This is a genomic window from Roseovarius spongiae (assembly GCF_003651245.1).
GTDB lineage: Bacteria > Pseudomonadota > Alphaproteobacteria > Rhodobacterales > Rhodobacteraceae > Roseovarius > Roseovarius spongiae.
On the sequence record NZ_RAPE01000001.1, the window covers coordinates 449049 to 894884 of the forward strand.

General features: G+C 67.1%; 445 protein-coding genes, 3 tRNA genes and 2 pseudogenes (2 of these 450 running past the window's edge). 259 read left to right on the forward strand and 191 right to left on the reverse strand.

Going from position 1 to position 445836, the window contains the following annotated elements; translation table 11 throughout:
- A protein-coding gene (locus tag D6850_RS02105) for an FAD-binding oxidoreductase (RefSeq protein WP_121163409.1) crosses the window boundary here: on the forward strand, positions 1-905 show its 3' portion. The gene continues 502 nt to the left of window position 1, outside the view; only the last 905 of its 1407 coding nucleotides appear in the window; the start codon falls outside the window, past its left edge; the stop codon is at positions 903-905.
- Positions 906-908: 3 nt separating this feature from the next.
- Here the strand turns inward: D6850_RS02105 and D6850_RS02110 are convergent, their stop codons facing one another.
- From D6850_RS02110 to D6850_RS02120, 3 genes are all read right to left on the reverse strand, one after another.
- The gene (locus D6850_RS02110; protein ID WP_121163410.1) at positions 909-1391 is read right to left on the reverse strand and encodes a lytic transglycosylase domain-containing protein; all 483 of its coding nucleotides are present in this window, start codon (positions 1389-1391) and stop codon (positions 909-911) included.
- 104 nt (positions 1392-1495) lie between these two features.
- The gene (metG, locus tag D6850_RS02115; RefSeq protein ID WP_121163411.1) at positions 1496-3214 is read right to left on the reverse strand and encodes a methionine--tRNA ligase; all 1719 of its coding nucleotides are present in this window, start codon (positions 3212-3214) and stop codon (positions 1496-1498) included.
- A 69-nt stretch (positions 3215-3283) separates the two neighbouring features.
- The gene (locus D6850_RS02120; RefSeq protein ID WP_121165023.1) at positions 3284-4507 is read right to left on the reverse strand and encodes an MFS transporter; all 1224 of its coding nucleotides are present in this window, start codon (positions 4505-4507) and stop codon (positions 3284-3286) included.
- Between the two features lie 149 nt (positions 4508-4656).
- On the opposite strand from D6850_RS02120, the gene D6850_RS02125 reads away from it, so the two are divergent.
- Entirely contained in the window at positions 4657-5700 is a 1044-nt protein-coding gene (locus D6850_RS02125; RefSeq protein ID WP_121163412.1) for an aldo/keto reductase, read from the forward strand.
- A 13-nt stretch (positions 5701-5713) separates the two neighbouring features.
- On the opposite strand, the gene D6850_RS02130 is transcribed toward D6850_RS02125, so the two are convergent.
- Positions 5714-6130 (reverse strand): hypothetical protein, encoded by a 417-nt coding sequence (locus D6850_RS02130; RefSeq protein ID WP_121163413.1) that lies wholly within the window; start codon positions 6128-6130, stop codon positions 5714-5716.
- A gap of 40 nt (positions 6131-6170) precedes the next feature.
- Here D6850_RS02130 and D6850_RS19390 point away from each other — a divergent pair, with 40 nt between their 5' ends.
- Positions 6171-6347, forward strand: coding sequence for a hypothetical protein (locus tag D6850_RS19390; protein ID WP_166433967.1), 177 nt, complete (start codon positions 6171-6173; stop codon positions 6345-6347).
- A gap of 93 nt (positions 6348-6440) precedes the next feature.
- Here D6850_RS19390 and D6850_RS19815 read toward each other — a convergent pair whose 3' ends face one another.
- Both D6850_RS19815 and D6850_RS02135 read right to left on the reverse strand, forming a co-directional pair.
- Positions 6441-6563: a hypothetical protein gene (locus D6850_RS19815; RefSeq protein ID WP_281272550.1), complete on the reverse strand. Its 123-nt coding sequence runs from the start codon at positions 6561-6563 to the stop codon at positions 6441-6443.
- Positions 6564-6746: 183 nt separating this feature from the next.
- The gene (locus D6850_RS02135; RefSeq protein ID WP_121163414.1) at positions 6747-7595 is read right to left on the reverse strand and encodes a helix-turn-helix domain-containing protein; all 849 of its coding nucleotides are present in this window, start codon (positions 7593-7595) and stop codon (positions 6747-6749) included.
- Between the two features lie 111 nt (positions 7596-7706).
- Between D6850_RS02135 and D6850_RS02140 the strand changes: the two genes are divergently transcribed.
- From D6850_RS02140 to D6850_RS02150, 3 genes are read left to right on the forward strand one after another with little or no spacing between them, the layout of a single operon-like run.
- Positions 7707-7913, forward strand: coding sequence for a DUF2061 domain-containing protein (locus tag D6850_RS02140; protein ID WP_121163415.1), 207 nt, complete (start codon positions 7707-7709; stop codon positions 7911-7913).
- Positions 7906-8796 carry a fatty acid desaturase gene (locus D6850_RS02145; protein WP_121163416.1) on the forward strand — a complete coding sequence of 297 codons (891 nt, stop codon included), beginning with the start codon at positions 7906-7908 and terminating at the stop codon, positions 8794-8796. The genes D6850_RS02140 and D6850_RS02145 overlap by 8 nt, the downstream gene beginning before the upstream one ends.
- Positions 8797-8816: 20 nt before the next feature.
- Complete coding sequence (locus D6850_RS02150; protein WP_121163417.1) at positions 8817-9722, forward strand: DMT family transporter; 906 nt, start codon at positions 8817-8819, stop codon at positions 9720-9722.
- On the opposite strand, the gene D6850_RS02155 is transcribed toward D6850_RS02150, so the two are convergent.
- The 3 genes from D6850_RS02155 to D6850_RS02165 all read right to left on the reverse strand — a co-directional run bounded on the left by D6850_RS02155 (position 9685) and on the right by D6850_RS02165 (position 12450).
- Positions 9685-10395, reverse strand: coding sequence for an NUDIX hydrolase (locus D6850_RS02155; RefSeq protein WP_121163418.1), 711 nt, complete (start codon positions 10393-10395; stop codon positions 9685-9687). The two genes, D6850_RS02150 and D6850_RS02155, sit on opposite strands and share 38 nt — an antisense overlap.
- 8 nt (positions 10396-10403) lie before the next feature.
- The gene (locus tag D6850_RS02160) at positions 10404-10811 is read right to left on the reverse strand and encodes a DUF983 domain-containing protein (RefSeq protein ID WP_121163419.1); all 408 of its coding nucleotides are present in this window, start codon (positions 10809-10811) and stop codon (positions 10404-10406) included.
- Between the two features lie 250 nt (positions 10812-11061).
- Positions 11062-12450, reverse strand: a complete 1389-nt coding sequence (locus D6850_RS02165) for a diguanylate cyclase (protein ID WP_166433968.1) — start codon at positions 12448-12450, stop codon at positions 11062-11064.
- Between the two features lie 86 nt (positions 12451-12536).
- On the opposite strand from D6850_RS02165, the gene D6850_RS02170 reads away from it, so the two are divergent.
- From D6850_RS02170 to D6850_RS02185, 4 genes are all read left to right on the forward strand, one after another.
- Entirely contained in the window at positions 12537-12821 is a 285-nt protein-coding gene (locus tag D6850_RS02170) for a DUF3572 domain-containing protein (protein WP_121163421.1), read from the forward strand.
- Positions 12818-13519 carry an HAD family hydrolase gene (locus D6850_RS02175; protein ID WP_121163422.1) on the forward strand — a complete coding sequence of 234 codons (702 nt, stop codon included), beginning with the start codon at positions 12818-12820 and terminating at the stop codon, positions 13517-13519. The genes D6850_RS02170 and D6850_RS02175 overlap by 4 nt, the downstream gene beginning before the upstream one ends.
- Positions 13516-14409, forward strand: a complete 894-nt coding sequence (locus tag D6850_RS02180; protein ID WP_121163423.1) for a DMT family transporter — start codon at positions 13516-13518, stop codon at positions 14407-14409. The genes D6850_RS02175 and D6850_RS02180 overlap by 4 nt, the downstream gene beginning before the upstream one ends.
- Before the next feature lie 146 nt (positions 14410-14555).
- Positions 14556-16115, forward strand: a complete 1560-nt coding sequence (locus tag D6850_RS02185) for a trimethylamine methyltransferase family protein (RefSeq protein WP_121163424.1) — start codon at positions 14556-14558, stop codon at positions 16113-16115.
- A gap of 114 nt (positions 16116-16229) precedes the next feature.
- On the opposite strand, the gene D6850_RS02190 is transcribed toward D6850_RS02185, so the two are convergent.
- The 8 genes from D6850_RS02190 to D6850_RS02225 all read right to left on the reverse strand — a co-directional run bounded on the left by D6850_RS02190 (position 16230) and on the right by D6850_RS02225 (position 23188).
- Positions 16230-17414 (reverse strand): amino acid aminotransferase, encoded by a 1185-nt coding sequence (locus D6850_RS02190; RefSeq protein WP_121165025.1) that lies wholly within the window; start codon positions 17412-17414, stop codon positions 16230-16232.
- Positions 17414-18271: a 3-mercaptopyruvate sulfurtransferase gene (gene sseA, locus D6850_RS02195; protein ID WP_121163425.1), complete on the reverse strand. Its 858-nt coding sequence runs from the start codon at positions 18269-18271 to the stop codon at positions 17414-17416. Before sseA ends, D6850_RS02190 begins: the two co-directional genes overlap by 1 nt.
- Positions 18272-18361: 90 nt before the next feature.
- Positions 18362-18640, reverse strand: coding sequence for a hypothetical protein (locus D6850_RS02200; RefSeq protein ID WP_121163426.1), 279 nt, complete (start codon positions 18638-18640; stop codon positions 18362-18364).
- Positions 18641-18661: 21 nt separating this feature from the next.
- Positions 18662-19138 (reverse strand): SsrA-binding protein SmpB, encoded by a 477-nt coding sequence (smpB, locus tag D6850_RS02205; protein ID WP_121165027.1) that lies wholly within the window; start codon positions 19136-19138, stop codon positions 18662-18664.
- 111 nt (positions 19139-19249) lie between these two features.
- Positions 19250-20101 carry an ABC transporter permease gene (locus tag D6850_RS02210; protein ID WP_121163427.1) on the reverse strand — a complete coding sequence of 284 codons (852 nt, stop codon included), beginning with the start codon at positions 20099-20101 and terminating at the stop codon, positions 19250-19252.
- Positions 20101-20958 carry an ABC transporter permease gene (locus D6850_RS02215; protein ID WP_121163428.1) on the reverse strand — a complete coding sequence of 286 codons (858 nt, stop codon included), beginning with the start codon at positions 20956-20958 and terminating at the stop codon, positions 20101-20103. The genes D6850_RS02210 and D6850_RS02215 overlap by 1 nt, the downstream gene beginning before the upstream one ends.
- 4 nt (positions 20959-20962) lie before the next feature.
- A complete protein-coding gene (locus tag D6850_RS02220; protein WP_121165029.1) occupies positions 20963-22060 on the reverse strand; it encodes an ABC transporter ATP-binding protein in 1098 nt (365 codons plus the stop codon).
- Positions 22061-22120: 60 nt separating this feature from the next.
- On the reverse strand, positions 22121-23188 hold the full coding sequence (locus tag D6850_RS02225) for an extracellular solute-binding protein (protein ID WP_121163429.1): 1068 nt from the start codon (positions 23186-23188) through the stop codon (positions 22121-22123).
- 389 nt (positions 23189-23577) lie between these two features.
- On the opposite strand from D6850_RS02225, the gene D6850_RS19670 reads away from it, so the two are divergent.
- Positions 23578-24231: a Hint domain-containing protein gene (locus tag D6850_RS19670; RefSeq protein ID WP_245964071.1), complete on the forward strand. Its 654-nt coding sequence runs from the start codon at positions 23578-23580 to the stop codon at positions 24229-24231.
- Positions 24174-24797: a Hint domain-containing protein gene (locus D6850_RS19910; RefSeq protein ID WP_425452367.1), complete on the forward strand. Its 624-nt coding sequence runs from the start codon at positions 24174-24176 to the stop codon at positions 24795-24797. Before D6850_RS19670 ends, D6850_RS19910 begins: the two co-directional genes overlap by 58 nt.
- Here D6850_RS19910 and D6850_RS02235 read toward each other — a convergent pair.
- From D6850_RS02235 to D6850_RS02255, 5 genes are read right to left on the reverse strand one after another with little or no spacing between them, the layout of a single operon-like run.
- Positions 24736-25647 carry a polysaccharide deacetylase family protein gene (locus D6850_RS02235; protein WP_121163431.1) on the reverse strand — a complete coding sequence of 304 codons (912 nt, stop codon included), beginning with the start codon at positions 25645-25647 and terminating at the stop codon, positions 24736-24738. The two genes, D6850_RS19910 and D6850_RS02235, sit on opposite strands and share 62 nt — an antisense overlap.
- Positions 25644-26378, reverse strand: coding sequence for an SDR family NAD(P)-dependent oxidoreductase (locus tag D6850_RS02240; RefSeq protein WP_121163432.1), 735 nt, complete (start codon positions 26376-26378; stop codon positions 25644-25646). The genes D6850_RS02235 and D6850_RS02240 overlap by 4 nt, the downstream gene beginning before the upstream one ends.
- The gene (locus D6850_RS02245) at positions 26375-27157 is read right to left on the reverse strand and encodes an SDR family NAD(P)-dependent oxidoreductase (protein WP_121163433.1); all 783 of its coding nucleotides are present in this window, start codon (positions 27155-27157) and stop codon (positions 26375-26377) included. The genes D6850_RS02240 and D6850_RS02245 overlap by 4 nt, the downstream gene beginning before the upstream one ends.
- Positions 27157-28119 carry an agmatinase gene (gene speB / locus D6850_RS02250; RefSeq protein WP_121163434.1) on the reverse strand — a complete coding sequence of 321 codons (963 nt, stop codon included), beginning with the start codon at positions 28117-28119 and terminating at the stop codon, positions 27157-27159. The genes D6850_RS02245 and speB (D6850_RS02250) overlap by 1 nt, the downstream gene beginning before the upstream one ends.
- A complete protein-coding gene (locus D6850_RS02255; RefSeq protein ID WP_166433969.1) occupies positions 28116-28757 on the reverse strand; it encodes a TetR/AcrR family transcriptional regulator in 642 nt (213 codons plus the stop codon). Before D6850_RS02255 ends, speB (D6850_RS02250) begins: the two co-directional genes overlap by 4 nt.
- Before the next feature lie 155 nt (positions 28758-28912).
- Here D6850_RS02255 and D6850_RS02260 point away from each other — a divergent pair, with 155 nt between their 5' ends.
- The 5 genes from D6850_RS02260 (at position 28913) to D6850_RS02280 (ending at position 40548) form a co-directional block, all read left to right on the forward strand.
- On the forward strand, positions 28913-29977 hold the full coding sequence (locus D6850_RS02260; RefSeq protein ID WP_121163436.1) for an ABC transporter substrate-binding protein: 1065 nt from the start codon (positions 28913-28915) through the stop codon (positions 29975-29977).
- Positions 29978-30046: 69 nt separating this feature from the next.
- On the forward strand, positions 30047-30868 hold the full coding sequence (locus D6850_RS02265; protein ID WP_121165031.1) for an ABC transporter permease: 822 nt from the start codon (positions 30047-30049) through the stop codon (positions 30866-30868).
- Position 30869: 1 nt separating this feature from the next.
- Positions 30870-31688: an ABC transporter ATP-binding protein gene (locus D6850_RS02270; protein ID WP_121163437.1), complete on the forward strand. Its 819-nt coding sequence runs from the start codon at positions 30870-30872 to the stop codon at positions 31686-31688.
- Positions 31689-31716: 28 nt separating this feature from the next.
- Entirely contained in the window at positions 31717-32682 is a 966-nt protein-coding gene (gene speB, locus D6850_RS02275; RefSeq protein ID WP_121163438.1) for an agmatinase, read from the forward strand.
- A 195-nt stretch (positions 32683-32877) separates the two neighbouring features.
- Positions 32878-40548 (forward strand): LamG-like jellyroll fold domain-containing protein, encoded by a 7671-nt coding sequence (locus D6850_RS02280; protein WP_121163439.1) that lies wholly within the window; start codon positions 32878-32880, stop codon positions 40546-40548.
- Here the strand turns inward: D6850_RS02280 and D6850_RS02285 are convergent.
- The 3 genes from D6850_RS02285 to D6850_RS02295 are packed head-to-tail and all read right to left on the reverse strand — an operon-like array spanning position 40545 to position 43902.
- Entirely contained in the window at positions 40545-41624 is a 1080-nt protein-coding gene (locus tag D6850_RS02285) for a CaiB/BaiF CoA transferase family protein (RefSeq protein WP_121163440.1), read from the reverse strand. The genes D6850_RS02280 and D6850_RS02285 overlap by 4 nt on opposite strands.
- A 22-nt stretch (positions 41625-41646) precedes the next feature.
- Positions 41647-42627 carry a DMT family transporter gene (locus tag D6850_RS02290; RefSeq protein WP_121165033.1) on the reverse strand — a complete coding sequence of 327 codons (981 nt, stop codon included), beginning with the start codon at positions 42625-42627 and terminating at the stop codon, positions 41647-41649.
- 21 nt (positions 42628-42648) lie between these two features.
- On the reverse strand, positions 42649-43902 hold the full coding sequence (locus tag D6850_RS02295; RefSeq protein ID WP_121163441.1) for a flavin monoamine oxidase family protein: 1254 nt from the start codon (positions 43900-43902) through the stop codon (positions 42649-42651).
- Between the two features lie 150 nt (positions 43903-44052).
- Here D6850_RS02295 and D6850_RS02300 point away from each other — a divergent pair, with 150 nt between their 5' ends.
- From D6850_RS02300 to D6850_RS02340, 9 genes are all read left to right on the forward strand, one after another.
- The gene (locus tag D6850_RS02300) at positions 44053-44982 is read left to right on the forward strand and encodes an ABC transporter ATP-binding protein (RefSeq protein WP_121163442.1); all 930 of its coding nucleotides are present in this window, start codon (positions 44053-44055) and stop codon (positions 44980-44982) included.
- Positions 44979-45740 (forward strand): ABC transporter permease, encoded by a 762-nt coding sequence (locus D6850_RS02305; RefSeq protein WP_121163443.1) that lies wholly within the window; start codon positions 44979-44981, stop codon positions 45738-45740. The genes D6850_RS02300 and D6850_RS02305 overlap by 4 nt, the downstream gene beginning before the upstream one ends.
- An 87-nt stretch (positions 45741-45827) precedes the next feature.
- Complete coding sequence (locus tag D6850_RS02310; RefSeq protein ID WP_121163444.1) at positions 45828-46640, forward strand: S49 family peptidase; 813 nt, start codon at positions 45828-45830, stop codon at positions 46638-46640.
- A 173-nt stretch (positions 46641-46813) separates the two neighbouring features.
- Positions 46814-47767, forward strand: coding sequence for a calcium/sodium antiporter (locus D6850_RS02315; RefSeq protein WP_121163445.1), 954 nt, complete (start codon positions 46814-46816; stop codon positions 47765-47767).
- A 23-nt stretch (positions 47768-47790) separates the two neighbouring features.
- Positions 47791-48567, forward strand: coding sequence for an SDR family oxidoreductase (locus D6850_RS02320; protein WP_121163446.1), 777 nt, complete (start codon positions 47791-47793; stop codon positions 48565-48567).
- Between the two features lie 296 nt (positions 48568-48863).
- The gene (gene uvrC, locus D6850_RS02325; protein WP_121163447.1) at positions 48864-50735 is read left to right on the forward strand and encodes an excinuclease ABC subunit UvrC; all 1872 of its coding nucleotides are present in this window, start codon (positions 48864-48866) and stop codon (positions 50733-50735) included.
- Positions 50736-50809: 74 nt separating this feature from the next.
- Positions 50810-51475 carry a CDP-diacylglycerol--glycerol-3-phosphate 3-phosphatidyltransferase gene (pgsA, locus tag D6850_RS02330; RefSeq protein WP_121163448.1) on the forward strand — a complete coding sequence of 222 codons (666 nt, stop codon included), beginning with the start codon at positions 50810-50812 and terminating at the stop codon, positions 51473-51475.
- Positions 51475-51720, forward strand: a complete 246-nt coding sequence (gene moaD / locus D6850_RS02335) for a molybdopterin converting factor subunit 1 (RefSeq protein WP_166433970.1) — start codon at positions 51475-51477, stop codon at positions 51718-51720. Before pgsA ends, moaD begins: the two co-directional genes overlap by 1 nt.
- Before the next feature lie 4 nt (positions 51721-51724).
- Positions 51725-52207 carry a molybdenum cofactor biosynthesis protein MoaE gene (locus D6850_RS02340; RefSeq protein WP_121163449.1) on the forward strand — a complete coding sequence of 161 codons (483 nt, stop codon included), beginning with the start codon at positions 51725-51727 and terminating at the stop codon, positions 52205-52207.
- Positions 52208-52266: 59 nt separating this feature from the next.
- On the opposite strand, the gene D6850_RS02345 is transcribed toward D6850_RS02340, so the two are convergent.
- From D6850_RS02345 to D6850_RS02355, 3 genes are all read right to left on the reverse strand, one after another.
- A complete protein-coding gene (locus D6850_RS02345; RefSeq protein WP_121163450.1) occupies positions 52267-52743 on the reverse strand; it encodes a hemerythrin domain-containing protein in 477 nt (158 codons plus the stop codon).
- Positions 52744-52815: 72 nt separating this feature from the next.
- Positions 52816-53535, reverse strand: a complete 720-nt coding sequence (locus tag D6850_RS02350) for a GNAT family N-acetyltransferase (RefSeq protein WP_121163451.1) — start codon at positions 53533-53535, stop codon at positions 52816-52818.
- Positions 53536-53682: 147 nt separating this feature from the next.
- Positions 53683-54399, reverse strand: a complete 717-nt coding sequence (locus D6850_RS02355) for a response regulator (protein WP_121163452.1) — start codon at positions 54397-54399, stop codon at positions 53683-53685.
- Between the two features lie 156 nt (positions 54400-54555).
- Here D6850_RS02355 and mce point away from each other — a divergent pair, with 156 nt between their 5' ends.
- On the forward strand, positions 54556-54960 hold the full coding sequence (gene mce / locus D6850_RS02360) for a methylmalonyl-CoA epimerase (RefSeq protein WP_121163453.1): 405 nt from the start codon (positions 54556-54558) through the stop codon (positions 54958-54960).
- Positions 54960-55250, forward strand: coding sequence for a DUF1467 family protein (locus D6850_RS02365; protein ID WP_121163454.1), 291 nt, complete (start codon positions 54960-54962; stop codon positions 55248-55250). The genes mce and D6850_RS02365 overlap by 1 nt, the downstream gene beginning before the upstream one ends.
- On the opposite strand, the gene D6850_RS02370 is transcribed toward D6850_RS02365, so the two are convergent.
- Entirely contained in the window at positions 55208-55927 is a 720-nt protein-coding gene (locus tag D6850_RS02370; protein ID WP_121163455.1) for an EI24 domain-containing protein, read from the reverse strand. The two genes, D6850_RS02365 and D6850_RS02370, sit on opposite strands and share 43 nt — an antisense overlap.
- On the reverse strand, positions 55924-56502 hold the full coding sequence (locus D6850_RS02375; protein ID WP_121163456.1) for a nitroreductase family protein: 579 nt from the start codon (positions 56500-56502) through the stop codon (positions 55924-55926). Before D6850_RS02375 ends, D6850_RS02370 begins: the two co-directional genes overlap by 4 nt.
- Positions 56503-56598: 96 nt before the next feature.
- Between D6850_RS02375 and D6850_RS02380 the strand changes: the two genes are divergently transcribed.
- Entirely contained in the window at positions 56599-56853 is a 255-nt protein-coding gene (locus D6850_RS02380; RefSeq protein ID WP_121163457.1) for a DUF167 domain-containing protein, read from the forward strand.
- Between the two features lie 35 nt (positions 56854-56888).
- Here the strand turns inward: D6850_RS02380 and D6850_RS02385 are convergent, their stop codons facing one another.
- Positions 56889-57128 (reverse strand): hypothetical protein, encoded by a 240-nt coding sequence (locus D6850_RS02385; protein ID WP_121163458.1) that lies wholly within the window; start codon positions 57126-57128, stop codon positions 56889-56891.
- Positions 57129-57248: 120 nt separating this feature from the next.
- Between D6850_RS02385 and D6850_RS02390 the strand changes: the two genes are divergently transcribed.
- From D6850_RS02390 to D6850_RS02400, 3 genes are all read left to right on the forward strand, one after another.
- Positions 57249-57956, forward strand: coding sequence for a M48 family metallopeptidase (locus tag D6850_RS02390; protein WP_121163459.1), 708 nt, complete (start codon positions 57249-57251; stop codon positions 57954-57956).
- A gap of 16 nt (positions 57957-57972) precedes the next feature.
- Positions 57973-58329: a YigZ family protein gene (locus D6850_RS02395; protein ID WP_121163460.1), complete on the forward strand. Its 357-nt coding sequence runs from the start codon at positions 57973-57975 to the stop codon at positions 58327-58329.
- A gap of 78 nt (positions 58330-58407) precedes the next feature.
- A complete protein-coding gene (locus D6850_RS02400) occupies positions 58408-58674 on the forward strand; it encodes a DUF6455 family protein (RefSeq protein WP_121163461.1) in 267 nt (88 codons plus the stop codon).
- A 1-nt stretch (position 58675) separates the two neighbouring features.
- On the opposite strand, the gene trhA is transcribed toward D6850_RS02400, so the two are convergent.
- Together trhA and rimO are read right to left on the reverse strand one after the other, a co-directional pair.
- Positions 58676-59320 (reverse strand): PAQR family membrane homeostasis protein TrhA, encoded by a 645-nt coding sequence (gene trhA / locus D6850_RS02405; RefSeq protein ID WP_342769520.1) that lies wholly within the window; start codon positions 59318-59320, stop codon positions 58676-58678.
- A 164-nt stretch (positions 59321-59484) separates the two neighbouring features.
- Positions 59485-60864, reverse strand: coding sequence for a 30S ribosomal protein S12 methylthiotransferase RimO (gene rimO / locus D6850_RS02410; protein WP_121165037.1), 1380 nt, complete (start codon positions 60862-60864; stop codon positions 59485-59487).
- 95 nt (positions 60865-60959) lie between these two features.
- On the opposite strand from rimO, the gene D6850_RS02415 reads away from it, so the two are divergent.
- Positions 60960-62942, forward strand: a complete 1983-nt coding sequence (locus D6850_RS02415) for an AsmA family protein (protein WP_121163463.1) — start codon at positions 60960-60962, stop codon at positions 62940-62942.
- A 58-nt stretch (positions 62943-63000) separates the two neighbouring features.
- Here D6850_RS02415 and D6850_RS02420 read toward each other — a convergent pair whose 3' ends face one another.
- Positions 63001-63594, reverse strand: coding sequence for a GcrA family cell cycle regulator (locus tag D6850_RS02420; RefSeq protein WP_121163464.1), 594 nt, complete (start codon positions 63592-63594; stop codon positions 63001-63003).
- Between the two features lie 124 nt (positions 63595-63718).
- Between D6850_RS02420 and D6850_RS02425 the strand changes: the two genes are divergently transcribed.
- From D6850_RS02425 to gndA, 4 genes are all read left to right on the forward strand, one after another.
- Positions 63719-64522, forward strand: a complete 804-nt coding sequence (locus D6850_RS02425) for an ABC transporter permease (protein ID WP_245964072.1) — start codon at positions 63719-63721, stop codon at positions 64520-64522.
- A 72-nt stretch (positions 64523-64594) separates the two neighbouring features.
- The gene (locus D6850_RS02430; RefSeq protein WP_121163466.1) at positions 64595-65773 is read left to right on the forward strand and encodes an aspartate aminotransferase family protein; all 1179 of its coding nucleotides are present in this window, start codon (positions 64595-64597) and stop codon (positions 65771-65773) included.
- A 67-nt stretch (positions 65774-65840) separates the two neighbouring features.
- Positions 65841-66767: an ornithine carbamoyltransferase gene (argF, locus tag D6850_RS02435; protein ID WP_121163467.1), complete on the forward strand. Its 927-nt coding sequence runs from the start codon at positions 65841-65843 to the stop codon at positions 66765-66767.
- A gap of 80 nt (positions 66768-66847) precedes the next feature.
- Positions 66848-68248 (forward strand): NADP-dependent phosphogluconate dehydrogenase, encoded by a 1401-nt coding sequence (gndA, locus tag D6850_RS02440; RefSeq protein WP_121163468.1) that lies wholly within the window; start codon positions 66848-66850, stop codon positions 68246-68248.
- A gap of 76 nt (positions 68249-68324) precedes the next feature.
- Here gndA and D6850_RS02445 read toward each other — a convergent pair whose 3' ends face one another.
- On the reverse strand, positions 68325-69278 hold the full coding sequence (locus D6850_RS02445) for a LysR family transcriptional regulator (protein WP_121163469.1): 954 nt from the start codon (positions 69276-69278) through the stop codon (positions 68325-68327).
- A gap of 104 nt (positions 69279-69382) precedes the next feature.
- Between D6850_RS02445 and D6850_RS02450 the strand changes: the two genes are divergently transcribed.
- Positions 69383-70372, forward strand: a complete 990-nt coding sequence (locus D6850_RS02450; protein WP_245964115.1) for a sterol desaturase family protein — start codon at positions 69383-69385, stop codon at positions 70370-70372.
- A 4-nt stretch (positions 70373-70376) separates the two neighbouring features.
- Here the strand turns inward: D6850_RS02450 and hrpB are convergent, their stop codons facing one another.
- Entirely contained in the window at positions 70377-72815 is a 2439-nt protein-coding gene (gene hrpB / locus D6850_RS02455) for an ATP-dependent helicase HrpB (RefSeq protein ID WP_121163471.1), read from the reverse strand.
- A gap of 7 nt (positions 72816-72822) precedes the next feature.
- Entirely contained in the window at positions 72823-73560 is a 738-nt protein-coding gene (locus tag D6850_RS02460; RefSeq protein ID WP_121163472.1) for a DUF3108 domain-containing protein, read from the reverse strand.
- Positions 73561-73655: 95 nt separating this feature from the next.
- Here D6850_RS02460 and meaB point away from each other — a divergent pair, with 95 nt between their 5' ends.
- From meaB to cuyB, 6 genes are all read left to right on the forward strand, one after another.
- Positions 73656-74639, forward strand: coding sequence for a methylmalonyl Co-A mutase-associated GTPase MeaB (meaB, locus tag D6850_RS02465; protein ID WP_121163473.1), 984 nt, complete (start codon positions 73656-73658; stop codon positions 74637-74639).
- 218 nt (positions 74640-74857) lie between these two features.
- Entirely contained in the window at positions 74858-76693 is a 1836-nt protein-coding gene (locus D6850_RS02470) for an ABC transporter ATP-binding protein (protein ID WP_121163474.1), read from the forward strand.
- A 259-nt stretch (positions 76694-76952) separates the two neighbouring features.
- Positions 76953-77267, forward strand: a complete 315-nt coding sequence (gene rpmB, locus D6850_RS02475) for a 50S ribosomal protein L28 (RefSeq protein ID WP_121163475.1) — start codon at positions 76953-76955, stop codon at positions 77265-77267.
- Positions 77268-77533: 266 nt separating this feature from the next.
- Positions 77534-78835 (forward strand): histidinol dehydrogenase, encoded by a 1302-nt coding sequence (gene hisD / locus D6850_RS02480; protein WP_121165040.1) that lies wholly within the window; start codon positions 77534-77536, stop codon positions 78833-78835.
- Between the two features lie 6 nt (positions 78836-78841).
- A complete protein-coding gene (gene cuyA, locus D6850_RS02485) occupies positions 78842-79846 on the forward strand; it encodes a D-cysteate sulfo-lyase (protein ID WP_121163476.1) in 1005 nt (334 codons plus the stop codon).
- Positions 79843-80535 carry a cysteate racemase gene (gene cuyB / locus D6850_RS02490; RefSeq protein ID WP_121163477.1) on the forward strand — a complete coding sequence of 231 codons (693 nt, stop codon included), beginning with the start codon at positions 79843-79845 and terminating at the stop codon, positions 80533-80535. Before cuyA ends, cuyB begins: the two co-directional genes overlap by 4 nt.
- 4 nt (positions 80536-80539) lie before the next feature.
- On the opposite strand, the gene D6850_RS19675 is transcribed toward cuyB, so the two are convergent.
- Complete coding sequence (locus tag D6850_RS19675; RefSeq protein WP_245964073.1) at positions 80540-80953, reverse strand: hypothetical protein; 414 nt, start codon at positions 80951-80953, stop codon at positions 80540-80542.
- 188 nt (positions 80954-81141) lie between these two features.
- Between D6850_RS19675 and lepA the strand changes: the two genes are divergently transcribed.
- The 4 genes from lepA (at position 81142) to D6850_RS02515 (ending at position 84024) form a co-directional block, all read left to right on the forward strand.
- Positions 81142-82941: a translation elongation factor 4 gene (lepA, locus tag D6850_RS02500; protein WP_121163478.1), complete on the forward strand. Its 1800-nt coding sequence runs from the start codon at positions 81142-81144 to the stop codon at positions 82939-82941.
- A gap of 97 nt (positions 82942-83038) precedes the next feature.
- Positions 83039-83224, forward strand: coding sequence for a CTP synthetase (locus D6850_RS02505; protein ID WP_121163479.1), 186 nt, complete (start codon positions 83039-83041; stop codon positions 83222-83224).
- Between the two features lie 177 nt (positions 83225-83401).
- Entirely contained in the window at positions 83402-83602 is a 201-nt protein-coding gene (locus D6850_RS02510; protein WP_147438842.1) for a hypothetical protein, read from the forward strand.
- Positions 83603-83736: 134 nt separating this feature from the next.
- Positions 83737-84024: a hypothetical protein gene (locus D6850_RS02515; protein ID WP_121163481.1), complete on the forward strand. Its 288-nt coding sequence runs from the start codon at positions 83737-83739 to the stop codon at positions 84022-84024.
- Between the two features lie 187 nt (positions 84025-84211).
- Here the strand turns inward: D6850_RS02515 and D6850_RS02520 are convergent, their stop codons facing one another.
- Positions 84212-84418: a cold-shock protein gene (locus D6850_RS02520; protein WP_121163482.1), complete on the reverse strand. Its 207-nt coding sequence runs from the start codon at positions 84416-84418 to the stop codon at positions 84212-84214.
- 195 nt (positions 84419-84613) lie between these two features.
- Here D6850_RS02520 and D6850_RS02525 point away from each other — a divergent pair, with 195 nt between their 5' ends.
- Positions 84614-84928 (forward strand): arsenate reductase family protein, encoded by a 315-nt coding sequence (locus D6850_RS02525; RefSeq protein ID WP_121163483.1) that lies wholly within the window; start codon positions 84614-84616, stop codon positions 84926-84928.
- Here the strand turns inward: D6850_RS02525 and D6850_RS02530 are convergent.
- From D6850_RS02530 to thrS, 5 genes are all read right to left on the reverse strand, one after another.
- Positions 84907-85482, reverse strand: a complete 576-nt coding sequence (locus D6850_RS02530; protein ID WP_121163484.1) for a DoxX family protein — start codon at positions 85480-85482, stop codon at positions 84907-84909. The two genes, D6850_RS02525 and D6850_RS02530, sit on opposite strands and share 22 nt — an antisense overlap.
- Entirely contained in the window at positions 85475-86242 is a 768-nt protein-coding gene (locus tag D6850_RS02535; RefSeq protein WP_121163485.1) for an HvfC/BufC N-terminal domain-containing protein, read from the reverse strand. Before D6850_RS02535 ends, D6850_RS02530 begins: the two co-directional genes overlap by 8 nt.
- Positions 86239-87108, reverse strand: coding sequence for an MNIO family bufferin maturase (gene bufB, locus D6850_RS02540; RefSeq protein WP_121163486.1), 870 nt, complete (start codon positions 87106-87108; stop codon positions 86239-86241). The genes D6850_RS02535 and bufB overlap by 4 nt, the downstream gene beginning before the upstream one ends.
- Before the next feature lie 59 nt (positions 87109-87167).
- Positions 87168-87473 carry a BufA1 family periplasmic bufferin-type metallophore gene (locus D6850_RS02545; RefSeq protein ID WP_121163487.1) on the reverse strand — a complete coding sequence of 102 codons (306 nt, stop codon included), beginning with the start codon at positions 87471-87473 and terminating at the stop codon, positions 87168-87170.
- Positions 87474-87765: 292 nt separating this feature from the next.
- Positions 87766-89718 carry a threonine--tRNA ligase gene (thrS, locus tag D6850_RS02550; protein ID WP_121163488.1) on the reverse strand — a complete coding sequence of 651 codons (1953 nt, stop codon included), beginning with the start codon at positions 89716-89718 and terminating at the stop codon, positions 87766-87768.
- A gap of 163 nt (positions 89719-89881) precedes the next feature.
- Here thrS and D6850_RS02555 point away from each other — a divergent pair, with 163 nt between their 5' ends.
- The 4 genes from D6850_RS02555 (at position 89882) to D6850_RS02570 (ending at position 92472) form a co-directional block, all read left to right on the forward strand.
- On the forward strand, positions 89882-90637 hold the full coding sequence (locus D6850_RS02555) for an alpha/beta hydrolase (RefSeq protein WP_121163489.1): 756 nt from the start codon (positions 89882-89884) through the stop codon (positions 90635-90637).
- On the forward strand, positions 90638-91069 hold the full coding sequence (locus tag D6850_RS02560; RefSeq protein ID WP_121163490.1) for a VOC family protein: 432 nt from the start codon (positions 90638-90640) through the stop codon (positions 91067-91069).
- Between the two features lie 14 nt (positions 91070-91083).
- The gene (locus tag D6850_RS02565) at positions 91084-91698 is read left to right on the forward strand and encodes a hypothetical protein (RefSeq protein WP_121163491.1); all 615 of its coding nucleotides are present in this window, start codon (positions 91084-91086) and stop codon (positions 91696-91698) included.
- A gap of 63 nt (positions 91699-91761) precedes the next feature.
- Entirely contained in the window at positions 91762-92472 is a 711-nt protein-coding gene (locus D6850_RS02570) for an alpha/beta fold hydrolase (protein ID WP_121163492.1), read from the forward strand.
- Between the two features lie 19 nt (positions 92473-92491).
- On the opposite strand, the gene phaZ is transcribed toward D6850_RS02570, so the two are convergent.
- Positions 92492-93808: a polyhydroxyalkanoate depolymerase gene (gene phaZ, locus D6850_RS02575; RefSeq protein ID WP_121163493.1), complete on the reverse strand. Its 1317-nt coding sequence runs from the start codon at positions 93806-93808 to the stop codon at positions 92492-92494.
- Between the two features lie 104 nt (positions 93809-93912).
- Here phaZ and D6850_RS02580 point away from each other — a divergent pair, with 104 nt between their 5' ends.
- The 4 genes from D6850_RS02580 to D6850_RS02595 all read left to right on the forward strand — a co-directional run bounded on the left by D6850_RS02580 (position 93913) and on the right by D6850_RS02595 (position 97991).
- Positions 93913-95721, forward strand: coding sequence for a PHA/PHB synthase family protein (locus D6850_RS02580; RefSeq protein ID WP_121163494.1), 1809 nt, complete (start codon positions 93913-93915; stop codon positions 95719-95721).
- A 129-nt stretch (positions 95722-95850) separates the two neighbouring features.
- The gene (locus D6850_RS02585; protein WP_121163495.1) at positions 95851-96294 is read left to right on the forward strand and encodes a phasin, PhaP; all 444 of its coding nucleotides are present in this window, start codon (positions 95851-95853) and stop codon (positions 96292-96294) included.
- Between the two features lie 143 nt (positions 96295-96437).
- Positions 96438-97010, forward strand: coding sequence for a polyhydroxyalkanoate synthesis repressor PhaR (gene phaR, locus D6850_RS02590; RefSeq protein WP_121163496.1), 573 nt, complete (start codon positions 96438-96440; stop codon positions 97008-97010).
- A gap of 15 nt (positions 97011-97025) precedes the next feature.
- A complete protein-coding gene (locus D6850_RS02595; RefSeq protein ID WP_121163497.1) occupies positions 97026-97991 on the forward strand; it encodes a LysR family transcriptional regulator in 966 nt (321 codons plus the stop codon).
- A 122-nt stretch (positions 97992-98113) separates the two neighbouring features.
- On the opposite strand, the gene D6850_RS02600 is transcribed toward D6850_RS02595, so the two are convergent.
- Both D6850_RS02600 and D6850_RS02605 read right to left on the reverse strand, forming a co-directional pair.
- Entirely contained in the window at positions 98114-99019 is a 906-nt protein-coding gene (locus D6850_RS02600) for an aminotransferase class IV (protein ID WP_121163498.1), read from the reverse strand.
- 53 nt (positions 99020-99072) lie between these two features.
- Positions 99073-100290, reverse strand: a complete 1218-nt coding sequence (locus D6850_RS02605) for a DegT/DnrJ/EryC1/StrS family aminotransferase (RefSeq protein WP_121163499.1) — start codon at positions 100288-100290, stop codon at positions 99073-99075.
- Between the two features lie 206 nt (positions 100291-100496).
- Here D6850_RS02605 and D6850_RS02610 point away from each other — a divergent pair, with 206 nt between their 5' ends.
- Entirely contained in the window at positions 100497-101786 is a 1290-nt protein-coding gene (locus tag D6850_RS02610) for a 4-aminobutyrate--2-oxoglutarate transaminase (RefSeq protein ID WP_121163500.1), read from the forward strand.
- A 91-nt stretch (positions 101787-101877) separates the two neighbouring features.
- Here D6850_RS02610 and D6850_RS02615 read toward each other — a convergent pair whose 3' ends face one another.
- On the reverse strand, positions 101878-103572 hold the full coding sequence (locus D6850_RS02615; RefSeq protein WP_121163501.1) for an acyl-CoA dehydrogenase family protein: 1695 nt from the start codon (positions 103570-103572) through the stop codon (positions 101878-101880).
- Positions 103573-103725: 153 nt separating this feature from the next.
- Between D6850_RS02615 and D6850_RS02620 the strand changes: the two genes are divergently transcribed.
- The 6 genes from D6850_RS02620 to trpB all read left to right on the forward strand — a co-directional run bounded on the left by D6850_RS02620 (position 103726) and on the right by trpB (position 108051).
- A complete protein-coding gene (locus D6850_RS02620; RefSeq protein WP_245964074.1) occupies positions 103726-104496 on the forward strand; it encodes a sulfite exporter TauE/SafE family protein in 771 nt (256 codons plus the stop codon).
- Between the two features lie 239 nt (positions 104497-104735).
- Positions 104736-105017, forward strand: a complete 282-nt coding sequence (ihfB, locus tag D6850_RS02625; protein ID WP_121163503.1) for an integration host factor subunit beta — start codon at positions 104736-104738, stop codon at positions 105015-105017.
- A gap of 3 nt (positions 105018-105020) precedes the next feature.
- Positions 105021-105371 (forward strand): LapA family protein, encoded by a 351-nt coding sequence (locus D6850_RS02630; RefSeq protein ID WP_121163505.1) that lies wholly within the window; start codon positions 105021-105023, stop codon positions 105369-105371.
- Positions 105372-105379: 8 nt separating this feature from the next.
- The gene (locus D6850_RS02635; RefSeq protein WP_121163507.1) at positions 105380-106027 is read left to right on the forward strand and encodes a phosphoribosylanthranilate isomerase; all 648 of its coding nucleotides are present in this window, start codon (positions 105380-105382) and stop codon (positions 106025-106027) included.
- Positions 106028-106096: 69 nt separating this feature from the next.
- Positions 106097-106726, forward strand: coding sequence for a class I SAM-dependent DNA methyltransferase (locus D6850_RS02640; protein WP_121165044.1), 630 nt, complete (start codon positions 106097-106099; stop codon positions 106724-106726).
- Positions 106727-106821: 95 nt separating this feature from the next.
- Positions 106822-108051, forward strand: a complete 1230-nt coding sequence (gene trpB / locus D6850_RS02645; RefSeq protein ID WP_121163509.1) for a tryptophan synthase subunit beta — start codon at positions 106822-106824, stop codon at positions 108049-108051.
- A 90-nt stretch (positions 108052-108141) separates the two neighbouring features.
- Here the strand turns inward: trpB and D6850_RS02650 are convergent, their stop codons facing one another.
- Complete coding sequence (locus D6850_RS02650) at positions 108142-108372, reverse strand: DUF1127 domain-containing protein (RefSeq protein WP_245964075.1); 231 nt, start codon at positions 108370-108372, stop codon at positions 108142-108144.
- A 113-nt stretch (positions 108373-108485) separates the two neighbouring features.
- On the reverse strand, positions 108486-109361 hold the full coding sequence (locus tag D6850_RS02655; protein ID WP_121163511.1) for a 3-hydroxybutyryl-CoA dehydrogenase: 876 nt from the start codon (positions 109359-109361) through the stop codon (positions 108486-108488).
- A gap of 158 nt (positions 109362-109519) precedes the next feature.
- On the opposite strand from D6850_RS02655, the gene D6850_RS02660 reads away from it, so the two are divergent.
- Positions 109520-110356: a DUF6473 family protein gene (locus tag D6850_RS02660; protein WP_121163513.1), complete on the forward strand. Its 837-nt coding sequence runs from the start codon at positions 109520-109522 to the stop codon at positions 110354-110356.
- Positions 110357-110432: 76 nt separating this feature from the next.
- On the opposite strand, the gene D6850_RS02665 is transcribed toward D6850_RS02660, so the two are convergent.
- The 6 genes and pseudogenes from D6850_RS02665 to D6850_RS19615 all read right to left on the reverse strand — a co-directional run bounded on the left by D6850_RS02665 (position 110433) and on the right by D6850_RS19615 (position 114773).
- Positions 110433-111359, reverse strand: a complete 927-nt coding sequence (locus D6850_RS02665) for an electron transfer flavoprotein subunit alpha/FixB family protein (protein WP_121163515.1) — start codon at positions 111357-111359, stop codon at positions 110433-110435.
- Complete coding sequence (locus D6850_RS02670) at positions 111359-112117, reverse strand: electron transfer flavoprotein subunit beta/FixA family protein (protein WP_121163517.1); 759 nt, start codon at positions 112115-112117, stop codon at positions 111359-111361. The genes D6850_RS02665 and D6850_RS02670 overlap by 1 nt, the downstream gene beginning before the upstream one ends.
- Positions 112118-112281: 164 nt before the next feature.
- Positions 112282-112854, reverse strand: a complete 573-nt coding sequence (locus D6850_RS02675; protein ID WP_121163519.1) for a cob(I)yrinic acid a,c-diamide adenosyltransferase — start codon at positions 112852-112854, stop codon at positions 112282-112284.
- A complete protein-coding gene (locus D6850_RS02680) occupies positions 112855-113064 on the reverse strand; it encodes a twin transmembrane helix small protein (protein WP_121163521.1) in 210 nt (69 codons plus the stop codon). It abuts the gene before it with no gap.
- Between the two features lie 78 nt (positions 113065-113142).
- Positions 113143-113972 (reverse strand): annotated as a pseudogene (locus tag D6850_RS02685) (SDR family NAD(P)-dependent oxidoreductase).
- Between the two features lie 39 nt (positions 113973-114011).
- The gene (locus D6850_RS19615) at positions 114012-114773 is read right to left on the reverse strand and encodes an SH3 domain-containing protein (protein ID WP_206019189.1); all 762 of its coding nucleotides are present in this window, start codon (positions 114771-114773) and stop codon (positions 114012-114014) included.
- 137 nt (positions 114774-114910) lie between these two features.
- Between D6850_RS19615 and D6850_RS02695 the strand changes: the two genes are divergently transcribed.
- Positions 114911-117229: a DNA topoisomerase IV subunit A gene (locus D6850_RS02695; RefSeq protein WP_121163523.1), complete on the forward strand. Its 2319-nt coding sequence runs from the start codon at positions 114911-114913 to the stop codon at positions 117227-117229.
- 92 nt (positions 117230-117321) lie between these two features.
- Here the strand turns inward: D6850_RS02695 and D6850_RS02700 are convergent.
- A tRNA-Arg gene (locus D6850_RS02700) sits at positions 117322-117395 on the reverse strand.
- Positions 117396-117659: 264 nt separating this feature from the next.
- Between D6850_RS02700 and rplB the strand changes: the two genes are divergently transcribed.
- Genes rplB through rplP form a run of 5 tightly spaced genes read left to right on the forward strand, consistent with a single transcriptional unit; the run spans position 117660 to position 120301 of the window.
- Positions 117660-118502, forward strand: coding sequence for a 50S ribosomal protein L2 (gene rplB / locus D6850_RS02705; RefSeq protein WP_121163525.1), 843 nt, complete (start codon positions 117660-117662; stop codon positions 118500-118502).
- A 3-nt stretch (positions 118503-118505) separates the two neighbouring features.
- On the forward strand, positions 118506-118784 hold the full coding sequence (rpsS, locus tag D6850_RS02710) for a 30S ribosomal protein S19 (RefSeq protein WP_008236480.1): 279 nt from the start codon (positions 118506-118508) through the stop codon (positions 118782-118784).
- A 3-nt stretch (positions 118785-118787) separates the two neighbouring features.
- Positions 118788-119168 (forward strand): 50S ribosomal protein L22, encoded by a 381-nt coding sequence (gene rplV / locus D6850_RS02715; RefSeq protein WP_121163526.1) that lies wholly within the window; start codon positions 118788-118790, stop codon positions 119166-119168.
- Entirely contained in the window at positions 119168-119875 is a 708-nt protein-coding gene (gene rpsC, locus D6850_RS02720) for a 30S ribosomal protein S3 (RefSeq protein ID WP_121163527.1), read from the forward strand. Before rplV ends, rpsC begins: the two co-directional genes overlap by 1 nt.
- A 12-nt stretch (positions 119876-119887) precedes the next feature.
- A complete protein-coding gene (rplP, locus tag D6850_RS02725; RefSeq protein ID WP_121163529.1) occupies positions 119888-120301 on the forward strand; it encodes a 50S ribosomal protein L16 in 414 nt (137 codons plus the stop codon).
- Positions 120302-120469: 168 nt separating this feature from the next.
- Here the strand turns inward: rplP and D6850_RS02730 are convergent, their stop codons facing one another.
- On the reverse strand, positions 120470-121090 hold the full coding sequence (locus D6850_RS02730) for a TIGR02466 family protein (RefSeq protein ID WP_121163531.1): 621 nt from the start codon (positions 121088-121090) through the stop codon (positions 120470-120472).
- A gap of 198 nt (positions 121091-121288) precedes the next feature.
- Here D6850_RS02730 and rpmC point away from each other — a divergent pair, with 198 nt between their 5' ends.
- From rpmC to rplQ, 19 genes are all read left to right on the forward strand, one after another.
- On the forward strand, positions 121289-121495 hold the full coding sequence (gene rpmC / locus D6850_RS02735; RefSeq protein WP_121163533.1) for a 50S ribosomal protein L29: 207 nt from the start codon (positions 121289-121291) through the stop codon (positions 121493-121495).
- Between the two features lie 12 nt (positions 121496-121507).
- The gene (rpsQ, locus tag D6850_RS02740) at positions 121508-121738 is read left to right on the forward strand and encodes a 30S ribosomal protein S17 (protein ID WP_121163535.1); all 231 of its coding nucleotides are present in this window, start codon (positions 121508-121510) and stop codon (positions 121736-121738) included.
- 79 nt (positions 121739-121817) lie between these two features.
- The gene (rplN, locus tag D6850_RS02745) at positions 121818-122186 is read left to right on the forward strand and encodes a 50S ribosomal protein L14 (protein WP_121163537.1); all 369 of its coding nucleotides are present in this window, start codon (positions 121818-121820) and stop codon (positions 122184-122186) included.
- 1 nt (position 122187) lies between these two features.
- On the forward strand, positions 122188-122499 hold the full coding sequence (gene rplX / locus D6850_RS02750) for a 50S ribosomal protein L24 (protein ID WP_121163539.1): 312 nt from the start codon (positions 122188-122190) through the stop codon (positions 122497-122499).
- On the forward strand, positions 122492-123055 hold the full coding sequence (gene rplE, locus D6850_RS02755; protein WP_121163541.1) for a 50S ribosomal protein L5: 564 nt from the start codon (positions 122492-122494) through the stop codon (positions 123053-123055). The genes rplX and rplE overlap by 8 nt, the downstream gene beginning before the upstream one ends.
- A 15-nt stretch (positions 123056-123070) precedes the next feature.
- Entirely contained in the window at positions 123071-123376 is a 306-nt protein-coding gene (rpsN, locus tag D6850_RS02760) for a 30S ribosomal protein S14 (protein WP_121163543.1), read from the forward strand.
- 12 nt (positions 123377-123388) lie between these two features.
- Positions 123389-123781 carry a 30S ribosomal protein S8 gene (gene rpsH / locus D6850_RS02765; protein WP_121163545.1) on the forward strand — a complete coding sequence of 131 codons (393 nt, stop codon included), beginning with the start codon at positions 123389-123391 and terminating at the stop codon, positions 123779-123781.
- A gap of 13 nt (positions 123782-123794) precedes the next feature.
- Positions 123795-124328, forward strand: coding sequence for a 50S ribosomal protein L6 (rplF, locus tag D6850_RS02770; protein WP_121163547.1), 534 nt, complete (start codon positions 123795-123797; stop codon positions 124326-124328).
- A 12-nt stretch (positions 124329-124340) separates the two neighbouring features.
- On the forward strand, positions 124341-124700 hold the full coding sequence (gene rplR, locus D6850_RS02775) for a 50S ribosomal protein L18 (RefSeq protein WP_121163549.1): 360 nt from the start codon (positions 124341-124343) through the stop codon (positions 124698-124700).
- A gap of 136 nt (positions 124701-124836) precedes the next feature.
- Positions 124837-125424 carry a 30S ribosomal protein S5 gene (gene rpsE / locus D6850_RS02780; protein ID WP_121163551.1) on the forward strand — a complete coding sequence of 196 codons (588 nt, stop codon included), beginning with the start codon at positions 124837-124839 and terminating at the stop codon, positions 125422-125424.
- Positions 125425-125427: 3 nt separating this feature from the next.
- Positions 125428-125616: a 50S ribosomal protein L30 gene (gene rpmD, locus D6850_RS02785; RefSeq protein ID WP_121163553.1), complete on the forward strand. Its 189-nt coding sequence runs from the start codon at positions 125428-125430 to the stop codon at positions 125614-125616.
- Positions 125617-125765: 149 nt separating this feature from the next.
- Positions 125766-126146 (forward strand): ectoine synthase, encoded by a 381-nt coding sequence (locus D6850_RS02790; RefSeq protein WP_121163555.1) that lies wholly within the window; start codon positions 125766-125768, stop codon positions 126144-126146.
- 190 nt (positions 126147-126336) lie between these two features.
- Positions 126337-126810 carry a 50S ribosomal protein L15 gene (gene rplO / locus D6850_RS02795; RefSeq protein ID WP_121163557.1) on the forward strand — a complete coding sequence of 158 codons (474 nt, stop codon included), beginning with the start codon at positions 126337-126339 and terminating at the stop codon, positions 126808-126810.
- 111 nt (positions 126811-126921) lie between these two features.
- Complete coding sequence (gene secY, locus D6850_RS02800) at positions 126922-128289, forward strand: preprotein translocase subunit SecY (protein ID WP_121163559.1); 1368 nt, start codon at positions 126922-126924, stop codon at positions 128287-128289.
- Positions 128286-128933, forward strand: coding sequence for an adenylate kinase (locus D6850_RS02805; protein WP_121163561.1), 648 nt, complete (start codon positions 128286-128288; stop codon positions 128931-128933). Before secY ends, D6850_RS02805 begins: the two co-directional genes overlap by 4 nt.
- A gap of 249 nt (positions 128934-129182) precedes the next feature.
- A complete protein-coding gene (gene rpsM, locus D6850_RS02810) occupies positions 129183-129551 on the forward strand; it encodes a 30S ribosomal protein S13 (protein WP_121163563.1) in 369 nt (122 codons plus the stop codon).
- A 15-nt stretch (positions 129552-129566) separates the two neighbouring features.
- On the forward strand, positions 129567-129956 hold the full coding sequence (gene rpsK, locus D6850_RS02815) for a 30S ribosomal protein S11 (protein WP_121163565.1): 390 nt from the start codon (positions 129567-129569) through the stop codon (positions 129954-129956).
- A gap of 113 nt (positions 129957-130069) precedes the next feature.
- The gene (locus D6850_RS02820; protein WP_121165048.1) at positions 130070-131086 is read left to right on the forward strand and encodes a DNA-directed RNA polymerase subunit alpha; all 1017 of its coding nucleotides are present in this window, start codon (positions 130070-130072) and stop codon (positions 131084-131086) included.
- A gap of 136 nt (positions 131087-131222) precedes the next feature.
- Positions 131223-131642 (forward strand): 50S ribosomal protein L17, encoded by a 420-nt coding sequence (gene rplQ, locus D6850_RS02825; protein ID WP_121163567.1) that lies wholly within the window; start codon positions 131223-131225, stop codon positions 131640-131642.
- A 74-nt stretch (positions 131643-131716) separates the two neighbouring features.
- Here the strand turns inward: rplQ and D6850_RS02830 are convergent, their stop codons facing one another.
- Together D6850_RS02830 and D6850_RS02835 are read right to left on the reverse strand one after the other, a co-directional pair.
- The gene (locus D6850_RS02830) at positions 131717-132172 is read right to left on the reverse strand and encodes a host attachment family protein (protein ID WP_121163569.1); all 456 of its coding nucleotides are present in this window, start codon (positions 132170-132172) and stop codon (positions 131717-131719) included.
- Between the two features lie 3 nt (positions 132173-132175).
- The gene (locus D6850_RS02835; RefSeq protein ID WP_121163571.1) at positions 132176-132412 is read right to left on the reverse strand and encodes a hypothetical protein; all 237 of its coding nucleotides are present in this window, start codon (positions 132410-132412) and stop codon (positions 132176-132178) included.
- 120 nt (positions 132413-132532) lie between these two features.
- On the opposite strand from D6850_RS02835, the gene D6850_RS02840 reads away from it, so the two are divergent.
- The 3 genes from D6850_RS02840 to D6850_RS02850 all read left to right on the forward strand — a co-directional run bounded on the left by D6850_RS02840 (position 132533) and on the right by D6850_RS02850 (position 137123).
- Positions 132533-133915: a trypsin-like peptidase domain-containing protein gene (locus D6850_RS02840; RefSeq protein ID WP_121163573.1), complete on the forward strand. Its 1383-nt coding sequence runs from the start codon at positions 132533-132535 to the stop codon at positions 133913-133915.
- Complete coding sequence (locus D6850_RS02845) at positions 133915-135225, forward strand: replication-associated recombination protein A (protein WP_121163575.1); 1311 nt, start codon at positions 133915-133917, stop codon at positions 135223-135225. The genes D6850_RS02840 and D6850_RS02845 overlap by 1 nt, the downstream gene beginning before the upstream one ends.
- A 287-nt stretch (positions 135226-135512) precedes the next feature.
- Positions 135513-137123 (forward strand): ABC transporter substrate-binding protein, encoded by a 1611-nt coding sequence (locus D6850_RS02850; protein ID WP_121163577.1) that lies wholly within the window; start codon positions 135513-135515, stop codon positions 137121-137123.
- 35 nt (positions 137124-137158) lie between these two features.
- On the opposite strand, the gene D6850_RS19395 is transcribed toward D6850_RS02850, so the two are convergent.
- A complete protein-coding gene (locus tag D6850_RS19395; RefSeq protein ID WP_166433971.1) occupies positions 137159-137380 on the reverse strand; it encodes a hypothetical protein in 222 nt (73 codons plus the stop codon).
- A 169-nt stretch (positions 137381-137549) separates the two neighbouring features.
- Here D6850_RS19395 and D6850_RS02855 point away from each other — a divergent pair, with 169 nt between their 5' ends.
- The 4 genes from D6850_RS02855 (at position 137550) to D6850_RS02870 (ending at position 143074) form a co-directional block, all read left to right on the forward strand.
- Positions 137550-139160 (forward strand): ABC transporter substrate-binding protein, encoded by a 1611-nt coding sequence (locus tag D6850_RS02855; protein WP_121163579.1) that lies wholly within the window; start codon positions 137550-137552, stop codon positions 139158-139160.
- Positions 139161-139353: 193 nt separating this feature from the next.
- Complete coding sequence (locus D6850_RS02860; protein WP_121163581.1) at positions 139354-140310, forward strand: ABC transporter permease; 957 nt, start codon at positions 139354-139356, stop codon at positions 140308-140310.
- Positions 140311-140323: 13 nt separating this feature from the next.
- Positions 140324-141385, forward strand: a complete 1062-nt coding sequence (locus D6850_RS02865; protein WP_121163583.1) for an ABC transporter permease — start codon at positions 140324-140326, stop codon at positions 141383-141385.
- A 6-nt stretch (positions 141386-141391) separates the two neighbouring features.
- The gene (locus D6850_RS02870; protein ID WP_121163586.1) at positions 141392-143074 is read left to right on the forward strand and encodes an ABC transporter ATP-binding protein; all 1683 of its coding nucleotides are present in this window, start codon (positions 141392-141394) and stop codon (positions 143072-143074) included.
- 340 nt (positions 143075-143414) lie between these two features.
- Here D6850_RS02870 and D6850_RS19820 read toward each other — a convergent pair whose 3' ends face one another.
- Together D6850_RS19820 and carB are read right to left on the reverse strand one after the other, a co-directional pair.
- Entirely contained in the window at positions 143415-143537 is a 123-nt protein-coding gene (locus tag D6850_RS19820; RefSeq protein ID WP_281272551.1) for a hypothetical protein, read from the reverse strand.
- 279 nt (positions 143538-143816) lie between these two features.
- Positions 143817-147146 (reverse strand): carbamoyl-phosphate synthase large subunit, encoded by a 3330-nt coding sequence (carB, locus tag D6850_RS02875; protein ID WP_121163588.1) that lies wholly within the window; start codon positions 147144-147146, stop codon positions 143817-143819.
- Between the two features lie 149 nt (positions 147147-147295).
- Here carB and D6850_RS02880 point away from each other — a divergent pair, with 149 nt between their 5' ends.
- Positions 147296-148426, forward strand: coding sequence for an aminodeoxychorismate synthase component I (locus D6850_RS02880; protein ID WP_121163590.1), 1131 nt, complete (start codon positions 147296-147298; stop codon positions 148424-148426).
- 56 nt (positions 148427-148482) lie between these two features.
- Here D6850_RS02880 and D6850_RS02885 read toward each other — a convergent pair whose 3' ends face one another.
- Positions 148483-149721, reverse strand: a complete 1239-nt coding sequence (locus D6850_RS02885; RefSeq protein WP_121163592.1) for an SAM-dependent methyltransferase — start codon at positions 149719-149721, stop codon at positions 148483-148485.
- 240 nt (positions 149722-149961) lie between these two features.
- Between D6850_RS02885 and aspS the strand changes: the two genes are divergently transcribed.
- The 10 genes from aspS to D6850_RS02930 all read left to right on the forward strand — a co-directional run bounded on the left by aspS (position 149962) and on the right by D6850_RS02930 (position 157470).
- Positions 149962-151740, forward strand: a complete 1779-nt coding sequence (aspS, locus tag D6850_RS02890; protein WP_121163594.1) for an aspartate--tRNA ligase — start codon at positions 149962-149964, stop codon at positions 151738-151740.
- Between the two features lie 299 nt (positions 151741-152039).
- Positions 152040-153671: a cytochrome-c oxidase, cbb3-type subunit I gene (gene ccoN, locus D6850_RS02895; protein ID WP_121163596.1), complete on the forward strand. Its 1632-nt coding sequence runs from the start codon at positions 152040-152042 to the stop codon at positions 153669-153671.
- A 4-nt stretch (positions 153672-153675) separates the two neighbouring features.
- Positions 153676-154407 (forward strand): cytochrome-c oxidase, cbb3-type subunit II, encoded by a 732-nt coding sequence (ccoO, locus tag D6850_RS02900; RefSeq protein ID WP_121163598.1) that lies wholly within the window; start codon positions 153676-153678, stop codon positions 154405-154407.
- Complete coding sequence (locus D6850_RS02905) at positions 154404-154577, forward strand: cbb3-type cytochrome oxidase subunit 3 (protein ID WP_121163600.1); 174 nt, start codon at positions 154404-154406, stop codon at positions 154575-154577. Before ccoO ends, D6850_RS02905 begins: the two co-directional genes overlap by 4 nt.
- The gene (ccoP, locus tag D6850_RS02910) at positions 154570-155493 is read left to right on the forward strand and encodes a cytochrome-c oxidase, cbb3-type subunit III (protein WP_166433972.1); all 924 of its coding nucleotides are present in this window, start codon (positions 154570-154572) and stop codon (positions 155491-155493) included. The genes D6850_RS02905 and ccoP overlap by 8 nt, the downstream gene beginning before the upstream one ends.
- Positions 155490-155648 (forward strand): hypothetical protein, encoded by a 159-nt coding sequence (locus D6850_RS19400; protein ID WP_166433973.1) that lies wholly within the window; start codon positions 155490-155492, stop codon positions 155646-155648. The genes ccoP and D6850_RS19400 overlap by 4 nt, the downstream gene beginning before the upstream one ends.
- Before the next feature lie 12 nt (positions 155649-155660).
- Positions 155661-156452: a DUF2189 domain-containing protein gene (locus D6850_RS02915; protein ID WP_121163604.1), complete on the forward strand. Its 792-nt coding sequence runs from the start codon at positions 155661-155663 to the stop codon at positions 156450-156452.
- 3 nt (positions 156453-156455) lie between these two features.
- On the forward strand, positions 156456-156668 hold the full coding sequence (gene ccoS, locus D6850_RS19880) for a cbb3-type cytochrome oxidase assembly protein CcoS (protein ID WP_342769521.1): 213 nt from the start codon (positions 156456-156458) through the stop codon (positions 156666-156668).
- Positions 156616-156846 (forward strand): hexameric tyrosine-coordinated heme protein, encoded by a 231-nt coding sequence (locus D6850_RS02925; RefSeq protein ID WP_121163606.1) that lies wholly within the window; start codon positions 156616-156618, stop codon positions 156844-156846. The genes ccoS and D6850_RS02925 overlap by 53 nt, the downstream gene beginning before the upstream one ends.
- A 435-nt stretch (positions 156847-157281) precedes the next feature.
- Positions 157282-157470: a hypothetical protein gene (locus tag D6850_RS02930; protein WP_121163608.1), complete on the forward strand. Its 189-nt coding sequence runs from the start codon at positions 157282-157284 to the stop codon at positions 157468-157470.
- Between the two features lie 51 nt (positions 157471-157521).
- Here the strand turns inward: D6850_RS02930 and D6850_RS19210 are convergent, their stop codons facing one another.
- The 7 genes from D6850_RS19210 to D6850_RS02960 all read right to left on the reverse strand — a co-directional run bounded on the left by D6850_RS19210 (position 157522) and on the right by D6850_RS02960 (position 163967).
- Positions 157522-158082, reverse strand: coding sequence for a hypothetical protein (locus tag D6850_RS19210; RefSeq protein WP_147438843.1), 561 nt, complete (start codon positions 158080-158082; stop codon positions 157522-157524).
- The gene (locus D6850_RS19215; protein ID WP_147438844.1) at positions 158082-158987 is read right to left on the reverse strand and encodes a hypothetical protein; all 906 of its coding nucleotides are present in this window, start codon (positions 158985-158987) and stop codon (positions 158082-158084) included. Before D6850_RS19215 ends, D6850_RS19210 begins: the two co-directional genes overlap by 1 nt.
- Positions 158988-159266: 279 nt before the next feature.
- Positions 159267-159341, reverse strand: a tRNA-Glu gene (locus tag D6850_RS02940).
- A 121-nt stretch (positions 159342-159462) separates the two neighbouring features.
- Positions 159463-161208 carry a single-stranded-DNA-specific exonuclease RecJ gene (recJ, locus tag D6850_RS02945; RefSeq protein WP_121163612.1) on the reverse strand — a complete coding sequence of 582 codons (1746 nt, stop codon included), beginning with the start codon at positions 161206-161208 and terminating at the stop codon, positions 159463-159465.
- Positions 161209-161259: 51 nt separating this feature from the next.
- Positions 161260-162225 (reverse strand): class II fructose-bisphosphatase, encoded by a 966-nt coding sequence (gene glpX, locus D6850_RS02950; RefSeq protein ID WP_121163614.1) that lies wholly within the window; start codon positions 162223-162225, stop codon positions 161260-161262.
- A gap of 73 nt (positions 162226-162298) precedes the next feature.
- Positions 162299-163585, reverse strand: coding sequence for a homoserine dehydrogenase (locus D6850_RS02955; RefSeq protein WP_121163616.1), 1287 nt, complete (start codon positions 163583-163585; stop codon positions 162299-162301).
- Positions 163586-163682: 97 nt separating this feature from the next.
- The gene (locus D6850_RS02960; RefSeq protein WP_121163618.1) at positions 163683-163967 is read right to left on the reverse strand and encodes a hypothetical protein; all 285 of its coding nucleotides are present in this window, start codon (positions 163965-163967) and stop codon (positions 163683-163685) included.
- Positions 163968-164071: 104 nt separating this feature from the next.
- On the opposite strand from D6850_RS02960, the gene D6850_RS02965 reads away from it, so the two are divergent.
- The 3 genes from D6850_RS02965 to D6850_RS02975 all read left to right on the forward strand — a co-directional run bounded on the left by D6850_RS02965 (position 164072) and on the right by D6850_RS02975 (position 166299).
- Entirely contained in the window at positions 164072-164659 is a 588-nt protein-coding gene (locus tag D6850_RS02965; protein WP_121163620.1) for a TetR/AcrR family transcriptional regulator, read from the forward strand.
- Between the two features lie 22 nt (positions 164660-164681).
- Positions 164682-165710 carry an NAD(P)-dependent oxidoreductase gene (locus D6850_RS02970; RefSeq protein WP_121163622.1) on the forward strand — a complete coding sequence of 343 codons (1029 nt, stop codon included), beginning with the start codon at positions 164682-164684 and terminating at the stop codon, positions 165708-165710.
- Between the two features lie 106 nt (positions 165711-165816).
- Positions 165817-166299, forward strand: coding sequence for a hypothetical protein (locus tag D6850_RS02975; protein WP_121163624.1), 483 nt, complete (start codon positions 165817-165819; stop codon positions 166297-166299).
- A gap of 74 nt (positions 166300-166373) precedes the next feature.
- On the opposite strand, the gene D6850_RS02980 is transcribed toward D6850_RS02975, so the two are convergent.
- The 3 genes from D6850_RS02980 to D6850_RS02990 are packed head-to-tail and all read right to left on the reverse strand — an operon-like array spanning position 166374 to position 169256.
- Complete coding sequence (locus tag D6850_RS02980) at positions 166374-166937, reverse strand: TadE/TadG family type IV pilus assembly protein (protein WP_121163626.1); 564 nt, start codon at positions 166935-166937, stop codon at positions 166374-166376.
- Between the two features lies 1 nt (position 166938).
- The gene (locus tag D6850_RS02985) at positions 166939-167475 is read right to left on the reverse strand and encodes a TadE/TadG family type IV pilus assembly protein (RefSeq protein ID WP_121163628.1); all 537 of its coding nucleotides are present in this window, start codon (positions 167473-167475) and stop codon (positions 166939-166941) included.
- A complete protein-coding gene (locus D6850_RS02990; protein WP_245964077.1) occupies positions 167472-169256 on the reverse strand; it encodes a TadE/TadG family type IV pilus assembly protein in 1785 nt (594 codons plus the stop codon). The genes D6850_RS02985 and D6850_RS02990 overlap by 4 nt, the downstream gene beginning before the upstream one ends.
- 307 nt (positions 169257-169563) lie before the next feature.
- On the opposite strand from D6850_RS02990, the gene D6850_RS02995 reads away from it, so the two are divergent.
- The 9 genes from D6850_RS02995 to D6850_RS03035 all read left to right on the forward strand — a co-directional run bounded on the left by D6850_RS02995 (position 169564) and on the right by D6850_RS03035 (position 181425).
- Positions 169564-171000 carry a Glu/Leu/Phe/Val family dehydrogenase gene (locus D6850_RS02995; protein WP_121163630.1) on the forward strand — a complete coding sequence of 479 codons (1437 nt, stop codon included), beginning with the start codon at positions 169564-169566 and terminating at the stop codon, positions 170998-171000.
- Positions 171001-171128: 128 nt separating this feature from the next.
- On the forward strand, positions 171129-172382 hold the full coding sequence (locus tag D6850_RS03000; protein ID WP_121163632.1) for a sarcosine oxidase subunit beta family protein: 1254 nt from the start codon (positions 171129-171131) through the stop codon (positions 172380-172382).
- A gap of 59 nt (positions 172383-172441) precedes the next feature.
- The gene (locus D6850_RS03005; protein ID WP_121163634.1) at positions 172442-172714 is read left to right on the forward strand and encodes a sarcosine oxidase subunit delta; all 273 of its coding nucleotides are present in this window, start codon (positions 172442-172444) and stop codon (positions 172712-172714) included.
- The gene (locus D6850_RS03010) at positions 172711-175635 is read left to right on the forward strand and encodes a sarcosine oxidase subunit alpha family protein (protein ID WP_121163636.1); all 2925 of its coding nucleotides are present in this window, start codon (positions 172711-172713) and stop codon (positions 175633-175635) included. The genes D6850_RS03005 and D6850_RS03010 overlap by 4 nt, the downstream gene beginning before the upstream one ends.
- A complete protein-coding gene (locus D6850_RS03015) occupies positions 175628-176179 on the forward strand; it encodes a sarcosine oxidase subunit gamma (protein WP_121163638.1) in 552 nt (183 codons plus the stop codon). Before D6850_RS03010 ends, D6850_RS03015 begins: the two co-directional genes overlap by 8 nt.
- Positions 176180-176222: 43 nt before the next feature.
- Positions 176223-176522, forward strand: coding sequence for a DNA primase (locus D6850_RS03020; protein WP_121163640.1), 300 nt, complete (start codon positions 176223-176225; stop codon positions 176520-176522).
- A gap of 74 nt (positions 176523-176596) precedes the next feature.
- Positions 176597-178540: a DNA primase gene (gene dnaG, locus D6850_RS03025; protein ID WP_121163642.1), complete on the forward strand. Its 1944-nt coding sequence runs from the start codon at positions 176597-176599 to the stop codon at positions 178538-178540.
- Positions 178541-178659: 119 nt separating this feature from the next.
- On the forward strand, positions 178660-180648 hold the full coding sequence (rpoD, locus tag D6850_RS03030; RefSeq protein WP_121163644.1) for an RNA polymerase sigma factor RpoD: 1989 nt from the start codon (positions 178660-178662) through the stop codon (positions 180646-180648).
- 111 nt (positions 180649-180759) lie between these two features.
- Positions 180760-181425, forward strand: coding sequence for a VPLPA-CTERM sorting domain-containing protein (locus D6850_RS03035; RefSeq protein WP_121163646.1), 666 nt, complete (start codon positions 180760-180762; stop codon positions 181423-181425).
- Between the two features lie 177 nt (positions 181426-181602).
- On the opposite strand, the gene D6850_RS03040 is transcribed toward D6850_RS03035, so the two are convergent.
- Positions 181603-181806, reverse strand: coding sequence for a dodecin family protein (locus D6850_RS03040; RefSeq protein WP_121163648.1), 204 nt, complete (start codon positions 181804-181806; stop codon positions 181603-181605).
- Positions 181807-181943: 137 nt separating this feature from the next.
- Here D6850_RS03040 and D6850_RS03045 point away from each other — a divergent pair, with 137 nt between their 5' ends.
- The 3 genes from D6850_RS03045 to ribD all read left to right on the forward strand — a co-directional run bounded on the left by D6850_RS03045 (position 181944) and on the right by ribD (position 184065).
- The gene (locus D6850_RS03045) at positions 181944-182345 is read left to right on the forward strand and encodes a secondary thiamine-phosphate synthase enzyme YjbQ (protein ID WP_121163650.1); all 402 of its coding nucleotides are present in this window, start codon (positions 181944-181946) and stop codon (positions 182343-182345) included.
- A gap of 149 nt (positions 182346-182494) precedes the next feature.
- Positions 182495-182974 (forward strand): transcriptional regulator NrdR, encoded by a 480-nt coding sequence (gene nrdR, locus D6850_RS03050; RefSeq protein WP_121163652.1) that lies wholly within the window; start codon positions 182495-182497, stop codon positions 182972-182974.
- Positions 182971-184065: a bifunctional diaminohydroxyphosphoribosylaminopyrimidine deaminase/5-amino-6-(5-phosphoribosylamino)uracil reductase RibD gene (gene ribD / locus D6850_RS03055; RefSeq protein ID WP_342769522.1), complete on the forward strand. Its 1095-nt coding sequence runs from the start codon at positions 182971-182973 to the stop codon at positions 184063-184065. Before nrdR ends, ribD begins: the two co-directional genes overlap by 4 nt.
- Positions 184066-184110: 45 nt before the next feature.
- Here ribD and D6850_RS03060 read toward each other — a convergent pair whose 3' ends face one another.
- The 3 genes from D6850_RS03060 to D6850_RS03070 all read right to left on the reverse strand — a co-directional run bounded on the left by D6850_RS03060 (position 184111) and on the right by D6850_RS03070 (position 188665).
- Positions 184111-186129: a capsular polysaccharide biosynthesis protein gene (locus D6850_RS03060; protein WP_121163654.1), complete on the reverse strand. Its 2019-nt coding sequence runs from the start codon at positions 186127-186129 to the stop codon at positions 184111-184113.
- A complete protein-coding gene (locus D6850_RS03065) occupies positions 186129-187223 on the reverse strand; it encodes a polysaccharide biosynthesis/export family protein (protein ID WP_121163656.1) in 1095 nt (364 codons plus the stop codon). The genes D6850_RS03060 and D6850_RS03065 overlap by 1 nt, the downstream gene beginning before the upstream one ends.
- Before the next feature lie 149 nt (positions 187224-187372).
- Positions 187373-188665 carry a capsule biosynthesis protein gene (locus D6850_RS03070; protein ID WP_121163658.1) on the reverse strand — a complete coding sequence of 431 codons (1293 nt, stop codon included), beginning with the start codon at positions 188663-188665 and terminating at the stop codon, positions 187373-187375.
- A gap of 130 nt (positions 188666-188795) precedes the next feature.
- Here D6850_RS03070 and D6850_RS03075 point away from each other — a divergent pair, with 130 nt between their 5' ends.
- Positions 188796-189383 carry a riboflavin synthase gene (locus D6850_RS03075; RefSeq protein ID WP_121163661.1) on the forward strand — a complete coding sequence of 196 codons (588 nt, stop codon included), beginning with the start codon at positions 188796-188798 and terminating at the stop codon, positions 189381-189383.
- Between the two features lie 73 nt (positions 189384-189456).
- Here the strand turns inward: D6850_RS03075 and D6850_RS03080 are convergent, their stop codons facing one another.
- The 5 genes from D6850_RS03080 to D6850_RS03100 form a co-directional block, all read right to left on the reverse strand.
- Positions 189457-190080, reverse strand: coding sequence for a DUF3726 domain-containing protein (locus D6850_RS03080; protein WP_121163663.1), 624 nt, complete (start codon positions 190078-190080; stop codon positions 189457-189459).
- Positions 190077-191774 (reverse strand): hypothetical protein, encoded by a 1698-nt coding sequence (locus tag D6850_RS03085; protein WP_121163665.1) that lies wholly within the window; start codon positions 191772-191774, stop codon positions 190077-190079. The genes D6850_RS03080 and D6850_RS03085 overlap by 4 nt, the downstream gene beginning before the upstream one ends.
- Positions 191775-191809: 35 nt before the next feature.
- Complete coding sequence (locus D6850_RS03090; protein WP_121163667.1) at positions 191810-192796, reverse strand: membrane dipeptidase; 987 nt, start codon at positions 192794-192796, stop codon at positions 191810-191812.
- Positions 192793-194244 (reverse strand): aldehyde dehydrogenase family protein, encoded by a 1452-nt coding sequence (locus tag D6850_RS03095; RefSeq protein WP_121163669.1) that lies wholly within the window; start codon positions 194242-194244, stop codon positions 192793-192795. Before D6850_RS03095 ends, D6850_RS03090 begins: the two co-directional genes overlap by 4 nt.
- A gap of 105 nt (positions 194245-194349) precedes the next feature.
- The gene (locus D6850_RS03100; RefSeq protein WP_121163671.1) at positions 194350-195228 is read right to left on the reverse strand and encodes a LysR family transcriptional regulator; all 879 of its coding nucleotides are present in this window, start codon (positions 195226-195228) and stop codon (positions 194350-194352) included.
- Between the two features lie 169 nt (positions 195229-195397).
- On the opposite strand from D6850_RS03100, the gene D6850_RS03105 reads away from it, so the two are divergent.
- A complete protein-coding gene (locus D6850_RS03105; protein ID WP_121163673.1) occupies positions 195398-195709 on the forward strand; it encodes an ETC complex I subunit in 312 nt (103 codons plus the stop codon).
- Between the two features lie 46 nt (positions 195710-195755).
- Here the strand turns inward: D6850_RS03105 and D6850_RS03110 are convergent, their stop codons facing one another.
- Complete coding sequence (locus D6850_RS03110) at positions 195756-196583, reverse strand: hypothetical protein (RefSeq protein WP_147438845.1); 828 nt, start codon at positions 196581-196583, stop codon at positions 195756-195758.
- 136 nt (positions 196584-196719) lie between these two features.
- Between D6850_RS03110 and D6850_RS03115 the strand changes: the two genes are divergently transcribed.
- Positions 196720-198081, forward strand: a complete 1362-nt coding sequence (locus D6850_RS03115; RefSeq protein ID WP_121163677.1) for an MATE family efflux transporter — start codon at positions 196720-196722, stop codon at positions 198079-198081.
- A 31-nt stretch (positions 198082-198112) separates the two neighbouring features.
- On the opposite strand, the gene D6850_RS03120 is transcribed toward D6850_RS03115, so the two are convergent.
- From D6850_RS03120 to D6850_RS03130, 3 genes are read right to left on the reverse strand one after another with little or no spacing between them, the layout of a single operon-like run.
- Positions 198113-198526 carry a hypothetical protein gene (locus D6850_RS03120; RefSeq protein WP_121163678.1) on the reverse strand — a complete coding sequence of 138 codons (414 nt, stop codon included), beginning with the start codon at positions 198524-198526 and terminating at the stop codon, positions 198113-198115.
- A complete protein-coding gene (locus D6850_RS03125) occupies positions 198523-198903 on the reverse strand; it encodes a VOC family protein (protein ID WP_121163680.1) in 381 nt (126 codons plus the stop codon). Before D6850_RS03125 ends, D6850_RS03120 begins: the two co-directional genes overlap by 4 nt.
- Complete coding sequence (locus D6850_RS03130) at positions 198900-200102, reverse strand: pyridoxal phosphate-dependent aminotransferase (protein ID WP_121163682.1); 1203 nt, start codon at positions 200100-200102, stop codon at positions 198900-198902. The genes D6850_RS03125 and D6850_RS03130 overlap by 4 nt, the downstream gene beginning before the upstream one ends.
- An 86-nt stretch (positions 200103-200188) precedes the next feature.
- Here D6850_RS03130 and D6850_RS03135 point away from each other — a divergent pair, with 86 nt between their 5' ends.
- From D6850_RS03135 to D6850_RS03145, 3 genes are all read left to right on the forward strand, one after another.
- On the forward strand, positions 200189-200590 hold the full coding sequence (locus D6850_RS03135) for a helix-turn-helix domain-containing protein (protein WP_121163684.1): 402 nt from the start codon (positions 200189-200191) through the stop codon (positions 200588-200590).
- A complete protein-coding gene (locus D6850_RS03140; protein ID WP_121163686.1) occupies positions 200583-200855 on the forward strand; it encodes a succinate dehydrogenase assembly factor 2 in 273 nt (90 codons plus the stop codon). Before D6850_RS03135 ends, D6850_RS03140 begins: the two co-directional genes overlap by 8 nt.
- A 138-nt stretch (positions 200856-200993) precedes the next feature.
- Positions 200994-201446 carry a MarR family winged helix-turn-helix transcriptional regulator gene (locus D6850_RS03145; protein WP_206019190.1) on the forward strand — a complete coding sequence of 151 codons (453 nt, stop codon included), beginning with the start codon at positions 200994-200996 and terminating at the stop codon, positions 201444-201446.
- Here the strand turns inward: D6850_RS03145 and D6850_RS03150 are convergent.
- Genes D6850_RS03150 through D6850_RS03160 form a run of 3 tightly spaced genes read right to left on the reverse strand, consistent with a single transcriptional unit; the run spans position 201440 to position 203267 of the window.
- A complete protein-coding gene (locus D6850_RS03150; RefSeq protein ID WP_121163690.1) occupies positions 201440-202147 on the reverse strand; it encodes a DUF1194 domain-containing protein in 708 nt (235 codons plus the stop codon). The genes D6850_RS03145 and D6850_RS03150 overlap by 7 nt on opposite strands.
- Positions 202144-202842 (reverse strand): DUF1194 domain-containing protein, encoded by a 699-nt coding sequence (locus tag D6850_RS03155; protein WP_245964078.1) that lies wholly within the window; start codon positions 202840-202842, stop codon positions 202144-202146. Before D6850_RS03155 ends, D6850_RS03150 begins: the two co-directional genes overlap by 4 nt.
- Entirely contained in the window at positions 202839-203267 is a 429-nt protein-coding gene (locus D6850_RS03160) for a VOC family protein (RefSeq protein WP_121163694.1), read from the reverse strand. Before D6850_RS03160 ends, D6850_RS03155 begins: the two co-directional genes overlap by 4 nt.
- 137 nt (positions 203268-203404) lie before the next feature.
- Here D6850_RS03160 and D6850_RS03165 point away from each other — a divergent pair, with 137 nt between their 5' ends.
- From D6850_RS03165 to D6850_RS03175, 3 genes are all read left to right on the forward strand, one after another.
- Positions 203405-204238, forward strand: coding sequence for a thymidylate synthase (locus D6850_RS03165; RefSeq protein ID WP_121163696.1), 834 nt, complete (start codon positions 203405-203407; stop codon positions 204236-204238).
- Positions 204238-204717, forward strand: coding sequence for a dihydrofolate reductase (locus tag D6850_RS03170; RefSeq protein ID WP_121163698.1), 480 nt, complete (start codon positions 204238-204240; stop codon positions 204715-204717). Before D6850_RS03165 ends, D6850_RS03170 begins: the two co-directional genes overlap by 1 nt.
- 128 nt (positions 204718-204845) lie before the next feature.
- Positions 204846-205430, forward strand: coding sequence for an invasion associated locus B family protein (locus tag D6850_RS03175; protein WP_166433974.1), 585 nt, complete (start codon positions 204846-204848; stop codon positions 205428-205430).
- 9 nt (positions 205431-205439) lie between these two features.
- Here D6850_RS03175 and D6850_RS03180 read toward each other — a convergent pair whose 3' ends face one another.
- Entirely contained in the window at positions 205440-206201 is a 762-nt protein-coding gene (locus D6850_RS03180) for an alpha/beta fold hydrolase (RefSeq protein WP_121165056.1), read from the reverse strand.
- Positions 206202-206340: 139 nt separating this feature from the next.
- Between D6850_RS03180 and D6850_RS03185 the strand changes: the two genes are divergently transcribed.
- Positions 206341-206715: a hypothetical protein gene (locus D6850_RS03185; protein WP_245964079.1), complete on the forward strand. Its 375-nt coding sequence runs from the start codon at positions 206341-206343 to the stop codon at positions 206713-206715.
- 12 nt (positions 206716-206727) lie between these two features.
- Here D6850_RS03185 and glyA read toward each other — a convergent pair whose 3' ends face one another.
- Complete coding sequence (glyA, locus tag D6850_RS03190; RefSeq protein WP_121163704.1) at positions 206728-208011, reverse strand: serine hydroxymethyltransferase; 1284 nt, start codon at positions 208009-208011, stop codon at positions 206728-206730.
- 190 nt (positions 208012-208201) lie between these two features.
- Between glyA and D6850_RS03195 the strand changes: the two genes are divergently transcribed.
- Both D6850_RS03195 and D6850_RS03200 read left to right on the forward strand, forming a co-directional pair.
- A complete protein-coding gene (locus D6850_RS03195; RefSeq protein WP_121163706.1) occupies positions 208202-208963 on the forward strand; it encodes an NAD kinase in 762 nt (253 codons plus the stop codon).
- A 145-nt stretch (positions 208964-209108) separates the two neighbouring features.
- Positions 209109-209306, forward strand: a complete 198-nt coding sequence (locus D6850_RS03200; RefSeq protein ID WP_121163708.1) for a CsbD family protein — start codon at positions 209109-209111, stop codon at positions 209304-209306.
- 84 nt (positions 209307-209390) lie between these two features.
- On the opposite strand, the gene D6850_RS03205 is transcribed toward D6850_RS03200, so the two are convergent.
- Entirely contained in the window at positions 209391-211280 is a 1890-nt protein-coding gene (locus D6850_RS03205; RefSeq protein WP_121163710.1) for a propionyl-CoA synthetase, read from the reverse strand.
- Between the two features lie 128 nt (positions 211281-211408).
- Positions 211409-213688: an NADP-dependent malic enzyme gene (locus D6850_RS03210; RefSeq protein WP_206019191.1), complete on the reverse strand. Its 2280-nt coding sequence runs from the start codon at positions 213686-213688 to the stop codon at positions 211409-211411.
- A 222-nt stretch (positions 213689-213910) separates the two neighbouring features.
- Between D6850_RS03210 and upp the strand changes: the two genes are divergently transcribed.
- Both upp and D6850_RS03220 read left to right on the forward strand, forming a co-directional pair.
- Positions 213911-214543, forward strand: a complete 633-nt coding sequence (gene upp, locus D6850_RS03215; protein ID WP_121163714.1) for a uracil phosphoribosyltransferase — start codon at positions 213911-213913, stop codon at positions 214541-214543.
- A gap of 190 nt (positions 214544-214733) precedes the next feature.
- Positions 214734-216215 (forward strand): SPOR domain-containing protein, encoded by a 1482-nt coding sequence (locus tag D6850_RS03220; protein ID WP_121163717.1) that lies wholly within the window; start codon positions 214734-214736, stop codon positions 216213-216215.
- A 67-nt stretch (positions 216216-216282) separates the two neighbouring features.
- Here the strand turns inward: D6850_RS03220 and D6850_RS03225 are convergent, their stop codons facing one another.
- Together D6850_RS03225 and D6850_RS03230 are read right to left on the reverse strand one after the other, a co-directional pair.
- On the reverse strand, positions 216283-217308 hold the full coding sequence (locus D6850_RS03225; RefSeq protein ID WP_121163719.1) for a M48 family metalloprotease: 1026 nt from the start codon (positions 217306-217308) through the stop codon (positions 216283-216285).
- Positions 217309-217417: 109 nt separating this feature from the next.
- A complete protein-coding gene (locus D6850_RS03230; RefSeq protein WP_121163721.1) occupies positions 217418-219046 on the reverse strand; it encodes an AMP-binding protein in 1629 nt (542 codons plus the stop codon).
- A gap of 117 nt (positions 219047-219163) precedes the next feature.
- On the opposite strand from D6850_RS03230, the gene D6850_RS03235 reads away from it, so the two are divergent.
- A complete protein-coding gene (locus tag D6850_RS03235) occupies positions 219164-219808 on the forward strand; it encodes a sulfotransferase family 2 domain-containing protein (RefSeq protein WP_121163723.1) in 645 nt (214 codons plus the stop codon).
- Positions 219809-219990: 182 nt separating this feature from the next.
- The gene (locus tag D6850_RS03240) at positions 219991-220662 is read left to right on the forward strand and encodes a Hint domain-containing protein (protein ID WP_121163725.1); all 672 of its coding nucleotides are present in this window, start codon (positions 219991-219993) and stop codon (positions 220660-220662) included.
- Positions 220663-220720: 58 nt separating this feature from the next.
- On the opposite strand, the gene D6850_RS03245 is transcribed toward D6850_RS03240, so the two are convergent.
- The 8 genes from D6850_RS03245 to D6850_RS03280 all read right to left on the reverse strand — a co-directional run bounded on the left by D6850_RS03245 (position 220721) and on the right by D6850_RS03280 (position 229158).
- A complete protein-coding gene (locus D6850_RS03245; protein WP_121163727.1) occupies positions 220721-222916 on the reverse strand; it encodes a 3-hydroxyacyl-CoA dehydrogenase NAD-binding domain-containing protein in 2196 nt (731 codons plus the stop codon).
- Positions 222917-222931: 15 nt separating this feature from the next.
- Positions 222932-224143 (reverse strand): acetyl-CoA C-acetyltransferase, encoded by a 1212-nt coding sequence (locus tag D6850_RS03250; RefSeq protein WP_121163729.1) that lies wholly within the window; start codon positions 224141-224143, stop codon positions 222932-222934.
- A 16-nt stretch (positions 224144-224159) separates the two neighbouring features.
- The gene (locus tag D6850_RS03255) at positions 224160-224795 is read right to left on the reverse strand and encodes a glutathione S-transferase family protein (protein WP_121163731.1); all 636 of its coding nucleotides are present in this window, start codon (positions 224793-224795) and stop codon (positions 224160-224162) included.
- A gap of 271 nt (positions 224796-225066) precedes the next feature.
- Positions 225067-226206 carry an acyl-CoA dehydrogenase family protein gene (locus D6850_RS03260; protein ID WP_121163733.1) on the reverse strand — a complete coding sequence of 380 codons (1140 nt, stop codon included), beginning with the start codon at positions 226204-226206 and terminating at the stop codon, positions 225067-225069.
- Positions 226203-226415, reverse strand: coding sequence for a hypothetical protein (locus D6850_RS03265; RefSeq protein WP_121163735.1), 213 nt, complete (start codon positions 226413-226415; stop codon positions 226203-226205). The genes D6850_RS03260 and D6850_RS03265 overlap by 4 nt, the downstream gene beginning before the upstream one ends.
- 42 nt (positions 226416-226457) lie before the next feature.
- Complete coding sequence (locus D6850_RS03270; protein WP_121163737.1) at positions 226458-228230, reverse strand: acyl-CoA dehydrogenase C-terminal domain-containing protein; 1773 nt, start codon at positions 228228-228230, stop codon at positions 226458-226460.
- A 37-nt stretch (positions 228231-228267) separates the two neighbouring features.
- Entirely contained in the window at positions 228268-228669 is a 402-nt protein-coding gene (locus D6850_RS03275; protein ID WP_121163739.1) for a MerR family transcriptional regulator, read from the reverse strand.
- A gap of 117 nt (positions 228670-228786) precedes the next feature.
- Entirely contained in the window at positions 228787-229158 is a 372-nt protein-coding gene (locus D6850_RS03280) for a MerR family transcriptional regulator (protein ID WP_121163741.1), read from the reverse strand.
- 177 nt (positions 229159-229335) lie between these two features.
- Between D6850_RS03280 and D6850_RS03285 the strand changes: the two genes are divergently transcribed.
- From D6850_RS03285 to D6850_RS03295, 3 genes are read left to right on the forward strand one after another with little or no spacing between them, the layout of a single operon-like run.
- Positions 229336-229773: a PaaI family thioesterase gene (locus D6850_RS03285; RefSeq protein WP_245964080.1), complete on the forward strand. Its 438-nt coding sequence runs from the start codon at positions 229336-229338 to the stop codon at positions 229771-229773.
- Entirely contained in the window at positions 229770-230294 is a 525-nt protein-coding gene (locus D6850_RS03290; RefSeq protein ID WP_121163743.1) for a PaaI family thioesterase, read from the forward strand. The genes D6850_RS03285 and D6850_RS03290 overlap by 4 nt, the downstream gene beginning before the upstream one ends.
- Positions 230287-231612: an MATE family efflux transporter gene (locus tag D6850_RS03295; protein WP_121163745.1), complete on the forward strand. Its 1326-nt coding sequence runs from the start codon at positions 230287-230289 to the stop codon at positions 231610-231612. Before D6850_RS03290 ends, D6850_RS03295 begins: the two co-directional genes overlap by 8 nt.
- A gap of 12 nt (positions 231613-231624) precedes the next feature.
- Here the strand turns inward: D6850_RS03295 and D6850_RS03300 are convergent, their stop codons facing one another.
- Genes D6850_RS03300 through D6850_RS03310 form a run of 3 tightly spaced genes read right to left on the reverse strand, consistent with a single transcriptional unit; the run spans position 231625 to position 233341 of the window.
- On the reverse strand, positions 231625-231951 hold the full coding sequence (locus tag D6850_RS03300) for an ArsC/Spx/MgsR family protein (protein ID WP_121163747.1): 327 nt from the start codon (positions 231949-231951) through the stop codon (positions 231625-231627).
- Positions 231948-233006: a quinone-dependent dihydroorotate dehydrogenase gene (locus D6850_RS03305; RefSeq protein WP_121163749.1), complete on the reverse strand. Its 1059-nt coding sequence runs from the start codon at positions 233004-233006 to the stop codon at positions 231948-231950. Before D6850_RS03305 ends, D6850_RS03300 begins: the two co-directional genes overlap by 4 nt.
- A complete protein-coding gene (locus tag D6850_RS03310) occupies positions 233003-233341 on the reverse strand; it encodes a DUF952 domain-containing protein (RefSeq protein WP_121163751.1) in 339 nt (112 codons plus the stop codon). The genes D6850_RS03305 and D6850_RS03310 overlap by 4 nt, the downstream gene beginning before the upstream one ends.
- Positions 233342-233485: 144 nt before the next feature.
- Between D6850_RS03310 and D6850_RS03315 the strand changes: the two genes are divergently transcribed.
- Positions 233486-234685 (forward strand): class I SAM-dependent methyltransferase, encoded by a 1200-nt coding sequence (locus D6850_RS03315; protein ID WP_121163753.1) that lies wholly within the window; start codon positions 233486-233488, stop codon positions 234683-234685.
- Between the two features lie 9 nt (positions 234686-234694).
- Here D6850_RS03315 and D6850_RS03320 read toward each other — a convergent pair whose 3' ends face one another.
- Genes D6850_RS03320 through D6850_RS03330 form a run of 3 tightly spaced genes read right to left on the reverse strand, consistent with a single transcriptional unit; the run spans position 234695 to position 236783 of the window.
- Positions 234695-235225, reverse strand: coding sequence for an adenine phosphoribosyltransferase (locus D6850_RS03320; protein ID WP_121163755.1), 531 nt, complete (start codon positions 235223-235225; stop codon positions 234695-234697).
- A gap of 16 nt (positions 235226-235241) precedes the next feature.
- Positions 235242-235871 (reverse strand): LysE family translocator, encoded by a 630-nt coding sequence (locus tag D6850_RS03325; protein WP_121163758.1) that lies wholly within the window; start codon positions 235869-235871, stop codon positions 235242-235244.
- A 21-nt stretch (positions 235872-235892) separates the two neighbouring features.
- Positions 235893-236783, reverse strand: a complete 891-nt coding sequence (locus tag D6850_RS03330) for an S-methyl-5'-thioadenosine phosphorylase (protein WP_121163760.1) — start codon at positions 236781-236783, stop codon at positions 235893-235895.
- A gap of 270 nt (positions 236784-237053) precedes the next feature.
- Here D6850_RS03330 and D6850_RS03335 point away from each other — a divergent pair, with 270 nt between their 5' ends.
- Complete coding sequence (locus D6850_RS03335) at positions 237054-238664, forward strand: SulP family inorganic anion transporter (protein WP_121165060.1); 1611 nt, start codon at positions 237054-237056, stop codon at positions 238662-238664.
- Positions 238665-238697: 33 nt separating this feature from the next.
- Positions 238698-239615, forward strand: coding sequence for an AEC family transporter (locus D6850_RS03340; RefSeq protein ID WP_121163762.1), 918 nt, complete (start codon positions 238698-238700; stop codon positions 239613-239615).
- A gap of 66 nt (positions 239616-239681) precedes the next feature.
- Here the strand turns inward: D6850_RS03340 and D6850_RS03345 are convergent, their stop codons facing one another.
- Complete coding sequence (locus D6850_RS03345; RefSeq protein WP_121163764.1) at positions 239682-240266, reverse strand: flavin reductase family protein; 585 nt, start codon at positions 240264-240266, stop codon at positions 239682-239684.
- A 92-nt stretch (positions 240267-240358) separates the two neighbouring features.
- On the opposite strand from D6850_RS03345, the gene D6850_RS03350 reads away from it, so the two are divergent.
- From D6850_RS03350 to D6850_RS03360, 3 genes are all read left to right on the forward strand, one after another.
- Positions 240359-240844: a GNAT family N-acetyltransferase gene (locus D6850_RS03350; RefSeq protein WP_121163766.1), complete on the forward strand. Its 486-nt coding sequence runs from the start codon at positions 240359-240361 to the stop codon at positions 240842-240844.
- Positions 240845-240876: 32 nt separating this feature from the next.
- Entirely contained in the window at positions 240877-241644 is a 768-nt protein-coding gene (locus tag D6850_RS03355; RefSeq protein WP_121163768.1) for an EcsC family protein, read from the forward strand.
- Between the two features lie 118 nt (positions 241645-241762).
- Positions 241763-242560, forward strand: a complete 798-nt coding sequence (locus D6850_RS03360; protein ID WP_121163770.1) for a VPLPA-CTERM sorting domain-containing protein — start codon at positions 241763-241765, stop codon at positions 242558-242560.
- A gap of 55 nt (positions 242561-242615) precedes the next feature.
- Here D6850_RS03360 and ptsP read toward each other — a convergent pair whose 3' ends face one another.
- The 5 genes from ptsP to D6850_RS03385 form a co-directional block, all read right to left on the reverse strand.
- On the reverse strand, positions 242616-244859 hold the full coding sequence (ptsP, locus tag D6850_RS03365; RefSeq protein WP_121163772.1) for a phosphoenolpyruvate--protein phosphotransferase: 2244 nt from the start codon (positions 244857-244859) through the stop codon (positions 242616-242618).
- Positions 244860-244916: 57 nt separating this feature from the next.
- On the reverse strand, positions 244917-246155 hold the full coding sequence (locus D6850_RS03370) for an aspartate kinase (protein ID WP_121163774.1): 1239 nt from the start codon (positions 246153-246155) through the stop codon (positions 244917-244919).
- Positions 246156-246266: 111 nt separating this feature from the next.
- Complete coding sequence (locus tag D6850_RS03375) at positions 246267-247061, reverse strand: SDR family NAD(P)-dependent oxidoreductase (protein ID WP_121163776.1); 795 nt, start codon at positions 247059-247061, stop codon at positions 246267-246269.
- A complete protein-coding gene (locus D6850_RS03380) occupies positions 247058-247864 on the reverse strand; it encodes a shikimate dehydrogenase family protein (protein ID WP_121163778.1) in 807 nt (268 codons plus the stop codon). Before D6850_RS03380 ends, D6850_RS03375 begins: the two co-directional genes overlap by 4 nt.
- 21 nt (positions 247865-247885) lie before the next feature.
- The gene (locus D6850_RS03385; RefSeq protein ID WP_121163780.1) at positions 247886-248761 is read right to left on the reverse strand and encodes a 2-hydroxy-3-oxopropionate reductase; all 876 of its coding nucleotides are present in this window, start codon (positions 248759-248761) and stop codon (positions 247886-247888) included.
- A 138-nt stretch (positions 248762-248899) separates the two neighbouring features.
- On the opposite strand from D6850_RS03385, the gene D6850_RS03390 reads away from it, so the two are divergent.
- The 6 genes from D6850_RS03390 to D6850_RS03415 all read left to right on the forward strand — a co-directional run bounded on the left by D6850_RS03390 (position 248900) and on the right by D6850_RS03415 (position 255118).
- Positions 248900-249667, forward strand: coding sequence for an HpcH/HpaI aldolase family protein (locus tag D6850_RS03390; RefSeq protein WP_121165062.1), 768 nt, complete (start codon positions 248900-248902; stop codon positions 249665-249667).
- 52 nt (positions 249668-249719) lie between these two features.
- Positions 249720-250934: an NAD(P)/FAD-dependent oxidoreductase gene (locus D6850_RS03395; protein WP_121165064.1), complete on the forward strand. Its 1215-nt coding sequence runs from the start codon at positions 249720-249722 to the stop codon at positions 250932-250934.
- Between the two features lie 68 nt (positions 250935-251002).
- Entirely contained in the window at positions 251003-252040 is a 1038-nt protein-coding gene (locus D6850_RS03400; protein ID WP_121163782.1) for an amino acid ABC transporter substrate-binding protein, read from the forward strand.
- A gap of 68 nt (positions 252041-252108) precedes the next feature.
- On the forward strand, positions 252109-253278 hold the full coding sequence (locus tag D6850_RS03405) for an amino acid ABC transporter permease (protein ID WP_121163784.1): 1170 nt from the start codon (positions 252109-252111) through the stop codon (positions 253276-253278).
- A 4-nt stretch (positions 253279-253282) separates the two neighbouring features.
- Entirely contained in the window at positions 253283-254359 is a 1077-nt protein-coding gene (locus D6850_RS03410) for an amino acid ABC transporter permease (protein WP_121163786.1), read from the forward strand.
- A gap of 9 nt (positions 254360-254368) precedes the next feature.
- On the forward strand, positions 254369-255118 hold the full coding sequence (locus tag D6850_RS03415) for an amino acid ABC transporter ATP-binding protein (RefSeq protein WP_121163788.1): 750 nt from the start codon (positions 254369-254371) through the stop codon (positions 255116-255118).
- Positions 255119-255141: 23 nt separating this feature from the next.
- On the opposite strand, the gene D6850_RS19220 is transcribed toward D6850_RS03415, so the two are convergent.
- The gene (locus tag D6850_RS19220; RefSeq protein ID WP_166433975.1) at positions 255142-255936 is read right to left on the reverse strand and encodes a FadR/GntR family transcriptional regulator; all 795 of its coding nucleotides are present in this window, start codon (positions 255934-255936) and stop codon (positions 255142-255144) included.
- Between the two features lie 226 nt (positions 255937-256162).
- Between D6850_RS19220 and D6850_RS03430 the strand changes: the two genes are divergently transcribed.
- Positions 256163-256900: an SDR family oxidoreductase gene (locus D6850_RS03430; RefSeq protein WP_166433976.1), complete on the forward strand. Its 738-nt coding sequence runs from the start codon at positions 256163-256165 to the stop codon at positions 256898-256900.
- Positions 256901-256913: 13 nt separating this feature from the next.
- Positions 256914-257669: an SDR family NAD(P)-dependent oxidoreductase gene (locus D6850_RS03435; protein WP_206019193.1), complete on the forward strand. Its 756-nt coding sequence runs from the start codon at positions 256914-256916 to the stop codon at positions 257667-257669.
- Here the strand turns inward: D6850_RS03435 and D6850_RS03440 are convergent.
- From D6850_RS03440 to D6850_RS03455, 4 genes are all read right to left on the reverse strand, one after another.
- On the reverse strand, positions 257654-258082 hold the full coding sequence (locus tag D6850_RS03440) for an ACT domain-containing protein (protein WP_245964081.1): 429 nt from the start codon (positions 258080-258082) through the stop codon (positions 257654-257656). The two genes, D6850_RS03435 and D6850_RS03440, sit on opposite strands and share 16 nt — an antisense overlap.
- Complete coding sequence (locus D6850_RS03445) at positions 258072-258716, reverse strand: SDR family oxidoreductase (RefSeq protein ID WP_121163794.1); 645 nt, start codon at positions 258714-258716, stop codon at positions 258072-258074. The genes D6850_RS03440 and D6850_RS03445 overlap by 11 nt, the downstream gene beginning before the upstream one ends.
- A 9-nt stretch (positions 258717-258725) precedes the next feature.
- Positions 258726-259163: a DUF1178 family protein gene (locus tag D6850_RS03450; protein ID WP_121163796.1), complete on the reverse strand. Its 438-nt coding sequence runs from the start codon at positions 259161-259163 to the stop codon at positions 258726-258728.
- Between the two features lie 67 nt (positions 259164-259230).
- Complete coding sequence (locus D6850_RS03455; protein WP_166433977.1) at positions 259231-259731, reverse strand: NUDIX hydrolase; 501 nt, start codon at positions 259729-259731, stop codon at positions 259231-259233.
- 131 nt (positions 259732-259862) lie between these two features.
- Here D6850_RS03455 and modA point away from each other — a divergent pair, with 131 nt between their 5' ends.
- The 3 genes from modA to modC are packed head-to-tail and all read left to right on the forward strand — an operon-like array spanning position 259863 to position 262386.
- Positions 259863-260609: a molybdate ABC transporter substrate-binding protein gene (modA, locus tag D6850_RS03460; RefSeq protein ID WP_121163798.1), complete on the forward strand. Its 747-nt coding sequence runs from the start codon at positions 259863-259865 to the stop codon at positions 260607-260609.
- A complete protein-coding gene (gene modB / locus D6850_RS03465; protein WP_121163800.1) occupies positions 260609-261295 on the forward strand; it encodes a molybdate ABC transporter permease subunit in 687 nt (228 codons plus the stop codon). The genes modA and modB overlap by 1 nt, the downstream gene beginning before the upstream one ends.
- Entirely contained in the window at positions 261292-262386 is a 1095-nt protein-coding gene (gene modC / locus D6850_RS03470) for a molybdenum ABC transporter ATP-binding protein (protein ID WP_121163802.1), read from the forward strand. The genes modB and modC overlap by 4 nt, the downstream gene beginning before the upstream one ends.
- Before the next feature lie 151 nt (positions 262387-262537).
- Here modC and D6850_RS03475 read toward each other — a convergent pair whose 3' ends face one another.
- From D6850_RS03475 to D6850_RS03495, 5 genes are all read right to left on the reverse strand, one after another.
- Complete coding sequence (locus D6850_RS03475) at positions 262538-263509, reverse strand: ABC transporter ATP-binding protein (protein WP_121163804.1); 972 nt, start codon at positions 263507-263509, stop codon at positions 262538-262540.
- The gene (locus D6850_RS03480) at positions 263506-264477 is read right to left on the reverse strand and encodes an ABC transporter ATP-binding protein (protein WP_121163806.1); all 972 of its coding nucleotides are present in this window, start codon (positions 264475-264477) and stop codon (positions 263506-263508) included. Before D6850_RS03480 ends, D6850_RS03475 begins: the two co-directional genes overlap by 4 nt.
- Entirely contained in the window at positions 264477-265385 is a 909-nt protein-coding gene (locus D6850_RS03485; protein WP_121163808.1) for an ABC transporter permease, read from the reverse strand. The genes D6850_RS03480 and D6850_RS03485 overlap by 1 nt, the downstream gene beginning before the upstream one ends.
- Complete coding sequence (locus tag D6850_RS03490) at positions 265382-266368, reverse strand: ABC transporter permease (RefSeq protein WP_245964082.1); 987 nt, start codon at positions 266366-266368, stop codon at positions 265382-265384. The genes D6850_RS03485 and D6850_RS03490 overlap by 4 nt, the downstream gene beginning before the upstream one ends.
- 146 nt (positions 266369-266514) lie before the next feature.
- Entirely contained in the window at positions 266515-268053 is a 1539-nt protein-coding gene (locus tag D6850_RS03495; protein WP_121163810.1) for an ABC transporter substrate-binding protein, read from the reverse strand.
- Between the two features lie 116 nt (positions 268054-268169).
- On the opposite strand from D6850_RS03495, the gene D6850_RS03500 reads away from it, so the two are divergent.
- The 6 genes from D6850_RS03500 (at position 268170) to D6850_RS03525 (ending at position 273494) form a co-directional block, all read left to right on the forward strand.
- Positions 268170-269930 carry an ABC transporter permease gene (locus D6850_RS03500; protein WP_121163812.1) on the forward strand — a complete coding sequence of 587 codons (1761 nt, stop codon included), beginning with the start codon at positions 268170-268172 and terminating at the stop codon, positions 269928-269930.
- A 127-nt stretch (positions 269931-270057) separates the two neighbouring features.
- On the forward strand, positions 270058-270687 hold the full coding sequence (locus D6850_RS03505; RefSeq protein ID WP_121163814.1) for an ATP-dependent Clp protease proteolytic subunit: 630 nt from the start codon (positions 270058-270060) through the stop codon (positions 270685-270687).
- Positions 270688-270827: 140 nt separating this feature from the next.
- On the forward strand, positions 270828-272099 hold the full coding sequence (gene clpX, locus D6850_RS03510; protein WP_121163816.1) for an ATP-dependent Clp protease ATP-binding subunit ClpX: 1272 nt from the start codon (positions 270828-270830) through the stop codon (positions 272097-272099).
- Positions 272100-272283: 184 nt separating this feature from the next.
- Complete coding sequence (locus D6850_RS03515; protein ID WP_121163818.1) at positions 272284-272667, forward strand: NADH:ubiquinone oxidoreductase subunit NDUFA12; 384 nt, start codon at positions 272284-272286, stop codon at positions 272665-272667.
- 12 nt (positions 272668-272679) lie between these two features.
- On the forward strand, positions 272680-273138 hold the full coding sequence (gene mlaD / locus D6850_RS03520) for an outer membrane lipid asymmetry maintenance protein MlaD (protein WP_121163820.1): 459 nt from the start codon (positions 272680-272682) through the stop codon (positions 273136-273138).
- Positions 273138-273494, forward strand: coding sequence for a DUF2155 domain-containing protein (locus D6850_RS03525; protein ID WP_121165075.1), 357 nt, complete (start codon positions 273138-273140; stop codon positions 273492-273494). Before mlaD ends, D6850_RS03525 begins: the two co-directional genes overlap by 1 nt.
- Here the strand turns inward: D6850_RS03525 and aat are convergent.
- From aat to D6850_RS03550, 6 genes and pseudogenes are all read right to left on the reverse strand, one after another.
- Positions 273458-274129, reverse strand: coding sequence for a leucyl/phenylalanyl-tRNA--protein transferase (aat, locus tag D6850_RS03530; RefSeq protein WP_281272552.1), 672 nt, complete (start codon positions 274127-274129; stop codon positions 273458-273460). The two genes, D6850_RS03525 and aat, sit on opposite strands and share 37 nt — an antisense overlap.
- Before the next feature lie 7 nt (positions 274130-274136).
- Positions 274137-275486: an acetyl-CoA carboxylase biotin carboxylase subunit gene (gene accC, locus D6850_RS03535; protein ID WP_121163822.1), complete on the reverse strand. Its 1350-nt coding sequence runs from the start codon at positions 275484-275486 to the stop codon at positions 274137-274139.
- A gap of 10 nt (positions 275487-275496) precedes the next feature.
- A complete protein-coding gene (gene accB / locus D6850_RS03540) occupies positions 275497-275997 on the reverse strand; it encodes an acetyl-CoA carboxylase biotin carboxyl carrier protein (RefSeq protein WP_121165077.1) in 501 nt (166 codons plus the stop codon).
- Positions 275998-276136: 139 nt separating this feature from the next.
- Complete coding sequence (locus tag D6850_RS03545; RefSeq protein WP_121163824.1) at positions 276137-277165, reverse strand: DMT family transporter; 1029 nt, start codon at positions 277163-277165, stop codon at positions 276137-276139.
- Positions 277166-277335: 170 nt separating this feature from the next.
- Positions 277336-277503, reverse strand: a complete 168-nt coding sequence (locus tag D6850_RS19915; protein ID WP_425452344.1) for an AraC family transcriptional regulator — start codon at positions 277501-277503, stop codon at positions 277336-277338.
- 1 nt (position 277504) lies between these two features.
- Positions 277505-278269: pseudogene (locus tag D6850_RS03550) on the reverse strand (GlxA family transcriptional regulator); the annotation flags it as partial.
- A gap of 60 nt (positions 278270-278329) precedes the next feature.
- Here D6850_RS03550 and D6850_RS03555 point away from each other — a divergent pair.
- Both D6850_RS03555 and D6850_RS03560 read left to right on the forward strand, forming a co-directional pair.
- The gene (locus D6850_RS03555; protein WP_121163828.1) at positions 278330-278890 is read left to right on the forward strand and encodes a cysteine hydrolase family protein; all 561 of its coding nucleotides are present in this window, start codon (positions 278330-278332) and stop codon (positions 278888-278890) included.
- A gap of 91 nt (positions 278891-278981) precedes the next feature.
- Positions 278982-279581, forward strand: coding sequence for a LysE family translocator (locus tag D6850_RS03560; RefSeq protein WP_121163830.1), 600 nt, complete (start codon positions 278982-278984; stop codon positions 279579-279581).
- Between the two features lie 213 nt (positions 279582-279794).
- Here D6850_RS03560 and acs read toward each other — a convergent pair whose 3' ends face one another.
- From acs to D6850_RS03590, 6 genes are all read right to left on the reverse strand, one after another.
- Positions 279795-281741 (reverse strand): acetate--CoA ligase, encoded by a 1947-nt coding sequence (acs, locus tag D6850_RS03565; protein WP_121163832.1) that lies wholly within the window; start codon positions 281739-281741, stop codon positions 279795-279797.
- Between the two features lie 81 nt (positions 281742-281822).
- A complete protein-coding gene (locus D6850_RS03570; protein WP_121163834.1) occupies positions 281823-282578 on the reverse strand; it encodes an ABC transporter ATP-binding protein in 756 nt (251 codons plus the stop codon).
- Between the two features lie 12 nt (positions 282579-282590).
- On the reverse strand, positions 282591-283346 hold the full coding sequence (locus tag D6850_RS03575; protein WP_121163836.1) for an ABC transporter ATP-binding protein: 756 nt from the start codon (positions 283344-283346) through the stop codon (positions 282591-282593).
- An 11-nt stretch (positions 283347-283357) separates the two neighbouring features.
- The gene (locus D6850_RS03580) at positions 283358-284566 is read right to left on the reverse strand and encodes a branched-chain amino acid ABC transporter permease (protein ID WP_121163838.1); all 1209 of its coding nucleotides are present in this window, start codon (positions 284564-284566) and stop codon (positions 283358-283360) included.
- Between the two features lie 3 nt (positions 284567-284569).
- The gene (locus tag D6850_RS03585) at positions 284570-285607 is read right to left on the reverse strand and encodes a branched-chain amino acid ABC transporter permease (protein ID WP_121163840.1); all 1038 of its coding nucleotides are present in this window, start codon (positions 285605-285607) and stop codon (positions 284570-284572) included.
- A 130-nt stretch (positions 285608-285737) separates the two neighbouring features.
- Complete coding sequence (locus D6850_RS03590; RefSeq protein ID WP_121163842.1) at positions 285738-287096, reverse strand: substrate-binding protein; 1359 nt, start codon at positions 287094-287096, stop codon at positions 285738-285740.
- Between the two features lie 218 nt (positions 287097-287314).
- On the opposite strand from D6850_RS03590, the gene D6850_RS03595 reads away from it, so the two are divergent.
- The 6 genes from D6850_RS03595 to D6850_RS03620 all read left to right on the forward strand — a co-directional run bounded on the left by D6850_RS03595 (position 287315) and on the right by D6850_RS03620 (position 295310).
- Positions 287315-288622, forward strand: a complete 1308-nt coding sequence (locus D6850_RS03595) for a helix-turn-helix domain-containing protein (protein WP_121163844.1) — start codon at positions 287315-287317, stop codon at positions 288620-288622.
- Positions 288623-288693: 71 nt separating this feature from the next.
- On the forward strand, positions 288694-289062 hold the full coding sequence (locus tag D6850_RS03600; RefSeq protein ID WP_121163846.1) for a response regulator transcription factor: 369 nt from the start codon (positions 288694-288696) through the stop codon (positions 289060-289062).
- Positions 289063-289145: 83 nt separating this feature from the next.
- Positions 289146-289403: a hypothetical protein gene (locus tag D6850_RS19685; protein ID WP_245964084.1), complete on the forward strand. Its 258-nt coding sequence runs from the start codon at positions 289146-289148 to the stop codon at positions 289401-289403.
- Positions 289400-292084, forward strand: coding sequence for a sensor histidine kinase (locus D6850_RS03610; RefSeq protein WP_121163848.1), 2685 nt, complete (start codon positions 289400-289402; stop codon positions 292082-292084). Before D6850_RS19685 ends, D6850_RS03610 begins: the two co-directional genes overlap by 4 nt.
- A 92-nt stretch (positions 292085-292176) precedes the next feature.
- Positions 292177-293229 (forward strand): FliM/FliN family flagellar motor C-terminal domain-containing protein, encoded by a 1053-nt coding sequence (locus tag D6850_RS03615; protein ID WP_166433978.1) that lies wholly within the window; start codon positions 292177-292179, stop codon positions 293227-293229.
- An 83-nt stretch (positions 293230-293312) separates the two neighbouring features.
- Entirely contained in the window at positions 293313-295310 is a 1998-nt protein-coding gene (locus D6850_RS03620; RefSeq protein ID WP_166433979.1) for an enoyl-CoA hydratase-related protein, read from the forward strand.
- Between the two features lie 7 nt (positions 295311-295317).
- Here the strand turns inward: D6850_RS03620 and D6850_RS03625 are convergent, their stop codons facing one another.
- Positions 295318-295533 carry a hypothetical protein gene (locus D6850_RS03625; protein WP_121163854.1) on the reverse strand — a complete coding sequence of 72 codons (216 nt, stop codon included), beginning with the start codon at positions 295531-295533 and terminating at the stop codon, positions 295318-295320.
- Between the two features lie 182 nt (positions 295534-295715).
- On the opposite strand from D6850_RS03625, the gene D6850_RS03630 reads away from it, so the two are divergent.
- From D6850_RS03630 to D6850_RS03645, 4 genes are all read left to right on the forward strand, one after another.
- Entirely contained in the window at positions 295716-295976 is a 261-nt protein-coding gene (locus D6850_RS03630) for a DUF2312 domain-containing protein (protein WP_121163856.1), read from the forward strand.
- Between the two features lie 481 nt (positions 295977-296457).
- Complete coding sequence (gene dusA, locus D6850_RS03635) at positions 296458-297480, forward strand: tRNA dihydrouridine(20/20a) synthase DusA (RefSeq protein ID WP_121163858.1); 1023 nt, start codon at positions 296458-296460, stop codon at positions 297478-297480.
- A 65-nt stretch (positions 297481-297545) separates the two neighbouring features.
- Positions 297546-298370 (forward strand): sulfite exporter TauE/SafE family protein, encoded by an 825-nt coding sequence (locus D6850_RS03640; RefSeq protein WP_121163860.1) that lies wholly within the window; start codon positions 297546-297548, stop codon positions 298368-298370.
- Positions 298364-299152, forward strand: coding sequence for a phytanoyl-CoA dioxygenase family protein (locus tag D6850_RS03645; protein ID WP_121163862.1), 789 nt, complete (start codon positions 298364-298366; stop codon positions 299150-299152). The genes D6850_RS03640 and D6850_RS03645 overlap by 7 nt, the downstream gene beginning before the upstream one ends.
- A gap of 68 nt (positions 299153-299220) precedes the next feature.
- On the opposite strand, the gene D6850_RS03650 is transcribed toward D6850_RS03645, so the two are convergent.
- The 3 genes from D6850_RS03650 to ccmI are packed head-to-tail and all read right to left on the reverse strand — an operon-like array spanning position 299221 to position 301173.
- Positions 299221-299466, reverse strand: a complete 246-nt coding sequence (locus tag D6850_RS03650) for a DUF1289 domain-containing protein (protein ID WP_425452350.1) — start codon at positions 299464-299466, stop codon at positions 299221-299223.
- A gap of 16 nt (positions 299467-299482) precedes the next feature.
- Positions 299483-299959: a Holliday junction resolvase RuvX gene (ruvX, locus tag D6850_RS03655; RefSeq protein ID WP_121163866.1), complete on the reverse strand. Its 477-nt coding sequence runs from the start codon at positions 299957-299959 to the stop codon at positions 299483-299485.
- Positions 299956-301173, reverse strand: a complete 1218-nt coding sequence (gene ccmI, locus D6850_RS03660; RefSeq protein ID WP_121163868.1) for a c-type cytochrome biogenesis protein CcmI — start codon at positions 301171-301173, stop codon at positions 299956-299958. The genes ruvX and ccmI overlap by 4 nt, the downstream gene beginning before the upstream one ends.
- A gap of 205 nt (positions 301174-301378) precedes the next feature.
- Here ccmI and D6850_RS03665 point away from each other — a divergent pair, with 205 nt between their 5' ends.
- The 7 genes from D6850_RS03665 to rarD all read left to right on the forward strand — a co-directional run bounded on the left by D6850_RS03665 (position 301379) and on the right by rarD (position 309063).
- On the forward strand, positions 301379-302623 hold the full coding sequence (locus tag D6850_RS03665; RefSeq protein ID WP_121163870.1) for a sarcosine oxidase subunit beta family protein: 1245 nt from the start codon (positions 301379-301381) through the stop codon (positions 302621-302623).
- Between the two features lie 103 nt (positions 302624-302726).
- Positions 302727-302993 carry a hypothetical protein gene (locus tag D6850_RS03670; protein ID WP_121163872.1) on the forward strand — a complete coding sequence of 89 codons (267 nt, stop codon included), beginning with the start codon at positions 302727-302729 and terminating at the stop codon, positions 302991-302993.
- A gap of 105 nt (positions 302994-303098) precedes the next feature.
- Complete coding sequence (locus D6850_RS03675) at positions 303099-303428, forward strand: sarcosine oxidase subunit delta (RefSeq protein ID WP_121163874.1); 330 nt, start codon at positions 303099-303101, stop codon at positions 303426-303428.
- 61 nt (positions 303429-303489) lie between these two features.
- Entirely contained in the window at positions 303490-306504 is a 3015-nt protein-coding gene (locus D6850_RS03680) for a sarcosine oxidase subunit alpha family protein (RefSeq protein WP_121163876.1), read from the forward strand.
- Positions 306497-307069, forward strand: a complete 573-nt coding sequence (locus D6850_RS03685; protein ID WP_121163878.1) for a sarcosine oxidase subunit gamma — start codon at positions 306497-306499, stop codon at positions 307067-307069. The genes D6850_RS03680 and D6850_RS03685 overlap by 8 nt, the downstream gene beginning before the upstream one ends.
- Before the next feature lie 266 nt (positions 307070-307335).
- On the forward strand, positions 307336-307938 hold the full coding sequence (locus D6850_RS03690; protein ID WP_121163880.1) for a superoxide dismutase: 603 nt from the start codon (positions 307336-307338) through the stop codon (positions 307936-307938).
- 207 nt (positions 307939-308145) lie between these two features.
- Positions 308146-309063, forward strand: coding sequence for an EamA family transporter RarD (gene rarD, locus D6850_RS03695; RefSeq protein WP_121163882.1), 918 nt, complete (start codon positions 308146-308148; stop codon positions 309061-309063).
- On the opposite strand, the gene D6850_RS03700 is transcribed toward rarD, so the two are convergent.
- Complete coding sequence (locus tag D6850_RS03700; protein ID WP_121163884.1) at positions 309003-309554, reverse strand: LOG family protein; 552 nt, start codon at positions 309552-309554, stop codon at positions 309003-309005. The genes rarD and D6850_RS03700 overlap by 61 nt on opposite strands.
- 104 nt (positions 309555-309658) lie before the next feature.
- On the opposite strand from D6850_RS03700, the gene D6850_RS19620 reads away from it, so the two are divergent.
- Both D6850_RS19620 and D6850_RS03720 read left to right on the forward strand, forming a co-directional pair.
- A complete protein-coding gene (locus tag D6850_RS19620; RefSeq protein WP_245964086.1) occupies positions 309659-311182 on the forward strand; it encodes a LysM peptidoglycan-binding domain-containing protein in 1524 nt (507 codons plus the stop codon).
- 90 nt (positions 311183-311272) lie between these two features.
- Positions 311273-313081: an ABCB family ABC transporter ATP-binding protein/permease gene (locus D6850_RS03720; RefSeq protein ID WP_121163888.1), complete on the forward strand. Its 1809-nt coding sequence runs from the start codon at positions 311273-311275 to the stop codon at positions 313079-313081.
- Positions 313082-313088: 7 nt separating this feature from the next.
- Here D6850_RS03720 and D6850_RS03725 read toward each other — a convergent pair whose 3' ends face one another.
- Positions 313089-316829: an efflux RND transporter permease subunit gene (locus D6850_RS03725; RefSeq protein ID WP_121163890.1), complete on the reverse strand. Its 3741-nt coding sequence runs from the start codon at positions 316827-316829 to the stop codon at positions 313089-313091.
- Complete coding sequence (locus tag D6850_RS03730) at positions 316826-318082, reverse strand: efflux RND transporter periplasmic adaptor subunit (protein WP_121163892.1); 1257 nt, start codon at positions 318080-318082, stop codon at positions 316826-316828. Before D6850_RS03730 ends, D6850_RS03725 begins: the two co-directional genes overlap by 4 nt.
- A 218-nt stretch (positions 318083-318300) precedes the next feature.
- Here D6850_RS03730 and D6850_RS03735 point away from each other — a divergent pair, with 218 nt between their 5' ends.
- The 4 genes from D6850_RS03735 to D6850_RS03750 all read left to right on the forward strand — a co-directional run bounded on the left by D6850_RS03735 (position 318301) and on the right by D6850_RS03750 (position 323112).
- Complete coding sequence (locus D6850_RS03735) at positions 318301-318972, forward strand: hypothetical protein (protein ID WP_121163894.1); 672 nt, start codon at positions 318301-318303, stop codon at positions 318970-318972.
- A gap of 49 nt (positions 318973-319021) precedes the next feature.
- Positions 319022-320359 carry a PQQ-like beta-propeller repeat protein gene (locus D6850_RS03740; RefSeq protein ID WP_245964087.1) on the forward strand — a complete coding sequence of 446 codons (1338 nt, stop codon included), beginning with the start codon at positions 319022-319024 and terminating at the stop codon, positions 320357-320359.
- 48 nt (positions 320360-320407) lie between these two features.
- Positions 320408-321865, forward strand: coding sequence for a ribosome biogenesis GTPase Der (gene der, locus D6850_RS03745; RefSeq protein WP_121163898.1), 1458 nt, complete (start codon positions 320408-320410; stop codon positions 321863-321865).
- A gap of 161 nt (positions 321866-322026) precedes the next feature.
- Positions 322027-323112, forward strand: coding sequence for a DUF2235 domain-containing protein (locus tag D6850_RS03750; RefSeq protein WP_121163900.1), 1086 nt, complete (start codon positions 322027-322029; stop codon positions 323110-323112).
- Position 323113: 1 nt separating this feature from the next.
- Here the strand turns inward: D6850_RS03750 and serS are convergent, their stop codons facing one another.
- From serS to D6850_RS03770, 4 genes are all read right to left on the reverse strand, one after another.
- A complete protein-coding gene (gene serS, locus D6850_RS03755; protein ID WP_121165082.1) occupies positions 323114-324409 on the reverse strand; it encodes a serine--tRNA ligase in 1296 nt (431 codons plus the stop codon).
- A 92-nt stretch (positions 324410-324501) separates the two neighbouring features.
- Positions 324502-325104 (reverse strand): DUF1989 domain-containing protein, encoded by a 603-nt coding sequence (locus D6850_RS03760; RefSeq protein WP_166433981.1) that lies wholly within the window; start codon positions 325102-325104, stop codon positions 324502-324504.
- 17 nt (positions 325105-325121) lie between these two features.
- Positions 325122-326819 carry an ABC transporter substrate-binding protein gene (locus D6850_RS03765; protein WP_121163904.1) on the reverse strand — a complete coding sequence of 566 codons (1698 nt, stop codon included), beginning with the start codon at positions 326817-326819 and terminating at the stop codon, positions 325122-325124.
- 76 nt (positions 326820-326895) lie between these two features.
- A complete protein-coding gene (locus D6850_RS03770; RefSeq protein ID WP_121165084.1) occupies positions 326896-327594 on the reverse strand; it encodes a glutathione S-transferase family protein in 699 nt (232 codons plus the stop codon).
- Between the two features lie 143 nt (positions 327595-327737).
- Here D6850_RS03770 and rpiA point away from each other — a divergent pair, with 143 nt between their 5' ends.
- The 6 genes from rpiA (at position 327738) to D6850_RS03800 (ending at position 334151) form a co-directional block, all read left to right on the forward strand.
- Positions 327738-328526 (forward strand): ribose-5-phosphate isomerase RpiA, encoded by a 789-nt coding sequence (rpiA, locus tag D6850_RS03775; RefSeq protein WP_121163906.1) that lies wholly within the window; start codon positions 327738-327740, stop codon positions 328524-328526.
- Between the two features lie 18 nt (positions 328527-328544).
- Positions 328545-329900 (forward strand): glutathione-disulfide reductase, encoded by a 1356-nt coding sequence (gene gor, locus D6850_RS03780; RefSeq protein ID WP_121163907.1) that lies wholly within the window; start codon positions 328545-328547, stop codon positions 329898-329900.
- A gap of 97 nt (positions 329901-329997) precedes the next feature.
- Positions 329998-331167 (forward strand): FtsH protease activity modulator HflK, encoded by a 1170-nt coding sequence (gene hflK, locus D6850_RS03785; protein WP_121163908.1) that lies wholly within the window; start codon positions 329998-330000, stop codon positions 331165-331167.
- 1 nt (position 331168) lies between these two features.
- Complete coding sequence (gene hflC / locus D6850_RS03790) at positions 331169-332299, forward strand: protease modulator HflC (protein WP_121163909.1); 1131 nt, start codon at positions 331169-331171, stop codon at positions 332297-332299.
- Positions 332296-332493 (forward strand): DUF2065 domain-containing protein, encoded by a 198-nt coding sequence (locus D6850_RS03795; protein ID WP_121163910.1) that lies wholly within the window; start codon positions 332296-332298, stop codon positions 332491-332493. Before hflC ends, D6850_RS03795 begins: the two co-directional genes overlap by 4 nt.
- Positions 332494-332708: 215 nt before the next feature.
- Entirely contained in the window at positions 332709-334151 is a 1443-nt protein-coding gene (locus D6850_RS03800) for a DegQ family serine endoprotease (RefSeq protein WP_245964088.1), read from the forward strand.
- Between the two features lie 168 nt (positions 334152-334319).
- On the opposite strand, the gene D6850_RS03805 is transcribed toward D6850_RS03800, so the two are convergent.
- On the reverse strand, positions 334320-336146 hold the full coding sequence (locus D6850_RS03805) for a BCCT family transporter (protein ID WP_121163912.1): 1827 nt from the start codon (positions 336144-336146) through the stop codon (positions 334320-334322).
- A 489-nt stretch (positions 336147-336635) separates the two neighbouring features.
- Here D6850_RS03805 and D6850_RS03810 point away from each other — a divergent pair, with 489 nt between their 5' ends.
- The 9 genes from D6850_RS03810 (at position 336636) to D6850_RS03850 (ending at position 347721) form a co-directional block, all read left to right on the forward strand.
- Positions 336636-338519, forward strand: a complete 1884-nt coding sequence (locus D6850_RS03810; RefSeq protein WP_121163913.1) for a BCCT family transporter — start codon at positions 336636-336638, stop codon at positions 338517-338519.
- 98 nt (positions 338520-338617) lie between these two features.
- Entirely contained in the window at positions 338618-339844 is a 1227-nt protein-coding gene (locus tag D6850_RS03815; protein WP_121163916.1) for an aminotransferase class V-fold PLP-dependent enzyme, read from the forward strand.
- A gap of 50 nt (positions 339845-339894) precedes the next feature.
- Complete coding sequence (locus D6850_RS03820) at positions 339895-341316, forward strand: cryptochrome/photolyase family protein (protein ID WP_121163918.1); 1422 nt, start codon at positions 339895-339897, stop codon at positions 341314-341316.
- A gap of 136 nt (positions 341317-341452) precedes the next feature.
- Complete coding sequence (locus D6850_RS03825; RefSeq protein ID WP_245964089.1) at positions 341453-341893, forward strand: TrgA family protein; 441 nt, start codon at positions 341453-341455, stop codon at positions 341891-341893.
- Positions 341894-341898: 5 nt separating this feature from the next.
- Positions 341899-343020 carry an NUDIX domain-containing protein gene (locus D6850_RS03830; RefSeq protein WP_121165086.1) on the forward strand — a complete coding sequence of 374 codons (1122 nt, stop codon included), beginning with the start codon at positions 341899-341901 and terminating at the stop codon, positions 343018-343020.
- 331 nt (positions 343021-343351) lie between these two features.
- The gene (locus D6850_RS03835; RefSeq protein ID WP_121163923.1) at positions 343352-344383 is read left to right on the forward strand and encodes a cysteine synthase A; all 1032 of its coding nucleotides are present in this window, start codon (positions 343352-343354) and stop codon (positions 344381-344383) included.
- Entirely contained in the window at positions 344380-346833 is a 2454-nt protein-coding gene (locus D6850_RS03840; protein WP_121163925.1) for a DUF3772 domain-containing protein, read from the forward strand. The genes D6850_RS03835 and D6850_RS03840 overlap by 4 nt, the downstream gene beginning before the upstream one ends.
- On the forward strand, positions 346830-347549 hold the full coding sequence (locus D6850_RS03845; protein WP_121163927.1) for an alanyl-tRNA editing protein: 720 nt from the start codon (positions 346830-346832) through the stop codon (positions 347547-347549). The genes D6850_RS03840 and D6850_RS03845 overlap by 4 nt, the downstream gene beginning before the upstream one ends.
- 82 nt (positions 347550-347631) lie before the next feature.
- Positions 347632-347721: transfer RNA gene (locus D6850_RS03850), tRNA-Ser, on the forward strand.
- Positions 347722-347928: 207 nt separating this feature from the next.
- On the opposite strand, the gene D6850_RS03855 is transcribed toward D6850_RS03850, so the two are convergent.
- Both D6850_RS03855 and D6850_RS03860 read right to left on the reverse strand, forming a co-directional pair.
- Positions 347929-349299, reverse strand: coding sequence for an ATP-binding protein (locus D6850_RS03855; RefSeq protein ID WP_121163929.1), 1371 nt, complete (start codon positions 349297-349299; stop codon positions 347929-347931).
- Positions 349254-349967, reverse strand: coding sequence for a response regulator (locus D6850_RS03860; protein ID WP_121163931.1), 714 nt, complete (start codon positions 349965-349967; stop codon positions 349254-349256). Before D6850_RS03860 ends, D6850_RS03855 begins: the two co-directional genes overlap by 46 nt.
- 238 nt (positions 349968-350205) lie before the next feature.
- On the opposite strand from D6850_RS03860, the gene D6850_RS03865 reads away from it, so the two are divergent.
- The 5 genes from D6850_RS03865 to D6850_RS03885 all read left to right on the forward strand — a co-directional run bounded on the left by D6850_RS03865 (position 350206) and on the right by D6850_RS03885 (position 353611).
- Complete coding sequence (locus D6850_RS03865; protein ID WP_121163933.1) at positions 350206-350784, forward strand: EF-hand domain-containing protein; 579 nt, start codon at positions 350206-350208, stop codon at positions 350782-350784.
- 55 nt (positions 350785-350839) lie between these two features.
- Complete coding sequence (locus D6850_RS03870) at positions 350840-351418, forward strand: cytochrome b (protein WP_121163935.1); 579 nt, start codon at positions 350840-350842, stop codon at positions 351416-351418.
- 72 nt (positions 351419-351490) lie between these two features.
- Positions 351491-352405 (forward strand): YghX family hydrolase, encoded by a 915-nt coding sequence (yghX, locus tag D6850_RS03875; RefSeq protein ID WP_121163937.1) that lies wholly within the window; start codon positions 351491-351493, stop codon positions 352403-352405.
- Positions 352406-352526: 121 nt separating this feature from the next.
- On the forward strand, positions 352527-353027 hold the full coding sequence (locus tag D6850_RS03880) for a twin-arginine translocation pathway signal (protein WP_121165088.1): 501 nt from the start codon (positions 352527-352529) through the stop codon (positions 353025-353027).
- Entirely contained in the window at positions 353027-353611 is a 585-nt protein-coding gene (locus D6850_RS03885; protein ID WP_121163939.1) for a ferric reductase-like transmembrane domain-containing protein, read from the forward strand. The genes D6850_RS03880 and D6850_RS03885 overlap by 1 nt, the downstream gene beginning before the upstream one ends.
- A gap of 60 nt (positions 353612-353671) precedes the next feature.
- On the opposite strand, the gene D6850_RS03890 is transcribed toward D6850_RS03885, so the two are convergent.
- The 8 genes from D6850_RS03890 to D6850_RS03925 all read right to left on the reverse strand — a co-directional run bounded on the left by D6850_RS03890 (position 353672) and on the right by D6850_RS03925 (position 359877).
- Positions 353672-354361, reverse strand: coding sequence for an amino acid ABC transporter permease (locus D6850_RS03890; protein WP_121163941.1), 690 nt, complete (start codon positions 354359-354361; stop codon positions 353672-353674).
- Between the two features lie 12 nt (positions 354362-354373).
- Complete coding sequence (locus tag D6850_RS03895; protein ID WP_121163943.1) at positions 354374-355066, reverse strand: amino acid ABC transporter permease; 693 nt, start codon at positions 355064-355066, stop codon at positions 354374-354376.
- A 76-nt stretch (positions 355067-355142) separates the two neighbouring features.
- Complete coding sequence (locus D6850_RS03900; protein ID WP_206019194.1) at positions 355143-355940, reverse strand: transporter substrate-binding domain-containing protein; 798 nt, start codon at positions 355938-355940, stop codon at positions 355143-355145.
- Between the two features lie 33 nt (positions 355941-355973).
- Entirely contained in the window at positions 355974-356723 is a 750-nt protein-coding gene (locus tag D6850_RS03905; protein ID WP_121163947.1) for an amino acid ABC transporter ATP-binding protein, read from the reverse strand.
- Positions 356698-357588: a diaminopimelate epimerase gene (dapF, locus tag D6850_RS03910; RefSeq protein ID WP_206019195.1), complete on the reverse strand. Its 891-nt coding sequence runs from the start codon at positions 357586-357588 to the stop codon at positions 356698-356700. Before dapF ends, D6850_RS03905 begins: the two co-directional genes overlap by 26 nt.
- A 191-nt stretch (positions 357589-357779) precedes the next feature.
- Positions 357780-358583, reverse strand: a complete 804-nt coding sequence (locus D6850_RS03915; RefSeq protein WP_121165092.1) for a metal ABC transporter permease — start codon at positions 358581-358583, stop codon at positions 357780-357782.
- Positions 358583-359350, reverse strand: a complete 768-nt coding sequence (locus D6850_RS03920; protein ID WP_121163949.1) for a metal ABC transporter ATP-binding protein — start codon at positions 359348-359350, stop codon at positions 358583-358585. The genes D6850_RS03915 and D6850_RS03920 overlap by 1 nt, the downstream gene beginning before the upstream one ends.
- Positions 359347-359877 (reverse strand): transcriptional repressor, encoded by a 531-nt coding sequence (locus tag D6850_RS03925; RefSeq protein ID WP_121163951.1) that lies wholly within the window; start codon positions 359875-359877, stop codon positions 359347-359349. Before D6850_RS03925 ends, D6850_RS03920 begins: the two co-directional genes overlap by 4 nt.
- Positions 359878-359933: 56 nt before the next feature.
- On the opposite strand from D6850_RS03925, the gene D6850_RS03930 reads away from it, so the two are divergent.
- From D6850_RS03930 to phoB, 13 genes are all read left to right on the forward strand, one after another.
- The gene (locus tag D6850_RS03930; protein WP_121163953.1) at positions 359934-361007 is read left to right on the forward strand and encodes a zinc ABC transporter substrate-binding protein; all 1074 of its coding nucleotides are present in this window, start codon (positions 359934-359936) and stop codon (positions 361005-361007) included.
- 78 nt (positions 361008-361085) lie between these two features.
- Entirely contained in the window at positions 361086-361694 is a 609-nt protein-coding gene (locus tag D6850_RS03935) for a DUF1007 family protein (protein ID WP_121163955.1), read from the forward strand.
- Positions 361685-362593 (forward strand): nickel/cobalt transporter, encoded by a 909-nt coding sequence (locus tag D6850_RS03940; protein WP_121163957.1) that lies wholly within the window; start codon positions 361685-361687, stop codon positions 362591-362593. The genes D6850_RS03935 and D6850_RS03940 overlap by 10 nt, the downstream gene beginning before the upstream one ends.
- 150 nt (positions 362594-362743) lie before the next feature.
- A complete protein-coding gene (locus tag D6850_RS03945; RefSeq protein WP_121163959.1) occupies positions 362744-363115 on the forward strand; it encodes an ArsR/SmtB family transcription factor in 372 nt (123 codons plus the stop codon).
- 50 nt (positions 363116-363165) lie between these two features.
- Entirely contained in the window at positions 363166-364233 is a 1068-nt protein-coding gene (arsB, locus tag D6850_RS03950) for an ACR3 family arsenite efflux transporter (protein WP_121163961.1), read from the forward strand.
- Complete coding sequence (arsC, locus tag D6850_RS03955; RefSeq protein ID WP_121163963.1) at positions 364230-364658, forward strand: arsenate reductase (glutaredoxin); 429 nt, start codon at positions 364230-364232, stop codon at positions 364656-364658. The genes arsB and arsC overlap by 4 nt, the downstream gene beginning before the upstream one ends.
- Before the next feature lies 1 nt (position 364659).
- A complete protein-coding gene (locus D6850_RS03960) occupies positions 364660-365685 on the forward strand; it encodes an ATP-binding protein (protein WP_121163965.1) in 1026 nt (341 codons plus the stop codon).
- 121 nt (positions 365686-365806) lie between these two features.
- Positions 365807-366820 carry a substrate-binding domain-containing protein gene (locus D6850_RS03965; protein WP_121163967.1) on the forward strand — a complete coding sequence of 338 codons (1014 nt, stop codon included), beginning with the start codon at positions 365807-365809 and terminating at the stop codon, positions 366818-366820.
- Between the two features lie 67 nt (positions 366821-366887).
- Positions 366888-368072, forward strand: coding sequence for a phosphate ABC transporter permease subunit PstC (gene pstC / locus D6850_RS03970; protein ID WP_121163969.1), 1185 nt, complete (start codon positions 366888-366890; stop codon positions 368070-368072).
- Positions 368069-369403, forward strand: coding sequence for a phosphate ABC transporter permease PstA (gene pstA, locus D6850_RS03975; protein WP_121163971.1), 1335 nt, complete (start codon positions 368069-368071; stop codon positions 369401-369403). The genes pstC and pstA overlap by 4 nt, the downstream gene beginning before the upstream one ends.
- 12 nt (positions 369404-369415) lie before the next feature.
- Positions 369416-370210 (forward strand): phosphate ABC transporter ATP-binding protein PstB, encoded by a 795-nt coding sequence (gene pstB / locus D6850_RS03980; protein WP_121163973.1) that lies wholly within the window; start codon positions 369416-369418, stop codon positions 370208-370210.
- Positions 370211-370221: 11 nt separating this feature from the next.
- Positions 370222-370941, forward strand: a complete 720-nt coding sequence (gene phoU, locus D6850_RS03985; protein WP_121163975.1) for a phosphate signaling complex protein PhoU — start codon at positions 370222-370224, stop codon at positions 370939-370941.
- A complete protein-coding gene (gene phoB / locus D6850_RS03990; RefSeq protein ID WP_121163977.1) occupies positions 370938-371621 on the forward strand; it encodes a phosphate regulon transcriptional regulator PhoB in 684 nt (227 codons plus the stop codon). Before phoU ends, phoB begins: the two co-directional genes overlap by 4 nt.
- Positions 371622-371637: 16 nt before the next feature.
- Here phoB and D6850_RS03995 read toward each other — a convergent pair whose 3' ends face one another.
- Positions 371638-372297: a rhomboid family intramembrane serine protease gene (locus D6850_RS03995; protein WP_121163979.1), complete on the reverse strand. Its 660-nt coding sequence runs from the start codon at positions 372295-372297 to the stop codon at positions 371638-371640.
- A gap of 146 nt (positions 372298-372443) precedes the next feature.
- Positions 372444-372899 carry a hypothetical protein gene (locus D6850_RS04000; RefSeq protein WP_147438847.1) on the reverse strand — a complete coding sequence of 152 codons (456 nt, stop codon included), beginning with the start codon at positions 372897-372899 and terminating at the stop codon, positions 372444-372446.
- Between the two features lie 222 nt (positions 372900-373121).
- Here D6850_RS04000 and D6850_RS04005 point away from each other — a divergent pair, with 222 nt between their 5' ends.
- On the forward strand, positions 373122-374360 hold the full coding sequence (locus D6850_RS04005) for an NAD(P)/FAD-dependent oxidoreductase (protein ID WP_245964090.1): 1239 nt from the start codon (positions 373122-373124) through the stop codon (positions 374358-374360).
- 6 nt (positions 374361-374366) lie between these two features.
- Here D6850_RS04005 and D6850_RS04010 read toward each other — a convergent pair whose 3' ends face one another.
- The 5 genes from D6850_RS04010 to D6850_RS04030 form a co-directional block, all read right to left on the reverse strand.
- Positions 374367-375209, reverse strand: a complete 843-nt coding sequence (locus D6850_RS04010; RefSeq protein WP_121163983.1) for a metal ABC transporter permease — start codon at positions 375207-375209, stop codon at positions 374367-374369.
- Complete coding sequence (locus tag D6850_RS04015; RefSeq protein WP_121163985.1) at positions 375206-376090, reverse strand: metal ABC transporter permease; 885 nt, start codon at positions 376088-376090, stop codon at positions 375206-375208. The genes D6850_RS04010 and D6850_RS04015 overlap by 4 nt, the downstream gene beginning before the upstream one ends.
- Before the next feature lie 34 nt (positions 376091-376124).
- Positions 376125-377024, reverse strand: coding sequence for a manganese/iron ABC transporter ATP-binding protein (locus D6850_RS04020; RefSeq protein ID WP_121163987.1), 900 nt, complete (start codon positions 377022-377024; stop codon positions 376125-376127).
- A 58-nt stretch (positions 377025-377082) separates the two neighbouring features.
- The gene (locus D6850_RS04025; RefSeq protein ID WP_121163989.1) at positions 377083-377976 is read right to left on the reverse strand and encodes a metal ABC transporter substrate-binding protein; all 894 of its coding nucleotides are present in this window, start codon (positions 377974-377976) and stop codon (positions 377083-377085) included.
- Between the two features lie 140 nt (positions 377977-378116).
- Positions 378117-378719, reverse strand: coding sequence for a dimethylsulfonioproprionate lyase family protein (locus D6850_RS04030; protein ID WP_121163991.1), 603 nt, complete (start codon positions 378717-378719; stop codon positions 378117-378119).
- A gap of 184 nt (positions 378720-378903) precedes the next feature.
- On the opposite strand from D6850_RS04030, the gene gmd reads away from it, so the two are divergent.
- The 5 genes from gmd to D6850_RS04055 are packed head-to-tail and all read left to right on the forward strand — an operon-like array spanning position 378904 to position 383901.
- Positions 378904-380022: a GDP-mannose 4,6-dehydratase gene (gene gmd / locus D6850_RS04035; RefSeq protein ID WP_121163993.1), complete on the forward strand. Its 1119-nt coding sequence runs from the start codon at positions 378904-378906 to the stop codon at positions 380020-380022.
- On the forward strand, positions 380022-380993 hold the full coding sequence (fcl, locus tag D6850_RS04040) for a GDP-L-fucose synthase (RefSeq protein ID WP_121163995.1): 972 nt from the start codon (positions 380022-380024) through the stop codon (positions 380991-380993). The genes gmd and fcl overlap by 1 nt, the downstream gene beginning before the upstream one ends.
- A 1-nt stretch (position 380994) precedes the next feature.
- Positions 380995-382431 carry a mannose-1-phosphate guanylyltransferase/mannose-6-phosphate isomerase gene (locus D6850_RS04045; RefSeq protein WP_121163997.1) on the forward strand — a complete coding sequence of 479 codons (1437 nt, stop codon included), beginning with the start codon at positions 380995-380997 and terminating at the stop codon, positions 382429-382431.
- Entirely contained in the window at positions 382418-383299 is an 882-nt protein-coding gene (locus tag D6850_RS04050; protein ID WP_121163999.1) for an NAD-dependent epimerase/dehydratase family protein, read from the forward strand. The genes D6850_RS04045 and D6850_RS04050 overlap by 14 nt, the downstream gene beginning before the upstream one ends.
- Positions 383296-383901, forward strand: coding sequence for a sugar transferase (locus tag D6850_RS04055; protein ID WP_121164001.1), 606 nt, complete (start codon positions 383296-383298; stop codon positions 383899-383901). The genes D6850_RS04050 and D6850_RS04055 overlap by 4 nt, the downstream gene beginning before the upstream one ends.
- A 6-nt stretch (positions 383902-383907) precedes the next feature.
- Here the strand turns inward: D6850_RS04055 and D6850_RS04060 are convergent, their stop codons facing one another.
- From D6850_RS04060 to D6850_RS04075, 4 genes are read right to left on the reverse strand one after another with little or no spacing between them, the layout of a single operon-like run.
- Positions 383908-384804 (reverse strand): alpha/beta hydrolase family protein, encoded by an 897-nt coding sequence (locus D6850_RS04060; protein ID WP_121164003.1) that lies wholly within the window; start codon positions 384802-384804, stop codon positions 383908-383910.
- 18 nt (positions 384805-384822) lie between these two features.
- Positions 384823-385845 carry a TRAP transporter substrate-binding protein gene (locus tag D6850_RS04065; RefSeq protein WP_121164005.1) on the reverse strand — a complete coding sequence of 341 codons (1023 nt, stop codon included), beginning with the start codon at positions 385843-385845 and terminating at the stop codon, positions 384823-384825.
- Positions 385846-385864: 19 nt separating this feature from the next.
- Complete coding sequence (locus tag D6850_RS04070) at positions 385865-387175, reverse strand: TRAP transporter large permease (protein WP_245964091.1); 1311 nt, start codon at positions 387173-387175, stop codon at positions 385865-385867.
- On the reverse strand, positions 387172-387717 hold the full coding sequence (locus D6850_RS04075) for a TRAP transporter small permease subunit (RefSeq protein ID WP_121164007.1): 546 nt from the start codon (positions 387715-387717) through the stop codon (positions 387172-387174). The genes D6850_RS04070 and D6850_RS04075 overlap by 4 nt, the downstream gene beginning before the upstream one ends.
- A 119-nt stretch (positions 387718-387836) precedes the next feature.
- Between D6850_RS04075 and D6850_RS04080 the strand changes: the two genes are divergently transcribed.
- Positions 387837-388325 (forward strand): MarR family winged helix-turn-helix transcriptional regulator, encoded by a 489-nt coding sequence (locus D6850_RS04080; protein ID WP_121164009.1) that lies wholly within the window; start codon positions 387837-387839, stop codon positions 388323-388325.
- A 1-nt stretch (position 388326) separates the two neighbouring features.
- On the opposite strand, the gene D6850_RS04085 is transcribed toward D6850_RS04080, so the two are convergent.
- The gene (locus D6850_RS04085) at positions 388327-390786 is read right to left on the reverse strand and encodes a GcvT family protein (protein ID WP_121164011.1); all 2460 of its coding nucleotides are present in this window, start codon (positions 390784-390786) and stop codon (positions 388327-388329) included.
- Positions 390787-390933: 147 nt separating this feature from the next.
- Between D6850_RS04085 and D6850_RS04090 the strand changes: the two genes are divergently transcribed.
- Positions 390934-391713: a methyltransferase domain-containing protein gene (locus tag D6850_RS04090; RefSeq protein WP_121164013.1), complete on the forward strand. Its 780-nt coding sequence runs from the start codon at positions 390934-390936 to the stop codon at positions 391711-391713.
- 42 nt (positions 391714-391755) lie between these two features.
- Here D6850_RS04090 and D6850_RS04095 read toward each other — a convergent pair whose 3' ends face one another.
- The 5 genes from D6850_RS04095 to D6850_RS04115 are packed head-to-tail and all read right to left on the reverse strand — an operon-like array spanning position 391756 to position 398298.
- Positions 391756-392547, reverse strand: coding sequence for a phytanoyl-CoA dioxygenase family protein (locus D6850_RS04095; protein ID WP_121164015.1), 792 nt, complete (start codon positions 392545-392547; stop codon positions 391756-391758).
- Positions 392540-393928: an aminotransferase gene (locus tag D6850_RS04100; RefSeq protein WP_121164017.1), complete on the reverse strand. Its 1389-nt coding sequence runs from the start codon at positions 393926-393928 to the stop codon at positions 392540-392542. Before D6850_RS04100 ends, D6850_RS04095 begins: the two co-directional genes overlap by 8 nt.
- Positions 393929-393950: 22 nt before the next feature.
- Positions 393951-395129: an aminomethyl transferase family protein gene (locus tag D6850_RS04105; RefSeq protein ID WP_121164019.1), complete on the reverse strand. Its 1179-nt coding sequence runs from the start codon at positions 395127-395129 to the stop codon at positions 393951-393953.
- Positions 395126-396664: a phytoene desaturase family protein gene (locus D6850_RS04110; RefSeq protein ID WP_121164021.1), complete on the reverse strand. Its 1539-nt coding sequence runs from the start codon at positions 396662-396664 to the stop codon at positions 395126-395128. The genes D6850_RS04105 and D6850_RS04110 overlap by 4 nt, the downstream gene beginning before the upstream one ends.
- A complete protein-coding gene (locus tag D6850_RS04115; RefSeq protein ID WP_121164023.1) occupies positions 396661-398298 on the reverse strand; it encodes a phytoene desaturase family protein in 1638 nt (545 codons plus the stop codon). Before D6850_RS04115 ends, D6850_RS04110 begins: the two co-directional genes overlap by 4 nt.
- Positions 398299-398443: 145 nt before the next feature.
- On the opposite strand from D6850_RS04115, the gene D6850_RS04120 reads away from it, so the two are divergent.
- The 9 genes from D6850_RS04120 (at position 398444) to D6850_RS04160 (ending at position 407809) form a co-directional block, all read left to right on the forward strand.
- Complete coding sequence (locus D6850_RS04120) at positions 398444-399085, forward strand: TetR family transcriptional regulator C-terminal domain-containing protein (RefSeq protein ID WP_121164025.1); 642 nt, start codon at positions 398444-398446, stop codon at positions 399083-399085.
- Between the two features lie 321 nt (positions 399086-399406).
- Positions 399407-400534, forward strand: coding sequence for an ABC transporter substrate-binding protein (locus tag D6850_RS04125; protein WP_121164027.1), 1128 nt, complete (start codon positions 399407-399409; stop codon positions 400532-400534).
- Positions 400535-400606: 72 nt separating this feature from the next.
- A complete protein-coding gene (locus D6850_RS04130) occupies positions 400607-401533 on the forward strand; it encodes an ABC transporter permease (protein ID WP_121164029.1) in 927 nt (308 codons plus the stop codon).
- Positions 401530-402336 carry an ABC transporter permease gene (locus D6850_RS04135; protein ID WP_121164031.1) on the forward strand — a complete coding sequence of 269 codons (807 nt, stop codon included), beginning with the start codon at positions 401530-401532 and terminating at the stop codon, positions 402334-402336. Before D6850_RS04130 ends, D6850_RS04135 begins: the two co-directional genes overlap by 4 nt.
- Positions 402337-402349: 13 nt before the next feature.
- Positions 402350-403456 carry an ABC transporter ATP-binding protein gene (locus D6850_RS04140; RefSeq protein ID WP_121164033.1) on the forward strand — a complete coding sequence of 369 codons (1107 nt, stop codon included), beginning with the start codon at positions 402350-402352 and terminating at the stop codon, positions 403454-403456.
- A 96-nt stretch (positions 403457-403552) separates the two neighbouring features.
- Complete coding sequence (locus D6850_RS04145) at positions 403553-404206, forward strand: TetR/AcrR family transcriptional regulator (RefSeq protein ID WP_245964119.1); 654 nt, start codon at positions 403553-403555, stop codon at positions 404204-404206.
- Positions 404203-406248 carry an oxidoreductase gene (locus D6850_RS04150; protein WP_121164035.1) on the forward strand — a complete coding sequence of 682 codons (2046 nt, stop codon included), beginning with the start codon at positions 404203-404205 and terminating at the stop codon, positions 406246-406248. The genes D6850_RS04145 and D6850_RS04150 overlap by 4 nt, the downstream gene beginning before the upstream one ends.
- Positions 406245-406472: a hypothetical protein gene (locus D6850_RS04155; RefSeq protein ID WP_121164037.1), complete on the forward strand. Its 228-nt coding sequence runs from the start codon at positions 406245-406247 to the stop codon at positions 406470-406472. Before D6850_RS04150 ends, D6850_RS04155 begins: the two co-directional genes overlap by 4 nt.
- A gap of 95 nt (positions 406473-406567) precedes the next feature.
- Positions 406568-407809, forward strand: coding sequence for an allantoate amidohydrolase (locus D6850_RS04160; RefSeq protein ID WP_121164039.1), 1242 nt, complete (start codon positions 406568-406570; stop codon positions 407807-407809).
- 7 nt (positions 407810-407816) lie between these two features.
- Here the strand turns inward: D6850_RS04160 and D6850_RS04165 are convergent, their stop codons facing one another.
- The 3 genes from D6850_RS04165 to D6850_RS04175 form a co-directional block, all read right to left on the reverse strand.
- A complete protein-coding gene (locus tag D6850_RS04165; RefSeq protein ID WP_121164041.1) occupies positions 407817-409169 on the reverse strand; it encodes an 8-oxoguanine deaminase in 1353 nt (450 codons plus the stop codon).
- Between the two features lie 13 nt (positions 409170-409182).
- Positions 409183-410196: a hypothetical protein gene (locus D6850_RS04170; RefSeq protein ID WP_121164043.1), complete on the reverse strand. Its 1014-nt coding sequence runs from the start codon at positions 410194-410196 to the stop codon at positions 409183-409185.
- 80 nt (positions 410197-410276) lie between these two features.
- On the reverse strand, positions 410277-411239 hold the full coding sequence (locus D6850_RS04175) for a LysR family transcriptional regulator (RefSeq protein ID WP_166433983.1): 963 nt from the start codon (positions 411237-411239) through the stop codon (positions 410277-410279).
- 158 nt (positions 411240-411397) lie between these two features.
- Between D6850_RS04175 and D6850_RS04180 the strand changes: the two genes are divergently transcribed.
- From D6850_RS04180 to hutH, 9 genes are all read left to right on the forward strand, one after another.
- Positions 411398-412156: a creatininase gene (locus D6850_RS04180; protein ID WP_121164047.1), complete on the forward strand. Its 759-nt coding sequence runs from the start codon at positions 411398-411400 to the stop codon at positions 412154-412156.
- 48 nt (positions 412157-412204) lie between these two features.
- Entirely contained in the window at positions 412205-413143 is a 939-nt protein-coding gene (locus D6850_RS04185) for a BMP family protein (protein WP_121164049.1), read from the forward strand.
- 75 nt (positions 413144-413218) lie between these two features.
- Complete coding sequence (locus D6850_RS04190) at positions 413219-414739, forward strand: ABC transporter ATP-binding protein (RefSeq protein WP_121164051.1); 1521 nt, start codon at positions 413219-413221, stop codon at positions 414737-414739.
- Positions 414736-415836 (forward strand): ABC transporter permease, encoded by a 1101-nt coding sequence (locus tag D6850_RS04195; RefSeq protein WP_121164053.1) that lies wholly within the window; start codon positions 414736-414738, stop codon positions 415834-415836. Before D6850_RS04190 ends, D6850_RS04195 begins: the two co-directional genes overlap by 4 nt.
- Before the next feature lie 10 nt (positions 415837-415846).
- Positions 415847-416791 (forward strand): ABC transporter permease, encoded by a 945-nt coding sequence (locus D6850_RS04200; RefSeq protein ID WP_121164055.1) that lies wholly within the window; start codon positions 415847-415849, stop codon positions 416789-416791.
- A gap of 27 nt (positions 416792-416818) precedes the next feature.
- A complete protein-coding gene (gene speB / locus D6850_RS04205) occupies positions 416819-417826 on the forward strand; it encodes an agmatinase (RefSeq protein ID WP_121164057.1) in 1008 nt (335 codons plus the stop codon).
- 28 nt (positions 417827-417854) lie between these two features.
- Positions 417855-418760, forward strand: coding sequence for a polysaccharide deacetylase family protein (locus D6850_RS04210; protein WP_121164059.1), 906 nt, complete (start codon positions 417855-417857; stop codon positions 418758-418760).
- A 1-nt stretch (position 418761) separates the two neighbouring features.
- Positions 418762-419751 (forward strand): quinone oxidoreductase family protein, encoded by a 990-nt coding sequence (locus D6850_RS04215; protein ID WP_121164061.1) that lies wholly within the window; start codon positions 418762-418764, stop codon positions 419749-419751.
- A 32-nt stretch (positions 419752-419783) separates the two neighbouring features.
- Positions 419784-421265: a histidine ammonia-lyase gene (hutH, locus tag D6850_RS04220; protein WP_121164063.1), complete on the forward strand. Its 1482-nt coding sequence runs from the start codon at positions 419784-419786 to the stop codon at positions 421263-421265.
- 7 nt (positions 421266-421272) lie between these two features.
- On the opposite strand, the gene D6850_RS04225 is transcribed toward hutH, so the two are convergent.
- The 6 genes from D6850_RS04225 to D6850_RS04250 form a co-directional block, all read right to left on the reverse strand.
- A complete protein-coding gene (locus D6850_RS04225) occupies positions 421273-422046 on the reverse strand; it encodes a LamB/YcsF family protein (protein ID WP_121164065.1) in 774 nt (257 codons plus the stop codon).
- A gap of 13 nt (positions 422047-422059) precedes the next feature.
- On the reverse strand, positions 422060-423073 hold the full coding sequence (locus tag D6850_RS04230; RefSeq protein ID WP_121164067.1) for a 5-oxoprolinase subunit C family protein: 1014 nt from the start codon (positions 423071-423073) through the stop codon (positions 422060-422062).
- Positions 423070-423819, reverse strand: coding sequence for a 5-oxoprolinase subunit B family protein (locus D6850_RS04235; RefSeq protein ID WP_281272554.1), 750 nt, complete (start codon positions 423817-423819; stop codon positions 423070-423072). The genes D6850_RS04230 and D6850_RS04235 overlap by 4 nt, the downstream gene beginning before the upstream one ends.
- Positions 423816-425111, reverse strand: coding sequence for a TRAP transporter large permease (locus tag D6850_RS04240; RefSeq protein ID WP_121164069.1), 1296 nt, complete (start codon positions 425109-425111; stop codon positions 423816-423818). Before D6850_RS04240 ends, D6850_RS04235 begins: the two co-directional genes overlap by 4 nt.
- Positions 425112-425121: 10 nt before the next feature.
- Entirely contained in the window at positions 425122-425670 is a 549-nt protein-coding gene (locus tag D6850_RS04245; RefSeq protein ID WP_121164071.1) for a TRAP transporter small permease, read from the reverse strand.
- 63 nt (positions 425671-425733) lie between these two features.
- Positions 425734-426705 carry a TRAP transporter substrate-binding protein gene (locus D6850_RS04250; RefSeq protein WP_121164073.1) on the reverse strand — a complete coding sequence of 324 codons (972 nt, stop codon included), beginning with the start codon at positions 426703-426705 and terminating at the stop codon, positions 425734-425736.
- A gap of 236 nt (positions 426706-426941) precedes the next feature.
- Between D6850_RS04250 and D6850_RS04255 the strand changes: the two genes are divergently transcribed.
- Positions 426942-427469, forward strand: a complete 528-nt coding sequence (locus D6850_RS04255; protein WP_121164075.1) for a hypothetical protein — start codon at positions 426942-426944, stop codon at positions 427467-427469.
- A gap of 119 nt (positions 427470-427588) precedes the next feature.
- Positions 427589-428290 carry a type 1 glutamine amidotransferase gene (locus D6850_RS04260; protein ID WP_147438848.1) on the forward strand — a complete coding sequence of 234 codons (702 nt, stop codon included), beginning with the start codon at positions 427589-427591 and terminating at the stop codon, positions 428288-428290.
- Between the two features lie 7 nt (positions 428291-428297).
- Here the strand turns inward: D6850_RS04260 and D6850_RS04265 are convergent, their stop codons facing one another.
- The gene (locus D6850_RS04265) at positions 428298-430325 is read right to left on the reverse strand and encodes an NADH:flavin oxidoreductase (RefSeq protein ID WP_121164079.1); all 2028 of its coding nucleotides are present in this window, start codon (positions 430323-430325) and stop codon (positions 428298-428300) included.
- 139 nt (positions 430326-430464) lie between these two features.
- Here D6850_RS04265 and D6850_RS04270 point away from each other — a divergent pair, with 139 nt between their 5' ends.
- From D6850_RS04270 to D6850_RS04300, 7 genes are all read left to right on the forward strand, one after another.
- On the forward strand, positions 430465-431406 hold the full coding sequence (locus D6850_RS04270) for an ornithine cyclodeaminase (RefSeq protein ID WP_121164081.1): 942 nt from the start codon (positions 430465-430467) through the stop codon (positions 431404-431406).
- A 128-nt stretch (positions 431407-431534) separates the two neighbouring features.
- Positions 431535-432449: an AAA family ATPase gene (locus D6850_RS04275; protein ID WP_121164083.1), complete on the forward strand. Its 915-nt coding sequence runs from the start codon at positions 431535-431537 to the stop codon at positions 432447-432449.
- Positions 432433-433686 (forward strand): vWA domain-containing protein, encoded by a 1254-nt coding sequence (locus D6850_RS04280; protein ID WP_245964092.1) that lies wholly within the window; start codon positions 432433-432435, stop codon positions 433684-433686. The genes D6850_RS04275 and D6850_RS04280 overlap by 17 nt, the downstream gene beginning before the upstream one ends.
- 104 nt (positions 433687-433790) lie before the next feature.
- On the forward strand, positions 433791-434249 hold the full coding sequence (locus D6850_RS04285) for an SRPBCC family protein (RefSeq protein ID WP_121164087.1): 459 nt from the start codon (positions 433791-433793) through the stop codon (positions 434247-434249).
- A 51-nt stretch (positions 434250-434300) separates the two neighbouring features.
- Positions 434301-434771 (forward strand): (2Fe-2S)-binding protein, encoded by a 471-nt coding sequence (locus D6850_RS04290; RefSeq protein ID WP_121164090.1) that lies wholly within the window; start codon positions 434301-434303, stop codon positions 434769-434771.
- Positions 434772-434795: 24 nt separating this feature from the next.
- The gene (locus D6850_RS04295) at positions 434796-437156 is read left to right on the forward strand and encodes a xanthine dehydrogenase family protein molybdopterin-binding subunit (RefSeq protein WP_121164092.1); all 2361 of its coding nucleotides are present in this window, start codon (positions 434796-434798) and stop codon (positions 437154-437156) included.
- A 13-nt stretch (positions 437157-437169) separates the two neighbouring features.
- Positions 437170-437973: an FAD binding domain-containing protein gene (locus D6850_RS04300; protein ID WP_121164094.1), complete on the forward strand. Its 804-nt coding sequence runs from the start codon at positions 437170-437172 to the stop codon at positions 437971-437973.
- Positions 437974-438040: 67 nt separating this feature from the next.
- On the opposite strand, the gene D6850_RS04305 is transcribed toward D6850_RS04300, so the two are convergent.
- From D6850_RS04305 to D6850_RS04320, 4 genes are read right to left on the reverse strand one after another with little or no spacing between them, the layout of a single operon-like run.
- Positions 438041-439354, reverse strand: coding sequence for an aspartate aminotransferase family protein (locus D6850_RS04305; protein WP_121164096.1), 1314 nt, complete (start codon positions 439352-439354; stop codon positions 438041-438043).
- A gap of 11 nt (positions 439355-439365) precedes the next feature.
- The gene (locus D6850_RS04310; RefSeq protein ID WP_121164098.1) at positions 439366-441747 is read right to left on the reverse strand and encodes a GcvT family protein; all 2382 of its coding nucleotides are present in this window, start codon (positions 441745-441747) and stop codon (positions 439366-439368) included.
- Entirely contained in the window at positions 441744-444131 is a 2388-nt protein-coding gene (locus D6850_RS04315; RefSeq protein ID WP_121164100.1) for an FAD-dependent oxidoreductase, read from the reverse strand. The genes D6850_RS04310 and D6850_RS04315 overlap by 4 nt, the downstream gene beginning before the upstream one ends.
- Positions 444131-445663, reverse strand: coding sequence for a trimethylamine methyltransferase family protein (locus D6850_RS04320; RefSeq protein WP_121164102.1), 1533 nt, complete (start codon positions 445661-445663; stop codon positions 444131-444133). The genes D6850_RS04315 and D6850_RS04320 overlap by 1 nt, the downstream gene beginning before the upstream one ends.
- A gap of 98 nt (positions 445664-445761) precedes the next feature.
- Here D6850_RS04320 and D6850_RS04325 point away from each other — a divergent pair, with 98 nt between their 5' ends.
- Positions 445762-445836 carry the 5' end (the start) of a LysR family transcriptional regulator gene (locus D6850_RS04325; protein ID WP_121164104.1) on the forward strand. The gene runs 891 nt beyond the window's last position, so the window shows 75 of its 966 coding nt (coding positions 1-75); the start codon lies at positions 445762-445764; its stop codon lies beyond the right edge, outside the window.

The window sequence follows — 445836 nt, forward strand, 5'->3', positions numbered from 1 at the left end:
AGGCGGTGCTGCCCGATGGCAGCGTCTGGCATGGGCTGAAACGGCTGCGCAAGGACAACACGGGCTATGACCTGCGCAACCTGCTGATCGGCGCCGAGGGCACGCTCGGCGTCATCACCGCCGCCGCGCTCATGCTCGCTCCGCGTCCGGCGGAGGAGGGGACCGCGCTGATGGTGGTCGAAGACCCCCGCGCCGCGCTGGCCCTGCTGGCGCTCGCCCGCGCGCATGCGGGCGAAGGGGTAAGCGCGTTCGAACTGATGAGCGGGCAGGGCCTGCGCTTCCTGGCCGAGACCATGCCGGATCTGCGCCAGCCCTTCGCGGAGCCGCCCGACTGGCTGGTGCTGATCGACCTCGGGCTCGCCCGCGGCCTCGCCCCCGCCGGGGTGCTCGAGCGCATCTTCGAGGAGGCGCTCGAGGCCGGGCTGGCGCATGACGGGCTGATCGCGCAGTCCGAGGCGCAGCGCCACGATTTCTGGGAGTTGCGCGAACAGATCCCCGAGGCGAACCGCCTGATCGGCTCGGTGAGTTCGCACGACATCTCGGTGCCGCTGGGCGCGATCCCCGATTTCATCGCCCGCGCCGGAGAGGCGATCGCGCGGCTGGGCGATTTCCGCGTCAACTGCTTCGGCCACCTGGGCGATGGCAACCTGCATTACAACGTCTTCCCCGCCAGCGGCCACGACCGCGCCGAACACCTGGGCGCGCGCGACACCGTCAAGGCGACGGTGCATGACCTCGTCCACGGCTTCGGCGGTTCGGTCAGCGCCGAACACGGCATCGGCCGGCTCAAGGTGGAGGATCTGGAACGCTACGGCGACCCCGCCAAGCTCGCGGCGATGCGCGCGGTGAAGGCCGCGCTCGACCCGTTGGGCATCATGAACCCCGGCGCGGTGCTGCGCGGCTGAGCCTTAGCGGCAGTGTCGCGCCACCTCGCGTTCGCGCAGCCCGGTGGCGACCAGCAGGCAGCGGTCGCGGGCCTCGTAATAATACCCGCGCGCGTACCACATCACGGCCTCCTCCATGTCCCCGTCCGACACCAGCCAGGCGCCGCGCAGGTATTTCACCGCGTAGGTGAGGTTCGTCTCCGCATCGAGCAGGTCGCTCGCGTCGCCGACGAAGCCCATCCCGCGCGCGGTCGCGGGCAGGATCTGCATCATGCCGTAATAGGGGCCGTTGCGCGCCGCGGGGCGATAATCGCTCTCGCGCTGGATGACCTTGTGCACCAGCGGGCGGGGCACCTCGTAGACATCCGCGAAATGGTTGATCATCTTGCGCAGTTCCGGCGTCTCGTTCGGGTAGAGCGCGGGCGCGGCGCCCGCCGGTTCCCTTGGGGCGGAGCCGCAGGCGGCGAGAAGCGCGAGCGCGGCGGCGGAACATAGGCGCAAGAGCATGGCGGGCGAAATCTCCGAAGTTTCCCTGCCGACGAAAAACCCCGTCACGCCCCCCGAAGGCAAGCCCCGCGTTCCCCGCTTGGCGGCTTTCCGCCCGTTGCGCGCTATCCGCGCCCGCCGGCGAACCGCGTCTGCCACTCCTCGCGCTGCTCGTCCGAGATCTTGGCGAACAGCACCTCGGGCACGGTGAAGGCGTGGTCGGGACGCAGCGCCTCGAGCGCGGTCGGCACATCCTCGGGCCAGCCGTCGTTCTCGGTCTGCATGCCCGCCAACATCGCCTGCGCGGCGTCGGGGATGAAGGGCGCGCTCAGCACCGCGTAGACCCGGATCAGGTTCAGCGCGAGACGGATCTGCATCGCAGCGCGGTCGGGATCCTCCTTGAAGGTGGCCCAGGGCGCGACCGATTGCAGGTACTCGTTGCCCGCCACCCAGATGCCGCGCAGCTCGGCCGCGGCCTTGCGGATCTCCATCGCCTCCATGTGCCCCTCATAGGCGCGGATGCGGGTGGTGAGACTGCGGGTGAGCGCCTCTTCCTCGGTGCCCGGCGCGCCTTCCGCCGGCACCCTCTCGCCGAATTTCGAGCGGCAGAACTTGGTCACGCGGCTGACGAAATTGCCCAGCACGTCGGCCAGATCCTTGTTCACGTCCCCTTGGAAATTCTCCCAGGTGAATTCCGCGTCCGAGGATTCCGGCGCGTGGCTCAGCAGCCACCAGCGCCAGTAATCGGCCGGCAGGATATCGAGCGCCTGGTCCATGAACACGCCGCGCCCCTGGGAGGTGCTGAACTGGCCGCCGTCATAGTTGAGGTAATTGAATGACTTGATGTAATCGACGAGCTTCCAGCGCTCGCCGGAGCCGAGGATCGTCGCCGGGAAGCTCAGCGTATGGAAGGGCACGTTGTCCTTGCCCATGAACTGGGTATAGCGCACGTCATGCGCGCCCTTGTCGGTGCGCCACCAGCGTTCCCACTTGGCGTCCGGCAATCCGTGCGCCTCGGCCCATTCGCCGGCGCAGGCGATGTATTCGATGGGCGCGTCGAACCAGACGTAGAACACCTTGCCTTCCATGCCCGGCCAGTCCTCGGTCCCGCGCTTGACCGGGATGCCCCAGTCGAGATCGCGGGTGATGCCGCGGTCGCGCAGCCCCTCGCCGTCGTTGAGCCATTTCTTCGCGATCGAGGTGGTGAGCACCGGCCAGTCCGTCTTGCTGTCGATCCAGTCGTTCAGCGCGCCGCGCATGTTGGACTGGCGCAGGTAAAGGTGCTTGGTCTCGCGTTCCTCGAGGTCGGTGGAGCCGGAAATAGCGCTGCGCGGGTCGATCAGGTCGGTCGGGTCAAGCTGCTTGGTGCAGTTCTCGCACTGATCGCCGCGCGCCTTGTCGTAGCCGCAGTTGGGGCAGGTGCCCTCGATGTATCGATCCGGCAGGAACCGGCCGTCGGCGATGGAATAGACCTGTTTCTCGACCACTTCCGCGATCAGCCCCGCTTCGTCCAGACGACCGGCGAAATGCTGCGTCAGCGCGTGGTTCTGAGGGCTGGAGGAGCGCCCGAAATGATCGAAGCTGAGCCGGAACCCGTCGGATAGCCGCTTTTGCACGCCCCACATCTCGGCGCAGTACTCCGCCACCGGCTTGCCGGCTTTCTTGGCCGCGAGTTCGGCAGGCGTGCCATGTTCGTCAGTGGCGCAGAGGAACAGCACCTCATGGCCGCGCGCGCGCAGGTAACGGGCGTAGAGATCGGCGGGCAGCTGGCTGCCGACGAGGTTGCCCAGGTGCTTGATCCCGTTGATGTAGGGGATCGCCGAAGTGATCAGATGCCGTGCCATGTATTGCCTGCCATTGCTGCGTTGCGCCCCGTTTAGCGCAGGTGACGCGCAGGCGCCAGCGCGGCGCGGTCAGTCGGCGTCGCGGCCGCCGCGGGTCAGGCGGCCGATGGTGAAGGAGGTGCGCGGCGCCCAGACATAGCGCGTCCGCCGGGACTGTGTGGGGCGCGCGCGCATGCGGCTTACGCCAAAGAGGATGAGGACGCCGTGTCCCGCGGCGATCATCACGAACATTGCCGCGGGGCCGAAGATCTCGATCAGGTAGGAGGCGAAAAGCGGCGCCGCGATCGCGCCCACTGCGTAGAAGAACATCAGCGCCGCGGCGAGGTCGACGCGCTGGTCGCTCTGCGCGAAGTCGTTGGCGTGCGCGGTCGAGACCGAGAAGATCGGGAACGACGTCAGCCCGAAGAAGAACGCCGCCCACATCACGCCGGTCGTGCCGAGATCGGGCAGCGTCGCGGTGGCGATGCAGGACACGATCGCCGCCAGCGAAAGCGCGATCAGCACGCTGCGCCGGTCGTACTTGTCCGCAAGCCAGCCCACCGGGTATTGCGCAAGCGCCCCGCCCAGCACGAAGGCGGCCAGGAACCAGGCGATCTGCTCGACCGCCAGCCCGACCTGCTGGCCGTAGAGCGGGCCGACCATGCGGAAGGTCGCGCTCGACAGCGCGGCGACGATCACCCCCATCACGGCCAGCGGCGAACAGGCGATGGCGAAGCGGGGCCGAAGGCGCGGCGCGCTCGGGGTTTCGGGTTGGCGCACCTTGGTCAGCGTCATCGGCAACAGCGCGGCGCAGCAGAACAGCGCGAGGATATTGTACGAGATGTAGGAGGCCGGCTCGAGCACCGAGATCAGCATCTGCGCCACCAGCGACGCCCCCATGTCCGCGACCCGGTAGACGCCCATCGTGCGCCCGCGCGTCTGGTTCGTGACCTTGGCCTGCAACCACGCCTCGATCACCGTGTAGCAGCCGGCCACGCACAGCCCCATCGCCACCCGCATCAACGCCCAGGCGTAGGGATCTATCACCACCATGTGCAGGATCAGCCCGATCGTGCCCGCCGCCGTCAGCGCCGCGAAGGCGCGGGAATGCCCGACGCTCCCGATCAGCCGCGGCGCCCACCAGCAGCCGATGAAGAATCCCATGTAATGCGCCGAGCCCAGCAGTCCGATCTGCGCCGTGGAGAAATCCAGCGCCAGCCCGCTCAGCGCGTCGAGCGGCCCAAGCCCCCCGGATGAAAGCTGCATGAGGATGACGGACAGGAAAAGGGCGGCAAAGGAAATGATCGTACGCATGATGCGGGCAGATTGCCCGAGGCCGGCGCGGTGCGCCATGCCGATTCGACACGACCATGTCGCTTTTGTCGCCTCGCGGCCCCTTCGCGCGGTTCCCCCTCCGGCGCAATCCCCATAGTGTTCGCGCGGACAGTGTGAAAGGACGCGCGATGAAGATGAACCCGTTAGGCCGCACCGGACTGAGGGTGAGCGAACTCTGCCTTGGCTCGATGACCTGGGGCACGCAGAACTCCGAGGCCGAAGGCCACGCCCAGATCGACCGCGCGCTCGACGCTGGCGTGAATTTCATCGACACCGCCGAGATGTACCCCGTCAACCCCAAGAGCGCGGAAACCCAGGGCCGTACCGAAGAGGTGATCGGCTCGTGGTTCGCTCGGACCGGGCGGCGCGATGACGTGATCCTCGCCACCAAGATATCCGGCGAGGGCTACCAAGTCGTGCGCGACGGCGCGCCGATTTCGCCCGCAACGATCCGCGCGGCGGTCGAAGGATCGCTGAAGCGGCTGCGAACCGACCATATCGATCTTTATCAACTGCACTGGCCCAATCGCGGCAGCTACATGTTCCGCCAGAACTGGACCTATGACCCTTCAGGGCAGAACACCGCCCGCGTGCTTGCCGACATGGAGGACACGCTCGGCGCGCTGGAGCGCGAGGTCGAGCGCGGCACGATCCGCCACGTGGGCCTGTCGAACGAAAGCGCCTGGGGCACGGCGCAATGGCTGCGTCTGGCCGAGGCGGGGCGCGGCCCGCGCATGGCGTCGCTTCAGAACGAATACTCGCTGCTCTGCCGTCTCTATGACACCGATCTCGCGGAGCTGAGCGTGCATGAGGACGTGGGCCTGCTCGCCTTCTCGCCGCTGGCGGCGGGGCTTCTGACGGGCAAATACCAGGGCGGCGCCGTGCCGCCCGGCTCGCGCATGACCTATGTGGCGGACCTTGGCGGGCGCGTGACCAAGCGGATGCCGGACGCGGTGCAGGCCTATCTCGACATCGCCGCGCGGCACGGGCTCGACCCGGTGCAGATGGCTCTGGCCTGGGTGGCGCAGCGCCCGTTCACCGCCTCGGTGATCTTCGGCGCGACGTCGCCTGCGCAGCTTGACCTTGCGCTCGGGGCCGCGGACGTGACCCTGCCGGACGAAGTGCTGCGCGACATCGACGCCGCCCACCGGGCGCATCCGATGCCCTACTAGGCGCGCGGCGCGATCAGCGGAACCAGAACTGCGACTGGCGGTGTTGCGCCGGTCGCCCGGTCTCCGGCGGCGCCACGAGACGCAGCAGGATCGCCGTCAGCGCCAGCGCCAGCCCGAGGGCTGCGACCGAATGCAGGCTCAGCACTTCGCCCAGAAGGACGAGCTTGCCCATCACGAGCCCAAGCGCGATCCCCGACGCCACCTGCACGAAAAGGCCCGAGGTCAGCCAGAACCCCAGCGCGCCCAACACCACCAGGTAGAACGTGTCGAGCCCGGCGCCGTATCCCGACGGGCGCAGCAGCGACGTCACGATGTTATGCGCGCCGAATTCGTGTCCTTGCAGCCCGTATGCCGCAAGCGTGAAGAGCACAATACCCGTGCCGATACTCAGGAAACTGCCAAGGAAACTCTGCATCTCGATACTCCGCATATCTTGCCTGCGCGGGCGTGAAGAGGTGGGGGCAAACCGCATGTATATTGCCATCGGCCCCGATGACGACATCATCCGGCTGTCCGGCGGGGATGCCGGAACATATCGTTTCGCGAACTTCAGGCAGGGTTCGCGCGGGTTGGTGGGTGTGCCTGTAGTGTACTGCTATTCTTTTGGTTGCATTGATCGTGGCACCAATGGCTTTCTGATGCAATAGCAATTGTCGAAAATCTTTTAGGTAGTAAAGAAATCGATGCAGTCTGTCATCGCGTTGACGCCGATAGGGAATTTCGGATGACTCTTTGCGCGCTCACTCGTGATTTCGGCTGAACATCCTGCGAAATTGGCCCATTCGTCGCGCATGAAGCGCGCGGGCCATTGGGTTGCCGAGGGCGAGAACCGCCAGCGCGGCAATCAAGAGGTAATCGAGCATCTATTTCTCCGGTGCGGTAATATCGCGAGCAGACGCACAGCCATTATAGACGAACTTTGGCAGGATAATGACGCCAATAGTCCGAAATGCGCGCACCCGTCAGAACCTGGATTGTCTTTTAGTCGGTGCAATCGGAGAAAATCTCACCTATCTTAGTCATCCGATCAAGAGTTTTCCGCACGGCTACCGGACGTTTTTCACATAATGCGACATTTCCCGCGCTGTCACCGACGCCTCTCGAACCAGATGGTCGAAATGCTCGGTCAGCGCGCGCACTCTTTCGGTGTCGCGAAACGCCATGTAGTTACGCCCGATATAGATCACCGCCAGTAGCGGCCCGAAGATCGTGACCGGCGCGGAGAACACCCGCCGCGCGTCAAAGAGATAAAGCCGCAACCGCGGATAGAGCTGCCCGGACACTTCCGCCAGATGCGAGATCTGCTCGCGCCGAATTTCCGCCGGCAGGTCGCGGTAGTATCCGTCGCCGCGCGCGCAGCTCGTCAGCTCGTGCTCGGGCAGGGCGATCTCGTAGTCGGATTCCGTCCCGCGCATCCACGTCATCCGGTCTTCTGAGGCGCCGATCACCTGGTCGGTGCTGCGCCCCAGATGCGGCGCGTACTCCCATTCCAGCATCGCGCGCGTCTTGAGCATGTCGGGCAGCCCGGCGGGGACGTGGCGGATCTTGTAGCCCGCCGCCTCCTTGTGCCAGGCGAAGATCTGCTCGTCGATAAGCGCGCGCGGGGCCTCGGTCAGCGCCAGCGAATTGGCCAGCATGTCGGCGGCCGTCTCCGGCCGGTCGGTCAGCCCCAGCAGCCAGTCCGCCGACACCCCGAGCACGCGGGCGCATTCGCCCACCACCTGCGCGTTGGGCAGGCGCGGGCTGTCCCCGGACATGAGCTGCGAGATGGTCGAGCGGTCCACGCCCACGGCGCGGGCCAGTGCGCTCTGGTTGGTGTCGCGGCTGCGCATCGCCTCGTTGAGGCGGGCACGGAACAGCAGCGCGCGGGCGCGTTTGTCGGTTATTTTCATCATATGGTGATTTATATCACGGATGCAGAAGAATGTTAACTACATACGGAATGCCCCGCCGCCCGCGCCCCGGCTAAACCAATGACATACATTGGGGAAATCGAAGAGGACGGAATGGAACGGCCCGGGCGGACGCTGGTCAAGGCAGTGGTCTGGAACATAATCGGTCTTGGGACAATGGCGCTGGTCGGGTTGCTGATGACCGGATCCATGGCGGTTGGCGGCGCGATGGCGCTCATCAACACCGGGATCGGCCTCGCCGCCTATGTGATCTATGAACGCATCTGGGCGCGCATCCGCTGGGGAATCGCGCATGTCTAGGCGCCCGGTGGAATGGCCGACGCTGGCGATGCTGGCGGGAACCTACGCGCTCTGGGCGCTGGCGACGACATGGGCGGCGGCACTCTGGCTGCCCTTCGGCATGGCGCTGGCGATGCTGGCCATCGCGCAGCATTCCTCGCTCAGCCACGAGGTCCTGCACGGCCACCCGTTCCGCAATCGTCATCTTAACGAGATGCTGGTCTTTCCCTGTCTCGGCCTTTTCGTGCCCTACGGGCGCTTCCGCGACCTGCATCTTGCGCATCACCAGGATTCGCTGCTGACCGATCCCTATGACGATCCGGAATCGAACTACATGGACCCCGCCGTCTGGTCGCGCCTGCCGCGCCCCCTGCGCGCGGTGCTGATGTTCAACAACACGCTTCTGGGGCGCATGGTCGTCGGGCCGCTGGTCGGGCAGATCATGTTCATGCACGCCGACTGGCGGTCGATCCGCGCCGGCGACCGCGGGGCGCTTGCCGGCTGGCTCTGGCACGTCCCGGCGGTGATCCCGGTGCTGATCTGGGTGCAATATGCGGCGATGCCGCTCTGGGCCTACGTCGTGTGCGCCTATGGCGGGCTGTCGATCCTCAAGATCCGCACCTTCCTCGAACACCGCGCGCATGAGCGGTGCAGCGGGCGCACCGTGGTGATCGAGGATCGCGGGCCGCTGGCGCTGATGTTTCTCAACAACAACTACCACGTCGTGCATCACATGCACCCCCAGGAGCCGTGGTACCGGCTGCCGCAGGTCTACGCCCGCAACCGGGGCCATTACCTGCGGCGCAACGACGATTATGTCTATACAAATTACGCGCAGATCTTCCGCCGCTACTTCCTGCGCGCCAAGGACCCGGTGCCGCATCCGCACTGGACCCGCGACTAAATCGCGTCCATAGCGCGGCGATGGACGCCTGGATCATCCTCTCCATCGCCGCTGCCGGTTTCCAGACGCTGCGCTTCATGTTGCAGAAAACGCTCAGCATGGGCGCGCTGTCGGCGATGGGCGCGACCTATGCGCGCTTTGCCTACGCGATGCCGCTCGCGGCCGTCCTCGCGGCGGCCTACCTGCTCTGGTCCGGGGCGGATTTTCCTGCCTCTTCAGTGCGTTTCTGGCTCTTCGCGCTGTCCGGCGGTCTCGCGCAGATACTGGCGACATGGTGTGTCGTGGCGCTCTTTGCGCGGCGCAATTTCGCGGTCGGGATCACGTTCAAGAAGACCGAGGTAGTGCAGACCGCGCTTGTCGGCCTCATCGTGCTGGGCGACCGGATCGGCGCGCCGGGGATGGGCGCGATCATCCTCGGCCTCGCGGGCGTGCTGATCCTGTCGGACATGCCCGGCGGCGACGGCGCGCCTTGGCGGCGGCGCATTCTCAACCCGGCGGCCGGGCTCGGCCTGTTGTCGGGCGCGTTTTTCGCCATCTCCGCAGTGGGTTACCGCGGCGCCACGCTGGAAATCGCGAGCAATGATCCGCTGGCGCGCGCGCTGGTCACGCTGGCGGCGGTCACTGCGGCGCAAACCTGCGCCATGACCGTCTGGCTCGCCTGGCGCGACCGGGGGGAACTCGTCCGCGTGCTCGCCGCGCGGCGCACGGCCATCTGGATGGGGATTACCGGCCTCGGCGGCAGCCTCTGCTGGTTCACCGCCTTCACGCTGCAATCGGCGGCCTACGTCTTCGCCGTGGGGCAGGTCGAGGTGATCTTCTCGCTCGCCGCCTCCGTTCTCTTCTTCGGAGAACGGATCAGCGCGCGCGAAGCGTTGGGAATCGCGCTCATCACTCTGTCGGTGGTGATAGTGGCGATCGTCCCCTGAGCCGCAGGAACAGGCTTTCCTCGTCGTCGTTGCGGAAGAACGGGACCGAGGCGGGCGGCGCCGGGTCGTGCGCGCGCGCGGCGACCTCGGCCAGCACCACCTCGGTGATGAAGGGCAGGTCCACCCGGCGCGCGTCGCGCAGCGGCACCCATTGCAGGTGCGACAGCTCTTCGCAGGCGGCGCTGAAATCGTCGAGGTCGCTGGCGATGTCCTCCCCGTTGACGAGGAAGAAGCGCGCGTCGAAGCGGCGCGGGCGCCCCGGCGGGGTGATGGCGCGAAAGACGAATTGCAGCGCGGCGGCGTCCGGCACATGGCCCGTAGCGGCAAAGCCCCGCCAGTCCGGCGGGACCGGGCCGCGCCAATCCGCGGGGCGCCCGAGGATCAGGCCGGTCTCTTCCCAGAGTTCGCGGATCGCAGCGGCGGCGAGCGCGTGCGAGCGATCCTGCGCGCAATCCTCGCAAAGCCGCTCGGCGCAGAGCGGCGGCAGCGGTCGAAACAGCGGAATCTCCGCATCGCCCGGATCGACGGCGCCGCCGGGAAAGACGAACTTGCGCGGCATGAAGGCGGCCTTGTCGCCGCGCTGGCCCATCAGGACATGCGGATCATCGGCCCCGCCGCGCAGGACGATGACGGTCGATGCGTCGCGCAGCGCGGATTTGTCCGGCGTCGTCACGACGGCCCCTAGCGCGGCGCGCCAAAGCCGTGCATGTGCCGCGCCCACTGGAAGGCGACGATGCCGCCCTTGAGCCGCGGCAGCAGGTAGAGCGAGAGGCCCACACAGCCCACCGCGAATATGGTGAACAGCACCAGCGGCTCGGGTCGGAACCGGGTGAACACGAACATCAGCAGCGGCGCCATCAGGTGCCCGACGATCAGGATGGTCAGATAGGCCGGCCCGTCATCGGCGCGATGATGCGACAGATCCTCGCGGCAGACGGTGCAGGTGTCGCGCACCTTGAGATAGCTTTTCATCAGCGGGCCGGAGCCGCAGCAAGGACACTTGCGGCGAAAACCCCGCCGCAGCGCGGGCCAGAGTTCGCGTTCCTCCTCGCCGGCGGCGGCGGCAATGATGGTGGGCTGTTGGGTCATGCGGGCCTCTTTGGGTGATGCATGCAAAGTGGGGGATCGCGCGGCGAAAGAAAAGGGGACAATCGGGCCGCGCGGCGTCATGTCGCGAATCCGCGGCGCGGTTTATGCATACTTGACGGTAAAATCCAGTCGGCGGCCCGGCTCGGCGGTTCGGGTGCGCGCGATGGCGGCCATTGCACGGCGGACCGGGCCGCGCGGGATCATCGCGGGCGTCTGCCACCGCCCGGTCGGGCGCCGCGCCGCCGCGCGCTCAGGCGGCGGAACGTTCGCTGTAGTTGACCGTGTCGCGCCCGCGCGCCTTGGCCGCGTAGAGCGCGCGATCCGCCTCTTCCAGCAATGCGTCGATGCGCGGCGGCGGGGCGCCATGGCGAGGAGCGACAAGCGTCACGCCGATGCTGACCGTGACGGTGATCGGCCCGGTCCCCGGCAGCGCCGTCAGCGGGTGTTCCCGCACCGCCCGACAGAGCCGCGCGGCGGTGCGCCGCGCCTCGTCGCAGGGCGTGTCGGGCAGTGCGATCAGGAACTCCTCGCCTCCGATGCGGGCGATCATGTCCTCCTCGCGCAGGTTGCGCTGCAAGAGGCCGGCCACATGCGCCAGCACCTTGTCGCCGGCGGCATGGCCGTGGGTATCGTTGATCGTCTTGAAGTGGTCGAGATCGGCGACCATCACCGCGAAGGGCCTGCCCCCGGCGGGCGCCGCCGCCAGCCGTTCAAGGAAGGGCAGCGCGAAACGCCGGTTGTGCAGCCCGGTCAGCGGGTCGATCACCGCCGCGCGCAACCCGTCCTGGATGCGTTCGCGCAGGTGATCGCAGAACTGCTTGCGGCGCAGTTCCGCGCGCAGGCGCAGGTTCAGTTCCGCCGCGCTGGCGCGGTCGCTCACCACGTCGTTCGCCCCCATGTCCAGCAGCGCGGCCATGAGTTGCGCCGCGCCGCTTTCGACCACGGCGACGATGCGGCTGTGGCGCGTGACGGGCGAGGCGCGCAATTCGGCGATCGCGTGCATGCCCGCATCCTGCGCGGCGGGGCCGACGAGAACGGCGAATATGTCCGGCGTGCGCACGCCGGTCTGCGCGATCATCGGCAGGTCGGCGTCGAGGATGGACAGCGCATGCCCCGTGCCGGGCCCGAGCCGTGCGCGCAGCGCGATGGCGGCGGCGCGGTTCCCGGCAATGAGCGCGATGCGTCCCTGCGCGGCGAAACCGCCCCGCGCCTCGGCCAGACCGTCCGCGCCCTCGGCCCCGGCGTTGAGGCGCATGTCCTCGAGCGCGTGATGCTGGCGCAGGAGGCTGCGGATGCGCGCCAGCATGATCCGTTCGTCCATGGGCAGCGCGATCACCTCGTCCGCGCAGGCGCGCAGGGCCGCGACGCGGGCCGTTTCGGTGTCTTCCGGCAGCAGCAGGACGATGGGGACGCAGGCGAGCGCGGGCCGCGCCCGGATCGCGGCGATCAGCCGGGCGGCGGCGTCGCCGGGCAGGGCCGCGCTCGCCACGATCATGTCGGGCGCGGTCCGCGCCGCCAAGCGCAGCGCGTCATCGGCCGACGCCGCCTGCGTCACCGAAAAATGCGCGGAAGCGAGCTTGACCTTCAGGATGATCCTGTTGGTCGTCACCGCGTCGACGATCAGAATGTTCCCTGACATGGGCTGGCGCCTTTCTGACTTGCCCTTTTCGCTTCTCCGACTATCCATGTCAGAAGTTAAGAAAACCTTTCCGGGAGTCCTGCCGAATGCCTCAGAAGCAAGAAGCCGCCGAGACCGTCGGCCTGCGCTGCCTCGCTTGGCTGATCGGGAACGAAGATCTGCTGCCGGTCTTCATGGGCGCGAGCGGCGCGACCGAGGCGGACCTGCGCGAGGGCGCGCAGGACCCGGCCTTTCTCGGCGCGGTGCTCGATTTCGTGATGATGGACGACGCCTGGGTGATCGCCTTCTGCGAGGCGGAGGGGCTGGCGCCCGAGGCGCCGGCGCGCGCCCGCATGGCGTTGCCCGGCGGGCAGGAGATGAGCTGGACATGAGCGGCGCGCATGATATCGGCGGAATCGTCTTCGACAAGGACGGCACGCTGTTCGACTTCCACACCGCCTGGTCGGCCTGGACGGCCGCGCTCATCGCGAGGCTGGCCGAAACGCACGGCGTGTCGCGCGGAACGCTCGCGCGGGCGGTGGATTTCGACCTCGAGGCGGAGGCCTTCCGCCGCGACAGCCCGATGATCGCGGCCACCAACCGCGACGGCGCCGAGGCGCTGGCGGCGGTCATGCCGGGCGCCGACGTGGACGCGATCGAGCACGAGATGATGCTGAGCTCGGCCGACATCCCGCTCGCCCCGGCGGTGCCTCTGGGGCCGTTCCTCGACGGGTTGCGCGGGCGCGGGCTGCGGCTGGGCGTGATGACCAACGACACCGAGTACGGCGCGCGCGCGCACCTGAAGAGCGCCGGCGTGCTCGACCGGTTCGATTTCATCGCCGGGTTCGATTCGGGCCACGGGGCCAAGCCCGATCCCGGCCCGCTTCTCGCCTTCGCGCGCGCCGTGGACATCGCGCCGGCGCGCGCCGCGATGGTGGGCGACAGCACGCATGACCTTTTGGCCGGGCGGCGCGCGGGCATGCACACGGTGGGCGTGCTGACCGGCATGGCGGACGAGGACGACCTCGCCCCGCATGCCGACGTCGTGCTGCCCGATATCGGGCATATCCCGGGCTGGCTGACCGGGTGAGACAGCATCCGTTCTTCGGCCTAGGCCTCGCGCTTTTCGGGGCGCTGATCCTGTCGCCCGACGCGATGCTGATGCGTCTTTCCTACATGAACGGACCGCAGATGATGGCCTGGCGCGGCCTGTGCATGGGCGCGGTGATGCTGATCGGCTGGCTGCTGCTGAGCCGGTCGCGCCGCGCCGACCTGCGCGCGGCGCTGAGCGGGTTCGGGTTGCTCATCATCGGCTGCCAGTGCCTCAATTCGACGCTTTTCAGCGCCGGCATCGCCACCGCGCCCGCCGCCGTGGTGCTGTTCGGCATCGCGACCGTGCCGGTCTTCGCCGCGTTGGGATCGCGCCTGCTGACCGGAGAGCGGGCGCGCCCGGCCACCTGGGCGGCGACGGTTGCGGTGATGACGGGCATCGGCATCGCGGTGTTCGGCGGGCAGGGCGAGCGGATCGGGTTCGACCTCGCCTCGGCGCTGGGGGCGCTGGCGGGGCTGGGCGTCGCGATGGTGCTGGCGATCAACTTCGTCGTGCTGCGGGCGCGCCCCGAGCTGCCGATCGCGCTGCTGTTCTGCGTGGGCGCGTTCTGCACCGGGGCGATCGGCACGTCGGTGGTCGGTCCGGCGGCGCTGCTGGACGGGCGGGTTTGGGCGATCCTGCTGACCGCGGCGGTGGTGGTGCCGGCGTCGTTCTTTTCGCTCTCGGTCGCGTCGCGCTACACGGCGGCCTCGAACGTGAGCCTGCTGATGCTGCTCGAAACCGTGCTTGGGCCGGTCTGGGTCTGGCTCGCGCTGGGCGAGGCGGTGGGGCCGGCGATGCTGCTTGGCGGGGCGATCGTGGTCGGCAGCCTCGCGCTCTACCTGCTGCACGAGCGCAGGCGGATGGCGCGCGGCAGGATTTTTCGCTGAAGAAACCGGAACGGGAAATGCGCGCGATCTCCGGGGCGCGCGTGACGGGACGGCTGCGCGAAACCGACATCATTCGTCGGAAACCGGAAACTCGCGCCGGTCCGTGCGTGCTTGTCTTGGCTCAGGCCGCATGACGGGAGCATGAGATGACCGGGAACAGACGCAGGAAACGCAGCGGGGGCCGCGCAGGCGCCGCGGACCGGCGCGGCACGGCCGCGATCGAGCAGATGCCGTGGGCGCCGCCCATCAACCTTGACCGCCCGACCGAACCGCTTGACGAGGACGGCATCGCCGCCATCCATGACGGCGCGATGCGCATCCTGGAAGAGATCGGGATACAGATACTGAACGCGGAAGCGGTCGAGATATTCCGCGCTTCGGGCGGTTGCGCGATCGACGGCGACAAGGTTCGGATGGGTCGCGACTTCGTGATGGAGCAGATCGCCAAGGCCCCGCCCGAGTGGAGCGTCACCCCGCGCAATCCCGCGCGCCAAATCACGATGGGCGGGCGGCACATGAATTTCGGCAACGTGTCCTCGCCGCCGAGTTACTGGGACATGGGGCTGGGCCGCAAGGTCACCGGCAACCGCGAGATGTGCGCGAACCTGCTGAAGCTCAGCCAGTATTTCAACTGCATCCATTTCGTCGGCGGCTACCCGGTGGAGCCGCAGGACGTCCACGCAAGCGTCCGCCATCTCGACGTGCTCTTCGACAAGATGACGCTGACCGACAAGGTGGCGCATGCCTACTGCCTCGGGGCCGAGCGGGTCGAGGACGTGATGGAGATGGTGCGCATCGCCGGCGGGCACTCGGACGCGGAGTTCGACTCGGGGCCGAAGATGTACACCAACATCAACTCGACCTCGCCGCTCAAGCACGACCACCCGATGCTCGACGGCTGGATGCGGCTGGCGCGGCGCAACCAGGGGCTTGTCGTCACGCCCTTCACGCTCGCGGGCGCGATGGCGCCGGTCACGATGGCCGGCGCCGTGGCGCAGAGCATCGCCGAGGCGCTGATCGCCGTGGTGCTGGCGCAGCTCATCCGCCCGGGCGCGGCCTGCGCGATTGGCACCTTCACCTCGAACGTGGACATGAAATCGGGCGCGCCGGCCTTCGGGACGCCGGAATACATGCGCGCGACGCAGATGACCGGACAGATGGCGCGGTTCTACGGGTTGCCGATGCGCGCCAGCGGCGTCTGCGCGGCCAACGTGCCGGACGGGCAGGCGATGTGGGAGACCTCGAACAGTCTCTGGTCGGCGGTGCAGGCGGGGGCGCACATGGTCTATCACGCGGCCGGCTGGCTCGAGGGCGGTTTGATCGCCAGTCCCGAGAAATTCATCATGGATTGCGAGATCCTCCAGCAGATCCAGCGTTACATGGACCCGATGCTGACCGCGACCGGCCCGGACGAGATCGCCATCGATGCGGTGCGCGAGGTCGGTGGGCAGGGGCACTTCTTTGGCATCCAGCACACGCAGGACCGCTATACCACCGCCTTCTACCAGCCGTTCCTGAGCGATTGGCGCAACTACGAGGCATGGGAATCCGCCGGCGCCGTCTGGACCGCCGCGCGGGCGCACCAGACCTTCCACGACATCATCGCTAGCTTCGAGCCGCCGCCGATGGATGAGGCGATCCGCGAGGAACTGGTAGACTTCGTGGCCCGGCGCAAGGCCGAGGGCGGCGCGCCGACGGATTTCTGAACCGCCGCCGCGCTCGCCTATCTGTCCGGCGAGAGGGCGCCGCCAGTCTATCGCGCTGATGCAGAGGATGATCGCGAAGCACCCGCGCGGCAGGCGGCCGGGCCAGGGCGCTTGTCAGCCGCTCACCTCGACCACCGCGCGCGCCAACACCGGGACCGTGCGTTCAGAGAGCCCTGCCACGTTGATCCGGCTATCGCCCAGCATGTAGACGCCATGCTCTTCGCGCAGCCGGGCGACCTGCGCCGGGCTGAGCCCCAGCAGCGTGAACATGCCGCGGTGCTGCGCGACAAAGCCGAAACGGTCCGACCCTGACAGGCGCCGCAACTCTTCCGCCAACTGCGCGCGCAGGCCGAGCATGGAGCGGCGCATTCGTTCGAGTTCGGCCTGCCACTCGGCGCGCAGCATCGCATCGCCCAGCACCTTCGTCACCAACCGCGCGCCGTGATCTGGCGGAAAGGAATAGTTCTGCCGGTTGAGATGCGCGAGGTTGTCCTGCGCGACGGCGCGCAGCCTGCTCTCCTGGGCCACCGCCAGCAGGATGCCGGTGCGTTCGCGGTAGATGCCGAAATTCTTGGAGCAACTGGCGGCGATGAGCGTTTCCGCGCAGCGCCCGGCGATCATCCGCGCGCCCGCCGCGTCCGCGTCGAGCCCGTCGCCGAAGCCCTGGTAGGCGATGTCGATCATCGGCGTGGCGCCGGTGCGGTTGAGCGTGTCGACCACCGCCCGCCATTCGGCGGGGTTCAGATCCGCGCCGGTGGGGTTGTGGCAGCAGCCGTGCAGCAGCACGACGTCGCCGCGCGGGACGCAGGCGAGATCGGTCAGCATGCCATCCGCGTCGACCCCGCCTGTCGCGTCGTAGAAATAGCGGTAGGGGACGGCCTCGATCCCGAGATGGGCGAGAATGCTCAGGTGGTTGGGCCATGTCGGGTCCGGCACGTGGACGCGGGCGCGGGGGTTGGCCATGCGGATCAGCTCGAACGCCTGGCGCACCGCGCCGGTGCCCCCCGGCGTGCCGGCCGCCGCCACCTGTTCGCGCCCGACCGCGTCGCCGAGGACGAGTTCCGTCATCGCGTCGGCGAAACCCGGATCGCCGACGAGACCAAGATAGCTCTTGGTGGTTTCTTCCTCCCACCACTGGCGCTCGGCTTCCTTGACGGCGCGCATGATGGGGGTTGCGCCGGCGGCGTCCCGATAGACGCCGACGCCGAGGTCGATCTTGTCGGCGCGCGGATCTTGGGCGAACGTCTGCATGAGCGTCAGGATCTTGTCCGCCGGCTGATCCCGCAGCGCGCCCAGCATCAGGCGTCGCCGGTCGCCACGGCCACGGTGGGCGAGGCGCCCCATTCGGTCCAGGACCCGTCATAGAGCGCATGGTCGGTCTTGCCGATCCGTTCCAGCGCGAGGTTGAGAATCGCGGCGGTGACGCCCGACCCGCAGGTGGTGATGGCGGGTCGGGATAGATCGACGCCGGCGGCCTCGAAGGCGGCGCGCAGGGCGTCCGGCTCCTTCATCGTGCCGTCCTCGTTCAGCAGCGTCGCGTAGTGCACGTTGCGCGCGCCGGGGATGTGCCCGGCGCGCAGCCCCTCGCGCGGCTCAGGCGCGTCGCCGCGAAAACGGTCGGGCGCGCGGGCGTCGATGATCGCGTGATCGCCGAGCTTGGCGGCGGCGGCGACCTGGGTGGCGTCCTTGACCATCTGGTTCTGGCGGCGCGCGGTCATGTGCCGGTCGCGCACCATCGGGGGCATGTCCTCGGTCGGGCGCTCCTCGGCCCGCCACTTGGGAAAGCCGCCGTCGAGCACGGCGACGTTCCGCTGTCCCATCAGCCGGAACAGCCACCAGACCCGCGCGGCGGAAAATATCCCCGCGCCGTCATAGACCACCACCTGGTGCCCGTCTCCCACGCCCATCGCGCGCAGGCGCGACATGAACTTCTCGGGACTGGGAGCCATGTGCGGCAGCTCGGACCGGCTGTCGGAAATCTCGTCGATGTCGAAGAATCGCGCGCCGGGAATATGGGCCTCGTCATACTCGGCCTTCGCGTCCCGTTCGGCGGCGGGGAGATACCAGCTCGCGTCCAGGATGCGCAGATCCGGGTCCTGGAGATGAGCGGCCAGCCACTCGGTCGAAACAAGGGTCTTGGGATCGTCCTTGGGCATCTCGCTCCCCCGCTTTGCAATACCTGCCTTGGGTATCGCCCGCAGGGTGGCAAGGCAAGACCGCCAGGACCCCGTTTCGCCGCGCGTCGGTTATTTGCCGATGGCGTTGCGCAGCGCGCCGACGGTGGCGAGCACGGCGGCGCCGCCGAGGCCGCCTGCCGCGATCTGCCCGACGATCCCGCCAAGGGTCGCGCCGCCGGCGCCGGTCACGTCGCCGCCGCCGAGCGTCGAGAGCAGTTGCGCCCCGGCGCCGCCCCCGAGAATGCCGAGGGTCGCGGTCGCCAGCGTCCCGAGGCTCAGCCTCCGGAACACGCCGCCCGCGACAGCGGCGCCGAGCGCGCCCGAGATCATGCCGATGATGAGATCCATGCGCGCCCTCCCGGATCAGCCTCAGCCGTAATCCTTCAGCAAACGCTGCTTCTGGCGGTTCCAGTCGCGCTTGGCTTCGCTGGCGCGCTTGTCGACGTTCTTCTTGCCCTTGGCGATGCCGATCTTGAGCTTCGCCCTGCCGCGGTGGTTGAAGTAGAGCACCAGCGGCACCAGCGTCATGCCCTTGCGCTGGGTCTCGTTCCAGAGCCGCGCCAATTCGCGCTTTGACACCAGCAGCTTGCGCCGCCGCTTCTCGTCATGGCCGAAGGTCTTGGCCTGCTCGTAGGGGGCGACGTAGCTGTTCACCAGCCACAGTTCGCCCTCGTCCACGGCGGCGTAGCTTTCGGCGATGTTGGCGCCGCCCGCGCGCAGCGACTTGACCTCGGACCCCTCGAGCACGATGCCGCATTCGACGTCGTCCTCGATCGCGTAATCGTAGCGCGCGCGACGGTTCTCGGCGATCACCTTGTAGTTGGATTTTTCACTGTCTTTGGCCATCAGCATGACTTAGGCGCGCGGCCGCCCGTTGTCCAGCGCGCGCGCTGGAGCCCGCGTTGCGAAATCCGGTTCACCGCGGCCTGCGACTGGCCGGCGGCGCGATGGCGCGCTTCAGCTGCGGCGCTGGAACGCGATCAGGATCAGCGCCAGCAGGGAAGAGCCGAGCATCAGCAACAGCGAAACCGCGTTCAGCAGCGGGGTCGAGCCTTCCTTCAGGCGGTCGAACATCTCGATGGTCAGCGGCGCGTCCGAGCCGACCAGCATGAGCGTGGTGTTGAAGTTCTCGAAGCTCATCAGGAACGCCACAACCGCCGCGCCGACGATGGCGGGCATCAGGAACGGCACCGTCACCGTGCGCACCGCCGTCAGCCGGTTCGCCCCGAGGTTCAGCGCCGCTTCTTCCAGCGTCGTGTCGAATTTCTGCAACCGCGCGGAAATCACCAGCGTCGCAATGGTGGTGATGAAGGAGAACTGCCCAAGCACCACCAGCACGAGGCCGGGGCGCAGTAACTCCGCGTCGATCTGGGCGGCGTCCCACAGCTCGTTGGCGACGGTCGAGGAAAACACCAGGATCGAGATGCCCAGCACGATCCCCGGCACCACCAGCGGCAGCAGCATCAGCACATAGAGCAGGCCGCGCCCGCGGAACTTGTAGCGGTTGAAGAGAAAGGCGTTCGACGTGCCCACCGCGACCGACAGGGTCGCCACGCACACCCCGACAAGCGCGGAGGTGCCGATCGCGCCAAGGATGCTGCGTTCGTGAAAGACGCCGATCTTGGGGGCGGCGTCGCCGAAGAACCAGTCCAGGGTGAACCCCTCCCAGGGCAGGGACGGGAACTGGCTGTCGTTGAAGGCGAACACCGCGACCACGGCCAGCGGCAGCGTCAGGTAGACGAAGAACAGCGCGACGTAGCCGGTCCAGATCAGGTTGAGCGCGCGCGGGGAGGGGATCGTCGGGATCATCAGCCCATTGTCCTTTCCAGCGTCTGCCCGGTCAGGCGCAGCATCCCCCAGACGATCACCGAGGACGCGAACAGCAGCATGAAGCCGAAGGCCGCGCCCAACTCCCAGTTGAAGCGCACGATGAACTGCGAATAGATCATCTCGGTGAACCAGAGGCTGTCCTTGCCGCCCAGCATGGTCGGCGTCAGGTAGTTGCCAAGACTCAGCATGAAGACAACGATGCAGCCCGACACGATCCCCGGCACGGCGTGGGGGATCACGATTTCGCGCATAACCGACCAGCCCGAGCCGCCAAGGTCATACCCCGCCTCGATCACCGAATCGTCGAGGCTGTCGAGCGTCGTCACAAGTGGGACCACCATGAACAGCATCGAGGTATAGACGAGACCCACCATGATCGCCGCGTCGTTATAGAGCATCTCGACCGGACCGCTGACCAGCCCCGCCCATTGCAGGAATTGCGAAATCACGCCGGTTTCGCGCAGCAGGATCATCCAGCCGAAGGTGCGCACCAGTTCGGACACCCAGAACGGGATGAGGCAGAGCAGGAACAGCACCGAACGCACCCGCCCGCGCGCCATCTTGGCGATGTAATAGGAGACCGGAAAGGCGATCAGCAGCGTGATCAGCGTCGCCAGGACCGACATCACCGCCGTGCGCATGAAGGTGCGCATGTAGAGCGGCTCGGTCGCGATGGTGACGTAATTGGCGAGGCTGGTCCGGTATTCGCCCACGCCGACGCGCTCGCGCAGCGAGATCAGCAGCATGTCGACATGCGGGATGATGATCAGCAGCACCAGCCACAGCAGGATCGGCATCAGGAGCAGGACGAAGCCGATGCGCGCATGCGCCGCCATGCCCCTAGCCCCCGTTCGCGGCAAAGCAGTTCGCCTGCGCCGCGGACCAGCCGACATGCACCGGCGCGCCGCGTTTGAGGTCGGCGAATTCGCCGGATTGCGGCAGGGTGACCTCGATTTCGCCGCCCGCTTCGCCGCTTTCCACGATGATGCGGCTGGCGGCGCCGTTGAAGAGCAGGCTGCCCACGGTTCCCGACAGCCGGTTGTCGAACCCCGCGAGGTCGCCGGGCTCGCGCGCGAGGCGGATCGCCTCGGGGCGCACGAAGATGTCGACGGCGCCCCCATTGGCGGCCTGCCCCTTGGCGGCGGCGCGCATGGTCAGGCCCGTCTCGGTGCGCAGTTCCACCGCGTCGCCCGCGACGCGCTCCACCGTGCCGCGCCAGCGGTTGCTGTCGCCCACGAACCCGGCGACGAAGGCCGTTTCGGGGCGATAGTAGAGATCCTGACCGGCGCCGACCTGCTCGAAGCGACCATTGTTCATCACGGCGATGTGGTCGGACATGACCAGCGCCTCGGACTGGTCGTGCGTGATGTAGACGAAGGTGGTGTCGAACGCCGCCTGGAGCGATTTCAATTCGATCTTCATGCGTTCGCGCAGTTTGAGGTCGAGCGCGCCCAACGGTTCGTCGAGCAGCAGCACGTCCGGCTCCAGAACCATGCACCGCGCGATGGCGACGCGCTGTTTCTGCCCGCCGGAAAGTTCATCGACCTTGCGCTTGCCGATGCCGGGCAGGCCGATCCGGTCGAGCACCTCGTCGACCTTGCGCGCGATGTCGCCCTTGGACATGCCCGCGCGGCGCAGGCCATAGCCGATATTGGCCTCGATGTTCATCATCGGGAACAGCGCGAGGTGCTGGAACACCATGTTCACCGGGCGCTTGTTCGGCGCGACGTCAAGGACCGAGCGGCCCTTGATCGCGATATCCCCCGACGTGGGCTCCAGGAAACCGGCGATCATCCGCATGATCGTCGTCTTGCCGCAGCCCGAGGGGCCGAGGATGGAAAAGAACGACCCCGCCGGCACCGAGAACGAGACGTCGTCGACCGCCAGCGTTTCGCCGAAGCGGCGGGTCAGGCCGGTGCATTCGAGGTCGGGGATCATGGGCATTCCGTCTTGCAGGATGGGGCGGCCCAGCTTTCGGGGCCGCCCGCCATGTATTGTTTACTGCGCCGCCTTCACGCGGTCGAGGATGCCGCCCTCGATCGCCTCGAGCCCGGCGGGGACTGGCGGATACCACTTGATGTTGTCCACCGCCTCGGGCGAGAAGCTGCCCTGGTACTGCGCCTTCAGCGTGTCCGACGCGTATTCGTCCGCGCCCTTGGACGCGGTGAAGTTGCCGGCCGATTCAGTGATCATCGCCGCCACTTCCGGCTGCATCACGAAGTTGATCCAGTCATAGGCGGCGTCGTCTGCCTTGCCCTTGGCCGGAAGCACGAAGGTGTCGATCCACCCCAGCGCGCCCGAGGCTGGTGCGACAAAGTTGATGTCCGCGTTGTCGGCGTTCAGCTTCCAGCCGCCGGTATCCCACGCCATCGCCGCGACCACCTCGCCCGAGCGGACGAGGTTCAGAAGCTCATCCCCGCCGGACCAGTAGGTCTTGACGACGGGTTTGCACTCGATCAGCTTCTTCTCGACCTTCTCCATGATCTCGGTATAGGCGTCCTCGTCGCCGTAGGCCTCGAACGGGTCCATCCCCATCGAGAACGCGAAGGCGATCAGCGTCGGGCGCTTCAGGCGGTAGGACACCTTGCCCTCGAGGTCGGGATTGCAGAGGTCGGTGTAATCCTTCACGCCCTCGGCCTCGGCCTTGTTCACGATCAGCCCGCTCGTGCCCCAGATATGCGGCACGGCGTAGACCTCGCCATCGACGGTCGAGTTCGCCTTGGTCGCCTCGAGCATGGATGCGGTGAACTGATCCGCGTCGATCTTGGACAGGTCGATCGGCTTGTAGATGCCGAATTCCTCCTGCGGGCCCTTGATGCGGTCCTGGCTCGGCTGGGCGAGGTCGAAGCCGCCGCCGCCGGTGGCGCGCAGCTTGGCGATCATTTCCTCGTTGTTGGACATGGTGACTTCGACGGTGTGGCCGGTTTCGGCCTCGAATTTCTCGATGACGTTCTCGGGGGCGTAACCGCCCCATGTGAGCAGGCGCAACGTGTCGGCCTGCGCGGCGCCGGCCAGCAGCGCCGTCCCGGCGACACCCGCCGTGAGTGTAAGCAGAAGGTTCTTCATTTCGTTCTCCCTTGTCTTGTCGGGAAACCCGGGTTGCGCGCCTACTGCTTCCGCGAAACAGTTTCGTGGCGCGCAGGATTGCGGATTCGGCAACCTCGGGGCGGTTCCGACCACCCCAATAGGGCGGAGTTTCGGGGAGCCGTCAACGCAGGAAGCGGATTGATGCGGGAATTTTTTTAACGGATGGTCAAATTCCGTCGCGGGGTTGCTGGAAACAATGCGCGCATGAACGGCCCATTGTCGCCGGATTCGGGGCAAAACACGAAGTCACCCCGCTTTGGTCCAGAGAGCGGCGTCAAACGAGACAATTTTTCAGGTCTATCTTGGCCCCTTCACATCGCGTCAACGGGTTTCGCGCAGTCTCGCGACCGCCATAGCCAAGGATCGCCATGCCCTTTCTCGGAATCTTCTCCTGGTCGCAATACACCACGCCCGCAGGCATTCCTTCCGGCGATCTGACATCGGACACCACGCCGAACGATCCCGCGTCGCCGGGGTACAGTTCCTCGTCGCCGTCATGGATCGGGGAAACCTTCACCTTCAACGGCGGCGCGCCGACGCAGATCGACATCAACGACGACGACGGAAATTTCGAGGACGGCTATGTCGAAACCGGCGGCGCGCAGACCTTGGCGCAGGCGGTCACGATCGACGGCACGCTGTACCCCGCCGGCTCGGTGGTGGAGAATGAATTTTCGCTGATCGACGCGGGCGGGCAGGAAATCTACGTCGTCCGCATAAACGGAGAGAATGTCGGCTTCACCTACGCGACCGGCGAAGGGCCGACAGCGGGCGAAACCTTCACCGCGCAGCAGGGGCTCGACGGCTCCGGCGCGGACAATGCCGATGGCGTTTCGTCAAGCTCCGAACCCTACTCGGACGTCATCTGCTTTGCCGAAGGAACCCTGATCGAAACCACGCTCGGCGCGCAGGCGGTGGAAAGGCTGCAAACCGGCGACATCATGGCCCGAGGCCGGTCCTCTGGCTGCGAACGAGCCGTCAGTCGCTCGATGGCGCGCCCGACGATGGAAGGCCGGTTCTGATCTCCGCAGGCGCGTTGGGGCCGGGACGCCCTCATGCGGATCTTGTCGTGTCGCCCCAGCATCGGATCCTCGCCGGCGGCGGACAACTCTGCGAGCATTTCGCGGGCGAGGCCCTCGTCCCCGCGAAAGCGCTCACCGGGTTGCCGGGCGTCAGGCGCATGAGGGGCAAGCGGGAAATCATCTGGGTTCACTTCGCCTGCGCGGCGCACGAGATCGTGTTTGCGAATGGCTGCATGGCCGAGTCCCTCCTGCTCGGCCCGATGGTGCTGAACGGATTGAAGCAAGGCGAACGCCGCGAGCTGAGCCGGATTTTCGGACGCGCCACGCGCCGGGGCGCCCCTCTCAATGGGCCCCCGGCGCGCAAGCTGCTGACCGTGCGCGCCGCCCGCGAGGTTGTCGAGGCTGAACCGGGGGCGCGCAATGAATACTGCTTCCCGATGAAACAGAAGCCGGGCAGGGGACTGCAGCCCCCCGGCCATCTGACGCGTTGGAGCCGGGTCGCCGTCAGGGGGCGTATTTCGCCACCGCGTCACCGTAGACCGGCCCGGAATAGGCCGGCATTTTAACCCGGCGGGGCGCGTAATCGCCCGCCTCCGTCACCTTGCGCACATGCGCGGCGATCTCCTCCATCGGGGCGAACCAGACATCGCCGGCGTCCACCACCCGTTCGAGGAACTGCGCCACCACCTCCCAGCGCGCCAGCCGTCCGGTCGCGAAGGGATGCACCACCGCGACCCAGAGCCCGCCATGCCGGCGGATCGCCTCGAATTCCTGCACATAGGGCGCAAATCCCGTCTCGGGCGCCATGATGTTGCCGAAGTAACCCAAATCGTCCGACTGCACGAATTGCGGCCAGTCATCCAGCCCCCAATGCGTCGGCAATTCGACCAGCGACCCCTTGGGCGTGTCGAGCATGTAGGGCTGATCGTCGCCCATGAGCGAGGCGTCATAGGAAAACCCGCGCTCGGCCAGAAGCGCGCAGGATGCGTCCGACATGTTGTAAAGCGGCGCGCGCCAGCCGCGGGGCGCGGCGCCCGTGGCGCGCTTCAGGATGTCGATGCCCACATCCAGCCAATGCGCCTCTTCGTCCGGTCCCAACTCGTTCGGGTGTTCGTGGATATACCCGTGATGGCCGATTTCGTTGTCGCCCGAAAGGATCGTCTCGACCGCCTGCGGGTAGCGTTCGACGCACCATGCGGGGATGAAGAACGACTGCCGGATGCCGATTCGCCGGTAGGTCTCAACGATGCGCGGAATCGCCACCTCGGGGCCGTATTGCAGCATCGAGGTGGTCGCCGCCTTGCGGTGGCTGTCCTTGGGGTGCGCGATATGCACGAGGCTGTCGGCGTCCATGTCGAAGGTCACGCAGGCGGCGCATTTCGCCCCGTTGGGCCAGGGCACGGGATTTCGGATCATGGCATGATGCTCCCTCCGTTCACACCGATCCCCTGACCGGTGATGTATTGCGCGTGCGGCCCCGCGAGGAAGAGCGCCATCGACGCGATCTCCTCGGGCTGACCGAACCGGGCGAGCGGAATCGCCAGCTCCTTCTCGCGCCATTCCGGCGTCATGTGTTCCGCCGCCAGCATCGCGGTGTCGATCGGCCCGGGGCAGAGCGCGTTGACGAGGATGTCGGGCGCAAATTCGCGCGCCCAGCTACGCACCAGCCCGAGCACGCCATGCTTGGAGGCGACGTAGGGCGAGAACGTCTCGCGCCCGTAATAGGCCAGATCCGATGCCACCATGATGAGCCGCCCCTTGCGCCCGCTCATTGCGCGCAACGCCTCGCGCCCGACCAGGAAGGAACCGCGCAGGTTGACGGCGATTACGCGGTCGAACTCTTCGATCGGCGTGTCGAGCAGGGGGCGTTCGTGAATGATCCCGGCGCAATTGACGGCGGCGTGAAGCGGGCCGAGGGTGGCGGCCTGCTCGAAAAGGGCGCGCACCGAAGCCTCGTCCGCCACATCGCATTGCACGGCCGTCGCCTTGCCGTTCGCGTCGCGGATGGTCCGTGCGGTCTCATGCGGCTCGTTGAGATCGGCGCAGAGCACCTGCGCGCCTGCTTCCGCAAAGGCCTTTGCACAGGCCGCCCCGATCCCGCGCGCGGCGCCCGTGACGACCACGTTCCGCCCCACAAGATCGGTCACGCCATCACCTCGCCCCGGTCGAGGTGATAGGCTTGGCCCGTGATGTCGCGCGCTCCGTCCGAGGCGAGGAAGAGATAGATCGCCGCCATGTCGTCGGGCTCCAGCAGCCCGCTTAGCACCTGACCGCCGATGACCTCCTGCATCAGGTCCTCCTCCGCGCGCCCCGTGCTCTGCGCCATGCGTTCGAGCGTGAGCACCGCCGCCTCGGTCTTGACCCAGCCGGGGCAGACGGCGTTGACGTTGATGCCGCGCGGCCCGAGCTCATGCGCGATCGAGCGCATGAAGCCGATATTGGCGTGTTTCGAGGCGCAATAGGCTGAAAACTCGGCCACCGCAGTGCGGCCCCAGATCGACGCGGTCAGGATGATCCGCCCGCCGCTCTGCATCTTCGGCAACGCCCGGCGCGTCATGAGATACGTGCCCATCACGTTGATGTCGATGATCCGGCGGAACGTGTCCTCGACCTCTGCGCCGGGCTCGGCGAGCGGCGTCGTGCGCTCGAGCCCGGCGTTGTTGACAAGCACGTCAATGGTGTCGAGCCCGCTCAGCGCCGCGTCGATCTGATCCGCATCGGTGATGTCGCAGCGCAGGGGCGTGACGCGCGTCCCGGTCTCCTGCGTCAGCGCCTCGGCCGCCTCGACCACGCCCGCGTCATCGGCGAGGATCGCAAGCTCCGCCCCCGCCCGCGCGAAACCGCGCGCGACGCCAAGGCCGATGCCCCGGCTCGCCCCGGTGACGAGCACGGTGCGGCCCGAGAAATCGTAAGAGACCCGCCCCATCAGCCGGCCTTGCGGTTGTGCATGATGCGCCCGATGGTGTTCATCAGCACCTGCGCGGCGAGGATCGCGGTCGTGCCGGTGTGATCGTAATCCGGCGCGACCTCGACCAGGTCCATGCCGACGATGTCGCCGCGCTTGGCCAGCCCGTCCAGCAGCTCGAGGATCTCGTAATAGAGGAACCCGCCGTGGCTCGGCGTGCCGGTGCCGGGCGCGATGGAGGGGTCGAACCCGTCGATGTCCAGCGTGACGTAATAGCGCGCGCCCTCGGGAATGCGGCTCAATACGCCCTCGACGCCGGCTTTGCGGAACTGGCGCACCGACAGGATATCGGCCCCCATCTCGCGCGCGGCGTCATAGCCGTCCTTCGCGGTCGAGGACACGTTGCGGATGCCAAGCTGCGACAGCCCGGTGACATAGTCCTTTTCCGCCGCGCGGCGCATCGGGTTGCCGTGGCCGTAACGCACCCCGTGGCGCACGTCGACGAAATCGAGATGGGCGTCGATCTGCACGATGTGGATCGGCTCCTGATCGGAAAACGCGTTGATGCAGGGGATGTTGACCGAATGATCGCCCCCAAGCACGATGGGGACCGCTCCGGCGGCGAGGATCTTGCGCACGCCGTGCTCGATATTGGCGTGGCTCTGCTCGGTATCGGTATGGACGATGTCGGCGTCGCCGATATCGACGATGCGCACCTTGTCGGCGGGCAGGTAGGTCACGTCGTCCTCGTGGTCATAGGCGCCGCCATGCCCGAAGGAGAACAGCGTGCTCGCCTCGCGGATGCCGCGCGGGCCGAACCGTGCGCCCGAACGCCATTGCGTGCCGAAATCGAACGGCGCGCCGAGGACCGCCACATCGGCGTCGATGGCGTCCCAGTCCTGCACGTAGGGGTTCTTGCCGAAGGTGGAAATCCCGACGAAGGGCAGGTCGAGCCGGCCCTTTTCATATCCGTGTTGCGTCATCTTATCCCTCGCAGAGTGGTGTCCGGTGTCTTGTCGGCGAAGATCACGCCAAGGTCGCGGCGGAACCGCATGTCGGCCTCATCTTCGTCCTGGTTGTCGTCCGAGATGAATAGGAAGAACCGTATGTTCTGCATCTCGTAAAGCGTGTCGGCGAGCGCGCGGGCGTCGATCTTGCGGCAGAGCGCGCCGCGCCGCTGGTAGGACAGGACCAACTTGGTCATCACCACCACCAGCGCCGCGTCAAGCTCGCGGTAGGTCGTGCCGAACTGCGTGCCGCCCTGAAGGATGCTGGCCGCCAGAACCTCGCGCCATGTGCGCTTGGCGAGATAGGTCATGGCGTGGTGACGCATGATGCGCCCGAATTGCGCGACCGCGTCGATCATCTCGTCCGGCAGATCGTCGGTGAGGGCGCGGAGCTGTTCGATCAGGCGCACGTCGCTTTCCTTCACCAGCTCGAGCAGCAGGTTCGCCTTGGTGCCGAAGTAATTGTAGATTGTGACGGCCGAGAGTTCGGCTTCCGCGGCGATGCTTTCGATGGTGACGGCGTCGTAGCCCTCGTTCTGGAACCGGGTGCGCGCGACCTCGAGGATCCGCTTGGAGCGGTCGAGCTTTTGCTGTTTCCTCAATCCCACGCGCATCGAACCTCCTGCCTTGCAGCCCGTCATGCCATGCCCCCGGTTCGAAGGCCAAGCGGCGATGCGAGTCTCGGAAAAAAACTTCTGGACAGATATAATTTTTAGTGACTAAACTTTCTTAGTCAACAAAAATAAATCAATTGGAAGGGGAGTTTCAGATGTTCAGAAAAACCGGGGCGGCGCTTGCCGTCAGCGTCGCGGCGATGACGGCTCCGGCCGGCGCGCAGGCGGCGGAGCGGGTCAATGTGGGCTTGTGCGTTTCGTGGCCGGGCTACGCCATGCTTGAGCTTGCGCAGCGCATGGGGCTGGCCGAGGGCTATGAGATCAATAGCGTACTCTTCGACGATCCGCTGGGGGGGCACGCGGCGCTCGCCGCGGGGCAGATCGACGTCTATGAATGCACCGGCGATTACACGCCGCTCGCGATCGAGCGCGGCACCGGTGTGGTCAACGTCGCCCTTGCCAACCCGTCCTACGGCGTGGACAAGATCATCATGGCGCCCGGAATCACCGCCGAGACGCTCGCGGGCAACCGCATCGGCGCGCCGCAGGCCTATATCGGCCAGCTTCTGATGGGCGTGTTCCTTGAAACCGCGGGCGTGCCGCTCGACAGCGTCGAATGGGTCAACCTGCTCGCCGATGAGGCGGTCGGCCCGATGATGTCGGGCGATTTGGCCGCGGCCTATCTCTACGAGCCGTGGATCACCAAGGTGATGGATAACCTGCCCGGCTCGAGCGCGGCCTTCGACACCGCCTATCCCGAGGCGCTGCGCACCGGCATCTTCACGGACGTGATCTACATGAACGGCGATTTCGTCGCCGAGCGCCGCGACGTCGCGCGCGACATTCTCAAGGCGCGCTTCGACGCGGTGGGTTGGTGGCACGAGAACACCGCCGAGGGGAACGAAGCGATGGCCGAGTTTCTCAAATGGCCGCTGGCGGATGTCGAATCGGTGATCGGGACCAACGGCAAGTATCTCGACGACGGCATCTACATGTACGACTTCGACGAGGCGGCGCAGGCCTGCGGCGTGCTCGAAGGGGAGCCGCCCTTCGAGATCGGCAACGGCTCGATCACAGGGGTCGTCGCCACGATCAACGACTGGTGGATCCGTCTCGGCCTGATGACCAAGACGGTGGACGCCGCCGCCGGGGTCGATTGTTCGCTGATGGCCGACTTGGTTGAAAGCGGGTATCGCCAGTCCTTGGACGCGAACGAATAACGGCTGCCCCAGCCGGCGGCCGCAGATGCGGTCGCCGGCGCACCGGGGCGCGCAACACGGGAACCCATGATGTCCGATACCAAAAGACCACCGGCGCGCCGGCGTTGGCTGGAGTTGCGCAAGCCGGTCTCGCGCACACAGGCGATCCTGTCGGGAATCCTGATCTGGACGCTGTTCTTTGCGGTCTGGGAGGGGGTGTCGCTTGCCGGGCTGGTGAATGACCTGCTGGTGCCCGCCCCGCACGAAGTGCTGGCGACGTTGGGGGACATGCTGGCCAATCGCGGGCTTGTCTCCGACATCCTCATCAGCGTGTGGCGCGTCGTCTTCAGCTTTTCCATCGCCTGCGCGGTGGCGATCCCGCTCGGGATCGCGATGGGCGCCTTCCCGAGCGTGGAGGCGGTGTTCAACCCCTTCGTGTCGGCCTGGCGCTACCTGCCCGCGCCATCCTTCATCCCGATCCTGCTGATGTGGTTCGGCACCGGCGAGACGCCCAAGATCGCGCTGCTCATCATCGGCGTCATCTTCTTTCTCATCACGCTGATCATGGATCACACGCGGCAGGTGCGGGCGGAACTGGTCGAAACGGGTCTTACCCTCGGCGCGGGGCGCTGGACCATCGTGCGCACGATCATCTTTCCGGCGGTCATGCCCAACATCCTCACCGCGATGCGCCAGATGCTGGCGGTGACATGGACCTACCTCGTGATCGCGGAAATCGTCGCGTCCACCACCGGCATCGGCGCGATGATGATGCGCGCGCGCCGGTTCCTGCACACGGACGAGATCATGGCGGGCATCATCGTGATCGGCATCCTCGGCCTCGGCTTCGACATCCTGTTCCGCATGCTGCACCGCTGGCTCTTTCCCTACACGCAGGAACGGGGGTCCTGACATGACAGACGCGACCACCACAGGGGCCGCCCCCGCCAAGCTGGTTATCGAGCGCGTCTCCAAGCGCTTCCCGATGAAGGGCGGGCGCGAAATCCTCGCGATCGAGGAGGCGTCGTTCACCGTCGAGGAGAACGAGATCTGCGTCATCCTCGGCCCCTCGGGCTGCGGCAAATCCACCGTGCTGCGCATGATCGCGGGGCTCGAGACGCCGACCACCGGCGCGCTGCGGCTTGACGGAAGCGCGATCGCCGGGCCGGACCGCGAACGCGGCATGGTGTTCCAGGCCTACACGTCCTTCGACTGGCTGAGCGTGCGTGGCAATGTCGAATACGGGATGCGCATAAACGGCGTCCCGAAGGACGAGCGCCGCGAACGGGCGCAGAGATACATCGATCTCGTGCACCTCGCCGGGTTCGAGGACGCCTATCCCGCGCAACTGTCCGGCGGCATGAAGCAGCGGGTCGCCATCGCGCGCACGCTGGCCAACGATCCTGCGCTTTTGCTGATGGACGAACCCTTCGGCGCGCTCGACGCCGAAACCCGCTGGCACATGCAGGAGCTTCTCGTCGCCATCGCCGAGGCCGCGAACACCACCACCGTAATGGTCACGCATGACATAGAGGAGGCGATATTCCTCGGCGACAGGATCGTCTTCATGTCGGCCCATCCGGGCCGCGTCCACCGGATCATCACGCCCGAGTTCAAGAAGGGCCGCCGCTACGCGAGCAAGGAGGCAGTGCTTGACCTTCCGGGGTATTCCGCGCTGGAAAAGGAGATCATGGGCCTGATGCGGGAACAGGGCGGCAAGGATCAGCACTGAGCGCGCGGGCACGGCAGAAAGGACTGACATGAGCGATTCGCAATTCCAACCCGTTTCCGGGTTCGACCTGCCCCGTTTCGCGGGCATCCCCACCTTCATGCGCCTGCCGCATGTGGGCCTCGACGATCCGCGCCTTGCCGACCTGCGGATCGGCCTGATCGGCGTGCCCTGGGACAGCGGCACCACCAACCGGGCCGGCCCGCGCCACGGCCCGCGCCAGTTGCGGGACCTCTCGACCATGATCCGCGCGCAGAACGGCATCACCGGCGTGCGCCCGTTCGAGGCGGCCAATTGCGCCGATCTCGGCGACGTGCCGCCCAACCCCGCGGACATCATGGACAGCATGGAGCGGATCACCGGCTTCTATCGCCGCGTCATCGAGGCCGGCGTTCTGCCGCTCACGGCGGGGGGCGATCACCTGTCGACCCTGCCGATCCTGCGCGCGGTGGCCGCCAGCGGGCCGGTCGGCATGATCCATTTCGACAGCCACACCGACCTCTTTGACGGCTATTTCGGCGGCACGAAATACACCCACGGCACGCCCTTCCGCCGCGCAGTCGAGGAAGGTCTGCTCGACCCGAAACGGGTTTGCATGATCGGCATCCGCGGCACCACCTACGACAGCGAGGACCGCGATTTCGCCGACAGCGTCGGCATCCGCGTGATCCCGATCGAGGAATTCCACACCCGCGGCGTCGCAGACGTGATGGCCGAGGCGCGCGAGATCGCCGGTACGGGCGATACGTACGTCTCGTACGATATCGACTTCGTGGACCCCGCCTTCGCCCCCGGCACCGGCACGCCCGAGATCGGGGGACCGAACAGCTTTCAGGCGCTCGAGGTGGTCCGCCACCTCGATGGCGTCAGGATCGTCGGCGCCGACGTGGTCGAGGTCTCGCCGCCCTTCGACGCTTCGGGCAACACCGCGTTCCTCGGGGCGTCGATCATGTTCGAACTGCTCTGCGTGATGGCCTCGGACGCGCCGCAGGCGTAACGCCGCTCTACCGCTGACCGCGAACACCCGCCCCGCCAAGCCGGGGCGGGTCTGTCTGACGCCGCGTCAGAAATAAAGTGACCGATCCATTCTGATCGTCTACCCTGCCCGGATTACTTTTGCGATTTTTCACCTGCGCGCCAAACGCGGCAGTTTGCTTTTTTCATTCCCGTTTTCAGTCGGAAGTCTTTTGCGATGACCCTGATTACCCACGATTCGAACCTGCCCGACCCCACGACCACCGGCAGTGAACTTCACGATTTCCAACTCAATCTCGGCGATACGCGCGACAATCTGGACGACCTGAACGGCCGGCTGGAAACGGTCGAGGATGCGGTCGGCGCGACCAAGACCGCGCTGGAACAGGTCGATGAGCTGGCCGATGGCGCCGACAAGTTCCTCAGTACGATCAAGTCGATGCGCTTCACCCTGAAGGTGACGGAAAAGGTCGGGCCGCTGAAATTCGTGTCCGACTTTCTCGACGGCGTTCTGGGAAAGCTCGAAACACTGGCCACCCATGTCACCTACCGCGCCAAGCAACTGGCGCAGAAGATCGAGGATGGCGATTACGTCGACAAGCTCGACGCGGCGGAAACCAAGATCGGCGACCTGCGCGACGGGCTGAATCTGACGGCGCATAAGGTCGCGGAATACGAAACCGGCGTTTTCAACACGCGATTCGCGCTGGGCGTGGTCGGCACGCCCGCCGACGGGCTCGAGACGTCGCTCGACTCCGCCAGCCAGCCGGTCAACGACATCCTCGTGCCGCTGAACCAGACCTACATGGACGTAACCGACAAGATCGACGATCTGACCGGTATCTTCGCATCCCCCTCCGCGCCCAGCCTGTCGGTCTTCAACCCGTTGGAGAACCTCGCGGTGCAGTTCGGCGCGATCAACGGGTCGATCGCGTTCCTGACCGGGCCGCTTCAGGCAGTCTACAACGCCGTGAAACCCGTGGAGTGGGCGCTCGACGCGGTCAAGGCGGTCTATGACCTGACCGTCGGGCCGATCATCGATTGGGTGCTCGACAGTCTGGGGATCACCGACATCATGAGCAGGATCGGCGACGCGATCCTCGGCGCGCTGCCCATCGACCTCGACGGGGTGCTGGATGAGGTGACGGCCCGGATCGACGCCGTCTTCGACGAGATCGAGGGCTTCATCGGCGACGGCCTGCCCGGATGGGACGCGGATATCGACGGGATCATAGACGACATCACCAGTGACGTCGTGGGCGCGTTCGACGCGGCTTCGACCACCGAACTGCGCTTCGGCTCCTCCGAAAACGACCTGCCGCTCGACGGGCGCGCGGACGGGATCGACGTGCTGATCGGCCTCGGCGGGCAGGACAGCGTCGAAGGCGCGCCGGGCGGCGACGCGACGGACGCTCTCGACATCTTCATCGCCAGCGGCGGCGACGACACGCTCCATGGCGGGGCCAGCGACAGTGATTTCCTGATCCTGCCGGGGCTTCTCGACGACTGGATCGTCACCCGGTTTTCCGACACCGCGCCCTTCGTCTTCTACCACAAGGAAGGCGACTGGGGCTACGAGGTCGCCTTCGATATCGAGAATTTCGCGTTCTATGACGGCGCCTATACCGGCGCGGAACTCGAGGCGCTGGGAATCGTCACCGACGGGCAGACCAACGGCAACGACCTGATTTTCGGCGGCGCGGACGACGACCGGATCACGCCGCTCGACGGATCGGACACGGTGGATGGCGGCGCGGGGCACGATACTTACGTGATCCACGCGGATCAGCCCGTTGGCGGCAATTTCGCGACCGTGAAGCTCGACGCGCCGCGCGCCGCGCCCGGCGGGATCACCTATGAGGGGTGGACGTTCTCATCGAACGACGTGGACTACCTCAACAGCATCGAAAGCGCGATCGTCCAGCTCGACGTGGCGTCCGAGATGATCGGCACCGATGGCAACAACCTTCTGATCAGTTCCGACCAGGACGATTACCTCTTCGGCCGCGGCGGCGACGATTTCCTGAGCGGCAATGGCGGCGACGACTACCTGCGCGGCGGCGCGGGCAGCGATACGCTGAATGGGGGCGACGGTCGTGACGCGCTGATCGCGCGCGAGTCTCTGGCCGGGGACGCGGCGGTCTATAATGGCGGCGCGGGCAATGATCGGCTGCTTTATACCGCGCAGCAGTCGAACTACGATATCTACCCGCCGCGCGGCAACATCACCTCGTCGGACCTCGTGAGCGCGGGACCGCTGCGCATCTTCGCCGAGACGGGCACGGTCGAGCATTTGGCCCCCGATGGCGTCACAGTGATTGCCACCGACACGGCCCTCGGGATCGAGGAGTATGTCGGGTCCGACCACGATGACCTGATCTATGGCGCGCCTGCCGTGAACGAACACACCGCCATCATCGACGGTGGCGGCGGCGACGATACGCTCTATTCCAATGGCGCGGACTGGGTGCGCGGCGGATCGGGCGGCGACACCATCTATGTCACCGGAAGCGGTACGTCGGTGGATGGCGGCGGGTCGAGCGGGGATGAGGTCGATATCCTCGATCTGCGGCTGATCGAAAACGCGCGTTGGAAGGTCAACAACGGCTTTGGGGCGCAGTTCGATCTCTTCGCATACGAGAAATTCGAGATCGAGACGCTGACCGACGAGAACGGCGGAGACACCGGATCGGGTGCCAAACAGATCTTTGCCGGGTCGATGACCAAGTTCGACGAGCTCTACCTCGGCGACGGCAACGATGATTTCTTTCATAACGGCACCGGCGACGTCACCATCCACGCGGCCGGCGGCGACGACCTGCTGCAAGCGCGCCACGGCAATGGCAGCCAGCTCGATATCGGGTTCTGGGCCGGCGAGGGGCGCGACACGATCGACTTCAAGGATGCGAGCGGCTTCGGTTATGGCGAAGGGGGCGATGATGAGTTCATCATCTCGGCCGCCGGGTCGAACCTCGATTTCGACGGCGGCGACGGCGACGATTTCTTTCTGATGCGCCGTTTCGACGGGAACCGCATAGGCGGCGTGTCCGAGGTGCGCGGCGGTGACGGCTATGACCGGGTGTCGCTGCAGCAGCGCGATGGGTTCACCGGGATGACGAGCGTGTTCTACAACGCGCAGACCGGCCACGTGTCTTCGGTGCAGACCGTGGGCGCGACCAACTACTCGGGGCTCATCACCGGGTTCGAGGAAGTGATCGGCGCCACCAACGCGCGCTCCAACCTTTACGGTTCGGACGCGGGCGACCGGTTTATCGGGCTGGGCGAACGCGACCGGCTGGAAGGGCGCGACGACAGTGACGAGCTTTTCGGAAATGGTGACAACGACACGCTGCTGGGCGGCAATGGCGACGACCTGCTGCATGGCGGGACGGGCAACGATTCGCTCGACGGAAACAACGGCATCGACACGGCGAGCTACGCCAACGCGCGCCCGGACGGGATGCGCGGCGAGATGACGACCGGCAATTTCGGATCGGTCTACGTCAACCTCGACACCGGCAGCAGCAGCGGCAGCCAAGGCAATGACACGCTTGTCCGGATCGAGAACGTGATCGGGTCGATGGGCGACGATGTCATCATCGGCGACGACCTCGGCAACGTGCTGATGGGCGGGCAGGGCGATGATCTTCTGTTCGGTCATGAGGGCTATGACACGCTCTTGCCCGGCGAAGGCGACGACACCGTCCTTGGCGGGGCGGGCGAGGACCGCATCCTGATCGGCAATGGCGCATCGACGGTCCACGGCGGCGCCGGGCGCGACCTTCTGGACCTCAGCGCGGCGACGGGCGATCTGGCGATCCAGCTGGCCGAGCGCATGGTGCTCGACGTGCCGATCACGGTGACCATCCCCGTCTGGCGGGACGGCGCCGGCCTCGACACGAGCGTGCGCATGTTCGGCGGTCAGTCGATCACGCCGCAGGACGCGCTCGAGATGACGCCGGAGAATGCCAATGACGCCTCCGACCTGACGCGCACCCTGCCCACGAGCGCCGACTACGACGCCGACCCGGCTCTTCCCTCCTTCGAAATCCGGCTGGAGGAGGTGGTGCAGACCAGCACCATCACCGCCACCAGCATCGAGGGCGTCGCGGGCGGGGCTGGCGACGACGCGCTGACCGGCACCACCCGTTCTGAGCGGATCGAGGGCGGCAACGGTCACGACACGCTCGAAGGCGGCGGCGGCAATGACGGGCCGGATGTCATCATGGGCGACGATGGCGACGATCTGATCTATGGTTACCTCGCCAGCGGGCCGGTCACCCTGCCCGGCGGTCCGGAATGGAACCTCGCCACCTTTAACGACACCGCGCTTGACGGACGGCTGCAATCGGCCCAACTCGCCAACATGCCGACCGCGATGGTGACGGTCGAGATGCTGGTGCGCGCGACCGACGCGACACGGTTGCAATCGTGGTTCTCCTACGGCGTTGACGGCAGCACGAACGAACTCACCGTTTTCAGTACCGGCCCCGCGGACGCGCGGGTGATCCGGGTCCTGATCAACGGTTCGGCCATCGACACCGATGTGCCCGTGCGCGCGCTGTTCGACGGCGACGTCCACCGCTTCGCCTTCCGGCTCGACACTGCGGCGGGAACGCTCGCGCTCTTCATCGACGGCGTGAACGTCTGGGAAGAGATGACAGCCCACGCGACCGAGATCGAAGCGGACGGGTTGCTCGTGCTCGGTCAGGACCAGGACGGCAGCACGCCCGGCACGACGTTTAACACCAATGACGTCTTCCAGGGCGATATCGGCGACGTGCGCATCTGGAACCGCGCGCTGAGCGATGCCGAACTGAGGACGCTCGCGGGCCAGGACAGCCTCGCCGATCCTGCGAGCCAAGCGAACCTCGCCTATTACTGGGCGGCCGATCCGGTCGCGAACACCTTCGGCAGCACGCTGAGCGGGAACCTCGCACAGCACGGCGACGTGTCTGTCGGAGCCTTCGCCCCCACGACCTATCCCGGTGGCCTGAGCGCCGAAGGGGGCGCGGGAAACGACACGATCCACGGGACCGATCTATACGATGTGCTGGAAGGCAATGGCGACGACGACCTGCTGATCGGCGGCGGCGGCGGCGACAACCTCCTTGGCGGGGACGGCGACGATACGCTCGACGGTGGCCCGGGCGGCGATTACCTTGTGGGGGGCGCGGGCGCGGATACGTTCGTCTTACGCGCGGCGCAGGATTACAACCTTCTTATCGATTTCGAATTCGGAATCGACGGGCTCGACCTCACCGAGATGGGACTGACACAGGGCGAGATCGACCGCGCCGCGCTGCGGGCCGGGAACGATTCCTTCGGTTTCGCCGAACTCGATTTCGGCAACGGCACGGTGGTGAACTTCATCGACATGGGCGCGGTTCACATGCCCGGCGTGGTGGCCAAGCTGCTGCCCGGCGGCCTTGTCGCGGACAAGGTGATGCTGCCGGGATACTGGACCCGGCTGGCGGATGTGCTCGACTATGATTTCGCCACCATGCCTACGCCGGTCGCCTACGAGATATGGGACGCCGAGGGCGGCGACAACTGGTGGGCCGATGGCGGCATGGTCGACGCAAACACTGGCTACGTCACCTCGGATCTCACGGACATCTGGTTCCTGAGCGACGCCACGCCGGGATCGCAGGACCTGTGGCTGCGCATCGATGACGGCGCGGGGTTTGGCGAATGGGACCGCTTCGTGCTCAGCACCAACCACGCGCCCGAGGCCGCCATCAACGATCAGCGCGGCGGGCTGAACGAATGGACGTTGCTGAGCGACGTGCTCACGCTTTCGGACGCCGACGGCGATCCCTTCACCCGGTTCGAGCTCTGGGACGACACCGGTCAGGTCAGCTGGTGGGCCGACGGCGCGCTGGTGGACGCGAGCGAAGGCCACGCGGTCAAGGACCTGTCGGACGTCTGGTTCCGCACCGACCTCGCGCCGGGGACACAGACGCTCTGGGTGCGGGCCTTCGACGAATTCGGCCCCGGCGCATGGGAGGGGTTCACGCTCACCACCAACGCCGCGCCGACCCTCGCGGTCAACGACGCGACGGTGACGAGCGGCGGACACCTCACGCTTGGCGACGTGGCGAGCATCACGAACCCGGACGGCGATCCCCTGACGGTCGAGCTGTGGGACGCCGAGGGCGGGGACAACTGGCAGGTGAACGGCGCCAACGTGGACGCCTCGGCCGGCCATGTCGCCAATGCCTCGGGCGCGATCACCCTGCACGCCGATCCCGGTCCCGGCACGCAGGAGCTCTGGCTGCGCGTGTCGGACGGGATCGCCACCACCGCGTGGCAATCGTTCGAGCTCACCACCAACGCGCCGCCCGAGGTCACCTTTCCCGATGTGCGCCTCTCGGGCGCGACGCCCACCGCGCTGAGGGAGCTGATGATGGTGACCGACGCGAACGACGACCTGGTCGCGCGGCTCGACCTCTGGGACGATGACGGCGCGAACAGCTGGTCGGTCAACGGGGTCACCGTCGATGCGAGCAACGGGTACACGACATGGCCCGGAGACGCGGTGGCGTTGCAGGCAGAGGCCGCGCCGGGCGCGGTTCAGACCGTCTGGATCCGCGCCTGGGATTCCCATGAGCCGGGCGCGTGGCGGACCGCCGAAGTGACGACCAACGCCGCGCCGGATGTCGAAGTCGCGGACATGACCGTGGCGCCGAATGCATGGACCCGACTGAGCGACGTGTGGACCTTCACCGACCCCGAGGGCGACAGCCCGACGGAGATCGAGATCTGGGACGATGAGGGCGGCCATAGCTGGTGGGCCGACGGGGGCGTCGTTAACGCCTCGATGGGCCATGTGACGTCGGATCTGTCGGACATCTGGTTCCGCGGCGACGCGGCGCCGGGCGCCCAGCGGCTCTGGGTGCGGGCCTTCGACGAATTCGGCCCCGGCGCATGGGAGGGGTTCACGCTCACCACCAACGCCGCGCCGACCCTCGCGGTCAACGACGCGACGGTGACGAGCGGCGGACACCTCACGCTTGGCGACGTGGCGAGCATCACGAACCCGGACGGCGATCCCCTGACGGTTGAGCTGTGGGACGCCGAGGGCGGGGACAACTGGCAGGTCAACGGCGTCGCCGTGGACGCGTCGGCCGGCCATGTCGCCAATGCCTCGGGTGCGATCACCCTGCGCGCCGATCCCGGTCCCGGCACGCAGGAGCTCTGGCTGCGCGTGTCGGACGGGATCGCCACCACCGCGTGGCAATCGTTCGAGTTCACCACCAACGCGCCGCCCGAGGTCACATTTCCCGATGTGCGCCTTTCGGGCGCGACGCCCACCGCGCTGAGGGAGCTGATGATGGTGACCGACGCGAACGACGACCTGGTCGCGCGGCTCGACCTCTGGGACGATGACGGCGCGAACAGCTGGTCGGTCAACGGGGTCACCGTCGATGCGAGCAGCGGCTACACGACATGGCCCGGAGACGCGGTGGCGTTGCAGGCAGAGGCCGCGCCGGGCGCGGTTCAGACTGTCTGGATCCGCGCCTGGGATTCCCATGAGCCGGGCGCGTGGCGGACCGCCGAGGTGACGACCAACGTCGCGCCGGATGTCGAAGTCGCGGACATGACGGTGGCGCCGAACGCATGGACCCGACTGAGCGACGTGTGGACCTTCACCGACCCCGAGGGGGACAGCCCGGCGGAGATCGAGATCTGGGACGATGAGGGCGGCCATAGCTGGTGGGCCGACGGGGGCGTCGTTGACGCCTCGACAGGCCATGTCACGTCGGATCTGTCGGACATCTGGTTCCGCGGCGACGCGGCGCCGGGTGCGCAGACGCTCTGGGTGCGGGCCGAGGACGGGCTCGACTGGTCGGACTGGGACCATTTCGATCTGACGACGGCCTAGGACCGCCCGAGCTCGTCGCGGATCTCCTGCGAATGCTGACCGCGCCGGGGGACCGGGGCGGGGTCGCGACGCGCTCCGTCGAAACGCGGCGCGGGGGCGGGTTGCAGGACGCCGCCGGGCGCCTGCCACACGCCGCGCGCGCGCATATGCGGCTCCTGCGCCGCCGCGTCGGGCGACAGAACCGGCGCGACGCAGGCGTCCGTTCCGTCGAACAGCGCGGCCCAATGCGCGACCGGCTCCGCGGCGAAGACCCCGGCAAGCTGCGCGGTCTGGCGCGGCCATTGCCCGGGGTCGTGCTGCTCGGCAAGGGCGGGGGTGTCGTCCAGCCCCAGCACTGCGAGGAAAGCGGCGTAGAATTGCGGCTCTACGCATTGCACGCTGATGAACCCGCCATCGGCGCAGGCGTAGCAGCGCGCCCAGTGCGGCCCGTCAAGCAGCCCCTCGCCGCGCCGAGCCGACATGCTCCCGGCCTGCCGCAGCGCCATCAGCAGCGCCGTCATGTGGGCCGAGCCGTCGACGATGGCCGCGTCCACCACCGGCCCCGGCGCGCCGCCCCGCACCGCAAGCAGTCCGGCAAGCACCCCGGCCACGAGGTAGAGCGCCCCGCCGCCGATATCGCCCAGCATCGTGGGCGGTGGAAAGGGCGGCTCGCCGGGAGCGGAGGCGTGCCAGAGCGCGCCCGAGGTGGCGAGGTAGTTCAGGTCATGCCCCGCCTGATCCGCCCGCGGCCCGTCCTGCCCCCAGCCGGTCATCCGGCCATAGACCAGCGCGGGATTGCGCGCGTGACAGGTCTCGGGGCCAAGGCCCAACCGCTCCATCACGCCGGGGCGCAGCCCCTCGATCAGCGCGTCGGCCCGATCGCAGAGCGCGCGGGCGACGCCGAGGTCGGCAGGCGATTTCAGGTCGAGCGTGATGGACCGCTTGCCCCGGTCGAGCAGGCTCTGCTCTCCGGTCAGCGGGCTGGGCGTGGGGCGGTGAACGACGATCACCTCGGCCCCGAGATCGGCCAGCATCATCCCCGCAAAGGGGGCGGGGCCGAGCCCCTCGAACTCGACGACGCGCACGCCGCTCAGCATGGGATGCGCGCGGCGGCGCGCCTCAATACCGCGGCGGCGCCTGCCTGAGCGCCGCCAGCCGCCGCCCCTGTTGCCGCTCGCGCAGGAAGACGAAGAGCCCGGCCCCGAGGATCAGCGCGATGCCCGCCATCTCGACCGGGGTGGGCAAGTCCGCCCAGATCGTCCAGCCCCAGAACACCGCGAGCGGCAGGCCGACATATTCGAACGGCGCCACCGCGCCCGCATCCGCCGAACGGTAGGCCTGCGCCATGCAATAGCCGATCAGCGCCGAGTTCACCCCGAGCGCGAGAAACAGCCAGACGTCGCGCCCCTCGGGCCAGGCCCAGGCGCGCAGCACGAAGAGCAGGCTCGGATCCTCCAGCCCCCGGGCGAACCGCCCGTCCCCCGCCACCGCCCAGAACCCGAGCGAGACGACCAGGAACGCCAGCTGGATATAGACCGCCATCGCCGAGGCGCGCGACACCGCGCCGAGCCTGCGGGTCAGGATCTGGTTGATCGCGTAGGTGAAGGCGCCGGCCAGCGGCAGCAGGTAGATATACCAGGGCGCGTCGCGCGCCGCGCCGCCCGCCCAGGGCTGTACCACGATCACCACGCCGAGCAGCCCCGCCACCACCGCGCCAAGGCGCAGCGGCCCCGCCTTTTCGCCCAGCAAGGGGATGCCCACCAGCGTGATGAGCAGCGGCGCCACGAAGAAGATCGCCGTCGCCTCGCCCAGGGGCAGCGACGCGAGCGCCGCGAAATAGGTGAGGTTCGAGACCACCACCATCGTCACCCGCAACAGGTGCAGCCCGGGCCTGCGCGTCCGCAACAGCCCCCAGCCGCCTTCGAGCCGCACCAGCACGAGGCAGAAGAAAAGCGCGATCAGCGCGCGGATGAACGTCATCTCGTGCAGCGGGTAGGCGCGCGACAGGAACTTCAGCAGCACGTCGTTGACCGAGAACCCGATCGTCCCGACCAGGATGAAGACGATTCCCGCGATGGGCCGGCTGCCCGTCTCCGTCATGACCATCGCGCCGCCCTCCGCTCACGAGTTTCGCACCCAACGGGCGAGCCGGGCCGCCACGTCCTGCCCGCTGGCCCATGCGCCATGCGCCGTGGCCTGCCACTGGCGCGACAGCGCTTCGCCGGCAAAGGCCACGCACCCGGTGTCGGCGTCGATCAGGTCGCGCCGCAATTGCGCAGCGCCCGGGCGCGCGTGTGAATAGGAGCCGAGGATGAGCGGATCACAGGTCCAGCCCGTCGCCGCGCTGCCGGTGATCGCGTGCAGCACCTCCGCCCCGAAGGCGCGGGCGAGGTGGCCGCGCGCAAAGTCGATCGTCGCGGCCCGGCCCGCGCCCGCGAGGTCGCGCGCCACGTCGCCCGCGACATGCACGATCAGCATAGGCTCTGGCCCGTGTTTCATGATCTGCACGCTCACCACCGGTTCGCCGTCGCCGGGCTCGATGCTGCAAAACAGCGCATCCTCAAGTTCCGCGGGCAGGGCGCGCAGGGTGAAGGCGGCCTTCTCGTAGGCGCCGCAGGGGATCTGCTCCAGCCGCTCCACGAACTCTTGCGCCGGGCCGGGGCCGAAGGCGATCCCGCCCGCGCGCAGCACGTTGGTCGAGGCGGTGACGATCGCCCCCTTCGCGTCGATGCGGCCCTCCGGCGTCTCGATCCGCGCGCCCGTCGCAGTTTGCTCGATGCGGCTCACCGGCACGTCGGTGCGGATCGGCAGGCCCGCCGCCATGCGTCCGATCAGGTCGCCATAGCCCGAGAGCACCGGCCAGTTGACCTCAGTGTCGGCGTAATCGGCATAGGCCGCCGCCGACACGTCGCGCGGTTCATCCCCCGCCATGAGGGCGAGCAAGCAGTTTGCCTCTCCCGCCCAGCGGCCGAGATCGGGCAGCACCTCGGGGATGGGCGCGTCGCGCCCCGCTATTCCGGCGGCCTCGACCGCGGTGAAGGCCCGCGTGATGGCCGCGTCCGCCGCGGCCAGCGCGGCGCCATCCAGGAACGCGCCCTCATGCCAGGCGGCGTAGCGGCCGTCCGGGGTCTGCCGCGCGTAATGCGCGCCCAGCCGGTCTGCCCAGCCCACCAGCGGGTTTTCCCGCGCACAATGCAGCCAGTGACAGCCCTGGTCCCACGGCGCGCTCAGCGACGCGGTGTCGGTGAAGGCCCGCCCGCCGATCCGCTGCGCGGCCTCGAGGATGACGAAGGAAACGCCGCGCTCCTGTAGCTTGAGGCCCGCGCCGACGCCCGCGGCGCCCGCTCCGACGATAACGATCTCCGGCGTGCTCATGGCGCTTTCGCCCCCGCTGACGCGACTCTCCGCCCGACCCTAGGCGCGCGGCGGGCCGGTGCGCAAGATGCCGCGCGAAAATGCGGGGCGGGCGCCTTGCGCGACGGAAACAATCGGCTACTGTCCGCGCGGAGCGAAGAAGGGCCGCGCATGACCGCCATCGTCGATGTCGACAACCTGACCAAGACCTATGACGGTGGGCTGACCGCTCTCTCGGGCGTGTCGCTCAGGATCGAGCAGGGCGAGATCATCGCGCTGCTGGGTCCCAACGGCGCCGGCAAGACGACGCTGATTTCCGCGCTCTGCGGTATTACCTCGCCCAGTTCGGGGCGCGCGACAGTGGGCGGGCACGACATCGTGACCGGTTATCGCAAGGCGCGCGCAATGATCGGGCTCGTCCCGCAAGAGGTCGCGCTCGAGCCGTTCGAGCGGGTGATTAACACCGTCAATTTCTCGCGCGGGCTGTTCGGACGGCGCCGCGACGACGCGCTGACCGAGAAGATCCTGCGCCAGCTGAGCCTATGGGACAAGCGTCGCGCGCGCATCCGCGAACTGTCGGGCGGCATGAAGCGCCGGGTGCTGATCGCCAAGGCCTTGGTGCACGAACCGCGCGTGCTGTTCCTTGACGAGCCCACGGCGGGCGTCGACGTGGAGCTTCGCCGCGACATGTGGCGCGTGGTCGAGGGGCTGCGCGCCGACGGCGTGACCATCATCCTGACCACCCATTACATCGAGGAGGCCGAGGCCATCGCCGACCGCATCGCGGTGATCGACAAGGGGCGCATCCTGCTGGTCGAGGAAAAGACCGCGCTGATGACGCGCCTCGGGCGCAAGACGCTGCGCATCGACCTGCGCGAACCGGTAGAGGCGGTGCCCGCCTCGCTCGCCGATTACGACCTGGAGCTGGCCCCGGACGGGCGCAGCCTGAGCTACCACTACGACACGCGCGGCGACGGCACCGGCATCACCCGGCTGTTGCAGGCTCTGGCGGCGGCGGGCCTTGGCCTGCGCGACATCCAGACCACGCAGTCGAGCCTCGAGGAAATCTTCGTCGGCATGATCCGGGAGGGCGCGGCATGAACGGACCGGCGATCTGGGCGATCTACAAGTACGAGATGTTCCGCTTTTTCCGCACGCTGATGGAAAGCCTCGCCTCGCCCGTCATCTCGACCTCGCTCTATTTCGTGGTCTTCGGCGCGGCCATCGGCAGCCGGATCGAACAGGTCGAGGGCGTCAGCTACGGCGCCTTCATCGTCCCCGGCCTCATCATGCTGAGCGTGATGACCCAGAGCATCAGCAACGCCAGTTTCGGCATCTACTTCCCGAAATTCATCGGCACGATCTTCGAAATGCTCTCGGCGCCGATCAATTTTCTCGAAATCGTGATCGGCTATGTCGGCGCGGCGGCGACCAAGTCGCTCATCATCGGGGTCGTGATCCTGATCACCGCGTTCTTCTTCGTGGAGTTGCGCATCGCGCATCCCTTCGCGATGCTGCTGTTCCTCGTGCTGACCTGCCTCAGCTTCAGCCTGTTCGGCTTCATCATCGGGATATGGGCCGAGAATTTCCAGCAATTGCAGCTCATTCCGCTCTTGGTCATCACGCCGCTGGTGTTTCTCGGCGGGTCGTTCTATTCGATCTCGATGCTGCCGCCGACATGGCAGGTGGTGTCGCTGTTCAACCCGATCGTCTATCTCATGTCCGGTTTTCGCTGGTCGTTCTTCGGCGCCGCCGACGTGGGCGTGGGATGGAGCCTGCTGGCCATCGCCGGGTTCACGGCGCTCTGCCTCGGGGTGATCTGGTGGATTTTCAAGACCGGTTACCGGATCAAGTCGTGATCCGGCCATGCCTTGGCGGCACATTTTGTCGCGGGCGGCGGGCGCTGCGCCTTGTTTGTCCGGGGCGGGCCATTTACATCGGTGCGCATGAACCGTTGGCCCGCCATCAAACGCTTTTCCCCGTTTTCCCAATCTCCCCGCGTCTCGGTGGTGCGCCTGCATGGCTCCATCGGGTCGGGGCCGCGCGCCGCGCTCAGCGACGAGGCGATCGGCACCGTAATCGAGAAGGCATTTCGCAAGGGCCGTCCCAAGGCCGTGGCGCTGCTGATCAATTCGCCCGGCGGCTCGCCGGTGCAATCCTCGCTCATCGCCGCGCGCATCCGCCGGCTGGCCGAGGAAAAGGACATCCCCGTGCATGCCTTCGTCGAGGACGTGGCCGCGTCGGGTGGGTATTGGCTCGCCTGCGCGGCGGATGACATCTGGACCGATTTCGGCTCTATCGTGGGAAGCATCGGGGTGATCTCGGCAGGCTTCGGCGCGCCGGTCTTCCTTGCCCGGCAGGGGCTCGAGCGGCGGGTCTACACCTCGGGCAAGTCGAAATCGCAGCTCGATCCCTTCAAGCCCGAGAACGAGGAAGACGTCGAGCGGCTGAAGACGCTTCTGGGCGACATGCACGCCGGCTTCATCGACTATGTCAAATCCCGGCGCGGCGACCGGCTGCGCGGAGGCGAGGACATCTTCTCAGGCGAATTCTGGCTCGGGCGGCGCGCGGCCAATCTCGGCCTCGTCGACGGCGAGGCGCATCTCGTGCCCAAGCTCAAGGAGCTTTACGGCGATGACGTGCGCCTCAGCCTGTTCAAGCGCAAGAAGGGGCTGTTCGCGCGTTTCGGCGCAAGCGCCGCGCAGGATGCGCTGGCCGCCATCGAGGAGCGCGCGGACTTCGCGCGCTTCGGGCTCTGACGGCCATGATCGTCAAGATCGTCACATTGTTCCTGATCGGCATGGGGGTTCTCGCCATGTTCGGGCGGCTGCGTTTCCCGGGGCAAAAACGGCTGGCCTCGGCGCGATGCGAGAATTGCGGCCGGTTCCGCATCGGCAAGGGGCCGTGCCCCTGCCGGAAGGGAAAGACCTAGATGCTGGCCTGGGCTCTTGCGGCGCTCGGCCTCGTGATCCTGCTGCTGGCGGGGGACGCGCTGGTCAAGGGGGCGGTGAATCTCAGCCTGCGGGTGGGCATTCCTGCGCTGATCGTCAGCCTTACCGTCGTCGCCTTCGGCACCTCGGCGCCCGAACTCCTGGTTTCGGTCAACGCGGTGCTGATGGACAAGCCGGGGCTGGCGCTCGGGAACGTGGTCGGCTCGAACACGGCGAACATCCTGCTGGTGCTGGGAATCCCGGCGATCCTGTCACGGCTGCACAGCTCGGATTGCGACACGCGCAAGACCTACGTGTTCATGCTGATCGCCTCGGCGCTATTCATTGCGCTGGCCTTTGTCGGCGTCTTCACCTTCTGGTCCGGTCTGGTGCTGCTGGCGGCGCTGGCGGCGGTGATGGTGAGCCTCGCCCGCGACGCCCACAATCACCGCCGCGCCGAACGCGCCGCGGGCCCCGATGAGGAGATCGAGGGCGCCGACCCCGACATGCCCTGGTGGCAGATCATGGTCTTTCTCGTGCTCGGCCTTGTCGGCCTGCCGCTCGGGGCGGATCTGCTGGTCGATAACGCCTCGATCATCGCCGCCCGCCATGGGGTCAGCGACAGCGTGATCGGCCTGACGCTGGTGGCGCTGGGCACCTCTCTGCCCGAACTGGCGACCACCGTCATGGCCGCGCTGCGCAGGCAGGCCGACGTGGCGCTCGGGAACGTCATCGGGTCCAACATGTTCAACCTGCTCGCAATCATCGGCATCGCGGCGCTGGTCGGGCCGGTTCCGGTCGATCCCGAATTCCTGCGATTCGACCTCTGGGTCATGCTGGGCGCATCGGTGCTGATCTATCCTTTCGTGTTCAAGGGCTGGGATATCGGGCGACGCTGGGGGATCGCGCTGACCGCGTTTTACGTGGTCTATGTTACCCTCGTGCTGATCTACTGACGGACGACAACGGGGAGGGCGTCATGCGCGCACTGGTTACGGGGGCGGGGCGGCGATTGGGGCGCGCGATGGCGCTGGAACTGGCGGCCCGAGGCTGCGACGTTGCGGTGCATTACGCCACGTCCGGAGACGCGGCCGAGGAGGTCGCCGCCGGAATCCGCGCGCAGGGGCGCAATGCCGTGACGCTCTGCGCCGACCTGCTGGACGAGGACCAGACCGCCGCGCTGCTGCCGCGCGCCGCCGACGCGCTCGGCGGGCCGATCCGGGTGTTGGTCAACAACGCCTCGATCTTCGAGCACGATACGCTCGCCAGCGCCACGCGCGCCAGTTGGGACCGGCACATGGAGAGTAACCTGCGCGCGCCCTTCGTGTTGACGCAGGCGCTCGCGGCGCACGCGCCCGAGCCGATCGCGGACGAGGCCGGAGAACCGGTGGCGCAGGCGCTTGTCGTCAACATGATCGACCAGCGCGTGGAAAAGCTCACGCCCGATTTCATGACCTACACGCTGGCCAAGTCCGCGCTCTGGACATTGACCCGGACGGCGGCGCAGGCGCTGGCGCCGCGCGTGCGCGTCAACGCCATCGCTCCGGGCCCGACGCTGCGCGGCGCGCATCAGGACGCGGCGGCCTTCGCAGCCCAGCGCGCGGCGACGGTGCTGGGCCGCGGCGTGAACGCCGAGGACATCGCCGAAGCCCTGCGCTACCTGCTGAGCGCGCGCGCCGTGACCGGCCAGATGCTGCTGGTGGACGGCGGACAGCACCTTGGCTGGCGCACGCCCGACCTGCGTGATCGGAACTGAACCTCGCAGGTGCAGCAAAAAGTTTTGCACCGGCCACGGGGCGATCACGAAATTGTAACAGATTTGTTAGCGAAATCAGCATTTTGCCAATTGGTATAAAAAATATACATCGCAATCAATAAGTTACATATCTGCCCAAAATTTAGGCAACTCAAGGAAACCAGCCGAATACAAAGAGAATCCGAACCTCCCCCGAAGTTACCCGCAGATCTATCCACAGAAACCGTGGACAGGATTCATCTTGTGCCCGACCGCCAAAGTTTGCAGCTCCGACAGAGAATCATACATACCCGATCATGACCGCCGTTGATTCCGAAAAAGCGCCCCTCACCGGGCACAAGCTCATCCAGAGTTACCTGCGCACGCTCGATGCGTCGCCCGGCGTCTACCGGATGCTGGATAGCTCCGCGCGCGTGCTCTACGTGGGCAAGGCGCGCAACCTCAGGGCGCGGGTGTCGAGCTACGCGCGCCTGACCGGGCACACGCAGCGCATCATGCGGATGATCGAGGCGACCGCCTCGATGATGTTCCTGACCACCCGGACCGAGACCGAGGCGCTGCTGCTCGAACAGAACCTCATCAAGCAGCTCAAGCCGAAATACAACGTCCTGCTGCGCGACGACAAGAGCTTCCCGAGTATCCTTGTGACCACCGCGCATGACTACCCGATGGTCAAGAAACACCGCGGCGCCAAGCGCGAGAAAGGCGCCTATTACGGCCCCTTCGCCGGCGCGGGGGCGGTCAACAGGACGCTGGCCCAGCTTCAGCGGGCGTTCCAGCTGCGCAACTGCACGGATTCATTTTTCTCCGCGCGCACGCGCCCCTGCCTGCAATACCAGATCAAGCGCTGCACCGCGCCCTGTGTCGGCTATGTCTCCAAGCCCGAATACGCGGTGCAGGTTGCCGACGCCAAACGCTATCTCAGCGGCAAGTCGACCGAGATACAGGCCAAGCTGGCCGCGCAGATGCAGGAGGCCAGCGACGCGATGGAGTTCGAGCGCGCCGCCGCGCTGCGCGACCGGATCAAGGCGCTGACCCAGGTGCAGAGCGCGCAAGGCATCAACCCGCGCACCGTGGACGAGGCCGACGTGATCGCGCTCCATCTCGAGAACGGGCAGGCCTGCGTGCAGGTGTTCTTCATCCGCGCCAACCAGAACTGGGGCAACCGCGATTTCTATCCTCGCGTCGGCCCGGACGTGGAAGAGGCCGAGGCGCTCGAGGCGTTCATCGGCCAGTTCTACGACAACAAGGAGCCGCCGAAACAGCTCATCCTGTCTCACCCGATCGACGATCTGGAGCTGATGGCCGAGGCGCTCAGCGGCAAGCGGGGCCGCAAGGTGTCGCTTCTGGTGCCCAAGCGCGGCGAAAAGGCCGAACTGGTCGACGCCGCCCTGCGCAACGCGCGCGAAAGCCTTGCGCGCAAGATGGCCGAGAGCGCGACGCAGGCCAAGCTGCTGAAAGGGGTCGCCGACGCCTTTGGGCTCGACGGTCCTCCGCAGCGCATCGAGGTTTACGACAACAGCCATATCCAGGGCGCGCACGCGGTCGGCGCGATGATCGTCGCCGGCCCCGAGGGGTTGATGAAGAACCAGTATCGCAAGTTCAACATCAAGGGTGAGAACCTGACCCCCGGCGACGATTTCGGCATGATGAAGGAGGTGCTGCAACGCCGCTTCAAACGTCTGCTGAAGGAAGACCCGGACCGCGCCAGGGGCACGTGGCCGGACCTGCTGCTGATCGACGGCGGGCAGGGGCAGGTCAGCGCCGTGCGCGAGATCATGGAGGAAATGGGCGTCGGTGAGATCCCGATGGTCGGCGTCGCCAAGGGCATCGACCGCGATCTCGGCAAGGAGGAATTCCACCGCACCGGCCAGCGCCCCGTCGCCCTGCCGCGCAACGATCCCGTCCTCTACTTCATCCAGCGTCTGCGGGACGAGGCGCACCGCTTCGCGATCGGCACGCACCGCGCGAAACGCTCCAAGGCCGTGGGCGCCACCCCGCTCGACGACATTCCCGGCGTGGGCGCGGCGCGCAAGCGCGCGCTGCTGGCGCATTTCGGCAGCGCCAAGGCAGTGAGCCGCGCCAACCTCGCCGATCTGGAGGCGGTCGACGGCGTCTCGCGCGGGCTGGCGCAGAAGATTTACGACTTCTTCCACGACAAGGGCTGAGTCGCCGATCGCTGCGCTTGGCGCCCACGCGTTCCGGGCTTTTCACCCCGATGCAAGGGAGATAGACATGGGCCATGACATGGACCGTGCCCAACATCCTGACGCTGCTTCGGCTGCTGGCGGCCCCCGGCATCGCGGTCATGTTCCTTTATTTTCACCGCCCCTACGCCGACTGGTACGCGCTGCTGCTTTTCGTCAGCGCCGCGATCACCGACTGGTTCGACGGCTACCTCGCGCGCGCGTGGCGCCAGGAAACGCGGATCGGCGCCATGCTAGATCCCATCGCGGACAAGGCGATGGTGGTGATCGCGCTCATGGTCATCACCGGCTTTTCCGGCATGAACCCGTGGTTCCTGCTGCCCGCCACCGTCATCATGTTCCGCGAGGTTTTCGTCTCGGGTCTGCGCGAATTCCTCGGCGACACTGCAGGGCTGCTGAAGGTGACGCAGCTCGCCAAGTGGAAGACGACCTTGCAGATGATCGCCATCGCTGTGCTCTTCGCCACCGGCGTGTTCGAGCACAACATCCTCGACCGGACGCGCGGCATGGACACAACGATGGTCGACGCCATCATGGCCGGACGCGAGGCTGATCATGTCGGGCTGGTCTGGAATTACTACGCGGCCATGATTACGTGGTGGAGCGGCGTGGTGCTCTTGTGGCTCGCCGCCGCGCTGACCCTAGTCACCGGCTGGGATTACCTGATGAAATCCCTGCCTTACCTGAAGGATGGCCGCTGATGGACGTTCTCTATTTCGCCTGGGTGCGCGAACGCATCGGCCTGCCGCGCGAAACCGTCGAGACGCGGGCCGAGACCGTGCGCGATCTGGTGGATGAACTACGCCGCCGCGAGGGGCGATATGACCTCGCCTTTTCGGACACCCGCGCGCTGCGCGTCGCCGTCGATCAGGAGCTCTGCGATTTCGACGCGCCGCTCGCCGGCGCTCGCGAGGTGGCGTTCTTTCCGCCGATGACCGGGGGCTGATCCGGTGGATATCCGCGTGCAGGAGAGCGCCTTCGACCTCGGGGCCGAGACCAACGCCTTCGCCGCGCGTCAGCGCGGGATGGGCGCGATCGTCACCTTCACCGGCGTCGTGCGGGACCTCGACGACGCGCCGCTGCGGCACATGCAGATCGAGCATTACCCCGGTATGACCGAACGCGCGCTGCGCAAGATCGCCGAGGATGCGGCGGAGCGCTGGCCGCTGGGCGATGCGCTCATCATCCACCGTCACGGCCGGCTTGCGCCCGATGATTTGATCATGATGGTCGCCACCGCCGCGCGCCACCGCCGCGACGCGTTCGAGGCGGCGATGTTCCTGATGGATTACCTGAAATCCCGCGCTCCCTTCTGGAAGAAGGAGGAAACCGCCCATGGCGCCGCCTGGGTCGCAGCGCAGCAGGTGGACGAGGACGCGCTTGAGGTATGGGAAATGCCAAGCGCGTCCCGGACCCGGTCCGGGTTCTCCTGACGCATAGCGCGGGGCCCCGGGTCAGGCCGGGGAACGATCCGTCTGCCGCCTGAACGGCGTCAATCCTCGAGGTGGTCTTCGCGCTTCTCCGCGATCAGCCCGCGCTCCTCCTTCTTGCGGGCGAGAAACCGCGCGCCGTAGCCTTCGACCTCTTCGGGCGGGATGACGTCGCGCGCGCGGGCGAAGACCTCGTCCTCTTCCTCGTCGATATGGTGCTCGTAGTCGTGGCGCAGCTTCTTGAACTTGCTCAGCCACGCGCCCTCGGCCATGTCCATGCCGTCGAGCTCCTCCATCAACTCGTCGAGCTGCTGGTGCTCGTGCACCGAATGACGCGCCGAATCCTGCCCCCAGGTCTTGGAGATGAGCTTGGAGTAGAAGGTCTCTTCCTCGGCGGCGGCGTGGCTCTTGGCGTCGCGGTAGAAGGTTTTCCAGGCCTCGCGCCTCTCGCGGCTGTCGCCCGAGGTGTCCTCGATCCGGTCAAGCAGCCTGCGGTGTTCGTCATGGTCGGTCTTGATGGCGGCGTAGATGTCGGGCATGCGGGCGTCCTTTGCTGACTGGCGGCTGGAGGTGTCCGGCGTCAACGCCGCGCGAACGGGGACGGTTCCCGCCTATCGCGCGAGCGCCGGATCGGACGCGACGCGCACCAGCGCGGTCAGATCGCTCAGCGCCTCGCGCTGGCGCCCCTCTGCGTCGAAATTGCCGGGCGAGAGCCAGAGGCGAAACGCCTCGTCGAGCGCGGGCCATTCGGCGTCGATGGCGGCGAACCAGGCGGTGTCGCGGTTGCGTCCCTTGACCACCGTGGCCTGCCGGAACACGCCCTCGTAGCTGAGGCCGAGGCGCTGCGCGGCCCGTCGCGAGGGCAGGTTGAGCGCGTCGCATTTCCATTCATACCGCCGGTAGCCCGCGTTGAACGCCCAGGCCATCATCAGGTGCATCGCCTCGGTCGCGGCGCGGGTGCGCTGAAGCTGCGGCGCCATCGCGATGTAACCGACCTCGATCGACCCAGCCGCCGGCTTGATCCGCAGGTAGGAGGCGAAGCCGCCGAACCGGCCCGTGTCCTTGTCGAGGATCGCGTAGAAGACGAAACCGGGATCGGCGGCGAGGTCGCGCAGCGTGCGGTGGAACTGCGACGCCGAGGCGAACGGACCGGACGGCATGTAATCCCAAACCCGGTCATGCCCGTCGAAGGCGCGGAACAGCAGCGCCGCATGCGCGTCCGCATCGAGCGGCTCGAGCCGCGTGTAGCGTCCTTCCATCAGCGCGCCGTCGGGCGCGGGCGGCGGGGTCCAGCCGGGGATCTCGGGGCCGCGCGGGCGGGGGGCAGTCATGGGCGTTCCCTGTGAGCGGTTCGCGCGACTATAGGCGCGCGGGCGGCGGCGAGGAAAGCCCTCATCTCTCAGCGTATGAGTTTCGGGCCGGCCGGGGCGCGGGATTGCGCCTGCGGCCGCACTGCATCGGCGCGAAGGCGCGCGCGTTCACATCGCGACGCGCCCGACGAGGCGTTCCTGCACCAGCCCGGCCAACCGCGCCAGTTGCGTATAGCTGACCGGTCCGGCGCTCGGCGCGCGGGCCAGCGCGCCCGCGGCCTGGACAAGCTGATCGTCCTCGGCCGAGCGCGCGACCCCGTCGAGGAACTGCGCCACGTAGTCGAGCACGGGGCCCTCCTGATGCTGATCGAGCAGCGTCGAGGCATGCTCCATGTCGTCGCGATAGGCCAGCGGATCGGGGCGCACCACCTCGTCTCGCAGCGTGCGCGGGCCGCCGGGCCGGCGTTCGGCCGGCAGGGTGGCGAGGATCGCCTGCTGGAACGCGCCGATATGCGCCAGCGGCTTGGCGATGAAGCCGTCGGCGCCCGCGGCGCGCGCGTCCGCCTCGGCCCCGTCCATGCCGCTCGTGGCGAGGATCGAGGTCACGCGCGGTTCCGCCGCCGCCAGTTCCTCGATGAGATCGAGCCCCGAGCCGTCCGGCAGACCGAGATCCACGATCACCGCCGAGGGCCGGTAGACGCCCAGATGCCGGCGCGCGGAGCGCAGGCAATCGGCGCGGCGCAGGCGCGCGCCGGAATGTAGGCACATCAGCCGCATCGCGTCGCAGGCGTAGAGGCTGTCCTCGACCACGAGGATCGTCATGCCGAGCAGCGGGCGCGCATTGGTCGGGGCGGGCAGGGCGGTGAGGGTTGGCAGATCGTCCATGTCGGTGGCTCCTTTGGGGGCTGCATATTGCCCAGCGTTACGCAGACTTGGCTAACGTGCGGTTAACGCGGGCGCTCCGCGATCGGGCGCCTTGCCATCGCCCGGCCCGAGGCCCATAACGCCACCCGCAACGCGCATCATCTCCAGGAGAGTCCCATGATTGGCCGTCTGAACCATGTCGCGATCGCCGTGCCCGACCTCGACGCCGCCGCCGCGCAATACCGCGATGGCCTCGGCGCGACCGTCGGCGCGCCGCAGGACGAACCGGATCACGGCGTCACCGTGATCTTCATCGAACTGCCCAACACCAAGATCGAACTGCTGCACCCGCTGGGCGAGGACAGCCCGATTCGCGGTTTCCTCGACAAGAACCCGGCGGGGGGCATCCACCATATCTGCTACGAGGTCGATGACATTCTCGCCGCGCGCGACCACCTGAAAGCGACCGGCGCGCGGGTTCTGGGCGACGGCGAGCCAAAGATCGGCGCGCATGGTAAGCCGGTGCTGTTCCTGCACCCCAAGGACTTCAACGGCTGCCTCGTCGAGCTGGAGCAGGCCTGATGGGACCGGTTTCCGCGCTCGTTCTCTACGTGGTGATCTGGGTGCTGACCTTCCTCGTGGCGATCCCGATCCGGCTGCAGACGCAGGGCGACGTGGGGCGCACGCTGCGCGGCACGCACAAAAGCTCGCCCGAACATCACCACCTTCGCCGCAAGGCGCTGATCACCACCGCCATCGCGACGGCGATCTGGGTGGTTGCCGCATTGATCATCGTGAGCGGCCTCGTCACCCTCGAGGATATCGACCTCTATCGCCGGTTCGGTCCCGACGCGCCTTCCGCCCTTGACTGAAGCGCGTGGAAGATGTGGGTGAAGGTGGCCGCGCCCAGGATCGGGATCACCAGATTCACCAGCGGCAGCGTGAGCGGCACGGCCATCAGCACCCCAGCCGCCCAGATCGTGAGCCGGTAGCGCCGCCCCAGCCGCTTCGCGTCCACCCGTCCGATCCGGCGCATCGCGGCGAGCTGGAAATACTCGCGCCCGAGCAGGTAGCCGTTCAGCGCCCAGAAGATGAACGGCGCCGCGAAGGGCAGGAACGCGTAGGCGATCAGCGCCAACAGGTTCGCCCCGATCAGCACGCCGAGGAAATTGACCGTGTCGCGCACCGCGTCCCAGAACGGCGCCGGCGTCGCCGGGGGCAGGGCGGGGTAATGGCGGTCCTCTACGGCCTGCGCCACCTCCTCGAGGAACATCGAGGTGATCGCCGAGGCGACCGGCACCATCAGGAACACCGACAGGATCAGCATGAGCAACAGGCTCGACCAGCCCAGCAGGTCGTCGATCCAGTGCACCTCCCCGATGAGCGGCAGCGTGGCCCCGTCGCCCGTCAGCCACGCGATGAGCGCGAGAAACGCCGCGTAGACCGCCACCAGGAGCGCCACGGTAAGCCCGAGCCCCAGCCACAGCACCCGCCGGAAACGCGGGTCGTCCATTTGCCCCAGCGCCCGGAAGAAGCTGGCGAAGATCATTCGGCCAGCCAGGTGGTGAGCGCCTCAACGTCCGGGCGGGGCCGGTCGGGCGGGACGCGCCGTTCGGTGCCGATATGGATCACGCCCGCGATGCGCTCACCCTCGCCCGCGCCCACCGCGGCCGCGGCGAAGGCGGGGTCATGGCTCGCCCAGCCGGTGAGCCAGTTCGCCCCCCAGCCCGCCGCCAGCGCGGCGTTGAGCAGCCCGAGGCAGACGGCGGCGGCGGAATAGCTCTGCTCGATCGCCGGGATCTTCTCGGACGGCTTCTGCACCTCGATCACCGCCACGGCGAGGTGCGAGCCCTCGTATTGCGCCTGCAACTTCTCGATATCCTCCGCGCTGCGCCCCAGCGCCGCGCCGCGCTCGGCGACCAGCCCCGCCATCCGCTGCAAGGCCCCGCGCTCGAGCACGACAAAGCGCCAGGGCTCCAGCTTGCCGTGATCGGGGCTGCGCGCCGCGGCGGTCAGCAGCGGCATGAGCGCGTCGCGATCCGGCACGGGCAGGCCCAGCATCTTGGCCGGGCGCGACCGCCGGGTTTGCAGGAATTCAAGAGCGGCGGGGTTCGGTTCGGACATCTCGGGCCTCATCACTTGCGTTGGCCCCTATGTCGGCCCCGCGGCGCATGGGGTCAAGGGCTGTCCCCGCGCGCACCCTCGCGGTAAGGGTCGTTCATGGACCTGCCCGACCTCTCCCACCTCGCGGAACCGGGCGCGCGGATCGCCCTGCGCGCGACGGCGGGCGCGGCGCGCGATCGCGTGACGCAAGAGGGCGGGCAGTTGGGTATCGCCGTCACCGCCGCGCCCGAACGCGGCAAGGCGAACGAGGCCATCTGCAAGCTGCTGGCCCGCGCGCTCGGCGTGCCGAAATCGCGGCTCACGCTCCTGCGCGGCCAGACCGGGCGCGACAAGGTCTTCCGCCTCGACTGACGCGAGGCCGCCCGCAAGGGCGGAGGCGCGGCCGGTCAGCCGCCGCTTTGCACCCGCGAGTAGACCCCTTCCGGCAAATCCAGCGCCGCGGCGAGATCGCGCAACTGCGCGATGGACAGCGACACGCGCGTCACCGCGTCGCGGCGCGGGTCGTATTGCTCGACCGTGATGCACTCTTCGAAGGCGTTGATCACCACGTCCTCGGCCAGCGGCGCGGCCCCCTCGTCCACGAGCGTGATAACGGTGGAATCGAATTCGTGTTCTATCGAAAACATGCCTTGAATCCTAAGCCGCCCGGCGCGGTTTGCAAGATGCAGCCGCCCGCCGTTCTTCGCGCTGGTCCTCCGAGACGCGGCTGGCTAAAATGCCGCAAAACCGAAACGCAGAGGTAGAGCATGCGCAAACTAGCCCTCGCGTGCCTGGTGGCCCTCACGGCCTGCGGCGCGCCGCCCACGACGAATTCCCCGACCCCCGCCAGACCCGCCCCGGCGGATTCCGCCAACCGCATTCCGACCAGCCGCGCGGTCGCGAATTTCAAGGCGGTCGTCGCCGACGTGGAGCCGGTGGCCGAACGCGAATGCCGGGCGCGCGCCAGGGGGCTGAACTGCGATTTCCGCATCGTCGTCGACGACCGGCCCAACCAACCGCCCAACGCCTTTCAGACGGTGGACAAGGCGGGCCGCCCGATCCTCGCCTTCAACCTCGCGCTGATCGCCGACGTGCGCAATCGCGATGAACTGGCCTTCGTCATGGGCCACGAGGCGGCGCACCACATCAACGGCCATCTCGGCCGCCAGCAGACCAACGCGATGACCGGCGCGCTGATCCTCGGCGGTCTCGCCGCGATCACCGGGGCGAGCCAGGGCGCGGTGCGGACAGCCACCGATCTCGGCGCGTCCGTCGGCGCGCGCAGCTATTCCAAGGATTACGAACTCGAGGCCGACGCGCTGGGCACGGTCATCACGAAGAAGGCTGGCTACAATCCGGTGCGCGGGGCCGAGTATTTCACCCAGATCCCCGATCCCGGCGACCGGTTCCTCGGGACCCACCCGCCCAACGCGCAGCGCATCGAAACCGTGCGCCGGGTGAGCAACAGCATGTGATCCGGCCGGGCGCGCGATGAACCAGCTTACCGGCGTGATCAGCGACCGCGGCTCCCGCTACGCCGTTTCCGGCGGGCCGGTGCGCGATTCCGCAGGCGTCGAGGCGTTCCTGAAACAGTTGAAGCGCGCGAGGAAATTCGCGCGCGCGACCCATAACAGCTGGGGCGTGATCCTGCCGGACGGCGCGCTGCTCAAGGGAGATGACGGCGAATCGGGGGCGGGCATGGTGATTCTGCGCATGCTCGAGCGCGAAGCGCTGACGGGTCATCTGATCGTCGTAACCCGTTGGTATGGCGGCAAACATCTGGGCGGGGACAGGTTCCGCCACATCCAGGACTGCGTACGCGCCTACCTTGAGGCTTTCGCGCCTTGATCCGCATCAAGGCCGCGGGCGGCGCGCTGCGGTATCCTTCCTTGCGCCGCACTCCGCGCCGCGCCAAGGGAAATCCATATGACAGACGTTCCGAACCTCAGACGTCACGCCAATCTCGTCGACCGGATGTCGCGGGCCGTCGGGCTCGACCTCGAGGAAGAGATCCTGCGCGGCAATCTGCAAATCGAGTCGCTGGGCGACGCGGTCCTGTGCTGCGGCGGTTGCGCCAATGTCGAAAGCTGCGCCCGCTGGCTCGCGGAGCGGGACGACCCGGCCGGCTCCGCGCCGGACTATTGCCGCAACAAGGCTCTGTTCTCCGCGCTCAAGAAGGGCAGGCGGGTCTGACTCAACCCCCCGCCGCCGCGACGGCATGGCCGATCCCGACGAAGAAACAGCCCGACGCGATCAGCACGAACCCGTGCCAGATCGCGTTGGCGTAGCGCAGCGATTCCCACGCGTAGAACACGATCCCGATGGTGTAGAGCAGCCCGCCGACAAGGATCAGCTTCAGGCTCAGCCCCGGCAGCAGCGCCGCGAGCGGCACGAACAGCGCGATCCCGAGCCAGCCGAGCGCGAGGTAGGGCATATAACCGGTCGTCATCTTGCCGCGCTGCATCCGCAGCTTGGTGCGCGCGCCCAGCAGGGCGAGCCCCCAGACCAGCAGCAGCAGGAAATAGCCGAAGGCGGTTCCAAGGAACACCGCGAGCGGCGTGAAGGTGCCTGCGATCTTGACGTAGATCGCGGCATGGTCGAGCCGCCGCAGGACGGGCCGCGCCCGCGTGTCCGCGAGGATGTGATAGGCCGCCGAAGCGCCCAGCATCAGCAGAAGCGCCGCGGAATAGACGGTGAGCGCGGTGAACAGCCCCCATTCCATCCGGTCGTGCACCAGCGCGAAAAGGACCACGATCCCCGCCACGGCCGCCATGATCCCCATGACGTGCACCACCCCGTCAGCGATGCGCTCCGATTTGCTGTATGCCGGATATGACATGTTTCTCATGCCTCCTCAGCCTTACCTAGGCATATGCGTTTGGCAAGCGGATGGTCGGTTGGTGACGGTATTGTGACAGGCGGGGGTGAAATTTCAGTGAAACGCCGGGGGCATGCGGGCGCTGCGCGGGTTTCAACGCGCGCCGCTTGATGCAGCCCGGCGAATCAGTCCCGCAGCACGCCCCAGAGGTCGTATTCCCCGGCCTCGTCCACCTCGACCTCGACGATGTCGCCGACGCGTAACCCCTTGGTTCCTTCGTCGATGAACAGATTGCCGTCGATCTCGGGCGCGTCGGCCTTCGTGCGGCAGGTGGCGATGCCCTCGGCGTCGATATCGTCCACGATCACCTGTTGCCGCGTTCCGACCTTGGCGGCCAGTTTATCCACCGAAATCGCCTGCGCCCGTTCCATGAAGCGATCCCAGCGATCCTGCTTCACATCCTCGGGCACATGATCCGGCAGCGCGTTCGAGCGCGCGCCCTTCACGTTCTCGTACTTGAAGCACCCCACCCGGTCGAGCTGCGCTTCGTCCAGCCAGTCGAGCAGCGTGCAAAATTCTTCCTCGGTCTCGCCGGGATAGCCGACGATGAAGGTGCTGCGCAGCGTGATCTCGGGACAGATCGCACGCCACGCGGCGATCTCATCAAGCGTCTTCGCCGCCGCCGCGGGCCGCGCCATGCGGCGCAGCGCGTCGGGATGCGCGTGCTGGAACGGGATGTCGAGATAAGGCAGCACGAGGCCCTCCGCCATGAGGGGGACAAGCTGGCGCACATGCGGATATGGATAGACATAATGCAGCCGCACCCACGCGCCCAAGGCCCCGAGATCGCGCGCCAGATCGGTGATATGCGCGCGATGCCCCCGCGCCTCTTCATGCCGGATGTCGACCCCGTAGGCCGAGGTGTCCTGGCTGATCACCAGCAGTTCGCGCACCCCGTTCTCGACCAGCTTCTCCGCCTCGCGCATCACCGCATGGGCCGGGCGCGAGGCCAGTTTCCCGCGCATGTCGGGGATAATGCAGAACTTGCACTTGTGATTGCAACCTTCTGAAATCTTGAGATAACTGTAATGGCGTGGGGTCAGGCGCACACCGCTGGCCGGTAGCAGGTCGACAAACGGATCGGGAGCGGGAGGCACGGCGGCGTGCACCGCGTCGAGCACCTGTTCATACTGGTGCGGCCCCGTCACCGCCAGAACGCTGGGATGCGCGCCCGTGATATATTCCGGCTCCGCCCCGAGGCACCCGGTCACGATCACCCGCCCGTTCTCGTCCAGCGCCTCCCCGATCGCGCCGAGGCTCTCGGCCTTGGCGCTGTCGAGAAACCCGCAGGTGTTCACGATCACGGCGTCCGCCCCCGTATAGTCGGGCGATATTGCATAGCCCTCGGCGCGCAGCCGGGTCAGGATGCGCTCGCTGTCGACAAGCGCCTTGGGGCAGCCGAGGCTGACCATGCCGATGGTCGGCTGGCCGGGGCGACGCAGGGCCGGTTGGCCCAGGCTGGCGCGCGCGAGGTCGGGGCGCAGGTCGGGGGGATTTGTGCTCATCGCCGCCATATAACGCTGCTTCCGGCGCTGGAAAAGGGGTTGCTTGTTGATGCGCCGCGCTGCGCCTACATTGGGCGAAAGGGAAAGGGGCGGGCATGAAATTCCTTCTCAAGCTCATCGGCTTCGTGCTGATCGCGGCGGTGGTTGCGCTGGGGGCGGTGTTCTTTCTGCCCGGCGACCGGGTCGCGCAGATCGCGGCGGACCGCATCACCGCCATGACCGGCCGCAAGGTCGAGATGACCGGCGACACGACGATCAGCTTCTATCCCGTGCTCGGCATCAGCACCGGCGCCACGACCATCGCCAACGCGGACTGGTCGAAGGAAGGGCCGATGCTGCGCGCGCAGAGCTTCAAGGTGGGCGTCGACCCGCTCGCGCTCATCCGCGGAGAAATCCGGATCACCGGGCTCGAGGCGGTCTCGCCGGCCATCATGCTCGAGCGCGCGAAGGACGGGCGCGTCAACTGGGAACTGGGCGTCGAGGGCGTTGCGCCCTCGGGCCAGTCGGACGGCGGCAGCGGCGGCGAGGCTCGCTCCAGAAGGCTCGCGCTGACGCTGGACCGTGCGTTGATCACAGACGCCTCGGTCACGATGATCGATCACGCCGCAGGCACGCGCCAAACCATGAAGGGCATGGACCTCGACCTGCGCTGGCCCGATTACGAGGGAGAGGCGACGTTCAAGGCCGTGCTGCGCCCCGCGAGCGAGGCGATCACGCTCGACGGGCGCATCGGCAAGGTCGGCGCGCTGATCGCGGGGCGCATTTCGGATCTGCGGGTGAACGCGGCGACGCGCAGCGGAAAGCTGAGCTTTGACGGGCGCGGGAGCACCACGCCGGAACTGGCCGGGCGGCTCGACCTCGATCTTGAAGACACGTCGCAATTCCTGGCCGCGCTCGGCCTCGGCGCGGCGGATATTCCCGACGGGTTCGGACGCAGCATCAGGGGCGGCGCGAATGTCACGCTGACCGAAGGCATGCGCCTATCGTTGCGCGACCTGGCGCTGGGGCTGGATCAAAATCAGTTCAGCGGCGCGGCGGATGTCTTTCTCGGCGGGGCGCGGCCGCACGTCACGGCGCAGCTCGGCGCCGGTGCGCTCGACCTGAGCGCGTTGAACGCCAGCGGAGCCGGCGGCGGCGGCGATGGCGGCGACGGAGGAGGCGGGGCGGTCAGTGACGGTTGGTCCAAGGCGCCGATCGATGCGAGCGCGGTCGGGCTTGCCGACGCCGAGATATCGCTTGCCGCCAGCGGTATCGACTTCGGCGGGCTGAAATTCGGCGCAACCCGCGTTCTCGCCACCATCGATCGCTCGCGCGCGGTGTTCCAGTTCAAGGAACTGAAAGGCTACGGCGGCGACGTCACCGGACAGTTCGTGGTCAACAACCGCTCGGGCCTGTCGGTCGGCGGCGATCTGCGCGCCGCGGGCATCGACATGGAACGCCTGCTGACCGACGCCGCCGGGATCACGCGCTTCGCCACAACCGGCCAGGCCCACCTGGAGTTTCTCGGCGTCGGCCAGTCCATTGATGCGATTATGCACAGCCTCAGCGGCTCGCTCAGCCTGTCCACCGGGCGCGGCGTGATCAGCGGTTTCGACCTCGACAAGCTGATGCGCGGGGGCAAGGGGACGGGCGGCACCACCGTCTTCGACGAGATGAGCGCGAGCTTCACCATGAAGGACGGCGACATGCGCGGCGACGACCTCAAGATGCGCCTGCCGCTGGCCTCGGCCACCGGCAAGGGGCGCATCGGCCTTGGCGCGCGGGACATCGATTACGTGTTCACTCCGGTGCTTCTGGACGGCGGTGATGGCAAGGGTTTCGCCATCCCGGTCAAGATCCGCGGCCCCTGGGCCGACCCGAGGATCTGGCCCGACATAGAGGACGCCATCGACCTCAACTTCAAGGAAGAAAAGAAAAAGGTCGAGGAAAAGGTCAAGCAGAAGGTCGAGAAGGAAGTCAGCAAGTTCGTTGAGAAAGAGCTCGGCGTAACGGTCGAGGAAGGCCAGTCCATAGAGGACGCGATCAAGAAGGAAGCCGAGGACCAGGTCATGAAGGAGCTGTTCAAACTCTTCGACTGATCGACATCCTCCCCGAAACGCGCGCCCGGACGCCCGCGAGGACGGGGAAGGGGCGCGCTCAGCGCCGGCGGTCGCGCCGGCTGCTCATCGGCTGGAAGGCGACGCCCACATGCGCCTCGCAATAGGGCTTGCCCGCCTGGACCGGCAGGCCGCAGAACCAGAAATCCTCGGTCGCCGGGTCGCCCACCGGCCATTTGCAGGTGCGCGAGGTCAGCTCCATGAGCCCGAGCTTCTTCGCCTTTTTCTCTACCTCGGAGACCTTGGCCAGCGCCTTGGGGTCGATCTCGTTGGTCGAAGGCTGCGGCGGCAGCGGTTGACCGGCGGGTATGATCGGCTTGATCCGCGTGACCGGCGCGGCGGCCGGCTTTTCCGGTTCCTGCTCGGGCTCGGGCGCGGGCTCGGCTTCGGGCTTGGCCGCCGGCTTGGCCTTGGCCGCCGGCTTGGCTGTGGATTTGGCCGCCGGCTTGGCCCTGGCCTCCGCGGGCGCGGCGGTTCCGCCGCCGCCGTTGCGGTTCGACAGGCCCAGGCGATGCACCTTGCCGATCACGGCGTTGCGCGTCACGCCGCCCAATTCCTTGGCGATCTGACTGGCCGACTGGCCCTCGCCCCACATCTTCTTCAGCAGTTCAACGCGCTCATCGCTCCAGGACATGGCCCATCCTAACCCGAAGGGCGGCCCGCAAATGCCGCCGCCCCTTTTCATTTCGATCGAGCTTCTATTCTAATCACTCCCGAGTGAGTTACAAGACGCCGAATCGCAGGCGGAAGGACGGAACATGACGGATATCGCGGTAATGGGAACGCGCCGGTTCGGGTGGGTCAACTGGCGCGGGCTTCAGACCCTGGCGGTGCGCGAGGTGATGCGCTTCATGGCGGTCTGGACGCAGACGATCCTGGCGCCGCTGGCGACGGCGGGGCTGTTCATGGTGATCTTCTCGATCGCCATCGGCCCGCGCCGGGGCGACGTGATGGGCGTCGATTTCACCACCTTCATCGCGCCGGGGATCCTGATGATGACGGTGATCCAGAACGCCTTCGCCAACACTTCGTCCTCGATCGTGATCGGCAAGGTGCAGGGCAACATCGTCGACACGCTGATGCCGCCGCTCAGCGCCGCGGAGCTGGTGCTCGGCTATCTCGCGGGGGCCATCGGGCGCGGACTGATGGTGGCGCTGGGCGTGCTGATCGGCGTTGCGATCTTCCTCGGGATCGTGCCGCACCATCCGCTGATGACGCTGGGATACGTTGTGCTGGGCTCGGCGCTGATGGGCGCGCTCGGGATGGTCGCGGGGATCTTCGCCAACAAGTTCGACCAGATGGCGGCGATCACCAATTTCATCGTCACGCCGCTCGCCTTCCTGTCGGGCACCTTCTACTCGGTCGAGGCGCTGCCGCCGCTGCTCTACGGGATCACGCAGTACAACCCGGTCTTCTACCTCATCGACGGGCTGCGGTTCAGCGTGATCGGCGTCTCCGACAGCGCGCCGCTCATGGGGGCGGTGATCGTCGTCGGCACGACGCTGGCGATCTGCGGCCTTGCCTGGGCGATGTTCCGGCGTGGCTACCGGCTCAAGGCGTGACAGCGCCCGCACATTGACACGGACCCACGCCCTCTGGCACTGGTTTTCGCCTCACCGACAAGGAATTCTCTCATGATCGCCTCCGTCCTGCCGACCTATAACCGCGCGCCGTTGAACTTCGTCAAAGGCGAAGGCGCCTGGCTGATCGAGGCGGACGGGCGCCGCTTTCTCGACCTCGGGGCGGGCATCGCGGTCAATGCGCTCGGCCATGCGCACCCGGCGCTGGTCGAGGCGCTCACGACCCAGGCGCAGGCGCTCTGGCACACCTCGAACCTCTATCACATCCCCCAGCAGGAAGAACTGGCCGACCGGCTGGTCGAGGCGACATTCGCCGACACGGTCTTCTTCACCAATTCGGGGACCGAGGCGTGCGAACTGGCGGTCAAGATGGCGCGGCGGCACTTCCATGACGCGGGCCAGCCCGAGCGCACCCGCATCATCGCGTTCGAGGGATCGTTCCACGGCCGCTCCGCCGCCGGCATCGCCGCCGCCGGGTCGGAAAAGATGACGGCGGGCTTCGGCCCGCTGCTGCCCGGCTTCACGCACCTGCCCTGGGGCGATCACGACGCGCTCCGCGCGGCCATCGACGACACGACGGCGGCGATCCTGATCGAGCCGGTGCAAGGCGAGGGCGGCATCCGCCCGCTGCCCGACCAATGCCTGAAGGGCCTGCGCGATCTCTGTGACGAACGCGGGCCGCTGCTGATCCTCGATGAGGTGCAGTGTGGCGTGGGCCGCACGGGTCGCCTGTTCGCGCATGAATGGGCTGGGGTCGAGCCCGACATCATGATGGTGGCGAAGGGTATCGGCGGCGGCTTCCCGCTGGGCGCGGTGCTCGCCACCGAACGGGCCGGGGCGGCGATGACGGCGGGCACGCACGGCTCCACCTATGGCGGCAACCCGCTGGCCTGCGCCGTAGGCAACGCGGTGATGAAGATCGTCGCCGACCCGGCCTTTCTGTCGGACGTGCGCGCCCGCGCCGGCGCCTTCCGCCAGAAGCTCGAAGGGCTGGTCGCCGCGCACCCGGACGTGTTCGAGGCGGTGCGCGGCAGCGGCCTGATGCTCGGCCTGAAATGCCGCGCGCCCAACGCCGACCTGGTGACCGCCGCCTATGCGCAGAACCTCTGCGTTGTTCCGGCGGCCGACAACGTGCTGCGCCTCCTTCCTCCGCTCAACATTACCGCGGAAGAAATCGCCGAGGCCGTCACCCGCCTCGACGCCGCCGCGAAATCGGTATCTTCTTCTTGCTGAAAATATCCTACGGGGGTCCGGGGGTAGAAAACACCCGGTTCCGCCATCCGCAAAGGGCCTTCCCTGCATGAACCATTTCCTCGACATCCACACCACGGACCCCGCCGCGCTGCGCGCCATCATCGACAACGCCGCGGCGATGAAGGCCGCGCGCGCGGGTCAGATGCGCGGCGCGCCCGACGACGATCAACCCCTGGCTGGCCGCATGGTCGCGCTCATCTTCGAGAAACCGTCGACCCGCACGCGGGTGAGCTTCGACGTCGGGATTCGCCAGATGGGAGGGCAGACGATGCTGCTGTCGGGGTCGGACATGCAGCTTGGCCATGGCGAAACGATCGCCGACACCGCGCGCGTGCTCAGCCGCTACGTCGATCTCATCATGATCCGCACGTTTGATGAATCCGTCCTGCACGAGATGGCGGAATACGCCGATGTGCCAGTCGTCAACGGCCTGACGGACCGCACCCATCCCTGCCAGATCATGGCGGACGTGCTGACCTACGAGGAACATCGCGGCCCGATCAAGGGCAGGAAGGTCGTCTGGTCCGGGGACGGCAACAATGTCTGCGCCTCCTTCCTGCATGCGGCGGCGCAGTTCGGCTTCGACTTCACCTTCACCGGCCCGGCGCAGCTCGACCCCGAGGCGGAGCTCATCGGCCTCGCGCGGAAGGCCGGCTGCAAGGTGCAGATCGAGCGCGATCCCAACGAGGCGGTCAAGGGCGCGGATCTCGTCGTGACCGACACGTGGGTCAGCATGCATGACAGCCAGTCCGCCAAGGAGCGCCGTCACAACATGCTGCGCCCCTACCAGGTGAACGAGGCGCTGATGGCGGGTGCGAAACCCGACGCGCTCTTCATGCATTGCCTGCCCGCGCATCGCGAGGAAGAGGTGACGAGCGCGGTGATGGACGGCGCGCAATCGGTCGTCTTCGACGAGGCCGAGAACCGTCTGCACGCGCAAAAGGCGATCCTGCGCTGGTGCCTCGGCGTCTGACGCGTCCCTCGGCCGGCCCTTGCGGGCCGTTCTCGGATCGGTCAGGCTTGGGTCGATCCGAAATCACGAAGGGCGGGTGAGTGGCGAAGGCGCAGATCGGGATATACGGGCTTGGCACGATGGGCAGCGCGTTGGCGCTCAATATCGCCGAAAAGGGGTTCGACGTCGCCGTCGCCAACCGCGAGGTGGAGTGGATCGCCGATTTCATCCGCGAGGCCGGCCCGCTGGGCGCGCGGCTCCACCCGCATGAGGCGCTCGAGGATTTCGTCGCCGGGCTGAAGACCCCGCGCGTGATCCTCTTCATGATTCCCTCGGGCGCGCCGATGGACGCGATGATCGCCGCGGTCGCGCCGCTGCTGTCGCCGGGCGACACGATCATCGACGGCGGCAACGCCGATTTCCACGCCACCCGGCGCCGCGCGGAGGAGATGGCCGCGCGCGATCTGCATTTCGTCGGCATGGGCGTGTCGGGCGGCGAGGACGGCGCGCGGCACGGTCCTTCCATGATGGTCGGCGGCTCCGAGCACAGCTGGCGGCAACTGCGTGACATCCTGCGCGCGATCGCCGCGCGTCACGAGGGCGATCCCTGCGTCGATCGCCTTGGACCCGACGGGGCGGGGCATTTCGTCAAGACGGTGCATAACGGCATCGAATACGCCGACATGCAGATCATCGCCGAGATCTACGGGCTGGCGCGCTTCGGCATGGCGCAACCCCCGGCCGAGATCGGCGCGATGTTCGCGCGCTGGAACGCGGGGCCGCTGCAGTCCTACCTGGTCGAGATCACCGCCGAGCTTCTGGGACGCACCGACCCCGCGACTGGCCACCCGGTTGTCGACGTGATCAAGGACGCGGCCGGACAGAAGGGCACCGGCCGCTGGACCGTGATCGAGGCGGTGCGGATGGGCCAGGCCGCGAACATGATCGAGGCGGCGGTCGGCGCGCGCGCCTGGTCGGCTGAGAAGGAGACACGCCAGGCGGCCGAGGCGCGACTGGGCGGCGCGCGCGGCGCACTCGACCTCGGCGAGGAGGTGCTGGCGGACGCTTTCGCCGCGGCGCGCATCCTCGGCTACGCGCAGGGCTTCCGCATTCTCGAGGCGGCGTCGCGCGAATATGGCTGGGCGCTCGATCACGCGCGCATCGCCGAGATCTGGCGCGCGGGCTGCATCATCCGCTCGGCGCTGCTCGACGACATCGCGCAGGCGTTCCGTGGCGACCTGCCGGCCGGGCAGCTCATGCTCGCGCCCTCAATGGCGGCGCAGTTGACGGCGAAGACGCCCGCCCTGCGCCGGGTCGTCTGCGCCGCGATGGAAGGGGGCCACGCGGCGCCCGTGCTCGCGGCGGCGCTGGGGTTCCATGATACGATGCGGCAGGGCTGGGGCACGGCGAACATCATCCAGGCGCAGCGCGATTTCTTCGGCCATCACGGGTTCGAACGGCTGGGACAGGAAGGGAAATTTCACGGGCCGTGGTGGGATTGATCGGTCGGCGCGCCGGGCGTCCGTCGTGGGCGCCTTCGGCGCGGATTTTCTTCGCAAGAAGAAGCCAAGCGGAGCGTCATCGGCGCGCGGTCGTGGGCGGCCGGACGGTCAGCTGTTTCGCGGCCGGGCCGTCCATCCACGCGGCGAGCGCGGATTCGAATTCCACGACAGCGCGCCGCGGTCGGTCCGCGACCCGGCCCGACATGAGCTGGAAGCCGGGCAGCCCTGGTTCCAGCGGCGCCGCGACGAGCGGGTCGCCGCCATAGCTCTGGTCGGTGAGCGGCCGCATGGCGAGGACGCTCAGCCCGATCCCGGCGCCCACCAGGCTGCGCACCATTTCAGTGCTGTTGGCGCGCGCGACGATATCCGGCGCAAGGCCGCGCGCGGCGAAGAGGTCGTCGAGGAACGGGCGCGCCAGCGGCAGGTCGAGCTGCACGATCGGATGGCGCGCCACATCGGCCAGCCGCGCCGGGGCCGCGGCGGTGATCGGATGCCCTTCTGGCGCGAGCACGTAAGGCGCCAGATCGAGAAGGGGGCGGGTCTCGACGCCCGGGCGCAGATCGTGACCGGCGAACAGGATTACGTCGAGCCGCCCGGCGAGCAGCCGGTCCTGCGCGCTGTCGTTGTCTTCGGCGCTCAGGTCGAGCCTGAGGTCGGGATGGGCGCGCATCATCGGCCCCAGCAGCCGCGGCAGGAAGGCGGGCGCGACCGGCGCGTAATAGCCGATCCTGAGCGTGCCGCTCAGCCCGCGCGACACGGCGCGGCCCGCCTCGATCACCGCGTCGCATTCCTCCAGCAACGCACGGAACCGCGCGGCGAGGGTCACGGCCTCCGGTGTCGAAGCGACGCCGCGCGCGCGGCTGCGCAGCAGCAGGGTCGCGCCGATCTCGGCCTCGACCTGGTCGACCGCCGCAGCGATCGCGGAGGGCGCGATGTTGAGCACGCCCGCCGCGCCGCTGATCGAGCCCTGTTCGACCACGCAGGCGAAGGCGCGCATGGCCCGCAGCGACAGGCGAGGGGTGGTGGGCATGGGATATCCTCGGTATTTTCGAGATCGGATGATAATTAAAACTGTTTTTCCTGTGAATGGCCTTGTGCGACAACTTGGCGCAGCTGCATGGGGGAGACGAGAACATCGCGACCGAGACCGATACCGAGCCCGCGGAACTGCCCGGCTGGAACCACGTGCCGGACGTGCCGATCGCGGTGTCGCCTTTCTTCAGCTGGCCGCCCGATCCGCGCCGCATGGTGCGCTGGGTCGCGGCGCGCTGGTTCGGGCTGGCCGAGAACACGATCCTCGTCGTCATCGCGCTGGTGACCTGGGCGTTCTTCCAGCCGTCGCTCGCGACGGCGCAGACCCTGCATTGGCAGTGGATCGGGGCGATCTGGCTGCGCAACCTGGTGCTGATGAGCCTCGTCGCCGGCGGGTTGCACTGGTATTTCCACGCCGCCGGGCGGCAGGGCAAGCGGCTGCGCTTTGATCCGCGCGAGTTGATGACGCGGGGGCGGCAGTTCACCTTCGGCGGGCAGGTCCGCGACAACATGTTCTGGACGCTGGCAAGCGGGGTGAGTTTCTGGACCGCCTACGAGGTGCTGATGTTCTGGGCGATGGCGAACGGCTGGGCGCCGGTGCTGGCATGGGCGGACAACCCGGTGTGGTTCGTGGCCCTGTTCCTGCTGACGCCGGTGTGGATCTCGTTCCATTTCTACTGGATTCACCGCGCGCTGCACTGGCGGCCGCTCTATCGTCTGGCGCACGGGCTGCATCATCGCAACGTCAATGTCGGGCCGTGGTCGGGGCTGTCGATGCACCCGCTTGAGCATCTGTTCTTCTTCAGCTCGGTGCTGATCCATTTCATCCTCGCCGCGCATCCGCTGCATATCCTGTTTCACATGCAGCATCAGGCGCTGACAGCGGCGACCTCGCATACCGGGTTCGAGAACCTGCTGGTCAAGGACGAGAAGCGGCTGGCGCTGGGGACGTTCCATCACCAGATGCACCACCGCTATTTCGAGGTGAACTACGGCAATCTCGAGATGCCCTGGGACAAGTGGTTCGGCTCGTTCCATGACGGCACGGCGGAGGCCCATGCGCGGCTGAAGGATCGGCGCGGGCGGCGCTGAGGGCTTACTTGCGCGGCTTGGCGCGCAGGGTGGGATCGGCCTGCGTGGGGTCTTCGGGCCAGGGGTGTTTCGGATACTGTCCGCGCATGTCGCGGCGCACGTCGGCGTAGGAACTGGCCCAGAAACCGGGGATGTCGGTCGTGGTCTGCACCGGGCGGCGCGCGGGCGAGAGCAGCGTCACGCGCAGGGGCGTGCCGCCGACCGCGGGGTGGGTGGTCTGGCCGAACATCTCCTGTAGGCGCAGGCTGATCTCGGGCGGGTCGCTGTCGTAGTCGATGGGGATCCGGCGGCCCAGCGGCGTGGTGAAATGCGCGGGCGCGGCGCGGTCGAGCGCCTGCATCTGGGTCCAGTCGAGCATGGCGCGCAGCGCGTCGAGCATGTCGAAGCGTCGCCAGTCCTGCGCCGATTTCACGCCGATGAGATGCGGCAGAAGCCAGTCCTCGAGCCGCTCCAGCAGCGCCGACTCATCCATGTCGGGCAGGTCGGGCATGTCCGCGCGCAGCAGCCGCACCCGGGCGGCGAAGCGGCGGGCGGCGTCGCTCCAACTGAGGCCGAGTTCGCGGACGCCGTCGAGCATGGCGCGGGCGATCGCGTCGGGGGGCGCGTCCTTCCAGATGCGGTCGTCGAGCGTGACGGCGCCGAAGCGTTCCTGCCGGCGGGCGATGACGCGCCCTTCGCGGCGGGACCATGTGCAAAGGTCGCGCCATGCGATCTGGTCGCCGTAAAGGTCGCGCAGTTCCGATTCGGAGAGCGCGATGGCCTGGCGGATGCGCGCCTCGCGCGGGTCGCCGTCGAGGTCGGTGGCGACGATGAGCCGCGCTCCGGCGAGCGTGTCGCCCTCGGCGAGATACGCGCCCTTGCCGCCCGAGAGCAGGAAGCGCGGCGCGCCCCCCGCGCGGCGCAACCCGATCCGGTCGGGATAGGCGAGGGCGGCCATTCCGGCGTCGCTCATCGCGCCCTTGCGGGCGGTCTTCGCGGCGGGGGCGAGGCGTTTCGCCTCCTGGCGGATGCGCCGCAGCGTGGCGCGGTCGGGCTCATGCGCCAGGCGCGCCTGCGGGTCGCGGATCGCGGTGAGGCGCAGGGTGAGGTCGCAAGGCGCGGCGCGCGGCATCGGGTCGCGCTCGGCCAGCAGCGCGGCGAGAGGGGCCGCAACGGGCCCTCCGACGGCGAGCATATGCGCGAGGCGGGGGTGTAGCGGCAGCCGCGCGAGTTCGCGGCCGTGATCGCTGACGCGGTTCGCCGCGTCGAGCGCGCCCAGCATCCGCAACAGCGCCTGCGCCTCCGCATAGGCGCCTGGGTTGGGCGGCGTCAGGAAGGGCAGTTGATCGGGCGCCGCGCCCCATATCGCCAGTTCCAGCGCCAGCGGCGCGAGGTCCGCCGCCTCGATCTCGGCCGGGGGATACGCGGGCAGCGCGCCCTCCTCGCCGCGGGTCCAGAGGCGGTAGGCGACGCCCGGCGCGAGCCGGCCCGCGCGGCCGGCGCGCTGCGCGGCCTCGGCGCGGCTGACGGGTTCGGTCACCAGACGCGTCATGCCCGAGCCGGGGTCGAACCGCGCGCGCCGCGCCCGGCCGGCGTCGACCACCACGCGGATATCCTCGATGGTGAGCGAGGTCTCGGCGATCGCGGTGGCGAGCACGACCTTGCGCGCGGATCTGTCGGGCGCGATGGCGGCGCGCTGCGCGTTGAACGGCATCGCGCCGAAGAGCGGGCGGATGACGCAATCGCCCGGCACGCGGTCCCTGAGCAGCGCCTCGGTGCGCCGGATCTCGCCCTCGCCGGGGAGGAAGGCGAGCAGGCCGCCGGTCGTCTCGGCCAGCGCGTCGCAGATCAGGTCGGCGGTCGCGGCCTCGATCCGGGTCTTGCGCGGCAGGGGCCGGTCGCGCCAGCGGGTCTCGACCGGGAAGCTGCGCCCTTCGGAGGTGACGGTGGGCGCGTTCATCAATTCCGCCACCGGCGCGGCGTCGAGCGTGGCGGACATGGCGATCAGCGCCAGGTCGTCGCGCAGCGCCCCGGCCACCTCGAGGCAGAGCGCAAGGCCCAGGTCGGCGTTGAGAGAGCGTTCGTGGAACTCGTCGAAGATGACGACGCCGATGCCGGGCAGGTCCGGCGCGGACTGGAGGCGGCGGGTCAGGATGCCCTCGGTCACCACCTCGATGCGGGTGGCGTCGCTGACGCGCGCCTCGCCCCGGATGCGGTAGCCGACGGTCTGGCCGACCTCCTCGCCCAGCGTCTGCGCCATGCGTTCGGCCGCCGCGCGCGCGGCGAGGCGGCGGGGTTCGAGCATGACGATGCGGCCGCGCACCAGTCCCGAGTCGAGCAGCGCGAGCGGCACGACGGTCGTCTTGCCCGCGCCGGGCGGCGCCTGGAGGACCGCGCGTCCGCGCGCGCGCACCGCTGCGATCAGCGCGGGCAGGGCGTCATGGATGGGCAGGTCGGCGCTCATGCCGGGGTTATCGGCGCAAAAGCTCGGCATTGCCATAGCGCGTGCGCACGGTGAGGCGGCGCGCCTGCATCCGCCCGTCGCCGCCGGGCGCGAAAAGGAGGGTGAAGGGATAGACCGTCTGCCGTTTCAGCTCCGATGCGGTGAACCCGGCGAGCCGGAAGTAAGCGCCGGTGCAGAGCACCTCGGCGCCCATGTCCGCCCGCGCGGTGGTGCGGATGGCCGAGCGGCGCGCGCCGTCGAAGATGGTCACGTCGGTCTTGCACAGATCGGCGCGAGGCCGGTCGTGCAGCGCGGCGAACATCGCCGTCAGCGGGTCGAGCGTGCCGCCCTCGCCCGAAGGGTCGAGCGGGGTTTCGCCCGGCTCGGGCGGCGCGCTGGCCAGTGTGCCGCCGGTGATGCGCGGCACGCCGCGCGTGTAGCGCAGTTGCGCGGTCGAGCGCCGGCTGCCGGTGTCGATGCGTTCATCGTAGGCTTGCGGCGTGAAACCCGACGCGGTGACGCGGCCCCGCGCTTTCAGGTCGAACCCTGTATCGGCGAGCGCGCTCACGATGCCTCTGGTCGAGAATTGCGAGCTGACGGCGTAGGCCCCGCCGCCGATCCGCCCCGCCAGCGTCATCTCGCCCAGTTTCACGCCGAGGAGCCGCACGTCGTAGCGCGCCACGGTGTCGCCCGGCGCGGGCGGGCCGGCCAGTGCGGGCGGCGCGGTGAAGGCGATGGCGAACAGGATCGCGATGATGCGGCGCATGGCGCCTCCGTTGCTGGCGTCGGCCGGCTGGACAATCGCCGGTCCGCCAAGGCATGTAGGACGGGACGGCGACAGGACCAGACGGCGGGTAACTCATGGATATCTCGGAACTTGGCGAAGGCATAGCCCGGGGCGACCGGCGCGCGCTCGCTCGAGCGATCACCCTGGTCGAGAGCAGCCGGGCGGACCATCGCGAGCAAGCGGCGGAACTGCTTGAGTCGCTGCGCAATTCGGGGCGCGAGGCGCTGCGCGTGGGGCTTTCGGGCACGCCGGGGGTGGGCAAGTCCACTTTCATCGAAGGGTTCGGCGGGATGCTGACCGGCAAGGGGCTCAAGGTCGCGGTGCTGGCGGTCGATCCCAGCTCGGCGCGCTCGGGCGGCTCGATCCTGGGCGACAAGACGCGCATGGAGCGGCTGAGCCGCGATTCCAACGCCTTCATCCGCCCGTCGCCCAGCCAGACCCAGCTCGGCGGCGTCGCGCGCCGCTCGCGCGAGGCGGTCGCGCTCTGCGAGGCGGCGGGGTTCGACGTGGTGTTGATCGAGACGGTCGGCGTCGGGCAGTCCGAAACGGTCGTGGCCGAGATGTCGGACATCTTCCTGCTGCTGCTCGCGCCCGCGGGCGGGGACGAATTGCAGGGCGTCAAGCGCGGCATCATGGAAATCGCCGATCTCATCGTGATCAACAAGGCCGACGGCGATCTGAAAGCCGCCGCCACGCGCACCCGCGCGGATTACTCGGGCGCTCTGCGCCTGCTGCGCAAGCGTGCGCAGGACCCCCAGGGCTTTCCCAAGGCGCTGATGGTTTCCGCGCTGGAAGAGACCGGATTCGACAAGCTCTGGGAGGAAATGACCACGCTTGCCGACTGGCGGCGCGAACATGGCCACTGGGACGCGCGGCGCGCGGCGCAGGCGCGCTACTGGTTCGAGGAGGAGGTGCGCCAGGGGTTGCTCGCGCAGTTGCAGACCGATGAGGCGCGCGCTGCGATGGAGACGCTGGGCGCGCAGGTGGCCGATGGGCGCGTCACGCCGTCTGTGGCGGCAGGGCAACTTCTGGGGCGGATCGGCGCGGATCGGACGTGACAGAACGCCGCGGTTGCGCTAACAGGATCGCAAGCGCCATTCCCGGCGCATGACATGACGATCTGCGCGAGACGCGCAGGCTGGAGGGTGCTCGATGTATCACGGGATCTGGAACCAAGCCGCCTGAGGCAGCCGATTCCGTCGCGGCGGCCGCCTTTCGCCCCCGCGCATCCCCGTGCGAGCGCATCCCCTCCAACGCTTAATGACAGGCGTCCGTCATGTTCAGGAAATTCGAGAACCTCGTCGATCCCTTCGCTCCCGTCGCGGAGGAAACCCCGCCCGCCACGCTCTGGGCCTATCTCAAGTCGCATTACCGCGCGTTCCGCAAGGGCATGATCGCGATGGCGATCAGCGGCATCCTCGTGGCGCTGGTCGAGACCGGGCTGATCTTCTACTCGGGGCGGGTGATCGACCTCCTGGGCGCGACCGAGCCGGGCAACCTCATGGCGCGCCACGGGGTCGAGCTGATCATCGCGGCGCTGCTGATCATGACGCTGCGCCCGGCGATGATCGCCTTCAACCACCTCCTGCTCGAGCAGATGCTGGCCTCGAACATGCAGGAACAGGTTCGCTGGCGCGCGCACAAGCACCTGCTGGGCCAGTCGCAGGGGTTCTTCCAGAACGAGTTCGCCGGGCGGCTCACCAATCGCGTGATGCAGTTGGGCGAGGCGGTCGAGGACGGCACCTACATGGCGTTCGAAGGCATCTGGTACGCCATCACCTATGTGCTGGGCGCGGCGGTGATCCTCGCCGGGGTGGATCCGATCCTGTCGCTGCCGCTGCTGGCCTGGGCCGCGATCTATGCGCTTTACGTGCGCTACATCGCGCGGCGCGTGGCGGTGGCGTCGGAGAAATGGTCCGACGCGCGCTCGATGGTCACCGCGCGGGTGGTCGACGCATACGCCAATATCGAGACGATCAAGCTCTTCGCCGACGAAGGCACGGAGGAACGCTATGTCCTGTCTGCCATGCGCCGGCTGCGCTTGCGCTTCCAGCGGTTCCTGCGGCTGATGACCGAGCTGAGCCTCGGGCTCAACCTGATCAACGGGGTGCTGATCGTGGGGATGCTCGCGCCCGCGATCTGGCTGTGGTCGCGCGGCGCGGTCACGGTGGGCGAGGTCGCGGCCGCCTCCGCGCTGACGATCCGGCTCAATGGCATGTCGGGCTGGATCATGTGGGTGGTGATCCGCCTGTTTGAGCATGCGGGCGTCATCCGCGAGGGGCTGCGCTCGGTCGCGGTGCCGCATGACGTGGTGGACGCGCCGGACGCGCCCGCGCTCGAGGTCAGTGAAGCGCGGATCGAATTCCGCAATGTCTCGCATCATTACGGGCGCGGGCAGGGCGGGCTGAACGGCATCGACCTCGTGATTCCGCCGGGGCAGAAGGTGGGTCTGGTCGGGCGCTCCGGCGCGGGCAAGTCGAGCCTTGTGAACCTGCTCTTGCGGATGCGCGACGCCGAGGCCGGGCAGATCCTGATCGACGGGCAGGACGTGGCGGGCGTGCGCCAGGCCTCGCTGCGCCGGGCGATCGGGATGGTCAGCCAGGACAGTTCACTGCTGCACCGCTCGATCCGCGCCAATCTGCTTTACGGGAACTCGCAGGCCGATGAGGCGGCGATGATCGCGGCGGCCAAACAGGCCGAGGCGCATGATTTCATCCTTGATCTGCGCGATGCCGAGGGGCGCGCCGGCTACAACGCGCATGTCGGTGAGCGCGGTGTGAAGCTGTCGGGCGGGCAGCGTCAGCGCGTGGCGCTTGCGCGGGTGCTGCTCAAGGACGCGCCGATCCTTGTGCTGGACGAGGCGACGAGCGCGCTTGATTCCGAGGTGGAGGCGGCGATCCAGGGCACGCTCTTCGGGATGATGCGCGGCAAGACGGTGATCGCCATCGCCCACCGGCTCAGCACCATCGCGCAGATGGACCGGATTGTGGTGCTGGACCAAGGCCGCATCGTCGAGGACGGAACCCATGACGCGTTGCTGGCGCGCGGCGGAACCTATGCCGCGCTCTGGGCGCGCCAGTCGGGCGGCTTCCTGGGAGATGCGGCCGAGTGAGGGGCGCCGCCCCTCCGCCGGGCCATTGGCGCGTCTCCTCCGCGGGATATCTGAAGCATGAAGAAGACCCAGGCCCGACGGCTTCTTCTTGCCCGGAATATTCCCGCCGGAGGCATGAAGACTCTTCGGGCGCGCCCCTTGACGCGCGGGCCGATTCCGCCTAATCACCGCCAACGGAATTCGGGACGCGGCCCCTTGGCGGCGTCCGTTTGTTTTGAGACGGGCCGCCAGGCCCTCATGAAAAGATGAGGATGATCCCATGTCGCGCCGCTGCGAACTGACCGGAAAAGGCCCGATGGTCGGCAACAACTCGAGCCACGCCAACAACAAGACCAAGCGTCGCTACCTGCCGAACCTCAACGACGTGACCCTGCAATCCGAGGCGCTGGGCCGCGGCGTCAAGCTGCGCATTTCCGCCGCTGCGCTGCGCACCGTCGATCACCGGGGCGGGCTTGACGCGTTCCTTGCCAAGGCGCGGGATACGGACCTGTCGCCCGCCGCGCTCAAGGTCAAGAAGGAAGTGGCGAAGATCGGCTCGACCGCAGCCGCCGCCGCGCTCGAGGCGGACGCCTGAGCCGACCTTGCGAGACGTGAAATTCGCGCAGCCCCGCCGAAGCCGGCGGGGCTGTTTGCGTTTTGGGCCGGCGCGGGGCGCCCCCTCGCGGCGCTGCGCGGCAGGGCGGGACGACGACGAGTATTTGTGGAACATTGAAGGAGCGATGGCTTCGGGAATTCCGAAGCTCGCTTTCGCCGGGGGGAAAATGTGGCGCGCCGGTCGCCTGAAACCCTTGCGCGTCAGGCGTGTGCGGCGCAGGTGTGGAAGGCAGGAGGATGCGCGCCATGCCGATCACAGTGCTCAAATCCGCGCCCGGCCAGCCGCCGCAGGCCGCCGCGGGGATCGCCGATACCGTTTCGGTCATGCTGGCGCGGCTGCGCGCGGGCGGGGCGCAGGTGGCGCTGGAATACGCCCGCAACCTTGACGGTTGGGAGGGGCCGGTCATGGTGACGCGGGCCGCGATCGACGCGGCCGCCGCGCGGGTTCCGCAGGCGCTGAAGGACGATATCGCCTGGGCGCATGAGAATATCAGCCGCTTTGCCGCCGCCCAGCGGGCCACCGCGCAGGACATGGAGATCGAGCTGCGCCCCGGTCTGCTGGCGGGACAGCGGCAGATTCCGCTGAACGCCGCGGGCTGCTATGTGCCCGGTGGTCGCTACGCGCATATCGCGAGCGCGCTGATGACCATCGCCACCGCGCGCGAGGCGGGCGTGCCCGACATCACTGCCTGTTCGCCGCCCAGAGGCGCTGCGGGCATCCCCGATGCGATGCTCTACGCGATGGACCTCGCCGGTGCGCACCGGATCCTCACCATCGGCGGCGTGCAGGGAGTGGCGGCGATGGCGATGGGTCTCTTCGGGGCGCCGCCCGCCGATATCCTCGTCGGGCCGGGCAACGCCTACGTGGCCGAGGCCAAACGGCAGCTTTTCGGGCCGATCGGGATCGACATGTTCGCGGGTCCGACCGACAGCCTGATCCTCGCGGACGGATCGGCGGATGCGGAACTGGTGGCCGCGGACCTCGTCGGGCAGGCCGAACATGGCGCGACGAGCCCGGTCTGGCTGGCCACCACGCACCGGCCGCTGGCGCAGGCGGTGCTGGCGCGCATTCCCGACCTCATCGCCGCGCTGCCCGAGCCGAACCGAAGCGCCGCGCGCGCCGCGTGGAACGATCTGGGCGAAGTGGCGCTTTGCGACGACCGCGAGGAAATGGCGCAATACGCGGACGCCAAGGCGCCCGAGCACCTGCACGTGCAGGCCTCCGACCTCGACTGGTGGCGCGGGCGGCTGAGTTGCTATGGCTCGCTCTTCCTCGGGGAGGAGACGACGGTGAGCTTCGGGGACAAGGCGGCGGGGCCGAACCACGTGCTGCCGACCGGGGGCGCGGCGCGCTATACAGGGGGGCTTTCGGTGCACAAGTTCCTCAAGACCGTGACTTGGCAGCGCGTCACCGGACCCGCACGCGACGACCTCGCCCGCGTCACCGCCGGCATCAGCCGCGCCGAAGGAATGGAGGGCCATGCGCGTTCGGCCGAATTGCGCCGCCTTCCGCAGGCCGATACGATGGCCGCGACCTCGAAAGGATGACATTCCATGAACCTTGCCCGTTTCCCGCGCGTTCGCCTTGCGCACCTGCCCACCCCGCTGGAACCCATGCCGCGTCTCAGCGAGGCGCTGGGCGGGCCGGAAATCTGGATCAAGCGCGATGATTGCACCGGCCTTTCGACCGGGGGCAACAAGACCCGCAAGCTCGAATGGCTGATGGCCGAGGCGCAGGCCGAGGGCGCCGACATGGTGATGACGCAGGGCGCCACGCAATCCAACCACGCGCGACAGACGGCGGCGGCGGCGGCGAAGCTGGGCTTTGCCTGTCACCTGTTGCTGGAGGACCGCACCGGCTACAACCACGACAATTACAAGCATAACGGCAATGTGCTGCTCGACCACCTGCACGGCGCGACGATAGAGCATCGCGGCCCCGACCTCGACATGAACGCCGAGATGGAGGCTGTCGCCGACGCGAAGCGCGCGGAAGGGCGCAAGGTCTATACCATCCCCGGCGGCGGGTCGAACCCGACCGGGGCGCTGGGCTATGTCAACTGCGCGCTCGAGATGCTCGGACAGTTCGTGGAGATGGGGCTTGACGTCGATCACATCGTGCATGCGACCGGCAGCGCCGGCACGCAGGCGGGGCTGATCACTGGCCTCAGCGCGATGAACGCGAATATCCCGCTCCTGGGCATCGGGGTGCGCGCGCCGAAGGCCAAGCAGGAGGAGAACGTTTTCAACCTCGCCGTGAAGACTGCCGAGAAGCTGGGTTGCGCCGGCGTCGTCGCGCGCGAAGACGTGGTCGCCAACACCGATTACGTCGGCCCCGGCTACGGCATGCCGGCCGAGGACACGCTCGAGGCGATCGACCTCTTCGCGCGGACCGAGGCGATCCTGCTCGACCCGGTCTATTCGGCCAAGGGCGCGGCAGGGTTGATTGACCTCATCCGCAAGGGCCGGTTCAGCAAGGGCGAGCGCGTGGTCTTCCTGCACACCGGCGGGGCGATCGGGCTGACCGGCTACACCCATTGCTTCGACGTGCCGGGGTGAGGCCGGTCGGCATCCTGGGCGGGATGGGGCCGGAAGCCACGATCCTGCTGATGCAGAAGGTACTGAACGCGGTGGACGCGCGGGACGACGCCGATCACGCGCCGCTCATCGTGCATCAGAACCCGCAGGTCCCGAGCCGGATCAAGGCGCTGATCGAGGGAACGGGCGCCGATCCCGCGCCGGCGCTCGGACAGATGGCGCGCGACCTCGAGGCGGCGGGCGCGAACGCGCTCGCCATGCCCTGCAACACCGCGCATCATTACGCGGAGACGATCCGGCGCGCGACCGCGCTGCCGTTCCTCGACATGCTGGCGCTGACCGCCGCCACGCTGAAGCGGGCGGGGGCGCGGCGCGTCGGCATGCTCGCTTCGCCGGCGACGCGAATGGTCGGGGTGTTCGACGCGCCTTTCGCCGCATGCGGGCTCGAACCGGTCTGGGCGCGGGACGAGGCGATGCTGCTGCGCCTCATCCGAAGCATAAAGGCCGGGGAGCCGACCGAGACCCTGCGCCCCGCGCTCACCACCTGCGCCGGCGCGCTGCGTGGCGACGGCGCGGATCACCTGCTGGTGGGATGCACCGAATTGTCGCTGATGGCGGATGCGCTGGACGGGCCGGTGACCGATACGCTCGATTGCCTGACGGCGGGAATCGTGGATTTCGCCACCCAACGGACGCCTGGCGCGGACTGAACGCTCAGGAACAGGTCCGTTCGGCCTGTTTGGCGTAGTTCACGTAAGCCTTCCAGAAGGTCTCGTGGCTCGAGCGATCGGACTGGCGGATTTCCTGCGCCGCATGGGGATCCCTGTAGAACCCGGCGGCGCGCACCTGGTCGTGACGCGACAGGCTCTGATCGGCGACCGCCTGGATGCAACCGCAAAGTTCGGGCGAGCGCGCCTTGCGGTCCGACGCATTGCAGGCCTGGCTGATCGGCCCGCGCGCCATCGGCTTGCGCACCGGAACCATGACCGTGGTGGAGGCGATAGCCGTGGGCGCGACCGTGTTGGGAACGCTGACCACCCGCGCCTGTTCCCGCTCGAACCGCTTGACGCCGCCGCCGCCGCACCCGGCCAGCGCGAGCACGAGCGTCGCCATGAGAAACTGTTTCATCGTCCTTGCCCCTTTTGCCTGCCCGCGGCGGGGTATGCCCCGCTCATGGAAAACCTGGCGACAGTAATAGCCCGATCAGGGCCGGTTTTTCAATTCGTAAGATCGCAAGATGCCGGGGACCGGGCACATTCATGCGCCCCCTCACGCCACCTTGACCAGCCGCGCAAAGCCCATCATATCCGGTTCTCATGACACCGCTCTCGCATATCCGCAATTTCTCGATCGTGGCGCATATCGACCACGGGAAATCCACGCTCGCCGACCGGCTGATCCAGCAGACCAACACGGTGGCCGAGCGCGACATGAAGGAGCAGATGCTCGACAGCATGGATATCGAGCGCGAGCGCGGCATCACCATCAAGGCGCAGACCGTGCGGATCAACTATACCGCGCAGAACGGCGAGGACTATGTCATCAACCTGATCGACACGCCGGGCCATGTCGATTTCGCCTACGAGGTCAGCCGCTCCATGCGCGCGGTCGAGGGCTCGTTGCTGGTGGTGGACAGCACGCAGGGGGTCGAGGCGCAGACGCTGGCGAACGTCTATACCGCCATCGATGCGGATCACGAGATCATCCCGGTGCTCAACAAGATCGACCTGCCCGCCAGCGATTGCGACCGCGTGGCCGAACAGATCGAGGATGTCATCGGCATCGACGCCTCCGGCGCGATCCGCGTCAGCGCCAAGACCGGCGAAGGCATCACCGAGACGCTCGAGGCGATCATCGAGCACCTGCCGCCCCCCAGGGGCGACGCCGATGCGCCGCTCAAGGCGATGCTGGTCGACAGCTGGTATGACGCCTACCTCGGGGTGATCGTGCTGGTGCGGATCATGGACGGCAAGCTGAAGAAGGGCGACCGCGTGCGCATGATGCAGAATGGCAGCGTGCACCAGGTCGACCGTATCGGCGTCTTCCGCCCCGCGATGACGGTGGTGGACGAACTGGGCCCGGGCGAGATCGGGTTCATAACCGCCTCGATCAAGCGGGTCGCGGACACCAAGGTCGGCGACACCATCACCCACGACAAGACCCCCTGCGAGAAGCCGCTGCCGGGCTTCCAGCCTTCGGTGCCGGTCGTGTTCTGCGGGCTCTTTCCGGTGGACAGCAACGAATTCGAGGACCTGCGCGACGCGATCGAGAAACTGGCGCTCAACGACGCGTCCTTCAGCTACGAGATGGAAACCTCGGCCGCGCTCGGCTTCGGGTTCCGCTGCGGGTTTCTCGGGCTATTGCATCTGGAGGTGATCCGCGACCGGATCGAGCGGGAGTATGACATCGAGTTGATCACCACCGCGCCCTCGGTGATCTACCATGTCTACATGAAGGACGGGACCAAGCTGGACCTGCACAACCCCGCCGACATGCCGGATCTGACGCATGTGGACCATGTCGAGGAGCCGCGGATCAAGGCCACGATCCTCGTGCCCGACGAATATCTCGGCGACGTGCTCAAGCTTTGCCAGGACCGGCGCGGAATCCAGGAGGATCTGACCTATGCCGGCAGCCGCGCGATGGTGGTTTACGACCTGCCGTTGAACGAGGTGGTGTTCGATTTCTACGACCGGCTGAAATCGGTGACCAAGGGCTACGCGAGCTTCGACTACCAGATGACGGGGTATCGACAGGACAATCTCGTGAAGATGTCGATCCTGGTGAATGATGAACCTGTCGACGCGCTCTCGATGATGGTGCACCGCGACCGGGCGGAAATGCGCGGCCGCGCGATGGTGGAGAAGCTCAAGGACCTGATCCCGCGCCATATGTTCAAGATCCCCATACAGGCGGCCATCGGCGGCAAGGTGATCGCGCGCGAGACCTTGTCGGCGATGCGCAAGGACGTGACGGCCAAGTGTTATGGCGGCGACGCGACGCGCAAGAAGAAGCTGCTGGAGAAGCAGAAGGCCGGCAAGAAGAAGATGCGCCAGTTCGGAAAGGTGGACATTCCGCAGGAGGCGTTCATCAGCGCGTTGAAGATGGATAGCTGAATGGCCTTTTCGGGGGCGGCCGCCAACCTGACCCAGATCAAGGCCACCCCCCGCAGCCACATGCTACCCGCCCTCCGACACATCACAGGAGGCGCCCATGCTCTGGCTCACGTTCGTTGTTCATCTTTTCGTCGGAACCACCCTTGCGGGGATCGGGGTGATCGCGGCGCTGGTGGCGGGATTCACCGGCTCCGGCGGGGTCGTCTGGGGGGCGGTGATCGGCTACCTGTTCAGCCTTCCGGTGGCGTTTCTCGTGGCGCGGCAGCTCTGGCGGAACAAGTGACCGCCTGGGCGGTTATGCGCCGATCCGGTCATCGAGATTGACAGAAGCGGGCGCCCGGCTAGCATCCCGATCGAACTGGCACGCTTGCGAAAGGGGGATCGGATGCGCGTTTCTCAATCAATCATGGGTCTGTGCGTGGTCGTCATGTCAGCGTCGTCGGCTTCGGCCGGGGAGGTGATGATATATCCCTACGAGACGCGGGAGAATTTCTGCCCGCCGAACCTTCAGCCGGTCGTCGTCATGGGCGAGATCAGCTGCGGGCAGCCCAACACCCATGTGACCTATCAGCAGATGATGGGCCACCAGCAGCCGCGCGGATCAAAGCGGCGCGCGCCCGCGCGCAGCCACGCCTGCCCGATCGGCGTCAAAGGCTGCTGAGCGCCGGGAATAACCCTTTGCGGCAACGCGGTCGCTGGTCGCTCCGTTCGCCGCAAAGAATTTGACAGCGCCCGCATGTTCCATAACATAGTTTCCTGACGGGATTGGGAAACGATAACATTGCGAGGGATCTGATGCGTCTGCTGCCAACACTCACCAAGGGCATTGCGCTCGCCTTTATCGCGGCTTCGCCCGCCATGGCCGGCGAGGCGAAAATCTATCCTTATCCGACCAACGTGAATTACTGCGCGCCCGGATATCAGCCGATCATGCTAAACGGCGTGATTTGTTGCGGGCAGCCGACCACCGGCGTCACCTACAGACAGATGATGCGGCATCCGACGCCGCGCGTGAAAAAGGTGAAGCAGCAGTATTCCGCGCGCCGCTCGGATTGTCCGGTCGGCTCCAAGGGCTGCTACTGAAGCGAACGGAGCCCTCCGGGATCAGAAGCCGGATCAAGGGACTGGAACATGAGGCGCGCCGGTTGCGCGTCTCTTGCGTTTCCAGTTGGTGTTGTCGGGATCCGAGGCGGAACTTCCGGCGTAGTCCGACAGGGCCGGACCGGCTACGCGCCCTCCGGCTGCCCTGCGTCCTGCGCTCGGGAAAGGGTCAGAGCAGTTTGAGGTCCCCCGCCATCTGCCGTCCGTCGCGCCCTTCCTGAAGCTCGAACTCGACCTTCTGGTTGTCGGCGAGCCCGGTCAACCCCGAGCGTTCCACGGCGGAAATATGCACGAACACATCGTTGCCGCCCTCGTCGGGGGCGATGAACCCGTAGCCTTTGGTGGTGTTGAACCATTTCACGGTGCCTGTCGGCATTCCGCTTCTCCTTCTTGTCGTCGTCCCGGGTGGGATGCCGGGCCATTCGAGCGGGAGTCGCGCGCAAGCATTGCGCCCATGAAGATTCCCCCGCTGCGCCATTGATGATTGCACGCGTTGTGTAAAAATCAAGTGAAACGGCATGGCCGTCACGAATCGCGGCTGGGCGCCGACGGGAACGGGAAAGGCGAAGACATGAAGCTCTATGGTCTGAAAACCTGTGATACATGCCGCAAGGCATTGAAACACTTTCCGAATGCGGAATTCAAGGATGTCCGCGCCGATGGTCTGCCCGAAGCGGTGCTGAACGCGGCCCACGAGGCGTTCGGCGCGGCGCTGCTCAATACGCGCTCCGCAACATGGCGCGGGCTGGACGAGGAAGAGCGCGCCGGCGACCCGGTCGAGTTGATCGCGCGCCACCCGGCGCTGATGAAACGGCCGCTGATCGAGGCGCAGGGCAAGCTCTACCTTGGTTGGACGCCCGAGGTTCAGGCGGCGCTGGCCGGGTAGGCGCGCCGCGCGGTCAGCGCCCGGTCGAGCGACAGCGGCCCCGCGCCGCGAATCACCAGGACGGCGAGGGCGAAGATCCAGAACGCGCGCTGGTCCATCAGCAGTCCGTCGGAATAGCCGTCGAACCATGCGTCCCGCGCGGTCCGCCCGATTTCGACGCCGTGGGCGAAGATATCCGTCAGGGTCTGCACGATCACGAACCCGATCATGCCAAGTGCCGCGAGCCGGGTCATCAGCCCGAGCACGATCAGCACGGGCAGCAGGATCTCCGCCCAGCCGCCCGCGACGGCGAGAACCCATTGCGGCGCGCTCATCTCGGCGACGTCGTAAAGTGCTGCGTCGGCGGCGCGCGGAAAGATCTGCGCGAACGCGCTGTCCGTCGGTCTGAGCAGGCCGGCAAGCCCCTGGTCGAAGGCGATCTTGGAAAGGCCGGATTGCGAGAAATAAACCAGCAACACACCGGCGAAGACCAGCCGGGCAAGGATCGGGATCAACCAGCTGAGCCGCTCCAAGGCTGCGCAGAAAGCGTCGTATGTCGCAAGAATTCTAGGCATGTCCGTCCCCCGGAAGGTCGGCGGAAACGATCGCGTTCCCGGCCAGAAGCAGTGCGAGAACCTCGCCGAGATCGAAATCGGGCGCGTCCCTGGCCGCCTGTTCCGCTGCGGTTCCGAGCGTGGCGCCCTGTTGGAGTGCTGCAATGAAACCCGCGCCGCCCGGCGGCAATACCTGCGGGGCGGGATCGAACTCGGGCCGGGTTATGAGCACGTCCTGCGCCACCGGCGCGGGTTTCGGCGCATTCTCCACGGTGTTGTAGCTCCAGATATCGTGAATCGGCCAATGCGAGCGGACGACGCGCAGCGCGGGCGCAAGGCCGAGGCGCAGATCGTCCACCCGCTCGGGCGGGACGGCTGACAGGCTCTCGGGCAGAATCGGGAGCGCGTCGGCGGCGTGGTAGGACTGGCGGATCGCCAGTTCCAATGCCGCCACGTCGGCAAGGTAGCGCAGATGCGCGAGCGGCTCGAACCCGGCGAGGAAGGCGGGAAATCCGTCGCCGTAGCGGGACAGGATGGGCGATGCGGGCGGCGATTGGCGCAGGAAAACGCCGCAGACAGCTGAAAACCTGTCTTCGCCGATCAGCTTGCGAATGACCGGAAAGCCGGTTTCCAGAACCTCAGTCAGCCCGACCGCGACATTGTTGCGATAGACGTCGAACCGTTTTCCCGCAGCGTGGCCGCGCCCGTCCGAGAGGCCCGCAGGAGAAGGGCGCGCCGGGTCGAGCACCGCCGCGCGGAATATACCCTGGCCCGCGCTCACGCGGCGGCCCTCTTGACCGCGCGGGCCAGCGCGCGCCCGGCGCGGGCGGCCTCGGCCTCGAGCGTGGGCCAGGGCGGGATATCGTCGTCGCGCTCGATCAGGACGGGGCAGGCGCCAAGCCGGGCGAAGGTCTCGTCCAGCAGGGTCCAGACCGGCTCCGTGATGGCGTGATCGTGGCTGTCGATCAGGAGCGGCGCGCCGTGTTCGTCCGCGTCCTCGTGATGACCGCCGAGATGCAGTTCGCCGACGCGGGCAAGCGGGAACGCGTCGAGATAGGCCAGCGCGCTCATGCCGAGATTGGTGGCCGAGACGAAGACGTTGTTCACGTCAAGCAGCAGGCCGCAACCGGTCCGGCGCGCCAGTTCGCCAAGGAATTCGGGCTCGCTCATCGTGCTCTCGTCGAAGACGAGGTAGCTTGACGGGTTTTCCAGCAGCATGGGGCGACCGAGCGCCTCCTGCGTCTCGTCGATATGATCGGCGACGCAGGCGAGCGTGGCGGCGGTGTAGGGCAGCGGCAGCAGGTCGTTGAGATAGGCGCCCTCATGGCTGGACCAGGCGAGATGTTCAGAGAAGCTCGCCGGGGTCAGCCAGTCGCAGAGATGTTTCAGCCGGGTGAGGTGATCCGGGTCGAGTCGCCCCTCACCGCCGATGCCAAGGCCGATGCCATGCACGGAAACGGGGTGGCGTTCGGCCAGGTGGCGCAGTTGCGCGATGGGACGGCCGCCGTCGCCCATGTAGTTCTCCGCGTGGATCTCGAACCACGCGACGCCGCCGGGATCCCGCATGATGTCGGCGAAATGCTGGGGCTTGTAGCCGACGCCGGGGGCGGCGGGCAGGGTTGTCAGGCGAACGGACGGGTCGGGCATGACGGCCTCGCGGTCTGAGGGCAGGCGCGTGTGCGCGCCCGCCCGGAGTTGTGGCCGGCTCAGGCCGGCAGGTCGCGGTCCAGCGGCTCGGGCGAGCCGCGCCGCTCGGTCCCGTCGGCCATTTCCGGCAGGTCGATCTCGGTGCAGGTTCCCTCGTCTACCAGCGTCCAGGCGTTGCCCTGGTAGTCGACCTTGGAAGTGCCCTTGCAGGTCGTCCCTTCGCCCGCGGCGCAATCGTTTTCACCGGCAAGCGCAACGCCAAAGCACTTTTCCTTCGCTCCCGCCGCCTGCGCGGTGGTGGCCTGCGCGGCGAGCGCGGCGGTCACGGCGCCGGCGATGGCGACGGTTTTCATCATGTTAGACATCAGTTTCTCCCTTGTCTTGTTTCCGCTTTGGTTGACGGGCTGGGCGCAAACACCGGTCGCCCGTCGCGTTAGGGCGTTTCGCCCCCGCCGGAAATGTCAGGGCAGGGATGCAACGCTTGGGAGAAGCTTACGTTGGGGTAAGGTCTTCGCGCCAATCACGAGCCTGTCAGACACGCAGGCGTCATGACGCGTCAGGACCGCCTTGGACGCAAGTGCCTGATTTCAAAGAAACGGGCCGGTTGGCCACCATGACGCCGGCCCGCAAATGCGCGAAAATTCGTCCTGAGCGGAGTTAATGTTTCAGCCGATCGGGGGGCGTCGCGTCGCGAGCGAGATCGTTTGTTACATCCCCGAGCGCCTCCACTTTGGTGCGTTTCTCGCCCAACCGGCGGACCGAAACGGTGCCGTCCTCTACCTCGCGCAGACCGCAGGCGAGGATCACCGGCACCTTGCCGACCGAATGTTCGCGCACCTTGTAATTGATCTTCTCGTTGCGTGTGTCGGCCTCCGCGCGCACGCCCGCCGCGCGCAATTTCGCGACCACCTCGTTCACGTAGTCATCCGCCTCGGACACGATCGACGCCACCACCACCTGCCGCGGCGCGAGCCAGAAGGGCAGTTTGCCGGCGTGTTCCTCGATCAGGATGCCGATGAACCGCTCGAAGCTGCCAAGCGTGGCGCGGTGCAGCATGTAGGGGCGCTGCTTGGATCCGTCGGGCGCGATATAGGTCGCGCCAAGGCGTTCGGGCAGGTTGGGGTCGACCTGGAAGGTGCCGCACTGCCACGTCCGCCCGATCGCATCGGTCAGGTAAAAGTCGAGCTTGGGGCCGTAGAACGCGCCGTCGCCCGGCTCCAGCGTGAAGTCGCGGCCCGTGGCCTTGATCGCGCCTTCGAGCGCGCCCTCGACATGGTCCCAGCTTTCGTCGCTGCCGACGCGTTTTTCCGGGCGGGTGGCGAACTTGATCTCGAAATCCGCGAACCCGAGATCGGCGTAGATGCCGGCGGTGAAGTTGATGAACCGCGCGCATTCCGCCTCGATCTGATCCTCGGTGCAGAAGATATGCGCGTCGTCCTGCGTAAAGCCGCGCACCCGCATGATCCCGTGCAATGCGCCCGAGGGTTCATAGCGCGTGCAGGCGCCAAATTCAGCCAGCCGCAAGGGCAGGTCGCGATAGCTCTTCAGCCCCTGGTTGAAGACCTGCACATGGCAGGGGCAATTCATCGGCTTCAGCGCGTTCACCGCTTTTTCCCTGGCGTGCTCTTCTTCGACCTCGACGATGAACATGTGCTCCTGGTATTTCTCCCAGTGGCCCGACGCCTCCCACAGCTTGCGGTCGACGACCTGCGGCGTGTTGATCTCCTGGTAGCCGCCGGCGCGCTGCTTGCGGCGCATGTAGTCCTGCAATTCGGTGTAGATCGTCCAGCCATTGGGATGCCAGAAGACCTGGCCGGGCGCCTCCTCCTGCATGTGGAAGAGATCCATCTCGCGGCCGAGTTTGCGGTGGTCGCGCTTGGCGGCCTCCTCGAGCATGTTGAGATGCGCGCGCAGTTTTTCCTTGCTGGTGAAGGCGACGCCGTAGATGCGTTGCAGCATGGCGCGGTCCGAATCACCACGCCAGTAGGCGCCCGCGACGCTCATCAGCTTGAACGCGTCCGCCGGCAACTGCCCGGTGTTCTGCAGATGCGGCCCCCGGCAGAGGTCCTGCCAGTGCCCGTGCCAATACATGCGCAGCGGTTCGTCGCCGGGGATCGCCTCGATCAGCTCGACCTTGAAGGGCTCGTCGTTTTCCTCGTAATGGCGGATCGCGCGATCACGCTCCCACACCTCTGTGCGGACGGGATCGCGCAGGTTGATGATCTCGCGCATCTTTTTTTCGATCAGGCCGAGATCTTCGGGCGTGAACGGCTCTTCGCGGTCGAAATCATAGTACCAGCCGTTCTCGATCACCGGGCCGATGGTGACCTTCACATCGGGCCAGATCTCCTGCACGGCGCGCGCCATCACATGGGCGAGGTCGTGGCGGATCAGTTCGTTCGCGGCGGCCTCGTCCTGCATGGTGTTGATGGCGATGGCGGCGTCGTCAACGATGGGCCATTGCAGGTCCCAGTGCCGGCCGTCCACATCGGCGGAAATCGCCTTCTTGCCGAGCGACTTCGAGATGTCGGCGGCGACCTCGGCGGGTGTCACGCCGGCGGCGTATTCGCGCGTATTGCCATCGGGAAAGGTGAGGGAAATCTGGGCCATGGGTGGCGCTCCTCGTCGGTTTGGCGCCTACGGGTGCGCCCGGTTGCGATTGATGGCCTTCCTATGGCGGCGCCGGGCGGGGCTGTCAAGCGGACGGGGCGCACTTGCAAGCCGCGGCGCGGTGAGGTGTAACCAAGCGACGACGGCAGAACAGGGTGAGCGGATGGCTGATCATTTCACGACCGACCGGGGCAGGCAGATCGCCTACTTGCGGCTCGAGGGCGAGGGGCCGGGCGTGGTCTTTCTCGGCGGACTCAGATCGGACATGACGGGCACGAAGGCGCTCTTTCTCGAGGATTGGGCGCGCCGCGCGGGCCGCGCCTTTCTGCGGTTCGATTATTCCGGGCACGGGGCGTCTTCGGGGGAGTTCACCGAAGGGTGCATCGGCGACTGGGCCGAGGACGCCGCGGCGGCGATCAATACGCTGACGCAGGGGCCGCAAATCCTCGTCGGGTCCTCCATGGGGGGCTGGATCGCGCTCTTGATGGCGCGCAGGATGCCGGAGCGGATCGCGGGGATGGTCACTGTCGCTGCCGCGCCGGATTTCACCGAGGACAGCATGTGGGCGGGCATGAACGAGATCGAGCGCGCCAAGCTCAAGCGCGAGGGGCGCATCCTGCGGCCGAGCGAGTATGATGAGCCCTATGTCATCACCAACCGGCTGATCGAGGACGGCCGCGACCGGCTGGTGCTGCGCGATCCGTTGAACCTTCCCTTTCCGGTTCGATTTCTGCAAGGGACCGCGGACATGGATGTGGATAAATCCGTCGCCCTGCGGCTTCTGGACCATGCGACGGGGCCAGACATGCGGCTTACGCTGGTGGACGGGGCCGACCACCGGTTCTCGGACGCGGATTGCCTGGCGCTGATCGCGGCGTCGGTGGAAGAAGCTATCTGGCGCAGCGAAAGGAATGGTTGAATGGAGCAGCGCATCTCGTTGGTAACGCTTGGCGTTCGAGATGTCGCCGAGTCGACGAAGTTCTATGAAGCGATGGGCTGGACGCGGGTGGACAGCCCGGACGGGATCGTGGTCTTCGATCTTCTCGGCCAGGCGCTCGGCCTTTATCCGCGCGCCGATCTGGCGCGGGACATGGGGCTGGAGGAAGGCGAGCTTGGCGTCGGAGCCTCTACCTTGGGCTATAATGTGCGTGAAAAAGGTGAGGTAGCCCAAGAGCTTGACCGGGCCCGGAATGCCGGCGCGCGTATCCTGAAGAATGCGCATGACGTGTTCTGGGGCGGACATATCGGGTATTTCGCCGATCCCGACGGTCATGTCTGGGAAGTGGCGCACAACCCGTTCGCGCCGCTACGCGATGCGGACGGCGCGTTCCGCTGGAACGGCTACGGGTGAGACGCCCGCGCAGCATGTGGAGCCTTGAGGCGCTGGGACGCGTGCGCCTTGGCCGGCATTTCTACATGCGCGATTTCCTCCATTCCGAGATCGGCAATTTCCATCGCATCCAGAACATCCCGGAACATCCCGATATCGCGATCGAAAACGGGCGCGCGCTGTGCGAGAACCTGCTCGACCCGTTGCAGGAAACCTTCGGGCGGATCGCGATCCGCTCGGGCTATCGTAGCCCCGAACTCAACCGGTTCGGCAATGAGCATGGTCTCAACTGCGCGCGCAACGACGCCAATCACGGGCATCACATCTGGGACCGCGGCGGCGAGGCCGAGCGCGGCGCCGGCGCGTCGCTGGTCATTCCGTGGTTCGCGGATCGCTATGCGCAGGGGCGCGACTGGCGCGACCTTGCGTGGTGGATCCACGATCACCTGCCCTATTCCGAGATGTGTTTCTTCCCCACCCTCTGCGCGATGAACCTCTGCTGGCGCGCCCATTCGAGGCGCAGGATCTCGAGCTATATCGCGCCGAAGGGCGTGCTTCTGACCGCCGGCGCGGATCCGTCCGAGCCGAAGCGGGAGCGGCAGGCGCGCTACGCCGACTTTCCGCCGTTCCGGGGCATTTCCTATCCGTGACAGGTTGACCGTCCAAGCGGCTGTGACATTGTGACCGCGAGGCGACAGGCGCGAGAGGCCAGGATGATTGAGCCATTGGTATTCCTGCCCGGCATGATGTGCGACGCGCGGGTGTTCGGCCCGCAACTGACCGCGTTCAGCCCGATGCGGGCGGTGACGGCGGCCCCGATCACCCAGGGCGACCGGGTCGAGGAGATCGCGTCGAACCTGCTTGACGTGCTGCCGCCCCGCTTCGCGCTGGCGGGGCTCGCACTGGGCGGAATCGTCGCGATGGAGGTGCTGCGCCGCGCGCCCGACCGGGTCAGCCGGATCGCGCTGATGAACGCCAATCCGCTGGCCGAGACGCCGCAATCTTCCGCCGATCTCGAACCGCTCATCATCAAGGCGCGCGCCGGCAACCTCGATCAACTGGCGCCTGGCGTCCTGCGGCCGGAATGGCTGGCGCCGGGACCGGGCCGCGCGGAGGTGATGGCGCTGGTGCGGGACATGGCCGGGCATCTTGGCGCGCCCGCGATCGTGCGGCAGTTGCGCGCCATGCAGCGGCGGCGCGATTACCAGGCGATCCTGCGCCGTTGCAAGACGCCTGCGCTGGTGCTGTGCGGCGACCATGACGGGCTGACCCCGATCAAGCGGAACAAGTTCATGGCCGATCTTATTCCCTATGCCGAACTGGCGGTGATCGAGGGCGCCGGCCACCTGCCGACGCTGGAACGCCCGGAGGAGACCACGCAAGCCCTGATGGAATGGATCAAACAGCCGCTGGTCCTGCAGTAGCCAGGACCGCGCCGCGCCTTCAGACCGGCGTGGCCTTGCTTTGCGGCGCGCGGTTGGGGGCGTTGCGGTTCGCCGGTTTCGTGCTGGGCGGCGCTTTGCGCCCGGTCCCGTCGTGGGCGTCGATGAAGTCGAGCACGAGGGGCCGGATATTGTTGCGCCAGCTTCGGCCGGCGAAGATGCCGTAATGGCCGGCCTCGGGTTCCAGGTGGCTGGCTTTCTTTTCGTCCGGCAGTCCGGTGCACAGATCGAGCGCGGCGACGCATTGGCCGGGCGCGGAAATGTCGTCCTTGCCGCCCTCGACCGTCATCACGGCGACGTTGGTGATCTTGCCCATGTCGACCTTGCGGCCCTGCACGGTGAATTCGTTCCGGGCGATCTCCAACCCCTTGAAGATGCGTTCGACCGTCGAGAGGTAGAATTCCGCTGTCATGTCCATGACCGCGAGATATTCGTCATAGAACCGGTTGTGGCGGTCGTGGTCGCTGTCGTTGCCCATGGCGACGTTGGCGATCTGATCGCTGAACGCCTGGGCGTGCTTTTCGCCGTTCATCGAGATGAACGACGCCAACTGCATCAGGCCCGGATAGACCATGCGTCCGACGCCCGGATACTTGAAGCCGACGCGCTGCACCATCGTCTGCTCGAGCAGGCCCATCGTCATGCGGCGGCCGAAATCCGTAACCTCGGTCGGGGCGGCGTCCGGGTCCACCGGCCCCCCGATCAGGGTAAGCGAGCGCGGCTGCGCCTCGGGCTCGTCCTCGGCCAGAAGGGCGGTAGCGGCAAGGGCGAGCGGCACCGGCTGGCAGACGGCGATGACATGGGTGTCCGGCCCCAGCGCGCGCATGAATTCAGCAAGGTAGAGCGTGTAATCCTCGACGTCGAACTTGCCTTCGCTGACGGGGATGTCGCGGGCGTTGTGCCAATCGGTGATGAACACCTCGCAATTCACAAGCAGGCTCTTGACGGTTGAGCGCAGCAGCGTGGCGTAATGTCCGGACATCGGCGCGATCAGCAGCACGCGCCGCTTCATCGGCTTGCGCCCCGGCACGGCGAACTGGATCAGGTTGCCGAACGGCTTTTCGACGATGGTTTCTATGCCGACCAGGTGATCCTTGCCATCCTCGCAGGTATAGGTGCGAATGCCCCAGTCGGGTTTCGTCACCATTCGGGCGAAAGTCCGCTCGGTCACCTCGCCCCAGGCGGCCAGCATCTGGAAGGCGGGGTTTGGCGTCATGCTGAATATCGGATAGGATGCAAAGGACAGGGCGGTCGCCCCGAGCCATTGGTTCGCGTTACGGAGGGTTTCCATCATATCGTATGTGGCCATGTAGCGCATGATCGTCTCCTTTGGGCATGAGCGCCCGGTTCGCGTGTCGCCCGGCCCCTCCCGACATGGCGATGCAATGCTGCGTAGCAGAAACTTAAGGCGGAAATATTAAGATGGCAACGCAAGAGGACGAAAATAGCGAGAGTCTCGCCCGGATGAACGCGAATCTCGAGCGGGTCGAAGAACTGTCGCAGCGCCTGATACAGGCGCTTTCCGCGCGCAATCCCGCGAACCCGTCGCTCAGCGGGCCGGGGCAGGATCTCTTTGCCAAGGCGGCGATGTCCTACTGGACCGAAGCGCTGGAAAACCCCGGCAGGCTTTACGAGAACCAGCTGGAATTCTGGGGGAAATCCGTGCGCCACTTCATAGAGGCGCAGCAGATGATGCTCAAGGGAGCGGAGGCTGAGGAGGCCGTCGCCCCGGAATCGCGCAAGGACAAGCGGTTCACCAACCCGCTATGGGACGCCAACCCCTATTTCCGCTATATCAGGCAGCAATATGAACTGAATGCGAAGGCCATCGAGCAGGCGGTCGCGGAGATCGACGACCTCGACCCCAAGGAAAAGCGGCGGCTGGCCTATTTCTCGCAGCAGATCATCGACATGATGTCACCGACGAATTTCCTCGGCACCAACCCGGACGCGCTCGAACGGGCGGTCGAAACCGAGGGCGAGTCGCTGGTGCGCGGGCTCGAGAACCTCGTCGCCGATCTCGAGGCGAACGAGGGCGAACTGGTGGTGCGCCTGGCCGATGAAAAAGCCTTCAGGCTGGGCGAGAACATCGCGACCGCCCCCGGCGAGGTGGTCTATCGCAACGACCTGATGGAGCTGATCCAGTATGCGCCCGCCACCGAGGAGGTCCACACCACCCCGCTGGTCATCTTTCCGCCCTGGATCAATAAGTTCTACATCCTCGACCTTAAAGAGCAGAACAGCCTGATCCGGTGGATCACCGAACAGGGCTATACCCTGTTCGTCGCCTCCTGGGTCAATCCTGATGCATCCTATGCCGATATCGGGATGGACGACTACGTCGATCGGGGCTTTCTCACCGCCATCCGCGAGGCGCGCGCGATCACCGGGGTCAAACAGGTCAACACCGTGGGCTATTGCATTGCCGGAACCACGCTGCACATGACGCTCGCCCTGATGGCGAAACGCGGTGACGCGTCGGTGAAATCCGCCACCTTTTTCACCGCGCTCACCGATTTCTCGGAGCAGGGGGAATTCACCCCGTTCCTGCAGGACGATTTCATCGACGGGATCGAGGAAGAGGTGAAGGCGCAGGGCGTGCTGCGCTCTTTCATCCTGGGGCGGACCATGTCGTTTCTGCGCTCGAACGACCTGATCTACCAGCCGGCCATCCGCAGCTACATGATGGGCGACTCTCCGCCTGCCTTCGATCTGCTCTACTGGAACGGCGACGGGTCGAACCTGCCGGGGCGGATGGCGGTGGAGTATCTGCGCAACCTGTGCCAGCGCAACGCCTTCGTGACGGATGGCGTCGACGTGCTGGGCGAAAGGGTGCACATCTCGGACGTGAAGGTTCCGCTGATGTCGGTGACCTGCCAGACCGATCACATCGCGCCGTGGAAGGACTGCTACCGCGGGTTCCAAATGACCGGCAGCAAGGACCGCACCTTCATCGTCTCCGAGTCGGGTCATATCGCGGGGATCGTCAACCCGCCAAGCAAGAAGAAATACGGCCACTTCACCAATGACGATCTGGATGGACCCGCCGACGCCTGGCTGGCGGGCGCAAAGCGCCACGACGGAAGCTGGTGGCCCCGCTGGGAGGCCTGGCTGCGCAAGCGCTCCGGCAAGAAGACCAAGGCGCGCGAACCCGGTGATTCGGACCATCCGCCGCTCGTTCCGGCCCCCGGGACCTATGTCCGGCGCAAGGCCGGTGGCGGTATTGGCTAGACATATCAGGGTTTTGGAAATTCTTTTGCTGCAGCGCAGAAAAGCCTTGAAATGCTGCGGCGCAGCATGCATATTCCTTGCAGACGCAGAAAGCGGGATCCTCCCGCCAGCGAAAGAAAGGAATTTGAGATGGCCAAGCAACAAGACTTCACCACCGCGATGAAAGACTTCATGGGCGCATTCCCCGTCGACACCAAGGCGATGGAAGACGCATTCAAGAACCAGGCCGCCCTCAGCGAGAAACTGTCGGGCGTCGCCCTCGACGCCGCCGAGAAATCGGCCGAGATCTCCAGCAAATGGACCAAGTCCACGCTGGCGAAAATGTCGGAAATGTCGAAAGCCAAGGCAGAGCCGGCGGACTACGCCAAGGCGATGACCGATTTCGCATCGGCCAACGCCGAAGTCGCCGCCGAGAACATGGCAGCCTTCGCCGAAGTCGCCAAGAAAGTGCAGATGGAAACCGTCGAACTGATGATGTCCGCAGGCCGCGACATTCAGGCTGACGCGACCAACGCCGTCAAGAAAGCCACCGACGACATGACCGCCGCAGCCAAGAAGGCCGGCGCGAAGTAAACCGTGAGGTCCCGCGCCGCGCTCCTCCCGGCGCTGGCGACGGATACGTGAAGGGCGGGCCGCGCAGGCGGCTCGCCCTTTCTTTTTGCCGCGGTCGCGTCTAAGCTATGCTGCACCGCGCAAAAACCGGGAGGGATCCTGACTTGGCCGACACCGACAAACCCCTGCTGATCAAGCGGTACGCCAGTCGCAGGCTCTACAACACCGAGACCTCGGATTACGTCACGCTCGACGATATCTCGCAGTTCATCCGCGACGGGCGCGAAGTGCAGATCATCGACCTGAAATCGGGCGACGACCTCACCCGGCAATATCTGCTCCAGATCATCGCTGAACACGAAAGCCGGGGCGAGAACGTGCTGCCGATCAACGTACTCAACGATCTCGTGCGCAGCTACACCACCCAGGCCACCAGCGTCGTGCCCGAGTTCCTCGCCGCCAGCTTCGAAATGCTGCGCGACGGGCAATCCAAGGTGCTCGAGAACATGACGCGCGCCAGCCCGCTGGGCTCCATGCCCGGGATGGAGGCGATGCGCGCCCAGCAGGAGGCGTTCTTCAAGGCGATGACCGGCGGGCTCGGCGGCGCCGGGATGACCGGCGCCCCAAAGCCGACCGAGCGGGGCGCGAGCGGCAGGGACAGCGACGACGACAACCTCGACGAGATCAAGGAACAGCTGGCCGAGCTTCAACGCAAGTTGTCGAAGCTCGGCAAGTAGGCGGCGCGCGCGCCGATGGTCGAGAGCCCGGGCCGCATCACCCTCTGGGGGATTGAGGTGTTCATGGCCGCCGCCGACGAACGCTCGATCTCCGCGGCCGCCCGCCGGCTCGGGGCGAGCCCCTCCACCGTCAGCCAGCAACTCACCAACCTCGAAAGCGCGGTCGGCGCGACATTGCTCGACCGTAACGCGCGCCCCGTGCGCCTCACCCGCGCGGGCGAGATCATGCACCGCCGCGCGCAGGCCATCCTGAACGAGGCCGCGCAGGCGCGCGCCGAACTGGCGATGTCGGATCTGTCGATGCTCACCCGCTTCCGCCTCGGCATGATCGAGGATTTCGAGGCCGACGTGACGCCGCAACTGCTGACCCACATGGCGGATCGGTTGAAAAGCTGCCAGTTCCTGCTGGAAACCGGCGCGAGCCACACGCTGCACGACCTGCTGGACGCGCGCGCGCTCGACGTGATCGTCGCGGCCGAGATCGGCGGCGGCGCCGACTGGACCGAGGTGCACCCCCTAATGCGCGAGGGCTTTGTCGTGGCCGCGCCCCGTGGCGCGGTCGACCCCCGAAAAGACGTGCTGCGCCAACTGCGCCGCCTGCCGCTGGTGCAATACACCCAGCGGCACTACATGGGCCGGCTCATCTCCTCGCATCTCTCTGGCCAGAATCTGACGCTGCCGCATCGGTTCGAACTTGACAGCTACCACGCCATACTCGCGCTTGTCGGGCAGGGCAGCGGCTGGACGATCCTCACGCCGCTTGCGCTGATGCGCGCGCGTCGCTTTGCCGACCAGATCGACGTGCTGCCGCTGCCCTTCGCCCCGCTCAGCCGGACCATCAGCCTGACCGCGCGCCGGGGCATCCTCGGCGACATGCCCGCTGAGGTGGCCGAAACGCTCAAGCCCATCCTGCAAGACAGCATCGTCAGCCCGGTGACCGAGCGTCACCCGTTCCTCGCCGGCGCGGTCAAGGTTCTCTGACCCGCCCCGCGCTTTACCTCGTGAAAATACCCATTCATTACTGCGACGGACCGCCGGGATTCGCTCCGCCTGCCACGGGGCGCCGGTCAACCAATCAGCGCGCCGCCAGGCGCTCAACCGGGTCAGGCGCCGTAATTGATTTCCGTGCGGAACCGCGGCTCCGCCAGCCGTTCGAAATACCGCGCGCGCAGCTGCGACGCCACCGGCCCCGCCGAGCCGTTGGAAAACCGCCGCTCCCCGATCTGCGCCACCGGCACGATCCCGCCGCCAGAGGTGGACAGGAACACCTCGTCCGCCTCCAGCAGTTCGGCCAGCGGCAGCGCGCGCCGCTCGACCTGCAATCCCGCTTCCTCGCACATTTCCAGCGCGTTCCGCCGGGTGATCCCGTGCAGCACGCCCGCCTCCGGCGTCACCACGCGCTCGCCCGTCAGCGCGAAGACGTTGAAGCCCGGCCCCTCGGTCACGTTGCCCGCGCCGTCGGGAAGCAGCACCGTGTCGAAGCCCGCATCCTTCGCCGCGAACAACCCTTGGGTGAAGTCGCCCCAATGGTAGTTCTTGACGCGCGGATCCACGCTTTCGGGCGGAATGCGGCGGTGCGTCTCGTCCAGCCAGACCCGCGCGCCATTCGCCGCGATCTCGGGGGTGACGACGTGGATATATGGCACGCACCAGGCGTAGAAATGATTGGCGCAGTCGCGCGGGTCGCGGCTGTCGGGGATGGCGGGCACGCCGCGCGCGGCGACCATCGCGACATAAGCGTTTCGCAGGTCCGAGCGCGCGACCATCGCGTGCAGCGCCTCCATGATGTCGGCGCGGTTCATGCCGATCTCCATCCGCCATGCCGCAAGCGAGGCTTCGAACCGGTCGAGGTAATCGCCAAGGCGAAAGAACGCCCCCTCCCAGACTGGCACCACGTCATAGGTCGCGTCCGAATGGGTCACCGCCCAGTCGGTCACGCCGATCGTCGCCTCTTCGATCGGTTTGATGTCACCGCGAATCCACGCAGCCCCCTTGCTGAAATCCGCCATGCCGCGCCCTCCTCGGCGCGACTGTGCCGCGCGCCGGGGCATGCCGCAAGTGGTCAGGTGCCGTAGCGCGCCGCCGGGCCGGTGACATCGGCCACCGCGCCGAGGATGGCCGAGGCGATCGCGTCCAGCTCCGCGCGCGTCAGCCGGGCGGGCAGGCGGGCGTCGCAGGCGGTCATCAGCATGGCGCGGGTCTTGGGCAGGTCCGGAATCTCTGGCAGGAACCGCCAGTTCCAGAAGGCGCGCGCGTTGTCCTGCGACAGCCCGAAGACCTGCACCTTGACGCCCCGCCCCGCGGCCGCATCGACAAAGGCGCGCGCCGCGTCCTCGTCCAAGCCCACGAGGTTGAACTGGATCGAATCCGGCGCGCGTTCCTCGGGGTCGAGGGGGGGCGGCACGCGCAGCCAGGGACTCGCATTCAAAAGCGCCGCCACGTAGTCATGATTCGCCCGCCCGTCGCGCACCCGGCGGGGCGCCTCGGGCAGTTGCGCGCGGATAATCGCCGCGCCCAGGTTGCCGAGCCGCAGGTTGTAGAGCGGCAGCCGGTTCTGCCAGCGCGCGAAGGCGGCGGCGAGGGCCGGGTCATCGCCGGCCATGTGCTTGGCCCAGTTGTGTTCGTAGGCGCCTGACATGATGACGGCGCGCGCGACGAGCTCCGCGTCATCCGAGATCATGATCCCGCCTTCGCCCGCGTTCACCAGCTTGTAGGACTGGAACGAGAAGCACCCGACGCGCCCCAGCGTGCCGATGTTGCGCCCGCGCCAGCGGGTGCCCAGCGAATGCGCCGCATCCTCTATCACCGGCACGCCGTGCGCCTCCGCCAGCGCCATGATCGCATCCATGTCCGAGGTATGCCCGCGCATGTGGCTGATGATGACCGCTTGAACGCCGGCGAGCCGGGCCTCGAAATCCTCCAGGTCGATGCGGTAGTTATCCCCGACCTCGCACAGCACCGGCACGCAGTCGGCATGCACGATGGCCGAAGGCACCGCCGCGAAGGTGAATGCCGGGATCAGCACCTTTGCGCCGCGCGGCAGGTCCAGCGCCTTCAGTGACAGGAATAGCGCGGCCGAGCAACTCGACACCGCGAGCGCGTAGCGGCTCCCGAGCATCGCGGCGAACTCGCGCTCGAGCAGCGCCACGGGCGAATCGGACGGCGCGGTGTAGCGGAACAAATCGCCCGATAACAGCAGCGCGTCGATCGCCGCGCGCGCGGCCTCGGGGATGGGTTCGGCGTCAAAGGTGTTGGGGGGTAGGGGGGTGCTGTCCGGCATGATTTAAGATTTCCCGAAACTTCATTTCGGATTTTCTTAAACTACGCGTGCGAGGAACCAAAGGGAAAATTGTCGTCGCGACGTTTCGCGGTGGACCATTGCAGAGCCCGATAATCGCCCTTTTGCCCCCTTGCGAAACGTCCTAATGTCCGCGGATCGCAAACGCGGGCGGCGTGGGGCCGCCCGAGCATCTGAAAGGACGCGACATGTTGAACGCAGACATCGCAAAGCGCCGCGAGGCTGCCATCAGCCAGGGCGTGGGCATGCAGACGCAGGTCTATGTCGACAAGGCCCTGAACTCCGAAGTCTGGGACGTTGAGGGCAACCGGTACATCGATTTCGCCGCCGGCATCGCGGTGGTGAACACCGGGCACTGCCACCCCAAGGTGATGGCCGCAGTCGCCGATCAGGCCGCGCGCTTTACCCACACCTGCCACCAGGTGCTGCCCTATGAGAATTACATTCGCCTCGGCGAGCGCCTGAACGAGAAGGTGCCGGGCGATTTCGACAAGAAGACCGTCTTCGTCACGACCGGCGCCGAGGCCGTGGAAAACGCGATCAAGGTCGCGCGCATCGCCACCGGCCGCCCGGCGATCATCGCGTTCGGCGGCGCGTTCCACGGCCGCACCTTCATGGGGATGTCGCTGACCGGCAAGGTCGCCCCCTACAAGAAGGGCTTCGGCGCGATGATGCCCGACGTCTATCACGTGCCCTTCCCGGTGGAGCTGCACGGCACGAGCGTCGATGAGGCGATGGAAGGGCTGACCAAGCTGTTCAAGACCGATCTCGATCCCGATCGCGTCGCCGCGATCATCATCGAGCCGGTGCAGGGCGAGGGCGGCTTCTACCCGGCGCCCAAGGAACTGATGGTCCAGCTGCGCAAGCTCTGCGACGACCACGGGATCGTCATGATCGCCGATGAGGTGCAGACAGGATTCGCGCGCACCGGCAACCTCTTCGCGATGGAGGGCTACGGCGTGGCCGCCGACATCACGACGATGGCCAAGGGGCTGGCCGGCGGCCTGCCGCTGGCGGCGCTCACCGGCCGGGCCGAGCTCATGGATGCGGCACACCCCGGCGGCCTGGGCGGCACCTATGGCGGCAACCCGCTGGGCATCGCGGCGGCCAACGCCGTGCTCGACGTGATCGAAGAGGAAGACCTCTGCGCACGCGCCAACGAATTGGGCTCGCGGCTGAAACAGCGGCTCGAATCGATCCGCGCGAACACGCCCGAGATGGTCGACGTGCGCGGCCCCGGCTTCATGATCGCGGCCGAGTTGAACACCGCCGACGGCAAGGCGCCGAACCCGGACATGGCCAACGCCATCCGCGCCGAGGCGCTGAAGCGGGGGCTGATCCTGCTGACCTGCGGGGTTTACGGGAACGTCATCCGTTTCCTGGCGCCGATCACGGTGCAGGACGAGGTATTCGCCGAGGGGCTCGATATCCTCGAGGACTCGATCGCCGCGGTACGCAAGCAGGCGAAAGCCGCCTGATCCAAAGGCCCGCGCCGGACACCCCCGGCGCGGGCCACAAGCCTTCACCGAAGACTCTTGGCGAGAAAATTCGGGAAACTTTTCTCGGCGTTCAGTTCCGGCGATCGAGCAGCCTGCGCGCGATCACCTGCGCCTGGATTTCCGCCGCGCCCTCAAAGATGTTGAGGATGCGCGCGTCGCAGAGGATGCGGCTGATCTTGTATTCCAGTGCGAAACCGTTGCCGCCGTGGATCTGTAGCGCGTTGTCGGCGGCAGCCCACGCCACCCGCGCCCCCAGCAGCTTGGCCATCCCCGCCTCGAGATCGCAGCGCCGTCCCTCGTCCTTTTCCCAGGCCGAGAAATAGGTGAGCTGCCGCGCGATCATGATCTCGACCGCCATCATGGCGAGCTTGCCCGACACGCGCGGGAAATCGATCAGCGGCTTGCCGAACTGCCTGCGATCCTGCGCATATTGCATCCCGACATCGAGCGCGCATTGCGCCACGCCCACGGCGCGGGCGGCGGTCTGGATGCGCGCGCTCTCGAACGTCTCCATCAACTGCTTGAAACCGCGGCCTTCCTCGCCGCCCAGCAGGTTCTCGCCCTTGACGTGGAAATTGTCGAAGGCAAGCTCGTATTCCTTCATCCCGCGATAGCCGAGCACCTCGATCTCGCCGCCCGACATGCCCTCGGTCGGGAAGGGCGCGTCATCCGTGCCCGGCGTCTTCTCGGCGAGGAACATCGACAGGCCGCGGTGGTCCGTGCTGTCAGGATCGGTGCGCGCCAGCAGCGTCATGACGTGGGTGCGCGCGGCGTGGGTGATCCAGGTCTTGTTGCCGGTGACGCGGTAGTCGTCGCCGTCCTTCACCGCGCGGGTGCGCAGGGCGCCGAGGTCCGAGCCGGTGTTGGGCTCGGTAAAGACCGCGGTGGGAAGGATCTCGGCGCTGGCGATGCGGGGCAGCCAATGCGCCTTCTGCTCGGGCGTGCCGCCGCAGAGGATGAGTTCGGCGGCGATCTCGCTCCGCGTGCCAAGGGAGCCGACGCCGATATAGCCGCGACTCAACTCCTCCGAGACCACAGCCATGGACGCCTTGGAGAGACCCAGCCCGCCGTATTCTTGGGGGATGGTGAGGCCGAAGACGCCCATTTCGGCCAGTTCGTTGATGATCTCCATCGGGATCAGCTCATCGCGAAGGTGCCAGTCATGGGCGTAGGGTTCGACCTTCTCGGCGGCGTAGCGGTGGAACTGGGCGCGGATCATCTCGAGCTCTTCGTCAAGACCGGTGCGCCCGACCGTGACCTCGGCCGCGCGTTCCTGCATGAGCACGACGAGCCGGGTGCGCGCGGCCTGGCTGTTGCCGCGCGCGATAAGCGTCGCCGCCGCGCCCGTTTGCAGCCCATCGAGCGCGTCGGCGCCAAGCCCGAGATCGGCGGGGCGGACGAATTCGCCCTGGTTCATCGGGATGCCGCCCGCGATCTGCGCGAGGTATTCGCCGAACGCGATCTGGTGGATCAGCGCCTCGACCTCGCCGAAGGTTCCGTCCGCCTGGAGGCGTCCGGACCAGGCCTGCATCTGACGCAGCGATTCGACATAGGTGGCAAGCCAGGCAAGCCCGTGCGCCGCGTCCTGGTGCGCCTCGATAGCCGCGCCGGACACCCGGTCTCCGTCGCTGACCATGTCGCGCACGCTGGCCCTGGCCGCCTCGAGCACGCCCTCCGCGGCCGGCAGCGCCGCCGCCGTCAACGCGGTGAGATCGTCCAGAAGCGGGGAGTCGGGGGTCATCGGGTCCTGTCCGTCATGTGCCATTGATCACGTCCTTTCAAACCTGCGGTTCGTCCTACCCACTTTGCAGGTGCAGCACAACAATTTAACCCGTGACGCGGCAATCCCGTTCTATTGTTGCGCACGATTCCTGCGGTGCCGCCCGCAGGTAGCTGCTAGGGCTGGGGCATGGAGATCATGACCGCACCCGATTCCGCCCTGCTCTGGGGTTTCGCCGTCTGCGTCACGCTGCTTGCCGGGGTGATCAAGGGGGTGGTGGGCTTTGCCCTGCCGATGGTGATGATCTCGGGGCTGAGCTCGGTCATGCCGCCTGAACTGGCGCTGGCGGCGATGATGATCCCGACGGTGCTCGCCAACCTCATGCAGGCCTTGCGGCAGGGGCCGAGGGCCGCTTGGGAGACGATCCGCCGGTTCTGGATATTCCTGGTCAGCGGCGGCGTCGCGCTGGTCGCCACGGCGCAGCTTGTTCCGATGCTGCCGTCCGACGTTCTCTACCTGCTGATCGGCCTGCCGGTCACGCTCTATGCCGGGGCGACGCTGGCGGGCCGCGCGCTGCGCCTGCCGCCCGATCCGGGGGCGCGCACGATGACCGCGATCGGCGCGCTGACCGGAGCGATGGGCGGGGTGACCGGCGTGCTGGGGCCGCCCACGGTGGCGATGCTGACGGCGCAGGGCACGGAAAAACGCGACCAGGTCCGCATCCAGGGGGTGATCTACGGGCTGGGGGCGCTCACGTTCCTTTTTGCGCATGTCGGATCGGGGGTGCTGCGCGTCGAGACGCTGCCGCTGTCGCTGGCGTTGGTTCCGCCCGCTCTCATCGGGATCTGGCTGGGATTCCGCATCCAGGATCGCATCGACCAGGCGGTTTTCCGGCGCGCCACTTTGCTCGTGCTGCTGGTCGCGGGGGTCAACCTGCTGCGGCGCGCGCTGGTGGTGATGCAGCCCTGAGCGCCATGTCGCAAGACACTCCGAATCATCGCTGGCGGCATGGCGGCGCGGCGCGCGCGGGCGCCGTATCCTGCGTCTCGGGCGCAAGGATTCGCCCCCGCTGAGTGTCGCTGGCGGCGAATATGGGCCGAAAACGACATTTGGTTGCCGGCTTTCCATTTTCGTTTTGCAAGATTGTATCTATAGTCGCCCCTGTGCTGCCTGCACCAATAACGGAAACGACCGGGGGGACTTGTTCGATGATCCGATCCGAACTCATCCAGAAGATTGCCGACGAGAATCCACACCTCTATCAGCGTGATGTCGAGCGGATCGTGAACACCATCTTTAACGAGATCACGGATGCGATGGCGAACGGCAACCGGGTGGAGCTTCGCGGCTTCGGGGCGTTCTCGGTCAAGAAACGGGATGCGCGCACCGGGCGGAACCCGCGCACCGGCGAATCGGTTTACGTCGAGGAGAAGCACGTGCCATTCTTCAAGACCGGCAAGCTGCTCCGGGATCGGCTGAACGGGAAATAACTCATGCGTTACATTCGCTATGCCTGCATCGCCATCTTCGCCGTGGCGCTGATCCTCATCGCGCTCGCCAATCGCGAGTTCGTGACGGTCGAGGTTCTCCCCGGCGAGATCGCGCGCCTGGCGGCGATGACGCCGGCCTATGAGGTGCCGCTGTTCGTGGTGATGTTCGGCGGGGTGCTGGCGGGGCTGGTCCTGGGGTTCATCTGGGAATGGATCCGCGAGGCCGGCGAACGCGCAGCCGCCGCGAAACAGGCCCGCGAGATCCAGCGCCTGCGCGCCGAGGTCAAACGCCTGCGCGGCGAAAAGCACAAGGGCAAGGACGAGGTGCTCGCCATCCTCGAAGAGGCCAGCTGAGCGTCTCCATGCCCGAGGATATCCGGATCAAGATGTGCGGGCTCACCCGCCCGAACGACATTGCCGACGCGGTCCGCGCCGGCGCGGGCTATGTCGGGTTCAACTTCTTCGCGCGCTCGCCCCGCTACATAGCGCCCGAGATCGCCCGCGCGCTTGCGCTCGAGACGCCCGAAGGGGTCGCCAAGGTGTCGCTGACGGTGGACGCCGACGATGCCGCGCTCGACGCGCTGACCGCTGTCGTGCCGCTTGACATGCTGCAACTGCACGGTTCCGAAAGCCCCGAACGGGTGGCGGCGATCAAGGCGCGCTACGGCCTGCCCGTGATGAAGGTGATCGGCATCTCGGACACAGCCGACCTTGCGCTGATCGACGCCTACGCGCTGGTTGCCGATCAACTGCTGGTCGACGCGAAGCCGCCCAAGGGCGCGGACCGTCCCGGCGGCAACGCCACCGCCTTCGACTGGGGGCTGATCGCTGGCCGCCGCTGGTCGGTGCCCTGGATGCTCGCCGGGGGGCTTACGCCCGCAAACGTGGCCGAGGCGATCCGCGCCACCGGGGCGCGCCAGCTCGACGTCGCCTCGGGAATCGAGAGCGCGCCGGGCGTCAAGGATGCGGCGCTCATGCAGGAGTTCGCAGGGGCGGCCCGGGGGGCCTGACCCGGGCGCGGCGCCTGCCGGCCTCGCAAGCGTTGACATTGCGCCCGTGTCTTTGCTCAGATGCCCCGCATGACCCAGAAGACCGAAGACCTCGACGCCGTCTATGGCGCGACCTCGCCCGAGGCGGCGCGCAAGCTCTACGATGACTGGTCCGGCTCCTACGACGCGGAGAACCTGGCCAAGGGTTTCTGGCTGCCGATCGTCGCCGCCGGGTTCTTCGCGCGGCACATGGGACGGACCGAGGGGCCGCTGCTTGACGCAGGCTGCGGCACCGGCCTTGTCGGGCAGTCGCTGGCGCTGATGGGCTATGGGCCGATCACCGGCTCGGACCTGTCCGATGACATGATGGAGATCGCCGCGCGAACCGGCGCCTATGCCGGGTTTCAACGGGCCGACATGGGCGCGGGCCTGCCCTTTGACGATGCGGCCTTCGCGGGCTTCACCTGCATCGGCGCCTTCGGGCCGGGCCACGCTCCGCCGCAGAGCCTCGAGCACCTTGCGCGGGCGCTTCGGCCCGGCGGGATCGGCGTCTTCAACGTGGTCGAGGCCACGCACGAGGAACAGGGGTTTCCGGCGGTTATCGCCGCGCTGGAAGAGGCTGACGTCTGGCGCGTGGCGGAACGCAGCCGCGCCTTTCGCGCCTATCTGCTCAAGGAGCCGGAACTGCTGGTGCGGATGTTCGCGGTCGAGCGGCTCTGAGCCGCGCGAAATGGGGGTCGGGCGCGGCTTTGGGCTGGCAAAGCGGCGGTATGTCCAATATTCACCGGGAAACCACGATTGCCAGGGCGAACGCGATGACCGATCTCTTCAACAGCTTCATGACCGGCCCCGACGAAAAGGGCCGCTTCGGCGATTTTGGCGGACGGTTCGTTTCCGAGACGCTGATGCCGCTCATCCTCGAGCTGGAAAAGCAATACGAGCACGCCAAGACCGACGACAGCTTCTGGGCCGAGATGCACGACCTCTGGACCCATTACGTCGGCCGCCCCAGCCCGCTCTACTTCGCCGAGCGGTTGACCAATCATCTGGGCGGGGCGAAAATCTACCTCAAGCGGGACGAGCTCAACCACACCGGCGCGCACAAGATCAACAACGTGCTGGGCCAGATCATCCTTGCGCGGCGGATGGGCAAGGATCGCATCATCGCCGAGACGGGCGCGGGTCAGCACGGGGTCGCCACCGCGACCGTCTGCGCCAAGTTCGGGCTGAAATGCGTGGTCTACATGGGCGCGCATGACGTGGAGCGGCAGAAGCCCAACGTTTTCCGCATGCGCCTGCTGGGGGCCGAGGTCGTGCCGGTGACTTCCGGGCGCGGCACGCTCAAGGACGCGATGAACGACGCGCTGCGCGACTGGGTGACGAACGTGCGCGATACCTTCTACTGCATCGGAACCGTCGCCGGCCCGCATCCATATCCAGCGATGGTGCGCGACTTCCAGGCGATCATCGGCAACGAGGCCAAGGAGCAGATGCAGAAGGCGGAAGGCCGTTTGCCCGACACGCTGGTCGCCGCCATCGGCGGCGGATCGAACGCGATGGGCCTCTTCTTCCCATTCCTCGACGACAAGGACGTGAACATTATCGGGGTCGAGGCGGGGGGCCGCGGCGTGAACGAGAAGATGGAGCATTGCGCGTCATTGACAGGCGGCCGCCCCGGCGTTCTGCACGGCAACCGCACCTATCTGTTGCAGGACGATGACGGGCAGATCCTCGAGGGCTATTCGATCTCCGCCGGGCTCGATTATCCCGGCATCGGCCCCGAACATTCCTGGCTGCACGATATCGGCCGCGCAAAATACGTGTCGATCACCGACAAGGAGGCGCTGGAGGCGTTCCAGCTCTGCTGTGCGCAGGAGGGGATCATCCCCGCGCTCGAACCCTGCCACGCGCTTGCCCACGTGATGAAGATCGCGCCGGAGCTGCCGAAGGATCACCTGATCTGCATGAACATGTGCGGCCGCGGCGACAAGGACATCTTCACCGTCGCGCGCCATCTCGGCTTCGACATGGACGAGGCCGACTGAACCAAAGGCAAAAGCCCGGCCCGGTGTCCCCGGAGCCGGGCTTTTCCCGGTAAATTACCCAGATCCAGCCGCTGGCGGCGCGTCCGGCGTTCAGCCGTAGAAATGCCCCGAGAAGACGCGCATCTGGATGTCCTCGCGGCGGATGCCGCGGGCGGCCAGATCGGCGTCGCTCAGCGATTGCAGGTGGTTGATCTGACGGCGCGCGGCCTCGGCCCTTGCGTCGCCGGGGCGCATCATCGCGTGGCCGATCGTCGCCAGCGCGGCGTGGATCATGCGCATGAGGTTGAACGACCTCGGTGATTTGGTCGTGCTGTAAGCCATGGTGGATTATCCTTGCGGTGCTTTCTCTGTTCGCTTGGCGCCTATCTACGCCCTCGCGCCGTGAATGCCAGCCCCGCCGGGACAATCCCGTCATGCGCGCCGCGCATGCCCCGCTACCGCGTCGGCGTCGGCGTCTCGCCCCGGTAATCGTAAAAGCCCCGGCCCGTCTTGCGGCCAAGCCAGCCAGCCTCGACATATTTCGTCAGAAGCGGACAGGGCCGGTATTTCGTGTCCGCCAGCCCGTCATGCAGCACGTTCATGATCGCAAGACAGGTGTCGAGCCCGATGAAATCCGCCAGTTCCAGCGGCCCCATCGGGTGGTTCGCCCCGAGTTTCATCGACTGGTCGATGGACTTCACGTTGCCCACGCCTTCATAGAGCGTATAGACCGCCTCGTTGATCATCGGCATCAGGATGCGGTTGACGATGAAGCCGGGGAAGTCCTCGGCCGAGGCGGCCGTCTTGCCGAGGCGCTCGACCACGCCGAGGCAGGCGTCGTAGGTGGCCCTGTCGGTGGCGATGCCGCGGATCAGCTCAACGAGCTGCATCACCGGCACCGGGTTCATGAAGTGGAAGCCCATGAACCGCTCGGGCCGGTCGGTGCGGCTCGCCAGCCGGGTGATGGAGATCGACGACGTGTTGGAGGTCAGGATCGTCTCGGGCTTGAGCGCGGGCATCAGGTCCTCGAAGATCGCCTGCTTCACCGTCTCGCGCTCGGTCGCGGCCTCGATGATCAGGTCGGTGCGTCCGAGATCGGTGAGCGTGAGCGTGGTGCCGATCCGCGCCAGCGCGTCGTCCATGTCGGCCTGGGCGATCTTGTCGCGGCTGACCTGGCGCTCCATGTTGCGCCGCATCACCTCCATCGCGTCGTCGAGCGCCTGCTGGCTGACATCGGTCAACAGCACCTCATAACCCGCCAGCGCCATCACATGCGCAATCCCGTTGCCCATCTGGCCCGCGCCCACGACGCCGATCGCCTCAATATTCATTTCCGCGCCTCGCATGTTTCTTCCGCGCTGACTTTAGGCGTCCGCCACGGGGCGCCGCAAGGGGCGGGGACCCCTAAACATCGCATCGAATGCGCCCTTTAGCCATTTCTCAACGCCTCCGTGTGATTCTCGGTTCCGGGTGAATAACGGTGGGTATAATGGCTTATGAAAAACTGGGGACTCTTTCCCTCGATTACATGCCGTGCCGCTACGGCGCGTCGAAACTTCTCTTTCGCGGGCCGCGCGCGCGACTGGACGGACGCTACGCCGCCTTTCTTGGCGGAACCGAGACATACGGTAAATTCATTGCAGAGCCGTTTCCGGCGCTGATCGCCGCGCGCACCGGGGCGGAGTGCGTGAACCTCGGCTGGACCAACGCGGGCGTCGACGTGTTCCTGCACGACCCCGAAGTGATGCGGATCGCCGCGCGCGCGCAGATGGCCGTGATCCAGGCGCTGCCCGCGCAGAACATGGCGAACCGTTTCTACAGCGTGCATCCGCGCCGCAACGACCGCTTCATCGCGCCGTCCACGAAACTGCGCGACATTTTCCCCGAGGTTGATTTCACCGAATTCCATTTCACGCGGCACATGCTGCACCGATTGCGCGCGGTCTGCGAAGAGCGCTTCGCGCTCGTCCAAGGGGAGTTGCAGACCGCTTGGGTGGCGCGGATGAGGCTGCTGATCCACAGGATCGACGCGCCCGTGGTGGTGCTCTGGATGTCCGCGCATGATCCCGGCGCGGTGGCGGACGGGCCCTACCTGTCGCAGGATCCGGCCTTCGTCACGCGCCCGATGCTCGACGCGCTCCGCCCTTCGGTGAGGGCCATCGTGGAGGCGACGGCGAGCGCCGCGGCGCAGGAACAGGGCACGCAAGGCATGATCTTTTCCGAGTTCGAGGCCACCGCCGCCGCCGAAACCCTCGGCCCGGCGGCCCACCGGGAGGCGGCGGCGGCGCTTGCTCCGCTTGTCTCGCGGTTGATGGACGCGGACTGAAAACGAAGAAGGCCCGCCGGTTGGGGCGGGCCTTCGCGTAACGCGTCGCAGGGCGGGGTTTCGCCCCACCACGCGCTCAGAGCTTCTCGGTCAGTTCCGGCACGGCGTCGAACAGGTCGGCGACGAGGCCGTAATCGGCCACCTGGAAGATCGGCGCCTCCTCGTCCTTGTTGATGGCGACGATGATCTTCGAATCCTTCATCCCCGCGAGGTGCTGGATCGCCCCCGAGATGCCGACCGCGACATAGAGATCGGGAGCCACGACCTTGCCGGTCTGCCCGACCTGCCAGTCGTTCGGCGCATAGCCCGAATCGACCGCCGCGCGCGAGGCGCCGACGGCGGCGCCGAGCTTGTCGGCGAGCTTCTCGATCAGCGCGAAATCCTCCTCGGAACCGACGCCGCGACCGCCCGAGACGACCACGCCGGCCGAGGTGAGCTCGGGGCGGTCGCTTTCGGCGACCTTGTCCTCGACCCATTCGGACAGGCCGGGGTCGGCGGGCACGTCCACCGTCTCGACCGAGGCCGCGCCGCCGGTCCCGGCGGCGTCGAAGGTCGAGGTGCGGAAGGTGACGACCTTCTTGGCGTCCGAGGATTTGATCGTCTGGATCGCGTTGCCGGCATAGATCGGGCGTTCGAACGTGTCGGCATCGACCACGCCCGAGGCGTCCGAGATCACCATCACGTCCAGCAGCGCCGCGACGCGGGGCATGACGTTTTTCGCGTCCGTGGTGGCGGGGGCGACGATGTGGTCGTAATCACCCGCGAGGCTGACGATCAGCTCGGCGGTCGATTCGGCCATGCGGTGCCCCAATGACGCATCCTCGGCCACCAGGACCTTGGCGACGCCGTCAATCTTGGCGGCCTCTTCGCCTGCCGCGGCGGCGGACCCGCCCGCACAGAGCACGGTCACGTCCCCCAGTTTCGACGCGGCGGCGACCGTCTTGGCCGTGGCGTCCATTGCCAATTCACCATCGGTGACTTCTGCGAGAAGAAGAACAGCCATCAAACAGCCCCCGCTTCCTTGAGTTTCTCAACAAGCTCGTCGACCGAGCCCACGATGATCCCGGCGGCGCGCGCCTCGGGTTCGGCCGTTCCGGTGATTTCCAGCCGCGGCGTCACGTCGACGCCGTAATCCTCCGCCGTTTTTTCTTCCAGCGGCTTCTTCTTGGCCTTCATGATGTTCGGAAGCGACGCGTAGCGCGGCTCGTTCAGGCGCAGGTCGACGGTGACGATGGCGGGCATCTTGACCTTGATGGTCTGCAATCCGCCATCGACCTCGCGGGTGACCAGCGCGTGATCGCCTTCGATGTCGAGGCTGCTGGCGAAGGTGCCCTGGCTCCAGCCCAGCAGCGCGGCGAGCATCTGGCCGGTCGCGTTCATGTCGTTGTCGATCGCCTGTTTCCCGGCGAGCACGATACCCGGCTTCTCCTCGTCGACGACCGCCTTGAGGATCTTGGCCACGGCCAACGGTTCGATGTCGGTATGCACGTCGTCGGCGGCGACGACGAGAATCGCGCGGTCCGCGCCCATCGCCAGCGCCGTGCGCAGCGTTTCCTGGCTCTGCTTGACGCCGATTGAGACCGCGATCACCTCGTCGGCCTTGCCGGCCTCCTTGAGGCGAATCGCCTCTTCGACGGCGATTTCGTCGAACGGGTTCATCGACATCTTCACGTTGGCGAGATCGACGCCGCTGCCGTCCGCCTTGACGCGGACTTTCACGTTGTAGTCGATCACGCGTTTGACAGGCACGAGCACCTTCATTGGCATGGTCTCCCTCAGATTGACGGGGCGCCGGGTGGCCCCCCTTTTCCCAGCTCTCCCGCGGGGTCATATCGCGTCATGCGGGCGGAAAACAGAGGAAAATCGTCATATGAATCGCTCAGGATGTCGCGTTTTCAGAAAATCACCACGCCGCCTGCGGAAAGTCAGCGATTCGCGCCTGGAATCCACAGAATGTCCGAGCGGCCATCGTCATTTGCGATGCGCGCGGCGACGAAGAACCAATCGCTCAGCCGGTTGAGATACTTGAGCGCGGCGGCGTTCACGTCCTCTTCGGTGGCGAGTTCGACCGCCAACCGCTCGGCCCGGCGCGACACGGTGCGACACAGGTGCAGGTGCGCGGCGAGCGCGGAGCCGCCCGGCAGGATGAAGCTGCGCAGCGGCGCAAGTGTTTCGTTCATCGCGTCGATTTCGGCCTCGAGCCGATCCACCTGCGCGTCCGCCATGCGCAGTGGCGCGTATTCGGCCTCGGCGTCTCTGGCCATGTCCGGGCGGCAGAGATCGGCGCCCAGGTCGAACAGATCGTTCTGGATGCGCGCCAGCGCGTCGCCCACGTCACCCTGCGCGTGCAGCCGGGCAAGACCGACGGTCGCGTTGGTCTCATCCACGCTGCCATAGGCGTCGACGCGCAGGGAATGCTTGGCGACGCGCTCTCCGTTGCCGAGCGCGGTGTCGCCTCCATCGCCCGAGCGCGTGTAGATCTTGTTCAGGACAACCATTCAGCCCCCCATCTGACTGCGGATATAGACGAACGCCACGATCAGCACGACCGCGATGAACTGCGCGATGATTCGCCAGCGCATGTATTTGTTGGCGCGTTTCCCGGACTCTGCGCCGCCCTTGCCGAAGGTGCTGATGCCGAGGCCGAGGATCACCGCGACCGTGAGGCAGGCGGCGGCGGCGATGAGGAAAAGCGGATCGTTCAGCATTGGCGCCCCCGGTTGACTCTGTCCCTGCCCATTTAAAGCGCATGGCGGCGAAAGCGAACCGCAAATATCATGCGCTCCTCAGGCGCGCGCCAGCACCCAGTCGAGCGCGCGGGTCGGCAGGACGCGCTTGAGCGCGCCCATGACATGGGTGGGCGTGGTGACGTGGTAACGGGCGCGGGGGCGGGGCGATTCGATGGCGTGGATCAGCTTGCGGGTGACCGCCGACGGCGGCAGCTCGAACCGGTCGGGACCGTTCGCGCGGTAGAGGCGCCGTTGCAACCTGGCGCGGTAATCCTCGGCGCGGGCGGAGTTCTCCCAGTCGATCCAGCGTTCGAAATGCGGGATGGAGTTGCGTCGTATTTGCGACGTGACCGGCCCAGGCTGGATCAGCGACACGTGGATGCCGCTGCCGCGCAGCTCGATCCGCATGGTGTCGCTCAGCCCCTCGAGCGCGAATTTCGTCGCATTATAGGCGCCGCGCCAAGGCAGGGTGATGAAGCCGAGGATGGAGGAGCATTGCACGACCGCCCATGGCCCTGCGCGCGCATCACCGGGATCACCTGCCGCGTCAGCGCGTGCCAGCCGAACACGTTGGCCTGAAAGATCGCGCGCAGGGCTTCCGCGGGAACATCCTCGACCAGCCCGGGGCAGGCATAGGCGCCGTTGTTGAAGAGCGCGTCGAGCCGCCCGCCCGTGGCCTCCAGCACCTCGGCCAGGCCGGTTTCAAGCGTGGTCTCGTCTTCGTAGTCGATCAGCGGGCTGTCGAACCCTTCGGCGCGCAGGCGGTCGCAATCTACCCGCTTGCGGCAGGCGGCGAACACGCGCCAGCCTCGCGCGCGCAGCCCGTGCGCGGCGTCATGGCCGATGCCAGAGGAACAGCCGGTGATAAGTATGGATTTCCCGTTCATCCGCCCGCTATGCCGTGCGCCGGCGCGCAGCGCAACGGTTTAGTAGGCCGCCGCCGTGACCAGCCAATCGGCCATCCAGCCAACCTGCCCGGTGCCGACGACCCGCAGGCGCAGCCAGCCGCTTTCGTCGCGGTCGAGCACCTCGACCTGCGTGCCTTCGGACAGTTGCGTGACGCGGGCGAAATCGGTGCCGGGGCCGCCGCGCATGTTGACGAGGTCGCCGCTCACGATGCGCAGATCGGCGCCTCCTTCAGCCTGCGTTTCGGTGGCGTCGGGCCGTGGAGTTTCCAGCGCGGCGTTGAACAGCGCGTCGGCGTCGTCGGCGCGGGAGCCGCCCTGGTTCGCGACATCCGCATTTCGGATCAGCGACGTGGCCGAGAAATTGCCGGCGCCCGACATGCCCATCTGGTGCAGCTCCTCGGGCGTGAAGGCCGCGCGCGCGACCGTCCCTTCTCCCGATTCGCCCGGAGTGACAGAGGCCAGCACCGCCTCCACGCGGCTGGCGTCCCGCACCGCCACCGCGCGGACGTAGCGCTCGCGCTTGCGCGTCTCGCGCTCCTGGCGGACGGCCTCGAGCGCGGCGCGTTTCTCACGCTTCAGGTTCGGCACGAGATCGGGGTCAACTGTGGCGACGCGGGTAGGCTCCTCCCTCCACTTGACCGGCTTGGGCGGTGCGAACAGGGGTTTATCCCGCATCGCGACCTGCAACGATCCCTCGCGCGGGGCGTAGTCGGCCCCGCCGCTCAGTTCATAGAAGGCCAGCGCCAGGAAGGCGAAGGTCACGAGTATTAGGCGCCACATGCGTATCCCCCCAAAGGATCGATCAGAAATTCGGCAGCACTGTCAGGATACACGATTCGAGGACGCAACACGGGAAAAACGACATAACCCTTCCGCCCGTGCTTTACCCGCATGCCCGCCGATTGTATCAGCACCCCATGAACGATCTTGTCGACGATCCCGGAATGCCCGCTGACGGCGACCCGTCCGAAGTGGCCGAGCCGCTGCGCCGCGCCATCGGCGAGCGGTATCTGACATATGCGCTCAGCACGATCATGCACCGGGCGCTGCCGGATGCGCGGGACGGGCTGAAGCCCGTGCACCGCCGCATCCTCTATGCAATGCGCGAGCTGCGGCTAAGTTCCACGGGCGGCTTCCGAAAGTCGGCCAAGATCTCGGGCGACGTGATGGGCAACTACCACCCGCACGGGGACGCCGCGATCTATGACGCGATGGCGCGGCTGGCGCAGGATTTCGCCGTGCGCTACCCGCTGGTGGACGGGCAGGGGAATTTCGGCAACATCGACGGCGACAATCCCGCGGCCAGCCGCTACACCGAGGCGCGCATGACCGCGGTGGCCGAGGCGCTGCTCGACGGACTGGCCGAGAACGCGGTCGACTTCCGCGACAACTATGACGGCACGCTGCGCGAACCCGTGGTGCTTCCGGCGTCCTTCCCGAACCTGCTTGCCAATGGCTCAAGCGGGATCGCGGTGGGCATGGCGACCAACATCCCGCCGCACAACATCACGGAACTGGTGGACGCCTGCCTGCACGTCATCGACACGCCAGAATGCCGCGACGATACGCTGCTTAATTACGTCAAGGGACCGGATTTTCCCACCGGCGGCGTCATCGTGGAGCCGCCCGAGAACATCGCCACCGCCTACCGCACCGGGCGCGGCAGCTTCCGCCTGCGCGCGCGATGGGAGATCGAGGAACTGGGCCGCGGCCAGTGGCAGATCGTGGTCACGGAAATCCCCTACCAGGTGCAGAAATCCAAGCTGATCGAGAAGATCGCCGAACTTATTCAGGCCCGCAAGATCCCGATCCTCGCCGATGTGCGCGACGAAAGCGCCGACGATATCCGCCTGATCCTCGAGCCGCGCTCGAAGAACGTGGATGCCGACCTGCTCATGGGCATGATGTTCCGCAACTCGGATCTCGAGGTCCGGTTCTCGCTCAACATGAACGTGCTGATCGACGGGGTGACGCCGAAGGTCTGCTCGCTCAAGGAGGTGCTGCGCGCCTTCCTCGACTTCCGCCAGGAGGTGCTGGTGCGCCGCTCCGTGCATCGGATGGAGAAGATCGACCACCGGCTCGAGGTGCTCGAAGGGCTGATCGTCGCGTTCCTCAACCTCGACCGGGTGATCGACATCATCCGCTACGACGATGAACCCAAGGCGGCGCTGATGCGCGAGGATTGGGGCCGGGACTTCACCCGCGCCATGTCCGAGGCCGACTATGTTTCGCCCCCGCCCGGCGGCGAGGACGGGCTGAGCGACGTGCAGGCCGAGGCGATCCTCAACATGCGCCTGCGCAGCCTGCGCCGGCTCGAGGAGATCGAGCTGTTGAAGGAGCAGGGCGCGCTGATGGAGGAACGCGCCGGACTCGAGGACCTGCTTGAGACGCCCGCGCTCCAGTGGAAGGCCGTCGCCGACCAGCTGCGCGAGGTGAAAAAGACCTTCGGCAAGGAATATGAGCACGGCGCGCGCCGCACTGGGTTCGCCACGGCCGACGCGGTCGAGGAGGTGCCGATCGAGGCGATGATCGAGCGCGAGCCGATCACCGTGGTCTGCTCGAAGATGGGCTGGATCCGCGCGATGAACGGCCATATCGACCTTGACCGTGAGTTGAAGTTCAAGGACGGCGACGGCCCGCGCTTCATGTTCCACGCCGAGACCACGGACCGCCTGCTGGTCTTCGCCGAGAACGGGCGCTTTTACACGCTGCCCGCCGCAAACCTGCCCGGCGGGCGCGGCATGGGCGAGCCGCTGCGCCTGATGGTCGATATCCCGAACGAGGCCGGGATCGTCGATCTCTTCATCCATGTTCCGGGCCGCAAGCTGCTGGTCGCGTCCAGCGCGGGCGACGGCTTCGTGATCCCCGAGGATGACGCGATCGCCCAGACACGGACCGGCCGGCAGGTGCTTAACCTGCGCGGCGATACCCGCGCGAAGGTCTGTCGCCCGGTGACGGGCGACCACGTGGCCGTTGTGGGCGAAAACCGCAAGGTGTTGATCTTCCCTTTGTCCGAACTGCCCGAAATGGGCAGAGGCAAGGGCGTGAGATTGCAAAAGTACAAGGATGGCGGCCTGAGCGACGCGACGACCTTCGCCATCGCCAACGGGCTGAGTTGGCGCGACCCGGCGGGTCGCACCCGGACCGAGACCGCCCTTGCCGAATGGCAGGGCAAGCGCGCCGGCGCGGGCCGCATGGCGCCGCGCGGCTTCCCTCGCGACAACCGCTTTACCTGAACCTGCATCCGCGAACTGCCGTCACCGGGGCGCGCAAGTAAAGTGGCGCCTTGGCGTACTCTTGCGCCCCTTTCACGATTGCACACGATACGCGACCCCTGAAGGACTCGAACCCTCAACCTGTCGATTAGAAGTCGACTGCTCTATCCAGTTGAGCTAAGGGGCCTGGCGCGTTCGGTGACGTTTAAACACTCGCCTATTGGGGGGCAAGTCATGAAACCGTCTGCCCGCCGACAGGTGCTTGACCCTTCCGGCGGTCTCAACTACACGGACCCATCGACGCGGCCCCGGATTCGTCCGGGGCTTCGTTTTCGTTCGCAAGAGCGGGATAGCCGGGCGCCTGAGGGGGCCCATGACCATGGTGGGTCCGAAGCCCACCCTACATAGCGGGGCCGTCAGGTTTCGCACTGCTAAACGGAAGACAGAAAGCATGGCACTCAAGTCGTATAAGCCGACGACGCCGGGCCAGCGCGGGCTGGTGCTGATCGACCGTTCGGAGCTGTACAAGGGACGCCCCGTCAAGGCCCTCACCGAGGGTTTGACCAAGTCGGGCGGCCGGAACAACACCGGACGCATCACATCGCGCCGTCGCGGCGGCGGGGCGAAACGCCTCTACCGGATCGTCGATTTCAAACGCAACAGGTTCGACGTGCCCGCCACGGTCGAGCGCATCGAATACGATCCCAACCGGACCGCGTTCATCGCGCTGATCCGCTATCGGGACGGTGAGCAATCCTACATCCTCGCGCCCCAGCGGCTCGCCATCGGGGACGAGATCGTCGCCGGCGCGAAAGTCGACATCAAGCCGGGCAACTGCATGCCCTTCTCCGGGATGCCGATCGGCACGATCGTCCACAACATCGAACTGAAGCCCGGCAAGGGCGGCCAGATCGCCCGCGCGGCGGGCGCCTACGCGCAATTCGTCGGCCGTGACGGCGGCTATGCGCAGATCCGGCTCTCCTCGGGCGAACTGCGCCTCGTGCGTCAGGAATGCAAGGCGACGGTCGGCGCGGTCTCCAACCCCGACAACAGCAACCAGAACTTCGGCAAGGCCGGCCGGATGCGCCACCTGGGCAAGCGCCCGAGCGTGCGCGGCGTGGTGATGAACCCGATCGACCACCCGCATGGCGGCGGCGAAGGGCGCACCAGCGGCGGCCGTCACCCGGTCACGCCCTGGGGCAAGCCCACCAAGGGCGCGCGCACCCGCAACACGAACAAGGCGTCGCAGAAGCTCATCATCCGCTCGCGTCACGCCAAGAAGAAGGGCCGTTAACACATGGCACGTTCCGTCTGGAAAGGCCCCTTCGTCGATGCTTACGTCCTGAAAAAGGCAGAAGCGTCGCGCGAATCGGGGCGCAACGAAGTCATCAAGATATGGTCGCGCCGCTCGACGATCCTGCCGCAGTTCGTGGGTCTCACGTTCGGCGTCTACAACGGCAAGAAGCATATCCCTGTCAACGTCAGCGAAGACATGATCGGTCAGAAGTTCGGTGAGTATTCGCCGACCCGGACCTATTACGGTCATGCCGCCGACAAGAAAGCGAAGCGGAAGTAAGTCATGGGCAAGGAAAAGAACCCCCGCCGCGTGGCCGACAACGAAGCAATGGCGAAACTGCGCATGCTTCGCACCAGCCCGCAAAAACTCAACCTGCTGGCGCAGCTCATCCGCGGCAAGAAGGTCGAGACCGCGCTGAACGATCTCGCCTTCTCCAAGAAGCGGATCTCGGAGGACGTGCGCAAGTGCCTGCAATCGGCCATCGCCAACGCCGAGAACAATCACAACCTCGACGTTGACGAACTCGTCGTCGCCGAGGCCTGGGTCGGCAAGAACCTCGTGATGAAGCGCGGTCGTCCGCGTGCGCGCGGCCGGTTCGGCGCGCTGCGCAAGCCGTTCTCGGAAATCACGATCAAGGTCCGCCAAGTCGAGGAGCAAGCCTGATGGGTAACAAAGTCAATCCGATCGGCATGCGCCTTCAGGTCAACCGCACCTGGGACAGCCGTTGGTACGCAGATACGAAGGATTACGGCAACCTGCTGCTCGAGGACGTCGCCATGCGCGAGTTCATCAAGTCCGAGTGCAAGCAGGCCGGCGTCAGCCGCGTCGTGATCGAGCGCCCGCACAAGAAATGCCGCGTGACGGTCCATACCGCGCGTCCCGGCGTGATCATCGGCAAGAAGGGCGCCGATATCGAGGAACTGCGCAAGAAGCTCGCCAACATGACCGACAGCGAGCTGCACTTGAACGTGGTCGAGGTCCGCAAGCCCGAGCTCGACGCCGCGCTCGTGGGCGAGAGCATCGCCCAGCAGCTCGAACGCCGGGTCAGCTTCCGTCGCGCGATGAAGCGGGCGGTGCAGAACGCCATGCGCATGGGCGCGCTCGGCATCCGGGTCAACGTCGCGGGCCGCCTCGGCGGCGCCGAGATCGCCCGGACCGAGTGGTATCGCGAGGGTCGCGTGCCGCTGCACACCCTGCGCGCGGATATCGATTACGCGCATGTCGAGGCCGAAACCGCCTACGGGATCATCGGCATCAAGACCTGGATCTTCAAGGGCGAGATCATGGAGCATGATCCCTCCGCCCGCGACCGCAAGGCCCAGGAACTTCAGGACGGTCCGGCGCCTCGCGGCGCTGGTGGCCGCCGCTAGGGAGGACAGAACATGCTGCAACCGAAGCGCACCAAATTCCGCAAGCAGTTCAAGGGCCGCATCAAGGGCGAGGCCAAGGGCGGTTCCGACCTGAACTTCGGCCATTACGGCCTGAAGGCGGTCGAGCCCGAGCGCGTGACCGCGCGCCAGATCGAGGCCGCCCGCCGCGCCATGACGCGTCACATGAAACGTCAGGGCCGGGTGTGGATCCGGATCTTCCCCGACGTGCCCGTGACGTCCAAGCCGGTCGAAGTGCGGATGGGCAAGGGCAAGGGCTCGGTCGATTTCTGGGCCTGCAAGGTCAAGCCGGGCCGCGTGATGTTCGAGATCGACGGCGTCTCCGAGGACGTGGCGCACGAGGCCCTGCGCCTCGCGGCGATGAAACTGCCGATCAAGACCCGCGTGGTCGAACGCGAGGACTGGTAACGTCATTCGCCTCAGGCAAATGGCGGGTGCGGGTAAGTGATTGACGCAGTCAATTGCGGCCGCACTCCGGTAGAGGTTCTGGAACCCCCGCCCGAGAAATCGGCGGGGGTTTCGCATTTGGCCCTACGCCCTTGATCTGCCCAACCCGGGATCCAGTGCGCGATCCGGCTATCCCCAGCCGTAGTTGAACGACACCGACACGCGGTCGTCCTCGCTCATGTTCATCGGCACCTCGTGGCGCAGCCACGATTCCCAGAGCAGGACGTCGCCGACCTCGGGCGTCACATAGATGAACTGGCGCAACCCCTCGGGGGCGTCCTTCAGGCGTGCGGGCGCGGCCATCATGCGGGCCGAGCGGGGGTCTTCGAGCTTCAGCGCCGACGCGCCCTGGGGCATGGCCACGTATGTCGTCCCCGAGATCACGGAATGGGGGTGGATGTGCGAGGCGTGCATGCCGCCTTCGGGCAGGATGTTGATCCAGATGTCCTGCAACGCGAGCGGCTTGTCCTCGAGATCGAAGGCGAGGTCGCGCGCGAATGCGGCGACATGCGCGTCAAGCGCGCGCACCACCTCGGTGAAGATCGGGAAACGCCACGGCAGATCGGTGAGCGAAGCATAGGAGGTGTAGCCGGGATAGCCGTTCTCCTCGCACCAGTCCTGGCCGGCCTCGTCGTCCTCGGCGATCGAGAGGCAGGACGCGGCGAGTTCGTCCGCGTCGATGCGCCCCCCGCCATCGGCAAGCGGCGCGCGGTAGAGACGGGTGACGAAAAGCGATCTGATATCTGCCATGCCCCGCGTGATAGCGCAACCCGGCGGGCAAGGCGAGCGCGAAACCGCCCGTCTTTCTTGCTCTGGGGGGTTGCGTTGCCGGGGCAGGGGCGCTATTGCGCACGCTCATCATCCACTCCACTGGAATCAGGGTGACCCGATGCGATTCGCTGATGCGCGCAAGAGGGGCCTTCCGGTGATGTTGAAAGGACCCGGGCAATGGATGCCAACGAACTGCGTGACAAGACGCCGGACCAGCTCCGCGAGGAACTGGTCAATCTGAAGAAAGAGCAATTCAACCTGCGCTTCCAGGCGGCCACCGGCCAGCTGGAGAACCCCGCGCGGATGCGCATCGCGCGCCGCAACGCGGCCCGCGTGCTGACCGTCCTCAACGAAAAGGCCGCCGCAGCGGCGTCTGCCGAATAAGGAGCCGACAGAATGCCCAGACGTATCCTCACCGGCACCGTGACCAGCGACGCCAACGCCCAGACCATTTCCGTCTCCGTGGAGCGCCGCTTCAAGCACCCGGTGCTGCAAAAGACGATCCGCAAATCCAAGAAATACCGCGCCCACGACGAGAACAACACCTACAAGGTGGGCGACAAGGTGCGCATCATCGAATGCGCGCCGCGGTCCAAGACGAAACGCTGGGAGGTGCTGGAGGCCTAACCGCCCCCGGACAGCCTCAGATTAATCGAAACCCCGGGGCAAGGGCCGCATCGCCCCCCGGAAGGTCGGGAGAAACCAAATGATCCAGATGCAGACAAACCTGGATGTTGCTGACAACAGTGGCGCGCGCCGCGTTCAGTGCATCAAGGTTCTGGGCGGGTCCCATCGTCGGTATGCGAGTGTCGGTGACATCATCGTCGTATCGGTGAAGGAGGCCATCCCCCGCGGCCGCGTGAAGAAGGGCGACGTGCGCAAGGCCGTCGTCGTGCGCACCGCCAAGGAAATCCGTCGCGAGGACGGCACCGCCATCCGCTTCGATTCCAACGCCGCCGTGATCCTGAACAATGCGGGCGAACCGATCGGCACGCGGATCTTCGGCCCCGTGGTGCGCGAACTGCGCGCCAAGAACTTCATGAAAATCATCTCGCTCGCCCCGGAGGTGCTGTGACATGGCTGCGAAACTGAAAACCGGCGACAAGGTCGTCGTGCTCGCGGGCAAGGACAAGGGCAAGGAAGGCACGATTTCCTCGGTCGATCCCAAGGCCGGCAAGGCCGTAGTCGACGGAATCAACATGGCCATCCGCGCCACCCGCCAGAGCCAGACCAGCCAGGGCGGCCGCATCCCCAAGGCGATGCCGATCCAGCTCAGCAACCTGGCGCTGCTCGACAAGAACGGCAAACCCACCCGCGTCGGCTTCAAGATCGAGGACGGCAAGAAGGTGCGCGTGGCCAAGACCACGGGGGACGTGATCGATGCTTGATAACGCAACCTACACTCCGCGCCTGCGGACGCTCTTCCGCGACGAGATCAAGGCCAAGCTGAAGGAAGAGTTCGGCTACAAGAACGACATGCAGATCCCGCGGCTCGACAAGATCGTGCTGAACATCGGCTGCGGCGCGGAGGCCGTGAAGGACTCCAAGAAGGCCAAGTCGGCGCAGGAGGACCTGACCACGATCGCCGGCCAGCATGCTGTCGTCACCACCGCCAAGAACTCGATCGCCGGGTTCCGGGTGCGTGAGGACATGCCGATGGGCGCAAAGGTGACGCTGCGCGGCGACCGGATGTACGATTTTCTCGATCGGCTGATCACCGTGGCGATGCCGCGCATCCGCGACTTCCGCGGGGTGTCGGGCAAATCCTTCGACGGCCGGGGCAACTACGCTTTCGGCATCAAGGAGCACATCATCTTCCCCGAGATCAATTTCGACAAGATCGATGAAATGTGGGGCATGGATATCATCATCGCCACCACGGCGAAAACCGACGCTGAAGCCAAGGCGCTGTTGAAGCATTTCAACATGCCCTTCACCAGCTGAGCGGGAGAGAGAATTATGGCTAAGAAAGCAATGATCGAACGCGAGAAGAAGCGTCAGAAGATGGTCGAGAAATACGCAGCCAAACGCGCCGCGCTCAAGGAGATCATCAACGACGAGAGCAAGCCGATGGAAGAGCGCTTTCGCGCGACCCTGAAGCTCGCCGATCTGCCGCGCAACAGTTCCGCCACCCGGCTGCACAACCGCTGCCAGCTCACCGGCCGTCCGCATGCGTATTACCGCAAGCTCAAGGTCAGCCGGATCGCGCTGCGCGAGCTTGGCTCGAACGGCCAGGCCCCCGGCCTCGTGAAATCAAGCTGGTAAGGGAGATTTGATATGAATGATCCTATCGGCGATCTGCTGGCCCGCATCCGCAACAGCCAGATGCGCGGCAAGTCCACGGTGACGACCCCGGCCTCCAAGATGCGCGCGCGCGTTCTCGACGTGCTCTTGGCCGAGGGCTACATCCGCGGCTACGAGGAAACCACCGGCCCCGACGGCCACCCGGCCCTCGAGATCGGGCTCAAGTATTTCGACGGCGCCCCCGTCATTCGCGAGATGAAGCGGGTCTCCAAACCCGGTCGCCGCGTCTACCTGGGCGTCGATGACATTCCCGCGGTCCGTCAGGGCCTGGGCGTGTCGATTGTCTCGACCTCCCGCGGGGTGATGTCGGACGCGAACGCGCGCAGCCAGAACGTCGGCGGCGAAGTGCTCTGCACCGTATTCTGAGGGAGGCCCAGCAATGTCTCGTATCGGCAAACAGCCCGTGGCCCTGCCCGATGGCGTCACCGCAACGCTCAGCGGCCAGACCATCGAGGTGAAAGGCCCCAAGGCGACCAAGTCCTTCACCGCGACGGACGACGTGACCCTGTCCATCGAGGATGGTCAGATCACCGTCACCCCGCGCGGCAAGTCCAAGCGCGCGCGCCAGCAGTGGGGCATGACCCGGACCGTGGTGGCGAACCTCGTCCACGGCGCGAGGGACGTGTTCCGCAAGGAACTGGAGATCCGCGGCGTCGGCTACCGCGCCCAGATGCAGGGCAACGTCCTGAAGCTGAACCTCGGCTTCAGTCACGATGTCGAATTCCAGGTTCCCGAGGGCGTGACCGTCACCGCGCCCAAGCCCACCGAACTGGTGGTCGAGGGCACGGACAAGCAGCTCGTCGGGCAGGTCGCATCGGATATCCGCGACTGGCGCCGCCCCGAGCCCTACAAGGGCAAGGGCATCCGCTACAAGGACGAGTATATCTTCCAGAAGGAAGGCAAGAAGAAGTAAGGACGCGAGAAGATGGCAAACAGCAAGCGAAAACTGTTCCAGAAACGCCGCATGCGCGTTCGGAGCAAGCTGCGCAAGGTCAACGAGGGGCGCGCGCGCCTCAGCGTTCACCGCAGCAACAAGAACATCAGCGTTCAGCTGATCGACGACGTGCAGGGCGTGACCCTGGCCTCGGCCTCCACGCTCGAGAAGGATCTCGGTGTGGTCGGCAAGAACAACGTCGAAGCGGCGGCCAAGGTCGGCGCCGCCATCGCCGAGCGTGCGCAGAAGGCGGGCGTCAGCGAGGCGTATTTCGACCGCGGCGGCTTCCTCTTTCACGGGCGGGTCAAGGCGGTTGCCGACGCTGCGCGCGAGGCCGGGCTGAAGATCTAGGTGGGGTTTCTACCCACCTTCTGGTGAAGGCGGCGCCGGGCCGTTGTCCGGCCCGCCTCGATGATCCGGGGGCGCGTCACGCTCACTTGGATTGAAATCTAAAGGGCCGCATGCCCGCATCAATGAAGGAAGTCACATGGCACGAGACGACAAACGTGGGGGAGGCCGCCGCAACCAGCGCGACGAGACCCCCGAATTCGCAGATCGCCTGGTCGCGATCAACCGCGTCAGCAAGACCGTGAAGGGCGGCAAGCGTTTCGGCTTTGCGGCGCTCGTGGTCGTCGGCGATCAGAAGGGCCGTGTCGGTTTCGGCAAGGGCAAGGCCAAGGAAGTTCCCGAGGCCATCCGCAAGGCGACCGAAGCGGCCAAGCGCGGCATGATCCGCGTGCCGCTGCGCGAGGGCCGCACCCTGCATCACGACATGGAAGGCCGCCACGGCGCCGGCAAGATCGTGATGCGCACGGCCCCCCAGGGGACCGGCATCATCGCCGGCGGCCCGATGCGCGCCGTGTTCGAGATGCTGGGCGTTCAGGATGTCGTCGCCAAGTCGAACGGCACCCAGAACCCCTACAACATGATCCGCGCCACGATGGACGGCCTCAGCAAGGAAAGCAGCCCCCGCATGGTCGCGCAGCGCCGCGGCAAGAAGGTGGCGGACATCCTCGCGAAGGAAGACGCGCCGAAGATCAGCGGCGAACAGGCGCCCGCGGTCCAGGAGGGATAAACCATGGCCAAGACTATCGTCGTCAAGCAGGTGGGCTCGCCCATCCGCCGCCCCGCCAGCCAGCGCGCAACGCTGGTCGGCCTGGGCCTCAACAAGATGCACCGCACCCGTGAGTTGGAGGACACCCCCAGCGTCCGCGGCATGATCAACAAGATCCCGCACATGGTGAAGATCATCGAAGAAAAAGGGTGATGCATTCGGTGGGGTAGAACCCCACCTACGCATTCATCATGCGCCCCGGTCGGTGACGACCGGGGCGTTTTTCGTTCCGGAGCGCTATCGGCACATTTCCATGACGCCGGTCGCGGGCTAGGCTGCGCCAAAAGCGAAGGAGAGCCGCGATGATCGTCAAGACCCTCGATGAGACCCTGAATACCCCGGATCACGTCACCGGTGACGCGTTCGAGAGCCGGCGCATCCTGCTGGCGCGTGACGGGCTCGGGTATTCCTTTCACGATACGCTCGTGAAGGCGGGCAGCACACAGAACCTTGAATACAAGAACCACATCGAGGCGAATTACTGCATCGAAGGGACGGGGGAGGTCGAGGAGGTCGCCACGGGCCGCACGTGGCCCCTGCGCCCTGGTACGATGTATGTGCTTGACCGGAATGACGCGCATATCGTGCGCGCCGAGACCGACCTGCGTTTGGTCTGTATCTTCACGCCCGCGCTGTCGGGCGGCGAAACGCATGACGCGGACGGCAGCTACGAAACGGCGTAGGGTGGGTTTTCAACCCACCGCGAGTCTGGCGGGATGGGAAACCCACCCCGCGGGAATAAATCCGCTCTTGATCCTGCGCGGGGTGAGGGCTATACGCCCCCGGTGGCGCGATGCGTCACGATCACCAGAAGCAAGCCGCGTTCGGCCGCTCCCGTCGCTGGGGGCCGCATCCGGCATAAGGAGAAGCGACATGAAATTGCATGAACTGCGCGACAACGACGGCGCAACCAAGCGCAAGAAGCGCATCGGCCGCGGCCCCGGCTCGGGCATGGGCAAGACCGGCGGCCGCGGGATCAAGGGTCAGAAATCCCGCTCGGGCGTGGCCATCAAGGGGTTCGAGGGCGGACAGATGCCGCTCTACCAACGCCTGCCCAAGCGCGGCTTCAACAAGCCCAACCGCAAGCAGTTCGCCGTGGTGAACCTGGGCCTGATCCAGAAGTTCATCGACGCCAAGAAGCTCGACGCGAACGCGGCGATCACCGAGGACGCCCTGCTCGAAGCCGGCATCGTGCGCCGCAAGCTCGACGGCGTGCGCGTTCTCGCCAAGGGCGACATCGCCGCGAAGGTGACGCTGGAAGTGACCGGAGCCTCCAAATCCGCGGTCGAGGCGGTCGAGAAGGCTGGCGGCACGCTGACGATCACGGCTGCGCAAGCGGCCGAATAAGAGGTTGTGAGCGGCCACCGGGCCGCTTACATAACCCCTAGTTTTTCAAACACGCCGCCGGCTCGCTGAAAAACCGCGGCCCGGCGGCGTTGTCATAGAAAAGAGAGCCGCATGGTATCCGCAGCAGAACAAATGGCCGCCAACACGAGCTGGGCCGCGCTCGGCAAGGCGACCGATCTTCGCAAGCGCATCTTCTTCACGCTGGGCCTTCTGATCGTTTATCGCCTTGGCACCTTCATCCCGGTTCCGGGCATCGACGGGGCCGAACTGCGCGAATTCATGAGCGGCGCGGCGGCCAGCATCGGCGGCATGCTGTCGATGTTCACCGGCGGCGCGCTCGGGCGGATGGGCATCTTCGCCCTCGGGATCATGCCCTATATCAGCGCCTCCATCGTTATTCAGTTGATGACGGCGATGGTGCCCGCGCTCGAACAGCTCAAGAAAGAGGGCGAGCAGGGGCGCAAGAAGATCAACCAGTACACCCGCTACGGCACCGTGTTCCTGGCGACGTTGCAGTCCTATGGCCTCGCGGTAAGCCTGCAATCAGGCGATCTCGTGACCAATCCCGGCCTCTATTTCATCGTGTCCTGCATGATCACCCTGGTCGGCGGGACCATGTTCCTGATGTGGCTGGGCGAACAGATCACTCAGCGCGGCATCGGCAACGGCATCAGCCTCATCATCTTCGTCGGCATCATCGCCGAGGTTCCCGCCGCGCTCGCGCAGTTCCTCGCCTCCGGGCGGTCGGGCGCGATCAGCCCGGCGGTGATCATCGGGGTGATCGTGATGGTGGTCGCGGCAATCGCCTTCATCGTGTTCATGGAGCGCTCGCTGCGCAAGGTTCACATCCAGTATCCGCGCCGCCAGGTCGGCATGAAGGTCTATGACGGCGGGTCGAGCCACCTGCCGATCAAGATCAACCCGTCAGGGGTGATCCCGCCGATCTTCGCCTCCTCGCTGTTGCTGCTGCCGGCGACGATCTCGACCTTCTCGGGCTCGCAGTCGACCAGCCCGATCATGTCCACGATCCTCGCCTATTTCGGTCCCGGCCAGCCGCTCTACCTGCTGTTCTTCGCGATCATGGTCGTGTTCTTCACCTATTTCTACACCTACAACGTCGCGTTCAAGACGGACGAGGTCGCCGACAACCTGAAGAACCAGAACGGCTTTGTTCCAGGGATCCGGCCGGGCAAGAAGACGGCCGAGTATCTCGATTACGTGGTGACGCGCATCCTCGTGCTCGGGTCGGCTTACCTGACCGCGGTCTGCCTGCTGCCCGAAATCCTGCGCGCCCAGTTCGCCATTCCGTTCTATTTCGGCGGCACCTCGGTGCTGATCGTCGTGTCGGTGACGATGGACACGATCCAGCAGGTGCAGAGCCATCTCCTCGCGCATCAGTACGAGGGGCTGATCGAGAAATCGCAGCTGAGCGGCAAGGGCAAGCGCCGCGCGCGCAGGAAAGGGACGGCACGCCGATGAACATCATACTTCTCGGACCGCCGGGCGCGGGCAAGGGCACGCAGGCGCAGATCCTCGTCGCGGAACGCGGCATGATCCAGCTTTCCACCGGCGACATGCTACGCGAGGCCAAGGACAGCGGCACCGAGATGGGCCGCCGCGTGGCCGAGGTGATGGCGCGCGGCGACCTGGTGACGGACGAGATCGTGATCGGCCTCATCCGCGAGAAGCTCGAGGGCGACAAGGGCGGCGGGTTCATCTTCGACGGCTTCCCGCGGACCCTGCCGCAGGCGGATGCGTTGGGCGAATTGCTGGCCGAGTGTGGCGAGCAGCTCGACGCGGTGATCGAGATGCAGGTCGACGACGACGCGCTTGTCAGCCGCATCACCGCGCGCGCGACCTGTGCGGGCTGCGGCGCGGTCTATAACGACGTGACCCGGCCCATCCCCGCCGACGGCGTCTGCATCAGCTGCGGCGAGGCGCACGAGTTCAAGCGCCGCGCCGACGACAACGAGGAATCGCTGCGCAACCGTTTGATGGAATACTACAAGAAGACCTCGCCGCTGATCGGCTACTACTACGCCAAGGACATGCTGAAATCGGTGAACGGCCTTGGCGAGATCGACGAGGTTAAGGCGGCGATCGCGGGCGTGCTTGACCGGTGAGGCGGGCCGGGGACCGGACAATCCGGGCCTGACCGAAAGCAACGCTTCGCCAGTCGCGCAGGCAGGGGTTGACGCCCCTGTCAAATGCTCCTAACCAGCAGCATCTTGCGACAGAGATGATTCCCCGCCCATCAGTCGCGCGGCGAATCGACCACCTGATACATCTGCGGCCCGGCGCGCTCCGCCTCGGGCCAGAGTTGTGAAAAAAGGGTCTGGCATTACGGACCCGCAACGAAAGGAACGAGACACTTGGCACGTATCGCCGGCGTAAACATCCCGACGCATAAACGCGTCCCGATCGCCCTGACCTACATCACCGGAATCGGTCACACCACCGCGCAGACCATCTGCGATGCGACCGGGATCGATCCCACCCGCCGCGTCAACGAACTCAGCGACGCCGAACTCCTGTCGGTGCGCGAGTATATCGACGCCAACCTGACCGTCGAGGGCGATCTGCGCCGCGAGGTGCAGATGAACGTCAAGCGCCTGATGGACCTCGGCTGCTACCGCGGCCTGCGTCACCGCCGCAACCTCCCCGTGCGCGGCCAGCGCACGCACACCAACGCTCGCACCCGCAAAGGCCCCGCGAAGGCCATTGCCGGCAAGAAGAAGTAAGGGAGGGCAGCAGACATGGCACGCGATACCCGCCGCACCAAGCGCAAGGTTTCCAAGAACATCGCCACCGGCGTTGCGCATGTGAACTCTTCGTTCAACAACACCAAGATCCTGATCTCCGACGTCCAAGGCAACGCGATCGCGTGGTCCTCCGCCGGCACGATGGGCTTCAAGGGCAGCCGCAAGTCGACCCCCTACGCCGCGCAGATGGCCGCAGAGGACGCGGGACGCAAGGCGCAGGAGCACGGCATGCGCACCCTTGAGGTCGAAGTGCAGGGCCCCGGGTCCGGCCGCGAGAGCGCGCTGCGCGCGCTGGCCGCTGTCGGGTTCAACATCACCTCGATCCGCGATGTGACGCCGATGGCCCATAACGGATGCCGTCCGCCGAAGCGCCGTCGGGTCTGATCCTTGATTTTACAGGTTGGGGCCGGGCGCTTTGCACGGCCCCATTCCGTCATTTTGAAACCTCGGGCGCTCAGGCCTTCGGACATGAGGACTGAGCAGGAATGGAGGGACGCATGATCCACAAGAACTGGGCAGAACTGATCAAACCGACGCAGCTTGACGTCAAGCCGGGCAACGACCCGGCGCGCCAGGCCACCGTCGTCGCCGAACCGCTCGAGCGCGGCTTCGGCCTCACGCTCGGCAACGCGCTGCGCCGCGTGCTGCTGTCGTCGCTCCAGGGCGGCGCAATCACCAGCGTGCAGATCGACAACGTGCTGCACGAATTCTCGAGCGTGGCGGGCGTGCGCGAGGACGTCACCGACATGGTGCTGAACCTCAAGGGCGTCGCGATCCGCATGGATGTCGAAGGGCCCAAGCGCCTGTCGGTCTCGGCCAAGGGGCCGGGCGTCGTCACCGCCGGCGACATTTCCGAAAGCGCGGGCATCGAGATCCTGAACCGCGATCACGTGATCTGCCATCTCGACGACGGCGCCGATCTCTTCATGGAACTCACCGTCAACACCGGCAAGGGCTATGTCGCCGCCGACAAGAACAAGCCCGAGGACGCGCCGATCGGCATGATCCCGGTCGATGCGATCTATTCGCCGATCCGCCGGGTGAGCTATGACGTGCAGCCCACCCGCGAGGGGCAGGTGCTCGACTATGACAAGCTGACCATGAAGGTCGAGACCGATGGCTCAATCACCCCGGACGACGCCGTGGCCTTCGCCGCGCGCATCCTTCAGGACCAGCTCAGCATCTTCGTCAACTTCGACGAACCCGAGGCGGCCGGCCGCCAGGACGAGGACGACGGGCTTGAGTTCAACCCGCTGCTGCTCAAGAAGGTGGACGAACTGGAGCTTTCCGTGCGCTCGGCCAACTGCCTGAAGAACGACAACATCGTCTATATCGGCGACCTCATCCAGAAGACCGAGGCCGAGATGCTGCGCACGCCGAACTTCGGCCGCAAGTCCCTGAACGAGATCAAGGAAGTGCTGTCCGGCATGGGGCTGCACCTTGGCATGGATGTCGAGGACTGGCCGCCCGACAATATCGAGGACTTGGCCAAGAAGTTCGAGGACCAGTTCTGAATCCCGGCCTCTGGGCGATCGCCCAGAGGCCACGCGTTCTCCGCGATGCGGAAAACGCTTGGGCAATCCCGCCCCAAGGAGAGGGTGAGACACGCATCTCGCCCCTGACAAAGCATAAAGCGATAGGAGTAATCAAATGCGTCACGCCAGAGGATACCGCCGCCTGAACCGCACCCACGAGCACCGCAAGGCGCTCTGGGCGAACATGGCCGGCTCGCTCATTGAACATGAGCAGATCAAGACCACGCTGCCCAAAGCCAAGGAACTGCGCCGGGTCATCGAGAAGATGATCACGCTGGCCAAGCGCGGCGACATCCACGCCCGCCGTCAGGCCGCCAGCCAGCTCAAGCAGGAGCAATACGTCGCCAAGCTGTTCGACGTGCTGGGGCCGCGCTACAAGGACCGCCAGGGCGGTTATGTGCGCGTTCTGAAGGCCGGCTTCCGCTATGGCGACATGGCGCCGATGGCGATTATCGAATTCGTCGACCGCGATGTTGACGCCAAGGGCAAGGCCGACCGCGAACGCGTCGAGGCCGAAGAGGCCGCCGAGGACTGATCCCGCGCTGATACGATGAACAGAATAATGCCGCCAGATCGCTCCGGCGGCATTTTTCGTAGGGTGATGGACGCTCAGGCGGCGTCCATTTCCTTTTTCACGATCTTCTCGATGTCTTCGACCGGGTGATTGGTCAGCGTCTTCGGGATATCCATCACCAGCTTGTCGAGCACTTCCTTGTGCATCTCGTCGCGCAGCACGCCGAGAACATCGGGTGACGCGACGATCACGAGTCGCTCGAACCCGCCGGAATGCACCTCCTTGTAGAGCTTGTCCGAAAGGTCCTTGGCGAACCGTTCCTTGGCAAGCTCATGCCAATCGGTGTCCTCCATCGCGGAGCGTTGCTGAACGCCGGTATCCTGCATCCGCCCCGGCCGGTTTGCCGATTGCTCGCGGTCCGACGGGTTGTCCTGTTCGTCCTCGTCCGTGACCTCGAGGTTCGGATTGGCGTGGTCCGTCAGGTTGCGCAGGAATAGCGCCTTCTCGCTGTCGGCGACGACAACCAGCGTGTCATTCTTCAAACGCGCCATGTTTCAGTCCTCCTTGCCGGTTCCGTGATGACCACCCAGGTTGCCCTCGCCCTCTTCGTCCGACTTGTGGACGCGCGTGGTGCCCGGGCGATCCTGTCGGGCCCGTTTGAGACTGTCGCGCGTGCCGACCTTGCGTTCGAGTTCGCCGTCGGCGCGGCCCTGCTGGTCGGGCGTGACGGTGTCGTCGACGTAATCTTCGGTCTCCTTCTTGCCGTCTTTGGATCTGTGACGCTCTGCCATGTCGCACCTTCCTTTCTTTGGTGTTTCAACCGCCTGAGGGGCCGTTCGGTTCCGCGCGCGCCCGCGGGCGTTGCATTCGGCGCGCAGGCCGCGCATATCCGACGGAAAGAGGAGGCGCCGATGCTGCGATACCTGATCATCCTTCTGCTCGCCGTAGCCAGCGCCGCGCCCGCCGAGACCCGCGTTCCCGACAGCCGGGCCGAGGTGCAGCTAAGCTTTGTTCCCGTGGTCAAACGCGCGACCCCGGCGGTCGTGAACATCTACGCAAGGCGCGTCGTGAAGCAGGCGGCAAGCCCGTTCGCCAACGATCCATTCTTCGGAGAGCTCTTCCGCAATTTCGGGACCGCGCGGCCGCGGGTGGAAAATTCGCTCGGCTCGGGGGTGATCGTCGGGACCGACGGCATCGTCGTGTCAAACTATCACGTGGTCGGGCAGGCGACCGATATCCGCGTGGTGCTCAACGATCGACGCGAATTCGCCGCGCGCGTCCTGATGGGTGACGAGGAAAGCGACCTCGCGATCCTCAAGCTTGAGGATGTCGAGGGTGAGCTGCCCGCGCTGCCTTTGCGCGACAGCGAAGATGTCGAGGTGGGTGAACTGGTCCTGGCCATCGGCAATCCGTTCGGCGTGGGCCAGACGGTCAGCAGCGGCATCGTGTCGGGGCTGGCGCGTTCGGGCCTCGCCACCGGAAACCTGCGTGGTTACTTCATCCAGACCGACGCGCCGATCAACCCCGGCAATTCCGGCGGCGCCCTTGTGGATATCGAGGGGCGGCTGATTGGCATCAACACCGCGATCCTCAGCCGCTCGGGCGGGTCGAACGGGATCGGCTTCGCCATTCCCTCGGCGCTGGTGCGGCAGTTCGTGGCGCAGGCCGAGGCCGGCGCCACCGCATTTGAGCGCCCCTGGGCTGGCGTCACTGGCCAGCCGGTAAGCGCCGACATGGCCGAGGGGCTCGGGCTGTCGCGGCCGGGCGGGATCATCCTCTCAGACATCCATCCCCAAAGTCCGCTGGGCGCCGCCGGGCTCACGCCCGGCGACGTGATCCTGGCCGTCGACGGGGCCGAGGTGAACACGCCCGCCGAGATGATCTATCGCATGTCGGTGGCCGGGCTCGGCGCCGAGGTGCAGATCAGCGCCCGCCAGCGCGGCGAGGACACGATCCGCGCGGTGACGCTGAGCGCGGCGCCCGAAACTCCGTCTCGGGACACCCGCGAAACCGGCGCGCGCGCCGCCATTCCGGGCATGACGCTCAGCAACGTGAACCCGGCGGTGATGGCGGACTACAACCTGCCGCTCAGCGCCGCGGGCGTGCTGATCGAGCGGCCGGGCCCGGTCGGCCTGCGCGCCGGGCTGCGCCAGCGCGACCTGCTCTTGTCGGTCAACGGCGTCGCGGTGGCGGACACCGCGCAGGCTGAACGCGCGCTGACTGACGCGCGGCGGCGGCTGACGCTCGAGATACAGCGAGGCAAGCGGCGCATGACGCTGCGGTTCCGGCTCTGATGGCGGATCTGTTCGACACCCCCGGCGATCCCGCGCCGAAATCCGCCGCGCCGCGCCCGCTCGCCGATCGGTTGCGCCCGCGCGCGCTCTCCGAAGTGATCGGCCAGGACCAGGTGTTGGGACCGGACGCGCCGCTTGGCGTGATGCTGGCCTCGGGCAGTCTCGGGTCGCTCATCTTCTGGGGGCCGCCGGGGGTGGGCAAGACGACGATCGCGCGGCTTCTCGCGGATGAAACGGACCTGCATTTCATTCAGATCAGCGCGATCTTCTCGGGCGTGCCGGAACTGAAAAAGGTGTTCGAGGCCGCGCGCCACCGCGCCGCGAACGGGCAGGGGACGCTGCTTTTCGTCGATGAAATCCACCGTTTCAACAAGGCGCAGCAGGACGGGTTCCTGCCGCACATGGAGGACGGAACGATCCTGCTGGTCGGCGCCACGACCGAGAACCCGAGCTTTGAGCTCAACGCGGCCCTGCTGAGCCGCGCGCAGGTGCTCGTGCTCAAGCGGCTGGACCTGGCCGACCTCGAACGCCTCGTGCAGCGTGCCGAGAAGGAACTGGGCCGCGCGCTGCCCTTGGACGGCGCGGCGCGCGAGGCGCTGCTGGAGATGGCCGATGGCGACGGGCGCGCGGTTCTCAACCTGATCGAACAGGTCGCGGCGTGGAAGGTGGAGGGCAAGCTCGACTCGCAGGCGCTGGCGACGCGGCTGATGCGGCGGGCCGCGAAATACGACAAGTCTGGCGACGAGCATTTCAACCTCATCTCGGCGCTGCACAAGTCGGTGCGCGGGTCCGACCCCGACGCGGCGCTATACTGGTTGGCGCGGATGCTGACGGGGGGCGAGGATCCGCGCTACCTTGCCCGTCGGATCACGCGGATGGCGGTCGAGGATATCGGTCTTGCGGACACGCATTCACATCGCGTCTGCCTCGATGCGTGGGAAACCTATGAGCGGCTGGGCTCCCCCGAGGGCGAACTGGCGCTGGCGCAGGCGGTGATCTACCTCGCGCTCGCGCCGAAATCGAACGCGGGCTACGCCGGCTTCAAGGCGGCCATGCGCGCGGCGAAGAAGACCGGCTCCGAGCCGCCGCCCAAGCATATCCTGAACGCGCCGACCCGCCTGATGAAGGACGAAGGCTATGGCGCGGGCTATGCCTATGACCACGATGCCGAGGACGGGTTTTCGGGGCAGGATTACTTCCCCGAGGGCATGAAGCGCCCGGTGCTCTACCAGCCGGTCGAGCGCGGCTTTGAACGCGAGCTGAAAAAGCGCCTCGATTACTTCGCAAAGCTGCGACTCCAGCGGGGGTGACCGCGCGGGACACCCCACCGCATGCGCCCTGATCGGCGCCGATTCAGTGGTGCGGTGAGAATTGAACGCAGTTCAAACGTCTTATCCTGCTGAAGTTAAAAGAATATAATAATTTTCGGCCACAGGGTTGGAAGCCGGGCGGCATCGTGCTTTGATTGCGCCATGTCGTATCCGGCAGCCCCGCCCGGCAAGGCCCCAAGCCGCCTTGCCCAGTCACTCATGTGAATGAGGCGCCGGACGACTGTGACTTCCGGGAAAATATAACCATCAACCAACAGGGGAAAATCATGTCCAACAAGAAGAATCAGATCCTGCTCGATCGCTTGGCCGACGCCGCGCGGACGGGGCGCATTTCACGCCGATCCTTCATGCATTACTCGGCCGCCGCCGGGGTGAGCGCCACCGCCGCCACCGGGCTGTGGACGACGGCCGCGAAGGCGGAGCCGAAGAAGGGCGGCACGTTCCGCTTCGGCATCCATGACGGCAACTCTTCGGACAACCATGATCCCGGCACCTATGTCAGCCGCCAGCAAATCTACCTCGCGCACCAGTATCGCTCCTATCTGACGATGATCAATCCCGATGGCTCGCTCGGCAACGACCTGGCGACCGGTTGGGAGCCGAACGACGACGCCTCGGTCTGGACGTTCGAAATCAACCCCGACGCATCGTTTCACAGCGGCAAACCGGTGACGGCCACGGACGTGCGCGATTCTCTCAACCATCACCGCGGCGAGGAGTCGACATCGGCGGCGAAGGCGCTGCTGACCTCGGTGACGGACATCCGCGCCGACGGCGACCACACCGTCGTGATCGAGCTTGACGGCGGCAACGCCGATATCCCGTGGCTGATGACGGACTACCATTTCGCCATCTGCCCCAGCGACGGCGACGGCGGGATCGACTGGAAGTCCGGCGACGGTTCCGGCCCCTACAAGATCGACGACGCCGAGTGGGGCGTGCAGTTCAAGCTGACGCGCCATGAGGGCTGGCACCTTGAGGGCGCCTATTTCGACAAGCTGGTGATGCTGGTGCTGAACGACCCCAACGCGCGCCAGACCGCGCTGGTCACGGGCGACGTCGACGCGATCTCGCTGGTGGATCTCAAGACCAAGTCGCTGCTTGAGCGCAGCCCGCAGATCCAGATCCTCTCGGTCCCGTCTGCGGCGGCGATCACCATGCCGATGTTCTGCGACACGGCGCCCTTCGATGACGTGAACGTGCGCAACGCGATGAAGCTCTGCATGGACCGCGACGAGGTGATCGAGAAGATCGCCTTCGGCGAGGCGACCAAGGGCAACGATTTCCACCATTCGCCCGCCATGCCCTACTGGCCTGAGGGGATCGAGCAGCGCGAATACGATCCCGACAAGGCCAAGTCGCTGCTCAAGAAGGCGGGCGCCGAAAATATCGAGGTCAACATCCACACCGCCGACTCGGTGTTCTCGGGCGCCGTGGACATGTGCGTGCTTTATTCCGAACAGGCCAGCAAGGCGGGCATCAAGGTGAATGTCGTGCGCGAACCGAATGACGGATACTATTCCGAGGTGTGGCTGAAAAAGCCGTTCACCGCCGTCAGCTGGGGCGCGCGCCCGACGCCGGACGTGATGTACAGCCTCGCCTACAGCGCCGACGCCGCTTGGAATGAGTCGCGCTGGCAGAACGCGGAGTTCAACGAGTTGCTGGTCAAGGCCAAGGCCGAGCTCGACGATGAGCTGCGCGCCGAGATGTATCGCGAGATGGCGCTGCTGGCCCGCAATGATGGCGGCACGATCATTCCGTTCTTCAACAACTTTGTCTACGCGGTGCGCGACAATGTCGGCGTCGGCGAAGACCTCGCCCCGAGCTGGGAGCTTGACGGCGCCCGCGGCCCGAGCCGTTGGTGGTTCACCAGCTGAGGCAGTGCGCCGGCGATCCGCAGCGCCGGCAAAGATCACAGCGCGCGCAACGTCGATACGTTGCGCGCGTCCGGGGGTGCGCTGACGGTCCCGGCCTGGGAAAGTGTCGCAGCGGATGGACATGACGCGACCTTCAGCGCGTCGGCGACGCTGACCTGTCGGGACAGGTGACGAATTTTGCCTTTTCCGCACCGGCCCGGCACCAGGACGAAATCGCCGCACGCGCCTGTTTCACACGGGCGGCGTTGGCGTTTCACGTCGGAATCAGGGGAAGGAAAACAAAAAGGTGGATGCTTGCGGGATTTCGTGTTTTGTTTCCAGAATGTCGGTTTCGTTACAACGATCGGCTCCGTGGATGCCGAAGATACCCCCGACGCCGATGCAAAATGCGCCGGGCTTCCGTAACGATGAAAGCAGGGAGATAAAATGAAACATCCAAAAAATCAGGAAATGATCGACAGGCTGGCGGACGCCGCCCGCACAGGGCGCATCTCGCGCCGGTCGTTCATGCGTCACTCACTGGCTGCGGGCATGACCGTTTCGGCGGCGACCGGCCTCTGGACCGCCAAGGCCCAGGCCGAACCCAAGCGCGGCGGGACGTTCCGCCTTGCGCAGCATGACGGCAACTCCGGCGACAGCCACGATCCCGGCCTCTATGAGTCCAACGCCGAAATCCTGCTCGCGCATACGTTCCGCGCCTTCCTGACGCAGATCATGCCGGACGGCACGTTGGCGGGCGACGTGGCGACCGAATGGTCGGCGTCGGAGGACGCGTCGGAATGGACGTTCAAGCTCAACCCCAAGGCGACCTTCCACTCGGGCGGCAAGGTGACCGCCGAGGATGTCGTCGCGTCGATGAACTTCCATCGCGGGGACGACAGCACCTCGACCGCGAAGGCGCTGATGACGGGGGTGAAGGATATCATCGCCGAGGACGAGCAGACCGTCACGTTCAAGATGGAGTCGGGCAACGCCGACCTGCCGTGGCTGATGACGGACTACCACCTCGTCATCCTGCCCCGCAACGAGGATGGTACGGCGAATTGGCAGTCGGGCGATGGCTGCGGCCCCTACAGGCTCGACACGTGGGAGCCGGGGCGGCTCGCCTCCCTGACCCGTCACGAGGACTGGCACGGGGAGGGCGCGTATTTCGACGCGGTCGAGGTGATTTTCATCAACGATCCCAACGCGCGCCAGACCGCGCTCGTGACCGGCGACGCGGACGCGACCAGTTGGCTCGAGAACAAGACGATGGCGTTGCTGGAGCGTCATCCGGACGTCGACGTGATCAACGTGCCCTCGGCGCAGACGGTCACCATGCCGATGTTCTGCGATCACGAACCGTTCACCGACGTCGACGTGCGCAACGCGCTGAAGCTGTCGATCAAGCGCGAGGAAATGGTTGACACCATCCTCTTCGGCGCCGGCAGCGTCGCCAATGATTTCCACCATTCGCCGGCGATGCCCTACTACCCCGACGATATCGAGCAACGCACCTACGACCCCGACAAGGCCAAGTCGCTCCTGAAGAAGGCCGGCAAGGAAAACCTCTCGGTGACGCTGCACAGCGCCGATTCCATCGCGACCGGCGCGGTAGACGTGGCCATCCTCTATGCCGAGCACGCCAAGGCCGCCGGCATCGACATCAAGGTCCAGCGCGAACCGAACGATGGGTACTGGTCGGACGTATGGCTCAAGAAGCCGTGGTGCATGGTCGCCTGGGGGGCCCGCCCGACGCCGGACGTGATGTACAGCCTCGCGTACAAGTCCGATGCGGCCTGGAACGAGTCGCATTGGCAGAACGAGGAATTCAACAAGCTGCTGGCTCAGGCGAAGTCTGAGCTTGACGACTCGCTGCGCGCCGAGATGTATCGCGACATGGCGATCCTCGCCAAGGACGATGGCGGCACGGTTATCCCGTACTGGATGAACTTCGTCTACGGCAAGCGCAAGAATGTCGGTACGACCGGCGAATACACCAACGCCTGGCAGCTCGACGGTTACCGCGCATGCAGCCGCTGGTGGTTCGAAAGCTGAACGAAACGGACCCGGCGCAGATTACTGCGCCGGGTCAAAACCTTTCCGGCAGGCGCAACGATGCCCGCTGGAACCACAAGCCGCGCCAGGTTCACAGAGACCCGATTTAGGGGCGCGGCATAAAAATCTGTTAGGCTGACCGCGTCACCCCGCCCGGGGCAGGCCGGCGCAGCACCAACAGCAGGAGGGACAAATGGGAGACATACTGGGCCTCGTTGCAAAACGACTCGGTCTCGGATTGGTGATCCTCTTCATCATTTCGATCATCATCTTCTTCATGGTCGAGCTTCTACCCGGCGATATCGCCGAGGCGGTTCTCGGACAGGGGGCGACGGAAGAAAACCTCAAGGCGCTGCGCGAGCAGATGGGCCTGAACGATCCGGCGATCATTCGCTACCTCGGCTGGCTGAAGGGCGCGGTCGTCTTCGATTTCGGAAGGTCGATCGTCACGCAGGAGCCGGTCATCAGCGTGATCGGCGAGCGGTTCGTCAACACCCTCTTCCTCGCCACCTACGCCGCGGTGATCGCGGTGCCGATCGCCATCACCCTCGGGGTGATCGTCGCGCTTCTGCGCAACACGATCTTCGACCGGGTGGTGAACGTGCTGACGCTGACCTCGATCTCCAGCCCCGAATTCTTCCTCGGCTATATCCTGATCCTCTATTTTTCGGTCAAATGGAGCATGTTCCCCGCGATCGCGAGCCTCAGCGACGGGATGAGCTTCTGGGAACTGCTCGAACGGACCTTCCTGCCCGCGCTGACCCTGGTGCTCGTGGTCGTGGCGCACATGATGCGCATGACCCGCGCGGCGATCATCAACCTGCTGGCGTCGCCCTATATCGAAATGGCGCGCCTCAAGGGCACGCCGCCCTGGAAGGTGATCGTGAAACACGCGCTCCCGAACGCCTGGGCGCCGATCATCAACGTGGTGGCGCTGAACCTCGCCTATCTGATCACCGGCGTTGTGCTGGTCGAGGTGGTGTTCGTCTATCCCGGCATCGGGCAGGCGCTGGTCGACGCGGTGTCCAAGCGCGACTTCCCTGTCGTGCAGGCCTGCTGTCTGATCTTCGCCGCGACCTTCATCCTGCTGAACCTTGCGGCGGATGTGGGCGCGATCCTGACCAACCCGCGCCTGCGGCATCCGAAGTAAGGGAGGACCGGACATGACCATATTCGTAATCGGCTACTACGCCCTGCTTCTGGCGGCATCCTGCGCGGCGGCGTATTTCAACAAGCGGGCCGCGTTCATGCTGCTGTTCTCGCTGACGCTGGTGTCCTTCGTCGTCGGCATCATCGGCGGGGCCGGGGCGCTCTACGCGATCGCCGTCGCCGCCGGGATCCTCGCGATGATGGCGATGGTAAGCTACGCGTTCCGCGAATTCCTGATCCTGCTTGCGGGCAAGGAAACCGCCAAGGAGCTGCGCACCGCGCCGCTGACGGCGGCCTTCGGGATGTTCATCATCTTCACCTACGTGATCGCGGGCATCTTCGCGCCCTGGATCGCGCCGCACGGCGAGGCCGAGGTCATCTCCTCGGCCTTCGCGCCGGCGGATGCGAACATGCTGCTGGGCGCGGACCAGCTGGGCCGCGACATGTTCAGCCGGCTGGTCTACGGCACGCGCAACTCCGTGGGCCTGTCGCTCACCGCGACGATCGGGGCGTTCGTCCTCGGCGCCGGGGCGGGGCTTCTGGCCGCGACCAAGGGCGGCTGGTTCGACCAGCTCATGGGGCGGCTCGCGGACGTGATCATGTCGATCCCGTCGCTGATCTTCGCGCTGCTGATGCTGTCGATCTTCGGCCCCTCGATGCCGGTCATCATCGTCGCGGTGGCCATCATCTACGCGCCGCGCGTCTTCCGCCTCACCAGGGCGGTGGCGGGCAACGTCGTGGTGATGGACTACATCGAGGCGGCCAAGCTGCGCGGCGAAGGGACCGGATACCTCATCCGGCGGGAAATCTTGCCCAACTCGACCGCGCCGCTGATCGCGGAGTTCGGGCTCGAGTTCTGCTTCGTCTTCCTGCTGGTGGCGGGGCTGTCGTTCCTCGGCCTCGGTATCCAGCCGCCGACGGCGGACTGGGGGTCGATGGTGCGCGAGAACGCGACGCTGATTTCGTTCGGTGAGATCACGCCCCTGATTCCGGCGGCGGCCATCGCGCTGCTGACCGTCGCGGTCAACTTCGTGGTGGACTGGATGCTTCACCGTTCCTCCGGCCTGAAGGAGTAATCAACAATGTCCCCCAAGAAAGAAGTCCTGCTCAAGATCCGGAACCTGAAAATCCAGGGATATTCGGACGAAACCTGGGTCGACATCATCAAGGGTGTCGACCTCACCCTCCACCGGGGCGAGGTGATGGGCCTGATCGGCGAATCCGGCGCCGGCAAATCCACCATCGGCGCCGCCGCGATGGGCTACGCCCGCGACGGCACGCGCATCACCGAGGACAGCTCAATCGAGTTCGACGGGATCGAGCTGACCACCTCGACCGAATCCGAGCGCCGCGCGCTGCGCGGATCGCGCATCGCCTACGTGGCGCAATCGGCGGCGGCGTCCTTCAACCCGGCGCACAAGATCATCGATCAGCACACCGAGGCGCCGCTGCACTACCGGCTGCGCAAGCGGACCGAGGCGCAGGAAGACGCGATGGACCTCTACGAGCGTCTGCGCCTGCCCAATCCGCATGAGATCGGGTTCCGCTACCCGCACCAGGTCTCGGGCGGGCAGTTGCAGCGGGCGATGACGGCGATGGCGATGTCCTGCCGGCCGGACCTCATCATCTTCGACGAACCGACGACCGCGCTTGACGTGACGACCCAGATCGAGGTTCTGGCGGCGATCCGCGACATCGTCGATCAGTTCAATACCGCCGCGCTCTACATCACGCACGACCTTGCCGTGGTGGCGCAGATGGCCGACACGATCAAGGTGCTGCTCAAGGGTAACGAGGTCGAAGAGGCCCCGACCGAGGAGATGCTGAGTAACCCCAAGGAGGATTACACGAAATCCCTATGGGCGGTGCGCAGCTTCGAGAGCCCGCAGCGCACCCGCGAGGGGCGCGAATGCCTGATCTCGGTCAAGAACGTGGACGCGGCCTATGCGTCCGGCCCCAAGATTCTCGATGACGTGAGTTTCGATATCTACGAGGGCATGACCGTCGCGGTGGTGGGCGAATCCGGGTCCGGCAAATCGACCACGGCACGGGTCATCACCGGCCTGTTGCCGCCCCAGAAGGGCGAGGTGTTGTTCAAGGGCGAACCCTTCCCGCCGGATTACCGCAACCGCAACAAGGAACAGCTGCGCCAGTGCCAGATGATCTACCAGATGGCCGATACCGCGCTCAATCCCAAGGTGCGGATATCCGAGATCATCGGGCGTCCGGCGCAGTTCTATTCCGGCCTCAAGGGGACCGCGCTCAAGGCGCGGGTGGACGAACTGCTCGACCTGATCGAGCTGGAGCCTTCGAAATACTACAACCGCTTTCCGCCGGAGTTGTCCGGCGGGCAGAAGCAGCGCATCGGGATCGCCCGCGCGCTGGCGGCCGAACCCAGCTTCATCGTCTGCGACGAGGTGACCTCGGCGCTCGACCAGTTGGTCGCCGAGGGCATCCTGCGCCTTCTCGACCGGCTCCAGAACGAGCTGAACCTGGCGTATATGTTCATCACCCATGACCTTGCGACGGTGCGTTCCATCGCGGACGAGGTGATCGTCATGCAGCACGGCAAGGTGGTCGAGCAGGGGCCCAAGGACCAGATGTTCAAACCCCCGCACCACCCCTATACCGACCTGCTGCTGAGTTCGGTTCCCGAGATGGACCCGAACTGGCTGACCACGCTGCTCGAAGAGCGGGGCGTGGACAATATCGGCGATGCGGCCGCGGCCAATATCGATCCCGACGACGCCAAGATCGCCCCCTGACCGGGACGGGATGGCGGAAAAAAAAGACGGCGGAGAGGGTATCCTCTCAGCCGTCGTTTCTTTCAAATTATTGGCCTGCTTTCTATATGATGGCGAGCGCCGAAAATATCATCGTGCCGACAATGACCGCATAGACGATCAATACGGCGGGAAAGGTGGCGCTGTGCGCGCGCAGTTCGCGGTTCAGTTGTTCACGCGTCATGGCCGGACTCCATTGCAGGAGGGAAGGGGCGGACCCCGACCGGAGGTGGTAGAGAGTGGCGAATGCGGTTTGCCGTCCGTCAATCGCCAGGTTTGCTGGGTGGTTGGGTTGACGTCGCGACCGGGTCGCGATATCGGATCAGGCCGTGATCGCCATCGCGGACAGAACCAGCGTCCCGATCAGTGCGCCGTAAACGGTGAGCACAGCCGGGAAGGTGGCACTATGCATGCGAAATTCGCGATTCAGTTCATCCCGTGTCATAGGTGCCTCCTTGGTTCGTGTTCGCAGTCCATGGCGCATCACGCGCCTACACCGCAGATAACCAGTTTGGTTTGATTTGCAAGCATCAAATAGGGAAAATGCCTGCGAAATTCGCAATGCTGCTGGTCGATGGGCGCATGCCCGGCGAGAGGGTGTGTAACTGACTGAAACTACGGTCTAAATTCAAATGAACAAGGTGTTGTAGAATAGCCTCGGTCCGGCGGTGTCACCGGGGCTCCAAGGGTCCGCCAGGGCCGTCCGTTTACCGGGCGGCCCGTTTCAGCCCCCGACGCCTTGCAGCGGACGCGGCTCCAGGTCGCCTTCCTTGCGGGCCTGCATCGCGCGCGCGGCGGCATGGGCGGCGGTCGCCGTGGTGAAATAGGGAATGCGGTCATAAAGCGCGACCGAGCGGATGTCGCGGCTGTCTTCCACGGCGCGCGCGCCTTCGGTGGTGTTCATGACCACGGCGATCTCGTTGTTCTTGAGCATGTCCACCACGTTCGGGCGGCCCTCGTAAACCTTGTTCACGATCTCGCACTCGATCCCGTTTTCGGCCAGGAACGCCCCGGTGCCGCGCGTGGCGACGATCGAAAACCCCAGATCGACGAGGATCCGCGCGGTTTCCACAAGCTGCGCGGTTTTGTCGTCGTCCTTGATCGAAAAGAAAACCTTGCCCCCGGTTGGCAGATCGACGCCCGCGCCCATCTGCGCCTTGAGGAAGGCGCGCGCAAACGAGATGTCCCAGCCCATCACCTCCCCGGTCGAGCGCATCTCGGGCCCGAGGATCGTGTCGACGCCGGGGAAACGCGCGAAGGGCATCACCGCCTCCTTCACCGAAAACCACGGCATCCGGTAGTCGGCCAGCGTCATCTGGTCGGCCATCGGCAGCGTGCCGGGCTTGGCGTCAGCGGGGTAGGGGCCGCGATGCGGAAAATCGGCCAGCTTCTCGCCCGCCATCAGGCGCGCGGCGATCGAGGCGATGGCCGAATCCGTGGCCTTGGCGACGAAGGGCACCGTGCGCGAGGCGCGCGGGTTGACCTCGATCAGAAAAATTTCGTCGTCCTTGACGGCGAACTGCACGTTCATCAGCCCGACCACGTTCAGCGCACGGGCGAGCGCGACGGTCTGGCGCTCTATCTCCTCGATCAGCTGCGGGGCCAGAGTATAGGGCGGGATCGAGCAGGCGCTGTCGCCGGAATGCACGCCGGCCTCCTCGATGTGCTGCATGATGCCGGTGACGTGCACGTCCTTGCCGTCGCTGAGCGCGTCCACGTCGCATTCGATCGCGCCCGAGAGGTAACTGTCGAGCAGCACCGGGCTGTCGCCCGAGACGACCACCGCCTCGTCTATGTAGCGTTCCAGATGCGCCATGTCGCGCACGATCTCCATCGCGCGCCCGCCCAGCACGTAGGACGGCCGTATGACCAGCGGAAAGCCGATTTCCCCGGCGATGGCGAAGGCCTGCGCGTCGGTCGACGCGATGCCGTTCTTCGGCTGTTTCAGCCCCAGCTCCTGCACCAGCCGCTGGAACCGCTCACGGTCCTCTGCAAGGTCGATGGCGTCGGGCGAGGTGCCGAGGATCGGGATGCCCGCCGCCTCAAGGTCATTGGCGAGCTTGAGCGGCGTCTGCCCGCCAAATTGAACGATCACGCCATGCAGCGTGCCGTTCTCCTGCTCCACGCGCAGGATCTCCATCACATGCTCGAAGGTCAGCGGCTCGAAATAGAGGCGGTCCGAGGTGTCGTAGTCGGTCGAGACCGTCTCGGGGTTGCAGTTGACCATGATCGTCTCAAAGCCCGCGTCGGTGAGCGCGTAACAGGCGTGCACGCAGCAATAGTCGAATTCGATCCCCTGGCCGATGCGGTTGGGGCCGCCGCCGAGGATCACCACTTTCTTGCGCTCCGTCGGCCGCGCCTCGCATTCGACGTCGCCCATCATCGGGGCCTCGTAGGTGGAATACATGTAGGGCGTCTGCGCCTCGAACTCGGCCGCGCAGGTGTCGATCCGCTTGAAGACGGCGTTGACCCCGGCCTCGCGCCGCGCGGCGCGGATATCGGCCTCGGCCCGGCCGGTAAGCCGCGCGAGGCGCGCGTCGGTAAAGCCCATCATCTTGAGCGCGCGCAGCCCGTCGGCGTCGGTGGGCAGGCCGTGGGCGCGCACCTCTTCCTCGGTCTCCACGATCTCGCGGATGCGGGCGAGGAACCAGGGGTCGTACATGGTCACGCCGTGGATGTCGTCGTCGCTCAGCCCGTGGCGCATCGCCTGCGCGATCACGCGGATGCGGTCCGGCGTCTGCTGGGAGAGCGCCGAGACGATGGCGGCGCGCGCATCCGACGAAAGCGCGCCGCCGGTCTGCTCCGCCATGCCCGGGATCGTGATCTCGTCAAAACCGGTGAGACCCGTTTCCATCGACGCCAGCGCCTTTTGCAGCGATTCGTGGATGGTGCGCCCGATGGCCATCGCCTCGCCCACGGATTTCATCGCCGTGGTCAGGTTCGGCTTTGCGCCCGCGAACTTTTCGAAGGCGAAGCGCGGGATCTTGGTCACGACGTAATCGATGCTGGGCTCAAAGCTCGCCGGCGTGACCTGCGTGATGTCGTTGTCGAGTTCATCAAGCGTGTAGCCCACCGCCAGCTTGGCCGCGATCTTGGCGATCGGGAACCCCGTCGCCTTGGACGCCAGCGCCGAAGAGCGCGACACGCGCGGGTTCATCTCGATCACCACCATGCGGCCGTCGTCGGGGTTGATCGCCCATTGCACGTTCGAGCCACCCGTTTCGACCCCGATCTCGCGCAGCACGGCGATGGAGCCGTTGCGCATCACCTGGTATTCCTTGTCGGTGAGCGTGAGCGCGGGCGCCACGGTGATCGAATCCCCGGTGTGCACGCCCATCGGGTCGACGTTCTCGATCGCGCAGACGATGATCGCGTTGTCGGCCCGGTCGCGCACGACCTCCATCTCGAATTCCTTCCAGCCCAGAAGCGACTCGTCGATCAGGATCTGGTTCACCGGCGAGGCGTCGAGCCCGCTCTTGCAGTAATGCTCGTAATCGTCGCGGTTGTAGGCCACGCCGCCCCCCGTGCCGCCAAGGGTAAAGGCGGGGCGGATGATCGCGGGCAGGCCCACATGCTCGAGCGCATTCATGCACTCATCCATGTTGTTGGCGATGGTCGCCTTCGGGTTCTCGATCCCGAGCCGGTCCATCGCCTCGCGAAAGAGCTTGCGGTCCTCGGCCATTTCGATGGCGGCGCGGTTGGCGCCGATGAGCTCCACGCCGAATTTCTCCAGCACGCCCATGTCGGCCACCGCCAGCGCGGTATTGAGCCCGGTCTGCCCGCCCATCGTCGGCAGCAATGCGTCAGGGCGCTCCTTCTCGATGATGCGCGCGACGATCTCGGGGGTGATCGGCTCGATATAGGTGGCGTCGGCCAGCCCCGGGTCGGTCATGATCGTCGCCGGGTTCGAGTTGACGAGGATCACGCGATATCCCTCCTCGCGCAGCGCTTTGCACGCCTGCGCGCCGGAATAGTCGAATTCGCAGGCCTGCCCGATGATGATCGGCCCCGCCCCGATGATCATGATGGAGGAAATGTCTTCTCGCTTGGGCATGTCGGATCCTCGGGTTCTTGCGGGCGGCAAATTGCTGGCGGTTATATCCCTGACGCGCCCCGGCGCAAGGGGGCGCGGCGCGGATTTCCCCCTGTTGTCCCTGGCGCGCAGCGATTAGGGATGCCGTCAACCAGCCAGGGGGCGCGGACGTGCAGATTCGTTTCGATCATGGACCGGGCGGCGGCGCGCAGCTCTTCAAAGCGTCGCGGCGCCGGATCCGGGCCGAACGCCCGGAGGAGGTTCCCGCCGCGCTCGCCGCGCTCGACGCCGCGCGCGCAGACGGGCTGTGGATCGCCGGCTACGCCTCATACGAGCTGGGCTATGCGCTCGAGGCGCGCCTTGCGCCGCTCATGCCCGCCGCGCGGCGCGTCCCGCTGATGAGCTTCGCCGCCTACGACGCGCCGCGCGCAGCCGAACCGCTCGTCGCCGGCGCCGGCGCGCTGGGCGAGGCGGTCCCGCTCTGGGACGCCGCGCGTTATGGGCAGGCCTTCGATGCGGTCCACGCGCTGATCGGGGCGGGGGATATCTACCAGGCGAACCTCACCTTCCCGCTGGAGATGGAGGCGCGCGGCGACGCCGGCGCGCTCTACGCCGCGCTGGCCGCGATTCAGCCGGTGCGCCACGGCGCCCTGATCGAGGAGGACCGGCGCGTGATCCTGTCGCGCTCGCCAGAACTGTTCTTCCGCACAGACGCAGAGGGCGGTATCGAAACCCGACCGATGAAGGGCACCCAGCCGCGCAGCGCCGACGCGGCCGAGGACGCGCGGCGGCGCTATTTCCTGCAATCGGATGAAAAGAACCGCGCCGAGAACCTGATGATCGTGGATCTCCTGCGCAACGACATCAGCCGGATCTGCGTGCCCGGATCGGTGCAGGTCCCCGAGTTGTTCACCATCGAGAGCTACGAAACCGTGCACCAGATGACCTCGCTGGTGACGGGGCGGATGCAGCCCGGCGCCGGCCTCGCCGCGATTCTCTGCGCGCTCTTTCCCTGCGGCTCGATCACCGGCGCGCCCAAGCTGCGCGCGATGGAGATCCTGCGCGCGCTCGAGCCGCGTCCGCGCGACATCTATTGCGGCGCGATCGGCTGGGCCGCGCCGGACGGGCGGGCCGAGTTCTCGGTCGCGATCCGCACGCTGCTGCTGGAAGGCGAGCGCGCCACGCTAAACGTGGGCGGCGGCATCGTTCATGACAGCACCGCAACGGCCGAATACGAGGAGGCGCTGTGGAAAGCGCGGTTCATCCGGCCCCTCATCGGGGAGGATAAGGGGCGGAGCTGAAATCCCGCCACCAGGCTCTTCTTGTTACCCGAAATCTCCCTGCCAGAGGCAACAGACTATTCCGCCGCCTGCCGCTCCATGCCGCGGTCGGGTGGGTAGAGGTAGTCGCGCGTCAGCGGCACGGCGTCCTTGGTCGGCGACAGTTGCACCTGGAACACCACCTGCCGGTTCAGCCGGAAGGTCAGTTCGCAGGCGATCAGGTAATAGCGCCACATCCGGCAGAACTTCTCGTCATAGAGGTCGCGCGCCTTGTCGATATTCGCCACGAAGCGGTCGTGCCAGTGCTTCAGCGTCTCCGCGTAATGCAGGCGCAGCACCTCCACGTCGGTGGTGTAGAGATCGGTATCCTCGATCACCCGCACCATCTCCGAAAGGGCGGGGACATAGCCGCCCGGGAAGATGTATTTCGCGATCCAGGGGCTCGTCGTTCCCGGCGGGCGCGCGCGCCCAATGCAATGGACGAGCGCGACCCCCTGCGGATCGAGCAGTTCCTCGATCTTGTTGAAATAGGTGTGGTAATGGGGCACGCCGACATGCTCGAACATGCCGATGGACACGATCCGGTCGAAGCGGCCCTCGACCTCGCGGTAGTCGATCAGCTCGAACTTCGCCCGGTCCTGCAATCCCGCCTCGGCCGCGCGCCTGTTGGCGATGGCGTGCTGCTCGGACGACAGCGTGACGCCCAGCACCTCGGCGCCGTAGTCCCGCGCGAGCGTGAGGCCCATGCCGCCCCAGCCGCAGCCGATGTCGAGCACGCGCATCCCCGGCTCGACCAGCAGCTTGGCCGCGATGTGGTGCTTCTTGGCCTCCTGGGCCTCATCCAGCGTCATGGCGGGATCGCTGAAATAGGCGCAGGAATACTGCCGGTCCGCGTCGAGGAACAGATCGTAGAGCTCACCCGAAAGGTCGTAGTGATGCGCCACGTTGGTGCGCGCGCGCGAGGCGGGGTTGAACTGCGTCACCCAGCGCCCGACCCGGCGCAACGCCTCGATCTGGCGGTGCCAGGGCGCGTCGCCGCCCGGCGCGTCCGCGACGTTGCCGATGGCGAGCGTCAGCAGCCCGTAGAGATCGTCATTCTCGATGGTGAGCCGCCCGTCCACATAGCCCTCGCCGACGGCCATGTCCGGCGACATCACGATCTTGCGGGGCAGGGCGGGGTCATGCAGGGTGACGGCGACATCGGCCCCGTCGGTGGATCCGGAATAGACGCGCTCGGTCCCGTCCGGGTAGATGAGACGCAGCCTTCCCTTGTGCACCAGGTGCGTCAGGAACCCGTGAAGCAAGTGGGCCCACATGGCTCAGCCCTCCGTCTTGTGCGCCGCAGCGCGGTTGTTTTCCTTCCGGCAATGCGTTGTCCGCATTCTTTCTGCGGGAATAAGCCGAGTGTCGCCCAAATATCCTCGCCTGTAAACGTTTGAGATAACGCGCGGGTTCCGTTGAGCGGCGGCGGACCTCTTGACTTTGCGCGTTGGGCGCGGTGTATCGGCGCGAACCCACGCCAGCGCCCGCGCCCGCCGGGCCCCGAGAGGACCACCATGCACCCATTCCGCAGCCACACCTGCGCCGAGCTGACCAAATCCGACGTGGGCGAAACCGTCCGCCTGAGCGGCTGGGTGCATCGCATCCGCGATCACGGCGGCGTCCTGTTCGTCGACCTGCGCGATCACTATGGCATGACGCAGGTGCTCTGCGACCCCGACAGCCCGGTTTTCGCCGAGGTCGAAAAGCTCCGCTCAGAGTGGTGCGTGCGCATCGACGGCACGGTGAAGGCCCGCGACGAAAGCCTCGTAAACCCCAAGCTGCCCACCGGCGAGATCGAGGTCTATATCCGCGACGTCGAGGTGCTGGGCGCCGCGAAGGAGCTGCCGCTTATCGTCTTCGGCGACCAGGAATACCCCGAGGAAACCCGCCTGCGCTACCGCTACCTCGACCTGCGCCGCGACGCGATGCAGGCCAATATGGCGCTGCGTTCGGACGTGGTGCGCGGGCTTCGCCAGCGGATGTGGGACCAGGGTTTCCGCGAGTACCAGACGCCGATCATCACCGCCAGCAGCCCCGAGGGCGCGCGCGACTTCCTCGTGCCCTCGCGGCTTCATCCGGGCAAGTTCTACGCGCTGCCCCAGGCGCCCCAACTTTTCAAGCAGCTCATCATGGTCTCGGGCTTCGATCGCTATTTCCAGATCGCGCCCTGTTTCCGCGACGAGGATCCGCGCGCCGACCGCAGCCCGACGGATTTCTACCAGCTCGACATGGAGATGAGCTTTGTCACCCAGCAGGACGTGTTCGACACGATCCAGCCGGTGATCCAGGGCGTGTTCGAGGAATTCGGCGGCGGGCGCAAGGTCGACGCGGTCTGGCCGCAGATCAGCTTTGCCGACGCCGCGCTCTGGTATGGCACAGACAAACCCGACCTGCGCAACCCGATCAAGATGCAGGACGCGTCCCGACATTTCCGTGGCTCGGGGTTTGCGATCTTCGCGAAACTGCTCGAGCAGGAGGGCACGGAAATCCGCGCCATTCCCGCGCCCGGCGGCGGGTCGCGCAAGTTCTGCGACCGCATGAACGCCTTCGCCCAGAAGGAAGGTCTGCCGGGGATGGGCTATATCTTCTGGCGCGACCAGGGCGAGGGGATGGAGGCCGCCGGACCGCTGGCCAAGAATATCGGCCCCGAACGGACCGAGGCCATCCGCCAGCAGCTTGGGCTGGGGCAGGGCGACGCGGCCTTCTTCCTTGGCGGCAAGCCGGCCGATTTCGAGCGCGTGGCCGGGGCCGCGCGCAACGAGATCGGGCGCGAGCTCGGCCTCATCGACGAGGACCGCTTCGCCTTCGCCTGGATCGTCGATTTCCCGATGTACGAGGCGGACGACGAAACCGGCGCGATCGACTTCAGCCACAACCCCTTCTCGATGCCCCAGGGCGGGATCGAAGCGCTGGAGGGCGATCCGCTCGACGTGCGGGGCTACCAGTACGACCTTGCCTGCAACGGCTATGAACTGGTCTCGGGCGCGATCCGCAATCACAAGCTCGACGTGATGATCAAGGCATTCGAACTCGCCGGGTATGACGAGGCCGAGGTGCGCAAGCGTTTCGGCGGGCTGGTCAACGCCTTCCAGTACGGCGCGCCCCCCCACGGCGGGTGCGCGGCGGGGATCGACCGGATCGTGATGCTGCTCGCGGACGAGGCCAACATCCGCGAGGTCATCATGTTCCCGATGAACCAGCGCGCCGAGGACCTGATGATGGACGCGCCGAGCGCGCCGACCAGCGATCAGCTCATGGAGCTCGGCCTGCGCGTGCTGCCGCGCGAGGACTGAGGGCGGCGAAAGCCGACGAACGGCCCGTTCTCCACATCCTAAATGCGACATTCCGTCCTCCGGCCGCGTGAGCGGCCGGGCGGCGGGCGCTTGCGTTTGCAATCCGCCGCGCGCATGGTAATAAGTAAAGCGAATACTCATTCAGTGGCGAGTCTGCCGATGCGTCCCCACACCCTATGCCGATCGCGGCTTTCGGCTGCCCTTGCGAACCCGGTGCGCCGGCGGATCCGCAACCGCATCGCGCCCGAGCGTTTCGCCGCGCCCTTGCCCCCTTGCCAGACGTTGAAGGAGCTTGACGCATGATCGCGGCGGGAGCACTCGGCATGACGGAACGCAAGGTCGCGTTCGCCCTGTCCTTCGCGCTCGCCGTTCTCGGGCTGGTGATGGCCGCCGCAGCCGGGCAGGGCGTGATGGCGGTACATGGCGCGATGGCGATGCTGCTCGGGATCTTCCTGATCTTCCGCACCGGCGGGGCGCTCTATGACGACGGGCCCGCGGATGAACGGTTTGAGCGCTACTATGACGCGCCCACGCGCTTCGGCATCGCCATGACGCTGGTCTGGGCGATCGTCGCGATGGCGGTCGGCGTCTGGGTGGCGGCGCTGCTCTACTGGCCCGAGGGCACGCCGGCGGTGCCCTGGACGAGCTTCGGGCGGCTGCGCCCGGTCCACACCACCGGGATCATTTTCGGCTTTGGCGGCAACGCCCTGATCGCCACGTCCTTCCACGTGCTGCAACGCACCGCGCGGGCGCGCCTGGCGGAGCATGTGAGCCCGTGGTTCGTGCTGATCGGCTACAACCTCTTCTGCCTCTGGGCGGTGAGCGGCTACGTGCTGGGCAGCACCCAGTCCAAGGAATACGCCGAGGCGGAATGGTACGCCGACCTGTGGCTGGTAATCGTCTGGGTGGTCTATTTCGTGCTCTACATGCGTACGCTCGCCCGCCGGCACGAACCGCATATCTACGTCGCCAACTGGTACTACCTGGCCTTCATCCTGGTGGTGGCGATGCTGCACATCGTCAACAACATCGCCCTGCCGGTGGGCTGGGGCGTGGCCGAAAGTTTCCCGGTCTGGGCGGGGGTGCAGGACGCCATGGTGCAATGGTGGTACGGGCACAACGCGGTGGCCTTCTTCCTGACCGCGGGATTCCTGGCGATGCTCTACTATTTCCTTCCGGTGCGCTCGGGCCGGCCGATCTGGTCCTATCGCCTTTCCATCGTGAGCTTTTGGGGAATCGTCTTCTTCTACGTCTGGGTGGGCTCGCACCATCTGCACTACACGGCGCTGCCGTACTGGGCGCAGACGCTGGGCATGACATTTTCGGTGATGCTCCTGGTGCCTTCCTGGGCCGCGGCGGGCAACGCGATCGCCACGCTGAACGGCGCCTGGCACAAGGTGCGCGACGACGCGACGCTGCGCTTCATGTTCGTGGCGGCCGTGTTCTACGGCCTTTCGACCTTCGAGGGGTCGTTCCTCGCGATCCGGCCCGTCAACTCGCTATCGCACTATACCGACTGGACGGTGGGTCACGTCCATTCCGGCACGCTGGGCTGGGTGGCGATGATCGTCTTCGGTGCGATCTACACGGTGGTGCCGCAACTGTCGGGGCGTGACGCCATGGTCTCGCTCCGCGCGATCGAGTGGCACTTCTGGCTCGCAGTGGGGGGGACGCTGGTCTACACCGTTTCGATGTGGAACGCGGGTATCGTTCAGGGGCTGATGTGGCGCGCCTATGACGAAAACGGCGCGCTGTCCTACAGCTTCATCGAATCGGTTCAGGCGATGGCCCCCTATTACCTGGCCCGCACCGTCGGCGGGGGCATGTTCCTGATGGGCGCAGTGATCTGCGCATGGAACTGCCGGGCGACGATGCGCGCGGCCCGGGGTGAGGCCCCCGACCGCCCGATCGTCGCGCAGCCCGCGGAGTGAGCCGATGCTGAAACTGCACTACAACCTTGAAAAACTGTCGATGGGGCTGGTCGTCGCGATCATCGTGGCCGCCTCGATCGGCGGCATCGTCGAGATCGCGCCGCTCTTCACCATCGACGAGACCGTCGAGATTCCCGACGACCTGCGCCCGCACACTCCGCTGGAACTGGCCGGACGCGAAATCTACATGCGCGAGGGCTGCTACGCTTGCCACAGCCAGATGGTGCGCAGCCTGGCGGATGAGCTGGACCGCTACGGCCCCTATTCGCTCGCCTCCGAGAGCGCCTATGACCACCCGATGCTCTGGGGGTCCAAGCGCACCGGCCCCGACCTCGCGCGACTGGGCGAGAAGTATTCCGACGCCTGGCACGTGCAGCACCTCATCGATCCGCGCAGCGTGGTCCCGGCCTCGATCATGCCGGCCTATCCCTGGCTCATGCGGCGGCTCGATACCGGATTGCTGCGCGACTCGATGGCGACGCTCGCGCGCCTTGGCGTGCCCTATGGCGATGACGCGGTCGCGGCGGCGCAGGCCGACGCGCTGGCCCAGGCCCGACCGGATAGCGACGGTGTCGACGGCGTGTTCGAACGCTACGGCGAAGACGTCGCGGTGCGCGCCTTCGACGGCGACCCCGCGGTGCTCACCGAGATGGACGCGGTTGTGGCCTATCTGCAATCGCTGGGCAGGCTCACCGATGCGCCCTATGGCATCCTGGCCGGGGAGGACGGCGAATGACCCACGACACCCTCGTTTACCTGTCCAAGACGGTGGGGCTGATCTGGCTCATGGGCTTCTTCGTCATCGTGGTGATACGCGCCTACAGCCCCGCGCGCCGCGACGCGCATGAGGCCGCCGCGCGCTCTATCCTGCCCGCGGATCAGCGCGACGGGGAACGCCATGACTGATCCCAACGTCACGACCGACCCGCGGGACCTGGCCGACGCCGATGCCGAGACCGGCGAGCTCGAGGTGGATCCGGTCAGCGGTTACGAGCTCACCGGCCACGAATGGGCGGGCATCACCGAACTCAACACAGCCTTTCCGAACATCGTGGTCTGGGCGCTGATCATCACCCATGCCTATGCGGTGATCGCATGGATCCTTCTGCCCGCCTGGCCGCTGGGCGACGATTACACGCGGGGGCTTCTGGGGCTCGACCAGGGCGAGATGGCGATCGAACGCTACGAGGCGCTCAGCGCGGACCGCAGCCGCTGGCTCGCCAGTTTCGAGACAGGCGATTTCGACGCGATCCAAAAGGACGCGGCGTTGATGATTCCGGGCATGGCGGCGGCGCACCGGCTGTTCCAGGACAATTGCGCCGCCTGTCACGGCCCCGATGGCGGCGGCGGCCCCGGCTTTCCGGCGCTGAACGGCGACACCTGGCTCTGGGGCGGCCACCCCGAAACCGTCGCGGAGACGGTGCGTGTCGGCATCAACGCGGCGAATGACGACACGCGCTTCGGCCAGATGCCGGCCTTCGACTGGCTCGAAAGGGACGAGCGCGACGCACTGGCCGACTATGTCGTGGCGCTGCATGACGGCGCGGAGGATGCGCAAGGCGCGGGCGCGCAGCTCTTCGCCGAGAATTGCAGTTCGTGCCACGGCGACCGCGGCGAGGGCGGGCTGATGAACGGCGCGCCGTCGCTGCGCGACAAGTCGGTGATCTACGGCCAGGACCGCGCCACCGTGCTTCGCACGCTGCGCCACGGGCGCCAGGGCGTGATGCCCGCCTGGTCGGACCGCCTGTCGGAGGCCGAGATCAACCTGCTGGCCCTTTATGTGGCGACGCTGGGCGAACGCGAGGCGGAGCAGGCGCAATGACATGGGTCACGCAACGCAGACTGGCGATCATCGGCGCGCTTCTGGGCGTGGGGGTGTTCATCGCCGCCAACGCGCACCTGGTCACGGTCGCCGTGCAATCGCAGCCCGATTGCACCTTGTCCGAGCACGCCGCCGCGGCCAAGCCCGCCTGCTGAGAAAGGCCCGATATGCTTGAACCCCTTCCAACGCCGCGCCCCCCGGCCAAGCCAGAGTCGCCCTATGCGCGATCCCTGCCCGCGAGCGCCGCCTTCGCCTGGCTGTCGGGCGGATGGCGCGATTTCCGGACCCATCCGATACAGAGCCTCGCCTACGGGGTTTTCCTGGTCCTGCTGTCCTACGCGATCCTCTGGACGCTCTACAGGCTCGGCCTGCTTTACCTCGCGCTTCCGATGGTCTCGGGCTTTCTCATCGTCGGGCCGTTCTTCGCCGTCGGCCTCTACGAGAAGAGCCGCGCGCTCGAACAGGGCGAGAGGATCACGCTCGCGCGGATGCTGGTCGTGCCCGGCGTCCCGCTCGGGCAACTGGCCTTCGCGGGGTTTATGCTGGGCATGCTGGTGCTGTTCTGGATTCGCACCGCCGACCTGCTTTATGCGCTGTTCTTCGGCCTGACGCCCTTTCCGGGGGCCGGGGAGGCGCTGGCCAACGTGCTGACCACGCTGCGCGGCTGGACGCTGATCCTCGTCGGGGGGGCGCTGGGCGGGCTGTTCGCGGCCTTCGCCTTCGCGCTCAGCTTGTTTTCCATCCCGATGATCGTGGCGGAGCGGCGCGACGCGCTGACCGCGCTTGGCGTCAGCTTCCTGATGACGGTCAAGAACCTGCCGGTGGCGCTGACATGGGGGGCGATCGTGGCCTGCGGCCTTGCGCTCAGCGTGGCGACCGGCCTCGTCGGGCTGGCGGTGATCTTCCCGCTGCTCGGCCACGGAACGTGGCGCGCCTATCGCGCGATCCGCCGGGGATGACGCGTGAGCCTCGCGCTGCTCATCCCGCTGTCGATCGGCATGGGGCTGATCGGACTTGGCGCATTCATCTGGGCGGTGCGCCACGACCAGTTCGACGACCCGCAGGGCAACGCCGAACGCATCCTCATGCCCGAGTTTCCCACCCAATCGCAAGGAGCGAACGATGACGACATGGCTTCCCACACTCAAGACGAAGACGCCCGAAGAGGGCTATGACCTCGCCGTCAAGATGGCGCGGGTCGCGGTCAAGCTGACCCAGCCCGACGCGGAGGTGCGCGACCGCCTGCGCCCGAAATACGCGGAGGACTCCGCGGCCCTGATCGCGTCAAGCCAGGTCGTCGCCACCCATTTCGCAACCGTCGCCGCGGCCAACGGATACTGGGCCGACGCATAAGGTCGACGCCGCGGCGAACGGGCCGCGCGCGGATTTCCGTTCTCCTGCCCGCCGCCGGGCTGGATCCTGCGCCGGTATCGCGAATTCTGGCGCTGATCACGCCCTTCGCGCTGGTGCGCGGCCGGTTTCCGGGATGCGAGCTCCTGCGCGTCGCATTCCTCGGGCGCGCCAATGGCGGCCAAACGCGGCGACGAAGTGCGGCTGACATGGAAGAACGCGGGCAGCCACCTCTTCTTGTGAGGCGGCTTTGCCGCGCGCTTGCGCGCATCCCCGGACGGCAAACGACGACGGCCTCGTGCCCTCTAATCCAGCCCCCGAGTAGCGGCGCCCGGAACGGAACCCGGTGAGCGGAGTCATTCAGCCTCGAAAGCTGCGTCCAGCCGTTTCCGAGCGCCTGCACATATCCTGCATCATGTGCCGGAAAGCCGGTCGGACGTGCCGGACGCGCTTGCTGTGGGCATCGCCTCCCCGGCCACCACGATCAACGCCGCCTTGTCCTGCGAAGACTTGGCCGTAGGCCTGACCGAAACCGCCTTGATTGCCGTGCCGCTCTACACCGTCACCGCGTCGGATCGTGCCCGCACCTTAGAAGTCTGCCGCAGCACCTACGCCGCAGTCGCCTGACGAATACCAACTCCGCAAGAGTGCCCAACTGGCCGCGTCTTGATGCGCGGTCTATTTTTTGACGCTACCGTTTTTATTGGTAAATCGAAGCGGTATGGCGTATTCAGCGTCGAAAACCTCATGCGCTCGTTTCAATACCATTGCGACTGTAAGAAGAAAATGAAGATACAAAAAAATCAACGTTGCGGCCTCAAATTTCGTGGGTATCGGCGCTGCAACGAAGACAACGATAACAGTCACGCCCACGCAAGACAGTAAAATTAAGTAGGAAACATTCGCGTTAACTTCACGCAACAGCCTGCGCGTCTCCTCAGCGTCGCGCTGCTCGTCTTCATTCAAAATGGCGTCGTTGGTAGTCTTTCGGTCGGCTCGAAAGACGCCGTACATTGCAACTTGAACGCTAAATAGTAGCGCAGAAAAAATAGCGAATACGGAAATCGAAGCAGAATACACCTCTGATGAAAACGCTACGCAATAGTAATAGCTTGCTACAGCCGCCGCAGCAGGAACGCCATAAAATACCACAATGTCAGTGCGGCTCGTTCTCGTCTCCCCAAAATTCCGGAGAGTTGCCCAATGGGCTTGGAAGATTGAGCGCACACTAATTTTCATTATCTCATTCCATATTGCTCGCGGAAGCTACCAATTACTTGTGTAGTTACCTCTGAAATAGACGCAAGTGTGGGATGTTGATCTTCCCCGAGCGCAACTTCATCAGTTACGTCTATCACGCCTGCATTATTGGAGGGTCCGACGATCCCGACCTTCATGTAAGCATTCCCAATGGCAACCATAGCGCTTGCTTCGTCAAACTCGATTCCATCAAACACGAAAGCTGCGCCACCTCGCGCCTGCCTGATTTGTGGCGCTACGTCCGAAAAGATGCCGAACCTTCCATTTCTCCGCACACCAAAAGAGAGCTCTACGTTTAATTCTTCGGGTGGTAAGTTGCGGAGAATTTCGGCTCGATCTTTAGGGACACGTTTCTTTGATAAGATCAGCTTTTTAACCGGCGCGTTCCGGTAAACTTCGTCGTTGACCGGCATCACTTTGTTGGCCGTCAATCTAAGATGGTCGAAGCGTTGATTGAATTCGCCTGTAAGTTCGCCAAGAACTTGGCTGACACACGAACGATCACGAAATGATTGGAATGCAGCGAAGCCAAAATTCCCTCGATCCGGCACCCAGACTTGATAATAGAGCGGTATTTCCTCAACGTCTGCGGCGGCTCTATCGTAGAGGACGTTGTTGTCGTTCGGATCTACAATGGTCGAACTATAGCCAAATGTTCCATACCGAACCAGTCCGTGCCTTGCGCGACCTTGGTCTGGTTGCGGTTCCAGACGCCAACTACGTTCGATATTATTGTTCTGATGCGTCGTCCGCTTACCGGCAACGAACTGCGGCACGAATTGGTACAATTCAGACCCGATACCGGCATCCGCCAACGGAATTCTCTGGTAATTGTCAGTCCTGCTTAAAACTAGCTGATAGACGTAGAGTCCAATCTTTCCCATTATCACCTCAAACCTTGCGTGGTTGAATTTGCACGCTTTAGTTCAACCGTAGCTGTGGAGTAGGCGACAGGCAATGGCACTCTACGCGCACCAAGGTCGGAAGCATCGCAAGGGTTTTGTCCGTGTGGTCTGCCGACGCGCAATTCTCGATCACGAATTCGTGAACTTTCGGCAGGGCTTCGTGGGCAGTTTGCTGCCCATCAAATCCTTAGACAATGCTTAGGCAGAGCGAGGCGGCCTATAATTTACCGAGTGAAATCATTATCTTACACGGTAAAGTGGCAGCCCGTAGGGGAATCGAACCCCTCTTTCCAGGTTGAAAACCTGGCGTCCTAACCGATAGACGAACGGGCCAGCGCTGATGTGGCTGCTTCCTAGGCAATGCCGGCTGACTCTGCAAGAGGAAAGTTGCGCAGTTTACGCGGGTTTCGGATTTTGCGCGGCGCGACGGCGACAGGCGCGGGCCCGTCGTGCTTCACGTCGCCGGTGCGGCGTCCTCGAGGCGTAGCTGCGCGCATTCGCGACCCTGCCAGCGGTTGATTTCCAGTCGCCCGGCCAAGTGGAACCGCGCGCCGCCGTGCTGCTCGAGCGCGGGGCCGAGCGGGCCGTCATAGGCGCCAAAGCAGATCGCGTCCAGTCGCGGCCCGTCGCCGTCGGTGAAACGCAGCTTCAGGTGCCGCTCGCCCACGCGCCTGGCGAAATCGATCCGCATCGCGGCAAAGGCGTGGCGCGGCGCGACGGCGGCGGCGCCGAAGGGGCCGGCCTCCTCGAGCCGGGTGATCAGGTCGGGCGTCGCCGCGCCCGGCATCAGCAGCCCGTCCAGCACCATGTCCGCCGCGCCCATGCGCTCCGCCCCCTGCCGGGCGAGCAACGCGCCCAGCCGCGCCATCGCTTCGTCCAGCTGATCGCGCGCGACGGTGAGCCCCGCCGCCATCCGGTGCCCGCCGCCCTTGATCAGCAGCCCCTCCGCGGCGAGCCGCTGGATCGCCGCGCCAAGGTCCACGCCGCTGACCGATCGCCCCGATCCCTTGCCGATTTCGCCGTCCAGACCGATGACGACGGCGGGACGGTTCGCCGCCTCCTTGAGCCGGCTGGCGACGATGCCCACGACGCCGGGATGCCAGCCCTCGCCGGCGGCCCAGGCCAGCGGCGCGTCCAGCCCGCGCGCCTCGGCCTGCGCCATTGCAGCCGCCTGCACGCCGGCCTCGATCTCGCGCCGCTCGGTGTTGAGCTGGTCGAGCCGCTCGGCCATCGCGCGCGCCTCGGCGATGTCGGTACTGGCCAGCAGCCGCGCCCCGAGGTCGGCGCGCCCGACGCGCCCGCCCGCGTTGATGCGCGGCCCGAGCACGTAGCCCAGGTGATAGGCCGTTGGCGCCGAATCGAGCCGCGCGGCGTCCGCCAGCGCCACGAGGCCGGGGCGCGCGCGCCGCGCCATGATCTTCAGCCCCTGGCGCACGAAGGCGCGGTTGACGCCCGTGAGCGGCGCCACGTCCGCCACCGTCGCCAGCGCCACGAGGTCGAGCATCGCGATCAGGTCCGGACCCTGCCGCCCCGCGTCGCGCAACTGCCGCCCGGCCTCCACGAGGCACAGGAAGACCACCGCCGCCGCGCAGAGATGGGCGCACTCGCCGCTTTCGTCCTGCCGGTTGGGGTTCACCACCGCCAGCGCGTCCGGCAGGGTCTCGCCGCCCAGATGGTGATCGAGGATCACCACATCGGCCCCCTTGGCCGCCGCCACCGGGCCGTGGCTCAGCGTGCCGCAATCGACGCAGACGATCAGGTCATGCGCGCCAGCCAGTTCCGCCATCGCGGCGTCATTGGGCCCGTAGCCCTCGTCGATGCGGTCGGGCACGTAGAGCGTCGCGCCCCGGCCCATCTGGCGCAGCCAGTCCAGCAGCAGCGCGGCCGAGGCGCCGCCGTCCACGTCGTAATCGGCGAAGATCGCGATCCGCTCCCCCGCCGCGACGGCCGCGAGCAGCCGCGCGGCGGCGCGCTCCATGTCCTTGAGGCTACGCGGATCGGGCAGCAGGGCGCGCAGTCGCGGCGCGAGGAAAGCGTCGACCCCCGCGGCGTCCACCCCGCGCCGCGCGAGCACCTGGCACAGCGCGGCCGGCAGCCCGCACTGCTGCGCCAGCGCCTCGGCGTGGCGATCGTGCTCGGCCGTGGGGCCGACCCAGCGGCGACCGGACAGCGATCGCTCAACGTCGAGGAATGCCGGCACGGCGCCCCCTTTCAATGTTCCTCAAATACTCCCGCCGGAGGCGATCCTGCGTCAGCGGACAGGATTGCGGTAGAGCATCCGGCGCACCGATCCGGTCTTGGAGCGCATCAGCACGGTTTCCGTCTCGACATGACCGGGCCGCCGCTTGATCCCCCGGGCGAGCGATCCGTCGGTCACGCCCGTCGCGGCGAAGATCACGTCGCGCGTCACCATCTCGTCGCGTGAATAGACCCGGTCGAGATCGTCGATCCCGGCCTTGGCCGCGCGCCCGCGCTCGTCGTCGTTGCGGAACAGGAGCCGCCCCCAGATCTGCCCGCCCATGCATTTGAGCGCGGAGGCAGCCAGCACCCCCTCGGGCGCGCCGCCCGAGCCCATGTAGATGTCGATGCCGGTCAGTCGCGCCTCGGCGCAATGGATGACGCCCGCCACGTCCCCGTCGGGGATGAGATAGACCGCCGCGCCGGTTTCGCGCAATTCCGCGATGGTCTCCTCGTGGCGCGGGCGTTCAAGCACGCAGGCGGTGATTTCCGAGGGCCTGCAGCCCTTGGCGGCGGCCAGCGCCTCGACCCGCTCGCGCGGCGTCATGTCAAGGCTCACCACGTCCTTCGGATAGCCCGGCCCGATGGCGAGCTTGTCCATGTAGACGTCCGGCGCGTGCAGCAGGCTGCCGCGCGGCGCCATCGCGATCACGGTGAGCGCGTTGGGCATCGCTTTGGCCGTCAGCGTCGTCCCCTCGAGCGGGTCGAGCGCGATGTCGACGCCGGGGCCGTCGCCGCTGCCCACCTCCTCGCCGATATAAAGCATCGGCGCCTCGTCGCGCTCGCCCTCGCCGATCACCACGACGCCCTTGATATTGAGCTTGTTCAATTGCTCGCGCATGGCGTTCACCGCCGCCTGGTCGGCGGCCTTCTCGTCGCCGCGCCCGATCAGGTCGGCGCAGGCGAGAGCGGCGGCCTCGGACACCCGCGCAAGGCCCAGCGAAAGCATACGGTCGTTGAAATCGGTTTCTGCAGACATGGGCGGTTCGTCCTTCGGCGTTCGTGGTGCGGTTTCAGCTTTACCGGGGGGCCAGCGGGCGCACAAGGGCGGCTCAGACGCGCTCGATCCTGAGCGCGACCGGCTCGGCGGCCATCACGTCGAGCGACGCCATCGCCTTGAGCGCCGCGTCGAGCGCGCTGCGCGTGACCTTGTGCGTCACGATGAGCACCGGGGCCGAGATATCCTCGTGGCCATACTGGCGCATCCGGTCGATGCTGACGCCCGCTTCGCCCAGCACGGCGGCCACCTTGGCCAGCGCGCCCGGCTTGTCCTCAAGCCCGAGTCGCAGGTAGTAGGGCGCCGGCGTCACGGCGCGGGCAGGGGTGGCGCGCTCCAGCCCGGCGGCGGGCTGGCCGAAGACCGGGATGCGCACCCCGCGCGCGATATCCATCACGTCGCCCATTACCGCGCTCGCGGTCGGGCCCATGCCGGCGCCGGGGCCGCGCAGCACGATCTGCTCGACCTGGTCGCCTTCGAGCACGCACATGTTGGTGCCCCCCTCGAGCTGCCCCAGCGGGCTGTCGGCGGGCACGAGGCAGGGCGACATGCGCTGTTCCAGCCCGCGACCGGTCATCTGGCTCACGCCGAGAAGCTTGATGCGGAAACCCATGTCCGCGGCCTGGCGGATATCGTCGATCGTGACCTTCTCGATGCCTTCCAGTTCGACCGCGTCGAAATCGACCTGGACGCCAAAGGCGATCGCGGCCAGCAGGGCCAGTTTATGTCCCGCGTCGATGCCGCCCACGTCAAGGGTCGGGTCCGCCTCGAGAAAGCCGAGCTGATTGGCCTCCTCGAACACCTCCGCATAGGGAAGCCCCGCCGACTGCATCCGTGTCAGGATGTAGTTGCAGGTGCCGTTCATCACGCCCATGACGCGGGTGACGTCGTTGCCCGCCAGGCCCTCGGTCAGCGCCTTGACGACCGGGATGCCGCCCGCGACGGCGGCCTCGAAACGGATCACGCGGCCCGCGTCCTCGGCGGCGAGCGCGAGCGCGTGACCGTGATGCGCCAGCAGCGCCTTGTTGGCGGTAACCACGTCCTTGCCGGCGGCGATGGCGGCCTCGGTCGCGTCCTTGGCCGCGCCCTCGTGCCCGCCCATCAGTTCGACGAAGACATCCACGTCGTCGCGCCGCGCCAGGGCGACGGGGTCATCTTCCCAGGCGTAATCCGACAGCGACACGCCGCGATCCTTGTCGCGGCTGCGCGCCGAGACGGCGACGATCTGCACCGGGCGGCCGGCGCGCGCGGCCAGCAGGTTGGCCTTCTGGCGCACGATGCGCACGACACCCGTGCCGACCGTGCCCAGTCCGGCAATACCAAGGCGCAAGGGATCGGTCATGGGCGGCTCTCCGGTGTCAGGTGATGTGCGCCCGCGATGTAGCCTGATCGCGCGCCCCTTGCAACGCGGGTTTTGGAGGCCGTGCGCGGCGGTCGTTTCAGGAGTCGACGCCGGCCTTCATGCGCCGCCGCGCCGGCGCGTCGATCACCGTGCCGCGCAGCCGCGCCGCCCGCGCCCTGAGCCGCGCGATGCGCGCCTCGATCCGCGCGCCGGTCTCGGGGGTGAGGCGTCCGGTCGTCGCGCGCATGTCCAGCGTGCCGAGCGGGACGAGATCGGGATAGGGCGCGCGGCGCACCTCCTCGCTCACCGTCCCGTCAAGCTGCGGAAACTGCGTGCAGGCGCTGAGCATCAGCGCGAGAAAGAGGACGGGCGCGGCGCGCATATCTGGCTATCCCGGATCGGAACCTTCGCCCATGTCTGCCATCAACCGCCCATGCAGGGCAAGCGGGGCATTGATTTGAACGGGCGTTCAGTTAATTTGCGCGCATGGCGCGAACCCAGGGATCTCATTCCGGCACGACCGGCCCGCGCGTGCGCGACGCGGCGCTGCGGCTTTTCGCGCGGCACGGTTACGCCGCCGTATCGATGCGCCGGATCGCGCAGGAGGTGGGCGTTCAGGCGGGCGCGCTCTACAACTACACGCCGGACAAGCAGAGCCTGTTGTTCGACCTGATGCGCGGCCACATGGAGGACCTGCTCGCCGCCTGGGCCGACCGGTCGCCCGAGTCCGATCCGATGGCCGCGCTCGAGGCGTTCACGCGGTTTCACATCCGCTACCACTCGCAACGTCCCGACGCGGTTTTCGTGGCCTATATGGAGCTGCGCAACCTCGCCCCCGAGAATTTCGCGGTGATCGAGCGGTTGCGCCGCGAATACGAGGAGGAACTGGTCGCGATCCTGCGCCGCGGCGTCGCCGTCGGCGCGATGGAGGCGCCCGAGCCCAAGGTGGCCGCGATGGCGGTGATCGGGATGCTGACCGGGGTGAACACCTGGTTTCGCGCGGGCGGGCGGCTTGACCTTGACGATGTCGAATCGATCTACTGGGATCTCGTGCGCAAGGCGGTGGCCGGCTGAACGCGCCCGCTCATCCGCCCAGATGGGCATATCCGCGTCGCAAACGAAGGCGACAGGTCGCTTGTGGACCGCCAACTTGCGCGGAACCGAAGCGAAGGGAAACGGCATGAAAATCGGATTTATCGGGCTGGGCAACGTGGGCGGCAAGCTCGCCGGGAGCCTGTTGCGCAACGGGCTGGACCTCTATGTGCATGACCTCGACGGCGCGTTGGTCGACGCCTTCAAGGCGCGCGGCGCGAAGGCGGGGCGCGGGCCCGCCGAGATGATGGCCGCCTGCGACGTCGTGGTGACCTGCCTGCCCAGCCCCGCGGCGAGCGCGGCGGTGCTGGACGAGATGCTGCCCCATATCGGTCCGGGCAAGACCTGGCTCGAGATGTCGACCACCGACGCGGACGAGGTGAGACGCCTCGGCGCGGCGGTGATCGACGCGGGGGGCTCGGCGGTCGATTGTCCGGTCTCGGGCGGCTGCCACCGCGCGGATTCGGGCAATATCAGCATCTATGCCGGCTGCGACCGTCCCACCTTCGAGCGCATCCTGCCGCTGCTGACGGTGATGGGGCGCCGGGTGCTGCATACCGGCGACCTCGGCAGCGCCAGCATCCTCAAGGTGATGACCAACTATCTCGCGACGGCGAACCTTCTCACGCTCTGCGAGGCGCTCTGCGTGATGAAGGCCGCCGGCATGGACCTCGCCACGACATACGAGGCGATCGCGATCTCCTCGGGCAATTCCTTCGTGCACGAAACCGAAAGCCAGCTCATCCTGTCGGGCTCGCGCGACGTGAACTTCACGATGGACCTCGTGCTGAAGGACGTGGGCCTCTTCCAGAGGCTGGCCGAAACGCATGGCGTGCCGCTGGAACTCTCGCCGCTGGTGATCGACATCATGCGCGACGGGCAGCGCCGCCTTGGCGAGCGCGCGCAGTCCGACCGCATCATCGAGCGGCTGGAAAAGGCGACTGGCCTCGACATCCGCGCGCCGGGTTTCCCGTCCGAATTGATCGACGACGAACCCGAGGCGCCCGGCGCGGAGGTGCGGCTGCGCCGGTAGTCAGACGTCGCGTTAGGGGTATTCTAACCAAGAGAAAGACCGGCCGCGCGATTGGCCTCGCATCAAGGCGCGCTTCGCGGTATGGCGCGGCGACGGGAGGCGGGACATGCAGGACGAGATATTGATGACGGTGCGCGCGTCATGGCCACGGCGGTTCTTCGCGCTTGCGATCCTGGCGTCGCTGGGGGGGCTGCTGGTTTGCCTTGCGGTGCTGCGCCCGCCCGCCGAGTGGGGCTTGCAGGTCTTTCTCGGGGCGTTCGGCCTGCTGGTCCTCTGGGCGGCGGAGTTGCTGCGGCGCGCGACGAAGGAGGGGCTGGAACTGACCCAGGAGGCGCTGCGCAGCACGACGGGCGAGATCCTCGCACGGGTCGACGAGATCGAGGCGCTGGAGCGTGGCGTGCTCGCCTGGAAGCCGTCGAACGGGTTTCTGCTGCGCCTTTCGGCGGCCGGCCCGCGCCGCTGGGAGCCGGGCATGTGGTGGCGCCTGGGCCGCCGGATCGGTGTGGGCGGCGTGGTCAGCGCGCCCCGGACCAAGGCGATGGCCGAGATTCTGGCGGCGATGATCAAGGGCCGCGACGCCCCGTCGTGACGCGGGCGCGATAAGGAACGCCCCGGGCGATCAGGCCCGGGGCGCGGTCACTCGTTACGGGGGCGAACCTCGGGTCAGCTGTCGTCCCAGACGATCTGCGGCGCGAAGCGCGGGCTGGTCAGTACGCGGGTTTCGATCGCCGTGTTGCCGCCGATGCCGACATCGAAAAGCGGCGGATAGATCGAGCGGCTTTCCATCACGATCACCTCTTCGCCGTCGCCCATGATCGGCAGCGACCCATGCGCGTCCTGCATCTGCTGGGTGGTCAGCGGCTCCAGCGGGCCCTGGCCGCGAGTTTGCGACCAGACGACGGTGAATCTGTCCGCGTCGGCGTCGTACTTGATGACCGAGACGCGGATCTCGTTTTCGCCGTTATCGTCGGCGATGGTGTCGAACACGGTCTTGGCGTTGTCGAGATAGGACGGAGAGACGCTCTGCATCTCGCGCGAGATCATGTCGGCGATCGTGTAGGTCGCCTTGTCGCGCGCGGAATTGTAGCGGTGCAGTTCGAAGAACTCGAAGGAAGCCATGATCGCCCAGAAGAGCAGGGGGAGGCAGATCACCGCCTCGACCGTGACGGTGCCCGCTTCGTCGCTGCGGAACCGCTTCAGCCATTGCGTGAAGGGAAGCGTGAACATCTTACAAGGGCTCCTGTACAAAGGCGGACATCGACACGATGGCGACCTGACCGCTGCCGTCGCTCTTCAGCGTCCGGGCGAGGTGCCAGGTCGGGAACAGCGGGTCGTATTTCAGGCAGGCGCGCAGGAACATCAGCTGGTTCTGCTGCCCCGGCGTGAATTTCAGCACCGGTTCGCCCTCTTCCTCGCGGTCGGTGCACTGGACCTCGCCGCCCAGCGTGACGAAGTTGCGCAGGTCCGTCGGCACCATCTCGAGGCGCAGGTTTTCCGTGCAGTCCTTGACCACGATCGTCTCTTCGCAGATCCGGTCCTTGATCGCGTCATGGGTCGGCGCCGTCCCGGTGCCGAGCCGGACATCGCGCACCGCCAGGTCGAGCCCGCGTTCCAGCATCACGTGCCGCAAGGTGATCATGCTCAGCTCGATCGACATGACCATCAAGGCCAGGAAGACCGGGAAGACGATGACGAACTCGACGGCGGAGCTGCCGGATTCGTCGCGGCGGAAGGCGCGCGCGCCCTTGCGGATCAGGCGTATCATTGGGTCAGCCTCAGGTTGACGACGTTCGAAGCGATGGAATTGAACGCATCGTTGATGTTGACGCCCTCGGCGCGGTAGTAGTGCGCGACGGACGAGGCGCAGTCCTTGAGTTCACCCTCGGCATGGCCGTTCTTGGGGATCTCGAAGCCGATGGTATAGACGATCACGTCCTTCTGCTTGATCGCGGTGCAGATCTTGTCCATGCGCTGGTCCTTCCACCAGCGGGACTCGTTGTTGCCGGTGTAGTCGTTCCAGGGGCCCCAGTTGCCGGTGATGTTGCCGTATTCACTGGGCGAAATCAGACCCCAGGCCATTTCCCAGCTCAGGCGCTCGGTCGCAATGTAGCCTTCCATGGTCTCGGGCAGGTCGTCGAAATCGTCCTCGTCCATCCAGCTGTTATGCTTGAGATCGCGATAGCGGTCGTCGTTCTTGTCGTGCAGGTAGTGGGCGGACTTGGTCTCGCCGGTGGCTTCATAGACGCAAGCCCACTTCTTGTTGCTGCACTTGCTCTCGTTGTAGCTGATCTTGCTCTTCTTCTTCTTCTTGTAGGCGTACTGGAATTCCATTTCCTGATAGGTCACCTTGTAGAGGTCGGAATTCGGCCCGCGATAGCTGCTGTTGCGGCCAAAGTAGTAGCTGGTCGTGTTTTCGCCGTCGCCCATCATCACGATGACCTTGAGTGTCTCGGCTTCGTTGTATTGGGCGGGAACCGCGCCGACCAGGTCGCTGACCAGCTTGTTGCCATCCTCATCCGTCTTGCCGTTGAGGGCCGTCTTGACCGGCTGGAACGCCGGGTCGAGCAGGCCGGCGCCCCATTTCATGCCCAGGTGCCCCGAGGTGTTGCCCCGGCCCTGGAACGAATCGATCTTGTTGTGCAGCGCGGTCTCGCTGATCGAGAACGGCAGGATGTCGGCGTAATCGTTGGTATAGCAGGATTCGCCGTTCACGTTGTCGAACGAGCCGTAGCGCGACGTATAGATCTGCTGGGTGCGCGGGGTCTCGGGGTCGATGCCCGTCTCGTCATAGTCGCCGTCATCCTGGAAGAAGCGGATGCAGCTGGAATAGTCATGCCGCACGTCGACGTTCAGCTCGTCGAAAATCTCCATTCCCGGCGTGACGTTCCAGCTGAACGGCACGACCGAGATCACCGCATCGCCCGGGTCGGCGCTGTTGAGGATCTTGGTGACGAATTCCTTGGCCGAGGATTTCAGGTTCCTCAGCTTGTTGTTGCTGTTCATCGAACCGGAAACGTCGAGCACCATCGCCACCTCGAGCTTGGGCACGCGCCGCTCCGCGGTCGAGACGCCGCTGGCCTTGAGCGTCTTCACCCCGCTCAGATGCATCAGGTAGGTGTCGAGCTGCATCTCGGCGCTGGCCGTGACCTTGCTCGAATTGACGGTGCTGACGATGTCGGAATCTTCGCCCTCGGTATTGATCTCGTTCAGGTAGTCGGACATGCCCGCCTTGGCGAAGTAGTCCTCGACGATCGCCTTGGCCTTGGCCTTGCCGTCGATCGCGTAGGGTTCGCCCGCGGCGGCCAGAACGGCGGCGTCGAGCGTGTTCTGGATATGCGCCCGCTCCATTTCCTGGCGCGACACGTCGATGGCGATCCCGCCGGCGACGAGCATCAGCAGCAGGATGAAGAAGGAATACGCGACCACCGCGCCGTCTTCGTCGTGGACGAATTTCCGCAGCGGGGACGGAATGAAATGGGCGGAATTCGTGACATCCGCCGATGCGCGTGCATCACGCGAGAGCAGTACGGGAATCGTGCGTTTCACTTTGATACCTCACAGACCGGAGCCGGGTGTGACTCAAATTTCCTTGCGTCATTCTTCGTTGATCAGTGTGGCGAAAATAGGGCCGATAAGAATGAAAAATTGACGCAAATCAGCTAGTTGGGATACAGTTCCAGGGTTTTCCGGGAACTGTTCGCGCGCCGGAAACAACGCCGCCGCGCTTCCCGCGCCGGCGCCGGCGGGCGGGGCGAACCGTCAAGCTGGACAATTGACGCAGGGGGCGTAACCTTGGCCGGGTGGAATGCACCGATGTCCGGGGACAGACGGACGGAATTCATGGAGGGATGACATGACCGCAGCCAACTTCAAGGAACCCAGTTTCCGCGAGAGCGTCGATCTGATGTTCAACCGCGCGGTTGCGCTCATGGACCTCGCGCCGGGGCTAGAGGAAAAGATCCGCGTCTGCAACGCCACCTACACGGTGCGCTTCGGCGTGCGCCTGCGCGGGCAGATCCATACGTTTACCGGCTACCGCAGCGTGCATTCCGAACATATGGAGCCCGTGAAGGGCGGCATCCGCTACGCGCTCGCCGTCAACCAGGACGAGGTCGAGGCGCTGGCGGCGCTGATGACCTACAAATGCGCCCTGGTCGAGGCGCCCTTCGGCGGCTCCAAGGGCGGCCTGTGCATCAACCCGCGCGATTGGGACGAGGACGAGCTCGAGCGCATCACCCGCCGCTTCGCCTTCGAGCTGATCAAGCGCGACCTGATCCACCCCAGCCAGAACGTCCCGGCGCCCGACATGGGCACCGGCGAACGCGAGATGGCCTGGATCGCGGACCAGTACAAGCGCATGAACACCACCGACATCAACAGCCGCGCCTGCGTCACCGGCAAGCCGGTCAACGCCGGCGGCATCCAGGGCCGGACCGAGGCCACGGGCCGCGGCGTGCAGTATTCGCTTCAGGAATTCTTCCGCCACCCCGAGGATATCAAGACCGCCGGCCTGAAGGGCGCGCTGGACGGCAAGCGGGTGATCGTGCAGGGCCTCGGCAACGTGGGCTATCACGCGGCCAAGTTCCTCAGAGAAGAGGACGGCTGCCTGATCACCGGCATCATCGAGCACGACGGCGCGCTGACCAGCGACAAGGGGCTCGACGTGGAGGCCGTGAAGAACTGGATCATCCAGCACGGCGGCGTGAAGGGCTATCCCGACGGAACCTATGTCGAGAATGGCGCGGCCGTGCTCGAGGCCGACTGCGACATCCTGATCCCCGCCGCGATGGAAGGGGTGATCAACCTCGGCAACGCCGCCAATATCAAGGCGCCGCTCATCATCGAGGCCGCGAACGGCCCGACCACGGCGGGCGCTGATGAAATCCTGCGCGAAAAGGGCTGCGTCATCATTCCCGACATGTTCGCGAACGCCGGTGGCGTGACCGTGTCCTATTTTGAATGGGTCAAGAACCTCAGCCATATCCGGTTTGGCCGGATGGGGCGACGCCAGGAAGAGGCGCGCCACAAGCTGGTGGTGGACGAACTCGAGCGGCTCAGCGCCGACAAGGAACTCGGCTGGACGATCAGCCCCGACTTCAAGCAGCGCTACCTGCGCGGCGCGGGCGAACTTGAGCTGGTGCGCTCTGGCCTCGACGACACCATGCGCGCGGCGTACCAGTCCATGCGCGAGGTCTGGCACACCCGCGATGACGTAAGCGACCTGCGCACCGCGGCCTATCTCGTCTCCATCGGCAAGGTCGCGGCAAGCTACCGCGCGCTGGGCCTCTGATCCCGCGGCGCTGACGCCGCCGGGCGCCTCTCACCCTCCTCGGCCATGCGCGCGGATCATGCGCTTGGGCCATTGCCTTTTCGCGCGCGGCGCTGTTACGTCTCCGCGCGAATCTAGGGAGACATGCGATGCGCTTTTCCGGCTGGCGCGTTCTGCGCGAGGGGCTGACCGGCAACAGGGGCTGGCGTCCGCATTGGCGCGACGCCGCGCCCAAATCCGAATATGACGTGGTCATAATCGGCGGCGGCGGGCATGGCCTCGCCACCGCCTATTACCTGGCCAAGAACCACGGGATCGCCAATGTCGCCGTGCTTGAAAAGGGCTATCTCGGCGGCGGCAATGTCGGGCGCAACACCACCATCGTGCGCGCCAACTACATGATGCCCGGCAACTCGGAATTCTACAGCCACTCGCTGCGGCTGTGGGAAGGGCTCGAGGCCGATCTGAACTACAACGTCATGCATTCGCAACGCGGTCAGATCGTGCTGTTTCATTCCGACGGTCAGCGCGACGCGGGCGCGCGCCGCGGCAACGCAATGATAAACCAGGGTGACGACGCCGAACTGCTGAGCCGGGCGGACCTGCGCCGGATGGTCCCCTATCTGGACTACGACAACGCGCGCTTTCCGATCTATGGCGGGCTGCTGCAACGCCGCGCCGGCACCGCGCGCCACGACGCGGTCGCCTGGGGCTACGCGCGCGGGGCGAGCGAACGCGGCGTCGACATCATCCAGAACTGCGAGGTGACCGGCATCGACACCAAAGGCGGCGCCGTGACCGGCGTGCAGACCACGCGCGGCGCCATCCGGGCGCGCAAGGTGGCGATCATCGTCGCCGGTCGCTCCTCCCAGGTGGCGGCGATGGCGGGGATGCGCCTGCCGATCGAGAGCCACATCCTCCAGGCCTTCGTGACCGAGGGGCTGAAACCCTGCATCGACCATGTCATCAGCTTCGGCATGGGGCATTTCTACATCAGCCAGTCTGACAAGGGCGGGCTGGTTTTTGGCGGCGATCTGGACATGTACGCCTCCTACGCGGCGCGCGGCAACCTGCCGATGGTCGAACACGTGATGGAGGCGGGGATGACGCTGATGCCGATGATCGGCAAGGCGCGCGTGCTGCGCAGCTGGGGCGGGATCATGGACATGACGCCCGACGGCTCGCCCATCATCGACCGCACCCATATCGAGGGGCTCTACCTCGATGCGGGCTGGTGCTATGGCGGGTTCAAGGCGGTGCCGGGGTCGGGCTTCTCGATGGCGCATCTGGTGGCGACCGACCGCCATCACCCGCCGGCGGCGCGCTACCGGCTCGACCGGTTCCGCACCGGGCGCGGGCTGATGGACGAAGAAGGCACCGGCAGTCAACACAATCTGCATTGAGGCGCATGACGTGAGGGCGGAAGTTTGAGTATTTTCGGAACATTGAAAGCGGGGCTTGCATGAGGATCACCTGTCCGATCTGCGGGCCGCGCGACCGGCGCGAGTTCTACTACCAGGGCGCGGCCGTGGCGATCGAGCGGCCCGCGCCGGACGCGGGCGCGGAGGTCTGGGACGACTACCTGCACAACCGCGACAACCCGGCGGGGGAAACCCGCGACCTCTGGTATCACGAAAGCGGCTGCGCGGCCTGGATCGTGGTCACGCGCGACACCAACACGCACGAGGTCATGGGCGCGGAACTCGCAGACGACGCAAAGGCGGAGCGGCCATGAGGATCGCCGGCAAGGGCCTGATCGACCGCGCGCGCCCGGTGGGCTTCCGCTTTGACGGGCATCGCTACGAGGGGTTCGCGGGCGACACGCTGGCCTCCGCCCTTCTGGCCAACGGCATCCGCGTCATGGGCCGGTCGTTCAAGTATCACCGCCCCCGCGGCGTGCTGAGCGCGGGTTCCGAGGAGCCGAACGCGCTGGTGACCACCGGCCTTGGCCCCGCGCAGGAACCCAACGTGCGCGCCACCACGCTCGAACTGCACGAGGGGCTGATGGCGCGCAGCCAGAACCGCTGGCCCTCGCTTGGCTGGGACGCGCTGGCGGTCAACGATCTTTTCGCGCCCTTCCTCGGGGCGGGGTTCTATTACAAGACCTTCATGTGGCCGCGCCGGTTCTGGGAACGGGTCTATGAGCCGGTGATCCGGCGCGCCGCCGGCCTCGGCGCGCTCTCGGGCGAAGCGGTGACACAGAAATACGAACGCGCGTGGGCGCATTGCGACCTGCTGGTGATCGGCGCGGGTCCGGCCGGGCTGATGGCCGCGCGCACCGCGGCCGAGGCGGGTGCTGACGTGATCCTCGTTGACGAGGACACCGTCTGCGGCGGGCGGCTCAACGCCGAGCGGCTCGAGGTGGACGGGCGGCCCGGCGCCGAGTGGGCCGCCGCGATGGCCGCCGATCTCGCCGCGCGGCCCAACGTGCGGATCATGACCCGCACCACGGTGACCGGCGCGTATGACGGCGGCGTCTATGGCGCGCTGGAGCGGTTGGCGCATGACGTGGCGATGCGTCCCGGCGCGCCGCTGGAATGCTTCTGGCGGATCAACGCGCGCGCCGCGGTGCTGGCGGCGGGCGCGCTGGAGCGGCCCGTGGCGTTCGCCAACAACGACCGCCCCGGCGTCATGACCGCAGGCGCGGTGCGCGCCTATCTGAACCGCTGGCGCGTGGCGCCGGGGCGCAACGTGGCGGTGTTCGGCAATACCGACGACGCGCATCGCACGGCGGCGGACCTGGTCGCGGCGGGCGTGCATGTGAGCGCGCTGATCGACGCGCGCCCCCACGCGCGCTGCGATCTCGACGTGCCGTTCTACGCGGGCGCGCAGGTCTGCAACGCGCAAGGGCGGCATGGCCTTGAAGCGATCAGCATCGCGCGCGCTTCCGGGATCGAGAAGGTGCAGGCCGATTGCCTCGCGATGTCGGGGGGCTGGAACCCGACGCTGCACCTGACCTGCCACATGAACGGGCGCCCCGCCTGGAACCCGGACATCGCCGCCTTCGTGCCGCGCGACGGCGCGATACCCGGCATGGTGACGGCGGGCGCCTGCCGCGGCGATTTCTCGACCCGCGCCTGCCTCGAAGGAGGCGCGCGGGCGGCGGCGCAGGCGCTGGAGACGCTGGGGCTGAAGGCGCCCGAAGCCGACATCCCGAAGGCCGAGGACAGCGCCTATGACATCGCCCCGCTCTGGGCGGTGCCGGGCAAGGGACGCGCCTGGCTTGATTTCCAGAACGACGTGACGGTGAAGGACGTCAAGCAGGCCGCGGTCGAGAATTTCCGCTCGGTCGAGCATATGAAGCGCTACACCACGCAGGGCATGGCGACCGACCAGGGCAAGAATTCCAACGTCGCCGCGCTGGCTGTGCTGGCCGACGCCACCGGGCGCGGCATCCCCGAGACCGGCACGACCACCTTCCGTCCGCCCTACAGTCCCGTCGCCATCGCCGCGATGGGGGCGGGGGCGCAGGGCAAGGGCTTTGCGCCCGAGCGGTTCACCACCAGCCACGCCGCCAGCGTCGCACGCGGCGCGCCGATGATCGAGGCGGGGCTGTGGTACCGGCCGAGCTACTTCCCGAAACCGGGTGAAACGCATTGGCGCCAGTCCTGCGATCGCGAGGTCGGATATGTGCGCGGGGCGGTCGGCATCGCGGATGTCTCCACCCTCGGCAAGATCGATATCCAGGGTAGGGACGCGGGCGCGTTCCTCGATTATGTCTATACAAATACCTTCTCCACGCTGAAGGTCGGGCGGGTGCGTTACGGCCTCATGCTGCGCGAGGACGGGTTCGTCATGGATGACGGCACCTGCGCGCGGCTGGGCGAGGAACACTACCTCATGACGACCACCACGGCGGCGGCGGGACAGGTGATGCGGCACCTGGAATTCGTGCACCAGTGCCTTGCGCCGAAGATGGACGTGCGGTTCATTTCGGTCACCGAGCAATGGGCTCAGTTCGCCGTCGCCGGACCGAAATCGCGCGCGCTGCTGGATGACCTGCTGGATGCGCCGGTCGGGGACATGCCCTTCATGGGTTGCGGCGAGGTGACCGTTGGCGGGGTGGCCGCGCGGCTGTTCCGTATCTCGTTCTCCGGCGAGCACGCCTATGAATTGGCGGTCCCGGCGCGATATGGCGACGCGCTCTTTCGCGAGTTGGCGGCGCGTGCCGAGGGCCTCGGCGGCGGGCCTTACGGGATGGAGGCGCTCAACGTGCTGCGCATCGAGAAGGGCTTCATCACCCATGCGGAGATTCACGGCCGCGTCACCGCGGACGACATCGGCATGGGGCGGATGATCTCGGCCAAGAAGGACTGCATCGGCAAGACGATGGCCGCGCGGCCCGGCCTGAGCGAGCCGGGACGAGAGCAACTGGTCGGGCTGAAACCCGTGGGCGCGGTCAAGGAGCTGACCGCCGGCGCGCATCTCTTCGAGCAGGACGCGCAGGCGGTGTCGGCCAATGATCTGGGCTATCTCACCTCGGTCGGGTTCTCGCCCACGTTCGGGCGTTTCCTCGGGTTGGGATTCCTGCGCGACGGGCGCGAACGGCATGGAGAGGTGCTGCGCGCGGTGGATCACCTGCGCCAGACGGAAACGCTGGTCGAGGTGCAGGACCCGGTGCAATTCGACGCGGACGGAGGGCGCACACGTGATTGAGCTGACAGCCAGGACGCCCTTTGATGGGCTGCTGCCGATCGAGGCGGGCGCGCTGCGCCTGTCCGAAGCGGCGCCCGCGCGGATGACTTCGCTTGCGCCCTACCGGGGGCGGGACAAGGCGTTGTCGGAGGCGCTGAAAGCGGCGCACGGCATGGCGTTCCCGGCCCCCAACCGCGCGACGGGCCGGGAAGGCGCGCGCGCCGTGTGGTTCGGACAGCGCATGGCGTTGCTGATCGGGCCGGAGCCGGACGCGGGGCTGACGGAGTTCGCGGCCCTCACCGATCAGTCGGACGCCTGGGCGGTGGCGCGCCTCGAGGGGGAGGGCGCGGCTGAGGCGCTGGCGCGGCTGGCGCCGCTCGACCTGCGCGAAGGCGCGTTCAAGCGCGGGCACACCGCGCGCACGGAGCTTGGGCACATGCATGCGTCGCTCACGCGGATCAGCGGCGAATCGTGGCGGATCATGGTCTTCCGCGCCTTTGCGCGGACCCTCGCGCATGAGATGCGCGAGGCGATGCAGAGCGTTGCGGCCCGCGCCGGTGTCTGACAGGGTGCGCGCCCGAACCCCCACTCACCACAGGGAAACATACATGCAACGCATTTTCGCCCTCGCCCTGGCCGCGCTCGTCCTGCCGGGCGGCGCGCTGGCCGACAAGGCCGCCGACTGCGCCGCCACCACCGGCATCGTCGCCGACGCCGTGAATGAGCGCAGCGGCGGCAACACCCAGCAGGGCGCGATCGACGTCCTTACCTCGGATGAGGGCGGTATTGAAGAGAAATACGCGCCCGCCGTGCCGATGCTGGTCGAATGGGTCTATACGCTGCCCGAGGATCAACTGAACGACGCGGTCGCCGAGTCGTTCAGCGAAGCCTGCCTCGCGCACGATTGAGCGCGGTCAAAACCTGTGGGTAATTCGCGCGTCGCCCTTGGCGGCGCGGCGTCCTTGGCGCATATAGTAACGGTATGAGCCTGCCCCCCGGATTCCTCGACGAGCTGCGCACGCGCACCTCCCTGGCCGACGTGGTCGGGCGCAAGGTGATGTGGGACAATCGCAAGTCGAATCCGGGCAAGGGCGACATGTGGGCCCCGTGCCCCTTCCACCACGAAAAGACGGCGAGCTTTCACGTCGATGACCGCAAGGGGTTCTATTACTGCTTTGGCTGCCACGCCAAGGGCGACGCCATCGGCTTCGTGCGCGAAACCGAGAACGTGGAGTTCATGGAGGCGGTGCGCATCCTCGCCAGCGAGGCGGGGATGCAGATCCCCGAACGCGATCCCCAGGCGCAGCAGAAGGCGGACCGGCGCACGCAACTGATCGAGGTGATGGAGCAGGCGGTCAGGTATTTCCGCCTCATGCTGAATTCCGGCGCGGGGGCGGGCGCGCGCGACTACCTCGACCGGCGCGGGCTGGACGAGGCGACGCGCGACCGCTTCGGCATCGGTTTTGCGCCTGCCGGCTGGCAGAACCTGTGGGACCACCTGACCGGCAAGGGCGTCGCGCCCGACCTTGTCATGGGTTGCGGGCTGGCCAAGCCCAGCAACAAGGGCGGCAAGCCCTATGACGTGTTCCGCAACCGCATCATGTTCCCGATCCTGGATGCGCGCGGGCGTTGCATCGCCTTCGGCGGGCGGGCGATGGATCCGGACGAGAACGCGAAATACCTCAACTCGCCCCAGACCGAGCTTTTCGACAAGTCCCGCGTGCTCTACAACTTTGCGTCCGCGCGCGAGGCGGCCGGAAAGGGCGCGCCGCTGATCGCCGCCGAGGGCTACATGGACGTGATCGCGCTCGCGCAGGCGGGCTTTGGCGCGGCGGTCGCGCCGCTGGGCACCGCGGTGACGGAGGCGCAACTGCAACTGCTGTGGCGCGTCGCGGACGAGCCGGTGATGGCGATGGACGGCGACCGCGCCGGATTGCAGGCCGCGCACCGGGTGATCGATCTCGCGCTGCCGCTGCTCATGGCGGGCAAGTCGCTGCGCTTTGCGCTGATGCCCGAGGGCAAGGACCCGGACGACATCCTGCGCGCCGAGGGGCGCGGCGCGGTGCAGAAGCTGATCGAGGGCGCGCTGCCGATGGTGGACCTGCTCTGGCGGCGCGAGACCGAGGACCGCGTCTTTGACAGCCCCGAGCGCAAGGCCGCGCTCGAGAAGGCGTTGCGCGACAAGGTGGCGCTGATCGCGGACCCGACGGTGCGGGGGCATTACGAACGCGCGGTCCGGGACCTGCTCTGGACCCATCTTTCGCCGCGCCGCGCGGCGAAGGGCGGGGCCAAGGCCCGCAAGTGGGGCGCGCCCGACCCGGCCAGCGCCAGCGCCAAGGCGTCGCTGTTGGCCGCAACGGGCGAAAGCGGCGCGATCCGGATGCGCGAGGCGGTGATCCTCGCCGCGCTGATCTCGACCCCCGGGATCTGCGCCGAGTTCGAGGGGCCGCTCGAGGATCTCGAATGCCAGGACAGCCTGCACGCGCGGCTGCGCGACCTGCTGCTGCACCACGCGGCGGACGGGGCCGAGGCGCTCAATGCCGAGATCGGGCGCACGGTGGGCGCCGACGCCCTTGAAAAGCTGCTGTGCCTGCCCCATGTCGCCATCACGCCCCCCGTGCGACACCCCGGCGACGCCGAGATCGCGCAGATGACCGTGGCCGAGGAACTGGCCAAGATCGCGGCGATCCGTGGTCTCAGGGCCGAAATCGCGGATGCGGCGGAGGATGTGCAGGGGATGGCGGACGAGGCTGTCACGTGGCGGCTGGGACAGGCCGCCGAGGCCCGCAACCGCGCGCTGCGCAGTCAGCAGGAGGACAAGGCCGAATACGATCTGGCCGAGAATGGGGCGCGAATCAACCGCGGAGAACGTGAGGAGTTTGACGCGCTGCTGGACAGGATTACCTTCACCAAAACGCGCCGTTAAGGTCACTTGGTGAAGAAAAGGTAAGGAAAACAGGGTAAACGGGTTGCGAATCACCTCGCGAACAGGATGATTCGCGCACCCGGCGAATCATCGCCCCCGCCGCCGCTCAGGAGATGTGCATGGCCGCCAAAGACGCTGACGACCGCAAGCCGGACAACCAGGACGCCGAGATTTCGCTCGATATGAGCCAGGCGGCGATCAAGAAGATGATCGGCGAGGCGCGGGAGAAGGGGTTCATCACCTACGAACAGCTCAACACCGTCCTGCCCCCCGATCAGGTGAATTCCGAACAGATCGAGGATGTGATGTCGATGCTTTCCGAAATGGGCATCAACATCATCGAGGCCGACGAGGTCGAGGAAGAAGAACAGAAATCCACCGCGCTCGCCGAGACCGGCAAGCGGGGCGAGATCGTGCTCGGCTCGGGCAAGGAGGAGAAGCTCGACCGCACGGATGATCCCGTGCGCATGTACCTGCGCGAGATGGGCAGCGTGGAGCTGCTCAGCCGCGAGGGCGAGATCGCCATCGCCAAGCGGATCGAGGCGGGGCGCAACACCATGATCGCGGGCCTGTGCGAAAGCCCGCTGACCTTCCAGGCGATCACCATCTGGCGCGACGAACTGCTGGGCGAGGACATCCTGCTGCGCGACGTGATCGATCTCGAGACGACGTTCTCGGGGCAGATGGGGGAAGACGCCGAGGGCGTGGTCGAGGCGGCCAACGTGACGACGCCGCCTTCCTCGGGCAAGCCCGGGGGCGACGGCGGCCAAGAGCTTGACGCCGACGGCAACCCGATCGCGGGTGACGACGACGATGACGACGATGACGACCAGGCGAACATGAGCCTCGCGGCGATGGAAGCCGCGCTGAAACCCGCCGTGCTGGAGACGCTCGACCGGATCGCGGACGACTACGCCAAGCTGAGCGAGATGCAGGACAGCCGCATCTCCGCCACGCTGAACGAGGACGGCTCGTTCACCAGGAAACAGGAAACGACCTATCAGGAACTGCGCGCCGAGATCGTCGAGCTGGTCAATTCGCTGCACCTGCACAACAACCGGATCGACGCGCTGATCGACCAGCTTTACGGCATCAACCAGCGGATCATGATGATCGACGGCGCGATGGTCAAACTCGCCGATCAGGCGCGCATCAACCGGCGCGAATTCGTCGACGAATATCGCGGCCGCGAACTCGATCCCACCTGGCTCGACGACATGGCGAAGAAATCCGGGCGCGGCTGGCAGGCCTTCATGGAGCGCAGCCCCGAGAAGGTGGCCGAACTGCGCGCCGACATGGCGCAGGTCGGGCAGTATGTCGGGCTCGACATTCCCGAGTTTCGCCGCATCGTGAGCCAGGTCCAGAAGGGCGAGAGCGAGGCCCGCATGGCCAAGAAGGAGATGGTCGAAGCCAACCTGCGGCTCGTCATTTCCATCGCCAAGAAATACACCAACCGCGGGTTGCAGTTCCTCGATCTCATCCAGGAAGGCAACATCGGGCTGATGAAGGCGGTCGACAAGTTCGAGTATCGCCGCGGCTACAAGTTCAGCACCTACGCGACCTGGTGGATCCGCCAGGCGATCACGCGCTCCATCGCGGACCAGGCGCGCACAATCCGCATTCCCGTCCACATGATCGAGACCATCAACAAGCTGGTGCGCACCGGCCGCCAGATGCTGCACGAGATCGGCCGCGAACCCACGCCCGAGGAGCTGGCCGAAAAGCTGCAGATGCCGCTCGAGAAGGTCCGCAAGGTGATGAAGATCGCCAAGGAGCCGATCAGCCTCGAAACCCCCATCGGCGACGAGGAAGACAGCCAGCTCGGCGATTTCATCGAGGACAAGAACGCGGTTCTGCCGCTGGACAGCGCCATTCAGGACAACCTCAAGGAAACCACGACGCGGGTTCTGTCCTCGCTCACCCCGCGCGAGGAGCGGGTGCTGCGGATGCGCTTCGGCATCGGGATGAACACCGATCACACGCTCGAAGAGGTCGGCCAGCAGTTCAGCGTGACGCGCGAGCGGATCCGCCAGATCGAGGCCAAGGCGTTGCGCAAGCTGAAGCATCCCAGCCGGTCGCGCAAGCTGCGGTCGTTTCTCGATCAGTAACATCGGAAAACAGGTGTCCCGGTCGGGCGGCGCGCCCATGATGCAGGAACGATGCGGCCCCGTATTGAATCCCCCGCGGCCTCTTGACAGACGCCAACCCGCGTCATACCCATGATGGAGTGGTACCGTGTATGTAAAGGGGAAGTCATGAAACGGTTGAGTTTTGCCGCTGCTTTGGCAGGGGCTTTGTTTGTGTCGGGGGCTGCGTCCGCATCGACCCTGATTTACGATCAGACGCTGATACCGAACAGCAGTTCGAATTCGACGACATTCTTCGACGATGACAACGATTTCAGCGAATCCTGGGATTTTTCGGGCGTTGCCTATACCGCCATCGACCGGTTCGAACTGACGCTCGAGGTGTCGGGCGCCGCAGATGAATCGGGCTGGTTCTTTGGGCATCCGAAAGAGGACTGGAAGATTCGCGTCCAGGGATCGCAAAGCGGCCCGAGCTCGAATCCGGTCAACGTGAACGACGACCTGTTCGACGATATCGCCGACGGGACCAACACCTACACGATCAACGCGGCAAGCGACGCGGGATCGGTGGATGTGTTCGCGCATTCCGTGGCCACCGGCAATTTCACGCTCTGGCTGGCCGAGGAAACGTCCGATGTCTTGCTCCCGAATCCCAGCATCACCGTTTCCAGCGCCAACCTGAAGGTCTATGGCGACGTCGCGCCGGTCCCGCTGCCCGCGGGCGCGCCGCTGCTGCTGGCGGGCCTGGGCGGCCTGGCGCTGCTGCGCCGGCGTCGCAAGGCCGCGCCGAAAGCCTGAGACTGCATAGCGACATGTTGTAGGGAAAGGCGGACTTATCTGTCCGCCTTTCCTGCGTTTCGGGGCGCGCACGGCTTCTGTGAGGCGCGGCAAGAATCAGGCCACGGAACGCGTGAGCGAAAAAGGGCCGCGCGGCCAAGCGGCCCTTGCCCGTGGCCAATCGCGACCAGCGAAAGGTCAGTCGTCGAGCACGAAGGTCACCGCGAGGTTGACGCGGTAATGAACGATCTTGTCGTTCTCGACCTTCACATGCTGATCCTTGACCCAGGCGCTGGTCATCCCCCGCAGGGTCTTGGCGGCGCGCTCGATGCCGACCTTCACGGCGTCGTCAAAGCTCTTGTCCGAGGTCGATGAAATTTCGGTTACACGTGCGACAGTCATTCTCTTGCTCCCTTTCCTTGGGTTGCGGATACCGGGGAAACGGGGCAGGCCGGGGTGATGTTCCATCGCGCGGCGCGATGCGCGCGGAACCGCGGGCGGGGGCCGCGGTTGGAGCGGCAGCGGGAAAGGAGACCGCCATGCAATTCGAGATCGAGATCGCGACGCGCGGGCAGGGGCTCTATGAATTCACCGAGCAGCTGCACGACCGGGTGAGCGGCGAGGGGCTGCTTACACTGTTCGTGCGGCACACGTCCTGTTCGCTGCTCATCCAGGAGAACGCCGACCCGGACGTGCAGACCGACCTCCTCGCGTTCTTCGCGCGGCTGGCGCCGCCGGCGACGGACAGCCGGATGCGCTATCTGCGGCATGTGAGCGAAGGGCCCGACGACATGCCCGCGCATATCAAGGCGGCGCTGCTTCCGGTGAACCTCGCGATCCCGGTGCGCGACGGGCGGCTGCGGCTGGGCCGCTGGCAGGGGGTCTATCTCTTCGAGCATCGCGACGCGCCCCACCGCAGGCGCGTGGCCGGCCATATGTGAGCGCCGCGTTCGTGGGCGAAATGCCCCGATCCGCATCTTGCGGCTCGAAATTCGCGCTACCCAAAACCTTGCGGCTTCCCTATAGTGGGTGTGGATAAACGGGCGCGAGACCCACGAACCAGAGGCAGAGAAGAGAAGGGGACAGGCCGATGCGCTGCCCGTTTTGCGGAAATATCGAAACGCAGGTCAAGGATTCACGGCCCGCCGAGGAGCATGTGTCGATCCGGCGGCGGCGATTCTGCCCAGGCTGCGGCGGGCGGTTCACGACTTACGAGCGCGTTCAGCTGCGTGACCTCGTGGTGGTCAAATCCAACGGGCGACGCGAGGATTTCGACCGGGACAAGCTGGAACGCTCGATCCGCATCGCGCTTCAGAAGCGCCCGGTGGAGCCCGAGCGCGTGGAGCAGATGATTTCGGGCATCGTGCGCCGGCTCGAGAGCATGGGCGAGACGGATATCCCCTCCAAGACCGTGGGCGAGATCGTGATGGAGAGCCTCGCGCGGATCGACACCGTGGCCTATGTTCGCTTCGCCAGCGTTTACAAGAACTTCCAGGCGGCGGACGATTTCGACAAGTTCGTGAGCGAATTGCGTCCCGACGCCGCCGCCGAGGACAAGCAGGGCGCGTGAGCGACACCGACATCCGCCACATGCGCACGGCCCTGATGCTCGGCCGGCGCGGACAGGGGCGGGCCTGGCCCAACCCGGCGGTCGGGTGCGTGATCGTGCGCGCGGGCCGCGTTGTCGGGCGCGGCTGGACCGCGCCGGGCGGGCGGCCTCATGCGGAGGCGCGCGCGCTCGCGCAGGCGGGGACGGCGGCGCGGGGCGCGACAGCCTATGTCACGCTCGAGCCTTGCGCGCATCACGGACAGACGCCGCCCTGCGCCGAGGCGCTGATCAAAGCGGGGATCGCGCGCGTCGTGGCCCCCTTCGATGACAACGATCCGCGGGTTTCGGGGCGCGGTTTCTCCATGCTGCGCGCCGCCGGAATCGCGGTCGACACCGGCGTGATGGCCGACGAGGCCGGGCGCGACCTCGGCGGGTTTCTCTGCCGCAACGAGCAGGGGCGCCCGGAGATCACGCTGAAGCTCGCCACCTCGTTTGACGGGCGCATCGCCACCGCGGGCGGGCAGAGCCGCTGGATCACCGGAGAGGCGGCGCGGCGCGCGGTGCACGGGCTGCGCGCGCGCCACGACGCGGTGATGGTGGGGGCGGGCACGGCGCGCGCCGACGACCCGAGCCTGACGGTGCGCGGCATGGGCGCAGCGCAGCAGCCGGTGCGCGTCGTCGTCTCGCGCCATCTCGGCATTCCGTTGATGTCGCAACTGGCGCGCTCGGCGCGCGAGACGCCGGTCTGGCTGTGCCACGGGACGGACGCCGATCCCGCGCTGATCGAAGCGTGGGAGGGGGTTGGCGCGCGGCTGCTGCCCTGCGCCGTCACCGAACGGCAGCTCGATATCGGCTCGGTCGCGCAGGCGCTCGGGGCGGCGGGGCTGACGCGGGTGTTCTGCGAAGGCGGCGGCGCGCTCGCGGCGTCGCTGCTGGGCGCGGGGCTGGTGGATCGACTGGTCGGGTTCACAGCCGGGCTGGCCATCGGGGCCGAGGGGCTGCCGGGCATCGGCGCGCTGGGCGTCGCGCGTCTGGACGAGGCGCCGCGTTTCGCGCTTGAGCGGGTCGCGCCGGTGGGCGGGGATGCGATGCATGTCTGGCGGCGCGTCTGAGCCGGGCGTTGGACTTCGGTAGTTCCACCGGGAAATAGCAGGGGGTCAGCGCCAGAGATCGGCGCGGCTCGCGAACAGCCCCTGGAGCTTGGCCAGCGCGCGGTTGGCCGGGCCGCGCCGCGAGAGCCGCCCCGAGGCGAGGCGGTCGATGGCGGCCTCCACCGGGCAGGGCCGGCCGGTCACGGGGTCGACATAGCGCGGATAGTCGATCAGCGCGGCATGGACGAGTCCGGCGAGGTCGAGGCGCGCGCTGCGTCGGGCGGGAACGCGGCCGAGATCGGTGGTGAGGCCCCAGCCCGCGTAGAAGGGCGCGCCGGTGGTGGTGACGCGCGCCCCGCGCAGCAGCGCCTCGAATCCCATGAGCGACGTCATGGTCCAGAGCTCGTCGACCTGGCCCAACAGTAGCGCGGGGTCGGTATGCGGCAGCACCATGTCGGCAAGTTCGGCGAGCGTATCCGGCGCGACGGCGCCGCGGCGCAGACCGGCCTCCACGTCCGGGTGGGGTTTGTAGAGGATGATGGCGTCCGGGTTGGCGGCGCGCGCGGCGCGCAGCAGCGCCGCGTTGGTCGCGATCTCGCCCGCGCCGAGGCGGATGGAGGCGTCATCCTCGACCTGGCCGGGCACTAGGATGCGGCGGCCCGGTGGCAGGTCTGGCGCCGCGCCGCCGAGGTTGTACTTGCTGAGGCCAAGCGAGACCACGCTGGCGATCAGCGCCTCGGCGCGGGCGCGCTGGTCGGGACGCAGCTTGGCGCGGCGCGCGATCCAGTGCTCGAGGTCGCTGGGGCGGGTCGGATCAAAATAGATGCCGCGCCTGTCGCAGACGAGGCTGAGCGGCGGGACCAGATCGGCGCCGAGCCCGCGCGAACGCAGGAAGCCGTCCTCGACGCGCACCGCCCCCTTTGGCGCGTCCTTGGAGCGGCCCGCCCAGACCATGTCGCGGCGCGGCGGGACGGCGGGGCGGGCGAAGGCAAGCCGCGCGTGGCGCCCGAAGAAACGTTGCAGCGGGCGGCGTTTCCACAGGCGCATCCCGTGCGCGTTCCAGCCATGCCGGTCCTCGCGCCAGGCGCGTGTTTCGGCCTCGAGGATGGCGATCGCATCCTCGAGTTCGCACAGGCGGTCGCGGAACGGGTCGTACCAGACCGGGTGCAGGATCATCGCGGCGGCGAAGAGCTGCGCGCGGCTCAGGCTGCGGCCCCGCCGCGGCAGGCCGAAGGGATGGCGATCCTCGGTCAGCCCCCAGCCGGCGTAGAAGGGCTGGCCGAAGACCTGCGGGCGGTGGCCGGCGTGGATCGCCTCGAAGCCGAGCTGCGAAGAGACGGTATAGACCGCCACGGCCCCGCTCAGCAGCGCCCAGGGGCTGACCGGGTCCGACAGGAGCGAGATGCGCCCGCTGGCGTCATTCGCGCCGAAATAGCCCGCGCGATGGCCGGCGGCGGTTTCGGGATGGGTCTTGATGACGACGCGCGCGCCAGGGTTTTCCGCCTGCGCGTAATAGAGCATCTCGCGGAAGGTGTTGGCGTCGGCCCCGCCGTAAGCGACGCTCGCGTCGCCGCGGGTCTGGTCGATCACCAGCACATAGCCCGGCTCGGGGCAGGGGGCGCGCGCGTCAAAGGCGTTATACTTGCTCAGGTGCGCCTCTTGCAGGCGGGCGATGGCGCCGCGCGCGCGATCCATGAGCGCGGTGTCGTCGAGCGGGTGGGTCGCCAGCAGCGTCTCCAGGTCCGAGGGCGCGGAGGCGTCGAAATGCACGCCGGTGCGGTCGATCATCAGCCCGAGCGGCGGCTCTCCGGCGCGGCCCGGATGGAGCGAGCGCAGGAACGCGTCCTCGACCCGCAAGAGATCCGCGCCGCTGCGCCGCGCCGCCGCCTCGCCGCGCGCGGCGTAGGGGCTGCGGCCCCAGACCGCGACGAGATCGTCCGCGCCGGGCCACCCGAGGCGCAGGTCGTAACCTGCAAGCGCGAGGATCCGCCGGATACGGCGCTGGCGCAGGAAACCGAGGTTGAAATGGAAAACCCGCCGGCGCGCATCGGCGTCGGCGGGCTGTTCCGTGCCCGGCGGGGGCATCAGCCGCCGCCGAGCGCCGTCGATGCCGAATCCACCGTGGCGACCGCGCCGAGCGTGCCGGTGAGCGCGCCGATGACCTTGCTCCACTGGGCGAAGGGCGCTTCGGTCACGTAGATCGTGTCCTGGTCGCGCACCGAGAAATCGCGCGCCATGAACATGCCGTTGGGCTTCGTGAGGTCGAGCACGTAGATCATTCGCTGGTCGCCGACGAGATCGTCGCGCCCGAGCACCTGGTTGGCGATCTCGGCCGGCTCGTTGCGCAGGACGAACACGCCCGTCGGGTCCGACGTGGCCGAGACAAGGCCGCCGACGGTGGCGATCGCCTCGATCGCGCTCAGCGTCTGGGTCTCGAAGGTGACGCGGCTTTGCGCGCCGGTGGCGCCGAGCGCGGTGAAGGAACGGGTGTCCTGCTCCACGAGGATGCGGTCGCCGCCGCGCAGGGCGATGTCGAACTCGGGATGCTTGTAGAGGTCCTGGAACCACACCTTGGAGCGCTGGTCGCCGCGGATCACGGTGATCTGCGCCACTTCGGCGGGGATGACGATGCCGCCCGCCGCCGAGAGCATCGCCGAGAGCGTGCGGGTGGGGCGCTCGATCGGGTAGACGCCCTGCGCGCCGACCGAACCCATCAGCGACACGGTGGAGCCGTCGCCGGCCAGCCGGCGCACCTGCACCTGCGGGTCCGGCGTCTGTTCGTCGAGCTTGGAGGTGATGATCTGGCGGATGCGTTCGGGCGTGTTGCCCGCGGCGCGGATGCGCCCGGCATAGGGCACGAAGATGAAGCCGCTGCCGTCGACCTGCACCTCTTCGAGGACCGTCTGGTTGAGGCCTTCGCCCGCGAGCAGCCCGTCATCGACGTTTTCCCAGATCGTCAGCCCGAGCGTGTCGCCCGGACGGATCGTGTCCGAGCCGAGCCGCCCGGCGTTCCTGAACGCGCTGGAAAAGCCGAGCGCGGGCTGCACCGCCGTGGCGCGCGTGACGCGGTCGTTGACCGACACGACAAAGGCGTCGCCCGAGCGCTGGACCGAGCCGGCATAGATCTGCCGCTTGCTCGGGCCGACCTGGGGAAGAACGCCGCAGGACGCCACGAGCATGGCGATAGTCAAGAGCGCGACGGATCGCGCCCATGGGGTTCGATGGATTTTCACTGCCCGGTCTCCTCGACCTTGTGTTTTTTCTGCCTCGGTTTTTTTCGACGTTACCCGAGTTCAGGTCACAAATCCAGCGGGATGGCCCGCGATCCTCATGTCACGGCATGTAACTGTTGCCGCGGGGCCGCGGTGCCGGATCTGAGCGCCTCGTAGGGGTCGTCCTTGCTCAGCATCATGTCGACCGCCTGGCGCAGCACCTGGCGGCGCCCCTGCGTGGAGTAGAAACCGCCGGCAATCTGGCTTGTTTCCAGCAGGTAACGGCGATAATCGCGATAGGCGCGGCGGTCCGGCCGCTCGGGTCCGGCGAAGAAATCGGCCAGCGGCTTGGTCGAGACGAACTCGGGCTTGGCGTAGACCGCCTCGCCGAAGGTTCTGAGCGGGATTCCGCGCCACAGCACCTGTTGCGCGGCGGTGGAGTTGACCGTGACCGCGCTGCGCGCCTCGTCCAGAAGCTGCGCGAGCTTGCCGCCGCGCACGTAATGCACCCGGTCCGGGACGCCGTAATGGCGCGCGAGGCGGCGCAGGTCGCGCCTGAGGGGCGCGCGCCCGTCCTCCAGCGGATGCGCCTTCACCACGAGGTGGTGATGCGTCGGCGCGCCGCGCGCGAAGCCGCCGATCACGGTGTCGAGGAATTCCGACATCGTTTCGAACGGCGAATGCTCCTGGAAACTGCTGTCATGTTCGAGTTGTAACAGCGCCAGGTGATAGGGAAACCCGCCATGCCGGATGCGCCATGTCGCCACCCGCCGGTCGATCGCCTGGATTGGCATCAGCAGCAGGCGGCGGACATACAGCAAGAATTCCTTGCGCACGCCGATGGCGCGGTGCGGGCGGAAATTGCGGTAGCCGCGATTGGCGAGCAGGACGCAGCCGTGATAGACCGCGCCGTAGAAGACGTGGTGGCGCATGTCGCCCCAGCTGGCCGGGGGCAGCGCGCTGTCCATGTCCGACAGTTCAAGGTCGGCGCGCATGTCCTTGACGGACATGGTCATCAGCCGCGAGTGGCCATTGCTGCCGCCGCGTTCATAGGTCACCCAGTAGGGGCGCAGGTAGCCTTCCTCGAAGACATGCACGCCAAGGCCGGCGTCGCGCGCGATCCGCACCGCCTGCGCGTGGATCGGGCGGGTGTCGCCATAGAGCACGATGTCGGTGACGCCCTTTTCCGCGATGAGACGCGTGAAGGCCCCCGCCCAGTCATCCGGCGCGTCGCGAAAGGGGATGTAGCTCTGCCGTTCGGGCCAGAACAGCCGGTCGCCCGCGTTGAAGCCGACGCGCCACACATCCGCGCCCGCCCGGCGCAACATGCGCGCCAGCCTTGCGAAGAACGGTCCGTGCGGGCCTTGCAGGAACAGGAACACACGGGAAGCGCCTCTCGGATCGGTCATCGTTCCCTTTCTTGCCCTTCTGTCTGAAAAAGCGGTTAACGCGCGATCTTGGCGAAAGTAAGACCCGCGGCTTGTCTTGGGCAAGCAGGGCGGGTTACTTGGCGGGGACGGCCGGCAAGGGGGCGAGGACATGTTCACCGGAATCATCACCGACCAGGGCGAATTGCGCGCTCTTGAGCAGCATGGCGATCTGCGCGCGCGCATCGGCTGCGGCTATGACACGTCGACCATCGATATCGGCGCCTCCATCGCCTGTGACGGGGTGTGCCTCACGGCGGTGGCGCTGGGCCCGGACTGGTTCGAGGTCGAGATTTCCGCCGAGACCGTGTCGAAGACCAACCTGGACCGCTGGCGCGAGGGGCGTCGCGTCAACCTCGAACGCGCGCTGAAGGTCGGGGACGAGCTTGGCGGGCATATCGTGTCGGGCCATGTGGATGGCGTCGCCGAGGTGATCGCGCTCGGCGGCGAAGGCGACAGCGCCCGCGTCTCCCTGCGCGCGCCCGCGCCGCTCGCGCGGTTCATCGCGCCGAAGGGATCGGTCGCGCTTAACGGGACATCGCTCACCGTGAACGAGGTGGAAGGGCGCGAGTTCGGCGTCAACATCATCCCGCATACGCAGGAGGTGACGACCTGGGGCGACATCTCCGTCGGCGACGCCGTCAACCTCGAGATCGACATGATGGCCCGCTACGTCGCACGGCTGCGCGAGGTCGGGTAACCCGGTCCTTCCTTCTTCTTGCACGGAAATATCCCCGCCGGAGGCGCCCGCGGCCTGCGGGGCGCATTGCGTTTCAGTCGTTGTCCGACAGCCCCGCGCCCGCGCCCGCGATGCGGCGCGCGTCGGTTTCCGGGGCGTAGGTCCGCTGGGCGAGCGCGGTGAGCGCGGCCGCCGTCTCTGGCGGGACGTCGTAGCGCAGCGCGCAGGCGAGCGGCGGCAGCTCACCGCCCTGGCCCGCGCCGACCGTCACGTCCACCGCGAGCGCAGCGGCGCCCTCGACGCGGCCCCGCGCCTGGTCCGAGAAGGCAAAAGCCGCGCCCGCCCAGCCGAGCCGCACGGGCGCGCCCGTCTGCGCCGCGATCCCGGCGACGAAGGGCGCGAGCAGCAGCGGCTGCACCACCCCGCGCAGCACCATGCCCGACCCCTCGACCACTTCGTGCGCGCGGTCGCAGAGCGCGGCGCCGGCGGTCAGCGGGCAGAGCGCGCCGGCGCCCGCGCGCCACTCCGCCCCGTCGACGTAGAGCGCGGCGAGCGGGCCGATCCCCAGGCGCAGCGCGAGCGCCTCGGGGCCGGGGAGGCCGACGCTCGCCAGCCAGCGCACGGCGCGGCCCGCCTCTTCGGCCATGCCCCAGTCGAAGCCCGCGCCGCGCGCCGCCTTGCGCGCCAGCCCGTCGATCTCGCTCATCGACCAGCTCATGGCGCGACGTCCACGCGTGGGTAGGTCCAGTCATCCGCGTCGTCATCGGTCAAATCAGCCGGGAAGGGCGCGTGCTGATACATGTTGATCCGCACCCAGCGATCCGAGCGCGGGTCGAAATGGCAGGCCCCGAAGAAGCTGAGCTTGGCGCGCAGCATGTCGATGGGCAGCAGGCCCGCGCCGATGGTGTTGTCGCGGATCTCGGCATAGGGCAGGCGGGCGGCGATCTGGGCGCGGCGGATCATGTGGCGGTGCTGCGGGTGGCGCAGCGCGAACCCGGCGACCGTGCGCGCGTCCGAATGGATGAGGTCGGCATACATCCGCGCCGCGTCCCGCCCCGGGCAGAGCGGTTGCTCAAAGGGTGCGATCGGCTCGGCGTGGCGTTCGCCGAGGCGGGGCTCGAGCTTGGCCTCGGAGACATACCAGACGCGCGCCTGCGCTTCGGGGTCGGCCCAGTCGATGCCGAGCGCCCAGCCATAGACCTCGCGCGTGATCTCGGCCAGCCGCCCGGTCTCCATCGCGCCATCGATGCGCCAATGCGCCGCCTCGTCCACCGCCATGCCGGGGCCGAGATCGTCGATCAGGTCGCCGTAGGACTCCAGCATCAGCGACGCCAGCTGTTCCTGCCCCTCGAGCCCGAGCGCGCCCTCGGCCCAGAGCCAGAGCCGGTTCCACGGCATGTCCGAGGTGAGATCCGCGCCCTTGAGATGCGTCGAGAGCGTTTCGAGATCGCCGCGCAGCTCGGTGAGCTTCCTGATCTGCACGGGATGCGCGCTGTCCCATTCGGTGGCGTGGGCGCGCGCGCGCATGACGAACTGGCGAAACGTGTCGCCCGCCGCGCGCGTGGCGGTCGGCAGGCTGCGCACGCGCGCCAGCGCGGTTTCGCGCGCAGCGATCCAGGAATGCAGAAGCGCGGGATGCGTGAGCAGGAAGGGCGCCATGCCCAGCCCGGTGGAATTGCCGATGCCGAAGCGGCGGCGCAGGGCCGGTTCGAGCGGCACGGCCGTGTCGGGGCTGCGCATCCGCGCCATGTGCTCGACCAGGTCCATCACGAAGGCGCGGATGAGAAAGACGTTCAGCATCTCGACCTGGAAGGGGGCGGCGAACTCAGCACGCTCGCAGGTCGCCTCGCGGTCGGCCGCGCCGAACTTGCCCGAGCCGTAGACGGCTGTGGTGCGCATGAGGTAGCCCACGTCGCGCACCTTTTCCGCGTCGGGCTGTTCGCCCGCCGCGAGCGCCGCGACCACGTGTTCCCAGAGCCGCACGGAGCGGTTGGCGCGGCTCAGCGACAATTCGCGTTCCGAGACGCGCCCCGCCTCCTGCAAGGGCACGTTCCGCGCGAGCCGCTCGAGATCGTCGGCGCCGGGGATGCCGTCGAAAAGAGTGAATGTCGCATCCCAGCGGGTGGCGATCACCCGGTCCGAGCGCATCTCGGGCGGCAGGTCATGGGCGAAGGCCACGAGGCTGTAACTGTGCGCGGGGCCGTGCATCGTGTAGACCGCGCGGCCCACGCCGCCTGCATCGATGTCGAACAGCGTCACTTCGAAGCGCCAGTTCTCGGCCTTGAGCCGACGCAGGAGCTGACGCATGAAAGACAGGCGGCACTGGTGGAACGACCCCATCCGGGCGAGTGTCATCACGGTGTCGGGCGGGCGCGGGGCGACGGGCGGCGTCTCTCGGGCTTCGTTCTGCATCTGCCGGTCCTCCCCCTGGCGTCGGCGTCGTTCTGTCAGCTCGCTCCGGCGGGCCGGAAATTCGCCTCCCAGAAGCGATGCCAGTTGTCCCCCATCAGGCCCGCCACCTCTGCGTCGTCAAAGCCGACGGCGCGCAGCCCCTCTTCGATCTTGCCGAAATCGCGGTTGTCGCGGAACCAGTCGGGCTGCGCCGGGAAGCCCGGCGCGCTGGCCGAGCCTTCGCCATAGTCGATTTCCTTCGACCAGCGCCCCACGCGCATCCATTCCACGACCGAATCGGGCTGGTCCTGGCAGAGGTCGGAGCCGATGCCGAAATGCTCTGCCCCAAAGCGTTCGGCGGCGGTGGCGATCATGGCGCAGAAATCGCCGAGCGTGCAGTCGGATTTGCCCTTGAGGTGATGGGGATACATGGAGAACCCCATCATGCCGCCATTCTCCACCACCGCGCGCACCACGTCGTCGCGCTTGTTGCGCAGGGCGGGTTGCCACGTGTGCAGGTTGGCGTGGGTGATGGTGACCGGCCGCTCGCTGAGATCCGCCGCTTCTATCGTGGAGCGATCGGCCGAATGGCTCATGTCCACCACCAGGCCGACGCGGTTCATCTCCTTGATGACCTGCTTGCCCATGCGGGTGATGCCGGGATCCTCGGCCTCGTAACATCCCGTCGCCAGCAGCGACTGGTTGTTGTAGCTGAGTTGCATGAACCGCGCGCCGAGGTCGTGCAGCACTTCGACGAGGCCGATATCGTCCTCGATCGGGCTGGGGTTCTGGAAGCCGAAGAAGATGGCCGTGCGCCCGGTCTCATGCGCCTCTGCCACATCGCTCGCCCACCGGCCCTTCATGATGAGGTCGGGATATTGTTCGAACCAGAGGTTCCATTGCTCCACGTTGAGCACGGTTTCGCGGAAATTCTCGTGGTAGGCGATGGTGACGTGGACCGCATCGACGTTGCCTTCGCGCATCTGGCGGAAGATCTTTTCGGACCAGTTGGCGTATTGCAGGCAGTCGATGCGGTAGGTCATGCCGGATCGCCCGCCGCGATATAGGCGGTTTTCACCACGGTGTAGAATTCGCGCGCCGTCTGCCCCTGTTCGCGCGGCCCATGGGAGCTGTCGCCGCGCCCGCCGAAGGGGACGTGGTAATCGGTGCCGGCGGTGGGCAGGTTCACCGTCACCACCCCGGTGCGGGCGTTGCGGCGGAAATGCGTGGCGCGCGCGAGGGAGCGGGTGACGATGCCCGAGGTCAGGCCGAAATTGGTGTCGTTGACGGTCGCCAGCGCCTCGTCATAGCTGGCGACCTTGATGACGGCGGCCAGCGGCGCGAACATTTCCTCGCGGTTGATGCGCATGTCGTTGGTGGTGTTGAGAAACACGCCCGGCGTCATGTAGTACCCTTCGGTTTCCCGCTCGACCCGCACGCCGCCGCAAGCGAGCTCGGCGCCCTCGGACTTGCCGAGATCGGCGTATTGCAGGTTCTCGTTCAACTGGGTTTCGCTCACCACCGGGCCGATCTGCGTGCCCTCGGCGAGCGCGTGGCCGACCTTCATCGCCTCCGCGCCCTTGACCAGCTTCTCGACGAAGGCGTCATGCACCGCCTCATGCACGATCAGCCGCGAGGACGCGGTGCATTTCTGCCCCGTCCCGCCGAACGCGCCGCCAAGCGCCACGCTCACCGCGAGGTCGAGATCGCCGTCGTCCATCACGGCGAGCGCGTTCTTGCTGCCCATCTCCATCTGCACGCGGGTGAAGTTGCCGATCGCCGCTTGCGCGATGCCACGGCCCACGGGGACGGACCCGGTAAAGGAGATCGCATCGACCTGCGAGCTTTCGACCAGTTTCTGGCCGACGTCGCGCCCCGCGCCCATCACGAGGTTGAAGAGGCCGGCGGGTATGTCCTGGCGGCTTATGATTTCCGTCAGCGCGACGGCCGAGGCGGGGGTCACGTTGGCGGGCTTCCAGATCACCGCGTTGCCATAGGCCAGCGCCGGGGCGATCTTCCAGCTTGCGGTCGCGGTGGGAAAATTCCACGGGCTGATGACGGCCACCACGCCGACGGGTTCGCGGCGAACGTCAATCTCCACGCCAGGGCGCACCGAATCCGCGTTCTCGCCCAGCTGGCGAAGGCATTCGGCGGCGTAGTAGGTGAAGAACTGCCCGGCGCGATAGATTTCGCCCTTGCCTTCGGCGAGCGGCTTGCCCTCTTCGCGGCTCAGCAGCGCGCCAAGCTCCTCGGCGCGGGCCATCAATTCATGGCCGATGGCGTTCAGCACGGCCTGCTTGCGCTCCATCCCGTAGGCGGCCCATTCGCCTTGGGCGCGCCGCGCGGCGGCAAGCGCCTGGTCAAGCTGGTCGCCGCTGGCCTGGGCATATGTGCCGATGAGATCGCTCAGGTCCGAGGGGTTGCGGTTCTCGACCTCGCCCGCGCCGGCGGTCCACTCTCCGGCGATGTAATTCTTGTGAAGCTGGGACATGCGGCAATCCTTCCGGCGGGGGTGAGCGAACGGGAGGGTTGTATCAGCGCGGGTTGATTTGAGGCAAACGAAACTTAGTGAAATGAAATTCAGTTTTGCTGAAATTCAGGCACCGGGCGTCTGCCGCGCCGTGCGGATCGCCTCGGCCAGCGCCATCGCCGCCGGGGTGAGTCGCGAGTCCCGCGCGCTCAGCATCCAGACCTCGCGCCGCAGTCCGGTGTCGGCCAGCGGCAGGAAGGCGAGGTCGTCGAACCCCGGCAGCACGGCGCGTTCCGGCAAAAGCGTGACGCCCGCCCCGGCGCGCACGAGGCTCAGGATCGAGGCGGTGTTGCGCACCGTGAGGCGCGCGCGTTCCAACACCGGCTGAAAGCCCGGGTCATGAATATGCCGGCAGAGGCCGTTGACGATGAAATCCGTGCCTTCCAGGTCGGCCCAGCCGAGGCGCTGCCAATCGCGGGTCAGCGGGTGATCGGCGGGGCAGACGACGCCGTAGGCGTCCGAGAGGATCAATTCGCGCTCGAACCCGCGCAGCGGCGGCAGGGTGGCCATGCCGATATCGGCGTCACCCCGGCGCAGGGCGCGTTCGACCCCTTCGCTGTCGGTGTCGTGCATCTCGACGCGCACGCGCGGGCGGTTCTGCATGAAGCGGCGCAGCACCGCGGGCATGAGCGTCTGCGCGACCGAGGGCGTGACCGACAGGCGCACATGCCCCTCCTCGGCGCGCGCCAGCGCCTCGATCGTGGCGATGGTGCGGTCGAAATGGCCCAGCTCGCGCTGCGCCTGCTCGGCGATCTGCGCGCCGAGAGGCGTGAGCTGCGCCTTGCGCGCGCTTTCGAACAGCGGCGCGCCGATGTGGTCCTCGAACTGGCGCAGCATCATCGACACCGCCGACGGCGTGCGCCCCAGCGCCTCGGCCGCCCCGGCGAGGCTGCCGGCCTCGGCGGTGGCGCGGAAGCAGCGCAGCATGTCGAGCTTGATCGCCAATGGTTCAGCCTTTCTTCATTTCAAGGATCGTCGCTTCAGCATAGCTGACCTTGGCGGGGCGGCGGATGCAAGGGGCGAGCGCGGGAAAACCCCCTGGAGCCGCGGCATATGATCCCTTGCCCACGGTTGGCGAATTTGGGATAACCGCCGGAGTGACAGGAGCCTTGCCATGACCGCCCGCATCTATCGACCCGCCCGCAACGCGATGACCTCGGGGACCGCCAAGACCCGCGACTGGGTGCTGGAATTCGTCAACGACACGCCGCGCAGGATCGATCCGCTGATGGGCTGGACCTCGTCCTCGGACATGCAGGCGCAGGTGCGGATGCGCTTTCCGACCAAGGAGGCGGCGCTCGAATACGCCGAACTGCACGGAATCGACGCCGTGGTTCAGGAGCCCAAGCCGCGCAAGCACAACATCCGCCCCGGCGGCTATGGCGAGAATTTCGCCACCAGCCGGCGCGACATCTGGACCCACTGAGCCGGACGGACTCCAGCGGGCGCGCTCTGCGACCACGATCCGCGCGCTAGGGCAGCGCCCGGTCCACGTAGTCGATGTTGAGATCGGAAAGCGCGTAGAAGTCGTCCTTGCGCAAGCCCCCCGGCAGAAACCGGGCCCTGCGCGCCGCGCGCCGTCCGACGATCTGCCCGAGCGCCGAGAGATAGGCGGCGTCGATGGCGTCGCCCTGCGCGCGGATGTCCTCGATGAAACGATGCCCGAGGCTGCGCCAAAGCCGCCGTTTCCAGCGGCCGCCGTGGCTGAGGTGATAGGCGTCGATCCCCTCTCCGGAGAGGCGCTGCGCGCCGCGGCCCAGGATGCTGACCGGCAGGAAGTGATCCCACCAGGGCAGCCCGAAATACATCCCGTTTTCCGGCATCGCCCGCAGATCCGAAGCGTGGAAGACGAAGAAATCGAACCCCGAGCCATAGACCGCGCCGCCGGTCATCGTGGTGTCGGCCACGTCGATCCTGTTGCAGACGATGCAGGCGCCGGGCCGGAGCGTCGCGATCCTGTCCTTCGCGTCCTGGTCCAGTTCGAGGGCGATATCGGAATTGACGATGCCGACCGGCCCGTCGACGCCCTCGGTCGCGCGCGCCAGCATGTCCCATAGCGGCACGTAGCGTTTGCCGAAGGCGTCAAACCCGTCGCGCTGCGTCTTGACCTGGTCGAACTCGGGCAAGAGCGCGAACTCGGGCATGTCCTCGCGCGCGGAGTTGACGGTGATCGGGCGGAACCCCGCGCGCAGCCAGGACGTCACGCAGGTCTCCAGCCAGTCGGGGCCGATCTCGGCGCCGTCCGGGTTTTGGCGCGAGAACACCGGCGGCAGCGAGGTGATCAGGGGTATCGCGGTCATGTCCTGTCCCATCTGGTCCGCCCCGGTTTCATCGCGTCCTAGTGCAACGCGCGGGGCCGCGCAACAGGCGCGCGCGGCGCCGCGGGCGGGCAATCGGCGTCTTGCCCGGCGCGACGCGCCGGCATAGGGGTGGGTGATGCAGGCAAAGGTTTCCATCTTTCACCACGTTCGCCGTCTTCTGGCGCTAGGGTTGCCGCTGATTGGCAGTCACCTTGCGCAGTTCGCGATCACGCTGACGGACGCGATGATGCTGGGCTGGTACAGTGTCGAGGCGCTCGCCGCCGAGGTGCTGGGCGGGACGCTGTTCTTCGCGATGTTCATCATGGGATCGGGATTCGCCTTCGCGGTGATGCCGATGGTGGCCTCGGCGGAGGCGGCGGGCGAGGAGACGCAGGTGCGCCGCGTCACGCGCATGGGCTGCTGGGCGTCGATTCTCTTCGGGCTCGCGATGCTGCCTGTCGCGCTCGGATCCGAGACGCTTTTTCGCGCCGCGGGACAGGATCCGGAAATATCGGTGATGGCGGGGCAGTACCTCGACATCGTGGGGTTCGTCGTCATCCCGGCGCTGCTGGTGATGGTGCTGAAATCCTGCCTTGCCGCGCTCGAGCGCACGCAGGTGGTGCTCTGGGTGACGCTGGCGGCCGTCGCGTTGAACGTGGTGGTGAACTATGCGCTGATCTTCGGCAATTTCGGCTTTCCCGAGATGGGCATCCGCGGCGCGGCCTGGGCCTCCGCGACCGTCACGACCGCGTCGATGCTGGGGCTTGGCGTCTATGTCGCGCTCGTGCTGCCCGAACACGCGATGTTCGCCCGCGTCTGGCGCCCCGACTGGGAGGCGCTCGGCGCGGTGTTCCGCCTGGGGTGGCCGATCGGGCTGACCAATCTTGCCGAGGTGGGGCTGTTCGCGGCGACGTCGATCATGATGGGCTGGCTCGGGACGCTGCAATTGGCGGCGCACGGGATCGCCATGCAGATCGCCTCGATCGCGTTCATGGTGCATCTGGGCCTGTCGAACGCGGCGACGGTGCGCGCCGGGCAGGCGTTCGGGCGGGCCGACGCGGGCGCGCTGGGGGATATTGCCCGCAGTTCGATCCTCATGTCGCTGCTGGTGGCGTTGGCGACGATGCTCGTCTTCTTCGCGCTGCCCGAGCCGCTGATCGGCGCCTTCATGAGCCCGAACGAGCCGGATCGCGCGGGCGTCATCGCCATCGGCGTCGCGCTGCTTGCCGCGGCGGCAGTGTTCCAGTTGTTCGACGCCGGACAGATCATGGCGCTGGGCCTGCTGCGCGGAGTGCAGGATACGCGCGCGCCAATGATAATCGCCGCGTTCAGCTACTGGGGGATCGGCATCCCGGTGAGCTACGTGCTGGGCTTCCCGCTCGGGTTCGGCGGCGTCGGCATCTGGCTGGGGCTGTCGGTCGGGCTGGCGCTTGCCGCCGGCTTCATGCTGCTGCGCTTCCGCGGCTGGCTCCGCAGATATGCCGCTGTGCAGGAGTGAGGCAACGCTTCTCGAAAAGCCTTGCGCGCGCTCAGTCCTCGCCGCGGTTCCGCAGTATCCGGTCGGCCTTCTTGCGCACCAGCACGGTGCGCAGGTCGTGCATCGCCAACAAGAGCGCGTCGGTCACCTGTTCGAGCTGGTCGTCGGTCGCGCGGCTCTGCGCCCAATGCGCCGTGGTGTTGAGATAGTCGACCGCGCGGTGAATGTCGTCGATGTCGCGGTATTCCTGCAATTCGAGCCGTTCGGCCATCCAGTCGCGGATGACCTCGAGTTCGTGTTCGGACAGTTCGCGATCGCCATGCGGCTTGATCTGGCCGTTGCGGATGTTGACCACGGCGATCTGGTCCATGTCGATGCGCCGCTGCCGGTTCTCGGTGTCCACGCGGTAGACGAAGGCGCCGTTTTCGCGCACGCGAAAATAGTAGTCGGGCAGTTCCGCGCTCATCCGCCCTCTCCATCCTCGAGTATGCGCCAAAGCGACCCGTCGGGATCAAGCAGGGTGAACATGCGCGGCGCGCCGTCGCCCAGGTCCAGCGTTTCGGCCCCGATGCGGGGCAGTGCGGCGCCTTCGGTCGCGATGCCGACGGCCAGCCACTCGGCGTGCAGCGTGTCGATATCCGCGCGCCGCAGGCAGGCGGAATGCCAGCTTTCGCGCGGGTCGAGCTCGGGGTGGGCGAAGAATTCGACGCTCATCCCGTTCCGATCAAGGATCATCCAGCCGTCATCGCGATACTGCCGGCGAAACCCGAGCGTCGCGTAGAACGCCTCGGTCACGTCGAAGTCTCGGCTGGGCAGGTTCGCGGTGATCCGGTCCGCCGTCATGTAAGCCCTTTGCAGAAATCCTGTATCCGGCGGCACGCCTCCTTGAGCGCGTCGTCCGAGGTGGCGTAGCTGACGCGGAAGTTCGGCGACAGTCCGAAGGCCGCGCCGAAGACCACGGCGACGCCGGCCTCTTCCAAAAGCGCGGTGGCGAAGGCCTCGTCATCGGTGATCTTCGCGCCGCCCTTCGACGTCTTGCCGATCAGCCCCGCGATGGAGGGATAGACATAGAACGCGCCCTCGGGCATGGGGCACTGAACGCCCGGCGCGTCGTTCAGCATCTCGACCACGAGATCGCGGCGGCGTTCGAAAATGGCGTTGTTCTCGGGTATGAAATCCTGCGTGCCGTTCAGCGCCTCGACAGCCGCCCACTGGCTGATCGTGCAGGGGTTCGAGGTGCTCTGACTCTGGATCTTGCGCATCGCGCCGATCAGCCATTCGGGCCCGGCGGCATAGCCGATCCGCCAGCCGGTCATCGCATAGGCCTTGGAGACGCCGTTGCAGGTCAGCGTGCGGTCGTAGAGTTTCGGTTCGACCTCGGCGGGGGTGCAGAATTCGAAATCGCCGAAGGTGAGCTTCTCGTACATGTCGTCGGTCATCACCAGGACATGGGGATGACGCAGCAGCACGTCGGTCAGCGCCTTCAGCTCATCGCGGCTGTAGCCCGCCCCGGTGGGGTTGGAGGGCGAGTTGAAGATGAACCACTTGGTCTTGGGCGTGATCGCCGCCTCGAGCTGGTCGGCGGTCAGCTTGTAACCGGTCTGCATCGACGCTTCGGCGATAATCGGCTCACCGCCCGCCAGCAGCACCATGTCGGGATAGCTGACCCAGTAGGGCGCGGGAATCACCACCTCGTCGCCGGGGTTCAGCGTGGCCATAAGGGCGTTGTAGAGGATCTGCTTGCCCCCGGTGCCGACGCTGACCTGCGCCGGCGCGTAGTCGAGCGCGTTGTCGCGCCTGAGCTTGTCGCAGATCGCCTGTTTCAACTCGGGGATTCCGTCCGGCGCGGTATAGCGGGTCTTGCCCTCCTGGATCGCCTTGATCCCGGCGGCGGCGATGTTGGCGGGGGTGTCGAAATCCGGCTCCCCGGCGCCGAGCCCGATGACGTCGCGCCCCGCCGCCTTCAGCTCGCGCGCCTTGGTGCTGACGGCGATGGTCGGCGAGGGTTTGACGCGCGATAGTGTCGCGGAAAGGGCATTCATGGCGGCCTCCGGTTTGAATGATCGGCCCGCATGTCTTAGGTTGCGCGGATTGATGGATCAAGCATGATCACCGGAAAGGAAGATATATGACTGCGCAGACGCTCGAAGGCTGGTACGATCCCGATGCGACGACATTCGGGGATCGCCTTGCAGGCGCCCGCGACCAGGCCGGGATGAGCCAGACGGAACTGGCCAAGCGGCTTGGCGTCAAGAAGAAGACGCTTGAAGACTGGGAAAACGATTTCTCCGAACCGCGCGCCAACCGGCTGTCGATGATGGCCGGGCTGCTCAATGTCTCGCTGAGCTGGCTGTTGACCGGGCAGGGCGAGGGGCCGGGCGACCCGGACGACATGACGCTGTCGCGCGAGGCGTCGGTGCTGCTGGGCGAAGTGCGCGAGATCAGCGTGCAGATGCGCCTGGCCTCGGAGCGGCTGAACCGCGTCGAGAAAGAGCTTCAGTCCGTGATGCGCGAGCCCCACGTTGCCTGAAACGCGCGAGGTCCGGCTGCGGCGGCTGACCATGCGGTCGATGCGCCGCGGGATCAAGGAGATGGATATCCTGCTGTCGCGCTTCGCCGAGGCGCGGCTGGCGCTGCTGGGGCCGGCGGAGCTCGATGCCTACGAGGCGCTGCTCGAGGAGAACGACCAGGACCTCTATCAATGGGTGTCGGGCCAGGCGGCCCCACCCGCGCGATTCGCGGACGTGATCCGCGATGTGGCGCTGCACGGGGGCGCGGCGAGGGCGGCTAAATAGGGCGCATTTTATGCGCTTGCGTCGGGCTTTAACCGATTCTTCGACATTATCGCACAGGGTCTCTCCAGGCGGGTTCGCATGGAGAAGGAAATGGATTTGCACAATACCCCTACGGCAGCAGAGGGGACTCATGGTTTCATGGCCGGCTATCTGGACGCTCTGGCGCTGGTGGAACGGCTGCACCGGCTGCTGCTCGACGTCATCAAGGACGAGTTCGAGCGCGTCGGCGTGCTCGAGATCAACGCGGTGCAGGCGCTCTTGCTGTTCAACATCGGCGATAACGAGGTGACGGCGGGTGAGCTGAAATCGCGCGGCTACTACCAGGGCAGCAACGTCAGCTACAACCTCAAGAAGCTGGTCGAGATGGGCTACATGCACCATCAGCGCTGCGAGATCGACCGCCGCTCGGTCCGGGTGCGGCTCACGCAGAAGGGACGGGGCATCCGCGACATCATCGCGGCGCTGTTCGAGCGGCACGCCGAGGGACTCCAGCAGCGCGGCGTGCTGGGCGCCGACGGGATCGACCGGATCGCCACCGCGCTGCGGCGGGTGGAGCGATACTGGGCCGACCAGATCCGCTATATCTACTGATCGCGCCGCCTCGAGAGCGCGGGCAGTTCCGCCTCGCGCAAGAGCTTGCGCCTCATCGCGCGCCGGAAGCCGTCGAAATCCGGCGCCGTCTCTATGAACGCGCCGGGGCCGCGGATCACCTGCATGCGGTAATGGTATTCTAGCGTGCGCGCGCCGCTCAGGTTCTTGTCGGTATTGTCCCGGCCAAGCGGGCCTATGACCAGCGCGTTGATCGTCGGTCCGTCGCCACGGGGCAGGTCGCCCGGGCGCGGCCCCGCGTTCGACGGCCCGTCGCCCGAAATGTCGAGCACGCGCCGCCAGCAATCGGGACGCCGCGCGAGCAGGGCGGCGCCGAAGATCATCGCAGAGCCGATGGCCGTGCCGCGATCGGGGAAGCGATGCCCGCTGGCGCGAAGCGCATCCGCGACGCCCTGCGCGTCTGCGGGGGAGTTGATCGCGGTCCAGTGCACCAGCACGCGCTGCTGCTCTGGACCGCCCCACTGGTAGACCGCCAGCCATACATGCGCGTCCGGAACCGCCAGGAGCGCGGCGCGCACCCCGGCGTCGTCAAGCGCCGCCGCGACCCCGTCGAGCTGCAACCGGTATTCCCGCGCATCGACCGAGCCCGATACATCGAGGCCGAGCGCGAGCGCCAGCCGGCAGGCGGGCTGCGCCGGACCCGCGGCCCAGAGCGCCGCGCACAGAAAGAGCGCGCCCCTCACCCGCGCGGCCAGCGCCGCGCGGCTGGCGCCGCGCCCACCGCCACCTCTCCGATCTCGCGCAAAAGCTTGCGCGTCATGGCGGCGCGGAAATCGGCGAACCCGTCCGCCGTCACGAGGAACGCGCCCGTCCCGTGCAGCACCTCGCTTTGGTAGAAGCGCAGCACCTCGGGGTCGTCGCCGAGGATCACCAGCCCGTTCACCACCACTTCGGTGAAGGGAAAATGCCGGTAGGCGTTGGCCGGGCGGAAGCCGTAATTGTTGACCCCGTCGCCGGAGAGGTCGATCACGCGGCGCGCGCAGTCCGGCCCTCGTTCCAGCAGCGTCGCGCCATAGCCCAGGGCCTGTCCCACGCTGGTCGGGAAATCGTCATGGCTGCGCGCCATCGCCGCCAGCAACGCGACCGCCCGGTCTATCGCCGCCTCGCCAGTCAGCATCGTCCAGTCGAGATGCAGCTTCTGCTGGTGATGCCCGCTCCACTCATAAACCGCGAGCGCTACCTGTCCGGGCGCGCCGCGCAGGATAGCCGCGCGCACCTGCGGCGAATCGAGCGCCGCGGCCAGTCCCAGCCGTTGCAGGTCATATTCGTCCGCGTCGACCGACGCCGACACGTCGAGCGCGAGCGCCAGCGCAAGACGACACCCCGCCGCCTGCGCCGCCCCTGTCCAGAGCAGCGCCAGGAGGCAGGCGAGCCTCACCAATGGCCGGTATTCTCCATCGACGCCCAGGGTTCCTGCGGCGGCAGGGCGTCGCCCTCCTGCAACAGCTCGATCGAGATATTGTCGGGGCTGCGCACAAAGGCCATGTGCCCGTCGCGCGGCGGGCGGTTGATCGTCACGCCGTTATCCATCAGATGCTGGCACATCTCGTAGATGTCGCCGACCGAGTAGGCGAGATGCCCGAAATGGCGGCTGTCGTCGGGCAGCGCGTCGTCGCCGTCCCAGTTCCACGTCAGCTCGACCGGGCATTCCTCCTGCCCCTCGGGCGCGAGGAACACCAGCGTGAACCGCCCGCCCTCGTTCTCCATGCGCCGGACCTCCTTCAGCCCCAGCAGGTTGTAGAAGGCGATCGAGGCGTCGAGGTCTTTCACGCGCACCATCGTGTGCAGGTAACGGATTTTCATCGTCTGGCCTTTCCTGTCGGGTCTCCCGGTCGATCCTAGACGTAAATGGCGCGCCGTCCACCCTCGGGGCTTGTGCGAACGACCTTGTGATCGCGCCTCTGCGGCGCTAACTCTGGACCGCGGAACAGGGGGGCGACGTGCGGCAGTATCACGAGGCGTTGAGGACGGTGCTGGCCGAGGGGGTGCGCTCATCCGACCGCACCGGTACCGGCACGATCAGCCATTTCGGCATGCAGAGCCGCTATCCGATGGCCGACGGTTTCCCGCTGGTGACCACGAAGAAGCTGCACTTGCGCTCGATCGTGCATGAATTGCTGTGGTTTCTGTCGGGCGACACCAACATCCGCTACCTCAAGGAGAACGGCGTCTCGATCTGGGACGAATGGGCCGACGAAGAGGGCGATCTCGGCCCTGTCTACGGCGCGCAGTGGCGGGCCTTTCCGGCGCTTGGCGCGGCGGTGGGCGAGGTGGACGGCGCGCCGGTCTTTCGCGCGCGCTACATCGACCAGGTCGCGGAGCTCGTGGAACTCATCCGTACCAGCCCCGACAGCCGCCGCATGGTGGTGTCTGCCTGGAATCCCGGCGACGTGCCCGAGATGGCGCTGCCGCCCTGCCACACGATGTGGCAGGTCCGCGTGGCGGGGGGCAAGCTGCATCTGCAACTCTACCAGCGCTCGGCCGACATGTTCCTCGGAGTGCCGTTCAACATCGCCTCCTACGCGCTGTTGCTGCACATGCTGGCGCATGTGACGGGCTACGCGCCGGGCGATTTCATCCACACGATGGGGGATGCGCATATCTATTCCAATCATCTCGACCAGGTCGAAACCCAGCTTGCCCGCACGCCCCGCCCGCTGCCGCAGCTGCGCATCACCCGGCAGGTCGGCTCGATCTTCGATTTCCGCTACGAGGACTTCGAATTCACCGGCTATGATCCCGCCCCCGCGATCCGCGCCCCGGTGGCGGTCTGATGCTGTCGCTGATCGTCGCGCGCGACCGCAACGGCGCCATCGGCAAGGATGGCGGCATCCCCTGGCGCGCGCCCGAGGATCTTGCCTTCTTCCAGCGCGAAACCACGGGCGGCGCGATCATCATGGGCCGCAAGACGTGGGAGAGCCTGCCCTATCGCCCGCTGAAGAACCGGCTCAACATCGTTGTGTCCTCGCATCACATCGAAGGCGCGGCGCGGTTCCCCAGCGTGCGCGGGGCGCTCGACCATGCCGCCGGTCAGGGGCATCTGCGGCTCTACGGGATCGGCGGCGCGGGTATCTTCGAGGAGATGTTTCCAATTGCCGACCGGCTGCTCATCACCGAGGTCGATGTAGAGGTGGAGGGCGCGGACGCGTTCCTGCCGCCCTTTAACGCCGATGACTGGGTGGAAACCGCCCGGCGCGTGCTGCGCGCCGACACCCCGCGCTGCACGCTGGTGGAGCTGATGCGCCGGCGCTGACGGCGCCGGGGCGCCGAATGTCGTCAATCCGGTTGCCTCGGGGCCGACGTTCCGGTTTCATGCACGCCAAGGCGGCGCGCGCCAGGCCGGCGCCCCGCGTCATCGAGCGAAAAGAGAGAGAACCGCACATGTTTCCGAGCGCGAAAACGATTCTTGTTCCCACGCTCTGCGCGGCGCTGGCCTGGCCCGGCCTCGCGGCGGCGCAGGACAAGCCCGCGGAAGAGCAGGAGAACCCCACTCATACGACCGAGACATTCGGCGACTGGCAGGTCGATTGCATCGTGCCCGTCGAGACCGAGGAAAACGCGGAGCGCCGCGATCGGCAGTGCGAAATGCGCACGCAGGTGACCCGTCGGGAAGAGGACGGCACGGTTCGCCCCCTGATCCAGACCGGGATCGGTCAGACAGGCATGGAAGAGGGCTTCTGGATGGTGATCCAGACGCCACTCGGGCTGCTGTTGCAGGAGGGTGTGAAGCTGAGGCTGATCGACGATGAGGTCGAAGGCGATCCCGAACCGATGGTGACCGCCCGTTTCCTCTATTGCGAGCGGACCCATTGCCGGTCCCAGGCGCTGCTCAATGCCGCGCAGATGGACGCGCTGGGCGCAGCGGACGAGGTCGAAGTGCAATTCGTCGGTATTCCCGACGTCGAATACGACATTCCCCTGTCGATGGAGGGTTTCGCCGACGCCCGCGCCGCGCTGAGCGAGTGACGGCGCGCTTTACGCCCGGTCGAGCCAGGCGCGCACCGTCTGCTCGAACGCGCGCGGCGCCTCGGCGTGAAGCCAATGGCCGGCCTCCGGCAGCTTGACGAACCGCGCCTTGGGGAACAGACGTTTGATTTCATCTCGGTGGCCGGGGCGAACATAGTCCGATTTCCCGCCCGTCAGGAACAGCGTGGGGCGCTCATATGTGGCGTCGATTTGCGGAAAACCCATGATCTGCGGCATCGCCGCGCCGAGCGTGTCGAGGTTGAGCCGCCAGCGCCCCGCGTTCACGTCCAGCGATTGCAGGAAGAACGGGATCAGCGCGGGGTCGTCGATCAGCCCTTCAAGGCGGGCGGCGGCGTCCGAACGTTTCTCGACCCCCGTCAGATCGACCGATTTGAGCGCCTCGACATAACGCGCCTGGCTGTGCTCGTAGGTGACGGGGGCGATATCGGCGACGATCAGGCGGTTGACCGCCTCCGGTTGCGAAAGCGCAAGCGCCATCGCCGCCTTGCCGCCCATCGAGTGGCCCATCACGTCCCATGCGCCGCCTTGCGCGGCGATTACCTCGGCGAGGTCCGCGGCCATCTCGGGATAGCCGTGATCATCGGTCCAGGGGCTGTCGCCGTGGTTGCGCATGTCCACCGCGATCACCCGGCGGCTGTCCGACAGGCGTCGCGCGATGACGCCCCAGTTGCGGGCCGAGCCGTAGAGGCCATGCGCGATCAGCAGGCCGGGCCGGTCGGTCGCGGTTCCGTGTTCGACGAAATTCAACATGGCGCCGTGATAGGCCATCCGGGCGGCGGCCGCAAAACCCTTTGACGGGTTTTGCCAAGACTGTTCGCGAACTGTCTTGGCGTGGCGCATTGAGGCTGGCTGTGGCGCGCTGTAGGGTGCGGCGCGAAGGGATTGGGACGTGATTGAGCGCCAGCGTTTCGAAGAGGATGTAGACGCGTTGATGGAGGCGCTGCGCGCGCGGCTCGGCGTGCGCGGCAAGCGGCTGCGCACGCGGCTGCGACGCGCCGGGCGGCGTCTGCCCCGACATGCGCGCCGCGCCGGGCAGGTCGTGCTCGGCGCGGAGCGGATGATGGATCATCCCCGGCTGCGGCTGCGAATCGACGCGCAGGAGGTTTCGGCCGCCTTCGCCGACCTGCACGCCAGCCTCGCGGCCATCGACCCCCGCGAACGACGCAAGGACGCGGCGCTTGGCATTGCGGGGGGCATCGTCTTGAACCTGATGCTGGTGGGGGCCGCGGTGGTGGGCGTCCTCGTCTGGCGCGGCCTGGTCTGAGCCGCGCCTGCCTCAGAGATCCGGGTAGAGCGGGAAACGCGCGCAGAGTTCGGCGACCTCGCCGCGCACCTTGGCTTCGACCGCGTCGTTGCCGTCCGCGCCGTTGGCGGCTATGCCGTCCACCACCTCGGTGATCCAGTCGGCGATCTGGCGGAACTCGGCCTCCTTGAAGCCGCGCGTCGTCCCGGCGGGCGAGCCGAGGCGAATGCCGCTGGTCACGGTCGGTTTCTCGGGGTCGAACGGCACGCCGTTCTTGTTGCAGGTGATATGGGCGCGCCCGAGGGCCGCGTCGGTCACGTTGCCCGTCACCTTCTTGGGGCGCAAGTCGACCAGCACGACATGCGTGTCGGTTCCCCCGGTAACGATGTCGAGCCCGCCCTTGATGAGCTGATCGGCCAGCGCGTCCGCATTGGCGCGCACTTGGCGGATGTAATCCTTGAACGCGGGTTCCAGCGCCTCGCCGAAGGCGACGGCCTTGCCGGCGATCACGTGCATCAGCGGTCCGCCCTGGATGCCGGGGAAGATGGCGGAATTGACCTTCTTCGCGATGTCTTCGTCATTGGTGAGGATCATGCCGCCGCGCGGACCGCGCAGGGTCTTGTGCGTTGTCGTGGTCGCCACATGGGCGTGCGGGAAGGGCGAGGGATGCTCGCCCGCGGCCACGATCCCGGCGAAATGCGCCATGTCGACCAGCAGGTAGGCGCCCACGCTGTCGGCGATCTCGCGCATCCGCGCGAAATCGATCTGCCGCGGGATGGCGGAACCGCCGGCAATGATCATCTTCGGCTGGTGTTCCTTCGCGAGCGCCTCGACCTGGTCGTAATCGAGCAGGTTGTCCTGCCGCCGCACGCCGTATTGCACCGCGTTGAACCACTTGCCCGACTGGTTCGGTTTGGCCCCGTGGGTCAGGTGCCCGCCGGCATCGAGGCTCATGCCCAGGATCGTGTCGCCGGGTTTCAGCAGCGCGGTATAGACCCCCTGGTTGGCCTGGCTGCCCGAGTTGGGCTGCACGTTGGCGAAGCCGCAGCCGAATAGCTTCTTGGCGCGCTCGATGGCGAGGGTCTCGACCACGTCGACATGCTGGCATCCGCCATAGTAGCGCCGTCCCGGGTAGCCTTCGGCATATTTGTTGGTCAGCACCGAGCCCTGCGCCTCGAGCACGGCGGCCGAGACGATGTTCTCGGACGCGATCAGCTCGATCTCGTCGCGCTGGCGGCCAAGCTCGTCCCGGACGGCCCCGAAGATGTCGGGATCGCGCGAGGCGAGGGATTCGGTGAAAAAGCCGGAATCGGACATGATGCATGGCCTCCATGAAAGGTTGCGGTTGATGGAGTGAGTAGCGGAAAGGGTGGCGGGTTGTAAGGCGACAATGCGACAAATCTTCTTGCAGGTGCGGCATGGCTGGTGCAGGAAAAATGGGTGGGAGCAGCCCGGCCATGCCACGGTTTGCCCGCACGCACCGGGATCGGACGGGACGGGGAACGTCATGACGGCCAGAATCGCCTTTGTCGCCAGCGACGCGCCCACCGCCCAGATCGCGCGGGCGGCGCTCGCCTCGCGCTTTGGCGACGCCCCCGAAAAGGAGGCCGACGTGATCGTCGCGCTGGGCGGGGACGGGTTCATGCTGCACACGCTGCACCGGACGCAGGGCCTTAACGCGCCGGTTTACGGGATGAACCGCGGCACGGTCGGATTCCTGATGAACGATTACAGCGAATCCGATCTGCCCGAGCGCCTTGCCGCCGCCGAGGAAGAGGTGATTCATCCGCTGGTGATGGAGGCGCAATCGGCTGACGGCGCCCATCACCGGGCGCTGGCGATCAACGAGGTGTCGCTCCTGCGCAGCGGCGCGCAGACGGCGCAACTGCGCATCAGCGTCGACGGGCGGCTGCGGCTCGAGGAACTGGTCTGCGACGGGGCGCTGGTGTCGACCCCCGCCGGGTCCACCGCCTATAATTACAGCGCGCACGGGCCGATCCTGCCCATCGGGTCGGACGTTCTCGCGCTGACCGCCGTCGCCGCCTTCCGCCCCCGTCGCTGGCGCGGCGCGCTGGTGCGGTCAAGCGCGACGGTGCGCTTTGACGTCGCCCAGCCGGACAAGCGCCCGGTGATGGCGGTCGCGGACAGCCGCGCGGTCGAGAACGTGCTCTGGGTCGAGGTGCGCTCCATGCCGGATATCGGGCACCGCATCCTGTTCGATCCCGGTCACGGGCTTGAGGAGAGGCTGCTGCGCGAACAGTTCGTCTGAGGCGGGCCGGTCCAAAAATTTTATCGCCTTGTTACGATTCTTTTCGGGAACCGCCCGCCGTGTAGCGCGTTCGAGCACCAGACCCCCGGCGCCGTCCACCCGGATGCCGGGAAGACACTGGAAGCAACGCGAAAGGACACCCGATATGAATTGGGACGAGATCAAGGGCAACTGGAAGCAGATGACCGGCGCCGCCAAGGAAAACTGGGGCAAGCTCACCGATGACGAGATCCAGCAGGCCGAAGGCAATCGCGAACAGCTCGTCGGCAAGATCCAGGAACGCTACGGCGTGGCCAAGGACGAGGCCGAGCGCCAGGTAGACGAATTCGCCGCCAGATACTGATCCCTCCGACGGCGGATGTGTGTGTAGATTTGTGTGTGTGGAGAAGGCGGCCCCTCGGGGCCGTCTTCTTTCTATGCGCGGTGGTCAGCCTGCGTGGCCGGGTTCGTGCAGCGCGTCCTTGATTTCGTCCAGGATCGCCGGGTCGTCGATGGTGGCGGGCATCCTGAACTCCTCTCCGTCGGCGATCTTCGCGACCGTTGCGCGCAGGATCTTGCCCGAGCGGGTCTTGGGCAGGCGCTCCACCACGATGGCGCGCTTGAACGCGGCGACCGGGCCGATGCGTTCGCGCACGAGAGCCACGCATTCCGCCGTGATTTCCTCATGCGGACGCTCGACCCCCTTGCTGAGACAGATAAGCCCAAGGGGCGACTGGCCCTTCAGTTCGTCCGCCACGCCGACCACGGCGCATTCGGCGACGTCCGGGTGGCTGGCCAGCACCTCCTCCATCAGCCCGGTGCTGAGCCGATGCCCCGCGACGTTGATCACGTCATCGGTGCGCGCCATGATATAGAGATATCCGTTCTCGTCGATCAGGCCCGCGTCGCCGGTCTCATAGTACCCCGGAAAGGTGTCGAGATAGGCCTTGCGGAAGCGGTCTTCGGCGTTCCAGAGCGAGGGCAGCGTGCCGGGGGGCAGGGGCAGCCTGATCGCGATCGCGCCAAGTTCGCCCGTCTTCTTCGGCGTCCCGTCCTCGCCGAGGATCTGCACGTCATAGCCCGGCATGGCGACGGTGGGAGATCCGATCCTGACCGGCAGCGCCTCGAGCCCGGCGGGATTGCCGACGATGGTATAGCCGGTTTCGGTCTGCCACCAGTGATCGTAGACCGGCTTGTCCAGCACCTTCTGCGCCCACTCGATGGTGTCCGGATCGGCGCGTTCCCCTGCGAGATAGAGCGCGCGCAGGCAGGACAGGTCGTATTTCTTGAGCATTTCGCCCTTGGGATCCTCGCGCTTGACCGCGCGGATGGCGGTGGGGGCGGTGAAGAAGCTGCGCACGTTGTGCTCGGAAATCACCCGCCAGAACGTGCCGGCGTCCGGCGTGCCCACCGGCTTGCCCTCGAACACGACGGTGGTGTTGCCGTGGATGAGCGGCGCGTAGCAGATATAGCTGTGCCCGACGACCCAGCCCACATCCGAGGCGGCCCAGTACACGTCGCCGGGATCGACGTTGTAGATGTTCTTCATCGTCCAGTTGAGCGCGACCAGATGCCCGGCGGTCGGCCGGATCACGCCCTTGGGCGCGCCGGTCGTGCCCGAGGTATAGAGGATATAGACCGGGTGGTTGCCCTCCACGGGGACGCACTCGGCCGGCTGCGCGCCCTCCTGAAAGCTGTGCCAGTCCAGGTCGCGCCCCTCGGTCAGTTCCGCCGGCTGCTGCTCGCGTTGCAGGATCACGCAGAAGTCCGGCTTGTGCCGGGCCTGTTCGATCGCGCCGTCGAGCAGCGGCTTGTAGGGAACCGTGCGCGCCGGTTCGATCCCGCAGGACCCGGCGATGATCGCCTTGGGCGCGCAATCGTCGATCCGCACGGCCAGTTCACTGCTGGCGAAGCCGCCGAAGACGACCGAATGGATCGCGCCCAGCCGCGCGCAGGCCAGCATCGCTTCGAGCGCCTCGGGCACCATGGGCATGTAGATGATGACGCGGTCGCCCTTTTCCACGCCCTGCGCGCGCAATGCCCCGGCGAGCGAGGCGACGCGGGTCTGCAACTCGGCGAAGGTGATCTTCTGCTTGGAGTTCGTCACCGGGCTGTCATGGATGATCGCGACCTGGTCGCCGCGCCCGTTCTCTACGTGGCGGTCAACCGCGTTGTGGCAGGTGTTCACCATGCCGTCGACGAACCACTCGTAAAGCGGCGCGTTGTCGTCGAACAGCGCCTTCGACGGCTTGCGGTCCCAGTCGATCGCCTCGGCCTGCTTCATCCAGAAGGCCTCGGGGTCGGATTTCCAGCTTTCGTAGATTTCTGCATAGCCCATGACGGCCTCCCCTGCTTGCTGTCACCCTGTTCTACGGGAGCGGGACAGGGCGAGGCAAGGCGTGCGCCCCGCGCCGCGTCGCTGAAATGCGCCGGCGGGCTTTCGGTTCCCGCGCCGCCCCGCGCCGCTCAGCCGTAATGCGCCACCGGCGTGCCGGCGATGGCCGCCATGTTGAGCAGCCCGCGCGCGGTGATCGACGGTGACACGATATGCGCGCGATTGCCCATGCCCATCAGGATCGGCCCCACCTCGAGCCCGCCGCCCTTCATCTTGAGGATGTTGCGCACCCCCGAGGCCGCGTCGGCGTTGGAGAAGATCAGCACGTTCGCGGCCCCGTCCATCCGGTTGTCGGGCAGCAGGCGCGCGCGCAGCTCCGCGTCGAGCGCGGTGTCGATGTTCATCTCGCCCTCGTAGCAGAAATCGCGCGGCTGCTGGTCAAGGAGCGCGATCGCGGCGCGCAGCCGCTTGCCCGAATCCTCGCCCTGGTTGCCGAATTGCGATTGCGAGCAGAAGGCGATCTTGGGCTCGATCCCGAAGCGGCGCACATGGCGCGCGGCGCCGATGGCGGTTTCGGCGAGGTCCTCGGGGGAAGGGAAGACGCGCACATGGGTATCCGCGATGAAGAGCGGTCCGTCCTCGAGGATCATCATGGAAAGCGCGCCATGCGGGTGGTGGTCGCCGTCGCTCAGCACCTGGGTGACGTAGTTCAGATGCCAGCGATATTCGCCGAAGGTGCCGCAGAGCATGCTGTCGGCCTCGCCGCGATGAACCATGACCGCGCCGATGGCGGTGGTGTTGGTGCGCATCACCGCCTTGGCGAGATCGGGTGACACGCCGCGGCGCTTCATGATCTGGTGATAGCTGCCCCAGTAGTCGCGGTAGCGCGGGTCGTCCTCGGGATTGACCAACTGGAAGTCGCGCACCGGCCGGATGCCGAGGCCCATCCGCTCGCAGCGGGTTTCGATCACCGAGGGGCGCCCGATCAGGATGGGCCGCTCGGTCGTCTCCTCGAGGATCGCCTGCGCGGCGCGCAGCACGCGCTCGTCCTCGCCCTCGGCGAAGACGATGCGGCGGGCGTCCTTCTTGGCGGCCTCGAAGACCGGGCGCATGAGCAGCGCGGACTTGAACACCGCCGCGTCGAGCCGCGCCTTGTAGGCGTCCAGATCCGCGCGCGGGCGGGTCGCCACGCCGGTCTCCATCGCCGCGCGCGCCACGGCGGTCGACACGATGCCGGACAGGCGCGGATCGAACGGCTTGGGGATGAGATAGTCGGCGCCGAAGGTCAGCGCCTCGCCCTGGTAGGCGGCGGCGGCCTCGGCGCTGGTGGTGGCGCGCGCCAGCGCGGCGATCCCCTCGACGCAGGCGATCTGCATCTCGTCGTTGATCTCGGTCGCGCCGACGTCGAGCGCGCCGCGAAAGATGAACGGAAAGCAGAGCACGTTGTTGACCTGGTTGGGGAAATCCGAGCGTCCGGTGGCGATGATCGCCTCCGGGGCCACGGCGCGCGCCGCGTCGGGCATGATCTCGGGCGTGGGGTTGGCCAGCGCGAAGATGATCGGGCGCGCGGCCATCTTCGCCACCATTTCGGGGCTGAGCACGTCCGGCCCCGACAGCCCCAGGAACAGGTCCGCGCCCTCGATCACGTCGTCGAGCGTGCGCAGGTCGCTTGCCTGCGCGAAGGCCGCCTTTTGCGGGTTCATGTCCTCGGCGCGCCCCTCGTGGACCAGCCCGTGAATGTCGCACAGCCAGATGTTCCTGTGCCGCACGCCGAGCTTCACCAGCATGTTGAGGCAGGCGATCCCGGCCGCGCCGCCCCCGGTCGAGACGACCTTGATCTCCTCCCATTTCTTGCCCGCGACATGCAGCGCGTTCGTGGCTGCGGCGCCCACCACGATGGCGGTGCCGTGCTGGTCGTCGTGGAACACGGGAATCTTCATCCGCTCCCGGCAGATCTTCTCGACGATGAAGCAGTCGGGCGCCTTGATGTCCTCGAGGTTGATCGCGCCGAAGGTCGGCTCGAGCGCGCAGACCAGTTCGGCCAGGCGCTCGGGGTCGGATTCGTTCAACTCGATGTCGAAACAGTCGATGCCGGCGAATTTCTTGAACAGAACCGCCTTGCCCTCCATCACCGGCTTGCTCGCCAGGGCGCCGATGTCGCCGAGGCCCAGCACCGCCGTGCCGTTGGTCACCACGCCCACGAGGTTGCCGCGCGCGGTGTAGCGGCTGGCGTTGGCTGCATCCGCGCCGATCTCGAGACAGGCCTCCGCCACCCCCGGCGAATAGGCGCGGGCAAGGTCCCGCCCGTTGGCCAGCGGCTTGGTCGCGCGGATCTCGAGCTTGCCAGGCTTGGGAAATTCGTGGTAGCTGAGCGCCGCTTGGCGGGCGTTCTCCCTGGCCGTGTCGTTCATGTCCGCATCCCCTGACGCCGGTTGGTTCGGCATTCCCTGTTTGCGCGCGCGGCCCCGGGCGGCGCGTCTGGAGGATCAGCTTGCATCTTTGACAGGCCGGGCGCAATCGGGAATGGGCGGCGTGCCCGGGCGCGATTTCCCGGGCGGCGCGCGCAGGGCGGCATTGCGCTTGGGCCCCTGGCGCGGCAAAAGAGGCGCAGCGCCAGACCGGAGGGACCGCCCATGCAAGACCACCTGACCGTCATCAAGCATCCGCTCGTCCAGCACAAGCTGACGATCATGCGCGAAAGGGACACGCCCACCGTCGTCTTCCGCCAGCTTCTGCGCGAGATCAGCCAGCTTCTCGCCTACGAGGTCACGGACAAGCTGCCGATGACCACCAAAACGATCGAAACCCCGATGCAGGAAATGGACGCCCCCACGCTCGCCGGGCGCAAGCTGGCGCTGATCTCGATCCTGCGGGCCGGCAACGGGCTGCTCGACGGCATGCTCGAGCTGATCCCCTCGGCGCGGGTGGGATTTGTCGGGCTCTACCGGGACGAAAAGACGCTGAAGCCGGTGCAGTATTACTTCAAGGTGCCCGACCTGCTGGATCAGCGGCTGGTGATCGTGGTGGACCCGATGCTGGCGACCGGCAATTCCTCGGCGGCCGCCGTTTCGCTTCTCAAGGAGGCCGGCGCCCGCGATATCCGCTTTCTCTGCCTGCTGGCCGCGCCCGAGGGCGTGGCGCGCATGAAGGAGGCGCATCCCGACGTGCCCATCGTCACCGCCGCGCTCGACGAGAAGCTGAACGACGTGGGGTACATCCTGCCGGGGCTGGGGGATGCCGGGGACCGGATGTTCGGCACCAAGTGAACGCGCGGCCATTGCCCCTGCGCGCGCGGCAGTGCGTCTCGCACGAAGGCCCGTGACGCGCCGCGCGAGCGCCGCGCGCAGTGGCCGGCCGTCCTGCGGACGCGTATAATTCGAGGCGTTTCGAGCCTGCTTGCCTGTTTACTATGTGGCAGAATTAAGGCAGAGTTTCCCTACATCTTGTGGGGGCAAAATGAAAATCACCAGAGTTATCGCGCTCGCCGTCATCGCCGCGTCCAGCGCGCTCGGCGTCGTCCAGGCCAAGACCCTGGCCGACGCCGGAGAACCGGCCGAGTATCCGCCGGCGTCCTTTGATGGACGCCAATATGTCGACAGCAAGGGCTGCGTCTTCATCCGCGCCGGGATCGACGGCAACGTGACCTGGGTGCCGCGCGTGTCGCGCAGCCGCAAGGTGCTGTGCGGCTATCCCCCGACGCTGGCCAAGCGCGCTGCGCCCGCGCAGCAGCCGGCCCAGACGGCGGCGACGGCCCCCGCGCCCGAACCGGCGCCGAAGAAGACGGTGCGCGCGACCGTCCCCGTCACCACGCCCGCGCCCGCCGCCAAGCCGGTGGTGCGCAAGGCGCGCGCGCCTGCGCCTGCGCCGAAACCGGCGCCGAAGCGCGTGGTTCGCAAGGTATCCGCGCCCGCCGCGGCCGCCGCGCCGAAACCCGCGCCGAAGCGCGTTGTGCGCAAGGTATACGCACCCGCCCCGGCTTCCGCGCCGAAGGTCGTGCGTCGCCGGGCCGCGGCGCCGGTCCTTGTCGCGCCGGCCCCCGCGCCCAAGCCCGTCGCCAGCCCCGCGCCGCGGAAACGCCGGGTCGTGCAATCGGCCGGTTGCCCCGGGCGCAGCGCCCTCTCCAACCGCTACACCGCGGGCCGTCCGGGCTTCAGGGTGCGCTGCGGCCCGCAGACCGACGCGCATGTGACCTACGGGCGCACGTCCTCCGTCATGCCCCGCCGCGTGGCGCCGGCGCCGGTCCCGGCTCCGCGCCATGCCGCACCGGTCTATCAGCCGCCGGTCATCGACACCGCCCCGGCGACGCGCATCGTGCGGGTGACGCCCCGGACCCGGATCGCCCCGAAACATGTCTATGAAAGACAGGTCGCAAGCTATCGCGGGCTGAACGGCGTGCCCGAAGGCTACAAGCGCGTGTGGATGGACGGGCGGCTCAACCCGCACCGGGGGCACCAGGATTTCGCCGGCAAGGCGCAGATGGACCTGATGTGGACCAAGACCGTGCCGCGCCGCCTGATCGTGCGCGAAACCGGGCGGGTCGTCACGCAGGACTACCCCGGCCTGATGTATCCCTATGTCAGCTACGCCCAGCAGAGACGCGCGAACGTGTCTCCCGTCTATGCGAAGAAGCACGCGGCGGGCCACGCCACGGCCGCCGCGCCCGCGCCGGCGCCCAAGGCGGTCGTCTCGACCCGGTCGAGCGCCGCGCCGAGCCATCGCTATGTGCAGGCGGGCGTCTACACCACGCGCGCCCAGGCGCAGAAGGCCGCCGGGCGGATCTCGTCCCTCGGGCTGCCCGCGCGGCTCGGCTCGATGACGCGCAACGGGCAGAGTTACAGCCTTCTGCTGGCTGGACCGTTCAACAGCCAGGCGCAGCTCGATTCGGCGCTGAGCCGGACGCGCGGCGCGGGCTTCGGCAACGCGGTGGCGCGCAATTAGGAGAGATGCGGTTCTGACGGAAAGGGGCCGGCGCATGAAGATGCGCCGGCCCTTTCGCTGGCCGGACCTAGCCGCCGCAGATGCCCTGGAGGCGCAGCCAGTCGCCGTCGCTGAGCACCGGCTCGGGCGCTTCGTCGCGGAACGGATCGGCCTCGATCAGCGGCAGCACTGTCTCGCCCGAGACGTCGCGCGCATAGGCGTAAGGGGTCGCGCGCACCCGCCAGTTGCGGAACCCGTCCAGCAGCAGTTCGTCGGAGACCGGGGGCGGGGGCGACGTGAGCAGCGCCTGCGCGTAGGCGCGCAACGCCTCTTCGCCGGGATGCCCGGTGGTCAACAGGCGAAACGCGGCGACCAGCCCGGCATGCGACAGCAGCCGGCCCAGCGGATCATGCGCGCGCATGCGCATGCGCGCGGCGATGATATAGCCCGCGACGACATCCGGTTCCTCGTGATCCTCGATCAGCGCGCGCCCCAGCAGGATGGTCCCGCCCGGCAGCCCGATCGCGCCCGTAACCCCGCTGCGCACCACGACCAGCCGATCGCCGCCGGTGCCCGAAGGCAGCCGCGCGGAGAGTTTGGCGAGCGCGCCGATCCCGCCGGGCGCATGGCAGGGCGGACCGGTCACGGCCTGCATCTCCTGCTCCAGCGCGCGCCCGATCTCGGCGCGCTTGACGCCGGGCACGACCGAAACTGCGTGCTCGCGCACCGCGCCGGGCAGCCAGAACGCGGCCAGCGCGGCGACGACCAGGATCGAGCCGAGCATCATCAGCAGCCGCAACCGGCCGGGTCGCGGCCGGCGCCGGGCTACGGCGCTGCGCAGCCGTTCGAGCGCGGCGATCATGTCGTCCTCGTCCGTCCCGAGTTCGAGCGTCTCGCCCGGATCGCCGTCGGGGTGATAGATCGCCGGTCGCTGGCCGGGATTGGCGCGGCTCAGCGCGGGGATCGACCAATGGGCGAGCGGCCTGTCGCGCATGTCCGAGATGGTCAGCGTCGCGTCCCCGATCGAGACGATGACGTCCGTGCGCTGCGCGTCCGGCGACGCCCGCCAGAGGCCCGGCGCCTCGAGCCGGTCGTATTCGCGAAGTGCTGTCATGTCCCTGCGGGCCTGCCCTGCCTCGTTTGCGGCACGGTAGCACGCGCGGCGACACCGCTCAATTGCGCGTGGCCGGTGAGGCCGAGGAGAATTTTCGCGAAAATTCGGCTCAGACCTCCGCGGCGCGCTTGCGCAGTTCGAATTTCTGGATCTTGCCGGTCGAAGTCTTGGGCAGGTCCTCGAACATCACGCGCTTGGGCGTCTTGAACCCGGCGAGCCGGTCGCGCGCGAAGGCGATGAGCGCGGCCTCGTCCGTCTCCGCGTCCTCCTTCAGTTCCACGAAGGCGCAGGGAACCTCGCCCCACTTGTCGTCTGCCTTGGCCACCACCGCGCAGAGCGACACCGCCGGATGGCTCATCAGCACGCCCTCGACCTCGACCGAGCTGACGTTCTCGCCGCCCGTGATGATGATGTCCTTGGCCCGGTCGGCGATCTGAAGATAGCTGTCGGGATGTTGCCGCGCGATGTCGCCCGAGTGGAACCAGCCGCCGCGGAACGCCTCGGCCGTCGCTTCGGGGTTCTTGAGATAGCCCTTCATCACCGCGTTGCCGCGGATCATGATCTCGCCCTGCGCGACGCCGTCCATCGGGGTCGGGGTCATGCTCTCGGGGTCCATCGCGACGATTTCCTCCATCATCGGCATGGCCACGCCGGTGCGCGCCTTGATGGCGTAGCGGGCCTCTTCGGGCTGGACGTCCCATTCGCTGCGCCATTCGCATTCGGTGACGTGGCCATAGGTTTCGGTCAGCCCGTAGACCTGGGTGACGGCAAATCCCAGCGGCTCGATCGCGCGCAGGGTGGCGGCGGGGGGCGGGGCGCCGGCGGTGAAGACCTCGACCACGTGGTCGAAGTCGCGCCGGTCGGCGTCCCTGGCGTTGACGAGGGTGTTGAGCACGATGGGCGCGCCGCCGAAATGCGTGGCGCCCTCATCGGCGATGGCGTCGTAGATCGCGCGCGCCGTGATGTCGCGGCAGAAGATCGCCGTGGCGCCCAGCATCGGCAGCATCCAGGTGTGGTTCCAGCCGTTGCAGTGAAAAAGCGGCACGATCGTCAGATACCGCGCCCGGCGCGGCATGTGCCAGCTGATCGCGGTGCCCATCGTCATCAGATAGGCGCCTCGGTGATGGCAGACCACGCCCTTGGGCCGCCCCGTGGTGCCCGAGGTGTAGTTGAGCGCGAGGCTCTCCCATTCGTCCTCGGGCATGATCCAGTCAAAGGCCGGGTCGCCTCCGGCGATGAAATCCTCGTATTCCGTGTAGCGCCCGGTCGGCGGGTGGCCCGCCTGCGGGTCCGCCACCTCGATCACGGTCGGGCCGTCGCCTTCCATCTGCGCGATGGCTTCCTCGACGAGGGGGATGAACTGGGTGTCGACCAGCGCCACCTGCGCCTCCCCATGCCCGAGGATGTAACCCACGGTATCCGCCTCGAGCCGCGTGTTGATGGTGTTGAGCACCGCGCCGCAGGCGGGCACGCCGAAATGCGCCTCGGCCTGGGGCGGCAGGTTGGGAATGATGGTCGAGACCACGTCGCCCGGCGCCACGCCGAGCCCGGCCAGCGCCGAGGCGAGCCGCGTGCAGCGCTCGTGATACTCCGCGTAGCTGCGGCGGATATCGCGATAGACGCAGGCTTCGAGATCGGGATAGAGGACCGCCGCGCGGCGCAGGTGCGACAATGGCGTGAGCGGCGCGAAATTCGCGGCGCAGCGCTCAAGTCCGGTCTCATCCTTCATCCAGCCCATGCGCTCCCCCTTTCATGCGGCGATTCTGCCCGGCACCCGGGCAGTCCGAGGTTATTGCCTTTCGCCGCGCGCGCAAAAGGGTTTTCGCCTCCGCCAAGCCGCGGCTAGAACTATCGCATGATCATTTCGGCCGGGCGCAATTACATTTTCGTGCATATCCCCAAGACCGGCGGGACCGCGATGGCGCTGGCGCTCGAGGGGCGGGCGATGAAGGACGACATACTGATCGGCGACACCCCGAAAGCGAAGCGGCGGCGCGGGCGGCTGAAGGGCGCGCGCGCGGCGGGACGGCTGTGGAAACATTCCACACTGGCGGATATCGACGCGCTGACGCCGCGCGCGCAGATTGCGCGGGCCTTCACCTTCACGCTGGTGCGCAACCCCTGGGACCGGATGGTGAGCTATTACCACTGGCTGCGCGACCAGCGCTTCGACCATCCGGCGGTGCGGCTGGCCGGGCAGGTGGGGTTCGCTGATTTCATCGCCCATCCGATGACCGAATACGCACTGCAGAGCCACCCCTACGCCCATTACATGACCGACGCCGAGGGCGTGGAGCGCGCTTCCGCCTACCTGCGGATCGAGCGTCTGGCCGAAGACGCCGCCCCGCTCTGGGCGCATCTGGGGTTCACGCTGGAGTTGCCGCGCGTCAACGCCTCGCGCCGGGACGCGGATTACCGCCACTACTACACCGATGCCGGGGCCGAGCGGATCGCCGCGCTTTGCGCCGCGGACATCGCGCGTTTCGGGTATCGCTTCTGACGTCAACTGCGCGAATTTGACTGTTTCCGCGCCGGGATCAATCGGCGCGGGCGTCGCCGTCTGTCGGGAAGACGTGCATAATGACACGTTTCCGGCCTTTTTTGGGCATATCTAGGCCTGGTTAATGATTCCTTACTGGACGACGGTCTGCTGCCAGGGGCCGCTTTCAAGGGGACAAGGGAATGTTCTACAACGAAAGAAAGGAATACGGCCCGGCGCCGCTGCGCATGGCCGAAATGAGGGGCCTGATCACCGGAACATGCGTCGCCAGCCGCGCGGGCTGGTGCCCGATCGAGGACGTGCAGGTCGGCATGGACATCCTGACCTTCGACGCCGGGTTCCAGCAGGTGCGCGAGGTGAATCGCACGCCGCTCTGGGGCGAGGACGGGCCATGCCCGCCGATGATGCGCCCCTACGAGGTTCCGGCGGGCGTCCTGGGAAATCGCGACGTGCTATACCTGATGCCGGACCAGTCGGTGCTGATCGAACTGGACGCCGCCGAAAAGCTGTTCGGCGATCCGTTCGCGCTGATCCCGGTGCGCGCGCTTGACGGCGTGCGCGGCTGCACCCGCGTCGTGCCGCCGCAACGGGCGCGGGTGACGGTGCTGCGCTTTGACAGCGAACAGATCGTCTTTGCCAATAGCGGGGCGATGTTCCTCTGCCCGTGCAAGACGGACCTCCTCGACCGCGCGCTGAGCGACGAGGAGGCAGGCGAGGTCTACAAGATCCTGCCGCTCGAGGCGGCGCTACACCTGACCGCGTTTCTCGGCGCGCCCGGGCCGGTCCTGCCCTGCGCGGGCTGGCCGGACCTGCCCGAAGACCTGCCGGCGGGCGCGGGTGTGGCCATCGCCTGACGGCGCCGGGGCGCCCTTCGAGCCTGCGCAGCCGGCAGGCCCGAAGAAGCCGCGTCGGTCAGGCCGCTGCGGGTTCCTGCCCGAACCGCGCATAGAAGCCTTGCCCCTTTTGCGCCATCTCGCGCAAGAGCGCGGGGGTGGCGAAGCGCGGGCCGAACGCCTCGGCCAGCGCGTCGCAGCGTTCCGCCGCATAAGGCGCGCCCAGCATGTCGAGCCAGGAAAACGGCCCGCCGGTCCACGGCGCGAAGCCCCAGGCGAGGATTGCGCCCACGTCGCCCTCGCGGATATCCTCGAGCACGCCCTCCTCGAGCGCGCGCACCGCCTCCAGCGCCTGCACGAACATCAGGCGATGCTGCACTGTCGCAAGGTCGGGCTGCTCTTTCGCTAGCGGATATTTCGCGCTCAACCCGTCCCAGTAACCAAGCCGCTTGCCCTTCTCATCGTATTCGAAGAACCCCTTGCCCGCCTTGCGACCAAGCCGGCCTTCGCCTTCCATCCAGAAGATGACCTCATCCACATCGGCATCGGCGTAATCGTCGCCCATCGCCGCCTTCGTAGCGCGCGCGATCTTCGCGCCAAGCTCGATCGACGTCTCGTCCACAAGCTGCAGCGGTCCCACCGGAAAGCCAAGCTGCCGCGCGGCGTTGTCGATGAGGGCGGGGGCCACGCCCTCGGCCACCATGCGCATTCCCTCGTTGAGATAGGGGATGATGCAGCGGTTGCAGTAGAAGAACCGGGCGTCATTGACCACGATCGGCGTCTTGCGGATCTGGCGCACGTAGTCCAGCGCCTTGGCCACCGCGCGCGGACCGGTCTCCCGGCCCTTGATGATCTCGACCAGCATCATCTTTTCCACGGGTGAGAAGAAGTGGATGCCGATGAACTGTTCGGGGTTGTCGGACGCCTTCGCAAGCTCAGTGATCGGCAGCGTCGAGGTGTTGGTGGCGAAGATGCAGTCGTCGCCGACATGTTGCAGCACCTCCTTCGTCACCTCGGCCTTGACGCCCGCATCCTCGAACACCGCCTCGATGACGAGGTCCGCGCCGGCGAGCGCGCTGTAAACCGTGGTGGCGGTGATGCGGTCCAGCGTCTCGGCCTTCTTCTGCTCGGTCGCCTTGCCGCGCTTGATGCCCTTGTCCATGTAGTCGGCGGTGTAGGATTTGCCGCGATCGGCGGCCTCCTGCTTCTGGTCGATCAGCACGACCTCCATCCCCGCCATCGCGGAGACGAGCGCGATTCCCGCCCCCATCATGCCCGCGCCGATGACGCCGATCTTTTTCACGCGCTGGTCCGGCGCGTCCGGCCGGTTCGCGCCCTTCTCGAGCGCCTCCTTGTTGATGAAGAGCGAGCGGATCATGGCGCTTGAAGAGGGGTTCATCAGGATGTTGGTGAACCAGCGCGCCTCTATCTTCAGCGCGGTGTCGAAGGGCACGAGCGCGCCTTCATAGACCGCCGACAGCAGCGCCTTGGCCGCCGGGAACGCGCCCTGCGTCTTGCCGTTGACCATCGCGGAGGCGCCCACGAAGGTCATGAAACCGGTGGGGTGATAGGGCGCGCCGCCGGGCATCTTGTAGCCCTTCTCGTCCCACGGCTTGACGATATCGGGCTCCGAGAGCACCCATTCGCGGGCACGCTCGAGCAGTTCATCGGCTGGTACGACCTCGTCGATCAGCCCGGCCTGTTTCGCCTTCTTCGGGTCACGGAGCTTGCCTTCCAGCAGAAAGGGCGAGGCCGCCATCGCGCCCATCTTGCGCACCAGCCGCGTGGTGCCGCCCATGCCGGGGAAGATGCCCACCATGATCTCGGGCAGGCCGATCTTGGCCTTCGGGTTGTCGGCGGCGAAGATGCGGTGGCAGGCCAGCGGGATCTCGAACCCGATGCCGAGCGCGGTGCCGGGCAGGGCGGCGGCGATGGGCTTGCCGCCCTTGTTACGCTCGTCCATGCCGCCGCGTTCGATCTTGCGCAGGACCGCGTGGGTCTGCATCAGCCCGTCCATGAGGCCCTGCGCGGGATTGTCGCCCGCGCTTTCCTTCATCTTCGCGATGATGTTGAGGTCCATCCCCCCGGCAAAGCTGCCTTCCTTGCCCGAGGTGATGACGATCCCCTTCACCGCGTCGTCGCTGAGCGCGTCGTCGATCAGCGCGTCCAGATCGATGAACCCCTGCTGGTTCATCACGTTCATGGATTTACCTTCGGTGTCCCAGGTGATGATCGCAACGCCGTCGGCGTCTTTTTCCATCGTGAAATCGGTCATGTCTGACATCTCCCTTTATACCCGCTCGATGATCGTCGCGGCGCCCATGCCTGACGCGATGCAGAGCGTGGCGAGCCCGGTTTCCTTGTCCTGCCGCTCCAGTTCGTCCAGCAGCGTGCCGATGATGATCGCACCCGTCGCGCCCAGGGGATGCCCCATCGCGATGGACCCGCCATTGACGTTCACCAGATCGGGATCGACATCGAAGGCCTGCATGAATCGCAGCACCACGCTCGCGAAGGCCTCGTTCACCTCGAAGAGGTCGATGTCGCCGATCTCCATGCCGCTGTCGGCGAGGATCTTGCGTGTGGCGGGCACAGGGCCGGTCAGCATGATCGTCGGATCGGTGCCGATCTTGCAGGTCTGCCGGATGCGCGCACGGGGCTTCAGCCCCCATTTCTCGCCGAAGGCCTTGGACCCCACCAGCACGCCGGCGGAGCCATCCACGATGCCGGATGAGTTGCCGGCGTGGTGGATGTGGTTGATTTTTTCCAGGTGCGGATATTTCAGCTTCGCAACCGCGTCGAAGCCGGGCATCACCTCGCCCATCTGCTGGAAGCTGGGGTTGAGCGACCCGAGCGCCTGCATGTCGGTGCCCGGGCGCATGTATTCGTCACGGTCAAGGATCGTGAGTCCGTTCTGGTCCTTCACCTCGATGATCGACTTCGCGAACCGCTTGTCATCCCACGCGGCCTTGGCGCGCTTCTGGCTTTCCACGGCGAGCGCGTCGGCCTGATCGCGGGTGAACCCGTATTCCGTCGCGATGATGTCCGCGCTGATGCCCTGAGGCACGAAATAGGTCTCCATCGCGACGCTCGGGTCGACGGCGATCGCCGCCCCGTCGCTGCCCATCGGCACGCGGCCCATCATCTCGACCCCGCCGGCGATATAGCCGTCACCGGCGCCGCCCATCACCTGGTTCGCGGCGAGGTTGACCGCCTCCATGCCAGACGCGCAGAAGCGGTTGACGGCGAGGCCGGGAATGGCCTCGTCGAGATCGGAGGCCAGCACGGCGGTGCGCGCAAGGCAGCCGCCCTGTTCCTTGACCTGCGTGACGTTGCCCCAGATCACGTCCTCGACCGCGGGGCCGTCAAGCCCGTTGCGGTCCTTCAGCGCGTTCAGCACTTCCGAGGACAGCCGCACCGCGGTCACCTCGTGCAGCGCGCCGTCCTTGCGGCCCTTGCCGCGCGGGGTGCGCACGGCGTCGTAGATATAGGCATCTGTCATGTCTGCTCTCCTTTGGTCACGCGCGGTCCGCCGGGGAACCGGGCATCAGGTCATAGGGGTGTTTCCAGCCGGGCAGGCCCTCGATGTTGGACAGCCAGCGGTCGATATTGGCCCACTCCGCCCGGTCGAAGCCGAACGGTTCGGGATAGAACAGGTAGCCGCAGCATGACAGGTCCGCGTTCGTCACGCCGTCGCCCACGATCCAGTCGCGCCCCGCGAGATGCGCGTCGAGCGTGCCGTAGGCCGCCTTGAGCCGGCCCTGCATGAAGCCGATCACCTCGGCCGGGCGCTTGTCCTCGGGCAGGAAATTCATCAGGAACCGGGTCATGCCCGCCTGGCTCGAGAGCTTGTGGTTGTCCCACAGCACCCAGCGCAGCACCTCGCGGGCCTCGTCCTGAGTCGCGCCGCCGAACTTGCCGGTCTTCTCCGTCACGTAGTGCTGGATCACGCCCGACTGGGTGAGTGTCACGTCGCCATCCACGAGAACGGGCGCTTCGCCCATCACGTTGAGGGCGCGGAAATTGTCGCTGCGCGCCGCGCCGCCGAAGAAATCGACGAAAACCGGCTCCCAGTCGAGCCCCGACAGTTCGAGGGCGAGCGCCGCCTTGTAGGCGTTGCCGGATTCGCCGAAGCAATGGAGTTCCATGGTCATGCGCTTCCTTTCGATGCCGCGCCCGCGGCCGGGCGGAGAATTGAGTATTTTTGGAAAGATGAAGCGAGGACTGATTCACCGCCCATTAACGTTAATGCGTGCATGGTGGTCGCGCGGTACAGGCTGGAGAGCCGATGACCGCGAAAGGTGAAGCCCCGCCGCCCCGCGTGCAGCATGTGTGCCGGGTGGCGGGGTGGACCTGCCGCTTCATCTTTCTTCAAATACTCCCGCCGGAGGCTTCCACGTGCGGGGCCAGGCGTCACGGTGCTCATCACAGCGCCCTCGCGATCAGTTCCTTCATGATCTCGTTCGTGCCGCCGTAGATCTTCTGCACCCGTGCATCGGCCCACATTTCGGCCACCGCGTATTCCTGCATGTAGCCGTAGCCGCCATGCAACTGCACGCAATCATCGAGCACGTCGCATTGCGTATCGGTCAGCCAGTATTTCGCCATCGCCGCCTTCTCGACGGTGAGCTTTCCTTCAAGGTGCTCGGCGATGCACTCATCGAGAAACGCGCGCGCAACCTTGGTGCGCGTCAAGCATTCGGCGAGCTTGAATCGCGTGTTCTGAAACTGCGTCAGCGGCCCGCCAAAGGCTTCGCGTTCCTTGCAATAGCGAACCGTGCGCTCCACCGCGCCCTCCATCGCGCCCACCGCGCCGCAGCCGATGATAAGCCGTTCCTGCGGAAGCTGCTCCATCATCTGGTAGAATCCGCGCCCTTCCTCGCCGCCGAGGATGTTCTCGGGCGGGATTTCGACGTTGTCGAAGAAAAGCTCGGACGTATCCGCCGCGTGACAGCCGATCTTCTCGAGGTTGCGGCCGCGCGCGAAACCCTCGGCGCCCTCGGTTTCGACCACCACGAGGCTCACGCCCTTGGCGCCCGCCGCCGGGTCGGTCTTGGCCGCGACGATGATGAGCTCCGCGTGCTGGCCGTTGGTGATGAAGGTCTTCTGCCCCGACAGCCGATAGGAATTGCCGTCGCGCAGCGCCTTCGTCTTGATGCCCTGCACGTCCGACCCGGCCGCGGGTTCGGTCATGGCGAGCGCGCCGACCAGGTCGCCACTCACCATCTTCGGCAGCCAGCGTTTTTTCTGCTCGTCGGTCCCGTAGGCGAGGATGTAATGCGCCACGATACCCGAATGGATCGGGTTGCCCCAGCTGGCGAGGTTGGCGCGCGGCGCTTCCATCAGGATCACCGCCTCATGCCCGAAATCGCCGCCCGCGCCGCCGTATTGCTCGGGAATGGACGGGCAGAGAAGCCCCAGTTCGCCCGCCTGGGTCCAGGTCTCGCGATCCATCTGCCCGGCCTTGCGCCAGCGTTCGAAATGCGGCGCCCATTCGCTTTCGATGAAGCTGGCCGTCATCTCGGCCAGCATCCTGTGCTCATCGGTCATCCAGGCAGAGGTCATTTCTTGCGCGCCTCGAGCTCGGAGTTGAAGATGCGCAGCCGATGCCCGAACGTGTCCTCGTCGATGACGGAATCGAAGTTCTCGAAAAGAAACGACAACGCTTCGCCTTCGTCCAGGCCGGCCTCTTGCGCGAAGCGGCGCAGCCGGCGATACCCGTCTTCGGTCATCGCCGCGTTGAAACGGCGCGTCAGGCGAAAGCGTTTCGGCATCTCGGTCCCCCGTAGGGTGGGGTTTCCCCCCAACCCTCTCCTTTAGAATTGATCCGCGTCCAGCCCCATTACCGGCTCGGCGCCGCTCTCGATCCGCGCGAGATGCGTCCTTGTCGCGGGCAGGCGGCGGGCCATGTAATAGCGCGCGGTCGCGAGCTTGGCCTCGTAGAAGGCCGGATCGCCATCCCCGGCGGCAAGCTGCGCCAGCGCGGCGCGCGCCATGTGCGCCCACATCAGGCCAAGGCAGACATGCCCGAAAAGATGCATGAAATCGTAGCTGCCCGCCAGCGCCGCGTTCGGGTTCTTCATGCCGTGCTGCATGAAAAACATGCCCGCGGCCTGCAAATCCTTCGACGCGGATTTCAGCGGGACGACGAAATCGGTCATCGCCTCGCCGTCGTTCTCGCGACAGAAATCCTTGACCATGTCGAAGAAGGCCATGACATGCTTGCCGCCGTCCTGCGCCAGCTTGCGCCCCACGAGGTCGAGCGCCTGCACCCCGTTCGCGCCCTCGTAGATCATCGCGATGCGCGCGTCGCGGGCGAACTGGGACATGCCCGTTTCCTCGATATAGCCGTGCCCGCCATAGATCTGCTGGGCGAGGATCGTCATGTCGAACCCCTCGTCGGTGAGGAAACCCTTGATCACCGGGGTCAGCAGGGAAACCATGCCCTCGGCCGCCTCGTCGCCGCCGCGATGTGACTGGTCGATCATCTTGGCCCCCCAGAGCAGGAAGGCGCGGCCCCCCTCGACAAAGCTCTTCTGGTCCATCAGCGCGCGGCGGATGTCGGGATGCACGATCAGCGGATCGGCGGGGCCATCGGGGTTCTCGTCGCCGGTGACCGCGCGGCCCTGAAGCCGCTCTTTCGCGTAGGCGAGCGCGTTCTGATAGGCCACGTCGGCCTGCGCGAGCCCCTGCATGCCGACACCGATCCGCGCCTCGTTCATCATGGTGAACATGGCGCGCATGCCCTTGTGTTCCTCGCCCAAAAGCCAGCCTTTCGCGCCGTCGTAATCCATCACGCAGGTGGCGTTGCCGTGAATGCCCATCTTCTCCTCGAGCTTGGAGCATTTCACGCCGTTGCGATCGCCGAGGGAGCCATCCTCGTTCACGATGAATTTCGGCACGATGAAGAGGCTCACGCCCTTGATCCCCTCGGGCCCGCCGGGGATCTTCGCCAGCACGAGGTGGATGATGTTGTCGGCCATGTCGTGCTCACCGGCCGAGATGAAGATCTTCTGCCCGCTGATCGCGTAGGATCCGTCATCCTGCGGTTCCGCCTTCGTGCGCATCAGGCCAAGGTCGGTGCCGCAATGCGGTTCGGTCAGGTTCATCGTGCCGGTCCATTCGCAGGACGTCATTTTCGGCAGGTATTTCGCCTTCTGCTCATCCGTGCCATGCGCGAGGATCGCGCTCGCCGCGCCGTGGGTCAGGCCCTGGTACATGGTGAACGCCTGGTTGGCGGCCGAGAACATCTCGCCCACGGCGGTGTTGAGCAGATAGGGCATGTTCTGCCCGCCGAATTCCTCGGGGAGGTCGAGCCCCGGCCAGCCGCCCTCGCGCACCTGGTCGAAGGCCGCCTTGAACCCGGTCGGCGTGCGCACCACCCCGTTCTCGAGCGTGCAGCCCTCCGCGTCGCCCACGGGGTTGAGCGGGGCGAGCACTTCGGCCGCGATCTTGCCGGCCTCGTCCAGCACGGCGGCGGTGAATTCCGGCTCGAGCTCGGAATAGCCCGGAATATCCGCCTTGGGGGCGTTCAGGACGTGGTGCAGGATGAACTGGGCGTCCCTGGTGGGCGCGGCATAGCTGGGCATATCGGTCTTTTCCCTGTCTTGGCGGTTGGTTGCGCCGTTATTCGGCGGCGTTCCTCGTTTCGTCGCGCGACCCGAGCACCCGTTCGAGCCATTCCATCTGCCCGCGCAGGTCGCCGATGGCCTCGTCCAGTTCGGCGCGCTGCGCCTCCATGTCGCGCAGCCGCTCGGCGGCGAGCTCGTAGGTGCGCACCATCTGCGTGTGCTGCTGGTCGCCCGCGTCGTAGAGATCGAGAAGTTGGCGAATCTCCTCCAGGCTGAAACCGAACCGCTTGCCCCGCAGGATCAGCTTGAGCCGGGCGCGGTCACGGCGGGTGAACAGGCGCTTCTGCCCCTCGCGGATCGGAGCGAGAAGTTCCTTTGATTCATAAAAGCGCAGCGTGCGCGGCGTGACGTCGAAGGCGTCACACATTTCACGGATGGTCATCGTTTCGGCGGTCATGTCGGCCCCTTCCCCAGGATGCGTCGTCAGCGGGACATGTATGCTCATGGGGGGAGGTTACAACAGAAAGTGACGTTGACGTAAGTCCGACGTCACGTCACTTTGGCCGGGGTTCGGCTAGAGGTCGAGCGCACGGGCGGTTTCGTCGCGCAGCTTCTGCAACTCCTCGATCGCCTCGTCGATCTGTTCGCGCTGGTCGGCCAGTTCGCGCAACTGCTTGTCGGCAAGCGCGATCCAGTTCCGCATCTGCGCGCCGCTGCCCTCGTCCTCGTACATCATCAGCCATTGGCGGATCTCCTCGAGGCTGAAGCCGAATTTCCGCCCCCGCAGGATCAGCGTCATGCGCGCGATCTCGCGCGGGCCGTAAAGACGCGCGCGTCCGTCGCGCTCGGGGTGGAGCAGCTCGATATATTCGTAGTAACGAAGCGTGCGCGGCGTGACGTCGAATTTCGCGCACATCTCCTTGAGGCTCAGACGCGGATCGGACATGACACGGACATCAACACGCAGCTTGGCCAAAAGTTCAATGGAAATCCTTGTTTTCGGCAAGTTTCGGTGCAAATCCCCGCATAATGGCCCGTTCGCGACGCGCGCTGTCGCTTGCACATCGCGGGCCATCCGACGATAACGGCGCGACGCCGCGCAGCAGCAAGAGGTTCCATCCCCATGACGAGCGACGCCATGGACGAGGACGATCACCCCGGACTCGGGTTCATTCGCGCGCTGCCGCACGCGGTGGCGCTGGGCATGACCGCGCACGCCATGAAGGATGGCCGCGCCGAGTTGTCGATGCCCTGGTCCGAGGACCTCGTCGGCGACCCCGAAACCGGCGTCATCCACGGCGGCGCGGTGAGCGCGCTAATGGACACCTGCTGCGGCGCCGCCGCGATGTGCCACCCTGACGCGGGCGGCAGCACCGCCACCCTCGGGCTGCGCATCGACTACATGCGCGCCGCCACGCCGGGCCAGACCATTCGCGCGCGCGCCGAATGCTACCATGTCACGCGCTCCGTCGCCTTCGTGCGGGCCAGCGCGCTTGACGACGACGACGCGCGCCCGGTGGCGACGGCCACCGGCACGTTCACCGTGGCGCCCCGGTCATGAGCGAACGGCCCCCCGCGCGTCCCCGGCCCGAACCGGTACAGGTGGTCAAGCAGCGCCGCGACGACGCGCTCGCCGCGCTGGTGGCGGGCGTGCCCTATATCCGCTTTCTCGGGATCGGGTTCGACCGGCGCGGCGACGAACTGACCGGCGTGATGGCCTACGACGACAAGCTGATCGGCAACCCGATCCTGCCGGCGCTGCATGGCGGCGCGACGGCGGCCTTTCTCGAGGTGACGGCGATCATCGGACTCAGCTGGGCGGTGCTCTGGCCCGAGATCGAAAGCGGCGCGATCGATCCCGCGACGCTCGCCGCGGGACGGATGCCGCGCCTGCCCAAGACCATTGACTTCACCATCGACTACCTGCGCACCGGCCTGCCGCGCGACGCCTACGCGCGCGCGCAGATCAGCCGCTCGGGGCGGCGCTACGCCAGCGTGCATGTGGAGGCGTGGCAGGACAACCGGAGCCGCCCCTTCGCGCAGGCGAGCGGGCATTTCCTGATGCCCCGCCGCGATGTCTGAAACGATCCCGCGGCGCGCGGCGATCAGCCATCGCCGGGTGCTGAACGTCGCGCTGCCCATCGTCGTCTCGAACGCCACGATCCCGGTCCTCGGGCTGGTCGACACCGGCGTCGTCGGGCAGCTTGGCGAAGCCGCGCCGATCGGGGCGGTCGGGATCGGCGCGGTGATCCTGACGGCGCTCTACTGGCTGTTCGGCTTCCTTCGGATGGGCACCAGCGGACTGGCCGCGCAGGCGCACGGCGCGGGGCATGGCGCAGAGGTGGCGGCGCTGCTCACCCGGTCGCTGATGATCGGGCTGGCGGCGGGGGCGGCGCTCATCGCGCTGCAACTGCCGCTGTTCTGGGGCGCCTTCCGCCTCGCCCCCGCCAGCGCGGAGGTCGAGACGCTGGCGCGCGGCTACATGGAGATCCGCATCTGGAGCGCCCCGGCTCTTATCGCGCTGTATGGCATGAGCGGCTGGCTCATCGCGCTGGAGCGCACCCGCGCGGTGCTGGCGATCCAGGTGCTGATGAACGGGCTGAACATCCTGCTCGATCTCTGGTTCGTGCTCGGCCTCGGCTGGGGGGTGGAGGGCGTGGCGCTCGCCACCTTCATCGCGGAATGGGGCGGGCTCGGCTTCGGGTTCTGGCTCTGCCGCGACGCGTTCCGCGCGCCGGCCTGGCGCGACTGGCCGCGCGTCTTCGATCCCGTTCGCCTGCGCCGGATGGCGGTGGTGAATTCGGACATCCTGCTGCGCTCCATCATGGTCGAGGCGATCTTCGTCTCGTTCCTTTTCCTGGGCAGCGATTTCGGCGACGTCACGCTGGCCGCCAACCAGGTGCTGCTTCAGTTCCTGCACGTCACCTCCTACGCGATGGACGGCTTCGCGCTTGCCGCCGAAACCCTGGTCGGGCAGGCGATGGGCGCGCGCGATTCCGCCCGCCTGCGCCGCGCCGCCGTGGTGACGGGCCAGTGGGCGCTGGCTATCTGCGCGACGCTGGCCGTGGTCTTCGCGCTGTTCGGCCCGCTCCTGATCGCGGTGATGGCGCGCGCGCCCGAGGTGCAGGACGAGGCGGGGCGATACCTGCCCTGGATGGTCGCAGCGCCGGTGATCGGCTGGGCGGCCTGGATGCTAGACGGCATCTTCATCGGCGCGACGCGCACGGGCGACATGCGCAACATGATGGCGGTCAGCCTGCTGTCCTATGCGGCGGCGGTCCTGCTGCTGGCGCCCGTCTTCGGCAATCACGGGCTGTGGCTGGCGCTGCTTCTGTCGCTGGCGGTGCGCGGTCTGACGCTCGCCCTGCGCTACCCGGCGCTCGAGCGCGCGGCGGCCTGAGGCGCGCGCGGCTCAGAGCAGGCGCAGCACCTCCTCGGGCGGGCGTCCGATCACGGCCGCAAGGGCGGTAAAGGCGATCGGCCGCTCGATCAGCGCCGGATCGCGCGTCATCGCGGCAAGGAGCGCGTCATCGTCCTGCCCGGCAAGACGCTTCGCCGCGTCGGCGCGCAGCATGTCGGCGACGGGCCGATCCAGCAACGCCTGCACCTTCCGCAGCTCCGCCTCGTCCGGCGCATCCTCAAGATAGCGCCGCGGCGCGACATCCGCCCCGCGCTCCTCCAGCAGCGCGAGCCCCGCGCGCGACTTGGAGCAGCGCGGATTGTGCCAATAGGTGATCATAGCCAGTCCTCCCGTCTGCTGCCGACCGCTTCGGCCACGCTCTCATGCCCATCCGCCGCCAGCAGGTCGTGCAGCCCCCGCGCGATGCGCGGCAGCAGCGCAAGCCCCTCGTAAACCAGCGCCGAGTAAAGCTGCACCGCGCCCGCGCCCGCGCAGATCTTGGCATAGGCGTCCGCCGCCGATGCGATCCCGCCGACGCCGATCAGCGGCATCCGTCCGTCCGTCACCTGCGACAGCCGCGCCAGAACCCGTGTCGAACGCTCGAAAAGCGGCGCGCCCGAGAGCCCGCCGGCCTCGTCGCGCGCCGCGCCGGTCAGGCCGTCGCGCGCCAGCGTCGTGTTGGTGGCGACGATCCCCGCGACGCCCGCGGCCTGCGCGACCTCGGCGATCTCCGACAGTTCCGCATCCCCGAGATCCGGCGCGATCTTGAGAAAGACCGGCATCGGCGTCTCGAGCCAGTCGCGCGCCTCCATCACCCGCGTCAGCAGCGCGGCCAGCGCCTCGGGCCCCTGCAACTCGCGCAGACGTTCGGTATTGGGCGAGGACACGTTGACCGTCGCGAAATCGAGATACGGCCCGCAGCGCGCCAGAACGCGGGCGAAATCCTCGGCCCGGTCAATGCTGTCCTTGTTCGCCCCGAGGTTGAGGCCGATCACCGCCGTGCGCGGCCGCCGCGCCAGCCGCGCCCTCGCCGCCTCCATGCCGGCGTTGTTGAACCCGAACCGGTTGATGACCGCGCGATCCTGCGCCAGCCGGAACAGGCGCGGGCGCGGGTTGCCTTCTTGCGCGCGCGGCGTGATGGCGCCCGCCTCGATGAACCCGAACCCCGCCCGCGCAAGCGGATGCAGCGCCACGGCGTTCTTGTCGAACCCGGCGGCAAGACCGATCGGGTTGGGCAGATCCAGCCCCGCCAGCCGCGTGCGCAGCCGCGCGCTCGTCACCGGGGCGGGCAGGGGGGCGAGCCCGCTGCGCAACGCGCGCAGCGCGAGGCCATGCGCGCGCTCCGGGTCCATCCGGTGCAGCAGGCCAAGGCCGATCCGTTCCCGCACGCTCATTCCAAGCCCGGCGGAAAGACATGCGCGCCATCCTGCAGCGGCAACGGCTGCGCCCAAGCGACATCCTTGAGGCGCAAGCGGCCATAGAGATGCGGAAACAGCGCGCCGCCGCGCGACGGCTCCCATTTCAGCGCATCCCCCAGCCGCTCCGCCTCGACGCCCAGCAGCATCAGCCCCTCTTCCCCGGCAAAATGCTTCGCCGCCGTCTGCGCCACCTGCCCGGCGGTCGAGAAATGCACAAACCCATCGGCGACATCGACCGGCGCGCCCGCCGTTTCCCCGTCAAGACGCAGGGCGGCCCATTCCCCGGCGCGCAATATCTTGTAGATCATCATGCTCGCGTGATGCCCCGCCCCGGCGCCCCGGTCAAGCGCCGATCCGATTGACGCGACGCCCCTCCCGGGGCAGGATCGCAGGCCAATTTCATCCCCGCACTTTCATCATTCCATAAATACTCAAGACAGCCAAAGGCACGCCGCATGAGCCAGGTCCGCGAACAGTACGAGGCCTATCCATACCCCGAACGCGACCCCGCGGACGAAGCGAAGCGCCTCGTCACCGGCTCGCCCTCGCACCCGCTCGAGATCGACCACTTCGTGTTCGGCGGACAGCGCGACTGGGCGCAGCCCTTCCGCGCGCTGGTGGCGGGGGGCGGCACCGGCGACGGGCTGATCCAGCTAGCGCAGATCCTCGCCCAGGCGGGCAGACCGGCCGAGATCACCTATCTCGACCTCTCGACCGCCGCGCGCAAGGTGGCCGAGGCGCGGGCGCAGGCGCGCAAGCTCACCAATATCCGCTTTCTCACCGGCAGCCTGCTCGACGCGCCCGACCTCGGGGCGTTCGACTACATCGACTGCTGCGGCGTGCTGCATCACCTGCCGGACCCGGCCGAGGGTTTCGCCGCCCTGCGCGCCGCGCTGGCGCCGGGGGGCGGCATGGGTTTCATGGTCTATGCGCCCCATGGCCGCGCAGGCGTCTACCCGTTGCAACAGGCCTTCGCCACGCTGCTCGGCGACATGCCGCCCGCGGCGCGGCTGAAGGCGGCGCGCGGGATCATGCGATCCGTCCCCGACGCCCACCCGTTCAAGCGCAACGCAATCGTCGGGGATCACAAGGACAGCGATGCGGGGTTCTACGATTTGCTTCTGCACTCGCAGGATCGTGCGTTTTCGGTGTCCGAACTGCTTGGCGTGATGGAGGCGACGGGCTGGCGGCTGAGCGGCTTCGCCATGCCCGCGCTCTACGAGCTGGAGCGGCTGACCGACATCAGGATTCCCGATCATCTCGACGCCGCCACCCGCATGGCGCTGGCCGAAAAGCTGCGCGGCACGATCAAGACGCATGTGGGCTACGCCGTGGCCAGTGACGCGCCGGTTGTGCTCGCGAGCGGGCGCAAGCTCGGACTGATCCCGCATATCCGGGGGATCGCGCCGCAAAAGCTCGCGCAGGGGATCGCGCAGGGGCAGCGGATCAAGCTGCCCTTCGCCGGGGTGGAAAGCCATCTGGAACTGGGCAAGGAAATCGCCCCGCTGATTGGCGCCATCAACGGCCGCCGCTCCCTGGCCGAGATCGCACGCGCGGCGCGCATCGACCCCGTGGGCATGGGCGCGCTCTGGGCGCGGGCCGACCGTGAGCTGACCAGCTGGGGGATGCTGCATTACTCGACTCTTTTGCGCTGAACGCCCGGGTCAGGCGCCGTCGAACGCGCAAAGCGCGCGCACGTCGAACCCGAGCGCCCTGAGCCGCGCGTTGCCGCCCAGATCCGGCAAGTCCACCACGAAGGCGCAGCCGACGATCCTTCCGCCCAGTCGTTCGACCAGGCGGATGCCCGCCTCGGCGGTGCCGCCGGTGGCGAGCAGGTCGTCGACCAGCAGGATCGTCTCGCCCGGCTGAAACGCATCCTCGTGCAGCTCGACCGTGGTGGCGCCGTATTCCAGCGTATAGTCCTGCGCGATCACCGCGCCGGGCAGCTTGCCCGCCTTGCGCACCGGCACGAACCCGGCGCCGATCTGGCGCGCCACCGCGCCGCCCAGGATGAAACCCCGCGCCTCGAGCCCCACGACCTTGTCGATGCCCTGGCCAGCGAAGGGTTGCGCCAGCTGATCCACCGCCATGCGAAACCCCTCCGGGTCGGCGAAGAGCGTGGTCACGTCGCGGAAAAGGATCCCTTCATGCGGGAAATCGGGGATCGTGCGAATGTAGTCCTGAACGGTTTTCATGGGCTGATCTCCCGGCTCATGAGGCGCGCCGCATCAGGGCCGTGGCCGCGCCCATCGCGATCAGCGCCATGCCGCCCGTCCGGGTGATCCAGGTGATCACAGCGGGCCGGCGGATCGCCCCGCGCAGCCGATCGGCGAGCAGCGCGTAGGCGAGCGCGTTTACCGCCGCGAGGCCCACGAACGTGACGATGAGGATCGCGAATTGCGGGGCAAGCGGCGCGTCGAGCGTGACGAATTGCGGCACGAAGGCGATGAAGAAGGCGATGGATTTCGGGTTGAGCGCCGTCACCGCCGCCATGTGCCAGAAGACGCCGCGCCCGCCCGACCGCGCCCCCGCGCGCCCCGCCTCGAGCCCGCCCGAGGGCGCGCTGCGCAGCAGCCTGACCCCGAGATAGACGAGGTAGGCCGCCCCGACCCATTTCAGAACGGTGAACAGCATGGCCGAGGCAAGCACCAGCGCGCCGAGTCCCGCCAGCGACGCGCTCATCGCCACGAGGTCGCCCGTCGCCACCCCGGCGGCCGAGACCAGCGCCACCCGTCGCCCGTGGCTCAGCGCGTAGGACAGCACGAGCAGAACGGTCGGGCCGGGAATGAGCAAGAGCGCGGTCGAGGCCGCGACGAAGGCGAGCCAGAGGTCGAGGGGCATGTGTTTCTCCTGTCCCGGGGGTTAGGTCGACGGCGGGTCCAGAACCCGTCCCGCCACCGCGTCGAGCCGCGCCACGAGGTCCGCATCACGCGCACCCGGCGCGGTCAGCAGGGCGTGCTCCAGCGCGCGGTCGCAGCCGCAGGGGCAGGGGGGGCGGTCCGGTTCGAGGCGCGCCGGCAGCCCGGCGATCATTTTGCAGCCCCTGGCGGCATTCTCCGTCAGCGTGGTGATGATTGCGGTCACGTCCACCTCGCCGTGGTCGGGATGCCAGCTGTCGTAATCGGTGATCATCGCCACGCAGGCATAGCAAAGCTCCGCCTCGCGGGCGAGCTTGGCTTCGGGCATCGCCGTCATGCCGATCACGTCGCAGCCCCAGACCTCTCGGTAAAGCCGCGACTCGGCCAGCGTGGAGAACTGCGGTCCCTCCATCGCGAGGTAGGTTCCGCCGTCATGCATCCGGGTGCCCGTGGCGCGGGCGGCCTCCGCGCAGGCCGCCGAAAGGCGCGCGCAGGTCGGGTTGGCGACGCTTACATGCGCAACGCAGCCGGCGCCGAAGAACGACGTCGCGCGCCCGCGCGTGCGGTCGATGAACTGATCGACCATCACGAAATCGCCCGGCGCCATCTCTTCGCGAAAAGAGCCGCAGGCGCTCACGCTGATCACGTCCGTCACGCCCAGCCGCTTCAGCGCGTCGATGTTGGCGCGGTAGGGGACTGACGAGGGCGAATGCACATGCCCGCGCCCGTGCCGGGGCAGAAAGGCGACGGGCGTCCCGTCAAGCGCGCCGGTCAGGATCGAATCCGACGGCGCGCCCCAGGGCGTGTCCACGCTGCGCCATTCCGCGTCGCGCAATCCATCCATCCCGTAGAGCCCCGATCCGCCGATCACGCCGATCATCATCCGGTTTCCCATTCGCACGCTCCGTTCGCTCGCCCGGGCGGAGTGTCGCGCGCCGCGGCCGGGATGGAAAGCGGGTTTTATAAGTGCCGATGGCGTATTCGGGGATTTCCAGGACATCGAAGGGCCTGTCTTCCCGATCGCGCCGCGCCGGGTTCTGGTCAAAGCCGGCGCGAGGATGTAGAGGGACGCTTCCTAACGGCACAACATGGAAATCGGATCCCCTTGAGACAAGCCATCCTCGCGGCCTTCGCCAGACGCATCAGCGCGCCCGATCTCGGCGTCATGCAAGACCAGTCCTTCACCCCCGCGCGCCTGCGGATCGAACTATTGTCGGGCCTCACCGTCGCGCTCGCGCTGGTGCCCGAGGCGGTGGCGTTCGCATTCGTCGCCGGGGTGCATCCGCTGGTCGGGCTTTACGCCGCCTTTCTCGTCGGGCTGGTCACCGCGCTGATCGGCGGGCGGCCCGGCATGATCTCGGGGGCGACAGGGGCGCTCGCCGTGGTGATGGTCAGCCTCGTGGCGCAGCACGGGGTCGAGTATCTTTTCGCCACGGTGGTTCTGATGGGGCTGTTGCAGGTCATGGCCGGCGTGCTGCGCTGGGGCAAGTTCATCCGGCTGGTGCCGCATCCGGTGATGCTGGGTTTCGTCAACGGGCTCGCCATCGTGATCTTCCTGGCGCAGATGGGCCAGTTCAAGGTGCCGGGCAGCATGGAGAACACCGGGCACGGCATGTCGGGGGGCGAATGGCTCGCCGGGCCGGAACTGGCGACGATGCTGGCGCTGGTGGCGCTGACGATGGCGATCATCTGGGTGATGCCGCGCGTCACGCGGGTGATCCCCGCGCCGCTGGCCGGCATCGGCGTGGTGGCGGCGCTTGTCATCGCGTTCGGCCTCGACGTGCCGCGGGTGGGCGACCTCGCCTCGATCCAGGGCGGCTTTCCGTCCTTCCACAACCCCTTCGGGGAGGGGACGGGGATCTACGGAACCGCGCTCGCGCCATTCAATCTCAGCACGCTCGAGATCATCCTGCCCTATGCCGTGATCCTCGCCGCCATCGGCCTTATCGAGAGCCTGCTGACCCTGAACCTCGTCGGGGAGATGACGGGCAAGCGCGGCGGGGCGAGCCAGGAATGCGTCGCGCAGGGGCTGGCCAACACGCTGACAGGATTCTTCGGCGGGATGGGCGGCTGCGCGATGATCGGGCAGTCGATGATCAACGTGAAATCGGGCGGGCGCACGCGCATCGCCGGCATCGCGGCGGCGCTTTTCCTGCTGGTCTTCATCCTCTACGCCGCGCCGGTGATCGAAATCATCCCGCTCGCCGCCCTCGTGGGGGTGATGTTCATGGTGGTGATCGGCACCTTCGCGTGGAACAGCCTGACGATCCTGCGCAAGGTGCCGCTGACGGACGCGCTGGTGATCGTGCTGGTGACGTTGGTGACGGTGAAATACGACCTTGCCATCGCCGTGATCGTCGGCGTCATCGTCTCGGCGCTGGCCTATGCCTGGAACAACGCCAAGCGCATCCAAGCGGTCGAGCGTCCCTCGGCGACCGAGGCCGGCGCCAAGGTCTACGAGATCGAAGGGCCGCTGTTCTTCGGCTCCGCCGAGGGGTTCGCGGAACTCTTCAACGTGCAGGACGACCCCGACACGGTCATCGTCGATTTCGCCCGCAGCCGCGTGGTGGACCAATCCGCGCTTCAGGCGATCGAGGCGCTCGCGCTGAAATACGAGGTGGCGGGCAAGCGGCTGATGCTGCGCCATCTCAGCCGCGACTGCCACCGCCTGCTGACCCGCGCGGGGCACCTGATGGTCGACAGCGACGACGATCCCGATTACGCCATCGCCGTGGATTACGGCGTGCGCACCGGCGTGCTGGGGGCGGGCCATTAGGCCCGGCTCGCGCGGCATGACGCATTTCCGCCGATGACCTTCTGGGCGATCCTCGCAGGGCTGGCGCCGTCCTTCCTGCTGGTCGGCCTCGGCGGGCTGGTGCGCGGGCGGCTCTCGGGGAACGCCTGGCAGGGGCTCGACCGGCTGAATTACGAGATCCTCTTTCCCGCGCTGCTCTTCGTGGCGGCGTCCTCGCGCCCGATCCCGCTCGATGCGGTGGCGACGATCGCGCCCGCCGTCTGGGCGATCCTGCTCTGCGGGCTCGTCGCGGGCTACGCCGCGCGGCGGTTCGGACCGCCCGCCTTCCTAGACTTCGCGGGCGCGTGGCAGACCGCGTGGCGCTTCAATTCCGCCATCGGCATCGTCGCGGCGGGGGCGCTGGGCGGGGCGGAGCCGGCGCTGATGGCCGTGACCATCGGGCTGGCCGTGCCGCTGGCCAATGTCTTCGCCGTCTCGGCCCTGTCGCGCGGCGGCGCGCTGGGGGCGGGGGCCACGGTCCGGCGGGTCGCGCTCAACCCGTTCCTGCTGGCATCGTTGGGCGGCGTTCTGGTCGGTTTGTCGGGCATTGCGCTGCCCGGCCTGCTGCTCGCGCCGCTGAGGCTGCTGGCGGAGGCGGCGATCCCGATCGCGCTGATCTCGGTCGGGGCGACGATGAACTGGCGCGCGCTGGCGCGGCTCGACCGGTTCGGCGGCACGCTTTGCGGCGTGAAGCTGCTGCTGCTGCCCGCACTGGTGGCCGGGCCGGCGCTGATCCTGGGCGCGACGGGGCCGTACGTGGCGACGCTCATGGTCTTCGCCGCGCTGCCGACCACCTCCTCGGCGCATGTGATCGCGACCGGGTTCGGCGCGGACCGCGCGCTCGCGGCGACGCTGGTGGCGCAATCGACGCTGCTGAGCGCGCTGACCCTGCCGTTCTGGATGACGCTGGCGCAGACGCTGTTCCTGCGCTGAATGGCGGGGCGTGACGACTTTTCCAGGAACCTTCGCAAGCTTCGCCGGGGAAACCTGCGCGCCGCTTCAATCTTCGGGCCGGTCGAGCGCGAAGACCTCGCGAACCGTGGTGTAGTCCTTGTATCCCAGCCGCGCGAGCGGGCGGAACGCGGTCACGTCAAAGCGCCCGTCGCGCAGGCAGTCGTCGCGGATATGCACGCCCGTCACCTCGCCGAAGATGGCGTAATTCGCGTCGCCCTCCAGTTCCAGGATACGGGTCATCCGGCATTCCAGCGCGGCGGGCGCGCCTTCGACGCGCGGGCAGTCGATCGTGGCGCAGGCGATCGCGGTCAGGCCCGCGCGGTCGAACTCGTCCGCGTCGCGGGACAGGGGAGCGGAACTGGCGTTCATAGGGTGCAGCATCTCGTGGCCGACGACGTTGGTGCAGAACACGCCGGTGTCGCGGATGTTGCGCAGCGTATCCTTGGCCCCGGTCGAGGCGAACATGACCTGCGGCGGCGCGTAGGCCACGGCGTTGAAGAACGAATAGGGAGCGAGGTTGCGCCCCCCGTCCGCGCCCCGGGTGGAAATCCAGCCGATCGGCCGGGGCGACACGATGGCGTTGAACGGATTGTGCGGCAGGCCGTGCCCGTCTTTTGGTTCGTAGAACATCGCCCGCGCAACTCCTCATCCGGTTTGTGCCGGGCATAGCGCCGTGCTACGCGCTTTGCCACCCGGAATCGGGCAGGACGGAGAGGGCGGGCGTGCTGGAGCTTTACGGCGAGACGGCGGATGACTGGTGGGAGGTCGAGGCGCTCTTCGATCTCTGCTTCGCGCCCGGGCGCGAGGCGCTGTCGTCCTACCGCCTCCGCGACGGCGCGCCCCCGGTCAAGGGTCTCAGCCTCGTGGCGCGCGACGACGGCGGCGCGCTGGGCGGGGCGATCCGCTACTGGCCGGTGCGCGTGGGCGGGGCAGGGGCGCTGCTGCTGGGACCGGTCGCGGTGCATCCGACGCGGCAGGGCGAGGGGCTGGGCGGCTTCCTCATCCGCGAGAGCCTTCAGCGCGCCGCCGATGCCGGCTGGACGCGGGTGATGCTGGTGGGGGACGCGCCCTATTACGGGCGGTTCGGCTTTGCCCGGCTCGACGGCGTGCGGATGCCGCCGCCGACCAACCCCGCGCGCGTGCTGGGCCGCGCGCTCGCGCCCGGCGCATGGGACGGGATCAGCGGTGAGGTGACGCGCGCCGCTTGAAATCGGGGACGGATGGACCGATCTTGATCTGCATGGATATTCTCGGCCCCCCCATCGATGATGCGGAAATCGAGGCGCGTCTAGACGCGCTGGCGCGGCGGCACGCGCGCGCCGGAAACCTCGGCATACAGGTGCTCAACGTCGTCGGCGGGCAGGCCGAGAAGCTGCTCGACCGGCTGCCCGCCGAGATCCGCAACCGGCTGGGCGACAGCACCGAACAGGCGTTGCGCCTCGCGATGAGCGCGGCGCAGGGATCGCGCGGAATGGTGGGCGGCCAGCCCGGCTGGCTCAACCGCGCGGCGACCACGGCGATGGGCGCGGCGGGCGGTTTCGGCGGCCTGCCGAGCGCGCTGGCCGAGCTGCCGATCACCACGACGATCCTGTTGCGCGCGATCCAGGACGTGGCCGCCGAACACGGCTTCGATCCGGCCGAGCAGGGGGTGCGTTTCGACTGCATCGAGGTTTTCGCCGCCGCCGGGCCGCTCGATCACGACGACGGGGCCGATCTCGCGTTCCTCAGCACGCGGGTCGCCGTCACCGGCAAATCATTGCAGTCCCTGATCAACCGGGTTGCGCCGCGGCTCGCCACCGTGCTGGGTCAGAAACTCGCGGCGCAGACGGTGCCGGTGCTGGGCGCGGCCGCGGGGGCGGCGACGAATTACGCTTACACCAGCTACTACCAGCAGATGGCGCATGTGCATTTCGGGCTGCGGCGCTTGGCGATCGAAGCGGACCGCGAACACGCAACGCTCGTGACCGCGTTCCGCGCCCGGGTGGAGACGCCGCCGATCACCCATTGATCGGGAAACAGATTGTTTCCACGTAGATGCCGCGATTCGCCGTCTCGCCGGATTTCTTTTATTTTGCCGCTCATCGGTCGCGTGATAAGATGCGGCGTCATTTTACGGAGAGAGTTTCATGAATCGTTTACTGATTGCAGCGCTGACAGGGACGGCCGTTGCCGCCGCCCTGGCCGCACCGGTTTCGGCGTCGACCTACAACATCACCATTCAGGGCACCGACGCCATCTTCCTGGCGGGCCGCACCGATCTGACCATCCCGGACCCGTCGGCGCCATGGGGCGACAACAATCCGGCGACCGATGACGGAATGCTGCGCCATGGCAACTCGACGCCCGAGGAGGCCAAGGAGACGCTTCCGCCCTCTCTTGGCGTGGCGGGCGGCGATATCGTCCGCGTGCTCGATCCGGTCTCGGGCGGGATCAACTTCTTCAACGGCAACCTGAACGGCTTCTTCGGCCCGGAAGGAAATTCGAGCCTGACCAGTTCGACGATCGCGGGTTTCGGCGGCATTTCCGGCTACAAGGGCACTCAGGGCGCTCTGGTGGGCGTGTTTCTGGACGGCAGCATCCCCTCGGGCGGCCCGATGCCCACGACGCTCGACTTTGCGGTGGTGGGAACAGACTTCGCCTCGCTCAGCCCGGGTCTCGGGCAGGTCTTCTTCATCGGGGACGGGCAGACCTCAGGCGGTGTCTTTCATGAGTTCGTGGCGCCGACCGGGGCGACTCGCGTTTTCTTCGGTGTGCCCGACGCTTTCGCCTTCAACGGCGTCCCCGGCGCCTATGACGACAACGACGGCAGCTACAAGATCCGCGTCGGCATCAACGCGATCCCGACGATCCCGCTGCCGGCGGGGGCGTTGCTGCTGATTTCCGCGTTGGGCGCATTCGGCCTGATCGGACGGCGCCGGGCCTGAGCGCGACGGGTCGTCATGTCCGAGGTCGCCGGTTCCCTCCCTGGGGTCCGGCGTCTCAGAATTTTCCGCGCAGGTATTCCATCACCGCCCCGCGCACCGACTGATCGCCCCGCGCTGTCGCCTCTTCGATGATGCGGTTCAGTTCGCGCAGGTCGGTGCGGCGCAGGATCGACTTGACCGGCCCGATGGAGGCCGGGCGCATCGACAGGTTGCGCAGTCCGATCGCGGCGAGGCAGGCCGCCTCGACCGGGCGCCCCGCGTCCTCGCCGCAGAAGCCAAGCGGTGTGCCCGACGCCTCGCAGCGCGCGACGATGCTGCGCAGAAAGGTCAGGAAACTGACGTTGAGCGTGTCGTAGCGGCGGCGCACGCGCTCGTTCTCGCGGTCGGCGGCGAAGAAGAACTGCTTGAGGTCGTTGCCGCCGATCGACAGGAAATCCACGTTCTCGTAAAAGCTGTCCGGCGCGAAGGCGAGGCTCGGCGTCTCGAGCATCGCCCCCAGCTCGAGCGTTTCGGGCAGCGGGTGGCCGAGGATGCGCTCGCGCGCCAGCGCCTTGTCCATCTCGGCGCGCGCGGCGTCGTATTCCGCCCGCTGCGCCACGAATGGGAACATCACCGAAAGCGGCCGGCCCGCCGCGCCGCGGATAAGCGCCTGAAGCTGCATCCGCATCACCCCCGGCTTGTCGAGGCCGACGCGCACCGCCCGCCAGCCCATCGCCGGGTTCGGCTCGTCCGTGGGCTTCATGTAGGCCAGAACCTTGTCCGACCCGATGTCGAGCGTGCGGAACACCACGCGCCGCCCGCCCGCGGCGTCCATGACGCGGGCGTAAAGCTCGCTCAGTTCGGCGCGTTTGGGCATGTGGCTGCGGATGAGGAACTGCAATTCCGTGCGGAAGAGCCCAACGCCCTCGGCGCCCGAACCCTCAAGGCTCGGCAAATCGGCCATCAGCCCCGCGTTCATGGTGAGCGAGATCGTCCGCCCGCACAGCGTCTTCGCCGGCTTGTCGCGGATCGAGGCATAGCGTTCCTGCGCCTTGGCCTGCATCGCCATCTTGTCGCGGAAGGCGGCGGCGATCGTGTCGCCCGGCCGCAGGTGCACGACGCCCTGGTCGCCGTCGACGAGGATCGGATCGCCGTTCAGCGCCTCCGTCGTGATGCGCCGCGCGTGGATCACCAGCGGGATCGCCAGCGCGCGCGCGACGATCGTGGCGTGAGAGCCAACCGCCCCCTCCTCGAGCACGATTCCCCGCAGCCGGCGCCCGTAGTCCAGGAGCTCGGCCGGCCCGATGTTGCGCGCGATCAGGATCGGATCGGTCGGCATGTCGACGCCGGCCTCGTTCCCCTGTCCGGTCAGGATGCGCAGCAGGCGGTTGGAAAGATCGTCGAGATCGTCCAGCCGGTGCCGCAGGTAGGCGTCGCTGACCTGGCTCATGCGGGCGCGCGCGGTCGATTGCTCTTTCTCGACGGCGGCCTCCGCGCTCAGGCCAAGCTGGATGTCTTCCTCCATCCGCCGCATCCAGCCCTTGGAGTTGGCGAACATGCGATAGGCCTCGAGCACCTCGAGCTGTTCCTTGTCGCCGCTGCGCGCGAAGCTCAGCATGCGGTCGACGCCGACGCGCAACTCCTCGACCGCGGCGTTCAGGCGCGCGATCTCCTGGTCGGGGTCCTCGGCGATAAGGTTGGTGACGACGACGCGCGGCTCATGCAGCCAGACATGGCCGCGCGCCGCGCCCTCCTGCGCGGTGGCCCCGCGGATGAGCACCGATTGCTGATGACGCGCCGACATCGCCGCGCCTTCGCCGACGAAGGCGCCCAGTTCGGCCATCTCGGCCAGCACCATCGCCACGACCTCGACGGCATAGACCTCTTCCTCGGAAAAATGGCGCGCCTCGCGCGATTGCACGACCAGCACGCCGAGCTTCTCGCCAAGCCGCTGCACCGGCACCCCCATGAACGAGGAATAGGCCTCTTCCCCGGTCTCGGCCATGTAGCGGAAACCGCGGGTCGCCGGCGCGTTGTCGGTGTTGAGCGCCCGCCCCGTGCGCGCCACGCGCCCGACCAGCCCTTCGCCCAGCTTCATCCGCGTCTTGTGGACGGCGTCCGGGTTCAGCCCCTCGGTCGCGCAGAGCTCAAGCGTGTCCTCGTCGCGAAAGAGGTAGATCGAGCACACCTCGGTGCGCATTTCCTCGGCGATGAGCCGGGTGATCTGATCGAGCCGCGTCTGCCCGCCCGCGTCCTCGGCCAGCACGGCGCGCAAACGGCCCAGCATCTGGCGGCTGTCGGTCTGGAATGTCTCGCTCATCTCGCCATCATTCCCCGGCCCATTCGCAGCGGCCCGGACCAAGGCGGCCCCGCGCGGTCAGGCCGCCTTGTCCAGCCCGAAGGCATCATGCAGCGCATGCACGGCGAGTTCCATGTATTTCCGGTCGATCAGCACCGAAATCTTGATCTCGGAGGTTGAAATGACCTTGATGTTCACGCCCTCGTCCCTGAGCGTGCGGAACATCTGCGCGGCGACGCCGGACTGGCTGCGCATGCCGATCCCGACGGCGGAAACCTTGGCCACGTCAGTGTCCGCGACCAGGTCGTGATAGTTGATCTCGCCCCGCTCGGCCGCGTCCTGGAGCGCCTTCTCGGCGCGTTTGACCTGCTCGGTGGGGCAGGAAAAGGTCATGTCGGTGCGTCCGTCTTCCGAGATGTTCTGCACGATCATGTCGACATTGACCCCCGCCTCCGAGAGCGGGCCGAAGATGGCCGCCGCGATGCCGGGGCGGTCGGCGACCGAGATGAGCGTCATCTTGGCCTCGTCCCGGCTGTAGGCGATTCCCGATACGACGTTGGATTCCATGATTTCCTCCTCGGCGCAGACGAGCGTGCCCGCGTCGTCCGACGGTTCCTCGAAACTGCTGAGCACGCGCAGCTTCACATTATAGCGCATGGCGAGCTCGACGGAACGGGTTTGCAGCACCTTGGCCCCGAGGCTGGACAATTCCAGCATCTCCTCGAAGGCGATCCGGTCCATCTTGCGCGCCTTGGACGCGATGCGCGGATCGGTCGTGTAGACCCCGTCCACGTCGGTGTAGATGTCGCAACGCTCCGCTTCGAACGCGGCGGCGAAGGCCACCGCGGTCGTGTCCGAACCGCCCCGCCCGAGCGTGGTGATCCGGCCCTCCGGGCTGACCCCTTGAAAGCCCGCGACCACGGCCACGCGCATACCCTCGGCGAACTTGGCGTTGATGTTGTCGGTCGGAATTTCCTCGATCCGCGCGGCGGAATGGGCCGAGTTGGTGCGTAGCGGCACCTGCCAGCCCTGCCAGCTGCGCGCCGGCACGTCCATCTGCTGCAAGGTCAGCGCCATCAGCCCGGCGGTCACGTTCTCGCCCGAGGACACCACGGAGTCGTATTCGCGCGCATCGTAAAGCGGGGCGATCTCGTTCACCCAGCCGACCAGTTCGTTTGTCCGGCCGGACATGGCCGAAACGATGACGATCACGTCGTAGCCCTTGGCCACCTCCACGCCTATGCGCTTGGCCACGCGGCGGATGCGGTCGAGATTGGCAACCGAGGTGCCGCCGAATTTCATCACGAGAACGGGCATCGTCCTGTCCCTTGCAGGTCTGTCGCGCGGGGTTTACGCGCGCGGGCCGGCGAGGGCAAGCGCCGGCTCTCGCGTGGGGGCGGAATGTCCGTCGCGCCGGGCGGGCGACGGCTATCCCTCGCGGATCGGATTGCCTTGCAGGTAGCTCGCGTAAGGCGCCTGGACGAGCCAGCCGGCATCGACCGGCAGGGTGACGCCGGTGATCGCCGCCGCGCGCCCGGAGCAGAGGAACTCCGCCGCCTCGGCCACCTCCTCGGGCTTGACGAAGGCGCGCAGCGCCGTGGTGGCGAGGATCGCCTCGGGGTTCCTCTCGCCTGCCGCGATCTTCGCCTTCAGCCCGTCGGAGATGGTGTAACCGGGCGCAACCGCGTTGACGCGCACCCCGTGCGGCCCCAGCTCGGCGGCGAGCATCTGCGTCAGCGCAAGCACCGCGTGCTTGCCCGGCGTGTAGGCGGGCAGGGACAAGGGCGCAAAGGATGCGAGCGAGCCGACGTTCAGGATCGCGCCGCGCCCCTCGTCGCGCATCATCCGGCCGAACGCCTGGCAGGCCAGCAGCGTGCCGCGGTAATTCGTCCGCCAGAGCGCCTCGTCCTCCTCGAGATCCTGGTCGAGCACACGGGTCCCGCTTTGCAGGACGCCGCCGCTGTTGACGAGGACATCCGCCGGGCCGAAGGCCTCGCGCGCCGCTCCGGCCAGCGCCTCCACCGATGCCGGATCGGCGAGGTCGGTCGCGACGAATCGCGCATCGCCCCCGGCCTCCCTGCAGGCTTCGGCCACCGCCGCGCCGCGCTCCGCGTTGCGCCCGGACACGATCACCCCTGCGCCGTCGCGGGCAAAGCGCAGCGCGATCGCCCGTCCGATCCCCGAGGTCGCCCCCGTGACAACGACCGCCCGCCGCGCGCTCATGGTTTCGGCCCGTTCAGAACGCCGAGACAGTCGCGCATCGCGGCCATCTGGCAATCCATCATCGGCTGGCCGTATTGCACCCGGCAGCCCAGTTCCGCTGCGTATTTCAGCAGCGGGGTTTCGCGCGGGTCCATGATGATGTCCACCACCGTCATCCCGGCGCGCAGCCCTTCGATGTCAAGCGGGTAAGGATCGTCCGCGCGCAACCCCATCGGCGTGGCGTTGATGGCGATCTCGCACCCCCTCGGGTCGGGCGGGCCGGGGCTGACGTCACACTCGGGAAAGGCCTGCGCGACAAGCCCGGCCAGCGTTTCGGCGCGCGCCGGGTCGATGTCGCTGATGGTGACCGCGCCCGCCCCCGCCTCGGCCAGGCAATAGGCGAGCGACGCGCCCGCCCCGCCCGCGCCGACCTGAAGGACGCTCTGTCCACGCACGCTGATGCCGGCCTGCGCCAGTCCGTCCATGAACCCGACACCGTCGAAATTGTCCGCGTGCCAGCGCCCGTCGGCCCCGCGAATCACCGTGTTGGCCGCGCCCACCCGTTCGGCGCGCGGATGCGCGGTAGCGCATTTCTGATAGGCGCGCTGCTTGAACGGGACCGAGATCACCATCCCGCGCAGGTTCTCCATCGCGCTCAGGCCGGCCCAGAGCGTGTCGAAATGCTCGGGCTTGCAGGTGACGGGGACCATCAGGCTGTCGAGCCCCTCTTGCTCCATCAGCGCATTGAACATGCCAGGTGACTTGGCGTGGCCGACCGGGTGGGCCAGCATCGCGAACACATCCGCCTTTCCGCTTCCGCGCATGATCCCGCTCCTTTTCCCGCGTTATCCGATGGAATGATTCGCCAGCCGCTCGAGCGCGCGCACGAGGCCGGAATGGTCCGCATCCGATTCGCCCTGCGCCGCGCAGGCGTTCATCAGCTCCTGCGCGGTGGCGGTGTTGGGCAGCGCCACCTTCAGGCTGCGCGCGCTCTGCAACGCAAGGTTCAGGTCCTTCTGGTGCAGCCCGATACGGAAACCCGGTTCGAACGTCCGCTTGATCATTCGCTCGCCATGCACCTCGAGGATCTTCGACGACGCGAACCCGCCCATCAGCGCATCGCGGACCTTCGCCGGATCGCAGCCCGCCTTGCTGGCGAAGACCAGCGCCTCGCTCACCGCCTCGATATTGAGCGCGACGATGATCTGGTTGGCGATCTTGCAGGTCTGCCCCGCGCCGGCGTTCTCGCCCACGAGCGTGATGTTCTTGCCCATCGTCTCGAACAGCGGCTTCGCGCGCTCGAACGCCGCCTGCGCGCCCCCGCACATGATGGTGAGCGTCGCGTTCTTCGCGCCGACCTCGCCGCCCGACACCGGCGCGTCGACCCAATCGACGCCCTTGTCGGCAAAGGCCTGCGCCATCTGCGCGGTCTCGATCGGGCTGATCGAACTCATGTCGATCATCAGCTTGCCGCTGTCCATGCCCGCCAGCACGCCGTTCTCGCCCATCAGCACCCGCTCCACGTCGGGCGTGTCCGGCAGGATGGTGATGACGACCTCGGCCTTGGCCGCCACCTCGGCGGGGGTGTCGAGCACCTCGGCCTCGATCCCCTCCGGCAGGGGCGAGCGGTTGAGCGTGGTGATGATCTGGTGTCCCGAGTCTTGCAGGTTGCGCGCCATCGGGGCGCCCATGACGCCCAGTCCGATGAATCCGATCCGCATATCTTTTCTCCTTATCCTCGCGCCAGTCGGCCGCGCGACGGCGCAGTGGCGACAAATCAACTCTGGACAAACAAATATCATACATCATACGAATTCAACCAGACTGTAATCAACGACCGGCGCAAATCGGGGGGAATCATGCAGGAACGACGCAATTCGGTGAAAGAGGCGCTGGCGCAGGGTCAGACCCAGCTCGGCCTCTGGTGTTCGCTCGGCTCGGCGCTGGTGACCGAGGTGATGGCCGGGTCGGGCTGCGACTGGCTGCTGATCGACGCAGAGCACAGCCCCAACGACCTTCTCAGCGTGGTCGCGCAATTGCAGGCCGTGGGCGCCGATGACGTGGAGGCCTGCGTGCGCCTGCCCGAGGACAACCCGACGCTGGTCAAGCAGTTCATGGACGCCGGCGCGCGCAGCCTGATGATCCCCAACGTGAAGACCGCCGAACAGGCCCGCCAGATCGTCGCGAGCGCGCGCTACGCGCCCGAGGGCGTCCGCGGCTTCTCGGTCGGGCACCGGGCCAACCGGTTCGGGCGGGTCAAGGATTATCACGCCAACGCGCCGCGCAACCAGATGCTGATCCTCCAGATCGAATGCAAGGAAGGCGTCGCCAACGCGTCCCAGATCGCCGCGGTCGAGGGCGTCGACGTGCTCTTCGTCGGTCCCGGCGATCTTTCGACCAACATGGGCGCGATGCACAATGCGGGCGCCGACCACGTGCAGCAGGCGATCGGAAGCGTGCTGAAAGCCGCGCAGGACGCAGGCAAGGCCGCCGGGATCCTCGCGCCCATGCAGGCGGATGCGGAGCGTTACATCGCGGATGGCTTCACCTTCGTCGCGGTGGGCGCCGATCTCGGGCTGGTCGCGCGCGGCTCTGACGCGCTGATCGCGCATTTCCGCAAGGGCTGAACGTGGCGAATCGTCGCAGAGGCGCCCCGGCGGGCATGGGAAAGGAATGATCATGGCGATCCCGGCATACAAACCCCCGCGCGCCAACCGCTACGACGTTGTCATCGTCGGCGGCGCGGTGATCGGGTCGTCCATCGCCTACTGGCTGACCGACGCGGGTTTCGACGGCGCGATCCTCGTGGTCGAGCGGGACAGTTCCTATGAATTCTCCTCGACCGCGCTCAGCACCAGCGCCATCCGGCAGCAGTATTCCAACCCGATCAATATTCGCATCAGCCAGTTCGGGGTCGAGTTCATCGAAACCTTCCGCGACCGCATGCGCCCCTTTTACGAGGGCGAGGCCGCGCCCGATCTCGGCTTTCGCGAACACGGCTACCTCTACTGCATCCCCCCCGAAGGGGTCGAGGCGGCCCGCGCGCGGGTGGACCTGCAACGCGCGCATGGCGCGCATACCGTCTTTCTCGAGCCCGGCCCGCTGAAGGACCGCTTTCCCTGGCTCAATGTCGACGACCTCGGCGGCGGCTCATGGGGGGCGCGGGCCGAAGGGTGGTTCGATTCGGTCGGGCTGATGAACGGATTCCGCCGCGCCGCGCGCCGTAACGGCGCGGAATATATCGACAATCAGGTCACGGCGCTGACCCGCGACGGCGACCGCGTGACCTCCGTCACCCTCGCCACCGGCGAGGTGGTGGAGTGCGGCGTCGTGGTCAACGCCGCCGGGCCGCGCGCCGCCCGCGTCGCGGACATGGCCGGCCTCTCCATCCCCGTGGAGCCGCGCAAGAGGCACAGTTTCGTCTTCGCCAGCGCGACGCCGATTCCGGGACGCATGCCCAACGTCATCGATCCCGTCGGCGCCTTCGTGCGCCCCGAACATGACCTGTTCCTGACCGGCAACACGCCCACCCCGGACGGCCCCGCCGACACCGAGGATTTCGAGACCAAGCATGACGAGTTCGAAGACTACATCTGGCCCGCGCTCTATAACCGCATCCCGCAGTTCGACGCGCTCAAGGTGCGCCAGTTCTGGACCGGGCATTACGCCTACAACACGCTCGATCACAACGCCATCGTCGGCTTTCACCCCGAAGTGGGCAACTTCGTCTTCGCCAACGGTTTTTCCGGGCACGGCCTGCAACAGTCCCCGGCGGTCGGGCGCGGCGTGGCCGAACTGATCGTGCACGGAAGCTACCGGACGCTGGACCTTACGCCGCTCGGCTTTGATCGCATCGTGAGGAACGAGCCGTTTCTCGAGGAAGCGGTAATATGAACATTTGCAGGTGAACTTGTAATATGTATGATAAGATGAAACCGGGCCATAGCAGAGGAGGAGATTGCATGACACGGAAATTGTTTGCCACATTGGGGGCCGCCACGCTGATGGCGGCGGGGCTGGCGCTACCCGCCCAGGCCGAGGACGGCCCGACGCTGAAAGAAGTGAAGGAGCGCGGCCAACTGAATTGCACCGGCCATAACGGCTCTTATCTCGGCTTCGCCGAGGTGGACGACAAGGGCAACTGGACCGGGCTCGACATCGACCTGTGCCGCGCCGTTTCGGTGGCGATCTTCGGCGATGACGATTCGCTCAACGTCGTCCCGGTAAGCTGGGCGCAACGCTGGCCCTCGCTGCAATCGGGCGATGTGGACGTGGTGATCAAGGCTTCGGGCGGCACATTCAGCCGCGACAACGAACTCGGCCTGCAATTCTCGCGTCCCTATTACCTCGGCACCACCGTGGTGATGGTTCACAAGGATCTCGGCGTGACCGAGGTGGCCGAACTCGACGGCGGTTCGGTCTGCATCCCCGCGGGCACCACCATCGAACGCCAGGTGGCGGCTTACGCCGACCGCAAGGGCATCACGGTCGAGCCGGTGCTCTTCGAGAAGACCGAGGAACTGCGCGAGGCCTATTTCTCGCGCCGCTGCGACGCATACGCGCAGTGGGGCCCGGTCACCGGCATCGCGCGCGCCGTCGCGGACAACCCCGAGGATCACATCATCCTTGACGACGTGCTCGCGCTCGAACCCGAGGTGGCGATCATGCGCCAGGGCGACGACCGCTGGATCGACCTCGTGAACTGGGTGTTCTCCGCGCTCTGGTTCGCCGAACAGGAGGGCGTCACCTCCGCGAACGTGGACGAGATGAAGGCCAACCCGCCGACATCCGAAGTGGGCAAGATGCTGGGCGCGACGCCGGGCATCGGCGGCCCGCTCGGGCTCGAGGACGACTGGGCCTACAACGTCATCAAGAACGTCGGCAACTATGGCGAAATCTTTGCCCGCAACATCGGCGAGGAGTCGCAGTACAAGATGCCCCGCGGCCTCAACAAGCTGTGGAACGAGGGCGGCATCCACTACCCGATGGTCTTCGATTGATCTAAACCACTGATGCGGCCCCGCCCGACGGGTGGGGCCGTTTCCGTTTCCACGCCCCGGAATAGCCCATGATCCGCCTCTGGAACAACCTGAAGCTGCGCAACACCGCGTTGCAGGTCGCCTATGTCGGCGGGTTCGTCGCGCTCGTCCTCGGCATGGCGCTGGTCGCGCGCGCCAATCTCGACGAGTTGGGGATCATCTCCGGCTTCGATTTCCTGTTCAAGTCGACGGGCTGGAAGGTCAGCTTTTCGCTCATCGAATTCACCGCCAGCGACCCCTATTGGCGCGTCCTGCTGGTGGGGTTCCTCAACACGCTGTTCCTCGCCGCGATCGGCCTCGTCCTCGCCACCGTGATCGGCGTGATCGTGGGCATGGCGCGCACCTCGTCCAACGATCTCGCCCGCCTGCTGGGCGCGATCTACGTCGAGACGTTCCGCAACGTGCCGCTCATTCTCCAGGTGTTCTTCTGGTACGCGGTCTTCACCCGTTTCCCCGGACCGCGCCAGGCGATTTCGCTCGCCGACGGCATGTTCCTGTCGAGCCGGGGCATATACGTGCCCGGCCTCAACATCACCGGGCTTTCCGCATTCCTCGGGATCGTGGTCTTCCTCGCGGGGCTGGGCGTGATCGTCTGGATCACCGCCGCGCAGCGGTTCCGCCGGATGGAGCCGGCGCGCAAGACCCGGCTGCGCCTGCTCATCCTCGCCGCGGCGGCGCTGCTCATGGCCGCGATCTTCTGGCTCGGGCGGCTTCCGGACACCCCGCTCGTCAGCATTCCCGCGCTCAAGGGGCTGAATTATCGCGGCGGCGTGCGGGTCTCGACCGAGCTCACCGCGCTGGCGGTGTCCATCGCCATCTACGGCGGCTCCTACATCGCCGAGATCGTGCGCGGCGGGTTCAAGGCCGTGGGCCGCGGCCAGATCGAGGCGGCGCAATCGGTCGGTCTGTCGGCCTGGCAGGTGTTCAGCCGCGTGCGCTTTCCGCTGGCGCTGCGCGCGATGATGCCGATCCTGACCAACCAGTATATCTGGCTGGTCAAGGCGACGACGATGGGGATCGCCATCGGGTTCGCCGATTTCTTCATGGTGGTGTCGATCTCGATCAACCAGTCGGGCCAGACGCTCGAACTGATCGGCATCCTGATGGCGGGCTTCCTGCTCATAAACTTCACGCTGGCGGCGGTACTGAACCGCATCAACCGCGCGATCGCCCTCAAGGGCGACCAACTGAGAAGCTGAGCGCATGGCGATAACGGCGCAAATCGAACGCGAGGGCCTGCTGGCGGTGATCCGGCGGCGGTATTTCTCGTCCCTGTCCAACGCGATCCTGTCGATCGTCAGCTTCGCGCTGCTGGCCTACATCTTCTGGACCGTGTTCGACTGGGCGATCCTGTCGGCGGTGTTCTCGGACGCGGGCGGCCCCGAGGCCTGCCAGCAGACCGACGGCGCCTGCTGGGCGGTGATCGATTCGCGCTGGCGGCTGATCCTCTTCGGCCTCTACCCGCACGAAGAGCACTGGCGCTCGGGCCTCGCCTGCATCGTCGTGGTGCTGATGACGGTGCTGAGCTGCATCCCCCGCTTCTGGAGCGGCAAGGCCATCTCGATCATCTGGATCGGCGGCTTCGCGACCTTCTACTTCCTGATGAAGGGCGGGATCTTCGGCATGCCGCTGGTGGACGAACAGCAATGGGGCGGGCTGTCGCTCACCGTGTTCATCTTCGTCTCCACCGCGCTGGTGGGCATGCCGCTGTCGATCGTGTTCGCGCTGCTGCGCCGCTCCGAGCTGCCGTGGATTTCGCGGCTGACCGGGCTCATCATCGACTCGGTGCGCTCGCTGCCGCTGCTCACCATCCTCTTCACCTTCGCGGTGGTGCTGCCCTTCGTGCTGCCCGACTGGGCCTCGGGGGACAAGCTCTACCGCGTGATCCTCGGCTCGGCCCTGTTCTTCGCCGCCTACCAGGCGGAAATCATCCGCGGCGGCATGCAGGCGGTGCCCAAGGGGCAGGAGGAGGCGGCCAAGGCGCTGGGCATCCGCTACGGCGCGCGCATCCGGCGCATCCTGCTGCCCCAGGCGTTCAAAAGCGCGCTGCCCGCCACGATCAACCAGTTCGTGATCACCTTCAAGGAAACCTCGCTGGTGATCATCATCGGCTTCTTCGAGATCCTCGCCTCGGGGAACGCCGCCTACGGGCGGGGCGAATGGACCTTCGCCTATGTCGAGGTCTACACATTCATCGCGCTGATCTACTTCGCGTTCGTCTTCTCGCTGTCGCGCTACGGCGCCTATCTCGAGCGACGCATGGATATCGGGGACAGATAGGACTGGGCAATGACGCAAAGCAACGAACCGGCCATCGTCATTCGTGGCATGAACAAGTATTACGAGGCGTTCCACGCGCTCAGGGACATCGACCTCACGGTCGAGCAGGGCGAACGCATCGTCATCTGCGGCCCCTCGGGATCGGGCAAATCGACGCTGATCCGCTGCATCAACCGGCTCGAAGAGCACCAGAGCGGCGACATCGTCGTGCTGGGCACCAGCCTTGACGACAACGTCGCCAATATCGACGGCGTCCGCCGCGAGGTCGGCATGGTGTTCCAGCATTTCAACCTCTTCCCGCACATGACCGTGCTCGAGAACTGCGCGCTGGCGCCGATGCTGGTGCGCAAATGGTCGCGCGCCCGGGCCGAGGAAATGGCGATGCAATACCTCGAAAAGGTCCAGATCCCCGAACAGGCCGAGAAATTCCCCGGCCAGCTTTCGGGCGGGCAGCAGCAGCGGGTCGCCATCGCGCGCGCGCTCAGCATGCAGCCCAAGGTGCTGCTCTTCGACGAACCGACCTCGGCGCTCGATCCGGAAATGATCTCGGAGGTGCTCGACGTGATGGTGTCGCTCGCCAAGGAGGGCATGACGATGCTTTGCGTCACGCATGAAATGGGTTTCGCGCGGCAGGTGGCCGACCGGGTGATCTTCATGGACCGGGGCGAGATCATCGAACAGAACGCCCCCGAGGAGTTCTTCGGCAACCCGCAGAACGAACGCACGCAGAAATTCCTGTCCCAGATCCTCGGCCACTAGGGCGGGGCGCGCCGGGGCGCGACTCAGGTCGCGGGCGGATCGTCCGGGCCGGGGCCGGCATCCTTCAGGAAATCCATGATCCTGATGTCGTCGTCGCCGACCCGGTCCTTCAGCCCCACCTTGCGCGATAGCGCGCGCAGCCGCTCGAGGCTGTTCCGCAGATGCAGGCGCATCGCGGCGCGCGCCGCCTCCGGATCGCGGTTCTCGATGGTGACGACGATGGCCTCGTGCTCATCGTGGATCGCGATGTAATAGTCATCCTTGAATTCCTGCGACACCAGCGCGCTGAGCTGGAACCGCCGGGTGAAGGTCGGCTCGAGGAATTTCAGGAAGCGGTGAAAATAGGGATTCTGCGTGCCCTGGGCGATCGCGAGGTGAAATTCGAAATCGTAATGCACTTCGACGCTCTCGGGATCCATGTGCCGCGCGTCGACCTCTTCCATCACGCGGCGGATCTGCACGGCGTCCGAATCGCTGCGCCGCTCCGCGCAGAGGCTGGCGGATTCGACCTCGATCGCGAGACGCAGTTCAAGAATCGCGATGGTTTCCGGCAAGGTGTTGAGCGCGTCCGCGTCCAGCTTGAACCTTGACGAAAACGGATATTCCGCCACGAACATGCCTCGTCCCTGGCGCGACACCAGCAACCCGTCCGAACGCAGCTGCGCCACAGCCTCGCGCACCACGGTGCGGCTGACCTCGAACTGCTCGCAGAGCTCGGATTCCGTCGGTAGCTGCTCATTGGGCTGCAAAGCGCCGTCCAGAATTTTCTTGGACAGCTCTTCCGCGACGATCGTCGTCAGTGTCTTGCGGCGCGCCATACTATTCCCTCCCCAGGCAAGGCTAACACACACGATCCTCCCGTTCGGCGCGAAAGCCATGCTTTTCAATACCGGGCGAACGGCAGGTTTGCCAATCTCGCGTTTCCCGCGTGGACCGAAGCCCGGCGCGCGCGGCGGAAAATTCATGGCTGCCCGGTTCACAAAACTTGCGTCACGGCGATTTTCGTATGATGTATGATAAATGAAAGCAGAAGGAAAAACCACCATGCGCAACATACTGATTACCGGGGCGACCAGCGGCGTTGGCCGCGCGCTGGTCGAGAAGATGTCGCGCACCGACCGGGTGATCTGCGCCGGGCGCAACCGCGACGTCCTGGATGCGCTGGCGAAGATCGACGGGGTGGCGGACACGGTCAGCTGCGACCTTGCCGACCCCGCCGCCTGCCGCGCGCTGCTCGAGGGGCGCGTGATCGACGTGCTGGTGAACAACGCGGGCGTGCTGCCGTCGCGCGAAGGCTTCGCCGACTTGCCCGTTGACGCCATCGACGCGATGGTCGACGTGAACTTTCGCGGGGTGGCGCATCTCACCCAGGCCGCGCTGCGCCAGATGCAGGTCAGGGGGCAGGGGCATATCGTCTTCGTCGGCTCCAGCGCGGGCCGCTTCCCGCATCCCGGCGCCACCGTTTACGGCGCGTCCAAGGCGGCGGTGTCGCTGTTCGCCGACGCGCTGCGCGCGGAACTGGCCGAATGGCGCATCCGCGTGACCGAGGTGGCGCCGGGGCGCACCCGCTCCAACCTCTACCGCGACGCGATCAATGACGCCTCGGACGAACTCTACGACGCGTATGAGCCGCTCGAACCCGGCGACGTCGCCGACGCCATCGCCTACGCGCTGAACGCGCCGGCGCACGTGGACGTGTCGCGAATCGAGATCATGCCGATCGGGCAGGTCGCGGGCGGCGGGCGCACCCTCCGCCGCGACGAGATGAAAACCGTCAAGTGAAAGGAAGAAACTCATGGAAATGAAAGGGCTGTGCGTCGCCATCGTGGGCGGCGGTTCGGGCTTCGGACGAGAGATCGCGCTGATGATGGTCGAACAGGGCGTCGAGGCGCTGGCGATCATCGACGCCAACGCGGCCGCCGCCGCCGAAACCTGCGATCTGATCGCCAACCACGGCGGCGCGGGGCATGCGATCCACGCCGATATCGCCACGATGGGCCCCGCCCATGCGGGCTTTGACCAGGCGGTGCAGGCGATGGGCCGGGTCGACAGCCTCGTCAACTGCGCCGCCGTCTATCCGCGCGCGCCCCTGATGGAGATCACCGACGAGCAGTGGGATCTCGAGAACGCGATCAACATCAAGGGCACCTACCACATGTGCGTCGCCGCGATCCGGCACATGCAGACCCGCGCCAACGGTCGCGACGTCGCCGGGCGGATCGTCAACATCACCTCGGTCGACGCCTTCAAGGCGCATCCGCAGAACGCCCATTACGCCGCGACCAAGGCGGCGGTGGTCAGCCTCACGCGCTCCTTCGCGATCCACGTCGCCTCCGATCAGATCCTGGTGAATTCGGTGGCCCCCGCGGGCATGGCGACGGAAAAGGCGAAATCGCTGGGGTTCCTCGGGGAACTGGCGGCGGCCAACCCGCTGGGCCGCGCGGCCGAGCCGCGCGAGATCGCGGAATTCGTGCTCATCGCGGCGTCGAACCGGAACACCTACATGACCGGCGAGCAGATCATCGTCTCGGGCGGCTACGTCTGCGCCTGACCCCCGGCGCTCAGCCCGGCCAAAACCCGCATCGCGTCTTCGGCGCGGTCTTCGGGGACGAACAGGTGATCGTGGTGGAACCCGGCGACCGGGTTCACACCCATGCCTTCGGCGGCCAGCGCGCTTGCGACATGGGCGATGAACCCCACCGCCTCGAGCGCGGAGTGCACGTTGAGCGTGATCATCCGCGCCGGGAACGCATGGGCGATCCCCGCGACCTCGGCCTCATCCCGCCTGAGAATCAGCGTCGTGCCCTCGGCCTCCTCGAACGTCATGAGCGGGCGCAACCCCGTCGGAACCCTGCGGCTGGCCAGCGTGCAGAACACGTAAACCTCCGGCGCCAGCACCGGGTCCATCCCCGCCAGCAGCACGGCAAGGTCGCGCTCGCCCCCCGGCGGCGCGTCAGAAGTCAAGCACGCGCCCGTCCCATGTCAGAAACGCCCCCGTCATCGCGATGTTGAGCGCATCGAACTGCATCACGAGGCCGCTCGCCGCCTCGGCCGGCTCGATCGCGGCGCCGCCGCCGCCCATCTCGGTGCGCACCCAGCCGGGATGATAGACGCCCACCGCGATATGCGCGTCCCGCAGATCGACGGCGAGGTTGCGCCCGAGGTTCAGCACCGCCGCCTTGGAGGCGCGATAGACGTAACTCCCGCCCGATGCGTGCGCGTCGCTCGCCATGACGCTCGAGAGAATGGCGATCTTCGGCCGCTCCGCGCGGCGCAGATGCGGCAGCAGCGCCTGCACGGTCAGGAACACGCCGGTCACGTTGACGGCAAAGGTCCGCGCCCAGAGATCGGGCGCATATCCGGTCTGGATTGATTCGCCCTTGTCGAGGTAAACCCCCGCGTTACAAACCAGCAGATCGACGGGTCGCTCGCCCAAGGATTCGGCGAACGCCGTGACCGAGGCCGGATCGCTCACGTCCAGCGGAGCAAGGCCGCCTTCATCCCGCGCGGTTCCGGTGACCTCGTCGCCGCGCTCCACAAAGCGGGCCGCGATTTCCTTACCGATCCCGCGGTTCGCTCCGGTGATGACGACATGCATGGCCCGCTCCTAGTTCGATTTCCGGCCCAGCCGGAAGGGCAGGGGCGCGACCGGCACGCCGTCCTCGATCAGTTTCTTCGCATCCTCCGCGCGCGCCTCGCCGTGGATCGCGCGTTCGGGGGCCGCGCCCTCGTGGATGTCGCGCGCCTCCTGCGCGAAACTCATGCCGACATATTCCGACTCGCGCTCGACCCGCCGGCGCAGCTCGGCCAGCGCCTGCTCGGCCGGGCTTGCCGGCGCGCTGAGCGGCGCGTCCTCGCGCGCGGGCGCCGCGCCCTTTCTCCCCGCGCTCACCGCCGGGGCCATGATCGCCTTCTCCACCTGCGCGTCGCCGCAAACGGAACAGGCGATCATGCCTGCCGCGTCGAGCTTGTCGAATGCCGCCGAATCCTGGAACCAGCTCTCGAACCGGTGCCCTTCGGCGCATTTCAGGGTGAACTTGATCATTTCGGGGATCCTGCTGCCTAGGCCAGCAAGATAAGCGATTGCGCGGCGCGATCAAGCGCCTAGCGCCTCACCGGCCCAGCAGCCGGGGATGGAAGTTGGCCACGATCTGCGCCAGCTCCGGCTCGGTGACAAGGCGCGCCGCCTTCTTCCTGCGATACCAGGCCCGCTTGCGCTGCCCCGCCTCGGGATAGTCCGGGGCAAGCGATTTCACCCGCACCGGGTAGACCATCGCCACGCAGGGAATCCCGCGTTCCGGCCCGATCGCCTTGTGATAGGAAAAGAGGCCAAGACACTGATCGTAAACCTTTCCGCGCACACCGGCCTCTTCCCAGGCTTCGGTCAGCGCGCTTTCCGAGGGCGTCATACCGTCCATCGGCCAGCCCTTGGGAATGATCCAGCGCCCGCTGCCGCGCGAGGTGATGAGCAGGATCTCGGGCTTTTCGTCCCGCATCCGATAGCAGAGCGCGGCGAACTGCGTGCGCACGTCGCTCTTGCGCGCGTTCATCAGGTCAATGGGCGTCTGGGTGATCTCCAGCCCGCTCGTATCGCGTTTCTTGCCATCCTGCATCGGCGTCGCTTTTCAACCTGTTCGCCGTCAAAGCTAACGCGGCGGGACGGGAATTGCCAGTTTCGCCTGCGACCCCGGCGCGCGTCGGCCGCGCTTGTCTTCCGCGCGGCAAGGTCGCATACCTTTTGCGCATGAAACACTTGGCCTTCCTTCTCTGCCTGCTGCTTGCCGCCGCCGCGGCGGCGCCGCTCGCCGCGGGCGGGCGGGTGACGGTGTTCGCCGCCGCCTCGCTTCAGGGCGCGCTGGACGAGGTCGTCGCCGCATGGCCCGGAGAGGCCGCGATCTCCTACGGCGGCAGCGGCGCGATGGCCCGCCAGATCGCCCAGGGCGCGCCCGCCGACCTGGTCGTGTTGGCCAACGTGGACTGGATGGACTGGCTCGTCAGCGAAGGGTTGGTGACGCAGGCGTCGGTGGTGAACCTGCTGGGCAACCGGCTCGTTCTCGTCGGTCCCGCGGACAGCCCCGACCTGCAAGCGATAGACGCCGCGGCGCTGCTCGGGCGGCTGGATGGCGGGCGGTTGGCGATGGGCGAAACCCGCGGCGTCCCGGCGGGCATCTACGGGCGCGCCTGGCTTGAAGACGCGGGCCTCTGGGACGCCCTCGCGCCCCGCCTGGCCGAGACCGAGAACGTGCGCGTCGCCCTCGCGCTCGTCGCGCGCAGCGAGGCGCCGCTCGGCGTGGTCTACGCCACCGACGCGCTGGCCGAACCGGGTGTGCGCATCCTCTACGAGGCGCCCGAAGACCCGGCCATCCAGATCCTCTATCCCGCAGCACCCCTCACCACGGCGGGCAAAGAACTCTTCGCCCATCTCCGGACACCCGAGGCGGCGGCGATCTTCGCCCGCCACGGCTTCGCGCCGCCGGGCGCGGCGCCCTGATGTTCGAACCGGCGGAATGGGCGGCGCTGGCGCTATCGCTCCGCGTGTCGCTCGTCGCCGTGCTGTGCAGCCTGCCGCCCGCCATCGCCATCGCATGGCTTCTCGCGCGGTGCCGCTTCTGGGGGCACGGGCTGCTCAGCGCGCTGGTGCACCTGCCGCTGGTCCTGCCGCCTGTCGTCACCGGTTACCTCTTGCTGCTGACCTTCGGGCGCAACGGCGCGGTGGGCGCCTTCCTCGCCGAGTGGGGCGTCGTCTTCGCCTTCCGCTGGACGGGCGCGGCGCTGGCGGCGGCGATCATGGGCTTTCCGCTCATGGTGCGCGCCATCCGTCTCTCGCTCGAGGCGGTCGATCCCCGGCTCGAGGCGGCGGCCTCCACGCTCGGCGCCGGACGCATCGCCACCTTCGCGCGCGTCACGCTGCCGCTCATCGCGCCCGGCATCCTCGCCGGCGCGGTGCTGGGCTTCGCCAAGGCGATGGGCGAATTCGGCGCGACCATCACATTCGTCGCCAACATCCCCGGGCAGACGCAGACATTGCCCTCGGCGATCTACGCCTTCCTCCAGACGCCGGGCGGCGAGGACAGCGCGCTGCGCCTCACACTGCTCGCGGTCGCGGTGGCGCTGGGGGCGGTCGTCGTCTCGGAATGGCTGGCGAGGCGGGTCGCCCGCCGGGTGGGGCAGGCATGACCCTCGCCGTGACGCTCGCCCACGCCTTCGGCGATTTCACGCTCGACGTGGGGTTCAAGGCGGGTCCGGGGGTAACCGCGCTCTTCGGGCCGTCGGGCGCGGGCAAGACCTCCATCGCGAACGCGGTCGCCGGGTTGTTCACGCCGCGCGAGGGGCGGATCGAGCTGGGCGGGCGGGTGCTGCTCGACACCGCCGCAAAGGTTAATATGTCTGCACATAAAAGACGGATCGGCGTCGTTTTCCAGGACGGGCGGCTGTTTCCGCATCTCGACGTGGCGGGCAATCTCGCCTTCGGCGCGCGCTACGCGCCGCGCGGCGCACCGGGGCCCGATCGCGCCGAAATCCTCGCTCTGCTCGGCATCGAAGAGCTGCTTTCGCGGCGTCCCGGCACGCTTTCGGGCGGAGAGAAACAGCGCGTCGCGCTGGCGCGCGCGCTGCTTGCCCGGCCAGAATTTCTCGTTATGGATGAGCCCCTTGCGGCACTTGACGGCCCGCGCAAGGACGATATCCTGCCCTATCTCGAAGGGCTGCGCGACCGCGCGCGCGTGCCGATCCTCTATGTCAGTCACTCGGTCTCCGAGATCGCGCGCCTCGCGGACCGCATCGTGGTGCTGCGCGAGGGGCGCGTCCTGCGCGCCGGACCGGTGGCCGACGTGCTGAGCGACCCCGAAATGGTCCCTCTCGTCGGCGTCCGCGAAGCGGGTTCGGTTTTCGAGGCGCAGGTGCTCGGGCATGATGCCGACGGGCTGAGCCGGCTTGGCGTGAGCGGCGGGACGTTAATCCTGCCGCGGGTCGATGCCGATCCGGGAAAACACATTCGTATCAGAGTGTTGGCGCAGGATGTTCTTCTGTCACTTGAGTCGCCGAAGGGGCTTTCGTCGCGCAACATTCTGCCGGTCAGGGTGGAGGCGCTGCACCAGGGCGCGGGGCCGGGCGTGGCGGTGTCGCTGCGTCTGGGCGAGGACCGGCTGCTGGCGCGCATCACGGCGCGTGCGGCCGCGGAGCTGGGCCTGCGCCCGGGGTTGGCCTGCCACGCGATCCTCAAGGCGACGGCGGTGCCGCGCGGGGACGTGGGCGCCGCGCATGAGTGAGGATGCGCTGAAGGATCGATGATTATCCACAGATCTGACGGTCGTAATTGTCCGAATCCGATTATTGGCGAAAGCATCCTGCGCAATGGGGAAGGCGGAGTCTTCATGCCTTCGGCGAGGATATTTTCCAGCAAGAAGAAGGTTTACCGCGCTATTCCGCGAAGTGGCAGGCGGCTTCCGTGGTGCTGCCGGGGATGACGCGCAGGCGCGGGCGTTCGGCGCGGCAAATGTCCTGCGCGATCGGGCAGCGCGGCGCGAAGGGGCAGCCGGGTGGCGGGTTCACCGGGTCAGGCAGCTCGCCCGGCGTGCGCGGCGCATCGAAGGAGCCGCCGGTGAGTTTGGGAATCGCGTCGAGCAGGAGCTGCGTATAGGGGTGTTTCGGGTCGTCGAAGATCGTCTCGGTCTCGGCCAGTTCCATGATCTGCCCGAGATACATGACCGCGACGCGGGTGCCGAAATGCTCGACCACGCTGAGATCATGCGTGATGAAGAGATAGGTGAGCCCGCGTTCGGCTTGCAAGTCGGTCAGCAGGTTCAGGATCTGCGCCTGGATCGACACATCCAGCGCCGAGATGGGTTCGTCCGCTACGATGAAGGCCGGGTTGGTGACCAGCGCGCGGGCGATGGCGATGCGCTGGCGCTGGCCGCCGGAAAATTCATGCGGCAGGCGGCGCTGCCATGACTGGTCGCAGCCGGTGGCGTCGAGCACCTCCTCGACCTGGGCGCGCACTTCGCGCCCGGATTTCTCGGGCATCAGGTGACGGATCGGTTCGGCCAGTGTTTCGAACACGTTACGGCGCGGGTTGAGCGAAGCGTAGGGGTTCTGGAACACCATCTGCATGTCGGCGCGCACGGGCTTGCGCGCCGCCTCGTCCATCGTGTCGATGCGCTCGCCGCGAAAGTATATCTCGCCTTCCGAGGGGGTGAGCAGGCCCATGATCGCGCGGCCCAGGGTAGTCTTGCCGCAACCCGATTCGCCGACCACGCAGAAGGTTTCGCCCGGGCGGATCGCCACGTCGACGCCGGAAAGGGCGTGCAGCACGGGTTTTTCGCGGCTCAGGAAGTGGGTCGGCAGCGCGAAGCGCATCTCGAGGCCGCGCGTCTCGACGATGGGGTCGGTCATGCGGTGACCTCTTCTTCTGCGGTGAGGGGGTGGAAACAGGCGACACCCCCTTCGAGCGGCGGCATCTCGGCGCGGCAGATGTCCGTCGCGCGCGGGCAGCGCGGGTTATAGGGGCAGCCCGCCGGCAGCGCGGTGATCGGCGGCATGGAGCCGGGGATCTGGTAGAGCCGCTGACCGCGTTCGGCGTTCTGCGGCAGCGCCTTCAGCAGCCCGGCGGAGTAGGGGTGCTTGGGCGCGTCGATGATCTCGCGCGTGCGGCCCGTCTCGACGCATTTGCCGGCGTACATGATCATCAACCGCTGCGTCACCTCGGCCACGACGCCGAGGTCGTGGGTGATGAGTATCAACGCCACGTGGTTCTCGCGGCAGAGCCGCAGGATCAGGGCCATGATTTCGGCCTGGATGGTCACGTCCAGCGCTGTGGTGGGTTCGTCCGCGATGATGATCTCGGGGTCGGTCAGGAGCGCGATGGCGATCACCACGCGCTGGCGCAGTCCGCCCGAGAGTTCGTGCGGATAGGCGTCCATGCGGCTTTCGGCGGAGGGGATCGCGACGAGCTTCAGCTTCTCGACGCTGAGCTTGTGCGCCGCGCGGTCCGAGATGCGGCGATGCGCCTTCAGCGTCTCGATCATCTGCGTGCCGATGGTCAGTACCGGGTTGAGCGTGACCATCGGGTCCTGGAAGATCATCGAGATCCGGTTGCCCCGGATGCGGCGCACCTTGCGGTCGGGCAGGTCGAGCAGGTTCTCGCCGTCGAAGGTGATCGCGCCCGCCGAGACCCGCCCCGGTTCGGCGATGAGGTTGAGGATCGCGAAGGCGAGCATCGACTTGCCGGCGCCGGATTCGCCCACGACGCCAAGGCGCTCGCCCTTGTCGAGCGTGAGATCGACGCCCCGCAGGGCTTCGACCTCGTCGCTCTTGCCGCGCGGGAAGGCGACGCGCAGGTCGCGAACTTCGAGCAGGGCCATCAGTCTTCTCCCCGGCGCAGTTTCGGATTGAGCACGTCGCGCATCCAGTCGCCCAGCAGGTTCAGCGCGAGGATCAGCGCGATCAGCACCAGCGCCGGGTAGAAGGTGATCCAGGTGCTGCCCGAGAACACGAACTCGAACCCCGAGCGGATGAGCGAGCCGAGCGAGGGCTTGTCGGTCGGCATGCCGAGGCCGAGGAAGGAAAGCGCCGCCTCCGTCATGATCGCCTCGGCCACCTGGATGGTCGAGATGACAAGCACCGGGGTGAGCGCGTTGGGCAGGATATGGCCCCACATCACCTTGCGCGCGGGCAGGCCGATGACGCGGGCGGCGTCGACGTATTCCTTGCCCTTCTCGCCCAGCACGGATGATCGCACCGTGCGCGCGAATTTCGGCCATTCGGCTATGCCGATGATGAGGATCAGCATGAAGATGGCGTATTCGGCGTAGATGTTGGCGTCAAACGCCGCCTGGAACAGCGCCAGCGCGATGATCGCGATCATCAGCGTGGAGAGCGACATCTGGATATCGGCGAGTCGCATCAGGAAGCTGTCGATCCACCCGCCCTTGTAGCCCGCCAGCAGCCCCAGCGTGATGCCGAGCACCGCCGACACCGTGACCGCGCCGATCCCGATCACGAGGCTGATTCCGGTGCCATACATGATCGTCGAGAGCACGCCGCGGCCCTGCGCGTCTGTGCCAAGCAGGAAGCGGTCGTCGCCTCCGGGCCGCCAGCTGGGCGGCATTTCGCTGTCCATGATGTTGAGCTGCATCAGGTCGTAGGGGTTCTGCGGCGCGATAAGCGGCGCGAGGGCCGCCATCAGCACGAGGGCCAGCAGCACCACGCCCGCCCCGATCGCGACCGGATCGGCAAGAAAACGTCTGAGAACGCCGCGCCAGGTAATCATGATTTGGCTCCCGGCAGTTTCACCATCGGGTTGATCAGCGTGTAGATGAAATCAACGATGGTGTTCACCACCACGAAGATGAAGCCGACGAAGATGATATAGGCGATGATGAGCGGCGTATCGACGCGGTTCACCGCCTCGAGAAACAGGAAGCCCATGCCGGGCCACTGGAACACCGTTTCCGTCAGGATCGTGTAGGCGATCAGCGTGCCGATCATCAGACCCCCCACCGTCACCACCGGCAGAAGCGTGTTGCGGAAGGCGTGGACGTAGCGGATGCGCGGAGTGCGCAGTCCCTTGGCCTTGGCGAACCGGACATAGTCGGTGCCCATCGCCTCCATCATCTCGGCCCGGATCAGGCGGATGAAGAGCGGAAGCATGATGGACGAGAGCGATATGCAGGGCAGCACCAGGTGCAGCAGACCATCCCAGGTGAGAAACCCGGTGTCCCAGCCCCAGGGCGTCACGTAGACCTCGCCGCGCCCGAAGGCGGGCATCCAGCGCAGTTCAACCCCGAAGAGCCAGACCAGCAGGATCGCGGTCAGGAAGACCGGGACGGAAATGCCGAGGATCGACACCGACATGATGGTCTGCGTCAGCCACGAGTTGCGGTGGATCGCGCAGTAGATCCCCGCCGGGATCGACAGCGACAGGAAAATGAAGACCGACCCGAGGACCAGCTCGAACGTCGCCGGGAACTTGGACAGGATCACGTCGAGCGCGGGGCGCTTGAAGAAGTAGGACGTGCCCAGATCGCCCTGCACCGCGTTGCCGAGAAAGCGGAAATACTGCACGAAGAACGGATCGTTGAGGCCGAGCTGTTCGCGCAGCGCCTGGCGTTCGGCCTCGGACACGGACTGGCCGACGAGTTCGCGCAGCGGATCGCCGAGATGGCCCTGGATGGAAAAGCCGATCAGCGAGATCACGAACATCACGATCACCGCCTGAATGCTGCGTCGGATGAGAAAGGCGAGGATGTGCATCGGCGCGATATGTCTCTGGCGGTTGCTGGAGGCGGGCCGCGCGGGGGGCCCGATCCGTGGGCTCATAGGGCCGGCGACGGTTCCGGGTCAAGCCCGGGACGGGCAGGCGGGGGACGGGCCGGATCGCGCCGGCCCGTCCAGGTTTCTCATTTCTCGATTACGAGGTCGCCGAGATAGGGGAAGTTCATCACGTTGAGCACCGGAGCGATGTCCACGCCCTTGCGCGCGGCCCAGGCCAGGTCCTGCCAGTGAAGCGGGACAAAGGCGGCGTCGTCATAGAGAATCTTCTCGACGTTCTGCAGGTCCTGCGCGCGCTTCTCCTGGTCGGTTTCGGTCAGGGATGCGATGGTCAGCTCGTCCACCTCGGGGTTGGAGTAGCCGCCCGAGTTGTACTGCCCGCGTCCGGTGTCCGCGTCCGGCGTCATGTTGAGGAACTCGAAGAAGTTGGCCGAATCCTCGGTGTCCGAATGCCAGCCGATCATCAGCATGTCCGCGGCGCGTTCATCGAATTTGGGCCAGTATTGCGCCTTGGGCATGGTAGTCAGATCAACGGTGATGTTGATTTGGGACAGCATGGCCGCCGCCGCTTCGCAAATCTTGAAATCATTCACGTAGCGGTTGTTGGGGCACATCATCGAGACGTTGAAGCCGTTTTCATAGCCCGCTTCCTTCATCAGTTCGCGCGCCTTGGCGACGTCGAAACGCGGGGTGAGGTCGGGATTGTGCCCGACATAGCCCTTGGGCGAGTTCTGCGCCGCGACGGTGCCGAAGCCCTTCATGATCTTCTCGACGATGCCCTCGTTGTTGATGGCGTTGACGATGGCCATGCGCACCTTGGGATCGGCCAGCGCCTCGTTGCGGTTGCCGTTCATCTGCAGGGTGATGATGCGCGTGCCGCTCATGGTGACGAGTTCGGTGTTCTCGTCCGCCTTGATCCGGTCGAGATCCGTGGGCGGCACCGGGGCGATGAAGTCAACGTCGCCTGCCAGCAGGGCGGCGACGCGCGTCGGCGCCTCCTTGATCGGGGTCAGGATCGCGGTCTGCACGTTGCCGGGGCTGTCCGCGTCCCAGTAGTCGGGATTGCGCTTGAAGACGGTCTTCACGCCTTGTTCACGCGATTCGATGGTGAAGGGGCCGGTCCCCGAGATATTCGTTGAGGCGAAGCTGTCGCCGTGCTTGACGATCTCGTCGCCGCCTTCCTCGTAGAACTTCTTGTCCATCGGGAACACGTAGGTCGCGGTGTTCAGGATCAGCGGGCTTGGCCCGTCGGTCTTGACCTCGACGGTGTAGTCGTCGATCGCCTCGGCCGAGGTCCAGCCGGCGAAGATGCCCTTGAAGTCGGGCGATTCTTTCAGGCGCTCGATCGTGTAGACCACGTCTTCGGCGGTCATCTCGTTGCCCGAGTGGAACTTGACGCCTTCGCGCAGCTTGAAGCGCATGGTGGTGTCGTCGACCCGCTCCCATTCGGTGGCGAGGCGGGGATCGAAGCCGAGATCCTTGTTCCAGCGCACCAGCGGGTCAAAGACCATGTGGCTGAGCTGGAGCGTGCCGCCCGAGAGCTGCTCGTGCGGGTCGAGCGACACCGGGTCGGCGTCGTAGGCGAAGTTCAGCGTCTGCGCCGAGGCGAGCCCCGTTGCGCCGAGCATGATCGCCGTGGCGGTTGCTAGGGTGCGAAGTGTTTTCATGAAGTGTCTCCCTGGTTTGCCGGGCGCTGTCACGCGCGAATAGGCGTAATGGCCCCTGCACGGGTGAAGCGTAGACGCGATCGGCCCACGGTGTAAAGCCCGCCTTCCGTCGCGTCATGGCTCGCGAAGGCCCGCGCCGCAGGTCATTGACCACCGGAGCGGCGGCGAATACTGATCAAAATCGTCGGAATAAGGGGCACCGGAATGGGAACGCACGATTGACCGAGAAGGTGATCTACGGGCTGGCCTGGGCCGTCGCGATCCTCTGCGTCGCGCCGATCTTCGCTGCTGCTGCGGCGGCGTGGACGGGGGATCTGCAGACCTGGAAGGTCATTCTCGCCTCGGTGCTGCCGCGCTACACGGCCAACACGCTGGCGCTGGTCGTGCTGGTCGGCGGCGGCGCCGCGGTGATCGGCACGGCGACGGCGTGGCTGGTGACGGTCTATCGCTTCCCCGGCGTCCGCCTGCTCGAGGTGGCGCTGGCGTTGCCGCTGGCCTTTCCGGCCTACGTGCTGGCCTATGCCTACACCTCGCTTCTGGATCATCCCGGCCCGGTGCAGACGATGCTGCGCGAGGTGACGGGATGGGGCCCGCGCGACTACTGGTTTCCAGAGATACGCAGCCTGGGCGGCGCTGCGCTGATGCTGGTGATCGTGCTCTATCCTTACGTCTACCTGCTGGCGCGGGCGTCGTTCCGCCAGCAAAGCTCGAACGCCTTTCTCGTGGCGCGCACGCTCGGGAACAGCCCCGGCGCGGCGTTCTGGCGCGTGGCGTTGCCGATGGCGCGCCCCGCGATCGTCGGCGGCACGCTGCTGGTCATCATGGAGACCATCGCCGATTTCGGCACCGTCGCCTTCTTCAACGTGCAGACCTTCGCGACCGGCATCTACCAGGCGTGGTTCTCACTCGGGGATCGGGCGGCGGCGGCGCAACTCTCGCTCTGCCTGCTGAGCTTCGCGCTCCTGCTGGCGGGGCTCGAGCGTGCGCAGCGGGGCCGCGCCCGCCGGGCGGGACGCGGCGGAGCGCGATTCGAGGCGCTGGCCAAGCCGCGTCTGACGGGCCTGCGCGGCTGGGGCGCGACCGCGCTCTGCCTCGTGCCGGTGCTGCTGGGCTTTGTCATCCCGGTGATCATGCTGGGGCACATGGCGTGGGGATCGGGGCAGAGCCTGCTTGATCCGCGCTATCTCGGCTTCATACGCAATTCGGTGGTGCTGGCGGGCGTGGCGGCGGGGCTGACGGTGCTGGGCGCGATCCTGATCGGGTTTCGCGCGCGCACCCGGCCCGGGCGCACCTCGCGGCTGCTGCTTGTCGGGGCCGGGCTCGGCTACGCGGTGCCCGGCGGGGTCATCGCGGTGGGGCTGATGGTGCCGTTGGCCGCGCTCGACAACTACATCGACGCGGTGATGGAGGCGCGATTCGGGATCAGCACCGGGCTGCTGATCACCGGCTCGATCTGGCTGATGGTGATGGCCTACATGGTGCGTTTCATCGCCGCCGCGCTCAACGCCTACGACAGCGGCATGGCGACGGTGCCGATGCATTACGACGCCATCGCGCGCAGCCTGGGGCAGGGGGCGCCGAAACTGCTCTGGCGGGTGCATCTGCCGGTCGCGCGGACGAGCGTGCTGACCGCGCTGCTGATCGTCTTCGTCGACGTGATGAAGGAACTGCCGGCGACGCTGATCCTGCATCCGTTCAACTTCCAGACGCTGGCGGTGCAGGCCTATCGGCTGGCCGCGGACGAGCGCCTGGCCGAAGCGGCCGTGCCCTCGCTGGCGCTGGTGGCGTTCGGGCTGGTCCCGGTGGCGCTGCTCTGCCGCACCATCGGGCGCGAGACGGCCGAGCCCGACCGCATCGCCGCGCCGGCGCCGGGGTGAGGCGTGCGCGACGCGGCGGCGCCCCACAAAACCCGCGCATCCTCTTGCAGCCCCTTGGGCGCGCCACTAAGACTCCCTTAGGATCTGATCCGGTAAGGATCGGACGCGAAACAGCAGGCAGGCGGATATGACAGACCCGATGGAAACCTACATGAACACCCTCGTACCGATGGTGGTCGAACAGACCAGCCGGGGCGAACGGGCCTACGACATCTTCTCGCGCCTGTTGAAGGAGCGGATCGTCTTTCTCAACGGTCCGGTGCATGACGGCATGTCGAGCCTGATCGTCGCGCAGCTCCTGCATCTCGAGGCCGAGAACCCGAGCAAGGAAATCAGCATGTATATCAACAGCCCGGGGGGCGTCGTCACCTCGGGCCTGTCGATCTACGACACGATGCAGTATATCCGCCCGGACGTTTCCACGCTGGTGATCGGGCAGGCGGCCTCGATGGGCTCGCTCCTGCTGACGGCGGGCGCGCCAGGCATGCGGTTCTCGCTTCCCAACTCGCGCATCATGGTGCACCAGCCTTCGGGCGGCTACCAGGGGCAGGCGACCGACATCATGATCCACGCCGAGGAGACGCTGAAGCTCAAGAAGCGGCTCAACGAGATCTACGTGCGCCACACCGGCCAGACGCTCAAGAAGGTCGAGGAAGCGCTTGAACGGGACAACTTCATGTCCCCCGAGGAGGCCAAGGCATGGGGGCTTATCGACGAAATCGTCGAGAACCGCGCCAAGCCCGAGGATGACGACTAGGGCGGCGGACCTCCGGCCACGGGCGGGCGGCGCATTTTGCGATTGTGGCCGTCCGATGGCTGTCCTAAGTTGAACGATACAGATCGCCCTTTCGCCGGTATCGGCCGGCGAGGGGCGGCGCAGCGCCCGAAAGGTAGATCATGTCGAATAGTTCAGGCAGCGACAGCAAGAACACGCTCTATTGCAGCTTCTGCGGCAAGAGCCAGCACGAGGTGCGCAAGCTGATCGCCGGCCCGACGGTGTTCATCTGCGACGAATGCGTCGAACTCTGCATGGACATCATCCGCGAGGAGACCCGCAGCGCCGGGCTCAAGTCCGGCGAGGGCGTTCCCGCCCCGCGCGAAATTTGCGACGTGCTTGACGATTACGTGATCGGGCAGGCCATGGCCAAGCGGGTGCTGAGCGTCGCGGTGCACAACCACTACAAGCGGCTCGAACATTCCGGCAAGACCGGGGAAATCGAGTTGCAGAAATCCAACATCCTGCTGATCGGCCCGACCGGCTGCGGCAAGACGCTGCTGGCGCAGACGCTGGCGCGCATCCTCGACGTGCCGTTCACGATGGCCGACGCCACCACGCTGACCGAGGCGGGCTATGTGGGCGAGGATGTGGAGAACATCATCCTGAAGCTGCTTCAGGCCTCCGAATACAACGTCGAACGCGCGCAGCGCGGCATCGTCTATATCGACGAGGTCGACAAGATCACGCGCAAGTCCGAGAACCCCTCGATCACCCGCGACGTCAGCGGCGAAGGGGTGCAGCAGGCGCTGCTGAAGCTGATGGAGGGCACGGTCGCCGCCGTGCCGCCGCAGGGCGGACGAAAGCATCCGCAGCAGGAATTCCTGCAAGTGGACACCACCAACATCCTGTTCATCTGCGGCGGGGCCTTCGCCGGTCTGGATAAGATCATTTCGGCGCGCGGCAAGGGCAGCGCGATGGGCTTTGGCGCCGATGTGCGCGACAAGGACGACCGCGGCATCGGCGAGGTGTTCAAGGACCTCGAGCCCGAGGATTTGCTGAAATTCGGCCTGATCCCGGAATTCGTCGGTCGCCTTCCGGTGATCGCCACGCTCGAGGATCTGGACGAGGACGCGCTGGTCACGATCCTGACCCAGCCCAAGAACGCGCTGATCAAGCAATACCAGCGCCTGTTCGAACTGGAGGACGCGCAGCTTACCTTCACCGACGACGCGCTGACCGCGATCGCCAGGCGCGCAATCCAGCGCAAGACCGGCGCGCGGGGCCTGCGCTCGATCCTCGAGGATATCCTGCTCGACACCATGTTCGAACTGCCGAGCATGGAGAACGTCGAGGAGGTCGTGGTGAACGAGGAAGCCGCGACATCGGACGCCGCGCCGCTGACGATCTACGCCGACGCGGCGAAGAAGAAAGAGGGCGCATCGGCGGGCTGAACCGGCGCCGCGCCGTCCCCGCCGCCGGCGTGCGCGGCGCGGTCGGGACGCCTTCGGCGAGGATATTTGGCGCAAGAAGAAGCCAGGGCGCGGCCATGCCGGTCGCGCCTTTTTCCGTTTCCGGCGCACTGGACCTTTGCCCGCCGATGCGCCATATCTTGGGCAACGCATCCCGGAGGTCTCGATGGGCATTCTCAACACTCTCTTGCGCGCCGCAACCTGGTGGCATGGCAGCACGCTCAACACGCAGCTCTGGACCTGGCGCAAGGGCGTCAAGGTGGGCGAGGACGCGCAGGGGAATGTCTTTTACCGCACCAAGGACGACAAGCGGCGTTGGGTCATGTTCAACGGCGAGGCCGAGGCGAGCCGGATCAGCCCGGAATGGCACGGCTGGTTGCATGGCACCTTCAAGGAAGCGCCGAGCGACCGGCCCCTGCCGCGCAAGCAATGGGAAAAGCCGCATCTCGAGAACCTGACCGGGACCGCGATGGCCTATGCGCCCGCCGGGTCGATCCGCCGCTCCGTGCCCGCGCCGCGCAGCGACTACGAGGCATGGCAGCCCGAATAGGCAACAGGGAAAATGTCCGAGAACAAGACCGAGATCATCGTCGGCGGCATCGTACTGGCCGTCGCTGTCGGATTCCTTGCCTATGCGGGCCGGGTGACCGGATTTTCCGCGGCGCAGGACGAATACACCCTTTCGGCGAGCTTCCGAGCCGCGGACGGGGTGTCGGTCGGCACCGATGTGCGGCTCGCCGGGGTCAAGGTGGGCCGTGTCACGGCGATGGAACTCGACCCCGCAACCTATCGCGCGGCGGCCACCTTTACCGTGCGCGACGGGATCGAAGTGCCCGACGACAGCGCGGCGGCGATTTCCTCCGAAGGTCTGCTGGGTGGCAACTACGTTGAGATCCTGCCGGGCGGCTCGCCCTTCTATTTCGCGCCGGGCGACCGGATCGAGTTTACCCAAGGCTCGGTCAGCCTCGTGTCGCTCTTGATGAAATTCGTCGCGGGCGAACCCGAGGAAACTCCGGAATGATGCGGGTCATGGCACTGGCCGCCCTGACGATGGCGGCGCCGGCCGCCGCGCAGCAGGAGGTCAGCATCGGTACGGGCGCGGTCCTGCGCGGGCTGGAAAAGGTGTCCGGCGACGCCACGGACATGCAACTGCCCAATGGCGGGCAGGCGCGTTTCGGGCGACTGACAATCACGCTGGCGCAATGCCGCTACCCGGTCGGCGATCCGGCGGCGGACGCCTTCGCCTTTCTGACCATCCGCGAGGAAGGGCGCGACGCACCTGTCTTCCAGGGGTGGATGATCGCCTCTTCTCCGGCCCTGAGCGCGCTGGATCATCCGCGCTATGACGTCTGGGTCATGCGCTGCACCACCGACTGAGGGTCGTCGCAGAGCGGCAAGGCCGTGATCTCCGCCTCCTTGTTCAACGCCGCCGCCAGCCGCATGCGATAGTCGGCGCGCGTGATCTCGATCGCGCCGAGGCTGGCGAGATGGGCGGTGATGAATTGCGCATCGAACAAAACGAATCCGCAGCGTCGCAGATGATCGACGAGATGCGCCAGCGCCAGCTTGGAGCCGTCTCGCACCCGCGAGAACATGCTTTCCCCGAAGAAGGCCGCGCCGAGCGTCACGCCATAGACCCCGCCCGCAAGCGCGCCGTCCTCTGTGCGGACTTCGAGCGAATGGGCATGGCCGAGCCGGTGCAGCGCGATGTATTGCGCGCGGATTTCCGCGCTGATCCATGTGTCGGGCCGGTCGGCGCAGGCGTCCAGAACGCCGGTGAAATCCGTGTCGAGGCTGACGCGATAGCCAGCGCGCCGCATCCGTCGCGCCAGCGAGCGCGAAGCATGGAACCCTTCGAGGGGGATGATCCCGCGGCGGCGCGGGTCGACCCAGAAAACCTCGGGGTCGTCGCGGTGTTCGGCCATCGGGAAAACGCCGGCGGCGTAGGCGCTCAGCAGGAGTTGCGGCGACAGGGCGAATTCCTCCTCCGACTCCACGTCTGCCCCGCTCACCGCGCCGTCACCCCCTCAGGTTGGTCTCCAGCCACTTTTCCAGCCAGTGAATCGTGTAGTCGCCCGACTGGATGTCCGGCTCTTGCAGGAGCGCGTGAAACAGCGGCACGGTCGTATCCACCCCGTCGACGATCAATTCGCCCAATGCGCGGTTCAGCCGGGCAAGCGCGCCCTTGCGGTCGGGGCCGTGCACGATCAGCTTGCCGATAAGCGAATCGTAGTAGGGTGGGATCGAGTAACCGTCATAGAGCGCGCTGTCCATCCGTACGCCAAGTCCGCCGGGCGCGTGAAAATGCGTGATCCGCCCCGGACGGGGCGCGAATTCGGGCAGCTTTTCAGCATTGATGCGCACCTCGATCGCGTGGCCGTTGATCTGCAGGTCTTCCTGGGTGAAGGACATCGGCAGCCCCTCGGCGACGCGGATTTGTTCCTGCACGAGGTCGACGCCGAAGATCGCCTCGGTCACCGGGTGTTCGACCTGGAGACGGGTATTCATCTCGATGAAATAGAATTCGCCGTTCTCGTAGAGAAACTCGATGGTGCCGGCGCCGGTATAGTTGATCGCGGCGACCGCGTCTGCGCAGGTCTTGCCGATCCGCGCGCGTTCCTCGGGCGTGATCGAGGGACCGGGCGCCTCTTCGAACACCTTCTGGTGGCGGCGCTGGAGGGAACAGTCGCGTTCGCCCAGGTGGACCGCGCGGCCCTTGCCGTCGCCGAAGACCTGGATCTCGATGTGGCGCGGAGTGCCGAGGTATTTCTCGATATAGACCTCGTCATTGCCGAAATTCGCCTTGCCTTCGGCGCGCGCCGTCTGGAAGGCGCGCTCCATCTCGGCGGCGGAATTGGCGACCTTCATTCCCTTGCCGCCGCCGCCGGCGGTGGCCTTGATGATGACCGGATAACCGATTTCGTCGCCGATGCGCTTCGCTTCGTCGAGCGACGCCACGCCGCCCTCCGAGCCGGGCACGCAGGGAACGCCGAGCTTTTTCATCGTGTCCTTGGCGGTGATCTTGTCGCCCATGACGCGGATATGTTCGGCGGTGGGGCCGATGAAGGTCAGCCCGTGATCCTCGACGATCTGCACGAAGCTGGCGTTCTCGCTGAGGAAGCCATAGCCCGGATGGATCGCCTGCGCGCCGCTGATCTCGCAGGCGGCGATGACGGCGGGGATGCTCAGATAGCTCTCGGAACTCGGTGGGGGGCCGATGCAGACCGACTCGTCCGCCATGCGCACATGCATCGCGTCGGCATCGGCCGTGGAATGGACCGCGACGGACTGGATGCCCATCTCGCGCGCGGCGCGAATGACGCGGAGGGCGATTTCGCCCCGGTTGGCGACGAGAATTTTATCGAACATCGCGTGCGTCCTATTCGATGATCATCAGCGGCGCGCCGTATTCGACCGCCGCGCCATCCTCGACCAGGATGCGCTTCACCGTGCCGCTGCGGGGCGCGGGGATGTGGTTCATGGTCTTCATCGCCTCGATGATGAGCAGCGTGTCGCCCTCGGCCACCGCATCGCCCACGCTGACAAAGGCCGGCGCGCCCGGTTCGGCCTGCGTATAGACGGTGCCCACCATCGGCGATGTCACCGCGCCGGGGTGATTGGCCGGGTCTTCGGCGCTCTGCTGCGCCGCCGGGGCGTCGCCGGCGGGCTGCGCCGCGGCGGGCGCGGGCGCCGGGGCGGCGTAGGCCTGCGGCGCCGGCGCCGGCTGGGGCGCCTCGACGCGGCGGCTGACGCGCACGTTCAGGCTGTCGTCCTCGGCGTAGTTTCGCTTGACCTGAAGCTCCGTCAGATCGTTCTCGTTCAGAAGCTCCGCGAGCGCCTTGATGAAGGCGACGTCGTCATCGTGGGATTTGTTTGGCATCTTGTCCTCGACCGCTTGCAACCGTGTATCGCGGTTGCCGTGTTTTCGCCGCTTATATGGCATCGCGCGCACTTAGAAAAGCGGGCTTCTCCGCTTCCATGCGCGCGGCGCGTCAAATCGCGCGTGTGGCGGCGTCGGCTCAGGGCGCGCCATGCTCATCAAGGTTGGGCGGCGGCATGGGCGTGCCGGGGGCGAAGGTGCTTTCCGCGACGTTCGTGGGATCGTCGCCAAGGCGCGCCGCGCGCAGTTCGCGCAAGCCGAGGTAGAGCCCGCTCGCGACGATCAGCGCCATGCCGATCCACGTCGACCCTTTCGGCGCCTCGCCGAACCAGAGCCAGCCGACGGCCACGGCGATGGGCATGTAGGTATAGTCGAAAGGCGCCACCAGGCTCGCGTTGGCGACCTGGTAGGCGCGAGTCAGCAGCATCCAGCCGATCATGCCGACGACACCCAGCAGCGCGAATTTCGGCCAGTCCCGCGCCAGCTCGGTCGGCCAGCCCATGCGCAGGTGCGCGAAGTCGGGACCGATCGCGATTACCTGGTTCACGAGCCAGCCCAGCGGCAGGATCAACAGACCCATGTAGGTGATCGTCTGCAAGCCGCTTGTCAGCGTCGATTCCCGCTCTCCGATGCGCCGCGCGACGATTTGCGATGTCGCGTAGCAGAACGCGCAGGCGAGCGGCAGCAGCGCGACCCAGCCGAAGCCTTCGCCACCCGGCGCCATCGCGATCAGCACTCCGGCAAAGCCGAGGCCGAGCGCCGCGACCCGGCGCCACCCGAGCGTTTCGCGCAAAACCACGGCCGCCAGAAGCGCGGTCATCAGCGGGGCAGAGAAGAAGATCGTCGTGACCTCGGCCAGCCCCATAAAGGGGAAGGCCGCGTAGTACAGTGTGAATCCGAAGGCCAACAGCGCCCCGCGGAGCAGATGCAGCGGCCAGAACGGCGTAAGCAACCGGTGCCGCCCGCCCAGCCACAGCATGACCGGCGTGAGCAGCAGCAGCGTGACGACCGAGCGCACGAAGATCAGGTGCCAGATCGGATGGACGCCGAGCATCATCTTCATGAGCACGTCCTGCACGACGAACAGGACCATCCCGGCCTCGACGCAGAAGATGCCCTGCAAGGCGCGCGACGGGGCGGAGACGGCAGGGTGGGAAACAGCGGTCATGCCCGAGCCATGGCGCCTCAGGCCCGGCAGGTCGCGCCCGTTCGCGACCCGATGTCGCAAACGAGCCCCGCGGGGTGCGGCACCTTGTCTTGCGCGGGGTGGGGGAGCGGGATTGAAGTGAGTGGCCAGGATGACGGTTCGAGCCCAATCAATGTGCGAAGCACCAAGAGTCACGCGATAGCGAACCGCCGTCTATATTCGCTGGCGCTCACACCGCAGATTGAGCGGAAGAGACGGCTGAAGGTTGAGGCGTCGGCGTAACCAACAGCCCAGCAGATTCGGCATCGTCGTGCGTTCCAACAGGCCCCGCGCCTTCTCGATCCGCAGTTCCTGCACATAGCGGCTCACCGGAAGGCCCGTCGCATCGGCGAAGCGACGTTGGAAGGTGCGTTCGGTCATCCGCGCCCTAGCCGACAGAGTTGGCAGGGCGAGCTCCGAAGCGGCGTTTTCCTCCATCCAGCGTTGGAGGTCCCGAATAGGGCCGTCGCCGTGATCCAGGCGCGGTCGGAAACTGCGATAGTTGCGCTGCTCGCGTCCGTGAGGGTCAATCAGCATGTGGCGGCAAGTGCGCGAGACGACATTTGGCCCCAGCCACCGCCGCACCAAAAAAAGCCCCAGATCGACCCACGCCATCACGCCGCCCGCGGTGACAACGTCGTGATCGTCGATCAGCAGATGCTCGGGGTGCAGGTCGGCGCGCGGAAAAGCGGCGCGGAACTCTCTTTCCAGCGCCCAGTGGGTCGTTGCGGGACGGCCATCCAGCAAACCTGCGTGCCCGAGCCAGAACGCACCCGCACAGGCCGAACACAGTGTCGCACCGCCCCTGTGCTGTTCGGCGATCCAGTCATGTGCGATTGCGTCCTCGTTGCCCCGGCGGCCGGTTAGATTGGGCGGCAGGACGACCGCATCAAACTGCGCTTCGCGCCCCAGATCGTCAAGGCCGAGGACAGCATGATCGACCTGCCCTGCGCCAGCTTCGCCAGCATAGCGGTTCGCGACTGTCAGGATGTCGCCGATGCCCAGCACAGCCGACATTTGCACGCCCTCGTAGGCAAGGAGGGCGATCCTGGCCTGCTTTGGCGTATTCGGCACAGTGATTGTCATTAACGCCAATCGTAGAACGAAGGGGTGAGCCTGTAAATTAGAGAAAAGGAGAACACGGAAATGACCAAGACAGCACTCATTCTGATCGACATCCAGAACGACTATTTCGACGGGGGCCTGATGGCTCTCGACGGCATGGATGCCGCCGCAGCCAATGCCGCGCGGCTTCTTGCCGGTGCGCGCGCACGGCGTGAACCCGTCTTCCACATCCGTCACATCGCGCGCTCCGATAATGCGCCCTTCTTCCGTCCGGGCACGGCGGGGAGCGAGATTCACGCAACCGTGCGTCCTGATCGCGGCGAGGCAGTGTTCGAGAAAAACCGCCCCAATTCCTTCGTCGGCACGGGGTTGTATGCCGCACTGCGCAAGGCGGGGGTCGAGCGTATCATCCTGTGCGGCGCGATGAGCCAGATGTGCGTCGACGCCACCGCCCGCGCGGCAGCCGATATGGGTTTTGCCGTCACCGTGGTCGCGGATGCCTGCGCCGCCGCGTCGGTCACCTACGGCGGCGTTTCGGTGCCCTCGGAACACGTCCACGCCGCGATCATGGCGCCCTTGGCGGCGAGCTACGGCAACGTCGTGACGACAGACGACATAGAGAACGACCGCCGCGCTGCCTGAAACGGTTCGCGCACCGCAATCCGCATGATCCGGGCTGCGTCATGACAAGCATCTGCCCACCATCGTGGGAACAACAGCCGGAGGCCCTACCATGACAACGACCATTGCAGCCCTGATCGTCTTCCTTTTCCCGCTGGCCTACAGCCCCGGGCCGGGAAACATGTTTTTCGCCGCGAACGGCGCCCGCTTCGGGATGAGGGCGACCCTTCCGGCCAATTGCGGATACCACGTGGCCACTTGGATCGTGACTGCGGCGATTGGCTTTGGCGCGCTGGCGGCCTTCACGACGCATCCAGGCGCGTTTCAGGCGCTGAAGTTGCTCGGGAGCCTCTACGTTCTTTGGCTGGCCTGGAGTCTCTTTCGCAGCGGTGGACACGATGGCGCGACCGAGGCGACGCCCGCCGGTTTCAGCACCGGAGTGCTGCTGCTTCTGTTCAATCCGAAAGCCTACCTGATTATTGCGTTGATGTTCACGCAGTTCGTTGTCGCGGCGGATGATACAGGCCAGTGGCAGCTTATCCTCGTCATCACAACGGTCTTCACCCTCAACAACCTCCTCGCGTTCCTGGCATGGACTGCCGCAGGAGACCGGTTGGCCAGGCAGTTCCGCGAGGAGCAGAGCGCAAAGTGGATCAATCGGGTTTTCGGCGCGGTTCTCGCCGCCGTCGCTGTGTGGATGGCTTTCGGCTGAGTTCCTCGTCCCCTCAATAACTCGAGGCCAGCCAAATCCTACAGAGCATGATTTTCTCTAGCGGACTTTCATGCTCGACGCAGCGAAGGCCAACTCCGTCCACACAGCGGCCGTTTGGACTCCATCGCTTCCGAATCATTCGGCAGAATGGCGTCCCTTGCGCCCTGCGCTGCGAGGCGCTGGGGCAAGTGACGCCATGCGGGATAAGGCGCGTCAGCCCTTGTTCAGCCGGTGCTCGATCAGGCCATCGACGACCGACGGATCGGCCAGCGTCGACGTGTCGCCGAGGCTGCCGTAGTCGTCTTCGGCGATCTTGCGCAGGATGCGGCGCATGATCTTGCCCGAGCGGGTCTTGGGCAGGTTGGGCGCCCACTGAAGCAGGTCGGGCTTGGCGATGGGGCCGATCTCGGTGCGCACCCATTGCTCGAGCTCGCGGCGCAGCTCGTCCGAGGGTTCCTCGCCGCTCATCAAGGTGACGTAGGCATAGATGCCCTGGCCCTTGATGTTGTGCGGATACCCGACCACGGCGGCCTCGGCGACCTTGGGGTGGGCGACGAGGGCGGATTCGACCTCGGCGGTGCCCATGCGGTGCCCCGAGACGTTGATCACGTCATCCACGCGCCCGGTGACCCAGTAATAGCCGTCCGCGTCCCGCCGGCAGCCGTCGCCGGAGAAGTAGTAGCCGGGATAGTCGGCGAAATAGGTCTTCTCGAACCGTTCGTGATCGCCGTAGACGGTGCGCATCTGCGCCGGCCAGCTGTTCTTGATGCACAGCACGCCCTCGGCCTCGGTGGTGGTGATCTCCTTGCCGGTCTGGGGGTCGAGGATGGCGGGCTGCACACCGAAGAACGGCAGCGTGGCCGAGCCGGGCTTGGTCGCGATGGCGCCGGGCAGGGGGGTGATCAGGTGGCCGCCGTTTTCGGTCTGCCACCAGGTGTCGACGATTGGACGCGTGCCCTTGCCGACGACCTCGTTATACCAGTTCCAGGCCTCGGGGTTGATCGGCTCTCCCACGGTGCCCAGCAGCTTGAGCGACGACAGATCGCACTTGGTCACGAACTCGTCGCCCTGGCCCATCAGCGCGCGAATCGCGGTGGGAGCGGTGTAGAACTGGTTGACCTTGTGCTTTTCGCAGACCTGCCAGAAGCGGGAGGCGTCCGGATAGGTGGGCACGCCCTCGAACATCAGCGTGGTCGCGCCGTTGGCCAGCGGGCCGTAGACGATGTAGCTGTGCCCGGTGACCCAGCCGACATCGGCGGTGCACCAGAAGATATCGCCGTCATGGTAGTCGAAGACCAGCTCATGCGTCATCGCCACGTAGACGAGGTAGCCGCCGGTCGTATGCACCACGCCCTTGGGTTGCCCGGTCGAGCCGGAGGTGTAGAGCACGAAGAGCGGGTCTTCGGCGCTCATCTCCTCGGGCGGGCAATCGGTGCTGGCCTCGGCCATGAGCGCCTTGCAGTCGTGATCGCGCGCCGTCCAGGTGGTCTGCCCGCCGGTATGCTTGACGACGAGGCACTGCACCCGGTCGTCGCAATGCAGCAAGGCCGCGTCGGCGTTGGATTTCAGCGCCGTCTTGCGCCCGCCGCGCAGCGCCTCGTCGGCGGTGATGAGCACCCGCGCGCCCGATCCGTTGATCCGCGCTCCGAGCGCATCGGGCGAGAACCCGGCGAAGACGACCGAATGGATCGCGCCGATGCGCGCGCAGGCCAGCATGGCGTAGGCGGCTTCGGGGATCATCGGCATGTAGAGCACGACGCGGTCACCCTTCTTCACGCCCATGTCCTTCAGGACGTTGGCGAGGCGGCAGGTCTGCTCGTGCAGCTCGCGGTAGGTGATGTGGCGGGCGTCCGCCTCGGGGTCGTCGGGTTCCCAGACGATCGCGGTCTGGTCGCCGCGCGTTTCGAGGTGGCGGTCGATGCAGTTGGCCGAGGCGTTCAGCGTGCCGTCCTCGTACCACTTGATCGAGATGGCGCCGGGCTCGAAGCTGACGTTGTCGACCTTGGTATAGGGTTTGATCCAGTCGAGCCGCTTGCCCTGCTCGCGCCAGAAGGCGGAAGGATCCTCGATCGAGGCTGCATACATTTCCTTGTATTTCGCGGCGTCCACATGCGCATTCGCAACGAATTCGTCGGAAGGCGGGTAGGTTTTATCTGACATGATCTGACCTCTTTCTGGCAATTCCATCCCTCGGGCGTCCGGCGCGGGCCGGACTCCCATTGCTGATCCCTGGCCGGACGCCTAGATCGCGAGGTATTCCGCGCGCAGTTCGGCGTTCTCCAGCACTTCGGCGGCGGTTCCGTCGAAAACGATCCCCCCTGTGTCGAGGATAACGGCCCGGTCAGCGAGTTCCAGTGCGCGGATGGCATTTTGTTCAACGATGATGGTGGTGATGCCCTGTTCCTTGATCACGCGCAGGGTCTTCTCGATCTCGTCCACGATGACCGGCGCCAGCCCCTCGTAGGGTTCGTCCAACAGAAGCACCTTGATGTCGCGCGCCAGCGCGCGCGCCACGGCGAGCATCTGCTGCTCGCCCCCCGACAACGTCACGCCCTCCTGCTTGCGCCGCTCGCGCAGGCGGGGGAACAGCTCGTAAAGGCGGTGAATGGTCCAGCCGACGGGCGGAACGATCTGGGCGAGTTCCAGGTTCTCCTCGACGGTGAGGCCGGGAATGATGCAGCGGTCCTCGGGGACGAGCCCGATCCCGGCGACCGCGGCATCATGGCTGCGCATCTTGTGCAGCGGCTGGTGATCGAGCCAGATTTCACCGTGGTTCACCTGCGGGTTGTCCATCCGCGCGATCGAGCGCAGCACGCTGGTCTTGCCCGCGCCGTTGCGGCCCAGCAGCGCGAGGATCTCGCCCTCGTGCACGTTAAAGCTGACGCCCTGCACGATGTAGCTCTCGCCGTAGTAGCTCTCCATTTCCCAGACGGAAAGGAAGGCGGGCGCGGTCTCGGCCTGGTTGGCGTGCTTGGAAAAGTCCGGTTTGACGTTCATGTCCTGTCCTTCCTATGCGCTCTCGCCGAGATACGCTTCGCGCACCTTCGGGTGGCCCTTGATCTTGTCCGGCGTGTCCTCGACCAGCGGGCTGCCCTGCGCCAGCACGGTGATCCGCTCGGCCAGGCTGAACACCACGTGCATGTCGTGCTCGATGATGGCGATGGTGATGTCGCGCTCGTCCTTGATCTGCTTGAGCAGGTCGATGGTGTTGTTGGTGTCCGCGCGCGCCATGCCGGCGGTGGGTTCGTCCAGCAGCAGAAGGCGCGGCTCCTGCGCAAGGCACATGCCGATTTCAAGACGCCGCTTGTTGCCGCGCGACATCGCCGCGGAATGATCGTGCCGCGCGTCGGCGAGGTTGAGGCTCTCGAGCATGAGTTCGGCCTGCTCGATCACCTCCCGCTCGCTCGCCGCGGCGCCGATCGCGCGCATGCGGAAGGCGCCGTCGCGCTTGGCGAAGATCGGGATCATCATGTTTTCCAGCACCGTGAGGTCGCCAAAAATCTCGGGCGTCTGGAACACGCGCGAAATGCCCATCTGGTTGATCTCGTAGGGTTTGCGGCCCAGCACCGACTGGCCGTCGAACATGACGCTGCCGGTGTCGGGAATGAGCTTGCCCACCAGCACGTTGAGCAGCGTCGACTTGCCGGCGCCGTTGGGGCCGATGATGGCGTGGACGGTGTTCTCGGCGACGCTGAGGTTGACGTCCCCCAGCGCCTGCAGCCCGCCGAAACGCTTGTTGACGTTCTTGATCTCGAGGATTCCCATCACCCTTCTCCCTACTCGGCCGGGTTGCGTTGTTCGGCGATGTCCTTGGCCGCGCGCGACGCGCCGCCATTGCGGCGGAACATCCGTCCGATGCGCTGGCCGCCCTCGACAAGGCCGCCGGGCAGGAAGATCACCACCAGCATGAACACGATCCCGAGCGTCAGGTGCCAGCCCTTGCCGACGAAGGGATAGATGAGCGTGACGAGCGCATCCTCGAGCCCGTCGGGCATCCAGCTGAACCATTCATGCAGGATCGAGCCGTTGATCTTGGAGATGATGTTCTCCATGTACTTGATCACGCCCGAGCCCAGCACCGGCCCGATCAGCGTGCCGGCGCCGCCGAGGATGGTCATCAGCACCACCTCGCCGCTCGCGGTCCAGAACATCCGCTCGGGGCCGACCTGGGTGTCCATCGCCACCATCAACCCACCGGCGAGGCCCGCATACATCCCCGAAATCACGAACGCGGCGAGCGCGTATGGCCGCGCGTTGAGCCCGGTATAGGTCATCCGCGTATTGTTCGACTTGATCGCGCGCAGCATCATGCCGAAGGGCGAGCGGAAGATGCGGATGCTGAGGTAGAAGGCCAGGATCAGGCAGGCCGCGGCGATGTAGTAGCCCGCGTTGAAGGTGAACTGCCAGGCGCCGAAATACAGTTCGTGGCTCGCCGTCATGTCGAGGCCGAAGAGGTTGGCGTTTGCCCGCTCGCCCGGCGCCAGCGCGGCATCGAGGATGCGCGGATCGTTCAGCTTGAGTTGCAGCCCCGTCTCGCCGCCGGTGATCGGGGTGAGGACCGAATAGGCTAGCGCATAAGACATCTGCGCAAACGCGAGCGTCAGGATCGCGAAGTAGATGCCCGAACGGCGCAGCGAGATGTAGCCGACCACGAGGCTGAACAACCCGGCGATGACGACCGAAAGCAGCATCGCGGGCAGGATATTGTCGGTCAGCAGCTTCATCATCCAGATCGCGGCGTAGCTGCCCACCCCGAGAAACGCGGCGTGGCCGAAGCTCAGGTAGCCTGTCAGCCCGAAGAGGATGTTGAACCCGATCGCGAAGATCCCGAAGATCGCGAAGCGCTGCATCAGGTCCGGGTAGCCCGCGTTGAACTGCGCCATGCCCGACCCCTCGGGGAAGGGGTTGAGGATGAACGGCGCGAAGAGCGCGAGCGCCGTCACCACCAGCAGCAGTGCAAAGTCTTTCTTGGTCAGTCCGAGCATGGATTACTCCTCCATCACGCCCTTGCGGCCCATCAGGCCGCGCGGGCGGGTGAGCAGAATGATGATCGCCACGAGGTAGATCACGATCTGGTTGATGCCGGGCAGCGTTTCGAGCACGGCGGCCATCGAGGCGAAGCTCTCGAGGATGCCCAGCAGGAACCCGGCGAGCACCGCGCCGGGCAGGCTGCCCATGCCGCCGACGACGACGACGACGAAGCTCAGGACCAGGAAGTCCATGCCCATGTGGTAGTTGGGGCTGTTGATCGGCGTGTACATCACGCCCGCCAGCCCAGCGACCGCGGCGGCGATGCCGAACATGATGGTGAACCGCCGGTCGATGTTGATGCCCAGCAGGCCCACGGTTTCACGATCGGCCATGCCGGCGCGCACCACCATGCCGAAAGTGGTGAATTGCAGGAACGCGAAGACCCCGCCGATGATGAGCGCGGCGAAGGCGAAATAGACCAGCCGCCAGTAGGGATAGATGATGGTGTTGGGGTCAAACCCTACGAGGGCGCCGAAATCGAACGAGCCGCGGAACGCCTCGGGGGCGGGGGTCGGGATCGGGTTGGCGCCGTAGTAGAACTTGATGATCTCCTGGAGCACGATGGCGAGGCCGAAGGTCACGAGGATCTGGTCCGCATGCGGGCGCTTGTAGAAATGCTTGATCAGGCCGCGCTCCATGATGACGCCGATGCCGATCATCACTGGGATTGCGAAGAGGATCGACAGCGGCACCGACCAGTCGATGATCGCCGCGCCGACGCTTTCACCGAACCAGTGCTCGACATAGGGCGTTTCCTTGGCCGCGCCGAAGCTGAAGCCGCCCACCGAGGTGGCGCTCGCGTCCTCGGGGACGAAGCCCAGCGACAAGAGCCGGTTGAGCGTGACCGCGCAGAAGGCTCCCAGCATGAACAGCGCGCCGTGGGCGAAGTTGACCACCCCCAGCGTGCCGAAGATCAGCGTCAGGCCAAGAGCGATCAGCGCGTAGGCGCTGCCCTTGTCCAGCCCGTTGAGGATTTGCAGGAGTATTGCGTCCATGTCGGTCCCACCATGTCAGGTTGATGCCGGACCCCGCGGTCCGCAGAACCGGTCGCGTCCTAGTAGAGCGGGGCGCGGCCGGTCCGTGTGGTTGCGGGGCCGCGCGAAGCGGCGGCCCCGGAAGCGCGGTTCAGGCGCCCGGGTTGCACTCGCCCAGAGTGCCCTCGAATTCCGGGATGTCCGGTTCGTAGGTCACCTTCTCGGCCGGGGTCACCTCGACGATCTCGACGAGGTCGAACTCGTTTTCGGGGTTCTCCTTGCCGCGCACCACGACCACGTCCTTGAAGCACTGGTGATCGGCGGCGCGGTAAAGCGTCGGGCCGTTGCCGAGGCCGTCGAACTCGTAGCCCTCCAGCGCCTCGACCACCGCGCAGGGGTTGAACGATCCCGCGCGTTCCACCGCGTCGGCATAGAGCAGCGTCTGCACGTAGCAGGTCTGCGCCGCCTGGCTCGGGGGGAAGCCGTATTTCTCGCCGAAGGACTGCACGAAGGCGTTGGTGCCCTTGTAGCGGTCGCCCTTCTCGTTCTCGAGCTTCCAGTCCCAGTTCTGGGAGCCAAGGATGCCGGAGATGTTCTTGCCCGCGCCGCGCGCCATAAGCTCGGAATAGAGTGGCACGATGATCTCGAACTGCTTGCCGTTCACCGTCTTCTCGCGCAGGCCGAACTGCACCGCGTTGGTGAGCGAGTTGACCATGTTGCCGCCGTAGTGGTTGAGGATCAGCACGTCGGCGCCCGATTGCAGCACCGGCGCGATGTAGGAACTGAAATCGGTCTGCGTCAGCGGCGTCTTCACCGCGTTGACCGTCTCCCAGCCCATCGCCTCGGTTTCCTTGCGCATGGCGTCTTCGGTGGTGTAGCCCCAGTTGTAGTCCGCCGTCAGGTGGTAGGCCTTGCGGTCCTTGCCGTATTCCCCGGCCAGCACGGGGGCGAGGGCGGCGCCGGACATCCAGCTGTTGAAGAAGTGGCGGAAGCCGTTGGCCTTCTTGTCCTTGCCGGTGGTGTCGTTGGAATGCGTCAGCCCGGCCATGAAGATGATGCCGGCCTCCTGGCAGAGCGCCTGCACGGCCACCGCAACGCCCGAGGACGACCCCCCGGTGATCATGATCGCGCCGTCCTTCTCGATCATGGACTTGGCGGAGGCGCGGGCGGCGTCGGATTTCGTCTGGGTGTCGCCGGTCACGAATTCGACCTTCTTGCCCATGATGCCGTTGCCTTGCAGCGCGTCCGAGCTGAAGGTCTGCATCATGCCGCCGTCGCCGCCGCCGTTCAGATGCTCGACGGCGAGCTCGTAGGCGCGCAGTTCATCGGCGCCCTCATCGGCGTAGGGGCCGGATTGCGGCACGTTGAAGCCGAGCGTGACGGTGTCGCCGTCCGGCGCGTTGGTAAACCCGCCTTCCTGCGCGCGCAGGTAGGTCGGCAGAGCGAGACCCGCGCCGGCGACGGCGCTGGTTTTCAGCAGGCCACGGCGCGTGAAATTCGATTTGGACATGGGTTCCTCCCTTGAAATTACGGTGGGGCCGCGCTCCTCCTGCGCCTCCCCAAGTCGCATAGATATGCAAATTCATTATCGCATGGGGTAAGAAAAGTTCTCAACAACTACCGAGGGGGCAACAATTATTTTGTGAAAAAATACACAATGCTGTAGGGTGAATTGTAAAATAAATTTCGCTGCGCTGCGAAATGCGTTGAAATCACGGGGGAAATGACATGCCGGAAAGCAGGTTCACCGGCGCCCGCATCCGCGAGCAGCGGCTGCAAAGGGGGATCAAGCAAACCGACCTCGCCGCCGCTGCGGGCATTTCGCCCTCCTACCTCAACCTGATCGAACATGACCGCCGCAGAATCGGCGGCAAGGTGCTGTTGCGCATCGCCGGCGCGCTTGGGGTCGAGCCGCAGCTGCTCAGCCACGGGGCCGAGGCGGCGCTCATCTCGGGGCTGCGCGAGGCGGCGGGCAGGGTGAAGGGCGGCGCGGTCGAGCTGGACCGGCTCGAAGAATTCGCGGGGCGCTTTCCGGGCTGGGCCGAGGCAATGGTGGGGGCCGAACGGCGCAGCGCCGAGCTCGAGCGCAACGTGAAGGCGCTGAGCGACCGGTTGGCGCATGATCCGCGCCTTGCGGAATCGATCCACGAGGTGCTCTCGGTCGTCACCGCGATCCGCTCGACCGCCTCGATCCTGGTCGAGACGCGCAAGCTCGAGCCGGAGTGGCAGGCGCGCTTTCACCGCAATATCGACGAGGACAGCCGTAGGCTTGCCGAAGGGGCGAAGGCGCTGGTGCGCTACCTCGACGCCGCGCCGGGGTCGGACGCCGACATCCGCTCGCCCCAGGACGAGCTCGACCAGTTCCTGACGGAGAACGCCTATCATTTCGCCGCCATCGAAAAGAGGGGCGCGGCGGCGATCGACGCCGTGCTGGACGCGGCCGAGGGGCTGACCCTGCCGACCGCGCGCCACCTGGCGCGGATGCATCTCGAGGATTACGCGCGGGACGCCGCGCGCCTGCCGCGCGCTACGCTGGCGCGGGCGCTCGCCGACGCCGGCTGCGATCCGCCCGCGCTCGCGTCGGAGACGGGGGTGGACCTGCCGACGCTCTTCCGCCGGCTGGCGTCGCTGCCCGAGGAGGTCGCCGGACCGGTCGGGCTGGTGGTCTGCGACGGGTCCGGCGCGCTGCTGCTGCGCAAGCCGATCGCCGGCTTCGCCGTTTCGCGGATCGTCGCGGCCTGCCCGCTCTGGCCGCTCTACCGCGCGCTGACCCAGCCCGGCGCCCCGCTGCGCCGCACGCTGTTGCAGGCGTGGCGCGACGCCCGCCCGGTGCGCGCCTTCGCCGTGACCGAACCGCTCGGCCCCGCCCTGATCAACGAACCGCCGCTGCTACGCGGCTACATGCTGCTGCTGCCCGCCGACGCGCATGCCGGGGACCACGACACGCCCGCGCCCGTCGGGACAAGCTGCCGCATATGCCCGCGGCAGGATTGCGTCGCGCGCCGCGAACCCACGGTCATGCAAGACGGGTTTTGACAGCTTCGCCTACTTGCCGGATAGTGATCGCGCGTGCAGGGCAATGTGCGACCGGAGGGGAGGCCGGCCAGATGGGGAAACAGGTTCTGCTGATCGAGGATGAGCCGAACATCATCGAGGCCATCAGCTTCATCCTGTCGCGGGACGGCTGGACGGTGCGGACCCATTCCACCGGGCGGGACACGATGGACGTGGTGCGCGCCCGCGCGCCGGATCTGATCATCCTCGACGTGATGCTGCCCGGGCGCAGCGGGTTCGACATACTGGCCGACATCCGCGCCGATCCGGCGGTGGGCGCGACGCCGGTGCTGATGCTGACCGCGCGCGGCCAGCGCAAGGACCGCGAGATGGCCGAGAAGGCCGGGGCGAGCCGCTACATGACCAAGCCCTTCTCCAACGCCGAGGTGCTGGCCGTGGTGCGCGACCTCGCGGGCGAATGACGCCCCCGGGGCGGCAGGCTCCGGGCGGCGGCCCGTCGCGGCGGGGAGTCTTCCTCGAGCGACGCACCTATCGCCGCCGCCGCATGGCCGACGCCGCCGGGCTACTGCCGCTGATCGGGGCGGTGTTGCTGATGATCCCGCTGCTCTGGCAGGGCGGCGGGGTGACGAAGACGTCGCATGTCATGTTCTACGTCTTCGGCATATGGGCGCTGCTGGCCGTGCTGTCGGCGCTGGTGTCTGGGATCCTGGACCATGACCGGCACGCCGACGCCGACGCCGATACCGATACCCGCGCGCAGGACAAGAACGACGCGCCCCCGCCGCCCGGGACGATGGGATGAACACGCATAACCTGCTGATCCTCATCTGTATCCTTTACGCGATGCTCCTGTTCGCGGTCGCCTTCGCCGCCGACCGCGCCGCGCGCAAGGGGCGTGGCGCGTGGCTGAGTTCGCCGCTGATCTACACGCTGTCGCTGTCGATCTATTGCACCGGCTGGACCTTCTACGGCGCGGTGGGCTTCGCCGCGCGGTCGGGACTGGAGTTCGTGACGATCTATCTCGGCCCCACGCTGGTGATGGTGGGCTGGTGGTGGATCCTGCGCAAGCTGGTGCGCATCGGGCGCAGCCAGCGCATCACCTCGATCGCCGACATGCTGTCGTCCCGCTACGGCAAGTCGAACACGCTGGCGGTGTTCGTCACCGTGTTCGCCGTGATCGGCACCACGCCCTATATCGCGCTGCAACTGCAATCTGTCACGCTGTCCTTCGCCGTGTTCTCGGGGCAGGACCCGACCGGCATGACCATCAAGAACCTGCAACAGCCCGCCCTCTGGGTCGCCGCTGGCCTGGTGCTGTTCACCATCCTGTTCGGCACCCGCAACCTCGACGCGAACGAACGGCATCACGGCGTGGTCATGGCCATCGCGGTCGAGGCGGTGGTCAAGCTGCTTGCGCTGCTCGCCGTGGGGGTGTTCGTGGTCTGGGGGCTGGGCGGCGGGCTGAATGGCACGTTGCAGACGATAGATGCGTCCGAGTTGGCCGAATGGCGGGTTCCGGGCGGGCGCTGGGTCGGGCTCACGATGCTGGCGGCGGCGGCGTTCCTCTGCCTGCCGCGGATGTTCCAGGTGCTGGTGGTCGAGAACCAGAACGAAGGCCATCTGCGCACCGCCGCCTGGGCCTTTCCGACCTATGTCATGCTGATGAGCCTGTTCGTCGTGCCCATCGCCGCGATCGGGCTGAAGCTGCTTCCGGCGGGGTCGAACCCCGACCTTTTCGTGCTCACGCTGCCGCTGCATGGCGGGCAGGACGCGCTTGCCATCGTGTCGTTCATCGGGGGGTTCTCATCTGCGACGTCGATGGTGATCGTCGCCGCCATCGCGCTGTCGACGATGGTGTCGAACCATATCGTGATGCCGATCTGGCTGCGGCTGACCGGCGGGTCGCTGATGAAATCCGGCGACGTGCGCGGCGTCGCGCTGCTGGCGCGGCGGTTCTCGATCGGCGCGATCGTGATGCTGGGCTACACCTATTTCCACTTTTCCAGCGGGGGCGCGGCGCTGGCGGCCATCGGCCTTGTGTCCTTTGCCGGGGTGGCGCAGTTCCTGCCGGCGCTGATCGGCGGGCTGTTCTGGCGGGGGGCGACGCGGCTCGGGGCGCTGGCGGGGCTGGGCGTGGGGTTCGTTCTCTGGCTCTATTGCCTGTTCCTGCCCAGCTTCGGCGCCGGGGTGATCGTGCCGGTCTCGGTCATGGCCGACGGCCCCTGGGGCATTTCCTGGCTGCGGCCCTACGCGCTGTTCGGCACGCAGGGGATGGATCCGCTGATCCACGCGGTGATGTGGTCGATCATGCTCAACACCGCGGCGTTCCTGGCGGTGTCCATCGTCACCTTTCCGCGCCCGGTCGAGCGCTTGCAGGGCGCCCAGTTCGTCAACGTCTTCGAACATTCGAGCCGCGCCGGTCACTGGACGGGCGGGCTGGCGCAGTCCGAGGACCTGCTGATCATGACGCAGCGCATCCTCGGCCCCGAGGAGGCGCAGGCGCTGTTCTCCGGGGAGGCGCGCCGGCAGGGGCTCAGCGGCTACCTGCCCGAACCCTCGACCGAATTCATCGAGCGGCTCGAACGCGAGCTCTCCGGCTCGGTCGGGGCGGCCACGGCGCATGCGATGGTCAGCCAGATCGTCGGCCGCGCCACCGTGTCGGTCGAAGACCTGCTCGCCGTGGCGGACGAGACCGCGCAGATCATGGAATATTCCAGCCGGCTCGAGGCGAAATCGGCCGAACTGGCCCGCACCGCGCGGCAACTGCGCGAGGCCAACGACAAGCTCACCCAGCTCTCCGAGCAGAAGGACGCCTTTCTCGGGCAGGTGAGCCACGAATTGCGCACGCCAATGACCTCTATCCGCGCGTTTTCCGAGATCCTGCGCGACGGCGACGACCTCAGCAGGACCGACCAGCAGCGGTATTCTTCTATCATCCACGGTGAATCCCTCCGGCTCACCCGGCTCCTGGACGACTTGCTGGACCTCAGCGTGCTGGAAAGCGGGCGCGCCTCGCTCAATGCGCAGGAAGGCGTGCTCGGGGACGTGCTCGACCGCGCCGTCGCGGCGACCGGGGGCAGCGGCCCGGAGTTCCGCATCGAGCGGGACCCCGCAGCCGAGCGGATCGTGCTTCACACCGATATCGACCGGCTGGCGCAGGTGTTCATCAACCTGATCTCCAACGCTCGCAAATATTGCGACGCGCCCGAGCCGGCGCTGCATATCGACGTGCGCGACGAGGCGGGCGCGCTGCGCGTCGATTTCATCGACAACGGGTCCGGGATCAGTGTGCCCGACCAGGCCGTGGTGTTCGAGAAATTCGTGCGTATCGGACAGACGCGGAGCGGCGGCGCCGGTCTCGGGCTGGCCATCTGCCGCGAGATCATGAACCGGCTTGGCGGCGACGTGAGCTACCTGCCCGGACAGCGCGGCGCCGCGTTCCGGGTGACCCTGCCGCACAACCTGCGCATCGCGGCGCAATGAGCGCGGCGCGCCCGATCCAGCCTAACGTTTCGGTAACCACCCCTGCGCTAGGGTCGCCTGCATGGCGCGATGTGCAGGGCGATGATGCGGACATGACCGACGACGGACCGAAATCTGTGATGCAGCGCATCGCCCGCAACGGGCGCGAGGAATACGAGGCGCGCGCCATGTCGCCGGTCAATGCGCTGCGCCTGTCGCTGGCGCGCGCCGCCGACCGGCTCTTCGACCTCGCGCTGTCGGTCAGTACGGTCGAACAGGTCGAAATCACCTATGGCGGCCTGTCGCAGGCGCTGCCCGGCGCGGGCCTGCTGGCGTTGCTGGACGGGCCGGGCGGGGCGGCCGGGGCGATGCATGTCGATGCCGGCCTGCTCGCCGCGCTGATCGAGACGCAGACCGTCGGCCGCGTCAGCGGCAGGCGGGACGAGGCGCGGATCGTCACGCGCACCGACGCGGCCATCGCCGCCCCGTTCATCGACGGTGCGCTCGAACGCGTTGACGCGGGGATGGAGGCGGAGGAGGCCGGCGACTGGACGTCCGGCTATCGCTTCGGCGCGATGATGGAGGACGCGCGCAGCCTGATCCTCGCGCTCCACGCGGCGGAGTTCACCTGTTTCAACGTCATGCTGGAAATCGGCGAGGGCGCGTATCCCGGCGCGCTGACCCTGCTGCTGCCGCTTGCGCGCCCCGCGCCGCGCGCGGCTGCGCCCACCGACGGCGCGCGGGACGCCGGGCGGGCGCGCCAACTGGGCGACGCGGTGGCGGCCGCGCCCATTGCGCTGCGCGCCGTGCTGGCGCGGATACGATTGCCGCTCGACCGGGCCTGCGGGCTCAGCGCGGGCGACGTGCTGCCGCTGCCCGCGGGGCGTCTCGACGACATCCGCCTCGAGGCGTCTCACAGGCATCTCGTCGCGACCGGCAGTCTTGGGCAGATGAGCGGCGCCTGCGCGGTGCGCGTCACGTCGCTGGGCCTGCCCGAGCAGGATGACGCCGCCCCGCCGGACGCCCCGGCGGGCGGGCTCGCGCCGAAGCAGGCCGCGCCGCCAACGCCTTCTGCGAAAGACCCGCCGCCCGCGTCCCGCCCCGTCCCGAAACAGGAAAAGGAGCCAGAGCAGCCCACCGCCCTGGCGGCGTTCGGAGAGGGCTAGCGCCGCGCCGCCCTTGCCAGCGCGGGTCTGCCTGGTGCTAAATGCGTGGAAGGCCGGCAGGGCCGACGAGCGAGGGAGGCGGCATGCCCGGCCCGCGACAACAGGATACCGGCGACGGGGTGCGCGTCCTCACGCTGGGCGGCGCGCCGCGCAACCCGCTGGACCGCGAACAGCGGCTCTGGCTGGTGCAGGCGCTCGAGGCGGCGCAGGCCGACGCGGCGGTGCGGGCGGTTGTCCTCACCGGGGCGGATGGCGAATTCAGCGCCGGGATCAACATGGTCGACTACGGCGGCGACCTTGCGGCGCCGTGGATCGATGCGCTCTGCGCGGCGGTCGAGTGCAGCGCCAAACCGGTCGTGGCCGCGATCGAGGGGAGGGCGGTCGGCGCCGGCCTCGCGCTGGCGCTGGCGGCGCATGCGCGGATCGCGCATGCGGAGGCCGAGATCGCCGCGCCCGAGGTGCGGCTCGGCCTCGTGCCATCGGGCGGCGTGACGCAGCGCCTGCCCAGGCTGACCGGCGTGGAAGTCGCGCTCGGCCTGCTGTTGTCGGGGCGCTCGCGCCCGGTGTCCGATCCCGGCCTTGCGCGGCTGTTCGACAGGATCCTGCCCGCCGACGTGCTTGCCGCCGCCGTCACGCTGGCCCGGACGCTGGCGGATCGCGGGACGTGGGCGCGCACCGGCGCGCAGCGCGTGGGTTTTCGCGATCCGGCCGCCTACCTCGGCGCCGTGCGCGAGGTGGCGGAATCGCTCGAACCCGGCGCTCAGGCCGAGGCCGCCATCGCGCGCGCGCTCGAGGCGGCGATCCTTCTGCCGCTGCCGCAGGGCCTCGCGCTCGAGGCGACGCTGTTCGAGGAGACGCGCAACGCGCCGGCGGCCCGCGCCGCGCGGCATCTGCTTCTGGCCGAGCGGCGCGCGCAAACGCCGCCGGGCGTGGAGACGGCGCAGGCGCAGCCGGTCCGCTCGGTGATCATCGCGGGTGAGCATGGCGCTTTCGCCGAAGTCGCGATCATGGCGCTGGATGCGGGATGGACCGTGCATCTCGTTCCGCCGGCACAAGGCGACGGCGGCGCGCTGCGCGCGCGGATCGCGCAGGTGTATGGCGATGCCGTCACGCGAGGCCGGTTGGATGACGGCGCGCGCGAGGAACGGCTCGCGCGGCTGCATGTCGACGGGCGCGCGCCGGAAACCGCCGGGATCGTCTTCGCGCTGGGCGGCTCGGCGCCGGATCTGGCCGGCGCGCAATTGCGTGTGCGCGTCGAAGATGTCGACGGCGGCTCGCTGGGGTCGGACGACGCGCCCTTCCGGCTGCGGTTTCAGCCGCCGGCGCACAGCGCCCCGCTGGCCGAGCTTATGATCGCGCCCGACGCCGATGCGGCGCAGGCGGCGACGCTTGTGCGCGCGCTCGGGCAGGCGCGCAAGACGATGATCCGCGCGGGGGACGCGCCCGGCATGATATCGGGCAATCTCGAATGGGCGCTCTGGACCGCCGCGCTCGCCCTCGTGGCCAAAGGCGCGAGCCCTTACGACGTGGACCGCGCCGCCGCGCGGCTGGGTTTCGCGCAGGGGCCGTTCCTGCGGATGGACAGCGTCGGGCTCGACGCGGCGGCGGCGCGGCTCGCTTGGCTGTCCGAGGCGCGCGGCGCGCCCCCGCCGGGGGACGGCGGACCCCTGCGCGCCCTTGTCGCGCAGGGGCGGACGGGGCGCGATGCGGGCCTCGGGTTCTATCGCCACGAGGACGGCGCCGCGCAGCCCGATGACGCGATCGCCGATATCTTGCCGGCGATCGGGGGCGGGGGGCTCGACCCGGAAGCGGCGCTCGAAGCCGCGCTCGTGAACGAATCCGCGCGACTGTTGCGGCTGGGTGTGGCCCTGCGGGCGAGCGATATCGACGTGATCCTGGTGCGGGCCTTCGGCGTGGCGCGCGACCGGGGAGGGGTGCTGATCCGGGCGGACATGAAGGGGCTGTTCACCGTGCAGGAGGCGATGAAGCCGCTCATGGAACTGGCCCCGCATCTCTGGACTCCGGACGAGGGGCTGCGCGACCTCGTCAAGAACGGAACCGGCTTTTTCGGGCGCGGCTGAGCGCGGCTCAGCCGAGGAGGATGCCGACGACCACGACGATCAGGCCCAGCACCGACAGCAGCAGCGCGGCGGTGTTGAGCGGCACGACGCCTTGCAGGATGGCGCGCATTTCCTCGTTGCCAAGGCCCGCGCGCTTGGCGCGCCAAACCCGCAGGATGCACCAGCACAGGCCGGCGAGCCCCGCCAGCGACAGCGCCGCGCCCGACCAGATCACGATATCCATTGCGCGCCCCCTTGTCGCCGCCCGTCCCATTGCAGGCGCGCGCAACGCCTTAGCGGGAAAACGCCGTGGCCTCAAGCCGCGCGGGACTTGCGGGCGGGCGCGGGACGGGCTAGGGACGGGCCCTGAAAAAGAGGCGGAGTAGAAGACTCGGCGGCAGCAGGCGATAACAGGCGGAGACAAACATGGAAGATGAAATCGCGACCTCCAACTACAAAGTGACCGCGGGCGAGCTGCGGCAGTTCGTAGAGCGCATCGAGCGGTTGGAGGCGGAGAAGAAGGACATCGCGGACCAGATCAAGGAAGTGTTCGCAGAGAGCAAGTCCCGTGGCTACGACCAAAAGGCCCTTCGCGCCCTGATAAGCCTGAGGAAAAAGGACAGCGACGAGATCGCCGAGCAGGAAGCCGTGCTGCAACTCTACAAGGAAGCGCTCGGCATGAGCTGAATGGCTGATGTGAGCGAAACAAGAGATGTAGGTGTCCGGCGCGGGGCGACGTCAACGTCGTTCGCTGGCGATCGTTCGGCAGAGCGGTCGGGGTAGAGCCCGGAGAGCGCCGCGGTTGTTCCCTGTATGGTGAGCGGCCCCGCCAATTGAACGAGCGGACTTGCCGCCTGACGGCTGGGTCGCTTGGGATGAGGACGACCTTGCGGTCTTTGCGGATTGCCGCGGTGATCCTCTTCGCGCCGGCGCTCCATGATGGTATGCATCCGCCTTCCGGGGGATCGAACCGGCCGGCGCGCATCGGACGAAAATCTGTTAAGGTTCGACATCTCTTGCTGACACGCCCGGCGGACCCCCCGCCTTCGCGGTAACGCGGCGAGGCTCAAGCGGGGCAACAAACCGGGTCGGGCGCAACATTTTGTTGCATCACCCCCGAAAACGGGGGCAAAAGGCCGCGAAATCTACGGAAACAGGTCAAGTGGCTATGAGCGCTGAGCCAGAAAAACCAGGGGTTTCGGATATCCGGCAGGCCGCGCGCCTAAGCGTGGCACCCATGATGGACTGGACCGACCGGCACTGCCGGGCGTTGCACCGCGCGCTAAGCCGCGAAGCGTTGCTCTATACCGAGATGGTCACGGCGGCGGCGTTGGTGCGCGGGGGGGCGGTTCATCTGCTCGAACATGCGCCGCAGGAGCATCCGGTGGCGTTGCAGCTCGGCGGCTCGGACGCGGCCGAACTGGCGCAGGCGGCTCGGCTGGGCGCCGGGGCGGGCTACGATGAGATCAACCTCAACGTCGGCTGCCCATCTGACCGGGTGCAGTCGGGCAGTTTCGGGGCAGTTCTGATGAAATCGCCCGATCTGGTGGCCGAGTGTTGCGCCGCGATGATCGCCGCCGCGCCGGTCGAGGTGACGGTGAAATGCCGCATCGGCGTGGACGACCAGCGCCCCGAGGAAGTGCTGCCCGACTTCCTCGCACGGGTGAGCAAGGCGGGCGTGCGGCGTTTCGCGATCCACGCGCGCATGGCCTGGCTCGACGGGCTGAGCCCGAAGGAGAACCGGGACGTCCCGCCGCTCGACTACCCCCTGGTGCGGGCGATGAAGGCCGAGTTTCCGCATCTGCACCTGTCGGTCAACGGCGGGATCAAGAGCCTGGACGCGGCGGAGGCGTTCCTGGCCGCCGGGATGGACGGGGTGATGGTGGGGCGCGCGGCCTATCATCAGCCGGCCGACATTCTCTGCGCCGCCGACCGGCGCATCTTCGGCGCGACCGGCCCGGACAGCGCGGCGGAGGGCGCCGCGCGCGCGATGCTGCCCTACATCGAGGCGCATCTCGCCGCCGGCGGACGGCTCCACCAGGTGACGCGGCACATGCTGGGCCTTTTCGCCGGCCGCCCCGGCGCGCGCGGCTGGCGGCGAACGCTCTCCGAGGGAGCGACGCGCCCCGGCGCGGGGCCGGAACTGGTCGAGGCGGCGCTTGGAGAGGTGACGTCGCTGGCGGCCGAGTAGATTGGCGTTGTGACGCATGCGGATTCGGGCTCTAACACCGGCGAGGCGAAGAAGGGAGCCGCGGCATGCCCGACACGACACTTCTGCTGAGCATGGGCGCGATGCTGCTGGCGATCGGGGCCTTCGCGGGGGTGCTGGCGGGGCTGCTGGGCGTGGGCGGAGGCATCATCCTCGTGCCGGCGTTCTTCTACGCCTTCCAGACGCTTGGCTATGACAGTCCCTATCTCATGCAGATATGCCTTGCGACGTCGCTGGCGACGATCATCGTGACGTCGGTGCGTTCGGTGCTGAGCCATAACCGCATGGGCGCGGTTTCGTGGGAAATCCTGCGCGGCTGGGCGCCGGGGATCGCCATCGGCGCGGTTCTGGGGGTGGTCGTGGCGGCGGGTCTGCGCTCTTCGGTGTTGCAGATGATCTTCGGCGCGCTGGCGGCCTGCGTCGCGCTCTACATGGCGTTGGGACGCGCGGACTGGCGGCTGGGCGCAGAGATGCCGCGCGGCGCGCTTCGCGCGGTGCTGTCGCCGGTCGTGGGGTTCCTGTCGGTGCTGATGGGGATCGGAGGCGGCAGTTTCGGCGTGCCGCTTATGAGCCTGCACAACGTGCCTATTCACCGTGCGGTGGCCACCGCAGCGGGGTTCGGCGTGACCATCGCGGCGCCCTCGGTGGCGGGATTCCTGCTGATTGCGATCCCGGCGGAGGCGCGCCCGCCGCTGACGGTGGGCGCGGTGAACGTCGCGGCCTTCGCCATCGTGGTTGCAATGACGCTGATGACCGCGCCCATCGGCGTGCGGCTTGCGCATGCGACGGACGCGAGGCGGCTCAAGCGGGTGTTCGGCATCTTTCTCGGGCTGGTCGCGCTCAACATGCTGCGCAAGGCGGCGGGATGGTAGCGGAGTTCCTCGCGCGGGGCTGGGCGCGGTTTCCCTGCGCGCCCGAGGTCGCGGAGTGGGCCGGGAAGGCGCGCGCGGCGGCGCGGGCCAGCGTCAACGATGCGGCGCAGCAGTCGCAGTGGCTGCAATGCGGCGGCACGTGGTTCGTGGGTGTCGACGCGCTGCCCAACGCGGCGGACGGAGCGGTTGCGGGATCCGGCGCGCTGGCGGGGCCGGGCTATGCCGTCGCGCGCAGGCTATATGGCGCGCTGCCGCTGCACCGCGCGCAGGTTTCGGTGGTCTATCCGGGCTATCCCAAACCGCGCGAGGGCGAGGGGGAGGGCGCGTTCCGCTACCGGCTCAAGCGCGACGCGGCGCATGTGGACGGGTTGCTGGCGGTGGGCGACGAGCGGGTGCGCATGCTGAAGGAGCGCCACGCCTATATCCTCGGCCTGCCGCTCAACGAAGCGAGCCCGGCCGCCAGCCCGCTGGTGGTTTGGGAGGGCAGCCATGAGGTGATGCGCGCCGCGTTCGCCCGCGCGCTCGACGGGGTGGCGCCGGCGGATTGGGGCGGGGTCGACCTGACCGAAATCTACACGCGCACCCGACGCGAGGTGTTCGAGACCTGCCCGCGCGTGCCGCTTCCGGCGCGTCCCGGCGAGGCGACGCTGGTGCATCGCCTGACGGTGCATGGCGTCGCGCCCTGGAGCGAAGGTGCGGAGGCGGGGCCGGAAGGCAGGATGATCGCTTATTTTCGCCCTGAATTGCCCGGGGGCGATGACGGTTGGCTGCGTCTGCCCTAGGGACGGCGGACGTAGAGTTTTCCCTGAAAACTCTACCCAAAACTCTTCAGTGAAGAGTTTTGCTCCGTTCAGCCGTCGCGGTCCGCCATTCGCGCGGAGCGCCCGCCGCGGCGTTTGCGCAGCCGCCCCGAACGGCCCGGCAGTTCGGCGTTGATCCGGGCGCGGTCGGCGTCGCTCATCTTCGACCAGCCGGCGATTTCTTCGGGGGTGCGGTGGCAGCCGATGCAAATCCGCGCCTCGGGGTGGACCACGCAAATGCGCACGCAGGGGCTCGCCACCTCGTCGCGGCTCCAGACCTTGTCAGCGTCATCCATCATGTTTCCCCTTGCGTCACGGCGCGGCGCGCATGTGGCCGATCCGGTCCAGCGCCCCTTGCAGGATATAGGAGGCGGCGACGTTGTCGATCACCTCCGCGCGACGCTTTCGTGACGCATCCGCCTCGAGCAGGGCGCGTTCGGCGGCTACGGTCGACAGGCGCTCGTCCCAGTAGCCGATGGGCAAGTCGGTAAGCCGCGCGAGGTTGCGGGCGAAGGCGCGGGTGGATTGGCAGCGCGGCCCCTCGCTTCCGTCCATGTTGCGCGGCAGCCCGAGGACGATGCCGCCCGCCTCGCGCGCGGTCGCGATCTCGAGCAGGCGCGCGGCATCCAGAGTGAACTTGCGCCGGCGGATCGTCTCGTGCGGGCTCGCCACCTGCCAGAGCCGGTCCGACAGCGCGACGCCGATGGTCCTGTCCCCAAGGTCGAGCCCGAGCAGGGCGCGCATCGGCGGCAGCGTGGCGGCGAAGGTCGCGAAATCGTCATGGATCATTGCGCCACCCCGGCGCGATCGGCGGCGGCGCGGATTTCCTCCAGCGCCCTGGCGTCGCCGGCGAAGGTTTCCTGCGCCTCGGCCCAGGTCCGGGCGGCGCGCTCACGCTCGCCCAGGACGCCGTAGGCCGCGATGAGCCGCGCCCATTCGCCCGGCGCGCCGCCCTCGGCCGCGAGGCGCTCGGCCAGCCCCTCGACCATGCCGCGGATCATCTCCCCCCGCGCTTCTGGGCTTATCTCGGAGGCGGCGTCCATGGCGGCCGCGTCCGGTCCCGGCGTATCGGGCAGGGTGTAATCCACCCCGGCGGACGCGGCGACCGCGCCGATGCCCGCGCGGATGGGCGCGATCCAGGGCGCGTCGGGCGGGCCTTCGCGCAATAGCGACTCCCACAGGCGGAAGGCCGCGTCGGGCCGGTCCACCTGCGCGAGGTAGAGCCCGAGATAGTAGCGCGCCGGCCCCAGATCCGGATCGCGGTCGAGCGCGGCGCGCAGCGCGCCCTCGGCGTCAGAAGAGACATAGCCGCCGGCGGCAGTGATCATCAGATCGGCGAGCATCGCGTAATCGCGCGCCTGCGCTTCTTCGCCCAGCACGTCGATCAGCCGGGTCTGCGCCGTGATCGCCGCGCGCATGTTGCCGAGCGTCGCCTCGTTCTGCGCCAGCAGGCGCAGGCCGCGCGGGTCGTCGGGATGCTCCTGCAGCGCCGCGCGCAGCCGCTCCATCAGCTTTGTGAACTCCGCGCTCGGCTCCGGCGCGGCGGGCGCCGGGGGGGCCTGCGCCTCGGCCTCGGCCTGGCTCAGCCGGTCGGCGCGCGCGGCCTGCGACGCAGCGAGGCGCGTGGCGCGCGGGAGGTCGGAATAGCCCGGCGCGCCCAACTGCCCGTAGAGCGCGAGCGAGCCGCCGATCAGCGCCAGCGCGATCAGTCCCGCCACGACCCGGCCCGCGACGGGCGGCTGGCCCCCCTCGGCGCCGCCGTCCCGAAGCTGCGCGTCGGCGGCAAGGACCCGCCGCCCGACCTCGGCGCGGATGCGCTCGGCTTCGCCCTCGTTCAGCGTGCCGCGCGCGAGGTCGCGCTCCACGTCCTTGAGCTGATCGCGATAGACCGCAAGGTCATAGGCGGCGGGCGGCGCGCCGGCGGTGCGCCCGCGCAACAGCGCCGCGATCAACGCCGCGCTCACGATCAGCGCCGTTGCGGCTGTGACGATCCAGAAAATCATGAGCTCTCCTCGGGTCCGCCTCCACATAACCGGCGCCTTGCCGGGACGGAAGGGGCAGAGCGGCGAACCGGGGTGCGGCGCACCGCCGCGATGTCGCATTTCGCGCCATGAGCGACGCGACGGGTATCTTTCGCGGCCTCGCCATCCCCCATACAAGTTGCACGATCGCCTGCGCCGATTCCCCTGACATCCGAGGCCGCCCCGCATGAAGAAATATTCCGCCTTTGCCGTCGCCCGCGAAGCACTGCGCCAGCATACCGGGTGGGAGCGCGCCTGGGCCTCGCCCGAGCCGCGCGCGAAATACGACGTCATCATCATCGGCGCCGGGGGGCACGGCCTCGCCACCGCGTATTACCTCGGCAAGAATTTCGGCATCACCAATGTCGCCATCCTTGAAAAGGGCTGGCTTGGCGGCGGCAATACCGGGCGCAACACCACGATCATCCGCTCGAACTATCTCCAGGACGCCTCGGCGGCGATATACGAGAAGGCCCGCTCTCTTTATGAGACGATGAGCCAGGATTTGAACTACAACGTGATGTTCAGCCCGCGCGGCGTTATGATGCTCGCCCAGACGCAGGGCGAGGTCCGCGGGTTCGAGCGCACGGCGCACGCCAATGCGCTCCAGGGCGTGCCGACCGAATACATCGGCCCCAAGCGGGTGAAGCAGCTGGTGCCGATCATCAACATCGACGGGCCGCGCTACCCGGTGCTCGGCGCGATCTGGCAGGCCCGCGCGGGCACGGCGCGCCACGACGCGGTGGCGTGGGGCTATGCCCGCGCATGCAGCGACATGGGCATGCACGTCATCCAGAAATGCGAAGTTACCGGAGTCGTGCAATCCGGCGGCAAGGTCACCGGCGTCGAGACGACCCGCGGCCATATGGGGTGTGACAAGCTCGGCGTCGTGGTTGCGGGCCATTCGGGGCATATCGCGGACATGGCCGGCTTCCGCCTCCCGATCGAGAGCGTCGCGCTTCAGGCGCTGGTCTCCGAACCGATCAAGCCCTGCATGGACGTGGTCGTCATGGCCAACACGGTCCACGGCTACATGAGCCAGTCCGACAAGGGCGAGATGGTCATCGGCGGCGGCACCGACGGCTACAACAACTACACCCAGCGCGGCGCCTTCCACCATATCGAGGAAACCGTGCGCGCCCTGGTCGAGACCTTTCCGATCATCTCGCGGCTCAAGATGTTGCGCCAGTGGGGCGGCATCGTGGACGTGACCGGCGACCGCTCCCCGATCCTGTCCAAGACGCCGGTGGAGAACATGTTCATCAACTGCGGCTGGGGCACCGGCGGGTTCAAGGCGATTCCCGGTTCTGGCTGGGGCTTTGCCGAGCTGATGGCCAAGGGCCACTCGCCCCTGACGGAGGCCTTCGGGCTGGAACGCTTCCACGAGGGACGGTTCATTGATGAATCCGTCGCCGCGGGGGTGGCGCACTGATGCGGATTTTCAACACCGACCGCAGCGCTCAGCGCCGGGTGCGGAACCTCGCCGGCTCAGCGCGCGTTTGCCTCGCAGACTCACATGCGAAGGGAACTTTTCTATGGCCGACAAGGAACGCAACGTATCGGAGCACACGACAACCACGACCACCACGGGTGGCGGCGGTGTCGGAATGGGCATCATCGTTGGCGCGCTTGTGGTCGTCGTCGCTGGCATTATCTGGTTCCTCATGGCTGGCGGCGACGTCGACGGATCGAGTGACGTCAATATCTCGGTCGAGGAGCCCGGCGCCGCGGCTGAAGGTGCTGCCGAAGGCGCAGCCGACGCGGTCAACGACGCCGCGGACGACGCCACGACAGCCGACTAACGATCCTCACAGCACATCCTCGCAGATGGGGCGGCGCCTTGTGGCGTCCGCCCTTTCCGCGCTTCCGGTGAACATCATTGGCCTGACTGCCGCGGAGATAGCCCTATGCTGATCCTGACCTGCCCCTGCTGCGGCGTCACCGCAGAGGAAACCGAGTTCCACGGCGGTGGCGAAGCGCATCTCAAGCGTTTCGGCCCCGGGTCGTCGGACGAGGACTTCCACGACTACCTCTTCTCCAAGGTCAACCCGAAGGGCGTCCACCTTGAACGGTGGCGGCACAATTACGGCTGCGGCAAGTGGTTCCACGCCGCCCGCGATACCGTCACGCTCGAAGTCTACGGCACATACCCCGCCCAGACGACCGAGCCGCCGCAGGACATCAGGGACGCCATCACCGCCAAACGCCCCGGCTGGTCTTGGAGGGAATTCTCATGATCTTTCAATGTTCCGGAAATACTCATAATTCCCCCGCAGCCACACGCACGAGGCCCACAGCATGAGCACACGTCTCGCCAATGGCGGCCGCTTCCTCGACAGGGCGCGCGCGCTGGAGTTCAGGTTCAACGGCAAGCGCCTCACCGGCTACGAGGGCGACACGCTGGCCTCGGCGCTTCTGGCCAACGATCAGATGCTGGTCGGGCGCTCGTTCAAATATCACCGCCCGCGCGGCATCGTCGCCAGCGGCGCGGAAGAGCCGAACGCCCTGGTCGGCATGGGCGAGGGCGGGCGGTTCGAGCCCAACCAGCGCACCACCACGACCGAGCTTTTCGACGGGCTGACCTGCGCCAGCCAGAACCACTGGCCAAGCCTCGATTTCGACGTGGGCGCGATCAACACGAAACTGGGCCGTTTCCTGCCCGCGGGTTTCTACTACAAGATGTTCATCCATCCGCGCCCCTTCTGGAAACACGTCTACGAGCCCTTCATCCGCAAGTCCGCCGGTCTCGGGAAGGCCCCGACCGAGCGCGATGTCGATACCTACGAACACTTCTACGCGCATGTGGATGTACTGGTGGTGGGCGGCGGCGTCGCGGGGCTGCTCGCGGCGCGCAGCGCGGGGCAGTCCGGCGCGACCGTGCTCCTGATCGAGCAGACCCCCCAATGGGGCGGGCGCGCGCCGGTCGATGGCGGCGCGGTGGACGGGAAGCCTGTGGACAAGTTCGTGGAGGAAGTCACCGCCGAACTGGACGCGATGCCCAACGTGACCATGCGCAGCCGGACGATGGGCGCGGGCGTCTACGACCACGGCTACGCGCTCGGTTATGAACGCGTCGCCGATCACCGTCCCGGCGCCGCGGGGCCGCGCCACCGCTTGTGGCGCATCCGCGCGGGCCGGATCATTACCGCCACCGGCGCGATAGAACGCCCGCTCAGCTTTGCTGGCAATGACATTCCCGGCGTCATGCTGGCCTCTGCGGTGCGCGATTTCGCCGTGAATTACGGCGTCTCGGTGGGCGACCGCACGGTGGTGGTGACCAACAATGACGACGCCTACCGCACGGCGATCATCCTGAAAGAACAGGGGCTTGACGTTCCGGTGATCCTCGATGCGCGGGTGCTGCCGCAGGACAGTGCGCTGATGGCCGAGGCCAAGGCGCTGGGCATCCGTGTGATGATGGGCCACGCCATATCCTCGGTGAAGGGCGGCAAGCGCGTCACCGGGGTGGAGATTTGCAGCCAAGCGGGCGAGGGCGCGGTGCTGGAAACCGTCGACTGCGACGCGGTCGCCATGTCCGGCGGCTGGTCGCCGGTGGTGCATCTGTGGTCCCATTGCGGCGGCAAGCTGACATGGGACGAGGCTCAGGCCTGTTTCCGCCCCGATGTGGATAACCCGCCGACCGGCGCGGATGGCGAGGGCTTCGTGATCCCCGCGGGGGCCGCCAACGGCGCGCTGCGCCTCGGCGACGTGCTTGCGGACGCGCATGCCGCGGGCGCCGCGGCGGCCCGCGCCATGGGGGCCGAGCGGAAGACAAGCGACGCGCCGCAGGCGGAGGCGCAGGATGAGGCGCCCATGGCTCCCGTCTGGATGATGCCGAATGGCGCGGGCTACAAAAAGCGCGCCAAGGCGTGGCTGGATTACCAGAACGACGTCAAGGTGTCCGACGTGCGCCTTGCCGCGCAGGAGGGCTATCAATCGGTCGAACACGCCAAGCGCTACACCACGCTCGGAATGGCGACGGACCAGGGGAAGCTGAGCAACATCAACGGGCTCGCGATCCTGTCCGACGCCTTGAACCAGCCCATCCCGCAGACCGGCACCACCACCTTCCGCCCGCCCTACACGCCGATCTCGCTGGCCTCGATCGCCGGCGAGGCGCGCGCCGAGCGTTTCCAGCCTCTGCGCCGCACGCCGATGTACGACTGGCACGCCGAACATGGCGCCTACTGGGAGCCGGTCGGCCAGTGGCGCCGGCCCTATTGCTACCGGAAGCCGGGCGAGAGCATCGAGGACGCGGTGCAGCGCGAGGTGAAGGCGACGCGCGAAAGCCTAGGCCTGCTCGACGCCTCGACGCTGGGCAAGCTGATGGTCAAGGGGCCGGACGCGGGCAAATTCCTCGACATGCTCTACACCAACATGATGAGCAGCTTGAAACCGGGCCGCTGCCGTTACGGGCTGATGTGCAACGAGAACGGGTTCCTGATCGATGACGGCGTGGTGGCGCGCATCGACGAGGACACGTTCCTCTGCCACACCACCACCGGCGGAGCCGAATCGATCCATGGCCACATGGAGGAATGGCTCCAGACCGAATGGTGGGACTGGGACGTCTACGTCGCCAACCTGACCGAACAATACGCGCAGATCGGCCTCGTCGGCCCCAAGGCGCGCGAGGTGCTCGCGGCGCTGACCGCCAGCGACGTGAGCGCCGAGGCGCTGCCCTTCATGGCATGGACCGACATCACGCTGGGCGGGATGCAGGCGCGGATCTATCGCATCTCCTTCTCCGGCGAACTCAGCTATGAAATCGCCGTGAAGGCGTCCGAGGGCCGGGCGCTCTGGGACCTGCTGCTGGCGACGGGGGACGCGCATGGCGTCACCCCCTACGGCACCGAGGCGCTGCATATCATGCGCGCCGAAAAGGGGTTCATCATGATCGGGGATGAAACCGACGGCACGGTGATCCCGCAGGATCTCGGGCTCAACTGGGCGATCTCGAAGAAGAAAGAGGATTACCTCGGCAAGCGCGCGCAGGCGCGCAGCCACATGACCGATCCGAACCGCTGGAAGCTGGTGGGCCTCGAGACGACCGACGGCAGCACGCTGCCCGACGGGGCCTACATCTCCGCCGAGGGCGAGAACGCCAACGGCCAGCGCAACGTGCAGGGGCGGGTGACGTCGACCTACCATTCGCCGACGCTCGGCAAGGGGATCGCGATGGCGCTGGTGCTGCACGGGCCCGACCGCATGGGCGAGGTGGTCGAGGTGCCCCATATCGGCGGCAAGATCACGAAGGCGAAGATCGTCGATCCGGTCTTCTTCGACAAGGACGGGGAGAAGCAGAATGTCTGACGCGGCAAGCGCGCTGCCGGGCGCGGAATTCAGCGGCATCGTCAAGGTCCGCGAGGCCGGGCTGCAAGGCATGATCACCCTGCGCGGCGACCTTGCCGACGCCACGTTGAAAAAGGCCGTGGCGAAGGCGGGCGGGCAGGATATGCCCGGCCAGCGCAAGGCGAACATGGACGAACAGGGCGGCGTCGCCTGGATGTCGCCGGACGAGTTGCTGATCCTCACGCCTTACGACGAGGTCGAGGCGCGGATCGGTGACCTGGCCAAGGCGCTGGCGAAGCAGCCGCACATGGCGGTCAATGTCTCGGACGCGCGCGCGCTGTTCGAGTTGTCGGGCGAGGGCGCACGAGTGCGCGAGGTCATCGCGAAGCTCTGCCCCGTGGACATGAGCGCGGACGCATTCGGCCCCGGCGATTTCCGCCGCACCCGCATGGCGCAGGTTCCCGCCGCCTTCTGGATGTCGGACGAGGGAACGCTGCGCATCGTCTGCTTCCGCTCGGTCGCGCAATACGCGTTCGATCTGCTCAGGGGCGCCGCGGCCAAGGGCGGCGCGGTCGACTATTTCTGATCCGGAGCGCGGGCCAAGACTATTTGTCAAATAGTCTTGGCAAAACTCTTCGCGGAAGAGTTTTGCGCCGGGCCGTCCCTTGCGCACCGGGTTCGTTCGGGCGCCGACAGAGTTTCGACACAAGGATCGGGCTCTGGAAGGATCGCAATGCAACGAGGCGCCTGTCCGCGGACGCGAGGAACTTGGCCGTCGGGCTTGACGTTGACGCCTCAGCCCTACCATGTAGGGCCACATGTAATCCGACACAGAACAAGGGGGCCCTGACCATGAGCTTTGAACTTCCCGATCTTCCCTATGCCCACGACGCGCTTGAATCGCTGGGCATGTCCAAGGAGACGCTCGAATATCACCACGACATCCACCACAAGGCCTATGTCGACAACGGCAACAAGCTGCTGGACGGCTCGGGACACGAGGGCAAGTCGCTCGATGAGATCGTCAAGGCGACCTACGATTCGTCCGGCGTGCCGCAATCGGGTCTGTTCAATAACGCCAGCCAGCACTGGAACCATACCCAGTTCTGGGAGATGATGGGCCCGGGCGACAGCAAGATGCCTTCGGAGCTGCAAAAGGCGATCACCGACAGCTTCGGCTCGGTCGACAAGTTCAAGGACGAGTTCAAGGCCAAGGGCGGCGGACAGTTCGGCTCGGGCTGGGTCTGGCTGGTTCAGGACGAACGCAGCGGAAGCCTCAAGGTCATCAACACGGCCAACGGCATCAACCCGCTTTGCACCGGCGACAAGACACTGCTGGGCTGCGACGTGTGGGAACACTCCTACTACATCGATTTCCGCAACAAGCGTCCGGCCTATCTCGAGAATTTCCTCGACAAGCTGGTGGATTGGGAAAACGTCGCCAGCCGGATGTAAGGTCTCGCGATTTCGGGCGAAACGCCCAACCAGGCCCGCCGGGACGTCCCCCCGGCGGGCTTTTGCGTGGGCGGCGCAGGGTGGCGGCGTTTTGCGCTTCCATTCGCGGCGGCGGATGATACCCATCGACCCATCGCTCGTTCATCAATGCAGGACGGCGTCATGCCCCCCGACCAGCCGGCGCGGGCCGCGCGCCGATAGGATCTCATGACAGAAACCTCGCGCGGCATCCTGTCGATGGTGGCGGCCTGCACGATCTGGGGGCTTTCGCCGCTTTACTACAAGCTGCTGACGCATATCCCGCCGATCGAGGTGCTGGCGCACCGCACGCTCTGGTCCTTCGCGCTGTTCGCGGTGGTGCTGGCCCTGCAGGGGCGGTTGGGCGCGCTGGCGCAGGCGGTCCGCTCGCGCCGGTCGCTCGGGATCATCGCGCTGGCGGCGCTGGTGATCTCGGTCAATTGGTTCACCTTCATCAGCTCGATCCAGATGAACAAGGCGATCGAGGCGTCCCTGGGCTATTTCATCTTTCCGCTGGTCTCGGTCGCGCTGGGCGCGCTCGTCTATCGCGAGACCCTCGGGCGCGCGCAGATCTTCGCCGTCGCGCTGGCGACGCTTGCGGTGGTCACGCTCGCCTGGGGGCTGGGCGTGGCGCCGTGGCTGTCGCTGATCCTCGCCGTGTCCTTCGGGTTTTACGGAGTGATCAAGAAGGGGTTCGACATGGGGCCGGTGATTTCGGTCACCGCCGAGGTGCTGCTGCTGATTCCGCTCGCGGTCGCGGTGCTCGTGATTGCCGCCCCGACTGGACCCGGTCCGTTCGGCAGGGGATGGAGCGACATGGGGTTGCTGCTGCTGTCCGGCCCGCTCACTGCGGCGCCCCTGATCCTGTTCAGCGCGGCGGCGCGCCGGGTGTCGCTGGCGACTGTCGGCCTCGTGCAGTATCTCAACCCGACTCTGCAGTTCGGCGTCGCGACGCTGATCTTTGCTGAGCCGTTCACACGCTGGCACATGATCGCGTTCCCGATGATCTGGCTCGGGCTGGCGGTCTATACCGCGGCCGCCTGGCGTCAGGACAGGGCGGCGCGCAAGGCGTTGAAGAGGGCGTCCACATCCGTCACCAGGTGGTAATAGTCGCGCAGGCTTGCATCGGCGAACCCCTGCGCGATCAGATGATCGATCAGCGCCGCCAGCGGTTGCCAGTAGCCGTCGAGATCGAGCAGCAGGATGGGTTTCTCGTGCAGCCCCAGTTGCCGCCAGGTCAGCACTTCGAAGAACTCGTCGAGCGAGCCGGCCCCGCCGGGCAGCACCACGAACGCGTTCGCGTTCATGAACATCACCTTCTTGCGCTCGTGCATGGTTTCGGTGACGACATAGCTGGTCAGGTCGCGCTTGCCCTCTTCGCGCCGCACCAGGTGTTCGGGGATCACGCCGAAGGTCGCCCCTCCGGCCGCCTGCGCCGCGCGCGCCGTCAGCCCCATCAGCCCGATGTCGCCCGCGCCGTAGACAAGCTGCCAGCCCGCCTGCGCCAATCGCGTTCCGACCGCCTCGGCGGCGGCGGCATAGGCGGGGTTGGCGCCCGTGCGTGCGCCGCAAAAGACACAGACTGCGCGTTCAGGCATCACATCTCCCGTTCATGTCCAAGGGTTGTTTTGACCCCTGATATCCTTGTTGCTAGTCTCCGGCAACTGCGCGGATCCCCGTCTGCGCCCGGGAAAGGCGACACATGAGCAAGCTGGCAGGTATGGCGGGCGGAAAGGCCATCGGCGTGGCCGGCCTGGCCGTGATCGCCGTACTCGGGTTTGGCCTCTATGCGGGCGGTTTCCTGAGGTCTCCGCCTGCGCCGGAGTCCGATCCCGCCGCCGCCGAGCCGCCGAGCGCCGCCGAAAAGCCCATGGAGGACGCGCAGCCCGTCACGCCCGCCGCCATGCCAGAAGCGGATGCCGCCGCCGCCCCGCAAGCCGATGCCGTCGCCGCCGCGGAGAGTAACGAGGGTGGGGCTGAAACCGTTGACAAAACGCCGCCGCCGGACCCGCCGCGCATCGATATCTTTCGCCTCGCTCCCGGCGGCTACATGCTTGTCGCGGGCAGCACCGCGCCGGGCTGGCGCACCGACATCCTGATCGACGGCGCCGCCATCGCCGAGACCGCGGCGGACGGGAACGGAGAGTTCGCGGAATTCCTCGCGCTCGAACCCAGTGACGCGCCACGCGTGTTGTCGCTGATGATGACCTCGCCCGAGACCGGCGCGCGCGTCGTCTCGCCCAACGTGGTGATCATCGCCCCGCCCGCGCCCGCGCCCGAGATCGCCGTGACCGCCGACGCCCCCGCGGACGAGGATGCGCCGGAGCTTCCGGGTCGTACCGCCGCGGTGACGCAAGGCGCGGCGATGGACACGCCAGATATTCCGACGCCGGATGCGGGCGCGCGTGCGCCGGACGATCCAGAGCCGCCGCCGGCCGCCGAAGAAAACGCGACGCCACCGCCCGCCGCCGCATCGACACCCACGCCGCCCACCGTCGGATCGGCGCCTCCGCCGCCCGCGGTTGGATCGGCGCCTCCGCCGCCCGCCGTTGGATCGGAACCTCCGCCCGCCGTCGCCGCGGGTTCGCCCTCCACGCCTTTGGCGCCGGACGCGGCGGGCGAGCCCGCTCTGACCGCCGGGGCAGGGACCGCGCCCGCGCCGCGGCGTGATGAGCCGCAACAGACCGTGCTTCTCTCCGACGAGACGGGCGTCACCGTCCTGCAGCCGCCTGTCGCCATGGGCGCGGCGCCCGAACTGATGTCGCAGGTCGCGCTCGATGCGATCACCTATTCGGACACTGGCGCGGTGCAGCTTGCCGGGCGCGGATCGGGACAGGGCTTCGTACGGATCTATCTCGACAACGCTCCGCTCACCACCTCGCGCATCGCCGCCGACGGGCGCTGGCGCACCGATCTGCCGCAGGTTGACACCGGCGTCTACACCTTGCGCGTCGATGAGGTCGACGAGGCGGGCAAGGTCGTCAGCCGCGTTGAAACCCCGTTCAAGCGCGAGGACGAAACCATCGTCGCCGAGGCCGAGGCAGACGCCGGATCGCTCGCCCGGATCCGCGCGGTCACTGTGCAGCCGGGCAATACGCTCTGGGCGATCAGCCGCGAGAACTACGGCGAGGGCATCCTTTATGTCCGCGTTTACGAGGCCAACAAGGACCGGATCCGCGATCCCGACCTGATCTATCCCGGCCAGATCTTCAACGTCCCCGAATAGGGGGCGCGGTGGCCCACGGCCCCTGCGCACTGGCCATTTCGCGCCACGCGGCCTATCAGTGCCGGACCCGCATCAGCCAGAGGCCCGACGATGCCCCGCTCCCCGAACGCAACCGACCCCCGCGCGAGCGGCTGGGTCACGATCGCCAAGGTCGCCCCCTATCTGTGGCCCGAAGGGCAGGGCTGGGCGAAGCGGCGCGTCGTGGCCTCGCTCATCGTGCTGGTGCTGGCCAAGCTCGTGTCGGTCGGGACGCCGTTCTTCTACAAGGCGGCGGTCGACGCGCTGGCGGGCGAGGGGCAGGAGGCGGCCTGGATGCTGGGCGCGGGCGCGGTCGGGCTGACCGTGGCCTATGGCGGGGCGCGGCTCTTGAACGTGGGCTTCCAGCAGTTGCGCGACGCGCTTTTCGCGCGGGTGGCGCAGCGGGCGCTGAGGCGCCTGGCGCTGCGCACCTTCCGTCATGTCCACGCGATGTCGATGCGCTATCACATTACGCGCAAGACCGGCGGGCTCAGCCGCATCATCGAGCGGGGCGTGAAGGGCGTGGAGTTCCTGCTGCGGTTCCTGCTCTTCTCCATCGGGCCGCTGGTGATCGAGCTGTTGCTGATCGGCGCGGTGCTCTGGACGCTGTTCGATTTCCGGTATATCGCCGTGGTGGTCGGGGTGATCGCGCTTTATGTCGTCTTCACCTTCAAGGTGACCGAATGGCGCGTGAAGCTGCGCCGTCGGATGAACGAGCAGGACACCGACGCCAACCAGAAGGCGATCGACAGCCTGCTGAACTACGAGACGGTCAAGTATTTCGGCGCCGAGACGCGCGAGGCGGAGCGCTACGACGCCGCGATGGCGGGGTACGAGGACGCGGCGATCAAAACCTCCTATTCGCTCGCCTTCCTCAATTTCGGCCAGTCGCTGCTGATCACCGGCGGGCTGGTGATCGTCATGGTCATGGCCGCGCTCGGCGTGCAGGGAGGCGACATGACGGTGGGCGATTTCGTGATGGTCAACGCCTACATGATCCAGATTACCATGCCGCTCAATTTTCTCGGCACGGTTTACCGCGAGATCCGCCAGAGCCTCGTCGACATGGGCGAGATGTTCGGCCTCCTCGAGGCCCCGCCGGACGTGACCGACGCGCCGGACGCCGCGCCGCTCAGGCTGCGCGGCGGCGAGGTGGAACTGCGCGACGTGCATTTCGGCTACGAACCGGGGCGCGAGATCCTCGGCGGCGTCAGCCTCACCGCGCGTCCCGGAGAGACGGTGGCCATCGTCGGCGCGACCGGGTCGGGCAAATCGACCATCGGCCGGCTGCTGTTCCGATTCTACGACGTGAACGCGGGCGCGGTGCTGATCGACGGGCAGGACGTGCGCGCGGTGACGCAGGACAGCCTGCATGCGGCCATCGGCGTGGTGCCGCAGGACACAGTGCTGTTCAATGACACCATCGGCTACAACATCGCCTACGGGCGCGCCGGAGCCACACAGGCCGAGATCGAGCGGGCGGCGCATGACGCGCAGATCCACGCTTTCATCACCGCGCTGCCCGAAGGCTATGACACCACGGTGGGCGAACGGGGCCTGAAGCTCTCGGGCGGGGAGAAGCAGCGCGTCGGGATCGCGCGCACGCTGCTGAAGGATCCGCCGATCCTGCTGCTGGACGAGGCGACATCGGCGCTCGACACCGCGACCGAGCGCGAGATCCAGGCCGCGCTGGCGCGCGCGGGGCAGGGGCGCACGGTGCTGATGATCGCGCACCGGCTTAGCACGGTGGCGGACGCGGACCGGATCATCGTGCTCGAGGATGGGCGCGTGGTGGAGACGGGCAGCCATGCAGAGTTGCTGGCGCGCGGCGGGCGCTATGCCGGGCTCTGGGCTCGCCAGCAGGCGGAAGAGGCGGCCTAGGCCCTCGTCACTCGGCAGCGCGCAGCGGCTTGCCCTCCGTGTGCCGGGCGTCTTCCTCCTCCGCCCCTCGCGGGGCATCTTCGGCAATGGCGTCGTCCCAGATGATCTCGGGCGCCTTCAGGCGTCGCGCGGCGCGGGCGAGCGCCCAGTCGCGCGCGGCGCGCGACGAGCGGCCCATCGACAGCGCCGCAAGACCTCGCGCGATCCACTGCACGTAAGTTCCCGCCCAGACCCTGAGCGCGAGCATCGAGGGCGTGAACACCAGCGTCAGCAGCGTCGCGGTCCCGAGGCCGAAGACCACCGCCGTGGCGAGTTGCTTCCACCAGAGCGCGGTCGGGCTGTTGAAGCTGTAGCCGCCGTTGATGAAGTCGAGGCTGAGCCCGAACATCATCGGCGCAAGCCCCGCCATTGTGGTGATCGTGGTCAGCAGCACCGGGCGGATGCGCGCCTCGGCGGTGCGGGTGATCGCCTCTGTGCGGGGCATGTAGCGGGCGTATTCCTGGTAGGTGTCGATCAGCACGATGTTGTTGTTCACCACGATCCCCGCGAGCGCGACGATCCCTGTGCCGGTCATGATGATCGAAAACGTCTGGCCCATGACCAGCATCCCGATCAGCACGCCGGTGGTGCTCAGCACCACAGCCAGCAGCACCAGAACCGCGTTGTAGACGCTGTTGAACTGCGCCAGCAGGATGATGAACATCAGCCCCAGCGCGCCCGCGAAGGCCTTCTGCAGAAAGGCGCCGGCTTCTTCCTGGTCCTCCTGGTCGCCGGTCCATTCATGGCTCACGCTCGCCGGCAGCGGGTCGGTCGCGAGCCAGTCGTTCAGCAGCGCGATTCGCTCGTTCGCGGTGATCGGCACGGTGGTCTGCGCGCCGTCCTCGCTGGTGACGGTCCTCGTCAGGCCGCTCCTGACCCCGGCCTTGACGTCGAAATACCGCTTCTGGTCGACCCGGTCGATCTGGGCAAGCTTCTGCACCGGTTCGCGGGTGATGAAGTTCGACAGCGGCACGAGGCCGCGCTCGGTGCGCACCCTGAGCGTGTCGAGCGTCGAGAGCACCCGGTCCTCGCGCGGCAGGCGCACGCGGATGTCGATCTCCTCGTCCGAGGTGGGCACCCGCATCGTGTCGAGGAAGACGCCGCGCGTGACCAGCTGCACCATCGCGCCCACGGTGGCAACGTCGGCGCCGTAGCGACCGGCCTTTTCCACGTCGACGTCGATCTTCCAGTCGATGCCCGGCAGCGGGGTCGTGTCCTCGATCAGCGTGAGACCCGTCGTGTTCTCGAATTTTGCGCGCACGATCCGCGCGGCCTCTTTCAGATCGGCCCAGTCGTCGCCCTTGAGTCGCAGGTGCACCGGCTTGGCCGAAGCCGGCCCGCCGGTTTCGCCGAGGATCTCAATGCGGATGCCGGGGATGCGCTCGAGCTTGTCGGTGAGCTGGCGGATGATCTCGTTGCCTTCCATCGCGTCCGACTTCACCTCGCGCTCCAAGAGGCCCCAGGCCCAAGGCTCGGTGACGGTCGGGCGGTCCTCCCAGGGGATCGTCTCGAACTGGACCTGCCCGATGGTGTCGAGCGGCGCCTGCGCGCCGCCGGTGTTGCTATCGAGCCCGCCCTTGCCGGCGAAGGCGAAGACGGTGTCGATGCCCGGCTGGGCGAGCACGATTTCCTCGGCCTGCCGCACGAGCGCGTCCTTCTGCTCGATCGAGAGGTTGCCGCGCCCGCGCACGTAGACGATGCCGCGCTCGGGCTCGGTGTCGACGAAGAACTCGGTGCCGTTGTTGTTGTTCATGTAGTAGATCAGGGTCGTGCCGACGACGACGAAGACCGCGCAGAAGGCGAGGATCGGCCCGACGGGATTGCCCGCGATCATGTGGATGAACCGCCCGAACCCGCTGCGCCGATAACCCGAGCGCACCCGCTCGTTACGGCGTGGGGCGATCGCGCGCACGGCGCGGCGCAGACCGCCCGAAACCCGGCGGAAGACGGCCATCAGCCCCAGCAGCAGCGCCGTGACCGAGGCGGTGGCCAGCATGCCCAGCACCACGGTCAGCAGCAGCAACGCGAAGATTTCCGCGAGCCCGGGGACGACCGAGCCGAGGATCGCGCCCATGTCGAGCGCCGCAAAGCGACCCTGAACCAGCGTCAGAAGCTGCGGAATGGACCAGCCCGCCGCCAGCAGCGCCCCCAGCGTCAGCGGGAAAAGCATCAGGTGCCAGAGCCAGAAGCCGTGCGCGATCTGCGCGACGCGCTCGCTGAGCCAGCGTTCGGCCCGCCCGGTCACCCCGCCGATCACCGGCAGGTAGATCAGCGCCACCAGCAGCGAAGAGGAGAGCACGAAGATCAGCGTCACCGGCAGCATCCGCATGAACTGCCCGGCGATCCCCGGCCAGAACAGCATCGGCAGAAAGGCGCAGAGCGTCGTCGCGGTCGAACTGGCCACCGGCCAGAACATCCGCTTGGCTGCGTCGGTGTAGGCGTGCATCGGACCCTGCCCGTCGGCGATGCGCTTGTCGGCGTATTCGACGATGACGATGGCCCCGTCGACCAGCATCCCCACGGCGAGGATCAGCCCGAACATCACCATGTTGGACACGGTCACCCCCATCAGCGCCAGCATGGCGAAGCAGAGCAGGAACGATGTGGGGATCGCGAACCCCACCAGCAGCGCGGGCCGGATGCCGAGCGCGGCCAGCACCACGATCATCACCAGCGCGATCGCGGTCAGCACCGACCCTTCGAGCTGGCTGACCATCGAGGCCACGGTGCGCGACTGGTCGTTCGAGGCGCCGACTTCGACCACCGCCTTGAGTTGCTCGGGCCATTCGGCGCGCGCCGCGTCGACCGTGGCGCGCACGAGCGCCGCGGTGTCGATGATGTTGAACCCCTTGCGCTTGACCACCTGAAGCGCGACCGTGGTGTCGCCATCGAACCTCGCCGTGCCGTCGCGATCCTCGAAGGTGAGGTTGATGCGCGCCAGCTCGCCCAGCAGCACCTGGCGGTCGCCGTTGTTCTTGATCGGCAGGCGGTAGATGTCGCGGGTCTTGTCGAAGGAGGACGGGATCTTGACCGCGAAGGCGCCGCTGTCGGTGCTGACCTCGCCCGCCGCGATCAGTTGGTTGTTGTTGCGCACCACGTTGATCAGCTCGCCCGCCGTCACGTTGTAGGCTTCGAGCCGCAGCGGATCGATCACCACCTCGACCATTTCGTCGCGGCTGCCGGCGATCCCGGCCTCGAGCACCGGCTCGAGCGCCTCGAGCCGGTCCTGCAAATCCTTGGCAAGCTGCGTCATCATCCGTTCGGGCACGTCGCCGGTAAGGTTGACGATGATGATCGGGAACTCGGAAAAGTTGATCTCGTTGATCGTGTATTTTTCCGCGCCCTCGGGGAACTTGGCCTCAGCGGTGTTCATCGCGTCCCGCACGTCGGCCATGATCGCGGTCTTGTCCCAGCCGAACTCGAACTCGAGCGCGACGCCGGCATAGTTCTCGGCCGCGGTGCCCGAGATTTTCTTGAGCCCGTCAAGGTCGCTCAGCTCGGTCTCCATGACCTTCACCAGCAGCTTCTCGCTGTCCTCGGCGGAGATGCCGGGGAAGGGGACCGAAACGAACAGTGCAGGGATCTCGATATCCGGCTCGCCCTCCTTGGGTAGGCTGACATAGGCCAGCCCCCCGGCGAGCAGCGACAGCACCACGAAGGCGATCACCATGCGCGCCCGCGCGGCGGCCCAGTCGACGAGTCCGGTCACTGGGTCATGTCCCGGTAGCTTGGTTTGACCGGCACGCCGCTGGTGACGTATTCCTGCCCGATGACGATCACGTCCGCCTGCGCGGGCAAGCCCGCGACCCAGACGCCGCGCACCGTGTCGCGTATCAGGGTGACAGGTGTGAAATCGGCGCTTGAATCGTCGCTCACGACCCGCACGCCGAGCGCGCCGTCGTCGTTGAGCGTGAGCGCGGATTGCGGCAGCAGGTGCGCATCGGTTCCGTCCGAGGCGATGGCGATTTCCGCGCTTTGCCCTGCGCGCAACGCCAGATCGGGGTTGGGCGCCATGATCTCGATGCGGAAGGTGCGCGTTTCTGGGTCGGCGTCGCGCGAGATGAAGCTGACCTCGCCGGTCACCTCCTGCCCCGAGACGAGGGCGGCGTGCGCCTCTGCGCCCGGCGCCACCTTGGCGACCTCGGTTTCGGGCACGTAGCCGACCAGCTTGATCGGGTCGAGCTGGATCACCGTGGCGCAGAGCGCGCCGGGTTGCAGCAGGCTGCCCAGTTCGGCGGTGTCGGATTCAAGCAGCCCGTCGAAGGGCGCGCGCATCTCGAGGCGGGCGATCTCGTCCTCGGCGGCGGCGACGGCGGCCTCGGCGGCGCGGATGCCAGTACGGGCCGCCTCGAGCCCGGACTTGGCCGATTGCACCGCCGCCTGCGCGGAGCTGAGCGCGGCGCGCGTTTCGGCGACGCGGGATTCGGAGGCGTAGCCGCCCTCTGACAGCTTGGTGGCGGCGGTGTTGTTGATCTCCGCCTCGGCCACGCGGGCTTGCGCCTCGGCGAGCCGCGCCTCGGCCTCGGGGACGCGGGCGCGGGCCTCATCACGTCGTGCGCGTGCCTCGTCGAGCGTCGCCTCGCGCGAGGCCGGATCGAGCCGGCAGAGCAACTGTCCCTCGGCGACCGCGCTGCCCTTGCGCAGCGGTTCGGAAATGACTTGGCCCGAGGTTTCCGCGCGGATTTCCACCTGCCGGTCGGCGGCGGTCTGCCCACGCAGCACGATCGCGCTGTCGATGGTCTGCGCGACCGAGTGGATCGCGACGACGCGCACCGGGCCGGCGGCGGCTGCGGATTCGGCTGCGGTGGCATCCGGCGCGCTGGCGGTTTCGGCGGCCTCAGCCCCGGCGGCCTCGCCCGGGGCCGTGCCGCCCAGCATTTCCATCACGGCTTCGCGTTGGAAAACAACGCCATAAATCACGGCGCAGACCACGAGGGCGGCAAGGATGGGGAAAAGTCGCATCTGATACCTTTGCGGCGCGTGTTGCTCTCATTGCGCAGTTCATGCTCTGAGCTTAACATTTCAATGGAAAATACGCTGAACTAACCGGTTCAATTTAATCATGCGCCCCGCGCGGCGCAATACGTGGCCGGCGCGCAACACGCCCGGCCCTTGGCAGGGCTGGGTGGACGCGTTAAGAGGGGCCGGATCAAGATCACCGCACGCGTCACGAGGCCGCTTTGAGCAATACCGACAGTTTCATCGACGAAGTGACCGAAGAGGTCCGCCGCGACCGCTTGTTCCGCCTGATGCGCCGCTATGGCTGGATCGCGGTGCTGGCCGTCATCCTGCTGGTCGGCGGGGCGACCTGGCACGAATGGCGAAAGGCGCAGGAGCGCGCCACCGCGGAGGCGCTGGGCGACGACATCATCGCCGCGCTGAACGCCGAAGACGGCGCCGCGCGGGCCGCCGCGCTCGAATCGATCGAAACGCCCGAGGGACGCGCGCGCACTGTGATCGACATGATGGCCGCGTCCGAGCAGATGGACGAGGCGCCGGGCGAGGCCGCCGCGCGCCTGATGGCGATCGCCGACCGCTCCGACGTGGAGCAGATCTATCGCCAGATCGCCACGCTCAAGGCGGTGATGATCCCCGACAGCGGCCTTGACGCGCAGGACCGCCGCGAGCGGCTGGACGGCCTCGCGCTGGGCGGCGGGATCGTGCGGCTCTTGGCCGAGGAACAGCTCGCCTATCTCGACATCGAGGCGGGCGATACGGAGAAGGCCATCGAACGGCTGAACCAGATCGCCGCCGACGCCGGCGCGACGCCGGGCTTGCGTCGCCGGGCGACACAAGTGATTGTGGCCCTGGGTGGCGAACCCGCCGGGACGCAGGATGACGCGGACGAGTGACGTCATCGGCGCGAAAGGCGCATAAGTGCATAGACGGGGGACGTAAACGGTGAGACGCAATGCTTTGATGCTTGGCCTGGCGGCGCTCGGGCTTCTGGCCGCCTGCGCCAAGGAGGACGAGGTTCTCACCGGCGAGCGCGAGAACATCTTCGCCGTCGTCGGGGACGCCGAGGCCGACAAGATACCCACCATCGCCGCCGCATCGGTCAATGACGGCCCCGCCCCGATCAGCCTGCCGCCCGTGCAGGTCAACGCCGAATGGCGCCAGGCCACCGGATCCGCCAGCGGCCGCGCGGCGCATCCGGCGCTTTCGGCCGCGCCGCAACTGGTCTGGTCCGCGAATATCGGCAAGGGCGACAGCGCGCGCAGCCGGATCACCGCGCAGCCGGTGGTCGCGGGCGGGCGCGTCTTCACGCTTGACGCCAATGCGACGGTCAGCGCGCATTCCACCTCGGGCAAGGCGCTCTGGACCGCCAATCTCGTGCCGGTCAACGATTCCCCCGGCGACGGATCCGGGGGCGGGCTGGCCTTTGGCGACGGCAAGCTCTTCGTTTCCAGCGGCTTTGGCCGGCTGACCGCGCTCGACCCGGAGAGCGGCGCCGAGATCTGGGAGCAGGAGTTGCGCCAGACCGCCACCGGCAGCCCCGCCGTCTATGGCGACCTGGTCTACCTGGTCGCGGGGGATGATGTCGCCTGGGCGCTCGACACCGGTACCGGGCGGATCAAGTGGCGGCTGACGGCTACGCCCGACATCAACAACATGCTCGGCGGGCCCGCGCCCGCCGTTTCGGACAAGTACGCAGTCTTCGCCTTCGGCTCGGGCGAGGTGCAGGGCGCGTTCCGCAAGGGCGGACTGCGCCTCTGGGACGCGCAGATCGCCGGACGCCGCCACGGACTGGCGCAGTCGCGCGTGAACGACATCGTCGGCGATCCGGTGATCGACGGCGAGCGGCTTTATGTCGGGAACCAGTCGGGACGCATGGCCGCGCTCAGGATCTCCAACGGCGAGCGCATCTGGTCCGCCGACGAAGGCCCGATGAGCCCGGTCTGGCCTGCGGGGGGCGACATCTTCATGGTGACCGACCGCAACGAACTGGTCCGGCTGGACGGCGAGACGGGCGCGCGCGTCTGGGGCGCTCGGCTGCCCTTCTTCACCAAGGACCGCCCGCGCCGCCAGGCCGAGGTCTATGCCCATTACGGCCCCGTCATCGCGGGCGGGCAGGTGGTGGTCGCCTCCAATGACGGCTACCTTCGGTTCTTCGATCCCGTGTCGGGCGCGCTGCGCCGCACGGTCGCGGTGCCCGGCGGCGCGACCACCGCGCCGGTCATCGCGAACCGCACGCTCTATGTCGTGTCGACCAAGGGCGTTCTGCACGCTTTCCGTTAGGCCGCGAATGGGGTAACAGGGCGTTCTGATCCGCCCCGGAGCCGCGACATGACTTTCAGCCTTGCCATCGTGGGCCGCCCCAACGTGGGCAAATCCACGCTCTTCAACCGCCTTGTCGGCAAGCGTCTTGCGCTGGTGGACGACCAGCCCGGCGTGACACGCGATCTGCGCGAGGGCGCGGCGCGGCTGGGCGATCTGCGCTTTACCGTCATCGACACGGCGGGGCTCGAGGAGGCGACCGACGAGTCCCTGCAGGGCCGTATGCGCAAGCTGACCGAGCGCGCGGTCGAGATGGCCGATATCTGCCTTTTCATGATCGACGCGCGCGTCGGCGTCACCCCCGCGGACGAGATCTTCGCCGATATCCTGCGCAAGCGGGCGAAACACGTCATCCTCGCCGCCAACAAGGGCGAGGGATCGGCGGCGGACGCCGGCGTGCTCGAGGCGTATGGCCTCGGCCTCGGAGAGCCGATCCGCCTGTCCGCCGAACATGGCGAGGGGCTGAACGATCTATACGCGCATCTCATGCCGCTGGCCGACGGGTTCGCCGAACGCGCCCGCGCAGAGACGCCCGAAACCGATGTCGCGCTGGACGACGACGATGCGGACGGCCCCCGCGTCCCCACCAATGAGCGGCCCTTGCAGGTGGCGGTCGTGGGTCGGCCCAACGCCGGGAAATCGACCCTCATCAACAGGATATTGGGCGAAGACCGTCTGCTGACCGGTCCCGAGGCCGGGATCACCCGCGACGCGATCTCGCTTCAGCTTGACTGGGACGGGTTGCCGGTGCGCGTCTTCGACACGGCGGGCATGCGCAAGAAGGCCCGCGTGCAGGAGAAGCTCGAAAAGCTGAGCGTCGGCGACGGGCTGCGCGCGGTTCGCTTCGCCGAGGTTGTGATCGTGCTGCTGGACGCCGCCATCCCGTTCGAGCAACAGGACCTGCGCCTTGCCGATCTCGCCGAGCGCGAGGGGCGCGCGGTCGTGGTGGCGGTCAACAAATGGGACGTGGAGCCCGAGAAACAGCAGAAACTGCGGGATCTGCGCGAGAGCTTTGAACGCCTTCTGCCGCAATTGCGCGGCGCGCCGCTGGTGACCGTGTCGGCGCGCACCGGCAAGGGGCTCGACCGGCTGCGCGCGGCGGTCGAGCAGGCGCATGACGTCTGGAACCGGCGCGTCAGCACCGCGCAGCTCAACCGCTGGCTGACAGGAATGCTCGAGCAGCACCCGCCCCCCGCGCCGGGCGGCAAGCGGATCAAGCTGCGCTACATGACGCAGGCCAAGACCCGGCCCCCCGGTTTCGTGGTCATGTGCAGCCACCCCGAGAAGATGCCCGAGAGCTATACGCGCTACCTCGTGAACGGGCTGCGCGTCGATTTCGACATGCCAGGCACGCCGATCCGGCTGCACCTGCGCAGCCAGTCGGACAGGAACCCGTACAAGGGCAGGAAGAAATCGACGCCCTCGCGCCTGCGCAAGCACCTCGGCAAGGGGCCGAACACGAACTGAGTCCGCTGGCTGTCCGTGCGGGCGCCCGGTCGGTGGACGGGTATCTCCCCTTCTGCGGAGGCGCGTGGTGGCGCAAGCGGGGCGTTTTACGCTTCCGGATTGTGTCGTAAGCTGGCTTGGGCAAGCCCCGCCCGCGCCGAGCCACGGAGACCACTCGCGCCATGACCCGCATCGTCATACTCTGCGACGGCACCTGGAACGCGCGCAACGCGGCCATCCCGACCCATGTGGCCACGCTCTCGCGCGCGCTGACGAGCGATCCGACGCGCGGGCAGGTGGTGGCCTATTTCGCTGGCGTCGGGACCGACAGGCGGTTCGACGGGCCGGTGATGCGGCTGGTGAACCGCTTCGGCGGCGGGATCTTCGGCTGGGGGCTGGATGCGAAGGTCAAGCAGGCCTACCAGTTCATCGCGCAGGTTTATCGACGGGGTGACGAGATCTGCCTCTTCGGGTTCTCGCGCGGCGCCTATACCGCGCGTTCGCTCGCCGGGATGATCCGCAAATGCGGGATCGCGCGCGACACCAGCCCCGCCGGCATCAACGCCGCTTACGCGCTCTACCGCCTGCCGGGCGAGCGCAACCATCCCGACGCGCCCCGGGTGCGCGCCGAACGCGCGCGGCTGTCGCCGGAATTCGCGACCTCGAAAGCGGATCAGGAATGGCGCGGCGACGGCTCGGCGCTGGTCGACATCGCCTATGTGGGGGTCTGGGACACGGTGGGTGCGCTCGGGATCCCGGTCGCGCTGTTCGGGGGGCTGGCCTATTTCTGGAACCGCCGCTACCGGTTTCACGACACCGACCTCTCAAGCCTCGTGCGCGCCGCGCGCCATGCCGTAGCACTTGACGAGATGCGCGTCTTCTACGCGCCCGCGCTCTGGAGCAACCTCGACGACGTGGAAGGCCGGCAAGGTCTGAACAAGGGCGACACCGGCCCGGCGCGCTCCTATCAGCAGGTCTGGTTCGTGGGAACGCATGGCATCATTGGCGGCAGTGGCGACACGCCGGCGCTTAGCGCCTATACGCTCGACTGGCTGCTCGGGGGTGTGCCGGACCTGCTGCTCGCAGACGGCGCGGCGGACGGGTTTCCCCGTCCCGATGCGCGCGTCGCGAGCGACGAACTGCCGGTGCGCGCGGGCTGGCTGCGCCGCTGGCGTAAGGGGCCGAAGCGGGAATGGGAGGTGCATTCCTCCGTGCGGGAGCGTTACAGCGAGGTGAGCGATTACCGCCCCGGCAGCCTGCGCCTTTGAATCAGGTCAGCGCGCCGTCGGGCGTCAACCGCGTCCGGCCGCCGAGATAGGGATGGATCGCTTCGGGAAGCGCGACCGACCCATCCGCCTGCTGCCCGTTCTCCAGCACCGCGATCAGGCACCGCCCCACGGCGAGACCGGACCCGTTCAACGTATGCACGAAGCGCGGCTTGCCGCCGTCTTCGGGTTTGAAGCGGGCGTTCATCCGCCGCGCCTGGAAATCGCCGCAGACCGAGACCGACGAAATCTCGCGATAGGCGTCCTGCCCGGGCAGCCAGACCTCGATATCGTGGGTGCGGCGCGCGCCAAAGCCCATGTCGCCGGTGCAGAGCGCCACGGTGCGGTAGGGCAGGCCGAGCGCCTCAAGGATACCCTCGGCGCAGCGTGTCATGCGCTCAAGCTCGTCCCGGCTGTGATCGGGGTGGGTGACGCTGACCATCTCGACCTTCTCGAACTGGTGCTGGCGCAGCATGCCGGCGGTGTCGCGCCCCGCACTGCCCGCCTCGGAGCGGAAGCATTGGGTATGGGCGACGTAGCGGCGCGGCAGGTAGCCCTCATCCACGACCATGCCGTTCACGATGTTGGTGAGCGTGACCTCGGCCGTGGGCACCAGCCACCAGCCGTTGGTGGTGCGATAGCTGTCCTCGCCGAACTTGGGCAATTGTCCGGTCCCGAGCATCATCTCGTCGCGCACCAGCACCGGCGTCCATGTCTCGGTGAGGTCGTTCGTGTCGACATGCGTGTTGATCATGAACTGCGCCAGCGCGCGGTGAATGCGCGCCACCGCGCCCGAGAGCACGACGAAGCGGCTGCCCGAGAGCTTCGCCGCCGTCTCGAAATCCATGCCGGGCAGGACGCCGGGGATCTCGTAATGCTCTTTCGGCGCGAAATCGAAGGTGGCCGGCGCGCCCCAGCGGCGCAACTCGACATTGTCGGCCTCGTCCGCGCCCTCGGGCGTGTCCTCAAACGGCAGGTTGGGCAGGCCCATCAGCATCTCGGTCAACTGCGCATCCAGTTCCTTGGCCTCGGCCTGCATGGCGGCGACCTCGGCCTTCTTCTCGCCGACCAATGCGCGCAGCCTCTCGAACTCTGCCGTGTCGCCGCCGGCCTTGGCGGCGCCGACCTGCTTGCTGGCCTTGTTCTGCTCGGCTTGCGCGGTTTCGGCGGCGTTGATGCGCGCGCGCCGCGCCTCGTCAAGCGCGAGGATCTCGCGCGCCATCGCCGACTCGCCAGGACGCCGCGTGAGCGCGGCGTCGAAGGCGTCGGGGTTTTCGCGGATGGCCCGGATGTCGTGCATGGCTTGGTCCTCGGTCGGGTGAATCGGCTCGCGCGCCTTATGCACCAGATTTCCGCGATGGTGTAGGGCGGGGTTTCACCCCGCCGCCCCGCTCATGACACGCTGACCGCCAGTTCAGTCGGGCCGCCCGAGGCGTTGATCGCCCAGCTATCGGTTGGCAGATCGAACGGGCACGAGGACACCGCGCAGATGAGATCCATCCGCGCAGTGAGCAGGACGTATCCGCCCGGCTTCACGCTGTTGGGCGGCGACACGAGGCTGCCATCCGGTTGGGCGGAGACGTCCATGAAGAAGTTGACCGGCTGGGGCACCACGTCGATCTGGTAGCCCAGCCGCCGCATCGCGATATGCAGGTTCTCGGCGCAGTTGGGGTGGTGCCCCTCGTGCCCGAAGAACTCATAGCGGACGTGGTCGCAGGCCGGGATCATCATGTCGTGCACGCCGTCCGCGCCGTCCTCGGTGAAGTCGAGCATCGGGCGGCGGAACCGCGACAGGAACGCGTCGCCCTGCCGGGGCCGGGCGCGAAAATGCGCGGCCCAGGTGTGGTTGGGGGACAGCCATTCGCCGATATTCTGCGCGTTGAAGGCGAAGAAATCGGCCGTCTGCGCGCCTTTGGGCGTCTCGATCCTGATACGTTGGCCTTCGGCCACCCGAAAGGCGGCGCCCTGCCGGGCGGGGATGATGTGTTTGTCCATGTTGCTTTCCTTCCGTTTCAGGGGCCCTTGCGGCCCGCCTGGCTCCATCGCAACTCCGCGGGGCGGATCTCGAACGCGATGTTGTGGCCGCCGCCCTGCAACCCTTCGACCGTGTGGTTGAAGAGCCGGCGCCAATAAGGCTGCACCGTGACCGCGTCCTCGCGCACCAGCGCCTCGAGCTCGGCCATGATGGCGCGGCGCTTGTCGATGTCGAGCGTCGCCAGCGCGTCCTCCAGCAGCGCGTCAAAGCGCGGGTTGGACCAGCCAAACTCGTTCCAGGGCTCGCCCGAGCGGTATGCCAGCGCGTAGGTCTGCACGCCCAGCGGGCGATGGCCCCAGTCGGTGGTGCTGAAGGGGTAGCGCACCCAGTTCGCCCAGAAATCCACGCCCGGCACGATCTTGCGGCGCACCTTGATGCCGGCGTCGGTCAGGAGCGCGGCGGCGGCGTCGGCGGTGTTGCGTCGCCAGTTGTCATCGAGCGAGACGAGCTCGTGCTCGAAATCGGCAAAGCCCGCTTCCTCCATCAGCGCCTTCGCGGCGGCGGGGTCGAGGACGGGGGGCGGCATCGGCGCATAGGCCGGATGCAGCGGGGAGACGTGGTGGTTCTCGGCCAGCTCGCCGCGGTCGTTATAGCCGAGTTCGAGCAGGATCGCGTTGCTCATCGCCAATTGCAGCGCACGCCGGACCCGCTGGTCGGCATAGGGCTTGCGCCCGTCGATTTCCGCCTTCTGGTTGCCGCGGATCACGATGGTGGCGGCGGTGATGACGGTGTTCTGCACCCAGCCCTCCATCGCGTCGAATACGTCGATGAATTCGCCCTCGACCGAATGGGTCATGTCGATCTGCCCGGCCAGCGCGGCGGCGGCGTAGCTGGCCGGATCGGTGCCCAGGTCGATGAACTCGATCCGCTCCATCCAGGCGCCGTTGCCGGCGTTCCACCAGTCATGCGCGTCGTTGCGCACCAGCACCGCGCCGCGCCGCGGCTCCACCCGCTCGGGCAGGTAGGGGCCGGTGCCGACGGGGTTTTCCATCATGGTCTCGGGGTCGAACCCCCGCGGCACGATGGCGGCCGGATAGTCGGCCATGCCGGCGATCAACGATATGTCGGGCCGCGGCAGGTGCAGCGCCACGGTATGCGCGTCGATTGTCTCGACCGCGCCGTGCAGCAGGCGGTCGGTCTCGGGATCGACAAGCACGGCAAAGCGCCCGGCCATCGAATTGGCCGGCACGGTGCGGTCGCACCAGCGCGCGATGTTGTGGGCGACGTCGCCGGCGGTGAAGGGCGCGCCGTCATTCCACGTCACGCCGGGGCGCAGGTGAAGCGTGTAATGCTGCGCGTCCTCGCTGATTTCCCAGGCCTCGAGAAGCTGCGGGCGGAACGTGCCGTCGTTTTCGTAGCTCACCAGGTATTCCAGCCAGCCGCGCGTGACGTTGGCGGCCTGAAACCAGTCGAAGGTGCGCGGATCGGCCAGCGGGCGCACCTCCATCTGGATGCGCACGTCGGTGCGTTCGGACGGTGCGGCGTTGGCGTCCGCCGCCTGCGCGCGTGCTGGCTGGGCAAGCCCCAACATGGCATAGGCCGTGGCGGTCGAGGCGCCGAAACTGCTGGCCAGCGCGAGGAATTCGCGCCGGTTCACCGGATCCGCGGCCATACCCGCGGCCTGCCCGGTGATCGCCGGGGGCAGGGGGCGGCCGGAACGGGTGAGCCAGGTCATGTGCGTGTCCTTTCGCGCGGGCGTGCCTTCCTTTGTCCGACAAAGCGGGGCGGATGGCAAATCCCAAGTCGCGCGGTCAGGTCGCGCTGCCCTCGGGCGGCGTGGCGTGGCGCGGGGCCGAGAAAGGCGTTTCGCCCAGACCCTCGGCGCGCTTGGCTTTGATGGCGCTGGGCCGTGTTTCGACCCGTTGGGCGAGCGCGCGCAACGCGGACCATTGCGACAGGTTGAACCAGCTGCAGTCGCCCGAAGGATAGAGCGCCGTCCAGCGCAGCATCGGCGCGAGGTAGAGGTCGATCATCGTCGGGTCCGCCGCGCCGAACACGCCGCCGGCGTGCCGCTCGAGCGTGTCGAACTGGCGGGTGAGATCGGCCTGCGTTCCGGCCAGCAGTGCGGCGTGCGCCGCGCTGTCGGGGCCGATGTATTTCTCGGGGTAGAAACGCATCCGCAACGTGGGATGGACCGTGTTGGCGAGAAAGATCAGCCATTTGAGAAAGTCCCCCCGCGCCGCGTCTCCGGGCGCGGGCGCCAGCGCGCCAGGATGCGCCTCGTCCAGCCAGAGCAGGATCGCCGCCGTCTCGAAGATCGCGCCATGGCGGGTCTCGATCGCCGGGATCAGCCCGTTGGGATTGATCGCGCGGTAGGCGGGGCCCTCCTGCGCGCGGGCGGCGCGATCCACAAGCGCGGCATCATAAGGCAGGCCCAGCTCCTCGAGCGCGAGGCGGATGATGAGCGAGGCGTTGTCGGGCGCGTAATGCAGGCGGATTCGGTCGGTCATGCCCATCAATAGCGCGGTTCGGGCGTGCAGGCGAACACCCGATGCGCGCATCCGCCGGGCTGCGTGCAATCCTTGGCGATTCGGCCTCGCACCCCGGGCCCATCTTCCCTATACCTGTCGCAAAGTTCTGAGGAGTCGCCGCCATGACCGGAGAATTGTCGCCCATCGACAAGGCCAAGTTCGTCGCCGCCAAGCGCGCGGTCGATTACGTCGAGGACGGGATGCGCGTCGGCTTGGGCACCGGCAGCACCGCGGCGTGGATGGTGCGCTGCCTGGGTGAACTTGTGCGCGAGGACGGGCTGAAGATCCGCGGCGTGCCGACATCGACCCGCACCGCGCAGCTCGCCCGCGAGGTGGGGATCGAGGTGATCAGCCTCGATGAGGCGAAATGGCTCGACCTGACCATCGACGGCGCCGACGAATTCGACGGCGAGCTGAACCTCATCAAGGGCGGCGGCGGCGCGCTCTTGCAGGAAAAGATCGTCGCTACCGCCAGCGACCAGATGATCGTGATCGCCGATGCGGCGAAGGAGGTCGAGCGTCTAGGCGCGTTCCCGCTGCCGGTCGAGGTGATCCCGTTCGGCTGGCAGACGACGCGCGCGCTGCTCGAGGAGATGCTGATCTCGGTCGACGTGATGGGGCGCGACGTGACCCTTCGGATGAACGGCGATCATCCTTACGTCACCGACGAGGGCAATCATATTCTCGATCTGCATCTCGGGCGCATCGGCAACGCGCGGCAGGTGGCGATGGTCCTGAACCAGATCCCCGGCGTGGTCGAGAACGGGCTTTTCGTCGATATCTGCGACGTGGTGGTGATCGGCTACGGCGACGGGCGGGTCGAGATGCGCGACATCAACGAAGGCACGGTCGAGAAGGATCGGCTTGATTTCGTGGAGAGCGAGAACCTCTTCACGGACATGATGGACTGAGGCGGCGAGAGGACAGGCATGACATTCGACTACGACCTTTTCGTCATCGGCGGCGGCTCGGGCGGGGTGCGCGCGGCGCGGGTGGCGGCGGAGACGGGCGCGTCCGTGGCGCTGGCCGAGGAGGACCGCTACGGCGGCACCTGCGTGATCCGCGGCTGCGTCCCGAAGAAGCTGATGGTCTACGCCAGCGGCTACCCGACGGAAATGGAGGACGCGCGCGCGTTCGGCTGGACCGTGCATGCCGGCGGGTTCGACTGGGACGCGTTCCGCGGCAAGCTGCACGCGGAGCTCGACCGGCTCGAAGGGGTCTATCGCGGGTTGCTCGCCAACAGTCGCGTGGCCACCTATGACGCGCGCGCCACGCTGAAGGACGCGCATACCGTCGCGCTGTCGAGCGGCGCGGAATTCACGGCAAAGCACATCCTGATCGCGACCGGCGGCTATCCAATGCGCCCCGATCTGCCGGGGGCCGAACATGGAATCGTGAGCGACGACATCTTTCACTTCGATATGTTGCCGAAATCGATCCTGATCATCGGCGGCGGCTACATCGCCTGCGAATTCGCCTGCATTCTCAACGGCCTTGGCGTCCAGGTGACGCAGTATTACCGCGGCGCGCAGATCCTGCGCGGTTTCGACGACGAGGCCCGCGGGCTGATCGCGGAAGAGATGATCGGGGCTGGCGTCGATCTCAAGCTCGGATCGACCGTGCGCGAGGTGACCCCCGACGACGCGGGCTATCGCGTGAAGACCACGACCGGCATAGAGAAGGTGTTCGACCAGGTGTTTCTCGCCACCGGACGAAAGCCCAAGACCGAAGGTCTGGGCCTCGAGGAGATCGGCGTCGAACTGGGCCGGAACGGCGAAATCGTCGTCAACGAGTATTCGCAGACCGCCGTGCCGTCGATCTACGCCATCGGCGACGTGACGGATCGCGTCAACCTCACGCCGGTCGCGATCCGCGAGGGCATGGCCTTTGTCGAAACCGTCTTCAAGGGAAACCCCACGCCGGTCGATCACGAGTTGATCCCCTCGGCGATCTTCACCCAGCCCGAACTGGGGACTGTCGGCATGTCCGAGGAAGAGGCCCGCGAGAAGGAGCCGGTCGAGATCTATTGCACCTCGTTCAAGCCGATGCAGCAGGCCTTTGCCGGACGCGCCAACCGGGTGCTGATGAAGCTGGTGGTCAGCAAGGAGAGCCGCCGGGTGCTGGGCTGTCACATCGTCGCGCCCCAGGCCGGCGAACTGATTCAGATGGCCGGGATCGCGGTCAAGATGGGCGCGACCAAGGAAGAGTTTGATCGCACCTGCGCCGTGCATCCAACCATGTCGGAAGAGCTGGTGACCATGAAAACCCCTGTTCGCAGCGCCTGATCGGGGGTCTTGCGGGTTGAATTTCGCCCGGGACTATACAGTTTGGAAGGAACGTCACGCGCCGCATGCGGCGCCAAGGCAGAAGGAACGAAGGTAAATGGCAGGACAGTCTGGCGGCCCCTGGGGCGGCGGCGGCAATTCTGGGGGCGGATCGGGCGGTCGTAACGGCGGCGGCGAGCGTCCCGGCGGCAACCGTCCCGGCGGCGGGCGCAGGCCCGAGGGCGGCGGCCCGCCCATCCCCGAGATCGAGGAATTGATGAAGAAGGGTCAGGACCAGTTGCGCGTGCTCATGGGTGGGCGCGGCGGCGGTGGCGGCGGAGGCGGCGCCGGCGGCGGTTCCGGAGGGCCGCAACTGACGAGGGGCACCGTGATCATCGGGCTGCTTGTCGTGGTGGGGCTCTGGCTCTTCGCCAGCTTCTACACGGTCAAGCCCGAGGAGCGCGCGGTCGAGCTGTTCCTCGGGGAATACCACCGCACCACGGGCCCGGGGCCGCACCTCGCGCCCTGGCCGCTGGTGACCTATGAGAAAGTCGTCGTGACGAGCGAGCGCAACGAGGATATCGGCGTTGGCGGGCGGGGCTCGGAACAGGGTCTTATGCTGACCGGGGACGAGAACATCGTCGACATCGATTTCCAGGTCGTCTGGAACATCAGCGACCCGTCCAAGTACCTGTTCAACCTGCGCGACCCGCGCATGACCATCCGCGCGGTGTCCGAGTCGGCCATGCGCGAGATCATCGCGCAATCGCAGCTGGCGCCGATCCTCAACCGCGACCGGGGCGCGATCGCCTCGCGGCTCGAGGATCTGATCCAGTCGACGCTGGACAGCTATGACAGCGGCGTGCAGGTGGTGCGCGTCAACTTCGACAAGGCCGACCCGCCGCACCAGGTGATCGACGCCTTCCGCGAGGTGCAGGCCGCCGAACAGAAACGCGACCGGCTCGAGAAAGAGGCCGACGCCTACGCCGCGCGCGTATTGGCGCAGGCCCGAGGCGAGGCCGCGCAGACGCTGGAAGAGGCCGAAGGCTACCGCGCGCAAGTGGTCAACGAGGCCGAGGGCGAGGCGAGCCGCTTCTCGGCGGTGCTGGGCGAATACCGCAAGGCGCCCGAAGTGACGCGCAAGCGGCTCTACCTCGAGGCGATGGAGGACGTCCTGGGCGACATGGACAAGATCATCCTCGACGAAAACCAGACCGGCGGCGGCGGATCGGGCGTGGTGCCCTACCTTCCGCTGAACGAGCTGCGCAAGAATTCCGGAGGCCAGTAAGATGCGGAAATCAGCCCTGTTGTTGCCGGCGATCGCCGTCGTGATCGTCATCGCGCTCTCGTCGGTCTTCATCGTGGACGAACGCGAGAAGGCGCTCGTCCTGCAATTCTCCAAGATCATCGACGTCAAGGAAGAGCCCGGGATCGGCTTCAAGATCCCGCTCATCCAGGAGGTGGTCCGCTATGACGACCGCATCCTGAGCCGCGACGTCGACCCGCTCGAGGTGACGCCGCTGGACGATCGCCGGCTGGTGGTGGACGCCTTCGCGCGCTACCGCATCGCCGATGTGCGCAAGTTCCGCGAGGCGGTGGGCGACGGCGGCATTCCGTTCGCTGAAAACCGGCTCGATTCCATCCTGCGGTCGCGGACGCGCGAGGTGCTGGGCTCGGTCAGTTCCAACGACATCCTGAGCTCGGACCGCGCCGCGCTGATGCTGCGCATCCGCAACGCCGCCATCAAGGAGGCGCAGGAGCTTGGCATCGAGGTGGTGGACGTGCGCCTCAAGCGCACCGACCTGCCCAGCCAGAACCTCGACGCGACCTTCGCCCGGATGCGCGCCGAGCGCGAGCGCGAGGCCGCCGACGAGGTCGCGCGCGGGAACGAGGCGGCGCAGCGCGTGCGCGCGCAGGCCGACCGGACCCAGGTCGAGATCGTGTCGGACGCCAAGCGCCAGGCCGAGATCACCCGAGGCGAGGCCGACGCCAGGCGCAACGCGATCTTCGCCGAAGCCTTTGGCGCGGACGAGGAATTCTTTGAATTCTACCGCTCGCTCAACGCCTATCGCAAGGCGCTGGACGGTCAGAACTCGTCGATGGTGATTTCGCCGTCAGGTGCGTTCTTCAACTATCTGCGCAATCCCGATCCGACAGGCCTCATCCCGACGCGCGCCAACGAGGCGGCGGCAGGGAACGACGCCGGGCAGACGGAGGCCGATCAGTCCGGCGCCGGACAGACAGAGGACGCCGGCCAGCCCGACGCAGACGCGACCGGTGCGGCGGGCGATGAAACGGCTGGGGGTGAAACAGCGGACGATCAGGGCGCGCAGGATCAGCCGGCGCAGGACGACAACGCCGCGGATACCGGCGCGGATGACGGTCTGACAACCACCGCGCCCGCGGCCACCGTGGAATGATCGAAACGACGCTCCTCGCCCTCGGGCTGGTGCTTATCGTGGAGGGGCTGGTCTATGCGCTGGCCCCTTCCATCGTCGAGCGGATGCTCGAGGCGCTGCGGGACGTTCCGCAAGAGGCGCGCCGCACGCTCGGCCTGCTGGCGCTGATCAGCGGGCTGTTGCTGGTCTGGGCCGCCAAGTTGCTGGGCGCCTGACGCCGCGCTTGCCCGGACGCGGCCCCGCGGCCATACTCCCGCCCGGGGACACGGGTTTTCACGGTCACGTTATACTCTGTTGCAGCGATTGCGATACCAACCCGGACGCCTACATTGGGCGCATAACGGGCTGCCCGCGAGGCGGCGAAAGACAGACCACCAATCAAGGAGATTTGGCATTGAGACCTTCCAGCCAAACCACGACTTACCCCGACATGCGGGCTATGCGGGCGCTGGCGCTGACGATCCTCGCCACGCTGCTGGTGCTGATGCAGGCGCTCGCCGCGCAGGCGCGGCCCGAGAGCTTTGCCGACCTGGCGGAGAAATTCAGCCCCGCGGTCGTCAACATCACCACCTCGACCGTGGTCTCCACCGGAACCGGCCCGTCGCCGGTGGTGCCCAAGGGTTCGCCCTTTGAGGATTTCTTTCGTGAATTCCGTGACCGTGGCGGGCAGGGCGACCGCCCGCGCCGGACATCGGCGCTCGGTTCGGGCTTCGTGATTTCCGAGGACGGCTACATCGTGACCAACAACCACGTGATCGAGGCCGCCGACGAGATCATCATCGAGTTCTACGACAACAGCGCCGAGCTCGAGGCCGAGGTCGTCGGCACCGACCCCAAGACCGACATCGCGCTGCTCAAGGTCAAGGCGGAACATCCACTGCCCTTCGTGACCTTCGGCGACAGCGACACGGCGCGCGTCGGCGACTGGGTCATCGCGATGGGCAACCCGCTCGGGCAGGGGTTCTCGGTCACCGCCGGGATCGTGTCGGCCCGCAACCGCGCGCTCAGCGGCACCTATGACGACTACATCCAGACCGACGCGTCGATCAACCGGGGCAACTCGGGCGGGCCGCTCTTCAACATGGATGGCGAGGTCATCGGCGTGAACACCGCGATCCTGTCGCCCAACGGCGGCTCGATCGGAATCGGGTTCTCGATGGCGTCCAACGTGGTGACGCGCGTCGTCAGCCAGTTGCAGGAATTCGGCGAGACGCGCCGTGGCTGGCTCGGGGTGCGGATCCAGGACGTGACCGAAGACGTCGCCGAGGCGATCGGCCTCGACGAGCCGATGGGCGCGCTGGTGACGGACGTGCCGGAAGGGCCTGCGGCCGAGGCCGGGCTTGAGGCGGGCGACGTCATTACCTCGTTCGACGGCAAGGAGGTCCGGGACACCCGCGGGCTCGTGCGCCGTGTCGGCGACGCCGAGGTCGGCAAAACGGTGCGCGTGGTCGTGTTCCGCGACGGCGAGACCAAGACGCTCAAGGTGACGCTTGGCCGCCGCGAAGAGGCCGAGGGCGCGGTTCCCGCCGTGCAGCCGGATGGCGGGCAGGACGGCATGGCCGAGACGACGATGATGGGCATGACGCTGGTTCCGCTCGACGATGAACTGCGCGGCCAGCTCGACCTTGCGGACAATGCCGAGGGTCTTGTCGTCACCGACATCGACGAGTTGTCCGAAGCCTATGAGAAAGGGCTGCGCGCGGGTGATCTCATCACCGAGGCGGGCCAGCAGAAGCTGAGCGGCCCCGCCGATCTGAGCGCCCGGGTCGAGGACGCGCGCGAGGCGGGCCGCAAGTCGATCCTGCTGCTCGTGCGCCGCGCCGGCGAACCGCGCTTCGTCGCGCTGTCGCTGGAGCAGGACAAGGACGAGTAACCAACGCCTGCATATTGCGCTCGAAACCCCGCCGAGGACGTCCTCGGCGGGGTTTTCCATGCGCGCCGCAAGGCCTTTGCAACAATGCCTTGCGGCGCGCCCCTCCTAAACGAAAACGGCGCCGCCCGAAGGCGGCGCCGCGTCAGGCCTCTGTTCTGCGCGGGCGCGTCACTCGGCCGGTTGCGCGGTGATCGTGGCCTCTTTCTCACGCTGGCCGTCGCGATAGAGCGCCTTGATCAGCGAGATGCACATCAAGCCCATGACCGCCGTGAAGGGCAGGGCGCCGATGATCATCGCGTTCTTGAGCGCGTCCATCGGGTTGTTTTCGCCCGCGGCGATGATCAGCGTGCCGATCACGAAGGTGAGGATAACGCCCCAGATGATCCGGTGCTTGATCCCAGTCTCCTGCGAGCCGCCCGACATGATGGTGTTCATCACGAGGATGCCCGAGTCCGCCGAGGTCACGAGGAAGGTCATCACCAGCACCACGCACATGACGGTCAGCGCCGAGAGCAGCCCGCCGCTGATCATCTGGCCCAGCGTCGCGAAAAGCTGGTTGGTCTGCGAAGCGCCCGTGATGGCGCCGTCGGCCACACCCGACAGCTCGAGGTCAAAGGCCGTGCCGCCGAGGATCGTCATCCACAGGAAGCAGACGATCGCCGGCGCGATCACGCAGCCAAGGATGAATTCGCGCACCGTGCGCCCCTTGGAAATCCGCGCGAGGAACAGCCCCACGAAGGGCGAGAACGCGATCCACCAGGCCCAGTAGAACGTGGTCCACGCGGATTGCCAGCCGAACTGACGCCCCTGCGTACCGGCCTCGTAGACCGCCGCGAGCGTGGCCTCGTCCAGCTCTGCCGCCGGGCCTGTCAGTCCCGACTGGAAGCTGGCGAAGCTGCCCCATGCGTTCGTTGCGCCGCCGTAGAGCTCCGAGGCGAGCGGTTGCGCCGCCGCCGGGATCTCGGCCGCGAATTCCGCCTGCGACATCGGCATCCACGGACCGAAGCTCAGCTGTGTGAAGTGCAGGATGTAATCCACCAGCGCCGAGCCGAACGTCGACATCGCGAAGGCGAACGATCCGAAGATGACGAAGGTCGCCAGCAGGATGAAGGACAGCACCAGGTTGAGGTTGGAGAGGTATTTCACACCCCGCCCGACGCCCGACACCGCCGAGAGGATCGACAGGCCCATGATCGCCACGAGACCCGCGACCAGACCGACCTTGCCGGGGGCGGGGACGTCGCCGCTGAGGTTCATCATCCAGTCCATGCCGGTGATGGCGTAAAGGCCGTCGATGAACTGGCTCACGCCGAAACCGATGGTCACCGAAACGCCCAGGATCGTGGCGACCACGCCCAGCACGTCGACCACATGGCCGAGAAAGCCGTTCATCAGCCGCCCGAAAAGCGGCGTGAGCGCGGTGCGGATCGTCAGCGGCATGTCGCGCGTGTAGGCGTAATAGGCCAGGCACAGCCCGGTCACCACGTAGATCGCCCAGGCGTGAAAGCCGTAATGCAGGAACGTGTAGCGATAGGCCGATTGCACCGCCTCGGCGGTCTGCCCTTCGACATTTCCAGCGACGACCTCGGGGTTCGAACCCCAGAGGCCCAGCGGCTCGGCGGTGGCGAACACCATCAGCCCGACGCCAAGGCCCGCGCCGAACATCATCGCGAACCATGAGAAGGTCGAGAATTCGGGCTTTTGCCCCGGCACGCCCATCACCCGCGCGCCGGACTTGGGCAGGATCGCGATCACGAAGAGGAAGAAGGCGAAGAAGCCCACGATCACGATGTAGAAGCTGTTGAACACCTCGAGGATCTGGCTGTTCCAGCTGCTCAGCGTGCCGTTCGCGTTGGCCGGCCAGACCAGCGCCCAGATCACCAGGGCGACCATGATCCCCTTGGAGATGAGCGCGATCGGCAGGCTGTTGTCCTTGTAAAAGCCGGCGTCCTGGGTGTTGATCTCCAGGTCCGTGAATGGAGCTTTGGTAGGCATATGCGATTTTCCCTGTCTGTTGCGACGCGGGAAGAGCCGTTATCGCGCCGCAACCGACCTTTTCAGCCGCGCCCGGCGCAATTTATGCGCCGCCTCCCCTTAGCGTCAGCATCACACATATGCGTCGCACGGAAAGTGGACGTTTCCGGCACACGAGTCGCGGAAAGCGACCATCGCGGGCGCGCATTCGCCGCGATTCGCCGAATCGCCATGCGTGCAGCGCATGCGTCAGTGTTCCCTTTGATAAGGATTCCGTGGCCGCAGATCGGCCTTGCAGGGCGGGCCGCGGGGCGGTTCAGCGCCGATTGGTTGAGGTTTGCATCACGATCTTGTTAGACTCAGCCTGGAAATTCGGGCCGGTAGCGCCGTGATACACGCTGCATCGTCCTGACCGGGGATGACCGGGGGCGACACGGCTTCCCTTGCATATCTTACGTCGGACACGCGGCGCCCGCGCGAACAGGGCGCCGCCAGAACAATGAGGGATATATGACGGATCAACCCGACGATCAGGGCATACCCGCGCCGGAGGGCGCGGCGGATGTCATCGATACCGATTACGAGATCGGACAGGACAATGTCACCAAGAGTTTCGGGCCGTTCGGGCTCGATCTTCACAACCCGGTCTTCTTCATCTCGGGGTTGGCTATCGTCGGCTTCGTCTTCTACGCGCTGGCGCTGCCCTCCCAAGCGGAGGCTGCGTTTGAGTGGTCGTTCGCGTTCGTCACCCAGACATTCGACTGGTTTTTCCTGAGCGCGGCCAACATCTTCGTGCTGTTCTGCCTGTTCCTGATCGTCAGTCCCTTCGGTTCGATCCGGCTGGGCGGCGTCGATGCTACGCCGGATTACAGCTATGTCGGCTGGTTCGCGATGCTTTTCGCGGCCGGAATGGGCATCGGGCTGATGTTCTTCGGCGTCTCCGAACCGCTGAGTCATTTCACATCCTCGCAGGGCGGCGTCGCCTATAGCGCGGTCTATGATGGAGCCATGCCCGACGACGCAAGCGCGGCGCCCGAGGGCTTCGAGAGCCGCGCCGCCTTTGACGCGGTGATGAACGAGGCGGGCGCGGCAAGCCCCGGCGAGGTGAGCGCGAAGCTAGACGAGGTGCTCACGCCCGAACAGCGCGGGCTCTTCGGCGTGAGCGAGGGGCGCACCGATTGGGCGCCGTTGGGGGCCGCGGCCGGCGACGCCGAGGCGGCGACTCGGCTCGGCATGGCGGCGACGATCTTTCACTGGGGGCTGCACCCTTGGGCGATCTACGCTGTCGTCGCGCTGGCGCTGGCGCTGTTTTCCTATAACAAGGGCTTGCCGCTCACGCTGCGCAGCGCGTTCTACCCGATCTTTGGCGAACGTGTCTGGGGCTGGACCGGCCACATCATCGACACACTCGCGGTCTTCGCAACGCTCTTCGGTCTCGCCACCTCGCTCGGCTTCGGGGCCGAACAGGCGGCGTCGGGGCTCACCTATCTTTACGGGTCGGGCGATGCAGCCGAAGGCACGCGCACCTTCCTAGGCATACCCTACGGCAACGCCGAGGAAACCGGCGTGGAGAATTCCAGCACGTTGCTGGTGCTGCTCATCACCGGCATCACGGCAATCGCGCTCTTCTCGGTCGTGCGCGGCCTTGATGGCGGCGTAAAGCTCTTGTCCGAACTCAACATGGGTCTGGCGGCGCTGCTGCTCGTGTTCACGCTGATCGTGGGCGGGCCGATCCTGTTGCTGACGTTTTTTGCCGACAGCCTCTGGGCTTACCTGCAAAACCTCATCCCGCTTTCCAACCCGTTCGGGCGCGAGGACACCAATTTCGTGCAGGGCTGGACCGCCTTTTACTGGGCGTGGTGGATCAGCTGGTCGCCTTTCGTCGGCATGTTCATCGCCCGCGTCAGCCGCGGCCGCAGCGTGCGCGAATTCCTGATCTGCGTGCTGCTTATCCCGAGCCTCGTCTGCGTGTTGTGGATGAGCGTCTTTGGCGGCACCGCGATCACGCAGGTGGTGAATGACGGCTATACCGCTGCCGCGGACGCCGCACTCGAGCTCAAGCTCTTTCACATGCTCGAACCGCTGCCGCTGGCGACGCTCACCTCGACAATCGGGATCATTCTCGTGGTGGTGTTCTTCGTGACCTCGTCGGACTCCGGCAGCCTCGTGATCGACACGATCACCGCTGGCGGCAAGGTGGACGCGCCGGTGTCGCAGCGGGTCTTCTGGGCGATCTTCGAGGGCGCGGTGGCGATCGTGCTGCTGATCGGCGGCGGCCTTGCCGCGCTGCAATCGGCGGTGATCTCGACCGGGCTGCCCTTCACGCTGGTGTTGCTGCTGATGTGCTGGGCGATCCTGCGCGGCTTGCAGGCCGAGCGGCGGCGGATCGCATAGCGCGCCCGTCTGACGGAGCCGAAACGAAGCCCCCCGGTGCTTGCGCGCCGGGGGGCTTTGCTGTTTGGTCAGGCGGAATCCGCAAGAAGGGGAACCTCATGAGCCAGCCACTCGACCTCGACTTCGTCCGCGCGCAGTTTCCCGCCTTCGCCGAACCGTCGCTCGACGGACAGGCGTTCTTCGAGAACGCCGGCGGTTCCTATACCTGCGCGCCGGTGATCGAGCGGCTGGAGCGCTACTACCGCCAGCGCAAGGTGCAGCCCTACGGTCCCTTTGCGGCCAGCCGCCTTGCGGGCGAGGAGATGGACGAGGCGCGCAACCGTCTTGCGGCGATGCTGGGCGTGGCGGCCGACGAGCTGAGCTTTGGCCCCTCGACGACGCAGAACACCTATGTCCTCGCCCGCGCCTTCGCGCAGTGGATGCGCCCCGGGGACGCCATCGTGGTGACCGATCAGGACCACGAGGCCAACAGCGGCCCCTGGCGGCGGCTGGCCGACGAGGGGTTCGAGATCCGCGAGTGGAAGATCGACCCCGACACCGGCCACCTGGAGCCCGAGGATCTCGAGCCGCTGCTTGACGACCGCGTCAGGCTCGTCTGTTTTCCGCATTGCTCGAACGTGGTGGGCGAAGTCAACCCGGTGGTCGAGATCACCGAGCTCGCCCATGCCGCGGGCGCGTTCGTCTGCGTCGACGGGGTGAGCTACGCGCCGCATGGCTTTGTCGACGTGGGCGCGCTCGGGGCGGATATCTATCTCTTTTCCGCCTACAAGACCTATGGGCCCCACCAGGGCCTGATGGTGATCCGCCGCGAGCTGGGGATGCAATTGCCCAACCAGGGCCATTTCTTCAACCAGGGCAGCCTCTACAAGCGGTTCACCCCCGCGGGGCCGGATCACGCGCAGATCGCCGCCTGCGCGGGCATGGCCGACTACATCGACGCTCTCGCCGCGCATCACGGCATCGACGGCGCCCCGGTAGAGCGCGCGGGTGGCGTGCATGACCTCATGCGCGCGCATGAGGACGCGCTGCTGCAACCGCTGCTCGATCACCTCGGGGATCGCAACTCGGTGCGCCTTCTAGGGCCGCAGGCGGCGAACGGGCGCGCGCCGACCGTCGCCGTGGCGCTCGACCAACCCGGCGCGCAGGCCGCCGCCGCGCTGGCGGAACGCGGGATCATGGCCGGCGGCGGCGATTTCTACGCGGTGCGCGCATTGCGGGCGATGGGGGTCGTCCCCTCTGAGGGCGTGCTGCGGATGAGCTTCGTGCATTACACGTCGCAGGCCGAAATCGACCGGCTGCTGGAGGCGCTGGACGATATCCTGTGATCCGGACGGCGGCGGACCACGTATAAAACGTTAACGCGAAAGGTCCGCCCATGCCCGATACCACCTCGACGCTTCTCTGGCTGCGCCGCGACTTGCGGTTGTCCAATCACCCGGCGCTCTGCGCGGCGCTTGAGCGCGGCGGGCCGGTGATCCCGGTCTTCATCCGCGACGGCGCGGTCGACGGGCTGGGCGCGGCGGCGAAGTGGCGGCTGGGCCTTTCGCTCGATCACCTTGCGCAGCGGCTCGGGGAGCGGGGGAGCCGGCTCATCCTGCGGCATGGCGATGCGCTTGATGTCCTGCGCGCGCTGGTCAGGGAAACGGGGGCGGGGGCGGTCCGCTGGTCGCGCCTCTACGACTCCGAGGCCATAGAGCGCGACAAGGCGGTGAAAGCCGCGCTTAGCGAGGACGGGATCGACGCGCAGAGCCACGCAGGCCACCTGCTGTTCGAGCCGTGGACCGTCGAGACGCAGCAGGGCGAACATTACAAGGTCTTCACCCCGATGTGGCGCGCGGTGAAGGATTGCGACGTCGCCGCACCGCTCTCTGCGCCCTCGGACCTCCCGCGCCCCGCGGATTGGCCTAAGAGCGACGCACTCGAGGACTGGCGCCTCGGCGCGGCGATGGAGCGCGGCGCGCAGGTCTGTCTGCCGCATCAGCGCGTCGGTGAGGACGCGGCGCAGGAGCGGCTGGAATGGTTCACGACCGACGCGATCGACCGCTACCTCACGACGCGCGACAAGCCCCCGTTCGATGGAACGTCGGGGCTGTCCGAGAACCTGACGCTGGGCGAGATCAGCCCGGCGCAGTGCTGGCGCGCCGGAATGCGTGCGCTGCACGAGGGCGCGAAGGGGGCCGAACAGTGGCTCAAGGAACTGGTCTGGCGCGAATTCGCGTATCACCTGCTTTACCACACGCCGCGGATCGCCACGCGCAACTGGCGCGAGAAGTGGGACGCCTTTCCCTGGAAGGACGATGAGCGCGCGGCCGAGATCAAGGCCTGGAAACAGGGCCGCACCGGCGTGCCTTTCGTCGACGCCGCCATGCGCGAGATGTACGTGACAGGCAAGATGCACAACCGCGGCCGGATGATCGTCGCGTCCTACCTCACCAAGCACCTGATGACCCATTGGCGCGTCGGGCAGGAATGGTTCGCGGAGCACCTGACCGACTGGGATCCGGCCAGCAACGCGCTCGGCTGGCAATGGGCGGCCGGATCGGGGCCGGACGCGGCGCCCTTCTTTCGCATCTTCAACCCCGAGACGCAGCTCGGGAAATTCGACCCCGAGGGCCGATACGTGCGCGCCTGGATCGCCGAAGGGCAGGACGACCCGAGCGAGACCGCGCTGGCCTATTTCGACGCGATCCCGCGCCGCTGGAACATGGCGCCGACTGACGTCTATCCCGACCCGGTCGTGGGGCTGAAGGAGGGGCGCGAGCGCGCGCTTGCCGCATACGAGGCGCGCGCGTTCTGAAGCGCAAAGGGCACGGCTGCGAACACAAGGCCGGATTTTCCATCTCGCCTCTTGCGCCAGCGCGCTTCTGGCCGGAAACTGCGCCGTGACGCTGACCCCTATCGCAAGGCCCGGACAGATGCCCAAATCCCACAGAATGCCGAGCAGCGCGCGCCTGATCGCCGCCGTATCGCTGGGGGTGCTCGGCTGGGTAGGATCCGAGATGGTCCGCCCGCTGATGCCGCCGCACACCGCCTTTGGCTGGTTCAATTACGTCAACGTCGCGCTCGGCCTGCTCTGCGGCTGGTTCGTGATCGGCAGCCGCACCGGAAGGGGATACGTCGAGTCGGTCAGCATCGGCCTCACGGGCGGGGCGGCGCTGGTGTTCTGGGCGCTCTTCGCCCAGAGCTTCAACCTCATGCTCAAGCAATCGCTGGACCGCAAGTTCAAGGGACCTATCGAGGCGATCGTCGGGATCTTCAACAACGCGCTGGAGTATCTTCAGTTTCTCTGGGACACGCCGCTCATCGTGACGCTTGTGATCGGCAGCATCGTCGCGGGGCTCCTGACCGAATTCGTCGCACGGCGGTGGACCTGACCCGCATGACGACGCTCTTCTTCTACGGCACGCTGCGTGATCCCGAACTGCTGCGCATCGTCATCGGAACCGACCCGGACGACATGCGGATCACCCCCGCGGTCCTGCCCGATCACGCGGTCGACTGGGCCCGGGGGCAGAGCTTTCCTACGCTGACGCCGCAGGCGGGGGCGCAGGCCGAAGGGCTGCTCGCGACCGATCTGAGCGAAGCCGAGGTGGCGCGGTTCGATTTCTACGAGGGCTCTTTCGGTTATCGCCTGCGCGCGGTCGAAGTGAGGGCGGGCGGCGAGGCGCGAACCGCGCTTGTTTATTTTCCCGATCCCGGCCTCTGGGAGCGCGGCGCGCGGTTCGACCTCGGCGACTGGCAGGCGCGGTTCGGCCCGCTCGCGCGGCTCTCGGCGGTCGAGGAGATGAGCTATTTCGGACGCATCAGCGGCGAGGAACTGAGCCGCCGCGTCCCGATGATCCGCGCCCGCGCCGCCGCGCGCCTTGCCGCCGCCACGGGCGTTCCGGCCGATATCCGCAGCGATTGTAGCGCGAACGAGGTTGAACAGGTTGGCTTTGAGCGCGCCCATGCGGGCTTTTTCGTGACCGACATCCATGAATTGCGCTACCCGACCTTCGCCGGCGGCATGGGTCCGGTCCTGCGCCGCGAGGTGTTCGTCGCCACCGACGCCGCCATCGTGCTGCCCTACGACCCCGCGCGCGACCGGGTGCTGCTGGTCGAACAGTTCCGCATGGGGCCATACCGGCGGGGCGATCCGCGCCCCTGGATGCTCGAGCCCGTGGCGGGGCGCGTCGACGCGAATGAGACGCCCGAGGACTGCGCGCGCCGCGAGTGCAAGGAGGAAGCGCGGCTCGAGTTGCGCGCGCTCGAGCATGTCGCGAGCTTCTACGCCACGCCCGGCACCTCGACCGAGTATTTCCACGCCTATGTCGGCCTGTGCGATCTGCCCGACGCCGAGCGGGGGACCGGCGGGCTGGACAGCGAAGACGAGGACATCCGCACCCATGTGCTGAGCTTCAACGCGGCGCAGAACCTGCTGAGCACCGGCGAGGCCGATAACGGCCCGCTGGTGGTGGCGCTGCTCTGGCTGGCGCAGGCGCGCGAACGTCTGCGCCGATAGGGTGAATAGATCGACGCGATCGACGGCGTCTCCTCGGGCCTCTGGCGACATCTCTACGACACCGAGAGTTTCGAGAATGTCCGGCTCACGGCCTATACGGATTACATTTTCGGCAGTGACCAAGACAACATCTTTACTGCGACTGAATTCGTCCCGACAGTGAGCGGCATTGAGCGGCTGCATGGCCGTGGCGGTGACGACATCGTGGATTACGGTGATCTGGGGTTCGATTTCGGAGGATGATTTCATCTTCTGATCCGCGCGCGGGTTGTGGTTGAGTTTCGCCCTGCACCGCCCTAAGTGTGGCCTCAACCAGCGAAGGGGACGGCGCATGCGTATCGCGAAAGACCTGGCCGACGCGGTCGGCAACACTCCGATGATCAGGCTGCGCAAGGTCAGCGAAGAGACCGGATGCACCATCCTCGGCAAGGCCGAGTTCATGAACCCCGGCCAGTCGGTCAAGGATCGCGCGGCGCTGTTCATCATCCGCGACGCGGTGGCGCGTGGCGCGTTAAAGCCGGGTGGCACCATCGTGGAGGGAACCGCCGGCAACACCGGGATCGGCCTCGCGCTCGTGGGGGCGTCGATGGGGTTCCGGACGGTCATCGTCATCCCCGAAACCCAGAGCGAGGAAAAGAAGGACATGCTGCGCCTCGCGGGCGCGGATCTCGTGCAGGTGCCCGCGGCGCCCTATTCCAATCCCAACAACTTCGTGCGCTATTCCGAACGGTTGGCCGCGAAGCTGAACGAGAGCGAACCCAACGGCGCGATCTGGGCCAACCAGTTCGACAACGTGGCGAACCGGCAGGCGCATATCGAGGGCACGGGGCCGGAGATCTGGGACCAGACCGACGGCAAGGTCGACGGCTTCGTCTGCGCGGTGGGCTCGGGCGGCACGCTCGCGGGCGTCGGCATGGCGCTGCAACCCAAGGGCGTGAAGATCGCCATCGCCGACCCGATGGGCGCCAAGCTCTACAGCTATTACACCACTGGTGAGCTCGAGTCCGAGGGCGGCTCCATCGCAGAAGGCATCGGGCAGGCGCGCATCACACGGAACCTCGAGGGGTTCACCCCCGATTTCGCCTACCAGATCCCCGACGCGGAGGCGCTGCCCTACGTCTTTGACCTCCTGCGCGAAGAGGGGCTCTGCCTCGGCGCGTCCTCGGGCGTGAATGTCGCAGGGGCGGTGCATCTGGCGCGCGAACTGGGGCCGGGGCACACCATCGCGACGGTGCTTTGCGACTACGGCACGCGCTACCAGTCCAAGCTCTTCAACCGCGATTTCCTCGAAGAAAAAGGCCTGCCGGTTCCCGACTGGCTTGGCCAGTCGCCGCGTTCGATCCCCGGGGTGTTCGAGGGATGATGGCGCTTTTGCGCACGCTGCTGATCGCACTGACGCTGGCCTTTTTGCCCGCCGCCCTTGCGGGACCGGGGCTGATCGGGGGCGCGACGGCGCAGCAGGCCGCGCCAATGCCGGATTACGAACAATGGAGGCAGACCGCCGCACGCGCCAACAGCGCAATCGAGACGGCGCGCGCCTCGACGCCCGCGCTCGAGGAGCTGCGCGCCCAACTGGTCGACTGGCGCGACAGGTTTCTCGCGGCGCAAACCGCGAACGCGAACGCCATCTCGACGGTGCAGGCGCAGATCGCGGCGCTCGGCGCGCCCCCGGAAAGCGGCGAGGAAGCGCCGGAAATTGCGAAGCAGCGCGCGGAGCTGAACGACCAGCTGAACCGTCTCACCGCCCCGGTCCGGCAGGCGCAGCTCGCCTACAGCCAGGCCGACGGGATGATCAAGGGCATCGACAGCATCATCCGCGACCGCCAGGCCGACGAATTGCTGGAGCTGGGGCCGTCGCCGCTCAACCCCAAGCACTGGCAGCCGGGCGTCAACGCGCTTGCCTACACGATCGATACGATCCGCAACGAAGTGGTCTCCGCCTGGGACGGCGAAACGCGTTATACCGAATTCAAGAACGATCTTCCCAAGGTGATCGTCCTCGCCATCCTCGGCCTCGTGCTGCTGATCCGCGGGCGGTTCTGGGTCGAACTCGCCGCGCGCTTCGTGCTGCCAAGCCGGGTTTCGTCGGCGCATTGGCTTATCGCGCTGCTGATGTCCCTGGGCGAGATCGTCGTGCCGTTCATCGGTCTGCTGTTCCTGATCCAGGCGGCCCATTCAAGCGGCATCGTAGGATTGCGCGGCGACCTGGTGCTGAGCGCGCTCAAGCCCGCGTTCTTCATCTTCCTGCTGGTGCGCTGGCAGGCCTTGCGCGTGTTCCCGCGGGTCGAAGCGGGTCGTCTGCCCTTGCAACTCGAACCCGAGCAGCGCCGCAGCGGGCGCTGGTACGGCGGCGCGCTCGGCCTCATCATCGCGGCTTTCTATTTCTTCCGCCGCATCGGCGAGGTCAACAACTGGTCCGAGGCCGCGGTCAACGTGATCCTGTTCCCGGTGATGGTGATCGCGGGTCTTCTGCTGATCCGGCTGGCGCGGCTCCTGCGGCGGCATTACAAGAACATCGCCGCGGACGAGACCGCCGATACCTACCGCAATCGCCTGATGCGGCTCTTGTCGCAGGCTCTCTTCCTGCTCGCGGTCGCCGCGCCCGCACTTGCGGCGGTGGGGTATTACAAGGCGGCCGTGGCGCTGATGCTGCCGTCGCTGCTGTCGCTCATCCTGTTGTCGTTGCTGCTGATCCTACAGCGGATGGTCACGGAGCTCTACATGCTGGCGTCGCGCGACCGCGAAGGCGCGGCGGACGACCTGATGCCGGTGCTGCTCAGCTTCGCGCTCGTGATCCTGTCCTCGCCGTTCTTCGCGCTGATCTGGGGCGCGCGCGCCGCCGACCTGTCCGAACTGTGGATGAAGTTCACCCAGGGCATCACGCTCGGCGGCATGACCATCTCGCCCACGATTTTCATCACGCTGGCGATCATCTTCACGATCGGCTTCATCGTGACCCGGCTGTTGCAGGGTACGCTCAAGAATACGTTGCTGCCCAAGACCAGGATGGACGCCGGCGGGCGCAACGCCATCGTGTCCGGCGTCGGCTATATCGGGATATTCCTGTCGGCGATCATCGCGATCACCTCCGCGGGCATCGATCTCAGCTCGCTCGCCATCGTGGCCGGGGCGCTCTCGGTCGGGATCGGCTTCGGGCTTCAGAACATCGTGAGCAACTTCGTCTCGGGGATCATCCTGCTGATCGAACGCCCGATCAGCCAGGGCGACTGGATCGAGGTTGGAGGCCAGCACGGCACGGTCAAGGAAATCTCGGTGCGCTCCACCCGGATCCAGACCTTCGACCGCTCGGATCTCATCATCCCCAACGCCGACCTGGTGAGCGGCACGGTCACCAACTACACGCGCGGCAACACGGTGGGCCGCTGCGTGGTGTCGGTCGGCGTGTCCTACGCCGCGGACACCAAGAAGGTGCAGGAGATCCTGACCGAGATCGCGAGCGCCAACCCGATGGTGCTGATGAACCCGCCGCCATCGGTGATCTTCAGCCGGATCGGCACGGATGCGTTCGAGTTCGACATCCGCATGATCCTGCGTGACATCAACTGGGTCATGAACGTCACCGACGAGGTGAACCACGAGATCGCCCGGCGGTTCGCCGCCGAGGGCATCGAGATGCCCTACGCGCAGCGGGACCTCTGGATCCGCAACCCCGAGGCTCTGGCGCCGGCAGTGCGCGCGGCCGGGCAGGGGACGCCGCCGCCCCAAGACGCCGACGCCGCCCCGGAACAACCGGAACGCCCCGAGGATCCATCCGACGCGGCCGAGGCCGGCCCCGATGGAGAAAGCCGATGACCGAACCGCTCTTTCGCGACGACGCCTATCTGCGGGAGGCGCGCGGAACCGTGATCGCCCATACGGACGAGGGCGGGGCGGTGCTCGACCGGTCGGTGTTCTACCCCACCGGGGGCGGTCAGCCGGGCGACAGCGGGCGGCTGACGTGGCCGGGCGGGCTGATGTCGGTCGCCACCACGGTCAAGGGCGAGGCGGGCCAGATCGCGCTCGTCCCCGCCGAGCCGCAGGCGCTGCCCGCGATCGGCGTCGAAGTCCTGCAGTCGCTCGACTGGGAGCGGCGTCACCGCCTGATGCGGATGCACAGCGCGCTGCACCTGCTGTCCGTGGCGATCCCGCTGCCCGTGACCGGCGGCTCGGTGGGTGAGGCCCGCAGCCGCCTCGATTTCGACATGCCCGACGCGCCGGGCGACGTTGGCACGATTCAGGCGCATCTGAACCAACTCGTCGACAGCGACCTGCGGATCACGCAGACCTGGATCGACGACGCCGAGCTCGATGCGAACCCCGGGCTGATCAAGACCTTGTCGGTCGCGCCCCCCAGGGGCGCCGGGCGCATCCGGCTGGTGCGCATCGGCGAAGGGCACGACCAGGTCGATCTGCAACCCTGCGGCGGGACCCACGTCGCGCGCACCGCCGAGATCGGCGCGGTTCGCATCGGCAAGGTCGAGAAAAAAGGCCGCCAGAACCGCCGCGTCCACCTGCATCTGGAAAGCTGACCACGCCCGCGCGTCGCGGACCCGCGAATTTTGCGCCCAACCCCTTGCGAGCGGACGTCAAACGACGCTAGAAGCCTCCAACGGAGCGGTGGCCGAGTGGTCGAAGGCGCACGCCTGGAAAGTGTGTAGACGGGAGACCGTCTCCAGGGTTCGAATCCCTGTCGCTCCGCCACATGCCCTCACGGAAGCGTTCGCTCGATCCGGCGGCGGCTGGATTTTTCTGTTGTCGTTGAGGGTTATGCGATCGAGGCTGAGCACTGCCCCGGCGTTAGGACGCCCGGACGCCGTCTCTCAGCCGAATTTCTCTACACTTGTTGCCTTCGTCGGTTGGTAATTTTCTTGCGAGCATGTGTCATTGAATGACTTCCAGCCGTGCGCGTCATGCAGACAGCGGCAGGAGGATCGTCGCGCGCAGCCCGCCCGAGGCGCGGTTTTCCAGGCTGATTTCGCCGCCATGCGAAATCACGATGTTGCGTGCGATGGCAAGGCCGAGGCCCGCGCCGCCGGTTTCCGTGCTGCGGCTGTCTTCTCCGCGTACGAACGGCTCGAACACGGCGCGCAGGCGATCCGGCGCAACGCCCGGGCCCTCGTCCTCGATCGTGATGATCGCGCTGGCGTCGTCCCGGGCCAGCGCCACGTGCGCGCCATCGCCATAGCGGATGGCGTTGTCGACGATATTGCCGATCGCACGCCCGAGCGCGACGGGCCGGCCGCTGACGGTTGCGCCGTCGCCGCGCGTGAACTGGACGCCTCGCTCGTCGCACAGCCGCGACAACATACCGGCCAGATTGACAGGCTGAGCGCGCTCGGCATCTCCCGCGCCCCGTGCATAGGTCACAAGCCCATCCGCCATCACCGTCATCTCATCAAGCGTGCGGATCATCGGCGCTGCGTCTTCTTCCTCCAGCATCTCGGCGCGGATGCGTAAGCCGGTAATCGGCGTGCGCAGGTCGTGCCCCACGGCGGCAAGCGTGCGCATCCGTTCGGCATCGAAGCGCGCGATCCGATCCTGCATGTCGTTGAAGGCCGCGGATGCGGCGCGCAGTTCGCGCGGGCCGGTCTCTGCCACGCGAACGCTGCGATCGCCCCGGCCGGCTGCGCCGGCGGCGGCGGCAAGGTCCTTTAGCGGCCGTGTCAGACGGCGGACGAAAAAGAGCGCGACACCGAGAACCGACAACAGGGAAATGCCCAGCGCCAGAAGAAGGATTTTCCCGGGAATCCCCGGCGGCCCCCCGGGGCGGCCCCCGCGCGAGACGGAATTGAGCCATTCGGCCCCGCCGTCGCCACGCAGGCGAATGGACAACGCGACGGCCTCGCGGCCCCGCCGCTCACCGTTGCGACCGCGCACCATGATGGCCGCGCGAACGTCACGGTCCCCCAGGGCGGCGCGCAGCTCGCGTGCCAGGGCCACCGATCTCGGCGCGATGGGCATTTCGTCAACGACCGGGTGGGGATCGACCGAAACCCGCGAAAACCGCGTCGACGCTCTGCGGGCAGCGACTTGGCGCTGTCCTGGCCGGGCCGCCTCAATGGCCGGCACCAGTGAGACGATCCGCTGGACCTCCCGCTCAATCAGGTTTGCGCGGTCTTGCCGCGCCCGATCGGCATAAAGCAGCGCCGCCGCGATCAGCGTTGCGGCGATCAGCGCCACGGTCAGCAGAAGCGAAAAACGCACCGCCAGCCCGTCCACGGAGAAGCGCAGCTTCATTCCTCGACCACATCGGCGGCCAGCCGATATCCTCCACCCCATTCGGTCACGATGAGGCGCGGCGCCTTCGGATCGTCTTCGATCTTGCGGCGCAGCCGACTGACGGTGTTGTCGATGGCGCGGTCATAGACCTTGGCGTCCCGGCCCGCCGTCAAATCCAGAAGCCTGTCGCGGGACATGACGGTCTGCGGATGGTCGAGCATTACGCCGAGCAAACGGTTCTCGCCCGAGGTCAACGCCACCTTGCGCCCGTCATCGCGCTGGACGGTCTGCGCCGCCGGGTCGTGCAGCCAGTTTTTGAAACGACGCCGCTCGGTCGGCACCTTCGGTCCCGGCAGCTCGATCCGGCGCAGGACGGCCCGAATCCGCGCGAGCAGCTCGCGCGGGTTGAAGGGTTTGACGAGGTAGTCATCAGCGCCCAGCTCCAGCCCGACGATGCGGTCGGTCTCATCGGCCATGGCCGTCAGCAGGATCACCGGCGGGCCTCCACGCGCCACCAGCCATCGGCAGAGACTGAGCCCGTCTTCGCCGGGCATCATGATGTCGAGGACGACCAGCGCCGGACGCAGATCGCCCAGGACGCGCCGGGCCTCGCCTGCATTCGCCGCCAGCGTTGTGCGAAACCCCTGCTTGCCCAGATACTGGCCAAGCGGCTCGCGGATATCGCGCGCGTCATCGACGATCAGGATTTGCGGGGCGGGCGGTTCCATCGGGCTTCGGTCCAGTTCGGTAATTTGCCTTCCCAAACTCCGTCATTTCGTGTCCGATTGATAGAGCGGGCCAAATCCGGACGAGGAGAAATTTGTCGCAAATCATGTCAAACCCCGGTTCTACGACAGTTGGCGACGATACTCCCTTCACGCTGACACACATTCAGACCCGGGATCATCCATATCCAGGGCATCGAAGGCACGACGCCTTCGCTGCCAACTTTGAAAGGATGAGGCAATGAAACGATCGAATTATCTTCCCGTCGGATTTCTGGCGCTTGCTTTGGCCGGGTCCGGCGCCATGATTGCGACCGCCCAGACCGCGCCGGCAGCCGGCGATCAGGCTTCGGCGGATGCGCAGGTTATCCGTGCCGATTATCGCGGCGACCGGGATCGCGGCGCGCGCCATATGCGCGGCAAGCATCACGGCAAGCACCGGCGGGGCGGGTTCGGCGGCGAGATGATGCGCACGCTGTTCGACGCGGTGGATGCCGATGGTGACGGAACGGTGACACGCGAAGAGGTGGACAGCTACCGCGCCTCCAGACTGGCCGAGGTGGACGCTTCTGGCGACGGCGCGCTCTCGATCGAGGAGTTCGACACGCTTTACCGCGAATTCACCCGCTCGCGCATGGTCGACATGTTCCAGCATCTCGATGCCGATGGCGATGGCGTCATCAGTCGCGACGAAATGGACACCCGTGTTTCCCGGATGTTCGATCGGATGGACCGCGACGGTGACGGGGCGCTGACCCTGCAACAGCGCGGCGCATCTCGGTCCGCGCCTGGCGCACCCGAAACCGATCCCGACAACTGACCCTTCGGAGGGCGGCCGATTGGCCGCCCTTTCCCCGGCCAAGGAGGACACGGACATGGCGCACGACCCAAGCCTGCATCGCACCCGCTCCACCGCACCCCGGCTGAGCGACGGGATTGACAGCTTCGGCATTGTCTCGAAGCTGAACCACTGGATATCTGCGACGCTGTTTCTCGGTGCTCTCGGTCTTGGCCTCTACATCGATAACGGCGGCCTGACGCGTGAGGCGATCGGACCTTACATGCAATGGCACAAGGCTCTCGGCGTCGCCGTATTGATCTACGGTCTATGGCGTGTCGGCTGGCGCATCGCACAGGGTTTTCCGCGCGGCGCCATCAAGGCGCCGCGCTGGCAGGAGCGGGTGGCGAAACTCAGCCATATCGGACTTCTGATCGCGATTCTGGCCATGCCCGTTTCGGGCGTCCTGATGACAATCGCCGCCGGTCGCGACCTGAGCATCTGGGGTGTGACGCTGCTCTCTGCGCCGGCGAAAACCGCGTGGCTAGACGGTGTCGCCGGCGCGGTTCACGACCTTGCGCCTCCGGTGATTTTGGTCCTGCTGGCACTCCATATCGGCGCGGCGCTCAAACACCACTTCATTGATCGCGATGCGACTCTGAGGCGGATGGTGTAGTATGACTCGGGCGACCCAACTGTCACGTGCGCCTGTCCCATCTCAATTTCGCTTGGCAAAGGAGAATTTCCAATGGATGACCAAAGGCCTCAGCCCCGCCTGACCGCAGCCGATTTCGACCAGGAACTTCTGGACCTCTACGATTACTACGCGCATGGCAAGATTTCGAAACGGGAGTTTCTGGATCGTGCCGGCAAATGGGCCATCGGTGGTCTGACGGCGGCCGCGATCCTTGGCGCGCTTGCGCCCAATTACGCGCTGGCCCGGCAGGTGGCCGAAGATGATCCCGACATTCAGGGCGAAGACATCACCTATCCCAGTCCAAACGGAACGGGCGAGATCACGGCCTATCTGGTCCGGCCAACCGAAATCGACGCCGACCGCCCCCCGGCCGCTGTTCTGGTCGTCCACGAAAACCGCGGTCTGAACCCCTACATCCGCGACGTGGTGCGCCGCCTCGCCAAGGCGGGATTCGTCGCCATGGGGCCCGATGGGCTTTCCTCGCTCGGCGGCTACCCGGGCAGCGACGACGAGGGCCGCGAGATGCAGCGAAGCCTCGATCAGGACGCGCTTCTGAACGACTTCTTCGCGGGTTTCGAGCATCTTCAGGCGCTTGACGGCACGAACGGCAAGGTGGGCGCGACCGGCTTCTGCTATGGAGGCGGTGTCGTGAACAAGCTGGCGGTCGCCTATCCTGAGCTGGCGGCAGGCGTTCCCTTCTACGGCGCGGCCCCCGACAGCAACCAGGTGGCCCGGATCGAGGCCCCGCTGATGATCCAGCTCGCCGCACTCGATCAGCGTATCAACGCCATGTGGCCGGACTACCAGAAAGCGCTGGAGGCAAGCGACAAGCGGTACGAGGCGCATATCTACCCCGGCGTGAACCACGGCTTCCACAACGACACCACGCCGCGCTACGACGAAGATGCCGCCCGGCTCGCCGAAGAGCGCATGGTGGCCTGGTTCCGTACATACCTCGCCGGCTAAGCCAAATCGCGCCGGCAAGCGGTCAATTCCCCGTGTGCCGTGGTTGAATGGGCCATGCCCGCGCACAATTACAGATGAGCGCTGAAATCCGCTCTTGTAACAGCAGTTGGGAGACATCGACATGACGACCCCGAACCCGACGCGCCGAACCGTCGTTTCCACTGCCGGGGCAGCGTTTCTCATTGGCGCGTCCGGCCTGACCAGACCGGCGCGCGCGAAATCCCTTGAACCCACTCCGACGATGCGGGGCGGAGCCAACAATTATCTTCCGGGCGCCCCGATCGTGGATAGGATCGGTGGTGGCGGCTTCTGGACCACCGGGACTGTGCGCCGTGCGGGCGACGGTGCGCCTCTTGCCGGTCGCCGCATTCAGGTCTGGGCCCATACGACCGAAGGTCACGAACGCGACGCACGGTCGCATGGCGCGGTGCTTACGGACGCCAATGGTGTGTTCCGTATCGAGATGCCGCAGATCGTGCCTGCATTCGGTCAGCCCCACGGGCACCTCGCCTTCGATGCCGATTACGATGACGGCGACTTCGAGACGGTTTTCCTGCGTCCGGTGTTGGCGCGGGCATCCGACACGAGCCTGCATGCAGAGTTCGTCTTGCGTCCTCTCTGATGACGTCGTCGCGGCGCGCGATCCTATGGGTGGCTCTGGCCGTGGCCATTGCGCTGCCATTGATCGCCGCGGCGCAAAGTCCGCTTCTGCAATGGCGCGAGCCGGTCTACATCATTGCCGGATTCGCCGGAATCGTCGGGCTGGCGCTTCTGCTTGTCCAGCCCTTGCTGATCACGGGTCTGCTTATGGGAAGCCCGGCCCGACGCATCCATGTCTGGACCGGAGCGGGGTTGGTTTTCGCGATTGTTGTCCATGTGGCGGGCCTTTGGATCACCAGCCCGCCCGACGTGGTGGACGTTCTGCTTTTTCGCTCACCGACACCGTTTTCGGTCTGGGGTGCGGTAGCGATGTGGGCCGTCTTCGCAACCGCCATCCTTGCGGCCGTGAGAAAACGGCTGGGACTTCGCGTCTGGCGACTCGGGCACAGCGCGGCGGCGGTCGTGATCGTCACGGCGTCCGTCATTCACGCCTGGCTTGTTCAGGGGGCGATGGGGGACGTCACGAAAGGGGCGCTCTGCATGCTCGTCCTGTGGGCAGGAGCATGGGCTCTCCGGCGGCGGCGGGTATGGCGGATGCTCCGCTAGCCGCGGAGATGCACGCTTTCGTGTAGCGTGCCGTTGGTCTTCAAGTGAGGAACCGGCGGCTCATTTGTCACCGCCGGCCGATGCTCCGAAACGCCCCTCGGCCCATTTCGACAGGCGGAGCATCGGGTAGCAATAGATGAAGTAGAACACCGCGATCAGGCTGTAGATGAACATGATGTCGCCCGGCATTCTCATGATCGCCACCTCGCCCTGTCGGGTCAGTTCGGAAATACCGATGACCGACAGGACCGCCGTGCTTTTGATAACGATGACGTAGATGCTCGCCATGGGCGGGATCGTCAGCTTCAGCGCCTGTGGCACGAGGATGTAACGGTAGGTCTGCAGCCGCGTCATTCCGACCGAGCGCGCGGCTTCGGTCTGGCCGCTGGGAACCGCGTGGATCGCGGCGGCCACGATTTCCGTCACGTAGCTGGACGTGTAGAGCGACAACGAGACGATGGCGGCGGTATAGCTGTCAAACGAAAGCCAGGCGATGCCGGTGGCCGGAAGCACGAAATAGACGATGTAGAGCTGCACCAGGTAGGGGGAGCCGCGCAGCAGGTGCAGATAGAGATTTATCACCCCGTTCAGCAGCCGGAAGCCCGCCGTCTTGGCCACGCCCAGCACGAAGCCGATGCTCGACCCGATGGCGATGGCGATGATCGAGATCTGGAATGTCAGCCACAGCCCCTTCAGCAGAAAGGGGTAGAGCTGCACCACGATGTGCCACTTGTCAGCGATCCATTCCATGCGCGCGCCCCCTCAATTCGCCTGCCAGGCGCTGCCGCCCAGACGGTTCTGCACGATGCCCGACAACACCAGCATCATGGCGTAGATGCCGAGATAGCAGATCGCGACGGTGACATAGCTTTCGGTGGCCACGACCGTTTCGGAAAACATCAAAAGCCCGGCGCCAAGCAATTCAAAGACCGCGATGATGCTGAGCAGCGAGGTGTCCTTGATCAGCACGGCGGTCTGACCCAGCAGCGGCGGCATCACGTTGGCGACGGCCTGGGGCAGGGTGATGTAGCGCATCGTCTGGCGCGGCGTCATCCCGACCGACAGCGCGCCCTCGATCTGCCCCCGCGCGACCGAGCCGATCCCGGCGCGGATGATCTCGCCCATGTAGGGCGAGGTGTGTAGCGTCAGCGCGATGATCCCGGACTGAACCTCGTCGAACAACATCCCCGCGGGCATGATCGTCGGCAGGCCGTAATAGACGAGGTAGATCTGCACCAGCAGAGGCGTCGAACGGATGAACTGGATATAGCCCGCGACGGGCCGCCAGAACAGCGGGTTCTTCGACATCCGCGCCAGCGCCAGCACCGTGCCCAGCACCAGCGACAGGACGAGACAGACGGCCGAGATCCACAGCGTCTGCCAGATGCCCTGGGCGAAAACGTCGGCATATTCCGACACCAGCCGGAGATTGAAGAAATCCTGGAGCCACATCATCGGCGCTGCGCGAACCTGCCTGTCATGTCAGATGGGGTCGGACAGGGGCGCCGCGACGCCCCCGTCCCGGTGGCGATCACTTGTGATCGGCTTCCCAATCGGTGGAGTTCCACCAATAGGCGACCTTTTCGTCCAGGCGCCCGTCGATGCGGATCAGTCGCATGTAGTTGTCGAGGCTGTTCAGCAGATGCACGGAATCGGGCCGCACGGCAAAGCCGAGCGGTTCACGGTTCAGCTCGCCATCCAGCAGGACGATGCCGTCGATCGACGACTGGAAGCCCGACAGCGTCGCCTTGTCGGTGACACCCGCCGTGGCGCGGCCCGACATGACGGCCTGGACCGCCTGCGCGGTGCCGCCGGAAAATTCCTTCAGCTCGGCTTCGGGCAGGAACTTGCGCGCCGCCGACGCGTAGGAAGAGGCCTGCGTTGCGGCCAGCGACACGTCGGGCTTGTTCAGGTCTTCCCAGCTGGTGAAGTCGCTGCCTTCCTTGGTGAAGGCGACCGTCTCGGCAAAGAAGACCGGCTCGGTGAACATGATCTGCATCGAACGCTGCGCCGTCGGCGTCATGTCGGCGGCGATGAAATCGGCCTTGCCCGAGGTCAGCGCGGGGATCAGGCCCTTCCAGTCATAATCCTGCACGACCAGCTTCACGCCCATGTCGTCGGCCATCATCTGCGCCAGTTCGACAGCAAGACCGGTGCGTTCGCCATTTTTGTTTATGAAGCTGACGGGCGGACCCTGGGTCTGCACGGCGATGGTCATCTCGCCGGTGCGCACGATCTTTTCCATCGTGCTTTCGGCCCATGACACGGTGGCCATCGCCGCCATTGCTGCGCCGCCGATCAGTGCGACGGTCAGGTTCTTAAGTTTCATTATGTCTCTCCTCCTTGATGAGCGATTATCGGTTCATAGTATCTGGCTCAGAAACTCCCGGGCCCGATTGGTCTGCGGATTGTCAAAGAACGCCGCAGGGGTGTTTTCCTCAACAATTGCGCCGCTGTCCATGAAGATCACGCGATCGGCCGCCTCGCGGGCAAAGCCCATCTCGTGGGTGACGACGGCCATGGTCATGCCTTCGGCCGCCAGGCTGCGCATCTGTTCGAGCACGCCGCCCACGGTTTCGGGATCGAGCGCCGATGTCGCCTCGTCGAACAGCATCACCTTGGGTTTCATGGCCAGGCTGCGCGCGATGGCGACGCGCTGCTGCTGCCCGCCCGACAACATGACGGGATAGCTGTTCTCCTGTTCCGGCAAGCCCACCTTCTTCAGCAACTCGCGCGCGATGCTTTCGGCCTCGGGGCGCTTGCGCTTGGCGACGATGATCTGCGGCAAGACGATGTTTTCCAGCGCGGTCTTGTGCTGGAACAGATTGAAATGCTGAAACACCATGCCCACCTCGGCGCGCAGGCGGTTGATGTCGGTTTTCCTGCTGGTCACCTCGATGTTGTCGATGGTGATGCGGCCTGAGTCGACCGGCTGCAAACCGTTGAGCGCGCGCAGCAGCGTCGATTTGCCCGAGCCGGAAGGGCCGATGATCACCACCACCTCGCCCCGGTCGATCGTCGCGCTCACATTGTCGAGCGCGCGCACATCGGAGCGGCCTTTCATCTGGTAGGTCTTGCTGACCCCCTCAATTACGATCATCGGCTCGCTCATCTCGTCCTTCCGCGTAAAGGGGCAGGCGACCCCTGAAACAAGTGGCGACCGGGCCGGTCATCACCGCACTGCCTTGCGCATCCACCTCGATCGTCACGGCGCCGGCGCCCATTTCCACCCGGACCGGCCCCGAACCGATCAGGCCCCGCAGCTGCGCCGCCCGCACGGCGGCGCAGGCCCCGGTGCCACAGGCCCCGGTCAGAATGCCCGGACGTTCATAGGCCTGCAAGCGAATGCGTGTCGGGCCGAGGATCTCGCCCAGCCCGACATTCACCTGTTCCGGGAATAGCGGGTCGGTGAGCACCGGGCGCGCCAACGCCGCGACATCGAGCGCGGGCAGGTCCTGCACGAAGAATGTCACATGCGGATTGCCGACCCAGGAGGCCACCCCATGCGCCAGCGGCCCGTGCGCCAGCGGCAAATCCAACGTGTCCACCTCGCGCGCCAGCGGGAATTTACGCCAATCATGCTCGATTCGCCCCATTTCGACACTGACCTCGCGCGGCCCCTGGCGGGTACAGCGCAGCATGGCGGCGCGGGTTTCGATCGTCACCGCGTCGGCGCCGGTTTCTTCCAGCAGCAGCCACGCGACACAGCGTGTGGCGTTGCCGCAGGCGCCGACCTCGCGCCCGTCGATATTGAGAATGCGAAGCCTCGCGTCCGCCGCGTCGGACGGCTCGACGACCAGCAACTGATCGCCGCCCACCCCGACCCGGACGTCGCAGACATGGGCGATCTCGGCCTTGCCGGGCGCGTAATGATCGCGGCGGGCATCGACGATGACGAAGTGATTGCGCAGCCCGTGCATCTTCACGAAGGGGCGCCCCTCGGCACAAAAGATGCCGCTCCACGGCTCGGTCATCATCAAATCGCTTCCGTGTCGTTCCTTCCGACGGTTCAGACCCGTCCCGAGCCGCCTGCCGCGCCACGCGCCGCACTGTCGCGCCTTCGGTGCCGGTTTGCAAGGCGCGAGATGCGCGGGCGCAGCCGTTTGGGGCCCTGGCGCGCTGCCCGGCGCATTTGGATGCAATTTGCAGATTGGCTACGCCGAAGCCCTCATCCCGCCTGATTGCCTGGCTTGAACGCCCTGATCAGGCTTGTAGCCACGAAACACAAGGCCGCGACGCATACGATCGATGGTCCGGCCGGGGTGTCCAGAACGTAAGCGCCTCGCAGGCCAACGACGGCGGATGCGCTGCCGATTAGAGCTGCAATCAGCGCCATGCCTTCGGGCGTCCGAGACAGCGGGCGCGCGGCGGCGGCCGGGATGATCAACATTGCTGCGATGAGCAAAACGCCCACGACCTTGATCGCTACAGCCACCGTGATGGCGAGCGAGAGGGTCAGCACCAGTTGCTCGCGCTTGGGGTCGATGCCGCTGGCGTAGGCGAGTTCGTCGTTCAGGGTCGACGTCAGCAGGGCGGACCAGCGCCAGGCGATCAATCCGACGACCAGCGCGGCCCCGCCCCAGATCACGGCAAGATCACCGCGTGACACCGCAAGGATGTCTCCGAACAGATACGCCATCAGATCGATCCGGATCCCCGACAGAAACGACACTGCGACCAGGCCGAACGCCAGTGCCGAATGCGCCAGGACGCCAAGAAGCGTGTCCATGGCGTAGCCCCGCCCGCTGAGCGCGGAGACGGTCAGAGCCATGATGAGCGCAACCGCAATTGCGCCGGGGAAGATGGATAGATTCAGCGCCAGCGAAAGCGCGATGCCCAGGATCGCGGCATGAGCGGTGGCGTCGCCGAAATAAGCCATGCGGCGCCAGACCACGAAACTGCCAAGTGGAGCAGCCGCGAACGCCACGCCGATACCGGCAAGGGTGGCGCGTGTCATGAAATCGTCGAGCATCATTCGGCAGCCTTTGTCTGGTCGTTATGGCGGTGGTCGGCTCCACACGCGTCATCAAGGTCGTGCGTATGGTCGTGATCGTGCCGGTAGAGCGCGAGCGCGCCACCGGTGCCGGTCCCGAAGAGAGCTTGATATTCCGGCGCGGACGAGACGTGTTCGGGCGTGCCGTGACAACACACATGACCGTTGAGGCAGATCACCCGGTCAGATGCCGCCATGACGACGTGCAGTTCATGGCTGATCATCAGCACAGCGCACCCGGTTTCACGCCGCACGTCGTCGATCAGCTGATAGAACGCGGCGGAGCCGGGCTGGTCGAGCCCTGCCGTCGGTTCATCCAGCAACAGAAGTTGCGGTCGCGCCACCAGGGCGCGCGCCAGCAGGACACGTTGCAGTTGCCCGCCGGAAAGCTGTGACATCTGACGCTTCGCAAGTTCCGGGGCACCCGCGCGCGCCAGCGCGGCAGCCTTGTCCGACCGGGTCGCGCCGCCGGGTAACGAAAGGAAGCGCCTAACAGTGATCGGAAGCGTCGGGTCGACGTGAAGTCTCTGAGGCACATAGCCAAGCCTGAGGCCCGGCGCCGGCATGATCCGGCCCGCAGTGGCGGGCGCCGCGCCCACGATCGCGCGCAGGAGCGTTGTCTTGCCCGATCCGTTGGGGCCCACAATTGTGACGATCTCACCGGTCTCCACGCTCAGGCTGACGTCCCGCAACACCTCTGTCGCGCCGTAGCGAACGCTCAGTTGTTCGACATTCAGTAGGCTCATGCGTCGGACGTCCCCGCACAGTACGGGCAGACTCCGAGTGCCTCGACCACGGTGCGCTCGATCTTGAACCCCGTGGCCCTGGCGGCCTCGCCGAGCGTCCCGCGCGCCGGGGCCGAATGCGCCTCTGCGACCGCATCGCACTCACGGCAAATCAGAAACGCCGGGGAATGGCTTGCGCCGGGATGCGCGCAGGCGATGAAAGCGTTCAGCCGCTCGATCTTGTGCACGAAGCCATTCTCGACGAGAAAGTCCAGCGCACGGTATGCGACGGGCGGCTGACCGCCAAACCCGGCGTCGCGCAGGCGGTCCAGCAATTCATAGGCGCCGAGCGCGCGATGCTCTCGCAAAAGGATTTGGAGTGCCGCACGCCGCACCGGAGTAAAGCGCGCGCCCGTCGTGGCGCAATGCGACTCGGCCTCGGTGATCGCCGTTTCCACACACTGGTCGTGATCATGCGCATCGAATCCGACGGGCCCGAGCGTTGCTCGGACCGTTTCCGACTTCTCCTGATATCCACGACTTGTCATGTTATCTCATTTCCTGTATCGGACTTGTAATGTTATACAATCACTTGGAAGCGCCAATGTCCAGATACCTGATCCCTCTTTCTCTCTCTGCTTCGCTCTTGGCCGGGACGGCCATGGCCGACGTCCCGCGTGTCGCGGTCGATATCGCCCCGGTGCATTCCCTGGTCACGCGCGTGATGGAGGGTCTTGGCGCCCCGTCGCTGATCGTCCAACCAGGCGCTTCGCCGCACGAATACAGCCTTCGACCGTCAGAGGCGCAAGCGCTGCAAGACGCGGATCTGGTGTTCTGGGTTGGCGAGGATCTGACGCCCTGGATGGAGGAGTCCATCGAAACTCTCGCAGACGGCGCGGAGGTCACCACGCTTCTCGACGCCGACGGCACTGTCCTTCTGGAGTTCCGTGAAGGTGCGCTGTTCGAGGCGCACGCACATGGCGACGAGGATCACGCGGACGACCACGATCATGAAGCGCATTCCGAGGGCGGACAGGGCGATCATGATCACGAAGAGCATGAGGATGACGACACACACGCGCACGCGAAACACGCTGAAGGCGATGGTCATGATCATGAAGAGCATGCCGAGGCTGATGGCCACGACCATGATCATGCCCATGGCGCACACGATCCGCACGCCTGGCTCTCGCCCGAGAACGCCGCGAACTGGCTGAACGTGATCGCAGCGCAACTGTCCGCCGCTGATCCCGATAACGCCGGAGCGTATTTCGCCAATGCCGCGGCCGCGCGCGAGGAAATCGTCACCCTGTCTGACGAGGTGAACGCGATCCTGGATCCGGTGCGCGACGGGCGGTTCATCGTCTTCCACGACGGCTACCACTACTTCGAGACAGCCTTTGACTTCCCCGCCTCCGGCGCCATCTCTCTCTCGGATGCAAGCGACCCCAGCCCGGCGCGCATCGCGGAAATTCAGGGCCGGATAGCAGACGAGAGTATCCAGTGCGTGCTGTCGGAGCCTCAGTTCAATTCCGGGCTGGTCGCGACAGTCATGGAGGGCGCCGATGCGAAGACCTCGGTTCTCGATCCGCTTGGCTCCAACCTTGAGACCGGGGCGGGCCTTTATCCGCAGCTCCTGCGGAATCTTGCGAGATCGCTTGCTGACTGCTTGTCTTGACGGCGAAGGCGCGGCATCTAACCTGCAATCCGGAAGGGTCAAGAAACAGTGCCGCGCCATTTTCCTTGCATCTTGCTAATGTTCCTCTGCGTGGCTGGGCAATCCGCTGCGCATCCGCATGTCTTCGTTGATACCGAAGTCGGTTTCGACATCGACGCGTCGCGTCTTTCGTCCCTGCACATCGTCTGGACGTATGACGAATTCACCACCCTGACCATTTTCGACATTCTTGAACTCGATGCTGATGGGGACGGTGTCCTGAACAAAGATGATCTGGCCAAGGTCGCGTCGGGTGAGACCGATTGGCCAGACGGTTACAATGGCGACGTCTATCTCGAAGCAGACCAGCGGCAGGTCGGATTCGGCAAACCGACGAACGCATCGGCCGAGATGCACGGCGATAAAATCGTGGTCCGCTTCGATCTGCCGCTGAACGAGCCTCTCGATCTGTCCCCAGGAACGGCGGTCCTGAAGTTTTACGATCCGAACTATTATTACGCCTACACCGCAACCGGCCTGATGAACCCGGATACAGGTTCGTGCCATGCGACCATCGTCCCATTCGAGGCCGACGCGGCGGCTGCGGCGCTTCAGAATCAGCTTGCGGCGCTGTCGCGCGAGGAGACGCCCGAGCAGCAGAATGTCGGGCAACTGTTCGCCGATGAAATCGTGCTGACATGCAACTGAAGGCGTACCGGCTCTTTGCGGTCGTTCTGGCTGTCGGCGTCGGCCTATGGCTCGTCTTGCCTTGGGATCAGCTACTCCGCTGGGCGGCGTCCGAGCAGCGCGAGTTTCAGAATGCCATGGCCCGCGCGCTGCGCGCCGTCAGGGCAGGGGAGCCGGCGGCATTATTGACTCTGTGCGCCGCGACGGCCGGCTACGGTGTCGTGCATGCCATCGGTCCCGGGCACGGCAAGGTGCTGATCGGCGGCGCGGCATTGGCGAGCGGGTCGACGTTTCAGCGGCTGGCGGGCCTGACGGTTCTGTCCAGTCTTGCGCAGGCGGGCACTGCGATCGTCCTTGTCGGCCTGTTGGTCTTTGCCCTGCGTTTCAACGCAAGGGATGCGGCGGAACTGACGGAAACCTGGCTTGCGCCGCTGAGCGCGATCGCCATCGCCCTGATTGGTCTTGTTCTGGTGCTGCGCGGCGTGCGCGCCCTGCACAAAAGAAGCGGCGCGGCGACGGACGATACCGCGCAGGATCAGCATAAGGGCGCTTGCGGTTGCGGCCACGCGCATGCCCCGACCGTTGAGGAGGTGCGTTCGCTGAATTCGATGCGCGAAGCCCTGGCAATCGTGGCCAGCATCGCGATCCGGCCCTGCACCGGCGCGCTCTTCGTTCTGGTGATAGCCGCGCGGTTCGACGCCTTTGGCGCGGGCGTTCTTGCGGTCCTCGCCATGGCTTTGGGGACGGCGGCGACCATCCTGACCGTTGCAGCAGGCGGACGTTTGGCGCGGCTTTTCGTCGTTATGGGCCAGTCGACCAAGTCGGTCCAGGCGCTGAACCTGTCGGCCATGCTGCACATCCTCGGGGGCGGGCTGATCCTCGGCCTGAGCATGCTGTTCCTCGCGCCGTATCTGACATGACGGATGCGGCGGCGAAGGCGGGTTGCACACTTTAACTGTCGCTCATCACGCGAACGGCGGCAACGCCAGGCCGTTTCAGCATCGAGAAAATCTCTCTCGGACCAATTTCGGCGCTTGACCTCAGCACATCATTTCCATACTTCACGATTCATGGATAAGAATGATGCTCTCGCCGCTTTCGGCGCCCTCGGACAGTCCACGCGTCTTGACGTGTTCCGCCTGCTGATCAAGGCGGGGCAGGTCGGCATGTCGGCTGGCCATATTGGCGACGCCCTCGGGGTCCGCCAGAATACCATGTCGGCCAATCTCGCGATCCTGGTCCGCTCCGGGTTGATCCGAAGCGAGAGGCATGGCCGCAGCATCCGCTATTTCGCCGACATGGACGGAATGCGGGGTCTGCTGGCATTCCTGATGGAGGATTGCTGCGGTGGTTGTCCCGACCTCTGCCAGCCCGTCATCGATGAGATCGCCTGTTCCAGTCCCCGGACAGCCCCCACTCCCGCTGACTTGACGACCTGTTGATGACAGCGCCCGCTTCCTGACCTCCCATCACTGAACGTCGAAAGGCCGATATGACCGATACATCGTTTCCCGCCGCCGCGGGTCTTGGAACATTCGAGCGCTGGCTGTCCGTCTGGGTGGCGCTTGCCATCGGCGCGGGGCTGCTACTGGGCAACCTCTTTCCGGACGTCTTTTCGGGGCTGGCCGCCCTGGAAATCGCCTCGGTCAACCTGCCCGTGGCGGTGCTGATCTGGGCGATGGTCTATCCGATGATGGTGGGCGTGGATTTCGGCGCGCTGGCCCATGTGGGCGACAAGCCCAAGGGCCTGGTCGTGACCCTGGTGGTGAACTGGCTGATCAAGCCCTTCACCATGGCCGCCCTTGGCGTGCTGTTCTTCAACCATGTCTTTGCGGGTCTGATCCCGCCCGATGATGCGCAGGCTTACCTCGCGGGGGTGATCCTGCTGGGCGCCGCGCCCTGCACCGCGATGGTGTTCGTCTGGTCGAATCTCACCCGCGGAGACGCCACTTACACGCTGGTGCAGGTCAGCGTGAACGACGTGATCATGGTTTTTGCCTTTGCGCCCATCGTGGCCTTGTTGCTGGGCGTAACCGATATCGTCGTGCCCTGGAATACGCTGCTGCTGTCAGTTGGTCTTTATGTCATGCTGCCCCTGCTGGCCGGCTACGTGACGCGCCGGAACCTCGTCGGCAAAGGGGGCGAGGCGGCGGTGGACGCCTTCAAGGCCCGCGTGCAGCCGTTTTCGATGCTGGGTCTGCTGGTCACGGTGGTGCTGCTCTTCGGGTTTCAGGGCGAGATCATCCTCGATCGTCCGCTGGTCATCGCGCTGATTGCCGTGCCGTTGTTGCTCCAGTCCTATGGCATCTTCTTCGTGGCCTACGGCGCGGCGCGGGCCTGGGGCATCCCGTTCAATATAGCAGCCCCCTGCGCCCTGATCGGCACATCCAATTTCTTCGAACTGGCGGTGGCGGTCGCGATCAGCCTGTTCGGGCTTGGCTCGGGCGCCGCCTTGGCCACAGTCGTCGGTGTGCTGGTGGAAGTGCCGGTGATGCTGTCGCTCGTCGCCTTCGCCAACCGGACGAAACACTGCTTTCCGAACGAGGGGCGCGCGTCGTGAGCATCGTCATCCACCACAACCCGGCCTGCGGCACCTCGCGAAACGTGCTGGCGATCATCGAGGCGTCGGGCGAGACGCCGGTGGTCATCGACTACCTTCAGACGGGCTGGACCCGCCCGCAGCTTCTGGCGCTGTTCGCAGCTGCGGACCTGACGCCCCGCACCGCCCTGCGAACGACGAAATCCCCGGCAGAGGAGTTGGGCCTGCTCGATCCTTCCGTTGACGACGAGACATTGCTTGACGCGATGCTTGAACACCCGGTCCTGGTCAACCGTCCCATCGTCTGCTCGCCCAAGGGCGTCCGGCTCTGCCGTCCGAGCGAAATGGTGCTGGACCTGCTCGAGCGCCTGCCGCCCGGTCCGATCGCCAAAGAGGACGGCACGCCGCTGATCGCTGCGGATGGAAGCCGCGTGGGACGCCGTTGAAATGGATCCCCAGTGGATCCAGGCGATCCTGTCCGCCGTACCGGCGCCCCTGATCCTGGTCGGCGCGGATGACAGGATCGTCGCCGCAAACGCCGCCGGCGAGGCGATACTGGGACCGGGGCAGATCGGCCGTCATCATGCTCTCGCGTTGCGCCAGCCCGCGCTGCTCGCGGTGATCGAGGCGGCGCTCCATGCGGGCGCCCGCGCAGAGGCGCCCTACGTGATTCCCGGCCCCTCGCAGGAGGTGAGCTATCAGGTGACGGTCTCGCCGGTGCGCCTGGGGCAAATGCGCGGCGCGCTCTGCGCGTTCGAGGATATCACCGAGCAGGAACTGGTCGGCCAGTTCCGCCGCGATTTCGTCGCCAATGTCAGCCACGAATTGCGCACCCCGCTGACCACGCTTGCCAGTTCCATCGAGACCCTGAAGGGCGCGGCGCGCGATGACCCGCCAGCCCGCGAGCGCTTTTTGTCGATCATGGAGCGCGAGGCGGCGCGAATGAGCCGCCTTGTCGCGGAATTGCTGTCGCTCTCGAAGGTCGAGGCGCAGGAACGGCAGCGGCCCACTGCGCCGGTCGATATCGCCGGCCTCGTCGATGCCGCCGCCGCCAGCTTTCGCCCCGCCGCGACGGAGGCGGGGCTGCGGCTGGAAATCCTCGGCGCCGACGGCGCGCCGCGCATTCCGGGCGATGCCGATCAGTTGACGCAGGTGTTGCAGAACCTCATCGAGAACGCGATCAAATACGGCGCGGCGGGGGACCGCGTCACCATCGCGCTCCACGCGCCAAACGATGAGCCGATGCTGCGTATCGACGTGATCGACGAAGGCGACGGGATCGAGCCGATGCACCTGCCGCGCCTGACCGAACGGTTCTACCGCATAGACGACCATCGCTCGCGCGAGAAGGGCGGCACGGGGCTGGGGCTGGCCATCGTCAAGCATATTGTCAGCCGTCACCGCGGCCGACTCGATATCGTCAGCGCGCCGGGCAAGGGCGCGCGCTTTTCGGTTTTCCTGCCGAAATCGTGACCGCGCGGGCGGGTTTCATCAAACTGTTACATGGGTGTCGCAAAACCGTAGCACCCGGCGGGTAGATCGGCGGTGCGGATCGTTCTGATGCGACCCGCCGCGACACAACAGGAGAAAATCCATGTCCCGCTTGACGCTAACGACCTCTGTCCTCGCCATTCTCGCCGCCTCGGCCGCCACCGCGCGCGACCAGGTGCAGGTGGCGGGCTCGTCCACCGTGCTGCCCTACGCCACTATCGTCGCCGAGCTGTTCGGCGAGAATTTCGATTTCCCGACGCCGGTGATCGAATCCGGCGGCTCCTCGGCAGGGCTCAAGAAATTCTGCGAAGGGGTGGGCGAGAACACCATCGATATCGCCAACGCCTCGCGCCGCATCAAGGAGGCCGAGATCGCCGCCTGCAAAGCTGCCGGGGTTTCGGACATCATCGAGGTGCGAATCGGCTATGACGGCATCGTCTTCGCCTCGGACATCGACGGCGAGAGCTTCGCCTTCACCCCCGCCGACTGGTACAAGGCATTGGCCGCGGAAGTCGTTCGTGACGGCGAGCTGGCGCCCAATACCGCGACGCTCTGGAGCGAGGTGAACGCCGATCTGCCCGCGCAGGAAATCATGGCTTTCGTGCCGGGGACCAAGCATGGCACGCGCGAAGTGTTCGACATCAAGGTGATCGAACAGGGCTGCAAGGACAGCGGCGCGTCAGCCGAACTTGAGAGCCTCGGCATGGATGCGGACAAGCTCTGCACGTCGCTGCGCACCGATGGCCGCGCGGTCGAGATCGACGGCGACTATACCGAGACGCTGACCCGGATCGGCAGCAATCCGGACGGCATCGGCGTGTTCGGCCTGTCCTTCTACGAGAACAACACCGCCGAACTGCAGGTGGCGACGATGAACGGCGTCGTCCCCTCGGCCGAGACCATAGCGTCGGGCGAATACCCGGTGTCGCGGCCGCTCTATTTTTACGCCAAGCAGGCGCATTTCGACATGACGCCCGGACTGAAGGAATTTGCCGAATTCTTCGTCTCGGACGATATCGCCGGCGCCGGCGGACCGTTGGCCGATTACGGGCTGGTGCCCGACCCGGACCTGGCCGAGACGCAGGCCGGGTTGGCGGAAGAGGCGTTGATGAACTGATCCGCCGCGCCAATTGGGGCGATCCGGTTTCGGCCGGGTCGCCCGCTTCACCCGCACCGGAGTTCCCATGACCGCGACCTGGATCCTGCTCATCCTGCTCATCATCGCTGCCGCGAGCTTTTTCTTGGGCCGCGCGCGCGCCATTGCCTGCGCGGGCGGCGACAGTCGCGCGCTGCATTCTCTGCCCGGTCACTACAGCTGGGCGACTGTTCTGGTCACCTTGCTTCCGGCGCTGCTGCTGCTTGCGCTGCTGGAAATCTCGGCGGCGCTGACACCCGCCGGCACGCTTGCCGTGGTGATCCTGGCGCTCGCCGCCCTCGCGTGGTCCCTGCGCCGCATCACCCCCGTTTTCCGCGCCCGCGCCACGGTCGAGCGCGGGGTGCTAGCTCTGCTGATCCTTGCCGCCTGCGTCGCGATCGCCACTACGGCGGGCATCGTTCTCTCCATGCTGTTCGAGACGCTGAATTTCTTTGTCCAGTACGATTGGCGTGAGTTTTTCCTCTCGGCCACCTGGGCGCCGCGGTTTCAGGGCGGGTCCGAGCTGGGCTTCCTGCCGCTGCTCTGGGGCACGCTCTATATCAGCCTCATCGCGCTCATCTTCGCGGTGCCGGTGGGGCTCTTCGCAGCAATCTACATGGCTGAATATGCCGGCCGCCGCATCCGCGCCGTCGTGAAGCCGGGCATCGAAATCCTGGCGGGCATCCCCACCATCGTCTATGGCCTCTTTGCGCTGATCACCGTAGGGCCGCTGCTGCGCGACTACTTCGCGCAGCCTCTCGGGCTGGGGGCGAGCGGATCGTCGGTGATGACCGCGGGGCTCGTCATGGGGATCATGCTGATCCCGTTCGTGTCGTCCCTCTCTGACGACATCATCGCGCAGGTGCCGCAATCGCTGCGCGACGGATCGCTCGGTCTCGGCGCGACGCGGTCCGAGACGATCCGCCAGGTGATCCTGCCGGCCGCCTTGCCCGGCATCGTCGGCGCCGTGCTGCTGGCCGCCAGCCGCGCCATCGGCGAAACGATGATCGTGGTCCTCGGGGCCGGGGCCGCCGCGAAACTCAGCCTCAACCCGTTCGAGGCGATGACCACCATCACCGTCAAGATCGTCAGCCAACTGACCGGCGACAGCGATTTCGCCGCGCCCGAAACCCTCGTGGCCTTTGCGCTCGGGCTGACGCTGTTCGCCATAACGCTGTGCCTCAACGTGCTGGCGCTGGCCATCGTGCGCAAATACAGGGAGCAATACGAATGAGCGATCAAGCGGCCGCGCGCCCGACATCCCTGCTGAACCGCGGCGATCACACCGCCCGGCGTCACGCCGCCGAGGCCCGGTTCCGCGCCTGCGGCCTCGGCGCGATCCTGATCGGCCTCGCCGCGCTGGCGATGCTGCTGACCTCGGTCCTTGGGTCCGGCCTCGGCGCGTTTCGCCAGACCTATATCCATCTTCCGATCCACCTCGATGCGGCGGCGCTGGACAAATCCGGCGACCGCGACCCCGAGGTGCTGAAGAAGGTCACGACGATCGGCTATCGCAAGGTAATCGACGCGGCCCTCGTTGAGGCCGTGGCGCAGGCGGGCATCGTCATTCCCGGGCTGACCGAGGACGACAGCGCCGGCATCATCTCGCGCGAGGCGCCGGCACAGGTGCGCGATATGGCGCTGTCCGATCCCGACCTGATCGGCGAGACGATCCAGGTTCGGATCCTCGCCGATGGCCGGATCGACGGCTACCTGAAAGGCCGCGTATCTGCCGAGTCGGCCGCGCGCGACAGCAACGTCTCTCTCGCGCAGTTGCAACTGGCCGATGCGATGGTGGAGCGGGGGCTGCTGTCGCTCGATTTTAACGCCGCGTTTTTGACCGCCCCCGATGCATCGGACCAGCGGCCCGAGGCGGCGGGGCTGGGGGTCGCCATCCTCGGGTCGGCCTACATGATGCTGATCGTGCTGGCGCTGGCGCTGCCCATCGGCGTCGCCGCCTCGATCTACCTCGAGGAATTCGCGCCGAAAAACCGGCTGACCGACCTGATCGAGGTGAACGTCGCCAACCTCGCCGCCGTGCCGTCCATCGTCTTCGGCATCCTGGGCCTTGCGATCTTCATCAATTTCGCGGGCCTGCCGCAATCGGCGCCGGTGGTGGGCGGGCTGGTCCTGACGCTGATGACCCTGCCGACCATCATCATCGCCACCCGCGCCAGCCTCAAGGCCGTGCCGCCCTCGATCCGCGAGGCGGCGCTGGGGTTGGGCGCGTCCCGGATGCAGGCAGTGTTCCACCATGTCCTGCCGCTGGCCGCGCCCGGCATCCTGACCGGCGCGATCCTCGGTCTGGCGCAGGCGCTGGGAGAAACCGCGCCGCTCTTGCTGATCGGCATGGTCGCCTTCGTGCGCGAGTATCCGGGCGCCCCGCCCGAGGGGTTCTTCGATCCCGCCTCCGCGCTGCCGGTGCAGATCTTCAACTGGACCCAGCGCGCCGATCCCGCCTTTGTCGAGCGCGCATCGGGCGCGATCATCGTGCTGCTCGCCTTCCTTCTCGTCATGAACGCCGCGGCCATCCTGCTGCGCCGCCGTTTCGAACGCCGCTGGTAAAGGACCACCCCCATGAAAGACACGCTGACAGAAACGCCGGCCGCCGCCGACACCGCCAAGATCGCCACGCGCGACCTGCAGGTGCATTACGGCGACACGCACGCGCTCCGCGACGTCGATGTCGACATTCCAGACCGCACGGTGACGGCCCTGATCGGGCCGTCGGGCTGCGGGAAGTCCACCTTCCTGCGCTGCCTCAACCGGATGAACGACACGATCCCCGCCGCCCGCGTGACGGGCGAGATCCGCATCGACGGCGAGGATATCCACGATCCGCGCATCGATCCGGTGCAATTGCGCGCCAAGGTCGGCATGGTGTTCCAGAAGCCCAACCCGTTCCCCAAGTCGATCCGCGACAACGTCGCCTACGGTCCCAGGATCCACGGCCTGACCCGCACGCGGGCCGAACTGGACGAGGTGGTGGAGAAATCCCTGCGTCGCGCCGCGCTCTGGGACGAGGTCAAGGACCGGCTCGATGCCCTGGCGACCGGTCTCTCGGGCGGGCAGCAGCAGCGGCTCTGCATCGCGCGGACCATCGCCACCTCACCCGAGATCCTGCTGATGGACGAGCCCTGCTCGGCGCTCGACCCCATCGCCACGGCCCAGATCGAAGAGCTGATCGACGATCTGCGCAGTCGCTTCGCCGTGGTGATCGTCACCCATTCCATGCAGCAGGCCGCCCGCGTCAGCCAGCGCACGGCGTTCTTTCACCTGGGCCGCATGGTGGAATACGGCGATACGGGCGCGCTCTTTACAAACCCCGCCGATCCGCGCACGGAAAGCTATATCACCGGCCGCATCGGCTGAAGGACGACAAAATGACCAGCAAGAACCACATCGCCACCGCCTTCGACCGCGACCTCGAGGCCATCCAGGCCATGATCACCCGCATGGGCGGGCTTGTCGAGGCCGCCATTCTGGACGCTGTCCGCGCGCTGGAAACCCGCGACGTCGACCTGGCGGGCCGGGTGCGCCGCGGCGACGCCGAGATCGACGCGCTCGAAGAGCGGATCAACATCGAGGCCGCCCGCCTGATCGCGCTGCGCGCGCCCACCGCGGCCGATCTGCGCACCGTGCTGAGCGCGATGAAGATCGCCGCCGCGCTGGAACGCTGCGGCGACTATGCCAAGAATCTCGCCAAACGCTCGGACGTGCTGTCCTGCATGCCGCCAGTCGAGGGCGCGACAGGCTCGATCCGCCGCATGGGCAAGGCGGTGCAGCTGCAACTGAAACAGGTGCTCGACGCCTATATCCACCGCGACGCGGACCTGGCGGAAGAGGTGCGGCAGGGCGATCACGAGGTGGACCAGATGTATAACACGCTCTTCCGCGAATTCCTGACCCACATGATGGAGGATCCGAGCAACATCTCGGCCTGCATGCATCTGCATTTCATCGCCAAGAACATCGAGCGCGTCGGCGATCACGCCACCGCCATGGCCGAGCAGGTGATCTATCTCGCGACCGGCGCGCTGCCGGACGGCGACCGACCCAAGGCCGACAATACCGCCAGCACGGGCGGCGTGGCGCGACGATGAACCGTCCCCTGATCCTGCTGGTCGAGGATGAGGCCGCCCAACGCGAGGTGATCGGTTACAACCTCACCGCCGAAGGCTACCGCGTGCGCGAGGCGCATGACGGCGAAGAGGCGATGCTGTTGGTGGATGAGGATCCGCCCGACCTCATCATCCTGGACTGGATGATGCCGAAGCTGTCGGGGATCGAGGTCTGCCGCCGCCTGAAGGCCCGGCGCGAAACGCGAGGCATCCCCGTCATAATGCTCTCGGCCCGCTCGGACGAGCCCGACCTTGTCCGGGGGCTGGAAACCGGCGCCGACGATTACGTGGTGAAACCATATTCCGTCGCCGAACTCATGGCTCGCGTACGCGCGAACCTGCGGCGGGTGCGACCCCTGGCCGCCGGAGCCTTGCTGGAGTTCGAGGATATCCGGCTCGACGGCGAAACCCACCGCGTCACCCGGGCGGGCAAGGAGGTGACCCTCGGCCCTACCGAGTACCGCCTGCTCGCATGCCTGATGGAAAAACCCGGACGTGTGCTCAGCCGCGAGCAACTGCTGGATCGGGTGTGGGGCCGCGACATCCATGTCGAAACCCGCACCGTCGATGTCCATGTCGGCCGCCTGCGCAAGACGCTGCGCCAGCACGGCGGCGACGATCCGGTGCGGACCGTGCGCGGCGCCGGCTACGCCCTCGGCTGACGCGACGCGGCCACGCTCACCGCCGCGCGAAGCTCTGCCCAGCGAGCCATCCGGCGATCCACCCGCCAAGATGCGCCTCCCACGCGAGCCCGCCCGAAAGGATCGCGAACAGCGCGATATTGGCCGCGATCAGCCCCAGTATCGCCGTGAGGATGGGCTGCAGCGACAGCCCCGCGCGCCGGCGCATCCGGTAATCCATCGCCTGCCACAGCCCGATCAGGCCAAAGACCGCGCCCGACGCGCCGATCATCGGCGCGGGGCTGGACGACAGCAGCCCGAAACACGCCCCGCCCGCGACCGCCGACAGGAACAGCACCAGCAATGTCCGCACGGCCCCGAAATGGGCCGACAGGAATTTTCCCAGCGACAGGAGCACGACGCTGTTCAACGCCAGATGCGCGAACCCGCCATGCAGAAAGGCGTGGGTGATGAACATCACGGCGGTCTGCCCCGGATAGATCGGCGGCGCCGCTCCCGCGAAAAGCGGCTGCCAGAACGCGCCCAGCGCAAACACGCGCCAGCGCAGGCTTGGCAACCCGAAAACGCCGGAATCCGCAAGGCTCAGGGCCAGCTCGATCAGCGCCATGATGCCGACCAGCCACCACAAGAACGCCGGCGCCCCGGCCTCCTGCGCCGAGGGGGTGAATCGGCGATTTCGTGGAGAAGTAAGTTTCATGATTGCGAGATAAGTCCTCATAGCGAGAGGACCAAGGACGAACTGTGGGTTCTCAGCTTGTAGCCGTTTTAATCAGGCTTTGCCTCGCGAGCGGCGCAAGCAAGCGTAACGGGCGGGTGTTGAACAGAGTCTCCTTGCAGTCGAACTCAGTTCAGCGTCGCGTCGAATTCGATGAGGCTGCGCCCGTCCTCGGCGCCGGGGGCGGCGATGATCTTGGCGTTGAAGATGTCGGGACCGGTGAACTCTATCGATGGCTCGAGCATGTCCTCGGCGCCCTGCGCGACGGTGTAGCCGTTGGTGTCCAGGCTTTCCTTCCACTCTGCAAACAGCGCATCGACATCTGCGCCCGTCGTGATCGAGAGCAGCCGGATGCTCGACCCCACAGAGCGGTTCGTGACGACCTCCGCATCTTCCGGAATCGCGAGCGCGTCGGGGATCCAGTCCTGCAGCTTCTCGTCAGCATAGACGACCGCGGAGGCCGCGATCACGAGCCAGGCGGCGATGAGTATGTCCCGCACCGGAAGGCGCGCGATCAACGCGCGCAACCTCGTGGTTGCGGGGATAGTGGGGCAGGGCGCGGGCGGGCAAGTCATGGCTGTCATGAAGCGGAAGTTATCGCAGGGGATGGGATGTTCAAGCGCGCCGGCGCATATTCGCCGGCGAGTCTCGCAACCGCATCGTCCCGCCCGGTCGGACGTGCTGTTTCGACGGATCAGGTTGGCCGCGGCGTATTGCAAGGCGCTGTCCGATTCGGCGTTTGCCTACGGTTTCGCGCCGTCCTAATGTGCCCGAAAATCCGTCACCGCATGGCGCGGCGAAAAGTGATGCACACCAAGAGAGACACCATGAGCGACAAGCGGCAGGCGCCCGGACAGGGCAGTTACGACATCATCATCGTGGGCGGGGCGATCATGGGGGCGGCGACGGCGTTCTTCCTGTCGGACGACGCGGATTTCGACGGGCGCGTGCTCGTGGTCGAACGCGACCCGACCTACGCGACCAGTTCGACCATGCTCTCGACCAGTTGCATCCGGCAGCAGTTCTCGACCGCGCTCAACGTGGAAATCTCACAGTTCGGGGCGGACTTCATCAAGAATTTGCGCACCCACATGGGTGGGGACGACCGCGTGCCCGAACTATCGATCCGCAGCTTCGGTTACATGTATCTCGCCGGGGACGCGGCGTTCGCAGACGACCTGCGCGCCAGCGCCGCCGTGCAGCAGGCGGCGGGCGCGGCGACGCGGATCATGACCCCGGAAGAGATCGCCGCCGCCTATCCGTTCTACAACGTCGACGACATCCTGCTGGGCTCGATCAACACGGTTGACGAGGGGTATTTCGATTCCGTTGCCGTCTTCGAATGGTGCCGCCGCCTGTCGCGCGAACGCGGGGTGGAATATATCGAAAACGAAGTAGTCGCCATGACGCTGAACGCGGCCCAATCAAAGGTCGAGAGCGTGACGCTCGCCTCGGGCGAGGTGATCGCCTGCGGCAAGGTGCTCAACGCTTCGGGGCCGCGCGCTGCGCGCACCGCCGGAATGGCCGGGATCACGCTGCCGGTGGAGCCGCGCAAGCGGTTCTCGTGGATCTTCAGCGCCGAGCGTCCGCTCGATCGCGACCTGCCGCTGACGATCGACCCCTCGGGCCTCCATGTGCGCGAGAACGGCGGCGGAACCTACCAGGCGGGCGGCCATTTCGGCGAGGATCCCGCGGTGGAGCCGGACGACTTCGACATGGACTTCTCGCTCTGGGAAAACCACGTCTGGCCGCTTCTGGCGCACCGCATCCCGCAGTTTGAGGCGATCCGCGTCACCAGCGAATGGGCCGGGCAGTACGCGATGAACACGCTCGATCACAACGCGATCCTGGGCGCGCATGACCGGGTGGAGAATTTCCACTTCCTTAACGGGTTCTCGGGGCACGGGTTGCAACAGGCGCCCGCGATGGGGCGCGGCACGGCCGAATTTCTGGTGCACGGCGCCTATCGCAGCATCGATCTGTCGCCCTTCGATTATGCCCGCATCACCGAGGGCCGCCCGCTGGTGGAGAAGGCCATCATCTGACGCGGCTCAGACCTGGCGCCGCTCCGCCCGCCGGGTCAGGGCCGAGCGGCGGATGAAGGCGAGAACGAAGAGCGCGGTGAGGATCAGGATGATGGTCGGGGCCGGCGCGCTGTCGAGGAAGAAGCTCGCATAAATGCCGCCCAGCGTCGCGATCAGGCAGACGACGACCGCGACCGCCAGCATCGCGGCGAAGCGGCGCACCAGCAGGAACGCGATCGCCCCGGGCGAGATCAGCAGCCCCACGGCAAGGATCAGTCCCGCCGCCGAAAGCGTGGCCACGATAGTCAGCGACAGCGCCGCCAGCAGCCCGTAATGCAGCCACGCGACCGGCAGCCCGGCGGCGCGCGCCTGCGCCGGGTCGAAGGCGTGCAGCAACAGGTCCTTCCATTTCAGCACCAGCACGGCGGACACCCCGAGCGAGATGATCCCGGCGGTCCACAGCTCGTGCGGCTCCACGCCCAGCAGGTTGCCGAACAGGATATGATCGAGATGCGCGTTGGTCTTGATCGAAACGTAAAGCACGATGCCGAGGCCGAACATGCCCGAGAACACCACGCCCATGATCGTGTCCTCCTTGACCCGGCTGTTGCCGGACAGGTAGCCGGTGGCGAGCGCGCAGGCCATGCCGGCGGCGAAGGCGCCGATGATCAGCGGGATGTTCAGGATATAGGCCAGCACGATCCCCGGCAGCACAGAATGGCTGACCGCATCCCCCATCAGCGCCCAGCCCTTGAGCACGAGGAAACACGACAAGAGCGCGGTGGGCGCCGCGACGAGGGCGCCGATATAGAAGGCGTTGAGCATGAAGTCGAACTGGAACGGCATCAGAAGCGTGTCGAGAAGGGTCATGCGCGTTCCTCCCCGATCCGCGCGGGTCCGCTGGCCCGCAGCGCGGCGGATCCGCGCCGGCGCGCGGCCAGAAGTCCGTGTTTGGGCGCAAGGAAGAACGCCAGCAGGAACAGCGCAGTTTGCAGGATCACGATGACCCCGCCGGTCGCCCCGTCCAGGAAATAGCTGATATAGGCGCCAAGGAAGCTGGTAACCGTCCCGATCGCGACCGAGGTGACGATGAGCCGCGGAAACCGGTCGCAGAGCAGGTAGGCCGTCGCCCCCGGCGTCACCACCATCGCGATCACGAGGAACGCGCCCACCGTCTGCATCGCCGCCACGACGCTTGCCGACAGAAGCACGAAGAACACCGCCTTGAGCAGCCCGGGCCGCAGCCCGATGGAGCGCGCGTGGGTTTCGTCGAAGAAGGTGACCATGAGATCCTTCCACTTGGCCAGCAGCACCGCCAGCGACACCACCCCGATGAGCGCCAGTTGCGCCGTGTCCTGGGGCGTGATGGCGAGGATGTTCCCCATCGTGATCGTCTGGATGCTGACCGCCATCGGGTTGAGCGAAACCATGAACAGCCCGAGTCCGAAGAACGATGTGAAGATCAGCCCGATGATGACGTCGACCTTCAGCCCCGAGCGGTCCGACAGGAACAGCATCGTCCCCGCCGCCAGCCCGCCCGCCACGAACGCGCCGAGCGCGAAGGGCAGCCCGAGGATATAGGCCCCCGCCACGCCGGGGACGACTGAATGGCTCAGCGCGTCGCCGATCAGCGACCAGCCCTTGAGCATGAGATAGGACGACAGAAACCCGCAGACCCCGCCGACGAGGGCGGACACCCACATCGCGTTGGTCATGTAGCCGTAAGCGAAAGGTTCGAGCAGATGGGTCATCGCCGCGCCGCGCCCGCCGTGTTGTGCCACATTCTCATTGCTCCTGCTCCTTGGTGTGGGTGACGTCGCCGTATTGCACCAGCGGACGTTCGTCGTCCGAGAAGATGGTGACGCTGCGCGCGTCCTCGTCCTCGTGCAATTTCTCGCCCCCCAGCGTGAAATGGCGCAGCACGCCGCCGAACGCGGCCTCGAGGTTCTCGCGGGTGAAGGTCGTTTCGGTCGGCCCGTAGGCCAGCACCGTGCCCTTGACCAGAACCGTGCGGTCGCAGAACTCGGGCACGGAGCCGAGGTTGTGGGTCGACACCAGCATCACGCGCCCCTCTTCACGCAATTCGCGCAGCAGCGCGACGATCTGGTCCTCGGTCTTCACGTCCACGCCGGTAAAGGGTTCGTCGAGCAGGATCACCTGTCCGTCCTGCGCCAGCGCGCGGGCCAGGAATACGCGCTTGCGCTGCCCGCCGGACAGCTCGCCGATCTGGCGGTGGCGGAACTCCTGCATGTTGACGCGGTCCAGCGCGCGGTCCACCGCCTCGTGATCGGCGGCGCGGGGCCGGCGCAGGAAGCCCATATGCCCGTAGCGGCCCATCATCACGACATCCTCGACCAGCACCGGAAAGGCCCAGTCGACCTCTTCGGATTGCGGCACGTAGGCGACGAGGTTCTCGCGCAGCGCCTCCCTCACGCTCCGCCCGAGCAGGCGGATTTCGCCCTTCGCGGCGGGCACGAAACCCATGATCGCCTTGAAGAGCGTCGATTTCCCCGCGCCGTTCACGCCGACAAGCGCGGTGACGGTGCCGCGCGGGATCTCGAAACTGGCGTCCCAGAGCGCGGTATGCCCGTTGCGGTAGGTGACGGTCACGTCCCGCGCGGTAATGCCGTCGCCCGGCGCGGCGCCGTTCATTCGGAGCGTCTGGTCCTGCGTGTGATCGCGCATCGCATTTCTTTCCATCTGTTGTCGGCGCGGCCGGGCTGGACCGGCCGCGCCTTCGGGGTCAGTCCGTCTGCCCGGTCAGGCCGTCGGCAATGGTCTGCGAGGTGACGCGCAGCAGGTCGAGATAGGTCGGTACCGGGCCGTCCGGCTTGCTCAGGCTGTCGACGTAGAGCACGCCGCCATAGGCCGCGCCGGTCTCGCGCGCGACCTGTCGGGCGGGGGCGGTGTTGACCGTGCTTTCGCAGAACACCGCGGGGATGTGGTTCTCACGCACACCGTCGATCACCGCGCGCACCTGCTGCGGCGTGCCGACCTGGTCGGCGTTCATCGGCCAGAGGTAAAGCTCCTTCATGGCGAAATCGCGCGCGAGGTAGCTGAACGCGCCCTCGCAGGTCACGAGCCACCGGCGCTCCTCGGGGATGGCCTGGATGCGCTGGCGCAGCGGTTCGATCGTTGCGCGCAGCTCTTCCTTGTAGGCGGCGGCGTTGGCAGCATAGGTCTCGGCGTTTCCGGGGTCGTGCTCGGCAAAGGCGCTTGCGATATTGTCGATGTAGATCAGCGCGTTGTCGATCCCCATCCAGGCATGCGGGTTGGCCTTGCCCTCGTAGACGCCTTCGGCGATCGCGATCGGATCGATGCCGTCGGTCAGGGTCACGGACGGGATGCCCTCCAGATGCGACAGAAACTGTTCGAACCATAATTCAAGATTGAGCCCGTTCCACAGGATCAGGTCTGCGCCCGAGGCGCGCACGATGTCGCGCGGCGTCGGTTCGTAGCCGTGGATTTCGGCCCCCGGCTTGGTGACCGAGACGACATCGGCGGCGTCTCCCGCGACGTTCTGCGCCATGTCGGCCAGCACCGTAAAGGTGGTGACGACCTTCATCCGCTCCGCCGTCGCCGCCGAGGCGAGAACGGACAGGGCGAAGGCGAGCGCAAGGCGGCATGGTGATCGCATCGGATGACTCCTTTTTCGGATGCTTTACAGTCGCCCAAGTGTAAATGCAAATCATTCGCAAGTTGTCAAGGCAGATGCGAGCGATTCGCAAATTCAGCCGCGAAAGGTCCGGGTTTCCGGCAGCGGCGGGGGGCGACGATTTACAGGCTCACCATCTCGGGCAGGGTGAAGACGGGAGGCGTCGTCAGATCGCCGCGCCAGGCGACATAGGCCATCACCGGCGAGTCGCGCGTCGTCATCGCGTGCGGCTGCATCGAGGCGTGAAGGACGTGATCGCCGGGGCGCAGGGTCCGCGACGGCGCGCCGTGGACGGCGAACTCGGCCTCGCCTGCCAGCACGACATAGATCTCTTCCGCCGGGTGGTGGTGCCACGGATAGTGCAGCCCCGGCGGGGTCCAGACCACGAAACTGCGCATGTCCGGCGCATTAAAAGGCGCCTCGGCAGGACCGATCAACTGGTAACAGGCGAATTTCGAAACGAAGTCCTCGCCTATATCCGTGTCCTTGTAGGTTTCGCGCCATCGCACGTCCGGCGTGGCGGCGACCAGCGCGTCGCGCAGCCGTTCAAACGCGGCCGTCGTCCCGCCCGGATCGGCCTGCATCAGCGCGGCCGCGGGGCTGACATAGGGGACAAGCGCCTGTTCGCATAGCGGGTCGGGCAGGGCGCAAAAGGCCCCCAGCGCGGGTGTGCGCGCATGCAGCGCGATCAGTTCATCGCGCAGGATATCCCGGTTGACCCTCATCCCATGCGGCCCCCTCAATGCGATTGGCGGCAAGCCTCGCACGCAAGCGCGGCCCGGCAAAGGAAAATCGTCATGCGCATGGCTTACCCAGGAGTTGCCCCTGCACACCCCAGCGGCTAGAAACCAAAGTCAAACCGGACGCGCCACCCGCGCGCCCGGACCGAGGCGGCAGGAGACCCAAGACATGAAACGCGCGCTTATCACCGGCATCACCGGGCAGGACGGATCCTACCTCGCCGAATTGCTGCTTGCGAAGGGCTATGAGGTCCACGGGATCAAGCGGCGCGCGTCGTCGTTCAACACCCAGCGGATCGACCACATCTATCAGGACCCGCACGAGCCGAACCCCAAGCTCCGGCTGCATTACGGCGACCTGACCGATACCTCGAACCTGACGCGGCTGCTGGCCGAAATCCGCCCCGACGAGGTCTACAACCTCGGCGCGCAAAGCCATGTCGCCGTCAGCTTCGAATCGCCCGAATACACCGCCGATGTCGACGCGATGGGCACGCTTCGGCTGCTCGAGGCGCTGCGTTTTCTCGGGATGGAGAAATCCGCGCGGTTTTACCAGGCGTCAACCTCCGAGCTGTACGGTCTGGTGCAGGAGGTGCCGCAAACCGAGAAAACCCCGTTCCATCCCCGGTCGCCCTACGCGGTGGCCAAGCTCTATTCCTACTGGATCACCGTGAACTATCGCGAGGCTTATGGCATGTACGCCTGCAACGGCATCCTCTTCAATCACGAAAGTCCGCGGCGCGGCGAAACCTTCGTCACGCGCAAAATTACGCGTGGACTGGCCAATATCGCGCAAGGGCTGGAGGATTGCCTGCACATGGGCAACATCGACGCGCTGCGCGACTGGGGACATGCGAAGGACTACGTGCGGATGCAGTGGTTGATGCTGCAACAGGACGCGCCGGACGATTTCGTGATCGCCACCGGTCGGCAGCGTTCCGTGCGCGATTTCATCACGATGGCTGCGTCCGAACTCGGCATCGCGCTGGAATTCACCGGCCACGGGTTGGAGGAGATCGGAACCGTGGCGGCGGTCACCTCGGACATGGCGCCGGCGGTCAAACCCGGCGACGTCATCGTGCGGATCGACCCGCGCTATTTCCGCCCCGCTGAGGTCGAAACCCTGCTGGGCGACCCCAGCAAGGCGCGCGAGGTTCTGGGCTGGGAGCCGCAGATCACCGCGCAGCAGATGTGCGCCGAAATGGTGGCCGAAGACCTGCACACCGCGCGGCGCCACGCGCTGCTCAAGGAACACGGCTACGCCCTTCCCGTGAGCGCGCAGGACTGATGGCGCGCCGGATCTTCCTTGCGGGCCATCGCGGCATGGTGGGCGGCGCGATCCACCGCCGCCTGATCGCCAATGGCGCGCCCGAGGCCGACATCCTGACCCGCAGCCATGCCGACCTCGACCTCACCGATCAGCGCGCCGTGCAGGCATTCATGCAAGCCGAGCGCCCCGACGCGGTGATCCTCGCGGCCGCGCGTGTCGGCGGTATTCACGCCAACAACACCTATCCGGCCGATTTCATCTACGACAACCTGATGATGGAGGCGAACGTCATCCACCAGGCGCATCTTGCAGGGGTGCAAAGCCTGCTCTTCCTCGGCTCGTCCTGCATCTACCCGCGCGACGCGGCGCAGCCGATGCGCGAGGACGCGCTGCTGACCGGCCCGCTCGAACCCACCAATGAGCCCTACGCCGTGGCCAAGATCGCCGGGATCAAGCTCTGCGAAAGCTACAACCGCCAACACGGCGCCGATTACCGCAGCGTCATGCCGACGAATCTCTACGGCCCCGGCGACAATTTCCACCCCGAGAACAGCCATGTCGTCCCCGCCCTCATCCGCCGCTTCCACGAGGCGGTTGAGACCGGCGAACCGGAGGTCACGATCTGGGGCAGCGGCACGCCGCGCCGCGAATTTCTGCATGTGGACGACATGGCCGAGGCGTCGCTTTTCGTGATGGACTTGGACCGCGCCACCTACGAGGCGAACACGCGCCCCATGCTGAGCCATATCAACGTCGGGACCGGCAGCGACGTCTCGATCGCCGAACTGGCGCGGATGGTGGCCGATGTGACCGGTTTTGAGGGACGCATCGTCCAGGATACATCGAAACCCGACGGAACCCCGCGCAAACTCATGGACGTGAGCCGCCTGGCCGACATGGGCTGGCGCGCGCGGATCGGCTTGCAGGACGGAATTGCGGAGACCTATGACTGGTTCAAGGCGCATGCCGGTTCGGTGAGGGAGAACTGAGATGACAGATGCGCCCCCCATTCATCCGGTGATCCTATGCGGCGGGTCCGGCACCCGGCTCTGGCCGCTGTCGCGCAAGAGCTACCCCAAGCAGTTCACCCCGCTTCTGGGGGAGAAATCGCTCTTCCAGGCGTCGGTGCGCCGCCTGTCGGGGCCCGGCTTCGCGCGCCCCGTCATCCTGACCGGAGAGCCGTTCCGCTTCATCGTGCTTGAACAGCTCGCGGCGATCGAAACCGGCGCGCAGGGCGTGCTGATCGAGCCCGAGGGACGCAACACCGCGCCCGCCGTGCTGGCCGCGGCGCTCTGGCTCGCGGCGCGCGACCCGGAGGCGCTGATGCTGGTCGCGCCCTCGGATCACGTGATCCCGGACGCCGACACTTTCCGCGCCGCGGTGCGCGCCGCCGCCCCGCGCGCGCAGGCGGGCGACCTCGTGACCTTCGGCATCCGCCCGACGCGGGCCGAAACCGGCTATGGCTGGCTCGAGATGGCCGCGAAGGCGGACCCGGACGCCGTTGAGCCGCAGCCGCTCGCCCGCTTCGTCGAGAAACCCGATGCCGCCCGCGCCGAGGCCATGCTCGCTGCCGGGAACTACCTTTGGAACGCCGGCATCTTCCTGCTGTCCGTGCGCGCGGTCATCGCCGCGTTCGAGCGCCACGCGCCCGACATGCTCGCCCCGGTGCGCGCCGCGCTGGAGGGGGCCGAGGACGATCTCGGCTTCACCCGGCTCGACGCGCCCGCCTGGGCCGGCGTACCGGAAAACTCGATCGATTACGCTATAATGGAGCGGGCCGACAATCTCGCCGTCATGCCCTTCGGCGCGGGCTGGTCGGACCTCGGCGACTGGCAGGCCGTCTGGGCCGAGACCGGGCCGGACGGCGACGGCAACGTCACCTCCGCGCACGCCACGGCGCTCGGCTGCACGGGTTCGCTTTTGCGTTCGGAAACCGACCGGCAGGAGCTGGTCGGCATCGGCTTGCGCGACATGATCGCGGTCGCCATGCCCGACGCCGTCATCGTCGCGCCCCGCGCCGAGAGCCAGCGGGTCAAGGAGGCGGTCGCGGCGCTGAAGGAACGCGGCGCGAAGCAGGCAAGCGAATTCCCGGTCGATCATCGCCCCTGGGGCTGGTTCGAGAGCCTCGCCATAGGCGAGCGGTTCCAGGTCAAGCGGATCGTGGTCAAGCCCGGCGCGGCGCTCAGCCTGCAAAGCCACCACCACCGCTCGGAACACTGGATCGTCGTACAGGGCACGGCCAGGGTCACGGTCGATGACGAGGTTCGCCTGATCGGCGAGAACGAGAGCGTCTACATCCCCCTGGGGGCGGTGCACCGGATGGAGAATCCCGGCAAGCTCGAGATGGTGCTGATCGAGGTGCAGACCGGCAGCTATCTCGGCGAGGACGACATCGTGCGCTACGAAGACGTGTATGCCCGCACTTGATTTCTCCGGCCCGGACTGGCTGATGGTCGGCGCCTCGGGCATGGTCGGGCGGCTGATGCGCGGCGCGTGGGCCGACGACCCCGGCATCGCCGCGCGGCTGGTGGCGCAGCTGCGCCGGGACCGGCCGGCGGGGGAGCGCGTGCTCTACTGGTCTCCGCTCGACGGAATCGCGCCGCTCGAACGCCACGCGCGCGGCGATGGCCCACCTGCCGCGCTGATCATGCTGGCCGGGGTGATCCCGGCCCCGATGGTCGATTACTCGGTCAATGTGAGCCTGGCCGTCGCCTGTCTCGAGGCCGCGCGCGCCGTGGGCTGCGAGCGGGTGCTGATCGCCTCCTCGGCGGCGGTCTATGGCCCCGCCGACGCGCCCTTGCCCGAGAGCGCGCCCTGCCGCCCGGTCTCGACCTATGGCGCGTCCAAGCTCGCGATGGAGCGGGCCTGCGCCCCCTGGCGCGCCGCGGGCATGGATGTCTGTTGCCTGCGGATCGGCAACGTCGTGGGCGCTGACGCGCTCTTGCGGAATGCGCGGGCGGGCGGGCCGGTTCGGGTCGACCGGTTCGCGGACGGGGCGGGCCCCGTGCGCCCCTATATCGGCCCCGAGAGCCTGTCGCGCATCCTCGGAACCCTCGCCACATGGCCGGCACCCTTGCCAGATACGCTCAACGTCGCCGCTCCCCAACCGCTCGGCATGGAGGAGATCGCCGAGGCCGCGCGGCTCGACTGGCGCTGGGCGGATGCGCCCGCGCAGGCGGTGCGGCGGGTGACGCTCGACACCGCGCAGCTTGAGGCGTTCCACGCCTTCGACCCTGACGAGTGCAGCGCCAAGGGCATGGTTGCGCAGTTCCGACGCGCCGGACAGGCTCCGTGACACCCGCCAAGCGGGGGGGAGACATCCTGCTGGCGCTGGTGCTGGGCCTGCTGGCGCTTCCGCTTGGCGTCGCCATCGCGGTCGCGATCCTGTGGCGCGACGGGCGGCCGGTGCTTCATGCGTCCGAGAGGATGCAGACGCCCGAGCGGGCCTTCGCGATGCTGAAATTCCGCACCATGAAGCCCGCGCCCGCCGATGCCGGCGTGACCGGCGGGGACAAGGCGGGGCGGATCACCGCGACCGGCGCGCTCCTGCGGCGGCTGCACCTTGACGAGTTGCCGCAACTCTGGAACGTGCTGCGCGGTGACATGAGCATGGTCGGCCCGCGCCCGCCGCTGCGCCATTATGTGCAGACATATCCCGCGCTTTACGCCCGCGTCCTGCGCTCGCGTCCGGGGCTCACCGGGCTCGCCACGCTCCGCTGCGGCGCGCGTGAGGCGCGGCTGCTGGGGCGCTGCCGAAGCGCGGCGGAAACCGAAGCGGTCTACCTGCGCGCGTGCATCCCGGTGAAGGCGCGGCTCGACCTCATGTACCAGGCCAACCGGTCGCTCTGCTGGGATGCCGTGCTGCTCTGGCAAACCCTGACCCGTCGCCGCCGCTGACGCGCCTCAGCCGAGCGCGCCAAGCCCCGCCTCGAGACATTCAGCCCCGTGGCGGTCTATCATCAGCATGTGGCTGCCGCCCGGCGCGACAGCGCGGGCGGTGTCGATGTATCGCGCGTCTTCGATGGCGTCGCAGGCGCGGCGCCAGTCGGCGGCGCGACGGGTCCAGTGGTCCGCCGCGTCCAGGTGATCGCCGGCGAGGATGGTGAGCGGGCAGCGCAGGGCGGGCCCCGGCACCGCCGAGGGTTCGACCGCGAGGACCCCGGCCAAGGCGTCGGGCCGGGCGGCGGCGGCGTCGAAGGTGATCTCGCCGCCCTGGCTGTGGCAGACGATCGCGCAGCGACCCAGCCGGTCGAGCACCGCCACGAGGCCCGCGGTCTGCGCGGCGGTGTTGGAAAGCCAGCGCGGCGCCATCCGGCGCATCAGGTCGTCGAAGGCGTCCACCGGGAACTGCTGATCGGCGAAGGCGCGGCGCGCGGCGAAGCCGTTGGGCGGGCCGATGCGAAAGAGGCTCCACGCCTCTTCCGCCGAGCGCAGGATCGGCGCCTCCTCCCAGATGCCGGCGGCGAAACCGGCGCGGCCGCGCTCGACCAGGTCCACGACATGCACCTCGCGCCCGCGGTCCAGCAGCAGGTGCAGCCAGCCCGGTCGCCCGTCCGGCGTCGTCTCCCACGCGGCGCCGTGCATCCCGCCGCCGTGAACCAGCACCACGGGCGGCGCGTCCCGCGCGCGTTCAGGGATGAAATACTGCACGTAGGTCTGCTCGACCGTGAAATGGCCGCGTGGGTCAAAGGTGTAGCTGGCCGAGCGGGTGAACTGCACCTCGCGCGGCGCGCCTTCCGTCACGCGGTGGACGCGACCGCCCACCGTGTAACTGCCGAAATCGCGCAAGACGTAGCTCACCGAGGTTCACCCAAAGGTTTAATCGAGCTTGGATAGCTCTTGATATTCCACGTACTTCTCACCGTAGGCGCGGTAGCTGTCGATCACCCGTCTGAACATCTCGTCCTCGGCGGATTTCTCGGCATAGACCTCGTCCGCGGCCTTGCGCAGCGCGTCGAGCACGCTGTCGGGGAAGCGTTCGACCGCCACGCCGTTGTCGCGGAACTCCTGCAGGATCTCGCTCTGTGCGCCTGCGGCCACGCCCAGCGTGTAGAGGTTGATGTCGTTGCAGTTCACCTCGATGGCGGTGCGTTGCGCATCGGTCAGCGCGTCCCACTTGCCCTTGTTCATGTAGAACTCGATGAAGCCCGCGGGCTGGTGCCAGCCGGGGAAATAGTAATGCTTCGCGACGTCATCGAATCCCAGCAGCTTGTCCACCAGCGGGAAACTCAGTTCCGTCGCGTCGAGCCGCCCGGTCTCCAGCGATGTCGCGATCTCGCCCGCGGGCAGGGACATGGCGTTGGCGCCGAGCTTCGAGAGGATATCGCCGCCAAGCCCGCCGATGCGGATGTTTAGGCCCTGGAAATCCTCGGGCGCGGCGATTTCCTTCGTATACCACCCGCCCGATTCTGAGAGGATCACGCCGCAGGCCATCGGCACGAGGTCGTAAGGCGCGTAAATTTCGCGCCACAGTTCCAGCCCGCCGCCGTGGTTCAGCCACGAAATGTATTGGAGCGGCTCACCCCCGAAAGGGACGGAGCCGAAGAGCGCAGCGGCGGGTTCCTTGCCGGCCGCGTAGCCGGCGAAGGACCAGGCGGCGTCGATGGCGCCGACGCTCACGTTGTCGAAGATCTCGAAAGGCGGGCTGAGCTCCCCGGCGCCGAGGTGCTTGAACTCCACCGCGCCATCGGTGAGCGCGGCCACGTTGGCGACGAAACGCTCGGCCGCGGGGCCGAGAACCGGCAGCGTCTTGGTGAAGGCGCTTTGCAGGGTGTAGCTTTCGCCCGAGGCGGGCAGCGCGAGGGCGCAGGCGGCGAGAGCCGCGAATGTGGTCCTGATCATTGATCGTCCTCCCTTGGTTTCAGAATCCGGTGATGAGGCCCGGCGCCGCCATCAGCAGGCCGAGCGCGAAGAGTTGCAGCGCGATGAAAGGCAGCACGCCGCGATAGATCTCGCGGCTGCTCACCCGGTCACCCACCGCGCCGCGCACGTAGAACAGCGCAAAGCCGAAGGGCGGCGTGAGGAACGAGGTTTGCAGGTTCACCGCGACGAGCACGCCGAACCAGATAAGCAATTCCTGCCCGGCAAGCCCGTTGCCGAAATCGAGCGCGGCGATCACCGGCGCGAAGATCGGGATCAAAATCAGCGTGATCTCCAGCCAGTCGAGGAAGAAGCCGAGCACGAAGACCGACAGCATCACCACCGCCATCACCGCCCAGGGCGCGTGGCCGAAACTGCCAAGCGCGGACTGGATCATCTCGTCTCCGCCGACGCCGCGGAACACGGCGGCGAAGCAGGTCGCGCCGATGATGACGAGGGCGACCATCGCCGTGGTGGCGACCGTATCGCGCGCCGCGTCCATCAGCATGGCCAGGCTGAAGCGGCGGTAGATCATGGTGACGATGACGGCGCCGAACGCGCCGAGGCCGCTTGCCTCGGTGGGGGTGGCGATGCCGCCGACGATGGAGCCGAGCACGCAGACGATCAGGATCACCAGCGGCGCGACATCGACCGCCAGAAGCACCGCGCCGCGCGCGGCGTCGGGGTCGCGCGCCTGCCGGGGCAGGCCGCGCGCGCGCCACAGGATATAGACCGCATAGAGCGCCACCAGCAGCAGCCCGGGGCCGATCGCGCCCGCGAACATCGCCGGCACCGAGGTCTGGAGCTGATCGCCCAGCACGATCAGCATCACCGAGGGCGGCACCAGAATCGCCATCGTCCCCGAGGCGGCGACCAGCCCCGCGCCGGTGGCGGCGTCGAACCCGGCCTCGGTCATGCGGGGCAGGGCGAGAAGCGCCAGCAGCACGACCGACGCGCCGACCACGCCCGAGGACGCGGCCAGCAGCAGCCCGACGACCAGCACCGAAATGCCCATGCCGCCCGGCGTACCGCCGAGCGCCTGCTGCGCGCCCCTGAGGGCGCGTTCCGCCACGCCGGATTTTTCCAGGATCAGCCCCATGAAGATGAACATCGGGATCGCGACGAACAGCCAGTTGGACAGAATGTTGGCGTAGATGCGGCTCACGATCAGCTTGAAGAAGGCGGCGGGCAGGTCCGAGACGAGAATGAAGAGCGCCGCCGTCCCGGCGAGCACGAGCCCCACGCGGTAGCCGATGATGATGCCGCCCATCGTCAGCGCGGCCATCGCGAGCGGCAGGGCGAATTCGCTCATGCGCGGCGCCCGGCGCGAATCAGCCGCCAGCTCTCGATCAGGATGGCGAGCGCCAGTAGGCCGAGCCCGAGCGGCAACACCAGCTTGATCAGCCACAGATCTTCGAGCCCGCCGTTGCGCGACCCTTCGCCCGAGCGGCGCGCGCGCATCGCGAATTCCCACGCCGCCGGCAGCGCCATCGCGAAGAACGGCAGCGCAAACAGAAGGTGCCCGGACAGGTCGACCGCGCGGCGCAGGCCGGGGCGGAACCCGTCATAGAGGAAGTCCACCCGCACGTGACGGTCACGCAGAAGGATCGCGCCGGACGGAACAAGGCAGATCAGCGCGAACAGGTGCCATTGGAAATCCAGAAGCGAATTCAGTGTGATGCCCTTGCCGATGAATGTATGACTCGAAGTCAGTGAAAAAAGCGGATTGATGTCAAGAAAGCTGCACGCGACCTGCAGCACGACGCAGAGCATGAGCAGGATCACCAGCATCGCGAGCGCGTTCATCAGCGCGTCGCCTGCGCGTTTCAGCCCCGTTCCCGGCCCCGCCGTCATGCGTTTTCTCCCCGTCCTCTGCGCGGCAGGCTAGCGCAGATTAGCTCCATATGGAATTAATTTATTTCCATATGGAGCTAATGACCCCCGCCCGCTAGGATCGCGCCGAAGGAGAGAGCATGAAGCTGATCGACATCCTTGGCGCAACGCCGATTCCCATCGGCTACCGCATGGCGTTCCTGACCAACTTCATGCGCGAGCCGCTCCTGCGGCGGATGGAGCGCGAGTATGGGCTGATCCGGCCCGAATGGACAGTGCTGATCTGCCTGTGTTTCCGCGAGGGGCTGACCTCGCGCGATATCTGCGAGGTGACGGAACAGCCCTCGAACACCATCAGCCGGGCGGTGGCCTCGCTGCTGGCCAAGGGGATGATCCGGCGCAGCGCGGATGCCCGCGACGGGCGGCGCAAGCTGCTTTACCTCGAGCCGGCGGGACGCGCGCAGCATGACGCGGTGATGGCGTGGTTCATCGAGGCCGAGGCGCATCTTGCCGCGACGCTGAGCGAAGAAGAGCGCGCGCTGCTGATTTCGCTGCTCGACCGGATGGGCCGCGACGTGCCGCGCTGGCAGGCGCTTCCGCCTTACAAAGAGGACGCCCCCGACGACTGACTCAGGCCCTTACCTTCTCCATCCCCGGATCGTAGAGCGGCTTCAGCGACGCGGTGGCGTCGTGGCGCACGCCGGCCACCTCGACCTGCCAGCGGCCCGCCTCGATCGCCTCGGCGGTGAGCGGCGCGTCGCATTCGGCGAACCCGATCCCCACCGCGCCCCCGAGCGTATGACCATACCCGCCCGCCTGGATCGTGCCGACCTGGGCGCCGTCGAGATAGATCAGTTCGTTCCCGTAAAGCAGCGGCTCGGGATCGCTGAGCAGGAACTGCAACATGCGCGTGCAGGGCGTGCCGCGCGCGCTGATCGCGGCCAGCGCGTCGCGCCCGATGAAGCCGCCGGGCTTGTCCAGCCGGACGGCAAAGCCAAGCCCCGCCTCGATCGGGTTGTCGGTGTTGTCGAGGTCCACCCCGAAATCGCGATAGGCCTTTTCGAGACGAAGCGAGTTCAGCGTCTGCATCCCCGCGTTGCGCAGCCCGAGGTCGCGGCCCGCCTCGAGGATGAGGTCATAGGTCTGCACCGCCTGCGTCGCGGGCACGTGCAATTCCCAGCCCAGTTCGCCGATGAAGGTCACGCGCATGGCCAGCACGTCGGCATAGCCCACGTCGATCCTATGTGCAGACATGAAGGGGAAGGCGGCGTTCGACAGATCGGCGTCCGAGATGCGCGACAGCAATTCGCGCGATTTCGGGCCGTGCAGGTTAATCTGGCAGCGCCCGGCGGTCATGTCGGTGACGGTCACGAATTCGCCCTCGGCGATATGGCGGCGCAGGCGCATCTCGGTATGCCCGCGGCTGTTTTCGCCGACCACCACCATGAACCGGTCGGGCGCGAGCCGGGTCACGGTCAGGTCGGCCTCGAACCCGCCAGCCTCGTTCACCCAGGCGGTATAGACGACTCGGCCCGGCTCCACGTCCACCTCGTTGCAGGACAGGCGCGACAGCAGGGCGCAGGCGTGCGGGCCCTCGACCTGGAAACAGGCCATCGCGCTCATGTCCATGACGATCACGTCCTCGCGCGCGGCGCGGTGTTCATCGGCGTGCCAGTCCCACCAGTGCTGGCGGAACCAGCTGTGTTGCTCGATCTTCGCCTGTTCGGGCGTGGGCGCGAACCAGTCGGGCAGTTCCCAGCCGTGGCTTTCGGTGAAATACGCCCCCGCCGCCGCCAGCCGGTCATGCAGGACCGAACGCCGGACGTTGCGCGCGGTTTTCGGCGCCTCGTCCGGAAAGTGCTGGCCGAAGAGCTTGCCGAGCAGTTCGGGCGTGCGGTCCCGGCGAAAGGCCGGTGTGGCTTCGGAGCGCGCGAACCGGTTGACGTTGATGCCGGTCACGTCGACCGGGGGCAGGCCGTCATTGATCCAGTGCGCCAGCACGTTGCCGATGCCCGCCCCGGTGAGGATGCCGACCGAGTTCAGCCCGCAGGCGGTCCAGCACCCGCGCAACTCGGGCGTCGGGCCGACCAGCGGGGCGAGGTCGGGGGTAAAGCTTTCGGGGCCGCAAAACAGCTTCTTCACGCCATATTCCATCGCCCTGGGCACGCGGCTGTAGGCGCGTTCGAGATGCGGGCCGACGCGGTCCCAGTCGGGGGTGATCTCGCCGAACTGGAAATCATCGGGAATCGCGCCGGGGTTCCAGGGCGCCGCGCCCGGCTCGAACAGGCCGAGCATGAGGCCGCCGACCTCCTCGCGGTAATAGGTGTAGGTGCTCGGATCCTCGAGCACAGGCAGGTCGCGGGGCAGATCGGGGATCGGCTCGGTGATGAGATAGTAATGCTCGGCCGCCTGCAAGGGCAGGGTGATCCCATGCGCCGCGCCCAACTGCCGCGACCACATGCCGCCGCAGATGACCACGTTCTCTGCCGTGATGGTGCGCCCGTCCGCGCAGCGCACGCCGGTTGCCGCGCCGTTCGCGGCCAAGATTTCGCTCACGCGCACGCCCTCGAAGATGCGCGCGCCGCGCATGCGCGCGCCCTTGGCCAGCGACATGGTCAGATCGACGGGGTTCGCGCGCCCGTCCTCGGGGATGTAGAAGGCCGATTCCACGTTGCCCAGATCGCCGATCGGGAACATTTCCTGCGCCTCGGCGGGCGTGATTTCGTGGCAGTCGATGCCGAAGCGGCGCATGAAGGCCGCCCCGCGGCGCATCTCGTGGGTGCGCTCGGGGTTGGTGGCGACTTGCAGGTAGCCGACGTCGCGGAACCCGGTGGGCAGGCCGGTCTCCTCCTCGAGCCGCGCATAGAGATCGCGTCCGTGGGTATAGATCGCGCAGTCGGATTCGGAGGTCAGAAGCCCGGCGACGATCAGCCCGGCGGCATGCCAGGTCGTCCCCGAGGTCAGCTGCCCCTGTTCGAGCACGACGACGTCCGAATGTCCTAGCGTGGTCAGATGATAGGCGGTGTTGCAGCCGATGGACCCGCCGCCGATGATGACGGTTCGTGCGTGATCGGGCAGGGATGCGGGCATTATCTCTCTCCGGTTCGGGGTCGGCCGCATCATCCAGTCAATTGAACGGGCATTCAACCGGCAATCGTCGCTCATCCGGAGGTTTTCCTTGTCAAACAAGGGTCGCCGCCGCCATCCTGACTGAAAGCCCGTTCAACGGAGAATCGCATGGCCGAGTCCGACCTCTACGATACGCCGACAATCGCCTTTCTCGAGGATCTCTGGGGCGAGGGCTATCTTTCGCCCGGCGGCGCGGAGGAGGTCGCCCGCGTGCTGAGCGGCGTGCCTGTGGCGGGGGCGCATGTGCTCGATATCGGGTGCGGGTCGGGCGCGATCGCGGTGGCGCTGGCGCGGGACCACGGCGCGGGGCATGTGACCGGCATCGACGTGGAGGACCCGGTCTGCGACGCCGCCCGCGCGCGCGCCGAGGCCGCAGGCCTGGCAAACCGCATCGCCGTGCAGAAGGTCGCGCCCGGCCCGCTGCCCTTTGACGACGCCACGTTCGACGTGGTGTTCTCCAAGGACTCGATCATCCACATCCCCGACAAGGAGGCGCTGGCCGCCGAGGCGTTCCGGGTGTTGAAACCCGGCGGCATGTTCGCGGCCTCGGACTGGCTGATGTCGCACGCGGGCGAGCCCAGCCCCGAGATGGCGCGCTACATCGAACTCGAGGCGCTCGATTTCGCGATGGCCGATCCGGCGCGCTACGACGCGGCGATGCGGGCGGCGGGGTTCGAGGACGTCGAACTTGTCAACCGAAACGGCTGGTACAGGGAGGTCGCCGCCGATGAGCTGGAACAGCTTTCGGGCCCGGGCCGCGCGGAATGGGAGGCGAAATACGGTCGCGATTTCATCGCCGGCCAGGTCGCGACCTGGACCGCGATGACCGGCGTGCTGGAGTCGGGCGAACACTGCCCGCACCACATCCGCGGCCGCAAACCCGGCTGACCCGCGCCCGGGCGATGCCGAAGGCGGCGCAACATTTCGGGCTCAGGCGTCGAACCAGTGATCGTCGGGATCGCCCGGAAAGACGCCCAGATGCGCCCCGTGGGACTGGTATCCCATCAGGCGGCGGACATGCTCGGGGAACCGTTCGGCCCTTTCCCGCGGGACCGAGAGATACATGTTCTCCTCCTGCCGAAGCCAACCCAGCGAGTAGGTGGTGATGAGCCCGGTGCGCGGCGCGTCCGAATTGTTCTGACCGCCCGAATGCACCGCCGAGCCCAGGTAGAACAGGACCGAGCCCGCGGGCATCGCGGCCTGCGTCACCTCGTCTTCGGTGATCGCGTCGATGTCGCGCAGATCCTGTGATCCCGGGACGACGCGGGTGGCGCCGTTTTCGCGTGTGAATTCGGTCAACGCCCACATGGCCGAGATCTGGAACTCCACGCCGGGTATGCGGATCGGGTAGAAGTCGTCGTCGCGGTGCAACTCCTGCGCGCCCTCGCCGGGGTGGATCTCGATCGCGGTCGAACTGCCCAGCCGGTAGTTGACGCAGTGCCGTTTCAGCACACGGTCGGCCACGCCCGTCACCAGGGGGTGCGCGATGATGTCCGCCGCCGCCTCGCTGTGCGCGAGGATGCTGGCGCAGCGGCGCGTCCTGTAGCCGTTGAAGTCATTGGCGAACTTGTCGCCATAGGCGTCGAACGGCGCGCGCAGGTCGTCGAGGATTTGCTCCACGAGCCCGCCCTCGGCCACGTTCTCCACGATCACCGCCCCGTCGGCGAGCAGGCGTTCGGCCGCCGCGTCGGCATCGTTCTTCAGGCGTGCGATCTCAACCATCGTATTCTGCGCTCAGCTTTTCCAGCCCCGCCTCCATGATGTCGAACATCCTGTCCGTCTCCTCCTTGCTGATGATGAGCGGCGGCGAGAACACCGCCATGTTGCCGAACGGGCGCAGCATGAGGCCCATCTCCTCGCACACGGCGTCGAGCCGCGCGCCGAACTTCAGGTCCGCCTCGAGCGATTTTCGCGGCAGGTCCAGCCGGCATTCGATACATCCCAGCAGGCCCATGCCGCGCACGTCGCCGACGATGTCGAACCGCTCGCCGATGGCGCGCAGCCGGTCCTGGAAATGCGGCGCGACGCGCTGCACATGGCCGAGGATGTCCTCGTCCTCCATGATCTCGATGTTTTTCAGCGCGGCGGCGCAGCTGACCGGGTGGCCGGAGTAGGTGAAGCCGTTATAGAACACCTCGGCGCCCTCCGGTTCCTCCATCGCCGTCATCAGCGCGTCCGAGACGATGCACGCGCCAAGCGGCAGATACCCCGAGGTCAGCCCCTTGGCGCAGGTGATCATGTCCGGCTCGATCCCGAAAACCTCTTGGGACGCGAACCAGTGGCCAAGGCGGCCGAACCCGGTCACCACCTCGTCCGAGATGTAAAGGATGTCATTCGCGCGGCAGACCTCGAGCGTGCGCTGGTGATAGCCCGGCGGCGGGACGATCACGCCGCCCGAGCAAAGGATCGGCTCGGCGATGAAACAGCCGATGTTTTCCGCCCCTTCCTCGGCGATGAGGGTTTCCAGATCGGCGACCTTTTGATCGCACCAGTCCTCGAGGCTCACCCCCTCGGGGCGGCCATATGGGTTCACGTCGGGCAGGAAGCGGACGAGGTCGCTCTTGTCGAACTTGGTGTTGAAGCGTTCCTTGCCGGTGACCGACGACGCGAGGTAGGTCGAGCCGTGATAACCCTTCTCGCGCGCGATGATGAGCTTCTTGTCCGGGCGGCCAAGGCGGTTGTTGTAGAACTGCACGGTGCGCAGCGCGGTGTCCACGGCGGTGCTGCCGCCGGTGGTGAAGAACACGGTGTTGAGATCGCCCGGCGTCATCTCGGCGATGCGCCGCGCCAGCACCGCGGCGGGTTCCGAGGTCGACGACCAGGGCGAGGCATAGGGCATTTCCACCACCTGTTTCGCAATGGCGTCGGCCATGTCCTTGCGCCCGTAGCCGATCTGCACGCACCACATGCCGCCGGGGCCGTCGATGAACTTCTTGCCGGTGCTGTCCCAGAGATAGATACCGTCGGCGGTGTTGATGCGCATGTAGTCATCCTTGCGCCAACTGTCGGTGCTGGCCCAGGGGTGCAGGTGGTGATCGCGGTCCCACCGGGTGAGATCGGCGTCGGTGGGGGTGTTGCTTCGCGCTTCCATGAGGTCGGTCATGATCGGGTCTCCGTTTCCGGGTTCAGGTTCTGGCGGGCGGCGTCTGCCGCGCCCGCGGTGGTTTGTAGAAGGGGCCGGCAAGCGGCGTGAGGCGCGCCATGCGCCGGTCCCAGCGGCCCTCCTGCGCGGTGTAGATCTCGGCCCAGAGGTCTGGCTTGCGCCGGTCGAGCGCGCCCGCCTTCACATGCGCCAGCGCGATGTTGCGCTTGGCCGTCGGGGACCAGACGGCGGAGGTGATATGCCCCGCGGCGCGCCGCTTCGCGTGATAGACGAGCGCGTCCCGCGCGGGCTTGAACCCGCCCACGTCGACGCGCAGCAGCCGGCTGCGGGGGCGATCCCGCACCTGCCAGAGCGCGCGACGGCCGTTGAAATGGCCCTTGGTCCAGTCGACCATCCAGCCGAGGCCGAGTTCGAACGGGGTCTGGCCGCGATGCAAGCGTTCGGTCGCGTGGACGGGCTGGAAATCGATCCCGGCGGCGAGGAACCCCGCCTCGATCCGCGCGATGTCGAGGGCGTGGGATCCGATGGCGCGCATTCCCCCGCGCGGGTCCGCGTCCCAGAGCCGGTCCCAGACCGCGACGGCGTCGTTCCAGTCCATCCAGAGCTCGTATCCGAGGTCGCCGGTGAACCCGGTGCGCGAGATGCGCAGGCCCGGCTCCACCTCGCGATGATCGAAGGGGCGCATGTCGGAGAGGTCGAACCCCGCCGCCTCGAGCACGGCGAAGGAGGTCGGCCCCTGAAGCGCGATCCCGGCGAGCGTGTCGCTCTCGTCCGTGACCGTCGCGTCGAACCCCCATGTCGCGTCGAGCAGCCAGGTCAGCATCGGCTCCTGGCAGCAGAGCCGCCAGTCGTCCTCGGCCAGCCGGAACAGCGTGCCGTCGTCGATGACCATCCCGTCCTCGTCGCACCAGGCGCAATAGGCGACGCGCCCCGGCGCGATCTTCGCCGCGTCGCGCGTTACCATCCGGTTGAGCGCGGCCAGCGCGCCGGGGCCGGTCACGCGGTAGGTGTGCATCGGCGAGATGTCGAACAGCGCGGCCTGGTTGCGCAGCGCGAAATACTCGAACTCGACGGTGTCGAGCACGGCGGGCGCGATATATCCGGCCCAGCCATACCATGCTTTCGCACGGCTGAGCGGCTCCAGCCGGTCATGCAGCGGGCCGGGGATCAGCCCGAGGGCGGGATCGTTCATCACGCTCATCGCCCGCCCTCCGCGCCCAAAGCCGCGCGCGCGGCGTTGCGCCCGGCGAGGCCCATGACGTCGCCCCCCGGATGCGCGCCCGCACCACAGAGGAAAAGGCCGTTCGGCCCGATCGCGTAGCGGCCCATGCCACTGGCCGGGCGCAGGGTCAGGATTTGGTCGAGGCTCAGCTCGCCGTGGTGCCAATGCCCGCCCGGCGCGCCGGTCTCGGCCTCGATGTCGGCGGGGGTGATGACTTCGGCCTCGGTCACGAGGTCCGGCAGGCCGGGGGCCACCTCCGCCAGCGCCGCGAGGGCGCGGTCGCGCAGCCGGTCGCGCGCCGCATCGTTCCAGCCGCCCGAGAGGTCATGGGGCGCGCATTGCACGATGGCCGACAGGACATGGCCGCCGTTCCGGGCAAGCGTCGCGTCGGTGAGTGAGGGGATCACCATCTCGATCACCGGCGCGTCCGAGATTTCACCGTATTTCGCGGCGTTCATCGCGCGTTCGACGTAGTCCGCGCGCGGGGCCAGCACCATCCGCGCGCCCATCAGGTCTGCGGGCAGGCCGGAAATCTCTGGCAGGGCGTCGAGCGTCAGGTTGAGCTTGGCCGCCGTGCCGCGCGCGCGGATGTTGCGCAGTCGGCGCTGGGCCTCGATATCGAAATGCGCCGGCCCGGCAAGCGCGCAGGTCGCCGCCGCGCCGCCGCTGCCCAGCACGAGCGGGGCGTCGAAGCGGCGCCCGTCCGCGGTTTCGACCCCGCGCACCGCGTCACCCTCGATCACGATTTGCGTCACTTGTGCGCCGGTCTCGATCCGGCACCCTGCGTCGCGCGCGGCGCGCTCGAACGCGCCGGTGACGGTGGCCATGCCGCCCGCGGGCAGCGATACCGCGCCGCCGTGGCCCATGCGGTAGATGAGGCTCAGCACCGTGCCGGGCTGGCGCGGGCCGACCGCCCCGCCGCGCACCGCGTCCGCGGCCAGCAAACCGGCAAGCGGGCCGTCGGGCATCTCGTCCAGGATCATGTCATAGGCGTTTGATAGCAGCACCCGCATGAATTCGCGCATGTCGCGCCGCCCGAGCCTCTTCATCGCGATCCCGAACCAGCCCAGCCGGAGCATCTGTTTCAGCCCGGCGGCCGAGGTCAGGCCGCCCTCCAGCCCGGGCGGCGCGGCCTCGGCCAGTTGCCGCAAGACCGCGCCATAGCGGGTGAGCCGCGCGTGCATGTCGCGCCAGGCGTTCGCCTCGGGCGGGGTGCCGCCCCCGGCGAGCCGCGCCTCGTCCCCGCGCAACACCACGTGCCGCCCGCCGGGGTCGAGCGCGACCGAGGGCAGGGGATGCGTGGCGAAGGGCCAGTCGCGCCTGCCGAGGCCGAGATCGGCGCGCACCAAGGGGCTGAGATTGTAGAGAAAATGCGCGATCCGCGGGTTCGCCATGCCGCCCACCTGCGCCGCCGCTTCCAGCACGCAGACCGACCGGCCCGCGCGCACCAGCACCGTGGCGGCGGTAAGGCCGTTGATCCCGGCCCCGATCACGATGGCGTCCGCGCCGCTCATGCCGCGTAGCCCTTCATGCGCTTGCCGCTGGTTTCGCGCCGCAGGATCGTGCGCGCGGCGTTGGCCCCCGGCGCGCCCATCACGCCGCCGCCGGGATGCGCGGAGGACCCGACGAGGTAGAGCCCCTTGACGGGCGAATCGTACTGCGCGTAGCCGGGAACGGGACGGTTGAAGAGCAATTGATCGAAGGTCAGTTCCCCCTGGAAGATGTTGCCCTCGGTCAGCCCGACCTCGCGCTCGATATCGGCGGGGCTTCGGATCTCCGTGTGTTCGATCCGCTCGCGGATGTCGGGGAAAAGAACGGCGATCTGGTCGAGCACCGCGTCGGCCATCGCCCGGCGCGCCTCACCGGTCCAGTTCCCGGGTGAACGGATGCCGTTCCGGTAAAGGTCATAGGGCGCGTATTGCACGAAGACGGTCATCATCTCGGCGCCCTGCGGAGCCAGCGTCGGGTCGATCCGGCTGGGGATCAGCATGTCGATATAGGGCCGCGCGGACCAGCGCCCGTCCTTCCAGTCGTCATAGGCCCGCTCAAGCTCGACAAGGCTCTCGGAGGCGTGCAAATCACCGCGGATGAAGCTGGCGTGTTCGGGCGCGGCGGGCATATCCGGCAGCCGGTCGAGCGCGATGTTGAGCTTGGCCGAGGAGCCGCGGATCTTGAACCGTTCCACCTGGCTGCGGAAATCGTCGGGCAGGTCGCGCGGGTCGGTATGTTCAAGGAAGGTGCGCTTTACGTCCATGTTCGACGCGATGACCGGCGCGCGGAACTCCGCCCCGTCGCTCAGCGCCACGCCGCGCGCGCGACCGTCCTCCACCAGGAACCGCTCAACCCCCGCGCCGGTGCGGATCGTGCCGCCCATGTCTTTGAATGCGGCGGCCAGCGCGCCGGATATCGCGCCCATCCCGCCGCGGGCGAAACCCCAGGCGCCGATGCCGCCGTCGATATCGCCCATGTAATGGTGCAGCAGCACATAGGCCGTGCCCGGCGAATAGACGCCAAGCCCGGTGCCGATGATGCCCGAGCCGGCGAGATGCGCCTTGATCAGGTCGTTCTCGAAATGATCGTCGAGGAAATCGCCGATCGACATGGTCCAGAAGCGCAGCGTTTCGCCCAACTCGCGCCGCCCGAGGCCATGCGCCTTCTTCACCAGATACGCCAGTTCGCCGAGGTCGCGCGGGCGCAGCGAAGTGGGATCGGGCGCGTCGCGCAAGAGGAAGGGGCGGATGAACCGGCACTGGCGCATGATCGCGCGCGAATAATGCCGGTAGGCGTCCGCGTCGCGCGGGCTGAGGCGGGCCATCTCGCGGCGCAGCGCGTCGGCGTCCGAGTAGTATGCAAAGCGCCCGCCGTCGCGGGTGAAGGACGCGCCGCCCTCGTAGGGGATCACCTGGAGGCCGTATTTCGGCAGGTCAAGGTCGCGCACGATCTCGCGCCGCAGGAGCGAGCAGACATAGGAGCAGTTGGAATAGGTCCAGCCCTCGTGCAGCGACCGGCTCACCGCCGCGCCGCCGATCCAGTCGTTCTTTTCCACCACCAGCACGCGCAGCCCGGCCCGGGCGAGGTAGCAGGCGGCGGTGAGGCCGTTATGGCCCGCGCCCGCGACGATGGCGTCGTATTCTTCTGTCTGGGTCATCGGGTGTCGTTCCTGCCGCGCAGCATAGCCACACCCGGTTCGCCCGTAAAGTTTTTTTGAGCGCTCAAATAAATTTTATGGCTGACGCGAGACGCAAGCTGTGCCAGACTGGCGCAAGGACGCACCGCAAGAGAGGGCAGGGCGCGTGAGCCAGGCACAGCAGAAGCCGCGCAAGGAGCGCAAGGAAAATGCCGAGCGCCGCCGCCGCCAGCTGCTTGACGCGGCGCGCCGCTCGATCCTTGCGCACGGGCTGGCGCGCACCACGCTGGCCACCGTCGCCGCCGAGGCGGGGCTGAGCCAGGGCGTCGCCGTCTTCTACTTCCAGTCCAAGGGCGGGTTGCTGACCGAGACGCTGCGCGATCTTTACGCGCAATACGACGCGCTCTGGTCCGGCGCGCTCGAGCGGGCGGGGGAGGACCCGGTGGAGCGCCTGCGCGCGATCATCCGGGCGGATTTCCACGCCGACGCCTGCGGCCCCGACATCCTGCCGCTCTGGTTCGCCTTCTGGGGCGAACTGCGCTCGACCCCCGAATACGACGCGGTCGCCGCCGGCTTCGACGCGCGGCGCCGCGCCGCGCTCATCGGCGTCTGGCAGGCGCTGATGGCCGACGCCCCGGCGGGCGAGGCCGGGCAGATGGCCGATTGGATGGAAACCCTGACCGACGGTTACTGGCAGCGGCTTCACCTCGCCCCCGAAAGTTTCGAGCGCGCGGCGGCCGAGCGCGCCAGCCGAGTCTGCATCGCCCGGCTTCATCCGCCGCTCGCCGGACGGATCGACCGGGACTGAGGCCCGCCCGGTGGTTTTCGGGTGAAAATACCCGACGCGGCGCTCACCGCGCCGCGCCCGGCATGACGCGGGCGCCGGCAAGGCGGTGGCCTCAGAACAATAGCGAGGTGTGAAAAATGTGGTAACGTGACGAGGTGAAAACATGCGATCCGATTCGCTTCGCGTGTCGATGACTGAATGAACGTTCATTAAGTCGCGGCTTGGATGCGATCGGCTCCGCATGGGCGGGCGCGGGGAGGCGTTTCGCCCAGGGCGCGTGAAAACACGCGATTTTCCAAGACCCGCGGCAAGGCGGGTCGACCAACGGGGAGAAATAATAAAATGGATGTTGTCGACCAAATCGCCGCGGTGAACGAGGGCAAGCTCAGCCGTCGCGCGTTCACCCGCTCACTGCTGGCCGCCGGCGTGGCGCTGGGCGCGCCGTTGGGCGGCGCGCGCCGCGCGATGGCCGCGCCCGAGGATCAGGGCACCTATTTCACCTGGGGTGGCTACGATATCCCGGACCTGTTCCAGCCCTATCTCGAGAAACACGGCGAACTGCCCAACTTCGCCGTTTTCGGCGGCTCCGAGGAGGCGCTGACCAAGATGCGCGGCGGGTTCGTGGTGGACGTGTCGCACCCCTGCAACCAGGCGCTGCCGCGCTGGATCAAGACCGGGCTGTTCCAGCCGATCGATCCCTCGCGGCTCAGCAACTGGCCGGACGTGATTCCCGAACTTGTCGACCTCGAGGGCAACGACGCCGAGGACGGCAAGGTCTGGCTGGCGCCCTTCGACTGGGGGCAGACCTCGATCACCTACCGCACCGATCTCTACGATCTGGAGGGCGAGGAAGAAAGCTGGGACATGCTGTGGAACCCGAAATACAAGGGCAAGCTCGGCTCGCTCGCCTCGGGCGGGGACGCGTGGTGGGTCGGCGCGATCAAGGCCGGCGTCGATTTCAAGGATATCGACTCGCCGGAAGCCTTCGACAAGATCGCCGCGGTGATGCGCGAGCAGCGCCCGCTGATCCGCACCTACACGGATGACAACACCACGCTCGAACAGGCGCTGTCCTCGGGCGAGATGGTCGCCTCGATGACCTGGGCCAGTTCGGCCGTGCAGTTGCAGGCCGAGGACGTGCCGGTCAGGTTCGCCAAGCCCAAGGAGGGCGCGCTGACCTGGGTCTGCGGTCTCATGATCCACAAGGACGCGCCCAAGCTCGACAAGGCGTACGACATCATCGACAGCCTGCTGAGCGTCGAGACCGGCCATTTCATGATCAACGACTATGGCTACGGCCACTCCAACATCAAGGCGTTCGACGCCTTCGACCAGGAGACGCTCGACGGCCTGGGCCTGAGCAGACAGCCAAGCGAAATCCTTTCGGCCGGGCATTTCCAGGTGCCGCAGACGCAGGAATGGGAAACCAGGATGAACGAGCTGTTCGAACAGATCAAGGCGGGCTTCTAGGCCGGTCGCGACAGGCCCGCCGCCGGGACGGGCGGCGGCCTTTTCCATTCGGATTCCAACGGGCGAAGCAGGATGGCGGACACGACGATAGAGGACACACCCGAGCCGGGCCCCCGAAGGCGCGGCGGCCTTGCCGGGATGCTCCACCGAAGCGACGCGTTGCGCGGCTACCTTCTGATGTCGCCCACGCTGCTGATCATGCTGGTCGGCATCGTCGCGCCCTTCGTCATTCTCCTCACCATGAGCCTCTGGACCCGCTCGGGGTTCGAATTCGACACCACTCTCACGCTCGCCAATTACGAGCGCACGTGGAATGAGCCGATCTTCGGCGCGTTGCTCAAGCGGTCGTTCTGGATCTCGGGGGTGGCGACGGCGGCCACGGTGATCCTGTGCTACCCGATGGCTTATTACGTGGCCTTCCACGTCCATCGCAACAAGATGATGTGGATCATCCTGATGACCCTGCCGTTCTGGACCAGCTACCTGCTGCGCGTCTTCGCGTGGAAGGTGATCCTGGGCTATGAAGGCGTCGTCAATTCGGGGCTGATCGCGCTCGGCTTCATCGACGAGCCGCTGGGCTTCCTGCTTTACAGCCAGGAGGCGGTGATCATCACGCTGGCGCATGCCTGGGCCGCCTTCGCGATCCTGCCGATGTATGTCAGCCTCGAGAAGATCGACAAGTCGCTGCTCGAGGCGGCGACCGATCTGGGCGACGGGCCGGCGGCGCGGTTCCTGCGGGTGACGCTGCCGCTGTCGATGCCGGGGATCATCGCGGCGTGCTTCCTGATCTTCATCCCGACGACGGGGGATTACATCACGCCCGCGCTGCTGGGCGGGCCGGACGGGGTGATGATCGGCAACTTCATCCAGTTGCAGTTCGGCCCGGCGAACAACTGGCCCATGGGGGCGACGCTGGCGATCATCCTGATGCTTTGGATCGCGGCGATCGCGGCGGTGTTCCTGTTCGTCACGCGGCTGGCCGCGAGGAGGGTGGCATGAGCGATACAAGCTACATCAAACGTCCCAACCGGCCGCTTCAGGTCTACGCGGTGATCTTCCTTGTCGTGCTCTACACGCCGGTGCTGTTCATCCCGCTCTTCAGCTTCAACGATTCGATCTACGTCACCTTTCCGCTGACCGGCTTCACGACCAAGTGGTACGCCGAGCTCTGGACCCGCGCGCCGGTCTGGAACGCGCTGATGAACAGCGTCAAGGTCGGCCTGTCGGTCGCGGTGCTGTCGACGCTGCTGGGCGTAGTGGCGGCCAAGGCGATCACGCGCCACCGTCTGCCGGGCAAAAGCGCGGTGGTGACCTTCATCATGATGCCGCTGGTCATTCCGGGAATCATCTTTGGCGTCGCGCTTCTCGTCCTGATGAGCCGGATGGGCGTGTCGCTGTCGCTCTATACCGTGAGCATCGGGCACCTGATCGTCTGCCTGCCCTTCGCGGTGGCCACCCTGCTGCCGCGATTCGAGGGGTTCGACCCCTCGATGGAGGAGGCCTCGGCCGATCTGGGCGAAAACGGGTGGTGGACCTTCTGGCGCGTGACCATGCCGATGGTCTTCCCCGGCGTGGTGGCGAGCCTGATGCTGACCTTCACCATTTCGTTCGACGAATTCATCATGGCCTTCTTCCTGACCGGGACCGACCCGACGCTGCCGATGTATATCTGGGGCCAGCTGCGGTTCCCGCAGGAATTCCCGTCGATCCTGGCGCTCGCGTCGCTCATCCTTTTCGTTTCCTTCTTCATGGTCTTCCTCGCCCAGTGGCTGGGGCGCAGGGGGCTGGACGAAGACATCTGAAGGACACCCTTTCATGACCTCATCGGACGCCTACATATCGATCCGGAACGTGGACAAGTATTTCGGAACGTTCCAGGCCATCGACGACATCTCGATGGACATCGCCGAGGGCGAGTTCTTTTCCCTGCTGGGCGCGTCGGGCTGCGGCAAGACCACGCTCTTGCGCATGCTGGCGGGGTTCGAATCCTGCTCTTCGGGGGAAATCTACATCGACGGGCAGCCGACCTCGGACATTCCGCCACACCGGCGCGAGGTGAACATGGTGTTCCAGAGCTACGCCATCTTTCCGCATCTCAACGTCGCCGACAACATCGCCTACGGATTGCGCAAGCAGAAGCTGCCCAGGGCGAAGCGGCAGGAGATGATCGACGAGATGCTCGACCTGATCGCGCTGCCCGGCTACGGCAAGCGGCGCGCGAACGAGCTGTCGGGCGGGCAGCGCCAGCGGATCGCGCTGGCGCGCGCGCTCATCCTGCGGCCCAAGGTTCTGTTGCTGGACGAACCGCTGGGCGCGCTGGACAAGCAGTTGCGCGAGCAGATGCAGCTTGAGCTGCGCGCGCTGCAGCGGCAGGTGGGGATCACCTTCGTCTTCGTCACCCACGACCAGGAAGAGGCGATGACGCTGTCTGACCGGATCGCGGTGATGGCGGGGGGGCGCGTGCTTCAGCTCGATACGCCGCTCGGGCTCTACGAGAACCCGAAGTCCCGCGACATCGCCAACTTCATCGGCAACATGAACTTCTTTCGGGGCGTCGTGCGGCGGGACGGCAGCCGCGAGGGCGCGATCGACGTCGAGGGGCTGGGCGTCATCCCGGTCCCGCTCGAGCAGCTGACGCGCCCAGACGGCGCGCCCGTGCAGGTCGCGCTGCGTCCCGAGAAGTTCACGATCACGCCGGACGAACCCGAAACCGCGCCCAGGGTCGCCGGCAAGGTCCGCGACTCCGCCTATCTCGGCGAGCGCAGCCATTTCTACATCGAGATCCCGGACAAGGAAGAGCCGGTCGCCGTGTCCTCGCCCAACCTGACGCGCAACGACCGCAAGCTGGCCGAGGCCCGGACGGGCAAGCCGATCTGGCTGTCCTTTTCGCCCGAGTCCATCGTGATCCTAGACGCCGAATGACCCCGGGGCGCCGCGCCGCCCGGCAAACCGGAAAGACATCTTGTGACGAACCAGGAAACCAGACCGGCCGCAGCGCGCCGCACCGCATCCAAAGAAGTGCGGCGGTTGCAGTTGATCGACGCCACCATCCGTTCGATCGCGAAATACGGCATCGGCGGCACAACCATGTCCACGGTCACCGAATTCGCCGGGCTGTCCATCGGCATCGTGAATTTCCACTTCAAGAGCAAGCAGAACCTGCTGGACGAAACGCTGGTTCACCTGGCGCGCGAACACCATGATCACTGGCGCAAATCCTATGACCACTCGGGCGCCGGCGCGGCGGACAAGCTGCTGGCCATCGTGGACGCGCATTTTCACCCGCGCATCTGCACCCGCCGGAAGCTGGCGGTCTGGTACGCCTTCTACGGAGAGGTGAGCCGCCGCGCCCGATATCGCAAGCTGGCGGACGATATCGACGACGCGCGCTTTGACATAAGCGCCGGCCTCGTCGCGCAGATCATCGAGGAGGGCGGCTATTGCGGGCTCGACGCGCGGTCGGTCGCCCTTACGCTCGAGAGCCTCTATGACGGCGCGCTGCTTAACCTCTTGATGTATCCCGGCCAACTGACCCGGGAAGAGGCGGCCGGACAGATATACACCTATCTTGCGGCGCTGTTCCCGCGGCATTTCGACATGCCGGCGACGACTCGGACTGCAAGCCCCGCTGGGGACGGCGCGGACGTTCCCGACCCGGAAACGGCGCGATGACCCGCGACCCCCGCCACGACATCCTGTTCGAGCCGGTCAGGATCGGCCCGGTCACCGCGCCCAACCGCTTCTACCAGGTGCCCCATTGCAGCGGCATGGGCTGGCAGTTTCCCCGCACGCTCGCCGCGATGCGCGAGGTCAAGGCCGAAGGCGGCTGGGGCGTGGTCTGCACCGAGTATTGCTCGATCCACCCAAGCTCGGACGACATGGCCTATCCCTATGCGTCGCTCTGGGACGACCGCGACATTCGCGCGCATCGCCTGATGACCGACGCGGTTCACGCGCATGGCGCGCTCGCCGGGGTGGAGCTCTGGCACGGGGGGCGCAACGCCGGGAACCTCTTTTCGCGGCTGCCGGCGATGGATCTCGGCAGTTTTCCCGACGCCAAGGGCCACCCGTTCCAGACCCGCGCGATGGATCGCTCGGACATCCGCGACCTGCGCCGCTGGCACCGCAACGCGGCGCTGCGCGCGCGCGACGCGGGGTTTGACGTGGTCTATGTCTACGCGACGCACGGCTATCTGCTGGCCAATTTTCTCAACCCGCGCATGAACACACGCGGCGACGAATACGGCGGCAGCCTGGAGAACCGCGTGCGGCTGGTGCGCGAACTGATCGAGGAGACCAAGGAGGCGGTCGGCGACCGCTGCGCCGTCGCGGTGCGCTTTGCCGCCGACGCGGAGATCGGCGAGGATGGCGAACCGATAGAGGGCGAGCGGCGCGAGATGTTCGCGATGCTCGACGGACTGCCGGATCTGTGGGACATCAACATCATTGATTACTCGCTGGAAATGGGCGTCTCGCGCTTCGTCAAGGAAGGCGCGCTAGAACCCTACATGGGCTGGGTGAAATCCATGACCAAAACGCCGGTGGTCACGGTGGGGCGCTTCACCTCGCCCGACACGATGGTCAGCCAGATCAAGCGCGGGGTCACCGATTTCATCGGCGCGGCGCGCCCCTCGATCGCCGATCCGTTCCTGCCAAAGAAGATCGCGGAGGGCCGCGCGGAGGACATCCGCGAATGCATCGGCTGCAACATCTGCTATTCGGGCGATGCGCTCGGCGTGCCGATCCGCTGCACCCAGAATCCCACGATGGGCGAGGAATGGCGCCGCGGCTGGCATCCCGAGATAATCCCGTCGAAACGCGCTGAGGGGCGCGTGCTGATCGTCGGCGCGGGTCCGGCGGGGATGGAGGCGGCGCGCGCGCTTGGCCAGCGCGGGCATCAGGTGATGCTTGCCGAGGCGGGGCGCGCCCTTGGCGGGCGCGTCACCCGCGAGGCGGCGCTGCCGGGGATGAGCGAATACGCCCGCGTGCGCGACTACCGCGAACAGCAGCTTCTCACCATGCCGAACGTCGAAATCTACCGCGAAAGCCGGCTTACGGCCGAGGATGTGCGCGATGTCGGGGTCAGCCACGTTGCGATCGCCACCGGCGCGCGCTGGCGCAAGGAAGCGTTCGATGAAGAGATTTACCACGAGATCGCCACCGGCGGCGCAGCGGCGCGTGTGCTCACCCCCGACGACATCATGGATGGCGTGCTGCCCGGGGGACCGGTGCTGGTTTATGACGCGGACGGCTATTACATGGGCGGGGTCATCGCCGAGAGGCTGCGCGCCGAGGGTCTGAGCGTGACCTACGCCACCCCTTCTGACAGCGTATCGCACTGGGCAGGCAACACGTCCGAGCGTTGGCGCATCCGCGCGCAGATGCAGCGCCTTGGGATCGGGGTTGAGACGGCGACAACGCTCGCTTCCTTCGACGGGGCCGAGGCGGTGCTGAGGGACGCCTATGACGACGCGCCCCGCAGGCTGGCGGTGCAAGGCGTGGTGATGGTGACGGCGCGGCGCCCCGACGATACGCTTTACCGCGAGTTGCGCGAGGGGTCGCAGCCCTTCACCCTTGCCCGGATCGGGGATTGCGACGCGCCCTCGATCATCGCCGCGGCCGTTTACGCCGGGCACCGCTATGCGCGCGAACTGGGGGAAGACGTGGATCGCGACGCGCCGCTGCGCCATGACCGAATGGAGCTGCCGGGATGAGGGCCGCGCTGCTCATCCTCGTGCTGGCGCTGCCCGCCGGGGCGGGGGACGCGCCGCGGCCGCCGGAGCGGGCGGAGTGCAATTCCTGCAACGCGCGTCACAAGGCGCTGCAACGCTTGCAGGCCAAGCGCCGCGCGATGCAGGAGGAATGCGACACCTCGGGCGCGGACGCGCAGGAGGGTTGCGCGTTGATCCCGCCGCCCGCGCCAAAGGGCCAAGACTGATCCCGCAGGATCCGCGCCCGCCCGAGTTGAAATCCGCCGCGTGACCGGTGATTGTGCCCGCATAACACGCCCTTGCATCGCACGAGAGACCGTCCATGACCGACCAAGCCCCCGCACCCGCCATAAACGCCGACCGGCTTTGGTCCCGGCACATGGAGATGGCCCGCATCGGCCCGGTGGAGGAGACCGGCAACTGCCGGCTCGCGCTCACCCCCGAGGACGTGGAGGCGCGCAATCTTTTCGCGCGCTGGTGCCGCGAGGCGGGAATGGAGCTGACCAGCGACCGGGCCGCAAACATGTTCGCGCGCCGCGAGGGGCGCGATCCGGCGCGCGCCGCGGTGGCGGCGGGCAGCCACCTCGATACGCAGCCGCATGGCGGGCGCTTCGACGGCGTGTCGGGCGTGCTGACCGCGCTCGAGGTGATCGAGACGCTGAAGGACGCGGGGATCGAGACAGACGCGCCGCTGATGGTCGTCAACTGGACCAACGAGGAAGGCGTGCGCTTCGGCCCCGGCATCCTCGGGTCCGCGTGGTTCGCCGGGCGGATCGACGACGCGACGCTCGATGACATCCGCGCCACCGACGGCGCGCGCTTCGCCGAAGAGGCCGCCGCGTCTGGCTGGCGCGGGACCGCGACGCCCGCCGACCTGCCGATGGAGGCGTTCTTCGAGCTGCATATCGAACAGGGCCCGATGCTGGAGCAGGCGGGCGCGGATATCGGCGTGGTGGACGCGGTGCAGGGGCTTTGCTGGCTTGACGTGGCGGTCACCGGCATGGACGCGCACGCGGGCACCACGCCGCTGCCTGCGCGGCGCGACGCGCTGCTGGCCGCCGCCGCTATGCTGGTCGGGATCAACGACATGGGCCGCGCTTCTGGCGAGGATGCGCGGGTCAGCGTCGGGCGGCTCAAGACCGCGACCGAGGGGCCGAGCACGGTCGTCGGCGCGTCCGAGTTCGTGATCGACATCCGCCATCCCGACCAGGCGATGATCGCGCATCTGCAAGAGGAATGCCGCCGCGTCTGCGCCGAGGTGGCGCGCCGCTACGGCTGCGGCGTCGAGGTATCGCAACGCTTCGCGATCCCGCCGACCGCCTTCGACGGGGGCTGCGTCGCGGCGGTCGAGGCGGCCGCGCAGGCGCTGCAACTGCCCTATCGGCGCATGGCCAGCGGCGCGTTGCACGACGCGGCGAACGTGGCGGCGCACGCGCCCACCTCGATGATCTTTGTCCCCTGCCGCGACGGGATCAGCCACAACGTCGCCGAATACGCGAGCAGGGAACACCTCGCCGCCGGGGCCAACGTGCTGTTGCGCGCCATGCTGGCCAAGGCGGGTTAAGCCGCGCTCAGGCGTTCATCAGTTCCGCCGAGAGCCGCCCGTGCCGCGCGATCAGCGGCCCGGGATCAAGCGTCGTGAACGCGCCGTCGCGGATCAGGAAGCGGCCGTTCACCATCGTGTGGCGGCTGGGCGTCGGGCCGCAGAAGACCAGCGCCGCGGCCGGGTCGTGGCGCGCGCCCGAATACTCGATCCGCCGCAGATCGAACGCCGCGAGGTCGGCGGCCATGCCGGGGATCAGCGCGCCGAGATCGTCACGACCCAGCACCCGCGCGCCGCCGCGCGTCGCCAGCGCAAGCGCGCGGCGCGCCGTCATGGCGTCGGCCCCGCGGGCGGCGCGTTGCAGCAGCATCGCCTGGCGCGCCTCGCTCATCAGGTTGCCGGCGTCGCTCGACGCGGAACCGTCGACGCCAAGGCCGATGGGCACGCCCGCATCCAGCATCGCGCGGACCGGCGCGATCCCCGATCCCAGCCGCATGTTGGAGCAGGGGCAATGCGCGACCCCCGTGCCGCTGCGCGCGAACAGGTCGATGCCGGGCTGGTCGATATGCACGCAATGGGCGTGCCAGACATCCTCGCCCACCCAGCCCAGGCGCTCGACATACTCCGACGGGGTGAGGTCGAACCGTTCGCGTGAGAAGGCGACATCCGCCGCGCATTCGGCGATGTGGGTATGCAGTCGCGCGCCCGTGTCGCGCGCCAGCGCGGCGGTCTCGCGCATCAGGTCTTCGCTCACCGTGTATGGCGAACAGGGGGCGAGGGCGATGCGCAGCATCGACAGCGGCGCGGGGTCGTGGAACGCCTCGATCACGCGGCGGCAGTCGCGCAGGATATCGTCCTCGTCCTCTACCAGCGAATCGGGCGGCAACCCGCCCGCGCTTTGCCCGAGGCTCATCGAGCCGCGGCTGGCGTGAAAGCGCATCCCGACCCGCCGCGCCGCTTCGATACTGTCGTCGAGCCGGCAGTCATTCGGATAGATGTAGAGGTGATCGCTCGTCGTGGTGCAGCCCGATTGCAGCAGTTCCGCCATCGCCAGTTCGGTGGATGCATCGACCATTTCCGGCGTGAGCTTTTGCCATATCGGAAACAGGCTCCGGAGCCAGCCGAACAGTTCGGCGTCCTGCCCGGCAGGCGCCACGCGGGTCAGCGTCTGGAACATATGGTGATGCGTGTTGACGAGGCCGGGCAGCAGGATGTGCCCGGCCAGGTCGATCACTTCGTCGGCGGTTGCCGGCAGGTCGTCCGGCCCGCCGACCGCGGCGATCCGGTTCCCTTCGACGAAGACGCCGCCGCCCGCGATTTCGCGGCCGGCGTCATCCATCGTCAGGACGCAATCGGCGTTCTTCAGCAGGACCGAACTCATCGCCGCGGTCCGCTCAGACCCGGATCAGCGGCTGGTGCGCGCAGCGGAACGAGCCGCCGAAATCCGACGGGTAGTTGTAGGGCAGGCGGATCACCTCGAACTTGCGCTTCTTCAGCTCCGCCGCGACCATGTCCAGCGCCTCGGCCTCGGGGACGATGATCGTGTGATCGTCGAGCACGAGGTTGTTGCAGGCCATGTGGCGCTTGGCGTGGAACTTGTCGACGACGATGTGGTCCCAGTCGGCGATGTAGTCCGGCAGGCCCTGCGGGAACGCCTCGGCGCAGATCACGGTCACGCCCTCGCGCGGGGTGCAGAGCACGCAGTCGAGATGCGGGAACATCGGGTCGATGGGCGCCATGTCCACCTTGTAGTCCGGCCCCAGCATGTGTTGCAGCCAGCGCCCGCCCTCGGGGTTGGAGCAGCCGCCGGAATGCCCGACGAGGATCTGCTGCCCGAGCACGAAGACGTCGCCGCCCTCGAGATAGCCCCAGCCCGGTTCGTCCCGGCTTTCGACCGCGCCGCTGTCGGGCTGGGCGAAGTAGCGCGCGCCGCGATCCATCGTCTCGGCGAGGATGGGGCGGATCGCAAAACGCTGGCGGCGGTGGAAAAGCGACCGCGGCGCCAGTTCGATCACGTTGTTGCCGATGGTCACGAACGGGTCGCGCATCCAGCCGGTGACCACGCCGTGGTTTTCGCCGCGCGGGAATTTCATGTCCTCGGGGGCCAGTTCCTGCGCCACCTGCACGGTGACGCCGCTGTCGCGCAGGAAATCGATCGCGCCCTGGATCTGCGAACGGAAACCCTCGAACCGCTCGGGATCGACCTCGGCCACGTCGCGGCCCTCGTTCCTGATCCAGAACTCGCCGAATTCGCCGTAGGCGCGCTGCTTGGAATCGCCGTAGAAGGCGGGCATCACCCAGCGGTCGGGCGAGCCGTAGACGCATTCCTTCAACGCGCCCCATTCGGAACTGACGTGAATCGCCTCCTGGCTTTGGACGGCGGGCGGGGTGCGGGACGTGTCCGGCATGTCGATCTCCCTGCGAAGGTTTCGGTATGGCGCATACTGGCCCGTCCGGGCGCCGGATTACAGCGCCTTGGCGCGCAACCTTACTTGTCGCGCCCCGCAACAATGTGATCCGCGCCGGCGCCCGGCGGCTTGTCCCGGGCCTGTCCCAGCAGGAACCGCTGGAACATCCGCGTCGTGGGTTCCTCGGCCGCGTCCGAGCGACAGACCACGTAGAAGGTCAGCATGAGCGGCGCGGTCGGGACCGGCAGTTCCACGAGGTCGAAGTCGGTCATCAGGCCCGCGTAGTGATCCGGCAGCACGCCGACGCCGAATTGCGCGGCGATCAGCGTGGCCGCCGTCTCGACCCCGTCGGCGGAGGCGACGGGAACGAAGGGATAAGCCTGTTCCAGCCGGTCGAAGGTCGGCATCTTGTAGCGCCGGCTTATGAAGGGGATCGGCTGCGCGTCGCTGCCTGGCTCGGTGATGGCGGCCTCGATCCGCGCCCGGTCGGGATGGGCGCGCGCGATATAAAGGCCGGAGCGTTCGGAAAAGGCGGGCAGGTAGCTCAGCGGGCTGAGAAAACCGGGCTGCGCGGTCACCGCCACGTCAAGCTGCCTTTCGCGCAACGCGATCTCGATGGTAGCGGGCGGCATGACCGACAGTTCGAGAAAGAGCTCGGAATGGGTGCGTGCGACCATCTGCAACGCCTGCACGACGCGCGAGCGGGGATTGGACAGCGTGTTGTCGATCAGCCCGATCCGCAGCCGCCCCTTGACCGTCTGGCTGACGATGCGCGCGGAGGTCTCGAATTCGTCCAGTTCCTCGATCAGCCGCCTGGCCTGCTGGTAGATCGCCTTGCCCTGCGCGGTGAGCGCGAAACCGCTGCGTCCGCGCTGGCAGAGCCGGATGCCGAGCCGCGTCTCCAGCCCCGAGAGCGCGCGGCTGATCGCCGTGAGGTCGACCCCGAGCGCGGAGGCGGCCGCGGACAGCCCTTCGTGCTCCACGATGGCTGCAAAGACGCGCAGTTGCTTGACGTCGAGATTTGACAACTGAAGGGCTGACATCGCCGTTTCCTTGTAACCGGGCGCAAGTATGATTGCGCGAATAAGTCTGTAATGCCAGCGGGGATTCGGGGTTAGATTGATGAAGTTGCAACGTCCGGCAGACCGCCGGTAACGCCGCGAAGGGGGGAGAGAACTTGCCGACGGTTCCATCGGTTTGCATGTCCGAACTCGCATGGGATGAGTACCAGCGCCGGCTGCGCGAGGAGGACGCGATCGTCTTCGTGCCGGTGGGCGCGGTGGAGCAGCACGGCTATCACCTGCCGCTGGGCACCGACTGGATGATGGCGCGCTACATGGCGCGCCGCGTCGCCGCGAAGGTGGGCGGCGTCGTCGCCGAGCCCATCGCCTATGGCGCGACATCGCAGATTCGCACCGGGGGCGGGCCGCATCGCTGCGGCACGACCAGCCTCAATGCGGAGACGCTGATCGCGCTCTTGCATGATGTCCTGGTCGGGATCGGGCGGCACGGCGCGCGCAAGATTGCGGTGATCGACAGCCATTTTGAAAACCGCTTCTTTCTCGACGAGGCTTGTCATCGCGCACAGGACACGCTGGCGCTGCGCGGCCACGAGGCGCGCATCCTCAAGATGCTCTACGCCGAGCGGATAAACCCCGAAACGATGGCGGCGGTCTATCGCGGCATGGGCGATCCGCCGGGGCTCGATCTCGAACATGGCGGGGTGCTGGAAACGGCGATGATGCTCTATTGCCATCCCGAACTGGTGGACATGAGCCGCATGGTTGATGAGGCGCGCCCCGATTTCCCGCCCTATGACGTCTATCCGGTCAACCCCGACTGGGTGCCGGCCTCGGGCTGCCTGTCCTCGGGGCGCACGGCCACGCGCGAGATCGGCGAATTGCTGGTCGAGGAATTCGTCGGCCACGTGACCGACGCCGTTCGCAGTGAGTTCCGTTGAGTTGAAGCGAAACGTTCACGATACTTTAAAACCAGGGAGAATAGAAAAATGAGACGACAACTGAAATCCGCGGCATTCGCCGCCGTTACCGCCGCCGCGACGCTGATCGCGTTGCCCGCCACGGCCCAGGATGCGCCGCGCGTCGCCGCCGCGCTGCCCGGCATCGTCACCGACAAGGCCTTTAACGAGAACATCTATGACGGCCTCGTCGCGATCGAGGACAAGTACGGCTCGGACATCGCCTATACCGAGAACGTGTCGCAGGCCACGCAGGTCGAGGTGATGTCGGACTACGCGCGGCGCGGCTATGACATCGTCATCGGCGCGGGCGGCGAATACACCGACGCCGCCGAGCGCGTGGCCGAGAACTTTCCCGAAACGACGGTCGTCGTGCCCAACGGCGCGCCGACCCCGGGCGTCACCACGATCAACTACAACAATCCCGAATTCGGTTACCTTCTGGGCGTCGTCGCGGGCGGGATGAGCAAGACCGGCGTGATCGCCGCGCTCAGCGCGCAGAAATTCGCCGCGTTCGACAACGTGGTCGATGGGTATCGCCGCGGCTTCCAATCGGTGCAGCCCGATGGCGAGGTTCTGGTGGCCTATACCAACGACTGGGCGGACGTGGCGCTGGCCAAGGAAGCGGCCTACAACCTGATTTCGAAGGACGCCGACGTGCTCATGCCCTATCTCGACGGTGCGTGGGTCGGCGTGGTGCAGGCCGCGCAGGAACGCGGCGCGCACACGGTCGGGATCCTGCACGAATCCGAATCGAACCTGGTGTCGGCGCGGCTCGATTTCGCGCGGGCGCTCATGATGGCCGCGGACCTCTACGCCGAGGGCAAGCTCGAGCCGAAGGACTACGTCATCCATCTCACGCAGGACGAACAGCTGGGCGACTTCAACGCCATCGTTCCCGAAGAGGTGCAGGCAATGGCCCGTGACGCGATCCAGAAGATCAAGTCGGGCGAACTGACCTTTGACTGACGCCCATCCGATACATCCGCCGTCCCTCGGGGCGGCGGATGCGCCTTCCTTCCCACAGCTTGCATCGGTGAGACCATGACAGCGGCACCCGACCGGCTCGCGCTTGAGGGCATCGTCAAGCAGTTCGGCACGTTCCGGGCCAATGACGACGTGAACCTGAGGATCGCCAAGGGGTCGATCCACGCCATCCTCGGTGAGAACGGGGCGGGCAAGTCCACCCTGATGAACGTGATCTACGGCCTTTACGAACAGGATGCGGGCCGGATCATCTCGAACGGGCAGGAAGTGCGGATCACCGACCCGCGCGAGGCGATGGCGCTGGGCATCGGGATGGTGCACCAGCATTTCAAGCAGGTGAACACCATGTCGGTGGTCGAGAACGTGGTGCTGGGCCTGCCGGGCAAGCAGATCCTCGATCTTGACGACGACCGCCGCCGGGTGCGCGAACTCGCCGCCGAACTGGGGTCCGAGATCGACCCGGATCAGCCGATGTGGACGCTGCCCATCGGCACGCAGCAGCGGGTCGAGATCCTCAAGATGCTCTACCGTGACGCGGATCTGCTCATCCTCGATGAGCCGACCAGCGTTCTCACCCCGACCGAGATCAGGGCGTTCTTCGACCTCTTGGAGAAGCTGCGCGAAAGCGGGCGCACGATCCTGCTCATCACCCACAAGCTCGACGAGGTGATGGACCTTGCCGACCGCGTGACCGTGATGCGGCTGGGCCGGGTCGAGGCGGAGCTCGAGATCGCCGAGACGAACCCGCGCGAACTGGCCCGCGTCATGGTCGGTCGCGACGTGGTCTTCGACGTGGAGCACACCGCGCCCAAGGTGGGCGACCCGGTGCTCGAGATCGAGGGCATAAGCGCCGTGGACAACCGCGGCATCGGCGCGCTCGACGGGCTGTCGCTGACCGTGCGGGGCGGCGAGATCCTGGGCCTCGTCGGGATCGACGGCAACGGGCAGGGCGAACTGGCCGAAACCATCGCCGGGCTGCGCGACATCTCGAAAGGGCGGATCAGCATCTGCGGGCAGGACGCGCGCGGGTTCGATCCGGCCCAACGCAAGAGCGCGCTGGGCATGGGCTACGTTCCCGAGGACCGCCAGAAGGTCGGGTTGGATCTCGACAGCGACATCGCCTTCAACATGGTGCTGCGCAGCTTTCGCGCGCCGCCGTTCTCGCGCGCGGGGTGGATCAATTTCCGCAAGATACGCAGCCATGCCGAGGACCTCGCCGGACGCTACGACGTGCGGATGCAGAACGTGTCGCAGCGCGTGCGCGACCTCTCGGGCGGCAACCAGCAGAAGATCATTCTCGCCCGCGAGATCGAGGACGACCCCAGGCTGCTGGTCGTGGCGCAGCCGACCAAGGGGCTCGACGTCGGCGCGATCGAATTCGTGCAGCGCACGCTGCTCGCGCAGCGCGACCGCGGGACCGGCGTTCTCTATATCTCGAGCGAGCTGGAGGAGTTGCTGCTGGTCGCGGACCGGCTGGCGGTGATCTTCAAGGGCCGCATCGTGGGCGAAATGCCCGCGTCGGAAGCCACATCGGAAAAACTGGGACTTTTGATGACCGGCAAGGAACTGACGACATGAGCGCCGAGTCGCAGACCACGGACGCCCCGCGCCTGCTGGCCGCGATCCGCGTGCTCTACATGCTGAAAACCGTCTGGGCGGTGATCGTGGCGCTGTTGATCGGCGCCATCTTCATCCTGCTGGCGGGCGGTGATCCGATCGAGGGGTATACCGCGCTCTTCAAGGGCGCGTTCCTCGATTACTGGGGAATCGGCGACACGCTGGTGCGGATGTCGCCGCTGCTGCTGGCGGGGCTCGCGGTCATCATCCCGTTGCGCGCGGGGCTCTTCAACATCGGGGCCGAGGGGCAGATCTACATCGGTGCGCTGTTTGCGACCATCGCGGCGCTCTACCTGCCGGACGTGCTGCCGGGTTTCGTCCGAATCATCCTGTGCATGGTCGCGGGCGCCCTTGGGGGCGCGCTCTGGGCGGCGATCCCCGGCGTGCTCAAGGCCTATCGCGGCACGAACGAGATCATCACATCGCTGCTGCTGAGCTATGTCGCGATCTACTTGATCGGCGCGGTGCTGCATGCTTGGCTGATCGAGCCGGGCGCGCCCTATCCCTACTCGCGCGAGATTGACCGCGAACTGGAACTGCCGATCTTCATGCCGCGCACTCAGGCGCATATCGGCATCATGGTCGCCTGGGCGGCGGCGATCCTCGTGGGCGTCATGCTCTGGCGCACGACGCTGGGGCAGTCGATACAAGTGGTCGGCCATAACAAGCACGCCTCGGCCTATGCGGGCCTCAGCGTCAAGCGGCTCACCGTGCTCAGCTTCGCGATGGGCGGCTCGATGGGCGGGCTGGCCGGCACGTTCGAGGTGCTCGGGCTCAAATACCGGCTCTTCGATCATTTCAGCCCGGGCTACGGGATGCAGGGGATCATCGTCGCCTTCCTTGCTGCGCTGAACCCGATCGGCGCGATCTTCGCGGCGATCTTTCTCGCCGGGCTCCAGGTCGGGGCGGGGTCGATGCAGCGCGCGACCGGTATCGACACGACGATGGTGGCGGCGCTGCAAGGGCTGGTCGTGCTCTGCGTCGCGGTGGGGCTGGCGTTCCGGTTCCACCCGGATCGGTGGCGCAGGCGGATCGCCGCGTGGCGCGGACGAGGATGAGGAGGCAGCGATGTTCGATTTTCTGACCGATGCGAGCCAACTGGCCGATGTTCTGGGCACCGCGCTCAGGCTGTCGATCCCGCTCATCTTCGCGGCGATGGGCGGCCTGCTCTGCGAACGTTCGGGCGTGTTCAACATCGCGCTCGAGGGGCAGATCCTCTTTGGCGCGTTCGGCGCGGCGGTGGGGGCTTATTATTTCGGAACGCCCTATATGGGGTTGCTCATCGCCATCGCGTTCGGCGCGCTGTCGGGCGTGTTGCTGGCGGTGCTGGGGGTGACGCTGCGGGTCAACCAGATCGTCGTCGGGATCGCGATCATCCTTTTCGCGGCGGGGTTCACCTCTTTCATGTCGCGCCTGCTGTTCCCCGGCGGCGGCAACAGTCTCAAGCTCAATGGGTTCGAGAATATCGACATCCCGGTGCTGAGCGACATTCCCGTCCTCGGCCCGGTCCTGTTCTCGCAGAACGGGCTGGTCTACGGCGCGCTCTTCGCCGTGATCGCGGTGCATTTCGTGCTGTTCCGCACCCGCGTCGGCATGTCGATCCGCGCGGTGGGCGAAAGCCCGGCGGCCGCCGACGCGGCCGGAATCCACGTCTTCGGGCTGCGCTACGCCTGCGTGATCGTCGGCTCCTCCATGGCGGCGCTGGGCGGCGCCTACCTCGTGCTGACGCAGGTGCTGCTGTTTTCCGACAACATGAGCGCGGGCAAGGGGTTCATCGCCCTGGCGGCCATCGTGCTGGGGCGCTGGCAGCCGCGCATCGCGTTCATGGCCTGCCTGCTTTTCGGGTTCTTCGACGCGGTGCAGTTGCGCCTGCAATTCGATCAGCCGGAAATCCCCTTCCAGGTGTTCGCCGCGCTGCCCTACCTCGTCGCGATCCTGGCGCTGGTGGGGCTGATGGGGCAGGCCAACCCGCCCGCGTCCGTCGGACGGCCCTATGACCGTGAGATGCGGTAACGCGTCGATGAAAGAGCGAGTGAACCGATGAGCGACGAAGCCCTCCAACCCTCGAGCGTGAAGAAGATCTACGGCGATGTGCCCCCCTTCATGGCGGCGACGCACGTTTCCGACCCCGCGACGCTTGACGCAGACGTCGCGGTGATCGGCATGCCCTATGACGGCATCGCCACCTTTCGCGGCGGGGCGACGCGGCGCGGTCCGCAGGAAATCCGCAAGTTCTCGCTGCTGTTCGGGGGCTACAATTTCGACTGGGACATGGACGTGTTCGAAACGCTCCGCCTTGCGGACGTGGGCGACGTGGACGTGGTTCCCGGCGACAACGCGGAAAGCTACGCGCGCTTTGAACGCCGACTGGCCACGATGTTGGAGCGGGGCGCGACGCCCTTCAGCCTGGGCGGGGATCACGGGATCACCTATCCGGCCGTCCGTGCAGTGACGACGCATCATGGGGGGCCGATGGGCCTCATCGTGTTCGACACCCATCTGGACCTGAGCGAAGCCCTGAACGGCGACCGCCTGACGCGCGCCTCGCCCCTCCTGCGTATCTGCGAACTGGAGCATGTCGACCCGACCCGCGTCGTCGTCATCGGCGCGCGGGGACCGCGCAACCTGCCGGAATGGACGCCGCTCTACCGTGAGATGGGCATCACCGTCTTCGCGATGGAGCAGGTCGAGCGCGACGGCGTCGAGGCGGTCGCCGAGAAGGCCCGCGCCATCGCCACGCGGGACGGCGCGCAGCTTTATATCAGCGTCGATATCGACAGCATCGACCCGGCCTATGCGCCCGCCACCAACAGCCCCGAACCCGGCGGGCTGACATCGCGCGAGATCATCCGCGGCCTGCGCGTCGCCGGACGCGACGGGTTCGCCGGTTTCGACGTGGTCGAGGTGTCGCCCGATTTCGACGATCGCAGCGGCTCCACCTCCGTGCTTGCCGCGCGCATCACGGCCGAGGCGCTGGCCTGCCTCGCCGCGAGCCGGTCGGGCCGCAAGGACGCCTGGCGCAATGCGCATGAGGCAAGGACCCCCTGACTTTCTCCGGTTAGTGAAAGGACTCGTCATGATCTCCAACCCGATTCCCTGGCCCGATGGCGCGAAATGCGCCGTCGCCATCACCTTCGACATGGATGCCGACAGCCTGGTCCATACCGCCCGCCCCGAGCGCGCGCATGAATTCGTCGCCGCCACGTCCGAGCTGCGCTACGGCCCCGAGGTGGCGATCCCGCGCATCCTCGAGACCTGGCGCAAGATGGACGTGAAACAGACCTTCTTCGTCCCCGGCTGGTGCGCCGAAACGCATCCCCGCGCGGTCGAATCGATGCAGGCGGCGGGGCACGAGGTCGCGCTGCACAGCTACATCCACGAAGCGTCGCACGGGCAGTCCAAGGATGATGAGGCCTATTGGCTGCGCCGCGCCATAGAGGCGCTGAGCGGCGTCACCGGCGCCGCCCCGCGCGGCTGGCGCGCGCCGATGTACACGTTCTCGCAATACTCCGCGGACCTGCTGCTGGCGGAAGGGTTCGAATATGACGCGTCGCTCATGGGCGATGACATTCCCTACATGATCGAGACCGACAATGGGCGGCTGGTGGAAATCCCGACCCATTGGGGCACGGACGACTACCCGCAATACGCGCATACGCCCGACCTCGATTATTCCGTTCCGGTCAAGGCGCCGCGCGCGGGCATCGAGAACTACCGCGACGAGTTCGAGGCGCACTATGAACATGGCGGGCTCTTCGTCGGGGTCTGGCACCCGTTCCTGACCGGGCGGCTGACCCGCTGGCACCATATCGAGAAGATGCTGCTGGAATGGCGCGAACAGGGCGACGTCTGGTTCGCCCCGATGGAGGAGATCGCCGCGCATGTCCGCGCCTGCGCGGCGGCGGGAACCTTCAAGCCGAGGGTGAGCCGCCTGCCGTTCAACGCCGCCCCGCTCGCGCTTGGCGGGCCGGAAGGGGGCTGACATGAAGGCAGTCGTCATCACGGCCCCCGGCGGGCGCGACAGGCTCGAGGTTCAGGACCTCCCCGAACCGGACCTGCCGGCGGGCCATGTCCTGATCGACGTGGCCTGGGGCGCCTGCAACTGGGGCGATATCCAGAAGCGGCAGGGCGTTTATCCCGATCCCGTCGATTATCCCGCCATCCTCGGCGGCGAGGTGTCGGGCCGCGTCGCACAACTCGGCGAGGGCGTGAGCGGCGTCGCGGTCGGCGATGCGGTCGCAGCGATCACCGGGCCGGACATGCTGCGCGGCTTCGCCGAACGGGTCGCGGTGCCGCAGGCGTTCCTGATCCCGCTGGCCGAGGGGCTGGATCTGCGCGCGGCGGCGGCCTACCCGGTGGTGTCGCTGACCGCGTGGCACCTGCTGCATACCGCCGCCAGCGTGAAGGCCGGCGACGTGATCCTCGTGCACGCCATCGGCGGCGGGGTTGGGTTGGCGCTGACGCAACTGGGGCGCGCCGCCGGGCTGCGGGTGATCGGCACCGTCGGCAGCGAAGGCAAGGGACGACACGCGCTCGACTTCGGCGCAGAGCGGGTGATCCCCCGCGACAGCGAGGATTTCGTCGCCGTCGCGATGGAGGTCACGGACGGGCGCGGCGTGGATCTGGTGATCGATTCGCTGGGCGCCGACATCCTGCCGCGCAGTTTTGACGCGCTGCGCCCCTTCGGCCGCGTCATCAATATCGGCGAGGCGGCGGGCGAGCCGGATTTCGCGGTCCGCAAGAAGCTCTATGAACGCTCCACCTCGTTTGCCGGGTTCGAGGTGCTGCACGCCGAACCGGGATCGCCGCGCTGGCGGGCCTCGGTCAAGGGCATCGCGGCGCATATCGCCGATGGAGACCTTCGCCTGCCCATCGCCGAGGAATTCGGCATCGACGCCATCCGCGACGCGCATGAATTCCTCGAAAGCCGCAGGGCGTCGGGCAAGGTCCTGATCCGGGTGGGTGGCGCGTGAGGACACTCGATATCGACGCCGCCCCGCATGGCATGGATTTCTGGGCGCAGGTGCATGAGGGCGGCGTCGAGTTGCGCCTGTCCGACGCCGCGACCGCCCGGATCGACGCCGCCCGCCGGACGGTGGCGGACATCATCGCGAAGGGCGGCGCGCTCTACGGGATCAACACCGGGTCGGGGCGGCTCGCCGGGCGGATCATCCCGGACGAGGACGTGCTCGCGCTTCAGCGCAACCTGGTGGTGTCGCACGCCATCGGGTCGGGCCCGCCCTTGTCGAAGGGCGAGACGCGTCTTGTCATGGCGATGAAGATCGCCGCGCTCGCGCAGGGCCATTCCGGCGTGCGGGTGGAACTGGTCGAGCGATTGGTCGAGATGTTCAATCGAGGCCTGCTGCCGGTGATCCCGTCGCAAGGATCGGTCGGCGCGTCGGGCGACCTCACGCCGCTGGCGCATGTCGCCGCCGCGCTGATCGGCGTCGGAGAGGTGCGGGTCGGGGAGGACGTCCTGCCCGCCGCCGAGGCGCTGGCGCAGGCGGGATTTGCGCCGCTCGAATTCCAGCCCAAGGAGGGTATGGCGCTTTTGAACGGCACGCAGGTGTCGACTGCGCTGGCGATTTCAGGGCTGATCGGGGCGCGCGGGGCGCTCGACAGCGCGGTGGTCACCGGCGCGCTTTCGACCGAGGCGCTGCTGGGGCAGGTGACGGCGTTCGATCCGCGCATCCACGCCATCCGCCGCCAGCCGGGACAGGCCGAGATCGCGCGGCGCCTGCGCGCGCTGCTGGACGGCAGCGGCTTTCGCGACAAGGCGCGCGAGGAGGGCCGCGTGCAGGACCCCTACTGCCTGCGCTGCCAGCCGCAGGTTTACGGCGCCTGCCTCGACCTGCTCGACCAGGCCGCCGCCACGCTTGAACGTGAGGCGGACGCGGTCACCGACAATCCGCTGGTCTTTCCCGATACGGGCGAGATCCTGTCGGGCGGGAATTTCCACGCCGAACCGGTGGCCTTCGCCGCCGACATCATCGCGATGGCAATCTGCGAGATCGGGTCGCTCTCCGAACGCCGCCTCGCCATGCTGATCGACGAAAGCCTGTCGGGGCTGCCGCCCTTCCTGACGGATGAGCCGGGCGTCAGCACCGGCTTCATGAGCGGGCAGATCACCGCCGCCGCGATGGTCGCCGAGAACCGGCAGAAGGCGCATCCCGCCTCGGTCGATTCGGTGCCGACGGTGGCGAATTACGAGGACCACGTGTCGATGGCCACGCATGGCGCGCGCCGCCTGGGCGCGATGGTGGAGACGCTGCACAACATCCTCGCGGTCGAATTGCTGGCCGCGGTCGAGGGGTGCGAACACCGCGGCCTTGCGCTCGGCCCGCCGCTCGATGCGGTCGCCGCGCTGGTGCGGGGCCGGGTGGCTCGGATGAACCGCGACCGCCATTTCGGCCCCGATTTCAACGCGGCGCGCGAGATGATCGGCTCGGGCGCGGTGGCGGCGCTCTGCGCAAAGGCCGTAAGCTGAACCGCGATCAGCCCGGCGCGCCGTCGAATTTCGAGACCCTGAGGCCGCTTTCCTCCAGCGCGCGGCGCACCTCGGCGGCGATCTTCACGGCGGTCGGCGTGTCGCCGTGCAGGCAGATCGTGTCGATGCGGGTCTCGATCCGCTTGCCCGATCCGGTGATGATCGCCCCCTCGCGCACCATGTCGGCCATGCGCGGGCCGGCGATCTCGGGGTCGTGGATCACCGCGCCGGGCTGCGAGCGGTCGACCAGCGTCGCGTCGTCGTTATAGGCGCGATCCGCGAATATCTCGCAGGCGATGGGACAGCCAATGGCGGTGGCGGCGCGCTGCTGGGCGGTCCCGGCCAGAACCATGATGATGATATCGGGCGCGACTGAGAGCGCGGCCTCGTAGCAGGCGCGCGCCATGCGCTCGTCCTCAGACGCCATGTTGGCGAGCGCGCCGTGCAGTTTCAGGTGGCGCACCGCGCCGCCCACTGCGCGGGCCATGCCCTGCGCCGCGCCGACCTGGTAGCGCACCAGGTTCTGAAGCGACTCGATCGGCATCTTCAGTCGCTGCCGCCCGAACCCGTGCAGGTCTGCGAAACCGGGATGCGCGCCGATGCCGACGCCGCGCTCATGCGCGGCGCCCATCGTGTCGGCCATCACGTCCCAGTCGCCCGCGTGCATTCCGCAGGCGATGTTGGCCGAGGTCACGATATCAAGCAGGGCCGCGTCGTCGCCCATCGTCCAGGGACCATAGCTTTCGCCCATGTCGGCGTTGAGATCGACGGATTTCGTCATGGCGTGTCTCCTTTCAGGCAAGGTCATCCCCGGCGGTGACGCCGCTGATGAGTTGGTAGGACAGAAGATCGGGCATCCGGTGCGGATCGCGCACGAGCGGACGCAGGTTGCGGGTGAGGCCTGCGCGCGCGTCGCGCGCCTTGCGCTCGGCCTCGACCGCCTCGTCGAGCGTGACGAAGCGAAAGCGCAGCCGCGCGCCCGCCGGCGCCTGGGCCACGCGGGGCAGGTCGCAGGGCAGCACGGTGCCGATGCGGGGATAGCCGCCGGTGGTCTGGCATTCGGACATCAGCACGAAGGGCGTACCGTCGCCGGTGATCTGGATGTCGCCCGGCATGATGACCTCGGACAGCACCGAGCGCCCGCCGCTGGCGTGAAACCCCTCGCCGTCGGGCTCGAGCCGGACGCCCATCCGGTTGCCCCGCGCGTCGCGGGTGAGTTCGGTCGCCTCGAGCCGCTCGCGCTCCGCTTCGTCGAAAAGGCGCGACTGGAAGCTCTCGATGATGCGCACCGCGCCGCCGCCAAAGCGGTTTTCGGCGTCAAGCGTCATGCCGGTCCGCGCGCCGTCGTCGGCGCCCACCGGCAGCTCATCGCCCGCCCTGAGCGGCGCCCCGAGGCCGGCGGCGTTCTGCACCGCGCGCGCGCCCAGCATCACCTCCGTGGCGAACCCGCCGCCCACATGCAGGTAGCCGTAATTGCCCCCCTGCGCCGCCCCGATTGAAAGGCGCGCGCCGGCGGGCAGCAGGTGGCTTGCGTTCCAGGCCAGTTGCGCGCCATCGACGCTCGCCCGCATCGGCGCGCCGGTCAGCGCGATGCGCATGTCCTCGCCCGCTTCGAACTCGCCACCCGCGCCGGCCATCTCGAGCGCGGCGCGCTCCACGGGTTGCTCCAGCAGCGCGGCGCCCTCGGCCAGCGCCACCCGGTCGGCGGCGCCCCCGCGCGACAGCCCCTGGGCAAGCCAGCCGGGGCGGCCCAGATCCTGCAGGGTCACGCCCGGCCCCGCGCGGTGGATGATGAGCCGGCGGGTCATGGGATCGGCTCGGACTCGGCCCCGCCCATCGGGTCCTCGCGCATCTGTTCGAGCGCGTCGGCGCCGACCTCGTGGAACTGCACCTCGTCGCCGGGACGCACCAGGAACGGGGTTTCCGCCTCGGGCTGGAACAGGCGGATCGCGGTCTGGCCGACATGCTGCCAGCCGGTCGGGGTGGCCACGGAAAAGAGAACCATCTGCCGGATCGCGAGCCCCAGCGCGCCCTCGGGGATGCGGGTGGTCAGCGCGCTCTGCCGGGGAATGTCCCAAGCCTCGGGCAGTTCGCCCAGGTAGGGTTGGCCGGGCGCGAAACCGATGGTCTGCACGCGCACCCGCGCGCTGGTGAGCGACGTTATCGCCTCGGCCTCGGTCATGCCCGCCGCCTTGGCCGCGTCGCCCAGTTGCGGGGCGAGGTCGACGCCGAACACCGCCGGGATGCGCCAGAACCGCCGCCCCTCGGGAAGGTCGGTTTCATACCAGTCCCGCGCCTCCAGCAGCTCGGTCAGGCGCGCGCGCAGCGTCTCGTGCCCGACATGCAGCGGATCGAACCGCAGATAGGCCGAGACAAGAGAGGACGAGGTTTCCTCGACCCCGTCCCAGCCCGCAGCCTCGACGGCCGCGCGGAATGCGAGCGCGGCGCGGTTGGCCGGCTCGCTCAGCCGGTCGGCAAAGCGCACCAGCATCCCGTCGACGCCTGCGGTGACGATGGCGGGAAAGGCGGCGGTATGGGGGCGATCTTCGGTCACATCTGCCCCGGCAGGTAAGTCACGATGCCGGGAAAGGCAACGATGATGGCGAGCGCGACGATCATCAGGAAAAAGAACGGCAACGCCGCGCGCGCGACGACCAGGATGTCCCGCCCGGTGAGTGATTGCAGCACGAAGAGGTTGAAGCCCACCGGCGGGGTGATCTGGCTCATCTCCACGACGATCACGAGAAAGATGCCGAACCACATCGGGTCGATCCCCGCCTGAAGCACCATCGGCATGACGACCGACGCGGTCAGCACCACAACCGAGATCCCGTCAAGAAAACAGCCCAGCACGATGAAGAAGAGCGTGAGCGCGGCCAGAAGCGTGTAGGTCGAAAGGCCCAGGCCCCCGATCCACGCGGCGAGTTCGCGCGGAATGCCGGTGAAGCCCATCGCCACCGTCAGGAACGACGCGCCGGCGAGGATGAAGGCGATCATGCAGGATGTCACCGTCGCGCCCATCAGCCCCTCCCGGAAGCTCTGCCAACTGAGCGTGCCGGTGCTCCATGACAGCACCAGAGCGAGCACCACCCCCACCGCCGCCGCATCCGTAGGCGAGGCGATCCCGGCATAGATCGACCCGATAACGCCCGCGATCAGCAGCAGGACCGGCAGCAGGCGGCGCGCGTGATAGAGCTTCTCGCGAAAACTGGCGGCCATGTTCTCGGACGGCAGGCTGGCGCGGTTCACAATGGCCCAGAGCAGCACGTAGCCCACGAAGAGCGACACCAAAAGAACGCCCGGCAGCACACCCGCGACGAACAGCCGCGCGATGCTCTGCTCGGTCGCCACGCCATAGACGATGAGGATGATCGACGGCGGAATGAGCAGCCCGAGCGTCGCCGACCCGGCCAGCGTGCCGATCACCATGCGTTCGGGGTAGCCGCGCTGCTTGAGCTCGGGGATCGACAGCTTGCCGATGGTGGCCGCGGTCGCCGCGGACGATCCCGACACGGCGGCGAAGATCCCGCAGGCGAAAATGTTGACGTGCAGGAGCTGCCCGGGCAGCCGGTTCATCCACGGCGAAAGCCCCGCGAACATGTCCTCGGACAGGCGCGAACGAAAGAGGATCTCGCCCATCCAGATGAACAGCGGCAGCGCGGCCAGCGCCCAGCTGTTGGAATGACCCCAGAAGGTCGTCGCCAGAACGAGGCCGAGCGGCGCGTCGGAATAGAGCATCATCGCCGCGATCCCCACCCCCAGCAGCGAGAACGCGACCCAGAGGCCCGCGCCGAGAAAGGCGAAGAGCAGGATCAGCAGGATGACCGACAGCAGGGCGATCGACATGGGCGGTTTCCTATTCGCTCAGCAGGTTCTCGCCCTTGCCTTCCCAGGCGGCGGGCCGGCCGCGCAACAGCGCCAACAGTTCATCGGCCAGCGCGAGGGCGAGGATGCAGAGGCCCACGACCACGGGGACCTGCGGCATCCAGAGCGGCACCGACACCATGCCGGGACTGCGATCGTCGAACTCCCAGGATTCATAGACCAGCAGGCCCATGTACCACGCCGCAAAGCCGGTCATGGCGAGGGCCAGCGCGACGACCGCGATCTCGGCTATGCGCTGCCCCTTCTCGGGCAGGCGTCCGAACAGAAGGGTGACGCGGATATGCCCGCCCTCCCGCAAGGTGTAGGCGAGCGCGAGGAAGGTCGAGGCGGCGAGGAAGAACCCGGTGAAATCCGAATAGGAGGGGATCGTCATGCCGATTGCGTGGCCGGTCAGCGCCGCCGATATCTTGTCGGCGAGGTTGAGACCCACCTGCGCGAAGACCAGCGCGACGATTCCCGCGATAAAAAGCGCGGCCAGCCCGCCCGCCAGACGATAGATGAAATCGAGCGCGCGGCGCATGGCCCGGCCTCCCCCTGTTGGTGGAAAGGGCCGGGGGCCTGTGCGGCGCCCGGCCCCTGCCGGTTACTTCTGGTAGGCTTCGAGCAGCGCCTCGCCCTCGGCGCCGGCCTTGGCCTTCCAGTTCTCGAGCATGGTCGCGCCGATCTCGCGCAGCCCGTCCATCAGTTCTTGGGAAGGTTCGACCACGGTGATGCCGTTCTCCTTGAGGATGGCGACCTTGGCGTCGGTTTCCTCGCGGCTCATCTCCCAGCCGCGTTCCTCGGCGGCCTCGGCGGCGTCGAGAATGGCCTGCTGCGTCGACTCGTCGAGACGGCGGAAGGCGCGTTTGTTCACCACGACGACGTTCTTGGGGATCCAGGCCTGGATGTCGGTGTAATGGCTCAGGAAATCCCACGCTTTCGAATTCGCGCCGGTCGAGGGCGAGGTGATCATCGCCTCGACCCGGCCTGTGGAAAACGCCTGCGGGATGTCGGGCACCTCGATCTGCGTGGGCGCGGCGCCGGCAAGGTTCGCGAATTCCTCGAGCGTGGCGTTGTTGGTGCGGAACTTGAGGCCCGCGAGGTCGTCCACCGTCTCGATCGGTTTGTCGGTATAGAGTCCCTGCGGCGGCCAGGGCACCGCGTAGAGCACCATCATCCCCTGCTTGTCGAGAAGCCCCTCGATCACGTCCTTCTGCGCGTCCCAGAGGCGCTCGGCCTCGTCGTAGTTGGTGGCGAGGAAGGGCAGCCCGTCGGCGGCGAAGACCGGGTTGTCGTTGGCCAGCAGCGACAGAAAGAACTCGCCGATGGGAACCTGCCCGCTGCGCACGGCCTTGCTGATCTCGGGATGCTTGAAGAGCGAGCCGGCGGAATGCACCTTGATCTCGAGCGCGCCGTCGGTGGCCTCTGCCACGTCGTCGGCGAATTCATTGATGTTGACGGTGTGGAACGTCGCGTCGGGATAGGGCGTGGCCATGTCCCATGTCTCGGCCTGCGCACCGGCGACGCTCATGGCCAGCGCAATGACCGCGCCACCGAGGTAACGTGATACGAACATCTGTCTTCTCCCTTGTCTTTCTTATGCACCAACGCTGACGCACGGCGGCAGGTTTGTCAATTTCGCCCGCCACGGCGGCCCGGGCCGATCTTCCTTGGCAAGGAAAATCAGGAAGGTTTTTCAATGGAGAAGCCCTGATCCCGGCCGATCCGGGGGTCTTTTCGCGCAAGCCCTGTTTCCCGGCGGCGCGCGCGTGCTAAGACTGCAAAAGATACGCGGCGTGACAGGAGGCATGCGTGACGCTGGAGACCGAAACATACGAGATCGCCATCGCCTCGGTCGATGTCGAAACGGACGGGCGGGGGCCGGGGCGCGTCGCCGTCGCCTATCGCGGACGCGGCCCCGAGCGGACGGCGACCGGGCGTTTCGCCTCGGACGATTTCCGCGACGTGTTCGAATGCTGTCAGGCCATCGCGCAGGACATCATGTCGAGCGAGTTCCGCACCGGCTCGGACGTGCGCTTTGAGTTCCGGCTGGTGGACGAAGAGGGCATCTCGATCTGGCACACCTCGCCGAGCAACTTCCTCAAGATGCCGCTGCGGATGGACATGGATTGGACCTGCAACCACCTGCAACGCAACTTCCGTTCCTACACCACGCTGGGCATGGTCGAGATGCAGGAGGAATTCCCGCTGGTCGAGGGGCGCATGCCCACGCAGAAGCTGGTGGAGCTATTGATGGATTCGATGGTCTCGGGGCTCGAGTTCATCGGGCTTATGTTCCTCCAGCGCGAGCGCATGGGCGAGGCGCATCACGCTGAGTAGCGCGCCCTGACCCAAGACTGGTGGACCGATGCGGACTCGGGTTCGATTCGTGATCCGCGCTGTTGCATTTCCTCGCCGTTCCGCCGAAGGATTCGCGCGCGCAGCGGGGGAGGGACGGCATGCGGGTTCTCATCATTCAGCACGATCACGGCGGCCACGCGGGGCGGTTCCGCGCGCATTTCGACGCCGCCCAGATCGAGACGCGCGCCATCATCGCGCCAGAGGTGACGGATTGGCCCGATCCCGACAGCTTTGACGCGCTCTGGGTCATGGGCGGCGTGCCGCAGGTCTGGGAAACCGAAGCCCATCCCTGGCTGGTCCCCGAGATCACGCTTATCCGGCGCGCGGTGCTGGAAGCGGGCAAGCCCTATTTCGGGATCTGTTTCGGGCATCAGCTTCTCGCCGCGGCCTGCGGTGGCGCGGTCGGACGCGCGGAGGTGGCCGAGGTCGGCATGACGCGCATCACCGGCGGCGACCGGGTGCTGGGCGGGGCGGGGGCGCGCACGGTGTTCCAGTGGCACAGCGCGCAGGTGACGCGTCTGCCGCCGGGGTTCGAAACCGGTTGGGCGAGCCGCGACTGCCCGATTCAGACCATGGCCGGGCCGCGCGGAGTGCGTTCGGTGCAGTTTCATCCCGAGGTCGATACCGAGACATTGAAGGACTGGTATGACATGCCGGGGGTGGTCGACGATCTTGCCGGGATTGGCGGGGCGGAGTTGCCCGGTCGGATCATGGCCGAGTTCGAGCGACGCGAGGAAACGCTCGCCGCGCTCGGGGCGGAGCTTTTCGACGGCTGGCTGATGGAGGCGCGCGGCGTCTGAAGCCCCGTCAGAGCCGGATGCAGAGCCGCGTCGCGTCCAGCATCGCCGCGTGCACGTCGCGCGACGACACCGCGTCGCCCAAACGGAAGAGGTCGAATCCTTCGCCCTCTTCGACCGGTTGCGGTTGCGCCGCGACCAGCGCGTCGAGGTCGGGAAGCCCGCGGTTGCGGGCGCGCTCCGCCAGCGACAGGTAGAGCGCGTCCACCGGCACGGTGCCGTGCTCATAGATCAGGTTGTCGCAAACGAGCGTCTTGGTCTCTTGCAGGTACTCGTTCTCGAGCGTCAGGCGCAGCCGGTTTTCGGCGCGCTCAACGGCGCGCAGGCGCAGGTCAGGGCGCAGTTTCACGCCGGCGCGGTAGAAGGCGCGCATCGCCAGCGGGCGCTCGATCGCGCCCACCTCGGCGCCGGCGGTGTTGTCGGGGGTGACGTAGGTCACCTGCGCGCCCGCGCTGGCCAGCGTATGCGCCCCGGCAATTCCTGCGTGCGCGCCCACTCCGTCGTAGAACACGGTTTCCCCCTCCAGCGGCGCGCCCGACTCGAGCGCGTCCCAGAGCGGGCGGGCAAGCTCGCCGCCGGGGATGTCGTCAAGCGGGTCGGGCACGCCGCCGGTCGCGGTGATGACGATATCGGGATCGGTGTCCGCCACCTCCTCCTCGCCCGCTAGGCAGTTGTAACGCACGCTCACCCCCAGCCGGTCGAGTTCCGAGAGCCGCCAGTCGATGATGCCCGAGAGATCTCGCCGCTCGTCGAGCCGCGCGGCAAGAAGCAACTGCCCGCCCGCCTTCGGCGCCGCCTCGAGCAGCGTGACGGCATGGCCGCGTTCGGCGCAGATGCGCGCCGCCTCGAGCCCGCCGGGACCGGCGCCGACAATGGTGACGCGGCGCGGGCTGGCGGCGGGCGTGATCGTGTGCGGCAGCACCGCCTCGCGCCCGATGGCGGGGTTGTGGATGCAACTGCCATAGGCCGAGCAATAGGTCGCCCCGACGCAGGGACGGATGGTTTCCTCGACGCCCGCCGCAAGCTTGTTCGCGATATGCGGATCGGCGATATGCGCCCGCGTCATGCCGACGAGGTCGAGATGCCGCTCGGCGACCGCGTGGCGCGCGGTGGCGATGTCGTTGATCCGCGCGGCGTGGAACACCGGCAGCCCGACATTGTGCCGGAACGCGGCGACCGGGCGCAATTGCGGCGCAAGGCCAAGCGCCATGCCCGGCATGTAGCGCGCCAGGCCCAGATGCGTGTCGATCCGCCCGTAGCCGAAGTTGAAGAAATCGATCAGCCCCGAGGCCTCGTATAGTTTCGCCATCTCGACATATTCGTCGTCGCTCATCGCGCCGCCGTCGCCTTCGCCCACGACCATGCGGATGCCGACGATGAAATCCTCGCCCGCCTTGGCGCGGATGTTCTCGAGCGCGCGCAGCCCGAAGCGCGCCCGGTTCCCGAGCGAGCCGCCCCATTCGTCGGTGCGCCGGTTGGTCGCGGGCGACCAGAACTGCCCGATGAGATGGCCGGTCACATGCAGTTCGCACCCGTCGAGCCCGCCCTCGCGGCAGCGCCGCGCGGCGTCGCCGAAATCCTCGATCACGCGCAGGATGTCGCCCTGCTGCATCTCCTTGGTGGTGCCGCGATGGAGCGGCTCGCGGTAGCGGCTGGGCGACACCGTCGGCAGCCAGTTGTCGCCGCGCCACTGGCTGCGCCCGCCCAGATGGGTGATCTGGCACATGATCGCCGCGCCATGGCGGTGGATGCGCTCGGCGAACTCGCGAAAATAGGGGATCACCCGGTCGTGGCCCGCGTCGAGCTGATCGAATGTGTTGGCCGAATCGCGCGACACGTTGGTCGATCCGCCGAACATGGTGAGGCCGATGCCGCCCCTGGCCTTTTCCTCGTGGTAAAGCTGGTAGCGTTCCGCGGGCATCCCGTGCTCGCCAAAGCCGATGGCGTGGCTGGTGCTCATCAACCGGTTGCGCAATTCCAGATGACGCAGGCGGAACGGTTGCAGCAGCGGGTCGGCGCTCGGGCGGGGGGCGGTCATCGCGGTCTCCTGGGGCGGGTTGCGCTCACTCTGACGCGATCCGGTGCGGGGTGCAAACCCGTTCGTGCCGCGTCCGTCATTCCGGTCTCGACACCGGGGCGCGACGGGGTAGGCTGGCGCCGGCAAGGAGGAACGGACCATGCAGACCATCGACGCCCGAAAGGTTCACGCGCTTCTGCCGTATGAGGCGCTCATCCCCGCGCTGCGGCGCAGTCACGAAGGAGAGCGGCCGCTTGCGGACTCGCAGGTCATGGACGACCCCTCGGGCAGCGGCAACCGTTTCGTGACGCTGCCGGGCTGGATGGAGGGTGGCATGGTGGTGGTCAAGATGGTCGGCGTCTTTCCCGCCAACCGCGACCGCGATCCGCCGCTCGGCTCGGTCCTCGGCGCGGTGGCGGGATTCGACGGAGAGACGGGCGCGCCGCTGCTGGTGGCCGATGGCGAGGCTATGACCTACCGCAAGACGGCGGCGATCTCGGGGCTGGGCGCGGCGCTGCTGGCCCCGCCCGAACCGCGCGAACTGCTGGTCGTCGGCGCTGGCGGTCTTGGCCCCCATGTGGCGATGGCGCACATGGCCGCGCGCCCCTCGATCACCCGCGTGCGCATCTGGAACCGCACCCCCCAGCGCGCCGAAACGCTGGCCGCCGATCTGCGCGCGCAAGCGTTTGACGCGCAACCCGCGCCCGACCTCGACGCGGCGGTGGCGCGCGCGGACGTCATCACCTGCGTGACCATGTCCACCGCGCCGCTGGTCAAGGGCGCGTTGCTGAAACCCGGGGCGCATGTGGACCTCGTGGGGGCCTACATGCCCGACATGCGCGAGGCCGACGACGACGTGATGCGCCGCGGCACGCTCTGGACCTGCGGCGGCGACAGCATCGGGCGCTGCGGCGAGGTGACGCTGCCGCTCGCCTCCGGCGCGCTTGTGCGCGAGGATATCCGGGGCGATCTGTTCGCGCTCGTTCAGGGACGGGACGCGGGCCGCGCGAGGGCCGACGAGATCACCGTGTTCAAGAATATCGGCGGCGCGCATCAGGACATCTTCGCCACCGCCATCCTGCGCGACCGGCTGGAGGCGTGAGCCGCCGGCGCGCACGGAGATTTCATGCCTCCGGCGGGCATATTCGAAGCAAGAAGAAGGAGTTGGCCCGCCAGTTGCACCCGGCGCGCGGCGCGCTAGGGTAAGGGGGCAGCCATCAGGAGCCACGCATGACCGAGACCCCCGACAGCATCGACGCCACGCTCGCCCTGCTGGCGGGGCAGGATTACGTCTGCGGGCGCGATCTTGGCACCGTGGCCTATCTCGCGCTGGCGCTGCGCCGGCCGCTCTTTCTCGAGGGGGCGGCGGGCACCGGCAAGACCGAGATCGCCAAGGCGCTTGCGGCCGGGCTGGGCCGGCGGCTGATCCGGCTGCAATGCTACGAGGGGCTGGACGCGGCTTCGGCCATCTACGAATGGGACTTCGCCGCGCAGATGATCGCCATCCGCACCGCCGAGGCCGCTGGCGGCGCCGACCGGGCCGCGCTTCAGGCCGAACTTTTCTCGGACGCCTACCTGATCCGCCGCCCCCTGCTCGAGGCGATGGAGCCGCAGGAGGGCGGCCCGCCGGTTCTGCTGATCGACGAGGTGGACCGCACCGACGCGCCGTTCGAGGCCTTCCTGCTCGAGGCGCTGTCGGACTACCAGGTGACGATTCCCGAACTGGGCGCGGTGAAGGCGCATGAGCCGCCAATCGTGATCCTCACCTCCAACCGCACCCGCGAGGTGCATGACGCGCTCAAGCGGCGCTGCCTCTATCATTGGGTCGACTATCCCGACCAGGCGCGGGAACTGGCGATCCTGCACGCCCGCGCGCCGGAATGCGCCGCCGCGCTTTCGGCTGAAATCGTGGCCTTCATCCAGCGGTTGCGCGGGGAGGATCTCTTCAAGAATCCCGGCGTCGCCGAAACCGTGGACTGGGCGCGCTGCCTCGTTGCGCTCGACGCGGTGGCGCTGTCGCCCGAGATGGTGACCGACACGCTGGGCGCGGTGCTGAAATACCAGGACGATATCGCCCGGATCGCCGGGTCCGAGGCGGCGCGCATCCTTGACGATGCGCGCGCGGACATTGCCCGCGCGTCCTGAGCCGGGGCTGCCCGGAGGCGGGCGGCTGGCCGAGAACGTGGTGCATTTCGCCCGCGCGCTGCGCAAGGCGGGGGTCAACGTCGCCGCCGCGCAGGTGCATGACGCGGTGCGCGCGCTCCGCTGCGCGGGCTTTACCGAGCGGCGCGACTTCTACCACGCGCTGCGCGCCACGCTCATCACGAGGCCCGAGCATCTCGAGATCTATCGTCAGGTGTTCCACCTGTTCTGGCGCGATCCCGACTATATCGAGCGGATGATGAAGATGATGCTGCCGCTGGTGCAGGCGATGGGGGCGGAGGAGGACCAGCCGCCGCGCCCCGCCGAACGCCGCGCCGCCGAGTCGCTGGGCGACGCGCCCGAGCGCCCGCCGCGCGCGCCGCCGCCCGAGCGCGAGGAGATCGAGTTCGACGCCACGCTCACCTGGTCCGCCGAAGAGCGCCTGCGCCGCATGGATTTCGAGCAGATGAGCGCCGCCGAACTGCGCGCGGCGGATGCCGCGATCCGCCGGTTGCGCCTGCCGGCCGCGCCGATCCCGGCCCGGCGGTTCGCGCCCTCCGCCACGGGCCGCGCGCCGGACACGCGCGCCATCCTGCGCCGCGCCATGCGCCGGGGCGGGGAGGTGGATCACCTGTCCTTGAAGACGCCGCGCACGCGCCCGCCGGACCTCGTCGCGCTTTGCGACATTTCGGGGTCGATGTCGGTCTATTCGCGGATGATGATGCAATTTCTGCATGGTCTCATCTGGGCGCCCGGCGCCGGTCGGGGGCGGGGCTGGGGGCAGGTGCACGGGTTCACCTTCGGTACGCAGCTCACCAATGTCAGCCGCGCGCTTCGCCTGCGCGACCCGGACGCCGCGCTTGCCGCGCTCGGGCAGGAGGCGCCGGACTGGCAGGGCGGGACGCGGATCGGCCCGGCGCTCGGACGGTTCAACCGCGACTGGTCGCGCCGGGTGCTGGGGCAGGGGGCGATGGTGCTGCTGATCACCGACGGGCTCGAGCGGGGCGATCCGGCGCAGCTTGACGCCGAGGCGGCGCGGCTGGCGCGCTCCTGCCGGCGGCTGGTCTGGCTCAACCCGCTCCTGCGCTGGGACGGGTTCGCGCCTGCCGCGGCCGGGATCCGGGCGCTGTTGCCGCATGTGGACAGCTTTCATGCGTGTCATTCGCTCGACAGCCTGGCCGATCTCGCGGACGCGCTGAGCGGGCCGGGCGAAAAGGCGCGGATGATGCGGGATCTCTGAAACGCATCCGTGCGGCGGCTGCGGCGTCGAGGGAACCAAGACTATTGCTTTGAACACGCGCGGCTTTATGATCCCCCGCAGGGAGAGTCTGGGAGGACGACCGCATGGAGATGTCCGGCGAACACCGCATCGCCGCGCCGCGTGATACGGTATGGGCGGCGCTGAACGACCCGGATGTGCTGCGCGCCTGCATTCCGGGCTGCGAATCGCTCGAAAAGACCTCGGACACGACGATGGAGGCCGTGGTGCGCCAGAAGATCGGGCCGGTGAAGGCGCGATTCAACGGCGCGGTGGAGTTGCTCAACATCGACGCGCCGAAAAGCTACACAATCCAGGGCGAGGGCAAGGGCGGCGTCGCGGGTTTCGCCAAGGGATCGGCGGACGTCCGGTTGGCCGAGGACGCCGGAGAGACGGTGCTGACCTATACCGCCCAGGCGCAGATCGGCGGCAAGCTGGCGCAGCTTGGCAACCGCCTGGTCGGATCGACCGCCAGGAAGCTCGCCCAGCAGTTCTTCGTCAATTTCCACAACCATCTGACGGACGAGGATCCGCCGGAGGCCTGACCGCAACAGAACGACGCGCGGGGCGCACCCGCAAGCCCAGGGAGGATAGCGATGACCAAGGTGACGATGAAGGTGAACGGCAGGAAGGTCGGCGCGGACGTGCCCGACCAGACGCTGCTGTCGGAATTCCTGCGCGAGAACCTGCGCCTGACCGGCACCCATGTCGGCTGCGACACCAGCCAGTGCGGCGCCTGCGCGGTGCATGTGAACGGCAAGGTCGTGAAGGCGTGCACGGCGCTGGCCGTCTCGCTCGAGGGGGCCGAGGTCACCACGATCGAGGGCGTCGCGAATGGCGAACTGCACCCCATGCAGGTGGCGTTCAACGACAATCACGGGCTCCAATGCGGCTTTTGCACGCCGGGCATGATCATGGCCGGGATCGACATGGTGAACCGCTACCGCGAAGAGGGCCGTGAACTCGACGCCGCCGCCATCCGGCACGAGCTCGAGGGCAATATCTGCCGCTGCACGGGCTACCACAACATCGTGAAATCGATCCAGGACGCCGCCGCCAAAATGTGAGCGCGCCCGCAGGGAGGACAGGACATGACTTCAGGAATTGGCCAGAACGTCAAGCGCAAGGAAGACAAGCGCTTCATCACCGGCAAGGGCCGCTATACCGACGATCACCGCAACGACAACCAGGCCTATGCCGCGTTCGTCCGCAGCCCGCACGCCCATGCCAAGGTGCTGGGCATCGACGCCGAGGAGGCGCGCGGCATGGAGGGCGTGATCGACGTGCTCGACGGGCATCAGCTCACCGGGGACGGGATCGGCAACCTCATCTGCGGTTGGGCGATCACGTCAAAGGACGGCAGCCCGATGAACATGGGCGCGTGGTCCGCGCTCGCCACCGACACCGTGCGCTATGTCGGCGACGCGGTGGCGGTGGTCATCGCCGAGACCAACGCGCAGGCCCGCATCGCCGCCGAGGCGGTGATGGTCGACTACGAGGAACTGCCCGTCGTCGTCCACGCGATCGACGCGCTGAAGGACGGCGCGCCGCAGATCCACGACAACGCTCCCGGCAACCTCATCTACGACTGGGAACTGGGCGACGAGGCCGCAACCGACGCGGGTCTGGCCGAGGCCGCGCATGTCACCACGCTCGACCTGACCAACAACCGGCTGTCGCCCAACCCGATGGAGCCGCGCTCGGCCGTGGCGACCTACGACCATGCGGAGGATCACTACACGCTCTACACCACGTCCCAGAACCCGCATGTCGCGCGGCTGGTGCTGTCGGCCTTCTACAACGTCGCGCCCGAGCACAAGCTGCGGGTGATCGCGCCGGACGTGGGCGGCGGGTTCGGGGCCAAGATCTACATCTACCCCGAGGAAATCACCTGCCTCTGGGCGTCGATGAAGACCAATCGCTCGGTCAAGTGGACGTCCGAGCGGGGCGAGGCGTTCCTGACGGACATGCATGGCCGCGATCACGTCACCCATGCAAAGATGGGGTTCGACAAGGACGGCAGGATCACCGGGTTCAAGATCGACACGATCGCCAATCTCGGGGCCTACATGTCGCTGTTTTCCAGCTCGGTGCCCACTTATCTCTATGCGCCGCTGATGTCGGGGCAGTACGATATCCAGAACATCCACTGCAACGTGCGCGCGGTCTATACCAACACCGTGCCGGTCGACGCCTATCGCGGGGCCGGGCGGCCCGAGGCGACCTACCTGGTCGAACGCATGATGGAGACGGCCGCGCGCGAGATGGGAATGGACCCGGCCGAGCTGCGCCGGCGCAACTTCGTGCAGGAATTCCCGCACCAGACGCCGGTACTGATGCAATACGACGCGGGCGATTTTCCGAAGATACTGGAACTGGCGCAAGAGGCGGCGGACGTGGCGGGCTTTGAAGAGCGTCGCCGCGAGGCCGAGAGCCGCGGCAAGCTGCGCGGGATTGGCTATTCCACCTTCATCGAGGCCTGCGGGCTCGCGCCGTCCAAGGCGGCCGGGTCGCTCGGCGCCGGCGTCGGGCTCTGGGAATCCGCCGAAGTGCGGGTGAACCCGGCGGGCACGATCGAGATCCTGACCGGCAGCCACAGCCACGGACAGGGCCACGAGACGACTTTCGCCCAGATCGTGGCGGAGCGTTTCGGCGTTCCGGTGGACTCGGTGCAGATCGTGCATGGCGACACCGACAAGGTGCAGTTCGGCATGGGCACCTACGGCTCGCGCTCGGGCCCCGTCGGCATGTCCGCGGTGGTCAAGGCGATGGACAAGGTCGAGGAGAAGGTGCGGCAGATCGCGGCGCATACATTGGAGGCGAGCGAGGACGACATCGAGATCTCGGGCGGACAGGTCAAGGTCAAGGGCACCGACAAGGCGATGGCGTGGCACGAGGTCGGGCTTGCGGCCTATGTCGCGCATAACCTGCCGGACGGGATGGAGCCGGGGCTGAAGGAAACCGCGTTTTTCGATCCGGTCAACTTCTCCTTCCCCTCCGGCGCCTTCATCTGCGAGGTCGAGGTCGATCCCGACACCGGTCAGACGCAGGTCGTCAGGTTCACCTCTGCCGACGATTTCGGCGTCATCGTGAACCCGATGATCGTGGAAGGCCAGGTGCATGGCGGGGTGACGCAGGGCATCGGGCAGGCGCTGCTTGAACAGGTGGTCTATGACGAGCAGGGGCAGCTTCTGACCGGCTCCTACATGGATTACACCATGCCGCGCGCCGCCGATGTGCCGTTTTTCGACGTGCAGCACCATGAGACGCCCAGCCCCAACAACCCGCTCGGCGTCAAGGGCTGTGGCGAGGCGGGCGCGATCGGCGCGCCGCCCGCGGTCATCAACGCGATCACCGACGCGATCGGCACCAACGATCTGGCCATGCCCGCGACGCCGCAGGCGGTCTGGCGCGCGCTGCGCGCGGCGCAAAAGCCGATGGCGGCGGAATAGGGAGGAATACGGCATGTACGAGACCAGGTATCACAAGCCCGCGACCATCGACGACGCGGCGGCGCTCTTGTCCGGCAATGACGAAGCGATGCTGCTGGCCGGCGGGCAGACCCTGCTGCCGACCATGAAGCAGCACCTCGCCGCGCCGGGCGACCTCGTGGATATTCGCGGGATCGACGGCATGGCGGGCATCCGCGCGGAGGGCGACACGCTTGTCATCGGGGCGGCGACGACCCATGCCGATGTGGCGCGGAGCGACGCGGTGCGCAAGCACTGTCCGGCGCTTGCCGAACTCGCCGAAGGGATCGGCGACGCGGCGGTGCGCAACATGGGCACCATCGGCGGTTCGCTCGCCAACAACGACCCGTCGGCCTGCTACCCGGCGGCGCTGCTGGCGCTGGGCGGCACGGTGGTGACCAACACGCGCGAGATCACGGCGGACGACTTCTTCGAAGGGCTGTTCACCACGGCGCTGGACGAGGGCGAGATCATCACCGCGGTGCGTTTCCCGGCCGTGAAGAAGGCCGCCTACGCCAAGTTCGCGCAGCCCGCTTCGCGCTTTGCGCTGGTGGCGGTCTTTGTCGCGGACGGTCCCGGCGGCGTGCGCGTGGCGGTGACCGGCGCGGGCGAGGACGGCGTTTTCCGCCACGAGGGGCTGGAGGCGGCGCTCTCAGGCGACTGGTCGGCGGCGGCGCTGGACGACGTGGAGATTTCCGAGGACGGCTTGATGTCGGATTTCCACGGATCGGCGGATTACCGGGCGAACCTGATCCGGGCCATGGCGAAACGCGCGGCCGAGGCGGCGAGCGCCCGCTGACAGACGGGCGCCGCGAGGCAACGAAACCGTTGAATTTTTTGGGGCTGAGAATTTTAGACGAAAATTCTCAGCCGGTCGCGTCCCCCAGCGCGGCGTCGAGCCCGTCCGCGACCGCGTCCACGTCGCGCATCGACAGGCAAAGCGGCGGCACCATGCGCAGCACGGATTGCGTGGGGCCTGATTTCGACATGATGAGCCCTTGCGCGCGGCACGCCTCGAACACTGCGGCGGTCGTCTCGCGGTCGGGTTCCTTCGAGTCGCGGTTCCTGACCATCTCGATCGCCATCATCAGTCCGGCGCCGCGCACGTCGCCGATCACCGCGTGGCGATCCTGAAGGTCGCGCAACCGCTCCAGCAGCGCCGCGCCCACCTCGCGCGCGTTCTGCTGCAACCTCTCGTCGTCGATCACCGCCAGCACCGCGCGCCCGGCCGCACAGCTGACCGGGTTGGCGCCGTAGGTGTGGAACATGAACTTGTCCTCCATCGGCTCGGCCACCTCCTTGCGCGCGACGACCGCGCCGATGGGAAAGCCGTTGCCCAGCCCCTTGGCCATCACCACGATGTCGGGGACGACGCCGTCCTTCTCGAAGGCCCAGAAATGATCGCCGGTGCGCCCGAAGCCCGATTGCACCTCGTCCGCGATGTAGAGCCCGCCGGCGGCGCGCACCCGCTCGGCCGCGCCGCTGAGGTAGCCCTCGGGCATCCCGACAATGCCGCCATAGCCCTGCACGCTTTCGATCAGCATGCCCGCAAGCCGGCCGGTGGTGGCGGTGGCGATCACGCGGGCGATCTCATCGAGGTAAGGCTGCGTGCCCGCCCCGAAAATGCCGCGATACTGGTTCGGTTCGGGAACGAACGCCACGTTGCCGGGCATCCCCGGATGCCGCCAGCCTGCGATCCCGGTGACCGACTGCGCCGCCGCCGTGGGCCCGTGATAGGCCGTGCGCAGCGCCAGCAGGTCGAGATTGCCGGTAAAGGTGCGCGCCATCGTCATGGCGAGGTCGATCGCCTCGGCCCCCGAATTGGTGAAATGCACCACCCACTCGTGCCGCTTCGGCATGGTCGCGGCCAGTTCCTCGGCGAGGTGCGCGGGCGTGGGGTGGTAGAACATCGTCGTGCAATGCGTCAGTTCGCGCGCCTGCGCCGTCGCCGCCTCGACCACGCGGGGATGGGCGTGCCCGACCGAGATGCACAGGTTCATGCCGAGCAGGTCGATATACCTGTTGTCCTCGTTGTCCCAGAGATACTGCCCCTCGCCCCGGCGAAAGACCAGCGGATCCCTGAAGGGCACGAACTTGCGCTGGCTGGCGGCGTAGTAATCGGCGCGGCGTTTCGCGGTGCCCTCGAGGCTCCAGTCGGTGTGCAGGGGATCGTGGGTCATGGGCGGGCTCCTCAGGCTTTCATGCGGATGTTGTCGGGATCATAGGGCGGGCGGGGCAGGATGCGGGCGGGGTAGGTCCAACCGAGGATCTGCACCTGCAGGTCTTCGCGGCGAATGGGCGGGCGCAGGTAGGCCAGCGCCAGCGCGGCGTCGGTGCGGTAGCCATGCGCGCCCGAGGTGACGATGCCCACTGGCGCGCCATCGTGCAGCACCGTGTGGGCGTGGAACGGATCGACATCGCCGCACTCCACCTCCAGCAGCGCCATTTCCCACGGGGCGTCGCGGCGGGGGATCGCGTCCTTGTCGCGCAGGAACGCGCCCAGCCCGGCTTCGAGCGGCGTGCGCTCGGTCGTGAGGTCGGCTCCCCAGGCGCGATAACCTTTCTCGAGCCGCATGGAATTCATCGCGTAGGCGCCGTAACAGCCGATGCCGTGGGGCCGCCCGGCAGCCTCGAGCGCCTCGAAGAGCGCGGCGGTCCGGTCGGCGGGCGCGTGCAGCTCCCAGCCGAGTTCACCGATATAGGACACGCGCAGCGCGCGCACGGGGACGCCCGCGACGGTGATCTCGCGCACCGAGAGCCACGGAAAGCCCGTCCCGAGGTCGGCGTCGGTCAGCGCGCCCAGCACGGCGCGCGATTTCGGACCCATTAGGCCGATCACGCCGGTCTCTTCGGTGACGTTGGCGATTTCCACGTCGAACCCGGCGGCGCGGGCGCGGAGCAGGTCGTCGTCCATCTCCTCTGCGGCTGCGGCGGAGGCGAGGCATGCGCGGGTCTCGGACAGCATCGCGACCGAGAATTCCGCCGCCACGCCGCCCTCCGGGCTGAGCGCATGGGTGAGGCCGATCCGCCCCGCCGCGGGCACGCGGTTGGCGCCCAACTGGCCGAGGAAGGCGCGCGCGTCCGGGCCGGTCACCTCGAACTTGGCGAAGACCGAAAGATCGGCGAGCGCCACGCGCGCGCGCGCCGCCTCGACCTCGCGCGCCACCGCGTCGAACCAGTTGGCGCGGCGGAAGGTCGGCTCGGCCACGTCGCCGGCATGGTCCGAGAACCAGTTGGGCCGCTCCCAGCCATAGGCCGCGCCCATCACCGCGCCGCGTTCGATCATCAGGTGATGGAGCGGCGTCAGCCGTTTGCCGCGCCCGGCGGGGCGTTCCTCGTGCGGATAGTGGACGCCGAATTGCAGGCCGAAACACTCGACCGCCTTCTCGATGCGATAGTCGCGGTCGGCCCAGGCGCCGAAGCGGCGCGGATCGACGGCGAGCGCATCCATCGGCGGCGCGCCATGCGTCATCCAGTGGGCGAGGAACCGGCCCGCGCCGCCGCCCTCCATCACCCCCATGCTTGACCCCGTCAGCAGCCATGCGTCGGGCAGCCCATGCGCCGGGCCGATCAGCGGATTGGCGTCGGGGGTGAAGGTGATCGGGCCGTTCACCACCGATTTCACCCCGCCATTGCCGACCGCGGGCACGCGGGCCATCGCCGCCTCGATGATGTGCTCAACACGATCGAGATCGGGCGGCATGAGCTCGGCTCCGAACGCGGCGGGCACGCCGTCGGGCGACCAGACCTGCGCGTCGCGCTCATAGGGGCCGAGGATCAGGCCATCGCGTTCCTGTCGCAGATACCAGCTTTCCTCGGGGTCGCGGATGATCGGCAGTTCGGGCAGCCCGGCATCCTGCCGCGCGGCGACCTCGGGGACCATGCCGGTCACAAGGTATTGATGCAGCACCGGGACCGAGGGCACGTTGACGCCCATCATCCGCCCCACTTCCCAGCCCCATGTTCCGGCGGCGTTGACCAAATGGCGCGCGGTGATCGCGCCCTTGGCCGTCTCCACGCGCCAGCCGGTCGCGGTGCGCTCGATCCGCTGCACCGGGTTGAACCGCTGGATCGTAGCGCCGCCCGCCTGCGCCACCCGCGCCATCGCCTGCGTGGCGAGCGTGGGGTCGACATGGCCGTCGTCGGGCTCATGGATGCCGCCGAGCAGGCCGTCGAGCGTGGCGAGCGGGTGCAGCTCCGCGATCCGCGCGGGCGTCAGCACCTCCAGCGGATAACCGGTGAAGGCCGACAGCCCCGCGACATGGGCGAATTCGTCCATCCGGTCGGGGTTGCGCGTCACCCGCATCGCGCCCGAGCGGTGAAAGCCGCAATCCTGCCCGGTCTCGGCGGGCAGGATGTCGCGGTAAAGCCGCACGGAGACAGCGCGCAGCTCCTGTATCGTCGGGCTGTGCGCGAAATGGGTGCAAAGCCCCGCCGCGTGCCAGGTCGAGCCATGCGTGAGGTCGTTCTTCTCGACCAGAACCACGTCTGACCAGCCCTCTTTCACAAGGTGATAGGCGAGCGAGACGCCCATCACCCCGCCGCCGACGATCACCACGCTTGCGTCGCTCATCCGCGCATCTCCTTGCCCTCTGGGTCATATGGCGCGCGCCGCAGGGCGGTGGCCGCGCGCCGCTCTCCGGCGACCTCCACCGCGAATGCGCGCGCGCAGGTCTGCGCCAATGTTTCGCCCGGCGCGGTATCGACCAGCGCGAAGGCCAGCGTGAGGCCGGTGCGCGCGCCGACCCCGCCCGAGGTGGTGAGACCGACGAGGCGGTCGCCCTCGAACACCGGTTCGTCATGCAACATCAGCGGGTTGCCCTCCATACGCAACAGGACCAGCCGCCGCGTCGCGCCGGCCTCGCGCTGCGCGGCAAGCGCCGCCTTGCCCTGGAAATCCTTGTTCCAGTCGATGGTGAAGCCCAGCCCCGCCTCCAGTGGCGTGATCTCGGGGCCAAGGTCGTGGCCCCATGCGCGAAAGCCTTTCTCGATGCGGCAGGATTCGAGCGCGTAATGGCCCATCGGCCGCCCGCCCGCGGCAAGGAGCGCGTCGAACACCGCGGGCGCGTCACGGGTCGCGACGGTGATCTCCCAGCCCAGCGCGCCGACGAAACTGACCCGCGTGGCGCGGCAGGGCGCGCCCGCGAGCGTCACCTCGGCGGCGTGGGCGAAGGCCATGTCGGGCCACTCCTCCGCCAGCCCGCGCAGCAGCGCGCGACTGCCCGCGCCCATGACGCCGATGACGCAGAACGCCTCGGTCCGGTCCTCCAGGGTGCAGCCGTTCGGCAGGTTGCGCCGCAGCCACGCCGCATCGCGCCAGCGGGTCGCCGCGCCGGAGGTGATGTCGAACACCTCTGCGCCGGCGCGCGTCACCGTCACGTCCATCTCGATCCCGCCGTGCGGGTTCAGCATCTGGCAATAGACGGCCCGCCCGGTCGCCACGTCCATCTGCGCCGTGGCCAGCGCATTCAGCCCGGCGAGCGCGCCGGGGCCGCTCATCCGCAGCTTGGTGAAGGGCGACAGGTCGAGGAGCGCCGTCCCCTGCGTCATCACCGCCGCCTCGCGCGCGGCGATGGGCTGCCAGGGCTGCGCGCCGGTGCTGTAGGGCAGGGCGCGCTCATCCGCGCTGCGCGCATACCACAGCCCGCGCTCCCAGCCGCCGGTCACGCCGAACACCGCGCCCGCCGCCGCCCAGCGGTCATGCAGGGCAGAGCAGCGCAGGCCGCGCCCCGCCACGGGTTGCTTATAGGGCCAGTGAAGCGCGAAGAGGTCGGCCACCGCCTCCTTCATGCGCTCGGCCATGTGCGCGGGCGCGGCGGCGCGCGGATCGGCGCGGGCCACGTCCACTTCCCAGAGGTCCGAAGGGGCCGCGCCATCCGCCGCCCAGTCGGCCAGCGCACGCCCGATCCCGGCCGAGGACATGACCCCGACCGAGTTCATCCCCGCCGCGACGAAAAGCCCGTCCACCTGCGGCGTCTCGCCCACATAGGGGCGCGTGTCGGCGGTGAAGCTCTCGGGGCCGTTCATGAAATGCTGGATGCCCGCGTCGGCAAGCGACGGCATGAGCGCGAGCGCCGCCTCCATGAAGGGCGCGAACTGGTCCCAGTCCTCGGCCATCTCGAGAAAGGCGCGGTCGCCCTCGGGCCCATGGGCGTCCCAGGGTTTCGCGTCCGGCTCGAACCCGCCGATGACCAGTTTACCCGCGTCGCCCTTGATGTAGATGCCGCGATCGAGGTCGCGGATCACCGGGAAGGGATCGGGCAGGTCATGGATCGGGGTGGTGACGACATACATGTGCTCGACCGCTTGCAGCGGCAGCGCGACGCCGGCTGTCGCGGCCAACTCGCGCGACCATGCGCCGGTGCAGAGGATCACGCGATCCGCTGCGATCTCGGTCCCGTCGGCGAGGGCCGCGCCGCGGATGCGGTCGCCGCGCGTCAGCAGGCGCTCGACCCGCGCGCCTTCGCGGATGGTCACGCCCGCGCTGCGCGCGGCGCGCGCGTAGGCCATGCAGAGATCGACCGGGTTGACGTTGCCGTCCTCCGGCACGAGCAGCGCGCCGACATGATCGCTTAGCGCAAGGCCCGGCACGGCCACTTCCTCTGCGCCGATCATGCGCGGGCGCATCCCCTGCGCGCGGCCCAGCGAACATATGCGCCGCAGCTCGTCCAGCCGCGCGGGCTCGCGCGCCAGCCAGTAGCCCCCCGTCCGGCGGTAGCCCGTGGCCATGCCGGTTTCCGCCTCGAGCCGCGGGAAGAGGTCGAGCGCGTGCGCGGCGAGCCGCGTCATGCCCGCCGTCGCGCGCAACGGGCCGACGATGCCCGCCGCGTGCCAGCTGGTCCCCGAGGTCAGCGTGTTGCGCTCAAGCAGCGTCACGCCCGAAGCGCCGCGCCGCCCGAGGTGGTAGGCCACGCTGAGGCCGATCGCGCCGCCGCCGATGATGAGCGTGGCGCCCATCAGAAATACGCCATGTCCGGCTGTTCCGCCTTGCGCCGTGCGATGTAGTCCTGCAACGCCGCGTCGATCGCGGGGTCGAGGCCGGGATCGGCATAACCCTCAAGCTGCGCCTTCCAGAGCGCGTTGGCCTGCGTCGCGGCGTCAAGCCCGCCCTCTGCCTCCCATTGCTCGAACGAATTGTCGTCCGGGGTGAGTGGGCGAAACAGCGCGTCCATGAAATTCGCCTGCGTGTGCTCGGAGCCGAGGAAATGCTGCCCCGGCCCGGTGGCGGCGATGGCGGCCATCGCCTGCGCGTTTTCGCTCAGGTCGATGCCGTCGAAGAACCGCGCCACCTTGCCGCAGAGGTCGTGATCCAGCATCGTCTTCTCGAAGCCCGTCACCAGCCCGCCCTCGAGCCAGCCGGTGGCGTGGTTGATGACGTTGGCGCCCGCGAACATCGACATGAGCAGCCCCCACGCCGCCTCCTGCTGGCTCTGCGCGTCGGGCAGCTTCGACGCCGAAAGCGTGCCGACCGTGTGCAGCGGCACGCCGAGCCGGCGGGCGAGCTGCCCCGCCGCCAGCACCATCAGCCCGGCCTCGGGCGTTCCGAAGGTGGGCGCGCCGGATTTCATCGACATGGTCGACGCGAAGCTGCCCATCAGGCAGGGCGCGCCGGGCGCGACAAGCTGCACGAGGCTGAGCGTCGCCAGCGCCTCGGCCAGCACCTGCGCGAGCGTGCCGGCGACCGTGCAGGGGCTCATCGCGCCGGTCAGCACCCAGGGCGTGCAGGCGACGGGCTGGCCGGCGCGGGCATAGGTCTTGAGCGCGCCGGACATGTGGCTGTCCATGACCAGCGGCGCGTTGGTGTTGGAGACGCAGTAAAGCACCGGGTTTTGCGCGACATACTCCGCCCCGAAGAGGATCCGCGCCATGTCGATCGCGTGGCCCGCGCGCTCGGCCCCGATGAAGGCGCCCATGAAGGCGCGATCGGACCAGCGGATATGGGCGTAGAGCATGTCGAGATGCCGCTTGTTGGCGGGCAGGTCCACCGGCTCGCACACGACGCCGCCGGAATGGTGCAGCCAGGGCAGCGTCTGGTGCAGCTTCACCAGCTGGACGAAATCCGCGTATTCCGCGTAGCGCCGCCCGCGATCCATGTCGCGCACGAAGGGCGGCCCCCAGGACGGGCAGAGCACCGTCGCGTCCCCGCCGATCTGGACCGAATTGGCCGGGTTGCGCGCGTGCTGCGTGAAGACGCGCGGCGCGGTCGCCTGGATGGTGCGGCGGCAGAAGCCGGGAGCAAAGCGCACGCGGGCGCCGTCCACGTCACAGCCGGCCCCGGCGAAGATCTCCAGGATCTCGGGATCGCCGTGGAACTCCATTCCCGTCTCGGCGAGGATGCGCTCGGCGTTTTCCTCGATGAGCGCAAGCCCGTCCTCGGCCAGCACGTTCATCGTGGCGAGCTTGCGCAGGATGAACGGCGCGCGCGGCGGCGGCGCTGCGCGTGTCGGCGTCTTGCGGCGGCGGGTGCGGCGTGCGGCGGCGCTTTCCATTGCGGTTTCCTCCCCGCGCGCAGTCTCGTCCCGGTATTGCGGGGAAGCAAATGAATCCGCATAGTATCGGCGACATTTATACTGAGGGATCAAAGCCGATGCGGCCCCAGCGCCAGTTCTCCCCCAGCCTGATCCGCGCGCTCGAGGTGCTGGTCGCCGTTGCCGAGGCCGGC

What these genes read in the sequence shown, in the direction of transcription:
- D6850_RS02110 (WP_121163410.1), bottom strand. Translation starts at nt 1,391, where the DNA reads ATGCTCTTGCGCCTATGTTCCGCCGCCGCGCTCGCGCTTCTCGCCGCC.
- metG (WP_121163411.1), bottom strand. Translation starts at nt 3,214, where the DNA reads ATGGCACGGCATCTGATCACTTCGGCGATCCCCTACATCAACGGGATC.
- D6850_RS02120 (WP_121165023.1), bottom strand. Translation starts at nt 4,507, where the DNA reads ATGCGTACGATCATTTCCTTTGCCGCCCTTTTCCTGTCCGTCATCCTC.
- D6850_RS02125 (WP_121163412.1), top strand. Translation starts at nt 4,657, where the DNA reads ATGAAGATGAACCCGTTAGGCCGCACCGGACTGAGGGTGAGCGAACTC.
- D6850_RS02130 (WP_121163413.1), bottom strand. Translation starts at nt 6,130, where the DNA reads ATGCGGAGTATCGAGATGCAGAGTTTCCTTGGCAGTTTCCTGAGTATC.
- D6850_RS19390 (WP_166433967.1), top strand. Translation starts at nt 6,171, where the DNA reads ATGTATATTGCCATCGGCCCCGATGACGACATCATCCGGCTGTCCGGC.
- D6850_RS19815 (WP_281272550.1), bottom strand. Translation starts at nt 6,563, where the DNA reads ATGCTCGATTACCTCTTGATTGCCGCGCTGGCGGTTCTCGCCCTCGGC.
- D6850_RS02135 (WP_121163414.1), bottom strand. Translation starts at nt 7,595, where the DNA reads ATGATGAAAATAACCGACAAACGCGCCCGCGCGCTGCTGTTCCGTGCC.
- D6850_RS02140 (WP_121163415.1), top strand. Translation starts at nt 7,707, where the DNA reads ATGGAACGGCCCGGGCGGACGCTGGTCAAGGCAGTGGTCTGGAACATA.
- D6850_RS02145 (WP_121163416.1), top strand. Translation starts at nt 7,906, where the DNA reads ATGTCTAGGCGCCCGGTGGAATGGCCGACGCTGGCGATGCTGGCGGGA.
- D6850_RS02150 (WP_121163417.1), top strand. Translation starts at nt 8,817, where the DNA reads ATGGACGCCTGGATCATCCTCTCCATCGCCGCTGCCGGTTTCCAGACG.
- D6850_RS02160 (WP_121163419.1), bottom strand. Translation starts at nt 10,811, where the DNA reads ATGACCCAACAGCCCACCATCATTGCCGCCGCCGCCGGCGAGGAGGAA.
- D6850_RS02165 (WP_166433968.1), bottom strand. Translation starts at nt 12,450, where the DNA reads ATGTCAGGGAACATTCTGATCGTCGACGCGGTGACGACCAACAGGATC.
- D6850_RS02170 (WP_121163421.1), top strand. Translation starts at nt 12,537, where the DNA reads ATGCCTCAGAAGCAAGAAGCCGCCGAGACCGTCGGCCTGCGCTGCCTC.
- D6850_RS02175 (WP_121163422.1), top strand. Translation starts at nt 12,818, where the DNA reads ATGAGCGGCGCGCATGATATCGGCGGAATCGTCTTCGACAAGGACGGC.
- D6850_RS02185 (WP_121163424.1), top strand. Translation starts at nt 14,556, where the DNA reads ATGACCGGGAACAGACGCAGGAAACGCAGCGGGGGCCGCGCAGGCGCC.
- D6850_RS02190 (WP_121165025.1), bottom strand. Translation starts at nt 17,414, where the DNA reads ATGCTGGGCGCGCTGCGGGATCAGCCGGCGGACAAGATCCTGACGCTC.
- sseA (WP_121163425.1), bottom strand. Translation starts at nt 18,271, where the DNA reads ATGCCCAAGGACGATCCCAAGACCCTTGTTTCGACCGAGTGGCTGGCC.
- D6850_RS02200 (WP_121163426.1), bottom strand. Translation starts at nt 18,640, where the DNA reads ATGGATCTCATCATCGGCATGATCTCGGGCGCGCTCGGCGCCGCTGTC.
- smpB (WP_121165027.1), bottom strand. Translation starts at nt 19,138, where the DNA reads ATGGCCAAAGACAGTGAAAAATCCAACTACAAGGTGATCGCCGAGAAC.
- D6850_RS02210 (WP_121163427.1), bottom strand. Translation starts at nt 20,101, where the DNA reads ATGATCCCGACGATCCCCTCCCCGCGCGCGCTCAACCTGATCTGGACC.
- D6850_RS02215 (WP_121163428.1), bottom strand. Translation starts at nt 20,958, where the DNA reads ATGGCGGCGCATGCGCGCATCGGCTTCGTCCTGCTCCTGATGCCGATC.
- D6850_RS02220 (WP_121165029.1), bottom strand. Translation starts at nt 22,060, where the DNA reads ATGATCCCCGACCTCGAATGCACCGGCCTGACCCGCCGCTTCGGCGAA.
- D6850_RS02225 (WP_121163429.1), bottom strand. Translation starts at nt 23,188, where the DNA reads ATGAAGAACCTTCTGCTTACACTCACGGCGGGTGTCGCCGGGACGGCG.
- D6850_RS19670 (WP_245964071.1), top strand. Translation starts at nt 23,578, where the DNA reads ATGCCCTTTCTCGGAATCTTCTCCTGGTCGCAATACACCACGCCCGCA.
- D6850_RS02235 (WP_121163431.1), bottom strand. Translation starts at nt 25,647, where the DNA reads ATGATCCGAAATCCCGTGCCCTGGCCCAACGGGGCGAAATGCGCCGCC.
- D6850_RS02245 (WP_121163433.1), bottom strand. Translation starts at nt 27,157, where the DNA reads ATGGGGCGGGTCTCTTACGATTTCTCGGGCCGCACCGTGCTCGTCACC.
- speB (WP_121163434.1), bottom strand. Translation starts at nt 28,119, where the DNA reads ATGACGCAACACGGATATGAAAAGGGCCGGCTCGACCTGCCCTTCGTC.
- D6850_RS02255 (WP_166433969.1), bottom strand. Translation starts at nt 28,757, where the DNA reads ATGCGCGTGGGATTGAGGAAACAGCAAAAGCTCGACCGCTCCAAGCGG.
- D6850_RS02260 (WP_121163436.1), top strand. Translation starts at nt 28,913, where the DNA reads ATGTTCAGAAAAACCGGGGCGGCGCTTGCCGTCAGCGTCGCGGCGATG.
- D6850_RS02265 (WP_121165031.1), top strand. Translation starts at nt 30,047, where the DNA reads ATGTCCGATACCAAAAGACCACCGGCGCGCCGGCGTTGGCTGGAGTTG.
- D6850_RS02270 (WP_121163437.1), top strand. Translation starts at nt 30,870, where the DNA reads ATGACAGACGCGACCACCACAGGGGCCGCCCCCGCCAAGCTGGTTATC.
- speB (WP_121163438.1), top strand. Translation starts at nt 31,717, where the DNA reads ATGAGCGATTCGCAATTCCAACCCGTTTCCGGGTTCGACCTGCCCCGT.
- D6850_RS02280 (WP_121163439.1), top strand. Translation starts at nt 32,878, where the DNA reads ATGACCCTGATTACCCACGATTCGAACCTGCCCGACCCCACGACCACC.
- D6850_RS02285 (WP_121163440.1), bottom strand. Translation starts at nt 41,624, where the DNA reads ATGCTGAGCGGCGTGCGCGTCGTCGAGTTCGAGGGGCTCGGCCCCGCC.
- D6850_RS02290 (WP_121165033.1), bottom strand. Translation starts at nt 42,627, where the DNA reads ATGACGGAGACGGGCAGCCGGCCCATCGCGGGAATCGTCTTCATCCTG.
- D6850_RS02295 (WP_121163441.1), bottom strand. Translation starts at nt 43,902, where the DNA reads ATGAGCACGCCGGAGATCGTTATCGTCGGAGCGGGCGCCGCGGGCGTC.
- D6850_RS02300 (WP_121163442.1), top strand. Translation starts at nt 44,053, where the DNA reads ATGACCGCCATCGTCGATGTCGACAACCTGACCAAGACCTATGACGGT.
- D6850_RS02305 (WP_121163443.1), top strand. Translation starts at nt 44,979, where the DNA reads ATGAACGGACCGGCGATCTGGGCGATCTACAAGTACGAGATGTTCCGC.
- D6850_RS02310 (WP_121163444.1), top strand. Translation starts at nt 45,828, where the DNA reads ATGAACCGTTGGCCCGCCATCAAACGCTTTTCCCCGTTTTCCCAATCT.
- D6850_RS02315 (WP_121163445.1), top strand. Translation starts at nt 46,814, where the DNA reads ATGCTGGCCTGGGCTCTTGCGGCGCTCGGCCTCGTGATCCTGCTGCTG.
- D6850_RS02320 (WP_121163446.1), top strand. Translation starts at nt 47,791, where the DNA reads ATGCGCGCACTGGTTACGGGGGCGGGGCGGCGATTGGGGCGCGCGATG.
- uvrC (WP_121163447.1), top strand. Translation starts at nt 48,864, where the DNA reads ATGACCGCCGTTGATTCCGAAAAAGCGCCCCTCACCGGGCACAAGCTC.
- pgsA (WP_121163448.1), top strand. Translation starts at nt 50,810, where the DNA reads ATGACATGGACCGTGCCCAACATCCTGACGCTGCTTCGGCTGCTGGCG.
- moaD (WP_166433970.1), top strand. Translation starts at nt 51,475, where the DNA reads ATGGACGTTCTCTATTTCGCCTGGGTGCGCGAACGCATCGGCCTGCCG.
- D6850_RS02345 (WP_121163450.1), bottom strand. Translation starts at nt 52,743, where the DNA reads ATGCCCGACATCTACGCCGCCATCAAGACCGACCATGACGAACACCGC.
- D6850_RS02350 (WP_121163451.1), bottom strand. Translation starts at nt 53,535, where the DNA reads ATGACTGCCCCCCGCCCGCGCGGCCCCGAGATCCCCGGCTGGACCCCG.
- D6850_RS02355 (WP_121163452.1), bottom strand. Translation starts at nt 54,399, where the DNA reads ATGGACGATCTGCCAACCCTCACCGCCCTGCCCGCCCCGACCAATGCG.
- mce (WP_121163453.1), top strand. Translation starts at nt 54,556, where the DNA reads ATGATTGGCCGTCTGAACCATGTCGCGATCGCCGTGCCCGACCTCGAC.
- D6850_RS02365 (WP_121163454.1), top strand. Translation starts at nt 54,960, where the DNA reads ATGGGACCGGTTTCCGCGCTCGTTCTCTACGTGGTGATCTGGGTGCTG.
- D6850_RS02370 (WP_121163455.1), bottom strand. Translation starts at nt 55,927, where the DNA reads ATGATCTTCGCCAGCTTCTTCCGGGCGCTGGGGCAAATGGACGACCCG.
- D6850_RS02375 (WP_121163456.1), bottom strand. Translation starts at nt 56,502, where the DNA reads ATGTCCGAACCGAACCCCGCCGCTCTTGAATTCCTGCAAACCCGGCGG.
- D6850_RS02380 (WP_121163457.1), top strand. Translation starts at nt 56,599, where the DNA reads ATGGACCTGCCCGACCTCTCCCACCTCGCGGAACCGGGCGCGCGGATC.
- D6850_RS02385 (WP_121163458.1), bottom strand. Translation starts at nt 57,128, where the DNA reads ATGTTTTCGATAGAACACGAATTCGATTCCACCGTTATCACGCTCGTG.
- D6850_RS02390 (WP_121163459.1), top strand. Translation starts at nt 57,249, where the DNA reads ATGCGCAAACTAGCCCTCGCGTGCCTGGTGGCCCTCACGGCCTGCGGC.
- D6850_RS02395 (WP_121163460.1), top strand. Translation starts at nt 57,973, where the DNA reads ATGAACCAGCTTACCGGCGTGATCAGCGACCGCGGCTCCCGCTACGCC.
- D6850_RS02400 (WP_121163461.1), top strand. Translation starts at nt 58,408, where the DNA reads ATGACAGACGTTCCGAACCTCAGACGTCACGCCAATCTCGTCGACCGG.
- trhA (WP_342769520.1), bottom strand. Translation starts at nt 59,320, where the DNA reads ATGTCATATCCGGCATACAGCAAATCGGAGCGCATCGCTGACGGGGTG.
- rimO (WP_121165037.1), bottom strand. Translation starts at nt 60,864, where the DNA reads ATGAGCACAAATCCCCCCGACCTGCGCCCCGACCTCGCGCGCGCCAGC.
- D6850_RS02415 (WP_121163463.1), top strand. Translation starts at nt 60,960, where the DNA reads ATGAAATTCCTTCTCAAGCTCATCGGCTTCGTGCTGATCGCGGCGGTG.
- D6850_RS02420 (WP_121163464.1), bottom strand. Translation starts at nt 63,594, where the DNA reads ATGTCCTGGAGCGATGAGCGCGTTGAACTGCTGAAGAAGATGTGGGGC.
- D6850_RS02425 (WP_245964072.1), top strand. Translation starts at nt 63,719, where the DNA reads ATGACGGATATCGCGGTAATGGGAACGCGCCGGTTCGGGTGGGTCAAC.
- D6850_RS02430 (WP_121163466.1), top strand. Translation starts at nt 64,595, where the DNA reads ATGATCGCCTCCGTCCTGCCGACCTATAACCGCGCGCCGTTGAACTTC.
- argF (WP_121163467.1), top strand. Translation starts at nt 65,841, where the DNA reads ATGAACCATTTCCTCGACATCCACACCACGGACCCCGCCGCGCTGCGC.
- D6850_RS02445 (WP_121163469.1), bottom strand. Translation starts at nt 69,278, where the DNA reads ATGCCCACCACCCCTCGCCTGTCGCTGCGGGCCATGCGCGCCTTCGCC.
- hrpB (WP_121163471.1), bottom strand. Translation starts at nt 72,815, where the DNA reads ATGAGCGCCGACCTGCCCATCCATGACGCCCTGCCCGCGCTGATCGCA.
- D6850_RS02460 (WP_121163472.1), bottom strand. Translation starts at nt 73,560, where the DNA reads ATGCGCCGCATCATCGCGATCCTGTTCGCCATCGCCTTCACCGCGCCG.
- meaB (WP_121163473.1), top strand. Translation starts at nt 73,656, where the DNA reads ATGGATATCTCGGAACTTGGCGAAGGCATAGCCCGGGGCGACCGGCGC.
- D6850_RS02470 (WP_121163474.1), top strand. Translation starts at nt 74,858, where the DNA reads ATGTTCAGGAAATTCGAGAACCTCGTCGATCCCTTCGCTCCCGTCGCG.
- rpmB (WP_121163475.1), top strand. Translation starts at nt 76,953, where the DNA reads ATGTCGCGCCGCTGCGAACTGACCGGAAAAGGCCCGATGGTCGGCAAC.
- hisD (WP_121165040.1), top strand. Translation starts at nt 77,534, where the DNA reads ATGCCGATCACAGTGCTCAAATCCGCGCCCGGCCAGCCGCCGCAGGCC.
- cuyA (WP_121163476.1), top strand. Translation starts at nt 78,842, where the DNA reads ATGAACCTTGCCCGTTTCCCGCGCGTTCGCCTTGCGCACCTGCCCACC.
- D6850_RS19675 (WP_245964073.1), bottom strand. Translation starts at nt 80,953, where the DNA reads ATGAAACAGTTTCTCATGGCGACGCTCGTGCTCGCGCTGGCCGGGTGC.
- lepA (WP_121163478.1), top strand. Translation starts at nt 81,142, where the DNA reads ATGACACCGCTCTCGCATATCCGCAATTTCTCGATCGTGGCGCATATC.
- D6850_RS02505 (WP_121163479.1), top strand. Translation starts at nt 83,039, where the DNA reads ATGCTCTGGCTCACGTTCGTTGTTCATCTTTTCGTCGGAACCACCCTT.
- D6850_RS02510 (WP_147438842.1), top strand. Translation starts at nt 83,402, where the DNA reads ATGATATATCCCTACGAGACGCGGGAGAATTTCTGCCCGCCGAACCTT.
- D6850_RS02515 (WP_121163481.1), top strand. Translation starts at nt 83,737, where the DNA reads ATGCGTCTGCTGCCAACACTCACCAAGGGCATTGCGCTCGCCTTTATC.
- D6850_RS02520 (WP_121163482.1), bottom strand. Translation starts at nt 84,418, where the DNA reads ATGCCGACAGGCACCGTGAAATGGTTCAACACCACCAAAGGCTACGGG.
- D6850_RS02525 (WP_121163483.1), top strand. Translation starts at nt 84,614, where the DNA reads ATGAAGCTCTATGGTCTGAAAACCTGTGATACATGCCGCAAGGCATTG.
- D6850_RS02530 (WP_121163484.1), bottom strand. Translation starts at nt 85,482, where the DNA reads ATGCCTAGAATTCTTGCGACATACGACGCTTTCTGCGCAGCCTTGGAG.
- bufB (WP_121163486.1), bottom strand. Translation starts at nt 87,108, where the DNA reads ATGCCCGACCCGTCCGTTCGCCTGACAACCCTGCCCGCCGCCCCCGGC.
- D6850_RS02545 (WP_121163487.1), bottom strand. Translation starts at nt 87,473, where the DNA reads ATGTCTAACATGATGAAAACCGTCGCCATCGCCGGCGCCGTGACCGCC.
- thrS (WP_121163488.1), bottom strand. Translation starts at nt 89,718, where the DNA reads ATGGCCCAGATTTCCCTCACCTTTCCCGATGGCAATACGCGCGAATAC.
- D6850_RS02555 (WP_121163489.1), top strand. Translation starts at nt 89,882, where the DNA reads ATGGCTGATCATTTCACGACCGACCGGGGCAGGCAGATCGCCTACTTG.
- D6850_RS02560 (WP_121163490.1), top strand. Translation starts at nt 90,638, where the DNA reads ATGGAGCAGCGCATCTCGTTGGTAACGCTTGGCGTTCGAGATGTCGCC.
- D6850_RS02565 (WP_121163491.1), top strand. Translation starts at nt 91,084, where the DNA reads ATGTGGAGCCTTGAGGCGCTGGGACGCGTGCGCCTTGGCCGGCATTTC.
- D6850_RS02570 (WP_121163492.1), top strand. Translation starts at nt 91,762, where the DNA reads ATGATTGAGCCATTGGTATTCCTGCCCGGCATGATGTGCGACGCGCGG.
- phaZ (WP_121163493.1), bottom strand. Translation starts at nt 93,808, where the DNA reads ATGCGCTACATGGCCACATACGATATGATGGAAACCCTCCGTAACGCG.
- D6850_RS02580 (WP_121163494.1), top strand. Translation starts at nt 93,913, where the DNA reads ATGGCAACGCAAGAGGACGAAAATAGCGAGAGTCTCGCCCGGATGAAC.
- D6850_RS02585 (WP_121163495.1), top strand. Translation starts at nt 95,851, where the DNA reads ATGGCCAAGCAACAAGACTTCACCACCGCGATGAAAGACTTCATGGGC.
- D6850_RS02595 (WP_121163497.1), top strand. Translation starts at nt 97,026, where the DNA reads ATGGTCGAGAGCCCGGGCCGCATCACCCTCTGGGGGATTGAGGTGTTC.
- D6850_RS02600 (WP_121163498.1), bottom strand. Translation starts at nt 99,019, where the DNA reads ATGGCGGATTTCAGCAAGGGGGCTGCGTGGATTCGCGGTGACATCAAA.
- D6850_RS02605 (WP_121163499.1), bottom strand. Translation starts at nt 100,290, where the DNA reads ATGCCGGACAGCACCCCCCTACCCCCCAACACCTTTGACGCCGAACCC.
- D6850_RS02610 (WP_121163500.1), top strand. Translation starts at nt 100,497, where the DNA reads ATGTTGAACGCAGACATCGCAAAGCGCCGCGAGGCTGCCATCAGCCAG.
- D6850_RS02615 (WP_121163501.1), bottom strand. Translation starts at nt 103,572, where the DNA reads ATGGCACATGACGGACAGGACCCGATGACCCCCGACTCCCCGCTTCTG.
- D6850_RS02620 (WP_245964074.1), top strand. Translation starts at nt 103,726, where the DNA reads ATGACCGCACCCGATTCCGCCCTGCTCTGGGGTTTCGCCGTCTGCGTC.
- ihfB (WP_121163503.1), top strand. Translation starts at nt 104,736, where the DNA reads ATGATCCGATCCGAACTCATCCAGAAGATTGCCGACGAGAATCCACAC.
- D6850_RS02630 (WP_121163505.1), top strand. Translation starts at nt 105,021, where the DNA reads ATGCGTTACATTCGCTATGCCTGCATCGCCATCTTCGCCGTGGCGCTG.
- D6850_RS02635 (WP_121163507.1), top strand. Translation starts at nt 105,380, where the DNA reads ATGCCCGAGGATATCCGGATCAAGATGTGCGGGCTCACCCGCCCGAAC.
- D6850_RS02640 (WP_121165044.1), top strand. Translation starts at nt 106,097, where the DNA reads ATGACCCAGAAGACCGAAGACCTCGACGCCGTCTATGGCGCGACCTCG.
- trpB (WP_121163509.1), top strand. Translation starts at nt 106,822, where the DNA reads ATGACCGATCTCTTCAACAGCTTCATGACCGGCCCCGACGAAAAGGGC.
- D6850_RS02650 (WP_245964075.1), bottom strand. Translation starts at nt 108,372, where the DNA reads ATGGCTTACAGCACGACCAAATCACCGAGGTCGTTCAACCTCATGCGC.
- D6850_RS02655 (WP_121163511.1), bottom strand. Translation starts at nt 109,361, where the DNA reads ATGAATATTGAGGCGATCGGCGTCGTGGGCGCGGGCCAGATGGGCAAC.
- D6850_RS02660 (WP_121163513.1), top strand. Translation starts at nt 109,520, where the DNA reads ATGGCTTATGAAAAACTGGGGACTCTTTCCCTCGATTACATGCCGTGC.
- D6850_RS02665 (WP_121163515.1), bottom strand. Translation starts at nt 111,359, where the DNA reads ATGGCTGTTCTTCTTCTCGCAGAAGTCACCGATGGTGAATTGGCAATG.
- D6850_RS02670 (WP_121163517.1), bottom strand. Translation starts at nt 112,117, where the DNA reads ATGAAGGTGCTCGTGCCTGTCAAACGCGTGATCGACTACAACGTGAAA.
- D6850_RS02675 (WP_121163519.1), bottom strand. Translation starts at nt 112,854, where the DNA reads ATGGTTGTCCTGAACAAGATCTACACGCGCTCGGGCGATGGAGGCGAC.
- D6850_RS02680 (WP_121163521.1), bottom strand. Translation starts at nt 113,064, where the DNA reads ATGCTGAACGATCCGCTTTTCCTCATCGCCGCCGCCGCCTGCCTCACG.
- D6850_RS19615 (WP_206019189.1), bottom strand. Translation starts at nt 114,773, where the DNA reads ATGTGGCGCCTAATACTCGTGACCTTCGCCTTCCTGGCGCTGGCCTTC.
- D6850_RS02695 (WP_121163523.1), top strand. Translation starts at nt 114,911, where the DNA reads ATGAACGATCTTGTCGACGATCCCGGAATGCCCGCTGACGGCGACCCG.
- rplB (WP_121163525.1), top strand. Translation starts at nt 117,660, where the DNA reads ATGGCACTCAAGTCGTATAAGCCGACGACGCCGGGCCAGCGCGGGCTG.
- rpsS (WP_008236480.1), top strand. Translation starts at nt 118,506, where the DNA reads ATGGCACGTTCCGTCTGGAAAGGCCCCTTCGTCGATGCTTACGTCCTG.
- rplV (WP_121163526.1), top strand. Translation starts at nt 118,788, where the DNA reads ATGGGCAAGGAAAAGAACCCCCGCCGCGTGGCCGACAACGAAGCAATG.
- rpsC (WP_121163527.1), top strand. Translation starts at nt 119,168, where the DNA reads ATGGGTAACAAAGTCAATCCGATCGGCATGCGCCTTCAGGTCAACCGC.
- rplP (WP_121163529.1), top strand. Translation starts at nt 119,888, where the DNA reads ATGCTGCAACCGAAGCGCACCAAATTCCGCAAGCAGTTCAAGGGCCGC.
- D6850_RS02730 (WP_121163531.1), bottom strand. Translation starts at nt 121,090, where the DNA reads ATGGCAGATATCAGATCGCTTTTCGTCACCCGTCTCTACCGCGCGCCG.
- rpmC (WP_121163533.1), top strand. Translation starts at nt 121,289, where the DNA reads ATGGATGCCAACGAACTGCGTGACAAGACGCCGGACCAGCTCCGCGAG.
- rpsQ (WP_121163535.1), top strand. Translation starts at nt 121,508, where the DNA reads ATGCCCAGACGTATCCTCACCGGCACCGTGACCAGCGACGCCAACGCC.
- rplN (WP_121163537.1), top strand. Translation starts at nt 121,818, where the DNA reads ATGATCCAGATGCAGACAAACCTGGATGTTGCTGACAACAGTGGCGCG.
- rplX (WP_121163539.1), top strand. Translation starts at nt 122,188, where the DNA reads ATGGCTGCGAAACTGAAAACCGGCGACAAGGTCGTCGTGCTCGCGGGC.
- rplE (WP_121163541.1), top strand. Translation starts at nt 122,492, where the DNA reads ATGCTTGATAACGCAACCTACACTCCGCGCCTGCGGACGCTCTTCCGC.
- rpsN (WP_121163543.1), top strand. Translation starts at nt 123,071, where the DNA reads ATGGCTAAGAAAGCAATGATCGAACGCGAGAAGAAGCGTCAGAAGATG.
- rpsH (WP_121163545.1), top strand. Translation starts at nt 123,389, where the DNA reads ATGAATGATCCTATCGGCGATCTGCTGGCCCGCATCCGCAACAGCCAG.
- rplF (WP_121163547.1), top strand. Translation starts at nt 123,795, where the DNA reads ATGTCTCGTATCGGCAAACAGCCCGTGGCCCTGCCCGATGGCGTCACC.
- rplR (WP_121163549.1), top strand. Translation starts at nt 124,341, where the DNA reads ATGGCAAACAGCAAGCGAAAACTGTTCCAGAAACGCCGCATGCGCGTT.
- rpsE (WP_121163551.1), top strand. Translation starts at nt 124,837, where the DNA reads ATGGCACGAGACGACAAACGTGGGGGAGGCCGCCGCAACCAGCGCGAC.
- rpmD (WP_121163553.1), top strand. Translation starts at nt 125,428, where the DNA reads ATGGCCAAGACTATCGTCGTCAAGCAGGTGGGCTCGCCCATCCGCCGC.
- D6850_RS02790 (WP_121163555.1), top strand. Translation starts at nt 125,766, where the DNA reads ATGATCGTCAAGACCCTCGATGAGACCCTGAATACCCCGGATCACGTC.
- rplO (WP_121163557.1), top strand. Translation starts at nt 126,337, where the DNA reads ATGAAATTGCATGAACTGCGCGACAACGACGGCGCAACCAAGCGCAAG.
- secY (WP_121163559.1), top strand. Translation starts at nt 126,922, where the DNA reads ATGGTATCCGCAGCAGAACAAATGGCCGCCAACACGAGCTGGGCCGCG.
- D6850_RS02805 (WP_121163561.1), top strand. Translation starts at nt 128,286, where the DNA reads ATGAACATCATACTTCTCGGACCGCCGGGCGCGGGCAAGGGCACGCAG.
- rpsK (WP_121163565.1), top strand. Translation starts at nt 129,567, where the DNA reads ATGGCACGCGATACCCGCCGCACCAAGCGCAAGGTTTCCAAGAACATC.
- D6850_RS02820 (WP_121165048.1), top strand. Translation starts at nt 130,070, where the DNA reads ATGATCCACAAGAACTGGGCAGAACTGATCAAACCGACGCAGCTTGAC.
- rplQ (WP_121163567.1), top strand. Translation starts at nt 131,223, where the DNA reads ATGCGTCACGCCAGAGGATACCGCCGCCTGAACCGCACCCACGAGCAC.
- D6850_RS02830 (WP_121163569.1), bottom strand. Translation starts at nt 132,172, where the DNA reads ATGGCGCGTTTGAAGAATGACACGCTGGTTGTCGTCGCCGACAGCGAG.
- D6850_RS02835 (WP_121163571.1), bottom strand. Translation starts at nt 132,412, where the DNA reads ATGGCAGAGCGTCACAGATCCAAAGACGGCAAGAAGGAGACCGAAGAT.
- D6850_RS02840 (WP_121163573.1), top strand. Translation starts at nt 132,533, where the DNA reads ATGCTGCGATACCTGATCATCCTTCTGCTCGCCGTAGCCAGCGCCGCG.
- D6850_RS02845 (WP_121163575.1), top strand. Translation starts at nt 133,915, where the DNA reads ATGGCGGATCTGTTCGACACCCCCGGCGATCCCGCGCCGAAATCCGCC.
- D6850_RS02850 (WP_121163577.1), top strand. Translation starts at nt 135,513, where the DNA reads ATGTCCAACAAGAAGAATCAGATCCTGCTCGATCGCTTGGCCGACGCC.
- D6850_RS02855 (WP_121163579.1), top strand. Translation starts at nt 137,550, where the DNA reads ATGAAACATCCAAAAAATCAGGAAATGATCGACAGGCTGGCGGACGCC.
- D6850_RS02860 (WP_121163581.1), top strand. Translation starts at nt 139,354, where the DNA reads ATGGGAGACATACTGGGCCTCGTTGCAAAACGACTCGGTCTCGGATTG.
- D6850_RS02865 (WP_121163583.1), top strand. Translation starts at nt 140,324, where the DNA reads ATGACCATATTCGTAATCGGCTACTACGCCCTGCTTCTGGCGGCATCC.
- D6850_RS02870 (WP_121163586.1), top strand. Translation starts at nt 141,392, where the DNA reads ATGTCCCCCAAGAAAGAAGTCCTGCTCAAGATCCGGAACCTGAAAATC.
- D6850_RS19820 (WP_281272551.1), bottom strand. Translation starts at nt 143,537, where the DNA reads ATGACACGGGATGAACTGAATCGCGAATTTCGCATGCATAGTGCCACC.
- carB (WP_121163588.1), bottom strand. Translation starts at nt 147,146, where the DNA reads ATGCCCAAGCGAGAAGACATTTCCTCCATCATGATCATCGGGGCGGGG.
- D6850_RS02885 (WP_121163592.1), bottom strand. Translation starts at nt 149,721, where the DNA reads ATGTGGGCCCACTTGCTTCACGGGTTCCTGACGCACCTGGTGCACAAG.
- aspS (WP_121163594.1), top strand. Translation starts at nt 149,962, where the DNA reads ATGCACCCATTCCGCAGCCACACCTGCGCCGAGCTGACCAAATCCGAC.
- ccoN (WP_121163596.1), top strand. Translation starts at nt 152,040, where the DNA reads ATGATCGCGGCGGGAGCACTCGGCATGACGGAACGCAAGGTCGCGTTC.
- ccoO (WP_121163598.1), top strand. Translation starts at nt 153,676, where the DNA reads ATGCTGAAACTGCACTACAACCTTGAAAAACTGTCGATGGGGCTGGTC.
- D6850_RS02905 (WP_121163600.1), top strand. Translation starts at nt 154,404, where the DNA reads ATGACCCACGACACCCTCGTTTACCTGTCCAAGACGGTGGGGCTGATC.
- ccoP (WP_166433972.1), top strand. Translation starts at nt 154,570, where the DNA reads ATGACTGATCCCAACGTCACGACCGACCCGCGGGACCTGGCCGACGCC.
- D6850_RS19400 (WP_166433973.1), top strand. Translation starts at nt 155,490, where the DNA reads ATGACATGGGTCACGCAACGCAGACTGGCGATCATCGGCGCGCTTCTG.
- D6850_RS02915 (WP_121163604.1), top strand. Translation starts at nt 155,661, where the DNA reads ATGCTTGAACCCCTTCCAACGCCGCGCCCCCCGGCCAAGCCAGAGTCG.
- D6850_RS02925 (WP_121163606.1), top strand. Translation starts at nt 156,616, where the DNA reads ATGACGACATGGCTTCCCACACTCAAGACGAAGACGCCCGAAGAGGGC.
- D6850_RS19210 (WP_147438843.1), bottom strand. Translation starts at nt 158,082, where the DNA reads ATGAAAATTAGTGTGCGCTCAATCTTCCAAGCCCATTGGGCAACTCTC.
- D6850_RS19215 (WP_147438844.1), bottom strand. Translation starts at nt 158,987, where the DNA reads ATGGGAAAGATTGGACTCTACGTCTATCAGCTAGTTTTAAGCAGGACT.
- glpX (WP_121163614.1), bottom strand. Translation starts at nt 162,225, where the DNA reads ATGTCTGCAGAAACCGATTTCAACGACCGTATGCTTTCGCTGGGCCTT.
- D6850_RS02955 (WP_121163616.1), bottom strand. Translation starts at nt 163,585, where the DNA reads ATGACCGATCCCTTGCGCCTTGGTATTGCCGGACTGGGCACGGTCGGC.
- D6850_RS02960 (WP_121163618.1), bottom strand. Translation starts at nt 163,967, where the DNA reads ATGCGCGCCGCGCCCGTCCTCTTTCTCGCGCTGATGCTCAGCGCCTGC.
- D6850_RS02965 (WP_121163620.1), top strand. Translation starts at nt 164,072, where the DNA reads ATGGCGCGAACCCAGGGATCTCATTCCGGCACGACCGGCCCGCGCGTG.
- D6850_RS02970 (WP_121163622.1), top strand. Translation starts at nt 164,682, where the DNA reads ATGGGCATATCCGCGTCGCAAACGAAGGCGACAGGTCGCTTGTGGACC.
- D6850_RS02975 (WP_121163624.1), top strand. Translation starts at nt 165,817, where the DNA reads ATGCAGGACGAGATATTGATGACGGTGCGCGCGTCATGGCCACGGCGG.
- D6850_RS02980 (WP_121163626.1), bottom strand. Translation starts at nt 166,937, where the DNA reads ATGTTCACGCTTCCCTTCACGCAATGGCTGAAGCGGTTCCGCAGCGAC.
- D6850_RS02985 (WP_121163628.1), bottom strand. Translation starts at nt 167,475, where the DNA reads ATGATACGCCTGATCCGCAAGGGCGCGCGCGCCTTCCGCCGCGACGAA.
- D6850_RS02995 (WP_121163630.1), top strand. Translation starts at nt 169,564, where the DNA reads ATGACCGCAGCCAACTTCAAGGAACCCAGTTTCCGCGAGAGCGTCGAT.
- D6850_RS03000 (WP_121163632.1), top strand. Translation starts at nt 171,129, where the DNA reads ATGCGCTTTTCCGGCTGGCGCGTTCTGCGCGAGGGGCTGACCGGCAAC.
- D6850_RS03005 (WP_121163634.1), top strand. Translation starts at nt 172,442, where the DNA reads ATGAGGATCACCTGTCCGATCTGCGGGCCGCGCGACCGGCGCGAGTTC.
- D6850_RS03010 (WP_121163636.1), top strand. Translation starts at nt 172,711, where the DNA reads ATGAGGATCGCCGGCAAGGGCCTGATCGACCGCGCGCGCCCGGTGGGC.
- D6850_RS03020 (WP_121163640.1), top strand. Translation starts at nt 176,223, where the DNA reads ATGCAACGCATTTTCGCCCTCGCCCTGGCCGCGCTCGTCCTGCCGGGC.
- dnaG (WP_121163642.1), top strand. Translation starts at nt 176,597, where the DNA reads ATGAGCCTGCCCCCCGGATTCCTCGACGAGCTGCGCACGCGCACCTCC.
- rpoD (WP_121163644.1), top strand. Translation starts at nt 178,660, where the DNA reads ATGGCCGCCAAAGACGCTGACGACCGCAAGCCGGACAACCAGGACGCC.
- D6850_RS03035 (WP_121163646.1), top strand. Translation starts at nt 180,760, where the DNA reads ATGATGGAGTGGTACCGTGTATGTAAAGGGGAAGTCATGAAACGGTTG.
- D6850_RS03040 (WP_121163648.1), bottom strand. Translation starts at nt 181,806, where the DNA reads ATGACTGTCGCACGTGTAACCGAAATTTCATCGACCTCGGACAAGAGC.
- D6850_RS03045 (WP_121163650.1), top strand. Translation starts at nt 181,944, where the DNA reads ATGCAATTCGAGATCGAGATCGCGACGCGCGGGCAGGGGCTCTATGAA.
- nrdR (WP_121163652.1), top strand. Translation starts at nt 182,495, where the DNA reads ATGCGCTGCCCGTTTTGCGGAAATATCGAAACGCAGGTCAAGGATTCA.
- D6850_RS03060 (WP_121163654.1), bottom strand. Translation starts at nt 186,129, where the DNA reads ATGCCCCCGCCGGGCACGGAACAGCCCGCCGACGCCGATGCGCGCCGG.
- D6850_RS03065 (WP_121163656.1), bottom strand. Translation starts at nt 187,223, where the DNA reads ATGCTCGTGGCGTCCTGCGGCGTTCTTCCCCAGGTCGGCCCGAGCAAG.
- D6850_RS03070 (WP_121163658.1), bottom strand. Translation starts at nt 188,665, where the DNA reads ATGACCGATCCGAGAGGCGCTTCCCGTGTGTTCCTGTTCCTGCAAGGC.
- D6850_RS03075 (WP_121163661.1), top strand. Translation starts at nt 188,796, where the DNA reads ATGTTCACCGGAATCATCACCGACCAGGGCGAATTGCGCGCTCTTGAG.
- D6850_RS03080 (WP_121163663.1), bottom strand. Translation starts at nt 190,080, where the DNA reads ATGAGCTGGTCGATGAGCGAGATCGACGGGCTGGCGCGCAAGGCGGCG.
- D6850_RS03085 (WP_121163665.1), bottom strand. Translation starts at nt 191,774, where the DNA reads ATGCAGAACGAAGCCCGAGAGACGCCGCCCGTCGCCCCGCGCCCGCCC.
- D6850_RS03090 (WP_121163667.1), bottom strand. Translation starts at nt 192,796, where the DNA reads ATGACCTACCGCATCGACTGCCTGCAATACGCCAACTGGTCCGAAAAG.
- D6850_RS03095 (WP_121163669.1), bottom strand. Translation starts at nt 194,244, where the DNA reads ATGTCCCAGCTTCACAAGAATTACATCGCCGGAGAGTGGACCGCCGGC.
- D6850_RS03105 (WP_121163673.1), top strand. Translation starts at nt 195,398, where the DNA reads ATGACCGCCCGCATCTATCGACCCGCCCGCAACGCGATGACCTCGGGG.
- D6850_RS03110 (WP_147438845.1), bottom strand. Translation starts at nt 196,583, where the DNA reads ATGACCGCGATACCCCTGATCACCTCGCTGCCGCCGGTGTTCTCGCGC.
- D6850_RS03115 (WP_121163677.1), top strand. Translation starts at nt 196,720, where the DNA reads ATGCAGGCAAAGGTTTCCATCTTTCACCACGTTCGCCGTCTTCTGGCG.
- D6850_RS03120 (WP_121163678.1), bottom strand. Translation starts at nt 198,526, where the DNA reads ATGAGCGCGGAACTGCCCGACTACTATTTTCGCGTGCGCGAAAACGGC.
- D6850_RS03125 (WP_121163680.1), bottom strand. Translation starts at nt 198,903, where the DNA reads ATGACGGCGGACCGGATCACCGCGAACCTGCCCAGCCGAGACTTCGAC.
- D6850_RS03130 (WP_121163682.1), bottom strand. Translation starts at nt 200,102, where the DNA reads ATGAATGCCCTTTCCGCGACACTATCGCGCGTCAAACCCTCGCCGACC.
- D6850_RS03135 (WP_121163684.1), top strand. Translation starts at nt 200,189, where the DNA reads ATGACTGCGCAGACGCTCGAAGGCTGGTACGATCCCGATGCGACGACA.
- D6850_RS03145 (WP_206019190.1), top strand. Translation starts at nt 200,994, where the DNA reads ATGGCCGGCTATCTGGACGCTCTGGCGCTGGTGGAACGGCTGCACCGG.
- D6850_RS03160 (WP_121163694.1), bottom strand. Translation starts at nt 203,267, where the DNA reads ATGAAAATCCGTTACCTGCACACGATGGTGCGCGTGAAAGACCTCGAC.
- D6850_RS03170 (WP_121163698.1), top strand. Translation starts at nt 204,238, where the DNA reads ATGCTGTCGCTGATCGTCGCGCGCGACCGCAACGGCGCCATCGGCAAG.
- D6850_RS03175 (WP_166433974.1), top strand. Translation starts at nt 204,846, where the DNA reads ATGTTTCCGAGCGCGAAAACGATTCTTGTTCCCACGCTCTGCGCGGCG.
- D6850_RS03180 (WP_121165056.1), bottom strand. Translation starts at nt 206,201, where the DNA reads ATGTTGAATTTCGTCGAACACGGAACCGCGACCGACCGGCCCGGCCTG.
- glyA (WP_121163704.1), bottom strand. Translation starts at nt 208,011, where the DNA reads ATGTCCGATTCCGGCTTTTTCACCGAATCCCTCGCCTCGCGCGATCCC.
- D6850_RS03195 (WP_121163706.1), top strand. Translation starts at nt 208,202, where the DNA reads ATGACGGCCAGAATCGCCTTTGTCGCCAGCGACGCGCCCACCGCCCAG.
- D6850_RS03200 (WP_121163708.1), top strand. Translation starts at nt 209,109, where the DNA reads ATGAATTGGGACGAGATCAAGGGCAACTGGAAGCAGATGACCGGCGCC.
- D6850_RS03205 (WP_121163710.1), bottom strand. Translation starts at nt 211,280, where the DNA reads ATGGGCTATGCAGAAATCTACGAAAGCTGGAAATCCGACCCCGAGGCC.
- D6850_RS03210 (WP_206019191.1), bottom strand. Translation starts at nt 213,688, where the DNA reads ATGAACGACACGGCCAGGGAGAACGCCCGCCAAGCGGCGCTCAGCTAC.
- upp (WP_121163714.1), top strand. Translation starts at nt 213,911, where the DNA reads ATGCAAGACCACCTGACCGTCATCAAGCATCCGCTCGTCCAGCACAAG.
- D6850_RS03220 (WP_121163717.1), top strand. Translation starts at nt 214,734, where the DNA reads ATGAAAATCACCAGAGTTATCGCGCTCGCCGTCATCGCCGCGTCCAGC.
- D6850_RS03225 (WP_121163719.1), bottom strand. Translation starts at nt 217,308, where the DNA reads ATGACAGCACTTCGCGAATACGACCGGCTCGAGGCGCCGGGCCTCTGG.
- D6850_RS03230 (WP_121163721.1), bottom strand. Translation starts at nt 219,046, where the DNA reads ATGGGCTGGATGAAGGATGAGACCGGACTTGAGCGCTGCGCCGCGAAT.
- D6850_RS03235 (WP_121163723.1), top strand. Translation starts at nt 219,164, where the DNA reads ATGATCATTTCGGCCGGGCGCAATTACATTTTCGTGCATATCCCCAAG.
- D6850_RS03240 (WP_121163725.1), top strand. Translation starts at nt 219,991, where the DNA reads ATGTTCTACAACGAAAGAAAGGAATACGGCCCGGCGCCGCTGCGCATG.
- D6850_RS03245 (WP_121163727.1), bottom strand. Translation starts at nt 222,916, where the DNA reads ATGACCGATTTCACGATGGAAAAAGACGCCGACGGCGTTGCGATCATC.
- D6850_RS03250 (WP_121163729.1), bottom strand. Translation starts at nt 224,143, where the DNA reads ATGACAGATGCCTATATCTACGACGCCGTGCGCACCCCGCGCGGCAAG.
- D6850_RS03255 (WP_121163731.1), bottom strand. Translation starts at nt 224,795, where the DNA reads ATGACCATGGAACTCCATTGCTTCGGCGAATCCGGCAACGCCTACAAG.
- D6850_RS03260 (WP_121163733.1), bottom strand. Translation starts at nt 226,206, where the DNA reads ATGACCTCTGCCTGGATGACCGATGAGCACAGGATGCTGGCCGAGATG.
- D6850_RS03265 (WP_121163735.1), bottom strand. Translation starts at nt 226,415, where the DNA reads ATGCCGAAACGCTTTCGCCTGACGCGCCGTTTCAACGCGGCGATGACC.
- D6850_RS03270 (WP_121163737.1), bottom strand. Translation starts at nt 228,230, where the DNA reads ATGCCCAGCTATGCCGCGCCCACCAGGGACGCCCAGTTCATCCTGCAC.
- D6850_RS03275 (WP_121163739.1), bottom strand. Translation starts at nt 228,669, where the DNA reads ATGACCGCCGAAACGATGACCATCCGTGAAATGTGTGACGCCTTCGAC.
- D6850_RS03280 (WP_121163741.1), bottom strand. Translation starts at nt 229,158, where the DNA reads ATGTCCGATCCGCGTCTGAGCCTCAAGGAGATGTGCGCGAAATTCGAC.
- D6850_RS03285 (WP_245964080.1), top strand. Translation starts at nt 229,336, where the DNA reads ATGACGAGCGACGCCATGGACGAGGACGATCACCCCGGACTCGGGTTC.
- D6850_RS03290 (WP_121163743.1), top strand. Translation starts at nt 229,770, where the DNA reads ATGAGCGAACGGCCCCCCGCGCGTCCCCGGCCCGAACCGGTACAGGTG.
- D6850_RS03295 (WP_121163745.1), top strand. Translation starts at nt 230,287, where the DNA reads ATGTCTGAAACGATCCCGCGGCGCGCGGCGATCAGCCATCGCCGGGTG.
- D6850_RS03300 (WP_121163747.1), bottom strand. Translation starts at nt 231,951, where the DNA reads ATGATCACCTATTGGCACAATCCGCGCTGCTCCAAGTCGCGCGCGGGG.
- D6850_RS03305 (WP_121163749.1), bottom strand. Translation starts at nt 233,006, where the DNA reads ATGAGCGTGCGGGAACGGATCGGCCTTGGCCTGCTGCACCGGATGGAC.
- D6850_RS03310 (WP_121163751.1), bottom strand. Translation starts at nt 233,341, where the DNA reads ATGATGATCTACAAGATATTGCGCGCCGGGGAATGGGCCGCCCTGCGT.
- D6850_RS03315 (WP_121163753.1), top strand. Translation starts at nt 233,486, where the DNA reads ATGAGCCAGGTCCGCGAACAGTACGAGGCCTATCCATACCCCGAACGC.
- D6850_RS03320 (WP_121163755.1), bottom strand. Translation starts at nt 235,225, where the DNA reads ATGAAAACCGTTCAGGACTACATTCGCACGATCCCCGATTTCCCGCAT.
- D6850_RS03325 (WP_121163758.1), bottom strand. Translation starts at nt 235,871, where the DNA reads ATGCCCCTCGACCTCTGGCTCGCCTTCGTCGCGGCCTCGACCGCGCTC.
- D6850_RS03330 (WP_121163760.1), bottom strand. Translation starts at nt 236,783, where the DNA reads ATGGGAAACCGGATGATGATCGGCGTGATCGGCGGATCGGGGCTCTAC.
- D6850_RS03335 (WP_121165060.1), top strand. Translation starts at nt 237,054, where the DNA reads ATGCAAGACCAGTCCTTCACCCCCGCGCGCCTGCGGATCGAACTATTG.
- D6850_RS03340 (WP_121163762.1), top strand. Translation starts at nt 238,698, where the DNA reads ATGACCTTCTGGGCGATCCTCGCAGGGCTGGCGCCGTCCTTCCTGCTG.
- D6850_RS03345 (WP_121163764.1), bottom strand. Translation starts at nt 240,266, where the DNA reads ATGTTCTACGAACCAAAAGACGGGCACGGCCTGCCGCACAATCCGTTC.
- D6850_RS03355 (WP_121163768.1), top strand. Translation starts at nt 240,877, where the DNA reads ATGGATATTCTCGGCCCCCCCATCGATGATGCGGAAATCGAGGCGCGT.
- D6850_RS03360 (WP_121163770.1), top strand. Translation starts at nt 241,763, where the DNA reads ATGAATCGTTTACTGATTGCAGCGCTGACAGGGACGGCCGTTGCCGCC.
- ptsP (WP_121163772.1), bottom strand. Translation starts at nt 244,859, where the DNA reads ATGAGCGAGACATTCCAGACCGACAGCCGCCAGATGCTGGGCCGTTTG.
- D6850_RS03370 (WP_121163774.1), bottom strand. Translation starts at nt 246,155, where the DNA reads ATGCCCGTTCTCGTGATGAAATTCGGCGGCACCTCGGTTGCCAATCTC.
- D6850_RS03375 (WP_121163776.1), bottom strand. Translation starts at nt 247,061, where the DNA reads ATGAGCGCGCGGCGGGCGGTCGTTGTCACGGGGGCGACCTCGGGGATC.
- D6850_RS03380 (WP_121163778.1), bottom strand. Translation starts at nt 247,864, where the DNA reads ATGCGCGGAAGCGGAAAGGCGGATGTGTTCGCGATGCTGGCCCACCCG.
- D6850_RS03385 (WP_121163780.1), bottom strand. Translation starts at nt 248,761, where the DNA reads ATGCGGATCGGATTCATCGGACTGGGCGTCATGGGCGCCCCGATGGCG.
- D6850_RS03390 (WP_121165062.1), top strand. Translation starts at nt 248,900, where the DNA reads ATGCAGGAACGACGCAATTCGGTGAAAGAGGCGCTGGCGCAGGGTCAG.
- D6850_RS03395 (WP_121165064.1), top strand. Translation starts at nt 249,720, where the DNA reads ATGGCGATCCCGGCATACAAACCCCCGCGCGCCAACCGCTACGACGTT.
- D6850_RS03400 (WP_121163782.1), top strand. Translation starts at nt 251,003, where the DNA reads ATGACACGGAAATTGTTTGCCACATTGGGGGCCGCCACGCTGATGGCG.
- D6850_RS03405 (WP_121163784.1), top strand. Translation starts at nt 252,109, where the DNA reads ATGATCCGCCTCTGGAACAACCTGAAGCTGCGCAACACCGCGTTGCAG.
- D6850_RS03410 (WP_121163786.1), top strand. Translation starts at nt 253,283, where the DNA reads ATGGCGATAACGGCGCAAATCGAACGCGAGGGCCTGCTGGCGGTGATC.
- D6850_RS03415 (WP_121163788.1), top strand. Translation starts at nt 254,369, where the DNA reads ATGACGCAAAGCAACGAACCGGCCATCGTCATTCGTGGCATGAACAAG.
- D6850_RS19220 (WP_166433975.1), bottom strand. Translation starts at nt 255,936, where the DNA reads ATGGCGCGCCGCAAGACACTGACGACGATCGTCGCGGAAGAGCTGTCC.
- D6850_RS03430 (WP_166433976.1), top strand. Translation starts at nt 256,163, where the DNA reads ATGCGCAACATACTGATTACCGGGGCGACCAGCGGCGTTGGCCGCGCG.
- D6850_RS03435 (WP_206019193.1), top strand. Translation starts at nt 256,914, where the DNA reads ATGGAAATGAAAGGGCTGTGCGTCGCCATCGTGGGCGGCGGTTCGGGC.
- D6850_RS03445 (WP_121163794.1), bottom strand. Translation starts at nt 258,716, where the DNA reads ATGCATGTCGTCATCACCGGAGCGAACCGCGGGATCGGTAAGGAAATC.
- D6850_RS03450 (WP_121163796.1), bottom strand. Translation starts at nt 259,163, where the DNA reads ATGATCAAGTTCACCCTGAAATGCGCCGAAGGGCACCGGTTCGAGAGC.
- D6850_RS03455 (WP_166433977.1), bottom strand. Translation starts at nt 259,731, where the DNA reads ATGCAGGATGGCAAGAAACGCGATACGAGCGGGCTGGAGATCACCCAG.
- modA (WP_121163798.1), top strand. Translation starts at nt 259,863, where the DNA reads ATGAAACACTTGGCCTTCCTTCTCTGCCTGCTGCTTGCCGCCGCCGCG.
- modB (WP_121163800.1), top strand. Translation starts at nt 260,609, where the DNA reads ATGTTCGAACCGGCGGAATGGGCGGCGCTGGCGCTATCGCTCCGCGTG.
- modC (WP_121163802.1), top strand. Translation starts at nt 261,292, where the DNA reads ATGACCCTCGCCGTGACGCTCGCCCACGCCTTCGGCGATTTCACGCTC.
- D6850_RS03475 (WP_121163804.1), bottom strand. Translation starts at nt 263,509, where the DNA reads ATGACCGACCCCATCGTCGAGACGCGCGGCCTCGAGATGCGCTTCGCG.
- D6850_RS03480 (WP_121163806.1), bottom strand. Translation starts at nt 264,477, where the DNA reads ATGGCCCTGCTCGAAGTTCGCGACCTGCGCGTCGCCTTCCCGCGCGGC.
- D6850_RS03485 (WP_121163808.1), bottom strand. Translation starts at nt 265,385, where the DNA reads ATGATTACCTGGCGCGGCGTTCTCAGACGTTTTCTTGCCGATCCGGTC.
- D6850_RS03490 (WP_245964082.1), bottom strand. Translation starts at nt 266,368, where the DNA reads ATGCACATCCTCGCCTTTCTCATCCGACGCAGCATTCAGGCGGTGATC.
- D6850_RS03495 (WP_121163810.1), bottom strand. Translation starts at nt 268,053, where the DNA reads ATGAAAACACTTCGCACCCTAGCAACCGCCACGGCGATCATGCTCGGC.
- D6850_RS03500 (WP_121163812.1), top strand. Translation starts at nt 268,170, where the DNA reads ATGGCTCGCGAAGGCCCGCGCCGCAGGTCATTGACCACCGGAGCGGCG.
- D6850_RS03505 (WP_121163814.1), top strand. Translation starts at nt 270,058, where the DNA reads ATGACAGACCCGATGGAAACCTACATGAACACCCTCGTACCGATGGTG.
- clpX (WP_121163816.1), top strand. Translation starts at nt 270,828, where the DNA reads ATGTCGAATAGTTCAGGCAGCGACAGCAAGAACACGCTCTATTGCAGC.
- D6850_RS03515 (WP_121163818.1), top strand. Translation starts at nt 272,284, where the DNA reads ATGGGCATTCTCAACACTCTCTTGCGCGCCGCAACCTGGTGGCATGGC.
- mlaD (WP_121163820.1), top strand. Translation starts at nt 272,680, where the DNA reads ATGTCCGAGAACAAGACCGAGATCATCGTCGGCGGCATCGTACTGGCC.
- D6850_RS03525 (WP_121165075.1), top strand. Translation starts at nt 273,138, where the DNA reads ATGCGGGTCATGGCACTGGCCGCCCTGACGATGGCGGCGCCGGCCGCC.
- accC (WP_121163822.1), bottom strand. Translation starts at nt 275,486, where the DNA reads ATGTTCGATAAAATTCTCGTCGCCAACCGGGGCGAAATCGCCCTCCGC.
- accB (WP_121165077.1), bottom strand. Translation starts at nt 275,997, where the DNA reads ATGCCAAACAAATCCCACGATGACGACGTCGCCTTCATCAAGGCGCTC.
- D6850_RS03545 (WP_121163824.1), bottom strand. Translation starts at nt 277,165, where the DNA reads ATGACCGCTGTTTCCCACCCTGCCGTCTCCGCCCCGTCGCGCGCCTTG.
- D6850_RS19915 (WP_425452344.1), bottom strand. Translation starts at nt 277,503, where the DNA reads ATGTGCAGGAACTGCGGATCGAGAAGGCGCGGGGCCTGTTGGAACGCA.
- D6850_RS03555 (WP_121163828.1), top strand. Translation starts at nt 278,330, where the DNA reads ATGACCAAGACAGCACTCATTCTGATCGACATCCAGAACGACTATTTC.
- D6850_RS03560 (WP_121163830.1), top strand. Translation starts at nt 278,982, where the DNA reads ATGACAACGACCATTGCAGCCCTGATCGTCTTCCTTTTCCCGCTGGCC.
- acs (WP_121163832.1), bottom strand. Translation starts at nt 281,741, where the DNA reads ATGTCAGATAAAACCTACCCGCCTTCCGACGAATTCGTTGCGAATGCG.
- D6850_RS03570 (WP_121163834.1), bottom strand. Translation starts at nt 282,578, where the DNA reads ATGAACGTCAAACCGGACTTTTCCAAGCACGCCAACCAGGCCGAGACC.
- D6850_RS03575 (WP_121163836.1), bottom strand. Translation starts at nt 283,346, where the DNA reads ATGGGAATCCTCGAGATCAAGAACGTCAACAAGCGTTTCGGCGGGCTG.
- D6850_RS03580 (WP_121163838.1), bottom strand. Translation starts at nt 284,566, where the DNA reads ATGCTCGGACTGACCAAGAAAGACTTTGCACTGCTGCTGGTGGTGACG.
- D6850_RS03585 (WP_121163840.1), bottom strand. Translation starts at nt 285,607, where the DNA reads ATGGACGCAATACTCCTGCAAATCCTCAACGGGCTGGACAAGGGCAGC.
- D6850_RS03590 (WP_121163842.1), bottom strand. Translation starts at nt 287,096, where the DNA reads ATGTCCAAATCGAATTTCACGCGCCGTGGCCTGCTGAAAACCAGCGCC.
- D6850_RS03595 (WP_121163844.1), top strand. Translation starts at nt 287,315, where the DNA reads ATGCCGGAAAGCAGGTTCACCGGCGCCCGCATCCGCGAGCAGCGGCTG.
- D6850_RS03600 (WP_121163846.1), top strand. Translation starts at nt 288,694, where the DNA reads ATGGGGAAACAGGTTCTGCTGATCGAGGATGAGCCGAACATCATCGAG.
- D6850_RS19685 (WP_245964084.1), top strand. Translation starts at nt 289,146, where the DNA reads ATGGCCGACGCCGCCGGGCTACTGCCGCTGATCGGGGCGGTGTTGCTG.
- D6850_RS03610 (WP_121163848.1), top strand. Translation starts at nt 289,400, where the DNA reads ATGAACACGCATAACCTGCTGATCCTCATCTGTATCCTTTACGCGATG.
- D6850_RS03615 (WP_166433978.1), top strand. Translation starts at nt 292,177, where the DNA reads ATGACCGACGACGGACCGAAATCTGTGATGCAGCGCATCGCCCGCAAC.
- D6850_RS03620 (WP_166433979.1), top strand. Translation starts at nt 293,313, where the DNA reads ATGCCCGGCCCGCGACAACAGGATACCGGCGACGGGGTGCGCGTCCTC.
- D6850_RS03625 (WP_121163854.1), bottom strand. Translation starts at nt 295,533, where the DNA reads ATGGATATCGTGATCTGGTCGGGCGCGGCGCTGTCGCTGGCGGGGCTC.
- D6850_RS03630 (WP_121163856.1), top strand. Translation starts at nt 295,716, where the DNA reads ATGGAAGATGAAATCGCGACCTCCAACTACAAAGTGACCGCGGGCGAG.
- dusA (WP_121163858.1), top strand. Translation starts at nt 296,458, where the DNA reads ATGAGCGCTGAGCCAGAAAAACCAGGGGTTTCGGATATCCGGCAGGCC.
- D6850_RS03640 (WP_121163860.1), top strand. Translation starts at nt 297,546, where the DNA reads ATGCCCGACACGACACTTCTGCTGAGCATGGGCGCGATGCTGCTGGCG.
- D6850_RS03645 (WP_121163862.1), top strand. Translation starts at nt 298,364, where the DNA reads ATGGTAGCGGAGTTCCTCGCGCGGGGCTGGGCGCGGTTTCCCTGCGCG.
- D6850_RS03650 (WP_425452350.1), bottom strand. Translation starts at nt 299,466, where the DNA reads ATGGATGACGCTGACAAGGTCTGGAGCCGCGACGAGGTGGCGAGCCCC.
- ruvX (WP_121163866.1), bottom strand. Translation starts at nt 299,959, where the DNA reads ATGATCCATGACGATTTCGCGACCTTCGCCGCCACGCTGCCGCCGATG.
- ccmI (WP_121163868.1), bottom strand. Translation starts at nt 301,173, where the DNA reads ATGATTTTCTGGATCGTCACAGCCGCAACGGCGCTGATCGTGAGCGCG.
- D6850_RS03665 (WP_121163870.1), top strand. Translation starts at nt 301,379, where the DNA reads ATGAAGAAATATTCCGCCTTTGCCGTCGCCCGCGAAGCACTGCGCCAG.
- D6850_RS03670 (WP_121163872.1), top strand. Translation starts at nt 302,727, where the DNA reads ATGGCCGACAAGGAACGCAACGTATCGGAGCACACGACAACCACGACC.
- D6850_RS03675 (WP_121163874.1), top strand. Translation starts at nt 303,099, where the DNA reads ATGCTGATCCTGACCTGCCCCTGCTGCGGCGTCACCGCAGAGGAAACC.
- D6850_RS03680 (WP_121163876.1), top strand. Translation starts at nt 303,490, where the DNA reads ATGAGCACACGTCTCGCCAATGGCGGCCGCTTCCTCGACAGGGCGCGC.
- D6850_RS03685 (WP_121163878.1), top strand. Translation starts at nt 306,497, where the DNA reads ATGTCTGACGCGGCAAGCGCGCTGCCGGGCGCGGAATTCAGCGGCATC.
- D6850_RS03690 (WP_121163880.1), top strand. Translation starts at nt 307,336, where the DNA reads ATGAGCTTTGAACTTCCCGATCTTCCCTATGCCCACGACGCGCTTGAA.
- rarD (WP_121163882.1), top strand. Translation starts at nt 308,146, where the DNA reads ATGACAGAAACCTCGCGCGGCATCCTGTCGATGGTGGCGGCCTGCACG.
- D6850_RS03700 (WP_121163884.1), bottom strand. Translation starts at nt 309,554, where the DNA reads ATGCCTGAACGCGCAGTCTGTGTCTTTTGCGGCGCACGCACGGGCGCC.
- D6850_RS19620 (WP_245964086.1), top strand. Translation starts at nt 309,659, where the DNA reads ATGAGCAAGCTGGCAGGTATGGCGGGCGGAAAGGCCATCGGCGTGGCC.
- D6850_RS03720 (WP_121163888.1), top strand. Translation starts at nt 311,273, where the DNA reads ATGCCCCGCTCCCCGAACGCAACCGACCCCCGCGCGAGCGGCTGGGTC.
- D6850_RS03730 (WP_121163892.1), bottom strand. Translation starts at nt 318,082, where the DNA reads ATGCGACTTTTCCCCATCCTTGCCGCCCTCGTGGTCTGCGCCGTGATT.
- der (WP_121163898.1), top strand. Translation starts at nt 320,408, where the DNA reads ATGACTTTCAGCCTTGCCATCGTGGGCCGCCCCAACGTGGGCAAATCC.
- D6850_RS03750 (WP_121163900.1), top strand. Translation starts at nt 322,027, where the DNA reads ATGACCCGCATCGTCATACTCTGCGACGGCACCTGGAACGCGCGCAAC.
- serS (WP_121165082.1), bottom strand. Translation starts at nt 324,409, where the DNA reads ATGCACGACATCCGGGCCATCCGCGAAAACCCCGACGCCTTCGACGCC.
- D6850_RS03760 (WP_166433981.1), bottom strand. Translation starts at nt 325,104, where the DNA reads ATGGACAAACACATCATCCCCGCCCGGCAGGGCGCCGCCTTTCGGGTG.
- D6850_RS03765 (WP_121163904.1), bottom strand. Translation starts at nt 326,819, where the DNA reads ATGACCTGGCTCACCCGTTCCGGCCGCCCCCTGCCCCCGGCGATCACC.
- D6850_RS03770 (WP_121165084.1), bottom strand. Translation starts at nt 327,594, where the DNA reads ATGACCGACCGAATCCGCCTGCATTACGCGCCCGACAACGCCTCGCTC.
- rpiA (WP_121163906.1), top strand. Translation starts at nt 327,738, where the DNA reads ATGACCGGAGAATTGTCGCCCATCGACAAGGCCAAGTTCGTCGCCGCC.
- gor (WP_121163907.1), top strand. Translation starts at nt 328,545, where the DNA reads ATGACATTCGACTACGACCTTTTCGTCATCGGCGGCGGCTCGGGCGGG.
- hflK (WP_121163908.1), top strand. Translation starts at nt 329,998, where the DNA reads ATGGCAGGACAGTCTGGCGGCCCCTGGGGCGGCGGCGGCAATTCTGGG.
- hflC (WP_121163909.1), top strand. Translation starts at nt 331,169, where the DNA reads ATGCGGAAATCAGCCCTGTTGTTGCCGGCGATCGCCGTCGTGATCGTC.
- D6850_RS03795 (WP_121163910.1), top strand. Translation starts at nt 332,296, where the DNA reads ATGATCGAAACGACGCTCCTCGCCCTCGGGCTGGTGCTTATCGTGGAG.
- D6850_RS03800 (WP_245964088.1), top strand. Translation starts at nt 332,709, where the DNA reads ATGCGGGCTATGCGGGCGCTGGCGCTGACGATCCTCGCCACGCTGCTG.
- D6850_RS03805 (WP_121163912.1), bottom strand. Translation starts at nt 336,146, where the DNA reads ATGCCTACCAAAGCTCCATTCACGGACCTGGAGATCAACACCCAGGAC.
- D6850_RS03810 (WP_121163913.1), top strand. Translation starts at nt 336,636, where the DNA reads ATGACGGATCAACCCGACGATCAGGGCATACCCGCGCCGGAGGGCGCG.
- D6850_RS03815 (WP_121163916.1), top strand. Translation starts at nt 338,618, where the DNA reads ATGAGCCAGCCACTCGACCTCGACTTCGTCCGCGCGCAGTTTCCCGCC.
- D6850_RS03820 (WP_121163918.1), top strand. Translation starts at nt 339,895, where the DNA reads ATGCCCGATACCACCTCGACGCTTCTCTGGCTGCGCCGCGACTTGCGG.
- D6850_RS03825 (WP_245964089.1), top strand. Translation starts at nt 341,453, where the DNA reads ATGCCGAGCAGCGCGCGCCTGATCGCCGCCGTATCGCTGGGGGTGCTC.
- D6850_RS03830 (WP_121165086.1), top strand. Translation starts at nt 341,899, where the DNA reads ATGACGACGCTCTTCTTCTACGGCACGCTGCGTGATCCCGAACTGCTG.
- D6850_RS03835 (WP_121163923.1), top strand. Translation starts at nt 343,352, where the DNA reads ATGCGTATCGCGAAAGACCTGGCCGACGCGGTCGGCAACACTCCGATG.
- D6850_RS03840 (WP_121163925.1), top strand. Translation starts at nt 344,380, where the DNA reads ATGATGGCGCTTTTGCGCACGCTGCTGATCGCACTGACGCTGGCCTTT.
- D6850_RS03845 (WP_121163927.1), top strand. Translation starts at nt 346,830, where the DNA reads ATGACCGAACCGCTCTTTCGCGACGACGCCTATCTGCGGGAGGCGCGC.
- D6850_RS03855 (WP_121163929.1), bottom strand. Translation starts at nt 349,299, where the DNA reads ATGGGGTGGAGGATATCGGCTGGCCGCCGATGTGGTCGAGGAATGAAG.
- D6850_RS03860 (WP_121163931.1), bottom strand. Translation starts at nt 349,967, where the DNA reads ATGGAACCGCCCGCCCCGCAAATCCTGATCGTCGATGACGCGCGCGAT.
- D6850_RS03865 (WP_121163933.1), top strand. Translation starts at nt 350,206, where the DNA reads ATGAAACGATCGAATTATCTTCCCGTCGGATTTCTGGCGCTTGCTTTG.
- D6850_RS03870 (WP_121163935.1), top strand. Translation starts at nt 350,840, where the DNA reads ATGGCGCACGACCCAAGCCTGCATCGCACCCGCTCCACCGCACCCCGG.
- yghX (WP_121163937.1), top strand. Translation starts at nt 351,491, where the DNA reads ATGGATGACCAAAGGCCTCAGCCCCGCCTGACCGCAGCCGATTTCGAC.
- D6850_RS03880 (WP_121165088.1), top strand. Translation starts at nt 352,527, where the DNA reads ATGACGACCCCGAACCCGACGCGCCGAACCGTCGTTTCCACTGCCGGG.
- D6850_RS03885 (WP_121163939.1), top strand. Translation starts at nt 353,027, where the DNA reads ATGACGTCGTCGCGGCGCGCGATCCTATGGGTGGCTCTGGCCGTGGCC.
- D6850_RS03890 (WP_121163941.1), bottom strand. Translation starts at nt 354,361, where the DNA reads ATGGAATGGATCGCTGACAAGTGGCACATCGTGGTGCAGCTCTACCCC.
- D6850_RS03895 (WP_121163943.1), bottom strand. Translation starts at nt 355,066, where the DNA reads ATGATGTGGCTCCAGGATTTCTTCAATCTCCGGCTGGTGTCGGAATAT.
- D6850_RS03900 (WP_206019194.1), bottom strand. Translation starts at nt 355,940, where the DNA reads ATGAAACTTAAGAACCTGACCGTCGCACTGATCGGCGGCGCAGCAATG.
- D6850_RS03905 (WP_121163947.1), bottom strand. Translation starts at nt 356,723, where the DNA reads ATGAGCGAGCCGATGATCGTAATTGAGGGGGTCAGCAAGACCTACCAG.
- dapF (WP_206019195.1), bottom strand. Translation starts at nt 357,588, where the DNA reads ATGATGACCGAGCCGTGGAGCGGCATCTTTTGTGCCGAGGGGCGCCCC.
- D6850_RS03915 (WP_121165092.1), bottom strand. Translation starts at nt 358,583, where the DNA reads ATGCTCGACGATTTCATGACACGCGCCACCCTTGCCGGTATCGGCGTG.
- D6850_RS03920 (WP_121163949.1), bottom strand. Translation starts at nt 359,350, where the DNA reads ATGAGCCTACTGAATGTCGAACAACTGAGCGTTCGCTACGGCGCGACA.
- D6850_RS03925 (WP_121163951.1), bottom strand. Translation starts at nt 359,877, where the DNA reads ATGACAAGTCGTGGATATCAGGAGAAGTCGGAAACGGTCCGAGCAACG.
- D6850_RS03930 (WP_121163953.1), top strand. Translation starts at nt 359,934, where the DNA reads ATGTCCAGATACCTGATCCCTCTTTCTCTCTCTGCTTCGCTCTTGGCC.
- D6850_RS03935 (WP_121163955.1), top strand. Translation starts at nt 361,086, where the DNA reads ATGTTCCTCTGCGTGGCTGGGCAATCCGCTGCGCATCCGCATGTCTTC.
- D6850_RS03940 (WP_121163957.1), top strand. Translation starts at nt 361,685, where the DNA reads ATGCAACTGAAGGCGTACCGGCTCTTTGCGGTCGTTCTGGCTGTCGGC.
- D6850_RS03945 (WP_121163959.1), top strand. Translation starts at nt 362,744, where the DNA reads ATGGATAAGAATGATGCTCTCGCCGCTTTCGGCGCCCTCGGACAGTCC.
- arsB (WP_121163961.1), top strand. Translation starts at nt 363,166, where the DNA reads ATGACCGATACATCGTTTCCCGCCGCCGCGGGTCTTGGAACATTCGAG.
- D6850_RS03960 (WP_121163965.1), top strand. Translation starts at nt 364,660, where the DNA reads ATGGATCCCCAGTGGATCCAGGCGATCCTGTCCGCCGTACCGGCGCCC.
- D6850_RS03965 (WP_121163967.1), top strand. Translation starts at nt 365,807, where the DNA reads ATGTCCCGCTTGACGCTAACGACCTCTGTCCTCGCCATTCTCGCCGCC.
- pstC (WP_121163969.1), top strand. Translation starts at nt 366,888, where the DNA reads ATGACCGCGACCTGGATCCTGCTCATCCTGCTCATCATCGCTGCCGCG.
- pstA (WP_121163971.1), top strand. Translation starts at nt 368,069, where the DNA reads ATGAGCGATCAAGCGGCCGCGCGCCCGACATCCCTGCTGAACCGCGGC.
- pstB (WP_121163973.1), top strand. Translation starts at nt 369,416, where the DNA reads ATGAAAGACACGCTGACAGAAACGCCGGCCGCCGCCGACACCGCCAAG.
- phoU (WP_121163975.1), top strand. Translation starts at nt 370,222, where the DNA reads ATGACCAGCAAGAACCACATCGCCACCGCCTTCGACCGCGACCTCGAG.
- phoB (WP_121163977.1), top strand. Translation starts at nt 370,938, where the DNA reads ATGAACCGTCCCCTGATCCTGCTGGTCGAGGATGAGGCCGCCCAACGC.
- D6850_RS03995 (WP_121163979.1), bottom strand. Translation starts at nt 372,297, where the DNA reads ATGAAACTTACTTCTCCACGAAATCGCCGATTCACCCCCTCGGCGCAG.
- D6850_RS04000 (WP_147438847.1), bottom strand. Translation starts at nt 372,899, where the DNA reads ATGACAGCCATGACTTGCCCGCCCGCGCCCTGCCCCACTATCCCCGCA.
- D6850_RS04005 (WP_245964090.1), top strand. Translation starts at nt 373,122, where the DNA reads ATGCACACCAAGAGAGACACCATGAGCGACAAGCGGCAGGCGCCCGGA.
- D6850_RS04010 (WP_121163983.1), bottom strand. Translation starts at nt 375,209, where the DNA reads ATGACCCTTCTCGACACGCTTCTGATGCCGTTCCAGTTCGACTTCATG.
- D6850_RS04015 (WP_121163985.1), bottom strand. Translation starts at nt 376,090, where the DNA reads ATGACCCATCTGCTCGAACCTTTCGCTTACGGCTACATGACCAACGCG.
- D6850_RS04020 (WP_121163987.1), bottom strand. Translation starts at nt 377,024, where the DNA reads ATGCGCGATCACACGCAGGACCAGACGCTCCGAATGAACGGCGCCGCG.
- D6850_RS04025 (WP_121163989.1), bottom strand. Translation starts at nt 377,976, where the DNA reads ATGCGATCACCATGCCGCCTTGCGCTCGCCTTCGCCCTGTCCGTTCTC.
- D6850_RS04030 (WP_121163991.1), bottom strand. Translation starts at nt 378,719, where the DNA reads ATGAGGGTCAACCGGGATATCCTGCGCGATGAACTGATCGCGCTGCAT.
- gmd (WP_121163993.1), top strand. Translation starts at nt 378,904, where the DNA reads ATGAAACGCGCGCTTATCACCGGCATCACCGGGCAGGACGGATCCTAC.
- fcl (WP_121163995.1), top strand. Translation starts at nt 380,022, where the DNA reads ATGGCGCGCCGGATCTTCCTTGCGGGCCATCGCGGCATGGTGGGCGGC.
- D6850_RS04045 (WP_121163997.1), top strand. Translation starts at nt 380,995, where the DNA reads ATGACAGATGCGCCCCCCATTCATCCGGTGATCCTATGCGGCGGGTCC.
- D6850_RS04050 (WP_121163999.1), top strand. Translation starts at nt 382,418, where the DNA reads ATGCCCGCACTTGATTTCTCCGGCCCGGACTGGCTGATGGTCGGCGCC.
- D6850_RS04065 (WP_121164005.1), bottom strand. Translation starts at nt 385,845, where the DNA reads ATGATCAGGACCACATTCGCGGCTCTCGCCGCCTGCGCCCTCGCGCTG.
- D6850_RS04070 (WP_245964091.1), bottom strand. Translation starts at nt 387,175, where the DNA reads ATGAGCGAATTCGCCCTGCCGCTCGCGATGGCCGCGCTGACGATGGGC.
- D6850_RS04075 (WP_121164007.1), bottom strand. Translation starts at nt 387,717, where the DNA reads ATGACGGCGGGGCCGGGAACGGGGCTGAAACGCGCAGGCGACGCGCTG.
- D6850_RS04080 (WP_121164009.1), top strand. Translation starts at nt 387,837, where the DNA reads ATGAAGCTGATCGACATCCTTGGCGCAACGCCGATTCCCATCGGCTAC.
- D6850_RS04085 (WP_121164011.1), bottom strand. Translation starts at nt 390,786, where the DNA reads ATGCCCGCATCCCTGCCCGATCACGCACGAACCGTCATCATCGGCGGC.
- D6850_RS04090 (WP_121164013.1), top strand. Translation starts at nt 390,934, where the DNA reads ATGGCCGAGTCCGACCTCTACGATACGCCGACAATCGCCTTTCTCGAG.
- D6850_RS04095 (WP_121164015.1), bottom strand. Translation starts at nt 392,547, where the DNA reads ATGGTTGAGATCGCACGCCTGAAGAACGATGCCGACGCGGCGGCCGAA.
- D6850_RS04100 (WP_121164017.1), bottom strand. Translation starts at nt 393,928, where the DNA reads ATGACCGACCTCATGGAAGCGCGAAGCAACACCCCCACCGACGCCGAT.
- D6850_RS04105 (WP_121164019.1), bottom strand. Translation starts at nt 395,129, where the DNA reads ATGAGCGTGATGAACGATCCCGCCCTCGGGCTGATCCCCGGCCCGCTG.
- D6850_RS04110 (WP_121164021.1), bottom strand. Translation starts at nt 396,664, where the DNA reads ATGAGCGGCGCGGACGCCATCGTGATCGGGGCCGGGATCAACGGCCTT.
- D6850_RS04115 (WP_121164023.1), bottom strand. Translation starts at nt 398,298, where the DNA reads ATGACCCAGACAGAAGAATACGACGCCATCGTCGCGGGCGCGGGCCAT.
- D6850_RS04125 (WP_121164027.1), top strand. Translation starts at nt 399,407, where the DNA reads ATGGATGTTGTCGACCAAATCGCCGCGGTGAACGAGGGCAAGCTCAGC.
- D6850_RS04130 (WP_121164029.1), top strand. Translation starts at nt 400,607, where the DNA reads ATGGCGGACACGACGATAGAGGACACACCCGAGCCGGGCCCCCGAAGG.
- D6850_RS04135 (WP_121164031.1), top strand. Translation starts at nt 401,530, where the DNA reads ATGAGCGATACAAGCTACATCAAACGTCCCAACCGGCCGCTTCAGGTC.
- D6850_RS04140 (WP_121164033.1), top strand. Translation starts at nt 402,350, where the DNA reads ATGACCTCATCGGACGCCTACATATCGATCCGGAACGTGGACAAGTAT.
- D6850_RS04150 (WP_121164035.1), top strand. Translation starts at nt 404,203, where the DNA reads ATGACCCGCGACCCCCGCCACGACATCCTGTTCGAGCCGGTCAGGATC.
- D6850_RS04155 (WP_121164037.1), top strand. Translation starts at nt 406,245, where the DNA reads ATGAGGGCCGCGCTGCTCATCCTCGTGCTGGCGCTGCCCGCCGGGGCG.
- D6850_RS04160 (WP_121164039.1), top strand. Translation starts at nt 406,568, where the DNA reads ATGACCGACCAAGCCCCCGCACCCGCCATAAACGCCGACCGGCTTTGG.
- D6850_RS04165 (WP_121164041.1), bottom strand. Translation starts at nt 409,169, where the DNA reads ATGAGTTCGGTCCTGCTGAAGAACGCCGATTGCGTCCTGACGATGGAT.
- D6850_RS04170 (WP_121164043.1), bottom strand. Translation starts at nt 410,196, where the DNA reads ATGCCGGACACGTCCCGCACCCCGCCCGCCGTCCAAAGCCAGGAGGCG.
- D6850_RS04175 (WP_166433983.1), bottom strand. Translation starts at nt 411,239, where the DNA reads ATGTCAGCCCTTCAGTTGTCAAATCTCGACGTCAAGCAACTGCGCGTC.
- D6850_RS04180 (WP_121164047.1), top strand. Translation starts at nt 411,398, where the DNA reads ATGTCCGAACTCGCATGGGATGAGTACCAGCGCCGGCTGCGCGAGGAG.
- D6850_RS04185 (WP_121164049.1), top strand. Translation starts at nt 412,205, where the DNA reads ATGAGACGACAACTGAAATCCGCGGCATTCGCCGCCGTTACCGCCGCC.
- D6850_RS04190 (WP_121164051.1), top strand. Translation starts at nt 413,219, where the DNA reads ATGACAGCGGCACCCGACCGGCTCGCGCTTGAGGGCATCGTCAAGCAG.
- D6850_RS04195 (WP_121164053.1), top strand. Translation starts at nt 414,736, where the DNA reads ATGAGCGCCGAGTCGCAGACCACGGACGCCCCGCGCCTGCTGGCCGCG.
- D6850_RS04200 (WP_121164055.1), top strand. Translation starts at nt 415,847, where the DNA reads ATGTTCGATTTTCTGACCGATGCGAGCCAACTGGCCGATGTTCTGGGC.
- speB (WP_121164057.1), top strand. Translation starts at nt 416,819, where the DNA reads ATGAGCGACGAAGCCCTCCAACCCTCGAGCGTGAAGAAGATCTACGGC.
- D6850_RS04210 (WP_121164059.1), top strand. Translation starts at nt 417,855, where the DNA reads ATGATCTCCAACCCGATTCCCTGGCCCGATGGCGCGAAATGCGCCGTC.
- D6850_RS04215 (WP_121164061.1), top strand. Translation starts at nt 418,762, where the DNA reads ATGAAGGCAGTCGTCATCACGGCCCCCGGCGGGCGCGACAGGCTCGAG.
- hutH (WP_121164063.1), top strand. Translation starts at nt 419,784, where the DNA reads ATGGATTTCTGGGCGCAGGTGCATGAGGGCGGCGTCGAGTTGCGCCTG.
- D6850_RS04225 (WP_121164065.1), bottom strand. Translation starts at nt 422,046, where the DNA reads ATGACGAAATCCGTCGATCTCAACGCCGACATGGGCGAAAGCTATGGT.
- D6850_RS04230 (WP_121164067.1), bottom strand. Translation starts at nt 423,073, where the DNA reads ATGACCCGCCGGCTCATCATCCACCGCGCGGGGCCGGGCGTGACCCTG.
- D6850_RS04240 (WP_121164069.1), bottom strand. Translation starts at nt 425,111, where the DNA reads ATGTCGATCGCCCTGCTGTCGGTCATCCTGCTGATCCTGCTCTTCGCC.
- D6850_RS04245 (WP_121164071.1), bottom strand. Translation starts at nt 425,670, where the DNA reads ATGCGCCGCGCGCTCGATTTCATCTATCGTCTGGCGGGCGGGCTGGCC.
- D6850_RS04250 (WP_121164073.1), bottom strand. Translation starts at nt 426,705, where the DNA reads ATGTTCGTATCACGTTACCTCGGTGGCGCGGTCATTGCGCTGGCCATG.
- D6850_RS04260 (WP_147438848.1), top strand. Translation starts at nt 427,589, where the DNA reads ATGCGGGTTCTCATCATTCAGCACGATCACGGCGGCCACGCGGGGCGG.
- D6850_RS04265 (WP_121164079.1), bottom strand. Translation starts at nt 430,325, where the DNA reads ATGACCGCCCCCCGCCCGAGCGCCGACCCGCTGCTGCAACCGTTCCGC.
- D6850_RS04270 (WP_121164081.1), top strand. Translation starts at nt 430,465, where the DNA reads ATGCAGACCATCGACGCCCGAAAGGTTCACGCGCTTCTGCCGTATGAG.
- D6850_RS04275 (WP_121164083.1), top strand. Translation starts at nt 431,535, where the DNA reads ATGACCGAGACCCCCGACAGCATCGACGCCACGCTCGCCCTGCTGGCG.
- D6850_RS04285 (WP_121164087.1), top strand. Translation starts at nt 433,791, where the DNA reads ATGGAGATGTCCGGCGAACACCGCATCGCCGCGCCGCGTGATACGGTA.
- D6850_RS04290 (WP_121164090.1), top strand. Translation starts at nt 434,301, where the DNA reads ATGACCAAGGTGACGATGAAGGTGAACGGCAGGAAGGTCGGCGCGGAC.
- D6850_RS04295 (WP_121164092.1), top strand. Translation starts at nt 434,796, where the DNA reads ATGACTTCAGGAATTGGCCAGAACGTCAAGCGCAAGGAAGACAAGCGC.
- D6850_RS04300 (WP_121164094.1), top strand. Translation starts at nt 437,170, where the DNA reads ATGTACGAGACCAGGTATCACAAGCCCGCGACCATCGACGACGCGGCG.
- D6850_RS04305 (WP_121164096.1), bottom strand. Translation starts at nt 439,354, where the DNA reads ATGACCCACGATCCCCTGCACACCGACTGGAGCCTCGAGGGCACCGCG.
- D6850_RS04310 (WP_121164098.1), bottom strand. Translation starts at nt 441,747, where the DNA reads ATGAGCGACGCAAGCGTGGTGATCGTCGGCGGCGGGGTGATGGGCGTC.
- D6850_RS04315 (WP_121164100.1), bottom strand. Translation starts at nt 444,131, where the DNA reads ATGGGCGCCACGCTCATCATCGGCGGCGGCGCGATCGGCCTCAGCGTG.
- D6850_RS04320 (WP_121164102.1), bottom strand. Translation starts at nt 445,663, where the DNA reads ATGGAAAGCGCCGCCGCACGCCGCACCCGCCGCCGCAAGACGCCGACA.